This window comes from Spirillospora sp. CA-142024, assembly GCF_050942325.1.
Taxonomy (GTDB): Bacteria; Actinomycetota; Actinomycetes; order Streptosporangiales; family Streptosporangiaceae; genus Spirillospora.
Genome location: NZ_CP192077.1, coordinates 551,474 through 1,001,652, shown reverse-complemented (window position 1 = coordinate 1,001,652; position 450,179 = coordinate 551,474). Strand labels below are relative to the sequence as shown.

Sequence of the window (450,179 nt, the reverse complement as noted above, 5' to 3'; positions counted from 1 at the left end):
GTATCGGCCCTGTCCGCGTCCACGCCCTGAGCGGCGTTCGGCTGATCCATGACTCTCCTCGATTCTTGGAGTTAAACTCTAGTGTTCGACTCTAGAGATATACTCGCAACCATGGACACCGTCAAGCGGCCGGACAAACGCGCCGAGCGCTCCCGCCGCACCCGCGAGAAGGTCATCCAGGCGGCGCGAGAGCTGTTCGTGGCGCAGGGCTATGGGGCGACGAGCCTGCAGGAGGTCGCCGACCGGGCGGGCGTGGCCGTTCAGACGGTCTATTTCGTCTTCGGCAACAAGCGCACGCTGTTCAAGGACGTCGTGGACACGTCCATCGCCGGCGATGTCGAGCCGGTGGCCACCATGGACCGTGAATGGTTCCGCGCCGCGTGCGCCGCGCCCACCGCGGCCGGCCACCTGCGCGCGCACGTGCGCGGCACCGGTGAGATCCTCGGCCGGGTCGCCCCGATCATGCCGCTGATCGCGGCCGCCGCGGCCACCGATCCGCAGATCGCCGCGCAATGGCCCGACGACGCCGATCCGCGCTTCACCGTGCAGCACGCCGCGGCCCGAGCCCTGGTCGACAAGCCCGGCGCCCGCCCCGGCGTCTCCGTCGCCATGGCCGCCGACCTGCTGTTCGGCCTGCTCAGCCCCCAGCTGTATCTGCTCTTCGTCCAAGACCGCGGCTGGTCACCGGACAGGTGGGAAGAATGGGCCTACGCCACTCTGACCACCCAACTCTGCACCGACGACCCTGCGGCGGGCTAGCTGCGGAGAAGCGTGGCCAGGGTGATCCTGCTCCAGGATCCCGTGATTCCTCGTCCGGCTCTACCGCCGCCAAGTCACCTGGCGCAGTGCCCCACATGCCGGACTGAGCCCCACCCGCTCGGCCCGGGTACCGGGCGCTGCATGACCCGGACGCTGATCGGCGCGTGCACGGCAGAACAACCTCGCCCGACCAGTCCACCTGCGCCAACGCCTGTCTTGGAACTGACCGGAGATCCATCCATGCCAGAGGATGCGGCGCAGGACGGCCCCTGGGATCGGCAGGCCCTCCCTTGCAGCCGGGATCACGTTCGGGAGAAGAGGCCCCTCACCGATCCATCGACACTTCACCGTCGCTGAATCTCATCAACACCGCCGCCCACGCGAACCCGCAACCGTCGCTCAAACCGACGCACAAACGTTGCTGCCTCCCACGGCCGCAACCACTCGTCGTCCGCTCAGGCCGCGATCGCGTGCGTCGGAAAGTTGGTTTGGGCGAGTCGTTGCCGGAGGTAAGTGAGAGTGAGGTCGATGCCCTCGACTTCACCCAGCCATACCTCGGCGCGTACGCGGCAGGCCAGCAGGTCTTCCTTGATTTCGTCCCAAACACTTACGGCGGCCGGTGAGGGAACGGGCGTGCCGTCAGCGGGGGTCGGTCACCGGGCGCGGACCTGTCCGGCGGTGGTCGTGAGATCCTGTCGGCGATGAGAGCCAGCTCGTCGAGTACCGCGTCGACCCGGTCGAGCGGGATGCCCGGCGGCCAGGCCCTGATCCACTCCCAGCACAGGATGGCGGTCCCGGAGATCCGCCACCCCCGGTCGGTGCCCTGGAGCAGAATCGGGGCCAGTCCGCTCACCGCCCCGAACCCCCACGCGGGATCGTCGGTGTGGGACTTCTGGCTGTACGACTACGCGCCGCTGGTCCTGGAGACCGAGGCCCGCCGTTACCCGCCCATGGCCGACATCACCGGCCTCCTCGACAGCACGACCGTGTCACACCGGTGCTGATTCCCGCCGACTGCACCGACGGGTTCAACGAGGCCTACTACGCCCGGCCGGAGATGCTCCTCGACCCCGGCGCCCGCATGGCCTGTTCGGCCTGGAGCTTCGACCCGGCCGAGACCGCCACCGCCTGCGCCGAACGGCTCGCCCGCGACCTGGCCGACGGCACCTGGGACGCCCGCCACGGGCCCTCCGCACGCGGCCGTCCTACCAGGGATCACTCGTCCTCATCCGCGCGACCCCGAGCCGCCCCTGACGACTCCCGCCACCCCGGGGGGTCCAGCGCGGCGCGAAACCTGAAGGCACGCCGGGGAACACGGTCACCAAGCCGAAACCGCTGATGATCCGCGGCCCGCAAACGCACCGACAGGCAGCACATGCGAGGGAAATCTTCCTTTCGATCTCGCATTTGCCCACTTACTGGTCGTCTTAGTGTTGCTTCTGCATGATGGGATGTATGACGAGCGATGCCGTGGCGGGGCCGGCGCGGGGGTCGATGAGCGAGGAGCAGATCGGCCGCTGGCGCGAAGTCATGGACGGGGTGGCCGGGATGTTGCCGGACGGCGCCGTGTGCGTGGTGGTCGATGGCGGTCGGTATGCGGGCGTGTTCGCCGAGCGGCTGGCCGACCGGCTGCGTGCTGACGGGCGCGGCTGCGCGTGGCCCCACACCGGCGGCGGCGCGGTGAGCGAACGGATCCCAGAGACAGTCATGCTCGCCGCCGGGAACGAGTGGCGTGCCCGTCCGCCGGCGGGTGGCTGGGACGTTGTCATCTGGCTGCGCACCCACCGTGGCGGCGGTGACGAGGAGAACAACGCCGACATCGTGATCGACCTATATGACCCTTCGTGGCCGGTGATCCGCCATGCCGCACTGCACCTGGCCGGGCGCGGGAACTGGTTCATCGCCGAGAGCCGGGCGTTCTTCGGACCCCGCGCGGCGACCTGGGACGCCAAGTTCGGCGATGACATGCCCGCCTACGCCGCCGCGGTCGAGGAGGCCGCCATCCCGGCCGTCGCGAACGTCGTGGACGTGGGCTGCGGCACCGGACGCGCGCTGCCCGCCCTGCGCGAGGCGGCCGGTCCCGCGGGGAGGGTGGTCGGCGTGGACATCACCCCGCAGATGCTGGACGTCGCCCGTAGCACCGGCCGTGCCCACGATGCCGTCCTGGTGCTGGCCGACGCCCGCAGGCTGCCCTTCTCAGACGCTCGATTCGACGCGGTCTTCGCGGCCGGACTGGTGCCGCACATGCCGGACCCCGCGGCCGGGCTGGCGGAACTGGCCCGCATCACCCGCCCCGGCGGCAGGCTGATCGTCTTCCATCCATCCGGACGGGCCGCACTGGCCGCGCGGCACGGCCGAACCCTGCAGCCGGACGAACCCCTGGCGCGCGGACCTCTCGGGCGGCTGACGGCCGCCGCAGGGTGGCGCCTTGACTCTTACGACGACCCGCCCCACCGGTTCCTCGCCCTGGCCACCCGGTGCTAGGCCGTCCCTCGACCACTTGCGGTGGAGTCCCACGCCGACCGGGTGTCGGCCGATCTGAGTCGTCTCCGTGGTACCAGGGGCTGGGGATGCGATGGGCGAGGTATGGCGGACCTGGCCCAGGGCACATCCAGCGGAGTCGCTCTTGTCCGGTGACCGGGGAGCAGGGGGTGTCTGATGCGGTTGAGCGCACGAAACCAGATCCAGGCCAGGATCACCAAGATCACCGTCGGTGAGGCCACCGCGAACGTCGAACTCGATGCCGGTGGAACGCGGTTGGTCGCCTCGATCACCGTGGAGGCCGTGCGTGACCTCGGGCTGGCCGAGGGCAGCGAGGTCACCGCGGTGATCAAGGCCTCCGATGTGATCGTGGCCGTCGACGGCACGTGAAGACCGCCGGCCGACCGTGCCGACCGGCGGCGCAAGCCACGCAGGGTGGGATCAGGGGGCTTCGAAGTCGGCTGCGGACAGGACTTGGTTGCCCTGCGGTGACAGCACGAGCTGGACGAACTCCTTGGCCAGGGCGGGCTGGGCCTTGTTCAGGGTGGCGATGGGGTAGTCGTTGATGGCTTTGGCGGACTCGGGGAAGTCGATGCCGTGGACCTTGGTGCCGGCGGCCTTGACGTCGGTGCGGTAGACCAGCGCGGCGTCGGCCTCGCCGAGGGTGACCTTGTTGAGGGCGCCCTTGACGTCCTGCTCCAGGGACACGGGCTTGACGGTCACGCCAGCGGCGGCGGACGGAGCCCCCGCCAGGGAAGTCAACGCCGTGCTGAACCCGCGCGGGAACTACAGCGGCCAGCAGTGGCGCTACAACCCCGGCATCGGCCAGATCACCAAACTCACCAGCGGCCTGTGCCCGGACACGGCCGGGGCTCCCGCCAACTACGTCGCCCTGATGGCCAACCCCTGCGGGAACTACACGGGCCAGGGCTGGCGCCGGTAAACGGGGGGACTCCACGTTGATCTGTGTCAGCGGGCCCGGCGGCCTGCGCATGCGCTGCGTGGCCGGAGGTGAGGTGCCGGCATTCTGCGCGGGGCCGCTGCGGCCCAGCGCCTCCACATCACCTCGGCGTCGGTGTGCCGGCGCCCTGGTCTGCCTGGTCGGCGTCGCGGTCATCATGTATGCGCCGCGCGCACCTGACCGCGCGGCACTCGAGCGTCGGGGTCCAAGGTGCGTCAGGGCTTGATGGCCGTGCCTTGGGCCGAGAGCAGGCGCCACCCGCCGGAAGCGTCGGCGGCGAAGACGTGGGTGTAGCGGCTGCCCGCGCTGAACGTCGTCCCATCCGGGTTCTGGAAGGTCATGCTCGTTCGGCCGACGACCACACCGACGTCACCGACCCGGCGGACGATGGCCTCCTGCGGAAAGGAGTCGATCGCGGGGAAGCGCAGGGCGCCGCGGATGATCAGGGCGAGCAGGGCGGCCTTGTCGGCGACCGCGCCGTCCTCGACGCCCACCAGGACGAAGTCCTCGGCAAGCAACTCCTCCAGCCGGGTGGTGTCGGCGTCCATCAGGGCTTGGAAGAAGGACTGGTCGTGTTGCAGCAAGGTGTCTTGGTTCATAGGCGGCACAGCGTAAGGGGTAACGCCGACGTCAAGGTCAAGCCCGGCAAAGGTGGCCAGGTCGGCCAGCGACACTTCGCTGGCGGCGTAGCGGCGGCGGATGGATGAACGCGGAAAATGAACCACTCGACCGGCGTCGTGGAAAGCGCCTCCAGATCGGATCCCCCGGGCGGGACCGGCTCGATGGCACTCCCCCACCGAGACCGGCCCACGACCCGAATCTGACCGCGTCCGGAGCTCGGCCAAAGCCTCCTCGGCTGCCATGCGCGTGGTGAAGCCGTCACGGTGGATCCGCGGCGACAGCCATCAGCGCCGGTTGGGCGCTTCTGCGTCACGCCCTCATCAAGACGGCCTTGCCAGGGAGCCATCAAGATGGTTCTCCTCCTTTAGAGGCCATAACCACCCTGGTTTGGTGGGCTCTCCTTCGAAAGATCGTCGAACCGTTTCTCTCTCAACACCCGCGCCGTCAAACGGGGGCAACATCATGGTGTCCGTGCTGCGGGGGAAACTCACCCTGACCAGCGCGCACCCCCAACTGGCGGGGTCTCAGGTGACGTCGCGTCGTGCGGACGTTGAGATGGCGACCACGGTGAATGCCGCCGTGTAGGCGCAGAGGATCAAGGCTGCTTCCCATTGCGGTAGGTCAGGTGCGGTGGGCAGGCCGCCGAGCGCCTGGCCGCTGGTGAACGGCAACCACTGGTCGAGGTCACCGATCAGCTGGCCGATGATCCCTTCGACAAGCGCTATCCAGGCCAGGGACGCGGCGAGCGCCGCGGACAGGTTGCGCAGCAGGGCACCGACGGCCACGCCGATGGCGGCGAAGGCGGCGTTCCAGGCGATGCCGCCGGCCAGGGTGCGCCACAGGCCGTCGTCCGACAGGTCCAGAGAGCCGCCGTCGACTGGGAACGCCAGGGCGATGGCGGCGACCGCCGTGACCGCCAGGAACACGCCGAAGACCGTGCCGATGGCCAGGCAGACGATCAGTTTCGCGGTGATGACCCGGCCGCGGCGCGGTGTGGCCAGGTAGGTGTCGGTGATGGTCTTGTGCCGGTACTCGCCGGCGATGGCGATGATGCCGAAGACCAGCGCGAGGACGGACATCAGGCCGACGTGCGAGGCCGCCTCCGTCACCGCCTCGGGCTTGGTCAGGTCGCGGTCGCCGGCGACGACCCCGGCGACGCCCATGACGGTCAGCAGCGGTCCGGAGGCGAGGAGCAGCCAGGGGCCGCGGATGGTGCGGAGCTTGCGCAGTTCGTTGCTGATCAGGGTTGGCATTCCGGTTCTCCTCAGTGGGCGTCCGCGGAGGCCGAGGCCTCGGTGGCGGTGAGGCGCAGGAAGGCCGTCTCCAGGTCGTCCAGTTCCGCCAGCGGGCCGGTGTGGCACAGCCGTCCCTCGTGGACGATGACCACGTGGTCGACGGTCTGGGCGACCTCGCTCAGCACGTGGCTGGAGATCAGAACGGTGCGGCCGTCGGCGGTCAGATCCCGCAGCAGTGTGCGCAGCCACACCGTTCCGGCGGGGTCCAGGCCGTTCGCCGGTTCGTCCAGCAGCAAGACCCGTGGATCGCCCAGCAGCGCGGCGGCCAGCCCGAGCCGCTGGCGCATGCCCAGCGAATAACCGCCCGCCCGCCGTCCCGCGGCCTCGGTGAGCCCGACCTGGTCGAGGACCTGGTCCACGCGCGTTTCCGGGACGCCGGTCACCTGGGCGAGGATGCGCAGGTGGTCTCGACCGCGACGGCCGGGATGAGCGGCGGTCGCCTCCAGCATCGCGCCGACGACGCGACGCGGGTGCGGCAGCGTCTCATAGCGCCGTCCGCCGATCAGTGCCGTGCCGGCGGTGGGACGGATGAGCCCGAGCACCATTCGCAGGGTGGTGGTCTTGCCGGCGCCGTTGGGTCCGAGGAATCCGGTGATCTGGCCGGGCGGCACCTCGAAGGTCATGTCCTGTACCGCCGTTGTCGGGCCGAACCGTTTGGTCAGACCCCTGACCGATATCTCCGTCATGGTGATCGCGTCCTTCGCGTCGGGTGAGTGCACGGCCGACTATCGCCCGGGGACCGCGTCTCGGTCGTCCGCCTCTCACCCGGTTTGTGTGGTCCACCTGGCGCAGTACGGGAGAGGCGGCGTACCGCATCCGGCGTACCGTGGCGAGGTGACGCCGACCGCATCACCGGTGCCTACCGTTGTGGGCATGAGCGCTTCCAACTGGACACAGCGCGCGCTACGACGCCATCCGCACATCTGCGACGCCGCCGTCGTGGCGGTCCTGTACGCGGTCATGCTGCTGACCACCGCGCAGGACCGGCGCAGCATCGGGGCCTGCCTGGCGGCGGGGGTGGCATGTGTCGCGCTCATGTGGCGGCGCCGCAGCCCGTTTCCGGTGCTCGCCGTCACCACTGCGGCGGTCGCCTTCTACGTGGCGTTGACCAGGGGACACGGGCTCGCGCTGGCCGCACCCATGATCGCGCTCTACAACGCCGCCGACACCGCGGGCACCACCGGCCGGCGCAGGGCCCTGACATTCGGCTGGCTGGCGGTGCTGGGGCTGGCCTTCACCCACGCGGGACTGCGGCCCAGCCTGTGGGCGGACGGCTGGCAGAACGTGGCCGTGATCGCGCTGGGCGGCCTGGCACTGGCGGCCGGCGACGCCGCCCGTAGCCGCCGCGACTACATCGCCGAGATCGAGGAACGCGCCCGGCACGCCGAACGCGACCGCGACCGGGAGGCCGCCCGCCGGGTGACCGAGGAACGGCTGCGGATCGCCCGCGACCTGCACGACGTCGTGGGCCACCACCTCGCCCTGATCAACCTGCAGGCGGGTGTCGCCGCTCACGTCCTCGACAAGCGACCGGACCAGACGCGCCAGTCGCTGGCCTACATCCGCCAGGCAAGCCGGACCGGACTAGACGAACTGCGCGACACCATCGGGCTGCTACGCGAACCGGGCGACCCGGCCGCCCCCACCGAGCCGACCGTCGGGCTCGCCGGATTCGACGAACTGGTCGATTCCTTCGCCCGCGCGGGTCTGCGGATCGAGCGCGGCATCGAGGGCACGGCCCGCCCCCTGCCGGCCGCCACCGACCTCACCGCCTACCGCGTGCTCCAGGAATCGCTCACCAACATCCGCAAGCACGCCCACGGAGCCGCGGCACACGTCCAACTCAGCTACTCACCCTCAGGACTACGCATCAGAGTTGAGGACGATGGCAACGGCCGCGTCGTGCTGGAGACCATCCCGGGCCGAGGGCACGGCATCGCCGGGATGCATGAACGGGTCACGGCCATCGGCGGCCATCTGCACACCGGTCCCCGCCCGGAAGGCGGCTTCAGCGTCGACGCCCTGCTGCCGCTGTCCCAGGGCGGACGGCCGTGAGCATCCGGGTACTGCTCGCCGACGACCAGGCGCTGATGCGCGTCGGGTTCCGCGTGCTCATCGACTCCGCTCCCGACCTGGAGGTGGCGGGCGAGGCACGCACCGGCCGCGAGGCCGTGGAGATGGCTCGGCAGACTCGCGCCGACGTCGTCCTCATGGACATCCGCATGCCCGACACCGACGGCCTGACCGCCACCCAGATGATCACCGAGGACGATGACCTGGCGGGCGTGCGGGTCCTGATCCTCACCACCTTCGAGATCGACGAGTACGTGTACCGGGCCCTGCGCGCCGGAGCCAGCGGCTTCCTCGGCAAGGGCGCCGAACCCGCCGAACTGATCGAGGCAATCCGCGTGGTCAGCCGGGGCGACGCGCTGCTGTCCCCCACCGCCACCAAGAGCCTGATCGCCCGCTTCCTGGCCCGGCCCGACGACGGCCCCCCGCCCGCTCCCCCGGCTCTCGACATGCTGACCAACCGGGAGCGGGAAGTCCTCAGCCTGGTCGCGGTCGGCATGTCCAACGACGACATCGCCGACCACCTCGTCGTCAGCCCCGCCACGATCAAAACCCACGTCAACCGCGCCATGGTCAAACTCGGCGCCCGCGACCGCGCGCAACTGGTCGTCATCGCCTACCAGACCGGCCTGGTCCGCCCTCCCGCCACCGGCTCCCACTCCGTGTAGACCGAACGCGGGAGGCCCAGCCTGCCGTCCGCTCAGAGTGCGACGAGGGTGAGGCCACGTTGCCTGAGGGCGGGAATCACGGTGCGCAATGCCTCGACGGTCTGGGAGCGATCACCGCTACCGTCTTGGCACAGCAGGATGTCGCCCGCCTTGGCCTTTCAAGGCTGGGCTGATGTGCGGGACACCCGGTGCCATGCACGCGTCGGCGCGTGCATCTGTGGAGCAGGCCCACGCAGCATGCTTTGTGACGGTGGGATCGACGGGCGGCCGTCTGCGTGGGCACGAGGGCGTGGACCGCGATGCAGAGCGCGTTCCGTTGTTCAGGCGGTGCTACTCGCCGATCTTCTTTGAGTACAGCGTGATGGTGGTGCCGGGCTTGACGCGGGTGCCGGCCGATGGGGCCTGACGGACGACGACCCAGTTCCGGTCCCACAGCAGCATCCGCCCCTGACCGGTCGCGTCCTTCTCCGCGAGCATGAACAGGCCATGTGCCTGCAGCTCGTCCTGGGCCTTCTGGTGATTGTGGCCGACGACGTCCGGGACACGGATCAGTGTCGGCTTGGCGGCTCTCGTCTTCGTCGGCGGGGCCGCGGCCTTCGGCGTCATCGTCACGGCCTTGCTTGGAGTGGGCGTGACGATGACGGTCTTTGCCGGCGCCGCAGTGGTGTCGGCGGGCTCGCAGGCGGCGAGCGTTCGCCGTCATTGAGATCTGAGTCCCAGCGGCCCTGCTAGCGGCTCGCGGGCTCGTGAGCGGCGTCCTGGCGTATGGCGGCGCTCGGACTGCCGGGCCGGGCGCGGCGGCCGCCGGTCCGCCGCGCTTGAAACGTAGAGAAAAGTCTCATCCGGGATGCTCGTTGACGCGCATCGGTGCCGCTGACCTGGGTGTTCGCGAACGCGCTCGTCCGCCTGGTGTGGGTGTGGTTCTAGGAACGAGTCGCGGCCCCATCTACCAGTGAGCTGCGGCCCCACTGCCTGAACGATCGATACCGTTCCAGCGAGTTTTGGCCCCACCTGAGGGTTGCGGTGGGAAGCTGAGCGCGCTCCGAGTGAAGGAGCGTCGATGGCTCGGATGACCAAGGTGGAGTTGTTCGCCGCGATCCGGCGGGACGCGCGGCTCGAAGGCTTGGGCGTGCGCGCCTTGGCACGTAAGTACGGGGTGCATCGGCGGATGGTGCGTGAGGCGCTGACCTCGGCCTGGCCCCAGGCGCGCAAGCGGATGCCGCCGCGGCGGTCCCGGCTCGATCCGTTCAAACCGGCGGTCGATCAGATGCTGCGGGCGGACCTGGACGCGCCGCGCAAGCAGCGCCACACGGTCAGAAGAATCGTCGACCGGCTGGTCGCCGAGCACGAGATGGAAGGCATCTCCTACTCCACCGTCTGCAACTACGTCGCGGCCCGCCGCCCAGGAATCCGCCAGGAGGCCGGACGCGGGCCGGCGGAAGTGCCGATCTCCCAGACGCACCGGCCGGGCGCCGAGGCCGAGGTGGACTTCGGTGATGTGTACGTGGAGCTGGCCGGGAAGGTGACCAAGTGCCACCTGTTTGTGTTCCGGATGTCGTACTCGGGCAAGGCCGTGCACCGCATCTTCCGCTCCTGCGGACAGGAGGCGTTCCTGGAAGGACACGAGCACGCTCTGAGCGTGCTGGGCGGAGTGCCGACCGGCAAGGTGCGTTACGACAACCTCAGCTCGGCGGTCGCCCAGGTGCTGGGGTTCACCCGGGCCCGGGTGGAGACCGAGCGGTGGACGGCGTTCCGTTCGCACTATGGCCTGGAAGCCTTCTACTGCCGGCCGGGGTTGGCCGGCGCCCATGAGAAGGGCGGGGTCGAGGGCGAGGTGGGCCGGTTCCGCCGCAATCACCTGGTCCCGGTCCCGAAAGTGTCGACGCTGGCCGAACTCAACACGCTGATCGATCAGTGGGACGCCGCTGATGACCAGCGGCGGATCGGGTCCCGGACGCACACCATCGCCGAGTACTTCGCGACCGAGCAGCCGCTGCTGGCGCCGCTGCCGGACGAGGCCTTCCAGACCGGGCGGGAGTTCCGGCCGCGGGTCGATCGCCGCGCGCAGATCTGCGTGCGCACCAACCGTTACTCGGTGCCGGTGCACCTGGTCGGCCGCCGGGTTCGGGTGCTGCTGCATTCGGATGAGCTGCTGGTCTTCGACGGCGCCACCCTGGTGGCCCGGCATGAACGGCTGATCGCCAAGAACGGCTGCCGGCTGGAGTTGGACCACTATCTGGAGGTCCTGCTACGCAAACCGGGGGCGTTGCCCGGAGCGACCGCGCTGGAGCAGGCGCAGGCGGCCGGGAAGTTCACCCCGGTCCATGACGCCTGGTGGGCCGCGGTCCGCAAGGCCCACGGCACTGACGCCGGCGCCCGCGCGCTGATCGAGGTGCTGATGATGCACCGCAGCATGGCCCACGAACACGTGGTGGCCGGGATCGCCGCGGCACTGCGCGTCGGGGCGCGGACCGCCGACGTCGTCGCGGTCGAGGCCCGCAAAGCCGCCCAGGCCGACCAGGCCGACACCCGTGCTGAGACCTCACCCGATCCGCGCACCGGCCCAGCATCGGCTGGCGCCTCCGGCGGGCGACCGGTCGGACGGCCTACCCAGATCCCTGAAGAGATCATCTCGCTCACCCAGCACCGGCTGGCCAGGCTGCCGGTCGACACCCGGCCGCCGCCCTGGGTGGCCGTCTATGACCAGCTGCTGCGCCACCGTCCCGCATCCCAGGGAGATGCCTCATGACCACCCACCAGCAGCTGACCCACCAGCGCGGACTGACCGAACCAGCCGCCGAGGCCGCCATCGACCAGGCCCGCCGGATGCTGCGGCTGCCGACCGTCCGCAACCAGTTCCTCGCCACCGCCGACGCCGCCGAACGCGAACAGCTCACCTACCGCGGGTTCCTGGCCGAGCTGCTGATGGCCGAGTGCGAGGACCGGCAACGCCGCCGCTCCGAACGCCGGATCAAGGCCGCCGGGTTCCCCCGCCAAAAGGCGCTGCGCGACTTCGACTTCGAGGCCAACCCCAACGTCCCGCCCGCCGTCGTCAACGCCCTGGCCACCTGCGAATGGGTGCGCAGGGGTGAGCCACTCTGCCTGATCGGCGACTCGGGGACCGGCAAGTCCCACCTGCTGATCTCGCTGGGCACCGAGGCAGCGATGGCCGGCTTCCGGGTCAAATACGTGCTGGCCGCCCGGCTGGTCAACGAGCTGGTCGAGGCCGCCGACGAACTCGTCCTCAACAAGACCATCGCCCGCTACGGCCGCGTCGACCTGCTCTGCATCGACGAGCTGGGCTATCTCGAACTCGACAAACGCGGCGCCGACCTGCTCTTCCAGGTGCTGACCGATCGGGAGGAGACCTCCAGCGTCGCCATCGCCTCCAACGAGTCGTTCGGCGGCTGGACCAGGACGTTCACCGACCCGCGCCTTTGCGCCGCCATCGTCGACCGGCTCACCTTCAACGCCACCATCATCGAGACCGGCACCCAGTCCTACCGGCTCAGCCGCACCCAGGCCCAACAGGCCGCAGCCACATCCTGACGACCAGAGCCTGCCTCTTCCTCCCCAGCCGCCGCCGCGCCGTCCCTGGCTGGAGTGGTCAATCTGAAGTGCCCGCAGACGAAGCCAAGCCGAGGGCGAACGAGATTGACCGGGCCGGCCATGAGGAGGATGGGAACGGCCAGTAGCGATTCGTCTTTGCGCGCTCGGGTCCTGGCCGCGAGCGGTGTTCTGTCGGTGAGTTCGGTTCGGCGCGAGCCGAACTCCACCGGCGGCGGGCTGGGGACCTTGTCCCGGTTGCTGTTGCGGGGCAGGGCGTGGTCTATACGGTCATCTTCGGTGCCTTCGCATCAGCAGGGCGCAACGCAAACCATGACGAGAAGGATCAGCCATGACGACCATGGAGCTCAGCGAGTTCGACATCGTTGTCCGTCCGGGACACACCGCGACCTACGAGGCCGTCACCGGTCGCGTCGCCGTCCTGAAGGGCGGCCAGGTCACCATCGGCCAGGTTCTCGACTCGGGCTCTGTCGCCGTGTTCAGCGGCGGCCGGGCGATCATCGACGAGGTCCGCAACCGGACTCACGTCGGCGTCCGCGGCGGCCAGGCCACCATCGGCAAGCTCTCCGAGCAGAGCCAGGCCGAGGTCGACGACGACGGCCGACTCACCATCGGCGAGGTCCGCGACTGCAGCGACGTCTATGTCGACAGCGGCCAGGCCACCATCGACCAGGCCGGCAGCCGCAGTTACGTCGCCATCTTCAGCGGCGGCCGGGCCACCATCGGCAAGGCCTCCGACCAGAGCGGCGTCCTCGCCAGTGGCGGCCAGGCCACCATCGGCGAGGTCTGCGGCGACATCACCGATCCCTCCGAGCGCTGGGGGGCACGGGTCCGCGTCGACAACAGCGGCCGGGCCACCATCGGCAAGATGTCCAAGCGGTCCCAGATCACCGTCGACAACACCCTGGCCGCCGTCGAAGGCAACGCCCGGGCCAGCATCGACGAGATCTGCGACGACGTCTGCGTCGATCTCATGGGCGGGGGTCAGGCCACCATCGGCACGGCCTCCGGCGACAGCAGCGTCTACGTCGGCGTGCTGGGCCAGATCTCCATCGCCGAGGTCTGCGGCAACAGCAACGTCAAGATCCACGACGAGGGCGAGGCCACCATCGGCAAGGCCTCCGACCCAAGCCGGATCGACCACGGAGGCCAAGTCATCTTCGGCAAGGCCTCCCGATAAGACCACAGCACCGCTCCCGGATCCCCCCGGGCGGCGGCCCAACACCGGCCCACCAACCGGCACCGAGCGCCACCACGGCGATCGCCCCACCCAGAGGGCCCGGCACCCGCCGGGCCCTCACCTCTTCTCGCCCTGGCACCTGAACGAGCCGAGCACCCATCCCCAGACGGGAACAAGAGGTTCTCATTTGAATACCAGGACTCCTTTCGTTTCGCCTGGTCGCGGCTCCGACGTCGCCGGCTGCCAGTGGATTTCTTATCCGATGAACAGGTGGCGAGGGACGGACCGTTCGGGGCGGAGCCGTCGCTGGGTGGCTCTGACAGCACCCACCAGTGACAATATTGTTGATCGTGCACGCCAGGCATTTGGACCTGTGTGTGCAGGCTCGAATCCGACGGTTGGACGCGGACTATGTGCCGACCAGAATGCGGTGCGGCGCGCCGAGCGTTGAATGGACGGGCCATGTGTCTTCAGGGCGTGTCGCCCTCGGACACGTGATCATGCATAACTCTGAAGATCTATGCATGACGAATGGGCGGCCCGGCTAATGCTTCGGCCGTGATGGTCGTAGGTCAGTTCGAGGCCGAGCCGTCGGCACAGCGCGGCCTGCTCAACTTCACCACGAGGGATTCTCTCCGCGCCGGTGTCGACAACGACGGTTCGCTGGCCGTTGTTCCAGGCACCCTGCATCCGCCGACCGCACAACCCGCACCACAGAAGGCCGCGCAGCAGGTAGCTCCGCCGGATGCAGGTACCTGCGGGCGCGGGTGTGCTGGGCCCGTTCGAAGTCCGCGACGCGGACGATGGCGGGGTGGGCGATCTGGCGAGAGGATTGGCCGCCCCATTAAATTACACTCGCAATACCATACGATGAGGAAGTCGGTGGAGGGCAAGCGGCCCTTCCGGCGGCGGAGGAGCGCACGATGCGGTACGGGAAAGAGCACAAGCAGGAGACGCGGCAGCGGATCATCGAAACGGCGGGCCGCCGGCTCAAGCGCGACGGCATCGACGGCTCTGGGGTCGCCACGCTCATGAAGGACGCGGGGCTGACCAACGGCGCCTTCTACGCCCACTTCACATCCAAGGACGACCTTGTCGCCACCGCAGTCGCCGACCAATTGCACGCGCTGAACGAGAACATCGTCGCGCAGGCGGAGCCCGGCCTGGCCGGACTCGAACAGATCGTGCGCTATTACCTGTCAGCCCAGCACCGCGACAATCCCGGCGACGGCTGCCCCAATGCCGCCCTGCTGGATGAGATCGGGCGCTGCGCGGACGCAACCAGGCAGGCGTACACCGACGGCGTGCTGGTCCTCATCGACGGCATCGCCACCCGCATGACACCCGACGATCCGCCCTCGGCCCGCGTGAAGGCGCTCAGCCTCCTCGGCATGCTGGCCGGGACGCTACAGCTCTCCCGCGCCCTGACCGACCGGCAACTCTCCGACGGCCTCCTCGAGCAGGGCATCCACAACGCCCTCGCCCTGCTCGGCGCCGAGCAGCACATCTGAGGCACCGCATCACCAGACGGTGACCCGCGCCGGGAAACCACTCCACTCCCACGAGCTCTCCCCCTGTCCTGCCCACCGACTGCCTGGGGCTGCGGCGCGAAGGGGCCATCGCGCCGATGTCAGCGCCGGGTGTCTCGCTGTCGGGCGGTCATCCCATGCGACCGGCCCGATGGGGCACGGTTGATCAGAGGAGGCGGCTCCCGATCTCCTCGCTGCACTTGGGCGCGGAGTTTGTGAGCGCGGAGTTTGACGGTGCGCCGGCCATGGGGTGTGCCGCTCACGGGTGGCGGCTGCCCTGCAGCGCACCCCCCGACGTCCAATCCCTCTGTAGATGCGGTCGGCCCTGGCGCTGAGCCGCCCCTTTCGTTGCCCGCTTGGGCGCTTGGCGGTACCGCACCCCACGCTTCCGCGATTGCCGGAGCGGACGCCTTGCCAGTCGCCAGTTCTCACTGTATGGTCTTACGAACGTAAGATAAACGATCGTAATTCAATGAAGTGAGGAGTCCACGATGACGACAACCCGGCCGGTGGCACTCGTGACGGGTGCGTCATCGGGTATCGGCAAGGCAACTGCAATCGCCCTGGTCGCAGCAGATTTCGTGGTGATCGGAACCGGCCGAAGCACCTCGGAGCTCACCCCGCCCGCCGGCGTGACGTTCCTCGACCTCGACGTGGCCGGTGACGAATCCGCCGACGCCGCGGTCCGGCAGGTGATCGAACGGTTCGGGCGAATCGACGTCCTGGTCAACAACGCGGGTATCGGATCGGCGGGTGCCGTCGAGGAGAACTCCATCGCCCAGGCCCGGAGCGTCTTCAACATCAACGTCTTCGGCGTCATGCGCATGACCAAGGCCGTCCTGCCGCACATGCGAGCTCAGGGGGGCGGGCGCGTCATCAACATCTCCTCCGTCCTCGGGATCGTCCCCCAGCCCTACATGGCCCTGTATGCAGCGGCGAAGCACGCGATCGAGGGCTACTCCGAGTCGGTGGACCACGAGGTTCGCGAGCACGGCGTCCGGGTGCTCCTCGTCCAGCCCGCGTACACCAAGACCAGCTTCGACGCCAATGCCGCGCAGCCCGACACCCCACTGCCGGTGTACGCGCAGCGACGGCGCGTCTTCGACGAGGTGATCGCAGCGGCGATGAAGGACGGCGACGACCCCGCCGTCGTCGCCAAGGTCATCGTCACCGCGGCCACCGCCCCGAAGCCGAAGCTGCGCTACACCGCCGGCCCGCTGGCCAGACGCATGAGCACGCTGCGCCGCCTCGCCCCCACCGGAACGTTCGACAAGGGGATCCGCAAATTCAACCGGATGCCCGTCTGACACCTCGATCTCAAGAGCGCCGAGGAGTGAAGCGTGTTACGAGCACGTCCGACGTCGGCAAGGCACAGCCGAGGACCCTCCTCCGACCTCGCCGGCAGACCGGTCGGCGGCGACGCCACCCGCCTGGTCTTCCTGACCGGCGACCGGAGCTGATGCGCCTCTCTGCGTCCGGGCAACGCACGGTGCTGGTCACCGGGCAGGTGGGCGAGGCGATCATCGGCAACACCCGCGGCAACGACGGCACCGTCTACTACAGCCTATGGTCCCCGCCGACGCGTCCAGGACCGGCGAGTGGAAGCTGCCCCCCCCGATTCGATCATCCGACCCTTCGTCATCGAACAGGAGCCTTCCATGGACCTCTCCACCAGCACCGTCCTTGTCACCGGCGCCAACCGGGGCTTCGGCCGAGCGCTCGCCTCCGAAGTGCTCGGCCGCGGCGCCACCGTCTACGCCGGAGCCCGCAACCCCGACCGGGTCGACCTGCCGGGCGTCAAACCGATCGCGCTCGACATCACCGACCCCGCCTCCGTCGCCGCAGCCGCCCAGGCCACCGGCGACGTGACCGTCCTGATCAACAACGCCGGCTCACCTCCCGGCGCCGACCTGCTCACCGGCGACCTGGACGACATCCGCCTGGAGATGGAGACCCACTACCTCGGCACCCTGTCAGTGATCCGGAGCTTCGCACCTCAGATCGCAGCCAACGGAGGCGGCGCGATCCTCAACGTCCTATCCGGCCTGTCCTGGGTCAGCTTCCCCGAGGCCGGTGCCTACTGCGCCGCCAAGTCCGCGGAGTGGTCGCTCACCAACGCCCTGCGCCTGCAGCTAGCCGACCAGGGCATCCGAGTGACCGGACTACACGTCGGCTACATGGACACCGACATGATCCGGACTGTCGACGCGGCCAAGTCCGACCCCGCCGACATCGCCCGGATCGCCGTCGACGGCATCACCGCCGGCGCCTACGAAATCCTCGCCGACAACGCCTCCCGCCAGGCGCAGGCTGCGCTGGCCGGAGGCGTTTCCGTGCTCTACCCGCAGCTTCCCTGAGGGCGGCCGGCCGGAATCCGGTCCAGGCCCGCGGATGCCGGTGTTCGACACCCTCCTGCGGGGAAGCCATGAGCGGAGCGGGCTGACATGCCCCGGATCGGCCGCCCTCGCGGTGAGACGGACCTTCCTCTCACCCCCAAGGGCTCAGCCCGGCCCGGAGGGAACGTCCATAAAGCTGGAAGGCCGTACATGACTGTGAACTCTCCTTCGAGCAGTGCGCCTGCCGCGGCGGCGGGCACCTTCCGGATCGGAGGTGACCTGGAGGTCAACCGGATCGGTTACGGCGCGATGCAGCTCGTCGGTCCGGGAAGGTGGGGGCCGCCGCGGGACGAGGCCGAGGCTGTACGGGTGCTGCGGCGCGCAGTCGAGCTGGGCGTCACACTGATCGACACCGCCGACGCGTACGGTCCTTTCGTCGCCGATCAGCTCATCGCAAAGGCCCTGCACCCGTACCGGGACGAACTGGTGATCGCGACCAAGGGTGGCTTCGTACGCCCGGGTCCCGGCATCTGGCGCGCGTCGACCCCCAGGTACCTCTGGAGGAGTCGCTGGGCGAACTGAAACTGCTCCAGGACGAAGGAAAGATCCGCCACATCGGCCTGTCCGAGCCCCCTGGAGGCGGCCGCCGAGGAGCACAACGCCAGCCCAGCCCAGCTCGCCCTGGCCTGGCTGCTGCGCAGCGCACCGAACATGCTGCCCATCCCCGGTACCTCACAGGCCGCCCACCTGGAGGAGAACGTCGCCGCGGCGTCGATCAGCCTCGGTGACAGCGCGTACGCGGCACTGTCCGAGGCAGTCTCCTGCCCCTCTTGGCCTTGCCTCCTCATGGTAGATGCGTGAACACCGGCCGGACGCTCGTGGACGCCGTCGGCTACCTCCGTACGGGGCCGCGGGAAGGGTCAGCCGGAAGCTCCGGAGGCGCGCCCGTTGTGGTCGGCCCGGGACCGGGCGGCCGCGCAGGTCCGCGCAGGTCCACGTCGTGCTGCCGGTGTACCGCGGGCGGAACCTCACGTGCCGGACTGAGCGGTCGCTGCCAGAGCGGTCCGTGTCGCGGTGAGGATCTCCTCTGACAGGGGGGAGTCCTTGGTGGCGCGGGCCAGCAGGAGTGCGCCGAGCATCGTGCACAGCCGGATGATGCCGTCCTGGTCCTCGGTGGCGAGCCAGTCGGCGAAGTGCCCGACGCCCTCGGTGTAGACCTGGCGGGCCTCCTGGCTGCCGGGTTCGCGTGCCATGTCGCCGGCAAGTGCGGCGAGGGGGCAGCCGTCGGCGGGGGCGTCGCGATGCTCGACCGACAGGTAGGCGTCGATGAACGCCTGCTGGGCGGCGTCGCGTCGCCCGCTGAACTGTTCGAGCGCGGTGGCGTAGCGCTGGGTGAACTCGGCGAAGGCGTGGGCGGTGGCTTCGTCGATGAGCGCCTCTTTGGAGGCGAACTGCTTGTAGAAGCCGCCGTGGGTCAGGCCGGCCGCCTTCATCAGGTCGGCGACGCTGACATGGGTCCCCAGCGCGCGGAACAACCGGGAGGCGGTCTCCACGACCCGCTCGCGGTTCTCCCGTGCCTGCGCCTGCGAAACGCGGCCCATCGGTCACCCCCTCCCTTGGATGTCGGTTGACTTCTATCCTACTCTCTGCTTTAGATTAGGAACATAATCTAAACAAGGGGCTCGGCCGTATGAGCCCCACGACCCGGGGAGCAGGCATGGAACTGAAGGACGCGGTCGCCGTGGTCACCGGCGCCAACCGAGGGCTGGGGCGCCATCTGGCCGCCCAGCTCGTCGAGCGCGGAGCGAAGGTGTACGCGGCGGCGCGCCGCCCGGAGAGCGTGGACGTGGCCGGCGTCATCCCGGTGCGCCTGGATGTGACCGACGCGGAGTCGATCCGGGCCGCGGCCGCCATCGCCTCGGACGCGACGCTGCTGGTGAACAACGCCGGGATCTCCACCGGCACCCCACTGATCGTCAGCGACCTGGCGGCGGTGCGGCTGGAGATGGAGACCAACTTCTTCGGCCCGCTCGCTGTGACGCGGGCCTTCGCCCCGATCATCGAGGGCAATGGCGGCGGCGCGGTGTTCAACGTCCTGTCTGTGCTGGCGTGGTGGCATCCTGCCGGTGTCGGGGCCTACGCGGCGGCCAAGGCCGCGGCCTGGGCGCAGACCAACGCGGTCCGCGAGGAACTGGCGCCCCGCGGTATCGCCGTCTCGGCGCTCCACGTCGGGCTCATGGACACCGACATGGCCGCCGGCATTCCCGCCGAGAAGGCCGACCCCGCCGACGTCGCCGCCCAGGTCCTGCACGGCATCGCCAGCGGCCTGCCCGAGATCCTCGCCGACGACACCACCCGCAACGTCAAGCAGAGCCTTGCGACCACGCCGACCCCGGCCTGAAGCGACCATCAACGAGAAGAGGACACGACGATGAGGGCCTTCATGGTCGAACGCTACGGAGACCAGGCCGGTGTGCAGGCCGGTGATGCGCCGGACCCGCAGGTCGGCGCGGACGACGTCCTGATCCGGATCCACGCGGCGAGCGTCAACCCGCTCGACGTCAAGATCCGGGACGGGGAGTTCAAGGCGATCCTGCCGTACCGCGTCCCGTTCATCCTTGGCAACGACCTGGCTGGGGTGGTGGTCGACGTGGGTGCGGCCGTCAGCCGGTTCGTGGTGGGCGAGGAGGTCTACGCGCGGCCCGGCAAGGACCGCATCGGCACGTTCGCCGAACTCATCGCCGTGCACCAGGACGACGTGGCGCTCAAACCGGCCGCACTGACCATGCAGGAGGCCGCCTCCCTTCCCCTGGTCGCCCTGACCGCCTGGCAGGCGCTGGTCGAGCGGGCGCACATCCGATCGGGCCAGAAGGTCCTCATTCACGCCGGCTCGGGGGGCGTGGGCTCCATCGCCATCCAGCTGGCCAAGCATCTGGGCGCGACCGTGGCCACGACCACGAGCACCGGCAACATCGACTTGGTGAAGAAGCTGGGCGCGGACGTCGTCGTCGACTACCGCAAGCAGGCATTCGAGACCGTCCTGCGCGACTACGACATGGTCCTGGACCCCCTCGGCGGCCAGAACCTCACCAGATCCCTACGGGTTCTCAAACCCGGCGGGAAGATCATCAGTATCGCGGGACCGCCCGACGCCGCCTTCGCCAGGGAACTCGGGGCCGATCCGATGATCCGGCTGGTGATGACCGCGCTGAGCTTCCGGACCCGCCGCCGCGCCCGCCGCCACCGCGTCACGTACTCGTTCCTGTTCATGAAGGCCAGCGGCGACCAACTCCGCGAACTCACCCGGCTTATCGACGCCGGCGAGATCAGGCCCGTCGTCGACCGCGTCCTCCCATTCGAGCAAACCCGAGAGGCACTGGCCTACGTCGAGGCAGGACACGCCAAGGCCGGCAAGGTCGTAGTCACGATGAAGTGAACGGCCACCACCTCCTGCAGGACTGCCGCCCGGCCATGGCCGCCACACCGCCGGCTCGAACCGATGCCAGCCGACGGTCCCGCGGCCGGGGGGGACCGTGCTCGACCGGACGTTGACCTCCCGCAGGCATCCGGCCGGATATGGACCGTACGGCCACCGGCTCTTTCCCGCTCCGCCGCCAGTTCCCGCTCATAGGCGGTCTGCCATGCGGTGACACGTTCTGTAGTCCACACCAGTGCTTTGGGGCGCTTGCCTGCTCAGCCGTACCGCGCCGGCCAGGCGGATGATGGCGGTGCGGTCGGGGAAGATGCCGACTACGTCGGTCCTTCTCCTGACCTCCTTGTTCAGTCGCTCCTGGACGCGCGAGCCCAGGTTGCGGTGGTAGTGGGTTCGGCATCGCTGCCACGACGCGCCGGGCAGCGTGGCGGCGATCGCGTCGCGCAGCCCGGCGTGGCGGTCGGAGGTGACCATCTTCACCCCGGACAGGCCGTGGGCGACCAGGCCGCGCAGGAACGCCAGCCACCCGGCGCCGTCCTCAGACGACACGACGTCGACACCGAGGATCTCGCGGTGCCCGTCGGCGACCATCTCGTCCAGCTCACGAGCCATGAGACTGACCTGCGACTTGGACAGCCAGGTGACGCCCAGTTGCTGCTCGGCGAGCTTCTCCACCCGCCGCGTCGACACGCCCAGCAGGTAGGACGTGGCGACCACGCCGGCCAGGGCCCTCTCGGCCCGCCGGCGCCGCTCCAGCAGCCACTCGGGGTAGTACGACCCCGACCGCAGCTTCGGCACCGCCAGCTCGATCGTCCCCGCACGGGTGTCCCACTCGCGCTGCCGGTACCCGTTGCGGGAGTTGACCCGGGCGTCGGACACCTCGCCGTACCCGGCGCCGCACAGGGTCTCGACTTCGGCGTCCATCATCCGCTGCGCCATCTCGCGGATCATCGTTCGCAGCAGGTCCGGCGACGCCTCCGCCAGGGTCCGGTCGAAGTCCTCGCCGACAACCGGCACAATTGCCGGGTGCGCAGCACGGTGTGGCCGGAGCGGGACGACAGGCGAACGCCCTCGGCGGTCGAGGAACAGGGCGCGGCCGGTGTCGGCTCCCTTCCAGCCGGCCCGTTCATCGAGCCATTCCTCTAGGACGGCGCGCAGTCTCGGGCTGCACGCTGACCAGCGCACCATGCGGTCAGCCTGGCCCTTGCAGACGCGTCCCGGCACGGCCAGGCACACCACCCGCGACAGGTGGTCACTCGCGTCGGACCGACGTGATGCCGAACGCTCTATGTTGAGTGGTGAGGGCCCTGCGGGCAGTCGGAGCCGAGGAGATGAGGCCCATGAGTGGGACTGTGGCCGAGGTCTGGGTCGAGGCCGGCGGGGGCCGTGACATGGTCCGCGCTGATGCGATCGTGATGCTGAGGCTGGATGAGACCGGACGGTTGACCGCACAGCTTCGCGACGACGCCAAGGTCAGTGTGACCCTCCTGAGAGGCTCGTCCGGCGCCCACCCGCCCGATGACTTCCATCGTCAGCTGATCCGCGCGGTCGCAGAGCTCGCCGACTCCAGCGGCGCGCAACTCGTCCGCGCACGGCACGAGGGGGGTGCCTGGCGCTGGATCAGTGAATCTCTCTAGAGGCACGCTGCGATGTTGCTACCGCGCGCAAGGTGGGAGATGTGGAACTGCGCCGGCTCCGCTACCTGGTCGATCCTGCGGCGTGCAGCAGACGACTCCGATCATGTGCGCGCTGTGGTCGCCTGAGCCCGGGGCGTGTCCGAACGGCTCGGTTGGCTCGTCGCTGCGGACCAGGCGACCGGCCGGCCACCAGAACCCCGATTGGGCCGCCCGCACTCGGTGATCGGTCGGGGATCGGTTCAGCGCGTATCGGGTCCCGCGCGGCCGCGCGGGGTAGGCGCGGCCATTGGGATCATGCGGCGATTTCAGCATGGACGTCCGCGGTCGGGTGGACGATGAGGGCGCGGTCCAGCCCGGTGACGCTGAGCAGCGCGGCAACCTGCGTGCATGGGGCGGCGACTCGGAGGATGATGCCGAGTCCGGCGGCGCGGCGTTGGATACCGATCAGCACGGCCAGCCCCGCCGCGTCGGCGGACGCCACCTCCCTCAGGTCGAAGATCAGCAAACGGCCGCTGTGCCGCAACACGGCGATCAGGTGCTCGCGCAGCGCCGGAGCGGCGGCGCCGTCCAAAATGCCCGTCAACGCGACGATGGTGTGGCCGGGACGCCGGTGAGCGGGCATTCTCACTTCGTCTGGAACTCGGACGAGTTCTGCGGCGGTGGACGCGGCGGCGGTGGACACGGTCACGGTGATCTCCGATCACAGGTAGGCGGAAGCGCTGTACCCGGACGGTCAGATGATGGGCCGACCGGCTGGTCGGCCGGGCTCGACGTCTCGCGAGGGCTCACCGTCCCGGTCTCCACGGGGACCGGGACGGTGAAGAGGCCGAGGCGCCGGCCGTCGGCGTGGATCGCCGTGAGCAGCCCGGATGGAAGGGAGTCGAACCAGCTCAGCCGCACCACCCGGGTGCCGGGCGGGGACGCGGGGCGCAGCAGCAGCCGCGGAGTGGAGGGTGATGGCAGGCTGATCGTCGTGCCTTGTTCGCCGGTGTTCCGCATGGCCGGCGCCTTCCTTGGAGTTTTGATCTGTGCGGCGAGTGCGTTTTCCTCGGGGATTCGCCGGATACTCTGATCCTACCCAAACAATTTTAAATATGAAAGAAAAGCGGGAAATATTTGCCAGGCGAGGCGCCGCGACGTCAGGCATATCGGCGCCGGAGCGTGAAGGAACCGTTCCGTCTCCGGCCGAGTTCCACCGAGCCGGGTGGCGTGCGGTTCAGCGGGCTGCCGGATGTTCGCACAGTCGTCCGCCTTCGGACTCCCAGGCGCTTTGGGCTGCCGATTCGGTCCAGGCCGGGTCGTGCGGGTCTGCAGGTACGGCTAGGCCGGCCAGCAGGTCGGGGGCGGACAGATGGTTGGCGGGGTGGGCCGCCAGTTCCAGGGCCGCCCGGGCCGCCGCGCGGCCGGTGGGGGCCGGGACGGTGAGCAGGTCGATGCGCCGGCCGTCGGCGTATATCGCGGTGAGCAGCCCGGCGGCGGGGTTGTGGAACCAGCTGAGCCGAACCTCCCTTGTGTCGTTCGGGCCCTCGACGCGGAGCCGGCGGGGGTGGGTGTCCCAGTCGGCCGCCCGCAGCATGATGTGGGCGATGGGCCGGTGCCCGTCTGGCGGGCCGTGGGCCTGCAAGGCCAGAACGAGCCCGGGCAGTTCGGCGACCGGATCGGCCGAACGGGGCCACCAGCCGCCGTCCAGCGGCGTGCGGCCCGGGCCGTCCGAATCTGGGCCGGTGCGGTCGGCAGGCGCGGACGGCCGCAGGGCCAGCCGGGGAGCCGCATACGGCGAGAGGCTCATGGTCGTTCTTCGTTCAGTGGCGATTAGCATGAATCTGTGCCCCTTTCCCCGTGAGCCGCGGATAGCGGCCCCTGGGTGGGTTTTAATGGACGGACAGACCCGATAGGTCAGTGAAATCCCCACAGATCCAGAGCGAGACGGCCCAGGCGGATCTCCCACCAGAAGGTGGGTGTCATTGTTTGCCGGATATCTTTGTCTTACCCTCGAACATCCGATATTACCGATATCTGAAGTAAACTTTGATTGCCTCCCCTGTACCTTTACTTCACTTCGGCCGGGGCCAGGCACCCACATTCCGCGTCCGGTGAGGGGGCGAGGTCTCCACGGCGCGCCGGCTGGTCAGCCGGGGGTGCGGAGGGCGAGAAGCGCCACGTCGTCCTCGCCGCCGGGCTCCACGCGCTCCAGGAGCTTGTCGCACAGGTCGGGCAGGGGGAGCTGGGCCAGGTGGGAGCCGTGGCGGCGCAGGCTGGTGAGACGGTCGGCGAGGTCGGTGCCACGGGTTTCGACGAGGCCGTCGGTGTAGAGCACGAGGGTGGACAGCGGCGGGAGGAGGCGGGTGCCGTCGGGGCGTGTCCCGGTGAGATCGGGCTCGCCGAGGAGCGGTCCGTGCTCGTCGAGGAAATGCGTGCCGCCGTCGCCGGTGATCAACAGGGGCGGGGGATGACCGGCGTTGCACCAGCGCAGGTGCCATGGCCCGGCCGGGCTTCCTTCGACGCGGCCGAACACGGCGGTGGCGAGTTCGGCGTCGCTGACGGCGGCCATGACGCGGTCGAGGCGTGCCAGCACGCCGCTTGGCGGTCCGGCCATGTCCCAGGCCAGGGCTCTCAGCATGTTGCGGACCTCGGCCATGCGGGCCGCCGCGTGCAGGTCGTGGCCCACGATGTCCCCGATGACCAGCCCCGTGGCGCCATCGGGCAACGCGAAGGCGTCGTACCAGTCGCCGCCGACCCAGCTGGCCTGGGTCGCGGGGACGTACCTGGCCTCCAGTCGCAGAGCACCGGGCTGCGGCAGAGGCGTGAGCAGGTTGCGTTGCATCGCCTCGGCCGTGTTGCGCTGCTCGGCGTAGAGGCGGGCGTTGGCCAGGACCAGGCCGGTGCGGCGCGCGACGTCCTCGACGACGAGCTTGTCGTCCGGCCCGTAGCCGTGTCCCGGACGGGAGTAGCCCAGCGTGAGCGCGCCGTAGGTCTCACCACGGGCGGCCAGCGGGGCGATGATCGCGCTCTGGGCGTCCATGACCTGGAACAACTCGTACTGGGCCGCCCCCAGCGGTTCGTCGGAGCGCACGTCGGCGCCGCCGCTGACGACGACCGTGGCACTGCCGCGGAGTACTCGGGCCAGCGGTCCGCGCGGTGTTCGCGGGACAGGCGGAAGCGGGCCCTCCAGCCCGGCGATGTCGGCGGCGGACATTTCACGGTGCGTCGCGGTGACCCGCTCGACGCGGCCGTCGGGGATCAGCAGGTCGACCTCGGCCCAGTCCCCGAGCGCGGGCACCACGAGCCGGACCAGCCGCCGCAGCAGGTCCTTTTCGTTCAACGTGGACGACAGCACCGTGGTGATCTCGGCCACCAGCGCCAGCCGGGAGTTGGCCCGCTGCACCTGGGCCAGCCGGTCGCGCCGCTCGCGCTCGACCGCGACCTGGTCGGCGGCGGCCTGGAAGACGACGACCAGCCCGGCCACCGCCCCCGTCGCGGATCCGGTCCCGGCCTGGTCGCCGGTGTAGATGGGCGCGGCCGACCAGGAGCACATCACCAGCCGCCCGTCGCGATGGGCGAATCTCTCGCCGTCCCCGTGGGCGGAGACTCCGGTGCGGAGCGCACGCAGGAGGCGGCAGTCCCGCTCCGGTGGGACATGCCCGGCGGCGTCCCGGCGCAGAAGCAGGTGCATCCGCTTTCCCAGCACCTCGTCGCGGGTGTAGCCGAGAAGCCGCTGCGCCCCGGGGTTCCACGCGGTGATCAGGCCGGACTCGTCCGTGGCGAGAACTCCGGAGTTCATCGCCTCCACCAAACGACCATGAGTGGCGCCCGGCCGATCGTCGACGTCCCCAGTCATGCTCATCCCCCTGGATCGGGCACCAGGCCCCGGATCACCGGTCGGCCGGGACCGAGTCCGGCCGCCACCAAGTGAAGGAGTGGATGTACCGGATGCCATTGCGGCTGCCGCGCCGTCCGTAGGTGAGGGCGACCACGCCGGAGCCGCCCATGTCCTCGCGCCCCTGGTGCCCGCGCTCGGCCGGGCCAGAGGACAGACTGTGGATCTCACTCAGCAGGAGGCGGGCGGACGCTCGGAGCTCCAGCCGCAGATCGATCGGACCGCGCGCACGGGTGGCGGTACGGGTGAGGAATTCGTGGACGAGTGCCGTCAGATGGTCGGTGAGATCACCGGCGGCCGGCCCCAGTCCCCACCGTCGCAAGGCGTCGTGGACCTTCCGGCGGGCCTGGCCGGTCGCGGCGCGCCCGCCCGGCAACTGCCATCGGGCGGTCCGCAGCACCGATCCCGCGTCGTTTTCGGCGTTGTGGTGTGTGGGCGCGGTCACTGGGCTCTCCGATCAAGAAGTGGCATGGCCTGGCACAGGCCACACGGCCGACCTCACGAGACCAGGTACGGTTTGCCGGTTTGTTCGCCATATGCCCGATTGCTCAATCGGGCATGCGGTGAGCAGGGCTTCGACGCGACTCACCTCCGGTCACCGGCGAGATCGTCGGCCTCGCGGGGGCTCAACCGCGGCGGGTGGAGATGTCGCAGGAGGCCAGGATCTCCTGCGGCATCGCGGCACCGGTCTCGACCGCGGACCTGGCCAGAGCGGCCTCCGCCGAAGGCGGCGTCGCTCCCGGTGGGATGACGAGCAGCAGGATCGGGGTCGCGCGGCCACTGGTGACCGCGACCATGTGTTCGCGGTGGGCCAGCCAGCCCACTCTGACCTCGCGTTCCCGGACGGTGATGCGGAGCGGGATGGCGTCCCAGTCGTCGAAGTCGATGTTCACGCGGGTGACCGTGTCTCCCGGCTCGGTCAGGGCGGTCACCAGTTCGGTGAGTTCGGCGGTGGTGTTCCGGGATCGGGGCCACCAGCCGCCGTCCATGACTCCGCGTCCTGCGCGGCCGGGGGCCAGCCGCAGGCGTGGCGCCGGCGGCATCGCGCTCTCGGCCGACGAGGGTGTGGCGGGCGCCAGGTCGAGCTGCGTGGTTTCGCGGGCCATGGAAGGGCCCCATTCTCGGTCAGAACGAGACCGGTTCGTATCCCGCCGGGGACGGCGCCGGCATGGCGGCCCGCGCACGAAATGCCCTCGACACCACGAGTGTACGTCACGGAATGTGCACATCCGGGTTCGCAGGCTTGCCGGTGACCGGCAAAACCCACCGGCGCCGCGACGGCTTGTGGATGGCACCGCGATGGCACGCCAAGGGCGTAAACTCACGGCGACGAGGGATTTCTCGATGCGGACGGCCAAGCCCGCGTCCCCTGGTTTCTCGAATCGCAGGCCTTTTCGGGCCAGACAGGTCCGGCGCTATGACGCCGCAATACCATCCCGTCCAGACGGTCGGCCGCCTTGCCGGGGCCGTCGGCCTGACCCTTGAACGGCTCGCCGACCACATCGTCAGCGGCGGACTCGGCGTCTCCTCCGCCCCTTCCTTGCGGGAGCACCCGCATGTCGCGCTGCAGGCCGTCGGCCGGGCGGCTGAGGAGAGCGGGATGACGACATGACAGGCGACGATCTGCCGGCGACCGTCTGGGGGCCACCGAACATGTCCCGAGGTGCGGCCGACGGACGGCGGCTGGCCGCGTCGTTCGGCCTGATGGCGGCAGTTCTGGACGGGGTCGCCCTGCCCAGGCTCCTGACGCTCGTGGCCGAGCGGGCCCGAGCCATGGCGGGCGTTCCGCTGGCGTTCATCGCCCTGCCCGCCGAAGAAGCCCACACCTTGCGGATCGATGTCGCCGTCGGTACCGGCAGCGACCGGATACGCGGGCTGACGGTGCGGCGCGGGCGGTCGATGCTCGGCCGGGCGTTCAGTTCCCGCCGGGCCCTGTCCGCGCGGATCGCCGCCGACCAGACGCTCAGCGGCCTGCCGGCCGGCCCGATCCTGATCCTGCCGCTGGACACCGGGGAGGCCGCGCGCGGTGTGCTCGCCGTCCTCGGACGGCCGGGCGCGGAGGCGTTCAGTTCGTCCACCGCCCGCCAGCTGCTGCTGTTCGCCGACACCTCCGCCCGCCTGGTCCAGCTCGCCGAGGACCGTCGTGCGACCGCCCCTCCGGACCCCGCGGCCGCACAGATCCTCGCACTGCCCCCGCCGCGGCCTACGCGAATGTGACATGCACGAGCGGGGATTCACCGGGTGCAAACCCGCCCAGGTCGTTCCGGAAGCACTCAGCTATTTCTCGGCGCGGGTTTCAAAGTTTGAAGAGCTGCACGTACGGGGCGAGAACCCTTACCTTCCCCGTCCCGAAATCGACCAGGACGGCAGTTCCAGGCTCGATCGCCACCACCCGTCCAAGCCCGTGCTTGTCGTGGGTGACCTGGTCGTGGAGCGCGAACTCCTGGAGGGGTGGAGCAGCAGACGGAGGCGGGAAAGGGCTGGTGGGCAGATGCCGCCGCCTGGCAGGTCCGGTGGATTTCATTACCGCAGTATGCGCCGAACCGGCCGTTGCAGAAAGCCTCACCGGCACCCGATACCAAAAATCACAGCTGCGCCGACCGGCCACCGCCCGAATCCGGTTCCGTGTGATATTCTTCAAAGAGTTGCGGTTCCCATAGACATGTGCGTGCGCCTGGTGGATCTGACCTCAGGCGCATTTTTGTTGTTCTGGATCTTCCGGATGGGCCATCGCGGCATCCCCGGGCGCACAGGGTGTGCGGCCGGGACCGATCCAGAAGGAGACGATCATGGCCACCGGCACCGTCAAGTGGTTCAACGCGGAAAAGGGCTTCGGCTTCATCGAGCAGGACGGCGGCGGCGCCGACGTCTTCGCCCACTACTCCAACATCGCGGCCCAGGGCTTCCGTGAGCTCCAGGAGGGCCAGAAGGTGTCGTTCGACATCACCCAGGGCCAGAAGGGCCCGCAGGCGGAGAACATCGTCCCCGCCTGACCGTTGCGTGACGCGGCGGGCGCCCCCGAGGCCGCCCGCCGCGTGTGCTGCCCGAGCCTCCACCGCTCCGTGCCCGCAGACCCCACGACCACCGATTCGTTTCCTACACGACCGGACCCGCCGGTCGTCACCGGTTCGTTCTTGAGAATCCTCCACGCCCCCGGTCAGCGACCCGGCGCGGCGGAGCACTTCCTCGACACGCGCCGTTTCGAGGAAGGCTTCACCATGCCCCGCGATCCCCACCAGACCGGCCGAAGGCGTCCCTCCAAGCCCCGTCCCGGGTCCGACCATCGTCGTCCCGCACAAGGCCGCCGACCCGCCGCGGAGTTCGCGCGGCCGGAGACGTCCGCCCCACCGCTTCCCGCCATCGACTCGTTCTCCGACCTGCGAATGCCGGCACCGCTGCTGACGGCACTGACCCGCCGCGGTATGACGACCCCGTTCCCCATCCAGGCCGCGGCCCTGCCGAACGCCCTCGCCGGACGTGACGTCCTCGGCCGCGGCCGCACCGGCTCGGGCAAGACCCTCGCCTTCGGCCTGGCACTGCTCGCACGCACGGCCGGCCGGCGCGCCGAGCCCCGCCGGCCCCTCGGCCTTGTCCTGGTCCCCACCCGGGAACTCGCCCAGCAGGTCACCGACGCGCTCGCACCGTACGCCGAGGCGGTCGGCCTCCGGCTGACCACCGTCGTCGGCGGCCTGCCGATCGCCCGCCAGGCGAACGCCCTCAAACGCGGCACGGACGTCCTGATCGCCACCCCCGGACGCCTCACCGACCTGATCGAACGCGACGAATGCCGGCTCACCGACGTGGGCGTCACGGTGCTGGACGAGGCCGACCAGATGACCGACATGGGATTCCTCCCCCAGGTCACCCGGCTCCTGGAACAGACCCCGCGCGACGGGCAGCGGATGCTGTTCTCCGCCACGCTCGACCGCAACATCGACCAGCTCGTCCGACGATTCCTCAACGCCCCCGTCACACATTCGGTCGACCCGCCGGCCGGATCGGTCACCGCCATGGAACACCATCTGCTGCACGTCACCGACACCGACAAGCACGAGACGACCGTGCACATCGCAGGCCGCGAAAGCCGCGTGATCATGTTCGTCGGAAAGAAGCACGCCGCGGACCGCCTCGTCCGCAAGTTGACCGCCCGCGGCATCCGCGCCGCCGCGCTGCACGGCGGCAAGACCCAGTCGCAACGCAACCGCGCACTGGACGGCTTCCACGGCAAAGACGTCACGGTGCTCGTCGCCACCAACATCGCCGCCCGCGGCATACACATCGACGACCTCGACCTCGTCGTCAACGTCGACCCGCCCGCCGACCACAAGGACTACCTCCACCGCGGCGGCCGCACCGCCCGCGCCGGACGTACGGGAACCGTCGTCACCCTCGTCCTCCCCGACCAACGCCGCGAGATGGACGACCTCATGGCCAAGGCCGGCATCACCCCAGGCACCACCCGTGTCCGCCCCGGCGACCCCGCCCTGGCCCGGATCACCGGCGCCCGCCCACCGGCCCACGCCGCCCTCCCGAACACCGCCCAGCCCCGCCGACGGCGACCCGCCACGCCCGGCTCTCAGCGCGGGCAGGCCCACGCCACCACCCCCGAACGCAGACCACGACGCCGGACGTCCCCCCTCAACACATGACCCAGGCCTAAATGCAGCTGAATCGTCGGCAAATTGCCGAAGCAGAACTTCCACCCGCACTACATCGACGCCGGCATCCGCTTCCGGGCCCTGCTCCGAAGGGCCCGCCTCCACCACTCGGTCCGGCGATGACCTCAACCAGACAGAACTGCGGGTCTATGACGCACTGGCCAGCGCACGTACCGTGGCGGATCTCCAGGGTCAACTGAGCTGACCTCTCCCAACATCCGCAAGGCTCTCCGCGAGCTACGCCACCGAGGACTCGCCGAACGACTACCTGCCGCCGGCCGGCCAGCGGACTAGCCACCCGCACCACCGGCCGTGATCAAGTAGGGATCGCCGATCGAGCACCAACGGGGCCATGTGCCGTCGGGGCGTGTCGCCACCGACACGAACCCCCAAGGCTGTCATCCGCGGTCGGTGCCCGCGGTGCGCTTCCCCTCGTAGCGTGGAGACCTGAACCAGAGAGATGGTTGGGTCGTGGGAGACAAGAAACGCCGGTTCGATCCGGAGTTCCGGGCGGGTGCCGTGCGGATCGTCAAGGAGACCGGGAAGCCTGTGGCGCAGGTCGCGCGGGATCTGGGGATCAGCCCGTACACGCTGCACAACTGGGTGAAGAACGACCGCCAGCAGGACCAGGCAGCTGGTGACCGGCTGGGCGAGTCCGAACGCGAGGAGCTGGCCCGGTTGCGGGCCGAGCGCGCGCAGTGGGAGAAGGACCGCGCCGAGCTTGAGATGGAGCGTGACCTGCTCAAGCGATCGGTGGTCCTGTGGGTGAAGGACTCGATGAACCGGTGATCGTGGCGGAGTTCATCGCGTCCTGCAGGACCACGTTCGGTATCCCGCATGCGATCACCTGCCGGGCCCTGGAGGTCTCGCAGTCCTGGTTCTACAAGTGGATCAACCGCAAGCCCACCGCACGCGAGCAGCGGCGCGCCCGGCTGGACGAGGGGATCAAACGGCTGTTCACCGCCTCGGGCGGCACCTACGGATCACCGCGGATCACCGATGGGCTGCGGGAGGCGGGCTGGAAGGTGTCGGTCAACACCGTCGCGGCGCGGATGGCTGAGCTGGGCCTGGCCGGGCGTGCGCCCAAGAAGAGACGGTCGCTGACCCGTCCGGGACGGCGGCCGGCCGCGCCTGATCTGGTGCGCCGGAAGTTCACCGCGGTGGCGCCGGACGTGCTGTGGTGCGGGGACGTCACCCAGATCGACACCGACCAGGGGCCGCTCTACCTGGCGACGGTGGAGGACCTGTTCTCCCGCCGGATGCTGGGACATGCGATGTCGGCCCATCATGACGCGGCGCTGGTGGTGGCCTCGTTGCAGATGGCGGCCGCCGCGCGCGGCGGGAACGTGGACGGGGTCATCTTTCACACCGATCGCGGGTCGGAGTACAACGCCGCCCGCACGGCGGCGGCCTGCCGGGCGCTGGGGGTGGTGCAGTCGATGGGACGGGTCGGGTGCGCCCTGGACAACGCCGCTGCCGAGGCGTTCAACTCCACGCTCAAGGTCGAGTTCGTCCACCGGCACCGCCTGGCCACCCGGGCCGAGGCACGCATCAAGGTCGCGACCTGGATCGCCGACTTCTACAACACCAGCAGGAGACACAGCGCCAACGACGGGCTCGCCCCGATCACCTACGAACAGCAGATGGCAGAACAGCGGAAGGCCTCAATGGCCCAGCTCAGGGCCGAAGTGGCATAACACCGTCTTCACGCTTTCAGGGGATTGACAGCGGATGTTTGCTCGCTGTCTGCTCGGCGGTTCCGAAACGGACTGGCACGGAGCGGGATGTGGCGGCACGGCGATGGCCCTGGATGCGGACAGAGTGGTACAGGCTGATTCTGAGAGCACTGCTCTGATACGAGAGACTCTGGACTTTTAATCCGTAGGTTGTGGGTTCGAGTCCCACGCGACCCACCACCCCTGACCAGGGCAAACGAAGAAAATGACCGGTTTGCCTGGCGCCGGTTCTGTCCCGGTTCGTTCCCATGTTTGCTCGATGTTTGCTCGCGGGCACGGATTGGGCCTGGCCACCCTCGTTTTCTCGCGATGGCGCCCGGCACACGCCCGCCATCGCGTAGGGGGTGACACCTCTTGTTCGAAGATCACCCCGCTTAGAGGTAGCGCTGGTCACACGTCGCACCGGTCTTGTTGCCGGGCCGAATCCTCTCCACGGCGATCCCCACCGCCCGACCGCCTCCGCGGCCCGCAGGACAGCAGCGCATGGGCATACGACATGAGGACCTGGGAGCCCCAACGGAAGACGTGCCGGCAATCCCACCGCGTCGGGGATTCCCGCCACTGGTGTAGTCCCTATCTGGCCATCGCTCTATCCGGCGGAGGATGCCGTGCCAGGATGTGACGCCGACGCGATACGGCCCGAGAGAGAACTGCTGATGAGCGGCTGGATGTGAGGGGATCGCCGCAATGCGAATCGTCACGATGGCTGTTGCGCTCAACACTGTCCTGTCCCTCACGGCATGCGGTGGCAGTGACGTCGACGAGGCGTTACGGCACGCACGCAAGGCATGTGAGTTCAAGCCCCGCCTCTACCAGGACCCGGCCACAGAGAACTCGCGTCCGGTCAATGTGGATAGGAACTTGCGCGGATACCAGCAGGCGGCGTCCTTGGCCGCCCAGGCGGCGCGCCTGGATCCGCGCTGGGATGAGCTCAACAGGGCATACTCCACGTTGGTGGACGCCTGGAGTTGGGCCAAGAGCCTTTCGGCTACTACAACGGGGTTCGCGGGGGTCGATCCGGAGCTGGCCAAGTCCTACTTGGAGCGCAGCACCCAGGCGGAAGCGACCATCCGAGCGGAGTGCCTCAAGGCTGAGGTGTGAAGGGTCGCCTGCCGCCTTCGCGGGGCGATCAGCTGCACAGAGGACGTCGGCGTCGTAGACATCGCCCAGCCCTCCGCGGCGTCCGGTGCGGCGCTAAACGACGGGCGCGATGCGGGCCGCGCGGAGAAGGCCCTTGTCAATCGAACATCCAGCTCTCGGGATCGCCGGGCTCGGCGCGGCGCTCCAGCTCCTGCTCGATCGCCAGAAGAAGCGCGTCATCGACGGCCGTGCGAGTGTGACGGCGTCATGCAGGCGCACCGGTTCGACGGTGCTCAGTTCCCGTGGGGGCAGTGGATCCATCGGTCGTCCGACCGTGCGCGTGCCGAAAATATCATCCACGCTTGCGTTGGCACCGTGACCTTGTCCGGCGCCGGCATGCTGGTCCGATCCAGGCCGAAACGGCCGGGCCGGCCGCCGACCGTCCGTTCCATCCGCAAGCTGGTGCTGCGCCTGGTCCACGAAAACCCAAGCGGGGGGTACAGGCGGGTGCACGGCGAACTGCTAGTCCTCGGGTGAAGGTCGACGCCTCCACAGTGTGGGAGATCCTCAAGGAGGCCGGGATCGACCCGGCACCCGAACGCGCATCCGGCACATGGGCATCGTTCTTGCGGTCCCAAGCCGACGCCCTGGTGGCTTGCGACTTCCTGGAGACCGTCACCCTGACTGGGGCGCGCCTGTACGTGCTGGCCGTGATCGAGCACCGCACCCGCCAGATCCGCGTCCTGGGCGCGACCGCCCATCCAACGGCCGCGTGGGTGACGCAGGCCGCAAGGAACCTGGTCATGGATCTGGAGGATGCCGGGTGCCGGGCGCGGTGGTTGATCCGGGACCGCGACGGCAGGTTCCCTGAACTGTTCGACGCGGTCCTAGCCGACGCGGGCATCAAGATCGTGCTCACCGGGGTGCGAATGCCACGGATGCCAAGCGTCCCCGACCGCGCAGACCCTCATCCCCAAGCGGCCGGACCATATCGGCCGTACTTTCCCTCAGCCTCGGCATGATGCCGAACCATCGGCATCGGCCCGAGAAACGCCCGGAGCCCGGGCGGCCACCGGCAAGCGGCGCTCCCTGGCGGCGCATCCACCGATGCATGAACAGACAGGAGCGCACTGCGCCGCGCCGTCCTCACCTACAAGCACAACCGCCGCAGCACCCACGTCGTGGACCAGCCTGGGTCCGCACCGAGTGCAGCCGACGCTTCCCTCGCGACGCCACCCGCCGCGCCGCGTGCATCGCCGCCGTGCGCAACTACCTCAGTCGATAACCGGCACGTGTCGCGTGACCGTTGCGGTGACGACCGTCTATATCGGCACCGATGCCGTCCGCGAGTATCGCCGAGGGTCCGATACAAGATTGCGCCGACCTCTTATGCCGAGGTCGAGATGCCGCGCAGCACCGTTCGACCGCGGTGTAACAGCAGCGAGGCAATCGCCGCGGCAGCGTTGCGATCTCGGGAAAGTAGTGATTCGTCGCGTGGTCGGGAACTCGGGAAGGACGAAGCGTCTGCGCAGCCGTCTTGCCGGGCAGATCCAAGCTGCTGTGGGGCCCCGATCGGTGGACCGGACCCTCACCCATACCTACTCGCGTTCTTCGGCGGACGAAGAGCCCCGGTCATTGCGCGCCGTCTTCGTGCCGTTCCAAGCGTTGTACAGGCCTCCCAGCGCGACGACCACAATGGCCAGCGCTTCGGGCTCCACGCCAACAGCCACCAGGATGATCCCCGTGGCCAGAACGGCGATGAAGGCCACCAGATCCATCAGGCGCCTGCCGGTGTTCATGATTCCTCCTGACATGGTCGGGTCATGCCGGGGAGTTTGAACATCTCGCCTTTTGTCCTCACCAACTGGTTTCATAGCTGCTGGACAGCCAGGTGACGTGCACGAACAATCGCGGTTGTCCATGGACAACCGCGAGGAGAGCATGAACGACGAGTCGCTGGAGCAGCAGGCACGGAAGCGCCGGGGAAGGAGGTACAGCGAAATCCGTGCCTCGACCGAGGAGTACGCCCGGCTCGTCGGCTTCCTACGTCGACAGTTGAACCGTGCAGGCCTGCGGCAAACCGACCTCGCCAAGGCGATCGGTGTGAGCGAGTCGGCGATCAGCGAGCGCCTGCAGGGGACGAAGCTGACGCTTGACTTCGTCGAGGCGGTCGTTGAAGCCTGTGCATCCACTCCGCACCTGGCACTGCGCCGCGACAAGGATCTCGCCGAAGCGCGGCGGCTGTGGGCTCTAACGCAGAGAACCCAGACGCCTGTGCTGAGGCTGGCAGATCAGCCGGCTCCCATCCGGAAGGTAGCCGTCGAGGCTCAGCGAAGAACCCTTGAGGCCCAAGACAAGATCATCGACTTGCAAGACGAGCTGATCCGGAAGCAAGAACAACTGTCTCTCACTGAGCGCGCGCGACGACGATCCGAGCAAGCGCTCTTCGCTGCGACCGCTCTGGCCGGGCTGCTGTCAGCTTGGGTGATCGTGCTAGCGGACGAGGTCGAACAGCTCACCCGCGAGCGAGACGAGTCGATGCAGGTTCAGCCGCCGGATCTGAGCAGACTCGCCGCACTCGACCCCGAACTCGCAATGAAGACCATGCAGGAGCAGCGCACATCGACGGAACTGCGGAAGGTAGAGCAGGAACGAGAAATCGCGCAGGCAGTCCTAATACTCCAGCCGCACTTGGAGATCTCGGTCTGATCGAGGGCGGGACGTAAGGCGGCCACCGCTGTGATCGTGTGGGTGTGTTGGAACCAGACGATCGGCGGTGGCCGTGCCGCCCACTGTAGAAGATGTTGACCCGGCAGGGTGGGCTGATGGGTTCGATGAGCTGTTCGGGCAGGTGGTAGCTCCCTTCTTCGGGCGCAGAGAGCCTCGGCTGCGGGCACGGTCGTACTCGCTGGGCCTGCTGAGCGGGCTGGAGCGAAAGAACGGCTGGTCACTGGCGGAGTTCGCCGGGGACACGCGGCCGGACGGGATGCAGCGGCTGCTCAACCATGCCAAGTGGGACGCCGATCAGGTGCGGGACGCGCTGCGGGCGCAGGTGGCCGAGCGGATCGGTGACACCGGCGGGGTGCTGGTGGTCGATGACACCGGGTTTGAGAAGAAGGGCCGCCGCTCGGCGGGGGTGCAGCGCCAGTACACCGGCACCGCAGGAAAGATCACCAACTGCCAGATCGGGGTGTTCTGCTCCTACGTCAACCCCGATAAGCAGCGGGTCCTCATCGACCGGGAGCTGTATCTGCCCGAGTCCTGGTTCGCCGAACCGGGTCGGCTCGCCGACGCGGGCGTCCCCGAGCGTGCGCTGTTCGCGACCAAGCCGGAGCTGGCCTGGCGGATGATCGAACGCGCCTGCGACGACCCGCTGCTGGTGTTCGGGTGGGTGACCGGAGACGAGGCCTTCGGCGACAACACGGCGCTGCGTCACCGCTGCGCCGGCCGCGGCGTGAACTACGTGTTCGCGGTCTCCTGCGACCACCCGCTCGTGCTCGGCGGCGTCCGCACCAGGACCGATGCCGCATTCGCCGCCGTTCCGCAGACGGCGTGGCAGCGGCGTTCATGCGGGGACGGGGCCAAGGGCCGCCGCTGGTACGACTGGGCGTGGATCCACCTGGCCGAACACCAGTGGGTGCTGGCCCGCCGGTCGATCAGCGACCCTACCGACCTGGCCTTCTACCGGTGCGCGGCGAACCGGCCGGTCGGCCTGCCCGAGCTGGTGCGGGTGGCCGGCTCCCGCTGGAGCGTCGAGGAATGCTTCCAGGCCACCAAGAATGAAGTCGGCCTCGATCACTACCAGGTCCGCAAGCACATCGCCTGGTACCGGCACGTCACCTTGGCCATGGTCGCCCACGCTCACCTGGCCTTCCTGGCTGCCGCCCCGCCTCCAGGCCCCGATAACGACACCGGCGGCGGCGAGGCCGACGACCTCGCCACACAGGGGGCCTAACCAGCAGGGACGATCACGCCTCGACAGCGCGGACCGGGACGAACCCGGCGATCTGGTCCCGCTCACCGTCAACGAGATCCGCCGCCTGCACGCCCATTTCCATCAGCCCCGACACCCGCCAGGGCACCGAATCCACTGGTCACGCTGGCGACGCCGCCACCAAGCCCGCGCCCGCCGCTGCCACTACCAACGACAACGACGCCTCATCGATCACTAAATGCGGCTGGAGTACTAACCGAGTCAATCAGTCGGGGACGGAGCCTTCACCGGGACATCATGCGGCTGCACCAAGCCATCGAGAGCGCCGCTGAAGCACCGGGCCCGGCCAAGCTGGCCACCGCACTCGACAACGTCGCCGTCCCCTCCACCCTCGGAGCGGACATAGAAGAGGCACTGGCCCGCGCCGAGGGCATCGGTGAGCTGATCTCGGAACAGCTACGCGTCGCACTAATCGATCTCGGCGAGGCTCCAGAATTGCGAATAGCGCATTCTCCCGCATCAGAAAATACTTTTGTCGGCCAGCACACTTGGGGCGACACCTGGTGGTGGGACGTAGTCGTAGACGTTCCCGGCGAAACTTTTGCTTGGGCCGAGCGAGCGGCCACCGAGTTGCTTCGGTCCCGCAACGCTGCTGATCCATTCATCACAGAGGTTGCTGCGACTCATCCGGTGCGCGAAATTCTCCTCCTCGCCGACACACTCGTCCGGTACCGCTGGCTCGAAGGAGCCGCCCGCATTCATGTCGCCCTCGCAATGACCCTCCAGGTAGAGACCCTCGCAGACCTTATACCGGCGCTCCTGAAGGGGCCTAAGTTCACGCGGCGTCCTGAGATCGGCAACCGGCTCCTACATTTGAGCCTGGTTGCGCCGGCTCGGAGGCGGGGCGGCGGTGGATGGGACACCGCGGCCGACGCGGCCGGGCGACTGCTCATCGACCCGGAGACCGACCTGCTCGGCCCCGCAGCAAAATTCCAGCTCGCAGCACCAACCGAATATCCGAGCGGTACAGGATCTGCAGGTTCGCAACGCAGATCGTCGTCGGCAACCGGGACGGTCAACCCTCGGTCTGGTGCTCGTAGACGATGGCAGCGAAGATCTCTCGCACGTGCCTCCACGTTGGTGAATTGGCCCGTCAGTTATCTGTTCATGGTGTCGTCGATGACCTTCACCAGAATCTCTCGATCGTCCCCGCTGAGCCAGCGCACGGTCTGAGCGAGTCGCTCGCGTCGGCCTTCATCCCCGGCGTTCGCTGCGGCCTTTTCGAGTTTGGCGATTATTTGCTCCGCCAGGGCGTCCGTTCCTGTCTCAGCTGCTTGTTGATCGTCTTCAGTGGGCGCGACCCGGTGCGGCCAGCGCTCGTGCCAGGCCCCGTATGCGGCCCCCGGGAAGACGTGCGGCAGTCCCACGCCCTGCAACTGGCCCAGTCGATCACCTGAGCTCGCCGCGCCGAACTGCAGACTCGTGGCGTACCTGGTGCGGCTCAGTTCCGCCGGTCCGGCGACGAGGCAGGTGTAGCGATTGCCTGGCAACTCCTCCTCCGGAATAGCCGCGCTCACAGCGAGGCTGTTCGATACCGTTACCCAAGTTCCGAGCGCGGCGACCTGCCGCTCGGCGCCCTGCTGCTCCCAGCGGTACGGGAGGATCGGCTTGGAGAAGCTCGGGACGAGTAAATGTGAGACGCCGCACGATTGCAGCTCGCGTTCCCACTCTGTTGAGCGGCTGAGATCCTCGGTGATCAGCACGGCCAGTCGGCCGAGCGAGGAGTCCAGCACGCTAATTCTCGACCCGGGGGCGGAGTACTCCTCGGCGGCTTTATCGGGCGGGGCTCCCGGCAGCCGCCACAACTGCATCTGCGCGGCATCCAGGGGGAATCCCGACAACTTGTCCTGGACGAGCAGTTCCTGGCCCGTCCAGCGGTCGATCAGGACGGCGCGGTTGGGCGGCGGATCTGACGGTCCCAGCGGTCCGCTGCCGACCAGCAGGAACCGCAGTGGGTGACGCTCGCGGTCGGAGCCTGCGGTATCGAATGCGACTTCCTTCCAATGCTCGAGCAGTGCGTCTGACAGCGATGACTGCGGCATCACGGCCAGTTGCGCACCGGACTCGTCCAGCCGCCGGATGATCACCTTGATCCGGCTGCGGATGCCAGCCGAGTTCATCGGGCGCATGCCGTAGACGGTGATCCCGTCGCGCTCGGCGAAGTCGATTTCGAGGTCGTCGTAGGTCTCCAGCACCGGCGCGCAGCCGACGGCGATCGGCTCGTCCCGGTTGAAGTGCGGATCATGCACGGCCGAAAGAATGGTGTGATCGATCCGTTCCCACTCGGCTTGCGGAATGCGGTGAACGCCGAAAAATTCCGCTTTGGAGCGACGGCCGTGCGGCCGTCCGGGAAAAGCGCAGCGGGGCAGCAGCGCGCCCGGCGTGGCGGGCCCGGTGAGTGTGCCGTCGGTCAGGTAGTTGACTAGGGGCTTCGCCAGGGCGCGGCTGTTGAAATAGGTGGAGTATGGGCTGGCATGGGCGAGCGCGTCGTCCAGGCCGAGCAGGATCGTGAAACGGCCGAGGTCACCGCGCTCGGTCAAGAATGCGTCAGTGACGTCCGGGTCTAGTACGCCCGATTCGAGAACAGTCTCCGCGATCTCATTCGCTTTTCGCCGAACCTCCTGATCGTCGTACCAGCTAGTTGCCGTCCAATCCCTGAAGATCGCATCCGGCAGGGAATCGTAGAGCATCGCGAATAGATCGGCAGGATCGGCGGGATAAGACTCCGGAGAGGTCGAGGTCGGGTCGTCGAGACCAACCGCAACCGGTGTCTGTTCTCCGACGGTGTCAGCACTTTTGTCACCGACCAGTGGCAGCAGGCTCGCTTGCCTTCTGGGCGAGAGAATCGTTTCCACTGAGCCATGCACTCGCCCGATCAGGCTGTCGTACCTGGAGATCGCCCAGTGCACCGGAACGGCCTCTTCCTGCGTCCTGAAGAGCGGAAGTAGGTCGCATAGTGTCAGATCATCTGGGAGATGCCGGGTTCCATCGATGTAAAAGCTCGTCAGCAGTCCTGGGCGAATTCCAGATTGGCACCGCCAGAGCTCGTCGAGCGCCTGGTCCCAGGCGACCATGGGCGGTCTCTCGGTGCCTTGCGCCGAGTATCGGCCTCGCTGCAACGAGGCCGCCAGCCACGGCAGCCCGGTCGCTAGCACCGGTAGCCCTAGTGCGATGACCTGCCTCAAAGACCGAAAGTAGGTGTCAGGGTCCGGGGCCGAACCGGCGAGGTTCAGGCGGAGCTTCAGCAGGGCGGCGTCAGGCGACTCCGGTTGCGCACGAGCGAGCTCCCGCACCCAGTCGGCCGCGCCCTTCTCCCGGCGATGTCTTACGAGAAAGTAGCCAACGGCGGTATCAACGAGCGGCATGTCGGACGCGCCGGGCCACGAATACCGATTCATATGGTCGTCCGCGATCGTTGCGGCACCCGCCACATTGCCATGGTGCATGTACGCCAGGAGTGTGCGGGCCGTTCCGGGAACGAGACGAACCACCCACTCTGGTCTATCCGTTCCCGTGTTCACCATGGCGATCTCGGCCTCGTTGCCCGGTGGCAGACGGGTGAGAGTGGCGACTTCGCTGTCCGGGGCTCTCATCTCCAGCCAGCGTGGAAGTTTCTCCGGGGTCTGGTTCGCGACTTCCCTCGAGATGCCGTCGAGGATGGGAGCCAGATGTACGTTCCGAGTCACCCAGCCCTGTTCCGGTGCGGGGCACCATTCGCGAACGCGCGGGCGCACCTCCGCCCGACGGCCTCCCCTGGGAGCCGGGCGGTCCGAACGAGGCGGGGCCATGCTGACGACAACGGGATCACCGTGGCCCGTCGTGTCCGTGGAGAAATGCTGTTGCAGCACATCGCCGGACGGTGTCCGTCCGGTCGCCACGAGATTCTTACCTATGGGCAGCTCGACTTCCGTCGTCTCGTGGGCTCGCAGGAGGATCCGTCCTGCGACGCTGAGGGCGTCGTCGATCACCTCCACCGCTGCACAGACCGTACCCGGGGGCGCATCCTCCCCGGTGTAGCGGAAACCCACTGTGGTGGTGCTCATCAGGGCCTGGCCTTCACATACAGACAGGTGTCTTGCACGGGCGTGTCGACGAGGATTTGGTCGCCGATGTCCCGCCAGGGCGCTCCGTTGAACGTGGCACGTACTTCATAGTGACCGACTTCGGCGTGGCCAGTCCAGGGGGTGGGTCGATGGTCCCAATGAATCATGAGCTGACGGTCCGTCGTTCGGAAGACCTCGAGGTTCGCCGAACCGATGGCGTGCCCCGGATCGAACCGGAGCCGCAGCGGTACCCGCGGCGGCCCGGAGAGTTCGCGAAGGACGTCGGCGCCCGAGGACTCACCCTCGTGATGGGATCGCTGCGGTGCATCGGGATAATGGAAACTCAGCACTCGGGCAACATCGCCGAGGGCGTCGGTGGTCACGTGCCAGGGGCCGTTCAGGGTGCCTTTGCACCGCGCTCCCAACCCGCCGAGCGTGTCCAATACGGCCTCGCTGAAGGGAGTGGGAGCGTCCGGCGGGGAGAACGCCTCATAGCCGTGGGCGGTCGCATAGACGGTCACGGCCGAGGTGCGTTCATACACCTTCCCGATCGGAGCTATGAGCGCTCGCCCGTACAACCGCGTCGGCTCCAGGACCTCTTCGGGGATCTCTCGGCAGGTGTCGAGGAAGAAGACCTGGGTGCGAGCGCGGCACCCGGCCATGCCCTCCCAGGTGGCGCCGTAGTCGACGGCATGGTCGAAAGGCCGGTTCTTGCTCGCGTGGAAGTCTTCGAGTAGCAAGAATTGCTGGCTCGGGTCGCGAGCCAGGCCGTGACCGCAGAAGTAGAACAGGGCGACGCTGTCCTCGTCCTGGTTGCAGCGTTCGAGCCAGCGATCGAAGGCCACGATGACATTGTCATAAGTCGCCGCCGCCGGGACGGTCCCTTCGATGGGAGCGGTGGATCGTCCCGGATAGGGCGAGATCAGCACTTCCATGCTGGCCAGCGGCGCGGCGGTGTCGGAACGCTGGTGTTCCAGCAACCAGCGGGCGACCTTGTGAGCAGTGACAGGAGCGCAACTCAGCGGCTCCACTCGCTGAGCGAGCGGCGTGACACCCTGTCCACCACAGTGTGGATACGCCCCCACCCCGATGACGAGGGCGTGGGTGCGGCGCCCGGGTAGAGCACGCTCGAAGATGGTCCGTACTGCTGCTTTCATGACGGAGGCACGAATCTTTCGCTCAGGCGGCGACTTAGGCGCACATGGAAGTTGGGTTGCCGTAGATAAGCCGTGTGGGCCCATGCGCTCCCCGTGGCATAGGCATAGTCGACGACCCCGTCGAAGATCGGCGCGGCGTAGAAGGCCAGTGGATCCGTGCGGTCAACGACGTTCAGCCAATGGTCCACGTTGGACAATGCAGGGGCCCGCTCCAAGTCGCCTGGGATGTCGGGTTTGCTCGAGGCCAGCAATTTCATCTCCTCGAACAGCCCCACCTGCGACCCCACGGTGACGAGCACGTCGATGTGCACGTTGGGCTGGAAGGTCGACAGCAGGTCGTGGGTGATGACTCCGCCCAGGCTGTGCGCGACAACGATCAGGGGAAGGTCGTCTCCTCGCTCTGTGGAGGCAAGTTCCAAGGACTTTCCCACGCGCTGGAGGATAGGGCCGGGTGCCCGTGGCGTGCCTCGGGCAGCAAGGTAGGCGGTGAGGTCGCCGAACACTGCGGAGACCTGGTGTCCGAAAATCCGTCGTGCACCACGAACGCCGGCGCCCGTCGTCACTCCGGTGGCGGTCCTGCGCAGGCGCCGTGCCCCCCGGCTCAACAAGGACCATGCGGCCGAACCTGGTCCCAATGATTCCTGCTCCCGGACACCGGTCCCCGGAGATCCGCTCTGCTGTTCAGCGGCCTGCAATTGCCGGCCGAGCAGCACAAGAAATTCCTCGTCATCGCGCGCCTCCGCCAGCCACGAGAAGATCCGGATGCCCCCGTCCTCGACGCCGGCGGCGGATGTCCACTGGTGGCAGTAGAACGCCAGCCGGCTGCCCAGGGCGGCCAGTTCCACGGCCTGATCCTCAGGAAGGCCGTCGTCCGTGATGACGGTGAACAGCAGATCGATGGCATCGGCAAGGGACGTGCGAGCGAGATGCACGAGAATGCGATCGGGGGCGAGATCGGTGGCCCCGCCCGCCTCCGCTGCAGCCATGGCCGCAGCCGTCGTCAGGGCGACAGGGTCGTCCTTCCGAGCACCGAGGGACTCCACTGCGCCGCGAGGCATGCTGGCGCCGTTCCAGGCGAGTATGCCGCCCAGGTCCCCCCAGTGAGGCGCGTAAACCTTGTGTTCGCCGCGGCAGCCCGTCACCGACGGCAATAAATGGCGCCGAAACAACTCTTCCCGATACTTGGACACCGCGAGATTCGCCGATCCGCGACGGTTGCCGACTCCGTGTACATAGACCAGTGGCACCGCGGCTCCTTCCAGTCCGGGCCTTCGGGAAGTGGGAGCCTTCGATCAGGAAGTACCAGCAGCATAATGCTGCCACGACCGAGACGTTCAAGAAAGGCGTCCTCAAGAATCGAACCTGCTTGCGATTCCTCAGCAGCAGACTGTGTTGCGATCATTCACTGTCATGCTGTACCCGTGCCGAGAAAGGTGCGAGCTGGCGGTAAACGAGTAGCGCCCGTGCCGGTCATGCGTGTCGGCGAGGCCCTGGCGCACTGATTGACAGGTGCGGATCACGCCACAACCGGCCAAAACCGGCCACGAGGCAGCTACAAAGCGGACAGACACTTCCTCGCCGAGGATTCCGTCCCAGCGGGGTCAGGGCACAGTTCCAGTAGCGCACTCGAACACCCCGGGTTCCCGGGCACCTCAACGTGTTAACGCTGCAATGCCAACACCTCGGGGTCATCCTCGGCCAAAACCTGGGCCCAGGGAGTCGGACCCGGGCCAGGTCACCAAGCGCGGCCGCCTGCCACAGCGTCGCGGTAGCGCCGCGTTCGACCAGGCGGCGGGCGGATGCCAGTTCCGGAACGCCACTGCATCGGCCAGCGGTGTCCCGCCCGCGATCAATCGGCCTACCCTTGCTGCTGTGGGCGGTGCGCTGCAACCAGATGTGTATGTCGACGCCCAGAACCCGCTGCGCCATGAAGCGCAGTGGATGCCGGGCGGCCAAGGTCACCCGGGCATGGTCAGCGAGTTTGATCGCAATCTGCACGGCGGAATTCCCCGCACCGACGACCACCACCCGCCTCCCTGCGAACGTCCTGGGCGCCGGTAGTCCGATGAATGCAGAACCGTGCTGGCGAACTCCCGCAGGCCAGCAGATCCGGGCGGTGGGGGCGGCCGAACCCGCCTGTCGCGGCGACCATCACTGGAGCGGTGAAGACCTCACCGTCGGCCGTGACCACCTCGAACCGGCGCTGACCGCCGTCGGTGAGGTTCATGACCTTCTCAACACGGTGACCAGGGCGGATGTCTGCGTCCAAGTGGCAGCGTTGGTGGGCGAGGTTGGCCGCGACCTCACCGAGTGAGATAGCTGTCCGGATCGCAGCGAAAGCTGAGCTCCCTGCCCACGCGGGTGAACACTCCATGAACCCCGCACCAGCCGGCCCACCCACGAGCCGACTGGAACTTCTGGTACATCACGCGTGATCCAGCGCGATCCTCGGCTGGGCAGTCGGCGCTGCCGGGCGAGCCTGATTGTTGCGCCGCTGTCACTCTTGGTAACAAGAAGGGATGGCGAACGATCTTCCATCGGCACCGCAGGCGCGTATCCCATCTGAGCCCTACGAGCCGTGGCGGGTCCGTCCTCGGCACCGCCACCGGCGCAGCAATCGTCGGTGGGTGTTCCCGGTGCTTACCGGCGCGGCGGCCATCCTGGGGACCGCCGTCGTCCTTCAGTTCGGAGGCTGGATCAGCACTTCGGCGCCATCAGGTCCTACCAGGGTGGTCAGTGTGGGGACGAACCAGCCCTACCGGCCGGATCCGTCGCCCCCTGCTGCCCGGCGCCCCCGACCCGGGCGACCTGCCGATCATGGACCCTCCAAGGCGCATCCTCAGCGTGATCGCGGTCAGGATGCCGGAGACAAGGACCGCCCGGATGTGGCCAGGCCCGCACCCGGCAAGCGCCAGATGCGAGCCCCGCGCCCACACCGGATGAGCCCGAAAGAGCGTGGCGGACCGCACCCCACCCGCGCGCAGCCGCGGAAACCGCGGCAGGTGCCGGGCTGGGTTCGCGCTGAATGCGGTCGCCGGTTCCCGCGCGATTCCCTTCGCCGGTCGGCATGCATCGCCGCATTGCGCGGATACTTCGGTCGGTGACCGGCCTGCGGCCGGGACCGCGCGGCCGTCAGGACGCCTCGACGGCGGTGTCGGATCCCGGAGGCTCGGCGCCGCGGTCGCCGGGTTGCCCGGTGTCGCCGCCGAGGTCGTGTGCACCGTGGGCCGTGGCGCTCCCTGGCAGTGGGGTAAGGGTTGCGTCGGGCTGCCGCGTTGGGTGTTTGTTGGCCTTGAGGACGAGGGCGGCGGCGTCTTCGGCGGACTGGCGCGACAGCTGCGGTAGGACGCTGGTGTAGATGTCGGAGGCGATGGCGATCGATGACAGCCGCAACGTCTCCTGGACGACCTTCATGTCGTATCCGGCGGCCAGGAGGAAGGTGGCGGCACCGTGCCGCAGGTCGTGCAGCCGGATCGGTGGCAGCCCGGCCTCCATGGACAACTGCTCGAACTGCTCGGTGACGTCGTTGGGGTCCACTGGTCGGCCGGTGGGTGTGGTGAAGACGAATCCGGTTTCGTTCCAGAGGTCACCGGCGGCGAGGCGTTCGGCGTTCTGCCGGGCCTTATGGGCGCGCAACTCCTTGATGGTGGTGGAGTCCAGGCTGATGGTGGCCTCTCCTGCCTCGGATTTGGGTTTGCCCTCGAAGGTGTCGACGCCGATCTGGGTGATCTGCCAGCGGATCGCCGCCGTCCCATTGGCCAGGTCGACGTCGGTCCAGCGCAGGCCGCAGGATTCACCGCGCCGCAGCCCACGGAAAGCGATCAGGTGGTACTGCGCGTAGAGGCGATGGCGTCGGGCCCGGTTCAGGAACTTGTTGGTCAGGGCCGGGGTCCACACCATCACCCGAGATGGGCGTGGGGCGCCTATGTAGGCGTCCAGCCGGTTGATGTTCCCCCCGATCCGCTTGTGCGGTTCGAGCTTGGCCTGCCGCCTGCGGCGGGCGTTCATCGTCTGGATGTGGGCGGCGAAGTCACGTTCCCATTGGGTGATGCGTTCGTCGGTCCACACCAGCGCCTTGGGCGCTTTCCCGGACGGTAGCTCGACCAGCGAGGCGACGTTGATCTCGATGAGGCGTTGCTTGATCGCCTTGTTCAGCGCGGACCGCAGGGTGGCGCGGATGCGTTGTTTGGTGGCCGGGCCGACCACCCGGCGGCCTTTGACCTTGGCGCGCAGTCTGATGTCGCCGGACTCGCGGGCGGCGGTGATGAGGTCGTTGAGTTCGTCGATGGCGTCGAAGACCCGGTCGACGTCGGTGACGCGGAGGCGTTCCAGCAGGATGTGACCCAGCTGCGGTTTGAAGTAGAGGTTGATGTGGTCGGCGTAGGAGCGGCGGGTGCCTTCGCGGAGGCTTTTGCGTCCGTTCAGCCACTCCTCCAGGTACTCGCCTACGGTGATGGAGCGCGACAGGTCGTGGCCGGTGCGGACTTTGCGGCGTACGTCCTCGGGGTTCGGCAGCGTCTTGGTCGCTCGGACGGTGGACACGATCAGATCGGCGATCTGCACCCGGGCGGTCTCGTCAGCGCCGATGGCCAGGAGTTCCTTGGCGGTGCCCATCTCCTCTCCGGCGGCGTCCTGGTTGACGAACCCGCTCCGGCGCAGCGGGCTGCGCCGGGTGCCCGCCGCGGTGGGCGGCAGTTCGAGCTGGTAGCTCCAACTGCCGTGGGTGCTGCTCCACCGGCCGTTGCCGCGCCACAGTTTCGGGCACTTCCTGCCCAGCAGCCGACCCTCCTGGTCGCGGCATCCGCACACCTTGAACGTGCTTCCCTGTGCAGCCATTCAGTCCTCTTCGGGGTCTTGTGGAGGCTGCCGGTTCACCCACGCGTGGTCGTCCTGTTCGGGAGCGGTGGGGCTGAGGCCGATGGCGGCCAGCAGGTCGGCGGTGGACACCCGGTAGTTGTGGCCGACCCGCAGCACCTTGCAGGGAAACTGCCCGGTGCGGGCGAGCTGGTAGGCCTTGGTGCGTCCAACACCGAACGCGCGTCCTGCTGTGACCAGGTCGATGGTGACCGGCAGCGAACGGATCTCCGCCGGAGTCAGCCCGGGCTTCACCGCCAGCCCCCGGCAACGCGCGTGGCCGGGTGGCGGCCGTCGAGCTGCCACAAGGTCGCGTCGTCGCAGGTTCGGGGATCACGGGCGTCCTCCAGCGGATCGGAACCGCTCCGGCCAGCGGGCGTCCACACGCCGCCTCGTGGGCGGGCGGGTGCGTTCGGGCCGGAGCGCCCGTATCGACGCTCGCCTGGCCGCCGATGGTCAAGGCTCCCCCGCGCCGCATTAGACCGTTGAGCGAGGGTGACCGGCGGGGCGATGTACTGCGGGCGTCCCGCCGGGTTGGTCAGGTGCCAGGCGTCGCCGCACCCGTAGGCGCGCAGCCGGACGCCAGGGGCGGCGATGCGGGCAGCGTGGCGGGCGGTGCGGCGGGTGGCGTAGCGGGCGCGGCCGCAGCGGCCGCACAGGCCCAACTGGAGGATGGCCAGCATGTCCAGGACCCGATCACCTGTCGGTCGGTTGCGGTGTAGGTGCTGGTTCATCGGCCCTCCTCCGGCAGGTCGGTGGCGCGTTGGAAGATCAGGAGGTCTTCGTGGGCGGTGGCGCAGGCGGGGATGCCTCGGTCGCGGGCACGGCGGGTTTCGAGCATCTGGAAGAAGGAGGCCCGATTGGCCAGGCCGCCGTTGCGAAGCCCGGCGAGCAGAGCGGCGTGCCGGCCTGTGAGGGCTAGGCCGTGCTGGTGGGCGGTGTCGACGACCTGGCCGGGCAGGTCGATGAGCTCTCCGTGGACACGGATCGGACGGATGGTCACGACGATGACACCGCCCGGACGCAGCAAGGCGGCGCTGCCTGCCAGGATCTGCCCGAACCCGGTCAGGAGGCCGGTCAGGGGCTGGTGGGCGAGGTTGCCGCGGTCGGTGGAGTAGCGGTGATGGCGTTTGGCGATCTTTCTGCCGCCGTTGTCGCGACTGGAGCGAATGTGCCCGTGGGTGCGGGACCCGTAGGGCGGTGAGGTGAGCACGAGGGCTGCTCGGCCGCGCAGGGCACGGTAGATGGTGGCGATGTTGTGGGCGTCGCCACACGCCACTTGCGGCCGACCGACCGCTCCCTGGGAGTGGGCGTACCGCAGGTTGCCCAGCGTGAGGTGGACGAAGTCAGGCTCGTACTCCATCCCGGCAGCGTTACGACCGCGGTGGATGGCCTCGACCAGGGTGGTGCCGATTCCGCACATCGGGTCGACGACCAGGTCACCGGGGCGGGTGAAGGCCTCGATGACGGTGGCGGCTATGGCGGGCAGCATCTTGCCGGGGTGGCGCATCGACTCGGGCGTGTAGCGGCCGTGGCGCTGCAGCCGGGACGGGCGCTGACCAGTCGCCAGCACCGACGGCAGCGCCAGGGTGTGGGAGAGGTCTTCGCGGCTCATCGGGCCCTCCCGGAGCCGTTGGGACCAGGCGAACTCGCGGGTTCTTGGGGTTTGCTGAACAGGGACACCGTGGCGTGGACGCCGACCGTGGGCGGAAGGGCGCTGGAGCGGGTGTCGCGGAGTTGCGCGAGGTCGGTGGGGCCGGCCTGCACGACCAGTGCGTCGCCCTCGATCGGGACGCGCAGCGCGATGACGTGCTGGGCGTAACGGAATCCCAGGCTCTGGGCGTGGCGGATGATGCGCGGTGCCGGGTCGATGAGGCGTCCGGCCTGGTGGCGGGCCGTCGTGATCATCGCCAGGACACCACCGGGAGCCAGCACTCGCCATGCCGATGCCATGAACAGCCCGAGTTGCTCGTTGGAGAGCATCCACAGGTCGGCCCGGCACGCCGGGCAGCCCGTTCCTGAAACTCGCCTCGGATTATGGCCGCCGGTCTCGTACGGCGGAGGGGCACCAATGACCAGGGAGACGTGGCCGAGGTGATCGGCCAAGCCCTTGGCCATCTGATCGGGCCGGACAGGGCGCATCTGCACCCGCGTCAGTTGCCGCTGGTCGAGGGTGGCGCGGAGCCGGTTGCCGATGTGCTGGGCGAGCGGGAAGTGCGGGACCAGCGCGATGGCACGGCGGTCGAGTTCGGCGGCCGCGATCAGGGTGGCTTCGCTGGTGGTGAAGCCTTCGGCGACCAGTGCACCTTCGCTGGTGCAGGTGCTGATCAGGTGCTGAGCCAGTTCGCGCCCGATGGTCTGGCGGTGCTGGAGGCAGATTGCGGTAGCGGACTTCTCTCGGTTCGAGCAGGCGTTCGACCGGGGCGGCAGTTCCTCGCTGCGAGGCTCCGAGCACAGCCAGACGGTCAGCGGGACCATACGCCGCTCGCCAGGAGGCCGGTTGTTGCTGGTGGGCGGGTGGTTCGGGTCGGACGGTGTGTGGTTCATGTGCTGGGTGACCCGAGACGGCCACCCGATCCCCGTGCACCGATAAAGCACCGCCGAGGGGCTCGGTTTTCATGATCGGCCGGGTCATGATCCGGCCAAGAACGGCAGACCGGATCATGACCCGGCACTCATATCCATGCCGACGCCGAGGAAGCCGGAAACACCTGCCAGCTCGGGGCTCGCTGAGGCTCTCAGGTGGGCGAATCGTCCCTCTGAGCGGCCCAAGTCTTGATCAAGGATGTCGGCTGACTGTGAATTCAGGCCTGTTCGGCGGTGCTTCATGGGTGCCAGTCGAGATCACCGGTGAACGGTGCGGCCCTCGGGCGGACGGCCAGAAACCCGGTCCCCGCCGCAAACATCCCGTCTCACGTGTCTCGTCAAGGAGGACACCCGCAGCCCGAGGCCGCGCCCTTCCCCGCTGATCGCCCCGGCTGGCAGCCGATTCCGTCAACCGACGTGCGCTTCCCCTCGTAGCGTGGAGACCTGAACCAGAGAGATGGTTGGGTCGTGGGAGACAAGAAACGCCGGTTCGATCCGGAGTTCCGGGCGGGTGCCGTGCGGATCGTCAAGGAGACCGGGAAGCCTGTGGCGCAGGTCGCGCGGGATCTGGGGATCAGCCCGTACACGCTGCACAACTGGGTGAAGAACGACCGCCAGCAGGACCAGGCAGCTGGTGACCGGCTGGGCGAGTCCGAACGCGAGGAGCTGGCCCGGTTGCGGGCCGAGCGCGCGCAGTGGGAGAAGGACCGCGCCGAGCTTGAGATGGAGCGTGACCTGCTCAAGCGATCGGTGGTCCTGTGGGTGAAGGACTCGATGAACCGGTGATCGTGGCGGAGTTCATCGCGTCCTGCAGGACCACGTTCGGTATCCCGCATGCGATCACCTGCCGGGCCCTGGAGGTCTCGCAGTCCTGGTTCTACAAGTGGATCAACCGCAAGCCCACCGCACGCGAGCAGCGGCGCGCCCGGCTGGACGAGGGGATCAAACGGCTGTTCACCGCCTCGGGCGGCACCTACGGATCACCGCGGATCACCGATGGGCTGCGGGAGGCGGGCTGGAAGGTGTCGGTCAACACCGTCGCGGCGCGGATGGCTGAGCTGGGCCTGGCCGGGCGTGCGCCCAAGAAGAGACGGTCGCTGACCCGTCCGGGACGGCGGCCGGCCGCGCCTGATCTGGTGCGCCGGAAGTTCACCGCGGTGGCGCCGGACGTGCTGTGGTGCGGGGACGTCACCCAGATCGACACCGACCAGGGGCCGCTCTACCTGGCGACGGTGGAGGACCTGTTCTCCCGCCGGATGCTGGGACATGCGATGTCGGCCCATCATGACGCGGCGCTGGTGGTGGCCTCGTTGCAGATGGCGGCCGCCGCGCGCGGCGGGAACGTGGACGGGGTCATCTTTCACACCGATCGCGGGTCGGAGTACAACGCCGCCCGCACGGCGGCGGCCTGCCGGGCGCTGGGGGTGGTGCAGTCGATGGGACGGGTCGGGTGCGCCCTGGACAACGCCGCTGCCGAGGCGTTCAACTCCACGCTCAAGGTCGAGTTCGTCCACCGGCACCGCCTGGCCACCCGGGCCGAGGCACGCATCAAGGTCGCGACCTGGATCGCCGACTTCTACAACACCAGCAGGAGACACAGCGCCAACGACGGGCTCGCCCCGATCACCTACGAACAGCAGATGGCAGAACAGCGGAAGGCCTCAATGGCCCAGCTCAGGGCCGAAGTGGCATAACACCGTCTTCACGCTTTCAGGGGATTGACACCGGGGCATGCGGGCGCTGATGGTGCTGGTCTACCTGTGAAAAGGGGAGACGTTCACCGAGCCCGGCGCAAGGCTCGGGGTGTCCCACCTCTACCGCATGGCGGTACATCAACGAGCCCTTGATGCTGCTGGCCGCCCGCTCACCCAAGCTCGTCCAGGCATTACGCAACGCCGCCGTCGCCGTTCCTGATGGGCCACAGTCCTCAGGCGGGGCGCAGCATGAAGGCTAGACGGTGACGCAGGGGGCGGGTTGGCCGCGATGGTTCGTCTACGACACGGTCACACGCCGTTGGCGCGGGCTACGCCCGTCTCATAGGCGAACACCACGGCCTGCACTCGATCTCGCAGCTCGAGTTTGACCAGGATGCGGGTCAGATGGGTCTTCACGGTCGCCTCCGCCAAGTGCAGGGAGGCGGCGATCTCTGTGTTGGACCGCCCCCGGGCGATCTCGGTGAGGACCTCTCGCTCGCGGATCGTCAGGCGCTCAAGGCGCGGGTCGGCCTTTTCCGTGCCGGGCAGCTGGTGGGCGAAGGTGTCCAGCAGCCTGCGGGTGATGCGGGGTGCCACCACCGCGTCGCCTGCCGCGACGCAGCGGATCGCGGCCAGCAGTTCCTCCGGCAGCGCGTTTTTCAGCAGGAAGCCCGACGCGCCTGCTTTGAGGCCGGCGAAGGCGTACTCGTCCAGGTCGAAGGTGGTCAGGATCAGCACCCGAGTCTTCGGGCAGTCCGCGACGATGGACGCAGTCGCCTCGATGCCGTCCATGCCCGGCATCCGCACGTCCATCAGGACCACGTCCGGCTGCAGCTCACGGGCCAGCCGGAGCGCCGTGGCGCCGTCGCCCGCCTCGCCGGCCACCGCCATGTCGGCCTGCGCGTCAAGGACGATGGTGAACGCCATCCGCAGGAGCGGCTCGTCATCCACCAGCAGCACACGGATCGTCTGGCTCGTCGTCACGCCCGTGCCTCCGCCAGGTCTAGGCGTGCCACCACACGCCAGCCGCCTTGGGCACTCACCGGACCGACCTCCAGTTCACCGCCGTACGCCGCCGCGCGTTCCCGCATGCCGTGGATGCCGTGTCCCGGCGCGGCGGCCGCCGGTTTAGGCGTGTACGGTCCGTTGTCGGTGATCGTCAGATCTATCGCATCGGACGAGCATCGCAGCCGGACCTGCGCCGAAGTGCCGGGCGGGGTGTGTTTGAGGGTGTTGGTGAGTGCTTCCTGGACGAGCCGGTAAACGGTGAGCTGGGCAGCGGCGGGCGGCGTCGCCACATCGCCCGTCATCTCCAGCCGGACCGGGAGGCCGGCCGCGCGCACATGCTCGGCCAGGGTGTCGAGCTGGGCGAGGCCCGGCATGGGGTGCCGCAGTGCGTCCGGCTCGTCGTCGCGGAGCAGGCCGAGGAAGCGGCGCATGTCGGTGAGGGCCTGACGCCCGCTGCCGGATATCTGGTGCATCGCAGCAGCGGCCTTGCCGGGGTCATGGTGCTGGGCGATGACGGCGGCGTCGGCCAGGGCGACCATGACGGAGAGGTTGTGGGTAACGATGTCGTGCATCTCGCGGGCGATCCTGGACCGTTCGCCAGCAGCCGCGAGCCGGGCCTGCTGGTCGCGCTCGTGCTCGAGGCGTATCGCTCGGTCCTCCAGGGAGGACAGGTAGGCGCGCCGGGTACGGATGTTGACGCCCGCGACGGCGGCGGCCAGTGCCATCGCGCTGAGCGAGACGAAAAAGTGCAGGAGCTTGTGCTGTGGCGCCCATCGCAGGGTGCCGAGCAGTATCCCCGACTCCAGCACAGCACCGGCCAGCAGGGTCTGCTGCCGGGGCCGCTGGGCGGCGACCGTGTAGAGGGCGATCAGCAACGCGACGTCTGCGACGATCGGGCGGACTCCCACGACCCACTGCGCGAACGCGGCGGCCGCGATCACACCGAACACCGTCAGCGGCGCCCGCCGGCGCCACACCAGGGGAATCACCAGGGTGAGCTTGAGCGGGAGCAGCACGGGATCCGAGGTGATCTGGTGCGGCAGCGCATCCGCGCCGGGCACCAGCAACAGGGCCGCGAGCGCCCCGTCTACCAGGAAGGGGTGCCGGGCTGCGGCCGTCCGCAGCCCCTGCCACCCGCGCCACCCCCGCGGAGGCATCACGCGTCCCGACGTTTGAGCACCAGTGCCGCCCCCACCAGCGCCAGGATCGCATACAGGCAGAAGACGGCGAATCCGGTCCACGGCGCCAGGGTATGCGCCTCCCGGTGCTGCTCCAGCAGCGCCATGGCCGCGTTGCTCGGCAGGTACTGGTTGATGTGATTGGCCAGGGACGCCGGCAGTAGGTCCGCCATCGCCGGCATCACCAGCAGCAGCCCGAAGACGGCCGCGATGCCGCCCGCCGTGCTCCGCACGAGCATGCCCAGGCCCACGCTCAGCAGCCCTGTCACCGTCAGGTTCAGGCCGACGCCGAGGACGATCCGCAGCACGCCCGGCTCGCCCAGCGTCGTACCGTGGTCGCCCAGCACCGCCTGCCCGGCCAGGAACGCCACCAGCGCGGCGGCCGTCATCAGCACCCATGTCACCGCGGCGAATACCGCGGCCTTGGCCCCCAGCACCGGCAGCCGCTTCGGCACCGCCGACAGCGTCGCCCGGATCGTCCCCGTTGAATACTCGCTGCTGGTCACCAGCACGCCCAGGACCCCGATGACGAACACCGCCAGGTAGTAGCCTCCGACGCTGAGCTGGGTCGGGTTGAGGCTCGCCCGATCGGCCGCCGACATGTTCGACCACCGGTTCGCCGTCACCCCTGTCAGGATCAGTCCCAAGCCGATGACCGAGGCGACGGCGGCGAGCAACGTCAAGCCGATCGAGCGCAGGGTCCGCAACTTGATCCACTCGCAGCGGACGACCCGGGCCAGCGTGACCTGTCCATGGCCGGCGACGCCGACCGTGCCGATCGTGTTCATGCCGCACTCCCCGCGGCCGCCTGCGGTGCCCCGTACTCCACCGCGTTCTTGGTCAGCTCCATGAACGCCTCCTCCAGCGACGTCTGCACCGGGGTCAGTTCGGCGAGCGCGATCGCGTGGTCGGCGGCGATCCGGCCGATCCGCTCGCTCGGCAGTCCCGTGACCTCCAGGGCCCCGCGCTCCTCCGACACCACCGAGACGCCAGGCCCGGCCAGCAGCGTGCGCAGGTGCGCGGCGTCCGCCCCGGCCCACGGCCGGACGACCACGGTGCCCGCGCCGGCCTGCCGGGTGAACTCCCCCACCGTCGTGTCCGCGATCAGCCGCCCCCGGCCGATCACGACCAGGTGCTCGGCCGTCATCGCCATTTCGGTCATCAGGTGCGAGGAGACCAGCACCGTACGGCCCTCGGCGGCAAGCGACCTCAGCAGCTTTCGCATCCAGCGGATGCCCTCGGGATCCAGGCCGTTGACCGGCTCGTCCAGGATCAGCGTCCCCGGATCACCCAACAGCGCGCCCGCGACGCCCAGCCGCTGCCCCATACCGAGTGAGAACGCGCCCGCTCGTTTACGTGCCACCGAACCCAGCCCGACGATGTCGATCACCTCCTCGACCCGGCGGCGCGGTATCCCCGTGGTGGCGGCCAGCGCGAGCAGATGGTGGAAGGCGGTGCGCCCTGGGTGGATCGCCCGGGCCTCCAGCATCGCGCCCACCTCGCGCAGAGGGGCCGGGTGATCGGCATAGCGCTTGCCGTTGACGCTCACCGAGCCCGATGTCGGCGCGTCAAGGCCCAGGATCAGGCGCATCGTGGTGGACTTTCCGGCCCCATTCGGGCCCAGAAATCCGGTCACGGCGCCGGGGCGGACGGTGAAAGTGAGATCTTGGACAGCGATCTTCTCGCCATATCGTTTGGTCAGGGCGTGTGCTTTGATCATGAGGTTTCCCGGAATGCTGGCTCGGTCCTGCTGGCTGCCCTCACGCTACGGAGCATGCACGCGCGGAACGACAGACGACGGTCCGAATCTGGCGCCGCCGATGCTACGACCGGGAGTTGACTCCCCTACGACCCGGGATGTACTCGATGCCCGTCCCCGGAGGGCTCAGGGCCGTCCTTTCGCCGCGTCGTACATCTCCCGCGACTTTTGCACCTGATGCATCCGGTCGTGGCTCCACAGCGCCAGCATGCGGATCTGCTCAGCGGCCTCGTGCCCCAGTTCCGTCAGGGAATAGTCGACGTGAGGCGGGACCACCGGCTTGGCGTCGCGGTGGACGAAGCCGTCTCGCTCCAGGGTCTGCAGGGTCCGGGCGAGCATTTTTTCGCTGATCTGGCCAATGGAGCGGATGGACCGGCGCAGCTCGCCGAATCGGTGGGGTCGCTCCAAGAGCCGGATCAGGATGAGGACGGCCCAGCGGCTGGTGACGTGCTCCATGACCAGGCGGGACGGGCACATGCCGCCGGTGTCGACATTCTCGTCGGCTGCCGTGCCGGCCCCTGCGGTACTAACGGCCATGTCAGTACCTTACTTCAATGTCCGTACTCACACAGAGTGACGAAAGCTTTTAGGGTCGGTGTCAAAACCACTCAAAGGAGTTGCCTGACCATGAGCTTCGTCGTTACCGGCGCCACCGGCCAACTCGGCGGTTTCGTCATCGAGGGTCTGCTGGGCAAGGCGCCGGCCGACCAGATCACCGCAGTCGTGCGCGACAAGGACAAGGCCGCCGACCTCGCCACCCGCGGCGTCAAGATCGCGATCGCCGACTACAACCTCCCCGAGACGTTCGATGGCCTCTTCTCCGCCGGCGACAGGGTGCTGCTCATCTCCAGCAGCGAGATAGGGCAGGACCGCGTCGCACAGCACAAGGTCGTCATCGATGCCGCAAAGGCCGCCGGGGTCGCGCTCCTGGCCTACACCAGCGCCACCGGCACCCTGAAGGCGCACCTCGCCGAGGCTCACCGCGGCACCGAGAAGGTGCTCCTGGAGTCCGGCGTGCCCTACGTTCTGCTGCGCAACAACTGGTACAGCGATCTGATCGCCGATCAGCTCCCTCAGGTCCTCGAGCACGGTGCCATCGTCCAAGCCGCCGGCGAGGGCCGCATCGCCTCCGCCACCCGCGCGGACTACGCGGCCGGAGCCGTCGCCGTGCTGACCGGCGAGGGTCACCAGAACAAGACGTATGAGCTGGGCGGCGACGCCGCGTGGAGCCACGCCGAGTACGCCGCGGAGGTGAGCGGGCAGACCGGCAAGGAGATCACCTACACTCCGGTCTCCCCGGAGGCGTACATCGACATCCTGGTCAGCGCGGGGGTGCCGAAGATGTACGCCGACATCATGGCGGACGCGGACGCGTGCATCGCAAAGGGTGAGCTGGCCGGTACCAGCGGCGACCTGTCCCGCCTGATCGGCCGCCCGACCACGCCGATCACCGACACCATTGCGACGGCGCTGCGGCGGTAAGACGGCTACCAGGCGCGAGTCTGCCGGAAGACAGTCCCGTTACCCTCGGTTGGGCCGTCCCGTATTGATGAGAAGCCAGGTGCCGCCGAAGGCTGCTTTCAGCCGCAGGCGAGGCTCCTCTAGGGATGGCGGTCAGACGCAACGTACGGCAAGGCCGGCGTCGGTGAGCTTCTTCAGGTCCTGCTCGTCGACTCCGTCGTCGGTGATGAGTAGATCGACGTCGGACAGGTCCGCGTACTTCAGGGTGCTGATGTGACCGATCTTGCTGTGGTCGGTGAGCAGGATCCGGCGGCGCGCGGCGCCGTACATCAAGCGCTTCACCGTCGCCTCCGACTCATCGGGGGTGGTGAGGCCGCGCTCCAGCGATAGGCCGTTGGTCCCGAGGAACGCGACGTCGACGCGGAGTTCGCTGAGGGCACGCACAGCCCAGTTGTCCACTTCCGCGAGCGTACGGCTGCGCACCCGCCCGCCCAAGGTGTGCACGGTGAGCCGCGGGCGGGCCACGAGGGTCACCGCGATCGGCAACTGGTTGGTGAACACGGTCAGGTCGCGATCGGTCGGGAAGAGCTCGGCCAGGCCGGCCGTCGTCGACCCGGCGTCGATGAAGACCGATCCTTCCCTGGGCAGTTCGTCGATCGCGGCGCGGGCGATTCGGCGCTTCTCGTCCATGAATTCGGTTCGGGCGCTGACCGCGGGCTCGAAGGACAGCTCGTCCACGGCGATGGCGCCCCCGTGGACCCGCCGCAGCAGTCCGAGGCGCTCGAGTTCGATGAGGTCCTTGCGGATGGCCTCCCGGGAGACCTTGAGTTCCTGGGCGGCCTCCGCGGCTTCGACGCGGCCGGTGGTGCGCACCGTCTGCAGCAGGGCTTGCTGGCGCTGGGAGGCGTAGAGCGCCCGTTCGGGACGGCCTCGCGACGACGTCCTGTCCTCCGCCGTGGTCATCTGCGCTCCGTCCCGTTCACGCCTCGTCTCCGAGGCCAGCCATCGCAAGCCCTACCTCGCCGGACATCCGGCGGGCGCCGTGTCCTGAGGGTACGGGATCACCTCGTTCCCGGCTTTCCGCCCCCGACCTGCACAGATGATCAAACCTCGACTCTTGACTCTCCATCAAAACGCAACTATAACCAACGATCAGCAAGCTACATCCCTTTGATCTCCAAGACATCGTGAGGGCAGATGATCGTTACCGTCACGCCGAACCCGAGCCTCGACCGGACGTACCGCGTCGACGGGTTCCGCCTGGGTGCCCTGCACCGCGCGGACCATGTCACCGTCGAGGCCAGCGGCAAGGGCGTCAACGTTTCGCGAGTGCTCGCAGTCCGAGGCGTTCCGACGATGGCGGTCCTCCCCCTTGGAGGAAGCGAGGGAGGCCATCTGGCGGGGCTCCTCGCCGAAGCCGGGCTGCCCCATGAGGGGGTCGGCGTTGCGGCGGCGGCGCGGGTGAACGTCACCGTGATCGAGCCGGGCGGCCGCACCACCAAGGTCAACGCCCCCGGTGAAGCATTGACCGCGGCAGAGCAGGAGGCCCTGGTCCGGCGCACCAGGGAGGCCGCCCTCACCGAGGCCGCCTCGTGGGTGGCGTGCTGCGGTTCACTGCCTCCCGGAACAGACCCGGAGCTGACCGTCCGGCTCATCCAGGCGGCCCACTCGGCCGGAGCGCGGGCCGCCGTCGACACCTCGGGCGCCGCGTTGCCCGCGGCGCTGTCGGCGGGCGCGGATCTGATCAAGCCGAACCGGGAGGAGCTCGCCGAGCTCACCGGCAGGGAGTTGCGGACCGTGGAGGCCGTCGTGGCCGCCGCACGCGAGGTGGCGGCCGGTGGTACTGCCGTGCTGGCGTCGATCGGCGTCGACGGCGCGGTCCTGGTCGATGGGCGGGTCTGCCTGTGGGCGAAGGCCCCGTCGATCGAACCCGTCAACACAACCGGCGCGGGAGACACCCTGCTCGCCGGTTACCTGGCCGCCGCGTCGGCCGAGTCGGGCTCTATGAGACCGGAAAGCCGGCTCGCCGAGGCGGTGGCGCTGGGAACCAGCGCATGCCTGGCGCCTGGCACCGCGGAACTGCCCGGGACGCTCCTTCGACCGGAGCACGTCGTCGTGCGCCGGTTGGACGGGGCCGGGCGGGCGGCAGGGGACTCGGGGGTTCCGATCAACCACGCGGCCGCCGAGAGGGCGGCCGGTGAACCTAGGAGGTCATCGTGAGGTCACAAGGTCGCCTTTGGCGGCGCAGCGCGCTCGTCGCGGGTGCGGTCGCCGTGGCGCTGACCGCGAGCGCGTGCGCCGGGGCCGGCGGTGGTGCGGGCTCCTCCGGCGGGAAATCCATCAACGTGCTGATGGTGGGCAATCCGCAGATGGAGGACATCCAGAAGCTGACGGCCGACAACTTCACCAAGCAGACCGGTATCAAGGTCAACTACACGATCCTTCCGGAGAACGAACTCCGCGACAAGGTGACCCAGGACGTGGCCACCGGCGCGGGCCGCTACGACGTGGTCACCGTCGGCGCCTACGAGGTGCCCATCTGGGCCAAGAACGGCTGGCTGCACGAGACCTCCTCCTACGCCGCCAAGGACACCGCCTTCGACCAGGCCGATCTGCTGAAGCCGATGGTCCAGTCGCTGACGGGCGCCGACGGCAAGCAGTACGCGGTCCCGTTCTACGGCGAGTCGTCGTTCCTGATGTATCGCAAGGACCTGTTCGCCAAGGCCGGCCTGACCATGCCGGAGCACCCCACGTGGCAGCAGGTCGCTGGCTACGCCGCCAAGCTGGACGACAAGTCCAAGGGCACCTCCGGGATCTGCCTGCGCGGGCTGCCCGGGTGGGGTGAGGTGTTCGCCCCGCTGACGACGGTCGTCAACACCTTCGGCGGCACCTGGTTCACCAAGGACTGGAAGGCGCAGGTCAACTCGCCGCAGTTCACCAAGGCGGTCGACTTCTACGTCAACCTGATCAAGTCCCACGGCGAGCCCGGGGCGGCGCAGTCCGGGTTCACCGAGTGCCTGAACTCCTTCGGCCAGGGCAAGTCGGCCATGTGGTACGACGCGACCTCCGCGGCGGCGTCGGTGGAGGATCCCAAGACCAGCAAGGTCGCCGGCAAGGTCGGCTACGTCTACGCCCCGGTCGACCAGACCAAGTACTCGGGCTGGCTGTGGACGTGGGCGTGGGCGATGCCCAAGACCACCAAGAAGGCCGACAACGCCTGGAAGTTCATCAGCTGGGCCTCCAGTAAGGACTACGAGAAGCTGGTGGGCTCCAAGCTCGGCTGGTCGCGGGTGCCCGACGGCAAGCGCACCTCCACCTACCAGATCCCCGAGTACCAGCAGGCCGCCAAGGCCTTCTACCAGGTCACGCTCGGTTCCATCGAACACGCCGACCCGGCGAACCCCGGGGTCCAGCCGCGCCCGACGGTCGGCGTCCAGTTCGTCGGCATCCCAGAGTTCGCCGACCTCGGGACGAAGGTGTCGCAGTCGGTGTCCGCGGCGATCGCCGGGAAGACCTCGGTGCAGCAGGCGCTGAACGATGGTCAGAAGCTCGCTGATCAGGTCGCCGGCAAGTACCGCTAGGAGCCGCCCGGAGTTTTGAACTCCGCCCGGGTGCCGGGACGCACCCCACGTGCGCCCCGGCACCCGGATCGACGGGAGACACACCGTATGACCCTCACAACACCATCACCCGTGAAGCGCGGAAGCGCTCATGCCCGGAGCGACGCGCCCACGCGGAACGAGCGGTGGTCGCGCCGGTTCCCGCTGCTGCCGGCGCTGCTGTTCACCGTCGTGGTGACCCAGCTGCCGTTCGTCGTGACGCTGGTGATCTCGACCTACAGCTGGAACATCCTGCACCCGGGCGACCGGCACTTCACCGGCCTGCACAACTACGCCACCGTGTTCACCGACGAGCGGCTGCGCGCCGCCGTGGTCAACACGGTCGTCCTCACCGCGAGCGTCGTCATCGTGTCGCTGCTGCTGGGCATGGGGCTGGCGCTCCTGCTGGACCGCAAGTTCCCCGGCCGCGGGGTCGTGCGGACGCTGCTGATCGCACCGTTCCTGGTGATGCCGATGGCGTCGGCGCTGCTATGGAAGCACGTGATCTACAACCCGACGTACGGCCTGCTCAACGGGAGCATCGACGCCGTCCAGAAGCTGTTCGGCGACGACACCCCCTCTCGGATCGACTGGGTCACCGACTATCCGATGACCTCGGTGGCGGCGTCGCTGATCTGGCAGTGGACGCCGTTCATGATGCTGATCATCCTTGCCGGGCTGCAGAGCCAGCCAGGCGACGTGATCGAGGCGGCGCGGGTCGACGGCGCCAGCACAACGCAGATCTTCCGCCTCATCACGCTCCCCCACCTGCGCCGCTACATCGAGCTGGGCGTACTACTGGGCTCGATCTATCTCGTGCAGACCTTCGACGCGGTGTTCACCATCACCCAAGGCGGCCCTGGGACGGCCACCACCAACCTGCCCTACGAGATCTACCTGACCATGTTCCGCAAGTACGAGTACGGCGAGGCCGCAGCCGCCGGAGTGGTCGTCGTGGTCGGCACGATCATCGTCGCCACGTTCGCGCTCCGCGCCGTCTCGTCCCTGTTCCGGGAGGAGGCGCGATGAGAATCAGGAAACGTCACGGCGCCGGGTGGACGCTGCTGGCGTGGGCGGCGGCGGTGTTCTTCTTCTTCCCCGTGCTCTGGATGGCGCTCACATCCCTGCGCACCGAGTCTGACGCCGCCACCAACCCACCAACGCTGCTGGCCGCGCCGACCCTCGACCAGTACCGCCTCGTGCTCGACCGGGACATCACCCCGTTCCTGATCAACTCCGCCACGGCGAGCATCCTGTCCACGGCGGCGGCGATCGCGCTGGCACTGCCGGCCGCATACGCGCTGGCGATCCGGCCGGTGCCCAAGTGGCGGGACGTGCTGTTCTTCTTCCTGTCGACCAAGATGCTGCCGGCGATCGCCGGGCTGCTGCCGGTCTACCTCGTCGTCAAGCACCTGGGCATGCTCGACAACGTGTTCACGCTCGTCATCCTGTACACCGCGATGAACCTGCCCCTCGCGGTGTGGATGCTGCGTTCCTTCCTGCAGGAGGTGCCGAAGGAGATCCTTGAGGCAGCGCAGGTGGACGGGGCCCGGCTGCCGACCGTGCTGACCCGGGTGATCGGCCCGGTGATCATGCCGGGCATCGCCGCCACCTCGCTCATCTGCTTCATCTTCGCCTGGAACGAGTTCCTGTTCGCCGTCAACCTGACCGCCACCCGCTCCGCGACCGCGCCGGTGTTCCTGGTCGGCTTCGTGACCAGCGAAGGCTTGTTCCTGGCCCGGCTGTGCGCGGCGGCGACCCTGGTGTCGCTTCCCGTGCTGATCGCGGGCTGGATGGCGCAGGACAAACTCGTCCGCGGCCTGACCCTTGGAGCCATTAAATGAAGGCCGCCGTGATCGTCGAACCGGGCGTCGTCTCCATCGAATCCGTCCCCGATCCGGCGCCGGGTCCTCGGGAGGTGGTCGTCCGGGTGGCCGGCTGCGGGATCTGCGGCACCGACCTGCACATTCTCGAGGGCCGGTTCGCGCCGCGGCTTCCGGTCGTGCCCGGTCACGAGTTCGCCGGCGAGGTCGTCGAGGTCGGCCGCGACGTCACCGAGGTGGCCGTCGGTGACCATGTCGCGGTGGACCCCTCGCTGCACTGCGGCGAATGCCACTACTGCCGCAGGGGACGCGGCAACCTGTGCGAACGCTGGAACGCGATCGGCGTCTCCATCGCGGGCGGGGCGGCGGAGTACGCGGTGGCACCGGCGAAGAACTGCTTCCGGCTCCCCGCGGGCCTCGCCCCCGCGGACGCCGCGCTCATCGAACCGCTGTCGTGCGCCGTCCGCGGATTCGACGTGCTCCCCCGCGACCTGGGCGACCACTACCTCATCTACGGCGCGGGGACGATGGGCCTGATGATGCTGGAGTTGGCCAAGCGCGCCGGAGCTGCCACGGTCAGCATGGTCGACCTCAACCCCGACCGGCTCGCCACAGCCGTCCGGCTGGGCTGCGACCAGGCCGTTAGGTCGGCGGAGGAACTCGACCGGCCCCGCGGCTGGGAGACCGTCATCGACTGCACCGGGGCGGTCGCGGCCATCCACGACGGGCTCGGCAGGGTGGCCCGCGGCGGCACGTTCCTACAGTTCGGCGTGGCAGACGAGCAGGCCACCGCGACGATCGAGCCCTTCCGCATCTACAACCGGGAGATCACCATCACCGGTTCCATGGCCGTGCTGCACAGCTTCGAGCGGGCCGGCGAACTGTTCTGCGGCGGCCTCCTCCCACCCGAAATCATGATCAGCCACCGTCATCCGCTCGATGCCTACGAGAACGCGATCACCCAGTTCAAGAACGGCGTCGGACGCAAGATCCAGATCCAGCCCAACGGAGGGCAAGCACAGTGACATCCGTTCTCGTCATCGGAGATCGCTTCATCCCGGCCTCCTCCTACGCCGACGCGCTCGCCGAGCGGCTCGGCGACATTCCCGGTGTCGAGGTGCGCACCGTCGTCTGGCGGGCGGACAAGGCCGAGCAGCATCGACTCCAGCAGGTCATGGAGGTCCAGGGCGCGGGCGCCGTGCCGCCGCCTCCCGAAGTGCTGGCCGCCGTCAGCGACGCCGAAATCGTCTGCCTGCACTTCGCCCCCATCGGGCGGGCGCTGCTGGAGGCGGCCCCGGCACTGCGCCTGGTCGCCGTCGCCCGCGCGGGACTGGAGAACGTCGACGTGCCGGCCGCCACCGACAGGGGCGTGGCGGTCGTGCCCGTCCAGGGCCGTAACGCCGGCGCAGTGGCGGAACTGGCGATCGGATTCATGCTCGCCGAGGCACGCAATATCGCCCGCGCCGACGCCAGCGTGAAATCTGGCGGGTGGCGCAAGGACTTCCCCGGCGCCCGGATCGAGATCGCCGGGCGCACCATCGGGATGGTCGGGTTCGGTCATGTCGGGCGCACCCTCGTCCGCCGACTGAGCGGCTTCGAATGCCACCCTGTCGTGTTCGACCCATACGCATCCGACGAAGACCTCTCCGAACACGGGGCACGGCGCGCCGACACCCTCGACGAGGTGTTCGCCGAAGGCGACTTCGTCGTGGTCCAAGCCCGGCACACCCCAGAGACCGACCGCTTCATCACCGCCAAGCACTTCGCGCTGATGAAGCCGTCCGCCTACTTCATCAACGTCGCGCGCAGCCGCCTTGTGGACAACGACGCCCTGTACGCCGCGCTGTCGGCCGGCCGGATCGCCGGCGCCGGCCTCGACGTCTTCGATGAGGAGCCGCTCACCGCTGACAGCCCCTGGCGAAATTTGGACAATGTCACCATCACCACCCACTTCGGTGGCGACACCGAGGACACCAACACCACATCGGCCAAGCTCGTCGCCGACGCCGTCACCGAGTTCCTCCGCACCGGCAAAGCGCCTGGCGGGGTGAATGCCGCGGAACTGGGCCTGACATGAACGAGCGTGCACTTGCCGACACTGGACCGGTCCTGCTCGGAATCGACGCCGGGCAGACCGTGACCAAGGCGGTCCTCTTCGATCCCGACGGGCATGCGCTCGCCGCGTCCTGCGTCCCGACCCGGGTCGACCTTCCCAAGCCGCGCTGGCAGGAGCGCGACATGGAGTCGCTGTGGCGCGAATGCGCCCAGGCCATCCGTTCCTGCCTCGTCCAGGGCGGGGTAGATCCGGCGCAGGTCGCCGCGGTGGGCGTCTGCGGCCACAACGACGGCGCCTACCTCGTCGACGAGCGACTGCGGCCGGTACGCCCGGCGATCCTGGCCACCGACTCGCGAGCGCACCGGTACGCCGACGCGGCCCGCAAGCCCGACCTGGCCGGGCAGGCCCTCGCGATCACCGGTCAGGTTCCGTTCGCGGCCTCTCCGGCCGCGCTGCTCGCATGGCTGCGCGACCACGAACCCGACGCCCTCGCCCACACGCGGTGGATCCTGTTCTGCAAGGACTGGCTGCGGTTGCGGCTGACCGGCGACCTCATGACCGATCCCAGCGAGGCGAGCGCGTCGTTCACCGACGTCCACACCCAGGACTGGAGCCATCAGGCCCTCAAGCTATACGGCCTTGAGGAACTGGCCGAACGGCTCCCGCCGATCCTGGGCAGCGCCGCGAGCACCGGCGTGGTGTCGGACGCGGCCGCCGAAGCCACCGGGCTCCTACCCGGAACCCCGGTCGTCACCGGCGCACACGACGTGGACGCGGCCGCCATCGGTGTGGGGGCCGCCGCACCCGGCTCGCTCAGCCTGGTGCTCGGCACCTTCAGCATCAACCAGGTCGTCGCGGACGAGCCGCGCATCGATTCCCGCTGGCAGGCCAGGTCGTTCGTCAGGCCGCAGCAATGGCTGCACATGTCGACCTCGCCGTCAGGCGCGACGAACCTGGACTGGGCGGTGCGCCAGTTCGGCCCCTGGCACCCCGACGGCTCCCCCGACTTCGCCGCCGCCCTCAAGGGCGCCGGCACCGCCCTCGCACGCCGGAACCCCGCCGACGCACCGATATATCTGCCGTTCCTCTACGGTTCCCCGCACGCGGACACGCTCGACGCGGCGCTGGTCGGCCTACGAGGATGGCACGACAGGGACGACGTGATGAGAGCCGTCATCCAGGGCGTGGCGTTCAACCACAGGTTCCACGTCGATGCGCTCCGGGAGCGCTTCGACATCCTGCGGCCCGCACGGCTGTGCGGCGGCGGCGCTCGCAGCGAGGTCTGGAGCCAGCTTCTGGCCGACACTCTGGGGCTTGCAGTGGAGGTCACCGACACCGAAGAGGCGGGAGCCCGGGGCGCCGCCATGCTGGCAGGGGTCGGCTGCGGACTGTACGCCGACATTTCGGAGGCGATCGAACGCACCGTACGGGTCGTACGTCGTCACGAGGCCGACGCCGCGGCCACCACTGCCCTCGACACCGCCTACGAGCGGTATCGCGCCGTCGTCCAGTCGCTGCTCACGATCCCAACACCCAAAGCCACGTCCCAGGAGGGCTTCAATGCCGCTGACCAACACCGGTGACATCGTCGCCCCAGCTTCCACGCACGGTAACGGCGTCGGCGCGTTCAACGTCATCCAGATCGAGCACGCAGAAGCGTTCGTCACCGGGGCCGAACAGGCGGCCATGCCGGTGATTTTGCAGATCAGCGAGAACACCGCCGCCTACCACGGCGCCATCCAGCCCATCCTGGCGGCGTGCCTGGCCATCGCAGGTACCGCCGCGGTGCCCGTGGCGGTCCACCTCGACCACGCCACCCAGCCCGACCTGGTGGTAGAAGCAGTTGAGCACGGTGTGGGCTCGGTGATGTACGACGCGTCCGTCCTGCCGTACGAGGAGAACGTCGCCGCCACCGCCAAGATCGCCTCCTACTGCCATGAACACGGCGTCTGGGTCGAGGCCGAACTCGGCGAGGTCGGAGGCAAGGACGGCGTCCATGCCCCCGGGGCACGCACTGATCCGGCGGAGGCACGCCGGTTCGTGGCCGCGACCGGAGTCGACGCCCTTGCCGTCGCCGTTGGAACATCACACGCCATGGTGACTCGCGACGCCGTCCTCGACTTCGAACTCATCGGCCGGCTCCACAGGGAAGTGCCGGTCCCGCTGGTGCTGCACGGGTCGAGCGGAGTCTCCGACGGCGACTTGGCCCGCGCCGTGAACGCCGGAATGACCAAGATCAATATTGCAACCCGGCTCAACGACGTCTTCACCAAGACCGCCCGCGCCCGCCTGACCGAGTTTCCGAGCACCGCGGACACGCGCAAATACCTCGGCCCAGCCCGCGAGGCCGTCTCCGCAGAGGTCGCTCACCTGCTCACCGTCCTTGGGAGCGCCGGCTGACAGCAACGATGTGCAAGAGCGCCCCATCGGGCGCGAACCGGTGGTTCGCGCCCGAACTCATGTAGTCCCTGGACCAGGGGAGGTCGGTTTCATGACGGCGAAGGGGGCGCCGGTCGGGTCGGTCATCATCGAGTACCTGCCGACCTGGATGTCTTCGGCTGGGAAGCGGACGCGCGCGCCCAGTTCGGCTGCCTCGGCAGTGGTCGCGTCGCAGTCTTCCGCCCAGAAATAAGGGATCCAGCGTGCCGGATGGTCCGCCGCCCACCGTCCGCCCATGCCCACCATCCCGCCGACCGGCCGGTCGCCGACCCTGAAAACGGTGTAGGGGTGGCCTTGGTACTCATGGTCCTCGGTGCGCCAGGCGAACACCTTGCCGTAAAAGCGTCTGGCCTGCTGGACGTCGTGGCATGCCAGTTCCACCCAGCACATCGCGGACGGCTCGTTCATGACGATGGGCCCTAGGACCTCCGAGCGCAGCCCGACTCCAAACTCGGCGCCCTGGGCGTCCATGCACATCGCCATCGCGCTGCCCCCGGTGTAGTGGGTCGGCGGGATGAGTTCCTGTCCGCCTCCGGCTTTGACGATCTCGACCGTGACCTGCAAGTCCTCCACGAAGAAAAAACAGGTCCAGGACGCGGGCTGTGTGCTGTCCGTAAGCGTCCGCAGCCCGATGACCGACGGCCCCTGAAGGTCACCGAGTGTGAAGACGTCGTAGTCGCCGTAGGAGGGGTGGGTGAGGGTGTAGACGTTCCAGCCGAACAGCTCACGGTAGAAGTTTCTGGCCGTGTCCGGTTGGGGGGTGGCCAGTTCGACCCATGCCGGCCATCCGACGTCGGGCTCGGAGGTGTCGTCCGCCATCACCGACGCCGTCCGATCCTCACGACTCGCATGCACACCACGCTATGGACGGACACGTAATTGCAGCGGACGTATCGGTGACAGATTCTCCCAAAAGCGCACGTCTCGGGCGGCCATAGGCCTCGGTCGCGGGTTCCACCAGCGCTCCTTCCGGCCCGCGTCCCTGCGCTGCGTTCAACACTGGTCAGCCGGATCGTTGCCCGCGTCGACGGCCCCCGAACCAACTTGATCACTTCAGCCTTGTAGTAGTCGCCTCTGGCGATGACTTCATGTTTAGAGTGATCCGGACACCATCATCACTACAAGCTTGTAGTAAGGTGGGGGCCATGGAGGACCGGACGAGGCGCTGGCCAGGCATCAACGAGCAGCAACGCCAACGAACTGTGCACGCCTCGCATTGAGGAGCGCTTCGCCGCTGCAACCCCGCTCAGCGGCGAGTGAACACCCACGTCACCCTCGCCCGGAATCGCCTGAGGACGCCGGTCACGGTCCCCCAGGCGCTGTTCCTGCACCCGAACTGGCTTCCCTACGCACGCCAGGAGTAGACGCATGCCCACCATCGCCATCGTCGGAGCCGGCCCGGGAATGGGCCTCTCGATCGCCAAGGCCTTCGGCGGCCACGGTTTCGAGGTCGCCCTGATCGCCCGCAGCAAGGACAAGCTCGACACCCTCGTGGCCCGGCTGGCCGAGTCCGGCATCACCGCCGAGGGCTTCCCTGCCGACGTCTCCGACCGCACCGAGCTGACCGCGGCGCTGTCCCAGGCCGCCGAGCGGTTCGGCGCGATCGACGTCCTGGAGTACTCCCCGCACAGCGGCCTGACCATGGTCGACCCGCCCGACGTGACCGTGGACAACCTCCAGCCCGCGATCGAGCAGCTTCTCTATGGCGCGGTCGCCGCCACCCAGGCGGTGCTGCCCGGCATGCTGGCGGCCGGCTCCGGGACATTGCTGTACACGACGGGTGGCGGCGCCATCAACCCCTATCCGATGCTCGCCACCCTGAACACGGCACAGGCCGCCCTGCGCAACTGGGTCATCAACCTCCACAACACGCTCGCCGAGCAGGGCGTTCACGCGGCGACAGTGGCCATCAACCTCCTCCCCAGCGCCACCGCCCCCGAAGGCGTCCCGCACGCGGACCCCGACGACATCGCCCAGCTCTACTGGGATCTCCACACCCGCCGCGACCGCCCCGAACAGCTCGTCTCCGCCTGACCACCTTCCAAAGGATCACGACCGTGAGCGCACGCATCACCACACCGTTCACCGCCGATTCCACCGCCGCCGAGGTCATGACCGGCATCGACCTGACCGGCCGCCGGGCCATCGTCACCGGCGGCGCGTCCGGCATCGGTGTCGAGACCGCCCGTGCGCTGGCCGGGGCGGGGGCCGAGGTGACACTGGCGGTCCGCAACCCCCTGGCGGCCCACGGCACGGTGCGGGACATCATCGCCGGCACCGGCAACAAGCAGGTCCTCACCGCACCGCTCGACCTGGCCGACCAGACGTCGGTCGCGGCGTTCGTCGCCGGCTGGCAAGGCCCCCTGCACATCCTGGTCGGCAACGCGGGGATCATGGGCCCGCCGCTGACCCGCACCCCGCAGGGCTGGGAACTGCACTTCGCGACCAATCACCTGGGCCACTTCGCGCTGGCCACCGGCCTTTACTCCGCGCTCACCACCGCCGGCGACGCGCGAATCGTCTCGGTCAGTTCCTCGCAACATCGGCTCTCACCCGTCGTCTTCGACGACATCCACTACGAGAAGCGCCCATACGAACCCAACGCCGCATACGGACAGTCGAAAACGGCCAACGCCTTGTTCGCCGTCGAGGCCGCCAAGCGGTGGACCGGCGTCAGCGTCAACGCCGTCATGCCCGGCGTGGTCCGCACCAACCTGATGCGCCATGTCGACCCCGAACTACTGGCGCGGTTCGAGGCGAGCGGGGCGCCGGCACTGCCCTGGAAGACAGTGGAACAAGGAGCGGCGACCTCCGTCCTCGTCGCCGCCTCCCCTCTCCTCACGGGAGTCAGCGGCCGCTACTTCGAGGACTGCAACGAGGCCCTGCCGCTCCACCCCGACAACCCACATGGGGGTGTCGCCGCCCACGCCTTGGACCCCGAGGCCGCCGCCCAGCTGTGGGAGTACTCCATCAAGGCTCTGACCAGGCAATAGCCGGACGCCGTCGGCACGCACCTCCTAGTCGGCACACACCCCGCTGCGGGATGGGGGGAAGCATCTGCCTACCCCTGCGACCCGGAGGTGGCCGAACTGCAGCGCAAGCTCGTCCGCGACCTGGCCGATGAGTGTGCCGGCCTCAGCCTCGCGCTGGTCATCGAACCCATCTGGTACCCGCTTCCAGGCGAAGACCCCGATACCGACCAGTGGCGCGCCCAGCGCGTCGAAGGCATCCTCGCCTCGGCGCGCGAGGCGAACGCACTCGGCGTGGACATGCTCAAGGTGGAGTTCCCCGGATACGTCGACACCCCGGAAGGACGCCAGGCGGCGGCCGCCGCCTGCGCCCGGCTGGACGCCTCGGTCGACGTGCCGTGGGTGATCCTTTCGGCCGGAGTGGGCTACGACGACTTCCGCGCCCAGGTCGAGATCGCCTGCCGCGCCGGCGCCTCCGGCCACCTCACGGGCCGCTCGATCTGGCGCGACGCCGTCTCCACGCACGACCCCGTGGAACGGGAGAAGGCGATCGAGCAGGCACGTGGGCGGCTTGACGAACTCAACACCGTCACCCGGGCCCACGGCCGCCCCTACACCCCGGCGCGGCCGATCGACGAGGTCCTGGCCGACCTGCCGCCCGAGTGGTACCGCACCTGGCACGCCTGACGTCCCCCCGGCGGCCGGTGCGGACAGGGGCACCGGCCGCCGCGGCAGGTCGGCACCGCACCCCGCGCAGGAGAAAGCATGCAACCCGTCCCGCTCTCGCCCAACATGCCGCGCTCGTTCCACCGCGGGACCGGGCGTATCGGCCGCTTCCGCGCCACGGCGGCTCCCGCCGATCCGTACTTCCCCGAGGACTGGGTCGGGTCGGTCACCGCACGCCACGCCGCCGCACCGGCCGGTTTGCCGACGCTTCCCGACGGCCGGCTGCTGTCCACGGCCATCGCCGACGCCCCGGAGCGCTGGCTCGGCCCAGAGCATGTCGCGCGGCATGGCCCGGACCCCGCGATCCTCGTCAAGCTGCTGGACGCCGGCGAGCGCCTGCCGCTCCACGTTCGTCCCGACCGGCGGTTCGCGGCGGCGCATCTGGCCTCGCCGTACGGCAAGACCGGGGCATGGGTGATCGTCGATGCCGCTCCGGGGGCCGTCGTTCACCTGGGGTTCTGCAGGGACGTCGGTGCGGCGGAACTGCGCCACTGGGTGAGCGGGCAGCGCGTCCCCGACATGCTGGCCGCCACCAACCAGGTGCCGGTGCACCCGGGCGACGCGATCGTCTGCCCCGCGGGCCTGCCCCACGCCATCGGCGAAGGCATCCTGCTCGTCGAGGTACAGGAGCCGACCGACTTCTCCGTCCTGCTCGAATGGGAGGGTTACGAGATCGACGCCGCGTCCGGCCACCTCGGGCTCGGCTACGACAAGGTTCTGCAATGCGTCGACCGCGCCTCCTGGGGCTCGGGCCGGATCGATGGCCTGCGCGCCGCACGCCGCGCGGGCCACCGGATCCGCCCCGGAGTCGACCGGCTCTTCCCCGAGTCCGCCGACCCCTTCTTCGCCGCCGAACGCATCCGGCCCGACCCGATCGGAGTCCTCGACCCGGCGTTCTCGATCCTCGTGGTCACATCAGGGACCGGAGTCCTCGACGCTGAGCACGGCGATCGATTCGAGCTTCACGCCGGCCTGACGCTCCTCGTTCCGCACGCGGCAGGCCATTGCATGCTCAACGGCGACCTGGAAGCAATCCGGTGCCGCCCCCAACACGACATCAGTCGGCGGTCAGAGGCATGACCTTGCGGTAGACCGTGACCGCGATCAACGCGACGAGTACATGCATGACGAGAAGGGCCGCGACACCGACCGGACCGCCATTGCCGAACAGGAAGAAATCCGGGACGAAAGACACCACGACCACGGTCGGAACGAGCCGGCGGAGCAGGGCCTGCGAGTCTTTCGACACCCTGCGGACCACAGCCCAGCCGACGGCGCCGGCCACGATGCCCACCGCGGTCAGGAAGATGTACGAGCCCGGATTCAACGGTCCGAAGTCGTCGGGTTTGTCAGCGAGGGCGCGGGCGAGAAGAGCCACGACGGCATTGACCGCGCTGGCGGTGACGATCGCGGCGAGCACGCCCGCCGGGATGATCAAGGGGCTTCGCCGGGCAAGGACGGGACCCGATGGAGTGGGCATCTGAACTCCTAAGTACCTGTTAGGACTTGGACGTCGGGCCCGCCACGCCGCCGGACGTGCGTGGACCCGGCCGGGTCAGGAGGTGAACGAGTAGGGGCCGAGCCGGCCCCAGACGATCACGGCCGCCAAGACCAGCAGGACCGCGTTGACCGCGATCGACGACGCCTCCCCGCGGCGGGCGTGCGTGATCCCGCCGCCGATCATCATCAGCACCAGGCCCAGTGCGGCCAGCGGTACCAGCACCTCCGCGATGCCGAACAGCGCCGGGAGGATCAGTCCGATCGCGGCCAGGACCTCCAGCGCGCCGATGGCCTTGACCATGCCGGCACTGAAATCCTCGGTCCACTCCAGACCGGACTCCGCCAGCTTCTCCTTCGGCCGGCCCAGCTTCATGCCGCCCGCGAGGAGGAAACCTGCGGCGAGCACGCTCGCGACGACCCACAGCACGACGTTCATCGCCTGTCCACGCTCCCTTGATAGCTTCACGATTGAAGCGAACATAGCACCTGGTCATTTTAAGCTTCAAGTGACGCGACTTCACGCGTGAAGCTGGAGAGTGGACCGCACATGACTTCACCGTTGAAGCTAAGGTGAGGGCATGGAAGATCCGCAGGACCGCCGGGAACCTCGCTGGCTCGACGTGGACGAGCAGCAGAACTGGTATGCCTTCGCCTACGTGCTCACCCAGTTGCCCGCCGCCCTGGAGACCCAGATGCAGCGGGACGCGGACATCAGCCACTTCGACTACCTCGTGCTGTCCTCACTGTCGATGGCGCCGGAGGGAACCTTGCGGATGAGCGAGGTGGCCCAGTACACCGGCAGCACGCTCTCCCGGCTGTCCAACGTCGTCGGCAGGCTGGAGAAGCGACGATGGGTGAGCCGCCGCCCGGATCCGTCCGACGGGCGCTACACCCTCGCCGTCCTCACCGACAGCGGCCGGGACAAGGTGACGGCCGCCGCGCCCGGCCATGTCGAAGAGGTCCGCCGCCTGTTCTTCGACCCGCTCACCAAGGCGCAGCAGCGCCAGATCGCCGCCGCCGCCCAACGCATCCTGCGGGCCATGGACGCCCCCTGCCCCACCGACTGGCCCGCCGAGGCCGCCCTTCCTCGCGACGAGTGATCACAGCGACGCCATCCGGTCGCCGCGGTTCTCCGGCAGCAGGCGCCAGGTGTGCAGCGCCATGAGGTAGTCCAAGGCGTGTGCGGGGTCGTGCAGGTCCGGCCCCAGCAGGTCACGCAGCCGGCGGATGCGGTTCCGGACGGTCTGCGGGTGAGTGCGCACTCGGGCGGCCGTGCTGCTGCCGTTGAACCCGCATTCGAAACAGGCCGGCAGGGTCTCGGCCATGCGGTGCCGTTGCGCAGGGCGGACGGCGGCAGTTCCAGGCCACGGCGGGCCAGCCGAAGCGACAGGACGGCGCGGGTGACCTCGACGGTGGACCCTTCGACGGACGGGTGGTCACCGAGCATCGCCTCCAGCACCGCCCGCCGACTCGGCCCGGCGCGGTGGTCGGCACCCGGTTGACGGTGGCCAGGAACGTCAGCGTGTGCGGGTGCCCGTCCAGCACCGTGACCAGCGGTGTGGCGCGATCGGCCGGGAAGACCTGGTCGAGGATCCACGACTCGGCGGCTTCATGGCCCTGCCGGGCCCGCACGGCCCGGTAGAGCAGGTCGGGGCTGGTCACGCAGATCACGTCCGCGGCGATGCCCTCTCCCTCCAGCCGTTCGGCGGCGGCGAGGGCCTCGGGGACGACGGCGCCCATGGCCGCGATGCCGACCGCCGGCGCCTCGGTGCGGCGGAGCGGGTAGGCCCCGGACACGACCTGCCGGCGGCGCCGCTCCCGGGCCGCGGGATCCGCGGGCACCGCGGCCAGCGACTGGTCGACCGGGCGGGTGGACAGCCGCAGATAGGCCGAGCACCCGTCGGGCTTGCCCAGCCGGGCCAGGCCGGCCAGCAGCGTCCACTCGGTGTCGACGACGAACGCGGGCTCGTAACTGACGCAGCCGGGTTGCTCCAGGCCGATGGACGGCGTCTTGATCGACTGGTGCGCTCCGCCCTCGGGCGCCAGCGAGACCCCGGACGGGGTGCCGATCAGGATCGACTGCCCGCCCGCGTAGATACCGTACGACCAGGGCTCGAGGGCGCGCTCGACGAACGGGTCGTAGAGCACCCCGATCGGCAGCAGCAGCCGGCCCCACCGGCTCCAGGTCATCGGGACTCTCGACGCCGACGGACAAACGCAGGACGTCGGGATCGTCCACCGAGTCCACCAGGCTGACGACGTCCCCCAGGCTGGTGGCCCTGACGAACTGGGTGAACGCGTCGTAGACGAGGGCCTGCGCTCCGGCCTGCGCAGCGCGAAGGAGAGCATCCCGCCGAAGCGGCGCCCGCCCGTCAGCCGGCATGCGAGTTCATGCGCCGGTGCGCCCGGCAGCCCCGGATAGTTGACCCTGCTCGTCGCTTCGTGGGCGTCGGCGAGTTCGGCGAGCCGCAGCGCCGTGGCGCCGGCCCGGTCGACCCGCAACTCCAGCGTGCTCATCCCCTCGATGACGGCGGCGGCGTTGTGCGGGGTGATGATCGTCCCAAGCCGGCGGCGCAGCACCGCCACCGCGTCCATGACGGGCCCGCTCCCGGCCAGCGCCCCGGCCAGCACCCTGCCAGATACTTCGTCGCGCTGTGGATCACCAGGTCGGCGCCGAACTCCAGCGGACGGAACAGCACGGGAGTGGCGAAGGTGTTGTCCACCACCGCCAGCGCGGAGTGATCGTGCGCGATCGCGAAACGCTGCGGCCGATGCGCGGGCACCTGCAGCGGTTCGAGGACCGGGTCCGCGCCAAGGACTGGCCGGCGGCTCACGAAGAGCACCTGCAGTTCCACCTGTCGATCATCAAGGCGCTGCGGCTGCCCGCACTGGAACTGCCGATCGAACCACTCCAGGAGCTGATCATCGTCAGCTCCATCCCCCCGGAACCGGAGAGCGGGGAGCAGTGGGGCATCGGGTCGCACGACCCGATCGTCGAGGCGCTGGAGTCCGGTGACCCCGAGGCCGCACGGGTCGCGGTACGCGACCACTTCCGGTACGCGGAGTCACCGCCCTACCGCGACTACGGCCAGACCTTGTTCCGTGATGCCAGGTCCGCGCTCGGCGACCACCTCGACGCCGGACCCGCCCTCCCGATCTGATGCCCAGGCCGGCGCTTCTCGGTCAGGATGGGCACCCGTCGAGCACGCGTGATGGGTCTGCGATTAGGCACCGACGAGAGTGCGGGAGGCGTCCATCAGGCGCTGTGTGGTCGCGTCGCCGAGAATGATCGGTGTCCGCCGCTCGAAGTCCCCGGGCTTTCCCCAGTAGGTCGGCGCGTTCCAGTCGTCTCGCAGGCAAGCTTCGACGACGTTGTGGGCGGCCTTCTCCGCGGAGTCGAAGAAGAGTGGTCCCGCGACCTTGGCACCCACCCGCATGTACCAGGGCGCGATGCGCAGGATGTCGGTCTTCACGGCACCCGCGTTCACCACTCCCGCCCGCAGGCCGGGTTCGGTTCGCCCGAGGTGGGCGGCGTAGTGATGATTGGCCAACTGGATCGGCTTGCGGTCCTTCCGCAGGCCGAATGGCGCAAAATCCGGGAACCTGTCGAAGTCGGAAGCATCGGTCGGCGGAACAGCCGCGGTCATCATCACCACGCACGGCCGTTCGCTTTCCCGCAGTGCGGGCAGCAGGAGCTGGGTCAGGTGGTAGCGGCTGAGGTAGTTGACGGCGAAGAAGGGGTGGAGCCCGTCCGCCGTGCGCATCTCCTTTGCGGTGAACACGCCGGTGGAGTGCAGCACGGCGTCGAGACGGTCGTAGTCCGCGAGGAGGCGGTCGGCAGCGTCGCGAACGCCGTCGTGTATGGCCAGGTCGACGGCAAGGAAGGACGCTCGGCCAGCGGCATCGCCGAACGAGGCGAGCGCTGCGTCACCCTTTCGCTGATCGCGGCCAAGCAGGACGACCTGATGCCCCTGTGCAAGGAATGCGCGAGCGGCCTGCAAGCCGATCCCGCTGTTGCCGCCGCTGATGAGAATGGTCTTCATGGTGCTCCGGAAGGTGTGGCATGGGGCAACCTGGCCGGGACGCCTGGGCATGTGATGCGCGCAGTGGCCCTGCCGCGGCCGCTGCAGGTGAGGGTGGGGCGAAGCGCAGCAGCCGTTCCGGCGAGTCCAGACGGCGCTGCATCAGTCCAACACCTCCACACTAACTTCAAGCATGAAGCAAGACAAGCGAGGGTCGCGGTAGGGTTGGTCGTCCACAGATCCTCTGCGTCCGAGCCGGCGTCCGGCCGCCAGTACACCGGTTGCGAGGCGTCAATCGGCGCCTGACCGGCCGGTCACCTCCACGCTCTCAGACGCTCTCCAGCGGAACAGGTCAAACCTGACCTGCCGGATTGACGCTGTGCGACATAGAAGTCATTGTGGGTGGCATGGGGGGGTGCCGATTTTACGGCCACCATCAACCCTCTGGGCATCGTGACGGCGTGGAGCGAGGGGGCTCGGCGGCTGACGGGCTATGCGGCCGAGGAGGTCGTGGGGCGGAATGCGGGCGAGTTGCTCGCCGAGGACCCAACGGCACGGCGGGTGGCCGCCGCGCTGTCCGGGGCGGTGGTGCTGCGGCACAGGGACGGGCATAGCGTCGAGTTGGCCCTGCAGGTGGTGCCCCTGGTGGACGGGGACGGCGGGGCGCAGGGGTTCGCGGTCACCGGCACGGCGCCCGGGGAGGCGGAGCCGACGGTGACCGATCGGCTGTTTCAGCAGGCGTCCATTGCGCTGGCCGCTTTCGACACCGACCAGCGCATTCTGCGCCTCAACGAGGTGGCCTGCGAGTCGGCGGGGACTCCTGAAGAGGCGCTGGTGGGGCGGTCTGTGACCGCTAGCCTGTTGGTGGGCCCGGACACTCCCGAGTTCCTGTCAAATCTGCGCCGGGTGGTCATGAGTGGGACCCCCGTGCACTACGAAAGTTACGGCCGCGCAAAGGGCGAGTCCCGGGACCATGCGTGGAGCACTGAGCTGTGGCCGCTTCGGGATGCCTCCAGGGAGGTGATCGGGGTCGGCTTGGCGGCGCTCGACAGCAGCGAGCAGCACTGGGCCCGGCAACGGCTTGCCCTGCTGAACGAGGCCGCCTCCTCCATCGGCACCGCCCTGGACGTGGCGCGGACCGCCGGCGAGCTGGTGGGGCTGGTCGTGCCGCGGTTCGCCGACTTTGCCAGCGTGGACCTGCTCGGCTGGGTACTGAGGGCGGAGGCGCCGGAAAGGGCGGCTGATCGCACTGACGTTATGCTGCGCCGGGTTGCGCACCTGTCGGGCAGTGCGGGGACGCCGGAAGCCGCCGTCGAGATGGGCGAGTTGGATACCTACCCGCCGTTCTCGCCGCCCGCGCGGGCTTTGGTGGAGGGGCGCCCAGTGCTCAGCGGGGTGGGGGATCCCGGCTTCGACCGGTGGATGGCCGAGCATCAGGCGCGGGGGTCCAAGCTGCGTGAATACCGTGATCGGGGGGCCGTCCACTCGCTGCTGGCGGTGCCGCTGCGGGCGCGGGGCACCACGCTGGGCGTGGCGGTGTTCATCCGCGCGATCACCCCCGACCGCTATGCCGACGACGATATGGCGCTGGCGGAGGAACTGGCCAGCCGGGCTGCAGTGTGCGTGGACAATGCCCGCCGTTACACCAGCGAACGGGCGACCGCGCTGACCCTTCAGCACAGCCTGCTGCCCCAGCTTCTTCCCGGCCAGGCCGCCCTCAAGGTGGCGCACCGCTACCTGTCAGCCAGTTCCCGTGCCGGGGTCGGCGGCGACTGGTTCGACGTGATCCCGCTGTCGGGCTGCCGGGTCGCCCTGGTCGTCGGCGACGTGGTCGGGCACGGCGTCCATTCCTCGGCCGCCATGGGCCGCCTGCGCACCGCCGTGCGGACCCTTGCCGACGTCGACCTGCCCCCGGACGAGTTGCTGACCCATGTCGATGACCTGGTGATCCACCTGGCCAGCGACGACAGGGCCGGCCAGGACATCGCCGAACTTTGCGCGACCTGCCTGTACGCCGTCTACGACCCCGTCTCCGGGCAGCTCACCGTGGCCGCCGCCGGGCATCCCCCGCCGGTCGTTCTGCTGCCCGATGGCACCACGCACCCGGTGGAAGTTTCCGCCGGTCCGCCGCTCGGCATCGGCGGCCTGCCCTTCGAGACCACCGAACTCCAACTGCCCGAGGGCTCGCTGATCGCCCTCTACACCGACGGCCTGATCGAGGACCGCGGCCGGGACGTGGACGAGGGCATCGCCGGGCTGTGCCACGCGCTGGACGCCCCCGCCGATTCGCTGGACACTGTGTGCGACACGGTCTTAAAGTCCCTGCTGCCGGAACAACCCGGCGACGACGTCGCCCTGCTACTAGCCCGCACCCGCACCCTGGGCTCCGACCAGGTAGCCGCCTGGGATGTGCCGCCGGATCCCAGCCAAGTGGCCACCGCCCGGCAGAACGCCACCGAACAGTTGGCCGAGTGGGGCCTGGACGAGGTCGCGTTCATCACCGAACTGGTGGTCAGCGAACTGGTCACCAACGCGATCCGGTATGGCGATCCGCCCATGCAACTGCGGCTGATTCGCGACCGCGCGCTGATCTGTGAAGTGTCCGACGCCAACTCCACCTCACCCCACATGCGCCGAGCCCATGTCTACGATGAAGGCGGCCGAGGCCTGCTACTGGTCGCCCAACTCACTCAACGCTGGGGCAGCCGGCAGACCACCACTGGAAAGACGATCTGGGCCGAACAACCACTACCAACAGGATGAACACGGCGAACATGGCATGGCAAACGGACCGCAGCTTCCCGCTCGGGCCGATGCCCCCATGACGCTGCTATGTCGCGTCAACCGGTTCAGACCCGGTTTCGGGAGTGCCCGCCCGTGACTGTGACCGCCTGGTGGACGTCCAGATGGCGCGCGTCAGCGTCGGTTATTTCCCGCACCACCGTGCCCAGCGGGCGCCCCGCCGCTCCCCGTACTTCTGGCAAGGCGGCTTCGGCGCGTGCCGCCCGCCCCCGCGAGGTCTCCAACTCGGCTTCCAGCTGAGCCCGAGAGGGCCGGCTGTGCCCGCTGACGCGCACGTCCCTCCCGCGTGCCTGCACCCACAACTGCGGGCTACCGACGAAACCCCTTCGACCTGCGGGATTCCATCAGTCCCCTACTCTGGATTCCACGCTAATCAAGATCATCTTCCATGGTGCCCCCAGCCACGCCGGACCTGGCCGGCCCGCTATCGGGGCCCCGGCTCACTCACCGATCAGCAGGACTGAGGGCCGCCTTCCCACGGTTTCTCCCGGTCTCCGACAACCCCGAGAGGTGATCCGATGCCCGGCGGCGAGGGGCATCAGAGGTCGCCGGAGAACGGCGTCCAGGAGGGGCGGAGCCGGTCGGCGGTGGAGCGCAGGATCGCTATCACGCGCCGGGTCGCCGTCTCGAAGGCCGCGGGAAAGCCCCCGGACGCCGTCCCGGTCGGCGCGAGCGAGTTCGCGAGGTCGTCCAGCTCCCGGACGATCTCCCGCCGCCGATGTGCCTCGTCCGGGGTGAGGCCGGTACGGGCACGCACGCGCTCCTCAAGGTCGGTGACCGCGCTCTCGTTCGCGGTCCAGTGCCGGTGGACCCGGGCGTAGACGTCCGGATCCGGTGCCTGGACCGATCGCAGGAGCCGCTCGGCCACCTCGGCGCGCTCACCGGCGGATATGCCGGCCAGCTTGCGGTCGAGCACGCGTGCGAACCGTTCGATCTGCTCGGCCCGGTCCGGAAGCACGACGGGCACCGCCTCGGGACGCGCGCGCTCAACGCTGAGACCGGGTGGCAGGACCGGCTCGGAAGACAGGTGTTCCTCACCTCCGGCCAGCTCCGCGCGTTGGAGCACACCGCGCCGCGCCGCCCGCAGACCCGCCTCATACCCGAGGCGCCTGTCACCGTCCCCCATCAGGGGCAGCTGATCGATCCTGTCCGCCACCTCCTGAAGGACCCCGCGCAGCGAGAGCCGCTCGGAGGGACGCGCCGGCTGTTCATCGGGCTCGGGGACGGTCTCCAGCCACGACCGCAGTCGTGCGGCCGCATCGGCGGCGTCGGCGCGGCCCGCGAAGGCGGCATCGACCTCCCGCCATTCCGGCACCGCCTTCAGGAGCGCCTCGGCCAGGTCGCGGCAGAACTGCCGCCTGCCCGCCGGGAGGCGGTCGCTGAAGACGTCCGGGTAGCGATGCACCACGGCGGACTCCACCGCGGACCGGAGCGCCGCGGCACGGTCCGCGTGAGCCGCCCCCGTAGGCTCGGGTTCCTGCGGGACCGGACGAGCCGGTTCGGCATCGGGGGCCAGACTCGTCGCGGACGGGGGAGCAGTGAGAATCCGGTCGACCAGCCCGCTCGCGAGCGCCTGCTGCGCGGTGAACCAGCGCCCCTGGCCGGCGTCGGCGAGAACCTGGTCGAACGGCAGGCCGGTGTCCTCCGCGATCAACCGCATGATCGGCCCCACGATGTCGCCGCCGGCCGCGGCCGGAGCAACGCCGGTGGGCGCTGTCAGCAGGATCCGGGCATCCGGCAGGGCATAGCGCTTTCCCGGCGTTCCGGCCGAAAGGATCATCTGCGCGATACCGGCGGCCATGCCCCACGCCACAGTGGCGACGTCCACCTCGACGAACTTGATCATGTCGTAGATCGCCAGCCCCGCGGACAGCAGGCCGCCCGGCGAGTCGAGATAGACGAAGACGTCCGCGGGATCGTCCGCGGCCAGCCGGAGGAGGCCCGCGCAGACCCGGTCGGCCACGGCGTCGTCGAGATCACCCTTGACCACGAGCACACGGGCCTCGAAAAGCTTCGCGTGGAGGTCCTCGCCCGAAGCGCCGCTCATGGCACCCTCCCGATTCCCGCGACACCTGGGTCACTGCCCCGACCGACCCTAACGATCAGCCATCCTCCGCACCCGGCGGATGTAACCGATGGACAGAGCCGGAACCACACGGTGCCGGTGGTGGCGATGCGGGGAGCGGTGGTGGGGCGAATAGAGGTGGAAAAAATGCGAGCAGGGTTCTGATGACTTCTCAGGGATCGGGCGCACGGCGGCGGTTCTCATTGTCGCTTCGCCTCTGAGGCATCCGCTGGAGTTACTCAAAGGCGTGTGACGGCGGCGGGGAACTCTTGCGAGGTCGAGGCAGCGGGCGGAGCCGACCTCGGCAATCGTGCAACTGCTCGACCAAGCGGGGAGAAGCTGGCCAAGCAGGAGAAGCAGGCGTGGACAAGCTGGAAGGAGGTGCTCGCCATCACCGCTGCCTGACCAGAGGGGCGAAACCGGTCTCGTAGAGCAGCTTCCGCCATCCCGCCAGGTCACCGCTGTATCGGATGGGCTGCCAGGATGGGGCGGGCGTGGGGAAGAGGGTGTCCTGGAGGGCTGCGGCGGGACTGGCGATGAAGGCCGGGCTGCCGTCCTCCCAGACCATGATCGTGACCCACGTTATGGCCAGGTCACCCTTGTTGTCTGGCTGGTAGACCGATCCTGATCCCCACCGGATTCCTCGACCGAACAACAGCCGCTTCGGGAACCAACGCTCGCCGGAGCAGTGACACACGCGCAAGCTGGTGCCGAGGGTGCAATCGGCCATGTTCGAAGGGGAAGCGGGCATGTCAGAGTCGTACGCCTGCCGGAACTGGACCAGAGGCTGCTCGATCGCTTTGTCGAAGGTCACCACTGGTATGGGGAATCTGGGGAACTCATGCAGGTGGTGGTCGACGAACACGAATGACGGAGCAAAGTGTGCCGCGCGTCGCTGCTGGTCGTTGAGCTCGTCGGCGGCGACGGCCAACTCACGACACACCGTGTCCAGGACCTCCCGTGTCCATGCCCGTGCTTCTTCCGGCGACAGGTTCCTCCGCGACATCTGCGTCATCTTCCTTCGGTTCGCGACCATCGTCCACCGTGCGCCGGTCCGCGGCCGTGCTGCACTGCGTCCTACAGTGGCCCCCGCACACGCCCGCTGCGCCGCCTGCTCGGGTCAGGCCCCGCTGGCGGCGGCGAGAAGCGCACCGGCTCGGGCGTCAAGGTCGGTGGCCTGACGCACTCCGCGGTCGCGGAAGACTGCCGGCTCCTGGCGCATCTCGGTCACCGCCTTGCGGGTACGAGCCGAGCGCACACCGGCCATGAGGTCCAAAGAGCGCCGCCACGCATCGCACGCTGCCTCGATGTGCCCCTGCTTCAGGTGCATTTGAGCTTCCCCCCGTAGCACGGACAGCTTGATATTGCCCCGGTTTCACGGACTTGCGGGTGAGGAGATCGGGCTCGACGGGTGGGTGGTTTCGAACTGTATCGGGCTCTGTAGTTCAGGGCGGAGTGGCGTCGGTGGCGGTTGTAGAACCCTTCGATGTACTCGAAGATCGCGTTGGCGAGTTCGACGCGGGTTCTCCAGCGTTGCCGGTCGAGTAGCTCGGTCTGCATGCGTGCCCAGAAGGACTCGGCCACGGCGTTGTCATACGGGTCGCCGACGGTTCCCAAGGAGGGCAGCAGCCCTGCCCGCCGGGCGCGTTCGGTGAAGGTCCATGAGGTGAAATTGGGTGCCGTGATCTGCGTGGATGATCCCATCAGGGATCTGTCCGGCGGCGCCGCGGGAATCGATCGCCATGCCCAGCGCCGAGGTGGCCAGATCGGCCCGTTGCCGCGAATCGATGGCCCAGCCGACCACCCTTCGGGAGAAGGCGTCCAGGACCACGCAGCAGTAGAGCTTGCCCTCCCGGGTGGGATGCTCGGTGATGTCGGTAACCCAGCTGGTTCGGCCGGTCACGGTGGAAGTTACGTTTCACCAGGTCGGTGACCGTCGCCGATGCGGGGACCTGCTTCGCCCGAGGACGCAGGGGCAGCCCGGTCAGGCCGGCTCGCTGCATCAGCACCGCCACCGTCTTGCGTGAGACGACCACGCCCTGGCCCTGGACGAGCTCGGCGCACTCGAGGCGATCCATAGGTCTGTCGTGATGCCTGATGGATGGCGGTGATCTGATCGGTCAGCCACGCCTGGCGGATCACACGCGCCGAGGGCGGGCGGGTACGGGCGTCGTAGAAGCCCGACCGGGACACTCCGAGCGCCAGACAGGCCTGCTTGACCGGGACGCCCTCAACGGCCAGCTCGGCCACCAGGGCGTAGCGGGCTTTTGGGGGCACCACCTGCTCGACCGCAGCAGCGGCCTTCCGCAGAATCTTGACCTCGTTCTCCAGCTCGGCGATCCGTGCACGGGCCTGGGCCAAGACAACGGACTCGGCCTCTGCGGGACTGGGCGACTTCAGGCCACGGTCGATCAGGTCCCGCCGTTTCCAGCGGTGCAGGCACGACTCCGCGATGCCCAGCGACGCGGCCACGTCCCGCACCGATCGTCCCGACTCCAACAGATCCAGGGCACGCCGACGAAACTCCGGCGGATAAGGCTTGGGCACCAGAACGATCTCCCTCACAAGATCGCCGAACCCTACCTCTCTCAACATCCATGCCCGCCAAACGGGGGCAACATCATTCTTCGGCGGCGTATGCCTGATCCAGGCCAAAAGATGGTCCGGTCTGGTCGGTCTAGAAGCCGTGCACGCACTCACCGGTGTCATGGCAGACCACAACGCGACCACCGGCGTCCTGGTGACGACATCATGGTTCGGCCGCGCCAGCGAACAGTTCGCACAGCGCAACCGCATCACCCTCATCAACGGCGCCGAACTCAAGCACCTGCTCAAGAAGCACCTGGGTGCTGATGTCATTCCGGGCGTCACCCCGCCCCGCCGGGTCCGCGCCTCCAACAACACTCAGACCGGCCGTCCCGGCCCCTGAACATGTGCGGACCATCCTCAGGTCACGGCCCGGACGCGGCCGGCGTGGAAGTCCCGTTCATGGTCGCGCAGTCGACACCAGGCGGGTGAGGAGGGGACGTCGAGCCGGATCTTCTCGATCACACGAGCCAAGCCTCCCCGCGTCGCGGCCCCCGGAAGCGGCCCCCGGAAGCGGCCCCGCATCGCGGGCCTCGGCGGCGATGCGCCGACGACCGGTCCTCAGGTCATGAGAACGGCCGGGTTCACGGCCTGGACGCGGCCGATGTGGAAGACCCTCTCGTCGTCACGCAGCCGGCACCAGGCGGTGAGGAAGGGGGCGTCGAGCCGGATCTTCTCGATCACACGGGTGGTGGGATTGCCCTCGGCGTTGACGTAATCGATGCCGATGGCAGTGCCCGTCCGCACTGCGTGGACCAGCATGCGCCGTTCGGAAACCGACAGGTGCGGAGCAAGGTCCGCCATGCCGGCCCCGACGCCGTCGGTTTCGGCGGGCAGGTCCGGTGACGTTCCGTGCAGCCGGTCGGCCAGGTCGATCGGCGTGCGCGGCCCAGAAGCCTCGTGCTTCCCGGCCGGACGCCTCCCGCGGCGTGAGGGGCGTGCCGGTCGGTGTGAGGGGCGTGCCGGTGCGCGTTCGATCAAGGGTGCGCCAGTGTCGCCCGCGCCGACCGGTACGTAACCGGCCGCCCGGAGAGCCATGAGGGTCTGGTCCACCGGCTCGGCGCTGGCGAGCACCGTGGGCGCCAGTTCCCGGAGCTTCAGCCGGCGCAGCCCTCGATGGGCCAGGATCTCGGCGAGCAGCGCGGGACGGGAGCAGCAGATCGCGCAGGCGAGCGCGGTGACGGTGACCTCGCCGTGCCTGCGGGCGACATCGTCGATCAGGTACGCCAGCGGCTGCGGCAGATCGGTGCCCGCCGCCGCCTCCAGGTCGGAGCGGATCCCTTCGGCGGAGCGGCCCGCGTCCAGGGCGCGCCGCACGCTGGCCAGGCCGAACCTCCAGACCGAGGCGGTGCCCCGGGACTCGCGGTCGGCGACCAGATCCAGGAGCCCGGCCAGCCACGGCGCGGGCGGCCCGGGGACCACGGCCGTGAGGTCGCCTTGCAGGAGTACCCGTCCGCACGCCGCTTCCAGCGCGTCCACGGCGGCCTTGTCCAGCGTTGTCTGAGCCTCGGCGCCCGCCAGTACGCGTCCGGTCGCAGTGAGCGCGCCATGGGCGAGCACACCGAGCAGTTCCGCCTCCTGCCAGACGGCCGCGATGTAAGGCGGTGCCAGCTCGGCGTCCTCGAACAGGAGCGGGGACCGCCATGTCACCGCCGCGACCAGTTGCTCGGGTCCGGTCGCGCCGCGTCCTCCGGGCAGGCCCGCGAGGCTTCCGAGCACCGCGGCGCGCAACCGGGGCGCCGCCGGATCGTACGCCCGAGTGTCCAGCGAAGCGCCACGACCCTCATCCGGGTCGTGCAGCAATGGGAGGCGCGGCATGTGCGCCCAGGTACGCACCATGGACGCCAAGCGCTCGGCCGGCAGCGGATCACCGCCTTCGGCCGTCGGAACGAGCGCGCCGTCGCGCCAGTCCAGCAGCGCCTCGGCCGCGGCCAGCTCCAGCCAGAGCCGGACGGCGTCCTCGGAACCTCCTGTCCGCTTGGCCGTCCGCCGCAGCTCCCGGACGCCGAGGCCACCGGACTTCAAGCGGGTCGGCGGCTCCGAGGCGCAGGACCGCAGAACCGCTTCCATCTGCTCCACGGCGCGGGCCGACGCCGCGGCGAACTCCGCCGTCACCGTAGCCTCCGGCGCCGCGGCCGTGCCGACGGACGGCGCGGCCGGTGTGAAAGGCACCTGATAGGACGGGCCGCGCAGCGCCAGCGCCACCTCCGCGGGCATGAGCGGCTCCAGCCAGTCGGGCTGGACGAGCAGTCCCCGCGCCAGCGCCCAGGCATACGGGCCTTTCTGGCCGAACAGGTAAATGCCCTGGTAGTCGTCCACGCGGCCGGCGCGCGCAGCCTGCTCGATCAGGCGCCGCTCCTGTTGCGGCGCGGCGGCCACGACCCGCCGCACCCGTTCCGCGTCACCCAGGCCCGCGAGAGCCGCCTCCAGCAGCTCGGCCTTGCGCTTGCCCGGTGGCTCGACTCCCAGGCCGCGGACGATCCGACGGAGATCCTCGGCTCTCAGGTGCGGCAGCAGAACGGCGGCCGAGGGCCCCAGACCGAGCGGTCCGTCCCCGATCGGCCATTCCCTCAACGGCTCCGCGAGATGCAGCAGACCATCCGCCGGCCATACGAGGCCGCGCCGGACGAGTGCGTCCAGCACCCTCGCGAAGTCGTCCGGCGCGGCGCCCAGCAACGCCTCGGCGTCCGACCTCGCCGCAGTGCCGCCGAGGGCCGCGAGCGCCTCCGCGAACTGCACCAACGGCAGATCGCAGGCGGCGAACGCCGCCATGACCCCGCGCGGGCCGGACAGCCGTTCCGCGAGCTCACCCAACGTCGACGGCTCCGGATCGGCCGTCGCCTCCGGCCGCTCGGTCAGCAGGCCGGCCAACTCTTCCCGGCTCAACCCCGCCAGCCACGTGCCGAACGAACCCGTCACACCTTGTTCTTTCTGCGCCACCCGCCCACGATGCCACCGCGCGCAGCCGTCGGCGAACCGAACAACAGGTCCACACGAAGCCGACCGGCAATCGTGTGCTGAGAGAGCAGGGCGTATGTGCGCATCATGATGCGCAGTTGCTCACTGCACTGTTCTTGGCTGAGACTTACGCCATGATCGTCGCCCCGAACGACGCAGCCGCCCTACGCGCCCAAGAGGTCCTGACCGAGCTCTTCGGCCCCCTTTCGGTGAGAGTCCGCGGACGCGAGCGCCCGACCGTCTACCTCCACCTCCTTTCCTCGCTCATTGTGTTGCGGCATCGGGACCGCCCGGCGTGGTCCCGGCTGCGCGATGATGTGCGCCGCGCCCTCGACGAACAATGGGCCCCGCAGAAGTTGCTGCGGACGATCGGCCACCGGGTCGCGCGCGCGCTGGAATCGGCAGGCCTGCCACCGGGTCCGGCGGTCCGGTTGGACGACCTCGACGCCGAGGCCGTCGACGACGTGGCGCACATCGTGCGGCTGTGCGAGGAACTCGGGGTGGACGCCTTCCATCAGCTGCTCGATCGCTTCCAATCCTGGGGCAAGCCGGCCGACGAGGCGTTCTTCGCCCCGCGCTCGGTCGTGGAGACTATGGTCGATCTGCTGCTCAAGGATGGCGATGCCACTGGGCGTTTCCATGACCCTTTCCTGGGCGGTGGGGAGTTCCTGGCAGGCGCGGTGGAAGTCTCCCCAAGCTTGCGGTTGTCGGGAACCAGCCCTTCGCGGGACCTGCTGGAGATCGCGGGGATGAGACTCCACGCGCTGGGCGTCCCGCAGGTGGACCTGAGTGTGGCTCCTCAGCCTCATCAGAGCGCCTCGCACACGTCGCAGGCCGACTTCGTCCTGTCCAACCCGCCGTTCAACAGCCGGCGGCACGGCCGCCACGAGGAGCCGGACAAGGACTGGGCCTATGGGCCTCCGCCAACGCACAACGACAACTACGCCTGGCTCCAGCACATCCTCGTGACACTCGCGCCGGGCGGCCGAGCCGGGGTGCTGATGCCCAATCGGGCGGCGGTGTCCACCGATGCCCGGGAACTGCACATCCGGAGGAAGATGATCGAGGACGGCGCGGTGGAGTGCGTCATCGCCCTGCCCCGTCAACTCTTCGCCGGAACCGCCGCTCCGGCGATGATCTGGTGCCTCAGGAGTCCCACGGGCCGGGGGGCGGCACCCACCGGGCGCATCCTGCTGATCGACGCCCGCCGGTTCGGTACCAAGGACGGCAAGCAACGCGTCCTCTCCCGGGACGAGATCAATGCCCTGGTCGAGTGCGTGCACCGGTGGCGTTCCGGGGACGGGAGTTTCCCCGACGCGATGGACGGTCGCGGCGTGGCCGCCGCCGTCTCGATCGCGGAGATCGCGGAGCACGGCTATTCACTCGCCCCTTCGGACCACGTCCCCGAGACGCCGCCCTCACCCGGCCGTGAGACCTGGATGGAGGTTCCGCGACCGGCGGCCGCACTGGAGTTCCTGGCGGAACAGGCCCGGGCAGCCGATGAGCGGGTCGCCGACATCAGCGTCGCGCACCGGACGCTGGACAAGCGCGACCGCGTCAGCGACCGGCGGGACGTGCGATTGGCAGATCTCTGCCGCATCCAGGCAGGTCCGTCCCACAGCCTCGTCAAAAAGGCCGAACGCGCGGTCAACGGTGTCCCTCTGGTGATGCCCGCACATCTGCAAGACCACCGCATATCGGCCGAAGATGCCGTCCTGCTCTCTGCCAGAAGCGCGCGCACATTGCAGAAGTACCAGATCCGGCAGGGTGACATTCTCATCGTTCGCACCGGCTCGGTCGGTCCCACAGCGCTTGTCACTGCGGCAGAGGAAGGTTGGCTGCCATCGACCAACCTGATGCGCGTGCGCCCTGACGACGGCGTGGACCCCGGCTACCTGCTGGCGCTTCTCTCATCCCCCACGGTCCAGAAGTGGATCGAGGCGCGCAGCGGGGCGGCCAGCGCCATCCCGTCCATCAGCGCCGCGAATCTCGGGATGCTGCCGGTGAAGCTGCCGCCACCCGATGAGCAGCGCCGCATCGGCCTAGCGGTCGACGCCCTCGACACGCAGATCACCGCTCACCACGCCTTGGCCAGGGCCGCCGAGACCGCACGGGCCGCTCTGGCCGACGGCCTCGTCATCGGCCTACTGGCGACCGTCCACCCCTTGAAGGGAGAATCATGACCGCGCCTCGGTCACAGGCATCACGTACCGTCCGTATCCTGCTCGCGACGATCGCCGTTCTTCTCGGTGTCATCGCCGCGCTTGTCGGCGGCATCCTGCAGCGCCTCGACGGCAACTCCCTTCCGCAGTCGTTCCAGTATGGATGCGGAGCGTTCGGAGCCACTGTGCTGCTCTTCTTCGCGCTGTTCTACTTCCTCAACGGCAACGGCAACGGCAACGGCAACGGGCCGGGCGACGGCGAGAGCTGAGTCACGGCTGCACGCGGATGCTGCTCGTCGCCTCCCGGCACTGGGCGGACCCCTACCCCGCTTCTGGATCCGGCGTGGAGTTGGAGAAGATGATCCTTGTACTTCGTTATCACGGCTAACGAACACCTCGTCACCTGCAAGCACCGTCCCAGCGGCGGCGCGAAGCTGCACATGGCGAAAAATTCCTCCGCCGGTCGGGCAAGGTCGCCGCAAGGAAGCCACAAGATTGCCAACGGCCATGTCGGCTCGTTGTCGGCTCGGCGGTTCCGAAAGGAATCGGCACGCGACGGCATCGGGCGGCATGAAAATGGGGCTCGATGCGGACAGGTCAGCATCGAATGGCACGGAGAATACCGCGCTGATACGGCAGTTTCGGACTTTTAATCCGTAGGTTGTGGGTTCGAGTCCCACGCGACCCACCACCCTTGACCAGGGCAAACGCGAGAATGCCCTGGTTTGCCTGCCGCCGGATTCGCCTCGTTGCGTCCCTCCGTCTGCTCGATGTTCGCTCGCAGGCACGGATCGGGCCTGGTCACCCCTCATTCAGGCCGATGTCAGGTCACCGGCTCGCCGAACCCGACCCTGACCGGCCCGAGGCCCAGACCGCACTGGTCGTCCACCGCCGCGCCGGCAATGCCCCTCTCACCGAAGCCGACCGCACGGCCCTCGCCGGTGACCAGCGTGCGGCCACCGCGATACCGGCGCCACGGCCCTCCGGCACGGTGCTGTTCTCCTGGCTGATCCCACTGCCGTCCGCGGGCATGGCGGTGATGACCGCACGCGAAGCATTCTTCGCATCTTTGAAACGCGAGATCCTGCCCGACGGTGGCCGGCCCACCATCGCCCAGGCCCGGCTGGCGGTGTTCGGCTGGCTGGCCTTCTACAACACCCACCGCCGCCATTCGGCTCTGGGCTATCTCAGCCCGACCGAGTAGAGAAGCGATCAACTACGCTGACCGCCGCCGCATAGCAACCGGTGTCCACGCGCAGGGTGGAAGGCCCTCCCGGATCTCCACCACCTCCGGGGCCACAGGCAGGCGGAGGCCCATGCATCTCGTAGGCGATATCACCTCCGCCGAGAACGCCTCCCGCATCCGCACTGGCGCCGCACCCTGAGAAACGGCTGCGGACCGCCTGGCCGGTCCCGGTCGATGCGGCCAGGACCGGCGGAGGCGGCGTCAGGATGCCGCGATCCCCTCCATTCCGATGCCGTTGGCGAATCGCGGCAGGCCAGTCACAGTGGTGACCAGCCTCAGGGATCCGTCGTCATTCACGGCGTAGCCCTGCACGTTGCCTGCGGTCGCGTTCTGTACGTAGAGGAAGCGACCACTCGCGGTCATGTCGATCGTTCCGCCGCCAGGGATGGCCGCGGCCCTCCCGTTGAGCAGGACGAGCCTTCCGTGCTCGACGCGGTAGGAGCTGACCGTGGAGCTGCCGGTGTTGGAGACGTAGTAGAAGTTCCCCACGCGCTGGATCCAGCACGAGGCCTGCTGCCCGTTCGGCACGGGTGCGCCGATCTGGCGGAGCGAGCCGCGCCGCTCCAGTCGATGGCGGGTCAGGGTGTTGGTGGTGACCCCGACGAGGAGCAGCGTGCGCCGTGTGTCGAAGGTGAACGCAAACGGCCCGTTGGAGTCCCTTGTGCTGACCGGTCTTTTCGCCAGTCGGCCGCCGTGGCCGACCCGGAAGGCCAGTACGGTGTTGTTGGTCTTGGTGGTGACCAGCACGAACCGGCCGAGCGGGTCGACTCCCACCTGGGCCGGGGACAGCACGAAGCTCGGCCGGGCGGGATTGCCGAGGTGCAGCGAGCGGTTGGCCCCTGCGATCCGGTGCAGCCGGTCGTGTTTGAGGCGGAACCCCTGTACGGCACCGTCGCCGCCGGCGTTGAGCACGTAGACCAGGCCGTGGTGCACCGCGACGCTGACCGGCAGCAGACCGCCCGACCGGGTCACCTGGAGCCGCCTGAGTTTGGTGCCGTGGACGCGGAACAGGGTGATGGTGTTGCTGCCGGCGTTCACGGCGAACAGCAGCCTGCCGTCATGGACGAGTGAGCCTTGGGACGCCAGCGCATCGGTCGGTGCACCGGCAACGGCACCGCCGTTCCCACCGGTTTTGAACTCCCCGGCCGCACTCAGCCTTCCGTTGCCGGCCCGCTTGAACACCCGGATCGTGTTGCCGCCGGCGGACCTGGGCTTGTTCGTCTGGACGAAGACCGCGTGCGTGCGGCCGGTGTCTCGGTGATGGCTTTTCCCGTCTGCGGTGGCCCGTCCAGCGCCGGCCAGCATCGTGGCGGCAGCCAGGACTAGTGCAATTATCCCTTTTCGTCGCATAACACTCCTTTGCTCCGCGAAATCTGGTGCGATCGAGATCGCGGTACCGCAGCAGCCTTGACCTAAACATCCCTCCGTCCGGCCAATGGAGACTCGACGGCCGAAATGTCATGGTACGAGTTAAAATGCAAATACATGAACCTTCAATGACCAAGGCCGCCGCCACCGCCGAGCGAGGGCACGGTTTCCGGACGGAATCACCAGCCCGCCAGAGACCTTTAAAATCTCAGCAACGGATCGGTATCGCCCACAGTTAACAGGTGGCGCGGCGGTTCCGGATGACACCGTCGTCGGCGAACGCCTGGCACAGGTCCTGGGTGCGAGGCGGCGGGAACGCGCTGGCGTCCAAAGGGCCCGGGCGGATCGCGGTGCCTGCTGACCGAAGCTGAACTGGAGGCGCTGCGAGCGGCGCCTGATGCGGGGCCGGCGGCGCATGGCTGGGGTGGCCCGGATCGCGATGGTGATCGGGGCGATGTTCGGCCCCGGCTGGTCGCCGCGGGTCCCGATCCAGTCCCAGATAGGCACGATGGGGGGCCGATTGCCCAACCTTCCCGTCTTGGGCTCGAGCCTGCACAAGAAGGACTGATAATGCAGGAGTGTTCGCACTCTGCAGGTCTTCAGTCCCCTCGAATTTCGATAACGTTCGGCCCGCGCACGTATGCCGAGTGCACGGGCTGGAACGCGATTGCGGTGGGGATGATCGGGTGGCTGATTCTCCAGTGTAACGCTGCAAACATCGCCGATCGGGTTGGGTGCCATATACAATTAGTTACGGACTCGGAAACAGAATTACCCCATAAGCTCATCCGACACCAGTTCCGTTTCGTCGCTGTTGACCCAAGCCTCGCGGCCACAAACAATCCTCAGATCGTTGGCTCGAAGGAAGAGCGCGAAGTCGGCCCACCCACCGCCCACACGACCCCACACTGCGCCCGGCGCCGGTCCACGCCGCGGTGAGGCCGGCTGGACGCGGGTAGTACCAGGCAGCGGTCCTGGTCGGCTTGACCCGTGACGGGGTAAGGAGATCGATGATGGACGCAGCGATCCGGCTGGTGCTCTTCGACGTCAACGAGACCCTGAGCGACATGTCGCCGCTCCGGGCGCGATTTGAGGACGTCCGCGCGCCGGGTGAGCTGGCCGCGACCTGGTTCGCCGGAGTCCTGCGCGACGGGTTCGCGCTCACCGCCGCCGGCGCCTACGCCGACTTCCGCGACGTGGCCGACGCCGGGCTGCGCGGTCTGCTGACCGGTCTGCCGGGCTGGGACGGGGATGCCGGCGGCGCCGCCGCGCACATCCTGGACGGCTTCGCCGACCTCGGCGTGCACCCCGACGTGCCCGACGGCGTCCGTGAGCTGCACGCGGCGGGACTTCGGCTGGCCACCCTGACCAACGGCTCCACCGCCACCACCGAACGACTGCTGTCCCGGGCCGGCTTGTCCGAGTACTTCACGGCACTGCTGGACGTCAGCGCTCCCCGGGCGTGGAAGCCCGCCCCGGCGGCTTACCGGTACGCCATCGGCACCCTGGACACCGATCCGGCTGAATCATTGCTGGTGGCCGTCCACCCCTGGGACATCGACGGTGCCCGCCGCGCCGGTCTTCAGGCCGCCTGGCTGCGGCGCGGCGCGACCGTCTACCCCGGCGTACTGACCGCCCCGACCCGGTCGGCGGCGGACCTGCGCGAACTGGCGCGCGAGCTCGTCGCGGCGGCCCGCTGAGGCCTGGTGCCGCCCGCGCCGATCAGCGAGTGCGGGAGCGTTCGGCATGGTCGATCGGGAACGGGATGACGCGGCCGATCTGGCCATCGCGGTGCAGTAGCCAGTTTGAGGTCGCGGTGACCTCGCAGTGGCGCAGCCGCGCCATGCCGCAGCGAGCATCGATGACGCGATGAACATACCGAAGGCCGGCCTGGTGGGCCCGTAGATCAGCAGCACACCGGCGACGAGGTTGAGAGCGTGACCGGCGGGTCCGGTGGCGTCCAGCCGGGTCCGCGACAGCCGGGCCCAGGCGGACTGGATGTGGTGGTTCAGTGGGGTTGCCGGGTCAGGAAGGCGGTGATGGTGGCGGCGATGTCGGGGTAGTCGTCGCCGAGCCAGATCATGTGGCTGGGGGCGGTGCTGGTGATCAGGCGGGCGTTGGGGATGGCGTTGGACAGGGACTGGGCGTGGGCGTAGGAGACCGAGCCGTCGTCGCGGGCGGCGATGACGAGGGTGGGCTGGCGCAGCCGGGCGGCTTGGGCGGTCAGCGCGTCGAGATGGTGCGGGGCGGTCATGGTGCGGACGTCGTTGGCGAATCCGGCGCCTGCGCGCATCTGGCCGAACAACTCCAGCAGCATGGCGCGCTGGGCGGTGGTGAGGGCGGACAGCAGTTCGGTGACCGAGCGGCGGGTGAGGTCGGGTAGCAGCAGCCGCAGGCCCAGGCCGGGGGCGCGGCGCATCAAGGTGTGGAGCAGCGCCCAGGTGACCGGTTCGACACGGGGACGGAACACGATGCCCGCGCCCACGCGCGTGCGGCGGTCGGGCCACGGCAGCAGCCCGACCGCGCTCTGCAGGATGAGGCGTTCGACCAGGTCGGGGTGGCGGGCCGCCAGCGTCAGCGCGGTGGGACCGCCGGCCGACTGGCCCACCACGGCGGTCAGGGATGTGATGCCGAGCCTGCCGCACAGGTCGCGGAGGGCGTCGGCGAACCGGTCGGGTGCGGCGCCGGTGGCCAGCGGAGTACGGCCGTAGCCCGGGCGGGAGACGGCCAGCACGGTGCAGCCGGCATCGGCGAACACCTCCTCGCCCAGGGGCAGTGCGGCGCGCATGTGCCCGCCGTGCAGCATCAGCGCGACGCGGGGTCCGCGTTCCTCCAGCCGGTACTCCACCGGCCCGGCTGGAAGATCGATCAGCGTCGTCGCCCGCTCCATGGTGCCCCTCCGGCTGTGCGGTCAGGTGCTGGGGCCATGATTCACGGCCGGGCAGGGCCGCACCAGGGACGCGAGCCGCTCTGCGGCGGTCCCGGCGGCATCCGGGAGCCTTCAGGTGCCGCGTCCGGTGCGGGGGCTCGTGCGATCAGTCCGACGGTGGACAGCATCTTGATCGCGCCGGACACGGCGCCGGAACTGATGCCCAGGCGTTCGGCGAGTTCGGGTGCGGTGATGCCGTCTTGGTCGGCGAACATGAACGCCGCCAGGACTCGCGCGATCGCCTTCTGCAGTCCTGCGCTTGCCGAAAACTACGTCTGGGTTCGGTGATCGGTGAAGGCAACGGCGCCAGCGGGCGTGCGGCGGGTCTGCACCCACCGCTCCATCTCCGCGGTCATCCTCGGCATCCGCACCCCGATCAGCACCGCTTGGATTCCGGCATCGGCCAGAGCGGCGTCGAACAAGTCGCGGAACTTGCCGTCGCGGTCGCGGATCAGGAACCGTTGCCCGGCAGCCGGCGTCCTCCAGGTCCTTGACCAGGTTCCGGGCCGCCTGGCCACCCGCGCTGCGGTCGGGTGAGCGGTGGCGCCCAGAACCCGAATGCGGCGGGTGTGGTGCAGCACTCCGGTGATGTCGGCGATCTCCTTTTGCGCGTCGACGATCTCGGCGCGCAGCCTCTTGGGCGACAGCGCGCCGAACGGCAGCGGATGGGTGCGGCTGTGGTTGCTCACCTGGTGACCGGCGTCAGCGACCCGGCGGGCCAGCCCGGGGTACTCGCGCGCCATCTCCGAGATCATAAAGAACGACGCCTTGACCTGCTGCTCGGCCAGCAGATCAAGGATCCGCGGGGTCCACTGCGGGTCCGGGCCGTCGTCGATGGTGAGCGCGAGCGCGGCAGGAGCCGGAGCGGGGACGATCTCCGGTAGGTGTCGCAGCGGGTGCACGGTCGCGGTCAACTTCTCGGCCGTCCACGACGCGGGCCGCACCACGGGGACCGGCTTTGGCGTCGGGGGCGAGCTGGGCTGCTTCACTACCGACAGCGGGGGCGTCGCCGGCCGCCGGGGCTGGGCGGCGGCGGCAGGTGAACGGGCCACATCGTCCGCGCCGAGCGCGACCAGCCCGACCACGCCCATGAGCCGCAGTGCCTTACGGCGGGTCGGCCCGCTCATCTTCACTTCCGCCACGGGGGTCACGTTAACGATCTTTCAGGTGATGTACGGCCTTTATGGAGATCACTTTCAGGCTGCCGCCGAACACACGTGTGCGAGACGAATGAACCCAACTCCTGTCGGCCATCACCTGCTCCGGAGCAGCGGCCGCCGACGACATCACGTTCGCCCGATGCGCCAACCGCGGCGGCGGTGAAACACCGGGTTTGGGCCGTGTGCAGATGTGGGCAGGACGACGGCGCACGGCCGGCTCCAGGCCGAGCCGTGCGCCGTCGATCGGATACGGCTCAGCCCGCGGCGCCCTGTCGGACTCGTTGCGCGGCGGTGACCAGGTTGCGCAGTGCCGCCTCGGTTTCGGGGTAGGCGCGGGTCTTCAGCCCGCAATCGGGATTGACCCAGAGCTTGGCGGGCTCGATGGCCTGCAGCGCGCGGCGCAGGTTGTCCTCGATCTCCTCGGCCGTGGGGACGCGGGGAGAGTGGATGTCGTAGACACCGGGGCCGATGCCGTTCTGGTATCCGGCGGCTCGCAGGTCGCTGACCAGTTCCGTGTGCGAGCGGGCTGTCTCGACGCTGGTGACGTCGGCGTCCAGTGCCCCGATCGCGTCGATGATCTCACCGAATTCGGAGTAGCACATGTGGGTGTGGATCTGCGTGGAGTCGGCCACTCCGGAGGTGACCAGGCGGAAGGCTGCGACGGCCCATTCCAGGTAGGCGGCGTGGTCGGCGGCGCGAAGGGGGAGCAGTTCGCGCAGAGCGGGCTCGTCGACCTGGATGATGCGGATGCCGGCCGATTCCAGGTCGCCGATCTCGTCGCGCAAGGCGAGGGCGACCTGGCGGGCAGTTTCGGCCAGGGGCTGGTCGTCGCGGACGAACGACCAGGCCAGCATGGTGACCGGGCCGGTGAGCATGCCCTTGACCGGCCTGCTCGTCAGCCCTTGGGCGTAGGTGGTCCATTCGACGGTCATCGGGCGGGGACGGGCGACGTCGCTGTGCAGGATCGGCGGCCGGACGTACCAGGACCCGTAGGACTGCACCCATCCGTGCTCGGTCGCGGCGTAACCGTCCAGTTGCTCGGCGAAGTACTGGACCATGTCGTTGCGCTCGGGTTCGCCGTGCACGAGCACGTCGAGCCCGAGTTCCTCCTGCAGCGCAATGACCCGGCGATCTCCTCCTGCATCGCCCGGGTGTAGGCGTCCTGGGAGATGCGCCCAGCCCGGTGGTCAGCGCGGGCCTTGCGCACCTGCCGGGTCTGGGGGGAAGGAGCCGATGGTGGTGGCCAGGTCGGGCAGTTTCAGTGCGGCGCGCTGCGCGGCGAACCGAGCCGCGCGGTCCCCGCGGGAGGAGTCGCCGAGGGTGTCCAGGAGAGCACGGACATCGTGGTCGATCCCGGCGGCCGGCACCGGGACCTGCGCGGCAGGGGCGGGCGCGTCCTCGCGCAGCGCCCGGCCGAGCGCGACGACCTCGCCGACCTTCTGCCGGGTGAAGGCCAGCCGCTCCCGCACCGCCGGTTCGAGCGCGGTCTCGGCGTCCAGGTCGATCGGGACGTGCAGCAGCGAGCAGGAGGTGCTCACGACGACCTGGTCTGCCAGGCCGAGCAGAGTCGCGCAGGTGGCCATGGCCTGCTTCTGGTCGGAGCGCCAGACGTTGCGTCCGTCGACCACGCCCGCCACGACGGTCTTGCGCAGCAGCCCGCCGACGGAGGCGAGCACGTCCAGGTTGCCGTGACCGGCGACCAGGTCCAGACCGACCGCCTCGACGCGGGACGAGGCAAGGGCGCGCAGCGCATCTGCGCCGATCGCGCCGAAGTAGGTCGCCACCAGCAGACGCGGCCTGCTGGACAGCTCACCAAACCGCGTGTACGCGCGGGCCAGTGCAGCGACCTCCTCCTCCGAACCGCGCCGGGTGGACTTCGGCGACGACGACGCGAACCGGACGATCGCGCGGTTACTGGTCGTGGAACTGGACGATGTCCAGGTGCTTCCCCACCGCAGGCAAAGTCCCTGGCGATGACCCCGCCGTCGCTCGCCCCGCGGGTTCGTCGTGATCATCGACGGCATCACCATGCAGTACCTGGCCGACCGCGGACACCGTCGCGCCCATCGCGAGGCCTTTGCACAGCTCATCGACGGGCTGCTGACCAGCGCGGGCGCCTGAACGCCATCGCCACATCCGCCGGCCGGCGTTCACATGGCGTGGCGGATGTGGCGACGTCGTCGTGAGCGGGCGAGTCCGTTCGCTCAGTGGTTACAGGACGGCGGCGAGCAGGCTTACGGCGGACTCCTGGCGGGCGATGTCGGCCTGGTCGAACGGGCCCGTCCAGCGCAGGCCGTACTGGTCGGCGTTGTTCCGGTCGTAGGTGAAGGCGGAGCGGGCCTGGGTCGTCAGGTAGTTCCGGTACGGGTGGCCGGGGAGCGCGCGGTCGAGTTCGGCGAGGTTCCGCGCGAAGATGCCCTTGAACGCCGCCTGGTCGGAGTTGCACGTGGCGGCGGCCTCGCAGGGTTCGGTGAGGATTCCGCGCGGTGACAGGCCCGGGTCGGTGGTCACGGCGTCGGCGATCCGCCGGGCGGTGGCGAGCAGGGACGGGTCGCCGGTGGCGCGGTGCAGCTCCGTCAGGCCGCCCAGGATCACGCCCTGGTTGTACGTCCAGGTGGTGCCGCCGTTGTTGCCGCAGCTTCCGCTCTGCGTCGCCAGGCCGTCGTTGACAAGGTGGGATCCGTTGATCATCCCGCTGCGGGCGAACCAGCGCCAGGCATGGCGCGCGTGGGCGAGGTACTCGGTGTCGCCCGGGATCCGGTTGTGCAGGGAGGCGGCCAGTTTGAGGTAGAGCTCGTTGCTGATGGCGTTCTTGTAGGTCTTCCCGGGCAGGTCCCACCAGATGCCGCCGCCGCAGGTGTCGTCCCAGTACTGGCGCATGTACGCCTCGTCGGTCTCGGCGATCTTCAGGTACCTGTTGTCGCGGGTGAGGTCGTACATGCGGACCATCGCCAGCGCCCACCAGCCGGTGTCGTCGGTGGAGTCCGCGCGGAACTCGCCGCCGCCCTGCGGCCACCAGGGCAGCGGCTTGCGCTGGAGCTCGATGGTGTTCTTCACCTGGGGCAGGTAGCGGGTCGAGCGGGTCCGCGCCATGTAGTCGAGGAGTGCCTGGAGCGCGTTGCCCGACTGCCACCAGGGGCTCTCGGGCTGCCAGCGTCCGCTCGCCTGGTCGTAGAACCCCATCATCGCGTCGACGGCCGATCTGGCACGGGCCCGCGCGGTCCTGTCCTCGCCCGCGTCCGCGCTTGCGGCGGACGTGCCCACGGCGAGCGCCAGCACGGCGCCAGTCACGAGGGAGACCAGACCCTTTCCCGTACGTCGCTTCAGTCCGGTCATCGCGCACCCTCCATGACAACGAGGCGTCCCAGCCCATGGCCTCCGCCCGGGCGGGTAGTGCGCTGAATTGTGTCCCGGGCGGGACGAGACGCGCAAGGGTCGGCAGGATCGTTCACATGTGTGAGTGCTCTTGCTTGAAATTGACGGAGGCGTCGGTTGGTTCGCCGCGACGGCGGGCAGGTGGGGAGCGCACGTCGGCTCGTGCGCCCACGAGAGCCGACGCGCAGGAGCGTGATGGAGAATGTCTGGTGGTGATCGGTCTTGCGCGAGTACGGTCGACGCATGCTCCGGGACCGACGCCATGAGCTGATCCTCCGCATCCTGCGCTCCGAAGGGCCGGTGACGGTGGAGACGCTGGCCGAGCGCTTGGCGGCGAGCCTCGCCACCATACGCCGCGATCTGCAAAAGCTCGACGAGGAGGGCCTGCTCAAACGGGTGCACGGTGGTGCGATGCCGGTCGAGGGCCATGACGACCCCTTCACGGACGTCGCCGAGGTCCGGCCCGCCGAGAAGGACGCCGTCGCGCTGCGCTGCGCCGAGCTGATCCAGGACGGCGAGACCGTGCTGCTCGACATCGGCACGACCGCGCACATGGTGGCGCGGCACCTACGGGGCCGGGCGCTGACGGTCGTCACCAGCAGCCTCCCGGTGGTCGAGACGCTGGCCGACGACCAGCACGTCCAACTCGTCGTTCTCGGCGGCATGCTGCGCCGTGACTACCGGTCGCTGGTCGGCTACCTGACGGAGGACAACCTGCGGCAGATCCACGCGGACCGGCTTGTCCTCGGCACCAGCGGGATACGGCCGACCGGAACCGTCATGGACACGACGGTGGTCGAGGTGCCGGTCAAACGAGCCATGATCGCGGCCAGCGGGCAGGTGGTCCTCGTCGCCGACGCCGGCAAGTTCCCGGGCACCGGTATGGCGAAGGTCTGCGATGCCACCGACCTGGACGTGGTCATCACGAACGCTCCGGTCGATCCGGACACGGGGGCAGCCCTCGCGGATGCCGGAGTGCAGGTGCTGGAGGTGTGAGGTGCTCGGCGTCCGCTGAACCGCTGCGGCTGTTCAGACGTCGCTTTCTGGGAGTGCGCTTGCCGAAGACTCCATCCATGCTGGTCAGGCAGGGTTGCCGGCGCCGGGTGCACCGGTGATCACGCTTGGGGCCCGCCTGGGGCCGACCTGAGGCCACAAACAGCAGGCTCCGGACACGCCTCGCCAGCTCCCACGGGCATCATCATCCGACCGACAGCCGGGCAACAGCGATCCGGCGTCCGGCCCCTCCTCGGCACCGGACACGGTCTGATTGTTCAGTTAGCCCTTCCGCGGTAGACGACACAGGACGCGGAGCGGACGCTCTCAATCACGCAGCCAGCGCCGCGGTGGACCGGCCACCAGCACGCGCGGTGGCAGATCGCCCTCTGGGGCTCGATGGTCGTCGCCGTCGTCGGGTGCCGGGCACCCGCCACCCGGCACGCAGTACGTGCGTGGCAGTCTTTTCAGCGGCGATGTGCGCGAGCTTGGGGAGGACGCTGGTGTAGGTGTCGGCGGTCAGCACGACGCTGGAATGCCCGAGCATCTCCTGCGCCACCTTCAACTCCACCCCGGCCGCCAGCGCCAGCGTGGCCGCGCCGTGCCGCAGGTCGTGCAGCCGGACCGGCGGTAGCCGGTACTCCGCCAGCAGGCCCTGGAACACGTGCGTAAGCCGCCCCGGACTTACCGGATCGCCGTTGAGGTTGGTGAACACATACCCGCCGTCGCGGTATCGGTCACCGTAGGCGGCGGCCTCCGCCTCCCGCCGGACGCGGTGGGCTCGCAGCGCGGCGATCGTGGTGCGATCCAACGCGATCACGCGGGCGCTGTGCGCGGTCTTGGGCGGGCAGGGCTCCAGCCGTCCATTCCGCCGCTGCAGTTGCTGAGAGATGGTCGCGGTGCCGTGTTCCAGGTCCACGTCCACCCAGCGCAGCCCGGGCGCCTCGCCACGGCGCAGCTCCCGCGGCGCGATCAGGTGGTAGGCGGCGTAGAGGCGGTGGCCGCGGATGGCATGCAGGAATGCGGCGGTCTGCTCGGCAGTCCACACCGCCACCGCCGGATGCTCCCCGGTCCGTCCCCAATGCTCGACCCGGGCGGCGGTCCACACCGCTGCTCGCGGCCGCCGCGCCGGGGGCATTGCCAGCAGCGCCGGGTTCTCGGCGATGAGCCCGTCCCGGAGCGCGGTGTTCAAAGCGCTGCGCAGTGTCGAGCCTTGAGATCCTGCACGGAACCCAGTGCGGCTCAGATGCGGCGGGTGTGGTGCTCGATGACCGCGAGCACGTACATGCGGGCGCCGGTGAGGGCCACGGTCTCCAGGAAGTCACACGCCAGCAGCGCCTCTGCCTGGGAACGCAGGAAGTCGGCCCAGGTGGTGGAGGCACGCTGGGGTGCCGGATCGATGCCGGCGTCGTTGAGGATCTCCCAGACCGTGGAAGGCGCCACCTTGACGCCGACCCGAGTGAAGGCGGGGGCGCCCGGCCTCTTCCCACTGCTTGAGCCATTCGCGCAGGATGGTCGGAGACGGTTGGCCAGAGGCGCCGGCGAGGACCCGTAGCCGGCGGAAAGGCCGGCAAGACCATGCGGGGCGTTGTCATCGAAGCAGAGTCGGTGGTCCTGTGCGGCCCCGGTGGCCGCGGCTGCGACCCGGGGAACAGGACGGTCTCGTACGCGGTGAACGCGGCCTCAGTGCCGGGCCGCGCGACGAGTATTGAAGCGGCACGGCCGGGAACGTCCGACCTCAACGCTATGGTGCGTCTTCATGAACACAGTCCACAGCAGCCTGGATGAGAAGATCCGGGCGTGAGCCGCTACCGGGGGCCCGCCACCCTGATCAGCAGCGGCGGATCCGAGGTCGAGGTCTACGTCGATCTGCGCGCGAAGCAGCGGGAGTGGTCCGGGACCGTGACCATCACCGACTTCGATGCCGACGACCCGCACGACCGGACGCTGAGACTTCCCGACGGCCGCGAGGCACAGGTCACGCTCGGCGGTTCCGAAGCCTGGTCTGACGTCATCACGCTGCTCGGAAGTGGTCCGCCGCCCTTCGCCTGAGCAGACCGTCCAACCGGCGAACTCAACGGCACGCCTGGGCGTACTCGGCCCACAGGGCAGCCTCGGCGAGGCGGAACTTTCGTTGCGGGCCGCCTGGTGCGGGGATGTCAGCCGCCCAGTTTCATGACCAGCGAGCGCAGGTGAGGTGTGGCGGCGTTCTCCTGGCCGCGCTTCACCCAGGCCGCGATGTGTTCGCTGACCAGCTCGGCGAAGCTCGCGCGCTCGTCGTTGCTGAGCTCGACCGTGGTCGTGGTGTCGGTCCGGCAGTCGTAGGCCCTGAAGAGGATGTCCCCGACCGCCTGTTCTGCCGCAGGAGGCTTGCGGTTGCGCTGAGCATGCCAAGCGGCACTGTTGTTGACGACGCCCCACCCGTGCAGGGCCTCGTGGTTGGTGAGTTCGAGCCTCATGGGGCCGGTACCTCTCGCTGCCAGGTGTCACCACACCTTATGCAGGCACCCTACGCAGCTTCGGCCACACCGACCGGCCGGATTGCACGCCCACCACCGGCCGAGCACGGTGACCGATCCAGGCTCTGCAGGACCGGACGGGAAGGCTCACTGACGTGATCGGCGCTTCGCATCGAGACCCGCCTTCCCCCAGCCAACGCCCGACGGTCCGCCGCAGCGGCGGCCGTGTACGCCACCGCAGCCGCCGCGCTCACCACGTCCATCACCGCCGCCCTCGCCAGCGCCGCCCCCAACGACACCGCTTCACACCACGGTCTCCGCACCGCGGCCGTGAGGCCTGTGAAGGCCTCCGCCACGGCCTGTTCGGCAAGCGCGGCGTCGAAGAGGAACACGCCCCTGCCCGCCTTTCTTCGCCGACCTTTTGACTCGTGCCACCGGCTTACCCCCGAGAGGGGACGTCTTGCCGAACGTGAACGGCTCGAACCACCCCGGCGCCATGACGGCACCGCTGCACCTTAAGACCGGACTGAGCCTCGGTGTCCTGGTTCGCACGGCCAAGGAGAACGAGCGGCGGCAGCCGATCCACCCGCTGCACCTTCAGCGGATCGACCCTGGCGTGGCGGGGCGTAGGAGCAGTGACCGGGCTGGACCGGGAAGTCCCAGTACAGGTGGCTGTAGTCCAGACGGGAGGCCTGCCGCGGCGGCTGCGCGCAGAATGCGGTGGAGCATGATGCCTCGCTCCTCAGTTCGTTCATCCATGAGAGTGCGGCGATCACGGGCGCAGGACCGTCTTTCCGGTGGTCGCGCGTGAATGCAGGGCGGTGTGGGCGGCTGGGGCGTCGGCCAGGGCGAACCGCTGGCCGATCACCGGGATGAGGCGTTCGTCGTAGAGCGCTTCCAGGGCGGCGCGTTCCAGCGGCGGGTGCCGCCCGGACGCTGCAGGATGCGTGCGCCGACGGCGCGGGTGTAGTCGATGGCGTGGTCGGCGCCGATCCGGCGGACGAGCGTCACCTTTCCGGGACCGCCCGCGACACCGACGACCGTTGCGCCGGCCGCACGGCACGCCTGCACCAGCAGAGTCCCGATCCCACCGGCGGCCGCGGTGACCACGACGACGTCGCCGGCGGCCGGCGCCGCGAGTTCGAGGATCGCCATGGCCGTCCGGCCGGTGCCGACCATCGCCACGGCGGAGTCGGCCTCGACACCGTCCGGCAGGATGTGGACGGCCGCGGTAGACGCCAGAGCCAGTTCGGCGTACCCGCCGCCCGCCAGACCGAGGTCGGCCACAACGCGTCGACCGAGAAGGCCGGTCTCGGCGTCCGCGCCGACCTCGTCGATCGTTCCGGCGACCTCCCGGCCCGGTGTCATGGGCAGGCGGGGCGCGACCCGCGGCCCGCCCGCCCCCTGGCGGATGATCGTGTCCAGCAGGTGGACACCCGCCGACTCGACCCGGATCCGCACCTGGTCAGTGGTCGGATGGGGGTCGGGCACCTCCTCCAGCCGGAGTTCCTCGGGGCCACCGAACGCATGCTGTCGGATCGCGCGCATCACGCTCGGCCCTCCTCGGCGGAGAGCAGGCCGTGCTCCTCCAGCCAGGCGACCAGCGAAACGGCGATGGCCTCGGGCTGGTCCTCGGGCGTGTGGTGGCCGGCCTTCCCGTGCGTCTGGATCTCCAGCGCGGACATGTGCGCGGCGCACCAGTCGATGATCTGCGTACTCATCATCGTGCTCTCGCCGGGTTCGAAGGCGAGCAGAAGCTTGGGCACGTCCGCGCTGTCGGTCAGCCATCGGTCATAGGCGTCGATCCTGGCGACGACGTCGGCCGGCTCGCCGTCCAGCGGCATCGACCGCGGCCACTGCAGCAACGGAACCCTGCTGCGCCGGGTGGGATAGGGCCGGCCGTAGACCGCGAGGTCCTCCTCGCTCAGCCCGGGGACGGTGCGCGGCAGAGCCTGCTCGATGAAGGCGTTGTCCTCCAGCACCATCGCCTCGCCGACCCCGGGCGTCCGCATCGATTCGAACAGCGGGCGGGCGCCGGCGGGGAACTCTGTCCAGGACATCGGTTTCACGATCGTCTCGGTGAAGGCGATGCCGCGCACCCGTCCGGGGTGGCGGGCAGCCCAGTCGAAGGCGAGCGCGCCGCCCCAGTCATGGCCGACCAGCACGACCCTGTCCAGTTCGAGAGCATCGAACCAGGCGTCGAGGTACCGCGCGTGGTCGTCGAAGCTGTAGGCGATGTCGGGCTTACCGGACTCGCCCATGCCGATCAGGTCTGGCGCCAGGCACCGGCCGGACGCACCAACCGCGGGCAGGATGTGCCGCCACAAATACGACGACGTTGGGTTGCCGTGCAGGAAGATCGTCGGGGTCGGCCCCGCCCCGAGCTCCCGGTAGAAGATCGTCGAGTCCAGGACATGTGCGGTGGGCATGGCAGGCTCCCCGAGGAAATGACATACTAGACAGGTACCTGACAAACTTAGAAAGTAGACAGGAGCCTGTCAATATGAAGGGAGACCTCTCTTCGAGGCGATCGCGGCTGTCGCTGCTCCTGCGCCTGCTCCACCGCGAGTACACCGTCGGCATCGAGGCGGCCCTTGCCGAGGCGGGCTTCGGCGACATCCGGTCCGGGGACGCGAAGGTGTTCCCGTTCGTCCCGCCGGAGGGAGTCACAGTCCGCGACCTGGCGGTGCGCGCCGGAGTCCGCAAACAGACCATGGCGCAGTCGGTCGACCAGCTCGAACGGGCCGGCTACCTGGGACGCCGCCCCAACCCCCGCGATGGCCGGTCCCGGCTGATCGTGCTCACCGAGCGGGGAAGAGCGGTCCAGCCGGTGGCGGCCGGCGCGGGAGACCGGATCGAGCAACGGTGGACCGAACTGACCAGTCCCGAGGACTTCGAGGCTCTCCATGCCCTGCTGCACCGCCTGCTGCACCGCATCGGCGAAGCGGACCCCGACGCCGCCGATCGCCTGACCTCGATCGACGAGAGCCGACTCGACTGACAGCGAGATGGCTGCGAGCCGCCGCGAGCGCAAAGGCGTTGTGGCGGGCTGTCCTTCCTGTAGGTCATCGGCTGGATACGGCCGGTACCGTCGGGTGGCGACCAGCCGGACCAGACGGAGCTTGCCCTCCTTGGCCGCCATCGCGGGCGCGGCCCGGAGCCGACAGGCCCGATCAGCCGATCGGTGGTGCGAGGTATTCCAGCGCATAACCGTCGCCGGACGGGGTTACGCGGGCGATGCCAGGTGAGTCGAGGTGGGCGCCGGCTACAAAGTGGTGTGGTCGGGTCAGTTGTTCGAGGAGGGCTGCTCGCGCGGCGCGGGCCTGGGACTGCTGTTCGAAGGTGATCGGGGCGAGCCCGCCGCCGGCGCTGTGCCTGCGTTGAGTGGTGTAGAAGTCGGCGATCCAGGTCGCAATCTTGATGCGCGCTTCGGCGCGGGAGGCCAGCGCCTTGTTCCTGCCGAGAACCACATCCGTGCAGGTCAAGCAGCCTTGTCGCGCCCATGCTCGTCACCTGCCATGGCCCTCACTCGACTGCACGACGGCAGCTCCGGTTGGCGGGCCCTCAGAGCCACGCACCACCCGGCAGCCGCCAACCACACCGCTGTATCCGGCATGATGCCGGCATGTCCGATCGTGACGCCCGCGAGCGCAGTCACCTCCTGCGGCTTTTGAGCGACCTCGAACCGTGGGACGGGCTGGAGGAGCGGCATCGTCAGCGGACAATCGAGTGGATCACTAGCGGGGCTCCGTTGTATCGGACGCGCAAACCTGACGTGCCGCCCATCCACCTGGTGAGCTACGCCATCCTGATCAGACACGGGCGCATTCTGATGGTCGATCACCGGCTCGCTGGGCTGCGCCTTCCGCCGGGCGGACATGTCGAGCCCGGGGAAGAGCCCTGGTGCACCGTCCGACGCGAAAGTCGTGAGGAACTCGGCGTGGAGGTCATGGCACCGGACTCAGCGTCCGCCGAGCGCCCCTTCTTCGCGACCTGGGCGCAGACCCGCGGAGCGGGTCAGCACACAGACGTCTCCTTCTGGTACCTCACGCGCTCCTTGGACGACGTCACCTCATTCGATCGCCGCGAGTTCGCAGGCATCGGTTGGATGAGTCCCTCGGAGATCCTCGCCGCTCCGATCGCCACTCTGGACCCCAACATGCACCGCTTCACGCACAAACTTCGGACCGTCCTCTGACCCCACGACGGTCGCACTGACTTGGTCTCCCTTTCGATCCGTAACTGCCGCTTGTGCCCGCAAGCGAAAACGGACTCAAGCTGTTCGCGCAGCGCGCACCTGCTGGCATCTGATCCATTCGCGGACGCCAGGACGCTTGCTCGTCGGCCTGCGCGGGCCGGAGACGAAGGCGACCACCGCACCGGTCCCGCCGGACGCCGAGTTCCTCGGTATCCGGTTCGCACTCGGCACGGTCCTTCGGCCGCATTCTGCAGCCTCGATCATCGACAGGTACGCGTCGTTCCCAGTGACGGACTCGGGCAGGATCGCCATCGGCGGCGAGGACTGGGAGGCGCCGACGTACGAGACCGTCGAGCACTTCGTCCGGCGACCGCAGGACGCGGGTCTGCTGGTGCGGTCACGCCTCGGGACGAGGAGCACAGCGCCGAGCATCCCGAGGCCGGCCCGACCGAGCGGGCCCTTCAGCGCCGCTACCGCGCGATCACCGGACTATCGCGAACCGCCGTGACGCAGATCGACAGCGCGAACGCCGGGCCACGATGCTGCGCGACGGCCACGACCGGCACACGGTCATCGAGACTCTCGGGTACTTCGACCAGGCCCGCCTGGCACATGCGCTACGCCGCTACGTCGGGCGCACCGCGCGCGAGCTGCAGGCGGGCGGCCATGCGGCGATGTCGTTCCTGTACAAGACCCGCTCTCGGCCCGGCAGCCGGCGTCCGCCTGTCGGCCGGCCCTGGCCGGCCGACAGCGATCCGAATTCCGGAGGAGAACCGTGCTGCTCAGCGTCAACACTTCGTCGGGCTCGACGGCGTCATGCAAGGACCCGGAGCCGCTGACGAGGACCGCTCCGACGGCTTCGACCGCGGCGGGTGGCTCGTCCCGCACGCCTCGGCGCACACCACCGAGGTCGTCGAGAGCTGGTTCCGCGAGGCCGACGCGTTCCTGTTCGGCCGCACGAGCTTCGGCCTGCTCGGCGGGTACTGGCCGAAGGTCACCGAACCCGACGACCTGATCGCTGCCAAGCTCAACACGCTGCCGAAGTATGTCGTCAGCTCGACGCTGACCGACGAGAGCCGACTGGAGCCCGACGATGGTCCTACGCGGCGACCTGGTCGACGAGATCCGCCGCCTCAAGGAGCTTCTCGGCAAGGAGCTCCAGTTCCCCGTCGTCGTCGGGACCGGGAAGCGCCTGTTCCCGGACGGATCGACGCCCGCGACGTTCGCAACCGTCGAGGAGCGCTCGCGCGTCCTGCCTGGCGGCGTCGTCTCGCTGACCCTCAATCCCGCGAACCTCGGCGCGATCTCCGCAGGCGCGTACATCGTGGACGAGGGGCGCTCGGCGACGGTCCTCGCCTGACGCCAGTGCCCGACCGTCTTCGAGCGCATCGCCGAGGACGGCGCGCGCTGACCCGCGCGCCGTCCCGCAGCGTCAGGCTCCTGCGGTCCGCTTGGGCAGCCTCCAGCCGGGGCGGGGGAAGTGGCATGTGTAGCCGTTCGGGTACTTCTGCAGGTAGTCCTGGTGCTCGGGCTCGGCTTCCCAGAAGTCGCCGGCGGCGGTCACCTCGGTAACGACCTTGCCCGGCCACAGGCCGGAGGCGTCGACGTCGGCGATAGTGTCCTCGGCGACCTTCCGCTGCTCGTCCGAGGTGTAGAAGATCGCGGAGCGGTAGCTGGTGCCGATGTCGTTGCCCTGCCGGTTCACGGTCGTGGGATCGTGGATCTGGAAGAAGAATTCCAGCAGCGCCCGGAAGTCGGTCTGGTCGGGGGTGTAGACGACCTCGATGGTCTCGGCGTGGGACCCGTGGTTGCGGTAGGTGGCGTTGGGCACATCGCCGCCGCTGTAGCCGACCCGCGTGGAGACCACTCCGGGCTGCCGCCGGAACAGCTCTTCCATACCCCAGAAACAGCCGCCCGCGAGCAACGCCCTCTCGGTTGCCATGTTCTTCGTCCCCCTCATCTCCTTCGTCGATGATGACAGCGGACGTCGCATCAGCGTTATTCCATGGGGCCGCCGACGGCCCCGCGGCGGCGTACAGGGCGCCGAGGACGTGGGCGCGGGCTGCGGTCAGGTGGTGGACCGAGCCGGATAACCTCGTGCGAAAATCACTGCGGGCGGTGCCTCCCGCCGGCGGCCGCGTTCCCGGCACCGGTCAGGAGGTGCGTCGCCGAGGAAAGGGGAGGAGCGGTATGCCGAAGGCCAGCGCGCCCTCGGCCGGACAACTGCTTCAGTTCGTCCGCGAAGGGCAGGCGCGGACGCGTCGCGATCTCATGGAGCTGACCGGACTGGCCAGGTCGACGGTCGCGCAGCGGGTGGACCAGCTGGTTCGCCACGGATACCTGCGCGAGGAGGGCGTCGACATCTCCACCGGCGGCCGCCGCCCGAGCGTACTGAAGATCGACGAAGGTTCCGCCGTGGTCCTCGCCGCCGATCTGGGAGCCACGCACGCCCGGGTGGCCGTGGTGAACCTGGTCGGCCGCACGCTCGCCGAGACGACCGGCCAGACGGTGATCACCGAGGGGCCGGAGAAGGTCCTGGGGTGGGTGACGACCCAGTTCCATGTGCTGCTGGAGGAGTGCGGCAGGTCGCTCGCCGAGGTCTGCGGCGTGGGGATCGGACTTCCGCTCCCCGTGGACGTGCGCACCGGGCGCAGCATCCAGACTCCGCTCGCCCCCGGGTGGGATGAGTACGACATCCCCGCCGACCTCGCGGGGCACTTCCCCGGGCCGATCCTGCTCGACAACGACGCCAATGTGATGGCCCTCGGCGAGTACACCGCCGCCGGGCCGGACTCTCCACCGTTGCTGCTGGTCAAGGTGGGTACCGGCATCGGAGCCGGGATCGTGGAGGGCGGCCGGGTGCTGCGCGGCGTCGGCGGCGCGGCCGGCGAGATCGGCCACGTGCGGCTGCGCGGCTACGACGATGTGCTCTGCGCCTGCGGGTCCCACGGCTGCCTGGCCGCAGTGGCCGGCGGCGCCGCGCTGGCGCGCCGGCTGTCCGCGCTCGAACCCTCGGTACACGACGTGTCCGATGTCGTGCGGCTCGCCATGGCCGGGCATCCCGACGCGGTGCGTCTCACCCGCGAGGCGGGCCGCGCTCTCGGAGAGGTCCTCGCCATGGTCGTGAGCGTGGTCAACCCGGGGGTCCTGATCATCTCCGGTGCACTGGCCAGGACCGGCGAGCACCTGGTCGGCGAGGTCCGGGAGGTCGCCTTTCAGGGCGTCCAATACCGTTCGACCCGCGGGCTTCGGATCGGCGAGGGCCGGCTGGGGCCGCGCGCCGGCGTTGTCGGCGCGGCTTCCATGGTGGTGGACCGGGTGTTCTCCACCGACGTCGTCGACGCGCGCATCGCGGCTGCCGAGCCGCTGCCCGGCACCGACTGACCGTCGTCGACCCGCCGCCCGAACCGGTCGCGGGCGGGACCGATCAGACGTCGCCCGCGTGCCGGGGGCCGGTGAACAATGCCGGATCGCCGGTGTTCATCCGAACCGCGTGGTCCGGTGGCTCAGCCAGGTCGGGGTCTGTCCGGATGGACGATCCGTCAGTGGAGACGAGCCGTAACCTTACCGCCGCGGCGATGAAACGTTACCTATGTGTTATGTCGACCTACTTGCCGCGCGCGACCTGCCCAGATCACCATCTTTCCGAAACTATGTCTATGTACGTGGACGAAGTTGTCGCTTGATGGACGAAGTTCGGCGGCGGTGTTCCCGTACGAGGCCGGCGGTTCACGCTCGATCGTCGGTAGAGAGGAGAACGGGCCGATGGTCATTCCCGAGGAGCGTACGTACACGATCTCCCGCCGATCCCTGCTGCGCGCGGGCCTCACCGCCGGCGTCGCGGCGCCCCTCCTGTCGGCCTGCGGCTTCGGCACCAGCGGGGGCGGCGACGGCAAACTCGTCTTCCTCTCCACGCAGTTCAAGCCCGTGGAGGAGGGCGAGCGTTTCCGCAAGATCCTCGGCGGGGCCAACGGCGGCGCCCAGTACGTGGCGGCCGACCCCGGGCAGTTCGCCGCGCGGCTGAACGCCGAGCTCCGGGCCAAGAAGCCTACGGTCAACCTGATCGGCGGCCTGTACGGCGAGCTCGCGCAGTTCGCCCCCGACAGGCTCGAGGACCTGTCCGACGTGGCAGCCGCCCTCCCTTCTGCCGGATTCTCCGAGGACGCCCTCGACCTGGCCAAGTTCGGGACCGGCAAGACGTACGTCATCCCGTGGATGCAGGCGACGTACGTCATCGCGGTCAACAAGAAGGCACTGGAGCACCTGCCCTCGGGCGCGGACGTCAACAAGCTCACCTACGACCAATTCCTCGCCTGGGCGAAAGCGGCGAAGGCCAAGGCGAAGAAGCCGGTCTTCGGCATCCCGGCGGGGCCCAACTCGCTGCTGCACCGGTGGTTCCAGGGATATCTGTACCCCTCGTTCACCGGCGGCCAGGTGACGACGTTCCGCAGCGACGCCGCGGTTCAGATGTGGGAGTACATGCGGGAGCTGTGGTCGTACATGGTGCCGGCGAGCACGAACTTCGAGTTCATGCAGGAGCCCCTTGCCTCCGGAGAGGTCCAGGTCGCCTGGGACCATGTCGCCCGCCTCGTGGACGCGCCGAAGAACGCTCCGAACGACTTCGTCATGGTCCCCGCACCGGCCGGGCCGAAGGGACGCGGCTACATGGCGGTGCTCGCCGCGTTCGCGATCCCGAAGGGCGCCAAGCGCCAGGACGAGGCCAAGAAGCTCATCCAGGCCATGGCCAAGCCGGACATCCAGGTCGACGTGCTCCGACAGAATGCGTTCTTTCCGACGGTCAAGGCCGACATTCCGTCCGACCTACCGGCCGGCATCCGCTTGGAGGCCAAGGCGGTCACCGCCCAGCAAGACGCCCCCGACGCGCTCCTCGCGCTGTCGCCGGTCGGCTTGGGTGCCAAGGAGGCGGAGGTGAGCGCGTTGTACAAGAACCTCTTCAAGAGCATCGTCCTGGACCGCAAGGACATCCGGAAAACGCTCGACGGTCAGGCCAAGCAGTTCCAGCAGATCCTGGACGACGCCAAGGCGACGTGCTGGCGACCGGACCCGGTGAGCGTCGACGCCCCCTGCAAGGTGGGCTGATGGCGGCGGCGAAGAAGCCCTCGCGGGGGATTCGACCTCCGACCCCCTACCTGCTGCTCATCCCCTCCACGATTTTCATCCTGGCCCTGTTCGCCTGGCCCGCGGTCCGCGGGATGCTGACCTCGGTCGAGAACCCCGGCGGCGGGTTCGGCTGGGAGAACGTGCGGCGGATGGCCGCCGACCCGTCGTTCTGGCCGGCCGTCCGCAACACGCTCCTGCTCATCGTCATCGTGATCCCGCTGCAGTTCGCGCTGGCGATCACGATGGCGCTGCTGCTCCGGGCCCGGCCCAGGCTGTCCGGCTTCTACTTCTACGCATGGGCGGTGCCGTTGGCGGTCTCCGACCTCGCCGCCGGGCTGGTGTGGCTGTCGATCTTCGCGGACCAGGGGTACCTGAACTCCCTGCTGCACGACCTCGGCATCAGCGACTCCGGGTACGAGTGGCTCTCCTACCAGCACCCGGCGACGATGCTGATGGCCGTCGTCATCGCCGAGCTGTGGCGGGCCACCTCGCTCGTGTTCATCATCCTCGTCGGCGGCCTCAGCGTGATCCCGAAGGAGTACGACGAGGCGGCCCAGGTCTTCGGCGCGACCCTGTGGCAGCGGCTGCGGCACGTGACGCTGCCGCTGCTGAGGCCGAGCATCCAGGTCGCGCTGATCCTCCGGACGATCCTGGCCTTCCAGGCGTTCGCCGTCGCGCAGGCCCTGACCGGCCGGAACTTCCCGCTGCTCATCGGCGAGACGTACCAGTGGTACTCGGTCCGGCAGAACCCCCAGGTCGCGTCCGCGGTCGCCATGGTGATCCTCGCCGTGTCGATGTTCACCGCGGCGGTCTACCTGCGGGCGTTGCGCCGTCCCGGCGTCACGGGGGAGGCGCGATGACCGCGCGTCTGAAGGGGAGTCCGAAGACGAGGGAGACCGCGCCCGATGCCGACCGGGCGCCGCTGGCCCGGCTGCGGCGCCGGCGGATCCTGCTGCAGCTCGCCTGCCTGGCCATCACCGGCTTCATGGCGCTGCCGATGTACCTCATCACGCTGGCCGCGTTCTCCTCGCGCGACGCACTCGAGAGGTTCCCCAAGAACTTCCTGCCGACCGACGTCTCCACCGAGACGCTGCACTCCTTCCTCGGCGCGACCGGCGTCGTGCCCAGCTTCCTGAACAGCGTCGTGGTCGGCCTGCTCACCCTGGTGCTGTCGCTCGCCATCGGAACCCCGGCCGGGTACGCCATCGCCCGGCACGTCTTCCGAGGCCGGGACGCCTACCAGTTGTTCCTGCTGTTCACGCGGGCGCTGCCCATCGTCGTGCTGTCGGTGCCGCTGACAGAGATGTTCATCACCGCGGGCATGTCGGACACGATCGCCGCGGTCGCCCTGCTGCACACGGCCTTCGCCGTGCCGACGACCGTGCTGATCACCGCGAGCATCTTCACGGCAGTCCCGCGCGACGTCGAGGAGGCCGCGCTCGTCTTCGGATGCACGCCGTTCATGGCGTTCCGGCGGGTGGTCGCGCCGCTGGCGCTGCCGGGCATCGCCGCCTCCTCGGTCTTCACCTTCATCCTGTCCTGGAACGAGGTGCTGGGGGCGGCCGTGCTCACGCTGACCAACCGTACGCTGCCCGCCCAAGTGCTCGCCTCCCTCCAGGACAGCCCGCTCGCCTACCGCTTCGTCGGCGGCTTCGCGCTCGTCCTGCCGGCCCTCGTATTCGTCTTCCTCATGCGCCGCTATCTGGTGAACATGTGGGGAACAACCCTCCGATAGGAACGCGCAGAAAATGGCTGAGGTTGAGATCTCACACCTTTTCAAGACCTATTCCGGCACCACGGCGCCGGCCACGCGGGACATCACACTCACGGTGGCCGACGGGGAGTTCCTCGTCCTGCTCGGGCCGTCCGGCTGCGGAAAGACCACGTTGCTGCGGATGATCGCTGGGCTGGAGTTGCCCGACTCCGGCACAGTTCGCATCGGCGGGGCGGACGTCACCTATCGGCCGCCGAGGGAACGCAATCTGTCCATGGTCTTTCAGAGCTACGCGGTGTTTCCGCACAAGAAGGTCGTCGACAACATCGGCTTCGGCCTGGCAATGCGAAAGACCGACAAGGCCGTCATCCGGGAGAAGGTGGAATGGGCGGCCGGACTGCTGCGGCTGGAGGACTATCTGGACCGCTACCCGGCGCAGTTGTCCGGCGGCCAGCGGCAGCGCGTCGCGGTCGCCCGGGCCATCGTGATGGAGCCGGACGTGCTGCTCATGGACGAGCCGCTGTCCAACCTCGACGCCCTCCTGCGTCTGGAGTTCCGCGCCGAACTCAAGAAGTTGCTCACCGAGCTGGGCACCACCTGCGTCTACGTCACCCACGACCAGGTCGAGGCGCTGTCCCTGGGCGAACGGGTGGCCGTGATGAAGGACGGGGAGATCGTGCAGTCCGGGCCGCCGCTCGACGTGTACGACTCGCCCGCCTCGGTTTTCGTCGGCGGCTTCATCGGCAGCCCGCCGATGAACTTCCTCGACGGAACCCTCCGACGGACCGGCGACCGGGCGTACGTGGAGGTCGGCGCGCAGCGGATGACCGCGCCCGCGGCCTGGTCCCGGCTGCCCGAGGGGCCGGTGCGGGTCGGCATCCGGGCGGAGACGATCACGGCGCACCGGGCCGAGCACGACGGCGGGCTGCGCGCGGTCGCCGAGGTGGCCGAGCCGCTCGGCAGCACGACGCTGGTCACCGCCCTGATCGGGGACCAGCGGCTCAAGGTCCAGGTACCGCCGGAGTTCCCGGTGGACCCAGGAGACGAGCTGTGGCTCAAGCCGCGCCCGGAGCGGACACGGTGCTACGACCCGGAGTCCGGCCGAGTGATGACTGATGCATGACGTGGGATCCGGCGATCGGGGAATGGAAGTGAACGGCAGCGAAGAGCGGCGGGTCGTCGACCGGCTGAGCCGGGCGGGGGTGGCCGCGCGGGCGGCGTACGTGCTGCGGAGCAACGACCGCGGCGCGCTGACGGTGGCGGCACCGCGGCTGTACCCGCACATGTGGAGTTGGGACGCGGCGTTCGTCGCGATCGGTCTGGCGCGACTGTCGGTCGGCCGCGCGCTCACCGAACTGGAGACGCTCTTCGCCGCGCAGTGGCGTACCGGCATGGTGCCGCACATCGTCTTCTCCGCCGGCGCTCCCCTGTACGAGCCCGGGCCGGAGCGGTGGGCAACCCAGGACACCTCCCCGGACGCGCCCGACGGCACGGCGACAAGCGGGCTGATCCAGCCTCCCGTGCACGCGCTCGCCGTGCGGCGGATCCTGGACGCCGCACGGACCGCCGATGCAGCCGAGCGGCACGACGCCGTCGAGCGGATCCGCGCGCTGTGGCCATCGCTGCTCGCCTGGCACCGGTACCTGGCCGAGCATCGGGACCCGGAGGGCCGGGGGCTGCTCACCATCTACCACGGCTGGGAGAGCGGCATGGACAACTCCCCCCGCTGGGACGCGCCGTACGCCGCGGTCGTCCCCGACCCGGCGTTCCACCCGTTCCACCGTTCCGACCTCGACGCGCTCGGCGCGCCGGCGCAGCGCCCGACCGAAGCTGAGTACGCCAAGTACCAGTGGCTGATCGAGGAGCTGCGGCGGGCCGACTACGACGACGCGAAGGCGCGCAGGTCGCTCAGCTTCCGGGTCGCGGACGCGTTCGCCAGCGCCATTTTCGCCGCCGCCAACGAGGAACTCGCCGCCGTTGGCGATGACCTCGGGCTCAGGGGCGGCGACGAGCTGCTCCGGTACGCCGAGCGGTTCCGCGCCGGCGTGCTCGGCACGACCGACGACCGCGGCTTCGCCGCCGACGTGGATCTGCGCACGGGAGTCATCATCCGGACGCAGACGATCGCGGGGTTCGCGCCGCTACTGTGCGGCGGGCTCGACGCCCGCCGCCGCAGCAGCCTGGTGGACCTGCTCGCATCCCCGGCCTGGTCCGGGCATCCGGAGTTCGCCTACGCGTTGCCTCCCAGCACGAGTCCGGAGTCCCCCGACTTCGACGCCGCCCGGTACTGGCGGGGGCCACAGTGGCCGCCGATGAACCTGCTGCTCGCCTGGGGCCTGGAGCGTTCGGGCGAGGGCGCCGCCGCCGAGCGGCTGCGCGAAACCGCCCTCGACCAGCTCACCGACGGCGTGTTCGCGGAGTACTACCAGCCGTTCACCGCCGAGCCGCTCGGCGGCCGTCCCCAGTCGTGGACCGCCGCAGTCGCGATCGACCTCGCGCTCCGCCGGCCTATGGGCATTGATCAAGGACATTGTTGACGTGTCTGGTGTGCGAATTCGTCAGACCTGACCTACTCGGGCACTTCTGACGCGATCCGGCGTCCGATCACTTCCTCGGCATCGGACGCGGTCGGATGTTCAGTTAATACCGCTGCGCGTACCAGGTCGGTTGCTCGCCGAACATGCCCTTGAAGTCGCGGATGAAGTGGCCCTGGTCGGCGTAGCCGAGGTCTGCCGCCAGCGCGGCCCAGTCGATCGTCCCGCCGGCGGCCATGCGTGCGGTCACCTCGTGCAGGCGGTAGCGGCGGATCACCCGCTTGGGCACGATGCCGACGTACTCCGCGAACAGCCGTTGCAGCCCCCGCACGCTCAGCCCCAGCTCGCCGGCGAGGCGCTCGACCCTGGTCACGGACTTGTCCTTGGCGATCAGCTCGACCGCGGCCACCGCCTGGCGCACCCTGGGGTCGTCGTCCGGCAGGTGTTTCAGCAGGAACGCGTCCACGGTCGACACGTCGAGCGTCGTGGGCAGGTCCGGGCCGAACACCTCGGTCGCCGGGACGACGCGGTCGGTGATCGTCGAGACGGAGGCACCGAGGAACGGGCGGAAGCAGCCCGGCCGGAACGCGACGCCGAAGACATGATCGCGGCCCTCGAGGACCTTGATCTGGTAGCCGCTGCACACGCCGTTGACGTCCGCGCGGCCGCCGCCGAACGACAGGTGCACGTTCGGGCACGGCACGATCTTCTGCCGGTAGGGCTCGGCGTAGTCCCAGCGAGCCTCCCAGTACCGCTCCACCCATGGCGCGAGCGCCGGCGACGGGCTGTGGAACGTGTGGCGCTGATACCTGGTCCACACACGACGTGCGGGCACTGGTCAACCACCTCCTGTTCTGGGGCCCGTCGCTCGCCGGCGGCGGCCGCAAGGAGTCCGTTCCGCAGCCGCCGGGCACCGAGTCCGAGGTGGACCTGGCGGTCGGCGACTGGCGCGGCCGCCTGCTCGCCCTGCTGGACGACATCACGTCGTCGTGGGCGCCGCCGAGCGCCTGGGAGGGCGAGACGAGCATGGGCACACCGCAGACGCTGCCCGCGCCCGTTTTGGGCGACATGATCGTCGGCGAGCTGGCCATGCACGGCTGGGACCTGGCGGTCGCGACCGGGCAGCGGCTGGAACTGCCCGCCGACCTGCTGACGCATCTGCACGACACGGTGTTCGCCAGCGTGGAGCAGGGGCGGGAGATGGGCATGTACGGACCGGAGGTCGCGGTGCCGGCCGACGCACCCACCTTGGACCGCATCCTCGGCCTGACCGGCCGTGATCCCGCCTGGGCGTAGTCACCGACCGATGATGTCGGCCACATCTGGCGCGAGCTGTTAGCACGGCGCCTCGGCCGCGGGACGGGCGCTGCTGAAAATCCGCGAGTACACATAGCGATTGATGGCCAGCGCAGCACTGCCCCCGGACGACCTGCCGCAGATGCAGCCGGTCGGCCTGGACGACCTGCCCGAGCGGCACCGGGAAGCGCTGCTGTGGCGCCACGCGCTGACCTTGGACTACTGAGCACGCGCCTGGGACCTGGTCACCGCCTTGATCGACGCGCTCGGCCCTGACTACGACGCCTGCTTCCACAACCTCGGCGACCGCATCGACCATGACCATTTCTCCGGACTGACGCGTGGTCTGCTTTGCAGCCATTGCAGCAGCAGATCACGCCCCACGTCTCACCTGCACGGACGTAGTTCTCGGCAGGCACAACCGTGTGGGTCAACTGCTTCTTCGTCCGCGACCTGCGCGCCCCGTTCGGCAACGTCGGCGGCTCCGGCGGCGGACGTGAAGGCGGCATGTACAGCCGCGAGTTCTTCACCGAACCCAAGGCCGTGGTCACGCCCCAAGTCCGGGACGGCTACCTGGCCGACGTGCCGAACGCCGAGCGGGAGGGACGCCTCGGGAATTTAGAACGCGTTCTTGTCAATGGCGGCGGTGTCGAGCAAGCTACGTCGCATGGATCTGAATGCCCTGGAAGAGATCCGTCAGGTGAAGTACCGCTACTTGCGCTGCCTGGACCTGAAGGACTGGGACGGGTTCGCCGGCACCCTCACCGAGGACGCCCTGGGCGCCTACGGAACCCGCGCGGTCGGCGAGCCGCTGCGCCTGGAAGGCCGCGATGCCATCGTCGACTACATGCGCGGCAATCTCGGTCCCGAGATCACCACGGTGCACTTCGCGGGCCAACCCGAGATCCGGGTCGACGGCGACAGGGCCGAGGGCACCTGGTGCCTGGAGGACACCGTCATCGCCAAGGCGTTCCGGGTGCTGATCCGCGGATCCGCCTTCTACGAGGAGACGTATCGGCGCTGCGCGGACGGCGGGTGGCGCATCAGTGGCATCGGCTATGAACGGACCTACGAATACTCGATATCGCTCGATGATGTGCCCAGCTTCAGGCTGCTGGCAGACCGCTGGGCGCCCTCACCCCCGCAGCCGGGAACCTGACCTGTATCAAGAGTCAGGCTCGATGCGTGCCGTCGCCCGTCGCCAGCGCGCCGTGGACGAGGTAGTGGCCGTCTGTAGGAGCCGTACGCGGCCTCGGGCGCTGCGCTTGCTGAGAATGCAGGGCGCCTTGACCCACGCGGCCTACATCGCGAGCAGCGGTGTGGCGGTGCGCGCGGCCGGGGGCACCACGTGAGTCAGGCCTTGGCGCGCTGCTGCTTGAGGCGGAGTTCCTCCTTGCGGACATCGGCTTGGACGGCTTGCTCGCGTTCCAGCCAGTCGGGCCTTTCCGCCTTCAGGTTCTCGATCTCGGCCGTGGTGAGGGGGCCCGTGATGCCGGCGCGGGCCAGACCTGAGACGGAGACGCGGAGCTTGGCGGCGACGACTTGGCGGGGGTGGGGGCCCTCACGGCGCAGGTCCGCCAGCCATGAGGGCGGGTCGGCTTGGAGCGCGTTCAATTCGTCCCGGGAGACAGGACCTTCCTGGAACTCGGCGGGTGCTGCCGACAGCAGGATCCCCAGCTTCTTGGCCGCGGTCGCGGACTTCATGGTCTGCGGGGTCTTCGCTTTGGACGTGCCCATGACCTCAAGGGTAGCCAGCGGGAGGGAACGGCCTGGACGTGACTAGGGTGGCGAAGTGACCGATGGTGAGTTCCGGCTGGCCTACGTGCCGGGGGTGACGCCCGGGAAGTGGGCCGAGGTGTGGGCCGAGCGGGTCCGGGAGGTGCCGCTTCGCCTGCTGCAGGTGCCGGCGACCGAGGTCGTCCCCCTGCTGCGGAACGGTGGCGTGGACGCGGCGTTCGTACGCCTGCCCGTCGACCGCGAGGCCCTCCATGTGATCCCGCTGTACCTGGAGACGACCGTGGTCGTGGTCCCAAAGGATCACGCGGTGGCCGCAGTGGAGGAGGTGGAGCTCGCCGATCTCGCCGACGAGGACGTGTTCGAGCCACTCGACGAGGTCTTGACCTGGGACGACCGCCCCGGGCAGCCTGCCTTCACCCGTCCTGAGAGCACCGCCGGCGCGATCGAGTTGGTGGCGTCGGGAGCCGGCGTCCTGCTGCTCCCGCAGTCTTTGGCCCGCCTCCACCACCGCAAAGACCTCACCTACCGAACCGTGACCGACGCTCCTCAGTCCCAGATCGGCCTGGCCTGGCTCGAGGCCGTGACGACCGACCTCATGGAGGAACTGATCGGCATCGTCCGCGGACGCACCCCCAATAGCTCCCGTGGCCGCAATCCCCGGCAACAGCCCACCCGTAAGAAGCCACCGCAACAGCGCTCCGCCTCCAAGCACCGCCGCCAGAAGCGCCGCCGGAGGTGACGAGAGCCGTGCTCACCGACAACACCCCGCCATACCCCAACATGATGATGGCCCTCCGCCAGTTGACGCTGCGGCAAGGGACGGTGCCATCGGCCTGAACGCCGTGAACGGCGGGTGCGGTGACCGCGTCCAAGCGTTATGGGCGAGAGAAGGCCTTACGATGACGCGGTCGTAGAGCCCGACAGGTCACTTGCTCGGCTGGGGAACCTTGCAGCTGGCGGTGGGGTTGAGACCGATGTAGTTGAGCGGACCGGAGACCAAGGTGATTCCGATCGTGGCGATTCCAGCGCAGCTGCCGTCAAATCGGGTGTAGTAGTGGCGCTGTCCCCCAGCGAGCGCTCCTATGATCAGCCAGGCGACGAGCATCCACCGTCCGGACCTCATCGCTACCTCCGGTGACCGCTTCGCCGACCCTGGGGTACGACAGTAACGACAAGATCGTCCATAGTTAAGCAAGTCGGGCCGGGTGTGTCATGTCGCCAACGTCTCGCGCGACCGCCGACGGGCTCGGAACCCGCGCGCCCGGCTACCCGGTTCTACCTGCACGACGGCACCGCCGACGAGATCAACTCCTACGACCTCGGCGAACCGTTGCGCCCAGGCCGGTGCTCCCGCAGCAACGTCCTCCAGCGCCCAGCCCATTCCGCTGGCCAACCACGCCGCCAGAGCGGTCATCGGCGCCATCCCGGCGATGAACCGGCTCGCCGCACGCCAATCCCCCAGGGCGACTACCGCTGCCCCCTCCTTCCACACCGACCGGCCTCTGGCGGCACGCCGAGCACCGCTGACCAGCCGAACACCGGTCAGCGGCGCTCACGGGCCCGGCCGATGCCCGCGCCGCCCACAGGACATCCACCATCGACGGTGAAGGCTCCGCTTGCGGAGGACTGCATCCACGAGGCGGCCACAAGATCGTCAACGATCCATGTCGGCTCGTTGTCGGCTCGGCGGTTCCGAAACGGATCGGCTTTTAATCCGTAGTTTGTGGGTTCGAGTCCCACGCGCCCCACCACCCCTAACCAGGGCAAACACGAGGATGTCCCGGTTTGCATGCCGGGCCCGCGTGAGATGGGCCAGGAGAGGGCGAATGATCTCGCCCTCGGGGTGCGGCGTCGTACGCTGCGCGCGTGACCCAACACGTATGGGCGGTGTCATCTGGAACGAGCCTGTTGCCGGTCAACGCCTTCCTGGCTGTGGCGATGGCGGTGCTTTTGGCGGCCGCGGTGGCCGTCTGCCACTTCGGCCGGCTCGGACACACCCGGGCGGTCCTGCGGGCCGGGCTCCGCGCCGCCGTGCAGTTGGCCGTCGTCTCCCTGATCATCGGCGTCGTCGTCACCTCCGTGCCGCTGGTGGCCGTGTTCGTCGTTGTGATGTATGCAGTCGCGGTGCGCACGAGTGGCCGTCGCCTCACCGAAGGCCGTTCCTGGTGGTGGACGGCCGCGCCCATCGCTGCCGGTGTCGCCCCTGTGCTGACCATGCTGCTGGTCACGGGACTGCTGCCGCCCAAGGGCGTCAGCGTGATCCCTGTCGCCGGCATCCTGATCGGGGGCGCGCTCACCGCCACCTATCTCTCTGGCCGCCGCGCCTTGGACGAGTTGGCCCAGCGGCACGGCGAAGTCGAGGCCGCCTTGTCCCTCGGCATGCTCGACCGCGACGCGCGCCTGCTCATCGCCCGTGACAAGGCCGCCACCGCCCTCGTCCCCGCCATCGACCAGACCCGCACCGTCGGCCTGGTCACGCTGCCGGGAGCGTTCGTCGGCATGATGCTCGGCGGTGCCTCCCCGTTCGCCGCCGGGGCGGTGCAGTTGTTCGTCCTGATCGCTCTGCTGGCCATCGAGGCGGTCGCCACGCTCCTCACCCTCGAACTGGTCGCTCGCGGCGCCATTACCGACCAAGAACCCGCTGCTTCCCGCACAATCCGGCTACGTGCGATGACCGCTCGCAGGAGCCGCGCGCCATGAGGCTTCCCGGCGACGACGTGCCGCTCCCGCAGCCCGCTGCCGCGATGGCCACCACGGCAGCGGCCGCCAGCATGCTCCTCACTCGCATCGCTTGCTCCTCACCTCAGCGCCGATCCTGCTGTGACCAGGAGGGGGCTATCCGTGGACGGCGACGAGTACGTTCTTTTCGTCGCCTCCCTTGACGGTGATCTCCTTCACCGTTCCCAGGCCCTTGACGTAGTACTTGGCGTCGATGACGCCGGGCTCGAGTGGCGTCCACTCGTTGGTCTCCAGGGCGTGGTCGAAGGACTTGTAGGGGACCTGGACCTTCGCATCGACGCCGATGACCTTGTAGTGGTCTTCTGCCTGGCCCTTGAAGTACTCCTGGCTGCCGCCGTCGCCGTTCTTCGGGTGTGCGGTCATGAAGATGCCGGGCTTGGCTCCGGATCGTCCGGCGTGCCAGGTGCCGTCGGTGGAGAGCATGTTGCCGTGCTGATCGAGTTCGGCGGTGTCCTCGCCGAAGTACCACACGTTTCCCTGCGAGTCCTGGGTGTAGTAGTCGCGCGTGGTCTCCACGAGGGCGCCGTGTGAAAAGAGCCGGTCCAGCACCACCCGGCACGGCGCACCGTCGATCTTCTGGGTCTCATCGGAGACGGTGAGGTACTCCTTGGTCTTCTCCCCGTCCTTGACTCCCTTGTACACCAGCGTCCGGCCGGGCGGCAGCGGGAACCACGGGTTGTTCACCTTGGCGCTGAAGTGTCGGGAGGGCACGTTGCTCGCGGCGGCCCTACGTTGGGCGCTGCCGGTGGGGTGGTCGGCGTCTCCGGACCCCCCGGAGGTGCACGCGGCCGCGGTGAAGGCGACGCCGATGAGCGCGAGCGCGGACTTCCTCATCGTTGGCATGCCACGTTCCTTCCGCTCCGGCCGGCCAACGGCCGGCTACTGCCCTCATGGTGCGGCCCGGCAGCTGAGAGGAGGCTTAACCACCCGCCTGGGTAACGACAGGCCGTCTCAGCCTGCGCTCATCTTCGGGTCGTTAGCCTGGCGTTACCGGTGAGGGGGCGCAATGCGGGTTCTCGTGGTCGAGGATGAGAGGCGGATGGCCGATCTCCTGCGCCGGTGTCTGGAGGAGCACGGGTTCGCCGTCGACGTGGCGGTCACCGGGGAGGACGGCGCCTGGTACGCGCAGGAGATCGACTACGACGTGATCGTTCTCGACGTGATGCTGCCGGGCATCGACGGGTTCGAGGTGCTGCGCGGAATCCGTGCCGCGGGCAGGTACGCCCCCGTGCTGCTGCTCACCGCGCGGGACGCGGTCGAGGACCGGGTGCGCGGCCTGGACACCGGCGCGGACGACTACCTGACCAAACCGTTCGCGCTGGCCGAGCTGCTGTCCAGGCTGCGCGCCCTGATGCGGCGAGGGTCGCGGGAACGACCGGCCCTGCTGTCCGTCGGTGATCTGACGCTCGATCCCGCCACCCGTTCGGTCGCCCGCGGGCAGACGCCCATCTCCTTGACCGCGAAGGAGTTCGCCCTGCTGGAGTACCTGATGCGGCACCCGGGGGAGGTGCTGTCGAAGACGCAACTGGTCGAGCACGTGTGGGACTTCACCTTCGAGTCGTCGTTCAATGTCGTCGAGGTGTACGTGGGGTACCTGCGCCAGAAGATCGACCGCCCCTTCGGCCGCCGGTCGCTGGAGACCCGGCGCGGGGCGGGCTACCGGCTGCGAGACGACCGTGCGGATTAGGCGGCGGCTCGCCCCGAGATTGCGCAGGCTGCCGGTGCGGTTGCGGCTGACCCTCGCCTTCTCGCTCGGGATGGCCGCCGTGCTCGCCGCGCTCGGCGCCTTCCTGTACACGCGGCTGGCCACGGATCTGCTGAAAGCGACCGATCTCGACCTGCGCGCGCGGGCCGGTGTGACCGTCACATCGCTGAACATGCGAGAGCACGCGCCCCTCGACGCGGGCCAACGGTTGATCGATCCGGACGAGTCGTTCGGACAGATCCTCACCCCCTCCGGCGCCGTCGTCGAGACCACGCCCGCCGTCTCCGGAGCGCCGATGCTGCCACCGCGCTCCGTCCGCTCGGTGGACGGCCCCACCTTCTCCACCCGCCGGGTGCGGGGCGTCGACGACCCCGCACGACTGCTCGCCGTCCCCGTGCAACTGCCCGGCCCGCACCACGACCGAGCGGTCCTCGTCGTCGGCGCACCGCTCGGCGACCGCCACGAGGCGCTCACCACCCTGACGCTCCTCCTGCTCACCGCCGGTCCGGTCGCCCTCGTCGTCACCTCGTGCGCCGGCTGGCTCCTGGCCGGGGCGGCGCTGCGGCCGGTCGAGCGGCTCCGCCGGGAGGCGGCCGCGATCACCGTGTCCGAGCCGGGCCGGCGGTTGACCGTGCCGGAGACCGGCGACGAGCTGACCCGGCTGGCCACCACCCTGAACGCGATGCTGGCCCGGCTGCAGGAGGCCCTGGACCGCGAGCACCGCTTCGTCGACGCGGCGAGCCACGAGCTGCGCACACCACTGGCGCTGCTGAAGGCGGAACTGGAGCTCGCGGGCTCCCGTCCGCGCGACCGGGATGAACTGGCGGCCGCGATCCAGGCGGCGGCCGCGGAGACCGACCGGCTCGTCGGTCTGGCCGAGGACATGCTGGTTCTGGCCCGCACACGACAGGGACGGCTGCCTCTGCGCCGCTCCCCCGTCTCACCGCGCCGGCTGCTGGAGGAGGCGGCCGAGGCGTTTCGGGTCCGGGCCGAGGGCGCCGGCACCGTCATCGAGGTGACGGCCGAGGAGACGGAGGTCCAGGCCGACCCGGTGCGGCTGCGTCAGGTCTTGCACAACCTGCTCGACAACGCGCTGCGGCACAGCGGCCCGGCGGGACCGGGCCGAATCACGCTGGCGGCGGCCAGAGCCGACGAGGGCCTGCGGGTGACCGTTCGGGACCACGGCCAAGGCTTCCCAGAGGCACAGCTCGCACAGCCACCGGAGCCGGGCCGCGTCGGCACCGGCCTGGGCCTGTCCATCGTCCGCACGATCATCGAGGGGCACGGCGGCACGCTGCGGCTGGAAAACGCCTCCACCGGAGGGGCGAGCGTCACCCTGACGATGCCGTGACCACGCCGCCCGCGCACGGGCGCGGGGCGGCGGATCACCATGTCAGTCGTCGAGCTGATCGCTGACGATCTCCCCCGTCTGTGCGTCGATCTGCACCTCGTGAACGTGCTTGCCGTCGTCGGGCTTGACCTCCCAGCGCAGGCCGTGGCCCTCGTCCTGCAGATGCACATCCACCACTCGACCGGAGTGCGCTTTCTGCGCGGTGCTGACCGCGTCGTCGCGGCTCACCTTGGCCTGACCGACATGCGCGGCCGTGAAGGCCGCCTCCTGCTTCCGCTCCTTGAGCGGGTCCGCCTGACCGGACCCCACAGCGAACGCGACACCGCCTCCGGCCGCCATCAGCGATACCACCGTGACGGCCGCGATAACCACATTCTTCACCGGACGTCTCCTTCCCTTTCCTCGGACGTGCCCTGTGACACAAGGCCAGCATCCGCGAGAGCGACTGAGAGGGCGCTGAGCGCGCCCCGGCCGGTATTTCCCCAGTCGCCTGCGCAGGTCGCCGACCGGTATCGACATCAAGCAGCGACCGATCGTCGGGGTCACGGCCCTGGCGATCGTGCTGTTCGCCCTGCCGCTGGCCGTCGCCGTCCAGCGGCTCTACCGGGACGAGACGGTCACCGGGCTCGAACGGGACGCCACGCGGACCGCCGCCGTGGTCCCCGACGATCTGGCTCAGCGCCCCCGGAACGGCAAGCGCCAGATGCGAGCCCCGCGCCCACACCGAAAGACCGAAGAGCGAGGCGGGCCGCGCCCCACCCGCGCGCAGCCTCGAAAACCGCGGCAGGTGCCGGGCTGGGTTCTCGCCGAATGCCGTCGCCGGTTTCCGCGCGAGTTCACTCGCCAGTCCGCACGCATCGCCGCCCTGCGCGGATACTTCGGCCGGTGACCGGCCCGCGGCCGGGGCCGGGCAGCCGTCAGGACGCCTCGACGGCGCTGTCGGATCCCGAAGGCTCGGCCCGCGGTCGTCGGGTTGCCTGGTGTCGCCGCCGAGGTCGTGTGCACCGTTGCCCTTGGCATTCCCTGGCAGTCGGGTGAGGATTGCGTCGAGCCGCCGCGTCCGGTGTTTTGTCAGCCTTGAGGACGAGGGCGGCGTCTTCGGCGGCCTGGCGCGACAGCTGCGGTAGCACGCCGGCATAGAGGTCGGATCCGGCGGCCAGGAGGAAGGTGGCGGCACCGTGCCGCAGGTCGTGCAGGCGAATCGGCGGCAGCCCGGCCTCTATGGACAACTGCTCGAACTGCTCGGTGACATCGTTGGGGTCCACTGGCCGGCCGGTGGGGCGGTGAAGACCGTGGCCCACTCTGCCCATCCGCTCCAGACACGGCCCGTCGGGACTCGTGTGATGATCCGGTGGGCGTTCGGTTATCGCAAGGGCTGAGTCTGTCAGACACGAGTGTTTATCTGTCATCCTTTTGGTGTGGTCGAGATGATCGGGCGGTATCGCGTTGTCCGCAAGCTGGGCCGCGGCGGGATGGGGACGGTGTGGCTCGCCGAAGACGGCGACGGACGGCGCGTCGCGTTGAAGGTCATCAACGCCGAACTGGCGCGCGAGCCCGAGTTCCGGGAGCGGTTCCGGCAGGAGGTGGAGGCGGCGCGGCGGGTGCGGCGGTTCTGCACGGCGCCGGTCCTGGACGCCGGTCTTGACCAGGACCCGCTGTGGGTGGCCACCGACTTCATCGACGGCCCGACCGTGCAGGAGGCGGTGTCGGCCCACGGTCCGCTGCCCGGAGCCGATCTCGACGCGCTCGCGGTCGGTATCGCGACGGCTCTGACTGCCATCCACCAGGCCAGGTTGATCCATAGGGACCTCAAACCCTCCAACGTGCTGCTGTCACCGGTCGGCCCACGGGTCATCGATTTCGGTATCGCCCGCGCTCTGGACGCCACCGGGCAGTTGACGCGTTCAGGGACGGTGATCGGCACTCCCGGCTACATCGCGCCCGAGCTGTTGGCCGGTGGCCGGCCGCTCCCGGCCGCCGACGTGTTCTGCTGGGGCGCTGTCGTCGCCTACGCGGGCACGGGCCGTCCTGCCTTCGCCGGGGCAGGCGGCGCCGAGATCAATGACCGGGTCCAGCGCGCCGAGCCTGATTTGGACGGCCTTGAGGCGCACCTTCGCCAACTCGTCGCCCGTGCCCTGGCCAAGGATCCCGCCGCCCGCCCGACCGTTCCCCAGCTGGTCTCCGAGTTGACCGGCTCGCCGTCCGCTCCACTCCAGGACGGGCACTTTCGCACCCGTCGGCTGACAACGCGGTTCGACTCTCACGTTGCCCGGCGACTCGTCCCGCTTGCGGGTTTGGGCGCGGTTGTCCTCGTCGCGGCCGGCGCTGTCGCGCTTGCCTTGGCGGCATCCAACGGACATGCCGGAGCGGGAGGCAGGGGTCCGGCCACGACGGCGACCTCGCCCGCCACCAGCGCCACACCCTCAGAATCAGCCACGAGCCCTCAGCCGGCCACCTCACCTGCACCCAACCCTCAACCCAGCACGCAATCGCCCCCTCTGGACCGGGGCCCGATCACCAACACCGCCAGCGGCCTGTGTATCGACACCGACGGCCCGCAGGGCCCGGGTGTCCACGTGCAAGTCCGTGACTGCGGGAACTACAGCGGCCAGCGCTGGAGCTACGACCAGGGCACCTATCAGCTCGTCAACCCGCCTAGCGGCCTGTGCCTGGACACGGACGGAGCCCCCGCCAAAGGAGTCAACGCCGTGCTGAACCCGTGCGGGAACTACAGCGGCCAGCAGTGGCGCTACGACCCCAGCACCGGCCAGATCACCAACCTCACCAGCGGCCTGTGCCTGGACACGGACGGGCCTCCCGCCAACTACGTCGCCCTGGTGGCCAACCCCTGCGGCAACTACACCGGCCAGGGCTGGCGCCGGTAGAGGGGGCGCTCCACGTTAAGTGCGGCCCCGGCGACGGCAGGTAGTGCGGCGGTGAAGAGAGGCCAGAACGCCCAGGACCTGATCGCGCGGCACCGAGTCTCATGCGAACACGAATACGCCTCTTACATCTGCGGCGAGTACAGCGCGATGCTCCGCGAGTGCCGCCGGTGCGGCGGGCCGTTCAGGAGTTCGGCGTCCAACCGTGGACGCCGAAAGGCTCCCCGCGGCCGATCGCCGCGAGGGCTTGCGCGCAGTGGGGGATCAGGTCGGCCGGTGGTGCGGTCGGGTCGATCCACAGCGCCTCCGAAGCCTTGTCGGGCTCGGCCGCGTGTGGTTCGCCCGTCCAGTGGTGGAAGGCGAACCAGTAGTCGCTGACCGCGTGGCAGGGGCCGGGCTCGATCCGTCCGGCGGGCGGGCAGAGCCAGCCGTCGCGGTAGCCGGTGTTGTGGCGCCGCAGCACCAGCACCTTGCCGTCGTCGCGTTGTAGTAGAAGGTGTGGTGCTATGAAGGATCCGTACCAGCCGTTGGTGTCGGTGTGTGCGGCGGCGGTGTCACGGGCGGAGACGATGCCGAGCCGTCGGGCCAGGTGCCGGTTGGCGTGGTCGGGGCCCCCGGCCAGGTCGAGCATGGGGACGGCGGCGGTCAGGATCACGTCGGCCAATTCGTCCAGCACGTCCGTCGTGGTCTTGTGGATGCCCTTGCGGGGATTACCGCCGCGGCGCCGGACCCGTGTTTCTCGAACATTTGGTCGAACCGCGTCCATGGCCGACCGCCTGGCTACGCGACGCCGCCATCCAGGGGGTAATGAGCGACCCCGCAACTTGATCGACAGTGCCTACGAGCGCACGATCTGGCTGCAAACCCTCCGGGGAGATGCACCGACCGCACATGCCAGGTGGACCTACTACGAGTCCCACAGGCTCGTCGCCGAAAGATCGGGCGCGTGCGCGGGTCGGGGTAGCGGCAGCGGGAGTCGCGAAGGCCTTGGGCACACCGGCAGTTGCTGACCGCCGCGCTGGCCAGCCCGCAAGCGCCGACCACCCTCGATCCGCGGGCCGCTCTAACTCGCGGGTCACCCGCGCCCACGCACGCATGAGGCCGTTCAGTGGGACGGCTTCAAAACAACAAGCTCAAGGACGGCCGGGGCCGCCGGGCGGTCCACTGGACCGACCCGGCGACCGCAGCCGCGAAGGTGACGGTGGCCCGGGGGCCGCCGGTCAGTACTGCGGGAGGTAGCTCGTGAGGACCAGGAGCGCCCACCCGAGCCCGCATAGGAGGGCGCCCAACCAGAGCAGGAGCCAGGCGTGGCCCCAGCGGTCGAGCAGCTTCTCGGCCTTCTCCTGATCCGCGGAGACGTTCCACCACCGCTCACGCAGGCGGTCGATCATCTTCTCCCAGTGGAGCATGGACATGATGCACGCGACCGTCCACCCCGGGGGAATCAGGAGCGACTGCCAGAGGGCGTTGTCGGGGGAGGCCGCCGTCAGGAGCAGCATCCCCAGCGCAAGCATGAGCATGATCTGGGCGGAGAACGCGCGAACCGTCCGCACATGCTTCGTTCTGGTCCGTCTCTTGCGCCGGATTTCAGGTGTCATGATCGACTCCGTTTCTCGGTTGGCTGCGTCCGGCCGATGACCGGCCGGACTTTCTTGCGCTAACGACCGTCCAGGGCGCTGGGACTGTCACCGGAAACATCACGTGGCACGGAGTCAAAGCACACGTGAACTGATTACCTCGACCTTCTCAAGCTTCTGGCGGCGAAGGGAGGGTGCCGCGAACCGGGCGGATCGACGGGATCCCGCGCGGGGACGGCCGTCAATGAAGGCGGACGGGATCGTCCGGTTGAGCGCCCTGGCCCGGCCACCGCGGCTGCCCCGAACTGCCGGCCGGGCGCCTGGTTCACAGTCCGTGCGGGAGACCACCCAGGTCCGCCATCAGGTCCATCTGGTGGTCGAATCAGTCCCGCCGGGACCGGCAACGCCGGCCATCTCCGCTACGACCACGTCCTGCACCAGAGGTGGCCCATCGCGACCGGCGTGATCGAAGGCGCCTAGCGTTACTTGATCGCCACTGGCCTACCACCTGCGCCGCCAACACGAACGCACTCACGGCCTGACCGACGGACTCACCCTGAACGACGCCGCACCCGGCGGGCTTGCAGCATCGGTTTCACGGCGGGCCATTCGGTGGCGACCACTGCGAACATGGCCGAGTCGCGGACCTTGCCTTCCTCGCCGCGGGCCCACGATATCGACCAAGCGCGCAGCACGCCCTCAAAGGGGATACCGAACTGCTCCAGAGCGCGGCGGCAGCGGTGGTTGCGGGCGTCGGTCTTCAGATCGACACGGGCGACGCCGAGCGTGTCGAACGCATACGACAGCAGCAGCAGTTTCGCCTCGGTGTTGATCCCGGTGCCCTGCGCCGAGGCGGCCAGCCAGGTGAAGCCGATCTCGATCGCCCGCAGGGCAGGCCGGTCCGGCCACGTGCGTGGATCCCACAGGCCGGTGCATCCCACCGCCTTACCGTCGGTGAGGCGGACCTGCGCGAACGGGGTCAGCCCGTCGCGTGCGAGTTGGGTCGCCACGTAGTCCGGTATCTCGTCAGCACGAGGAACCAGCGTGAAATCGTAGGAGGATCGATCTTCCTCGGCCGCCATCGCGAGATCCGACGCGTGTCGCATTGCCAGCGGCTCCAGCCGCACCAAATCACCGGCAAGGACAGGGACATCAAGCCGCACGCTCATCAGCTCTCTCTCATCGTTCCTGGCATTGGCACCTTTCCCGCGGTTCCCCGCCGGGGAGGTTGCCGGACCGTCACAGGGCCAGGTCCCTCAGATCCTCTGGATGAATCACCGAGCAAAGATCATGCCCCCGCAGGCCGACGTCGTCAATCCATGGCCGTCGGGCGTAACCGCCGGGCGGTGCGATCGGCTCTGCCGCGGTTGGGGCCGGACGAGCGGCCCCGGACTGACCGGCGCGGTCGGCAGGGCATTTCGATGCGGCAGCGCTGCGCTGCGGTGGCCGGCCTATTGGTCTGAGATGCGCAGTCGCTCGCGGGCCATCCGCTCGACCAGGATGGGGACGAAATCGCGGATGGGCTTGCCGTCAAAGCGGTGGTGGACGTCGTTCACTGTCTGTGTGACCTGGTCGTGGGTGTAGGCGTCGGCGAACGACTCTTGGAGGCGGTTGGTCACCTTTTGCAACGCCTGCTGTTCACGTTTCGCCGAGTTCTCTTGGGGGTGTTGTGCCGGTGGATGCTCTGCGGTCACCGCTGTGTCCCCTTGCTGACGAAAGTCGTTCTTGCGTCGACTCCTAGCGTGCGACGGTTTCGGCGTGGGGGCAAGGAGCGATCCTCCGGTGAGGGACGCCCGGAGCGGGGGTGTTGGCCGTGATCGCCACGCTGACCAGGGAGATCAGGAGGGTGACGTCACTCTGGCTGTCCAGTCGGACCCCAACCCAGTCCCTGCCCGGCTCTACCGTCACGCCGCTGTTGTCGGTGAGTGCGCTGCCCATGCGCCGTACCACGGGCCAGGTGAGGTAGACCTCGGCTGCGTCCGGGGTGTGCAGGTGCACGATCTGACGGGTCTGGAACGCCAGGCCCCTGCCGGTGCCGTCGCCGGCCCGGCACACCGTGAGCGCAGGCCAGGCACGCAACTGTTGGAGCGCGAGGTCAGCGAACCCTTGCCGTGGGTGGATAGCGCTCATAGCACCCATGCTGGAACGGCCGCCGATCGTGCCGATACCCCGGAGACCTAAATCGTTATTAACCTCACCATTCATTGGAGGCCCACAGTCCACTTGCATGTCGCGGCACTACGCCGGTTCGCCGATGGGAGCGGGCCGGGTCAGCGGGAGGGCCGCCACGACGTCGGCGAGGCGGCAGGAGTCGCGTCCGCATCAGGTGAGCGCCGAGGTCGATCTACGCCAAGGTCATCGCTGGACAAGACCACCTGTGGGAGGGACGCGTAGACGACGCCCATGGCGGCTACGAGTGGTCGTCGGTGAGTCGCACAGCGTGCTGAAGCGCCCCGGGCTACCAGCGCCCCTAACAAAACCAGGGCGCTCACTCGAGTGATAGTGATCTTTTGTGGAACCTTCCGTTACCGCGCCCATACGGGTTCTTGAACAACTCGGTTCGGGGGTGGACCCCGGTGGTCGGAGCGAGCACGGCGTGGACGGTTCCTGGCGAACGACGTCCGGCCAGGTCACAACCGGACGTGACCAATCGAGAGAACTGGAGTCGACCATGAAACCGATCACGCGGTCACCGCTCTTCAGGACCGTGAGGGCGTGCCTCGCCCAGGTCGTGTACGTGCTCGCACTGGCGGCGCTGCTGCTCTGGGATGTGCAGTCCTGGCAGTACGACAGCCGCCAGGAAACCGGCGTGCACGGACTCGTGTGGGTGTTCACGTGCGTCATGAACCTGATCCACTGGAGTCACAGGTCGGACAGCCTCGCCCACCTGTGGGACGAGCGCGCCAAGAACCGGCGCGACATCAGGGACAAGGTCAGCGGGGGCATCTCCATCGTCACGTTCATTTCGTTGATGATCTTTGCTCTCCTGCTCGTCCTGATCCTCGCCATCCTCGTGCAACACCCGGCGGCCTGACGCCGCCTGGTCCCGACACTGCGGCCGTGGCCGCCGGGTTCGGTCCGCAGCGACCACACCCGGCGGCCGCGGCCGTCCCTGATAGGGACGGAAGCCCACACCTGCGCCCGCCATGATGGGGTTGCTTGTCGAGATGGTGGCTGGTCAGTGGTCGTAAGCCTGGTCCCAGATCACTCGGAGTCGTCCGCGGCGGGCGTGCGGCCCCGCCGCGCGATTTCGGTGCCGATCCCGACTGCCGCGGCCACCGGCCACGAGATCGCCCCGAACGCGGCCGCGGCCCCGAGTCCCCCGTAGAACACCAGCCGTTCGCGTGACGGCAGGTGCGAGGCTGTCGCACGGCTCGCCCGCGCCGCACGGCCAGTGCCCGGCACGTGAACCTTGTAGACCTTGACATGAGGCGTCACGACCGGAACGGGGAGGCTGACGCCCGCCCCCGCCGTTGTGGGGCCTTCCTGACTCTCGTCGCGTTCCCTGGCCGCGCCCTTACGGGCGGGCTTCTTCTGCGTAGTGGCCACATCCGCCACCCCCGATTCCTCTTCCAGCACCGACCGGTTCAGCCGGTAGAGCACCCCCTGGCCATCTCTGCCCAGCCATGGCGATTCCAGTCCGCGGCCCCGCTCGTCAGAGCCAGTCGCGATGTTTGAACGCCGTGTAGAGGACGCCGCAGACGATGCCCATGAGGACCAGCGCGAACGGGTAGCCGAACAGCCAGTGCAGTTCGGGCATGTGGCGGAAGTTCATCCCGTAGATGGTGCCGATCAAGGTCGGCGCGAACAGGATGGCCGCCCACGCGGAGATCCGTTTGACCTCCTCGTTCTGTGCGTAACTGGCCTCGGTCAGGTGCTTGATCTCCTCGTTCTGCGCCTGGCCGACGAGGGTGGCGTTGACCGTGAGGATGTCTTGAAGGTTCTGCCGGAAGCCGTCCACCCGTTCCACCACGGTGGTGGCATGGTCGTCGACGTCACGCAGGTAGCGGCGCAACTCCTCGTCGATGCCGTACTTGTCGGAACCGGCCGACAGCGCCGCCAGGATCGGAATCAGCGGCCGGGTGGCACGCTGGAACTCGATGACCTCGCGGGAGAGTTCGTAGATCCGCCGTGACACCGCCGGATCGCCTCGGAACACCTCGGTCTCGATCTCGTCGATGTCGTTCTGCAGCCCGGCGATGACGGGCGCGTAACCGTCCACCACGGCGTCCAGGATCGCGTACAGCACGGCCTCGGGACCCCGAGCCAGCAGCTCGGGCTCCTCCTCCAGCCGCCTGCGCACCACGGCCAGGTCGGGCGACTCACTGTGCCGCACGGTCAGCACGAAGTTCCTGCCGAGGAAGACGTGGACCTCGCCGAAGTCGACCTCCTCGGTCTCGTCCAGGTAGCGGGCCGCGCGCAGCACCACGAACAGCGTGTCGCCGTAACGTTCAAGCTTGGGCCGCTGGTGCGCCACGATCGCGTCCTCGATCGCCAGCTCGTGCAGCCCGAACTGCTCCGCCAGCGACCACAGCTGGGCCTCCGACGGGCGGTAGAGCCCGATCCAGGCCATGGCGTCGTCGCCCATGACCTCCAGTTCGCGGTAGGTGTCGCCGAGGCCGGCCGGGGACCGGCGGCGGACGCCTTTCAGGTAGATCCCGCTGTCCACCAAGCCGTCTGTGTCGGCCCCGGGCGCTTTTCCCGCATGGGGTTGCATCGCGTGTTCCGGGGCGCACTCCTGTTCGCGTCCTGGTTCTCTGGTCCGGACGGACCGTCGCCTGAGCGGGCGCACACGCCGGTTAGGCACTGGGCCTCCATTCGGCGGCGGGCTCCGCCACGGGGTGCCCGGCGGCTGGGTTCAGGTTCTCACGGTTCCACCTCAGGGGCGGGCGTGGCGGGCTGAGTCGGACGCCTGCGCGGCGTGGCCGGCTGCTCCGGCTGATGAGATCTCGCTCAGACCAGCGCGGGTGTTGCGTTGCCGTCCGGGTTGCGGCGCTGGCGTGCCGTCTGCACGAGTTGAACGAGCAGGCGCGCGAGGAGGGCTTCAAGGGCCGCAGCGAGCGCCTTGGTGAGGATACTGGCGAGGATTCCGGACATCGGGAGTCTCCGATAGGAAGGCGGAAGATACCGTTTTGTCCGTTATGCCAGTTCATGGCTTCCCCTCAGGAACATGGACTTGGCGGTGAGGTGAACATTTGCTCATTACCGGTTCACGTCCCTTGCGGTCTGGTGCCGGTGGTAGGCGACGGGTGAGCAGGATCGCCAGCAGCACGTACGCGCCCGCCGTCCCGAGGCCGATGGCCCAGCCGTGGGGAAGCAGAGGACGGGAAGCCGAAGAAGTGGCCTGGGCCCGGCGTCTGCACGACCGCGGCCGTGGTGGCTGCCCATACGCCGATGTCGCGGGTGAGTGCGGTGCCGAGCGAACGCTCGGGACGGACCGCCACCGCGATCGCCGCGAGCATGTCGGTGAGCAGGTTGTCCAGCAGCAGTTGGCGGACGCCCAGCGGGCTGGTGCCGCTGATCAGGCCGGTGCCCACGGTGAAGCCGATCTCGCCCAGGTCGCCGCCGAGCAGGATGGCCAGGGGCGTCGCGGGTCGAGCACCACATCGCCCGGCAGTCGGCGATCGCGTCGGTGATGGTCTCGATCCGGTCGTCGGTGACCACCACGTCTGCGGTGCCCCGCGCCGCCGGAGTGGCGCGCCGCCCCAGCGCGATGCCCAGATCGGCCAGCCGGATCGCCGGGGCGTGGTTGGCCCCGCCACGACGACATGGCCGGTGGTGCGCAGCGCCTGGACCATGCGGGCCTTCTGCGCGGGGCTCACGCGGGCGAACACCGCCACGCCCTCCAGGCCGGCGGCCGGTTGCCGGTCGTCCAGGGCATCCGCCTCTGTCAACGGGTCCTGCAGGGCACCGGCGAACGGCGCGGCACCGGCGCGCCCCAGCCCGCGCACCCGGATGTGACTGTGACCAGGACAGGTCCGGTTCACACGACGCGGCCCGAGCAATTCGGCCACGGCGCGCACGCCGCCCGGGGAAGCCGCATCGCCGATCCCGGCAGGCTCGTCACCCGTTCCGGCGAGCACGCTGCAGCGCCGAGCAGCCATCGCACCGTCATGTGTGCTCTGGTCGGCATCGCCTGCGCCGGCGCGGGCTTGGTGGCCCCGCCGGAACGCTCATCGAGCCGACCGGCCGCCACTGACGACGACTACTTGTCGCCTCGGATTTCACTATGGGTCGCGGGCTGCGGCCTCGCCTATCGACTCGTGGTTGTTGTCCTGATATTCACCTCTGAATTTACGGGCGTTAATCACTTCTTCTGTCTTGCTTCATTTTGATCGTAGACACGCCGCAAATGTGTTTGGGGGACGGTGATTTGAGGCTTGCCGCGCTCCGAGGGACCCGGACGGTATCGATTGCGGGACCAGGATCTCGCAATTCTACGAACCAGAGAAGGGAGAGTCCCCATGACTGGGAACTCGACAGACCAGGGCCACCCGGAGTGGCCCCGGTTCGACAAGCGTGGGCCCGAGCCCACCGATGTGAGGGAGCTGATCGAGCAAGCGATCGGCGAACTCGACCCGCCGGTGCGACTCAGGGCCACTGCCATCAACTACGCCGGCAAGGTGGCGAAGGCGTTGCTGGCGAACGCGTACCAGCACACGACCGGGTCGTTGCGCCGGGACACCGTCCGACTCGTGGTCCAGGTCGACCTCATCGGCGGAGAGCGGGCTCTGCGTGTAGTGGTCCACGACCCCGGAGAGGTCCTGGACCTTGACTGGTCAAAGGGTGGCAGCGGGTTCTGGACCGTCAGGCAGTTCGCCTCCCTCTGCGGCGTTGAGAGGGACGGCGAGGCAGGGAAAGTGGTTTGGACCGCCATCCTCCTCGACCGGGTGCCTGGCCTCGTCCGCGATCCGCACGCGCCGCCCCAGTAGCCTGGGGTGGTAACCACCAGCAGACGATGCCTGGACCGGCGCCTGCGCTGAGCCGCGCCGGTGCCGTTCAGTCCAGTAGCTGAGTTTCTGACCGGCAAAGTGAACCGGCCTCCATTCATTGAGTGGAGGCCGGTTTCTTCTGCGCTGTTGGACGCGGACTATGTGCCAACCAGAATGCGGTGCGGCACGCCGAGCGTTGAATGGGCGGGGCCATGTGCTGTCAGGGCGTCCGGCGAAGGGTGCGGTTTCCTCCGGCGCCGTCGCGGTCAGGCGGCCACTCCTCGGATGATCGGCAGGAAGTTGCCGATCAGTGGATTGTCGGCCCGCCGATTCCACACCGCCCCGATCTGCCAGGCCGCTGCTGGGTGGTCCACGGGTGTGAGCGTGACCTGAGCGGGTGCGATGGATCCCGCGCCGGCCGGCACGAAGGCGGTCCCCACGCCCGCCGCCACCAAGGCGAGCACGGTCTGCAGGTCATGCGCCTCCTGCACCACCTCGACGTCCACGCCGAGGGCGGTGCGCAATTCCTCGATCTGTGCGGCGAGCCCTGGTCCTCTCGCCTGCGCCAACGCCACGCACGGCCGTCCTGCCGCCCATCGCGCCACATGATCCGCGTCCTCCGGCGGCGCATCCCCGGCCGTGGCGATCGCGAGGCGGTCGGCGTGCAGGAGCAGCCGTTCCCAGTCCTCACCGACCGGCATCCGGACGAATCCGACGTCCAGTTCCCCGGTTGCCAGCCTCTCCAACTGGACCTGTGACGACATGTCGTCCAGGACGATGTCGGCGTCGGGGAACCGCTGCCGGAACGCCGCCACCGCCCGCGGCGCGACCTCGATGCTCGACAGGCCGAAACCCACCGACAGCCGGCCGATCTCCCCGCGCGCCATCCGGTTCATCCGCACGGCCAGCGCGTCGGCGCGCCGGACCAGATCCCGCGCCTCGGGAAGCAGGATCCTGCCCAGGTCGGTGAGCGTTGCGCCGTGCCGGCCGCGGTGGAACAACCGCCCGCCGGCCTGCGCTTCCAACGCCTGGATCTGCTTGGTCAGAGCCGGCTGCGTGATGGCCGATGCCGGCGCCGCCCGGCTGAAGGCGCGATGTTCAACGACGGCCAGGAAGGTGCGGAGCAGCCGAACATCCATTCCGTCAGGTTATGACATCCCGCCAAAGATTCATTGGACGAATTGGTTTCCGGAGGATTCAGTAGCGGGCGACGGGATGAGGAGGAACCATGCGTTGTGCGACCGTCCAGTTCGAGCACCGGCCCGATGACAAGGCCTACAACCTGGCCAGAGTCGAACACTTCGCCAGGCGGGCGTCCGCGGCGAAGGCCCAGGTCGTGGTCTTTCCCGAGATGTGCGTGCTGGGCTACTGGCACCTGCGCCGTCATCCGGCCGAACGCCTACGGGAACTCGCCGAGCCGGTGACCGGCCCCTCTGTGGCACGCGTGCGCGGGCTGGCGGCCGAACTCGGCATGGCCGTGGGCGTGGGCTTCCTGGAGATCGATGATCACGGCGGCCTGTTCAACTCCTACGCCATGTGCCTGCCCGACGGGCGCGTCCACGTGCACCGCAAGCTGCACGCCTTCGAGCACGAGGCCATCTCCAGCGGAGACCGCTACACCGTTTTCGACACACCATGGGGTGTGCGCATGGGGGTTCTCATCTGCTGGGACAACAACCTGGTCGAGAACGTCCGGGCGACCGCACTGCTGGGCGCGACGGTCCTGGTCGCGCCGCATCAGACGGGTGGCACCAACTCCCGAAGCCCACACGGCATGCGCCCGATCCCCGTAGGGCCATGGCGCGACCGGCACCACGACCGCAAGTCGATCGAGGCGGAACTGCGCGGACCGAACGGGCGGGAATGGCTCATGCGCTGGCTGCCTTCCCGCGCCCACGACAACGGCCTCTTCGTACTCTTCAGCAACGGTGTGGGCGAGGACGACGACGAGATACGGACGGGCAACGCGATGATCCTCGATCCGTACGGCAGAACCCTCGCAGAGACCTGGGCCGCCGAGGACGCCATGGTGATCGCCGATCTCGACCTCGACCTGCTCCCCATGTCGACCGGCCGTCGCTGGATCCAGGGGCGGCGGCCCGAACTCTATGGCGTCCTCACCCGCCGCTTCGGCGACGAACGCGACGCTCGCAACGCCCGATTCTCAACCGACCCCGTGCCGATCCATCGGCCGACATGACCCCGCAATTCTGCACGGACGGTATCGGACGATCGTCACACAGAGCCGCACGGAGTCACATCGGGTCCTGCGGCCCTTCCTCGATCAGGTCATCGAGGGGGTTGTGAAGCGCGGTGAACGGAACGGCCGCCGCCAAGATCAGCGCCACCACCGCCACCAGCGCCGTCAGGTATGACCAATCGAGCTTGGATCGCATGTGCACAGGCCCTTCCCGGCTTCTTCTTCGGAGCGGATGGGCCGCCCCCGGCACTGTCTGCTACGCACGGGCGCCATCCCGGGTTGCCATCCTCCGGCGCATTTCGGCCGCGAGGTCCCACCGGCTCATTGCCGGAAGATCGAGCGCGGCCGCGAGTCGGGGTAGCGGCAGCGGCGACGGGAAGTAGCGAGGCCCTGAGAGGCAGGTGTGATCGCGTCCGTGGTTCGAGCGGGACCGCTCACCCGGCGCCGTCCACGGGGGGCTGCAAGCACTCCCGCAAGATCACTCTGGCGGTCACGGAATCGCGGAGATACAACGCACGGACGGCGTCCGCGAAGGCCTCGCCGTCTTTGTCACGGACTGCCGCATGGATCTGATCGGCTAGGGCGATCACATACGGCAGGCGCTGCTCGGGGGAACCGGTCACGGGGTTCCATTCTCCAACGCTCCAGGCAAAGCGCCGCCATGCCCGAGCCGAGAACAGACGGAAGATCAGACCCTTCACCGCGTGGCCATCAGATCGACACCCCGCCCGCGGCATCACCCCGACATACGCAGGCGACACCCCCTAAAGGACGTCGCCCCCCGGCATGTCGGTCCCCGTGCCCAAAGGGCTGGAAAGTGGTGCCCCCCGCGTGGCGGAAAGGCGGTCAGGCTCCTGGTCGTCGAGGTGGACAGGAACCAGCTGGCGTCCGCCGGCTGACTGGTGACGGTGCCAGAAGCAGGTGCCGCGCGCCGCGCCCGACTGATCCCGCCGGTCGCCGAGCGGGCCGAGAAGACGGCCCGCCCGCCGCCGATGCCGCGGTCATCGAGGCATGCGAGGCCCTGTAGGTACTGGCGCGCTGTCGGGTTCGGGCGACGGTCTTAGACGTGGCGATCACGGACCGTCACGCAAGCAAGACCAGTGCACAAACGAAAGGGAAGAACGATGCTCGACATTTCGGGCGCGGGCGACGGTGTGTTCGCCCTCAACCACGGCCTTCTCGACCCCGAGGAGGCCCGCGATGTGATCGAGGGACTCGTCGCGGCAGCCAGGCAGTGGCAGCCGCCGGAGCTCGACGGCAGCCCTACGGACGAGCAGTTCGTAGAGCTGTTCGGTGACTTCATGAGCCCTGCGATGGTGAAGGCCCTCTGGGACTTCCGCAAGTACGTGCACCGTCACCCCGAGGTGGCGGAAAACGAGCGCAACACCACCCGGCTGGTGTTCGCGGTTCTGCGTGCCGTCGGACTCAAGCCGAGGTACGTCCTCGGCGACGAAAGGATCGGTGTGATCTGCGACATCGATCCCGAGCAGAGCCCGAAGTACCACGGGGAGCAACTCGCGGACTCCGGGAAGCGGCTCGTGCTGCGCACCGAGCTCGACGCCCTGCCGTACCAGGACGAAACGACGACGGACTACCGTTCCGTCCTGGAGGAAGCGGTCCATGCGTGTGGGCACGACGTGCACCTCACGATCATGCTGGCCGGAACCCTGTTTCTGAACCTGCTGAACATGGCCGGAATCCTTCGCAGGAGGGTCCGGTTCCTCGGTCAGCATGGGGAAGAAACCGCCGTCGGCGCAGAGCTCGCGATCCTGGCCGGCGCGATCGACCTGGTGAGCCATGTCGTCGCCTTGCACTGCGAGTCGGAGAGGACGGCGGGCCAGATCGGTCTACTGGCCGGGGAGATCACTTCGAGCTGCGACTTCATCGACCTGGAGGTCAGCGGTCCCGGTGGGCACACCGGCCACCCGGATCTGACCGTCAACACGGTGAAGGTCGCAGACGAGGCTGCGCTCAAGCTGGCTGAAGCGGCGTTCCAGCTCGTCGAGGGCCGCTACGAACCGCTCGTCTTTGGGACCGCGCACGGCGGAACGACACGCAACGCGATCCCCAAGCTGGTGGTGAAGACCGGGACTCTTCGTCTCCGTACGGAACAGGAGTGGCTCCAGGCGTCGGCTGTGCTGGAGCAGGTGCGGCAGCAGTTGGCGGACAAGTACCCGCAGGCCACGGTGGTACTTACCATCAAGCCTGTCGTGTCGCCCACGGTGAATCACGAATCCACCGTCCGGCTGGTCAAGAAGTTCGCTGCTGTGGCGGGGTTCGAGACCGGTGACGCCGAGCAGTCCGGCGGGGGCGAGGACCTCTGCCACTACCTGCGCGAGGTCCCGGGAGCTCTGATCCGGCTCGGGGTGCTCCCGCCAGACATGGCGGAGTGGCCCCCCTTGCACGACAGCAAGTTCGACGTCATCAAGACGGTCTTCGAAGAGATCGTCCCCAAGGGCGCCGGACTGGTATCGGCCGTAGCGGTACTCGGCTGACCGCAACCACACGACGAACGGGCGATCGCCGGCTCAGACGATCGCCCCCAACCAGGGGCCCGGCTGACGCCGGGCCCTCCACCCTTGGTAGCCGGCGCCCCACTGGTCATCCCGCTGGGTCGTACGCGACCCCGCGCGACTCCGCTCGGACAGGCGGTCAGTGCCAGGCGCCGGAACGCCCGCCCGGCTCGAACGGCGCGTCCAGATCGGGCCTGCCTGCAGCAAAGGCCCGGTCTCACCTGGGCCTTTGTCAGGTCCGTGTTGGTACCGTGAAGTCGTGGAATTTGGCACATATGACCTAATTCCGGCAGAACCGCCCGGGGTGTGATGCCATGCCTCGTCGCCGCACCGCGTCCTCCAGTGGCACCGGAGAGCTGCTGCAGACGCTGGAGGACCTCACCAACCGGATACTGGAGGGGATCAAGCTCCAACAGGCCCGTGTCGAGCTCGCCGCCGCGTTGCAGCGCCAGGTCCTCTCCGCCGAACTGCCGGCTCTGGCCGGCCTGCAGGTGGCGGGACGGTACGCGCCAGCGCGGGCGGGGCTGGACATCGGGGGCGACTGGTACGACGGCTTCCTCATGCCGGACGGCTCCGTAGGGTTCGTGATCGGAGACGTCCAGGGGCACGACGTCGAGGCCGCGGCCCTCATGGGGCAGGTGCGCACCTGTCTGCGCGCCATCGCGATCGCCACCACGGACCCGGCGGAGGTGCTCCAGCGCACCAACGACCTGCTCGTCGCCATGGACTCCGAGCTGTTCGTGACCTGCTCGTTCCTGCGCTTCGACCCGGTCACGAACGAGCTCGCCGACGCCCGCGCCGGGCACATACCCGCAGTCTGGGCGACGGGCGACGGCTGCTGCGACATCATCCTGAACGACGGCGGTCTGCCGCTGGGCATCTACGCCGGCGAGAGCTACCCGTCGACCCGCCGAGTGCTGACCGACGTAGGGGCCTTCGTGCTGCTCACCGACGGTGTGGTGGAAGGCCCCGGCTACCCCATCGAGGAAGGGCTCGCGCAGGTGGCGAACCTGGTCATCGACGCCTGCCGGACCGACCCGAACGAGCTGGCCGCACGGGTGATCAAGGTGGCGGACCTCACCGGCCACAGCGACGACGCCGCGGTTCTCGTCATCCGTTACGGAGGGCTCCAGCAGCAGTGGCAGGGCGAAGGGTGAGCGGCGGTGGGCCGCGCGGATGAGCGACTTCGGCCGTACGCCGCCGACGGCCTGCGGCTGGCTGCCGTCATGGTCGCCTATTACGTCGCCGCCAAGGTCGGACTGCAGCAGCAACTGGTACGAGGGCAGGTCACGCCGTTCTGGCCGCCGACCGGAATCGCTCTCGTCGCCCTGATGTTCTGGGGCCCGCGCATGTGGCCGGGCATCGCTCTCGGAGCATTCCTGGTGAACGTGTCGCTCGGGCCGGGGATCGTCCCCGTGCTCGCCATCACGGCCGGCAACACGCTCGCTCCCGTCTGCGCCTACCTCCTCCTGCGGCGAGCGGGGTTCCGCCCCGCTCTCGACCGGCTGCAGGACGCCCTGGCGCTGGTCTTCCTCGGCGCGCTGGGCGGCATGCTGATCAGCGCGACGGTCGGCACCGGCGTCCTGCTGGCCTCCGGCGCGGTGTCGGCCCATGAGTTCTGGCCCACCTGGTCGGTGTGGTGGACGGGCGACGCGATGGGGATCTTGATCATCGCGCCGTTCCTGCTGGCCGCGCGCACCGCCCGATGGCCACGCGGCGTTCCCGTCCTGCGCTGGGCCGAGGCGGTGGCCCTGCTGGGCGGCACGGCGGCGGTCACCGCGGTGGCCACCAACGCCTCGTTCAACCTTCTCTTCCTCGTCGTCCCGTTCCTGATCTGGGCGGCGTTCCGCTTCCAGCTGATCGGCGCCGCGCCCTGCGCGCTGATCGCCTCCGTGATCGCCATCTACGCGGGGGCCGTCGAGTCGGGCCCGTTCTCGGGTCAGGATCTGCTCGCCATGATGATCATCCTGCAGGCCTTCAACGGCACGGTGGCCCTGACGGCCCTGCTGCTCTCGGCGGCCGTCACCGAACGGAACCACACCCTCAAGGAGATCGAGAAGGTCTGCGACCACCTGAGGGAGGCGCTGACCCGGCTCGCGCTGGAAGAGAAGTTCGACGGGGCGCCCGGCGCGTGGCCGCCCTATCCGAAGGGACACGATCACCGAAGGCAGCACCGCCCTTGAGGAGGTCACGCGACGTCCGGCCGTGACCTGTCGGCGGCGGATCTTCCGGCGTCGGCTCGCCGGTTCCTGGCCGAGCGGAGATCCTGGAACGGCCTCGCCCGGCTGCGGCACCGGGCGGCAGGCGCATGGACGGGGGTGGCCGTCCGCCGGGGCCGGCGCCGTCGGTCGTGGCCGGCGCATGGCAAGGAGGCGGTCCGGGCCGTTGCAGCCGGGTTCAGGTGAGTGGCTGGTTGAGTCGGTGTTGGAGGAGGGTTTGCTGAGCGGGGTTGTGGGTCTGGGCCAGGGCGCGCTGGTCGGCGGTGCGGGCGGCGTCGGGGTCGCCGAGGGCGCGCAGGAGTTCGGCACGGGTTGCGTGGTAGAGGGGGTAGCGCTCCAGGGTGCGCCGGTCGGCCGCAGACAGGGCGTCGAGGGTGGCCAGTGCGCTTGCCGGGCCGCCGCGGGGTGGCGGGGCATGGTGGAGGGCGATGGCGCGGTGCAGGCGGTGGATCGGGGACGGGGCCAGTGCGAAGAGGATGTCGTAGAGCACCAGGATCTGGGGCCAGTCGGTGTCGTCCCAGGTGGGAGCCTCGGCGTGGCAGGCGATGATGGCGGCCTGCAGCTGGTGGGGACCGGGGCGCTTGGCGGTGGCGGCGCGCTCCAGGAGAGCGATGGCCTCGCGGATGGCGGTGTGGTCCCAGCGGGTGCGGTCCTGGTCGCGTAGCGGGATCAGGTCGCCGGCGGGGGTGAAGCGGGCGGCGGCGCGGGCCTGGTGCAGGCGGATGAGGGCGAGCAGGCCGAGGACCTCGGGCTGCTTGGGCATGAGCCAGGCGAGCTGGGCGGCGAGCCATTCGGCGTCGTCCGCCAGGTGCGCGGCCTGGGGGCGGTCGCCGGAGCTGGTCAGGTAGCCCTCGTTGAACAGCAGGTACACCACGGTCAGCACCTGGTCGAGCCGGTCGGGCAGTTCGGCGTCGCTGGGGATGCGGTATGGGATGCCAGCTGCGGCGATCTTGCGTTTGGCGCGGGTGATGCGCTGGGCGACCGCGGATTCCGCGACCACGAACGCGACGGCGATCTGGGCGGTGGTCAGCCCGCACACGGTCCGCAGGGTCAGCGCGATCTGCGCCTCCCGCGGCAGGGCGGGATGGCAGCAGGTGAAGATCAGCTTCAGCCGGTCGTCGGGGTCGGGCTGCGGCGGCCAGCGGAGCCGGGCGAGCTTGTCGCGGTGGGCGGCCTGGCGGCGCAGCACGTCGATTCCGCGCCGCCGCGCGACCGTCAGCAGCCATGCGTCCGGGTGGTCGGGGACGCCCTCGGCGGGCCAGCGGCGCAGCGCGCTCTCCACCGCGTCGGCGACGACGTCCTCGGCGGCGGCGAAGTCGCCCAAGACCCGCACCAGGCAGGCGGTGAGCCGGCCCGCGTGCTCGCGCACCACGCGGGCCAGTTCGCCGTGCACGTCATCGCGCGCGGCGCCGTCCGGGTCGCCGGGCGCCGGGCCGTGCGGATCGGGATGGTGGTCGGGCACGGCCGTCAGTCGATGGGGCGGATCTCGACGACGGGGCAGGCCGGCCAGTCGCGGGCGATGGCCAGGGCCTGGTCCAGGTCCTCGACGTCGATCTCGGCGTAGCCGGAGACGACCTCCTTGCCCTCCACGAACGGCCCGTCGGTGACGATCGGCCCACCGCCTTCGAGCCGCACCGTGGTCGCAGTTTCGGCGGGTTGCAGGTGGGCGTGGTGGGTGATGTGGGCGCCGTGATCGGCGAACCACTGCCCGACCCGCTCGAACGCCGCCTGCCGCTCGCTCTCGCTCATCGCCTCCAGGTCACGCGCGAACTGCTCGGTCTCGACGAACATCAGCACATACTTCACGGTCTTGGTCCTTCCCGGTCGTCGCTGATCCTTGCCCCCGTTGGCCGTCCAGCGGCTGTTGGCCGGCTACTGGTCGGCGGACAGGGGGCAGTACAGGTCGACGCCGTTGCCGTCGGGGTCGGTGACGGTGGCGTACCGCATCCCCCAGAACGCGTCCCAGGGCTCCTGGGTCCCGTGGTGACCGGCGCCGGTCAGCTCGGCGTACTTGGCGTCGACGCCGGCGGGAGTGGGGAACTGGAAGGCCAGGAAGGTGCGGGGGTCACCCTCGGGACGCGTCCAGCCGGCGGTCTGGGCCGAGCCGCGGAACTTCTCGGTGTCCAGCATGACGTGCAGCCCGTTCGGCAGGTCGCAGCCCGCGTGGTCGGGGTAGGCGGGGTCGACGGTGAAGTCCAGGCCGAGGTGGCGGTAGAAGGCGATCGCCGCGTCGATGTCGGACACGATGATGTCGATCGTGTTCAGCGTCGGGGTCATCTCCGGCTCCCTTGCGTAGGCGGTTCTCCTCGCGGCCTGGCCCGGACCCGGATGGGCGGGCACCCGGGCCGTACCGCTTGTCACCACCAAGACGAACGGCGACGCCGCCGATCCGACACTTCTCGGAAGAAATGCTGGAGATTCTTCAGGCGAGTCGACCAACCGCAGCCGCGAGGCGGCCGCGTTCGCGGCCAGCGGGAAGGCGCTGGCCAGCGCAAGGTCGCCGACAACAGCAGGCCGCTGTCCTCCGGCGCGCCAGGCCTACCTCGGCCCCGACGACGGGTCCGAGATCACCCGCGAGCAGCCGCACACCCGCGCCGAAGCCGGAGACATGCTGGTCCTGGACGTGCGGCCGGCGGAGGAGTACTGGGCCGGTCACATCCCCGGCGCCCGTCACCGAACTCGCCGACCGCATCGACGAACTGCCCGACGACCTGGTGGTGTACTGCCGCGGCGAATACTGCGTCCCCGCCTACGACGCCGTTCGCCTGCTCACCGATCGCGGCCACCGCGCGATCCGCCTGCACGACGGCATGCTGGAATGGCGCCTGGCCGACCTACCCGTCCACGCCAGCCGTATGACCGCCGACGCATCCGCGCCCGTGCCGCCCGACCCGCACCAGATCATGGCCGCGCCGTCCGAACCGCGGTCGCAAATCCGCGCCGCAGCGAGTGCCCCTGACCAACACGGCGGCACGATCCGGTAGAGGCGTGCGGGCCGATCGTCCAAAATCGTGTGCATGCGAAGGTCGGATCGGATCGCATGGTGGACGTTCGGCATCGGCATCGTCGTGATCTTTGGTGGCGTCGGGGTGTTCGGCATGCTGGCCGATCCGCCTCCGCCGGAGCCGCCCACCCCGGACTCCGTGGACAAGTTCTGCCCGCCTGAGCCGGTCGGTAAGGCACGGGGCGACACGTATTTCAAGGAGATCGCCGAACCTTACCGGGGGAAGGGCCCCCACGCGGTGAGGCTGCTGTTCGTGGACACCAACACCGGCGAAGACACCGGCGAGCTCCCCGCCCGCTGGGCGGCGAGCGATGAGGCGGGCGACGCCGACGGGAAGCGCAGGGCCCAGCTCGTCGCCTGCGGTTACCAGAACACGGCCGGGACGCGGGAGACCCGGGTCTGCGAATACGTTCCCGAATCCATCGCGAGGTTGGACTGGCAACTCTCGGGGCGCACACGGCACAAGGACACGACCAAGATCTCGCTCCTGAAGGCCTCCTACGTCTTCGAGCTCTACGAGGCGAAGACCGCCAAGCCGCTGGGCCGCTTCACGGTGCCCGGCGACGAGGCGTGCCCAGGGCGCGCAAAACTCGACGACCGGACCTTCATCGGGCAGGCGCCGGACGCGGCCAAGCTGCGCAAGGCTCTGCGCCCTTACGCGGAGCGCACGGTCAGCTGAGGGGCGGGCAGGTACAGGGTGCCGGTCTCGCCATCGCTGACGTCGCGCCCGATCCAGCCGCCGACCGGGTGCCCGTGGCGGACCGGCCCGCGGTCAGGTCCCTTCCCCAAGACCGCGACTCCGGTCCCCCCGCTCCCGCGCCGCTCCAACCGCCCGCCGACCCTTACCAGCCCACGCCCTACGCCTCCCCGTCGCAGGCGACGAGGACTTCGTGTTCTACAACCAGCCCACCGCGGCGAACGGAGCCGCCCGCCTGCTCGGAAACACACCGCCGGCCCACAGCCCATTGAACGAGCCGCGCTGCACCTGGCTGCCCTGCCACTCCACGTCCACTGCGTGGCATTCCGTGCTTTCCTCAGCATGAGCGCCGGGTGAATCTCGAACTCGTCGAGATCTTGGACGGCTCGGGCTCTTGAGCGACGGGACGATCTCGTGCGCGATATCGCCGGCACATGCAATGGCGTCCTCAGGTTCTGCCTTTGTTCTTGGTGTGAAGGAACGTCGATTGTCGGTGATCCGTCGGTGGGTGCCGTCCGGCGACCACGGGCCTCCGTGCGCGGTAACCTTGATCGGCATCGCAGTCGGTTCGAGCGCGTGATCCGCCGACGGTGCGACCCCGTGGCCGGCTCCTGCCCGGGGTCTCTCCGCATCCGGGCCGGATACGGAACTCGCGATCACGCTGTGACCAAGGTCATGGTCCGAGGAGGACGGGTCTTACTGGTCCCTGAGTATGTGCAGGTCACACATGGGTGAATGATTTTCACATTCACTACGGTAAGCATTATGTTCCTTGCGCTTGGTGATCGACCGACTGACCATGACGTATGCCCCAGAACCGGATGATTCGGAAGGTGGTCTGTGGCCTGCCGTTTCAGCTGAGACGAACATCAGCGTGCTCTTGACCGCCGGAACCTGGCAGCTTCCCCCTTGCCCCTGGCAGGCCGACCCGTGAGAGCGGACACCATGACGAATGATCTACTGCCGACGAATGAACTGCTGTCCCTGTCGACGGACGAGTTTCTCGCCGGCATTGACGCGGTCGCATCCAAGTTCGATTCTGCAACCTTTCCGCAGCAGATCCTTCCCCCCGACAGCTGGGCGCTCCTGGTAAGAGCCGGAGTCCGGCTTCCGACTTTGCCCAAGGAGTACGGAGGCCGCGACAGCAACGTTGAAATGTGCCGGATCGTCGAGATCGCATCTGAGTGGAACCTTGCGCTCGGCGTATACGTGATAGTCAACACGGCGTTGGCGCTTCTACCTGTAGTGAAGTGGGCCGGAGAAGAGGTCAAACAGGAGATGCTGCCGCAGTTCGCCGGCGGCGATCCGCTGATGGCCGGGCTCGCCGCCACCGAACCCGGCGCCGGCTCGGCCCTGTCCTCCATGGCGACCACATTCGAGGAGGTCGACGGAGGCTACCGAATCCGTGGTCGCAAGCACTGGCAGGCTCTCAGCTCCACCGCACACTGGTGGCTGGTTCTGGCGAGGAACGTACACCGTCGCGAGTACGGCTACTTCGTCGTCAAGCGGAGCGAGGGATTCCGCACCGTCGAGCTGTACGAGGCACTCGGTCTGAAGCTGCTCGACTACGGAGTCAACGACATCGATGTGACCGTCCCCCGGCACCGGCGGATCGACGCCGAGGAAACGGGCCTGGACTCGGTGGACATGTTCCTGGCGTCGCGGGCGCTGCTGGCGGCGGCGGGAGCCGGATTCCTACGCCGCATCAGCCGGGAGGCGCACGCGTACGCGGAGGGCCGCCAGATCGGGCGCAAGCCGCAATCCAAGATCGGGTTCGTCAGGTACAGGCTCGCGGCCATCGACACCTCCGCCACCATCTGCGAGGCGCTCAGCCACTATCTGCAGACCAGGCTGGACGTCACGGGCGACATGACTCCCGCGTTTCCGGCCGTACAGGCCCTCAAAACCGTCGCCACCGATCGGATGATCAGCGCGGCGCAGCATTACCAGCAGCTGACCGGCGCTGAAGGCTACCGCTGTGGATCGCCGACCAACATCGCCGGTCAGGCTTTCCTGGACACGCGGGTCTTCAGCATTTTCGACGGCAACAACGACATGCTCAACCAGCAGCTCACCGCATACTGCCTGACCCGGCGGTCCGGCCGGTCCCTCAGCGGATTCCTGGCCGACTGGCCGCTCACGGCGCCCGCCGTCGCGACGCTCCAGACCGACCTGAGCTTCCTCGATCAGCGACTGAGCCAGGCACATCAGGTCTTGGCCGGCCGCGTCATCGGCTACCTGTTCGCGATCACCCAGGTCCTCGCGTGGGCCGCCGAGACCGATGCCGATCCGGGAAGGGCCCGGCCCGCCATCGAGTTCCTCAGAAACGACATCGTCGGTGTCGCCTCGGAATTCCGCCTGCTGGCCACCGGAATACTCGACACCTACGGCGCGGCGCGGCAGGCCGCCAATGGGTCTGGCGACCCATCCCCTTCGCCTTTCCGACATGACCAGGACGGGGGGCGAAGCGCCGAGGCGCCGTCGGCGACCGGCTGATGTGCAGCGCGGCTAGCCCGGCAAGCCCTCGCGGCGGTGTATCCGGTCGACCAGGTCGGCCGCCCTCCGCTTCATGAGCTCCAGTCCGGGCTTACCCCACGGGCGCGGTTCGCTGTCCACGACGCAGACCGTGCCGAGAACCGTGCCCGTGCGGTCCGTCAACGGAGCTCCGGCGTAGCTCCGGACCATGAGCTTGTCGACGATCGGATTGCCGGCGAAACGCGGATAGGCGAGGACGTCGTCGAGAATCAGCGCCTTGCGCCGGACGACGACATGCGGGCAGTAGCCGGCGTTCAGGGGGATTCTCGCCCCGAGAATACCCCCCACTATTTCGGCGGCAGCAGGCGGCGTGTAAACACCCGCCACGAACTGATCGTCGCCGACGAGGTTCACGAATGCCACCGGCGTGCTGGGAAGCCCGATGAGCTTCTGTGCGTCCAGCGCGACCTGATGGGCGAACTCATCGAATTCGCTCTCCCGTGCCTGCCCCAGGCCTAGCTGTCGCAGTCGCGTCGCGCGCTGGGATGCTTCGTGGTCGGGCGGCAGCAAGGGACGGGGCTGGAGTTCGTATGCCTGGTCATTGGGCGGATACGTCACGGGGACCTCCATATACGGCCGAGTGTGAAGGCGGGCATGAGGATGTGCTGCAGTTCTGTCAGACGGAGGCGGAAGGGGCGGCTGTGAGAAGATGCTGGATCAGGGCCCGCAGCGCCGAAATGGCGGAGGAGTGGTCCCGTGCGTCGCACTGCACGATCGGCACGCGCGGGCTGAGTTTGAGGGCGGCCCGCACCTCCTCGGACCCGTAACGGAACGCGTTGTCGAACTCGTTGACCGCGACGAGGAACCGGGTTCCCCGGTTCTCGAAGAAGTCGACGGCCTCGAAGCAGTCCTCAAGGCGGCGGGTGTCGGCGAGCACCACGGCGCCGAGCGCCCCGGCGCACAGTTCGTCCCACAGGAACCAGAACCGCCGCTGCCCCGGCGTCCCGAACAGGTAGAGGACGAGGTCGTGCTGGTCGATCGTGATCCTGCCGAAGTCCAGCGCCACGGTGGTGGTGGTTTTGCGCTCCACCGCATCCAGGTCGTCGACGCCGACGCTGGCCGAGGTGATGAGTTCCTCGGTGCTGAGCGGCTCGATCTCGCTCACCGCACCGACGAACGTCGTCTTCCCCACGCCGAAACCGCCCGCTATGAGGATCTTGACCTGGGTGGGGAGCACCTCAGACTCGTTGTAGGCCATCGAGCAGCTTCTCCAAAAGGGCTCGGTCGGTGGGATCGGCCGCTGTTCGCGGCGCGTGTGCGGTCATCGCGCTGCTGTCCACCAGGTCGGAGATGAGGACCTTGGTGACCACCACGGGAAGCCGCAGATGCGCCGCGACCTCCGCGACCGAGGTCGGCGTGCGGCACAGATCAAGCGCCCTCGCATGTTCCAGATCCATGGCCGGGGGACGCGGGCCGACCGCCACCACCAAGGACAGCAGGTCCAGGTCGACGGTCGGATGGGTACGGCCGGCGGTCACCGTGTACGGGCGCACCAGCAGCCCGGCGTCGTCGTCGAGCCAGAGCTCATCTTCGGATGTCAAAACACTCGGTTTCGCTCGCTCGGCGCGGCCGCCGACCGTGCCGCGGTGTCCAGGAAGGGCCGGACGGCCTTGATCAGCCGGGCCATCTCGAAACCGACCACGGCAGGGTCGGCCTCCGCCCGCGCCAGCACCGCCAGCACGGAATTGAATCCTGCCCAGGAGATGTACAGCTGGCTGGACCTGAGTTCCGCAACGACCTGCCGCACCTCATTGCTCTCGTCGAACTTCGTTCCGGCACTACGCGCGATGGAGAAAAGCCCCGACGCGAGCGCGGCGAGCTGTTCCGCACTGGCGCGGTCCAAGCCGTCGGCGGCTTTCATCATGCCGTCGGACGACAGCAGCACGCTGCCGCGAATGACCGGAACCTCCTCGCCCAGCCCCCGCAACAGCCAAGCAAGATCTTGAGCCTGGTTCGGGGAGACACCACTCAAAGGACTCTCCTTGTCATTTGAAATTTTCGTCAGTTCACACTGTCGGGATCATCAGTGGAGCCGTCGTTCTCCTGGGCGCTGCGCATTCCCTTCTGGAATGCGGCCATGAACCCGGGATTGTATTTGACTTCCTGATCGTCCTGCTGGGGCGCGGGCGCACTGCCCAGTTCGGGCGCCAGGCTTGCCTGGGCCTGGCGTTGCGGCAATGGCGGCCGCTCACCGGCGCCGCCCGGAAAGCCCGGCCCGGTTCCGTGGTCCGGAGCGGCCGCCGGCGGGCCCGACGGAGGCGGAGGCGGGGGCGGCGGCGCGGGCAGCGGCTGGGAACTCTCGACCGCAGAGGGCGGCTGGGCGGACACGCGGGCGCCGAGGACATCACGGTCGTCCAGCGGCAGACTCGGCCGGGCCGGTGCCGGGACGCTCACGGCCGGTGGTGCCGCGGGGGCGTCCACCGGTTCCGCCCGGAGCCGCGCCTCGGCCTCCTCGGCCTCCTGGGCCTCTTGGCCGTCCAGTTCCCCCGGTACGACGACGATGGCCTGCGTGCCGCCGTAGACATTGCTCTGGAGCTGAACACGGACCTTGTGACGGCGCGCGAGCGCGGAGACCACGAGGAGCCCGATGCGCCCGTCCTTCAGCAGTTCCTCGGTGTCGGCCCGCTCGTTGTCGGCGAGCAGCTCGTTCAGCCGCCGCTGGCTTTCCCGCGGGATTCCGAGGCCGCGGTCTTCGACCTCGATGGCCATGCCCGCGGTGACCCTCTCGAAGCGAATGAACACCTGCGTTTGCGGCGGGGAGAACTTGGTGGCGTTCTCGATGAGCTCGGCCAGCAGATGGACGATGTCCGCGACCGCGCCCCCGCGCAGGCTCCCGTCGACCGGCGGCACCACCTTGACCCGGTCGTAATGCTCCACCTCGGCGATGGCCGAGCGCAGTACCTCGTACACCGTCACCGGCTTGGTCCAGCCGCGGCGCGACGCAGCGCCGCCGATCACGGCCAGGCTCTCGGCCTGGCGTCGCATGCGGGTGCTGAGGTGGTCGACCCTGAACAGCCCTTTGAGCAGATCCGGATCCTCCACCTGGTTCTCCAGCTCGTCCAGGCCCTGGATGGCCCGATGGGACAGTGACTGCATCCGCCGGGCCAGGTTGACGAAAACGGCGACCCGCTGGCTGCCGCCACCAGCGGCTTCGCGGCCGGCCGCGCCGATCACGGCGTTCCAGGCCGTGCCCTGCGCCTTCCGCACTTCGTGCTCAAGTTGCAAGTAGGGGTCGGCGGTGTCGGGGGCCGGGAAGTCCTCGCTGCTCGGGGTGGCCGTCTTACCGGCGCTGAGCCCCTCTACCAGCCGCTGCAGCTCCCGCCGGCCGTGGTCGATCCGGAATCCGAGTTCGCCGAGCCGCCGGTGCATGTTCTGCTGATCGTGGACGGCCGACTCGGTACGCTGCCGATGCACCCGGCGGGTCGCCGCCTCCGCCGCCATGAAAGCGGCTCCGAGGGTGATCACGGCCCCCACGGCCGCCAGGGTCAGCACCACCCGCGTCCCCTGAGTCCCGGTGGCGCCATCGTAGAGGACCGCCGCAGCGGCGAACCCGAGAACTATCGCAATGGCCGCAGGGAGCACGGAAATGGACAGGTGAAGAGCGCGTATATTGCTCTGCCGATGTGTACCACGGGTCACTGACCTGCTGGTTCGCCGAACGTCCTGGTGCTCGGCGCCGGCAGCGGATTTGAAGGTCATTGAGAATCGGCGTCCTCAGTGCGTCGACGGCAGATCACGATAGTGAGCAAAATTCGTACTTCCGTGTGAGGGCACAGCCCGTATCTAGGCTGTCACAACACCTCAATACGGAGGCACGGATCGCCGAGATTGCGGGGACCTTGGCATGCCATTGAGGTGTCTGGCCCAAGATGTCCACTTTTTCCCGAAATCTACCTACTTGGAAGGTCGCCATGCTTCACCAGCGGAGATGGCGCACTTTCACGGAGTGGACGTCCGAAAAGCCCAAAACGGCAGTGGCCAACCTCACGCTTTCACCGGGTGGTCCGGCCCATCTTGACCTGCAAGCTATCGGGCGTACCCGCGTCTGAGCGTGGAGGACGGCGGTCTCGGGGTGGTCTGGCACGCCGGGCAGTGGGAGGTCCTGCCGCTCGTCGACACGGGCCAGGCGCGTCACAATCGCCGTGTCTGAGGGTTCACCTCTGTGAACCCTGGCGATGGGATGGTGTGACCTATTGGACGAGAACGAGTGGCTGGCCGCGCGCTTCGAGCAGCACCGACCCCGGCTGCGGGCGGTGGCCTATCGAATGCTCGGCTCGCCGGCCGACGCGGACGACGCCGTTCAGGATGCCTGGCTGCGGCTGAGCCGGTCCGACGCGGAGCAGATCGACAACCTCGGCGGATGGTTGACCACCGTCGTCGCCCGGGAGTGCCTGCACATGTTGCGCTCCCGCCGACGCCGCCGGGAGGATCCCTTCGCCGCGCACCTGCCCAGCCTGGTCGTCATCCCGGACGGGGACCTCGACCCCGAGCAGGAGGCGTTGCTGGCCGACTCGGTGAGCCTGGCCCTGCTCGTCGTGCTCGACCAGCTCACTCCGGCTGAGCGGCTGGCGTTCGTGCTGCACGACATGTTCGAGCTGCCCTTCGAGGAGATCGCCGTCATCGCGGGCCGCACCCCGGTCGCCGCACGGCAACTCGCCAGTCGTGCACGGCGCCGGGTGCACGGCGCCGCGATCCCATCACCCGATCCGGATCTGGCGCGCCAGCGGCGGGTCGTCCGTGCCTTCTACGCAGCTGCGTGGACCGGCGACTTCGACGCCCTCGTCCAGGTCCTTGACCCCGACGTCGTTCTGCGCACCGACTTCGGCACCACCCGGCCGCCCACCGTCGTGCGCGGTGCGCCGGCCGTGGCCAAGCAGGCCCGCGCCCCACGCGGTGGCGAACTGCGCCCCGTCCTGGTCAACGGCGCGATCGGAACGTTGATCACCCGCGACGGGCGGCCGTTCTCTGTCATGGCGTTCACCGTCGCGGGCGACAAGATCGTCAGGATCGACGTCGTCCGCGACCCCGACCGCGTCCACCGCATCAGGCCAGGGATTCGAGATACTTCTGGGTTTCCGGCTTCTTGAAGTACTGTGCCCAGCCCGCCGGCTGCGCGTTGAACTCGGGTTCGCGAGCGGTGTGGTCGGCGCCATGCTCGACCAGCATGCGCGCGATCGACAGCTCGCCCGCTGCCGCCGCATAGTGCAAGGCGGTGACACCGGCGGCGGTGACACCGTTGACGCCGAAGCCAAGATCGATCAGCAGCCGGACAGCTGACCAGTTGCGCGCCTCGGCCATCCGCGTGACCAAGTCCGCGTGCCGATCGCGCAGCCCGGGATCGGCGGCCAGCATCGACCGCATCGTCGCTTCGTCGGCAGCCTCAACGGCTTCAACGAACTGCATTGCGTCCTCCTCGCGTGGTTGCACTCGTACCTATGAGCCCAGACGAGGAGCCGACGTGACAGGGGTGTAGCTCGGGAGGGGTCCCCAGGGTTCCGAGGCGGTCATCTCACTGAGCCCTCGATTCACCGGTTAACGGCCCGGAGTGTGCGGCCGGTGGCACGAGCGGATCGTGGCCCTCTCAGGGCTAGCCTTGGCCCGGCCTCCCCCGCGCTCGCCCCGCGCCACAGACTGAGGCGTATGACCTTCACCGCCAACGAGATCGACTATCTGAACGGCCAGTTGCTCGGGCGGCTGGCCACGGTCGGCCCCGACGGACGGCCGCATATCGTGCCGGTCGGAGTGTTCTGTGACCGGGAGACCGGGACCATCGTGATCGGGGGCCACGCGGGCACCGGCATGGCCGCCAGCAAGAAGTTCCGCGACGCCCGGCGCCATCCCGATATCGCGTTCGCCGTGGACGATCTGGCGTCCGTCGACCCCTGGCGCCCGCGCGGCATCGAGATCCGGGGACGCGCGGAGACGCACACCACCGGCGGCGAAGAGATCGGCGAGCGCATCGGCGCGAACATGCCGTTCGACTCGGCCTATATCCGCATCCACCCGCGCCGGATCCTGACGCGGGGGATCGACACCGACTCCTTCGACCTGTCCGCCAGGGACGTGAAGTGATGCGCTACTGGCTGCTCGGCCCGACCGGGTTGCGCGTCTCGGAACTGTTCCTGGGCGCGATGACCTTCACCGGCCCGGATGAGGCCCGCAAGATGATCGACCTGTACGCCGACGCCGGCGGCAACGTCATCGACACCGCCTCCGCCTACGGCGACAGCGAGAAAATCCTCGGTGACCTGCTGCGACACCGCCGCGACCGCTTCGTGCTGAGCACCAAGTACACGCTGTCCCGGGACCCCACCGACCCCAACGCGGGCGGAAGCCACCGCAAGAACCTCGCCCTCTCCCTGGAAGCGAGCCTGCGGCGGCTGCGCACCGACTACATCGATCTGTTCTGGGTGCACACCTGGGACCAGCACACGCCGATCGAGGAGACCATGCGGGCGTTGGACGACGCCGTCCGCGACGGGAAGGTCCTCCACGTGGGCGCGTCCAACCTGCCCGCCTGGCTCGTCTCGAGGGCGAACACTCTGGCCGAGTGGCGCGAATGGACGTCGTTCGCCGCCGTGCAGGTGCGCTACAGCCTGCTCAAACGTGACATCGAGCGCGAACTGCTCCCCATGGCCGAGGCCTACGGGATGAGCGTGGCCGCCTACGGGGCACTGGCCGGTGGGGTGCTGTCGGGCAAATTCTCCGGGAGCGGCCAAGCCCCGACCGGCGGCACCAGGGTCGCCCCCGAGTCCCTCACTCCGCACGACCACCAGGCCGCACGCGCCGTACGGGAGGTCGCCCAGGAACTGGGGGCGACCCCATCCCAGGTAGCGATCGCCTGGACCCGAACCCGTTCCCAAGCGGTGCACCCGATCATCGGCGCGCGCACCGTCGAGCAACTCCAGGACAATCTGGGCGCCCTGGACGTCGCCCTCCCGGCGGACGCCGTACAACGCCTGGATTCGGCCGTGGAGTTCGACATCGGCTACCCGACCGACACCAACACCGGCCCCCGCCCGTGGCTGTTCGGGGACTACGAATCCCGTTTGAAGGGCGCGATACGTCCTGCCGGGCGGCTCCTCACGAGGTAGCCCGGGCGAGGCGCCCGTTCGCCAAACTACATGCCCGGCTATAAGATTCCCGGCTATGGAAACTGTCGATGTCTTCGGCATCTGCGGGAGCGTGCGGGCCGGGTCCTTCAACCGGGCGTTGCTGCTGGCCGCACAAGAACTGGCCGATGCCCCGCTCCAGGTGGTGGCCTGGGACGGCAATGCCGAGGTTCCCCGCGTCAACGCGACCATGGGGCGTCCGTTCCCGCCGGTCGTCGCGACCTTGCGAGACCGGGTCGCGGCGGCTGATGTGCTGCTGCTGGTGACGCCGGAACTGAACCGCGGCATTCCCGGCAACATGAAGGACGTCGTCGACTGGCTGGGGATTCTCGCACCGCCTCGCCCGCTGGCCGGCAAGCCCGTCGTGCTGATGAGCGCCTCACCGAACCGGTTCGGCGGCGCGTTCGCCCAACTGCAGCTCGCCGACCTACTCCGGCGGTCCGGCGCCGAGATCCTTTCTGACCTCGACGTCGCGATCGGCCACGCCCACCGTCACCTCGACGACCACGGTGTCCTGGTGGGCGAGGACCCGCGACGCGAAATCACCGAACTGTGGCAGCGCGTTCTCACCCGAGTTCAAACCGATCGGCAGGTGGTCCCGGCATGATCACCGGGCGTCAGATCGCCGCGGACAACGGACCGGTCAGTTACGCGCTCGCCCACGCCACCCGGGCGCACCGTGCGGTGCTGCAACGCCGGATGGCACAACTCGGCCTGCATCTGGGCCAGGAACTCCTCATTGTCGACATCCACCACAACCCCGACACGACCCAAGCGGAACTCGTCCAACGGATCGGACTCGAACAACCCACGATCGCCAAGGCACTCACCAGGATGGAACGGACCGGGTTCATCCAACGCACCACCGACCCCGGCGATCGACGCGTGACACGCCTGCGGCTGACCGAACGCGGCGAGGCCGTCGTGGACGCCGTGACGGCCGCATGGGCGGAAACAGAAGCCCAGGCCACCGCCGGGCTCACCGACACCGAGGCCCAGCAGTTCGTCCGCCTGCTGACCGCAGTCCGCGACAACCTCGAATAGCCCGCACATTCGCGGGTGACGGTTCGGACGCCCCGGGCGCTGGAGTGGTAGACGGCCACGGGCACCCCCACCTGCCGGCCTCGTCGGCGGGGTGCCCGACCGGACTGCGGGCACCCCGTGGCGCGAGCCCCGCCCCCCAGCCCCCGATGGGGCGGGGCTCCTCCCAACCTGATCAAGACCTGGCGTCGGTGTGACATCCCCGCAGGATGGGGCGCAAAGCACCACGTCGGCCGTTTGCCGGCCGGCGGGTGACGGGGATTGGGGTTATGGGCAGGCATGGGCGCGCGGCCGAGGCTTCGGTGGTGCTGGCCGGGCGGTACCGGCTGATCGAGCCGGTCGGCCGGGGTGGAATGGCCGAGGTGTGGGCCGCCGAGGACGCGGCGCTGGGGCGCATGGTGGCGGTCAAGCTGCTGGACCCCGCACCCGCCCCCGACCAGCCCGCGAGCACGACCCGCGCGGACGTGATGGGCACGGTGAGCGAACGGGTATGGCGGGAGGCCCGCGGCGCCGCGCGACTGGTACACCCCAACGTGGTGCGAATCTACGACGTGGCCATCGACGGAGACCGGATGTTCCTGGTGATGGAACTCGTCACCGGCCCGAACCTGGCGGAGATCCTGCACAGGCAAGGTCCACGGCCACCCGCACAGGTGGCGGCGCTTGGGGCGCAGACGGCCCGCGCGCTGGCCGCCGCGCACGACGCCGACCTGGTGCACGGCGACGTCAAACCCGGCAACCTGCTGCTGGCCGACGACGGCACCCTCAAGCTCACCGACTTCGGCATCGCCAGCCCCATGGACGTGCCCACCCCCACACAGGCCACCGGGCAGACGGCGGGCCTGATCATCGGAACCGCGGGCTATCTGGCTCCCGAACTGGCCCACAGGCTCCCGCCCAGCCCGGCCGGCGACCTGTACGCGCTGGGCTGCATGCTGTACGAACTGTGCACCGGGCAGCCGCCCTTCACCGCCGACACCCAGGTGGACGTGCTCCAACGGCACATGCACGACGCTCCCGTCCCGCCGGCCCGGCTGTGCCCTGACGTGCCCGTGGAACTGGGGCAGGCGATCCTGCGGCTCCTGACCAAGGACCCCGCACTGCGTCCCGCCGACGCCACCCGCGTCGCCGAGGCCCTTGAACTCATCAGCCGCATCAGTCGCGACAACGCCGCGGTGGACGAACCGACCACCGCCGCACAGGTCCTGCCGCCCCTGGCCCCCACGGGCCGCCACGTCCGCACCGCCGGGCAGCCGTCCCCGTCCCCGGCCCGGCCGCCCTCACCGGTGTCGTGGTCGGCGCATCACCCGCTGCTGACCGCCGCCCTGGGCGCGTTGATCGTCGCCGTGATCGCCCTGGCCATCATCGCCATCACCCGATCCGCCGACCGGCGGACCGCCCCGCCACCCCCGGCCGGTGTCCTGGGCGGGGGCCGCGCGGCGGGCCTCGAACTCTTCGAGGGCCTTCTTGCGTGCCTTGGCCGGGAGCCGGTCGATGTAGAGGCGACCGTCGAGGTGGTCGGTCTCGTGCTGGAGGCAGCGGGCGAGCAGGCCGGTGCCCTCGACGGTGATCGGGTCGCCGGACAGGTCGAAGCCGTCGCAGACGGCGGTGTCGGGGCGCGGCAGGGACACATGCGGGCCGGGCACCGACAGGCAGCCCTCCTCGCTGTCGTCGAGGGTTCTGCCCGGTCCGGCGGGTGTCTGGACGGTGGGGTTGACCACCAGGCCCTTACGTCTCTCGCCGTCCTGGTCGGGGCAGTCGTAGACGAACACCCGGAGATCGACGCCGATCTGGTTGGCGGCCAGCCCGACGCCGCGGGCCGCGTACATGCTGGCGAACATGTCCTCGACAAGGCGAGCGAGCTCGTCGTCGAAGCGTTCGACCGGCCGGCAGGGGCGGTGCAGCACAGGAGTGCCCACGAGCGTGATGGGGCGAGCCGTGCCTGTCATGCGTGAGCCTTTCTGGCTGGTTGGAACGGGTCGAGCGCAGCTTGGCGAAGCGGAGCCGAGGGGCCGGTCGCCAGGGTAGGCCAGCGGGCGGGGGCGGTGCGCGCATCCGGCTGAGGGCCCAGGAGCAGCGCCGCGCGTGGTCCGGGCGGGAAGAGTTCAGGGGCGACATGGCTGCATTCTTGATGCAGTTGCAATATATTTGCAATAGTGGTGATCATGACGTACTCACTGCCGGACCTTCCTTACGACTACGCCGCCCTGGAACCCGCCATCACCGGCGAGATCCTGGAGCTTCACCACGCCAAGCACCACGCCGCCTACGTCAAGGGCGCCAACGACACGCTGGAGAAGCTGGACGAGGCTCGCGACAAGGACCAGCTCGGCGGGCTGGTCGGCCTGGAGAAGACGCTGGCGTTCAACCTGTCCGGGCACGTCCTGCACACGATCTTCTGGGACAACCTGTCCCCCGACGGCGGTGACCGCCCCGACGGCGAGCTCGGCTCGGCCATCGACGAGCACTTCGGCTCGTTCGAGGCGTTCAAGAAGCAGCTCACCTCCGCGACCGCGACCGTCCAGGGCTCCGGCTGGGGCGTGCTCGGCTGGGAGCCGCTCGGGCGGCGGCTGATCGTCCAGCAGGTCTACGACCACCACGGCAACGTGGGCATGGGCTCCACGCCGCTGCTGGTTTTCGACGCGTGGGAGCACGCCTACTACCTGCAGTACCGCAACGTGCGGCCCGACTACGTCCAGAAGCTGTGGGACCTGGTGAACTGGAACGACGTCGCCGCTCGCCTCACCGCCGCCAAGAACGCCTGACACCGGTTCAGGCCCCGCGGACCGCGGCGCCCACCGGACCCCGGATCATGCTCAGAACACGTTCCCCGGGTCCGGCGGGCGCCGCTTCGCATTCTCCACCCGCCGCCCGCGGGCGTTAGGCCGTCCCCCGCTGTCGTCTGCGGTGAAAAGCTCGATCCGTTCTGATCGGCTTCACCGCGATGCGGGCACGACGCCGGCGTCTGCACCGTGCACCATTCCGCCTGGACCGAGTCCACCCCTGGTGGGAGACCTGCTTACCGACCAGCCTCATTGGCCGTTCGTCCTACGACGAGGCCAAGCAGCGTCAGCTGTGCTGGCTGCGAGGTACACGGGGCGCCTTGTGCTGGTTGCCGGTCAGGCGCCGATTCCCTCGAGCAGTGACTGAACGATGAGGTCGGCGCCCTGGGCGGGGGTCAGCTCCGGCATCTCGTGGGCGGCGAGGTTGGTCAGGTGTATGAGCTGGGACCGGGCCCAGCGGTGGGGCAGGTCGGACCTGATCACGCCTTCGTGTGCGGCCCGGTCCATGAAGGCGTCGAGGCATCCGATCAGCTCGTGCAGGCGGAGGGCCGACTCTTCGTCATCTTGCAGCCGGCTCAGGTCGATGGGCCAGCGTCGGCTGACGTCGATGATGCCCTCGGCGTAGCGGTGCAGCGCGATGGGCACCGGCGCCTCGTTCAACCGCGCTTGGTCGACGACCTCCTGGCAGGCGTCGAGCTTGGCCCGGTGGATGGCGGCCACCAGCGTCTCGCGGTCGACGAACCGGCGGTAGACGGTGCGCCGATCAACGCCCGCCTGCGCGGCGATCGTCGCGATGCTCGTGGCCGGGTCCTGGTGTAGCAGGCGCGCGCCGGTCTGGAGGACCGCGTCGAGATTGCGTACAGCGTCGGCTCTCATGGCGACCACGATCCTACCCACCGGGCTGACGGCTCACCGGCCAATCACCTCACTGCAGTGGAACTTGTATTAGTAAATGCTACAGTGATGTGACACAACTGATGAGGAGGTCATGGCGTGGCTTTCGGTATCGCGATCGAGAAGGTGAAGGAGATGCTCGACTCTCCGGTGTTCGCCACCGTGGCGACGATCCGTCCGGACGGCTGTCCGCAGCAGTCGGTCGTCTGGATCGGGCGCGACGGCGACGAGCCGCTCTTCGTGACGGCCGCCGACAACGTCAAGGGCCGGCACCTTCGGCGGGACCCGAGGGTGAGCGTGCTCCTGAATCCCCCTGGGACGCCGTACACCTACGCGGCGATCCGCGGCACCGCGACGCTTGAGCGCGGCACGGGGCGCGAGTTGATCGACGCGCTGTCGGTCAAATACACCGGCCTGCCCTTCGCCGAGCACAACCCCCGGGCCGCGGCCCGCGCCACCGACCTGATCACCGTCCGCGTCACCCCTGAGGAGATCCTCGGAAGGACGTTCTAGTGAAAACCTTCGTCATCACAGGCGGCACGGACGGCATCGGCCGCGCGGTGGGGCTCGCCTGCCTGGAGAGCGGCCACAACGTCGCGATCATCGGGCGCAATGCCGAAAGGGGAGCCGACTTCCTCGATGCGGCCGGGCGGCTCGGCGCCGCGGAGCGGGCCCGCTTCATCCGCGCCGACCTGAGCCTGATGGACGAGACCCGCCAGGCCGTCCAAGAACTCAGAGCGCACTTCACGAAGGTGGACGCCCTGATCTTGTGCGCCCGGCACTTTCGCACCACCCGCCTTGTCACGGCCGAGGGGTTCGAGAACACCTTCGCGCATTTCTACCTGAGCCGGTTCGTCATGAGCTACGAGATGACCGACCTGCTCGACGCCGCCGACGAGCCGGTCATCCTCAACGTCGCGGGTCCGGGGCCGAACCCCGAAGAGATCCGCTGGGACGACCTCGGCCGCGAGCGGGACTACGACGGCGAAGGTGCGCTCATGCAGGGCGGTCTGCTGAACGACCTGCTCGGCACCGGATACGCCCGGATCCGGCCCTCACGCAAGGTCCGGTACGTGCTGTACAACCCGGGCAGCACCGCGACGGCACTCTCCGGCGAGTACGCCCCGCACGTCGCGGCCCAGATCGAGGCAATGCGCAGGACCGCACAACCGGTCGAGAAGGCCATCGTGCCGATCCTCGACCTGCTGAACCATCCACCCGCCGAGCCGCTTACCGCTTCAATCATGGGCCGCCCGATCCCCATGGACGGCCCGGGATTCGATCCCAAGGCCGCCCAGCGGCTCTATGACCGGACCCGGGAGCTCATCGCCTGAAACGGGCCGCTGCACTTCGATACGGGAACCAGCAAGGTGCGGCTCGGAGCCGGCCGCGGGGGCGAGAAGGGAGTTTTGGGCATCCTCGACGCGCAGCGGCTCTGCGTTATGGGCGGCCTCCTCAACGCCAGGCCGCAGGTCGTGTAGCCGGATCGGCGGCAATCCCTGCTCGCGCCAGGTTTATGGATGAGATCTCATGGTGACGTCCAGCAGACGGGTTGCCGCGTCGGCGAGAGGAATCGCTTCCTGTTCGATCCGGCGGAACGGGGTGGGGCCTGCGGTTGCGATGGTGTCGTACGCGGTCGCCTCGGCTTCAGTGAGGTGCGGCAGGATCGCCGGGGACGGGTTGACGGGGCGACCGGCCTTGTCATGGTTCACCCCGTGCTGGGCGTAGCGGTGCAGGTCGGTGGCGTCCATCAGGATCGAGGGGATCGGTTTCGGTGGCGCGCCGTCCGATGCGGGCCCGGCGAGCGCGGCGCGGAACCGGTCGAGGATCGCGTATCCGTCCGCGTCGATGTCTCCCCAGTAGACGACGTGGTCCGCGGCGCGGATCCAGGGCACGTTCGCGAGCAGGGCCGCTGCCGCCTTGCCGCCGCCCTCGACCACGATCGTGTCCCGCACCGGTGGGAACCAGAGCCGGGAGTCGCGGTTCTCGACGACGAGGACGATCCGCGGCCGGTAGGCGGTGTCGTGCGTGTCGCCGGTGGTCCAGGCGTCGTGCCTGCGGCGGCCCGACGCGGCGTGGTCGGGGTCGACGTAGGTCAGGTGCAGCACGGTCGGACGGGACCGGACCTCATCCCGGACGTCGCGTCCGGCGACGTCGCGCAGCAACGCACCATGGGTGTCGAGCCACTTGGTGTGCATGCCGGGGACCGGGAGTTGACGTGCGCTCCATGCGCCCGCGTCCGGGTGCCGGCGCAGCCAGGTCACCGCGCTGAGCAGCACCTCGGCGTCGTCGGCTCCGAGCTGGTAGGCGGCCCGGACGGTGGCCGGGGTGAGGACCGCGCCGGCGGACCGCAGCGACGACGCGAGCGCACGGGCGCGGGCGACGTCCACGGTCGGCGGTTCGGTTCCGGAGACGAGGGCGACGGCGGCGTCCAGACCCGCGACGAGCGTGGTGGGGAAGTCGTCCGTCACGCCTTGGACGGACACCGGCTTGCGGACGATCAGCACGCCCGCGGAGTGCCGGTCGGCGAACTCACGCCAGCACATGTGCCACTCGTGCCAGGCGGGGTATCCGATCCGCGCCACCACGCTGCCGGTCGACACGCCTGGGCGGAGCGGGACGGAGAATGTGACCGGGTCTCCCACGCCGAGGTCGGCGCACACGGCTGCCGCCCACTTCCGGTGGACCTTGCGGCGAAGCGACTCGACCGCGTCGGCCGGGGTGATCAGTCGGGGGGTCATTCGTCGGGAACCGCCACGATGGGTTTCGCCCACGACCGCCCCTCGGTGTTCTTGAGGATCACGTATTCGGCGTCCACGTGGGGTTCGATCGCGCTGTGCTTGTCGTTGGGGGCGCTGATGACGAGCTGGAAGCCCAGCCCGCGCCATGCGCCGATGGCTCGGCCGGTGAAGTGCGCGTCCGCCTTGATCAGCGCCTCGTCGAGGAAGACGGGGGCGTAGCGCGGCCGTTCGGCGCCCGCGTCGCCCAGCTGGTAGCGCAGCGCGGCGCCGACGATGAACGCGACCAGTTCCTGGGACTCGCCGCCGGACTTCTCCCCGATGTGGTCGTAGACCGCGACGTGCTCGCCGGCGAGGTCGCATTTCTCCGCGCTGATCCGGACGTGGTTGCGCACGTCGACCAGGTCGGCGTAATCAGGCGCGGTGCGGCGGATGCGGTCGATCACCTTGGCCATGCGGTGGTAGGCGCGCTCCCGGTCGGCGTCCGTGGCCGACTTGTCGATGACGGCGCGCACGTCGCGCAACTCCTTGCGGAACCGGGCGCGCACCGCGGAGTGGCTTTCCTGCGGATCGATGCGCAGCCGGTGGCCGTCGTCGGCGAACGGCAGTCCGGCGAGGATGCGGTTGACCGGGTCGATCCGGTCGCGGATCTCCCGGACGGCGGCGGCGAGCTCGCTGTCCAGGCTGGTCAGGTCGTTGCCGGAGAGTTTGAGCAGGCTGTCGCGCCACTCGGTCTCCAGCTCGTGCAGACCGCTGGTCTCCAGGTCGGTGAGCAGGCGGTCGAAGTCGCGGTAGGAGGCGTCGGGGTCGGTGCCGAGGTTCGGGTTCGGCCAGCGCTCGACGAATGTCGAGAACGTCTCGTGCAGCGCCGTGCGTGACCGGCTGATCGATTCCTCCGCCGACTTTCGATCGTCGTGCATCCGTTCGACACCGCGCCGGTGCGCGGCGTCGAACTCCGCCAGCGCCGTCGCCGGGTCGGCGCCGTCCGGAGCGTCGTCGAACAGCCCCGCGAGGTACTCCCGGTGTTCCCGGCTCACCTCGGTGCCGGTCGCCGCGGCGGTGTCGAGCGCCCGCTGGGCGCCGTCCACCTCGTCGACGATCGATTCCCATGCCCTGCCGAGCCGCTCGACCTCCTGCTTCTGCCCACCGATGCGCTCGGTCAGCCCGGTGACCCGCTCTTTGAGCTCCTCCGCCTCCCGCTGCAGCCGGTCGATCTCGGGGTTGCCCGCGCGGACCTCGGCGATGACCCGCTCCCAGCGGTCCCGTTCGGCGACGACCGACTCGACGTCCACCTGGTCCCAGGACAGTTCGGTCACCGTCTTGTAGGCGGTGCGTCTCTCCTCGAACGAGTTGAGGTCCTGCTCCGCCTTCGCCGCCCGTGCGACGGCGTCGTCATGGCGTTCCCGGGCGTGGTCGATCCGGGTGTCGAGGTCGGCGAGCAGCCTGGTGTTGGTGAATCCCAGCAGGTTCGCCCGGCCGTGACCGCCGTGCGCGCCCCGGCCGCGCTGCGACGTCTGGCCGGTGATGGTGAGCGCCTTGGGGTACTGCACGAGCAGTTTGGGCGTCTCGACGCAGACGAAGTCGAACCTGCGGGCGAGTTCGCTCTTGAGCCAGGCGGTGAACGGCGACGGCCGGTAGTCGAGCCGGCCGGGAAGCGTCTTGCCGTCCAGCCCGACCTCGTCGCGCATGCCGGTGCGGACGCCTTCGAACTGGATGCGCCGGGCGACGGGCACCATGTTGATCGCCTCCTGAAACGCGTTCAGGCGGCCGATGTCGATCAGCATCCGGGTGGCGAACCCGCCGAGCGCCAGGTTGAACGCCTCCCGCCACGGTTCGAACTCCGTGCGCACCTCGATCAGCTCACCGACGAACGGCAGGTCGTCCGGGGTGAGGCCGGCGGCGTCGGCCAGGAGGTCGCGGGCGGCGTGCAGGTCGGTGGGGATGTTGCCGCGGCGGGCCTTGACCGCACTGTGCTCGGCGCGCAACCCGGCCAGGTCGCGTTCGGCGGCCTTGCGCTCCGCGATCGCATCGGCGAATTCGTTCTGGGCGATCCTCCTGGCGTCGGAGTCGGCCAGCGCCCGGTGCGCCGTGTCGACCAACGCGGCGAAGTCCTGACCGGTCGACACGGTGGCGCCGACGGTGCCCAGGACGTCGTCCAAACGCTTCCGTGCGCGTTCGACGTCGGCCAGCCGCAGTTCCACGCCACGGATCTCCCGTTGCGCGGTGTCCAGCCGGTCGCCGCCTGAGGCGCGCAAGGTGTCGAGCACCGCGTCCCGCTGCGACTCCGCCGCCTTGATCAGCGCGGCCGTCTCCTGCGCCTCCTCCTCGGCCCGGCGGCGCCGTCCGGTCAGGTCCCGCTCGGCCTCGCGCAACAGGTCGAGCCGGCGTTCGTGCCGCCACAACGTCGCGGGCGACCCCGGGTCGGTGAACGATCCGACATCGTCGATCACCTGCAACCGTGTCACCGCGCCGTCGATGGCCTCCCGATGATCGCGGATCGGGGTCAGCGCCCGCACCTGCCGGCGGGCATTGATCATCCGGTCCCGGGTGCCGGACAGCTCGTCGAACTGCTGCACCACCTCGTCCGCCGTGGCCAGGGTGGCCGGCTCCTCCAGGACCATCGTCTTGTACAGCGCGTCGACGGTGGTGATCTGCTGACCGGCCTGGATCCGGCCGAGCAGCCCGACCGCCTTGTGCCCGTCCCCGGCGGCCCCGATGCCCAGCGCGGTGTGCAGCCGGGCGGTGAAGTCCCGGTCGGTGTCGAAGCAGGTCAGGCCCGTCGCGGTGACCGCGGCGCGGGCGAACCTGCTGCCCGCGGGGCCGTCCAGCTCGCGCAGGTCGTAGCCGTCGTCCCGGGTGGCGCGGACCACGACGACGTCGTCGAGGCTGCGCGCGGACGACGGCACGTACCAGGCCCGGAGCGCGGTGAACACCGCACCGCTCCGGTCGGCCCAGTTCATCGCGATCGCCGACCAGGTGTCGCGGCCGTCCCCGCGCAGCACCCGCAGCCTCGTCTCACCGTCCGCCCGTGACTCGTCGAGTTTCCCGCGCGCGTAGGAGAGGATGTTGCGCTGGTCCTTGCCGCGCGGCCGGCCGACCACCCCGCCGTTGGACGCCCCGTTGAAAGGCGTGGTGTGCGGCATCAGCAACGCGATGTAGGAGTCCATCAGCGTCGACTTGCCCGACCCGGAACCGCCGCTGAACAGGGTCGCGCCGGGAGCGAACCGGACGCGGTGATACCCGTCGTAGCCGCCCCAGTTGACCAGCTGCAGGTCCCGCGCCACCCACTGCTGCCCGCGCGATGCCGCCGGGATCAGCCCGAACAGCGTGTCGATCATGCTCATGAAGCGACCCCGTTCTGCTCCCGCAGCCAACCGTTGAGCTCGGTGAGCTTCTCGGTGCTCAGCACGACCTCGACCAGCGGCGTGATCCGGTACCGGCCCGCGGACTCCTCCGCGAGCAGGCCCTCGGTGACCAGCCGCTGCACCGCGTTGCGGATCTCGCGCTGGCCGCGGGCGAGGTTGTGATCGTCCGGATCGAAATAGGTCAGCACGGTCTGTTCGAGCTCTTCGATGTCGACCCGCGCGGACGTCTCGCCGGTGCCGCGTTCCCGCTGGAAGACGGTCCGCAGGTGGACCAGTACCAGGGTCTCGGCCCGGTTGTAGGGGTCGTCCCTCAACAGGATCGGGACGTCCGACTCCGCCGAGCGCACCTGCTGCTTGTAGGCGATGCCCCGGTCGTGATCGACCACGAGCCGGACGAACAGGTCGTGCAGCCGCGACTCGATGATCTGCTGGTTCTCCAGCAGCGTGCGCCACTGGGCCGGGCTCTTGTCCGCCAGCAGGAATCTGCGTTGCAGCAGCCGCACCAGCACCCGCCGCACGTCCACGTCCAGCGTGCCGGTGTCACCGGCGAACAGTTCGGCCGGGTCGTCCTCCATCGCCACCGGCTCGATGAACCCGGCCGCCGCGCCGCTCGGCAGGTCGTCCGCGGCGTCGTCCGGTTCACTCATCGTCGTTTCCCGGCCTCTCGTCTGCGGTGCGGGTCGTCGCCGGGTTCGCCGCCAGCACGCCGCCGAACGCGAGCCGCCGCCGGGTCTGGTCCGGCCGGACCGCGTCGACCACCGCGACCTCGGCCGTGTCGGTCATTCCGAAGTCGTGCGCGATTTCCAGCAGACCGAGCAGATCCACAGGCCGCCGTATCCGCTCGGCCGCCGCGCGGAACGCGGCCGCGACGTCAGCACTGTCCGCGTCGCCGGCGAACGCCGCCAGATGCGCGCGCAGTTCGGCGTACTGCGGGCCACCCCATGCCCGGGTGTCCGCGGCCGGCATGTCCTCCGCCTCGTCCCATTCCCGCAGCGGCGTGGGCGGCTGCGGCGGCCGCAGGTCGCTCATGGTCTGACGGAGTTGCCCGACGTCGGCCACCGGCAGGCGGCGGAGCGGGGCGACGACCGTGCCGCGGCGCGAGCCGGGCACCCAGGTGTGGAATCCGGCCATCACGTCCCGCAGCAGCTCGTCCACCTGGCGGTCGCGCATCGGGTCGTGGTTGCGCACCTGGGTGGTGATGACGTGCGACGCCTGCCGCTGCGCGGCCAGCACCTCCTTGACGCCCTGCTCGATCCGGCGTGCGATCTCGGCGAGTTCCCGCCGCTGCGGTTCCGGCATCAGGTCGGTGAACCCGTGCCGCAGCACGGTGCGCAGCAGGTTCCACAGGTCGTCGATCTGTGCCGGGTCGCCGATCAGGCGCAGCGCCCCGGCGAACGCGCGGCCCTCCGGCGTGGCGTCCATGATCTGCCGGCCGCGCTCCAGGTACTCGCGCAGCACCTCCCCGGTCGGCCGCACATCCTGCCGCAGGTCGGCGACGACGTCACGCTGCATGGCCTTGATCGACTCGGCGACGCGGGCGAAGTCGGCGGGCAGCTCCCGTGCCAGATGCAGCACGTTCTCGGCCGCCTCCAGCAGCTGGTCGTCGTCGGCGGTTTCGACGACGCCGCCCCGTTCGAGCCGGTCGAGTTCTCGCCGGCGCTGATCGATCTCCGTCTGGAGGCGCGCCATCCGGGCCATCACGTCCGGGTCCGCGTCCTGCGCGAGCCGCTCGACCGCCTCCAGCAGCGTCCGGACCCGGGACTCCGACACCCTGGTCCGCGCCCCGCCGACCCGTCCGGCCACTTCGAGCGCGCCGACGCCATGTGCGGACAGCCGGTACACCTCGACGTCGTCGGAGACCTGCCGCACCAGCCAGCCCGCATGCACCCACTGCCTGCACAGGTCACGGGCGTTCCCCGCGGGCAAGGGCTGGTCGCCCTCGTCGCCGTAGCCCGCCGCCCGCAACTGGTCGAGGGCGTCGGCGATCTCCGCATGGGCATCCGCCACCGCCACCGTCGACCGCTCCGGCGTGAACATCATCGCCAGCACCGTCACCACGAACGGCGCGTAGGTCCGGTGGAGCAGATCGAGCATCGGGTTCTGGAACGCCCGAAGCGCACCCTGATATGCGCCCTCCACACCTCGTGTTCCCATCGCCGACCAGAGTACGACCTTGGTCTGACGGACGACGACCGAGTTCCGGTCCCACAGCGGCATCTTCAGCGCCGCGGCAACGGCGGCCGCGGTGGTGGCGGTGCGGTGGGCCTGGGGCTCAGGGGCGGGAGACCGGGTGTTCGGGCGCGGGGCGGGCGGGTGATGGGGAGAGGTACAGGCGAGGACCGTCGCCCACCACGGTGACGGCCTGCCATGGCCCGGGAAGGGCGGGGCGGCGGGCGGTGACCAGGGCGACGCGCAGTCCCCGGGTCCGCAGCCTCTCGACGTTGGCGGCGGTGATCGCGGCGGACATGTCGCGCGCACCGAAGCCGTCGCGCATGTCCGGGGCATGGCACCGGCGCAGGAAGGCGATCTGCGGCGCGAACCCGCCGAGCACGGCACAGTCGCCGCCCACGCCGCGGGCGGCCAGGGCGTCGGCGGCCTCTACGGGCCAGGAGAGGGCCGCCTTGGCCCGGTCCGAAGCACGGTCGGCCTCAGCCAACTGCAACCCGGTGTGGACGAGAGCCGTCGCGAGAACGGCGGCGGCAAGGATCTGGCCCGCACGCCGCCTTCGCGCGGCGCGCAGGATCGCGGTGAGGCCCGCGCCGGCCGGCAGGGACAGCAGGGCGAACACGGGAAGCAGGTATCGCGGAACGGCGAGGTCCGACAACACCACATACGCACCCCCGAAGACGGCGGCGGTCGCGGTGCAGACCAGCAGGGCACGGCGGGTCTCGCCCCTGGCCGCCCACAGTCCCGCCCCGACCAGCGCGAGGCCCCCGGCGCACCACACCGCCGTGGCGAATCCCACCGGGCCGCAGTCCACCGTCGTGGGCGGGCACGACTCCCGGCCGCTCAACGTCGCCAGATAGCGCGGCAGGACGAAATGCAGCCCGCTCGCGCCGTTGACCGACTGCATCGCCCGCAGGCGCGTGATCGGATCATCGAACCGGACGAACGACTCGACCAGCCACACGCCCCACCCGGCGGCGAGCCCGCCCGCGATCCCCGCGGCCGACCACCGCCACCCCGGCACCACGATCGCCGCCACGAACAGGGGCAGCGCGAGCCACAGGGCGTCCGTCGGCCGCAGCAACCCGACCCCGGTGATGATCAGCAGTAGCGGGATCCACGCGCGGCGCCCGCCCGCGACCAGGACGCCCGCGGCGCCGACGGCCCCCAGCGCGACCGGCATGTTCGGCAGCACGGTGGCGCCGAACCGCAGGGACACCCACGGCACCGCGAACAGGGCCGCCGCGGCCGGCGCGGCCGCACGGTCGAGCACTTTCGACCATGGCCAGAAGGCGAGCAGGAGCAGGGCGGCCGAGAGCACGGCGAAATAGACGCGGATGAGCGTCACATCCGAGGTCCAGGACGTGACCGGCGCGGCCAGCAGACCCTCGCCCAACGACCGATGCACCGCGAACGGGATCCGCGGCGTGCCGCCCGAGAACTGGCTCGCGTACACCGCTTCGTCCAGATCCAGCGGAACCCGCAGGCCGCCCGTCGCCGCCTGCAGTACCGCATACCCCAGCGCAACGCAGCCGAGCGCCACCCTGGCCGACATACATCCCCCGGTCGCCATCAGCGTTTCCCCAGGCCAGGCTAGATCATCCGCCCTTCCGGCCGACCGTGACGGGCCGGTCGGCCCGCGATTGAACGGTGAGCGCACCGCCGCACCGATTCGCCCAGCGCTCGACGACCGCAGGAAACGAGCAGTGCCGCCTGGTGCGGTACATCAGCTTCTGCGGGGTGCTCGACCACGAACCGAAAGTCCCCAGCCCGACGCCCGCCTTCTTGGCGATCACGCTCAGCGGGGCATCTGTAGCGACATGGGCAGGGCCTCAGGACGGCGACCGGCAGCCCAGATCAGGGGGCGATCGGTTCGGGTTGCCGACTTTCGTCGACCGGTTCTGCGGGGCCTTCGACGGACAGATGCGGCAGGCGCCTGCCGAGCCAGGCGGGAAGCCACCAGTTGGCGTTTCCGAACAGGTGCATCACGGCCGGCACCAGGACCGTCCGCAGAATGAACGCGTCGATCGCCACGGCGGCGGCCAGGCCGATGCCGAACTCGGCGATGACCCGCTGGCCCCCGAACGCGAAGGCGACGAACACCGCGATCATGATCGTGGCCGCGGCGGTGATGACGCGTCCGGTCTCCGCCTGGCCGACCGCGATGGCCCGCCGGTTGTCGCGGGTGTGGACCCATTCCTCGTGCATGCGGCTGACGAGGAAGACCTGGTAGTCCATCGACAGGCCGAACAGGATCGACAGCATGATGACCGGCAGGAACGCCTCGACAGGTCCGGCCGCGCCCAGCCCGAGCGGATCCGAGCCCCAGCCGTACTGGAAGAACGCGACGAGCACGCCGAACGAGGCGGCGGTGGCGAGCACGTTCATGACGGCGGCGGTGAGCGGCACGAGCAGGCTGCGGAACGCGACGAGCAGCAGCAGGCAGCCGAGCGCGATGATCACCGTGAGGAACAGCGGGAGCTTGCCCGTCAGCACCTCGGCGAAGTCGTCGAAGATCGCTGTCTGGCCGCCCACGTAGACCTTGAGGGTGCTGCCCCGCTCGGCCGGCGGGATCACGTCGTCCCGCAGATGGCTGATCAGGTCCGCGGTCTCCTTGGACTGCGGTGAGGTCTTCGGGACCACCTGGACGATGCCGACCTTGGCGCCGGGCTCGGCCGGCAGCGCGACGACCGCGGCGACGCCCTCGGTGCGGGAGACCCGCGACGCCAGGTTCTGCAGGGCCTGCTGGTCGGACGCGGCGGGCGTCTCCGCGACGAGCTGGAGCGGCCCGTTGAACCCGGGGCCGAAGCCCTCGGCCAGCATGTCGTAGGCCTTGCGGGTGGTCGTCGAGGCGGGGTCGTTGCCGGCGTCGGAGGAGCCCAGGCGCAGCGAGAGCACGGGCAGGGAGAGCACGGCGATGAGAACCAGGGAGAGCGCAGAGAGGATCACCGGGCGCCGGTCGACGGTCCCCGCCCAGCGGACCCAGAAACCCGGCCGGTCCCCGCCGCCCATGGTCTGCGCACGGCGCTCGCGGCGGCTCAGCGCCCGCATCCCGATGAAGCCGAGCAGCGCGGGCAGCAGCGTGACCGCGGCCAGGACGGTGAAGACGACGGTGGTCGCCGAGGCCACCGCCATGCCGTTGAGGAAGCTCATGCCGAGCACGAACAGGCCGAGCAGGGCGATGACGACGGTGCCGCCCGCGAACAGCACCGCGCGGCCGGAGGTGTCGACCGCCTTGACGACCGATGACTCCACGTCCATGCCGGATTTCAGGTTCGAGCGGTGCCGGGTGACGATGAACAGCGCGTAGTCGATACCGACGCCGAGGCCGATCAGCGCGCCGAGGATCGGGCCGACCTCGCCGATGCTCATGACATGGGTCAGCAGCGTGACGGTCAGCAGGCCACCGCCGACCCCGGCGACCGCGGTGCCGATCGGCAGCAGCATCGCGAACAGCGAGCCGAACGCGATGAACAGCACGATCGCGGCGGCGACGATGCCGACGAGCTCGCTGCTGCTCGTCCCGGGCTGCTGCACCTGCTGGATCGGATCGCCGCCGAGCTCGACCTCGAGGCCGTCACCGCGGGCCGCCTCGGCGGTGTCGACGAACTTCTGGAGGTCGGCCTTCTCCAGCTCGTTGGCCGGCTTGGTGAAGTCCACCGAGGCGTACGCGGTGTGCTTGTCCGCGCTGATCTGCCGTGCGCCCTGCGCACTGTACGGGCTGGTGATCGCACCGACGCCCGGCATCGTGGCGAGCCGGTCGAGGGTCGCGGTCATCTTGTTCTTGACGGAGGGGTCCCGGACGTCGCCGCTCGACTCCCACACCACGCTCGCGTTCGCGCCAGACTGGGCGGGCATCGTCGCCTTCAGCAGGTCGAGCGCCTTGGTCGACTCGGTGCCGGGGAGGGAGAAGCTGTTGCTGGTCTTGGAGCCGACGGCGGTCGAGGCGATGCCCAGACCGGCGAGCGCGGCCACCCAGAGCAGCACGACGAGGAGCCGGTGGCCGTAGCACCAGCGGGCAAGGGCGGACAAGGGGAACTCCTCACGGGCGAAGCCGACATGATGCGTTCCAGCCTTGTGCGCTCCGACCGCCGGATTGTCCGCCTGGCGGACGGTTTCGGGTGTACCGCGATCGCAGTACCGCCCTACACCGGAGGTGGTGAACCGGGCCGGACGAGGCCCGTCTCGTAAGCGAGCATGACGAGCTGGGCCCGGTCGTGCGCGTCGAGCTTGGCCTGCGTCCGGTTCACATGGGTCTTGGCGGTGTACGGGCTGATCCCCAGCCGCTCGGCGATCTGGTCGTTGCCGAGCCCGGCCGCCACCAGGATGAGGATCTCCCGTTCCCGCTCGGTGAGCGCCGCCACCCGCTCGGCGGCGGCACCCGCGTCCTGCGCGGGCCCGCGCAGGAACCGGGCGATCAGTGCGCGCGTCGCGCCGGGGGACAGCAGCGCGTCGCCCCGGGAGACAAGGCGGATCGCCTGCTGCAGCTCCATCGGCTCGACGCCCTTGCCGAGGAACCCGCTGGCCCCGCCGCGCAGCGCGGCGAACACGTACTCGTCGATCTCGAACGTGGTCAGCACCAGGACCCGGACGTCCGGCAGCGCGGAGGTGATCTGCCGGGTGGCGGTGAGGCCGTCCAAGCCGGGCATCCGGATGTCCATCAGCACGACGTCGGCCCGGGGGGCGAGCCGGACCGCCTCCCGTCCGTCGGACGCCTCGCCCACCACCTCCATGTCGGGCGCGGCGTTCACCAGAACCTTGAAACCGGCCCTGACCAGCGCCTGGTCGTCGGCGAGCAGTACCTTGATCGTCACGTCCCCGTCCCCTCGTGCGGCAGGAGGACGCGGACCTCGAACCGGCCATCGGCCAGCCGCGCCGCGAAGGTCCCGCCGAGAGCGTGCGCGCGTTCCCGCATGCCGAGCAGCCCGTGGCCGCCCTCCCCGAGTTCCAACGGATCGAGACCCCTGGAGGATCCAGGGCCCGCTGCGGGATCGGCCGGGTTGCGGACGTGGATCCGCAGCGCGGACGGCAGGTACTGGAGTTCCAAGTCGGCGTACGGGCGGGACGCGTGCCTGCTCGCGTTCGTCAGGGCCTCCTGGACGACCCGGTACGCCGTGAGCCCCACCGCCGCGGGCAGATCGACGGGCGTCCCGGCGACCTTCTGGTCGACGATCAGGCCGGCGGCGACGAAGCCCGCGATCAGGTCGGGCAGCCCGTCCAGCCCCGGGGACGGCTCGACGGCCGCCTCGTCCGGGTCGTCCGGCCGGCGGAGCAGCCCGATCGCGGTGCGGACCTCCTCCAGTGACGACCGGGCGGCCCGCCGGATGTGCGCGAGCGACTCCTTGGCCTGGTCGGGTTCCGTCTCCATCACGTGGGTCGCCACCCCGGCCTGCACGTTGATGATGGCGATGTGGTGGGCCAGGACGTCGTGCAACTCCCGGGCGATCCGCAGCCGCTCGTCGATGACCCGGCGGCGCGCCTCCTCCTCCCGCGTCCGCTCGGCACGCCGAGCCCGCTCCTCGACCGCGGCGACGTAGGCGCGCCGGTTGCCGACCGCGATCCCCACCGCCACGGCCAGCGCACTCTGCGCGATCATCGCGATGATCTCCGGGCCCAGCCACCCGCGGTTGCCGAACACCACGCTCATCCCGGTCAGGAGGGCCGCCACGGCGGCGGCTTCCAGCACCGCCTCGCGCCGCGGTCGCCGCAGCGCGCACGTGTACATCGCGATCATCGTGGCAAGCATCAGCGGACTCTTGTGCCCACCGGACACGACATAGGCGGCCATCCCGGAGGCGGTCACGGCGAGCACCGCCACCGGCCAGCGCCGCCGGAAGGCCAGCGAGGCGCAGATCACGGCCCCGACGATCGCGCCCCGGACGGTCAGCGGCTGGGTGTCGCCGTTCTCGTCGAGCACCGGCACGAGCAGCGAGATCCCGTACACCACGGCGGCCAGCAGCGCGTCCATGACCGACGGACGCAAGCGCCCGAATGATGATGGAGTCAACGCTCACCTCCAAGTGCACCACGAGTGAAACACATGATCCCGCCATCGCCCCGATCGCACCCAAGCCCCCTGGAGCCGGAGGCGCTGGTCGGTCTCCTTCCGTCCATGCACTGCATCACACTGCGCCCGGAGGGCATCTAAAGAACATCTGTGTCTGCTAGAAAGTCTGCGACACCTCCGAGCCCAACGACGGGTGAAAGATGGAACCGCTGCGCCCTGGCGATCCTCTGCGGATCGGCCCCTACCGACTGGAAGCCCGGCTAGGTGCGGGCGGCATGGGTCAGGTGTTCCTGGGGATCTCCCCCGGCGCCCGCCGCGTCGCGGTCAAGGTCATTCACGCCGAGCACGCCGAGGACGATCGGTTCCGGCGGCGGTTCGCGCGCGAGGTCGAGGCCGCGCGCCGGGTCGGCGGGTTCCACACCGCGCAGGTCGTGGACGCCGACCCCCAGGCCGTATCGCCCTGGTTGGTCACGGCGTACATCGCCGGGCCGTCCCTCCAGGAGGCGGTCGCCGAGCGCGGGGCGCTCGATCCCGACGCGGTCCGGTCGCTCGCCGCGGGGCTGGCCGAGGGCCTGGCCGCGATCCACGCGTGCGGGCTGGTCCACCGCGACCTCAAGCCCGGCAACGTCATCATGGCGGCGGACGGGCCCCGGATCATCGACTTCGGTGTCGCCCGTGCGACCGACGCGACCGTGTTGACCTCCCACAATGTGGTCGTCGGCACCTACGCCTACATGTCGCCGGAACAAGTGCTGGGCGAGGTGTCCGCGCCGCCCGGCGACGTGTTCTCGCTCGGCTGCGTGCTCGCCTACGCCGCGACCGGCTCCGGCCCCTTCGACGCCCCCACCATCCCGGCGATCGTGCACCGCGTTCTGCACGAAGAGCCGGACCTGTCCGGGCTGCCCGGCGACCTGCGCAACCTCATCGCCGCGTGCCTCGCCAAGGACTACACGAAGCGCCCCACCGTGGACACGCTCACGACCGCGCCGCAGAGCATCGCCGCCCCGGCTCCGGGACCGCCGCGCATGCTCCCGCCGGAAGACGCCGTCGACACACACGCCAACGCGACGCTCGTCGCGACCCGGCGGCAGGACGGCCCGGCCGTCGCGCCGGCCGGCCAGGCCCCCGTCGGCCGCCGGGCGCTGCTCATCGGAGCGGCCGTCGCAGCCGTGGGCGTTCCGGCCGCGTTCCTCCTGACCCGAGGGGACGGCGAACAGAAGGCCGCCGCGCCGCCCGCGGCGCCACCTCGCCCGAACGGCCTGGCCTCCCCGAGCGGTTCACTCACCGCCGAAGGCGTCAAGAACCTCAGCGAGATCGCCATCACCGGCGACGGCCGGACCCTCGCCGCCGGCGGCCTGGACGCCACGATCACGCTGTGGGACCTCTCCACCGGGCGCGTCCTGCGCACGATCGGCAAGGCGGGCTGGGTGAGCGCGCTGGCGTTCAGCCCGGACGGCAGGTCCCTGGCCAGTTCCGCCAGCAGCGCCGGTGTACTGCTCATCTGGGACGCCGCCACGGGCCGGATCAAGGTGAACGTGCGGACCGGCCAGTTCGGGGCGAACTCGGTGGCCTACAGCCCGGACGGCCGCATGATCGCGGGCGCCAACCCCGACGCCCGGCTGTTCGACGCCGCCGACGGCCGCACCCTGGCGACGTTCGACCTCGGCCACAGCGGAGTCAACGCGGTCGCCTACAGCCCGGACGGCAAGATCGTCGCGGTCGGGGTGGACGGCTACTACAAGAAGTCTCCCGGGAACACCGTCCAGCTTCTCGACGGCCGGACGCTGCGCAAGCTCGGCCAGCTCGTCGGCCACACCGAGAGCGTGACCGGCGTGGCGTTCAGCCCGGACGGCAAGCGGGTGGCCAGTAGCGGCGCGGACCAGACCGTCAGGATCTGGGACGTCGCCACCCGCCGCACCGTGCGTGTCATCAGGGCCGGCGAGGCGACGGTGAAGGACGCGAAGTTCTCCCCGGACGGCTCGACCGTTCTCGGTGCCTGCTCCGACCGGACCGTACGGATATGGAACGCCGCCACCGGCGCGCTCACCGCGACGCTCGTCGGCCATTCCCAGGCCGTCGAGAGGATCGTCCTCACACCGGACGGCCGGACCGTGGCAGGCGTGGGCGGCAGCAAGCCCGACGGCACCGTGACGCTCTGGAAGGTCTGACCAGTGGATCCGCTGCGCAATGACGACCCCCGGCAGGTCGGCCCTTACCGGCTGGAGGGCCGGTTGGGCGCGGGGGGAATGGGCGAGGTGTTCCTCGGGGTCTCGCCGGGCGGACGCAAGGTCGCGGTGAAGGTCGTCCGCGCCCAGTACGCCGCCGACCCGGAGTTCCGCCGGCGGTTCGCCCGCGAGATCGAGGCAGCCCGCAAGGTCGGCGGGTTCCACACCGCGCAGGTCGTCGACGCCGACCCCGACGCCGAGTCGCCCTGGATGGTGACCGCGTTCGTCCCCGGCCCCTCCTTGCGGCAGGTCGTGCTGCGCCAGGGGCCGCTCGCGCCGGGCGCGGTACGCGAACTGGGCGCGGGACTGGCCGAAGGACTGGCCGCGATCCACGCGTGCGGGCTGGTCCACCGCGACCTCAAGCCCGGCAACGTCATCATGGCCCCGGACGGGCCCCGGGTCATCGACTTCGGCATCGCCCGCGCGGCGGACGCGACCGCGCTGACCTCGGCCGGGGCGGTCGTCGGCACGTTCTCGTTCATGTCCCCGGAGCAGGTCCGGGCCGACGTCACCGGCCCGGCGAGCGACGTGTTCTCGCTCGGCTGCGTGCTCGCCTACGCCGCGCTCGGACGCGGCCCGTTCGACGCGACGACCATCCCGGCGATCGTCCGCAAGATCGTTGGTGCGCCGCCCGACCTGGCCGGCCTCACCGCCGATCTCCACCTGCGCGACCTGATCGTCCGCTGCCTGGAGAAGGACGCCGCGCGACGGCCGACCGTCCAGGACGTCCTGGCCGGCCTCGCCGATCCGCCGCGCCGGTTCGGCCGCCGGGCCGTCCTGCTGGGCGGCGCGGCCGTCGCGGCGACCGCCGCCGTCACCGTCCCGTCGGTCCTGCTGTGGCCCTCGGACGCGCCCGCCGCCAAGCGGAACGCCCCGAAGACCCCGATCGGCGTGCCCACCGCCGTCAGCCTGCCGAGTTCGGAGGTCGCGGTGTCGGACCTGGCGTTCTCCCCCGACGGCAGGACCCTGTGGGGCGCGGGATTCGCGTCGATCCTGCGCTGGGACCTGGCCACCGCGCAGGTCACCTCGCACGAGATCGAGGACGGCAAGACCTATCGGCGGCCCATGGTCTTCAGCCCGGACGGCAGGACCCTCGCCACCGGCGCCGAGGACGGGGCCGTCCACCTCCGGGACGTGGCGTCCGGGCGAGTCCGCAAGTCCTTCACCAAGGCGCGCGGCGTCCAGGCGCTCAGGTTCGGTCCCGACGGCCGGTCACTCGCCATCAGCAGCGGAAGCGGATCGCCGTACGTACAGATCTGGGACGCCGTCACCGACAGGTCCGTCTCGATGAACATCGACTACACCGCCAACGCGCTTGCGTTCTCGCCGGACGGAAGGACGCTCGCCGGCGCCCGGTACCTGTCAGGGCGCTACACCCTCTGGGACGTCTCGGACGGCAAGGGGGTCGAGGTCTCGTCCGACGGCAGCGAGATCCCCTGCCTCGCCTTCAGCCCGGATGGGAAGACCGCCGCGGTCTCCAACGGCAGCTACTGGGGGATCGAGCTCCGGAGCGCGACCGACGGCCGGCTCCGCGCCACCCTCAAAGGCCTCCAGGGCGAGGTCCGGGCCCTGGCGTTCAGCCCGGACGGCGACACCCTGGTCAGCGCCGACGAGAAGAACATCCGGCTCTGGCACGTCCCGACACGGCGCAACACCGCGACGCTTCCCGGTGACTCCGACCAGGACCAGACCGTGACGTTCGCCCCCAACGGGCAGAGCTTCGCCACCACGAGCGGAGCCGGAACGACCCGGTTCTGGACCTTCCGCTAGCCCACCGGCCGGCTCATCCCCGGAACGCCGGGTCAGGCCACGGAAGGGCCGGTTTCTGGGAGGCCTTGGCCTGTTGCGTAGGGATGTTCTTTGAGGGGTGGTCATGGAGCCGCCGCGGTCGGGCGATCCGCGCCACGAGGTGGACCATGTTTCGCCGGCATCGGTGCGCCTGAGGGAAGGGCGGGCGTGCTCGACCTCGCCCTTCCCTCTCTAGCGTGGACGTCCTACATCTTTTGCAGGAGCGCCCGCATCTTGGCGATTTCGGCGGACTGCGAGGAGACGATGCCGTCGGCCATGGCCTTGGCCGCGGGGAACTGACCGGAGGCCTGTTCGGTCTTGGCCATCGTCACGGCGCCCTGGTGATGCTTGATCATCATCTCCAGGAAGGACTTGTCGAACGCCTGGCCCTTGGCGGACTCCAGCTCCTTCATGTCCTTCTCGCTCATCATGCCGTCCATGCCGCCATGTTCCATGCCCCCATGGTTCATAGAGCCCATCCCCGGCGAGGGTACAGACGCGCCCCAGGAGGTCAGCCAGCCCGTCAGCTGCTGGATCTCGGGGTCCTGGGCCTTCTTGATGTCGGAGGCGAGGCGCTTCACCTCGGCCGAGGAGGCACGGGTGGCGGCGAGGCCGGCCATCTCGATCGCCTGGCGGTGATGCGGGATCATCATCTGGGCGAACATGACGTCCTGGTCGTTGTGCGCTTGCGCGGCCGAGGACGGCGACGCACTGGCCGACATGGAGTGACCGGACATCGAGCCGGAGTCGTTGTCGTCACCGCACGCGGCCAGAGAGATCGCGAGCGCGGGAACGATGGCGAGCGTGAATACACGCTTCATGGTTGGTCGGAGCCTTTCGTGGTGAGGGTGTGTTCAGGGCCGTTGGCGCATACGGAATGCGCCGAGGGCCGGTCACAGCCTCAGCACGCTCAGCCGGTGGAGGGACGGTCTCGGCGGCGGCCGCCCGACGAGCAGAATCCGTGTTCTGGTCAGGATCCGCACGACCACCGCGATCGGCTTCCGCCCGTACAGGGCGACGGCCGTCATGACGAGCAGCAGCATCGTCAAGATCGCCAGGCAGATCCCACCACCCGGGTGATCATTGTGGTGGTGGCCGGGCTGGTCGTCGCCCGCCGCCCGGTGGTTCGCCGCCGCCATCGGTGCCGGGTCATGGTGGCCGGCGCTCATGGACGTCAGCGGGACACCGGTCATCTCCGTCGGGCTCGGCGACGCCTGGAAGCCGTGCATCGCGAGCACGCAGAAGAGCAGAAGCAGACCCCACGACAGCTTCGAGGATCTTCTACGCGGCCACCGCTCCGGCACCTGCTTCAGCCCTCCCACCTGCTCGGTCGTTGCGGTCAGGCGACTCTGACCCCGCCGGCGAAGGGGCGTCCGCCAATCGGGGCGATCTTGACGACGTCGCCGGTCTGCGGCGCGTGGACCATCTTTCCATTGCCGATGTACATGCCCATGTGGTGCAGGTCGCTGTAGAAGAACACCAGGTCACCGGGCTTGAGCTGGCTCATGCTCACGTGGGTTCCGGCGTTGTACTGGCTGCCGGTGTAGTGGCCGAGGCTGATGCCGACCTGGGCGTAGGCGTAGAGGGTCAGTCCGGAGCAGTCGAAGCCCTTGATGTTGGCGCCCTGCGCGGTGCCATAGGACGGGCCCGACGCGTTGCCGCCGCCCCAGGAGTAAGGGACGCCGAGCTGGCTCAGGGCCGCCCGGACCGCGCCCATGGCCTTGGCCGAGGCGCCCCCGGCATCCACACTGGGAACCGGTCCGCCGTTGACGCGACCGGTAGGGCCGGCCCCCAGCTTGGCTTCGACCTTCTTCAGCTTGGCCTGGAGTTCGCGCCGCTTCTTCTTCGCCTCGTCGGTGATCTGACGGACCTGGTTCGCGCGCGCTTCGGCCGACTTGCGGGCGCGTTCGGCGGACTGCATCGTCTGCAGCAGCTGGGCCACGCGGCCGCCGTCCTGGCGGGCGAAGTAGTTCAGGGTGGCCGATCGGTCCAGGATCGCCTGCGGGTCATCGGCGGACGCGAACGCGGCCGCCGGGTCGGACGGGCCGTTCTTGTAGCTGTCCGCCGCGACCTTGACCATGCGGGCGCGGGCCTCTTCCAGCAACTTCTTCTGGCGGGCGGCACTGCCCTGGGCGACCTTGGCCGCGCGCTGCGCCTGCCGCAGCCGCTCCCGCAGCCCGTTGTACTGCTCGCTGAGCTTCTCCGCCTCGTCGGCGAGCTTCTTCTGCTGGGCGGTCAGCTCCTTGCGTGTGGGCTTGGGCTCCGCCCAGGCCGGCGCAGGGGCCAGAAGCCCTGCGGAGAGGGCCAGCGATGCCGTCAACGCCGTGCCCGTGATGATCCGGCGGCGGGCCGACGTTCGGAATACGGCAGCTCGTCGCTGCATGAAGTGTCCTCTCCTGTGGCGCCTACCGGGTGAGCTGTCGGGTTCGGGCCGGAGTCGCCCTACCGTCCGCAGAGGGACGGATTCACCCCGGTGAAGATCGGGTCCCCGGTTCCTGGGTGGGGGTGTCCGCAGGATTCGGCGTGACCATCGCTGTCCCCGGCGGGGACGCCGCGCGATGTCTCCTACGGAGCGTAGGAGATCGTGCCCTCATTCGCCACCCAAGTGGACGATTCAGCTCATTCGCCCCGGTGGCCTCAGCAGCTCACCGCCAGCCTCACGAGTGCGAGGGAGGCCACCACGAGGGGCGCCGCGACCGCGGTCGTCACGAACACGGAGGTGGCCAGCCGGAGGATCTGATGCGGCTTCGCCGGGCCGGCCGACTCCAGCCGCCGCACACGTTCCACCAGGGCCCCGGCGCCCGATCCGCCCGTCGCCCCCAAAGCCCCGGCCACGCCGGGCGCTGCGGCGAGGCGGCAGAGGGCGTCCACCAATGCCCGCCTCCCGCAGGTCCGCGCCGCGGCGTCGTCGGCGGCCATCTCCAGCAGCAGCGGAAGCCTCGCCTTGGCCCGCCGGACGGTCGGCAGCCACGGCAGCAGGGCATGCGCCAGATCGAGCATCAGCAGCAGCGCGTGGTGCCGCTGGCGCAGATGGGCCCGCTCATGCGCCAGAACCGCCCCGAACTCGGCCTGGCTGAGCGCGTCCTTGGCCCCGCTGCTGACGACGATCGCGCGCCGGCGCGCGGGCAGCGAGTAGGCCACCGGAACGGGGTGATCGAGGACCAGCACATCGGCGTGCCGCCCGTCCTGCCGGGCGACCAGGCGCAGCATCTCCCTGTGCCGCCGCCGATGCCGGACGGCCCGGACGAGCCGGGGCAGGCCGCGGGCCAGCCGGGAGCCGCAGGCCGTCAGCAGCACCAGGCTCGCGGCGGCCGCCAAGATGATCGCCAGATCCCCATGGTGGGGCACGCAGTCACGCAACCGCTCAAGAAACCCGTGGCCGGGCCCCGGCGGAGAGAGCAGCGCGACCATGACCATCCCGGTGCCGGCGATGAGGGTGCCGGCGAGGGCGGCCACCCAGCAGGCGATGGCGATCCCGGGGGCGGCGGCGGAACGCTGCGCCCGGTCCAGGACGGGCCCGGCCAGGCACCCCAGCAACACCGCCGAGGCGATCAGCCCGGCCACCAGGAAGATCACGTCTCGCCCTCGCCGGACGCCCGCCGGCGCAGGGCGTCCAGCAGATGGCGGGCGTCCTCGGCGGGAACGCTTTCGGCGAACCTGGCAAGGATGGCGCCGTGGTCGGACGTCTCGGTCAGCGCGTCCAGCATCAACTCGACCGCGTACTCCTCGCGGGCACGGGTGGGGCTGTAGCGGAAAGCGATCCCGTCCTGAGTGCGCTGCAGCAGACCCTTCTGCGCCAGACGTTCGGCCACGGTCTGCACGGTGTTGTAGGCCAGCGTCTTGTCGGCATTCTCGTTCAGCTTCGACAGAAGCTCGCGAATCCGAAGCGGGCCAGGCGCCGCCCACAGCACGTCCATGATGGAACGCTCAAGCGATCCGCCCAATCCGGCCACACGCCACCTCCGTCCTTGCCCACATTGTGCCGGAGAGCCGGCACACCACGGGAACAGGGCGACCTCAGTGGTGGTACTGGTGAACCACGGCGTGCCCCCTGCCCTGGCCGATCATCCAGCGATTGACCGGCGTGGTGACCACGAAGGCGACGGCAAAGGCGACCGCGAGCGCTCCCCAGAACAGCGGATCCCCCAGACCGGCCTCCATCGCGCCCGGGATCACCATCATGCTCGCATTGTCCAAGACCTCCATGACCGCGATCGACACGGTGTCCGCCGCCAGCGCCACACCGAAGGCCGCCCGCAGCGACAACCCCGCCTTCAGGACGCCGCGCATGGTCAACGCGTACCCGAACACGAACGCCAGGATCACCGCCGCGACGATCGTCGCCATGTTCGACCACCCCAGCGCCGTCCCGATCACCATGCCGAGCACCTCGCCTATGGCGCACCCGGTCAGGCAGTGCAGCGTCGCCTGCGCCGCCATCGCCCAGGACACCGGCCCGGCATGCCCGTGCGCGCCATGCCCGCCCTCATGGTGTTCATGTTCGCCGTGCCCGACGGCGGTGTGCTGATCGGATCCATGGCCGTCATGTGGGGTCATTCGATGCCTCCGCGACTCTCAACGATCAGGGCATGTGCTCCTACAAATTGTAGGAGGTCGCCGCCAGGGCCACGCCACCACCAGGCGCAGGGGAGGAGTCATCTCCGCACCCTCCGCACCGCCCGCCGCCGGCACCGTCGCCGTCGAGTTGACCGGCGCGCCTCAGGGGGCCGCGACCTGCGGCCCCCCGGACCTCGCGAGCGGAGAAGCGCCACGGATGGAGCGACCGCGTGATCGCCGAGGTCGTCGGCTCGGCACCGGAAGGTGCCCGTGCGGCTAGCCGGTCTGGATCGACGAGGCTCCCGACTCGGAGAGCCCGGCCTGTGCCGGGTGCCCGGCGTGGCGGCCGTGCCGGCGCAGGGATCCGGAGAGCGGCGACAGCCGGTAGGTGAGCAGGTAGACCACGGCGGCTGCGGCACCGCCGATGTAGTAGGACACGTCGCCGAGGCCCGGGTGGGCGTGGGCGATCGGGCCGGTCCAGGCGTTGGACGTCCAGAACGGCAGGGACGCCGCGCAGGTCGAGGAAGACGACGGTCACCCAGGGCGCGATGAGGTAGCCGGACGCGACGAGGAAGTCGTGGAACTTGGCGTAGATGTCGCCGCCCAGCCACAGCGAGAGCACCATCGTCAGGACGGTGGCGATGACCGCGGCGGTCCTGCGCGAGACCGGGGCTCGCAGCGTGAGCAGTGAGATCGCGCCCCCGTACAGGTTGAGTCCGTTCACCGGGAACGTCGAGACGACGATGGTGAGCATCGCCAGCGGGGCGAAGTCGCCGGTCAGGTGCTTGACCGATTCGATGACGCCGGCCTGGCCGGCGGCACTGGCGACCAGCGCCCCGACGGCGCCGAGCCAGAAGATCGCGCAGAAGTTGCCCGCCGCGGTGTTGAGCCGGACCCGCCGTCCGGACGTGCTCGCGGGCAGGTAGCGGGAGTAGTCGGAGGCGAAGGGCGCCCAGGCCAGCAGGAAGGAGAAGAAGTATCCGGCGGAGGTGATCCAGCCGCCGGTCGTGCCGACGAAGAACGGCGCGTGCGGGTCGGAGTGCGTGGTCCAGTGCGCCTTGGTCAGCGCCACCACCGTGATCGACAGGAACAGCACGCCCAGCAGGACGCTGCCGATCCGGTTCACGAAGTGGATCATGTTGTACCCGAACACGACGAGCAGGCCCTGGAGCACCGAGATGGCGACGATCCCGGCCGAGGAGGGGACCCCGAGCAGCTCGTCGAGGGCCTGCGCGCCGATGATCGTGTTGACCACGGCCCAGCCGACGGCGGCGAAGACGTTGACGATCGCCACGGGCGGATAGTTGCCGTAGTAGCCGAGCGGTCCCCTGGCCTGCACCTGCTGCGGCAGGCCGAGCCGTGTGCCCATGGCGGCGAGCACGCCCATGAGCAGGGCGCCCGCCGCGGTGCCGGCGGCGATGGCCAGCAGCGCCTGGGGCAGCGAGAGGCCGAAGTAGATCGGCCAGAACCCGAGCAGGAGCAGCGGCAGGGTCAGGTTCCCCCCGAACCACGTGAAGAACTTTGACATCCTCCTCCCCGTGCACGAGAAGGATTCCAACAGCGACCGTTACCCCGTGAGGGGGAGGTCACGTTGAGGTTCACGGTTCACCGGCTCGCCCGTCGGCGGGCCTCCCCGTGCAGCGACCGCATGCCCTGCGGCCGTATCGCGGATGTTGCGGGCCGCGTTCACGTCGGCGTTGACCCGACACTTGCAGACGACGCAGGAGAAGACCGCTTGGCTCTTGCGGCTCTCCCCGGCGGGGAGGATGCCCCGGTTCAGCCCCGCCTTGGCACCCACATTGCGGCCCGGCGCCCCGACCGTGCCCCGCGCCGACCGGGTCATGCCCCTGATGTTGAGGTCCTCCACCCCAATCACATCAAACCGGCAAGCCAGGCCGGTGGAGGTCTTCTCGATCCAGTCCTTGCGCCGGTCGGTCCCACGGGCTTTCAGCCGGGCGATCGCGGCCTTGACCCAGGCCCGCCGTCTGGAACCTGGCTTTGCGCGGGCGAGTCTGCGCAGCAGCCGCTCCAGCCGGGCCCGCTCACCCTCCCGCAACCCAGGCGCATGGAGCAAATCACCGGTCGACAACGCGGCGCTGACGGCCGCGCCACGGTCCACCCCTACCACCCCACACGTGCCTGGCGCGGGAATCGGGGCGGGGATGATGGCGAAGGCCACATGCCAGCGGCCCGCCCGGTCCCGGGTGACCCGGAAGGATTTGACGGTGTCGCGGACGGGCCGGGACCAGCGGAACCGCACCCAGCCCACCTTGGGCACCTTCACCTGCCCCACCCGTCGTGACACTCGCCGCACATCGCCGGGCTTGACCGCCACGACCCGGAACCCCTCCTGCCGGCCAGCCTTGCGCCACGTCGGGCGGCGGTGGGTACCGGCGAAGAAATGGCCCATGGCGTGGGCGAAGTCCTTGAGCGCCTGCTGCTGCACCGTCACCGACCCAGCCCGCAACCAGGCGAACTCCGCCCGCGCCTGCGTCAACTGACGGCACTGTTCGGCGAAACCCGGCGCCGAACCGCGGCCCGGCCGCCAACAGGCGTGCTGTTCGACCGCTAGGTTCCACACGAACCGGGCGTGCCCGCAATGCTCCAACAGCGCCCGCTCCTGGGCGGGCGTCGGCTGCATACGGTAGCGAGACATGAGCGGTAAGCTACCGGCTCCCACCGACAAAACCCGGAGAGGACCGAGTTCCCGGCCCCCGGTGTCAGGTGGAGCCATCCGCTGTCCCCGTCCACCCCGGACTTCACCCGGGACGGCGTGATCACGAAGATGGCGGTCACCCCGTCGCCGCTGCAGTCGCCGCTGCCGCTCTGGCGGGTGATCGACTCGCCGCGCTCGATCCGCTGGGCGGCCGAGCGCGGCGTCCAGGGCATGTTCTGGCTTCCGCCGGTCTCGGCGCTCAAGGAGCGCTTCGAGCTGTACCGCGATGTCGCGAGCGAGTCGTCCGGTCGCGAGTACGCGCTCGGAGAGGGCATCGGGCTGGTCCGCGACGTGTACGTCGCCGACACGATGGAGCAGGCCCGGCGGGAGTTCGAGGAGGCGGTGATGACCTCCTACCGCTGGTGTACATGGGGTCGGACTTCCACGACGGCGCACACCTCAAGCCGATCCCGCGTCCAGCCCCTGAAACGAGAACCCCCGGTCGGACAGCGGAACGCTGCCCGACCGGGAGCCCATTACTGCTCAGGTTCCGCACACGGAGCGAAACCTTTGTTGCGCGCGGCCGCCTAGATGGCGACGCGCTCCTGCATCAGTGCCACTGCCTCTTCCGCCGTGTCGACGAGGGGCAGCAGGAGGAGGTCGTCCTCCGAGATCTTGCCGGTGGCCAGCACTACGTTGCGGAGCCAGTCGAGCAGGCCCTGCCAGTACCAGCGGCCGACCAGCACGATCGGCTTCCCCTCGATCTTCGCCGTCTGGAGGAGGGTCAGCACCTCGAAGAGCTCGTCCAAGGTGCCTCCCCCGCCCGGGAGGGCCACGACCCCGCACGAGTACTTCACGAACATCACCTTGCGGGTGAAGAAGTACCTGCACGCGACCTTGATGTCGAGGTACTCGTTGAACCCCTGCTCGCGCGGGAGCTCGATTCCCACTCCGATGGAGGGGCCACGTTCGGACGTGGCCCCCTCGTTGACGCCCTGCATGCCGCCGGGCCCGCCGCCTGTCATGACGCCGAACCCGGCCTTGGCGGCCTCGGCGCCGGTGTTGAAGGCGAGGTCGTACTCCGGCGTGCCGTGCTCGGTGCGCGCGCTGGCGTACACGACGAGCGTCGGCGGGATGTCGGTGAGCGTCGCGAAACCTTCCGCGAACTCCTTCGCGACCCGCAGGATCCATTCCACGTCCCGCTGCGACAGCCGACCGAAGAGCTCCTCCAGGACCCGCAGGGTCCCTTCCGAGTCCCGCCGGGGCAGCTGACCGCCGGACTCCTCCCCCGCTTTGCGGGAGGGGGTAATTGCTTCTGTCATCGCTGAACCTCAACTTGCTCGCTTACGACACCCGAGGCATCGCAAGGGCACCCGGCCATCGGGTGCCACTCGTGATCGTCCGCTGACGGCGGCCACCCGCCACCGCCCGTTGCCGAGGAGTTCACGGCGGTCCGTAAGCGATCATGCGCGATCCGCAATCCACCCCTGGCGGATGATCACCAGCCCCGCATTGTCTTCACTGCGGCACCGTGCCGCGAGAAATCCGACAAACCACAACAAAAAGGAGTGATTGCAGTGGTGGCCACTGCATCGAACAGTCCTGACAAGAAATGCGACGGTCATTCCGTCGCCGTGATCGTCGTAGATCGGCACGAGCGTGTGCTGATCGGCGACATCCCAGATGGAGCAGGCGCATCCAGCGTGGCCGGGCACGTCTTCGACGTCCATCCGGACCACGACACGGCGGCCTGCGAGAAAGTCCACGAAGAAGTGGGCGCCAGCATCAAGGCGCTGCGACGCGTGTTCGCAGAGCCGGTGCCGCGTCTCAACCCCTGCAAGCGCGGGAACGGCCCGGACGGAGTCGGCCACTACTGGCAGCTCTACGTGGCAGAGGTCGAAGGGCACCTGACCATCGACCCGGGGTCCTTCCTCAATGTGCGATGGGTCTCCAGGGACGAGCTGCAAGCCCTGGCCCAGCGCACCCTGGGCTACGTCCAGGGCAAGGTCACCGCCGAGGAATGGGCCGAGGAGCCCGGCCTCACGGTGTCCTGGGTCCAGTGGTTCGTCTCGGCGGGGTTCATCGAAGTGTCAGTGCGAGCACGGGCGGTCCCGGCTGACCGTGCTCGGCAACCGATCCTTCTCGCGCTGCGTGAAGGCTCGGTCCCCTTCCTCGCACAGCCGTGCGAACCACTCGCCCGGATCGAATCGCAGGGACCGCACGGACGCGACGGGCGCGTCCAGCTCCAGGTAGGAGAGCTCGTCGCCGTGCAGCCAGCTCCACCGCCCGACGAGGCCGGGGACGGTGACGGTCGCGACCAGTTCGGCCCGCTCCCAGCGCCAGAACTGGATCTTGCCGCTGACGTCAGAGAGCAGCAGCATCGGGCCCGCGAAGCCGACCACGTTCAGCGCCTGGCTCGGGATGGACGGCAGGGCGCGGGATTCGTCCACGTCCCACACCTCCACCTCGCCGCGCGCCCGGGACACCCCGGCCAGCCGGGTGCCGCCGGGGTTCAGCGCGATCGCCTGCCAGCCGCCCGCCTTCACTTCGCCCTTGAGGTGCACGATCCGGCTCCGCTTGCCGACGTCCCAGACGTCCACGCCGGCCTCCGTGTCGGCGACGATCTGACCCGGGTGGCCCGGCCGGGCGTGAATGCCCACCTGGTCGTTCGACCCTTCGTCCAGCGGAAGCGGGCCCGCCACCGGCCGGCCGGTGTCCAGGTTCCACCGGGTGAGCACGCCGTCCTGCAGGAACGCCGCCTCGTCATCGGAGAGCGCGACGACCTCCGGGCGGCTGGTCGCGGGGGCGTCGCGTACCCGGATCTCTCGCTCCACGCTCAGATCCGGAACCCGGTAGATTCGCAGTTCGCCCCCGGCACCGCTGAGCGCGCGATCGCCGCTCGGGGTGAACACCAGGTTCGGTTCATGGTGCTTTCCGGGCACCTCGGCCAGCCGCCGCCCGGTGTCGGCGTCGGTGAGGACCAGATCGTCGTTCTCCCGTGCGCTCAGCCATCGGCGATGCTCGGGGTCGAACGCGGGAGCGGTGACGAACGGGGACCTCTTCCCCTCATCGGGTGGGTCCGGTTTCGCGGCCCGCACCTGCGCGAACGTGTCGCCGTTGTGCACCGCCATGGTCATGCCGCCGCCTGCGTCCAGCATCCCGACCGCTCCTGCGGTCTCCGCCTCGAAGGGCAGCGGGGCACGGATCGTGTAGCGCCTGCCGGTCGGCCAATGCAGGAAGGTGTACATGCCCACACCGGAAGTGCCGCAGGAGCCCACGACGCAAAGGAACTGGCCTGTGGCGTCCGGCACGAACGGAGTCCCGCCGTTGCACGGCGGCGGGGCCGGGGACGGCGTGCGGTCGGCGCCCGTTCGCGCGTCGCGGATGCGCAGGCCGGCGGGCTCGCAGACGGCCACGTCCGAGCCGGCGCCAAGGGGGATCGACCCCTTCGGGAAGTCACGCAGTTTCTCGCCGGTGCGCCTGTCGCGCACCACGACCTCACTGGCCCCGAGGGCGCCCGTCTGGGTCGCCACCGCGTCTCCGCCTCGGAGCGGGACGGCGTCGTTGAGCGACGCCTTCGAGCCGATCGCGGTCGGCAACGGCCGGCGCTTCCGGACGTCCCACACCTCGACCCGCTTCAGGTCGATGTTCTCGGCGAGGAACCGGCCGTCCGCGTCGAACCGCAGAGTGGCCGGCGGGCTGCCGGACCCCTTCTGGCGCAACGGGAACGGGCCGGCGCGGTCGGCGATCGTCCACAGCAGCACCGCGCCGTCGAAGGTACTGATCGCGAGCGACGAGCCGTCCGGGCTCACCGCGAACGAGGCCGCCTCCTCCGTCGTCGGGACCCACCGCCGTGACCGCTCCGGCGGACCGTCCCACACCACGACCCGATGCTGCCCCTCGCCGACCAGCGCCGCTCTGACGCGGCCGTCCGTGCTGGCCTGGGACCGGCTGAGCGGGCCGCCCTCCTCTGGACCGTGGATCCGCTCGGCGAAGCGCCACTTGAGGTACTGGTCCAGCAGCGCCTCGTACGCACCTGAGTTGCCCGGTTTCTCGCGCCATGCCGCCAGAGCGAACTGCAGCGCCGTCGACGGGTGGTCCTCCGCCGCCCTCTTCGCCTCCTGGGCGAGCAGCGTGGCGTTGGCGTCGCGGAGCTGGTCGCCGAGTTCGTCGCTGCGCTGCACCACCACGGCCGACAGCACGCTCGTGGCCAGCGCCAGCGCGGCGACCAACGCGGTCACCGCGCGCCAGCGCCGGACGCCCCGAAGCCGGTGCCTGCGGCTGGCGACGACGTACTCCCGCTCGGCGGCGGTCAGATCATCGGGGCCGGCGGCCAGCCACAGCTCCGCGGTCGCCAGCGGAGCACCGCGCAGCAGACCACCGGAGTCCCTGTCGGACACCTGCCATTGGCCGAGTGTGACCCGAAGCTGCTCCTGCCATGTGCGGAACTCCTGCGCGGCCACCAGCCAGTCGTGCAACCGCCGCCATGCGTGGACGAGCGCCTCGTGGGCGAGCGCGACGACCTCGGGCTGGCCGACGTCCTGGCGGATCACGACCAGGCGGCTGTATCCCAGCTCCGCGGCCGTTTCGCGGAGCTCCGGCGGGAGCCGGTCCAGGAGGGCCGGGGCGAACCGGAACGAGCCGTCCTCGCCGGGCCGGGCGAGCTGCACCAGCAGCCGCTCGGCAAACGGCCGCCGCGCTTCAGGCAACCGCTCGGTGTAGAACTCCTCGGCGTACGCGGCCAGAGCGCCGCCGACGCCGCCCATCTCGTCGTACGCCTCGTGGGTGAGCAGCCCGCCGCGCCGGGACTCCCACAGCCGGGTCAGCGCGAACTCCACCAGCGGCAGCTGGCCGGGCGCGCCCTCCGCGTCCCCCACGATCCGCTCGACCAGCCCGGGCTCGAACTCCACGTGCCCCGTCGCGGCGAGGGGTTCGGCGATCGCGGCGCGCAGCTCCGCCGGGCCCATGGCGCGCACGTACACCGTGGACTCCTCCAGGACCGCGGCCAGCTCGGCGGTGAGCACCTCGTCGACGCCTGCCGAGCGCATGGTGAACACCGCGCGCAGCGCCGGGGGCCGGCCGGGCCGGCGGGGGGCCGCGTGCACCAGCTCGGCCACGAGGTCGAACAGCTCCCGGGCCGCGGCCGGATCCGTCCCCGCGAGCTCCTCGAACTGGTCGACGCAGAGCACCAGCTCGCCGACCTCCTCGGCGATCGGGTCGGCGAGCAGCGCCAGGTCGCCGTCCCGGTCGTCGAGCCGGTCGTGCAGGCCCGGTCCGAGCACCGTGCGCAGCGCGTTCATCAGCAGCGCGTTCGGTGAGACCCCGGCGATCGGGCGGAACACCGCCAGCGCCGCCTCCTCCCGCCGCAGCACCGGCCACAGCCCCGCACGCACCAGCGACGACTTCCCGCTCCCCGACGCGCCGGCGACCACGACGACCGGCCGGTGCGCGACCAGGCGGGTCAGCCGGGCGATCTCCCGGTCGCGGCCGTGGAAGACCTCGGCGTCCTCCTCGCGGAACGGCTGCAGCCCGCGGTACGGGCACTGCGCCAGATCGTCCTCGGGCCGCTCCGGTGCGGGGCGCGGCTCCTGCAGACCGGGGACCAGCTCGTCGAGCTCGTCGAGCAGGCGGGCGATGTCGCGGTCGTCGTTCCGGTGGTGCAGACGCAGGTACTGGCATCGGGCCAGGCGGGCGATGCTCAGCGGCAGGTCGGACTCGTCCAGCCGCGGTACCCGGTCGAGGAGCACCGGGATGACCCGCAGCCCGTGCTTCAGCGCCGCGATGATCTCCCGGTTCACCCAGTCGTCCGGGTCGTCGATGCGCGGCCGCCCGGCCCGGTCGGTGATCGCCGGCCAGCGCGTGCCGATCACGGCGAGCAGGACGTCGCACTCGCGCAGCCGGGCCTCGATCCGCTCGGCGAAGTCCTCGCCGAGGCGGATCGACTTGCTGGCCAGGAAGACGTTGTGCGCGCCGAACCGGGTGGCGAGCTCCCGTGCGATCAGCGTCGCGGCCCAGTCCCCGTCGCCGGTGCGGTAGTTGACGAACACCCCGCCCAAGTCATCCCTTTCGCCGTGGTCACCGAACGGGCACGTGCAACGCCGCGGCCAGCCGCGGCTGGAGCTCCCGCACCGGCGCGTGGTCGCGCCATCTGGTCAGCGTCCGCGAGAGCCGCCTCAGGTCGACCCGGATGGTGGCCGAGTCCACCAGCTCGATGTCGTCCAGCACCAGGCCGGCCAGGTGGCAGGCGTGATCGAGCTCGCCGGCCGCGGCGTGCGCGAGCGCCCGCCGCGCCCCGAACCGGGCCCTGGCCCGCTCGGCGCCGGCCGGCATGCGGGGCACCTGGTCGTCCAGGATCTGCGCGGCCATGGCCGGACGGCCCAGGTCGTACAGGCACCAGCCGGTGACGACCGGACCCATGTCGGCCACGCTGGCCGGGCCGAGGGCGAGGCCGCCGTCCTGCCCGGTCGACTGTGCCCGGTCCAGCAGCGCGGCCGCCCGGTCCAGTGCCCGGTGGCACCGCCGGTCGTCGCCGGCAAGCGCGTGTCCCTGCGCCTCGCGCAGCGCCGCCAGGCCGCGCACCCGGGGCGACACCCTGGTGTCGGCCTGCGCCAGGCCCGCCAGCTCGACGGTCTGCGCGGCGTCCTCCCGCAGCATGGCGACCAGCGCCGTGCGCACCAGGCCATGCGCGGCGAACTCGTGGTCGCCCGCGGCTTCCGCCATGCTCACCGCGGTGCGCGTCCACCAGGTGGCCGCCTGGTCGTGTCCGGCTTCCTGCGCCATCCACCCGGTGAACTCGGCATAGCGTGCGGCGAGCAGGAGCAGCCGGTTCCGCGCCGGGGTCCGGGCGGCGGCGGCCAGTTCCCGCAGGGTGTGGGTCTGCGCGATCAGGCTGGGCAGTACCGCGGCGGGGCTCATCGTCCGGCCGAGCCGGCGATGCAGCTCGAACATGGCGGCGAACGCGTCGTAGGTGGGTTCCTGCCGCATGGCGGCCGACCCGCCGGACGGGTTCACCTCCAGCGTGAGCAGCGCGGCGGCCCCGGTGGGCAGCGCAGCCCTGCGGCTCATCGGCGCGAACCAGCCGGGACCCCGCGGTGCCAGGCTCATCACCCAGGCCTCGTCCTCGGCCATCTGGTCGCCGGACGGCGTGGCGCCGGACGTCGCATTCCCTGGAGACGCGGGTCCGGCCAGCTCACTGAGACGTCCGCCGGTGCCGAGTGCCGCGTCACAGCGCCGGGCCAGGTCCACGCCGGGCGGCTTCCGCCCGGTCTCGATCTTGCTCAGGTAGCCCTTGCTGTAGTGAACGATCCGGGCCAGCCCGCCGAGCGAGAGGCCGGCGGCCAGCCGGGCCCGCCGCAACTCCGCGCCGAACAGTCTCGGTTGGTCGCCCATACCCTGCTCACCTCAGGTGTTGCCCGTTGCCTCTTCGCCGGGTCTACGGTCAACCCCTCCCGTCGCGCCCCGAGCGCCGTGCATCCTCGGCTCAGACCCGAACATGTGGATATTACATATGGACGAAGCGATGCAGTAAACGGTTTGTAACGATCTCCGGGGATCTGACTCTCCGAAGCCGACCGGTTGACGTGATCAGTGAAAAACGCTTTCGGGGGCGATGTGGAAACTCGTAACGGGGAATCGGGCGCCGCGTTCAGCGCCGTGCTACCGCTCGGGGACGGTCCGTCGCCGGACCATGCCAGGACGCCGGAGGAATTCATGGTCCGGCTCCGCCAGCTCAGGGAATGGACCGGCCTCAGCTATCGCGAACTGGAGACGCGCAGCAGGAACATGGGGGCCTTCGTGCCGCGCAGCACGCTCGCCTCGGCGCTCCGGCGGAACGCACTCCCGCGCCAGGAGTTCGTGGTCACCGTGGTGCGGGCCTGCGGCCTCGACCCGGTTCCCTGGGCGCGGGCCCGCAGGCGGCTCGCCGTCCGTCTCGCGACGTCCGGGCATCCGGCGGAACCGGCTCCCGCGCAGACCGGCCCGGCGCCGCATCAGCTTCCGCCGTCCCCGGCCGTTCTGGTGGGGCGCGACGAGGAACTGGGGCGGCTCGTCCGGATGCTCACCACGACGCCCGTCACGGTGGTCAGCGGGCAGCCGGGGGTCGGCAAGTCCGCGGCGGCCCTACGCGCCGCCCACCGGATCGCCCATCTGTTCCCGGACGGGCAGCTCTACGTCAACCTGCGGAAAGAGACCCCGGGCGCCGAGCCGCCGGGCCCGGCGGAGATCGCGGCCCTGCTGCTGCGGAGCCTCGGGACCGAAGGCTCGCAGGTGCCCGCGGACGCCGGGGAGGCGGCCGGACGGCTGCGCACGGTGCTGTCCGGCCGCCGCGTGCTGATCCTGCTGGACGACGTCGCCTCTGCCGCACAGGTCCGGCCGCTGGTGCCGTGCGGCGGGCAGAGCACGGCGATCCTGACGTCCAGGACACCGCTGACCTCGCTGGACTGTGCCGGACACGTGCGGCTCCGTCCGCTCTCGCGCGATGCGGCGATGGAGGCGCTGGAGCGGTTCCTCGGCGCGGAGCGCGTCCAAGCTGAGCCGGAGGCGGTGCGGACGCTGGCGGACCTGTGCGATCACCTTCCGCTGGGACTGCGGATCGCGGCGGCGCGGCTGGCCGCCCGCCCCGAATGGCCGGTGCGCATCCTGGCCGAGCGGCTGGCCGACGAACGGCGCCGGCTCGACGAGTTCCGGGTGGACGACGTGGATGTGCGGGCAAGCCTGGCCCTCAGCTTCGAGGATCTGGCCGGGAGCGCCGACGAGCAGAACCGGCTCGCGGTGTGCGTGCTCGGCGTCGTCGCGGCGCTGCCCGCGGGGCAGGTGCGGCTGGGTGAGGCCGCGGCGCTGCTCGACATGCCCCAGGACACCGCGGAGCGAGCGCTCGAACGCCTGGTGGACGCCAATCTGGTGGAGAGCGGCACACCGGGAAGCTACCGCGTACCCGACCTGGTGCGGCTCTTCGCACTGGAACGCCGAAACGAATTGAGCCGGTGCTGCGACACCGCGTGAACGCAGTCAGGAACGGCGGAGAGAAGCGAACTCGCAAGGATCCTGGACAAGCGTGCGCAACTGATCCGCGACCGCTCCCCCGAACAGGGGACGGATGTCGGCATCAAGGTCGGCGACGGCGTTTCGCCACATCAGGGCACGGCTGACCAAAGCCGGAACGGCCGCCGGCCGCACGGCCTCGTCACCGGATGTCTCCGGCCTGTCGTGCCGGGCGGGTGGCGCGCTGGGGGGTCCAGGGCAGTGGCAGATCGTCGCCGTCCTGGCGGGGCACCACATGCAGGTGAAGGTGGAACACCGTCTGGGTCGCGGCGGCGCCCCTGCTGGTGATGACGTTCGCGGCGGGCAGGCGTCCCGCCAGCTGCGCGGCCGCCGCCATGGCCTGTGCGGACACCGCCGGGTCGGTGCCGACATCGGTGACGTGGACGCGGGGGACGACCAGCACGTGCCCGGGAGTGACCGGATGGCGGGGCAGGATGGCGATCGCCTCCGGCCACCGGCCGACGACCGAGGCGGGGGCACGGCCCGCGATGATCTCGCAGAACACGCAGTCCCTCGCCTCGTGCGGGCCCGGCGTGCCGGCCGTGTCGCGGATGATGTCCATGCGGGGTGCCTCCTGCCGTCGCCAGGACCTGGACGAAAGCCTCCAGGCGGTACTGGCTACCTACCCCCCGTACGCCCGCCCGGAAAGCGCGAGGCCCCTGGTGGCCGAGGCGGGCGCCCGCCTCGGCCACCAGGGGCCTTCTGCGATCACGTCGTCGGGCTGATGGATTCAGCCCGGTGATCTGGAGTCTTCACCATGACCCCGTTCGGGGCCGGTCCGTCGGCCGGCCCCGGACGTGGCAGGATCAGCCGCCCGCCGTCCAGCGGTAGGCGCCGTTCCGGTAGCCGCGGACGTTGGCGTACGGGTAGTAGTTCTTGCCGTTCCCCGTGTAGTAGAACTTGACCTGGGCGTAGGACGTCGCGTAGGCCCAGTCACTGCGGTGGGTCAACGACTTGTGGACCCAGTACCTCGGCACGAACCTGTACTTGTTGTAGGTGTAGTACTTGAAGGTCGCCTTGGCGTAGGTGACGCGGCTGCCGTTGTAGCACCAGTAGAGCTTGTTGCCCACGTAGCCGACCCAGTTGCCGTTGGAGAACTTGTAGCCCTGGTACCGCGTGTAGGAGCGGCAGTAAGTCGCCGCAGCGATGGCCTGCTGGTCCTTGGCCGTCACGCCGCCCGACTTCTTGGCCTCGGCGACGAGGTCCTTCTTGGAAATGAGCCCCTGGGAGACGGCGGACGCCTCCTTGAAGGGGGCGGCCGGCTTGGCCTGCGCCTGCGCGGCCGGGCCGGCGGCGAACAGGCCGGCGGCCAGGGCTCCGGTGAGGACGGTCACAGATGCGACACGCCGCATGTGTTCCTCCATGCTTGGAATGGGGGGGAGCGCGCGGGCACCGGAAGGCTGCCGGTGCCGCTTGCGCCTTTTCTCGCTCAGTGTGATGCCTGTGACCCTCAGTTGGTTCCGGGTACAGCGATGTTTTTTTGTGTTCTCTGTAACAGGAGTTCTGATCAGACGCACAATGGGCGATTTTTTGTGACACTTTGCGCTGCGAGTCCTATTTGTCCGAATCTAGAGTCGACGCTGGTCAGGAGCACGCGGAGGAAGGATTCGCAGGATCGCGTTCAGGGCGGCTTCGACGGCGTGGTCCGGCGGGGTCGCGTAGCCGACGACCAGACCGTCCTCGGGCGGGAACGGCGCGTCGGGGTGGCGGAACGACGACAGGCCGTCCAGGGCGATGCCGGCACGGGTGGCGGTATCGACGGTGGCCGCCTCGGTGCCGGCGGGAAGGCGCAGGACCGCGTGCAGCCCGGCCGCGATACCCGTCACATGGACGTGCGGCGCGTGTTCGGCCAAGGCGGTGACGAACCGGTCGCGCCGGGCGCGGTACCGCTGCCGCATGCGGCGGACGTGCCGGTCGTAGGAGCCGGAGGCGAGGAAGTCGGCCAGGGTCAGCTGGTCCAGCACTCCCGCCCAGGCCTCGCGCTCGCCCTTGGCGGCCAGCACGTCGTCCACAAGGTGGTCGGGCAGGACCATCCAGCCGAGCCGGACGGCCGGGGAAAGGCTCTTGCTGACGGAGCCGATGTAGATCACCCGGTCGGGGTCCAGGCCCTGCAACGCGCCTATCGGCCGGCGGTCGTAGCGGAACTCGCCGTCGTAGTCGTCTTCGAGGACGAACCCATCTGATGACCGCGCCCAGTCGACGGCGGCCGCCCGGCGGCGCGCGTGCAGGGGGCCTCCCGTCGGGAACTGGTGCGCGGGTGTCAGGAGCACCGCGCGTTCCCGGCCGGTCAGTTCGTCGACGCGGGCGCCGTCGCCATCAACCGTGAGCGGCCGGGTGCGGACGCCGGCCTGCGACAGCAGCCCCCGGTGGAACGCCAGGCCGTATCCCTCCACGGCGAGCGGACCGCGCAGCACCCGGCCGCCGAACAGCAGCCGCAGGGCATGCGCGAATCCGGAGCAGACCACGATGCGCCCCGGGGCGGTCCGGACGCCGCGGGTGCGGGCCAGGTACTCGGCGAGCGCGTGGCGCAGTTCGGGTCTGCCGCGCGGATCCCCCGGGCCGAACGCCTCGTTCGGCGCGGTGGTGACCGCCCGGCGCGCCGACGCCAGCCAGGCGGCGCGCGGGAAGGACGACGCGTCCGGCTGCCCCTGCCGGAGGTTGTGCACCAGCCGGCCTGCTTTGACGGGGGTGTGCCCTCCCACAGAAGACCGAGGCGGACCCGGCCGCGGGGAGCGGCGCGGCAGGGAGGGCTCCACGCGGTCCGCCACCCGGGTCCCCGAGCCCTGGAGTGCGGTCAGCCAGCCCTCGGCGACGAGTTCGGCGTAGGCGTCGGCGACGGTGTTGCGGGCCAGGCCGAGGTCGGCCGCCAGCGACCGGTAGGGCGGCAACCTGCTGCCCGGGGCCAGCCGCCCGGACCGGACGGCCTCGCGCAGCGCCCGGGTCAGGGCGGCGCGGCGTCCGCCCTTGCCGGTCAGCTCCAGGTGCAGGTCAGCGCCGATCCGCTCTGCCAGATTGACCCAGCTTTCCGCCATGGAATTGCACCCTACCGGGGGTCTTTTCTCCTCCTAGCTTCGTGTGCAGGGCCCGCGCTGTGCGCCGCCTGACTCGACTCGGAAAAGAAGGATCATCATGAACGCTCTGCGATCCGCCGTCCGCGGCAACGTCCTGCTGCCCGGAGAGCCCGGCTTCGAGCCGTCCCGCCGTCCCTGGAACCTCGCCGTCGACCAGCCGGTGGCGGCGGTCGTCGAGGCCGCCGACGCCGATGACGTCGCCGCCCTCGTCCGGTATGCCCGCTTCACCGGACTGGGCGTCGCCACCCAGCCCAACGGGCACGGCGCCACCGGGCGCACCGACGGCACCATCCTGCTGCGAACCCGGCGGCTGGACGAGGTGCGGATCGACCCCGCGGCCCGCCGTGCCCGCGTCGGTGCGGGAGTACCGTCCGGACGCCTCCAGGCCGCCGCCGCACCGCACGGCCTGACCGGGCTGCCCGGCAGCTCCCCCATCGTCAGCGTCACCGGCGTCGCCCTCGGCGGGGGGCTGAGCTGGTTCGGGAGAACCCACGGCTGGGTCGCCGACAGCGTCACCGCCATGGACATCGTGGACCCCGATGGACGGCGGCGGCGCATCACCGCCTGTACCGACCCCGACCTGTTCTGGGCCCTGCGCGGCGGAGGCGGCGACTTCGCGATCGTGACGTCGCTCGAACTCGCCCTGCACCCGGCACCCCACCTGTACGGCGGCCGGATGCTGTGGCCCGCCGAGCACGTCGCCCGCGTCATGGACGCCTACCGCCAGATCACCGCGGAGGCCCCTGACGAGCTCACCGTCTGGCTGGACCTGCTCCATTTCCCCGGCTCCGACCCGATGGTCGCCGTGGACGCCACCTACCTCGGCGACGAACACCGCGCACGCGACCTGCTCGGCCCCCTCGACCGTCTTCCCCTTCCGCTGTCCGACAGCAGGCGGACCATGACGGTCGCCGAGCTCGGCACCATCACCGCCGAGCCCACCGACCCCGGTGCCGGTTCCTCACGCGCCGAACTGCTGACCGGCCTGGACGACGCCACGGCCAAGTCGTTGCTGACCGCCCCGATCGCGCCCTTGCTGAGCGTGCAGATCCGGCACCTGGGCGGGGCGTTCACCCGGCCGTCCGACTCCCCGCACGGTCCGCTGACCGAGCCCTATGCGCTCTACATGTTCGGCATCCCGTCCGACCCGGCCGCGGCCGAGGCGGTCGACGCCAGGCAACGCGCCCTCAGCGGTTCCGTCGCGGTGAGCGGCCGCAAGCCCTTCACCTTCCTCAACCCCGCCGAAACCGTGGCGGACGCCTTCGCCCCCGCCACGGTGAACCGCTTGCGGCGCATCAAGGACCACCACGACCCGCACAACGTCTTCCGCAGCAACTTCCCCGTCCACGCCTGAACTTCGCTCAGCAGACGGGTTCGAGAGCCATGTCGGCCGTTTCCGAAGGGGCGCCGGACGCGGCGTGCTCTTCGGCGTGCTTCGCCCGCTTCGGCAGCAGGAGGGCGGTCGCGACCATCACGAGGGCCAGCGCGGCGCTGATGACGAAGGCCAGCCGCATGCCGTCGAGCTGGGCGACCGTCCGGCTGACTCCGTCGGCGATCCGGCTTTCGGCCCGGCCCGCCATCACGGTCACCACCAGCGCCGTGCCGAAGGCCGCGGCGACCTGCTGGAGGGTGCCCAGCATCGAGCTGCCATGCGAGTACAGCCGGGACGGCAGGGCGCCGAGACCGTGGGTGAACACCGGGGTGAACGTCGCGGCCAGCGAGACCATGAGCAGCGCGTGCAGGCCGAGCACCTGCCAGTACGGCATCGTCGTCGAGACCTGGGTGAAGCCGGCCAGGGCGAGCACGATGCCGATCGACCCGGGGATGATCAGTGCCCGGGCGCCGAGGCGGTCGAAGAGCCGTCCGACGATCGGGCCGAGCAGCCCCATCGCCAGCCCGCCGGGCATCACGAGCAGGCCGGTCTGCAGCGGGCTGAGGCCCCGCAGGCTCTGCAGGTAGATCGGCAGCAGGATCATCGAGCCCATCATCGCCATGAACCCGAGCGACATCAGCAGCAGGGACAGGGCGTAGGCGGGGTGCCGCAGGACGCGCAGGTCCAGGAGCGGAACGTCGCGGCGCTGCAGCCGGAGCTGGCGGACCGCGAACACCGCGATCATGGCGAGCCCGGTCAGGACGATCGCCGCGGGCACCGCCGTCCCGCCCCCGCCGAACCGGCTCAGCCCGTAGACCAGGGAGCCGAAGCCGGCGGTCGCGGCGCCGACGCTGAACCAGTCGATGGAGCCGGGCCGCGGCTCCCCCACGTTCTCCAGCCGGGCCAGGCCCCGCCAGGTGATCAGGGCCGCGACCGGCAGCACGGCCGCGAACAGGAACCGCCATGAGCCGAGTTGCAGGATCAGCCCCGAGACGGCCGGGCCCATCGCGGGCGCGACCGAGATCGCCATGGTCACGTTGCCCATCACCCGGCCCCGGTCGTGCTCGGGCACGACGGTCATCAGGGTCGTCATCAGCAGCGGCATCATGACGGCCGTCCCGGACGCCTGGACGATCCGGGCGACCAGCAGGACCTCGAACACCGGCGCGACCGTGGCCAGCGCGGTCCCGGCGAGGAAGACGCCCATCGCGGTGGCGTAGGCGCGGCGGGTGCTGACCCGCTGGAGGAACCAGCCGGTCACCGGGATCACCGCGGCCATGGTCAGCATGAACGCCGTGGAGAGCCACTGCGCCGCCTGCTCGGTGACGTTCATGTCCGTCATCAGCCGCGGGATCGCGTTGATCATGATCGTCTCGTTGAGGATGACCACGAACGTCGCGAGCACCAGCAGCCGGATCACCGCGGGCGTCCGGCCGGCCTTGGGGGCTCGTCCGGTCGGCGCGTTCTCAAGGTCGGGGGGCGGGAGTTCGCGGCTCGGCGTCCGGTCTGCGGGCTCATGTGTGGTCGTCATGCCGGATTAGACCGGCTTCGCCGCCGGAACTCATCGCTCTCGCCCGGCGCCTTGCCGCGAACCGCACGGCGGCGCGTCCCACCAGCCCGAGGACGAACATGACCGTTCCCGCCGCAACGGACTGCCAGGGGAGGGTGACGACCAGGACCAGGCAGCCGGTCACTCCGAGCACGTTGAGCCATCGCGGCCATCGGCGTTGGCCGGACGGCTGGGTGAACGCGGCGGCGTTGGCGATCGCGTAGTAGATCAGCACTCCGAAGGACGAGAAGCCGATGACGCCGCGCAGATCGACCGTGGCCACGAGGGTGCCGACGACGACGGCGAGGGCGATCTCGGCATGGTGCGGCACCCGGTGCCGAGGGTGGACGGCCGCCAGCCAGGAGGGCAGATCGTGATGACGGGCCATGGCCAGGCCGGTGCGGCCGATGCCTGCGATGAGCGCGAGGAGCGCGCCGAGCGCGGCCAGGGCGGCGCCCACCCGCACCACCGGGGACAGAACGCCCGCGCCGGCGTCCTGCACCGCGGTGGTCAGCGGCGCGGAGGCGGCGGCGAGCCGGTCCGGCCCGGCGGCCAGCAGCGCCGCCACCCCCACCACCACGTAGACGCCCACGGCGAGCAGCAGCGCCATGGGAATGGCGCGGGGAATGGTGCGATCCGGTTCGCGGACCTCCTCGCCCATGGTGGCGATGCGGGCGTACCCGGCGAACGCGAAGAACAGCAGCCCGGCGGCCTGCAGGATGCCGTAGGCACCTCCCGTGCCGAGGCCGGACCAGCCGCCGAGGTTCGCCGTGCCGGCGTCGCCTCCCAAGGCGATTCCGGCGACCAGTACGGACAGGGCGGTCAGGCTGGTGGCGACCAGGACGCGGGTCAGCAGGACGGTCCGGGTCACACCCCGGTAGTTGAGCGCGGTCAGGGCCAGCACGCCCGCGACCGCCACGGCGCGCTGCGCCCACCACGGCCCGGGGACGGCGTAGGTGGCGAAGGTGAGCGCCATCGCCGCGCAGGAGGCGGTCTTGCCGGCCACGAACCCCCACCCGGCCAGGAAGCCCCACCAGTGCCCGAGCCGCTCGCGGCCGTAGACATAGGTACCGCCCGAGGTCGGATACACCGCCGCCAGCTGCGCCGACGCGGTGGCGTTGCAGTAGGCGACCAGCGCCGCGAGGGCGAGCCCGATCAGCAGCCCGGTCCCGGCCGCTCGGGCGGCGGGGCCGAACACGGCGAACACGCCGGCCCCGATCATCGACCCCAGCCCGATGACCACCGCGTCACCGGTGCCCAGCCGGCGCGCCAGGCGGCCCGCTCCCGGTACGGACACCACCGCTCCAATTCCATCAAGCCGTTTTGATGTATCGTGGGCGGTATGGCACCGCCGGGTCAAGCCCCGCCGTTCGTCCGCCTGGGCGCCCACCCGCTGCGCTGGCGGCTGCTGACCGAGCTGGCCGCCGGCGATCACCGCGTGCGCGAGCTCACGGCCCTGGTCGGCGAGCCGCAGAACCTGGTCTCCTACCATCTGCGGGTCCTGCGCCAGGGCGGGCTGGTCACCGTGCGGCGAAGCAGCTTCGACGCCCGCGACAGCTACTACCACCTGGACCTGGACCGCTGCGCGCAGGCGCTGACCGCCGCCGGCGCGGCCCTGCACCCTGCCCTGCACCCGGGCCCGCCGCCACCGCCGGCCCCGCCCGCCGGACGACCGGATCGGCTCCGCGTCCTGTTCACCTGCACCGGGAACAGTGCCCGCTCACCGATCGCCGAAGCCCTGCTGACTCGGCGCGGCGCCGGCCACGTCGAGGCGACCAGCGCCGGAAGCCACCCCAAACCAGACATCCACCCCCATGCCGTTCGGGTGCTGCGCGAGCGCTACGGCGTCGACATCGCCGATCGGCACCCGCGGCACCTGGACACCATGACCGGCCGCCGCTTCGACTACGTGATCAGCCTGTGCGACAAGGTCCGTGAGGTCTGCCCGGAGTTCCCCGGCCGCCCCCGGCTGGTCCACTGGAGCATCGCCGACCCGTCCGCCCCCGGAGACGCCGGCGACGACGGCTACGCGGTCTTCTGCCGCACCGCCGCCGAAATCGACACCCGCGTCCGCCATCTGCTCGCCGCTCTCGTTCACCCACAGGAGGTGCGACCATGACCGCAACCGACGAACTCGCCAGCGTCCGGTACCTCGTCGACGACGTCCAGGCAGCAGTCGACTTCTATACGGGCCATCTCGGCTTCACCGTGCGCAGCAATGTCGCGCCCGCCTTCGCGGACGTGGTCCGCGGGCCGCTGCGGCTGCTGCTGTCCGGGCCGGCGAGTTCCGGCGCCCGCGCGACCCCGGCCGACTCCGCGTCCGCGGGCCGCAACCGTATCCACATCATCGTCGGGGACCTCGATGACGAGATCGGCCGGCTGAGCGCGGCCGGGCTGTCCTTCCGCGGTGATCCGGTCAGCGGTCCCGGCGGGCGGCAGATCCTGCTCAGCGACCCCGCGGGCAACCTCATCGAACTGTTCCAGCCCGCCCGGCCGACGGAATGATCAACAAACCGGGGGTGACCGTCCGACGCCGCTGTTAGCGTCTCCCGGGTGAAGATCGCCGCCATTGAAGAGACGCTGCGGGAGGACCCCGGCGACCTCGCGTCGTGGCTCGCCTACGGCGACCGGCTCCTGGAGCAGGGCGACGCCCGGGGGACACTGATCCGTCTCGAACAGCGGCGCGCCCGCCTCCGCCCCGCCGACCGTGCGGCCGTGGAGAGCGATATCGCCGCGCTGGTCGCCGAACACCGGCAGGGGTGGGACGCGGCGCTGCCGCCGGGTGCGACCGTCCTCGAACGCAGGTACGGGTTCGCCACGAAGGTGGCCGTCGAATGGTCCGACGCCGCGCCCGTGCAGATCGAGCAGGCTCTGCGGGGGCCCTTCGTGACCGGACTGCGGATCACGCCGCCGCCGAGCGAAGGTGACGACGACTACCGGTACTGGGAGGACGACCTCGACGACGACGGCGAGCCGAACCCGGCCGGCTCCGTCGACACGGGCGGGCTCGCGACGCTCGACCTCGGCCGGCTCACCGAACTCGACCTGTCGTACCTGCGCATCGGCGCGCTCGGCGCCAAGACCCTCGCCGTCTCGGCGTACCTGCGCGCCGAGGCCGGCGACGTCGAGACCGCCGGGTCCCGCCTCGAATCGCTCGATCTGCGGTACTCCCGCGTCGGCAACACCGGCCTGGCGGCCCTCGCGGCGTCCCCGGTCTTCGCAGGCGTGCGCCGCCTGCACCTGCAGCGAAACGTGATCACCGAGAAGGGGATGCCCTCGCTGCACCGGTTCGAGAACCTGACCGAGCTCGACCTGCGCTACAACGAGATCGGCACGGACGGGGCGCGGGCACTGCTCGCGGCGCCGTTCGCCGGCGCGCTCAAGCGGCTGTACCTGTACCGCGAGGACGTCGGCGGCGACGGCGCGGCGCTGCTCGCCAAGGCCCCCCAGCTCCCGCCCGCACTGCGCAGCTATTGGAGAAGCGCATGAGCATCGAACTCCGCGACCGGTTCTTCGCCCTGTCGACCGGCCACGCCCCCGACGAGGAGGTCGCCCGGTACCGCGCGCAGGTCGACGCGACCGACCCCGAACCCGCGGGGACGGTCGACGGGCTCGCGGTCTCCTGGCATCCGACGGCGCGGTTCAAGCAGGTGCGTTTCGTCGACGCGGAACGCATCGAGGGCGAGGCGCGGGACCTGTTCGCCCGGCCCGTCGAGACCATGCCGGACCTCGCCGCCGTCTTCGCCGATCCGCGCGAACTGTCGTTCCGGACGTTCGAGAACATCCTCCCGCTCGACCGGCTCTTCTCCGACGTCCCGCTGGACCTCGAACTGACCGGATGCGAGGAGTTCACGAAGGGCGCGTACACGCTTTCGCTGGGGCTTCCGGCCCCCGCGCGGTCCCGCCTTGAGGATCTGGACTCGCTGAACCTCTACGTCCCGCCGCTCAACGCCTCGTCGCGCGGCGGCGAACGCTTCATCTTCCATTCGGGCCTGCTCGCGGAGGCGCTGTCCGCGGCGGTGCGCAAGGCGATGCCGGAAGCGCTGCTCGACGGCTTCTCCCACGTGAACCCCGTCTTCCGCTGCAACCGTTTCGAGCCCGGCGACGCCAATTTCCATCCGCACCTCGACACGCCCTACTACGACGCCGCGCGGAACCACGTCTCCCGCTACACCGTCCTGCTCTACCTCACCGGCGGCGAGGGCGAGCCCGCGCTCGACCTCGTGGACGGCGGCGCGCTCACCGCGATCGAGCCCTTCACCTGCGTGGTCTTCGACCAGCGGTACGAGCACGAGGGCGCGCCCTACCGCGACGGCCGCAAGGTGTTCCTGCGCACCGAGCTGATCTTCACCGACGCCGGGCTCGGGCACGATCCGGAGATCGGCGCGCTGTTCGGCAAGGCCTGCTACTGGACGGGCGAGAGCGTCTTCGCCCCCGAACTCGCCCGGCACGCCGACGCCTACTACAACCGGGTCGCCGCCGCGCACTGGAACGGCCTGGCCCCGGCGTCCGGCAGCGAGCCGTTCGTCCACAAGCGGTTCCGCGGTGTGCGCTACGTCGCGAACGGCTACGACTTCTGGTTCGCCGAAGACGGCGGGCTCTCGCCGGCCGAATGCGCCGCGATCACGCTCCTGGACTACTTCAACTGCAAGGTCGGCGACGCCGCGTTCCGGTCCCTCTGCGATTCGGAGGTGATCGAGGCCGAGGGCACGGACTGGATCCCGGCGTTCCTCAAGGGCAAGAGCGGCGAGTCGCCGGTCGTGCCGTTCGACAAGTCCATGCTGTTCCCGGAGCCGGAGCAGCCCAACACCGACGAACTGCCCGACTGCGCTTGCGGGATCTGCAGCGGCGACGTCCTCGGGCCTCACTTCGACACGACGCGCAACGGCGACGTCATCAAGCAGTACACCCAGGCTCAGGACGCCGCGAAGGCGGACATCATGCCCGCACCGATCCTGATGCTCGGCGAGGACGTGCTTCTCGACCCGGACATGTTCGTCGTCGAGGGCAACCGCATCCACGTTCTCGGCAAGGAATCGCCGGCCCCGGTGAACTTCGCCGCCTGCCAGGGCGGGCCGCCCTTCCCCTCGGCCAAGACCTTCATCGCCACCGCGGCCACCGTCGACGCGGCGCACTTCCTCGTCCCGCCGATCCTGTTCGCCGAGTCCGACGGCTGCCGGCACCTGAAGTTCGACTTCTTCCGCAACTCCTGGACGGTGGACCACGAACAGTCCACCGTGTCCGTCCCGATGATCCGCAAGTTCGACATCGAGGAGGACCTCGACGAGGACTGGGAGGACGACCCCTGCGGTTGCTACTGCGATTGCGACTGCGACTGCGAGGAGGACGACTGCGTCTGCGGCACCGAGTGCGATTGCGACTGCGATTGCGCCGATGAAGAGGACGAGGAGGACGAGCGCGAAGAGAAGGTCGCCGGCTCCTAGGGACGTACGGACAGTTCGGCCATCCGGGCCAGCGCGGCCACCCAGAAGCGCTGCCGCTCGGGGGTCTGCCCGACGACGTACGTGGCCCGCAGCTTCGGCGGCAGGTACGGCAGCAGCCGGGCCACGACGTCGAGATGCCGTTCGAGCTGGGACACCTCGGCGTTGGAGAACACCTGGTGGACCAGGTCCGTGTCGTCGGTGCCCTCGGCGGACGTCTCGGCCGCGGCCGCCAGCCGGGCCTCCCAGCTCGCGCGGTTCCTGGCGATCTCGACCAGGCCGATGTTCTTCCGGCCGGCCAGCCGCGCCTCCAGCGCGGACAGCGGCACCGGAGCGTACTCGCCGTCACCGAGGTAGATCAGGCCCGGCTCCAGCGGCATGTCCGCCTCGTGCAGCTTGATCAGCCGCTCCAGGGTGCGCTTGGTGACCCAGTCGCGGCCCTCGTCGTCGATGTCGTTCTTCCACCACTCCAGGACCGTCTCGGCCGTCTCCCCGTAGGTCGAGATCAGCCACTCGTTGGCCGGGATGTCGTCCGGGCGCACCTCGTAGCTGATCGTGAAGCGGCTGGCCTGCGCCACGTTGTTGGCGGCGACGAGCAGCTTGCGGCCCAGGTGGTAGGGCGGGTTCTGCAGCGCCACCTGGGCGCGGAGGTTCGGGATCCGGCGCCCGGCGAGCGTCCACTCCTGGGTGACCTCCATCAGCTTGGCGAAGGTCGCCTTGTCCTTCGGCCGGTTGTACTCGTCCCAGACCAGCACCTTGGGCTCCGGGTCGAGCAGCGACCGGGCGAGCATGGCGCTCAGCGACCCGTCCGGGGCGGGCACCGGCACGCACAGGTCCTCGACGTTGGTCACCGGCAGCGAGAAGTAGACCGGGTCGCGTCCGGTCTCCTCCCGGGCGATCTGCTTGGTGATCTCCGTCTTGCCGCATCCCGGCGGCCCCTGGAGCAGCACGGCCCAGCGGTGGGTCATCGCGGCCCGCAGGATGCGGCGGACCGGATCGGTGACGGTGGCCGGGTTGCTCGCCCCGACCGCCGCGGCGATGGCGTCCAGCACGTCCGCCGTCCGGTCCCGGCCCGGCTCGCCGTCCTTGCCCTCCTCGGTCAGCGAGAGCCGGGCGCCGTTCAGCAGCGGCAGCCCCCAGGCGAGCGGGAACCCGGCGCGGGCGCAGTCGAGCACGTGCTGCAGGGTGCGCGGGGACAGCAGGTAGCGCAGCCGCGGGCTCAGCGAGGCCCACTCCCGGAACACCTCGCGCAGATCCCGGTCGGGGAACCGCGCGGCGAGCGCCTGCCGCCACGCGGTGTCGTTCGGGCCCAGGCGGATGGTGACCATCCGGTCCAGGATCGCCAGGTCGGAGCGGCGGACGCTGGTCTCGGCCAGCGACTCGTTGTCGGTGAGGAACACCCCGACGCAGCCCAGCTCCCGCAGGTCGTACTCGCCCAGCGTCCAGTTGCAGGCGATCTGCATCAGCTGCGACTGCACGGTGCTGCCCGCCTGCAGCGAGTCGTCGATGAGCAGGACGAACGGTTTGCCCGGGACGAGCTGCCGCATGACGAGCTGGCGCAGCACCAGCTCACCGCTGTGGTCGTCGCGCACCGGGGCGTTGACGAGCAGGTCGTCGGGGGTGAGGTTGGCCGCGGGGATGACGACCAGGGTGGTGCCCGGGAACCGCTTCGGCACGTACGACACGAACGTGGACGTCTTGCCGATCCCGTGCTCGCCGAAGATCTGCCCGGTCTGGCCGGTGGCGACCATCGCGTCGATGAACTTCTCCAGCTTGGCGGTGGGGCCGTCGTCCTGCGGGTCCGGGTAGGTCGCGGTCGGCCGCCAGCGCCGGCCCGCGATCCGCTCCGTCTCGGACGGCTCCGTAACGGTCACTGCTGCTGTCTCCTCGATCATCGTCCGGACGTGACGCGGTGGCAGGCCATCGGGGGATCGTGCCGGTCCGGCCAGTCGTCGCCGCCGTCGGTGATGAGCCAGATCCACCGTTCGGGGTCGGCGGGGGTGACGTGCGGCGCGTACCCGTCGGTCACCATGATGATCGCATCGGGCTCCACCGCCAACGGCTTTCCCTGCACTTCGGCCCGGCCCTCGGCATAGTCGACGACGTTCTGGAAGTCGGTCCCTCCCCCGCCCACGACCCGCTCCCCGGGCACGAACGGCGTCACGACCCCGTCGAAGCTCAGCCAGTGGCTCTCCACCCCGTCGGTCTGCCCGACCAGGGTGGTGAGCCATTCGACCACGGAGTCCGGCATCGACCCGGACGTGTCGAACGCGATGAGCACCACCTTCGTCCGCTCCGGCCCGCGCCGGGTCAGCATCGGGTCGTGGCCGAGCGCCAGCAGGATCGCTCCGTGCTTCTTCGGGTAGATCAGCCGGTCGCTCTCGCTCAGCTTCGAGGCGAGCACGTCGACCAGCCACCGCTGCCACCAGTCGACGCGGCGGGTCTTCGGGGTGGTGCCGCGCAGCTTCTCCAGGCCGAGTGTGCCCCAGAGCCGGGTCAGCCTCTCGCCGCCGTCGGCCGTCCGGTCGGCGAGGTCGAGCAGCTCGGCGCGCGCCGCCGGGTCGCCCCGGAGCGCCGCCTGCATCACCTGACGCAGCACCTCGTCGCCCAGCCGCTCCACGGTCTCGGGGTCGAGCGGCACGCCCGGCCGGGCATCGGCGGCGTCGTCACCGTCCAGGTGGATGCAGAACCTCGGCGTGGGCTCGTTGAACGCCTTCATCCGCCGCAACTCGCCGTACACGGTCAGGTCGGTGTAGATGAACTCGTCGTACGGCAGCGGGGACAGCCCTTGTCCCTGCAGATCTTCCCGGTACTGCTCGTAGACCGTCGTGGGGTCGATGCCGACCGGCTCCCGGGCGCCCTTGCCGCCGTCCGACGGGACGGTGGGCAGGCCGGACCACCGCAGCCGCTGCAGGGCCACGTGGTTGATGGCCACCTCGGCGGCGAGCGTGAACGCCGGGTCGCTGCGCAGGTCCTCGTCCACGTGCAGGTGCCGGTGCATCAGGTGACGGGCCTCGTGGAACAGGACGAACTTCACCCCGTCGAAGTCCAGCTCCATGAAGAAGCAGGGGTTGTAGAGCAGCGCGCGGGCGCCGTCGCCGAAGGCGACCACCGCGGCGGTCGGGATCGCGGTGGTCGGGATGTGGTGGTGGCACTTGGCGTACAGCCAGGACGCCACCGTGCTCTGCCCGACCCCGAAGTCCAGCAGTGCCGACTCCTTGCGCCGCCGGGCCTGCTCGACCACCTCCGGGTCGGCGGGCTCGTCGGCGAGAAGCCGGCGCAGGTCCGGCAGCCGCGGTCGCCCCGAAGACACCCGAACCCCCCGCTTCCCGTCTCATCGCGGCAAAACCCCTTACCGCTCAAGGCACGATAGCGAGCCGGGGCTTACAGTGGTCGCGTGTCGTCGGGGAACAGCGTCGTGGCTCGCAACATGCGGCTGCTGAGAGAGCAGCGGGGGATGTCCCTGACCGAGCTCGCGCGGCAGGCGGGGCTGGCGAAGCAGACGCTGTCCACGATCGAGCAGGGATCGGGGAACCCGACCGTGGACACCCTGTTCGCGGTCGCGGAGGCGCTGGGCGTGCCGGTGACGCGGCTGGTCGCCGAGCACGAGCAGGTGATGGTCGTGCAGCGCGGCGACGAGGTGGTGTGGCGGGACCACGGCGGCTTCCGGTCCCGGTCCCTCGACCACGTCTACGGCTCCGGAGTGATCGAGAACTATCTGCTGCGCATCGGGCCGGGGCCCGCGCCCGAGCCGTCGCAGCCGCATCCGGTCGGCACGCTGGAGCATCTGTACGTGATCAGCGGGCGGGTGCGGGCCGGGCCGGTCGGCTCCGCCGCGGAGCTGGCGGCGGGCGACTTCGTGCGTTATCCGGCGGACCGGCCGCACGTCTACGAGTCGCTGGACGGTGAGAGCCTGGTCCACGTGGTGGTGAGCGTGCCGCGGGTGCAGCCGGGCACCGGGGCGATGGGGGTCGCCAGGACTCACGGAAACGATCTGCGCTGACGGCGGGGCAGGGCGCTGGGCCGGGCCCTGCCCCGGCTTCGTCAGCTTGAGAACTCGTTGTCGCGGGTCTCGGGAAGAGCCAGCACGCACACGAGGCTGACCAGGCACAGCGTGCCCGCATAGGCGCTGAGCACGAACGGCGACGCCCAGTGCGAGGTCAGCCAGGTGGCGACGACCGGGGCGAAGCCGCCGCCGAGGGTGTTGGCGACGATGAAGGTGGCCGAGGCGCCGGTGTAGCGGAGCCGGGCGGGGAACAGCTCCGGCAGGAACGCGGCGATCGGGGCGAAGCTCAGCGTGAACAGGACGAGCCCCACGGCGAACGCGCCGGTGATCAGGAGGCCGTTCCCGGTCCGCAGCGAGCCGAACATGGGCACTGACCACAGGACGCAGCCGGCGAGGCCGGCCAGCATCACCGGCCGCCGGCCCACCCGGTCGGCCAGCCGGGCGGCCGGGACCGGTGGCGAGGGCGCCGCAGGCGGCGGCCGCGCTGGCGGCGGCCAGCACCGTGTTCTGCGAGATGTCAAGCGCGGCGGGACCGTACTGGAGGCTGTAGACGATCGTCAGGTAGTAGACGGCCGATCCGCCGATCGCCGTGCCGATGCCCAGCAGCAGCCGTCCGGGGTGCTCCTTGACCAGGGTGCCGAGAGGAAAGCGGGAGCCGGTGCGGCGCGGCGTGGTGCTGAAGACAGGCGACTCGGTCACCTGCATGCGCACCCAGATGCCGATGAGGATGAGGACGGCACTGAGCAGGAAGGGGATCCGCCAGGCTCCGGCGGCGAAGCCGTCCCGTCCGGCGATGGCGAGCGTGGGCAGGATGACGACGCTGGACAGCAGGAAGCCGAGCGGCGGACCGGCCTGCGGTATGGACGCGTACAGCGCCCGGCGGCCGGGCGGCGCGTGCTCGGCGGCCAGCAGCACCGCGCCGCCCCATTCGCCGCCCATGCTGACGCCCTGCAGCAGGCGGAGCGCGACCAGGAGGACGGGCGCCGCCAGCCCGGCGGACGCGTAGGTGGGCAGCAGGCCGACGCCGACCGTCGCCGCCCCCATCAGCAGCAGCGACACCACGAGGGCCTGCTTGCGGCCCAGCCGGTCCCCGATGGTGCCGAACAGCACCACCCCGACCGGCCTCGCCATGAAGGCGCCGGCGAAGGTGAGGAACGCGGCCAGCGTCTGCGCCGCCGGGGTACCGGACGGGAAGAAGGCCGGCCCGAGGACGAGGGCGGCGGCCGTGCCGTAGACCGCGAAGTCGTAGTACTCGATGGTGGTGCCGATGAGGCTGGCGGCGGCGACGCGCGACACCTTGCGCTGGGCGCCGGCTGGGCCCGCGTGCGCGGCGGACGGGACAGCGGTTTCGGACACGGAGGGCCTCCTCGACGGGGCTGGATCTTCGTGACCCAGGCCACATGGGGTCGGTTCCACGAGGATGGAAACCCCTCCGATCAGGGCACGTGCCCGTGCCGCTCCGTGGCACACAGAAGGCCGTCCATTGAAATGGACACGCGTCTAACTTGACAGTCGGACCGCGCGTCCTCGATTCTGTGTCCATTAAACGCGTCATGCGTCAGTTTTAAGTGACACTTCGGAGCACGCCATGAGCACTCCCAAGCGCGATGACCGCGCCGCCGTCGACAAGGCCGTCAGCCTGCTCCTGTCGTTCGGCGACCAGGCCGGCGCCGGGATCGGCGTGAGCGAGCTGGCCCGGCGCGCGCGGATGAGCAAGTCCACCGCGTTCCGGCTGCTGGGCGTCCTGGAGCGCAACGGCGTCGTCGAGAAGGTCGGTCCGAAGTACCGGCTGGGAGAGCGGCTGCACGAGCTGGGCAGCCGCGTGTACGTCCCCGACCACGCGCGGATCCGGGACGCGCTCATCCCGTTCCTCACGGACCTGTACGAGCTGACCCACGAGACCGTCCACCTCGCGGCCCTCCACGGCACTGACGTGGTCTACCTGGCGAAACTGCACGGGCACCGGCCCGCACGCTCGCCCTCGCGTATCGGCGGGCGGGTACCCGCCTACTGCACGGCCGTGGGCAAGGTCCTGCTCGCCTACGACCACGAGGCGCTGGAGCAGGTGCTGCGGGCCGACCTGCGGCCGCTCACGACGAACACCGTCACCGATCCCGAGCGGCTCGTCCGCGAGATCGCCGGCATCCGCCGCGAGGGCGTGGCGTTCGACCACGAGGAGTCGACGCCCGGTCTCAGCTGCGTCGCCGTCCCCGTCCTCGGCCCCGGCGGCCGGGCGGTGGCGGCCATGTCCGTGGCGGCGCTCACCGGCCGCCTCGACATCCGCGCCCAGGCACCGGCCCTGCGCCGGATGAGCGCGGCGGCGGCCGGGCACCTGATGCGGGCCAGGCGGGCAGCGTGAGGCGTGGGGATCTCTGGGACCTGAACAGGCGCCCCAAAACAGAGTCTGGTCCCGTGGCTTCAACCACGGGACCAGTCAGTGCTGGGGACTGGCATGGCATGCCGGTCCCCCGGTTGCACACCTCGCAGCCGCCGAGCGGCCCCGAGGGCGAGCTAGTCGTCACGCTTACGGCGGACGACGACGCGGAGGGCGACGACGCCGACGAGGAAGCCGACGCAGCCACCGCCGAAAAGGCCGCCGAAGAAGCCGCCGACAATGCCGCCGAAGATGCCCCAGACGCCGTCCATGGCACCCGTGAGCACGCCGCCGAGGACGACGGCGACGGCACCGCCGAGGACGACCGCGACGGTGATGGCGATGTCGTTGGCGAGGCCGCTGATGAGGTCGCCGAACTTCCCGTTGGCGGTGATACCACCGCTGGCGCCGCCGAGGAGGGCGCCGACGACGCCGGCGGCGACGCCGGCGGAACCGCCGCCGAGGGCACCACCGAGGACGCCGCAGAGGACAACGCCGACGGCACAGCCGAGAATGGTGAATAAACGCCACATGGGGATCGATCTCCTTTGCGTTGCGTAGGCGCCCGTGGCGATAAACGGGCGTCAGAGTGACCGTCCTGCGGCCGACCCGCCGCACAACCACCCGGCCATCGACATCTTGGACGTCCGGGGACGCGCCGTGCCGCCGCACCGCCGCCTGTGCGCGCCTTCGCCTGAATCTCCGCTACGTGCCCGGCACGTGGCGGAGGTCCAGATCGGCCGGAGATGGCTCGGACACCAGCAGGCTGAGAGCCGTCTCGCCCAGGTCGACGTCCACGACGTAGCGGAAGCCGGCGGATTCGGCGGCGGCGACCCGGTCCACGTCGCCCTCAGGGGCGGCGAACACGACACGACGGCAGGCCGGGTCCGCCTTCCTGACGGCGTCGGCCAGCGCCCGCAGCAGAGCGGAGAGCGCGTCGCCCGCCACGGCGTCCGGCACGCGCACCTCCAGATCGCGGGCGCCCACGGGGTAGGCGTCCCGGAGCCGCCCGGCGGCGCATCGCTCCACCTGGACGGCGGTCTCGACGCCGTCGCCGTGCACCCGCATCCGTCCGGCGACGCGCGTCCAGTCCTCGACGGCGACCCGCAGGCCCGGCACCGCGGTCATGTCAGCCCGCCCCGTCCACGAGCCGGCGGATGACGGCCTTGTCCAGCTTGCCGGACGCGTTCCGGGGCACGCTTTCGACGATCTTCAGCCTGCGGGGCAGCTTGTACCTGGCCAGCCGCTCGGCGGCGTGGTCGCGGACATCGTCGAGCGTGACCGGCGTGTCCCCGGCCAGCGACACCACGGCGACCACGGTCTCGCCCCACTCCTCGTCGGCCGTCCCGACCACGGCGACGTCGGCGAGCTCCCGCATGGAGGCCAGCGCGCGCTCGACCTCGGCCGGGTAGACGTTCTCCCCGCCGCTGATGATCATGTCCTTGAGCCGGTCGACGATGTAGAGGTGACCGTCGTCGTCCAAGCGTCCGATGTCGCCGGAGTGGAACCAGCCGGCGTCGTCGAAAGCGGCCGCGGTCGCCTCGGGGTCCTCCCAGTAGCCCGGCGTGACGTTCGGCCCGCGGACGACGATCTCCCCGGAGACGCCCGGCGGCACGGGCCTGCCGGTCTCCGGGTCGATGACGCGCACCTGCGTGTGCGGCATCGGGATGCCGGCCGAGCCGAGCTTGTCCAGGGTGCGCTCGGCCGGCAGGTGGGTCGCGAACGGCGCGGTCTCGGTGAGCCCCCATGCCTGCTGGAGGAGGATGCCGTGCGCGGCGTACCGCTCGATGAGGGACGGCGGCACGGGCGCGCCGGCGACCACGACCGAGCGCAGGTCGCCGAGGTCGGCGTCGAAGACCCCGGGCACCCGCCCCAGGGCGGCCAGCATGGCGGGGACCGCGAACAGGGAGTTCACCCGGAAGCTCACCAGGTCGTCCAGGAACGCCTTCGGTTCGAAGGAGCGCCGCACGACCACGGTGCCGCCGCGGACGAGCGTGCGCAGCACGAAGCTGTTCAGCGCCCCGATGTGGAAGAGCGGGGCCGCCGCGAGCGTCACGTCCCCCCGCCGGGTGTCGATCACCGTGTCCACGTTGACGGAGTTCCACCAGGTGTTGCCGTAGGTCAGGATGACGCCCTTGGGCAGGCCGGTGGTTCCCGAGGTGAACATCAGGATCGCCGGGTCGTCGAACCCCTTGGCCACCACCGGCGAGACCGGCGTGGCCGCGGCGATCGGGCCGGACCACGGCTCCCAGCCGCCGGTGGCGGGGACCTGCGGGTCGTCGTCCACGAGGAGGAACCGCCTGAGCCCGGTACGGTCGCGCACCTTCTCGACCGCGGCGCGATGCCCCTCCTCGCAGACGATCGTGGCGGCGCCGCTCCGGTCGAGCACGCGCTCCAGTTCGGGACCGGCGAGGCGGAAGTTGACCGGGACGAAGATGGCCCCGATCCGGAATGAGGCCAGCATCGTGACCAGGAACGACGCGCTGTTCAGGCCCAGATGGGCGACGCGGTCCCCAGCTGCGACGCCGCCCGTGGACAGAACGCCCGCCAGCCGCGCCGCCTTCTCGTCCAGCTCGGCGTACGTCAGGTCTCCGCCCTCGTACCGGACGGCCGTGACCTCACCGTGGTGGCGGGCGTTGCGCGCGACCGCGGACGCGGGGTTGATGTCGACGTTGAGCCCGGAGTTGGCGGGGTGGGGGTGCGGCACGGTCGGCTCCTCAGAGGTGGTCGCCGCCGGCGGGGCGCGCGAAGCCGCGTACGCCGATGCCGCCGTCGACGGAGATGGCTTGTCCGGTGATGGGGCCGCTCTGGTCGCGGGCGGCGAGCAGCACGTACGGGCCGGTGAAGTCGTGCGGGTCGGTGCTGGAGTCGTGCAGCGGGATCGGCGGGGGCGCGGCGTCGTCTCGCCTCTTGCCGAAGGACGCCTCGATCGAGCGGTCCTGGAGGGCGAGCGACTCCGGCCCTCGCAGGTCGGTCCGCATGCCGCCGCAGGCGACGCCGTTCACCCGCACCTTGGGCGCGAGCTCGTAGGCGAGTTCGCGCATCAGCCCGAGGCAGGCGTGCTTGCTGGCGGTGTAGAGGGGGCCGCCGCCGTTGACGTAGAAGGACGAGTTGGACAGCGTCATGACGATGCTGCCGCGCGTCTTCACCAGCTCCCTCCACGCCGCCTCGGCGGACAGCAGATAGCCCTTGACGTTGATGGAGAACAGCTCGTCGAAGGCGGCGTCGATCTCGCCGGCGGTGAGCCGGGTGAGCTGCCGCTGGTAGTCCCAGATTCCGGCGTTGGCGACGAGGGTGTCGAGCCTGCCGAAGCGCTCGACCGTCTCGGACACGGCGGCGTGCAGCCCCGCCGGATCACGGACGTCCGCGACGGCCATGTGCGCCCTGGACGGGTCCGGCAGGGACCGGACGACGTCCCGGAGCTGCTCCTCGTCGCGGCCGAGGACGGTCACCGCGGCGCCCTCAGCCACGAACCGTTCCGCGACGGCGCGGCCGATGCCCGAACCGCCGCCGGTGATCAACGCGACGTCGCCGTCGAGCCAGCCGCTCATGACCGTCCCGCCAGGAAGCCGGTGACGAGTTCCTCGAACTCGCGCGCCTGCTCCAGCTGCACCCAGTGGCCGCACCGTCCGAACACGTGCAGCCGCACGTCGCGGATCTGCTTGAGCATGAGCTGGGCGCCGTCGAGAGTGATCGTGCGGTCGTCGCGTCCCCACAGCAGCAGCGTCGGCGCCTTGATCTTGTGCAGGTCGCGCCACAGCGGGTCCATGCCGCCGCGTTCGGCGAAGGCGGCGTTGTAGTGGTGGTAGAACTCGATGTGGCTCTCGTCGAGGGACGCCTCGTAGCGCGCCCGGACGACGTCCGCGCCGAACCGCGCGTGGTCGAACACCATGGTGCGGATGAAGGCGGCCATCTTCTTCTCGCTCGGCCCGTCGCCGTTGAAGTAGCGGAACATCGCCTTCTGCCCCTCGGTGGGGGTGGGCCCGGTCGGCAGCCAGCCGCCGCCGGGCGCCATCAGCACCAGCCGGTCGACGCGCTCGGGACGCCGCTGTGCCATCGCGATCGCGGCGGCGCCGCCCAGGCTGTTCCCCAGCAGGTGGAAGGAGCCGGCGCCGAGCGCGTCCAGCGCCTGGAAGAGGGCGTCCACCGTGATCTCGGTGATGGACCTCTCCTCGAGGTCGGCCGCGGTGGGGCGGTAGCTGCCGCCGAAGCCCGGCTGGTCGGGCAGCAGGACGCGGAAGCGCCGGGCCAGCGCCGGAAGGTTCTGCCGGTAGTTGGAGACGCCGGACGCCCCCGGGCCGCCTCCGTGCAGCATCACCAGCACCGGCCCCTCGCCCGCCTCGGCGACGGCGATCTCGCCGAGCGAGGTGGGCACCTGGTGCTGCTTGAGGTCGAGGTCGGGCACAGGATTTCCCCTCAGAAGAAGGTCGAGATGTTCTTCGCCAGCAGGATGTTCTGGTCGAGCAGGATCGCCCGCCGGGCGACCAGGAAGCCGTCGCCGGCGCGGCGCAGCACGTCCTCGCGGCTGCCGGCGAACACGTTCTCCTCGCGCTCCAGCCGGTTCCGGTAGACGAGGAAGGCCGACCGCACGAGCAGGTCGTCATCGGTGAAACCGGGGTCACCGGCCGGATCCACGTGCCGGACCCGCACGTTCGTGATCAGGTGCCGGGTGCGGGACGGCGGGTCCTCGGCCCACGCCATGCCGGAGTCGAACCGGCGGACGCGCCAGGCGAGGCTCTCCTTGGTCTCGTCGTAGTAGGCGGCCTCGCCGCGCGCCGCCACGGACAGCGCCTGCTGCCGCCGGAGCCTGTTGGTGCGCGTCGGCATCCAGTAGTCCAGGTCGTCGGCGAGCAGGTCGAGCCAGTCGGCGTAGCGCCCGGCGTCGAGGAGGTCGGCCTCCGCGTAGTAGAACTGCTCGACCTCGAAATGGGTGTCGCGGTCGGCGCGCGTGCCCGCGCGCGACCGGCTCTGCTCGGTGGCGGTGCTCACGGGTGTCATTCGATCCCTTCTCCGACGCGGGGCGGTACGGGTCGTGCCGCGCAGCGGCACGTCACCCGCGCAGCAGGTGGCGCAGGTTCACGGAAGGGTCGGACAGCCGCGCCGGATCGACCCGGACGCGCCGGTCGATCATCCTGCGGCCGGCCCGGACGGCGGCCGGGTCGTCCACCGCCGCGGCGGCCACGACCATGCCGGCGCGCAGTCCGAACACCGAGAAGCCGGGGTCGTCGTAGGAGCCGCGGACGATGATCCGTTCGGCCCGGTCCATGTGACCGGCGACCTCGACGTGGCTCCCGTGCCGGTCCGTCCAGAACCAGGGGGCGATCGGCTCCGGCGCGGGCAGGCCGAGGAGGGTCGCCGCCGCCCGCGCGCCGTCGTGCTGGGCGGCCTCCCAGTGCCCCGCGCCGGCGGAGTCCCCCACCGCCAGCACTGCCGGGTTCGAGGTCACCTGGCGGGGGTCCACGACGATCCCGCGTTCGACGGCGAGGCCGGCCGCCGTTGCCAGCCCGGTCTGGGGCACCATCCCGACGCCGAGGACCACGGCGTCGAATACCCGCGCTCCGGATCCACCGGTGAAGTGCGCCTCGACGCCGTCGGCCGCCGGGACGAACGACTCCACTCCGGCTCGCAGGGTCACGATGCCCTTGACGGTGTGCCGTTCGTGCAGCCAGGCGGCCAGTTCGGCACCGACGGCGGACACCAGTGGCGTCGCCGGGTCGGCCAGGACGACCTCGCAGCCGAGGCCCGCCGCGGTCGAGGCGACCTCGGCGCCGATCAGCCCGGCGCCGACGATGAGGACGCGCGCTCCCGGCGGCAGCGACGCGCGGAGCCGGTCGGCGTCCTCGACCGTGCGCAGCACGTGCACCCGGTCGTCGTCGCCTCCGGGAACGGGCGGCCGTGCCGCACCACCGCCGGTCGCCAGCACCACCCGGTCGGCGGGCAGCACCGATCCGTCTTCGAGTTCCACGCCGCCGTCCCCCGGGCGCAACGCGGCGACCCGGGTCAGGTTGACCAGCCGCACGTCCCGCTCGTCGAACCACCGCGGGGACTGGAGGGCGAGCTGTTCCAGGTCCCTGGTCCCGGCGAGGTACTCCTTCGACAGCGGCGGACGATCGTAAGGGAACTCCCCCACGTCGACCAGCGTGAGGTCGCCGCCGAAGCCGCCCACCCTGAGCGCCGCCACCGTGCTGACGCCGGCGACACCGCCGCCGACGATCACCACCCTCATGGCGCTTCGCCCGGGAAGAGGTACACCTCGCCGTCGCGGACCTCCACCCGGTGCGGGCAAGTGCTCTTCGTCGCGGGCAGGCCCTGCACCTCGCCGTTCTTCAGGCAGAACCGGCTGGCGTGGAGCGGGCATTCGACGAATCCGTCCTCGACCCACCCGTCCGCCAGCGAGGCGTCCTCGTGGGTGCATGTGTCGTCGAGCGCCCACACGCTGCCGTCGGTGTCGCGCAGCAACGCGATGCCGTCGCCCGTGCCGGTGAGTTCCTTGCCGACGGCGATGCCCTCGCCCTCGGGGATGTCGTCCAGCGCGGCGACACGGATGCCCTTGCTCATCAGTCCTCCTCGTGCCAGGCGGGCGTGTTCATCAGCTCACGCCAGCGCGCGTAGAAGCCCCGCCCTGCGGCATCGCTGTAGAGCTCGCTGGTCGTGCCCGGGTGCCGGCCGTCCTCCCGCTCGGAGCCGAGGCCCATCTGGTAGTTGAGCGGGACGCCGTTGCTGATGAAGCCGTGCGAGACGGCCTGCACTTCGCTCCAGTTCTCGCCGTCGTCCTGCTCGAAGATCCCGCTGGGACCGAACGTGCGCAGGTTGTAGCGGCGCTGCGCCTCGCGGACCTCGTCCGGCATGGACGCGTCGACGATCGTCCAGGCCCACACCTCCATCCGGTCGGGTCCCTTGGGGTGCCAGACGCGTATGGACCCGTTGACCGGCAGGTAGGAGAAGTTGGGGAAGACGGTGGCGTGCCCGTTCGTCAGCGGCCCCTCCACGCGGGCCTCGCCCAGCCGTTCGCGCAGGGCCTCGTAGTCCGTCCACTCGTGGACGGTCCGGGCATCGAACCGGTTCTTGGGGTGGACGGGGAATCCCGCGCCGTGCCCCTTGGGGTCGGTGTACTGCCGTCCCGCGCGATGGACGATCTCGTCCTTGGGCATCGTGCCGGTGGGCGACAGGACCATGAGCGCGGACGCGTGGCTCATGTTGACGTGGTACCAGTCCGTCGCGAACTGCTCGGCGGCCAGCTTCCAGTTGCCTTCGAGCACCCACTTGTGGACGCCGCCCACGACGACCGTGCCGTGCTCGTCGTGGTCGAGCATCGCGTCCATGTACCAGGCCATGTCGCCGAGCGACTCGCGCAACGGCACCGGCTCGGGGTTCCACGTACCGAAGATCAGGCCGCGGTACTCCTCGACGTGGGGCACCTCGACGAGGCCCCACTCCCCCGTGTCGAACGACTCGGGATAGCCCGCCCGGTTGGGCACGCTCACCAGCCGGCCCTCCAGGTCGTAGGACCAGCCGTGGTAGGTGCACGTGAAGTTGCGCGTCGCGCCCTCGTCGGCGCGGCACACCCGGGCGCCGCGATGCCGGCAGGAGTTCAGGAAGGCGCGGACCCGCTGGTTCCGGTCCATGGTGACGATGACCGGGTCCTCGCCCATGGCGGTGGTGAAGAAGTCGCCCGGCCTGCGGAACTGGCCGGTGTGAGCGAGGAACAGCCAGCTCGGCGCGAAGACCCGGCGCAGCTCCTGCTCGTAGAGCCGCCGGTCGGTGAAGATCGCGCGGTCCAGCAGCCCGCCCTCGGCGTCCACCAGCCCGGAGACGTCGATGTCGCGCGCCATCCCGGCCGGGCGCCGCAGCGCCCCGCGCGGCGTCCCGGTGGCCGCGTGCCGGGGTCGAGTCGTCGAGGTCATGCGCCGAGGCAACCGCACCGGCCCGGCCGCGTTCCAACCCTCGTGCCGCAGGACGGCACACGTGCTGGGGCGGAGCGGCGGCCGTCGGCCAGCGTGGGGGCATGCTTGCAGCCACCGCCGTCTCCCAGAGCGCCGCCGACCCGCTCGCCGGGCTCGTCCTGGACGACGTGCCCGAGCCCGGGTTCCGGCCCGGCTGGTCGGTCGTCCGGGTCGTCGCCTCCTCGCTCAACATGCACGACCTGTGGACGCTGCGCGGCGTCGGACATCCCCCCGACCGGCTGCCGATCATCCTCGGCTGCGACGCCGCGGGCTACGACGAGAACGGCGACGCGGTGATCGTCCACCCCGTCATCGCCGACCCGGACGCGGGCCGCGGCGACGAGACCCTGGACCCGGACCGGGCCCTGCTGTCCGAACGCCACGACGGCGCGTTCGCGGAGTACCTGGCCGTGCCGACCCGCAACCTCGTCCGCAAGCCCGGCTGGCTGTCCTTCGACGAGGCCGCCTGCCTGCCGGTCGCCTGGACGACCGCCTACCGGATGCTGTTCACCCAGGCGAAGATCACCGCAGGCGACCGGGTGCTGGTGCAGGGGGTGGGCGGCGGCGTCGCGTCCGCCGCGATCAGGCTGGCCGTCGCCGCCGGTGCCGTCGTCTACGCCACCAGCCGCAGCGAGGACAAGCGCCTCCAGGCAGTCGAGTGGGGGGCCCGCGCCGCGGTGCCGAGCGGGGAGCGGCTGCCCGAGCGCGTCGACGTCGTCATCGAGACGGTCGGCGAGGCGACCTGGTCGCACTCGCTGAAGTCGCTGCGTCCCGGCGGCACCGTGGTGGTCGCGGGCGCGACGAGCGGCACGAACCCGCCCGCCGACCTCGGCCGCGTCTTCTACCTCCAGCAGCGCATCCTCGGCTCGACCGGCTGCACGCGCGGCGAGCTCGTCGCGCTGCTCCGGCTCATGGAGGCCACCGGCGTCCGCCCGCCGATCGACCGCACGCTGCCGCTGGACGAGATCCACAAGGGCTTCCAGCTCATGATCGACGGGGAGCTGACCGGCAAGCTCGTCGTCCACCCGCCCGCCCCCGGACAGTGAGGAGCGCCCCATGACCGCGGCCGCCGTCGGCCTCTCCCATTCGCCGCTCATCGGCAGGAACGATCCACCGCCCGACGTCCGCGCGGCGGTCGACGCCGCCGTCGGCGAGGCGCGCGACTTCGTCCGCGCCTTCGATCCCGAGCTGGTGGTGCTGTACGCCCCGGATCACTACAACGGCTTCTTCTACAAGGAGATGCCGCCGTTCTGCCTGGCCACGGAGGCCACCGCCGTCGGCGACTTCGGCTCGGCCGCCGGGCCGCTGCCGGTGGACACCGAGGCGGCCCGCGCGCTGGCACGCGGGGTCCTGGACCGCGGCGTCGACCTCACCGTCTCGGCGCGGATGACCGTCGACCACGGGTTCGCGCAGCCGCTCGAAGTGCTGTTCGGCGGGATCGACCGCGTCCCCGTCGTGCCGGTGTTCGTGAACGGGGTCGCCACTCCGCTCGGTCCGGTCGGCCGCGTCCGGGCGCTCGGCACAGCGGTCGGCGAGGCCGCCGCCGCACTGGGCCGGCGGGTGCTGTTCGCCGGGTCGGGCGGGCTCTCGCACGACCCGCCCGTCCCCGTCCTGGACGGTGCGCCGCCCCGGGTCGCGGACGCGCTCATCGAAGGCCGCCCGCCCACTCCCGAGCAGCGGGCCAGGGGCGAGCAGCGGGTACTCCAGGCCGGCCGGGACTACGCGGCGGGCTCCGGCGCGATGATCCCGATCAACCCGGCCTGGGACAGGCTCGTCCTGGACACGCTGGAGAGCGGCCGGCTCGCGGACGTGGACGGCTGGAGCGTGGAATGGATGGGCGCCGAGGGCGGCGGCTCGGCCCACGAGGTGCGCACCTGGATCGCCGCGTTCGCCTCGCTCGCCGCGACGGGCGAGTACCGGATGACCTCCCGCTTCTACCGGGCGATACCCGAATGGATCGCCGGCTTCGCGGTGGCCGCCGCCGAGCCGGTGTGAGACGCCCGACCCGCCGCCGCCGGGGCGGGCGGCGGCGGGTCAGGGCCATCAGTTGTCCGCGGAGATCCGCAGGTTCGGGGGGACGATCTCCTCGTAGGCGGGCAGGCGTTTGACGAGCCCCGTGGTGCGGTGGAACTCGATGGCCGAGTCGTAGGACGCGCGGGTGAAGCCGATCTGCGCCGGGATCTCCCGCTGGACGATCGGGGGCAGGTCCGTGAGCGCCTTCGGGTCGGTGCCCTTCAGGTAGGCGGCCAGCAGGCCCGGGATCTCGTCCGGGTGCTCGTGGATGTCGCGCTGGGCCCGGGCCAGGGCCCGCTGGAACGCCGCGATCTCCTTCTGCTTCTTGTCCATGAGGCTCTTGGTGGTGAAGACGACGCCGTGCGCGGTCTTCTCGAAGCCCGGGATGTCGCCCCGGGACGGGGAGATGTAGAGGGACCCGGCCCCGGCGGCCTTGGCCTGCTGAGCGAGCGGCTGGAAGAACGACAGCGCGTCCACCCGGCCCGTCTTCAGCGCGCCGATGGCCGAGGTCGCCTGCGCGCCGAGATTGACGAGTTCGGCGTCGCGGTCGGAGCGCATCCCGACCCGCTGGAACAGGTAGGTGACGAGCGCCTCGGTGCCGCTGCCGGGGCCGGTGATGCCGATCTTCTTGCCGCGCAGCGCGCGGATCCGGTCGTCGAGCGAGGCGGACGCGGGCGCGCCCCGGAAGTCCCCGCCGACGATGATGTCGACGTAGTACCGGTCGACGAGGTCGCCGACGAGGCGCGTCCCGTCGTCGATGCGGGCGAGGTTGAGGGCGTCGGTCAGCACGCCGGCTCCGACGTCGATGCCGCCCGACTTCAGCGCGGCGGCGACCTTCGCGCCGGTGCCGAGCCGGGGACGCTCGCCGAGCTTCACGCCCTCCTGCTCGAAGTAGTGCTTCCGCTCGGCGACGAACAGCGGGAGGAACGCGATCGAGTTGCTGATCTGGCCGACGTTGAGCACGCCGGGCGGGGTGGTGGAGGTGCGCTCGGCGCACCCCGCCACCGCCAGGACGAGGACGAGCAGCGCCGCCACGAGGCGTCTCATCGGCGGGCCTCCAACGGCTTCCAGCGGCTCAGCCTGCGGTCCAGGAGGCCGACGAGGAGGTTCAGCACGGCGGCGATCACGCTCAGCACGACGAGCGTGGCGAACACCCCGGCCGTGTCGAACTGCGCGGCCGCGTCGTTGATGAGGTAGCCGAGGCCGCGGTTGGACGCGACCAGCTCACCGATCACGGCGCCGATCAGCGCGTACGGGATCGCGACCTTCATCCCGGTGAGGACCCCGGTCATCGAGGCGGGCAGGACCACCTTGAGCGTGACGTGCCACCGGCCGCCGCCCATCAGCCGGACGGCGTCGACCAGCCCGCGGTCCACCTCCCGGACGCCGGCGACGGTGTTGAGGAACACGAGGAAGAAGACGGTGGCGGCGGCGAGCAGCACCTTCATGTGCATGCCGATGCCGAACCAGACGATGAACAGCGGGGCGAGCGCCACCTTCGGGATCGCGTAGAGCGCCATGATGAACGGGTCGAGGACGCGGTAGAGCACCGTCGCCGACGCGAGCAGGAACCCGGCGAGCACGCCCGCCGCCGCGCCCAGCCCGAACCCGTAGACGATCTCCTGAATGGTCACCCAGGTGTTGGACCAGAGGACGCCGTCCTGCTGCCACTCGACGAGGCGGTTCCAGATCTCGGACGGGCGGCTGGTGAAGATGACGTCGAACCACCGGTCGGCCGCCCACTGCCAGACGAGCAGCGACGCCGCCACGAGGACGACCCGCGCGGCCCACACGCCCACCGAGCCGCCGTGCCTCCCCCAGAAGCCGCGTTCGATCGGGACGGTCTGCGGCGCGCCGTCGTCCTCGACCTTCGAGGCGGGCCGGGTCTCCGCGGTCATCGGGCTCCCTCCCTCAGGGCGTCCGTCAGCTTCCGGTGCAGGGCGACGAACCGGGTGTCGACCCGCATCTCGTCGGGGTCGCGGGGGCGGGGCAGATCGATGTCCTCGTCCAGTACGACGCGGCCGAGGCGGCCGAGCACGACCACCCGGTCACCGAGCAGCAGCGCCTCCTCGATGTCGTGCGTCACGAACACCACGGTCTGGCCGCTGCCCTGCCACAGCCTCAGCAGTTCCTTCTGCAGGTCGGAGCGGAGCTGGGCGTCGAGGGCGCCGAACGGCTCGTCCATCAGCAGGGTCTCGGGGTCGCCGGCCAGCATCCGGGCGAGGCCGACCCGCCGGCGCATGCCGCCGGACAGCTCCCGCGGGTAGTGCCGCTCGAACCCGCGCAGACCGACCCGCTCGATCAGCTCCGCGGCCCGTTCACGGCGCTCGCGGCCGGGCACCTTCCGCAGCTCCATCGGCATCTCGATGTTGCGCCGGACGTCCCGCCACGGCATCAGCGTGTCGGACTGGGTCAGGTAGCCGACCTCGACGCGCGGCCTGGAGACCGGCTGCTCGCGGTAGAACACCTCGCCGGACGTGGGCGGGACGAGCCCGGCAAGGAGGTTGAGCATCGTGGACTTGCCGCAGCCGCTGCGGCCGAGCACGCTGACGAAGCCGCCCTCGGCGACGTCCAGGTCGAAGTCGCGCAGGGCCACGATGCCCTTGTCGTCCTTGACGAACTGCTTGGTCAGGTTTCTGATCTTCAGGACCTGGGTCATGAGCCGGCCTCCCCGGCGCGGTCGGCGCCGGCGAGCCGGCGGCTGTTGCGGACGGCCATGGTGCGCACGTCCTCCTCGGTGAAGCCCGCGGCGAGGAGCCGGTCGGCCATGAGCGCCAAGCCGTCCTCCACTGGAGGGTTGAACGGCTGGCCGAGGTCGCTGGACAGGACGGAGTGCTCGGGCCCGACCGCCCGGATGTTCTCCACCCAGACGTCCCAGGAGACCTTGCCGGTGTACGGGGTGGTGAAGCAGCGCTCCATCAGGGCGCCCTTCGCCGCGAGCTCCCGCTGCCGCTCGACGCCCACCCGCTGGGAGGTGAACTCGGGGTGGGTGACGACGATGCGGCGCACTCCCTCGGCAACGGCCGCGTCCACGACGGTGCCGATCTCCCCGGTGCTGAGATGCCCGGTGGCCAGCGTCATGTCGTGCTTGGCGATCACCTGGAGGACCTGCCGGGTGGCCTCGTTGACCTTCCCGTCGGCGCCGAGGACGTCCACCGGGTCGGCGGCCATGCCGTCCGCCCGCAGTTCCTCCTGCAATCGCGCCCACATCGGAGGGCGTGCCCCCTCAGGATCGTGCGCCGTGCACTCGCGCTGGTTGGCGCTGTCCACGGTCGGCAGCCACACGAACTGTGCTCCGGCGCGTCCGGCGAGCTCGACCGCGATGGGATTCATGCCGCCGACCGAGCCGTTCAGGGTGATGGCTCCGACCGCGCCGAACCCGGGAACGGCGGCCCGCACCACGGCGGCCCGCTCCGCCGTGGGGAAGTAGTGCGACTTCAGCACGAATCCGCCGAGCCCCACCTCCGCGAACCTCGGCGCGAGGGCGAGGTCGTCGATGCGGCGCCGCATCACGTCCGGGGCCACGTGGATGTGCACGTCGTACGCACCCCGCACAAGCTCACGCGCCCGATCGGACGGCTTCGGGTGTTCGGTCATCCCAGCCCCTTGTGTCGCCACTACTGATGCCGAGATTGTTAACAATTTCGGCAACAACGTCAATGGTTGCCGGGGACCACCGCGAGCCACGCCTCGTCGTGCCGTCCCGAGAACCGCTCCTCCGCATGGCGCAGCAGGGCACCGCCGACACCGCGCCCGCGGGCCGACCGCGCGACGGCCAGCTGGACGACCTCGCCCTCGTCGTCGCCGAGGATGATCAGGCCGAGCAGCTCACCGTCCTCGCTCGCCACAATGGTCGAGCCCGCGTACTTCTCCGCGTGCGCGGCGAAGTGCTCGGGCCCGCGGGCGTCCATCAGCGCGTCGGGCACGTGCCCGGCATGCCCGTCGAGCCAGGCCGCCCGCCAGAGCTCGGCCAGTCGCGGCGCCTCGTCCGGCCGTGCAGGTCGAAGGATCACGGTCCCCACCTCCATGTCAGCTCGTTGATGCCAGGCACACGGTAAGCGGATGGGTCGGTCAAGGGGAGGGCAAGAGGTCGTGTTCGGGCGGCTCGCTGGACCGGTGGGCAGGGACGGCTGGCCGTAGGGTCCCTGCGAATCGGGCTATCGGGGGAGGCCGGTATGTGGGGGCGTGGGAAGGTGTCGGCGGCCGTCGCCGGAGTGGCGGTGGTGGCGTGCGGTTCCGCGGCGTGGCCGGCCCGGGCGGACGGCGGGTGGGTCCTCGTCGCGCACGAGGGGTTCGACCGCCCGCTGCGGGTCGACGGGAGGCCGTGGCGGCTGGACCCGCAGGGGAAACGCAGCCCGTGGCACGTCGACGCGTTCGACGATGACGGGGAGGCCTGGAAGAAGATCAGCGGGCCGTTGTTCGGACGGGAGCTGGACACGCTGAACGTGTTCCGCAAGCGCGTCGCGTTCGGGCGCAAGGGGTGGCTGACCGCCGAGGTCGCCGCCGTGGACAAGGACAAGGACGGGCGCCCCGACTCGCGGCCGGGGGTCTCGAACGCGTCGCTGCCGGGCGGGCAGAAGGTCGCGCGGATCTCCGAGCCGAGCTGGGACGCCGGGGTGCTGATCCGGCCCACGCGCCCGCTGCCGCCGCACTACCGGGTGGAGATGACGCTGCGCGGCATCGACTTCGGCGGCAAGCGGCACGGCACGTTCGACTACAACGGCAGGCACAACGGGTACACGAAGGAACCCTGCAAGACCCGGTATCCGTGGACGTTCCAGGGCGCGCTGCCCGGAAAGACGCGCTGCCAGTATCCCGATGTGACCAGGGAGAACGGGTTCTATTACCTGACGATCCTCGACTACGCGACGCCCGCACCGCACGGCAACCCGGGCATTCACTACCGCCGCAAGGTCATCATGGACGGCTACTACAGCGACGACGACCGCTGGAAGAACGCCGCGACCTGCAACCCCAAGACCCGGAAGCTGTACCGGACGTTCGACGGCACGTTCAACGGAATCAACGCGCTGTTCCCGCGCGGCGACATGTTCCGCGAAACCGCCAACAACAACATCAGCAACGAGTACTACGCCAAGACCGTCTGCGGAAACGCGTCAATGGACAGGCGGTACGGACCGGGCGGCCGTTTCGAAGGTCATCTGACCAGCGCCGAACTGCGGCCGGAACTGCTGCCGAAGGCCGCCTACCGGTTCGCCATCGAACGGGACCGCACCGGGTACACGCTCGAAATGAGCGGGCCGTTCCTCCACATCGGGCAGGCCACGCTGCGCGTCCATCACGACTTCGTGGAGAACGGCCGTCCGATCTGGCACTACAACCAGACCCCGGGCGAGTACGACGGCCGGTTCGACCGCAGGCTCGTCCACAAGGGCCCGGCCGGGACGTACACGACCGAGCACAGCTGGCCCAAGGGATCGGCCTACCCCGATTCCTTCATCATCGGCGACCCGCACCTGAACTACTACGAGGGGGAGGCGTACGTCGACGACATCCGCCTGTACGTCCCGAAGACCGAGAGGTGACCCGCCGCCCGTCAGCAGCGTCCGACCCAGGAGCACTCGAGCTGCGGGCCGCTCCGCGACGTGAGCATGCTCCGGGCCGGGGCGGGTTCTCCGCCGGCCAGCCGGATCGCGATCTTGTCCTCGATGTCCTTGGGCGCCCCGCCCTGGTAGCCGTTGAGGACGACCGAGAAGAGCAGCCGGCGCCCGGACTCGTCGCTGACGAATCCGGAGAGCGCGGTGGCGCCGCCCAGCGTGCCGGTCTTCGCGTGCACGTTGCCCGCGGCCGGGGTGCCCCGCATCCGCGACGTCAGCGTGCCGCCGGTCATGCGGTCGGGGTCACCGGCGATCGGCAGGGCGCCGTACCAGGTGGAGAACCAGCGCGCGCCCTGCGCCCGCCTGATCATGGTGCTGACGTCCTGCGCGGTCGTGCGGTTGCCGCGCGACAGCCCCGAGCCGTCGACCATGTCCAGCCGTCCGGCCGGGACGCCCTGGGTGCGGGCGTACCGCTCGATCAGCGGCAGCCCCGCCGTCCAGCTGCCCTTGCCCGCCTTCTTCCGCCCGATCGCCTTGACCAGGGTCTCGGCGATCATGTTGTTGCTGAGCTTGAGGAAGGGGACCACCAGCTGCGACAGCGGCATCGAGGAACGGTAGGCGACGGCCCGGACGCCCTTGGGCGTCCTGCCTCGCTCGGTCGTGCCCCTGACCTGGACGCCGTGCGCCCGCAGCGCGTTCCGGAACACGTCCGCCGCGTACATCGTGGGGTTCTCGACCGTGCGCAGGGTGGTGTAGGCGGCCCCGCCCGCCGGGTAGGAGCCGCTCACCACGATCGTGTTCGTGCCCTTCGCCCGGTTGACCGACAGCGTGGACGCCGAGCCGGGCTTCCCGGTGACCGCCTTGTTGTCGATCTTGACGACATGGGTGGCGGGGGCGACCCCGACCTTCACGGGTTCGCCCTCGGCGCCCGGCGCGACCTTCACGTTGACGGACCCGGCGTCGAAGTCGTCGTTCGGTGCGACGGTCAGCGCGGAGGTCTGCCCGGCGTAGTAGTACTGCAGGTCGGTCGGGTCCCATGAGGCGGGCGTGCGGACGGCGTCGAACCAGGTGTCGTCCGCGACCAGGTCGCCCTCGACGCGCCGGACGCCCCGCGCCGCGACCTGGGCGGCAAGCCGGTCGTAGTCGGCGGCCCGCGTCGTCGGGTCCCCGGTGCCCTTCAGGTACAGGTCGCCCTTGACCGACGACCCGGACACCGGCCCGGCGTACACCCCGGTGCGGAACCGGTACCCGGTGCCGAGCAGCGACAGCGCCGCGCCGGAGGTGTAGATCTTGAGGTTCGAGGCGGGCAGCACGGGCGCGGTGGCGCCCCGCGAGTAGCGGACGGCGCCCGTCTTCGCGTCCCGCACGACGACGCCGACGGTGGCGCCCTTGAGGCGGGCGTCGGCGAGGATGGCGTCGAGATCGGTCTTCAGTTCGCCTGGTGCGGCGGCCCGGGCCTGCGGATGCATGGCGGGAGCGGCGAGCAGCGAAACTCCTGCGACCAGGACGGACGTGATTCGCACCAGTGATCCACGCATGGGGTGTGATCGTAGGGCAATTGGCGGGGCCAATGCGCCGAAACGACACGGACCGTGTTCACCACATCGCGTCGAGCAGTTCCGTGACCGCGTCGACGTCCGGCGGGCGCGGGTTGGGGTACGGCGCCGCCACCACCCGCTCGGCGACCTCGCGCAGCCGGTCCCGGGGCACTTGAAGGGCGGAGAGGCGCGTGGGCCCCTTGTGGCGGCGGGCCAGTCCGGCGACGGCCGCCACCGGATCCGGCCCCGCCGCCCGGTTCAGCCGCGCGGACGCCTCCGGCGCCCACGGCAGGTTGAACGCCATCACGTGCGCCAGCAGCATCGTGTGCAGTTCGGCGTGCGGAAGGTCGAACGCGCCGCCGAGGACGTGCGCGAGCTGGTGGTGCAGGCCCATCCGGGTCTGCGCCAGGCAGACCCCGGCCAGCCACGCCGCCGACTGAAGGCGTCCGCGCCCCGGGAGCCCCGACGGGTCGTCCAGCACCTCGGGCAGCGCATCCAGGATGCCGGCGACGGCCTCGGTGGCCAGTGCGTCCGTGACCAGAGTGGCGTCCGGCGCCCACAGGGCCTCGACGGCATGCGCGAGCGCGTTCATGGCGCTCGTCAGGGTCAGGCCGGAGGGCATGCTCAGGGTGAGGACAGGGTCGTAGACGATCATTCCGGGAGCGAGGGCGGGGTCGCGGCGTGTGGTCTTCACACCGTCCTCCGTCTCCCCGAGGACGGGCGTCATCTCCGAGCCCGCGTAGGTGGTCGGCACGGCGACCTGCGGCATCCCCGTCCGGGCCGACACCGCCTTGGCCAGGCCGATCGCGGATCCGCCGCCGATCGCGACCACGCAGTCCGCCGACGCGTCCTCGGCCACCGCCATGGCCCGCGCGGTCACGGCGACCGGCGTGTGCGGCGCCGGACGGTCGAAGCGCGCCGCGAGCCGCGAACCCAGCGCGTCCGCGATCCGGCCGGCGGCCGTACCGGCGGACGGGGTCGCGACCAGCAGCACCCGCCGCTCGCCGAGCCGTGCGATCTCGTCCGCGACGAGGTCACATGCCCCCGGCCCGATCAGCACGCGCGCCGCGAGCGTCTCGTGGACGGTGACCCGGGCATCGGCCCCTCGCTCCATGTGGCTCACCCCTGCCCCACCTCCGGATCGACTTTCTCATGCGAGCAGGCCGGGGGACGATGAGCAGCGGATCATCCCGGGCCAGCGCTTCGGTGGTGGCGCGGGCCAGCCGCGGGTCGTGTGCGTGTCGCGTTCGACGGTCGTCAGGAACGCCTCGTAGCCGTCCTGCCCGTCGAGCCAGTCCGTCGCGTCGGGGCCTTGCACGGCGGCGGCGGTCGCGTAGACGTCCGCCCACATGAGCCTGGGTCCCGTGACGGTGACAGCGCGCACCGCCTCGGCGGGGCGGCCGGTGTGCGGATCGATGATGTGGGCGCCGCGATGGGCGGTGCCCGAGGTCGCCACCGCGCCGCTGCGCAGGCGCACGACCTGGGTCACGCGACCCGGGTCTTCCGGGTCCTCGATGCCGACCCGCCAGGGCGCCTGACCGGCGGGAGCGTGCACCACGACGTCGCCCCCGGCGTTGACGCACCACCCGGCTCCGTCCAGGCCGGCGAGATGCCGGGCCGCGCGCTCCACCGCCCATCCCTTGACCAGCCCGGACGGGTCGTATCTGGGGCCGCCGCCGCGCGGGTCGGGCAGATCGCGCGGATCGAACCGGCCGTTGGTGCGGGCCCGGGCGAGGTCGCACAGCGCCATCACCTCGGCCAGCGCCGGGTCGGCCTCCCCGAGCGCGAGGTCTCCGCGCTCCCAGCGCGACAGGTCGCTGTCGTCCCGGTAGGGACTGAGCACCGCGTCGGCATGGCACAGGTCGGCGAAGACGGCGGCGACGCGCTCCTCGACGTCCTCGCCCACCGGATCGGCGCCGCGCACGTGCACGCTGATCGGCATCCCCATGATCTGCTCCACCCACGCCCTGCGCGGAATCCCGGCATTCATGGCTGTGCTCCCTGTGGGGGGGCGACCCCCCACACCCCCCGGTTCGCTCCGCTCATGACAGGTGGGCCGCGTCGATGGCGGACTGCAGCGACTCCACGTATCCGTCGCTGGTCACGGTGGCGCCGGAGACGGTGTCGATCTTGGCGCTCTGCGCGGCCAGCACCTCCTGCTTCAGGGCGGGCAGCGCGAACGCGTTGATCTCCTCGTCCCGGTGGTTGCCGTTCGGGTAGACCGGCACCGCGATATCCGTGATCTTCCCGTCGGACACGGTGATGGTGACCTGGATCGGCCCCCACTGCGTCTGCGCGACCGACCCCGTGTACGTCTTGTTCCCACTGCTCGCCGACCCGGACGACTGCGTGGCGCTCGGGCTCGGGGTCGTACTGGTCTGGGGTGTCACGGTGGTGTCGCCGGCGGTGGTGGTCGCGGTCGCGCCGCCGATGGTGCTCGTCCGGTAGCTGAACAGCAGCACGACCGCCGCGACCGTGGACATCAGCCAGCAGGTGATCCGTCTCATCGTCATCGTCCTTCGTGTTACCAGGCGAACTGTTCGGTGTGCAGGTGGCCGGCGCGGACGCCGGCGGCCCGGGCGGCGGTGCGCACCGTGTCCGTCCATGCGTCCGGGCCGCAGACGTAGACATGGGAGCCGGCGACGGCCGGCGCGGCCCGGCGCAGGGCCTCGACGTCGCCGAGCCCCGCGAGGGGCTGCGGCAGCCACGACGAGCGGTCGGCGCGCGGGCCGAGCGCGTACACGATCCGCACTCCCCTCTCCGCCGCCAGCCGGTCCAGCTCCTCGCGGAACGCGACCTCCTCATCGCTGCGGGCCCGGTAGACGAGCGTGGCGTCGCCCGGCCGGTAAGGCAGGTCCCAGAGGAGCGCCAGCAGGGGTGTGATGCCGATGCCGCAGGCCAGCATCACGACGGGCCCGCCCGTGTAGGTCTCGCCGGTGAGCTTCCCGTACGGTCCCTCGATGAGCGCCCTCGTCCCCGGCTTGAGGGAAGCGACGCGGGCGCTGCCGTCGCCGAGGTCCTTCACGGTGATGCGGACGAGATCACCGCGCGGGGTGCCGGACAGGGAGTAGGGGTGCGCGCGGGACCAGCCGGGACCGTCCATGAAGCGCCACTGGAAGAACTGCCCGGCCCGCACCGGCAGCCTGTCCAGCCGGCGGCCGCGCAGATAGACCGAGGTGAGGCCGGGCCCCTCCGGGACGACGTGGCTGACGGTCAGCCGGTGCCGCCGGCTCCGCCACACGGGCACCCCGATCCGGAAGATCAGGACGGCGCCCGCCGCCACCGCGTACAGCGTCCACCAGTACGCCCTGGCCCAGGGAGAACCGGCGAAGTCAGTGCCGGTCCAGAGCTGGTGCGGCAGCGCGAGCCCGATGCCCAGGTAGGCGTACAGGTGCAGCAGGTGCCACGACTCGTACCGCAGCCGCCGCCGCGCCGCCCGCAGCGAGGTGACGACGACCATGACCAGCGAACCCGTGCCGGCGACGGCCAGCAGCATCCCCGGATAGGACACGACCATGTCCCACGTCTCCGCGAACACGTTGGCATGGACGGACCCGGCATAGCCGATGACGATGAGCACGATGTGCACCAGCATCAGGTGGAAGGAGGCGAAACCCGTCCAGCGGTGCCATCGGGCCAGCCGGTCTTGTCCGAAAGCCCGCTCCACCAGCGGCACGCGCGCCATCAGCAAGGCCTGCGACAGCATCAGGTCCGACGCCCAGAGACCGGCCAGGCGCCCCAGGGCCGACACGGCGCCCGGGCCGCCGGCCAGCGTCTGCTGGACGCCCTGGCCGTGCACCCAGAGCGCGGTGACGATCAGCAGGCCGAGCCCGGCGCCCACGCCCGCCGCGTCCGCCCACCAGCGGGGCGTCGGACGTGGCGTGGCGGCGGGACGAGGTGTGCGGGCCGTCTGGGGCCGGGGGGATGCTGCGGTGGTCATGCCCACACCATCGGCGGGGCCTATGAAGGATCCTGTCGGCTTTCCTTAACGTTCGATGAGAACACCGCCACCGTGTCGGCGCTGGTCAAACCCCTTTCGTCGGCATTGGACCACCGATCCGGACGGGAAGCGCGCGGGGGCCGCGGACCTGACCGGCGGCCCAGGTCACGGCCGACGGGTCGTCCAGGGTGAAGGACGGGATGCGTTCGAGCCACACTTCGAGCGCGACCCGGAGCTCCATCCGCGCCAGGTGCGAGCCGACGCAGCGGTGGATGCCGAGGCCGAACGCGGCATGCCGGTTGACCTCCCGGTCGATGACGACCTCGTCCGCCCGGTCGAACTGCTCCGGGTCGCGGTTGGCCGCGGGGAACGACAGCAGGATCCAGTCCTCGGCCTTCATGTCGACGCCGCCGAGGCGCGTGTCCTCCCGCACCAGGCGCGCCATCGTGACCGGCGCGTAGACGCGGAGGAACTCCTCCATCGCGGTCGGCAGCAGCGACGGTTCGGCGACGAGGCGCTCCCGGTCGGCCGGGGTCTTCGCCAGGTGCCACAGCGACGCGCCGATCGCGCTCCACGTCGTGTCGATCCCGGCGATCAGCAGGAGCGCCATCGTCCCCGAGACGTGGGAGGGGTCGAGCTTGCGCCCGTACAGCTCCGCGTCGATCAGGTAGGTGGTGAGGTCGTCGCGCGGGTCGTCGACGTGGTCGCGGATCTGGTCGAGGAGGTAGTCGAAGAGCTTGTCCATCCGCGCGATGCGCTCGTCCGGCGGCAGGTTGACGCCTTCGAGGGTGTTCTCGACGAACTCGCGGAACCGCGGGCCGTCCTCGGGCGGGAAGCCGAGCAGGTCGGCGATGACCCGTATCGGGATGTGCTGCGCGTACTCGTGCGCCGCGTCCACCACGTCCCGGCCCTCGAAGGAGTCGATGAGCGTGTGGCAGTAGGCCCTGGTCGCCGGCTCCAGCCGCCGCACGGCCGACTTCGTGAACGCGGGCAGCAGCAGCTTGCGCGCGTCGTGGTGGAACGGCGGGTCGGACGAGATCGGCGGTGTGACGCCCATCGGCTCCACCTCGCGCGGCGGCCGGAAGTTGCTCATGACGACCGAACGGGACGTGAAGCGCTCGGTGTCGTAGGCGATAGCCGCGACGTCCTCGTACCGCGTCGGCAGCCAGCCGCCGCCGAACCGCTCGGTCCGCGCGACCGGGCAGCGCCGCCGCAGGTCGTCCTGGATCGGATACGGGTCGGCGGCCCATTCCGGTTCCAGATGGGAGAAGTCGGTCGCCCAGTCGGCCACCGGGCCGGTGATCACCTCGTTGCGGGTGCCGAGCGGACGGTTCTCCCGCGCTTCCTCGTAGCCCTTGTCGAACCGGTCGTCGACGGTCATCACGCCTCCTTGAGGACGTCGATCGCCCGTTCCGGGCAGTTGGCCACCGCGAGGCGGGCGTCGTGTTCCGCCCCCTCGGCCGCGACGCCGTCGCCGAGGACCGTCCCGTAGCCCTCGTCGTCCTCACCGAACAGGGCCGGAGCCAGGTCGTAGCACCGGCCATGCCCCTGGCACCGCTCCGGGTCGATCCGCACCTTCACTGCGTTCCCTCCGTCTTCTGCGGGGCGGGCGGCACGAGCGCGGCCACGATCCGGGTGATCAGCGCGGACCACTCCTCGTCGCCGACCGCGTGCATGTCCGGCGGGACGAGCGCGCTGCCCATCCCCAGCAGGAGGCAGAGATGGGCGAGCGCGTCCGGGGACAGCGCCGGGTCCACCTCGTCGCCCGCCTGGGCGACGCGCATCAGGTCGGCGAGCCAGCCGCCGCGTTCGGCCACGTAGTCGCGCATGGGCCGGGCGACGTCCTCGTCCCGGCGCGCCGCGACCAGCGCCTCCACGACGAGGTGGCCGCGCGGTTCCCGCCGCCGTGGCAGTCCTCGTCCGATGGCGAGGAGCAGGTCGATGACCGGACCGTCCGGATCGGAGGCGAACTGGTCGGCGAGCAGCCGTTTGCCGTGCACGCGCAAAGCGGCGACCAGCAGCTCCGCCTTCGAGCCGAAGTGCGCGTACAGCGCGCCGTTGCTGACGCCCGCGGCCCGCGCGATGTCGGCGACCCGCGTCCCGTCGTACCCGCGCTGGGCGAAGACGTCGGACGCCGCGCTCAGCAGCCTTTCCCGTGTCTCCGCCCGGGTGACGCCCGCGATGCGTCCCATAGCCGAATTAAAAGACTGTTCATTTGATAGGTCAAGGCGTCCGGGGCGGCGCCGGACGCCCCGGGGAACGCCGCGACCCTCACCGGACGGAGGCGGGGGCGGAGTACGACTCCGCGCGGTCCCCTCTGCCGACGGTGAAGAAGCCGATGAACGCGGCGACGGCGGCGACGACCTCCCCGGCGAGGCTGATCGTCTTGTCGCTGTACCACGACGGGTCGTACATCCGCGGGATCGGGCCGAGCTGCCCGAAATCGACGAAGTAGTACAGCAGCACGGCGCCGGCCGCGCTCGCGGCGACGATGAACGCGATCGCGTACGTCCACTTGCGGGCCCAGAACAGCACGAGGAGGCCCGCGACGGCCGCCGCGACGGCCTGGCCGCGGAACAGATCGTCCCCGGGGATGACGTCGCTCGGAGTATGGGGCCCTGGAGCCATACCGGGTGCGAACCGCCAGTGCACGACGGCGTCGGCCGCGAGCCCCGCGGCGACGAGTAGTCGAAGAAGTATGCCCATACCCATTGCACGGTGATACCCGCTCCACGGATCAAACCGCCGGAACATTTCGGCAAGGCCGGTAACGGCCGCGGCAAAACGCCCGCCGATCAGCCGGCGCGGCCGGCCCTGACCCGGCGATGGCTCCAGTACAGAAGCGCGAACAGGATGAATCCCGAGAGGATGAGGCCGGACCCGGTGCTCCATCCGCCGAGCGGCAGTTCCGGCACGAGCCCCCAGGCGACGCCCGCGCCGATCAGGGCCAGCCCGGTCAGGATCGCGCCCGTGAGGCGCCACCACGAGGTCACGCTCTCCTCCGCCGCCCGGATCGCCCGCTCCCGCACGGGCTCGACGTAGCGGTTCACGGCCGGGAACTCCCGGGAGAGGATGAGCAGCCCCGCCAGCACGAGCAGCAACCCCGGCCCCGGCAGGACGAGCAGGGCGCCACCGGCCAACAGCACCGCGCCCCCCGCGATGACCACCGCGACGCGTCTGGCCGAGCTTCCGTACCCCATGCCTGTCCCCCCGTCAGTTCCCGTCTCTGTCTCCCTACCCGAGGATCGGGCCGGCGTCCGTCCGTGACGGCGGGACCGCGACCTGTGACTTTGGGGGTTCTGGAGTGATTGGTCCGATATGCTCCACGAGCCCCCCTCTGGATCAGGGTTCTCTCCATGACACAGACATCTGAGGCGTCGGTCGTCCCCGAGTTACCGGTGGAACCATCCGCCGGACGTCCGCCGGAAACGCGGCCGGCGCAGGGCGGCGCGGCACCCCGGGGCCGCGACCCGCACCTGGACAACGCCAAGTTCCTGGCGATCCTCCTCGTCGCCGGCGGGCACGGCCTGTCGGGCCTGCGGGACGTCCCGCTGGCCGCGGCGCTCTGGAACTTCGTCTACCTGTTCCACATGCCGCTGTTCGTCATGATCAGCGGTTACCTCTCCAAGCGGTTCACGCTGACCGACGACAAGGTCTCCCGGCTGGTCGGCTCGACGCTCGCGCCGTACCTGATCTTCCAGTGCGCCTACAGCCTGTTCGCCTGGGGGGTCGACGGCCGCAGGTTCCAGTTCGACGTCCTGGACCCCTACTACCTGACCTGGTTCCTGCTGGCGCTGTTCGTGTGGCGGCTGCTCACCTCGGTGTGGCGGAAGCTCAGGTATCCACTGGCCACGGCCGTGCTCGTCTGCCTGCTCGGCTACATGAGCGACATCGGCAGCACGCTCGACCTGTACCGGATCCTGGGGCTGGTGCCGTTCTACGTCCTCGGGCTCACGCTCTCGCCGGAAGTGCTGCAGATCGTCCGGCGGCCGGCCGCGCGGATCGCGGGCGCCGTGCTCCTGGCCGCCGCGTTCGGTGCCGCGTTCGTCACCCACGACCATATGAACGCGCGCTGGCTGAACTGGGACACCTCCAACGCCGGTCTCGGCGTGGACGAGCTGACCGGAACGATGATGCGGCTGGTGCTGCTGATCACCGCGACGGTGCTCCTCATCGCATTCCTCGCCGTTGTCCCGTCCCGGCACACCTGGTACAGCGACCTCGGCGCCGCGACCCTTTACGGTTATCTGCTGCACGGGTTCCTGACCCGGCTCTTCACGTTCGAGGGCTGGCAAAAGCTCGGCTGGTTCGACACGATTCCGGGCGTCCTGTCGGTGGTGCTCGCGTGCTTCGTCATCGTCACACTCCTGAGCACCGCACCCGTACGACGCGTGACCCGCTGGGCGGTCGAACCCAATCTGAGGCCGTTGTTCGGCCGGTGACAGATCGCGCCATTGACTGCGCCCTGTCACACCGAGGTTACGGGAATCTGAAAGATCACTGAATTCGCCACAAATTCCCACAGACCGGGTACAGTTAGGCCGCAGTTTCTCCCCCGTGTGGATCGTCTAGCCCTGCGATTGCCGCGCTGCCCGCGCCCCCTTCGAGATCCCACGGGTCACTGCAACACGTTCGGTTTCGGCAGCCCTTCCGGCTGCCAAGAAGTCAAAGGACGGTCGCATTGGTCATGGCCTCGCAGGGCGAACACCGCGTCGTCGCCGTCATCCTGGCGGGTGGCAGCGGGCAACGGATGGGACTCAGCACACCCAAACAGCTTCTGAAGATCGCAGGAAAGACGATCCTCGAGCACACACTGAGCGTGTTCGAGGAGGCACCCGACGTCGACGAGATACTCGTTCTGATGAACCCCGGTTTTCTCCAGGACGCCGCGGAGTGCGTGAAAAAGGCCGGTTGCACGAAAGTCAAGGCAGTGCTTCCCGGCGGGACGTCCAGGAACGCGACGACGCAGCTCGCGCTCGACGCGCTCGCCGACCATCCGGCCGAGACGACCAGCGTGCTGTTCCACGACGCGGTCCGCCCCCTGCTGTCGCAGCGCATCATCCGCGACTGCGTGACCGCGCTGCACGAGCACCGGGCCGTGGACGTCGCCATCCCGTCCGCCGACACGATCATCAAGGTCGACGAGGACGTGATCGTCGACGTCCCGCGCCGGGCGAACCTGCGCCGCGGGCAGACCCCGCAGGGGTTCCGCCTCGCCACCATCCGCGCCGCCTACGAGAAGGCGTGGCAGGACGAGAACTTCGAGGCGACCGACGACTGCTCGGTGGTGCTCCGCTACCTGCCCGGCACCCCGATCTACGTCGTCCCGGGCGACGAGCACAACATGAAGGTCACCGAGCCGGTGGACATGTTCGTCGCGGACAAGCTGTTCCAGCTCGCCTCGTCGGACGCCCCCGACCTGTCCGAGGACGAGTACGCCGAGGCGCTCGGCGGCAGGACCATGGTCGTGTTCGGCGCCAGCCAGGGCATCGGCGCCGCCGTCGCCGAACTCGCCCAGCGGTTCGGCGCCCGCGTCTTCGGCTACAGCCGCGGCGCCACCCGCACCCACGCCGAGCGGCCCGACGACGTCGCCGCCGCGCTGGCCCAGGCCTACTCGGCGACCGGACGCGTCGACTTCGTCGTCAACACGGCGGGCGTGCTGCGCATCGGCCGGCTCGACTCGATCGACCCGGAGGCGATCGAGGAGGCGCTGCGGGTCAACTACCTCGCGCCGATCCACATCGCCCGCGCCGCGTTCCCGTACCTCGCCAAGACCGGCGGCCAGCTGCTGCTCTACACGTCCAGCTCCTACACGCGCGGACGCGCGGAGTACAGCCTGTACTCGTCGGCGAAGGCGGCCGCGGTCAACCTCACGCAGGCCCTCGCGGACGAGTGGTCGGCCGACGGGGTGCGGATCAACTGCATCAACCCGGAGCGGACGAGCACCCCGATGCGGACCGCTGCGTTCGGGCAGGAACCCCCGCACACCCTGCTCAGCGCCGACCAGGTCGGCCGGACGTCCCTGAACGTCCTGCTGTCCGACCTCACCGGACAGGTCATCGACGTGCGCCGCGAGGACCCGCTCAGCGGCGCCCGTCCCAGCTGACTTCCCCTCCCCCTGCACGCGCCCGCCCGGCCCGGCGGGCGCAGGTCACCCCTCTTTTCCCACCCTTCGCCGCCCCCAGGGGCCGCGCTGATCAGACGGAGGTGTGCCGTGCGGCGTCTCATCCCTCGGTACTCGACTCTCATCCAGTATTCATCGGTGTTACTGCTGCCCGCCGCGCTCGGGCTGCTGCTCGTGGCGGCCCTGGCCGGGGCGCCCGCCTGGTTCCTCTCCGCCGCCGCCCTCTGCTACGCGGCCGAGCCCGCGGTCGAGCGGCTGCTGCCGGACGCGGCGAGGCCGCTGCGCTGGGGCCAGATGGGCGTGGGCGCCCGCGTGCTCGTCCGGCAGGCCGCCCTCGTGCTGCTGCTCGCCCAGTCCGGGGACGTCGGCGACCCGGCGATCGTGCTTGCCGCCCTCGGTTTCCTCCTCGTCGACTGGCTGCGCACCGTGGCACTCGCCGGCGCGGTCGCCGTCCGCCGCGTCAACCGGCTGCCGTTCGTCACCCGCAACCTCGGGCCGGGCGAGCCCGCCCTCCCGGCCGACCCCCCGGCCTGGCAGGCCCGGCTGGCCGGCCTGCTCGAATCCCGCGCCGACCTCCTCCCCCTGCTCTTCGGATCCGTCGGCCTGCTCGTCGACTTCCCGCCGCTGCTGGCCGCCGGCCTCGCCGCCACCGCCGCCGCCGCGCTGGTCGTCCACGCCGGGCAGATGCCACGGCTGCGCCGGATGCGCGCCCTGCTCAACGCCGACCGTGTGGAGCACGACGTGCAGCGCCGCGTGAACCGCTGCCGGCCCGAGGTCGTCCTGTACTTCAACGGTCCCCCCGCGACCGTGTACCAGGCCAACATGTGGCTGGACGCGCTGGAGCGGCTGGACCGCAAGGCGATGGTCCTCCTTCGCACGCCGGAGGTCGTGGGCGCCCTCGCCCCCACGACGCTGCCGGTCCTGTGCATCACCCGGGCCGAGGACATGATGAACTTCGATCTCGGCACGGTGAAGGTCGCGCTCTACCCCGGGAACACCGGCAAGAACCTGCACCTCCTCCGCGAGGAGCACATCAAGCACGTGTTCGTCGGGCACGGCGACAGCGACAAGGGGCCGAGCTCCAACCCGGTCAGCAAGGTGTTCGACGAGGTCTGGGTCGCCGGTCCGGCCGGCCGCGACCGCTACCACAACTCCGACGCCGGGGTGCGCGACGAGGCCATCGTCGAGGTGGGCCGCCCGCAGCTCGGGGAGATCACCACCGAGCCGTCCGGCGGGCCGGTGCCGACCGTCCTGTACGCGCCCACCTGGGAGGGCTGGGACAACGAGCACGGCTACAGCTCGCTGCTCGGCATGGGCGAGAGGATCGTCCGCACCCTGCTGGAGCAGGGCCCGCGGCTCCGCGTGATCTACCGGCCGCACCCCTACACCGGGCGGCGGCTGCCGAAGGCGGCCGCCGTGCACGAGCGGCTGGTGCGGATGATCGAGCAGGCGGACCGGAACGGCGCGGGCGGCCACCAGGTGGTGACCGGCGCGGACGCCTCCCTCTACGAGTGCTTCAACCGGTCGGACATGCTGGTCACCGACATCTCCAGCGTGATCTCCGACTACATTCCAAGCCTGAAGCCGTATGTCGTAACGAACCCGGAGGGGATGGACGAGTCGGTCTTCCGCGCCGAGTTCCCGTCCGCGTCCGCGGCCTACCTGCTGGGCCCGGACTGTGCCGAACTGGGCGACATCCTCGCGGTCGCCGCGACACCCGGCCAGGACCCGCTGGCCGGGGAGCGGCGCACGCTCCGGGACTACCTGCTCGGCCCCGAGCACCCGGACGCGATGACACGGTTCGCCGCCGCCGTCGACGCACTCGCCCGGTCCGGCCCCCGCTCGACCATGTACGGCCCGGCCGGGCCACACGTCACAACGGCGCCGGAGCCCGCATAGAGTGGCCCCCACACTCGCAGCCCGACGGGTAGAGGGGCCATGAGGCGACCCCTGGTCAGCGTGATCGTCCCGGTGTTCGACTGCCGGGACACGGTGGGCGGCGCGCTGGAGTCGGTCTTCGCCCAGACCCTGCCCGCCGCGCAGGTCGAGGTCATCGCGGTGGACGACGGCTCGTCCGACGGCAGCGCCGAGCTGTTGGACGAGCTGTCCCGCGCGGAGGACCGGTTGACGGTCGTCCACCAGCCGAACTCGGGAGGGCCCGGCGCGCCCCGCAACCGCGGCCTGGAACAGGCGTCCGGGAAGTACGTGTTCTTCCTGGACGCCGACGACCGGCTGGGCCCGGAGGCGCTGGAGCGGATGACGTCGATGGCCGAACGCAACGGCACCGACATCGTCCTCGGCCGGCAGGTCGGGACGGGCGGCCGCAAGGTGCCGCAGGTCTTCGACCGGACCATCGAGCGCACCCATGTGCTCGACCCGGACTGCGACCTGTTCCCCCGGATGTCGATGGCGGCGCTCCAGCTGTTCCGCCGGTCGCTGATCGACCGTGCCGGGCTGCGCTTCACCGAGGGCATGCTCTCCCACGAGGACCAGTTGTTCACCGCCGGCGCGTACCTCAACGCCGGCGGTGTGTCCGTCCTCGCCGACCACGACTGCTACTACTGGGCCGCCCGGGACGACGGGACCAGCAGCACGCAGGTCGGCGGCGCACCGACCGCCGACGTGCACGCGATCACCGGCCGGGCGATGGCCCTGGTCGCCGAGCACAGCGAGCCGGGAGCGCTGCGGGAGCGGCTGCACCACCGCTACCTGCAACTGGAGGTGTTCGGGCGGCTCGAACGCCTGTACCTCGACTCCGCCGACGACGAACGCAAGATCGCTCTGGACGGGTGCCGCGAACTGCTGACCGCCTGGCTCACCCCGGGACTTCTGGCCCGCTACACCCCGCTCCGCCGGGTGCTCGCCCACTGCCTTCTGCACGACCTCGACGAGGAGCTGGAGGAGGTCCTGCGGTTCCATCGGAGCGGCGAACGTGCACGCGTCCTGCTGGAGGCCGGGCGGGCGTTCGCGCGTTACCCCTTCTTCCGGGACGCGGCCCGGAAGATCCCCGACACCTGCTACGAGACGTCACCGAAGCTGCGGTCCGCCCTGGACGGAGTCGCCTGGGAAGGCGCCGGCCTGACGGTCAGCGGAACCGTGCTGGTTCGTGACGTGGACGAGGGTTCGCCGGTCGTCCATCTCGTCGTGGAGAACGACGGCACCCGCCACCGGATCCGGTGCGCGACCGCGCCCGGCGGCATGACCGGGGAGGGACGGGCCACCGCGTTCACCGCGACGTTCCACCCGGCGCCCGGCTCCTGGCCGGACGGCCGCTGGACGATGAGCATGGAAGCGGTCATCGAGGGCCACGTCCTCACCGTCGCGCTCGTCAAACCGCGTGGAATGGCGGTGCCGCGCGCCGGGCTCGTCCAGGCCGAGGGGCGCTGGCGTCTCGTACGGCCGCTGCCCGGCCCGGGACGGGGCACCCTCGCGCTGGAGGTCGGCGGTGGCCTAGACCCGGCCGACCTGGGGAACGTCGAGGTGGGCCGGGGGCCGGGGCGCCGGCTGCGGCTGCTGTGCGAACCGCCGCCGCTGCTCGAGCCGGGTCCGCCGCCGCGCATGAGCGTGCTGCTCCAGCGCGCCGACGGCGCCGTGCTCCGCGCGCCGCTGGTGACCGGTGCGAGCGGCCCCGCCCGCGCCGACCTCTCGCTCACCGGCGCCCGGCCCGGACGCTGGCGGGCGTCGTTCGAGATCGACGGCGTGGACGGGCCCGCCCGGGTCCGCGTGCGGGAGGGCGGGGGCCTGCTCGGGCCGATGACCGCGTCGCTGCTTCCGCCGCGGCGCATGCATGTCCGGTTGGACCGGAATCCGCTGACCGTGCATGTCACGGTGCCGCTGGCGGCACGGGCGCGGCGGCTGAGGCAGAGGCTCAGGCCCGGGGCATCATCGGGCGAGGATCAGAACTCCGAGGAAGGCAGCACATGAGTCACCGGATCACGCCGAGCGCCCAGGTCGACCCGAGTGTGGAGCTCGGCGACGGCACGACGGTGTGGGACCTCGCCCAGATCCGCGAGGACGCCAGGCTGGGGGCGGGCTGCATCGTGGGACGCGGCGCGTACGTCGGCGCGGGCGTGCGGATCGGCGACAACGTCAAGCTGCAGAACCACGCGCTCGTCTACGAGCCCGCCGTGCTGGAGGACGGCGTGTTCGTCGGCCCGGCCGTCGTCCTCACCAACGACCGGGAGCCGCGCTCGGTGGACCCGGACGGGAAGCTGAAGCGCGGCGCCGACTGGGAGGCCGTCGGCGTGCACGTCGCCGAGGGCGCGTCGCTGGGCGCCCGGAGCGTGTGCGTCGCGCCGGTCCGGGTCGGACGCTGGGCGATGGTCGCCGCGGGCGCGGTCGTGACCCGCGACGTCCCCGACTTCGCGCTGGTCGCGGGCGTCCCCGCCCGCCGGATCGGCTGGGTCGGCCGGGCGGGGGCGCGCCTGACGCAGCGTCCGGACGGGACGTGGGAGTGCCCGCGGACCGGCGCCCGCTACGTGGAGGCGGCCGCCGGCGACGGCTCCGGAACGACGGTCCTGGCCGAGCAGGGCTGAGCGGGTCAGGGCTTGGCGTCGAGGCTCCTGACCTGCCGCGTCGTCACGACGAGGTCCGGATGCAGGCGGGCGAGCCGGCGGCCGAGCGGCACCGACGTCCGGTCCATCACGATGACGCGGACGAGCCGGCCCGTGTCGATGTCGCGCAGGACGCGCCGCCGCGCGATGCGGGCCAGCAGGTGCGGCCGTACATGCCGGTAGAACGGTACGAAGAGCCGGCGGTGGACGGCGCGGGAGGCGCGGGTCCGCACGCGCTCCAGCAGGGCGCCGGGACGGCCGAGCCGCGCCACCGGCCGGACGACGAGGCGCGGCACCCTGATCACGAGCGTGTGCTCCAGCCAGGGCAGGGGATGCCTGGCCTCCGCCCGGTCGAGCCGGTGCAGGCGCACCCGCTCGTCCAGCTTCTGCCAGCCACCCGGTTCGGCGGTCACCAGGTCGACCTCTGCCCCTTCCTCCGCGACGAAGTGGCCGGCCAGCCCGATGATGCGCCTGTACTGGCGTTTGACGGGCACGGCCGGATCGGGGTCCATGGTCAGCCTGGGATCCATGGCGAGGACCATCACCCGCGGGGCTCGCGTACCGTTCACGTCACCGTCTCCCACCCTGGTCACCCGGCCACGGCGCGCCTGCGGGCGGCCAGCTCGGTCAGCCGCTTCACGAGCGGCTCCAGCGTCCTGTTCCGCTCGAAGCGGTCCGCGTAGTCGCGGGCCTCGGCGACCTGCCGCTCGTCGAGGCCGGCGGCGGCCTTCGCCGCCGCGACCATCGAGGCGGCGATGTCCGCGGGGTCGAGCCCGCCGGGGTTGAACCAGAGCGGGTAGCCCCGCAGCAGTTCCTCGGCCGCCGACCCGGGCGTGTGGACGGACACGATGGGCCGTCCCGCCGCCATGTACTCGAAGATCTTCCCGGAGGTGACGTAGCGTCCGCCGCCGTTGAGGAACACGAGGACGTCGGACTCCTGGTAGACGTCGGCGAGCTCCGTCTTGGACACCGGCCCCCGGTCGTGCACTCCGGGAGCGAAGGTCTGCCCGTCGCCGTCGCCGTCCGGCGCTGGCGCCCGCTCACCGGCCGCGGCGGCGAAACGCTTGCGGAGCTTGTTGTCCGAGCCCTTGAAGAACCCGAAATACCCGTAGAAGTTCAGGGTCGCGTCCGCCATGTCGGAATGCTCCCGCGCCCGGGCGAACCCTTCGAGCAGCTCCTCGATGGGCTGCTTGTCGGTGACCGTGCCGACGAACGAGAACCGGGGCGCGGGCTCCTCCGCCTCCGCCCGGGCGGAGGGCGGCGGCTCGGCGCGCTGCGGGAGCGTGTCGGCGTCCCAGCCGTTCAGGACGGTCAACATGCGGTCGGCCACGCGGGGGTAGCGATCGGCGTGCCAGGAGCGCTGAGCATCGTTGACGTACAGCGAGTTCGCCGCGGACCCTAGCACCCGGCGCTCCCAGCGCCAGGCGGGATGCCCGTCCTCGAACATCGGCTCCTCACTGAACTGGTCGAGGGTCCAGGAGTCCCGGTAGTCGATGATGTAGGGGGTGCGAGTCAGCTTGTGGAACAGCCAGGCCGCGGCGAACGAGGCGTACGGGTTCCCCGTCGCGAGGACCACGTCGAACCTGCGCCGCGCGTGCATCCGCAGCGCCCGCCGGACGCTGTCGCGCGCCCAGGAGGCGTAGTGCTCCGGGAAGACGTGCTTATGCCCCCACGTGTAGAGCGACTGGGCCAGCTGCGGGAACGCCCCCCGGAACCTGCTGTACTCGCGCAGGTTCGTCTGCCAGACGAAGCGGTTCAGGTCCGGTCGCACCAGCGTGATCCGCGGGTCGACGGTCTCCATCAGCTTGTCGTCGACCGACCCGATGGTGTCGTACAGGAACGGCAGCGGCGCCGCGAAGACCGTGACGTCCCACCCCAGCTCGATCAGCCGGTTGGCGGTCGCCCGCGGGCGGTACACCCCGCTGGCGCGCGAGGGCGGGAAGTAGAAGGCGAGATACAGCAGACGCGGGCGGCGTTCGGTCATGGAATCATCCTCTGGCGTGATCTGCCGGGGGCCTTTCATGAGCAATGGAGTACGAGAGCTTCGCTCCCGCGTCCGTAATCACATCCGCGAGTTCCGCCACGGTCACCAGCGACTGCGGGTCGCCGACGACGACGAGGTCGACGGACCGGCCGCGCAGCAGCTCGCGCTCGATCATCCGCCGGCGCACCGCGGCGGGGTCCCGCCGGTAGAAGCGTGCCAGCCGGCGGTCGGCGGGACGGGCGACCCGGCGCCGGTACGCGGAGTCGATCCGGTTTCCCAGGCCGCGGAGCGGCCCGGGAAGGCACACGCGCAGCAGCAGCCGCGGGATCCGGAACAACGCGATCCGCACGGCGGCGGGACGGTAGCGGCGTTCCAGCGCGGGCAGCTCGACGGCGTCGACACCGTCCGGGAGCGGGTCCTTCGCCCATGACGACGTCTTGCGGACCAGCACGGCGGCGGTGCCGCCGTCCGCGACGACCTGCGCGGACTCCCTGACGACCGCGGGCCGGCGAGAGGCGCCGAGGGCCACGAACAGCACGTTCACGCTTCTCCTCCCCCGTCGGCGGCCGCATCGTGCGTGCCGGCTTCCGGGAACCAGTGCCGGTGGTGCGCCTCGGCCACCGTGCGGTACCCGAAGCGCTGGTCCAGGATCTCGCGGGCCTTCGCCAGGTCGAGGCCGTCCGGGAACCGGTCGCACAGCCGGCGGTAGCCCTCGACGATCGACTCCGAGTTCTCCTCGACGTCGATCATCTCCCCGGCCGCGGTCTCGATGCCGGCCAGGGTGCGCTCGGGGCCGCCGCAGCGGGTGACGAGCACCGGCAGTCCGGCCGCCACCGCCTCGATGATCGACACTCCGAAGGTCTCCCACCGGGCGGGGTGCACGAGCACGTCGTGCTCCCGCATGAGCCGCGTGGCCTCGTCCGGGGCGACCGCGCCGAGGAACGACACCGCATGGTCGACCCCGAGTTCTGCGGCACGCTCCGCGAGCCGCGCCGCGAGGACGCCCGGCCCGGCCATGGTCAGCGTCAGCTCCGGGTCCTCGGCGTGGCACTCGGCGAACGCCTCCAGCAGCCAGTCGACGCCCTTGCGCTCGACCAGGGTGCCGACGTACAGCCAGCGGCGCAGCTCGGTCACGGGGCTCGGCCGGGGCCGCCCGAAGGAGATCGGGTTGGAGATCATCTCGATCTTGTGCGCGAGCGACGGGAAGGCCGCGGCGAGCTTGTCCCGCAGCACGTCCGTCACCACGAAGAAGCCGGTGCAGCGGTCCAGGACCCGCTCGTACATGTCCCGTGAGTCCGGCTGGTCGAGCACCTGGTCGAGGAAGGACGCGTGCTCGGTGACGAACACCCGCGCGTCCGGGCGGGCGTTCTCCAGCGCCGTCCAGCCGCCGCGCAGCCCCACGTGCGCGTGGACGACGGGAGCCGGGATCGGCTCGCCGCCCAGCGCCTCGCGCAGCCACAGCGCGTGCTGCTCGGCGAGTTCCGCGAAGGTGTAGTCCGGCACCGTCGGCACCGGTACGCGCACCAGCCGGGCGCCCGCCACCGCCGGCGCGGGGTGCAGCGCGACCGGCAGGAGCCGCCGGTGCGCCTCGCGCGCGGCCTCGACCTCCGCGAGCGGCTGCCGCATCAGCCACGCCTCGGTGTGGTAGACGGTCACTTCGCCGAGGCCCTGCGCCGTCGCCTCGACCATCGCCTGGACGAAGGCGCCCGCCCACTCCTGCTTCGGGTTGGGATACCAGGGCGTGACGACCGCCACGTCCCTGCCTGCCAGGTCCGTCGCCATCGTCAGTCCTGTGCGCCGATGAGGTGGTCGCCGGACGCCGCCGGGGCCGCCTTCGCGGCGGAGGGCAGCAGGCCGGCGTAGACGCCGTCCAGGACTTCGGCCGCCGCCTCCCACGTCCACTCGCGGAGCAGGTCGGGCCGGTCGTCGTACACGGCACGGTACCGCTTCGGGTCGCTGAGCACCGCCTCGACCGCACGCACGTAGTCGTCGAGGTCCTCGGCGCGGAAGACCTCGCCCTGCCCGGTGGACTTCACCATGTCGCCCATCGCCTGCACGTCGCTGACGATGATCGGCAGCCGCGCGTGCGAGTACTCGAAGAACTTCGTGATCAGCGCGATCTCGTGGTTCGGCCAGTGGTGGATCGGGATGACGCCGATGTCGGCAGCGGCCAGGAACGGCACGACCTGGTCGAACGGCACGTACGGCAGCGTGTGGACCCGGTCGGCGACGTCGAGTTCCGCGGCGCGGGCGAGCAGGCCCCGGACGTACTCGGACCGCGCGGACGAGACGATCAGCGCCACGTGCAGCCGGGGCATCCGCGGGAGCGCCTCGATCATGATGTCCAGGCCGCGCTGCACGGAGGCGCTGCCGCTGTAGACGGCGATCGGGGTGTCCGGGCCGAGGCCGCACAGCTCCCGCATGTCCGGAACGGGGTCGGTGCTGGTCGGCTCCCCGCCGGTGATCGGGGCGTTGAGCACGACGGTCGGCTTGTGCCGCAGGCCGTGACGCTCGACCAGCCGGTCGCCGAGGGCCGCCGAGACCGTCACCACCGCGTCGGCGTCGCCGGAGTACTCCAGTTCGTGCGCGCACATGGCGGGAAGCCAGCGCGGCCCGGCCCCCCAGGGCCGGATGCCCGGCAGGAACTCGTGCGCGTCCCATACGAGCTTCACCTGCCGGCCCTTGGCGCGGGCCCGCCGCACCGCGCGCGCCCCGACTCCGAGCATCCGGAAGTCGTTGGCGTGGATGATGTCGGGTTCGAGCTTGTCGATGACCTTCCCGTACGCGCTGTCCCAGTCCCACAGGTTGCGGTCGAGGACGCGCCAGGCCCGGTCGCCGAGGAGCGTCTGCCAGAACTTGATCGCGGACCGCTCCAGCGGTGAGCGCGGGTTGTTGCGGGCCTTGGCGAGCGAGTCGGTCTGGCGCACCCGCAGCGCGACCCACCGCGACTGGAACTTCGCCGTCACCCGCCGGGCCAGCAGCCGGCCCTTGCGCGCGGGGCCGCGTGAGCCGGGCGCGAGGCGGGCGGCGGCGAGGTCGGCCCGCCGGGACTGGACGAGCCGGCGCCGGTAGTTCGCCACGTTCGGGTGCCCGTACGCGAGCGGGCGGCGGAGCGTCGCGCGCAGGACGCCGTGCTGGTTCCGCAGGAGCGTGTGCTGCAGCGGCAGCAGGCGCACGCGGGCGCCGCCGAGCGTCCAGGAGCGGCGCTTCTTGGCCGAGGTGCAGCCCAGCAGATGCACCTCCCAGCCGGCCCCGGCGGCCGACGTCGCGGCCTTCTGCACCCGCGAGTCGCGCACGACGTCGTTGTCGACGAGCATGACGACGCGGCCGCGCGACGCGCCGGAGACCGTCTCGTCTTCGTTCTGCATTCGAATACTCCAGTGTGGTCGGCCGGGACCGCCGGCGTCCGGTGGTGGAATGCGCGGATCCCCGGATTGAGGGTCGCTCAGCGGGATGTCGTGCGGTCGGCCCCCTCGCCGGGTCCGCCGATGACGATGTGTTCCACGCCGGGCCAGCGCGCGGGGTCGGTGACGCGGCGTCCGTCCACGAGGGCCTTGACGCCCGGCAGGTCGTCCGCGCCCAGCTCGCGGTAGGCGGCGTGGTCGGACTGCACGATCGCGGCGGTCACCGCCTCGCCCCTGTGCGGGGGAAGGCCCAGGGCCTCCAGCTCGTCGGACGTGTACAGCGGGTCGGACACGTACGGGACGGCCCCGCGCGCCCTCAGCGCCTCGACCGTGGGGAAGACGCCGGAGAACGCCGTCTCCTTGACGCCGCCCCGGTAGGCCGCGCCCAGCACCAGCACCTCGGCGCCGGTGAGGTCGCCGTAGGCGGCGGCGAGGAGACCGACGGCGTAGCCGGGCATGCCCACGTTGGCCTCGCGGGCGGCCCGGACGACCGTCGCGGCCGGGTCGTTCCACAGGTACATCCGCGGGTAGACGGGGATGCAGTGGCCGCCGACGGCGATGCCCGGCCGGTGGATGTGGCTGTACGGCTGGCTGTTGCAGGCCTCGATGACCTTGGTGACGTCCACCCCGACCGTGTCGGCGTAGCGGGCGAACTGGTTGGCGAGGCCGATGTTGACGTCGCGGTAGGTGGTCTCGGCGAGCTTGGCGAGTTCGGACGCCTCCGCCGATCCGAGGTCCCAGACGCCGTTGGGGCGCTCCAGGTCCGGACGGTCGTCGAAGTCGAGCACCTGCTCGTAGAACTCGACGCCGTGCCGGGCGGACGCCTCGTCGATGCCGCCGACGAGCTTCGGGTAGCGGCGCAGGTCGGCGAACACCCGTCCGGTCAGCACGCGCTCCGGGCTGAACACCAGGTGGAAGCCGGTGCCGGCGGTCAGGCCCGAGCCCTCCTGCAGCATCGGCGCCCAGCGGCCCCGGGTGGTGCCGACCGGCAGCGTCGTCTCGTAGCTGACGAGCGTCCCCGGACGCAGGCCCTCGGCGATCGACCGGGTCGCCGCGTCCATCCAGCCGAAGTCGGGCGTCCCCGCCTCGTCCACGAACAGCGGCACGACCACGACGACCGCCTCCGACTCGGCGACGGCCGCCGCCGTGCCGGTCGTCGCCGTCAGCAGCCCGGCCCGGACCGCCTCGCCGAGGTGGGCGTCGAGCTCCGCCTCGCCGGGGAACGGCTCGCGGCCGGCGTTCACGTCGGCGACGACCCGTTCGCTCACGTCGGCGCCGATCACCCGGTGGCCCTTGCGGGCGAACTGCACCGCCAGCGGGAGACCGATCTTGCCGAGCGCGACCACGCAGATCCGCATGTGCTACCTACCTCCAGAGGACGTCGCGCGCCGGACCCGCTGGGCGACGGCGCGGGCCGGACGGACCGGACGCGTCTCGATGACCGTGCCGTGCCGGTCGTCGCCGGTCACCGACAGCCGGTGGGGCCTGGCCCGCTGCCAGACCAGGTCGTCGCTCGGCCCGGGCAGGTCCGCCGGGACGGCGACGTCGTGCGTCTCTCCGGACGCGGTGAAGATCAGCCGGAGGTCGTGCCGCGTCCGGCCGGCGCCGGCGAGCAGCGCGACGGGGATCTTCGCGGTCACGTGCATACCGTTCTCGCCCGCTTCGCGGGTGACGCCGGCCTCGTCGAGGTGCACGCGTTCCTTGCCGCCGCGCGGAGCGAGCGCGAGCCGGACCGCGTCCCGGTCCTCCGTACCGAGGCCGGTGAACGGGGTCCGCACGGTGATCTCGACGGTGTCGCGGTCGCGCCGGGCGCCGACCGTCCGCACCTCCTGCGACAGCCGCCGGCGCATCCCCTTGGTGATCTCGAACAGGTCGTCCGGCAGGCCGAGATCCCGGTCCTCGAAGCCCTGGTAGGCCAGGTAGGTGCGGCCGTTCTTCACCGCGATCAGGTAGGGGCGTTCCTCCACCGCCGCCCGGATGGCCTCGCACAGCGGCTCCACCTGGCCGAGCTGGGCCAGCCGCAGCCGTACCCGGCGGATGATCGGCAGCGTGTAGAGGACGTCGTCGGTCACGTAGTGCTCGACGAGCCTCCCGACGCGGGCGCAGACGTCGTCCTGCGCGTCGCGGTCGAGTTCGAGGAACCCCTCCCGCGTCGGCATGGTCAGCTCCCAGCGGGTGTGCCGCTTCAGGATCGCGTCCCGGTGCGGCCCCGGTTCGAGGAGGCCGGTGACGACCGCGAAGAGGCTCTCCGCGCATTCGAGCCGGGTGTAGACGTCCACGGCGCCCTGCGTGATGTTGCCGCCGTCCTCGCGCAGCACCGCGTAGTAGCAGGTGTAGTCGGCCAGGACCGAGATCCTTTCGGCGCGGACGCACGCCTCGAGGGTGAACGGCTGGTCGCTGCCGATCCGCATGTGCTCGGGAAAGCGCAGCTTGTGCCGCTCCACCAGGTCGCGGCGGAACAGCTTGCAGTTCGACAGCACCCAAGGGAGAACCGAGTCGTACAGGTCGATCTCGGCACGGTTCTCGGCGAAGATCTCGGGACGGCGCACCGCGCGGCCGTTGACGCCCTCCATCTTGCCGACGAGGACGTCGGAGCCCCACTCGTCGGCCGCCGCCACCATCCGTTCCAGCGCCTCGGGCCCGAGGTAGTCGTCGGCGCCGACGAAGTAGACGTAGCGTCCCTTCGCCACGTCCAGGGCCCGGTTGCTGGGGACGGCCGGGCCGCCCGAGTTCGGCTGCCGCAGCACCGTGAGGACGTCCGGGTACTCCTCGGCGAACCGGTCCAGTTCGGCCCCGCTGCCGTCGGTGGAGCCGTCGTCCACCGCGACGACCTCCATGCGGTCCCGGCCGATGCTCTGCTCGACCAGCGACTTCAGGCAGGCGGTGAGGTACGGCATCGTATTGTAGACCGCGACGACCACGCTCACGTCGGGCGTGGCGGCTTCAGACACTGGCCACCTCCTGCAGCGAGACCGTCGTGCCGAGCTTGGCCGACCGGAGTAAGGCGGCGGAGACCCTGACCGTCCGCAGCCCCTGGCGCAGCGTCACGATGTCGCCGTCGCCGCCCGCGCGGAATGCGTCTCGGAACTTCTCGTGCTCCACGAGCAGCGGCTCGCGCTTCGGTATCGCGTACCGGATCATGTCTCCCTCGGAGACGCCGCGGAACGCCCGCAGAGCCTCCCACTCGGTGCTCGTCTCGCCGTTGGCGTAGAACGTCAGGTCCGCGGTGAGCGTGTCGGCGACGAAGCATCCGCGGTCGCCCGTGACGACCGTGGCGCGCTCCTTGAGCGGGCTCAGCCAGTTCACCAGGTGGCTGACCATGGAGCCGTCGCTGAGCCGCCCGACGGCCGCCACCATGTCCTCGTGCGGCCGGCCGCTGCGCGCCATCGTGTGCGCGGAGATCGAAACGTAGGTCTGGCCGGTCACCCAGCCGGTCAGGTCGATGTCGTGGGTGGCGAGATCCTTGACCACCCCGACGTCGGCGATCCGGTGCGGGAACGGGCCCTGGCGGCGCGTGACGACCTGGAACACCTCGCCCAGCTCGCCCGCCTCCAGCCTGACCCGCATGCTCTGCAGCGCCGGGTTGTAGCGCTCGATGTGCCCGACTCCGGCGAGCAGACCGCGCGACTCGAACGCCGCGACCAGACGCTCGGCGGCCTCCACCGAATCGGCGAGCGGTTTCTCGATCAGCGCGCCGACCCCGGCCTCGGCGAGGGATAGGGCGACCTCCTCGTGCAGCGCCGTCGGGCAGGCGACCACCGCGTAGTCGATGCCGAGCGCCAGCAGGTCCGGGAGCGTCTCCAGCAGCGGAACCCCGTACGGGGCGGCGTCCGGGCGTCCCGCCGGGTCGACGACGCCGACGAAGTCCACGCCGTCGAGCCCGCTCAGGACGCGCGCGTGGTTGCGTCCCATCGCGCCGAGCCCGACCAGGCCCGCGCGCAGCGGCGCGCTCACGACGCGGCCCCGTTCACGCCGTCGGCGACACGCGCCAGCTCGTCCTCGGTGAGGGTGGGGTGCACCGGCAGCGACAGCACTTCGGCGGCGGCCCGCTCGGTCTCAGGCAGGTCCCAGCGTGGATCCGGCCGCCCGTCCTTCAGGTAGGGCATCAACCGGTGGACCGGCGTCGGGTAGTAGACGGCGTTGCCGATCTGCCGCTCGTCCAGGTACCGCTGGACGGCCGCGCGCTCCTCGACCCGGACGGTGTACTGGTGGTAGACGTGCCGCGCGCCGGGCGCCGCCGGCGGCGTCACCGCGGCGGTGATCTTCGCGTCCAGGAACTCCGCGTTCGCCCGGCGCCGCTCGGTCCAGCCGCCGAGGCGCTTGAGCTGCTCGCGTCCGATGGCGGCGGCGACGTCGGTGAGCCGCATGTTCGCACCGACGATCTCGTTGGCGTACCGCTGCTCCATGCCCTGGTTGCGCAGCAGCCGCAGGGTCCGGGCGGTCTCCGCGTCGGCGGTGGTGATCATGCCGCCTTCGAGGGCGTGCATGTTCTTGGTCGGATAGAAGCTGAAGCATCCCAGCGTGCCCATGGCGCCCGCCGGGGTTCCGCCTAAGGCGGCGCCGTGCGCCTGGCAGGCGTCCTCCACGACGGCGAGGCCGTGCTCGTCCGCGAGCGGCCGGATCCGGTCCATCGCCGCCGGGTGCCCGTACAGGTGCACCGGCATGACCGCCGCGGTCCGCGGCCCGATCGCCGCCGCGACGGCGTCCGGATCGACGCAGAACGACTCCGGCTCGATGTCGGCGAACACGGGCTCGGCGCCCACGAGCCGGACCGCGTTGGCGCTCGCGGCGAACGTGAACGACGGGACGACCACCTCGTCCCCCGGGCCGATCCCGAGCGCCAGCAGGCCGAGATGCAGGGCGGACGTTCCCGAATTGACGGCGACGCAGTGCCGTCCCCCCACGATCTCGGAGAACTCCTCCTCGAACGCCGCGACCTCCGGCCCCTGCACGACCCGCCCGCTGCGCAGCACCCGCACCGCGGCCTCGATCTCGGCTTCACCGATCACGGGACTGGCCGCAGGCACCGGCCTTTCCGATTTAACGGGCATGCACAAGCTCCCCTCAAAGCATGACGATATGAACGTGCGGCTTCCTTGCGGGGAAAGCGGAGCGCGACCAAATGCATACAATTAGCGAAAGCCTCGCCTAACGGACAAATACTAGCCAAGTCGGACGGCAGGCAAGGCCATTCGTTGATCTGTCCCCCGCCCACTTCCGGGCGTCTACCCTGTTTAATGGCGCGCATGCTCGACGATGATGTGCGGACCTGCCTGCGCGTTCTCGCGGAACTGGCGGAGGCGCCGGACGGCGATCCCGACCTGGAACGCGTGCGCACCGCCGTCGGCACATTCGTCAAACGCACCCGTGAACGGGAGCGGGCGGCGGCCAGAAAGCGGCGCGCCGCGGCCGACGCCGAGGTGCTGGCCGGAACGGCCACGGGCGCCGCCGACCGGGTGGAGGGCGCCCCGGTGGAGCCGCCCCGGGAAATCGTCCGGTCGTCCGTTCACGGAGCGCGGACACCGCTCGGCGGGCTCGTCAGCTGCTACGTGTGCAAGGCGCATTTCCGGGAGGCCGACGCCTTCTACCACCGGCTGTGCCCGCCGTGCGCCGAGGAGCACCACCGGCGCCGCGCGGCGCGTGCCGACCTCGCCGGGCGGCGTGCGATCGTCACGGGCGGCCGGGTGAAGGCCGGTTTCGAGCTGGTGCTGAAACTGCTGCGCGACGGGGCGTCGGTCACCGCGCTCACCAGGTTCCCGGCCGACGCCCGCCGCCGCTTCTCCGCGGTGCCCGACCGCGAGACCTGGCAGGACCGGCTCACCATCACCGGGATGGATCTGCGCGACGTCCCGGGCCTCGTCCGCTGGTGCGACGCGCTGGCCGCCGAGGGGCGGCCGCTCGACATCCTGGTCAACCTGGCCGCGCAGACGCTCCGGCATCCACCGGAGTCGTACGCCGAACTGCTGGCGGGCGAGGGCACCGCCGCCCTGCCCGCACCGGCGGCGCTTGAGGTGACCACGGCTCATTCCGGCGCGGTGGACGTGGCGGGACTGCTCCCCGACCCGTCCCCCGGCAACTCCTGGACGCGGCTGGTGCACGAGGTCGATCCGGTCGAACTGCTGGAGGTGCAGCTCATCAACGTGACGGCGCCGTTCGTCCTGCTGGGCCGGCTGCGTCCGCTGCTGGAACTGTCTCCGCATCCCCGCCGGTACGTGGTGAACGTGTCGGCCGTCGAGGGGCAGTTCGCCTCCGCCTACAAGGGCGCCGAGCATCCCCACACCAACATGGCGAAGGCGTCACTGAACATGCTGACGCGAACGACGGCGTCCGAGCTGGCGGAGCACGGAATCCACGTGACCAGCGTCGACCCCGGATGGTTCACCGACCAGCAGCCCGCGCCGGACCGGGCGCGCCGCGCCGCCGCCGGGTTCCGTCCCCCGCTGGACGTCGTGGACGCCGCCGCCCGCGTCTACGACCCGATCGTGCGCGGCGAACGGGACGGCGACCCGCCGCACGGCTGCCTGCTGAAGGACTACCGGGTCGTCAGCTGGTGACCGCGCCCGCGGTTTCGATCAGCTGCGGCAGCGGCCCGGCGAACCCGTCCTCCAGCAGTTTCAGCGCCACCTTCCAGGCTTCGGGACGTCCGCCGAGATGCCGGTCGACGTGCTCGGCCAGGCGGCGCAGGACGCGCGGGTCGGGGAAGGCCCCGGGCTCCGGGGCGAGGAGCCGGTCCACCTCGGCGACGGTGAGCATCACGTCGGCCGTGACGCTCCCCTCGCGCAGCACGCGCGCCGCGTGGGTGCCGTAGATCGTCTCGGGGTCCCAGTGCCGCAGCGTGCCCGGCTCCCGCAGGCGCCTGGTGCGGCCGTGGCCGGTCTCCTCCACGAACACCGGGGCCAGCGGGACGTCCCCGTCCCGCCCGAGCAGCGCCCGGACGCGCGCGGTGCCGCGCAGGCCCGGCAGCCACAGCGACTCCGCCAGGTCCGCGAGCGCCTCCTCGGGGACGGTGCCGACGACGAACTCCGCGGTGAGCGTGCCGGCGACCAGCCCGTTCCCGGCGACCTTGAGCAGCACGTCCGCGCCGGGCCGCGCCCCCTGACCGCACAGGCCGGCGAGCAACTCCGGGGCGGGGTCGCTGATGAACGCGGCGACGTCGGGATGGTCGGCGACCACCGAGCGCGACAGATCGAGCGGGACGCCGGTGCGTTTGGCGATGAACCGGGCGGCCCTGCGGGGGACGGGTCCCTCCTCGGCGCGCCGGCGCGGCTCGTCCGCCAGGACGGCGTCCCAGCCGACGCGCGGGACGCCTGGGTGGCGGCGATGCACGACCGTGCGCACAGGCGGCCGGCCTCGCCAGGGCTCGCATCCCGCGACGTCGGCGATCTCCGCGATCGTCCGCAGGAACTCGGCCTTGCGCACCCGCTCGGAGAGATCGCGCAGCCGCCACTCCCCCTGCGCGGTCTCCAGCGCCGCCTGCGCGTAAGCGAGGACGCTCGGCAGCGATCCGTCCGGCCCCCACCGGTACGCGGGGAGCCGCCCCTGGTCGACGAGTTGCCTGATCTCGTGCTTGCGATGCGCGTCGAGCAGCGTCCGGCAGGCCTGGAGAGCGCCGTGCGGGTCGGCGCCCGCCCCGACGAACCGCAGCGCCGTCCCGGCCACGTCGGGATCGGCCGCGAACAGCAGCGCGTGGTCGACGGGCCCCGGCGTCCCCTCCGGCGACAGCAGCGCCCGCCGCGTCTCGGCGGGCAGCGGGCGCGGCGTGACGCCGTCCCGCCGCGAGGTCTGGTGGGCGAGCTGGCGGCGCAGGTTCCGCGGGAGCGGGGCGAGCGCGCTCTCCGCGGCCAGCAGGGTCGCGTTGACCTCCGGATCGTCCAGATCGAGGAGGCGCCCCAGCAGGGACGGCGGATCGTCGGAGAGCAGCGCGTGCTGGACGAGCAGATCAAGATCACCGGCCCTCCCGCGCCGCAGCAGCGCCTCCAGGACGACCCGGTTCGGCGTTCCGTAACTGCTCACGGCGCGCCGGACGCGGTCATCGGGCAACTGCCCGGCCAGAACGTCCATCTCGCCGGGCGTCGCGAACCGGAGGAGTCCGGCCGTGCAACGTGCGATGTCCTGCGCGCGAGTCGTCTTCCAGCCGAAGCGTTGGGGGGCCATGGGCCGCCACCGTAGCGGCCGCACCCGATCGCTCGCCATCGGCCGGCTCAGCACGAGGGGCCGCCCGGTCGAAGCCTTTTCATACGGTGCCGTATAGTCGCATTCATACGGCAGCGTATAAGCGGCCGCCGGCCCGTCCACCGAACGAGGGGGAACGATGAAGCTCCCGGACACCTCCCACACGTCCCGTCCGTGGCGGATTCACGAGATCGCGCATGACTTCCGGCTGGAGGACGTGTGGGCGCTCCCCACGCCGGGCGGCCCGGACGACCTCCCGAAGCTGGTGGAGCAGATGGCCTCCGGCGGCGGCGACCTCCCCGGCGTCGCGGGCGTGCTGTTCGGCATCCGCTGGAAGCTCGGGAAGCTGCTCGGCTGGGACCGGAAGGGCGCCGGCCTCGGCGCGCGGGTGCCGACGCTGCGCGACCGGCTGCCGGACGACCTGCGCGACCGTCCGTACGGACCGGACTTCCGCTCGCTGCCCTTCCGGCCGCTGTACATGACCGGTGACGAGTGGGCGGCCGAGCTGGCCAACCGGACGGTGCACGGCGTGATGCACATCGGCTGGGTCCCGGACGGCTCCGGCGGGTATCGCGGCCAGATGGCCGTTCTGGTGAAGCCGAACGGCCTGTTCGGCAAGCTCTACATGGCCGCGATCCTGCCCTTCCGGTACGTGATCGTGTATCCGGCGCTGATGCGGCTGATCGGACGCGGGTGGCGGACGCGGCAGCCGTCCACGGGCTGACCGGCCGGGGGCATGGAGGCGGCCCCGTCCCGGGGGCGTGAGGAGGACGGGGCCGCAGGGGCCGCGCGGGACCGGGCGACGGTCGCCCGCGCGGCAGATCTTCAGTGCTTCGCCGCCACCTCCGCGCCCGCCCCGGTGAGGGAGCGGACCTCGATCTCGGCGTACTTCTCGGCGTTGTGCTCCTTGCTGAGCATCGTGCCGAGCCAGCCGCACAGGAAGCCGAACGGGATGGAGATGATCCCGGGGTTGTCCAGCGGGAACCAGCTGAAGTCGGCGTCGGTGAACAGCGCCTTGTCCGAGCCCGACACGACCGGCGAGAAGGCGACCAGGACGATCGCCGAGCCGAGACCGCCGTAGATGGCGGCGACGGCGCCGGTGGTGTTGAACCGCTTCCAGAACAGGCTGTAGAGGATCGCGGGCAGGTTCCCGGACGCGGCGACCGCGAACGCCAGCGCGACGAGGAACGCCACGTTGAGGCGCTGCGCGTAGATGCCCAGGACGATCGCGACGGCGCCGATCACGAAGGCCGAGATGCGGGCGACGCGGACCTCGTCCCGCTCGCTGGCCTTGCCCCTGCGGACCACGTGCGCGTACAGGTCGTGGGAGACCGACGAGGACGAGGCGAGGGTGAGGCCGGCCACGACCGCGAGGATCGTCGCGAACGCGACCGCCGCGATGACCGCCAGCAGGATCGTCCCGCCCGTGTCCCCGAAGACGATCTCACCGATGCGCTGGGCGAGCTGCGGCGCGGCGGTGTTGCCGGCCGGGTTGGCCTTGGCGATCTCCTTGGATCCGACGAGCGCGGCGGCGCCGAACCCGAGGACGAGGGTGAGCAGGTAGAACGCGCCGATGATGCCGATCCCCCACAGCACCGACTTGCGGGCGTCGCGGGCGGTCGGGACGGTGTAGAAGCGGATCAGGATGTGCGGCAGCCCGGCGGTGCCGAGGACGAGCGCGAGCCCGAGGCTGATCAGGTCCAGCTTGCCGGTCAGCCCGTCCTCCGCGGTGGCGTAGCGCAGCCCCGGCTCCAGGAACGCGCCGCCCTTGCCGCTCTGGTCGGCGGCGTCGTTCAGCAGGCTGGACAGGTTGAAGCCGGAGTGGCCGAGCACCAGCAGCGTGATGAGGGTGGCGCCGGTCATCAGCAGGACGGCCTTGACGATCTGCACCCAGGTGGTGCCCTTCATCCCGCCGAACACCACGTAGACGATCATCAGCACGCCGACCAGCGCGATCGTCGCGCCCTTGGCGAAGTCGCTGGTGAAGCCGAACAGCAGCGAGACCAGGGCGCCGGCGCCGACCATCTGCGCCAGCAGGTAGAAGATCGACACCACGATGGTGGAGACCCCGGCCGCGGTGCGGACGGGGCGGGGGCTCATCCGGAACGCCAGCACGTCCGCCATCGTGAACCGGCCCGAGTTCCGCAGCAGCTCGGCGACCAGCAGCAGCGCCACGAGCCAGGCGACGAGGAACCCGATCGAGTACAGGAAGCCGTCGTATCCGTACAGCGCGATCAGCCCGGCGATGCCGAGGAAGGAGGCTGCGGACATGTAGTCGCCGCCGATGGCGAGCCCGTTCTGCGCGCCGGTGAACGACCGTCCGCCGGCGTAGAAGTCGGTGGCGCTCTTGGTGTTCCGGCTCGCCCACACGGTGATCGCCAGGGTGGCGGCCACGAAGACGAGGAACAGGATGATCGACAGGGTCTCGTTGCTCATCGGGCGTCCTTCGCGACATCGACGCCGGGGGTGCCCCCGGCGCGCTCGGCCTCGATGCCGGCGCGCAGCCTGTCCGCCATCGGGTCCAGCCGGCGTTCGGCGTGCCGCGCGTACCAGTACGCGATGGCGAAGGTCGACACGAACTGCAGCAGCCCGAACACGAGCGCGACGTTGATCGACCCGAACAGCTCCTTGCCCATGAAGTCGCGGGCCCAGCCCGAAAGGACGACATAGAGCAGGTACCAGCCGAGGAACGCCGCGGTCATGGGGAATACGAATCGGCGGAATCTGCGCCGGAGTTCCTGGAACTCCGTGGTGCCCTGGAACCGTTCATAGACGGTGCCGGTGGCGCTCTTATCGACGGACACGACGGCCCTCCTGTTTTGTGACGCCGGTCACGCGCCACGGTAAAGAGCCTGATCGGGGCGGGCGAGAGGGCGCCGCCGGGCGTGCGGCCAGCCGCCGTCCACCATCGCCGACGGGTTGAACCCGTCGGTGAGCGGTCGGTCTGGCGCGATGAACGGTCACACCCTCCGGGGGCTCCATGTGCCCCGGTCGACCGCCAGCGACTCGGGGGTGTGCAGGCGCACCATCATGCGCGCGACGCCGGGCGGCACCCGGCCCGGCGTGCACAGCGACACGACGATCATGACGGCGAACGCGATCGGGACCGTCCAGGCGGCGGGCTGGGCGAGCAGCGCGCCGAGGAGCCCCGGCGGCGGCCCGGCCGCGATCGTCACGACCACCGCGGTGCCCGCGAGCGCGCCGCCGATGGCGAGCCCGGCGAGCGCGCCCGGCACGGTGAGCCGCCGCCACCAGACGCCGAGCACCAGCAGCGGGCAGAACGTGGACGCGGCGACGGCGAAGGCCAGCCCGACCACGTCCGCGACAGCGAGGGACCGGGCCGCGATCGCCAGGCACAGCGGGACGACGAGGGCGAGCAGCGTCCCGACGCGGAACGAGCGCACGCCGCCGCGCAGGATGTCCTGCGCCAGCACACCCGCCACCGACACGGTGATGCCGGACGACGTGGACAGGAACGCCGCGACCGCCCCGCCCGTCACCAGCGCCCCGAGCAGGTCGCCGCCGGCACCGCCGATGAGACGTCCGGGCAGGGTGAGGACGACGGCGTCAGCCCGCCCCGTCATGAGCAGCTCGGGTGTGTAGAGACGCCCGAGTACCCCGTACAGCGCGGGCAGCACGTAGAACGCGCCGAGCAGCGACAGCACCATCACCGTCGTGCGGCGCGCGGCCCTGCCGTCCGGGTTGGTGTAGAAGCGGACGAGGACGTGCGGGAGCCCCATCGTCCCGAGGAACGTGGCGAGGATCAGCGAGTACGTGGCGTAGAGGGAGTGGTCGCGTCCGTGGAGTGGCAGCACCCATTCCCGGTCCGTGCTGACCGGCCGCCCGCGCACGTGGGGGACGTCCGCGCCGGCCGGGAACGTCACGGACGTGTTCTGGTCGAGGCGGTGCAGCCCCGGCTGGAGGGTGACGGCGCCACCGTGGTGGGTGCGGCCGTCGACCCGCCCGTCGACGCTCACCTGGACGGGCGTGGTGACGTTCACCGTGACGGCCATGCCGATCGCGACGGTCGTCCGGTCGCCGAACCGGGGCGGGGCGTCCGACGACAGGCCGGGCGATCCGTCGAACCGCCACGCCATCAGCAGGAACACCAGGGGGACGGCCAGCGCGGTCAGCTTCATCCAGTACTGGAACGCCTGGACCATGGTGACGCTGCGCATGCCGCCCACCAGGACGTTGCCCGCGACGACGACGGCGATCAGCACGCCGCCCGTCCACACCGGCGCACCCGTGACGGTCCGCAGCACGAGCCCGGCGCTCTGGAACTGCGGCAGCAGGTACAGCCAGCTGATCAGCACGACGAGGACGCTCGCGACGCGGCGAACCGCCATCGACTCCAGCCGCGCCTCGGCGAAGTCCGGCAGCGTGTAGGCCCCGGAACGGCGCAGCGGCGCCGACACCAGGACGAGCAGGACGAGATAGCCGCCGGTCCAGCCGACGGGCAGCCACAGCATGTCGGCCCCGTACGCCAGGATCAGCCCGGCGATGCCGAGGAACGACGCCGCCGACAGGTACTCGCCGCCGATCGCCGACGCGTTGCGCAGGGGCGAGACCGTCCGGGACGCGACGTAGAAGTCGGACGTCGTCCGGGAGATCCGCACCCCGAGCACGCCGATGAGAACGGTCGCGACGACGACGAGCAGGACGCCCGCCAGCCCGTACGCGGCGCTCACGCCCGTTCCCCGGCCTTGTCGGCACGCCCGGAGTCGGCACGCCCGGAGTCGGCACGGTCCACCAGGTCGGCGAAGTCATCCTCGTTGCGCTCGGCCTGCCGGACGTACCACCAGCCGCACGCGACGAACCACGGGTAGATCAGCCCGCCGAGCACCACCCACGGCAGCGGCAGCCCCAGCAGCTCCCGCTCCCGCACCTCGGGGAACACGGCGAACAGCAGCGGCAGGCCGAGCACGACGACGGCGAGCACCAGGCACAGCCGGGCCGCGAGCCGCAGCTGGGTGCGCACCAGCGACCGCATGTACGCCTCGCCGAGCCCGGTCTGCTCGTCGATCTCCCGCGTCACGGGGTAGCGGGGCCGCCGGACGGTCCGGGTCCGCGGCCCGGTCACCAGCGTCCGGCCGGGGGCCGGCTTCTCCGAGGCCGGCTTCCCGGAGGCACGGCCGTGCGGCCGTTCGTCCCCGCTCAGGGGGATCGCCTCGCCCGGCGCACGAGCAGGTCGCGCAGCTCGCGCACGTGCCGGCGGGCGACCGGCAGCTCGGTGCCGCCGACGACGATCGTGCAGCGTCCCGAGTCCAGCCGCAGCTCCTTGATCGCCGACAGCGCGACGAGGTGGCTGCGGTGCACCCGGACGAACCCGGCGCCGCTCCACCGCTCGCCGAGCGCGGCGAGCGGGATGCGCACCAGATGGCTGCCGCCGGACGTGTGCAGCCGCGCGTAGTCGCCCTGCGCCTCCACGAACAGCACCTCGGCCGGGTTGACGAACCGGGTGACGCCGCCCAGTTCGACGGGCATCGGCTCCGGCTCGGACGGCGCCGGGACCTCGGCGGCGCCGGTGTCCCAGCCCGCCTCCTCGGCGGCCTCCGTCACCCGCCGGATCGCCACGGCGAGTCGCTCCGGCCGCACCGGTTTGAGGATGTAGTCGGCCGCCTTGATCTCGAACGCGTCGACCGCGTGGTTCTCGTAGGCGGTGACGTAGACGATCTGCGGCGCGCGGGCGAACTGGTGGAGGACGCGGCCGAGGACGGTGCCGTCCAGGCCGGGCATCCGGATGTCGAGGAAGACGGCGGCGATGGGGCGCCCGTCCGCGAGCGCCCGGTCGAGCTTGCGGAGCGCGGAGGCGCCGTCGCGGGCGGTGTGGATCTCGCCGATCCGGGGGTCGGCGCGCAGCAGGTGGACGAGGTCGTCCAGCGCGGGCGCCTCGTCATCCACCGCCAGGACACGCAGGCCCACCACATCGTCCTTCCCGTGCCGTTCGCCACATTCCAGTCGGCGGACGGGCGGGGCGTCAAGAGGCCGTGACCCCGGGCCGGTACTTCGGGACGCGCACGGTCACCTTCGTCCCGGCGCCGGGACCGGTCTCGACGGCCAGCCCGTACTCGTCGCCGTAGACCTGGCGGAGCCGGTCGTCGACGTTGGCGAGCCCGATCCCGGGCGCCTCCGTGTCGCCCGGCATGCGCCGCTCCCCGGCGAGCAGGCGCCGGACGTCCTCGGGGTCCATGCCGATCCCGTCGTCCTCGACGCTGATCACGCAGTCGGACCCGGCGTCCTCCGCCACGATCGTGATGAGGCCGGGCTCGGACCGGTCCTGCAGCCCGTGCCGGACGGCGTTCTCCACGAGCGGCTGGAGGCACAGGAACGGGACGGCGACCGGCAGCACCTCGGGCGCGATCCGCAACGTCACCCGCAGTTCCTCACCGAACCGCGCCCGCTGCAGGAGCAGATACCGGTCGATCGACCGCAGTTCCTCCGCCAGCGTCGTGAAGTCGCCGTGCCGCCGGAACGAATAGCGGGTGAAACCGGCGAATTCCAGCAGCAGTTCCCGTGCCCGCTCAGGATCGGACCGGACGAACGACGCGATCGTGGTCAGCGAGTTGTAGATGAAGTGCGGCGAGATCTGCGCGCGCAGCGCCCGCATCTCCGCCTCCATGAGCAGCGTCCGCGAATGGTCGAGTTCGGCCAGCTCCAGCTGGGCGTCCACCCACTGCGCGACCTCCTCCGCCGCGCGGATCAGCCCGGCCGGCACCTCCTCGCCGTACGCGGCGAGCGTCCCGACCACCCGGTCGTCGGTGGCGAGCGGGACCACGACGACCCGCCGGATGAGGCAGTCGAGCCGGTCGCAGCCAACGTCGTGCACCTGTGTGCGCCCGTTCCCCAGGGTGGCCTCGGCGTGCCCGAGGACCTCCGAGGAGTGGTGGTCGTGCTCCCCGTCCCACGCCAGCAGCCGCTCGCCGTCCGTGATCGCGACCGCCGCGCAGCCGAGCAGCACCAGCAGATGCCGGGCCGCCTTCTGCGCGCCCTGCTCGGTCAGCCCGGCCCGGAACGCCGGTGCCGCCCGCGACGCGGTGTGCAGCGTCTCGAACGTCGCCCGCCGCGCGGGCCCGCCGAGGTCGCCGCCCCGCCCCTGCCGCCGCCACCACAGCAGCGCCGGAACCCACGTCACCACCAGCGTCGCGGCGACGGCAACGACCACGTCCATCCGGCAAAGCTACGCCGCCCGAACGCGCGCAGGGGAGCCCTCCGGGCCTCGAAACGGTATTGAAGCCAAGTCCGGAAAGGAGATTTCGGTAGTCGCTTTCGCCTTCTGGTCCGCCGCTGGAGGGGCACGTCAATCGCTCTTCGGGGGGATCTTCCGCAGCGGATGTCGAGTCCACTGGTGGATCACTCGGACAAGTGGTGCAAACGAGAATCAGGGGACCAATCCGCGCCTTGCGCGGGAAAGCATCGATCCCCCCGAAGGGAACCGCATGCGCCTCAGACACAGGATTCTCGCGGCCGGCATGGCCGGTGTGGCGCTCGTGCCCGCCGCGGCCGTCACCGCCCTCGCCGCCCCGGGCGCCCCCGGCGTCCGGGGCGGCGACACGACGAGCCCGGTCGAGAAGAAGCGCGTCGATCGTGTGCCCACCCCGAAACTCGGCTGGTACAAGTGCTACGGCGACGCCGAATGCACGACCGTCCGGCTGCCCTTGGACTACGACGATCCGAAGGGCGCGACCACCGAGATCGCCATTCTGAGGAGGAAGGCGCAGAACCCCAAGAAGCGGATCGGCAGCCTGTTCGTCAACCCGGGCGGGCCCGGCGGCCAGGGCACCGCCATCGCGTACCAGGCGCCCGCCTTTCTCAGCGCGGACGTCCTCGACCGCTTCGACATCGTCGGCTTCGACCCGCGCGGCATCGGGTTCAGCTCCAACGTCGCCTGCTTCAAGTCCACCAGGGACCAGACGCTCGCGCTGACGGGGATGGACGTGGCGTTCCCGGTCGGCGCGAAGCAGGAGGCGGCCTACATCAAGTCGGCGAAGGCTCTCGGCAAGGGCTGCTCGACGACCGGGAAGAAAATGGCGGGCTCGATGTCCACCGCCGAGGCGGCGCGCGACATGGACGTCCTGCGCCGCGCGGTCGGCGACAAGAAGCTGTCCTACCTGGGCTTCAGTTACGGCACCGCGCTCGGCCAGTACTACGCGAACATGTTCCCCGACCGGCTGCGCGCCGTGGCCGTGGACGGCGTCATCAACCCCGTCTCCTGGGTCGGCACCCGCAAGACGTCGGGCCAGATCCTGGACGACCGGCTGCGGTCCGCCGACGGCGCCTACAAGGCGCTGAGGGAGATCCTCGTCCGCTGCGGCAAGGCGGGCAAGGCGAAGTGCGATTTCGCCGCCTTCGGAGACCCCGTCAAGAACTTCGACGTCCTCGCCAAGCGGCTGAAGGCGAAGCCCGCCGACATCGAGGGCGCGAAGGTCACCTACGCCGACCTCGTCGGCGGCACGCTCGGCGAGCTGTACGACCCGAGCGGCTACGCATACATCGACGAAATGGTCACCGACCTGTGGAAGGCGACCTCGCCCGCCTCGACGGCGGCGCAGGCGGCCGCTGCGCGCAAGGCCCTCGCCGGCCGCATCGCCGAGCGCCGGGCCGCGGTCGAGCGGCAGAAGGAGTCCGCGGAGAAGGTCTCGGCCAAGGACTTCCCCTACGACAACGGCTTCGACGCTTTCAGCGGTGTCACGTGCACCGACGGCCTGCACCCGAAGAAGGCGGGGAAGTGGCCCACGCTGACGGCGGCGTCCGACAAGCGGGCGCCCTACTTCGGGCGCGCGTGGGGCTGGGGCACCGTCCAGTGCGCCGGTGACGCCTGGAAGGTCCGCGACGAGGACGCCTACACCGGTCCCTTCAACCGGCGGACGAACGCTCCCGTCCTGTTCGTCGGGGACTACTACGACCCCGCCACGAACTACAACGACGCGGTCTCGTCCAGCAAGCTGCTGCCCAACAGCCGGCTGCTGTCCAGCAACAGCTGGGGGCACACCGCCTACGGGACCTCGGCGTGCGTGACGAAGGCGGTCGACGCCTACCTCGTCCGCGCGGCGCTGCCGCCCGCGGGCAAGGTGTGCGTCGGCGACGTCCAGCCGTTCGCGGACAACCCCGAGCAGGCGCCCGCCACCAGAGGACCGGCGGACGCGAGCGCGATGGCGACCCAGGTGAAGGCCGCCGGGCAGGGCACGAAGCTGCCGCCGGTGGCGACGCGGGTGCCGTCGTCCATCCTGCTCGGGACGCGGTGAACTGAGCGGCGGTAACGCCAAGAGATGACGCCCGGCCAGGGTTCGCTCTGGCCGGGCGTCCTCTTGAATCAGTCGAGGTGGAGGCCGGTGGCCAGGTCGTCGTAGTGGAGGTCGGCGTCGCCGAAGGACAGGGACGCGGTCATCGCGTGTTCGGAGAACAGGTGCAGGTCGTGTTCCTGGGTGAAGCCGATCGCGCCGTGTACTTGGTGGCCCAGCGAGCACACCCGTTCGTACGCGTCGCTCACCCATGCCTTGGCCATCGCGACCTCGGGCGCCGCGTCACGGTTCGCCGACAGCAGCCAGATGGCCTCGTAGGCGATGAACCGGGAGCCCAGCACGTCGATCGCCATGTTCGCGCAGTGGTGCTGGACGGCCTGGAACGACCCGATGGCGCGGCCGAACTGCTCGCGTTCCGTCGCGTACTGGACCGTCATGTCCAGCACGTGCTGGGCTGCGCCGACCATCTCCGCACAGGTCGCGGCGGCCCCGAACAAAGAGATCGCTTCGGCGGCGTCGGGGCCGAGGGCGTCCTCGGCCCGGACGCCGTCCAGTTCGACGTGGCATGGACGGTCGGCGCCGATCGTCCCGAGGGGTTTGAGGGTCACGTCCGCGGCGTCCACCCAGAAGGCGTGCGGCTCGTCTTCGAGCCGCGCCACCACCAGGAGGTGCTCGGCGGAGGCGGCGAACGGGACGAACGTGGCGGTGCCTTCCAGGACGAAGCCGCCGTCGGAGCGGGACGCCACCGGCCCCTCGCCGGGGTGGTCCCAAGGAAGCGGCGCCGCGGTCACGATCTCGCCGTTCGAGATGGCGCCCAGCCAGCGTTCCTTCTGGCCGGACGTCCCGAACCGCGCGATCGGCATCCCGCAGCAGGCCACCGTCATCAGCAGCGGGCTCGGGACCTGTGCGTACCCCAGCTGCTCGAACAGCAGGCAGACGTCGAGGAAGTCGCCGCCCACGCCGCCGTGCTCCTCGGGGAAGGCCAGGCCCGTCCAGCCGAGCTCGACCATCTCCTTCCAGAGTGCGGCCGAATACCCGGCGGGGACGCCGTCCAGCGCACGCGTCCCCGCCGTCGCGGCGCGGGACTCCAGCAGCTCGCGGGCCGTGGAGGCGATGAGCTCCTGGTCCTCGGTCAGGCTCAGGTCCATGGCGGCGGCACCTTGTCCGAGCGCACCCACACGCCCGGCCGCTCCTCCCAGAAGAGCTGGACGAGGACGCCGCCGGTGTGCTTCGGGTGGATGAACGTGTGCTTCCAGGCGGCGCCGTCGGTCGTGCCCTCCTCGTCGTCGAAGGTCGGCGTGCCGTGGTGCTCGCAGGCGGCCATCGCCTTGTCCCAGTCGTCCACCTCGAACGTGACGTGGTGGGCGCCGGGGCCTCCCTTGTCGAGGAACCGCTCGATGAACGAGTCCTCGCCGCGCGGCATGATGACTTCCCAGCAGATGGCCGAGCCGGGGATGTTCAGCACGAGGTCGGCCATGTCGGGATGCTCGTCGTCCGGGGTCCGCCAGACCTGCACGAATCCGGCGAGCCCGTGGTACCAGCGGGCGAGTTCGTCGCGGTCGTGGAACGCCTGGCAGATGTGGTCGAGCGCCACGATGCCGAGGGACGGCCCGTCCGTGGAACCCGTCCCGGCGACCGAGGCGGACGAATCGCCGCACATGTCCAGACTGCCCGGCCCGCGGAGCCGCCACAGCACACCCGGGCCGTGCTCGGGCGGGCTCAGCGACGCCTCCAGCCAGCGTCCGCGCGCCCCGTCCGTCGGCTTGATGCCGCGCACCTCCAGCTCGGCGCGGACGGCCTCCAGGTCGGGCACTTCGGCTCCGACGTGATGCAGTCCGGGGCGTCCGGCGTGCTCGTCCAGCCAGGTCTGGAGCGATGAGCCGTCACCGGAGGGCGAGACGACCTCCCACGCCTGGCCCCGGCTGCCCGGGATCTCCAGCCGGGCCCCGCGCACGCCCTCGCCCGGGTCGTCCCAGCTCCGGACGCGCCGGAACCCGAACAGCCCCTCCAGCAGCGCGACCTGCGCGTCGAGGTCGGGGGTCACCTGCGCCACATGATCGACACGGTAGATCTGCACGGTTCCTCCTAGCTCGGGTGGGGCTCGATCCAGTCGTAGCCGTAGGTGACGAGCTCCTTGACGAGCCGCAGGTTGTAGCGGTTCATCGCCGCGATCCGCTCGGCCAGCTCGCCGATCCGCTTGTCGAACTCGTCCGCCGGGTACACGTCGTTGACCAGGCCCAGTCGCAGCGCGCGGTCGGCGTCGATCCGGGCGCCGGTGAAGAGCAGCTCCTTGGCGCGGGCCTTGCCGATGCGTTCGGGCAGCCGCTTCACGCCGCCCCAGCCGGGCGCCGACCCGCCGAACTCGGGCTGGTCGGGATCGCCGTCCTCGGTCATCTTCGGCCGGTAGGGCGGCCGCGCGGACAGCGTGATCTCGACGAGCCCCATCTTCGCGTTGTCGGACGCGATGATGAAGTCCGCCGCGAGCGCCAGCTCCAGGCCGCCGCCGACCGCGTACCCGTGCACGGCCGCGATCACCGGGACCGACAGCCGCTCCATCATCGCGAACGTCTTCTCACCGAGCCGGCCCTGCTCGATCCGCTCGCGCGGTGTCAGCTTCTCCGACCAGGACAGGTCCATCCCGGCGCAGAACGCGCGCTCGCCGGCGCCGCGCAGCACGACCACGCAGACGTCCTCGTCGTCGTCCACGCGGGTGAAGATGTCGCGCAGCTCCGTCATCGTCGTGGGCGTCAGCGCGTTGAGCTTGTCCGGCCGGTTGAGCGTCAGCCAGGCGACCCGCTCCTCGATCTGCAGGTCGACGGTCTCGTAGGCGTTCTCGTCGGGCATGTGCGCGTGCTCCTCCGGTGGTGATCAGCTGCGGGGCAGGTTCAGGCCCCGGGTGGCGATGACGTTGCGCTGGATCTCGGTGGTCCCGCCGAGGAAGGTGGACGCCACCGAATCCCGCCGCATGTGCGTGAACACGGCGTCGAGCGGCGCGCCCTCGCGGTCCCAGAGCGCGGCGGACCGCCCGAACGCGCGGGCGCCCGTGCGGGCGAGCCGCTGGTGCAGCTCGGCGCCGAACAGCTGGTTGATGGACGCCTCGAAGTCGGGCTCGTCCCCCGCCGCCTGCCGCGACACGGTGTAGCGGGCGAGGTTGTAGAGCACGCGGATCTCGGTCTGCCGGCGGGCGATCTCCTGCTTCAGCGCGGGACTCGTGCGCTTGGACCGGGCGCCCTCAGGCGCCCTCAGGTAGGTGACCAGTTCGGCGAGCGCCTGCTCGTACTTGATGGTGGCGCCGATCCCGGCGCGCTCGAAGCCGAGCGCGGACATCGCCACGTACCAGCCCCGGTTCTCCTCGCCGACCCGGTTCGCCACCGGTACCCGGACGCCCTCGAAGAAGATCTCGCAGAACGGCGCGGCGCCGCGGATGTCGGCGATGGGGCGGATCGTCACCCCGGGCGCGTCCGCCTCGATGAGCAGGAACGTGATGCCGCGATGGGGCTTCTCGGCGTCCGGGTCGGTGCGGACCAGGACGAACAGCCAGTCGGCGTACTGCCCGAGGGACGTCCACACCTTCTGGCCGTCCACGACGTAGACGTCCCCGTCGCGGACGGCGCGGGTGCGCAGCGAGGCCAGATCGGAGCCCGAGCCCGGTTCGGAGAAGCCCTGCGCCCACGTCGCCCGCCCCGTCGCGATCGGCGGCAGATGTGCGGCCTTCTGCTCCTCGGTGCCGTGCACCAGCAGCGTCGGGCCGAGGAGGAACGCGCCGATGCCGTTCACCGTCGGCACCCGCGCCCGCATCATCTCCTCGTGCAGGATGAACTCCTCCAGCGCCGGCAACCCGGCGCCGCCGTACTCGACCGGCCAGTGCGGGGTGATCCAGCCGCGCTCGGCCAGCGCCGCCGCCCACGCCCGCGCGCCCTCGCGGCGTCCGGGATCGTCCGCGACCCGGTCGACCGGCCAGTTGTAGCCCGCGACGTCCTCCGGTTCGAGGCTCTGCTCCTCGTCCGCCGCCGGACGGTAGGACGCGGGGAACCGCTCCCTGACGAAGGCGCGGACCTCCTCGCGGAACGCGGCCTGCTCCGGCGTGTCGTCCCAGTTCACCGGCCGCCCGCCTCCCGGTCCCAGGTCTCCGGCGTGACCCCGGCCTCGCCCTGCGCGCGCAGCTTGTACTTGGCGACCTTGTCGGTCGGGGTGCGCGGCAGCGCCTCCACGAACTCGACGTAGCGCGGCACCATCGAGCGCGGCAGCCGCTCCTCGCAGTAGGCCACCAGCTCGTCAGGGTCGAGCCCGGTGTCGGGTTGCACGACGATCGAGACCTTGATGTCCTCGTCCTCCAGTTCCGAGGGCACGCCGATCGCGGCGCACTCCAGCACCGCCGGATGCTGATTGATCTCCGTCTCCAGGTCGAAGGCGGAGATGTTCTCCCCGCGCCGGCGGATGGCGTCCTTCATCCGGTCGAGGAAGAAGAAGTACCCGTCGTCATCGCGCCATACCCGGTCTCCGGTGTGGAACCACATGTTCCGGAAGCAGTGCGTCGTGGCCTCCCAGTTGCCGTAGTAGCCGGTCGTCAGGACGAACGGCTGCTTCGGCCGCAGCACCAGCTCGCCGGGCTCCCCCGGCGGGAGTTCCCGGTCGTACTCGTCCACGACCGCCACCTGGAACCGCTCCTCGTGGGCCTGCCCGCAGGACCCGACCCGCCACTCCCCGTACGGGCTGCCCGTCGCGATGCCCGCCTCCGTGCTGGTGTAGGTCTCCACGGAACGGACGCCGAAACGCTCCCGCAGCGGCTCGTCCAGGTTCGACTTGCCCATGTAGAACGTCTCCAGCCGGTGGTCGCGGTCCCGGGACGTCGGCGGGCGGTTCAGCAGGATCGGGATCATCGAGAACACGCTCATGCACACCTGCGCGTCGAAGCGGCGCACGTCGTCCCAGAACCGCGACGCGCTGAACCGTTCCACGATCGCGATCGAGCCGCCGCCGAGCAGGGCGGACAGCATTCCGTCCCAGAGCGCGGCGGCGTGGAACAGCGGCAGCGGGCAGTAGACCGTCTTGCCCCAGCGGTCCAGGAAGTCGAGCGAGTCGTAGGCGCAGGTCAGGGCCAGCGCGTGCGGGACCATCGCGCCCTTGGACGGGCCGGTGGTGCCGGACGTGTACATGATCGCCTGCATGTCGCCGAACCCGACCTTCACGTCGACCCGGCCGTCGCCGTCCGCCGGCAGGCTGCGCAGCTCCCGCGCCGGCTTGCCCAGCCGGTCGAGCAGCACCCCGGACGCGGCGGCGTCCCGGACGATCACCCCGCCCAGCTTCGGCAGCCGGTCGGCGATCTCGGGGATCCGCTCGGCGTACGGCCCGTCGATGATCAGCCGGCCGGAGTCGGAGCTGTCCAGGACGTGCCGCAGCAGCTCGCCGCGGTACGCGATGTTGATCGGCACGGCGACCGCGCCCAGCCGCGCCAGCGCGAAGATGACGTGCACGATGTCGGGGCAGTTGGGCAGCATCACGCCCACGTGGTCGCCGCGCCCGATGCCGGCGCCCGACAACGCGCGGGCCAGCCGGTCGGCGGCGGCGTCCACCTCGCCGTAGGTGATCTCTCCGTCGCGGAACTTGAGGAACGTCTGCCTTCGGTGAACCTGCGCCTGTGACCGGAGGACGTCCCCGAGGACGAAGCTCTCCAGCGTCTCCTTGCGCATCCGGACCTCCGCTTTTCGCTTGCGTGGCGTGGGTCGTCGGTCGGCTGGGCGGGTGGCTGGGCGATTGGACGGCGGGTGGGCGGCGGGGCGGAATCGGCCAGGAGCGATCCGCAACCGGACATTGCCTTAAATAGAGGAACACGAAACGCTATTCACGGCAACACTGGCTAAAAGGGAACAGATCTGTTGAAGGGGGTATCCCCTGAGGCACGCGGCAACTAATGTGACGAACGCCACACCAAACCCGGGAGCCTGTTTCGGACACCCGCAGCTGGGAATCAGGGACCGGCGAGACAGCGGAACGCCCGGCCGGGCACGAGCCTGACCGGGCGTTCCGAGACCTTCGGATCAGTGGACGACGCCGGCGATCCAGCGGTGGTAGTACCCGACGCTGGTGTAGATGTCGGGCGTCTCACCGCAGACGTCACCGACACCGCGGGAGTCGACCCCGGTGATGACCCAGCGGCCCTTGACCTTCGTCAGCAGCGGCGACCCGGAGTCGCCGTTGCAGGGCCCGCGGACGCCCTCGGGGTTGTCGGTGCAGATGTCGTTGTCGCGGTAGCCCCAGGAGTCGTCGCCGTTGGCGTCGACCCGGCACTTCTCCGTCGTCGGCGCGATCACCTTGGTGTCGAGCTGCTGCAGCTGGACGGGCAGCTGGCTCGGGTCGTTGTCGCTGGTGGACGTGTAGCCCCAGCCGATCTGCCGGACCGGCGTCCCCGGCGCGGGGATGGTCGTGGCCTGCCGGACGGGCGTCTGCGGAACCGCGGTGTCGAGGTGCAGGAGCGCGATGTCCTTACCCTCGGAGCGGTCGTCCAGGTACTGGTAGCCGGGGTGGACGACGATCTCCTTGAGCTTGGCGACGCTGCCGCCCTGCGTCCGGTCGTTGGAGCCCACCCGGACGTGGAACAGCGCCGGGTCCATGACCGTGTACGGGGCACCGCCGGTGCCCGCCTGGGTCACGCAGTGGGCGGCGGTGACCACCCACTCCGCGTCGATCAGCCCGCCGCCGCAGCGGTGCGAGTCGGGGTTCCCGTTCCGCTCGTACTGCAGGGAGGCCATGAACGGGTAGGCCTGGTCGGCCGGCGTGCCACCGATGATCTTCGGGGTGGGCGGCGGATCGTCCGCCCGCGCCGCCGTCCCGAGGCCGGTGAGGGCCCCCGTGGCCAGCGCCGCGGCCGCCGCGGTGCCGGCGAGCCTCCGCCACGTGCCGTTCGTCTTCCTGTCGTGCGTCCGCAAGGACAGCTCCGATCGGTCGAGTTGATCTTGACCTGACGGACGCTACCGCCCCGGACCGCCACATTTCCGGCACTCCACCCGACAAGATCAAAACGCCCAGGTCGGGGCGGCCGCACAAGGACTGCCAACGATCCCCCCTGAGGATCGGAAGATCTCGCCAGCACCGATCACGCGCGGCGCCTCTATCGTTCTGCCGTCCCCCCGCGGAAGGAACGAGTGCGTCATGGAGAATCCGATGGCCCCGGAGCCCCGCTGGTGTTCCTGCCGCGTCCCCGAGGTCGGCCGCAGGCAGGTCCTCGGCGGCCTCACCGCCGCGGGCGCCCTGGCCCTCGCCGGCTGGCCCGGCTCCGCGTCGGCGGCGACGCACGGCCGCTCGGTGACGATCACCGTGATGGGCACGTCCGACATCCACAGCCACGCGGTGAACTGGGACTACTACAAGGACGCCGAGTACGGCGACAGCGCCGGCAATGTGGTCGGCCTGGCGCGCGTGTCGAGCTTGGTGAACCAGATCCGCGCCGACCGCGGACGCGACCACACCCTGCTCTTCGACGCCGGCGACACCATCCAGGGCACCCCGCTCGGGTTCTACTACGCCTCCGTGGAGCCGATCACCGAGACCGGCGATGTCCACCCGATGGCGCGGCAGATGAACGCCATCGGCTACGACGCCGTGGCCCTCGGCAACCACGAGTTCAACTACGGCATCCCGTTCCTGGACAAGTGGATCGGCCAGATGAACGCCCCGGTGCTCGCCGCGAACGCCGTCCACGCGGGCACGCGGCGCCCCGCCTACCGGCCCTACATGATCAAGACGATGCGCGTCCGGGGCGGCCCGCCGATCCGGGTCGGACTGCTCGGCCTCACCAATCCCGGCATCGCGATCTGGGACAAGGCCAACGTCTCCGGCAAGCTCGACTTCCTGGACCTGGTGGAGACGGCCAGGCGCTGGGTGCCGGTGATCCGCGCGAAGGGCGCGGACGTCGTGATCGTCAGCGCGCACTCAGGGGACAGCGGCACCTCGTCCTACGGCGACTCCCTCCCGGTCGAGAACGCCGCCGCCCTGGTCGCCGAGCAGGTCCCGGGGATCGACGCCATCCTGTTCGGGCACGCGCACCTGGAGATCCCCGAGCGGTTCGTCACCAACAAGGTCACCGGCCGGACGGTCGTGATGAGCGAGCCGAAGTGCTGGGGCCAGCGGCTGTCGGTATTCGACCTCACCCTCACCCACGAGCGCGGCGACTGGAAGGTCACCGGCAAGTCCGCGACGACCGTGAACAGCAACACCGTTCAGGAGGACCCGGAACTCGTCACGCTGGTCAAGAAGCAGCACGACGCGGTCGTCACCTACGTCAACAAGGAGGTCGCCACCTCCACCGAGGAGATGTCCGCGGCGGAGTCCTGCTGGAAGGACACCGCGATCCTCGACTACATCCACCTGGTGCAGACCGAGAAGGTCAAGGCCGCCGTCGCCGGCACCGAGCACGCCTCCCTCCCGGTCGTCTCGATCGCCGCCCCCTTCAGCCGCGCGGCGACGTTCCCCGCCGGCAAGGTCACGATCAAGGACATCGCCGGGCTGTACATCTACGACAACACGCTCCTGGCGAGCATCCTGACGGGCTCGCAGATCAAGGCGTATCTGGAGTACTCGGCCCAGTACTTCAAGCAGGTCACGGCGAACGCGCCGGTCGACCCGGCCTCGTGGACGAACGCGAACAACCGTCCCGACTACAACTACGACCAGTTCTCGGGTGTCACCTACGACGTCGACATCGCGAAGCCCGAGGGTTCCCGCATCGCGAACCTGGCCTACGACGGCACACCGGTCGCGGACGACCAGCAGTTCGTGGTGGCGGTGAACAACTACCGCCAGTCGGGCGGCGGCGGCTTCCCGCACATCGCCACGGCCCCGGTCGTCTACAACGCCCAGGTGGCGATCCGCGAGGCGATCGTCGCGTACGCGTCCGAAGCGGGCACCATCGACCCGGCGACCTTCCATGTGGACAACTGGAAACTCGTCCGCGACAGCACCCCTGTCTTCTGACCGGGAAACGACTGGCGGCCGCCGCACGGCAGCGGCGATCGTGTGATTCATGATCTCTGACGCCCAGGTGGCCGCCTTCGTCGAGGACGGCTTCGTCCACATCGAGGCCGCCTTCCCCGGCGCGCTCGCCGAGGAGTGCCGTGCCATCATCTGGCAGGACCTCGACGCCGACCCCGACGACCCGTCCACCTGGCCGCGTCCGGTGGCGGCACGCCCCGACTACTCCCAGCCGCCGTTCAGAGCCGCCGCCAACACCCCGCGCCTGCACGCCGCCTTCGATGCCCTCGCGGGACGGGGCCGCTGGACGCCGCGCACCAGCCTGGGCGGCTTCGTCCAAGGACCGCGCGCTCCTGATGTTCTTCCTTCTCTCGGACGTGACGGAGAACGACGCCCCCACCCGCCTCCGCACCGGCTCCCACCGGGATGTGGCACGCGTCCTGGAACCCGAGGGCGAGCACGGCCTGGACGCCCGCGATCTGGCCCAACGCGCGGACGCCGCCAGCACGCACCGGCCCACGGTCTTCGCCACCGGAAAGGCGGGCGACGTGTACCTGTGCCACCCCTTCCTGGTCCACGCGGGGCAGCCCCACTCCGGCAAGATCCCGCGCTTCCTGGCCCAGCCCAAGTTGAGCCCGTCCACCCCGATCCGCCTCGACCGCGGGAAGGACGCCTCCCCCGTCGAAACCGCGATCACCCGAGCACTCGGAGCGCCACCGCGATGACCGAGCCGCAGTCCGACGACGAACTCATGCACGCCGCTGCCACCGGCACACTCGTCGACCTCCGCACCGGCGATCCGCAGCGCGACGACCCCGCCCGCGGGGCGGCCTGGGGGCCCGAGCGGGTCGTCCGGGCGGAGGTCCTGGCCGATCTCCTCACCGGCCGCCGCGTCCCTGACGGCGGGCTGCGGGCCGTGAAGCTCCGCGGTGCCCGCATCACCGGCGCCCTCGACCTGGAGGCGGCCGAACTGGCCGGCCCCTTCCTGCTCGGCGACTGTCACTTCGAGCAGCCGGTCGTCCTGCGCGGGTGCAGCGCCTCCTCGATCGGCCTGCCCGGCTGCCATGTACCCGGCCTGTCGGCGGCCCGGTCGCACACCACCGGTGATCTCGACCTCGACGGCCTCACCACCGACGGACCCGTCACTCTCGAAGGCGCCCGCATCGGCGGGCGGCTCTCCCTGGTCGGCGCGCGGCTGTCGAATCCGGGCGGGCGTGCGCTGACCGCCGACGGCCTCACCGTCGAGCAGAACATGACGTGCCGGGACGGCTTCACGGCCGAGGGCGAGATCCGCCTGCCCGGCGCGCGCCTGGCGCGGCTGTCGTTCGCCGGCGCGCGGCTGTCCAACCCGCGCGGGTACGCGCTCACCGCCGACGGCCTCACCGTCGAGCACGACCTGGACTGCCGGGAGGGGTTCACCGCGCACGGCGGGATCCACCTGCGCGGCGCCACGATCGGCGGCACCCTGGATCTGACGCGGGCCCGCCTCGGCGCGCCCGGTGGGGACGCGCTCGCCGCCGCCAGGCTCACGGTCGGGCACGACGTGTTCTGCCAGGACCTCGCGGTCGACGGCGAGGTGCGGCTCCCCGGTGCTCGCATCGGTGGCCGGCTCGATCTGAGCCGCGTGCACCTGACCAGTCCCGGAGGCACCGCGCTGACCGCCGACCGGCTCACCGCCGAAGACGGCGTGCTGGGCGAGGAACTCACCGCCGAAGGGCAGGTGCGCCTCACCGGGTCCCGCATCGGCGCGGACCTCGTCCTGGCCGGCGCCCGGCTGACGAACCCCGGCGGGCGGGCGCTGGACGCCGGCGGTGTCGCCGTGGACGGGGACGTCCACGCCGGCGACGGGTTCACGGCCGACGGTGAGGTCCGGCTGACCGGTGCCCGCGTCGGCGGTGTGCTCTCCTTCGAGGGCGCCGCGCTGCTCAACCCGGGCAGGTGCGCCCTTTACGCCTTCCGGCTGTCGGCCGGCGGCGGCCTGCACTGCAGAGCGGGATTCAAAGCAGAGGGAGAACTACTGCTGGCGGGCGCCCGGATCGGCGGTCACCTCGACCTGTCCGACGCCACGTTCACCGAACCCGCGCGGCATTCCCTCGATCTGGAGGGGGCCGACGCCGTCGCCCTGATCCTGCGGCCCCGCCAGCCGCCCGAGGGCGGCGTGGACCTCACCAACGCGCACGCCGGGATCTTCGACGACGACCCGGCGAACTGGCCCGCCTCGATCCGCCTGCGCGGGTTCACCTACGACGCCCTCGGCCTGCGCGGCGACGAGACCGGCGTCAGGATGCGGCTCCGGTGGCTGGCGCGCGACCCCGGCGGGTACACGCCTCAGCTCTACGACCAGCTCGCCGCCGCCTACCAGGGGGCCGGAGACGAGCAGGCGGCGCGCACCGTAGCGGTCGCCAAGCAGTGGCGGCGCCGCGCGGCGCTCAACCCGGCGGGCCGGTTGACGAACTGGCTCCTGTACCTGACGGTCGGCTACGGGTATCGCACCTGGCTGGCCGCCGTCTGGCTGGCCGTCCTCCTCGTGCTCGGTACAGGGATCTTCAGCGGCGCGCACCCGCACGACCTGACCCGTGCCGACGCGAACGCCCCCGGCTTCAGCGCGGTCGGTTACACCCTCGACGTGCTGTTGCCGATCGTCGACCTCGGGCAGCAGAAGGCGTGGCGGGCCCACGGCGCCGCCATGTACTGGTCCTGGGCGTTCATCGCGGCCGGATGGGTGCTCACCACCGCCGTCGTCGCGGGGGTGACCGGCGTCCTCAAGCGCACATGACCGAAGACTGCCGCGCCTAGGACGAGAAGGTGCGGCGGTAGGTGGTCGGGGGGACGCCCACCGTGCGGGTGAAGTGGTGGCGGAGGTTGGCCGGGCTGCCCAGGCCGGTGCGTTCGGCGATCTGGTCGACCGGGAGGGACGTGGTCTCCAGGAGTTCGCGGGCGTAGTCGATGCGGATGCCGCGCAGCCAGGCCATGGGGGTCGTGCCGGTGGCCGCGTGGAAGCGGCGGATCAGGGTGCGGGTGGTGACGTTGGCGCGGCGCGCCAGGGCGGCGACGGTCAGCGGCTCGTGCAGGCGCCGGCGGGCCCAGTCGAGGACGGGGCCGAGTTCGTCCGCGTCCTGGACGGCCGCCGCGTCGATGTACTGGGCCTGGCCTCCGGGGCGGTGGGCCGGCATGACCAGGCGCTTGGCGAGGGCGCTGGCGACGGCGGCGCCGTGGTCGTTGCGGACGACGTGCAGGCACAGGTCGAGTCCGGCGGCGGTGCCCGCGCTGGTCAGGACGTCGCCGTCGTCGATGTAGAGGACGGACGCGTCCACCAGCACCTCCGGGTACCGGGCCGCGAGCTGGGCGGCGTGCATCCAGTGGGTGGTCGCAGGGCGTCCGTCCAGGATGCCCGCGGCCGCCAGGACGAACGCACCGGTGCAGAGGGAGACGACGCGGGCGCCGTTGTCGTACGCGGCGCGGACGGCTTCGACCAGGTCGGGCGGCTGGTCGTCGATGACGCTGGAGCAGGCCGGGACAACGACCGTGTCGGCCTCCGCGAGGGCGTCGAGGCCGTGCCGGTCCTGTGGCGCGAACCCGGCGGCGGTGCGGGTTCCCGGGGAGGCGCAGAGGCGGAAGTCGTACCAGGAGTCGGCGAGCCCCGGGCGCTCGTACCCGAAGACCTCGCAGGGGATCGCCAGCTCGAAGATCGGCACTCCCTCGGCCACGGCGACGGCGAGCGTGTGCATGTCACTAATTTAGCGATGATGGTCAATCCTGCCACTTGGGGCGAGATCGGGCGTGCGCGAGGGTCGGGGCATGGACGACTTCCCCCTTGGACGAGCCTCCTTCGACCCGCCCGGGCACGCGGCCGAACAGGTGTGGCGGCACGTCATCGACCTGCTCGACGACGAGCGCGAACGGATCGCCGGACGTGCCGTGAGCGCGCCCGTGGACGTGCGCGCACTGAGGGCCGCGATCGGCGCGTACGACTTCGACCGTCCGGCCGCGCCCGCGGATGTGATCGATGACGTGGCGGAACTGCTGCGGGCGACCACCGTCCACACGACGCATCCGCGGTATTTCGGGCTCTTCAATCCCACACCGACGCTGATGGGGGTGGTCGGCGAAACGCTGGCCGCGGCCTTCAACCCGCAGCTGGCCGCCTGGTCGCACGCTCCGGCGGCCGCGGAGATGGAGGCCCACCTGCTGCGTTTCCTGGGCGGACGGCTCGGCTACCCGCCCGGGACCGCCACCGGGTCGTTCACCAGCGGCGGCGCGGAGGCGAACCTGACGGCGGTTCTGCTGGCGCTCACCAAGACCTGGCCCGAGTACGGCCGGCGGGGGCTGCGGGCGCTGCCGGGACGCCCGGTCATTTACGCGTCGGCGGAGAGCCATCTTGCCTGGCTGAAGATCGCGCACGCGACGGGCATCGGGCGGGACGCCGTCCGGCTCGTCCCGGCGGGCCGCGACCTGCGGATCGACACCGGGCGGCTGATCGAGCAGGTGGCGGCCGACCGCGCGGACGGCGACCTTCCGTTCCTGGTCGTCGGGACGGCCGGGACCACGGCCGCCGGTGTGATCGACCCGCTGCACGAGCTGGCCGACCTGTGCCGCGAATCCGGCCTCCGCCTGCACGTGGACGCCGCCTACGGGGGTGCGGCGGCGCTGTCCGACCGGCTCCGGCCGGCCCTGGACGGCATCGGACGCGCCGACTCGATCACCGTCGACGCGCACAAGTGGCTGAGCGTTCCCATGGGCGCGGGGGCGCTGCTCACCACCGACGCCGAGGGGCTGGCGGAGACGTTCCGGGTCACCACGTCCTACATGCCGGCCGACGTCCCCGACACCGTCGACCCGTACACGTCCGGCCAGCAGTGGTCGCGCCGGTTCATGGGCTTGAAGCTGTTCCTCAGCCTCGCCGTCGCCGGCCGCGAGGGCTATGCCGAGCAACTCGAACACGACGCCGGCCTGGCCGGCGTCCTCCGCGAGCGGCTGGCCGAGACCGGCTGGGACATCGTCAACGACACCCCGCTCCCCGTCGTCTGCTTCGCCGATCCCGGGGCCGGGACGTGGGAGCACCACGACGCGCTCGCCCGGAAGGTCGTCGGCGGCGGGCGCGCGTGGATCAGCCCCGTCCGGCTGGACGGGCGCGCCGCCCTCCGCGCCTGCGTGATCAGTCACCGCACGACGCTCCAGGACGTCGAGGAGCTCGTCCGGGCCGCGAACGATGCGCGCAAATGAGTCAGGGAACGCGGGCGACGGCGCAGTTCATCGAGACGTCCTCGACCGGCGGACGCTCCTCCGGCGGCACTTCCGGACGCCACTCGACGACCGAGGTCATGCCGGGCGGAAGCACCTCCAGGCCGTCGAAGAAGCGCGCGAACTCCTCCCGGGTGCGGAGCCGGAACGGCACGCCGCTGCGCTTGTTCGCCTCCACGCTCTCCGCGTACTGCTCGGGCGTGAGGTAGTCGCCGGTCGCGTGGGTCATGACGAGGTGGCTGCCGGAGGGCAGCGCCGACAGGAGCCGGGAGACGATGCCGTACGGGTCGTCGTCATCGCCGATGAAGTGCATCGTCGCGACCAGCATCAGCGCCACGGGACGCGTGAGGTCGAGCGTGCGCGCCAGGTCCGGGTGCGCGAGGATCTTGTCCGGGTCGCGCAGGTCGGCCTCGATATAGGCGGTCCTGCCCTCGGGTTCGCTCGTCAGCAGGGCCCGGGCGTGCACGAGGACCACCGGATCGTTGTCGACATAGACGATGCGGGACGCGGGGTCGACCGCCTGCGCCACCTCGTGCACGTTGCCGGCCGACGGGAGCCCGGTGCCGATGTCGAGGAACTGGCGGATCCCGACCTCGCCCGCCAGATGGCTCACCGCGCGCTTGAGGAACGCGCGGTTCTCCCGCGCGGCCAGGTAGACGGTGGGGAAGGCGGACGCGACCACCTCCGCCGACGCCCGGTCCACCGCGAAATTGTCCTTGCCGCCGAGCCAGTAGTTGTACCGGCGGGACGGATGCGCCTTCGTCGGGTCGATCCCCGGAGGAACGGACTCGTCCACGGCGCCCTCGTTTCGTCGCCCGCCGCGCCCCCGCGGCGGAGAGAAGATCACAATGCCCTGTTGTGCAGCGCCGACATCGGCGTCGCATCCCAAGAGTGCCCCAGAACGGCGTCCTTTGTGGAATGGTTGCGAATGTGGATCTCTTCTACAGTCCGTTCGACTTCGCGATTCAGGACGACCCTTACCCGGTGTATTCGGAACTGCGCGAGAAGTCACCGGTTCACCGGAACGAAAATGACGACTTCTGGGCGTTGTCGCGGCATGCCGACGTCCTCGCGGCACTGAAGGATTCGGACCGGTTCTCCAGCCGGAACGGCCTGCGGATCGAGCCCGCGTTCTGGGGCCCGGACGCGGAGAAGTTCTTCTCTTTCGTCGCGATGGACCCGCCGAAGCACACCCGGATGCGCGGCCTGGTGGCGCGGGCGTTCACGCGGAAGCGCGTCCAGGCGCTGGAGCCGCGGCTCCGCGAGATCGCGCGCGACTGCCTGCGGCCACATCTGGACGGCGGCTCGTTCGACCTGATGACCGACTTCGCGGCCCGCTTCCCCACCGACGTGGTCTCCGAGCTGGTCGGCGTCCCCGAGTCCGACCGCGACATGGTCCGCGACCTCGGCATGGCGATCATGTACCGGGACGAGGCGGGCGGCGACCTGCCCCCGGAGGCGCTGCAGGCGATCGGCGCGCTCGTCGGCTACTACACCGAGCTCACGATCGAGCGGTCCAGGGAGCGCCGGGACGACCTGCTGTCCGGCCTGCTGGACGCCGCCGAGGGCGCGGACCGGCTCACCCCGGAGGAGATCGTCGGCGTGCTGATCCTGCTCGTCGGCGCCGGCATCGAGACCACGATGCTGACGCTCGGCAACGCCTGGCACGCCGCCTGGCGGCACCCGGACCAGCGGGCGAAGGCGTTCGGCGGACGCGTCGAGGACTGGATCGAGGAGACCCTCCGCTGGGACCCGCCGACCCAGGCGCTCGCCCGCACCGCCACCGAGGACGTCGAGCTGCACGGCGTGACGATCCCGGCGGACGCGCGGATCCTGCTGCTCGTCGGCGCCGCCAACCACGACCCGGACGTGTTCCCGGCCCCGGAGCGCTTCGATCTCGACCGCGACACGGGTTCGTCCCTCGCGTTCGGCAACGGCCGCCACCACTGCCTGGGCGCGAACCTCGGCCGCATGGAGGCCCGGATCGCGCTAGGCGAGATCGCGAACATCGTCGCCGACTACGAGATCGACATCGAGAACGCCAAGCGCGTCCGCTCCTCGAACGACCGCGGCTTCGCGTCCCTCCCCACCCGCATCACCGCCCGCCGCTGACCCTCCACCACGGGCGGACACCGTCAGGGACGATGTTGGACGATCTCGTCCAGCCGGCTGATCAGCGCCGCCAGTAGCACCATCAGCTGGTCGGCCGGCGCCCCGGGTCCACCCACCAGCGTCCCGTTTGCGGAGGGGGGCGGCGACCAGACCCACCCGCGGTCGTGGGTCTCCTTCACCCGCACGGGCACGCAGGTGAAGGCGGACGGCTCGATCACCCCGACGCTGTAGGCGACGACCTCCTCGTAGAGGTGGTGCGACACGATGAGCGCGAAGTCCCCTGACATCTCCGCGAGCCGGTACTTCAGCGGCGCGGCGCCCAGAAGCCGGAAGAGATGGTTGAGTGCCACCCCGGTCGCGCCGTGCTCGTCAAGATGCAGGTAGCCGGCGTGCACGGCCACCCTGAGCTGGATCTGCGCCTCGCGGTTGGCCAGCTTGTTGTGCCGCCGGACGCCCGCCAGCAGCTGCACCACGAGCGGCTCGAGCAGGATGTCGATGCCGGCTTCGGCTCCCGCGATGACGAACAGCCCGTCCCCGCGGTCCTCCCAGTGGCAGGCGTCCCAGCTCACCCCGGCCGCCCGGCACGCCTCCCGCACGATCCGGTGGACGGACGACCGCAGATGTCGCTGGACATCGGGGTCCCGCCGCGCACCGAAGGACGCGATGTCGACGGCGAACATGCCCCGATGCAAGGTGCGTAAAGGCCCGCCGCGCTGGGGCCCGGGCGGCGCCCCCGCGTCCGGGAAAGACGAGATGTCCGGTGTAGGCATCTGAGCCACCTGCCTGGCGGCGGGACGGTGAGCTCCGCCCCGGTGGATGTGGGAAGGGCTACCCGACAATGGAGATCTGCCCGTTGGCCATGGACCGCTCGGGTACATCGCCGATGTCATAGGACGGCCTGTTCCGATCCGCCGCATAGGTGGTCACCGTCAGGCGAATCGGCATGGACGCGCCGGCGAAGGCGACGCGGAACACCACGACCACGGGGATCCCCGGGCCGATCTTGAAGAATTCCCTCTCCTCGGGCGTCGGCATCCGGGCGACGATCTCGTCCCGGTACCCGGTCTGCTCGTAGCCCAGTTCGGCGAGCACCCGGATCGTCCCCCGGGAGATCCCCTGCCTGCTCTCCAGTTCGCTGCCGCGCGCAAGATCCATCGAGTAGTACGACCGCTGCAAGGAGTACGGCGTGTCGTCGATGAACCGCCGTGACGCCCGCATGACGACCTGGGTGTCCTCGTTGATGTCCAGCAGCCCGGCGACCTCGCGGTCGGGGTACTCGATGTGCATTTCGAATCTCCGGATGCCCGGCTTGCGCCCGGCCGCGCGCACACCGGAACTGTAGGAGTCCAGAGGCGAGTCCGTCCCGTGCCCGCCCTCCTCCCGGGAAAGGATCACGAAGAACGGGATCGGTCCCTTCGGAACGAACATTCCGCGGCCCGGCTGGATCTGGATCAGCCCCTCGTGCACCAGATTCGTCACGGCGATCCTGATCGTATTTCTGGACACGCCGAAATGCCGTTCCAATTCGGGCTCCGTCGGCAGCCGCTCGCCCGCGGGAAGCTCTCCCGACCTGATCTTCGCGCGGAGCTCGTCGGCGATCTCCTTGTGCAGCGCATTGGCCATCGGAAATCCTTCCAGGCGGCTATCAAGAGTGTCGCCGGAAAATGTCGGCTACGACCCTCCCGCATGAGACATAGGTACCTCACCCACCGGTCGACCGATCCCTGCCACGGTCAGGAAAGTGATCAGGGGGACCACCATGACCGGTGTGACACGTGAGGCCTCACCCACGGGCGAGAGATCAGGACAGAGAGCTACACAAGGTGACAAAGTACACAAAAATCTGAACACAGAAGCATCGACCGTCTGACACCGACCGCGGGGAAATGCAAGGGTCGGGACATGATGCCCCCTCCCCGAACCTTACCGGCCTGCGATCGGGCAAGACGTCGGCACCGTTTTCTCCAAACGGCGCCAATGTCCGCTGGCCGGCCGCTCCCCGGGTATGGACTGTCGAGCGCCCGGCGCGTGGGCTCCGAGGGGGGACGATGACCTTTGCCAATCAGGCGGACATCCAACATGAAACGATCGATGAGATCGGCGACGCGGATTTAAGCGTGCAGGGCCGGAAACTCGCCCTGTTCACGTCCGCCCCGCTGGACGAGCCTCATCGGCGGCTGGTCGAGGCGGTCGTCGTCGTCCATGGGGCGCTCCGGAACGCCGGCGACTACTTTCGGTCGATCGAGAAGGCGCGGCACCGGCTGGTGATCGCGCCGCAGTTCCTTACCGAGGACGATGTGCGCGAGGACGACGAGCGCGCCGGGTATCTGTACTGGGGCACCGAGGACTGGAAGGGAGGCGCCGGAGAGGTCAGTTCGTTCACCGTCATGGACATGCTTCTGAGGAAGCTGAACGACTTCCCCGGACTCCGGCGGGTGACCATCGTCGGCAACTCGGCGGGCGGCCAGTTCGTCAACCGTTACGCGGCCGTGGGCCGCGGCCCCGACGACCTCACGGTGCCCGTCCGGTTCATCGTCGCCAACCCGTCGACGTACCTGTACTTCGACAAGTGGCGCCCCAAGGGCGATTCCTTCGTCGTGAACGAGAGCTTCGAAGTAGACCAATGGCGATACGGCTTCGGAGACGGCGTCCCGGACTACGTCGACGTCCGGCAGTCCGCTGCCGACCACTTCGACCGCTACATCGAGCGGGACGTGATCTACCTCCTCGGTGAAGAGGACGCGGACCCCGGGGCGGCCCTCCTGGAGGTCCATCCGGCCGCCGAGGCCCAGGGGCGGACGCGGCGGGAACGCGGCGAGTTCTACCATCGCTACCTGCGCCACAAGGCACGTCGCGACGTGCACAAACTGGTTTACGTCCCTGGTGTGGGACATGACGCGGCGGCGATGTTCGGCTCACCGCAAGGCCGGGAGCACCTGTTCCTTCCACGCCACCGGTCACGCCTCTGGCTCAGGGGCGGGGCCGTCAGACGATGGGGCGGTTCTTCCTGATACGGCGGCGGACGTCGTAGAGGTAGAGGTTGAAGGGGAACTCGCGGGCCGGGCGCGGAAGGGCGCGGTTGGCCAGCGCCAGGACGCGGGTGAAACGGTCGAAGCGGGCCTGGTCGCGCGGCGTCCAGGGGTAGCCGAGCTCCTCGCGGAACGGCCGTGGCAGGAAGCCGAGGGTCAGGAACCGGTGCGACCGGCCGAACGTCCAGCGGAGCGGTGCCGGGAAGAGCCGCAGTTCGGTGAGGTCGCGCAGGTAGGTGCGGGTGACGTCGTCCATCTCGATCTTCGCTAGGCCGGCCTGCCAGTAGTCCTCGAAGGCCTCGCGGTCGGCCGGCCACATGTCCTCGGTGACCTGGAGGGTCGTGCCGAAGCGGGCGCCGTGCCGGTACATCTCGGCGGCCTGCGCTTCGGACGGCTCCCCGTAGAGCACGGTGTAGATCATCTCGATGCCCTGGTAGAGGCAGGCGGCGACCCAGAGCTGGAGGTCGCGGTCGAAGGCGTTGTACGGGACGGGTTCCTTCGCGCGGACGTGCCGGTGGGCGCGGTTCACCTCGTCGCGCATCGCGAGCCGCTCGGACTCGCTGCCCAGCATGGAGACGGCGATGTAGCTGAGGGTCGTGCGGGTCCGCTTGATCGGGTGCTTGTCGACCCTGCCGCTGTCGACCGTGCTCTCGGCGACACCGTGCCCGATCGGGAGCCGGGAGAGCTGCATGATGACGTTCGACGCGGCGGCGGCGAGCGCGAGGCCGCTGATCGAGTCGAGGACGACCTTCGGGGGCGCCTCCTCCGCGGTCGCGGTCATACCGGCCTCACCTTCCGAGACGAAGAAGCGAATCTCGTCTCAGCGTGCCAGTGTAAGTGAATGCTTGCAAGGGTGCCCGGGGTAGGCACCCTCACACGCCGGCATCAGGCATAGGGATCGGACCGCTCCTTGACGCGGCCGGCGAACTCCTTCAGCGCGTCCAGGGCCCGAAGGTAGGGCATCGGGCCGTAGGAGACGCGGGCGACGCCCATCTCCGCCAGCTCCGCGAGCGAGGTGCCCGGGAAGTTGTTCGCGTTGATCGGCCCCGGAAGGCCCTTGACCAGGGACGGGACGGCGTCCGGCGGCGCGGTGATCGGATACACGCAGTCGGCGCCGGCCTCGAAGTACAGCCGGCCGCGGGCGATCGCGTCCTCCACCGGGTCCGGCGTCTTGGCGATGAACGTGTCCACCCGGGCGTTGATCACCAGGGCGTCGCCCGCGGCGTCCCGGACGGCGGCGAGGAACTCGGCCTGGGTCTCGGGCCGGGCGAGCTCGCCGGCGTAGGTGTCCTCCAGGTTGCAGCCGGCCGCGCCGATGGCGAGCAGCCGCTCGACCAGCTCGGCGGGCTGCAGCCCGTACCCGGCCTCGGCGTCCACGGTGACGGGGACGGTCGCGCCGCGGACGACCCGCTCGGCCGCGGCGAACATCTCCCCGGCGGGCGCCCCCTCGTGGTCGGGGTAGCCGAGCATGGCGGACACGGCGGCGCTCGCGGTGGCGAGCGCGGGGAACCCCGCCTCCTCCACGATCTTCGCGCTGGCCACGTCCCAGACGTTCGGCAGCAGCAGCGGGTCACCGGGACGGTGCAGGTCACGCAGGCGTTGCGCGTTCTCGCTCATGATCGATCTCCTTCGCGTCGTCATTCAGACCACTCGGACCACCGGAAGGTGACACCGCCGCCCACGCGAGTGCTACCCGCCGCGGGCATGGGTTAGCGTCAAGTTGATCATCCACCCGCGATGAGGGAGTAGATCGCATGCTGCCGTGGTCCACCGAGCTCGCCGGACGTCTCGAAGAGCAAATCGTGAGCAGCGAACTGCTGCGCGGCAACCCGCTGAAGGACCCGCACGAGCGGCCGGTGCTGGTGTACCTCCCGCCCGGCTACGACGACGAGCCGGACCGCCGCTACCCCAGCGTGTACGTGATCACCGGGTTCACCGGGCACGTCGGGATCTGGCGGAACCGGATGCCCTACCGGCAGCCGTTCCCCGAGACGGCCGACGCGGTGTTCGCGAACGGCGAGGCCCCGCCCGCGATCGTGGTGTTCGTGGACGCGTGGACGGCGCACGGCGGCAGCCAGTTCGTCGACTCGCCCGGCACGGGCCGCTACCACTCCTACATCTGCGACGAGATCGTCCCGTGGGTCGACGCCCGGTACCGGACGCTCGACGCGCCCGAGCACCGCGCGATCAGCGGCAAGTCCAGCGGCGGCTACGGCGCCATGATCACGCCGATGCTGCGCCCCGACCTGTTCGGCGCGCTCGCGACGCACGCCGGGGACGCCCTGTTCGAGTACTGCTACCTGACCGAGTTCCCGAAGTGCGTCCGGCACCTGCGCAAGTACGACGGGGACATCGGGCGCTGGTGGAACGACTTCACCTCGCGCACGTCGTTCACCAAGCCGGAGGACATGGACCTGCTCAACATCCTCGGGATGGCGCTCTGCTACTCCGCGCGCGAGGACGGCACGCCGGAGCTGCCGTTCGACCCGGTCACCGGCGTCCTCCGGCAGGACGTCTGGGAGCGCTGGCTCGCCTGGGACCCGGTCCGGATGGTGCCGGAGCACGCCGCGGCGATGCGGTCGCAGCGGGCGATCTGGATCGACGGCGGGACGCACGACGAGTGGTACCTCGACATCGGCGCGCAGGCGTTCCAGCAGGCGCTCCTCGACGCCGGGGTCGACGCGGACGCGATCCGCTTCGAGCTGTTCGAGGCCGGCCACGGCGGCATCGACTACCGCTATCCGCTCGCGCTCGCCTGGCTCTGCCGCAAGATCGCCCCCTGAGACCGGAGCCCGGACGCACGCCGGGCGGCGATGGTTCCCGACCGGACGGGCCGGGCCGGCGTGACCGGCCCGGCCCGTCCGCGCTGGCCGGCACGTCTTTCCAGTGGTTCCATTAACAGCGCGACAGAACTTGAAAATCCAGTACCAAATGGATTTATTGACACCTTTCTCAATTCAGAGTGCACTTCGGGTCAGCTCATCCGGATGAGTCCCCCATCCCAACCCCCGCCGGGCGGGCGGCGGCCGCGGAGTGCTCCCACAAGGACCTCCACGCGCCACTCCCCTCCCCCGCCCGGCACGTGGAAGGAGCACCCCCGTGAGACACCAGACCGCGATCGGGGCGGCGGCGCTGTCCGCCGGCCTCGCCGTGGCGATGTCGTCCCCCGCCACTGCCGCGTCACCCCGCACCGCCCCCGCGAAGCCGGACCCGCGCACCGTCGCCGCAGCCTCGGCCGACAGCATGGTCTCCGCCGCACCCGCGGCGTTGAAGATGTCCCCCAAGGACCGGATCGTCCGGCGCGGGGTCACGTCCGGCCTGCGCGGCCTCCAGTACGTCGCCTACGAGCGCACGTACGACGGCCTGCCCGTCTACGGCGGCGACTTCGTCGTCACCACCGACGCGAACGGCGGAGTGCTGGGCACGTCCGTCAACCAGACCAAGAAGCTCGACGTGTCGACCACGGCGACGATCAGCGCCGCGAAGGCCGCGAAGACCTCGCGCGCCCGCGTGTCGAAGATCGACGGCGCGACCGCTCCCCGGTTGACGGTGCTGGCCGAGGGGTCGGGACGCCTCGTCTACGAGACCGTCGTCAGCGGCACCCGCAAGAACGCCCCGACGAAGCTGCACGTGCTCGTCGACGCCAAGTCGGGCAAGGTCGTGACGACCTGGGACGAGGTCCGGGACGCGGCCGACGACCGGAGCTACTACCACGGGACGGTCGACCTCAGCACCGCCGCGACGTCCATGAGCGACCCGAGCCGCTCCGGCATCCGCTGCGGCGGCCAGAACGGCTCGACCTACACCGGCAGCGACAGCGCGTGGGGCAACGCCGGCGGCACCAACCTGGAGACCGCCTGCGTCGACGCGCTCTACGCGGTCCAGAAGGAATGGGACATGCTGCGCGCCTGGCTGGGTCGCAACGGCATCAACGGCAGTGGCGGCGGCTTCCCCCTCCGCGTCGGGCTGAACCAGGCGAACGCGTACTGGAACGGCAGCTACACCAACTTCGGCCGCAACCAGGCAGGCACCAGGCAGGCCACGTCGGTGGACGTCGTCGGCCACGAGAACGGGCACGCGATCTTCAGCACCACGCCCGGCGGTGCCAGTGGCGGCAGCGGCAACGAGAAGGGCGGCATGAACGAGTCGGCCGGCGACATCTTCGGCGCGCTGACCGAGCACTACATGAACGAGCCCGCGAACCTCGACCCGCCGGACTACCTGGTGGGCGAGGAGGTCGACCTGGTCGGGTCGGGGCCGATCCGCAACATGTACAACCCGTCCGCGCTCGGCGACCCGAACTGCTACTCGTCCTCGATCCCGAGCACCGAGGTGCACGCGGCGGCCGGCCCGCAGAACCACTGGTTCTACCTGCTGGCCGAGGGGTCGAACCCGGGCGGCGGCAAGCCGAGCAGCCCGACGTGCAACGGCTCGACCGTCACCGGCATCGGCGTCCAGAAGGCCGGGCAGATCTTCATGGGCGGGCTGAGCCGCAAGGTCACGAACTGGAGCCACGCCCGCGCCCGCATCGAGACGGTCAACGCGGCGCGGCAGCTGTTCCCCGGCTCCGCCACCGAGTGCAACGCGGTGAAGGCGGCCTGGAGCGCCATCAGCGTCCCCGCGCAGAGCGGTGAGGCGTCCTGCACGTGAGGTCCTGACCGCCCCCCGCCCGCGGCCCGCGATGGGGCCCGCTCCCCCGTCGCGGGCCGCACCTTCCCTCTCTGGAGACCCGCATGAGATCGCGCACGACGGCGGCCTTGGGTGCGGCGGCCCTGGTGGTGTCCGCACTCCTTCCCACGGGCGGCGCGTCCGCCGCCCCGGCCACCCTGGCCGCGCCCGACATCTCGCTCACGAACGTCAAGGCGCACCTGTCGCAGCTGCAGAGCATCGCGAGCGGCAACGGCGGCAACCGCGCCCACGGCCGTCCCGGCTTCCGCGCCTCGATCGACTACGTGAAGGGCAGGCTGGACGCCGCCGGCTACCAGACCAGCGTCCAGTCGTTCACCTACAACGGCGCCACCGGCTACAACCTCATCGCCGACTGGCCGGGCGGCGACACCGGCAACGTCCTGATGACCGGCGCGCACCTCGACAGCGTCAGGGCCGGGCCCGGCATCAACGACAACGGCTCCGGCTCGGCCGCCAACCTGGAGGTCGCGCTCACCGTCGCCCGGCAGAACTACCGGCCCCAACGGCACCTGCGGTTCGGCTGGTGGGGTGCCGAGGAACTCGGCCTCGTCGGATCGACCAACTACGTCAACAGCCTCTCGTCCACCGACCGATCGAAGATCAAGAGCTATCTGAACTTCGACATGGTCGGCTCCCCGAACCCCGGCTACTTCGCCTACGACGGCGACGGCTCCAGCGGGAGCGGCGGCCCGGCCGGGTCCGCCGAGATCGAGCAGGTGCTCCGCACCTACTTCCAGACGATCAACGTCCCGGTACAGGACACGGCGTTCGACGGACGCTCCGACTACGGCCCCTTCATCCGGCGCGGCATCGCCGCCGGCGGGCTGTTCACCGGCGCCGAGGGACGCAAGACCACCCAGCAGGCGCAGCTGTGGGGCGGCCAGGCCGGCGTCGCGTTCGACCGCTGCTACCACTCGTCCTGCGACACGACGTCCAACATCAACGACACCGCGCTGGACCGCAACGCCGACGCCATCGCGCACGCCGTCTGGACGCTCGGCGGCAACGCCGGCGCACAGGAGCCGTAGCCGCAGCTCAGCGGCGGTTTTCAGGGTTTTCCACGACCCCGTTCACACAATTGAAAATCCAGTGGCGGATGGATTCGTTGACACCCCGCCGCCCGCCGCGATGCACTCGTGGGCAGCCCTCCACCCCCACCCCCAGGGCTGACCACCGGCGGCGCACGGGACGAATCTCGGCCCGGACCGTGCACCGCCCGCGGGCCCCCCGCCCCCCGCCCGCCCCCCGGCACCTTCCTCTCCGTCGGTGCCGGGGGGCGAAACTCCGCGCGACCTCGGGGGGTTGTCGGAGGGCGGGGTCACAATGGGGGTATGTGCCGCAGTATCAAGACGCTTCGCGCGCCGTACGCAGACGACGTGACCGACGATGACGTGCGGGCCGCCGCGCTTCAGTACGTCCGGAAGATCTCCGGGTTCCGGGCGCCCGCGTCGCACAACGCGGAGGCGTTCGAGCGGGCGGTCGAGGAGATCGCCCGGAGCACGGCCGCCCTCCTCGGATCCCTGGAGGTACGAGGAGGGCGGGCGCGCTAGGCCGGCGTTCTACTCGGCGGCCACGAGCTCGGCGATCTGGACGGTGTTGAGTGCGGCGCCCTTGCGGAGGTTGTCGCCGGAGCAGAAGAGGGCGAGGCCGTTCTCGACGGTCTCGTCGCGGCGGATGCGGCCCACGTAGGTGGGGTCCTGGCCGGCGGCCTGGAGCGGGGTCGGGACGTCCGACAGGACGACGCCGGGCGCGCCGGAGAGGAGCTCGCTGGCCCGCTCGGGGCTGACGGGACGCTCGAACCGGGCGTTGACCTGCAGCGAGTGACCGGTGAAGACCGGGACGCGCACGCAGGTGCCGGACACCTTCAGGTCCGGGATCTCCAGGATCTTGCGGCTCTCGTTGCGGAGCTTCTGCTCCTCGTCGGTCTCGGCGAGGCCGTCGTCGACGATCGAGCCGGCCATCGGCAGCACGTTGAACGCGATCGGCCGCACGTAGACGGACGGCTCGGGGAACTCGACGGCCGTGCCGGAGTGGGTCAGCCTGTCGGCGCTCTGGACGGTCTTGGCCGCCTGGTCGTGCAGTTCGGCGACGCCGGCGAGCCCGCTGCCGGACACGGCCTGGTAGGTGGAGACGACGAGGGCGGTCAGCCCGGCCTCGGTGTGCAGAGGGCGCAGCACCGGCATGGCGGCCATCGTGGTGCAGTTCGGGTTCGCGATGATGCCCTTGGGACGGTTCACCGCGGCGTGCGGGTTGACCTCGGCGACGACCAGCGGGACGTCCGGGTCCATCCGCCAGCCCGAGGAGTTGTCGATCACGACCGCGCCGGCGGCGGCGACCTTCGGGGCCAGCGCCTTGGACGTGGTCTTGCCCGCGGAGAACAGCACGATGTCGAGACCGGAGTAGTCGGCGGCCTCCGCGTCCTCGACGGTGATCTCGGTGCCGTTCCACGGGAGCCTGCGCCCCGCCGAACGTGCCGAGGCGAACAGCCGAAGCTCGTCGACCGGGAATCCGCGTTCGGCCAGGATTTCGAGCATCTTGGCCCCGACCTGTCCGGTGGCCCCGACGATGCCGACTCTCATGCCGCTCCCTCTGGTAGATCGCTGGACCGGGCGAGTCTGCCCAGGTCCGGTGCAGGACGTCCAATCAATAACCCTACGTGGAGGGTTCAAGCGCTCCTTAACCGAACGCCGCCACCTTCATCGGGGGACCACCCTGAGCGGCCAGGGGTGCACTCAGGGGCGAATCAGGGCGAATCCGGATGTCAGAGTTCCCCGCCGCTGGGCATCATCGAGACATGGACATGGAGAAGAGCACCAGCAAGAAGCTACGCCGCACGCACGAGGGCCGGATGATCGCCGGCGTCTGCTCGGGCACCGGGCAGTACCTCGGCATCGACGCCAACCTCGTCAGGCTCGGCCTCGCCGTGTTCACCGTCTTCGGCGGCGCCGGCGTCGCGCTCTACGCGATCGCCTGGCTGCTGATCCCCGAGGAGGGCGCGCCGAAGTCGGTCGCCGAGGACCTGTTCAAGAAGGCGAGCGACTCCCCGGGCGTCCAGGACGCGGTCAAGAAGACGAAGGACGCGGTCAACAAGAATCGCACCCACGCCTAGGACGCCGAGCGCCCGATGCCGGACAGCTCGTCGCCGCCCGTGGAGGACGGGGTGACGACGACGGGTTCGACGCGCTCGCGCGACCCGGCGATGACGCCGCCGCGGACCTGGTTCCAGCACAGCGTCAGCATCGCGGCGGCCGACAGCCCGAGGACCCCGGCGAGCGCCACCACCGTCTCCGGCCCGAGGACCTGGGCCGCGGCGCCGCCGACGAGAATGCCCGCGCCCTGTCCGGCGAGGATGCCGGACTGGGCGAGCCCGAACGCCTGCCCCCGCCCGGACGGTGGCACGGCGGCCACGAACGCGGTGTTGGCCGCCAGCTGGTAGGCGCCGCCGACGCCCGACAGCGCCCACAGCCCGACGACCCACCACAGCGGCGGGTGCGCGCCCGCGGCGACCAGCGGCAGGCACGCGAGCATCGACATCCACCCCATGGCGTGCAGCCGGTTCGCCGGGCGGACGAACCGGCTGAACAGCAGCGCCCCGACCACCATCCCCGCCGGCATCGCCGCCAGCAGCAGCCCGGCCGTCACCGCGCCGCCGCCGAACGTCGCCGCGTACGGGACGGCCAGGCCCTCGGGGATCACGTAGAAGGCGCACAGCCACGCGAACAGCACCAGCGACCGCAGCACCGGATCGCCGAACACCAGCCGGGCGCCGTCCCGCGTCCCGCGCCACAGCCCGAGCGACTCGCGTTCCCTCAGTCTCGGCGCGGGCCGCCGTTTCAGCCCGCCGATGAGGATGACGGCGGAGGCGCCGAACGTCAGCGCGTCCAGGGCGAGCGCCTCGTACGTCCCGACGACGGCGACGGCCGCGCCGCCCGCGAGGAACCCCAGCACCTGCGTGATCTGATGGGTGACGTTCGCGATCGCCGAGCCCGCCACGTAGCGGTCGCCCTCCAGGACGTCCGGCATCACGGCCGCGCGGGCGGCGGAGAACGGCGTCCCGAACAGGACGGTCAGGAACACCAGGATCGACAGCACCCCGACGGGCATCGGCACAACCGCCATCAGCGCCACCAGACCCGCCCGCAGGACGTCGCAGACGACCATGACCGTCCGGCGGGGGAACAGGTCGGCGAGCCCGGACAGCACCGGCCCGCCCACGATCGGCGGGATGTAGGTCAGGGCGTACACCAGCGCGGTCAGCAGCGTGGACCTGGTGTGGTCGTAAACCAGGACGGCCAGGGCGACCTGCGCCAGCTGGTCCCCGATGAACGACAGCGCCTGGGCCAGCCAGATGGCACGGAACTCTCCGACCGCGAACACCTCGCGGTAGGTCGCCTGTTCCTCCGGCGGACGACGATGCCGGCCGGTCTGCCTTCCCGCCACGCACGCTCCAGTTCAGCCAACCCGATGCCGGGCGCCCTCCCCTATTAACTCACGCTGCGTGGCAGTCGCGTGACCTACAGTGCGCATTTCCCGGATCAATATCCGAGCTCGTGCAGCCGTTCGTCGTCGATCCCGAAGTGGTGGGCGATCTCGTGCACGACCGTTATCCGGACTTCTTCCACCACGTCATCCGCGGTGTCGCATATCCGGAGAATCTCATTGCGGTAGATCGAAATGTGATCGGGCAGGACGGCCCCGTACCAGTCGCCGCGCTCGGTGAGGGGTACGCCTTGGTACAGGCCGAGAAGCCCGCGCTCGGGCGCGTCGTCCTCGACGAGGATGACTACATTGCGCATGTGGGCGGTCAGCTCGGCCGGGATGCTGTCGAGGGCCTCGCCCACGAGATCCTCGAACGCCTCTCGCGACAACTCGATCACACTGGTCATTCTGCTCGACAGAAGGGGAACACGTGCCCAAGGTCCGTGCCGCGTCGACCCATGCCCTCGCGATGCTCACGGCTCTGCGCACCCGCGCCCGCGACGCCGCCCGAGCCACCCGCATCGCCCCCGCGGCCCGCCGCGTCCGCGCCCTCGGCGCTCCCGTCGCCCGCGGCGCCAAGCCCGTCCTCACCAGCCGCTGGACGCGATTCGCCCTCGTCATCGCCATCGGCCTCGCCGGCGGCTACATCGGCCTCCTCCTCGGCGGACGCTACGTCACCCCGGTGGGGCCCACCGACGTCCAGCTCACGCTGCACCCGTCCCTGCACGGCGGCACGACGCTGAAGCTGCCGCCCCTCGGGTCCCTCCGGCTCGACACCCACGGCGGCCCCGTCTCGCTGGAGGCCCGCCTCACCGACCTGCGCCCCGAACAGGCCAAGACGCTGATCGAGGACGACGCCGAGCTCGATCGGCTCACCGACCAGATCGCCGGCCAGATCCGGCACGGCATCGTGGAGCTCCTGATGCGCGCCGCGCTGGCCGCGCTGGCCACCGGCTTCGTCGCGTCCCTGCTGCTCTTCCGGTCCTGGCGGCGCGCACTGCTCAGCCTGACGTCCACCGCCGTCGGCCTCGTCACCGTCACCCTCCTCACCTGGGCGACGTTCAACCCGCAGTCCATCGCCGAACCCCGCTACACCGGCCTGCTCGCCAACGCCCCCCAGGTCGTCGGCGACGCCCGCAGCATCGTCGAACGCTTCACCGCCTACCGCGCCCAGCTCGCCCGCCTCGTCGGGAACATCTCCGAGCTGTACGCCACCACCTCGACGCTCCCCACCTACGAGCCGGACCCGTCCACCATCCGCGTGCTGCACGTCTCCGACATCCACCTCAACCCCGCCGCCTGGAGCGTCATCAAGTCCGTCAGCACCCAGTTCAAGGTCAACCTGGTCATCGACAGCGGCGACCTCATGGACCACGGCAGCAAGCCCGAGGACAAGTTCGCGAACTCGATCGCGGGCCTGAAGATCCCCTACGTCTACGTCCGCGGCAACCACGACTCCAAGGAGACCCAGAAGGCCGTCGCCGGGGAGAAGAACGCCGTCGTCCTCGACGGCCAGACCCGCGAGGTCGGCGGCCTGCGCATCTACGGCCTCGGCGACCCGCGCTTCACCCCCGACAAGAGCACCCGCGACGACTTCGTCGGCGCCGACCAGCTCCGCGCCGAAGGAGTCCGCCACGCCGAGGAGCTCCGCAACTCCGGAAACCCGCCCGACATGGTCGTCACCCACGACCCCAGCGAGGGCGAGGCGTTCTCCGGCGTCACCCCCCTGGTCCTGGCCGGCCACACCCACGCCCGCTCGACGAAGCTCCTGCCCACCGGCAGCCGCCTCTTCGTCCAGGGCTCCACCGGCGGCGCCGGCCTGCGCGGACTCGAACACGAGGAGCCCACCCCCATCGAGCTGTCCGTCCTCTACTTCAGCCGCGCCACCCACCGCCTCCAGGGCTGGGACGACCTGCGCCTCGGCGGCCTCGGCCTCACCTCCGCCCAGATCGAACGGCACCTCGAACCCGCCCCGGACCGCGCCGTCAAGCCGCAGCCGCCGGCCTCGTCCCCGCCCGCGTCCCCGACCTCGCCGTTCCCGTCGGAGTTCCCCTCCGACTGGCCGTCCCGCACCCCGTCCCCCACCCCGTCCGCCACCCGCACCCCGTCCCCCACCACCGAACCGCGGTAACCGTTTGCGCCCCGCCCCGCTGCGTCCTCTACACTTGACCGGGTCGAGTGGCGGTCATCAACCCCGCCACCCCGGGCCCCCTTCGTCTAGCGGCCTAGGACGCCGCCCTTTCAAGGCGGTAGCGCCGGTTCGAATCCGGTAGGGGGTACGCAAAGCATGCGCGCAGAAGCGACGCCCGCGCCACGGCCGGCCAACTGACGATCACCCGCACGTTCGGTGTTGGCGAGGCACGGCGGCGGCGCTAGCGATTAGTCACCCCCAACCGCACCGGGTGGCGACGGTCCTGACCTGTAGGCGCGGCACTGTTAGTGGCCAGTTGCGTTCCCACTGACGGCCAGCTCGTTAGCGGGGAGCTATCTGGCCGTGGATGGTCACGTCTAGCGTTCGGGTGTGGTCTGGGTGACGCGCCAGAGGCGGCGCGGTAGGTCTCCTTCGGCGAATGGGTGGACCCCCCTTAGGATCCAGCCGTCGGCGAGGTCGTCGACCAACGTGCGGGAGAAGAAGTGCACGGCGAACCCACCGTGTTCGTAGATGTCGTCGCCGTGGGTGATGCCTCGGCCGTAGTGGGCGTCACCGGTGTGCCGGACGGTGTAGACGAAGATTCCGCCGGGGCGCAGGATGCGCCGTACCTCGTGGACGAGTGAGTGGATCTGCTGGGTGGACAGGGCCATGCACAGCAGCATGTGCGCATAGACGGCGTCGAAACTGCCTGCGGTGAAGGGCAAGGGGTGGCGCGCATCGTGCTCCACTGTCGTGACCTTGTCGGCCACTCCTTGTCGGACCGCCTCGGCGGCGAGTTGGGCCAGGCTGACGGGGCTGAAGTCGCTGGCGTGGACATCGAAATCCGACCGGGCGAAGAACAATGCGTCCCGGCCGTGGCCAGCCCCCAGTTCGAGCACGGACCTGACCCCGTGCTCGGCGAACTTCGCCGCCGCATCGACAGCGGCCACAGACGGCTGGCCGCCATACAAACCGGGATGCGTGGCGTAGGTCGCCTCCCAGTGTCGCCGCTGCGCCTCACCCAGGCCCGCGTCGTCGCCCGCGTTCACCGACTCCACCAGCCTCCTCGTCGATCACCCAGCGTTACCATATATGTCGTACGTGGGGAATCGAGGGCGAGCTGTGGCCGCTGTCACGGCACGTGGTGTACAGGCCCGACGTCATCGCGGATACGTGCAGCCAGGCACAGGCGGGCGCTACGAAGCAGCTGTTGATCTACCTTGCTGACATGACGGCGGCAAGGCGACGGGGAGCGGCTGACGTCGCCGCGCGGCTGGACGGGGATGTGGGTCGCGGTGCTACAGCACTGCGTGGCTTCGGCGTTCGAGGAGGATGACGTCGCGCCAGTGGCCGTGGAGTCGGCCGAGGCGTTGACGGGTGCCGACGGTGCGGAATCCGGCTTTGGCGTGCAGGCGCAGGCTGGGGGCGTTCTCGGGGAAGACGCCGGTCTGGATGGTCCAGATGTCGTCTGCTTCGGTAGCGGCGATGAACGTGGTCAGCAGAGCGGTACCGATGCCTTGGCCACGGGCGTGAGGGCTGATGTAGATGCTGTGTTCCACGACGCCGGCGTAGCAGCATCGGTCGGATACGGGGCTGGCGGCGATCCACCCGAGCACGTTGTTGGCCGGATCCGCAGTTGGGTCGGTGGCGACGTACCGGTATCGGTCGAGTTTGGCAGCGTCGAACTCGGGCCAAGCGGGCGCGATGGTCTCGAAGCTTGCATGCCCGGTGTCGAGGCCGTGCTGGTAGATCGTCAGCACTTGGTCGGCGTCTCTCGGGTTCATAGCTCGAATGCTGATGCCGGGGCCGTGGTACGGGTGGTGTGGCATGGCGCTCTTCCGTGCAGCTAGCTGGCCGGTTTGGACGCCTGGACGATGGCTGCCCGGAGCCCGTCGCCCGCGTGAGCGGTCGGGGTGATGGCGATGGCCGTGAACCCGGCGGCAAGAAGATGGCGGCGGTACGCCTTGGCGGTCAGCGCGGTAACGGCGCAGCCGACGCGTTCTTCAGCGGCGGCAAGGTCGTCGGTTTGGAGGGCAAGGACGGCGATGATGTCGCTGACGCCGAACCGTCCGCCAGGACGCAAGACGCGGAAGGCCTCGGCCAGTACGCGGGGCTTGTCGGCGGCGAGGTTGATGACGCAGTTGGAGATGACAACGTCCACGCTGGCATCGGGAAGCGGGACGTTCTCGATGTGGCCGTGCAGGAAGCGGGCATTTTCGGCTCCAGCCTCGGCCGCGTTGGTGCGGGCGAGGGTGAGCATGTCGTCGCTGGCGTCCAAGCCGTAGGCGATCCCGCTCGAGCCAACGCGACGAGCGGACAGCAGTACGTCCAGCCCGCCGCCCGAGCCCAAGTCCAACACGGTCTCACCGGGAAGCAGTTCGGCGACGGTGAGGGAATTGCCGCAACCGATGCTTGCCCGCAGTGCGGCCTCTGGAAGCTGATTGTCGGCGGGGTAGGCGGCGGCTCCAAAGCAAGAGTTGCCGCACCCGTCGCCGTCCTGCGGGGTGCCGCCAGCAAGGGCGAGGCGCGCGAGACCGGAGTACCGCGCCACGATGGCCTCGCTGGTGGCCTGACTGCTGGCGTCGTGAGTGGGCATCAGTCGCCTCCCTCAGGCGAACAGGTCGGTGCCGCCGGGGCAGGGCGTCCCATGATGACGTCGGCGGCAGTTGGGAAGCACTGCACGCAGGTCTGGTTGATCCGGTAGTAGCGGGCGGTGCCGTGCCGGTCGGCCAGCACGAACCGTGCTTCCGACAGCACCTTCAGGTGTGCCGAGACGGTCGACTGCCCGACGTGAACGGCGTCGACTATCTCTCCCACGCTCGTCGGACGTCCCTGGCGGGCCAACAGCGACACGATCTGGATTCGGGTCGGGTCGGCCAGCGTCTTGAACCAGGAGGCGTACTCGACGGCCGTTGGCCGGTCAAGCGGTTCTTTTTCCACATCCATCGTTAATCGACGATAGACGATTAATTCGGAGGAGGGAAGGGCGCGAGGCGGCGGCTCCCGGCAGGTGCGGACCTTGAGGCCCAGCCATCACGGGGCGCGCGCAGGTCACGCGTCACTCTCATCCTTTTCGGGAGGTGGGCAGCATGTCCGCAGGTAGTTCTGAAGCTCGCTGAGGGATCGTTCCACCGAGGGGGTGTCCACGCGGTAGCGCACTTGCTTGCCGTCCTTGCGAGAGGCGAGTAGACCGCCGCGGCGCAGCAGTGCGAGTTGCTGCGAAGCGTTGGACTGGCCGACGCCCAGGCGCTCGGCGACGGCACCGACTGTCAACTCGACACCGCCGGCAAAGAGTTCGAGCATCTGCTGCCGCTGCTCGCTGGCCAAGCCCTTGAGGAACTCGCGCAGCTTCTCACTCAGCGGCTCCACGGCCGTCCCGCAGGGACCCCCGGACTCTTGCGACATGCCGCATGTGGCCTGGTCAGGCACTGCTTCCTCCTTCACCTTCCACAACATATTAACATTTCATGAAATGATGTTATGTTGAGCCTCATGCCTCAGCGTTTCGATGCCATCATCATCGGGGGCGGGCAGGCTGGTCTCGCAACCGCCCACGTCGCCCTCACCCTCGGCCTTAGGCCCGTGCTACTGGAAGCCTCGCCCTCGACGGCCGGATCGTGGCCGCACTACTACGAGAGCCTCACCCTGTTCTCCCCGGCACGACGCAGCGCCCTACCTGGCGCCACCTTCCCCGGTGATCCGGACGGCTATCCCGCCCGTGACGAGCAAGGACGGCGGTACGAAGTCGTAGCCGAAAGCGGAGAGAGCGTTGCCGCGCCGATCGTTGTCTCTGCGACGGGTGCGTTCAGTCGTCCACATCGTCCGGAGCTGCCGGGTCTGAGTGACTTCACCGGCATGGTGCTGCATTCATCCCAGTACAAGCGGCCTGAGGAGTTCGCCGGGCAGCGGGTCATCATCGTGGGCGGAGGCAACTCGGCCGTCCAGATCGCAGTAGAGCTTGCTGAGCATGCCCGCGTGACTCTGGCCACCCGGAACCCACTGCGGTTCATGCCGCAGCGGGTGCTCGGCATTGACATGCACATCTGGCTGCAGCGCACAGGCCTGGACGCCGCTGGCTGGGCGCGTCCACTGCTCACTGGCGGCAAGGGCACGCCGGTGTTCGACACCGGCTCCTACCGAGCTCAGATCGCCACCGGCAACCCCGACCGCCGCCCCATGTTCACCAGCCTGGACGGCGGTCACGTCGTCTGGCAGGACGGAACCCGGGAGCGCGCCGACGTGCTGCTGGCCACCGGCTTCCGGCCGGACTCAGGTCACCTGGAAGAACTGGCCGCCCTTGACCGGGACGGGCAGCCCCTCCACCGTGGTGGCCTCTCCTCGACTCATCCAGGGTTCGGATACGTGGGACTGGAGTGGCAACGGTCGTTCGCGTCGGCCACCCTGCGTGGTGTGGGCACCGATGCTCGCTATGTCCTGACGCACCTACTCAAACAGACTCGGACAGGTACTTAGCGGGCTAGCCATGACGTAATGGGATGCGGCGAACGCTCACACCGGGCTAGGAGCGGGTAGGGCGAACAGGCCCGACAGCCGGGTCAAGCGCTCCTGAACCGCTCGGTAGTACACCCACGTCCCGCGGCGTTCGCCGTCGATCAGCCCGGCCTGGCGAAGCACCTTCAGGTGATGGGAGATGGTCGGCGCGGTCAACTCGAACGCGCCGGTCAGGTCGCATACACACGCCTCACCCCTCTCGGCCGAGGCGATCATGTTCAGCAATCGCAACCGGACCGGGTCCGACAGCGCCTTGAACACCCCAGCCAACTCGGCCGCCTCGTCTTCACCCAGGGTGGGGCCGCTCAGTGGCGCGCAGCACTCCGGCGCACCGACGTCTTCCAACTCCAGCAACTTAGACATGCCTCTAATTTGACATCTATCTATGCAAGACGCAAACTAGCCCCTGATTAGAAGAGCATCTAAACAGGGAGTGGAGATGAAGACCCTGATCACCCGACTCACCGCCCGCCACGCGGCACGCACGGGTGGGCACATCACCTTCCGCGACGGACGCAGCGAGGTCTGCACGAGAGCCTGCCGCTCGGCAGCTCATCGCGACCGTGTGTCCGCCGCCGCCCATCGAGCCCGCCTCTGAGCCAGCGGCCGCAGCCCCAACCACACGTTCCACACCCAACGCAGCGAGGAGACATCATGAGCGATAACGATCGGCCCCAGGAGCCCACCACGCGGGCGGTCGAGGCCAGCTGCTGCGGAGTAAGTAGCTGCTGCACCGGCACCGAGCAGTCCTTGGACCCAGCGGTCACCGAGATCGAGGCCAAGACCAACGCCGGATGCGGATGCGTCAACGACACTGAGGACGAGCCCCATCTGCCGGTCGTGGTCATCGGCGCCGGACCGGTCGGGCTGGCCGCCGCCGCACACCTGGCCGAACGCGGCCTGGACTTCGTCGTCCTGGAGGCGGGCGAGGCCGTCGGCGCGGCGATCTCCGAATGGGGACACGTCCGGTTGTTCTCGCCTTGGCGATACGACACCGACGCCGCCGCCCGCCGCCTGCTGGAACCCACCGGCTGGACCTTGCCCGCCCCCGACGCCCTGCCCACCGGCGCCGAACTGGTCCGCGGCTACCTCACCCCACTGGCCGAGGTGCCCGAGCTGGCCGACCGGATCCGCACCGGCACCCGTGTGGTCGCCGTGGCCCGGCACACTGTGGACGTCACCCGCACCGTCGGCCGGGACGAGCACCCTCTGCTGGTCCGCACCGTCGGACCGGACGGAGCCGTCATCGACCTGAAAGCCCGTGCCGTGATCGACGCCTCCGGCACCTGGGGACACAGCAACCCCCTCGGCCACTCCGGCCTGCCCGCACCCGGCGAGGACCAGGCCGCCCCCTACCTGGCCGGTCCGCTGCCGGACGTGCTCGGCCGTGACCGCCATCGCTTCGCCGGCCGCCACACCCTGGTCGTCGGCATGGGCCACTCGGCCGCCAACACCCTGCTCGCCCTCGCCGAACTCGCCAAGAGCGAGCCCGGCACCCGCATCACATGGGCCGTCCGCGGCTCCTCGGTGGCCCGACTGTACGGCGGTGGCGACGCCGACGGCCTTCCCGCACGCGGCGCACTCGGCGCGCGCCTCAGGGCCGCCGTCCAGGGCGGGGAGATCCAGCTGGTGCGCAACTTCAGCATCGCCGGCTTCGAAGTCCCCGACGGCGGCCCAGCCGCCGGGCCCGTCAAGATCACCGGTCGAATTCCGCAGGGCACTCATATCGTGTCTCCGCACAACGTGGTCGCAGCCACCGGCTTCCGCCCCGACCTCGACATGCTCCGCGAAGTCCGCGTCGAGCTCGACCTCGCCACCGAGGCGCCGGTGCGGCTCGCCCCGATGATCGACCCCAACTTCCACTCCTGCGGCACCGTCCCACCGCACGGCGAACGCGACCTGGCCCACCCCGAAACCGGCTTCTACCTGGTCGGGATGAAGAGCTACGGCCGCGCCCCCACCTTCCTTATGGCCACTGGCTACGAGCAGGTCCGCTCTGTGGTCGCCGCACTGGCGGGAGACCGCGCCGCCGCCGACGCCGTCGAACTCGACCTGCCCGCCACCGGCGTCTGCTCCACCAACCTCGTCACCGAAGACCAACTACCTGGTGCCAAGAACGCCTCCGCCAACGCCACCGAGCCCGCCGAACCCGCGGTCACGGTCTCATCGAATGAAACCGAAGGCGGCTCTTGCTGCGGCGGGTCGGCACCCCAGCCGGTCACCATCGGCGTCGGCGCCCCCGCCGGGCTCGGTTTTGCGACCGGACACGATCACGGCTACTCCGGCGACGCCGGACGAGGTGACGTCTGATCCCATGAGGCACGAACCGTCAACGTCGGTGTCGGCGACGAACAACCTCGCCGTCGACACCGGCGTAGCCAACGGCGCCGCCTCTCGGCTGCCCTTGGTCGCCCTGTGCGTCACCGAAATCACCAGCTGGGGCATCCTGTACTACGCCTTCCCGGTCCTGGCCCCCACGATCAACCGCAATACCGGGTGGTCCACTGGCAGCATCACTGCGGCCTTCTCCATTGCACTGATCTTGGCCGCCGTCGGCGGCATCCCCGTCGGCCGCGCCCTGGACCGGCACGGACCCCGGGGCTTGATGACCGGCGGCTCGGTCGTTGCCGTACTCGCCGTCGTTGGACTCGCAACTGCGCCGAACCTGGCCTGGTTCGTCGCCGCATGGGCATTGGCCGGGATCGCGATGACCGCTGTGCTCTATCAACCCGCCTTCGCCGCCCTCACCCGCTACTACGCCCCCAGACACCTCCCGGCGCTTACCACCCTGACCCTGGTCGCCGGATTGGCCAGTACCGTCTTCGCGCCGCTCACCAACGCTCTGGTGTCCCACATGTCGTGGCGGGCCGTCTACTTCGTGCTCGCCGGTCTACTCGCCGCGGTCACGATCCCGTTGCACTACTACGCGCTACGGCAGCCCTGGCCGCCACCGATCGAACGCGACAGGCCCAGCGAATCCGAAGGCCCCACCCGTGAGCGAACGGCCCATACCCGTGTCGCCGAGGTGGTCTGCAGCCTGCCATTCCTGCTGCTGACCACCGCACTCGCTCTTTCGGCGTTCTCGATGTACGCAGTACTGACCAACCTCATTCCGCTGCTCACCGCGCGCGGGGCCTCCAGCACCATCGCCACCTGGGCCCTCGGCCTCGGCGGTCTCGGACAAGTCGCCGGACGTCTTTGCTACGGCAGCCTCGCTCGCCGCTCCAGCGTCCGCACCCGCACGGTCTGCATCCTCGCCGGCTCCGCCGTCACCACCACCGCGCTGGCGGCCCTGCCCGGACCGATCGCGCTGCTCATCGTCATCGCCGTCCTGGCCGGAACCATGCGCGGTATCGCCACTCTGCTCCAAGCCACCGCAATCTCCGACCGCTGGGGCACCGCCGCCTACGGCTCCCTCTCCGGCATCCTCGCCGCCCCCGCCACCATCGCAGGTGCCGTCGCCCCTGTCGCAGGCGCAACCATCGCCACCGCCCTCGGCGGCTACCCGACCCTGTTCGCAGCCCTGGCCGCCACCGCAGGCCTCGCCGCGCTGCTAGCCGCTGGCAGCGTCCCCCGATGATCGGCATCCTGGCGCCCACGCTCCGGACGATCAGGACGACATGCTGGATTTTCTGTGCTCGGGCGGGGACGCGGCCGGCAGCTGATCACTTCTGCGTGATCGTCCTGCCCGGATAGAAGATCAGGACCAAGGCACCCCCGATGGCTGCTCCTCCCAGTTGGGCGATGACGAAGCCGGGAACGGAGGCCGGGGCGATCCCAGCGAAAGTGTCGCTGAACGCGCGGCCGACCGTGACCGCCGGGTTGGCGAAGGACGTGGAGGAAGTGAACCAGTAGGCGGCACCGATGTAAGCGCCCACCGCCGGGGCCGCCAGCGCGGCCCGTTCCGTCCGGACGAGCGAAAAGATAAGCACGACCAGGCCGAGCGTGGCGACGACCTCGCCCAGCCACAGGTGTGCTTGCGCGCGGTCATGGTGGGACGCGGTGACCGCGGGCAGGTCGAACATCAGGTTGGCCAGCACGGCCCCGCCAACCGCACCGATGACCTGCGCCGGGAGGTAAACGGCCGCATCACGGTAAGGCCGCCCCTGCAGCACGCAGTCGGCCAGCGTGACCACCGGATTGAAGTGTGCCCCGGACACCGGCCCGAAGATCAGAATGAGGGCAGCCAGGCCGAACACGGTGGCCGTTGAGTTCTCCAGCAACTGCAATCCGACGTCGTGAGGAGAGATCCGGGCCGCCATGATCCCCGAGCCCACGACCACGGTCACCAGCAGCGCAGTGCCGAGCAATTCGGCCACGGCCCGGCGCGCAAGCGCCGGTTGCCGCGGTTCGACCGCGACCTCTTGGCCCGACACAACTGTCTGATCAGCTGCGGCGGTCACGGACAGGGCCTTTTCTGGATATCGGAGCGGGCAGCGGCACGTGCCAGCTTGTTGAGCTGGGCGGCCACTCCTTCGATCACCTCAGGCCGTAGCCGGTAGTAGACGTAACGCCCGGACGGTTCGGTCTCCACCAGCTTGGCGCGGCGCAGCGCACGCAGATGGTTGGAGACGTTGGTCTGCTGGGCGCCGGTCTCCTCGACGATGTGGCACACGCACAACGACTCGCGGGCCAGCAGCGTGATGATCTGGGCGCGCAACGGGTCGGCCAGAAGCTTGAGGGTCTCAAGATCCAACGCATCAGTTTCGACTGATGTCAGCATGGGCTGTTACGTTAGCAGTGCCCGCTCCGCCAGGCCACCTGGGCAGCGGCACTTCATCGTCACGCCGCCCGCCCACGTCCCGAGAGGAATCGCTGGTGTCAGACAAGCCCAGTGTCCTGTTCGTCTGCGTCCACAATGCGGGCCGGTCCCAGATGGCCGCCGCCTTCCTCACCTATCTGGCGGACGGCAAGATCGAGGTCCGCTCCGCGGGCTCGGCGCCCGCCGACGCGGTCAACCCGGCCGTCGTCCAGGCGATGGCGGAGGTCGGCATCGACATCGCCGACGAAATCCCCAAGGTGCTGACCGTCGAGGCGGTCCAGTCCTCGGACGTGTGCATCACCATGGGCTGCGGGGACGTCTGCCCTGTCTTTCCCGGCAAGCGCTACCTCGACTGGACCCTCGACGACCCTGCCGGCCAGGGCGTGGAGGCCGTCCGCCCGATCCGCGACGAGATCCGCACTCGGGTCGAGGCCCTCGCCAAGGAACTCCTCGGCGACTAGGTCAGCAGCAGGGCCGCGAGAGCAGTGACAACCGCCGAACCGATGCCACCCTTGACTTCTCTGGTTCTCTCAACAATTATTGAGTCAATCATGGTTGAGGGAATCGAACTCAAGGAACGGGCTGCGATCCACGCGGCGCTCGCCGAGCCCGCCCGACTCGCCGTCATCGATGCCCTGGTGCTGGGAGACGCCTCGCCAGGCGAGCTCGCGGACAAGCTTGGCCTGCCATCGAATCTCCTGGCGCACCACCTGAAGGTGCTGGCGGGCGCGGGCCTGGTACAGCGCGGCCGTTCCGAGGCCGACCGGCGGCGCACCTACGTGCGGTTGGTGCCCTCTGCGCTGGCCGGTCTCAATCCGGCGGTGGCGGTGCTGACCAGAGCCGCGACCCGGGTGGTGTTCGTGTGCACCCATAACTCCGCTCGATCCCAGCTCGCGGCCGCCCTGTGGAACCAGAATGTTCGCCACCCTGAGGTCCCGGCCGCGTCGGCCGGGACCTCGCCCAGCCCGCGGGTACATCCTCGCGCCCTCGGCCTCGCTCACCGCCACGACCTGCAACTGGACCCCGACCGCACCGCCCACGTCCGCGACGTGCTCCGTCCCGGCGACCTCGTCGTAGCGGTCTGCGACAACGCCTACGAAGACCTGCTCCAAGCCGCTGGACTGCACTGGTCGGTGCCTGACCCGGTCCGCGTCGGCACCGATGCGGCGTTCGAGACCGCCTTCACCGACATCGCCGCGCGCGTCGAGCGTCTTGCCCCTGCCATAACACCAACCGCGGCCCCCACCCAGGAAGCCGACGCTGCAACAGTCGAGGAGCCGTCGTGACCGACACTCATCGCCACCCCGACCTGGGCATCGACCAGCAGCACGCCCTACTGACGGCCACCCGCAACCTCGCCGAGGAGTTCACAGGCACCTTCAGTAGAGAGACCATCGAGAGATTCCTGCACTCCAGCTACGACCAGTTCGCCGACCGCGCCACCATCTCCCGCTTCCTACCGCTGCTGGCCGAACGGTTCGCCCGCCAACGCCTGCACGCCCTGGCCCGCATCGAAGGCAAGGACACCGCCACCGTTCCGATCGTCCTGTTCCTGTGCGTGCACAACGCCGGGCGCTCCCAGATGGCCCTCGGCTTCTTCCAGCATCTGGCTGGGACAGCGGCCATCGGCTGGTCCGGCGGATCCGAACCCGGCATCGAGGTCAACCCGGCCGCCATCGCCGCCATGCGTGAACGCGGCATCGACATCTCCCGCGAGTTCCCCAAGCCCTGGAGCGACGAGATCACCCGCGCCGCCGACGTCATCATCACCATGGGCTGTGGCGACGCCTGCCCCATCTTCCCCAGCAAACGCTACGAGGACTGGACCGTCGAGGACCCCGAAGGACTCGACCTACAGGCGATCCGCCCCATCCGCGACGAGATCGAACGCCGCGTCCGCACCCTGCTCACCGAACTGGAAATCCAGATCACTTACTGACCTGACCACCCGAATCCCCCGGCGACACCGCCACGCCCACCGGAAACTCCCCTGAGCGCCCGGTTCAGCCTGCAACGACCTACCCGCCTCGGCGAACGAAGCTGCCACGGACCGCGGTCACCGGTGCTTGGCGGTGAAGGTCAGGTGGGTGACGCCGCTTGGTGTGGAGACCGCCTCGATGTCGTAGGCCTCCTCCAGCGACTCCAGACCGTCCCAGAGCCGGACACCGCGGCCGAGCAGGATCGGGACCTGGACCACGTGCATGTGATCGACCAGGCCTTCGGTGAGGAAGTCGCGTACCACCGAGGGGCCGCCGCCTAGGCGCACGTCTTGGCCGTCGGCCGCTTCGCGGGCCGCGTTGAGCGCCTCGGCGGGTGAGGCGTCCAGGAAGTGGAACGTGGTGCCGCCCTCCATCTCGATCGATGGCCGCGGCCGGTGGGTGAGCACGAAGACCGGAGTGTGGAACGGCGGGTTGGGGCCCCATGCGCCCTTGTAGCCGGGGTCGTCCTGCCAGCCGGGCGGGCCGAACTTGCCGGCGCCCATGATCTCGGCGCCGATGCCGTGACCGTGCATCGCCGCGAAGGCGTGGTCGGCGCCGGCACTGCCGCCCTGGGCGCCGCCCATCTCGTACCAGAACCGGGTGGCGAACATCCACTCGTGCAGGCGTTCGCCGGCGTGACCGAACGGGGCGTCCGGGGCCTGACCGGCGCCGGTCGCAAAGCCGTCCAGCGAGATCGAGAAGTTGTGAACGCGAACGTCGGACATCGGAGTGCTCCTTCCATCCATCGGCACATCGTCCGGTGCCGTCACAAGAAGGTCGGAGCCGACCCGGCCGTCTCGACATCACGACGTTGGCGGGTGGCCAGAGACTTCTATTCTAGTACTAGAATAAAAATGTGGCTGCCGACCTGACGCCCGCTGAGCTGACTCTGCTCGGCCTGCTCGTAGAGAAGCCGAGACACGGGTACGAACTGGACGAGATCATCAGCGCCCGCGGCATGCGCGAGTGGACCGAGATCGGCTTCAGCTCGATCTACTACCTGCTGGCCCGGCTCCGCGACCGCGGCCTGATCACCGAGGTCGGCACGCCGCCGGCGCGGGGAAAGACCCGCCGGGTGTACGGCCCGACGGCCGAGGGACGCCGGGCGTGCGCACGGTCGGCCGAGGACGCGGTGGCCGAACTCCGGCCGGTGTTCCCGCCCGTCCTGATCGGCCTGGCCAACCAGCCGGTCATTCCGCCCGAGCGCCTGCGGGCCGCGCTCGACCGGCGGGCCGCGGCCCTGACGGAGAGGATCGCCGCCATCGGCGCGGCCCGCGACGCCCAACCTGACGTGCCCGGTTTCGTCCGCGCCATCTTCGACTACACGCTGGGCCAGCTGGCCGCAGAACAGCATTGGCTGGACGACTACCGGGCGGAACTCGCCGAACTCGGCGACCAACCTCCCACCAGGAAGGCGGACGGCCATGACCCGCTATGACGTCAAACGAGAACGCAAGCAGTGCTACGCGCCAAGGAACACCGACTGGGCGCTGGTCGACGTGCCCGCGCAGCAGTTCATCGCCATCGACGGTCACGGTGACCCCAACACCAGCGCCGACTACGCGCGCGCCGTCGAGGCGCTCTACACCGTCGCCTACACGATCAAGTTCACCAGCAAGAACGCCCTCGGCCGGGACTTCGTCGTCGCGCCGCTCGAAGGACTGTGGTGGTCAGACGACCCAGAGGTGTTCATCACCCGCGACAAGGACGCCTGGCACTGGCGCATGCTCATCAGCCAACCCGACTGGATCACCGAAGACCTCATCGACGAGGCCGAACAGGCCGCGCTCGCGAAGAAAGGCCTCCCCGCGATCGCCGAGATCCGCCGCGAGACGCTGCACGAGGGCACCAGCGCCCAGCTCCTGCACGTCGGTCCCTACGACGACGAAGGACCCGTGCTCGCCAAGCTCCATCACGAGTACCTCGCCGCCAACAACCTGCGCATGACCGGGCACCACCACGAGATCTACCTCGGCGACCACCGTCGAACCGAGCCCGCCAAACTCAAGACCATCCTCCGGCAACCGGTTCAGACGGCGAACTGACACAGCGAGGACCGGGCTCGGGTGACCCCGTCTTTGGCGATCAAGCCCTCCGGCGCATGGAGTCACCGCTCCGCGTGAAGGCCAGCCGGTGCAGGCTGCGCCAGTCCAGCATCGGCTTCGCGCGGAGCGCGCGGCGACGGTGGCGCGGCACCCGCACGCGCAGGGCGGCCGCTTGAATTCTGCAGGTCACCGGGGTGGGCAGGGTGAGCGTCTCACCGTCGACACCGACCGGGATCTCGGAGGCGTCGGCATCGACGGTGACCTCGTCCGTGGTCAGCGCCGTGAGGCCGGGGCCGCGCCGCCCGCGGAGCAGGCCGGCGGCCTGGGCCGCGCTGTCGACGCTGACCGCCAGGACGCCGAGGACGCCGGATTCCAGTCGCTCCCGGCGGCCGAGACCGGCGGGGTCGCCGCCCTGATAGGGGTTGTTGCTCACGAGGACGGCCTGCGGGCCGTCGATGACGACGTTCGCGGCGTGGACCGTCAGCCGGGGGCCGCGCTCCCGGGTGAGCAGGTCCGGAAGCAGTTGGAGGGTGGTGCGCACCTTGTCGTCGCGATAGCCGGGGCTTTGCACGACGGCCGCGTACGCGCCGAAGGAGGCGTTGTTGACGAAGACGCGGTCGCCGATGCGACCGAGGTCGATCCGCAGTTCCACGCCGTCGGTGAGGGCGCCCAGACAGGCCGTCGGGTCGGCACGGTCCAGGCCGAGGTCCAGGGCGAAGTGGTTGCGGGTCCCAGCCGCGATGACCATGAACGGCACGCCGTGCCGCGCCGCCACGTCGGCGACGAGCGCCTGGGTCCCGTCACCGCCCGCCACACCGAGCAGATCGGCGCCGTCGGCCACGGCCCGGCGTGCCAGCTCGGCGACGTCCCGGTGATGGTCCGGGTCGAGCACCACGACGCGGGCACCCAGCTCGCGAGCCTTGTCGGCGAGCCGGAACCGCTCCACCTTCCCCCCGCCCGAGCGCGGATTCATGATCAGGAAGGGTTGTGCGGGGGGCGGAGCCGGGTACGGCGCCGGGGCGGCGCCCTGGCCGCCCGTTCTCAGCGCGGCCCGTCCGGCCCCCACCGCCAACGCCCACAGACCAGCGGACAGAAGGACGACCCACAGTAGGCCCAGCGCTATGTAGTACAGCGTGACTGCCAGCGGCATGGCCACGGCCAATGCGCCAGCAAGCACCCGGACCAGAGCCCGCCGCGTAAGCACCCACCAGAGCGCGCCCGCTGTGACGACCAGCCCAGCCAGTCCGACGCCCAGCAGCACAAGGCTTCTGAACCCGGCGACCAGCAGCAGGGTCAGTACCGCCACGCCCCCGGACGCAAGGGAGAGGCGCGCCATCCGACGCCGGGCGGCAAGGCCACGCCATCCGGCCGTACCGTTCAAACCGCGCACAAGTGCATCCTCAATGTGACAACAGGGTCTTCAGAGCGACGACGGCCAATCCAAGGACCAGATTGACCAGGCCCGACACGACGACCGTTCTTGCCGGCGCACCCACCTGGAGCGAGGCCGCGATGCCCCAGCCGACCTGACCGGCCAGCGCCACCAGGAGCGCCAGCCAGGCGGTCGTGGCGTCGGCCAGCCCCAGGAGCCAGCCCGCGCAGGCCACCGCGGCCGGAGGGAAGGCGGCCTGGACCAGCGGCCACTCTGCTGCGCCGACAGACCTGATCTCCGTCCACTCCCACGCCGCGCCCCGCGCGCGATCCCCTGTCAACCGGGCGAAGACGTGCGCGAGCCAGAAGACCAGTCCCGTGGCGAGCAGGAGGGCCACCAGGGACGGGGCCGGGATCGGATGGTCGCCCGAACCGGTCCCGGCGATCACCGAGGCGGCCAGCAGCGATCCGTACACCGCGTCCGAGTAGTCGGCACGCGCGGGGGCGCCGGCACGGTCCCGGAGCGGCCTCATCCCCAGGTGTCGGCGGCGGCCTGCCTTGAATACCTCGCCAGAGCCCAGATCACCGCGATGTCCAGAGCGATCATCACTATGGACCACACCGGGTAGTACGGAAGGAACATGAAGTTCGCGACGGCGCTCAGCAACGCCAGGGCGATGCCGATGACGCGCGCCCAGGTCCGTCCGCCGAACACGGCGATTCCGGCCGCGATCACGATGATCCCGAGCACCAGGTGGATCCAGCCCCATGCCGACACGTCCCACTTGAAGACGTAGTCGCCGCGGATCGCGTACAGATCGTCATCGGCGATCGCGGCGATTCCCGCGATCGCCCCGAACAGCCCGACCATGATCATCATGCAGCCTGCGAAGACGGCGAAGCCGACGGCCCAGCCGCTCACCGGCGCACGGTCGGCGTCGACCTGAGGATGCACACTTCGGGTCATGTCGGCCCCCCTTGAACGAGTCGAATCCACCCCTAGCGTCCGCCGGAACGGCCGTGCCCAGATCACCCCTGGCGGATGAGTTCGCGGAGCCGCGCGGCCCCGCGAGGCGATTTCGCCGCGCCGCTGTCGGCCGCGACTCACCCGCCAGGGATGATGCGGGCTCGTGCGCCGACGCGGTCCACTTAGCCCGCATCCGGCTCCATCGAGGACATGTGGCGGAGCCGGGCGAGCAGGGGGATCTCATGACCTCAGCGCCATCATCGGCAGCGTCGGCGAGCCCGCGGGCGTCCGGCGGGTTCACCAAGCGGCTGGCGGCCGGCGCCTGGGGTGCCGGCGCGGCCGCCGGGATCCTCTCGGCACTCCTGGGCCTCGCCATCGTGACGTGGCCGGACGCGACCATCCGTGTCGTGGCCTTCCTCTTCGGTCTCAAGCTGGTGATCCTCGGCGTGTACCGGATCGTGCAGGCCATCGCGGCGGACGAGGCGGGCGGGGGCGCCCGCGTCCTGTTCACGCTGCTGGGCGTGCTGTCGCTGGCCATCGGCGTGCTCGTCATGCGCGACCCGCTCCAGACCGTCCAGATCCTGGCCCTCCTCTTCGGCCTGTTCTGGTTGATCAGCGGCACGGTCGGACTCGTCGCCACGCTGGCGGAGCCGTCCCTGCCGGGACGCGGCGGGGCGGCGTTCCTTGCGGGCCTGTGCATCCTCGCGGGGCTCCTACTGCTGCTGTGGCCGGGGATCACCCTGACCGCACTGACATGGCTCGTCGGCCTGTGGCTCATCACCTGGGGGCTGGTGACCGCGGCCCTCTCCCTCTGGATCCGGCACGCCGGCAAGCGAACGGCGAACGCGAACCGATGACCGATCCCGCGACCGGCTCCTGCCGGCAGCACCTGGGAACCTGACGTGTCGACCCCGGGAGGCTCGTGATGGGCGGCGTCGGGCACGCGGCCGATGAGGGAGCACCCGGCGGGGCCGCGCACGGCGACGGGCCGGGTGGTGGCGGGGAGGAGGTGCGGCGCCTGCGCGCCGAGGTGGCCGAACTGCGGGCGCAGCTGGCGGAGCGGCCGCCTGTCCGGCTCGTCCGCGCACACCCGAACTGGCCGCGGGTTCGCAGGGCGCTCGCGGCGCTGCTGGTGGCGCTGGCCGGGTTCGGCCTGGTGGCCTCGGTCGTCGGCGTCTGGGGGGCGCGGACGATGGTGAACACCGACCGGTGGGTCGCCACTGTCGCGCCGCTGCCCGGGCATCCCGAGGTCAACACCGCCCTGGCGACCTACATCACGGACCAGGTGTTCACGAACACCGATGTGCAGGGACGGATCACCGACGCGCTGCCGCCCAAGGCCGCATTCCTGGCAGGCCCCCTCTCCAACACCGTCCACGACTACCTGCGCGGGCGGGTGCAGGAGTTCATGAGCACCGAGCAGTTCCAGGATCTGTGGGAGCAGGCGAACCGGTCGGCGCACGCCCGGATCATCGCGATCATCAAGGGCGAGAGTCAGACGGTCAGCGCCCAGGACGGCGTCGTGACGCTCAACATGCTGCCGATCATCAACAACGTGCTCGTCACCGTCTCGCGCGAGCTGCCGACGCTTTTCGGCAAGCAGCTCGCCCTGCCCACCGTCACGTCGGGCCAGATCCCGCCCGACCTGCAGGCCAAGGTCCAGCAGGCGCTCGGGGTGACGCTGCCCGCAGACTTCGGCCACATCACCATCTACCACCACGGCGATCTCACCGGCTTCCAGGACATGGTCCTGGCCTTCAAGAAGGGTCTCGCCCTGCTCGTGGGCGGCACGCTGCTGTGCCTCGTGCTGGCGTTGGTCGTCTCGCCCGGACGGCGACGCACGGTGCTGCAGTTCGGCGTGGCCACCGCGGTGAGCGTCGTGGTGCTGTCGGCGGCGATGCGGGCGGTCCAGGGCCGAATCCTGGAGCACCTGCCCGAGGGCGTCTACAAGCAGGCCGCCTCGGTGGCGGTGCATGAGATCTTCTCGTCCCTGCGCACGCGCGGCGACTGGCTGCTGTGGTCGGGCGTCGCCGTCGCCGTCCTGGCCTACCTGGTGGGACCCGGCCGGCTGCCGAGGGCGCTGCGCCGCCACACCGCGTCGGGCGCCCGCACGCTCGCCTCGGCCGCCCGTACCACCGCCACCGGTGAGCGGCCCCGTCAGCAGGCCGCGAGACACCTGGACACACTGCGCATCGCGGGCGTCGCGGTGGCAGCGCTGGTAGCGCTGCTGTTCGCGTCCTGGACGGCCTTTCTGGTGATCCTGCTCGTCCTGTCGGCCTACGAGCTGGGCGTGACACTGTTCGCCCGCCTCGCCGGAACCGGGTGATCGCGGGCGGCGTCGTATGGATACGCGAGAGGGGACCACGGTGACCAGTTATCTGCAGACACTCCCACTACACACGATCACCGAGGTCTACGGCGAGGCGGGACTCCGCGACCGGTTCTCCCGCGAGATCCTGCGCTTCCGGGAACCGGACTGGCGGCGGCTGAGCACCGCCCTGGCACTGGCGAGCGACCTCCACCGCCAGGACCAGCGCGTCCGCGAGCCGGTGGTGAACCATCTGCTCCGCGTGACGCTCCGCGTGATGTGCCACTACGAGGTGGACGACGTGGACCTGCTCGTCGCCGCGCTGCTGCACGACTCGGTGGAAGACCACCCCGCGGAGCTGGCCGGCGACGGGCACGAGAACTCCACCGAGGGCGCGCTGGACACGCTGGCCACCGAGTTCGGCCCGCGCGTCGCCGACCTCGTCCGCGCCGTGACCAACCCCGTCTACGACCGCAGCCGCGACGTCCACGCCCAGTACCGCGCGCACGTCACCGAGAGCCTGGACCGGCACCCCGAGGCGCGGATCATCAAGGTCTCGGACTTCACCGACAACGGCGTCGGCCTGATCCACACCACCGGCCCCAAGCTGCGCAAGCTCGCCCGGAAGTACCGGCCGCTCGTCCCGGAGCTCAAGGAACTGATCACCCGTCCGGACACCCCGCTGAAGGACCGGATCAAGCGCCACATCACCGGCCAGCTCGACCGCGCCGACGAACGCTTCGCGGTCATCCTCCAGGGGCACGCCATGGCAAGCCAGGCGACCTGATCCCAGGCCACCTCAGCGTGGGGCGTACGGCTTGGGCAGGCGCATGCCGCGGTCGGCCATGATCTGGCGGACGCGGTTCGGGTAGTCGGTGATGACGCCGTCGACACCCATGTCGATGAGCGCCTCGATGGTGGCCGGGTCGTCGCAGGTCCACGGGACGACCTTCAGGCCCCGGGCGTGCGCCGCGGAGATCATCGACCTGGAGACGTAGAAGCGGAAACCCGGGTCGCCGATCTTGCCGTTCTGCGGGAACCCGTACACGGGTGACAGCGCTCTCACACCGGCGATGGTGGCCGCGGCCCTGACGAAGTCGCCGTCGTAGTCGTCGGCGTCGATCCCGCCGAGCCACGGGGACGCGCCGGGACGGCCCACCTGCAGGAAGTCGTAGTTCGTCAGCGCCACCAGCGGGTAGGAGGGCGCGAGCCGGTGCATCTCCTTCAGCGCGCCCCAGTCGAAGGACTGGATGGTGACCTGGTCCTCGATGCCCGAGGCGTGGATCTCCTCGTAGACCCGGCGGACGAACAGCTCCCGCGGCGCCGTCTGCTCGGGGGCTCCGGCCTCGACCTTGGTCTCGATGTTCAGCGTGACCTGCTTGGCGTGGTAGCTCTTGACCAGGTCGAGGACGTCCTTGAGCTCCACCATCCGGAAGCCCTTGATCTGTTCCTGCTCCGGGAAGCCCGGAAGGCGCTGGTACCCGCAGTCCATGGTCTTGATCTGGGCCAGGGTCAGGTCCTTGATGTACTTGCCGACATACGGGTACATCGGGTCCCCGGGCGTCACAGGCGCGGTGTCACGGCATTTCTGGGCGCTGACCTGCCGGTCGTGGTTGACGACGACCTTCCGGTCCTTCGTCACATGGGTGTCGAGTTCGAGCGTGGTGACGCCCAAGCGCATCGCCTTTCCGAACCCCTCCAGCGACTCCTCGGTCGTCATACCGATGCCGCCACGGTGCGCCTGCAGATCGAAATGAGTCTTCTGCGGCGGAACACCGCCCGGCGATGCCTGCGCGGCCGTGGGCCAGGCGATCACGGAGCCAAGGGCCAGGCCTGTCAGAACATGTCGCAGCGACATAGGAACCTCGATATCGGAGATCGTGTTGCCCCGAGAAGCTAGGACCGAGGTCCGGCCCGGATCACGAACCGAATATGAGGGAGCGGTGAAGATTCGCGGAACACGGCGGCTGGGGGCCGGGCAGGCCGAATCGTCACGATCCATTTCCTGCCGCCCTCCTCACGCACCGTGCCCGACCCGCGGTCGGACCTGGCGTGGGCCTGACCAGGTGCGGCGTTGAACAAGTGATGGCGCGTCTGGTGGACGCGCCATCGGGTGGGGGCTCTCCGGCCGTGAACCGGCCGGTGAGGATCTTGAGAGACGATCGGGCGGCGGTCGAGCCGCCCGATCGCCGGTGCGCTACGAGCCGTAGGACGCGCCGGTTCTCAAGGCCGAACGCCGCGGAGAGCCGCGCGAGTTCTCCCCCGGCGAGCGTGGTGTCGACCCCGAGTCGGCGGGCCGCGGATGGCCTACTTCGCGGGCCTCGATGCCTCGATCCGAGCTTTCTGCGCCGGCCGACCTGGCTTGACACCGCCATCGCGGACGTTATCCGCGTCCAGGGGCTGGCACGTCCCGTCCGTCTCCCCTACGACGTCGTCGGATACCAGGAACAGCTGGTCGCGGCGCTGGACGGACGGCTGCGGCCGGCCGACGACGCGCGCGTCGGCGAGTACGCCTGGAGTGGCATAAGCCCGTAAGTACATTGACCTCTATCAGACCGCTCACCGCCGCGGCAGCGGTGACGTCACGGGCCGATAGGCATTCCCGAGGAGCCAACGAATGCACTCTGCGCTGCATGACGGGACTCATCCCGACGTCCTGCGGGAGCGGTTGAGCCACGTCTACTGGATCGGCGGAGGCAGCGGATCCGGGAAGTCCACCATCGCCCGGCGACTCGCCGACAGGCACGGGATGCGGCTGTACGACACCGACGCGGTCATGCCCGACCACGCCCGCCGAATGCCGCCGGAGCAGGCTCCCTACCTCGGCAGGTTCGCCGCCATGGACATGGACGAACGATGGGTGAGCCGAAGCCCGCACGAGATGCTCGACACCTTCCACTGGTTCCACGGCGAGGGCTTCGACCTGATCGTCGAAGACCTTCTCGCTCTCCCGGCCGACCGGCCGGTGGTCGCCGAAGGATTCCGGCTGCTGCCCGATCTCGTCCGGCCCCTGCTCGCCGAGGTGGGCCACGCCGTGTGGCTGCTGCCGACACCCGGTTTCCGCCAGGAAGTCTTCGACGGCCGTGGCGGCCCCGCATGGGGCTTCATCGCCAAGACCGGCGACCCGCAGCACGCCCTGCGGAACCTGCTGCAGCGCGACGCGCTGTTCACCGACCGGCTCACCGACCAGACCCGAGACCTGGGCCTCCACACGGTCGGCGTGGACTCCACGCTCGCCGAGGAAGACCTCGCGCGGCAGGTCTCCGCGGTGTTCGGCCTTGAAGGCTAGGTGGCGGCGGGGCGGCCGACGCCGACGTTCCGATCACTGCACAACCGCAACTTCCGGTTGTTCACCGCCGGGTCACTCGTGTCCAATACCGGTTCCTGGATGCAGCGGGTCGCTCAGGACTGGCTGATGCTGGAATTGAGTCACAACGACGGCACGGCGCTCGGCATCACCGTCGGCCTGCAGTTCCTGCCGATGCTGCTGTTCGGGCTGTGGGGCGGCGTGGTCGCCGACCGCTACTCCAAGCGCCGCGTATTGGTGATCACGCAGGCGTCGATGGGCCTGCTCGCGCTCGCGCTCGGGGTGCTGGCCATCACGGGCAGCGCACAATTGTGGCAGGTGTACGCACTGGCGTTCGGATTGGGCATCGCGACGGTGGTGGACAACCCGGCCCGGCAGGCCTTCGTCGTGGAAATGGTCGGCAAGACCGATCTGCCCAATGCGATCGCGCTGGGCGGCGCCTGCTTCAACATCGGCCGGGTGCTCGGCCCGGCGGCGGCGGGACTGCTGATCGCGGCGATCGGCACCGGCCCGGTCTTCCTGGTCAACGCGGCGTCGTTCGTCGCGGTGCTGGCCTCCCTGGCGTTCCTGCGGGCCGACGAGCTGCACACCGCCGAGCCGGTGGCCCGCGCCAAGGGTCAGCTGCGGGAGGGCCTGAGATACGTGCGGGCCCGCCGCGACCTGGTCATGGTGCTGCTGCTGGTGGGGTTCGTGGCGACGTTCGGGATGAACTTCGCGGTCACCACCCCGCTGATCGCCAAGGAGGTCTTCCACACCGGGGCGTCCTCGTTCGGGCTCGCCTCCACGATGCTGGCCCTCGGCGCCCTGGTAGGCGCACTGGTGGCGGCCCGCCGGGTACGCCCGACCCGCAGGCTTCTGATCGGTTCGGCGGTGCTGTTCGGGACGCTGGAGGTGGCGGTCTCGCTGATGCCGTGGTACTGGCTGTTCCTGTTACTGCTGGTGCCCACCGGCACCGCGGTGCTGACGTTCACGACGTCCGCCAACGCCACCATGCAACTCGGCGTCACCGCGGCCATGCGCGGCCGGGTGATGGCGCTCTACATGCTGGTCTTCCTGGGCACCAACCCGCTCGGCGGACCGCTGATCGGCAAGCTGGCCGAACTGGTGGGGCCGCGCTTCACGATGACGCTGGGCGGCGCAATGTCCGCCCTCACCCCGCTGCTGGTGGCGGCCGTGATGCTCCCCCGCAAGACTCTCACCGATGCCGCGGCGGACCTGACCCGACGGAGCAGGATTCAACGGTAGTTGGGGCGGGACGGGTGGACACGTCCGAGGGGTCCCGCAGCCATGCCGCGGATGAGCGTCTGAGTGACCTGCGTGACGAACCGGCGTCCCGCCTCGGTCACGCCGTGACCGCAGGCCGGGCCGCGCATGGCGCAGACCCAGCCCAAGGTGCCGGTCGCGAACACGCCGGCCCCTCGGTCGGTGGTGTAGTACGAAGCGTGCGCGACGGCCGGGCGGTTCCTGCAGGTGACCCGTGAACTGGCGACGATCTCCAGCGTGGACGGGGTGGGGCCGTCGCGATTGAGCGCGTCGGCCTCGGGGCCGACGACGCCGGGGAACCGTGTTCCGGCGCGCACCCCGGTGCCCTTGAAGAGCCAGAAGCCGGGGCGCTGGACGGTGAAGGCGCCCTCGACCGAAAGGCACGTGTACTGGATGCCGATGAGGTCGCTCTCCGGCCGCGGCTTCGGCGGCAGCCGCCAGTCCTGAGTCGACTCGGCCGGGTCGGTACGCGAGACGGGGTCGGCGTCGGCGTCCTTGTAACAGACCACCAATCGGTCGGCCCCCAGCGGAGTGGGGCCGAACCGGATGTGCCGGTTGACCGCGTTGGCGCCGAGAAAGGCGATGTTGACGCCGTGGTCACGGGCCTCGGTGGCGTGCTGCCTCATAGCGGACGACCAGTACTCGTCATGGCCGAGGGTCAACAGGCCACGCGCGCCCTTGAGCAGGCCGGGATCGGCGTGCAGGTCGTTGTCGGTCGCATACGCCAGCGGCACGCCGAGCCTCTCGGCGAGTGCTATCGCCGGCTGCTCGTAGACCAGCAACTTGCCTGCACCGTAACCGTCGTAGGGCCGGTCGAAGCTGACCGCGGTGGCCCGGTCGTCCGGCCCTCCTGACGGCCCCTTGTACAGGTCGTAACCGCCCCAGAGGTTGTAGGCCTGCCAGGTGGTGGTCGCGTTCAGCACGACGACGCGCCCCGCCGCGCTGGGCGAACGGACGGTCACCGGCACGTACCGCCGCGCGCCCGAGGCGGCGGTAAGCATGATCAGATAGCTGCCGTCGGGCCACCCCGAGGTGGTAACGGTCAGCGACGGCCGCCACGGAGCCGACACCGTCCGGGTCGTCTTGTCGACGTGGGCGGCCGCCTGCCGGACGCCGGGGTTGAACCCGGACCGCCATACCCGGCGCGCCTGTGCGCCGCCATACCAGCCCATCCTGAACGCCTGGGCGGTGAACCCGGCGGTCGTGGTGGAGACGAACAACCGGAAACGCTCGCCCGGCAGCACACTGACGTGGTCGGCGTAGCCCTCGATCTCGTGCTCGGATCCCATGTCCTGGCGGCGGATCCGCCAGTCCGCGTCACCGCGTTTCCCGTTCTCGGCGGGCGAGGCCGCCTCCGTCCCCGCCTCCTTTGCCGCCTCCTTCCGGCCGGAATCACGGTGGTGCGTCCCGGAGGAGCAGGCGCCGACCAGGGTGAGCATCAAGACCAGCACCGGCAGGACGCGCCCCCCAAGCATTCGCCGCGCCGTTCCGGGAGGCTCCGCCGTGTCCGCGGACGCCATGGCGCGACCGCCGGAATCGGTCCCGCCGCACGCATCGTTCTCCACGATGACTCCCGGTGATCGGCTACCTCCGCTGTAGTCCCCGTTCCATCCGGGCAAGAACCGAAAATACTGATCAACGCAATTGAAAGAGCAGGTCACGGCCCGAATCCGCATCCGTGACGCAGATTTCAGCCCGATGCGGCGACGGTGTCGAAGAGCAGTTCTTTGAAACCGGCTTCGTCCACGCGGCGGACCAGGGTGAGGTTCGGAGGCGGAGCGGTCACCCGGCGGTCGATGACCATCTGCCCGCGGGTCAGGCCGTCCGTGGCGATGTCGACATAAGCCTGTTCCCGCTCGATGACCAGTCCGGGCATGAGGGCGACGGCCATGGCCACCGGGTCGGGCAGGTCGTAGCCGGCCAGGCCGGTGACGTCGCGGGCCCAGTCGGCCACGGTGCGGTTGATGCGATGGGCGAAGGTGGCCATGGGGGTGCCGATCTGCTTCAGGCGCCGCTGATCGGCCGGGGTCATCACCGCGTCCCGGCGGGAGACGTCCCAGCCGATCCACGTCACCTTGTCAGGGGTGGCGGCCTGGGTGACGACGCGGGCGGCCTCGGGATCGGCCCAGACGTTGAACTCGGCGGTGGGTGAGACGTTGCCCGCCAGATCGGCGGCGCCCGCCATGCAGTAGACGTGCCTGAACCGCGACAGCAGCAGCGGGTCGCGCAGCAGAGCGGCGGCGATGTTGGTCAGCGGCGCGAGCGTGACCAGCGTGAGTTCTCCCGGGTGCCTGCGCGGCAGGGACAGCAGGACCTCGACCGCATGCACTTCCTGAGGCGTGGCAAGGGGGTCGGGCAGGCCGATGTCGCCCATGCCGTCCTGGCCGTGGACGTGTTGGGCGCTGGACAGGGCACGCGTCATGGGGCGTTGGCAGCCGACGTACACCGGGATGTCTGAGCGACCCGCGGTCTGCAACGAGATCAGGGCGTTGCGGGTTCCGGTCTCCACCGGCACGTTGCCCGCCACCGTGGTCACCGCGCGGATGTCCCCCATGCCACTGGCGGCGGCCAGCAACAGGGCGACCGCATCATCGGAGCCGGTATCGGTGTCAATGACCAAAGGCAGGGCGGGCATGCTCATGCGGGCCGCTCCGCCGCGGCTCGCACGCCGTGGAGGATCCGCAAGGCCCGTTCGAGGCCGACGGCCGAACCGCCGTTGGGGCCCGGGTCGGCGTAGACGGCTCCCACGAGGCCGCCCTCGATCACACCGCCCGGTTCCGCCTCGTACCGCCGGGTGCCGTCGTCCGAGACGACGGCGGCGCCCGCGACGGCCGCCAAGACGACCCTCATGAACGTGATGACCACGACCGAGCCCCTCCGATCTCTTGTGACCAACGGCACGACAAGGCCCCCACTTCGCCCGCTGTACGGTGACGCCAAGGACGGTAAGTCAAACGTATGATGTCCGTCAATACAGGCGATTTAGGCCGTGAGAGTTATACGTTCGATGAGACCGGAAAGGAGCCGTGGCCGGTGGAGGTACTGCCCCGGGTGCAGCCCAAGGCAGAGCTGCATCTACATCTGGACTGCTGCGTCAGCTACGCCTGTGTCGCCGCACTGCGACCAGGGACGACCCTGACCGAGTACCTGCGCGACTACGTCGCTCCCGCAAAATGCGCGAGCCTGGTCGACTTCCTCACCAGGCCCTCCAGGATCGTCCAGCTCATGCAGACGCCGCGGGCCCTGCGCCTGGTCACCGATGACCTGTTCACGCAGTTGGTCGCGGACAATGTGGCCTACGCCGAGATCCGGTTCGCGCCGCTGCTGCACACGGCGGGTGGGATGCGACCCGAACACGTCGTCGAGGTAGTCGAGTCCGCAGTCGCCGAAGCAGTCGCCGCGACGGGAGTGCAGGCGAGCGTCATCCTGTGCACGCTGCGGCACTTCGACGCCGACGCGAGCATGGCGACGGCCCGCCTGGCCGCCGCGCGGCTGGAGGACGGCCTGGTCACCGGGTTCGACCTTGCGGGCGACGAGGCGGGATTCGGGCTCGACCCGCACATCGCGGCAGTCCGCCACGCACGCGAGCACGGGGTGCGGATCACGGCGCACGCCGGCGAGGCACGCGGCGCGGACGGCGTCGACGACGTCCTGGATCACCTGCGTCCCGAGCGGATCGGGCACGGGGTGCGCTGCATCGAGGACGAGCGCACCCTCGAACGCTTCATCGCCGGGGGCGTCCATCTGGAGGTATGCCCCACGTCCAATGTCCAGACGATGGGGGATCTGATGCCGTCCTACGCCGATCACCCGGTCGACCGGCTCAGACGGGCCGGGGTCGCACTGTCCATCAGCACCGACGCGCGCACCGTCGCCAACGTGACCCTGGACCAGGAGTACGAACGCCTGCGGCACGTCTTCGGCTGGACGTCCGCCGACCTGGCCCGCAGCAACATGGCCGCCGTCGAAGCGTCCTTCGCCGCGCCCGCGGTCCGGCGCGAGCTGATGCGGACGTTCGCGGCCGCCCACCCCGGCCCGGGTTCCGGCTAGGATCGCCGCGCCATGACCGACAGCACGACCGGCCGATCCCCGCGTTCACCCGAAGGCGCGGGCGCCGCGCACCGCCGTCCGACCGGCCATGACGTCGCCGAACTGGCCGGTGTGTCGCAGTCGACGGTGTCCCTGGTGTTCTCGGGCAAGACGGCCGGGCGAGTCTCGGCCGAGGTGGAAGAACGCGTGCGGCACGCCGCCACGCGACTCGGCTACCGGCCGCACGCCTCCGCCAGCACCCTGCGGGCCGGACGCGCCCGTACGGTCGGCCTCCTGGTGCCGGACGTCACCAACCCCTTCATCGGCCACGTGCTGCGCGGCGCACAGCGGGCCGGGCGCGCGGACGGAGTCACCGTCGCGCTCATCGAGCCCGGCCCCGAGAGGACCTGGCAGCTCACCGCGATGGAGGCCCTCAACGCCGCGGCCATCGACGGGATGATGCTGTTCGGCATCGAGCCGCCGGCCTCCACCGCGCCCGGACCGACCGTCCTCATCGAGGCGGTCGCCGACGGGTTCACCAGCGCTCTCCTCGACGTCCGGCAGGGCACCGCGGCGGCGGTCGGGCACCTGCTCGAACTCGGCCACCGCCGGATCGCGCACCTCGGAACCGATCTGCCGCCCACGACCTTCAAGGCCCGGGCGTCGCGATGGCGCCGCGAGCTCGACCGGGCGGGCGTCGGCGCCGCCGAGAGCCCGGAGGTGCTGGCGGGTTTCAGCCTGCAGGCCGCGCGCGGCGCCGCCCACCAGATCCTGTCCATGACGCCGCGGCCGACCGCCCTGTTCTGCGACGACGACCTGCTCGCCGCCGGTGCGCTGATGGCGGCCCATGACCTGCGCATCGCGGTCCCCGGTGATCTGTCGATCATGGGCTTCGCGGGCACCCTGCTCTCCGAGGCCGCGACGCCTCAGCTCTCCACCGTCGTGGCACCTGCCGAGGAACTGGGTGCCGTCGCCCTCCAGACACTCCTCCAGGCGCTCGACGGCCAGGCCGCAACGCCTCGTCCCCTACCCATGACCTTGGTGCCGCGCGCGTCCACCGCACCACCGCACCGACCATCCGATCAGTGAGCGTGATGGAGCGGGGAAAGGGCGGTTCCCCGCCGCCGGGCCGAGGGGGACCTACCTGAGGTTCGAGTTCTGCGCGACACGCGCCGGGTCGCCGGTGACCTGCCGGGTCGCGTACTGCGGAACCGGAGCACCGTCGTCACCCGTGTCGCGGACCAGCCCGTACCGGACCCATCCGATGCGCGCGGGGTCGGCGGGGCGGGGAGTGGTGATGTCCGTGGTCACCTCGTCCCAGGTGACGGGCGTGGCGGTGATGTTGTAGTCGGCGCCTTGCTCGTGGTTGGTCAGAGTGACCTCGCCGTCGAGGTAGAAGAACTCGTTCTGCCACATCTGCTGAGCGTCTTTCGGGAGCACGACGTAGCCCTTGCCGGGCTCGCCCATCCACGTGTAGGCGGAACTCTGGCCGGGCTTCGCGTCGTCCATACGCCGCAGGCCGCCGGAAGCGACGTGGAAGAGCCTGCCCTTGAGGCCCGTCCAGGTGGGCATGACCATGCTGCCGGGCCGGTTGAACCACGCGATCTCGTACCTCACCCGGACGTAGCCGCGGCCCTTGAGGGTCACGTTGTCGTCGCGGTGCATCATCACGTACTTACCGCCGATGTAGCCCTTCACGGGATTCTGGTACTTCCCGGCGACCGCGGTGATCTCACCTGCCGGTCGCCTTGGCAGAGAGGCGGGACGCCGCGTCCTCGGCGGCGCCGCGTCGGCCTCGTCGACGTTGACGCCGTACACAGGGGCCGCCTTACGGGCCGCTCGGGCGGAGTGCGATGGAGTCGGCGTGGCGGACGACCTGGCCGCCCGGGTACGGCCGCTCGTGGGCGGAACGGGGCTGTGGCGCGGCCGGTGCGTGGCGTCGGCCACGGACCTGTCGTGCATCCGGGGCGAGTCATGCCGGCCCCACCAGCCCGCCCGGGGCCCCGACGCGTACGCCGCCGTGCCTGCGACGGCGGTGATGGTCACCACCCCGGCGGCCACCGCCGCCGACCTGCGGGTTCGCCTAGGATTCCTTGTCGATCGACGCATCTGGCGTCTCCTTCCCGATGCCGGTCCTCGTCCTGTCGCCGGGCCGCCCCCAGGACCGGCCCAGGGGTGGAGACGCGCCACGTCCAAGCCGATAACAGAAATCCGTTATTCGCCTTGTCCTCACTCGTCTCCTCAGCAGCAGGGTTCGTGAGCCGAGGCGGAAGGAGAGGGATGCGCTCGACGGAGCTGCCGGATGCCGTCACCATGGCGGCGGCCAGGGCGGGCGACCAGCGCGCGCTGGACGCGCTGGTCGAGGGTTGGCTGCCGCTGGTGTACAACATCGTCGGCCGGGCCCTGGACGGCCACGCGGATGTCGACGACGTCGTCCAGGAGACCATGCTGCGGGTCGTCCGCGGCCTGCCGGATCTGCAGGATCCGGACCGGTTCCGTTCCTGGCTGGTGGCGATCGCGATGAGTCAGGTCCGCGACCGTTGGCGCGCCCGGCGGAAGCGGCCCGCCGCGGAGCTGCCCGAGGAGGCCGCCGACCCCGGCGCCGATTTCGTGGACCTGTCCGTTCTCCGGCTGGGCCTGACCGGTCAGCGGCGCGAGGTCGCGGAGGCGACCCGCTGGCTGGAGCCGGACGAACGGCAGCTTCTGTCGCTGTGGTGGCTGGAGGCCGCCGGGGAGCTCACCAGGGACGAGCTCGCGGCGGCATGCGAGATCACACCGCGGCACGCCGCCGTCCGGGTGCAGCGGATGAAGGCCCGGCTGGACGCCGCCCGCGCCGTCGTCCGGGCACTGCGGACGACGCCGAGCTGCCTGGACCTGCAGGCGGCGGCATCGGAGTGGAACGGCAAGCCCTCCGCCCTGTGGCGCAAGCGGCTGGCCCGGCACACCCGCGAGTGTCCCGAGTGCGCCCGGCACTGGGCCGACCTGCTGCCCGCGGAGGGGCTGCTGGCCGGGCTGGCGCTGACACCGCTGCCCGTCGGCCTCACGGCGGGCGCACTCCTCGGCGGCGGGGGCGGAGGTGCCATCGGCGGCGCGCACGCCGCAGGAGTGGCGGAACGGCTGGTGCATGCGGTGCAGGCGCTGTGGGCGAAGCCGGTTGCGGTGGCGACCGCGGGGGCCGTCACCGTGGCCGGTGGTGCGGCGGTCGTCTACGGCACCATTCCTCGTGACGTCGACCGCGGCGACGCGGCCGCGCCGCGCACGAGTGCGTCGGTCACGGCGCGGGCCGTCCCCCCTTCACCCGCTCCGTCACGGCCCAAGGCGCGCCCCGAAAAGCGGTCGGCGTACGGGGAGACCGTCGACGGAGCCGAGGCCACGCCACCACCGAACCGCCGGCCCCGTGCCCTGCCCAGACGCCCGACCGGCCGGGCCCTTACCATCACCGGCCGCTACAACTCCCTGACTCCGGGGCGGGCGTATGGGATGGTGCACCGCGGCGAGCAGCTGACCGTCGCAGGGAAGGGGTACTTCCAGGTCCGCTGGCAGGTGGCCTTCGCGCAGCGGGCGGGGCACATGCAGATGCCCACCTGGACGGGCCTCAAAGGCAGGCTCTTCCACGTGGCCTCCGGTGGCGGCCACCGGATGGACGACGCCAAGCCCGGCCAGAGCTCCGCCCACACCTGGATGGGCCAGCCGGACGCGGGATACGCCGTGCTCCCCGGCGGCGCCCAGCAGATGTGGCAGAACGAGTTCTACTACGTGGACGGCAGCGTGACGCTGCACCAGAACGAAAAGGGAGCCGACTACAACATCTACCTCATGCCCGTGACCTGGACGGAGATCGCCGACGACGTCAACGAGCCGCCGTCCGCCCCCGGTCATCCCGTGCGCTACGGGTTGGTGCGGGACACCGGCGGAGACGACGGCCCAGTCCCGCAGTACCTCACACGCGCGGCGCCGGAGGATCCGATGACGGTCCGCCAGCGCACGAAGATCGGCCCGTTGTGACCGGGACGTGAACGGCGGGGAGGATGGCCTCCCCGCCGCCAGATCAGCCAGAGCCGGCCTTCTTCCGGCTCTGGATCTTCGCCGCCCCGTACGAGCCGACGAGGATCGAGACGATCGCCACCAGTCCCAACGGACCGGGGGCCACTTGTTCCACGGCCATCCCGAGGGATGTTCCGAGGAGGGTTCGCAGCGGTAGGAGCATTGCGGTCGTCGACGCCCGAAGCTCATGCTCGTAGGCCTTCACGAGCACCACGCCGCCGAGCAGCGCGCCGAGTACTCCGTTGGCCACGCATGCCAGGAGGTATGGCCAGTCGCTAATGGTCACGCCTCCCCAACTGCCTTCCATGGCCCACACGCCCACTGCCAGAATGGCGACACCGGGAATACCGGCAAGGGTATTGGCTTTCCCTTTGATGCCGTTGTCCACCACCTCAAGCCGCCACTGCAAGAAGGCGTATGTGCCCGCAGTGGAGAGCAGGAGACCCACACCCAGGATCCATCCGGGAATCCGATGATCCAGGACATGGATTTGCGGGATCGCCTTGGTGAAGACCCCACCGCCCTTACCCTCGGCCGTGTCGGTCGCCAGGGCCCAGATCCCCAGCCCTGCCAGCACCGGCCACAGGACGGTCGAGTATTTCTTGCTCCTGACGTCCTCGACGACAACGCCGCCGATCATGAACGCCGCGGTGCACAGGAACGACAGCGGCTCCACAACCGCTAGCCGCACCCACCTCAGGACGGTCTGGAAGCACATGTTGTTCACTCCCAGAGCGACGCCCATGAGGAGGGCCTGCTTCCAGACGAACCAGCGGCTCCGCAACTCCGGCTTGTACACGTACCAGAAGACCGGCGTTCCGGAGAGGATGATGACAAAAGCCGTCGTCACCGGTCCAATGTTCTTTGTTACGCCCGTGACCGCCAACATGTAGCCGTTGACAACGCCCACCGAATTGGCGAACACGACCATACCGATTACTACCCTGTTCGCGACGCGAGGATCATTTAACTGCAATTCCCAACGCGCACGAAGCGCTGCGAGTAAATTACGCAGACGCCCCTTTTTCGTATTCACGAGACCCCCAGTTTGTTGGGGCGCGCAAAGGGGTCACGAGAACATCGGTTCCGGCCCCTTAATTGCGCCCGCTTTCGCGGAGCAACTGAAGAGCCGGAACGCTTTCAGTTGTCACTTACCTCACCACCTTATCAGAATGGAGGCGAATTATATAGACGCCATATATTCACTCCGATGCATTCGAAGTTCCCGGGAACCCATCGCCCGGCGGACATGCCGGCCCGTCCCCTCGGTGGTGGGTACGGGCAGCCCCTGCGCGGGGGGGGGGGGGCGCCGTCCGCCTGATGCCGATGCGATGGCCCGCACACCTGGCACGTGACCGACGTCACGGACCTGGCCATCGCCGTACAGGCAGTCTCACCGTCGCCCACCAGGGCGAATGGGGACGGGATCGGTTCACTGAGTGTCACGGTCTGGCGACTCTGGTCATCTTGCTGTAAAACAGACGACGATGTTCTTTTGACCCTGTGGCCGGACGACCGGATCCCGCTCACTCTCGCCCAGGGCAGCTGTGCCAAGGGCATCTCCCCGTTCACGTGAGTCGACCTGGAAGGCATCGGCGGATGACACCTCCATCGGACGAGAAGGACGCGACGACCGGCGGGACCTCCCGCCGCAGGTTCCTCAAGATCGGCGCCGGTGTCGCCGTGGGGGCCGGAGTCGTCGGGGCGGGCTGGGCCGGGCTCAGCCAGAACGCGCAGAAGAAGGCCGCGGTGATGACCGCCGGCGGGCCGGGCGACCCGTCCAGCCCGACGCTCGCGACCAAGGTGAAGAACCTCAGCGGCCCCGCCGAGACCGGCCCGTTCGCCTCGCCGTGGACCGACCTCGGCATCCCCGTGCGGTGCCCGGACGGCACCATGCTGTTCGTCTGCGGCGACACCTTCAACGGCGACCATGTGCCGAACCCGGGTGAGCCCGCCGACGACTGGCGCGCCCCGGTCGGCCTGCGTTCCAGCAACGGTGACGTGAACAACCTGCACATCGACGGGAGCGTCGGCGGCGGCCACGCCAGAGCCCTCGTCGACGAGCCGCACAACCCGGTCGGCGACAAGGCGACGACGGCGATCCCGTCCGACGCGTTCGTCGTCGACGGCGTGATGTACATGCACCTCATGCGCGGCGTCATCTACGACACCCACCACACCGACTTCTGGCGCTCCACCGACAACGGCGAGACGTGGGAGTACCTGTGCCAGTGGCCGGGTGACCTGCACGGCGGCCAGTTCCAGCAGAAGACCTACGCCGTGGCCGACGACGGGTACTGCTACGTCCTTTCCACGGTCTTCAACCGTGAGGTCGACTCGGGGATGCTGCTGCACCGGGTGCGCAAGGACAGCCTCGGGAACCCCGACGCCTACGAGCCGTGGGGTTTCGTCGACGGTGACTGGCGCTGGGGCGCTCCGGCGCCGACGACCGTCTTCGGCGTTCGCAAATGGGGCGAGATCTGCTTCCGCGCCATGGACGGCAAGTACGTTCTCACGTGGCTGAACATGAACCCGCTGTCGATCCGCTCGATGGTCTTCCCGCTCCCGACCGCGGATCTGACGAAGACGCTGGAGCAGACGATGATCGTGCCGTCCGACCCCGCGCACGAGGCGGCCAACCTCGTCGCCAGCCCGTACGGCGGGTTCGTCGTCCCCGGCTCGACGTTCGGCAACTTCCACATCATCGTCAGCCAGTGGTACAACTCGACGAACTACCGGATCATGCAGTACAAGGTCAACATGCTGTCCTGAGTCAGGGCATCGCGCCGGGCGCCGTCCCCGGACGGCGCCCGGTCCCTTGCGCGGGCGACCTGCCGGCAGCGTTCACAGTCCGCCGGAAGGACAGATGATGCCGCACGCCCGGACCCGCGCCCAGGACGGCACGCTGCTCGCCTACCAGCATGAAGGAGGTGGACGGCCGCTGGTGCTGCTGGCCGGCCAGGCCAACGACCACCACTGGTGGGACGGCGTGCGCGAGGACTTCCACACCACGCACGGCACCATCACCGTCGACTATCGCGGCACCGGTGACAGCGACCGGCCCGACGGCCCCTACTCCACTCAGGTCTTCGCCGAGGACGTGATCGCCGTCCTGGACGACCTGGGAATCGAGCGCGCCGACGTGTACGGCACGTCCATGGGCGGCCGCGTGGCCCAGTGGATCGCCGTCCGCCACCCCGGACGGGTCGGCCGTCTGGTCCTCGGCTGCACCTCACCCGGCGGCCCGCACGCGGTCGAGCGCGACGCCACCGTCCGCCGCGCCCTCGCCCAAGCCGATCCCGCCGCGGCACGCGAGGCCCTGCTCGACCTCATGTTCACCCCGTCCTGGCTGGCCGGCCATCCGGGCCCGTACACGACGCTGGCTGATCCCGGCATGCCCCCGCACGCGCGGCGCGGACACCTGGTGGCCAGCAACGACCACGACGCCTGGGACGCACTCCCCCAGATCACCGCCCCCACCCTGATCCTGCACGGCGATCAGGACCGGCTCACACCGCCCGACAACGTCACGCTGCTCGCCGCCCGCATCCCCGACACCCGGACGCACCTCTTCCCAGGCGCCCGGCATGCCTACTTCCAGGAATGCCGTCCACAGGCCAGCACCATCGTCACCGAATTCCTCGCCGGACCTCAGTGATCGCACCCGCCGCCGACGAGCGAAGGGGCGCCGTCACGAGCTTTCAGGTGGTGTGTGGTCAGGGAGCCACACGCGCATGGGGGCGGGGCCTCTGTTCCCGCGGAGGTAGTACGGGATGAGGGTGAGGGGTACCGGGGCGTCCTCCGGCGACGTGGTGTCCGGACCGTAAGGCCACTGGCGGAGGTCCGGGCAGGTGACGTGCGCGTTCGCCGTCAAGGTGACCGCGACGCCCACGACCGGGCTTCCCTGCTCGGCCGGCGGCTTCGAAGTGTCGACCCCCAATGAATTCAGCGGGACGTCCTCGTCAACGGTCTCGGCGCAGTAGACGAGCGGGCCTCGTTCCACGGCGACACTGCCGCGGAGCGCGTCGATGCGGGAATCGGGCCGGGTCCAGCGGGCTCGCATCGGGAGTTCGAGGCGGATCTCGTCCCCCGGCCGCCAGGAGCGCTCGACCGTCATGACGCCTGAGCGCACGGTGTCGTGCGTCCCGTCGTACGAGACACGGGCGGTCTCGGCCCACTGCGGTATGCGGACACCGATCCGCCAAGGCCCGCCGGGTGCTTCCTCTACGCGCACGGTCACCGATCCCGACCAGGGATAGTCCGTCTCGACACGGAGACCGATCCGCCTGCCGCCGGAGAGGGCTGTCCGGACGGTGCAGGCGGTCAGCTGGTGCAGCTGCACGCCGTGGTCGTCGGCGGTGGCGACGTAGGCGGCGAGGCTGGCCAGCGTCCGCGCGAGGTTGTTCGGACAGCAGGACACCGAGAACCACGGGGCTCTCAGGCTCGTGTCGGGCCGCGGACTCGGGATATCGGAAGAGGGCGGCGTTCCCGGGACGCGCTGCTGCAAGGGGTTGGCATAGAAGAAGGCATGTCCGTCAAGAGAAGGACAGCCGGCCACCACGTTGTAGAGGGTCCGCTCGGCGAGGTCTGCGTAACGGGGTTCACCCGTCGCCAGGAGGAGCCGCCAGGCGAGCATGACGGACGCGATGCTTGCGCAGGTCTCGGCATAGGCGCGGTCTGGGGGGAGTTCGAAGTCGTCGCCGAACGCCTCACCGGTGTGGCGCGAGCCCATTCCGCCGGTCAGGTGGGTGCGCGTGGCCACCGTGTGCTCCCACTGTCCGATCACCGCTTGCAACAGCTCGTCGTCGCCGGTTTCGACGGCTACGTCGACCGCCCCGCAGGCCAGGTACAGCGCCCGTACGGCATGGCCGCGGAACGTCCGGGCGCGGCGGACGGGGACGTCGTCCTGGAAGTACGTCCGCCCCAGCTCGATGTCGGCGAGCGCGGGGGCGCCGCGGCGCTCGACGAAGAGCCGTGCCTGCTCCAGGTAGCGGTCGTCGCCGGTGGCCCGGAACAGTTCGACCAGGGCCATCTCGACCTCCGGGTGCCCGCACACACCGGCACGGTCGAACTGCCGGCAGACGTGATCGGCCGCCAGGCGGCCCACCCGCGTCAGGTCGTCCTCCCCGTGCGTGCGCAGCCGCGCCACGGCGGCCTGGATCAGGTGGCCGTAGCAGTAGAGCTCGTGCCCCTCTTCGAGGTCGCTGTAGCGGGAGTGGCCGAACTTCGTGTTGAGGTAGCCGTCGGGCTGCTGGGCCGCAGAGATGAGACGGGTCAGCTCGCCGAGCTGCGGAGGAGCCTGGCCCGTGCGTCCGGCCTCCCAGGACATCGCCTCCGCCAGCTTGTAGACCTCGGAGTCGGAGAACTCGCGGCCCCGGCGCTCGCCCGGCGCTCCGTGCCCGGCCGTGAGCTCGAAGTTGCGGATCCAGCCCGAGCGGGTCATCCACGCGTGGCAGTGGCCGATGATGACGGACGCGTTCAGTTCCTGCCGATCACCCCAGAATCCCGGAGCGATGTGGACCTCGTCGATTCCGAGCGGGCGCAGCACGCCCCGGGCCGGCTGTACCGGGACTTCAGCCACGCAGCGCTCCCGACATGAATCCGCGGACGTAGTGCCGCTGGAGGATGAGGAAAAGGACCAGGCAGGGCAGTGCCATCACCATCACGCCCGCTTCCAGCGCCCCGTAGTCGATGGCGCCGAACGTGCGCTGCCGCATGCTGACGGTGGCGACCGGCAGGGTGAACTTCGACGCGTCGTTGATCAGGATCAGCGGCGCGAAGAAGTCGTTCCACGAGGCCAGGAAGGCGAACAGGCCCACCGTGATCAGTCCTGGGCGGACCGCGTGCAGCAGCACCCGCAGCAGGGCCGTGAAGGTCGTGCAGCCGTCCACGAGCGCAGCCTCCTCCAGTTCCCGCGGGACGGCCTCGAAGGAGTTGCGCATCATGAACACCGCGAACGGCAGCTGGAACATGATGAGCACGAGGCTGAGCCCGACCAGGGTGTCCTGCAGGCCCAGGTGACCGAGAAGCACGTAGAGCGGTATGAGGATCGTCGCGTACGGCACCATCAAGATCGCCAGCGTGGCCAGGAACAGCAGGTCCTTGCCGGGGAACGAGAACCGCGCGAACGCGTAGCCGCCGAGTGCCGACACCGCCAGCGTCCCCGTCACGGTCATGGCGGAGACGGCCAGGCTGTTGCCGAGGTAGGTGGGCAGGCCCTCGCCGTAGCCGGCCATCCGGGTGTAGTTGCCGAATCCGAAGCCCTCGGACTGGCCGCTGCCCGACTGGCCGCGGAACGAGGAGAAGGCGCTCCACCCCAGCGGGAACAGGAACAGCACCGCCAGGGACGCACCGGTGAGATGGAAGCCCAGGCCGCCGCCCCTCATGTGGTCCCTCCTCCCGTCCAGCGGCGCAGGACGCGCAGTTGCAGCAGGTTCAACACGACGAGCACCCCGAGGACGACCACCGACAACGCCGCGGCGGAGCCGAGGTCGAAGCGGAAGAACGCCTCCCGGTAGATCACCATGACCATCGACAGCGTGCTGTTGTCCGGTCCGCCCTGGGTGAAGATGAAGAACTGGTCGAACGCCAGCAGCGAGCCCGTCACCGTGAGGACGAGCATCAGCGCGATCGCAGGGCGCAGCAGCGGCAGCGTGATGTGGAGGAAGACCCGCCGGCGTGAGGCGCCGTCCACCCGCGCCGCCTCGTACACCTCCACCGGGATGGACTGCAGGCCGGTTAGCAGGATCAGCATGTTGAACCCGGCGAACCGCCACAGGACCAGCGTGATGGTGGAGAACAGCGCCATGCCGGGTGTGCCGATCCACGCGACCGGCTCGTCCACGATGCCGAGGCCGCGCAGCATCGGATCGAGCGGCCCGATCGAGTTGCTGAAGAACCCGTAGAACAGCAGCGACGCGGAAGCGAAGCCGAGGGCGCACGGAAGGAAGAACGCGGTCCGGTAGAAGCCGGTGCCGGGCCTTCGTTCCTGGACGAGCAGGGCGAGCCCCAGTGCCGCCCCGCTGAGCAGGACCGTGATGATGAGCGTGTACTTGAGGGTGAACCAGACGGAATCGCGGAACAGGTCGTTGTCGCCCACCCGCGTGTAGTCGGCGGGGAAGTTCATCGTGGGGTTCCCCAGCAACGGCCAGCGGTTCAGCGACATCCAGAACACCATGACCAGGGGGACCAGGAACAAGACGACGACGATGACGGCGGTCGGCGACGCGTAGGCCAGGCCCACGAGTGCGCGCGACCGCCACCACGGCCGGCGCGGTGCCCGGACGGGGGCCGGGCGGGCGGTGTCGTCCGCCGCGGAAGGTGCCGGTGTCACCGTGTTCATGACTGCTTGAGCGCACCGGTGAGCTTCTGCGCACCGGTGCGGAGCGCGCCGCCCACGTCGTTGCCGAACACCGCGGAGCGCGCGACCTGGAGCCAGGGTCCGTTCGGGTCGTTGTAGGTGGGGCCGAAGTTCAGGGAGAACGGTGTCTTCCCCTTGGCGACCAGCCCGTTGATGAGGACGATGCGGGGGTCGGCCGAGGAGTACTTGTTGCTCGCCAGGTCCGTGCGGGCGACCACGTCCTTGTTCTTGGCGACGACCTCCACCTGAGCCTGGTCGGAGACCGTCCAGGAGATGAAGTCCCAGGCCGCGTCGGCGTGCTTGCTGGTCGCCGAGATGCCGACCGAATCGCCGCCGACGAATGTGGACTCGCCGCCGTCCGGTCCGGGGATGGGGGCGACGCCCACCTTCACCTTGTCGTTGTCCGGCATCAGCCCCAGGGTCGTGGACGGCATCGGCAGCAGGCCGGTCTTGCCCTTGGGGAAGACACCGGTCCAGGTGGCCCCTGTTTCGGGCTTGGCGGCGGGGTCGACGACGCCGTTCCTCCACAGGTCGTTGTAGATCTGGAAGACCTGCTGGGCCTGCGGGCCGTCGATGGTGGAGCGCGTGCCCTGCGCGTCCATCACGTCGCCTCCGGCGGCCCAGATGGACGGCCAGTAAGTGAAGACGTAGCAGCCGCCGCAACTGCCGCCGAAGAACGTCCCGTAGGTGTCACCGCCGACCTTCTTGCGGATGGTGGTCGCGTCCCGCGCGAACTCCTTGAGGGTCTTGGGCGGCTTGTCGGGGTCGAGGCCGGCCTTCTTGTAGAGGACCTTGTTGTAGAAGAGCACCGACAGGTCGAGGGTATGCGGCAGCGTGTACTTGCGGCCCTCGTAGGTGCCGAGCCGCATGTGGGACGGTGCCAGCGCGGCGGCGGTCGGCAGCTTGGCGATCCGGTCGGAGATGTCGAGGAAGAGCCCCTGCGAGGCGTACTTCGGCACGAAGACGACGTCGGAGGCGAAGACGTCCGGCAGCTTTCGCGCGCCGGCGGCCGCGGCGATGCGCGGCTGGTAGTTGTCCACAGGGATGACGGTCAGCTTCACCTTGTTCCGGTGGGACGCGTTGTAGGCGTCCACCAGCCGCCGGGACTGCGCCTCCGTGGGCGAACGCGTCCACATGGTGATGGTGACGCCCTCGTCGGAGGAGCCCGAGTCGTCCCCCCCGCACGCGCTCAGCGCGGTGCCCGCCAGTAACAGCGCCGCCACTGCCGCGGACGCTCGCAACGCGATCATGGCTGTTCCCTCCGGCCGCTCCAGGTTCGTGAGAGCGCTCCCATGCCGGAAGGCCACGGCGTTCCGGGACCTGCCATGGTTCGCTCACTCCTCAGTTCGCGAGCTTTACCGAAAGAACCTAAAAGGTTTTCGGTAGCTTTTGTTAAGCTATAAGCCTGTCTCAGACGTCTGTCAACCTTCGACCGCAAAGGTTTTCCGCACCTGTGGAACACAAGCGCGCTCCCACGATCAACGACGTCGCCGCGAAGGCGGGCGTCTCGGCCGCCACCGTGTCCAAGGCGCTGAACGGCCGCGACCAGGTGCGCGCCGAGACGCGCGCGCGGGTGCTCCGGGTCGCCGAGGAGCTCGGCTTCCGGCCCAACGCGCTCGCCCGCGGCCTGCTGACCGGCCGGACCCGGACGGTCGGCCTGCTGACCGGCGGCGTCGACCGGTTCAGCCTGCCGGTGCTGCTCGGCGCCGAGGACGCCTTCGGAGCCGGGGAGATGTCGGTGCTGCTCTGCGACGGCCGGGGCGACGCCATCCGCGAGCAGCACTACATCCGGATGCTGCTGGCCCGCCGCGTGGACGGCCTGATCGTCGTGGGGACGAGCACCGACCCCCGCCCGTCGATCACCGGCGGCCTGCCCGTCCCCGTCGTGTACGCCTACGCGCCCTCCGACGACCCGGCGGACGTGTCGTTCGTCCCCGACGACCCGGGCGGGGCGGCGCTCGCCGTCCGCCACCTGATCACCCGCGGCCGGCGGCGCATCGCCCACGTCACCGGGCCGATGGACTACCTGGCCGCCCGCGACCGCGCGGCGGGCATGCGCGCCGTGCTGGAGGAGGCGGGGCTTCCGCTCGCCGGCGGCGAGGTGCTGCACGGCGCCTGGTCGCAGCGCTGGGGCCGCAGGGCCGCCGAGCTGCTGCTCGCGGCCGACCCGAAGGTGGACGCGGTGTTCTGCGGCAGCGACCAGATCGCCTACGGCTTCGTCGAGACCGCCCACGAGATGGGCCGCGACGTCCCCGGCGACATCGCCGTCGTCGGCTACGACAACTGGGACGTGTTCGCCACCGAGGCCCGGCCGCCGCTGACCACCGTCGACATGAACCTCGACCGGCTCGGCCGCGCCGCCGCGCAGCACCTGTTCGCGGCCATCGACGGCGACACCGGCGCCGGGATACACCGCATGCCGTGCCGCCTGGTCGTCCGCGACTCCTGATACCCGCACGAGGCGCGCCGGTCCCTTGACCATGACGGTCAAGGTGAGATTTTTTCAGAAACGCGTGCCGTGCCGCGCTCGCCCGTGTTTGGGTACTCAGCGTGAGCTCGACACCGTTGCATCTGGCCGATCGCTACCGTCTGTACGAGCAGATCGGAACCGGCCGCTTCGCGACGGTCTGGCTCGCGTGGGACGAGCTGCTCGGCCGGCTGGTCGCGGTCAAGGTGGTCAAGGCGTCCAAGGCCGCGGTCCCGGTGTTCCGCACCCGGTTCGTGGAGCAGGTGCGACAGGCGGCCCGGCTGTCGCATCCGGTGATTGTCACGATCCACGACTTCGGCGAAAGCGGCGTGGCCGACGGGGTGCCGCTGCCGTTCGTCGTCATGGAACTGCTGAGCGGCGAGACGCTCGCCGCCCGGCTCGGCCGCAACCCGCTGCCCCGGCGCGAGGCGCTCCGCCTCTGCGAGCAGGTGGCCTCCGCGCTCGCCCACGCCCACGCGGCGGGGACCGCGCACTACGACCTCAGGCCCGGCAACGTCTTCCTCACCGACGACGGCCCGAAGGTGCTCGACTTCGGCACCGGCAAGCTGCTCGGCGGGCTCGTCGCCGACGCCGCCGCCGAGGACGTCCGCGCGCTCGGCCTGCTGCTGTCGGCCGCCGTGACCGGCCGGCCGGACTCCGAGGCCGAACTGCCGTCCGAGGTGCCGCACGAGGTGGCCGCCGTCCATGTGCGGTGCCTGCTGCCCGACCCCGCGTCCCGCCCGTCGGCCGCCGAGGTGGCCGCGGTGCTCGCCGGGTCGGCCGAGCCGCGCCGCCCCGCCGTGCCGGGCGGCGCCGGGATCCTGGCCGAGCGGGCGCGGCGGGCGGTCCACCGGCGGGCGCGGCGGGCGCACCGGGCGGTACGGCGGGCCCGCGTCCGGCGGCGCGCGGCCGTCCTGCTGAGCGCCGTCGCGGTCGCGGCGATCGTCATCCTGGTCTTCCGGGGCGGTTCGTCCGACCGCGGCATGGCGCCGCCGACGATGGAGGCCAAGGTGCCGACGGACGTGTCCCGCACGACGACGGAGTCCGCCGCCCCGTCCCCCACCGGAAGCGCACCGGAGTCAACGCCGGCGTCCGCCTCGACCGCCTCCGGTCCCACCCCGATGGACACCCCGAAGCCCACCCGTAAGGCCGAGCCCACCCCACCTCGGCCCACCTCTGCCGCGGACCCGGACGAGGTGCTGGCACGCGCCGGGCGCTCCGTGGACGACGGGGTCGCGGCGGGCGAGATCCGCTCCGACGTGGGCCTGGACCTCAACAACGTCCTCGGCAACCTCCGCCGCGACCTTCAGCAGAACCCCTCGGTCGACCTGCACGCCCGGGTCGCCGAGATCCACAACAAGATCGACACCCGGCTGGGCGAGCAGGCCCTCACCGCTTCCCGCGCCGCGCGCCTCCACGCGATCCTCAACGAGATCCGTTGAGCCGAGGGGCCGTCGAATCCGCCGGCTACCGCGGCGTGAGGGACATGTGGATGTCGTCTGCGGCCCACAGGACGAAGCGTTCGATGGGCGTGACCGTCTGCCCGGGCGCCAGGTCCAGGCGGAACCGCTTGAGCAGTGCGGCCAGCACCAGCTCGGCCTCGACCATCGCGAGGGCGGCGCCCTCGCAGCTGCGCGGGCCGATCCCGAACGGGATGTAGGCCAGCCGGGGCCGGTTCGCCGACGCCTCGGGCGTGAACCGCTCGGGGTCGAACGCCTCCGGGTCCGGCCAGTACTCGGGGTTCATGTGGACGGCCCAGAACGGGTAGAAGATCGTCGTGCCGGCGGGGACGGTGTGGTCGCCGAGCTCAAGGTCCTCGGTGGCCTCCCGCGCGCCGTACGGCCCGGGCGGGTACAGCCGCATGGCCTCCTTGAGCGCCATGTCCAGATAGGTCAGCCGCTTGAGGTCGCCATATTCGGGGACGGCGCGGTCGCCCAGCACTTCGTCCAGTTCCTTGGCGACGCGGTCGGCCACGTCCGGGTTCTTGGACAGCAGGTAGAGCGTCCAGGAGATGGCGACGCCGGTGGTGTGGTGGGCGGCCAGCATGGTCATCAGGACCGTGTCGCGGATCCGCGCCGGGGACTCGCCCGCCGCGGCCAGGGCTGCGATCAGGTCGCTGCGGTCGGCCTGCTCGGCGTCGCCGCGTTCGCGGTGCGCGACGAGCACCCGGTCGACCGTCGCGCGGAGGTAGGCCAGCGCCTCGTCGGCCCTCTCCTTCCCAGGGCCCGCCTGCGTCATGAACTCGGTGAGGACGGTCTCGAACGCGGACACGACCCGCCCGGCCGAACCCGCGGACTCCAGGCCGCTCCCGAGCGCGTACTGGCAGATCATGCGCAGCGACAGCTCGCTCAGGTCCTGCTGCAGGGCGATCGGGCCGTCCTGGCTCGCCCAGCGGTCGGCGAGTTCGGTCGTCAGCGCGGTGAACTGCGCGAAGTGCGCCTCGTGTGAGGGCCGCCCGGCCAGCACCGACAGCATCACCCGGCGCCACGGGCCGTGCTCGCCCGCCGGGATGGTCTGCAGGTTGCCCGCCTCCTGCAGCGGGGCGAGGAACTCGAAGAGCTTCTCCGGCCGCTTGTCGATCTTCGCGGTGGCCTCCAGCAGCACCGGGTCGGCGACCGATACCGCCGTGCCCGCGCCGGGCAGCGGGAAACGCACCACCGGCCCGTATTCGGCGTGCAGTTTCAGCTGGTAATTCTGCAGTCCGCCGGCCGCGGCGATCGCCTCGGCACCGTCGCCCAGCGCGGGCGGTCCGGGGATCTGCGATGGGGTGCTGCCGTCGCTGGGCATCTGCGCTCTCCCGGCATGAGGATCTTCGATTGGGTTGTCCCCGAGTTGATCACAATGCTTACATGTTCGTGAATACTTCGCGATATACGCCGCTCGCGAATTGCCGACATCACCGACATTGCCGACACCGTCGGCAGGGAGCAGACACTGGACGCCGTCGATCCGCATACGCCGAACGTCCCGCGGATGTACGACTACCTGCTCGGCGGCAAGGACAACTACGCCGCCGACCGGGAGGCCGCGGACGAGGTCATCCGGCACGCCCCGGACACGCCCTTCCTCGCGCGCGAGAACCGCGCCTTCCTGCGGCGCGCGGTGCGGTTCCTCGCCGAGTCCGGGATCCGGCAGTTCATCGACATCGGATCGGGCCTGCCCACCCAGGGCAACGTGCACGAGATCGCCCACCAGGTCGCCCCCGAGTCCCACGTCGTCTACGTCGACCGGGAGCCGGTCGTGCTGGCGCACGGGCGGGCGCTGCTGGCCGGCACGCCCGAGGTGACCGTCATCCAGGGCGACGCCCGCCGTCCCGGCGACATCCTGGACGACGCCGAACTGAACCGGCTCATCGACTTCGACCGGCCCGTCGCCGTCCTGATGCTGGCGGTCCTGCACTTCATCGGCGACGGCGACGACCCGCCCGGCATCGTCGCGCGGTTCCGCGACGCGATGGCGCCCGGCAGCCACCTGGTGGTGTCGCATGTGACCGGCGACTTCGACGCCGACAGCCGCGTCCAGAACGCGGGCGCGGTGTACGAGAAGGCCACCTACCAGATCACGCTGCGCAGCCGCGCGGACGTCACGCGGCTGTTCGACGGCTTCGAGTTCCTGGAGCCCGGCCTGACCACCCTGTCGATGTGGCGCCCCGACCCGGGCACGACCATCCCGCCCCGGGCCGACCAGCAGTGGTGCTATGCGGCCGTGGGCCGCAAGGGGACGGCTCAGGGGGCCGGGGAGTAGCTCTGCAGGTCGCCTTCGCGGGCCTGGATCGGGGCGTTGAGGGAGCCGGTGCCCGATCGCTTGAAGCGGAGGGTGACCGCGACGAAGTCGCCGGAGTTCAGCGGCTGCTTGAGGCCGCGCAGGACGATCTTGGCCGCGGGGCCGATCCGGACGTTCTGCCCGGCGGGCAGGGACACCGGCCCGCCGATGATCTTGACGGAGGCGGCCTGCGGGGACGAGACCGCCGTCAGCGCGTCGGTGCCGGCGTTGGGATCGGGGGCATCGGACGGGCCCAGGGTCTCGACCTCGCCGGGCGAGTTGACCAGGGTCATGTAGACGGGAGCCGACCCGCCCTTTTGGATCGTCGCACCTCCCTCGCCGCCGAGGACGAAGAGGTCGCGGATGGAGATCTGCCCGATCTGCCCGGCAATGCCCGAAGCAGGGGACACATCGGTCTCGGTGGGGTCGTCGCTGCATCCCAGCAGCAGCGTGCCCGCCAGCAGCGCCGACGCGATCGGGGCTCCCACGGCACGGACGGTGTGCGCGAAGTTCATCGTCTCCCCGATCTGACGCCATCTCGACCAGGCGAAAGATCCCTCGGGGCGGTGCTGATCAAACTCATGGGCGCGTAAAAGGCAGGCGAACGTCCGGTTCCGGGCCCGCCGGGTCACCGGGTGACGCGGATTTTGGATTGGCCGTGCGGAAGCTCTTCCCAGTCGTCCATGAAGCGGGCGGAGAAGCCGTGGCGTTCGGCGAGGGCCGTCAGGGTTTCGGTGCGGTAATAGAAGTCCTCGCGCAGGACGTGGTGCTCGGTTCCCTCGGTGCGGTCGAAGGTGAAATCGAAGAAGCCGCCGGGGGCGAGGACGCGGCCCACATGGGCGAGACATTCATCGATGACCTCGATGGGCGAATGGCTGAACACGCTGTGCGCGTGGACGACCGTGAAGTGGCGGGACGGGAGGAACCGCAGCTTCAGATCACCGACCAGGGCCAGGTGCGGAAGCTTCTCGCGCAGGTCGTGGCGGACGAGGGTGTGCTGCGCGGCGAGCAGGATGTCCGGCGAGATGTCGATGCCGTAGTAGTTGCCGGCGTCGAGGTAGTCGATGAAGCGCCAGCCGGCGCGCAGGTTGCCGCAGCCGATCTCCAGGATCCGGTCGTCCGGCTTGAGCCCGTGTCCGACCAGGTAGTCGAACTGCATCTGGCCGAGGGCGAGCCAGCGTTCGTGGGTGCGGCTGCCGACGGCGGCCTCCGGGTTCCGCGCCGTGTCGGACTTCATGACGGCCCGGTAGTAGGCGACATGGCTCCTGCTGGAAACGCGGAATTTCAGATCGCGGGCGACGCGCGACAGATATGACCCGATCTTGTCCGGGTTCTGGGCCGCGTATCGGAGTTTGTAGGTCAGGCTCGCGCGATTCCTGCGGACGGATGGCGGCGGTTTCGTCATCGGGCTCGTCCCCCATGAGCACTACGGTGAATGCAGGATGCCCTACCCCGCCGCCGCGCCCGGTAAGCCGGACGGCGGCGAACGGCCGCCGTCCGGACCGTGCCGGCGCATTCACGGATGGACGGGCGGGAGGCCGAAGTACTCGAACAGTCCCTCGTCGAGGAAGGTCGACATGTGCGTGATGCCCGCACGGGTGAGGGTCAGCACCAGAATGGAATGTGCGTGCAGGGCGCCGTCCTCGCGGCGCTGGTAAACGGCGAAGGCGGGCTGGCCGTTGGCCCGGGTGGGCACCAGCCGGTTGCGGCCGCAGCCCTCGGACAACCGCGCGGCGAGCAGCCTGCCGATGGCCTCCCGTCCGACGAACCACTGGGGAACGGGCGGCATCTCCAGGGCCGCCTGCTCGGTGAGCAGCCGGGTGATCGCGAGGATGTCGGCGGCCTCGAACGCCCTGGCGAACCGGTCGAGGATCTCCCGCTGCTCCGGCTCGTCCGGCTCGGTGATCTCGTCGCTGGCGGGGACGAGCCGTTCCAGCCGTGAACGGGCGCGCAGCAGCGTGCTGTTCACCCCCGCCTTCGTCATCCCGAGCAGTTCGGCGACCTCGGCCGCCTGCCAGGCCAGCACGTCCCGCAGGATCACCACGGCCCGCTGCCTGCCCGGCAGGTACTGCAACGCGGCGATCAGCGCCAGCCGCAGCCCGGCCCGCGACGCCACGATCGCGGCCGGATCCTCCGGCACGCCACCGGCCGGCCGCTCGGAGAACGGCTCCAGCCAGGTCACCTCAGGAGCCCGCACGGTCTGGGCCGGGTCGTCGGACGGCGAGGCCAGCCCAGAGGGCAGCACCCGACGGCTGCTGTGCTCCAAGGCGTTCAGGCACGCGTTCGTCGCTATCCGGTACAGCCACGTCCGCATCGAAGCCCGGCCGTCGAAGCCCGCGTACGAGCGCCATGCGCGCAGGTAGACCTCCTGCACCAGGTCCTCTGCGTCGTGGACGGAACCGAGCATGCGGTAGCAGTAGGCCAGCAGTTCCCGCCGGAACGGATCGGTCAGCCGCGCGAATTCATCGGCCACGGAATTTCTCTCATCGGTCTTCATAAGGCGCACCTCCCCATGTACTGACCGGACGCGGCGGCCGAAGTCGTCGGCCTGCGTCCGCTGAATCCCGCCGACCCGGCCGGTTTGTACGGGGTGACGGACATTCACCCGAGAACCGCTGAGGGGCGCACATGACACAGAGGGGAAGCGGCTGGCTGCTCGGCCTGACCGCGACGGCATCACTGATGGTGGCGCTGGACGCGACGGCGGTGGCGACCGCGCTGACGAAGATCCGGCTGGACCTGGCCGCCACCATGGAACAACTCGAATGGACGGTGAACGCCTACAGCCTGAGTTTCGCCGTGCTGCTGATGACCGGGGCCGCGCTCGGCGACCGGTTCGGGCGCAGGCGGATGTTCGTGGCCGGGCTGGGCCTGTTCACGGCGGCATCGGCGGCGTGCGCGGCGGCGCCCGGCATCGGCTGGCTGATCGCCGCCCGCGCCGTCCAGGGGTGCGGGGCCGCGATCGTGATGCCGCTCGCGATGGCGCTGCTGAGCAACGGGTTCCCGCCCGAGCGGCGCGGCCGGGCGCTGGGCATCTTCACCGGGCTCACCGGGCTCGCGGTGGTGGCCGGGCCGGTGGTCGGCGGGATCGTCACCGAGGGCCTGGCCTGGCAGTGGATCTTCTGGCTCAACGTGCCGATCGGCCTGGTCAGCATCCCGCTGGTGCTGCGGCGCGTCCCGGAGAGCCGCGGCGGCGGTGCCTCCTTCGACCTCGGCGGCGTCCTGCTGGTGACCGGCGGTGCCCTGGGCCTCGTCTGGGGCCTGATCCGCGCCGACGGTTCCGGCTGGGGCGCGTTCGAGGTGGACGGCGCGCTGGCGGCCGGGGCGGTGCTGCTGGCCGGGTTCGTAGCCTGGGAACTCCGCGTCCCGCAGCCGATGGTGCCGATGCGGCTGCTGCGCTCGCGCGGGTTCTCCGCCGGCAACGCCTCCGGTCTCTTCATGTACGCGGCGCTGTACGGCTCGCTGTTCTTCGTGACCCAGTTCTTCCAGACGGGCCTCGGGGACGGCCCGATGGCGACCGGCCTCAAGCTGATCCCGTGGACGGCGACGGTGACCGTGATCGCACCGGTCACGGGGGTCCTGGTGAACCGGATCGGGGCCCGGGCCTTCACGGTCGCCGGGCTGGCGTTGCAGGGAGTCGGGATGGGGTGGATCGCGCTCATCGCGGATCCGTCGACGAGCTATCCGCAGCTGATCGCGCCCATGATCATCGCTGGTGCCGGGGTCAGCATGGCGATGCCCGCCGCGCAGACCGCGGTCATCAACGCCGTCGCGGCACCGGAGATCGGCAAGGCGTCCGGCGTCTTCAACACCCTGCGGCAGCTCGCCGCGGTGGTCGGCGTTGCCGTCGCCGCCGCGGTGTTCACCGCCAAGGGCGGCTATGGCACCGCGCAGACGTTCTCCGACGGCTTCGTGCCCGCCATCGCGGTCAGCGCCGCCCTGTCCCTGGCCGGCGCGCTCGCCGGCCTGTTCATTCCCGGCCCGGACCGGGCGGCCCGGATCTCTCCGGTTCCGGCTGTCTCCCGTCCCGCGCCCGAACCGACCCGCTGAACTGGAGTGTGTGATGAGTGACCTCGCAAGCGCCGCCGCCCAACTGCGGTCGATGCACAAGCCGGGCGATCCGCTCGTGCTCGTGAACGCCTGGGACGTCGCGAGCGCCGAGCGCGCCGTGGCGGCCGGAGGGCGGGCCGTGGGCACGTCCAGCGTGGCGATCGCCGCCTCGCTCGGGCTGCCGGACGATCCGTCCGCTCCCGTCGGGCCCCTGTTCGAGGCGGTCGGACGGATCGCCGAGGCCGTGGAGGTGCCTGTGACCGCCGACCTGCTCGACGGATACGGGCTCGATCCGGCCGAGCTCGTCGACCGTCTCCTCGCCGCCGGGGCCGTGGGCTGCAACATCGAGGACTCCGACCACGCCCGGCCCGGGAGCCTTCTCGATCCGGGCGGGGTGGCCGAGCGGCTCGCGGCGATCCGATCCGCCGCGGCCGGGGCCGGGGTGGACATCGTGATCAACGCCCGTATCGACGCGTACGTACACGACGGCCCGGGCGCGACGCCGGATGTCATCGCTCGTGGTCGGCGATATCTCGATGCCGGCGCCGACTGCGTCTACCCGCTGCGATTGACGGACCCCGCGGTCGTGCGGGACGTCGTCGAGGGGTTGGACGCGCCCGTCAACGCCAACTTCGGCGGGAGCGTCGCGGACTTGGCCGCAGCCGGGGCCGGGCGCGTCTCCATCGGGCCAAGGGGGTTCTTTTCGGCTCTCGCGGCGTTCGAGGGCTTGGCCGCCGAGTTGTTGGTAGATCAGCGAAGGCCGGCTGTGTAGTCGGCGAAGCGTTCGTCAATCTGGTCAGGGGTTAGGCCGAAGTCTTCGAGTGAATACCTGTGGGCCGGTTTCGCCGCCCCGGTGGAGCTTTCGTTGTGCAGTTCCGTCATGGCGGTTCGGGCCTCGTCGGTGAACGGCAGGCCGAAATGCGTGTAGACGCCTTCGACGGTGCCGATGGGGTCGCGGACGAAGTCGTCGTAGTGGACGTCCGCGAACTGCTCGGGGTTGTGGCGTGCGCGTTCGGCGCGGAATCGGTCGAGGCCGCGGCTCCAGAGGCCGAGCTGGTCGCGGCCGAGCGTGGCGCCGGTGAACACGTCCGACCATCCGGCGGTGGCGTGGGCGGCGAGGCTGCACATGGACGCCATCGCGGTGCGCGGCGTGCGGTGCGTCTGGACGATCAGCGCGTCGGGGTAGACGTCGAGGAGCGCGTCCAGGGCGAAAAGGTGGCTGGGGTTCTTGAGTACCCAGCGGCGTCCTGCATCGTTCAGGCCGATGAGTTGGAGGTTACGGCGGTGCCTGCGGTAGGCGTCCGTCCAGTTCTGCTCGGCCAGCCAGCACGAGTAGGTCGGCAGGTGGGCCAGGCTTTCGAAGGAGATGGAGAGCATGCTCTGGCGTAGGAGCTGCCAGCATTCTTCGACGGAGTCCGCTGAGATGTAGTGGACGCCCATGAATTCGGGGTTCTCGATGTGGTGCCGGCGATATCCGGCGTCGATCGCCTGGAAGACCGGGTTGTTCGACCACGTTTCGCGGGGTGGGCGGGGCTGCGGCACCTCGGTTAGCCAGAGGTCGAGGCCTTGATGGGCGGGGTCGGCGGTGAGCAGCCGGTGCAGGGCGGTGGTCCCGGTGCGGGGCAGGCCGGTGACAAAGATGGGCCGCTCGATGGGGACGCCGGCGTGCTCGGGATGGCGTCGCCAGGCGGCTTCGGAGAATTGGCGGGCAGCCAGAGCGCCGCGCAGCATCGCGCGCTGGGCTTTGTTGCCGAGGGGTGTGAGTCCGGCGTCCTTGGCGAGCGACTCAAGGAGGACCTTCAAACCGTCCATGTACTCGTCGCCGCCGAAGTCGTCCATGCCGGTGACTTTTCTGGCGGAGGCGTGGAGGTCGTCGACGGTCCCCACGCTGTCGCGGCCATCGGTCATCGGTACGCCCTTCCTAGTGGTGCCACTCGCCGGAATTGACGTCCAGGCATTGCCCGGTGACGGCGCGGGCCAGCGGCGACAGCATGAACACGACGGCGTCGGCGACCTCGTCGGGCTCGGGCAGTTTCCGAAGGTCGGTGGTGGCGGCGTTCTCGTCGTAGACCTGCTGCGGCGGGACGCCGCGCTCCTCCGCCAGGTGGTTGAAGTACCACTTGAGATTGGGGGCCCAGATGTATCCGGGCGCGATCGTGTTGACGCGGATTCCGCGTGGGCCGAGCTCGGTGGAGAGGTTCTGCGCCATGGCGAGCAGGGCGGCCTTGGCCATCTTGTAGGCGCCGAACGTCCGCCGGGAATGGCGCAGCACCGCCGAGTTGACCATCACGACGGAGCCGCGGTGCTCTTCGAGCGCGGGGACGAACAACCTGGTCAGATGCAGCGCGGCCAGAACGTTGGTTTCGAACCCGGCGCGGACCGCATCGATGTCGACCGTGGTGAGGTCGGTGAGCGGTGGGGTTGCGAAGGCGTTGTTGATGAGGCCGTCCACCCGTCCGAACGCCCCTTGGGCCGTTTCGGCGAGTCGTTCGCAGGCCGCCGCGTCACGGATGTCGGTCGGGACGGTGACGGCCCGCCGACCGATTTCCTCGACTTCCTTGGCGACCTCGACAAGGCGCTTTTCCTTGCGCGCGGCGAGGACGACGTCGGCACCGGCCTTGGCGCATTGGAGAGCAAGGCCGCGCCCCAGCCCGGGGCCGACCCCGGAGATGACGATGACCTTGTCTTGGAGGATCTCGGCGCCCATCAGCCGAGCATCCTCTTCGCGACGGCGGTCTGGCGGGCGGCTATCTTCTCCGCCCACTCGTCCCTGGTGACGCGCTGTTTCTCGTGGAACGGCAGGATGCGCGGCAGTTCGTCGAACGGCACCACCTCGGCGCTCGGGCCGTCCTCGGGCTTGAGGTCGCGGGTGACGCGCTGCCAGCGGAACTGCAGGTAGCCGCGGCGGTGACCGGTCCGTTCGATCCAGTTGGCGAGGCCGGGATCGCGCTCACTGACGATGTAGCGGATCAGGCCATCCTCGTCCACGCGGGCCTGGTCGCTGGTGAGGCTTGTCTGGTGGTTGATGTAGTCGAGCGAGATGTACCACATGCTGCCAAGCTGAAAGCCCTGGTAGGGGGCCACGTCGCGGTCGGCGGCCGGGGCGGTGATGACCATGACCTCGTCGTCGTCCAGGTCGTAGTGGCCAACGGACGAGAACTGCGTGGCGAGGCCGCCCGGCGTCAGTCGCGGCTCGGTCAATGTGTTGACCGGCAACTGCAGGTAATGCCATTCGGGGAAGGCCAGGAAGGTGCGGATCCTGGACACGAGCATCTTGCCCGCGATCTCGTACCTTCGCGCCATCCGGTCGGATGGCACGGCCAGAGGGGACGTTCCAAGCGTGTCGGCTCGGTGAATGCGGATCTCCCCCGGCCGCTCGTTCTCCCAGTCGCTGAACACCTCCCGGACGATCAGCATCGCCGACCCCGGAGAGAGCGCGACGTAACCAGGCCCGGCGTCCTTCTTGGGCGGGCCGAAGCGCAGCCGGAACGTCCCGTCGGCGCCGATGTCCAGCTCACGGTCGTCGAAGGCGGTGAGGCTGTCGGGCGACTGGGTGGGCGAGTAGTCGCCGTTCATGACCTGAAAGCTGAGGTCCGCCGTCGTCCCGCGACGACCGGTAACGACGTATTCGGCGTCGTCCCTTATGTAGGCGTGGAAGTAGAGCGTGTCGGGATTGTCGAGCCCGAGCTTGGTGTAGGGGCCGGTGGACGAGGCGAAGAACGGATAGTCCTGCTGGTAGGCGGCGACCATGTGAAGGGAGGCTTTGATGCTCCCGGCGAGATAGTCGAGGCCCTCGGCCAGGTCCTGGTCGGTCTTGACGTGGGGCGCGGTGCGGATGATGCGCTCGGCTTCCACGACCGCGTCGGCGAACGAGCGCGTGGCGGCGTCGAAGGTCTTGAGTTCGGCTGAGTCGGTGGCCACCGGGCTCTCCTGAGATTCGCGGGCGCGAAGCCGTGCTCGGGCGGAATGGACGCTAGAACTCGTTCTAAGCAGAGGTCAACGGCCGGGTCCCGCTCAATGGGAGGTGGTGAACTTCAGGCTCGGCGTGTCGTCCAGCGCCACCATGTACTCGTACGTCCGGCGGTGCCCGGTCTTCTCGACGAGCCAGGTTCCATCGCCACCACGCCGGTAGGTGTCGTAGTAGTAGGCGGCGCCACGGATGAGCAGGTTGTCCCCGGGAAGGATGATCGTGTCGTCGAGGGACCAGATGCCGGTCGCGCGGTCGCCGTCCACGTCGATCTCCGGGCAGCCGGCGGTGTGCGTGGAGATCTTGTCGGGCCCGAGGTTGCCGCGCATGTAGTCGATGATCGCGTCCCGCCCCTCCAGCCGGAGCGTCTTGCCGAGGACGGGGGTGTCGTACTCGGCGACGGCGTTCTCGGTGAACACCTCGGCGAACTCGTCCCACAGCTTGAGGTCGACGCAGCGCAGGTAGCGGTACTTCAGCCGCCGGATCTCTTCCAGAGCAACCAAATCCATGCGACACAGCCTGCTCGCTGCACCGCCGGAAGACAAGAACAGGTTCTACCCCCGGACGAGGCGCTTGCCCGGGCCGAACCGCTCGATGGCACCGTCCAACTCAGGGGACGGGCCGGCCAACTCGATGACGTACCGCTTACCCCGTAGTCTCGGCGAAGGGGCCTGAGCATTGACGACCATGGCGTCCAGCGGAGTCGCCGGCCCGGAATCCTTGACCGCATTCGTCGGAAAGAGCTCCACGAACGGCGCCGCAGCCTCCCCAACGGGCACCGACGTGACGTCCCCCTCTCCCACCACATGGATCGCGGAGATCTGGGGCCACGCCAGCCCATCCCGAATGCGTCCACCGAAGACGGGCCAGACTCCGTCCTTGTCGATGGCGAGGTACGGACGCAGGATCCGCTGACGGACCGATGCCCAGACGGCATAGCCGAGGATCAGCATCCAGGGAATCCAGACGCCCAGCGCTTTGACCTTCTCACCAGTCGAAACCGGCCCCTTGTCACCCGCATCGTTGACCAGCCCCGGCACGGCAGTGCCGAAGAGCACGTACAGCGGCGGATAGACGGTCAGAGCAACGACGAAGAACACGACCACCACGACGAGCGGCCCCGCGAGGACCCATTGCGTCCGGCCCATCTGCCTCCACGCCCGACGGCTCACCGCACGCCGACGTTCCCGGGACAGGTGCTTGATCTCGACCAAGACGGCCTCAGCGTCGGGTTTGCGCACCCTCGTCCGCCGATCATCAGACATCCACCGAACGATAAGGCGCCCCAGCGAGCCACGCCACGCGGGACCTCAACCGAAAGAGTTCAGACGGGCGGCCACGTTCCTCGCCAGCGCGTCGAGCATGACAACGGCACGCGGGGGTTTCCGGTGAAGGGCCGCTCGGTGAGCGCGCCCACGAGGAACCATGAGGTCACGTCGCTCATGCCGTGGCCTTGCGGGTGACGACCACGACGTAACGGCATTCTTCGGTGGTGTCGTTGACGAACTCGCGGGCCTGTGGTTCTCCGAGCTCGAGCGTGTCCCCACCGGAGAGACGATGGGCGGTCGCCCCCTCGACCAGGGTCAGCTCGCCCTCCAGGACCCAGATGAGCTCGGCGATGAACGCGAAGCTCCCCGCCGGCATCGGCACCCGGGCACCCGCGGGCAGCACGATCTCGGTGACGTCGACGGGAAAGCCCGGCGTCGATATCTGGCGCCGGATGTAGCCGGTGTCGGGATCTGTCCAGTGGGGGGTGTCGGCGCCGCGCCGCACCTGGTCGGTGGTGGCCCCGTCCGCCGGCGACAGCAGCGCGGTCATGCTCAGCTCCAGCGCGGCGGAGAGCTTGCCGAGAACCACGGCGGTCGGGTTGCTCTCACCGCGCTCGATCTTGCTGATCATCGCCCGGGACACACCGGAGGCGTCGGCGAGCCGGGCCAGTGACCAGCCGCGCCGGGCGCGCTCCGCCTTGACCCGCTGTCCGAGAGCGTTCCGGCCCTCCATCAAAGTGGACATGGATTCACCTCAGGAGCTGCGTCGCCGTCGAGGCGCAACTCCATGAAGACGCTATTGGGATCCCGGACGTAGCCGGCGAACGGCTCGCGGAAGGTGAACCCGTGCCGCGCGTAGAGCCGCCGGGCCGGGGCGAAGAAGTCCTGGCTTCCGGTCTCCAGCAGCACCCGCCGGTGACCGCGCTCTGCGGCGACCCGCAGCAGGTGCCGGAGCATGACGGTGCCGACGCCCTCCCCCCGCGCGGCCCGCGCCGTCCGCATGGACTTCAACTCGACGTCGCCGCCACCGAGGTCCTTGAGCGCACCGCAGCCGCGCAGCTCCGGCCCCTCCCAGGCCGACCAGAACTCGACGGCCGGGTCGCGCAGCTCCCGCAGATCCAGCGCATGGACCGACTCCGGCGGCGAGGTCGCGTACATGTCGGCCAGATGCTCCTCCAGCAGCCGATGGACCTCCGACCGGGTCAGCCCATCGACCTCGAAGCGCAACACCATCCGGACTCCTGTCTCACTTGCTCCGAAAAATACGGTGCGGTCAACGATCGCCGATTTCTATGATAGTGGATATGCGTCCACTATATGACCCGATCGTGGTCGGGCCTGGTCGGGCCGGGGACGCCGAGAGCATCCGGGGTGTCCCCAACGACGCGATCGAGCACACAACTGCGATATGGACCACGGTGAAGCAGGCACCCGAGGAGGCGGCCGCGTGGTGGGCCGAACTCCTCGGACGGCCGGCGGCGTTCGCGGTCGACGCCGCGGGCGAGGTTCTCGGGTATGCGTCGTGGGCCCAGTGGCATCCGAAAGAGGGCTACCGGTTCACGGTGGAGCACTCGGTGAACGTCGTCCCGGGGCATCAGGGCGAAGGCATCGGCGGCCGGGCTCGACCTGACGATCATGCGGCTTGGGCTCACTCCATGACGACGGCCCTCGTCACCGGGGCCGTCGCGGGCCTCGGAATCGCCATGCAGGTCGGAGCCGTCGCCGTCTATCTGCTTCTTCTGAGTTCGACGGCTCCCATGCGCGTGGGCGCCGCCGCGGCCCTCGGGGTCGTGACCGTGGACGGCCTCTACAGCGCTCTCGCGATCGCGGCGGGGAGCGCGGCGAGCCGGGTGATCGAGCCGATCGCCGGCCCCCTCCGCTGGACGGCCGCCGCCGTGCTGCTGTGGATCGCCGTGCGAATCGTGACCGGCGCCGTGCACGGCGTCCGCCGTCTGGCAGATGGCATTGGTACTCACCGGGTCGGCGCTGGGCCGCCTGCTCACCGGCTACCGGGGACGGTTTGCGACCGCCGTGGTCGCCGGGGCGCTCATCGCGACACTGGCCGTGCGGACGTCCGTCCGATGAAGGCTCACCGTGGCGTGGTCCGTCAAGCCCGCGTGCGCGACGCTGCGGACCAGCGCGACCTGGAGCGAAGCCCTCACCGGGCTCATGGGCCCTGATCGTCGCAGGCGCGATCCAGTGCGGTGGCCACGCGGTCCAGCGTGGCGATCGGCGGGGTGAAGGGCAGGCGCAGGTAGTGGGCGTGGGTCGCGTCGGCCGCGAATGAGGGGCCCGGGGAGAGTTCAAGCCCGTGCGCGCGGGCGCGCGTCGCGACGGTATCGGCTCGCATGGTGGTCAAGCGCAACCAGAGCGCGAGCCCTCCGGGAGGAACCGTGAACTCCCAGCGGTCGTCTCCGGCCAGCAGCCCGCTCAGGTGGTCGCGCTGCCGTTGCAGGACGACCCGTCGGTGACGCAGCACCGGTTCCAGGTCGCGAAGGAGTTCGGCGGCGACCAGTTGTTGCGTCGGCGCCGCGGACAGCGGTTCGCACAGTGGATGGCGGGCCAGTTCGCCGATCAGCGCGGCCGTTCCGCGGATCCAGCCGACGCGAAGGCCGCCCCAGATCGTCTTGGCCGCCGACCCGATGAGGATGGAGCCGGGTATCCGCCTGAGCGGTGCGGGTGTCTCGCGCAGGTCGAGATCGCGCATGGTCTCGTCGGCCACCACCGTCACCCGATACCGTTCGGCCAGCCGGGCCACGGTCTTGCGGACGGCGCCGGGCATGAGCGCGCCGGTCGGGTTCTGGAAGTCGGGGACCAGGTAGGCCAGACCGCCTGCGGCGGCCCGGAACGCGTCGTGGAGCTGGTCCAGGTCCCAGCCGTCCGGGGCAACGACCCGGCAGCCGACCAGGCGGGTACCGGTCGTCCGGAAGGCGGCCAGGGGGTCGGAATAGGTGGGGATCTCCACCGCCACGACGCGGGGACGCAGGTGCGCCGACAGCAGCGCGAGGGCGGAACGCGTCCCGGAGGTGATCAGAATCTGCTCGGGCCGCGTGGCGAGCCCCTCCGCCGTGTGGCGGTCGGCGATCAGTGATCGCAGCTCTGCCAGCCCAGGGCCGGTCTCTCCGCTTTCGGCCAGCACCGGGCCGGAACGTTCGGACGCTCGGAGGAGGGCCCGTTGGTACGCCGTGTGGGGTGCGGCCGGAACCGCCCTTCGAAGATCGATGACCCCGTCCTCGCCAACGGCCGAGGACGGTGCGATGCGCGTCGCCGCCTCCGGCGGAAGTCGCAGGGTGCTCGCGCTGCCGTGCCGGGTTTCGACCCATCCCTCGTCCCGGAGGATGCCGAGCGCCGCGATCACGGTGCCCCGGCTGACGCCGAGCGCGGCGGCGGCACGGCGTTCGGCGGGAAGCTGCGAACCGACCCGCAACCGGCCGTCCAAGGCCGCGTCGCCGACCGCGTCCGCCAGCGCGCGCGCCAGAGCGACACGTGGTCTTCGCCATTCGCCCAGTGCCGTGGCCAGCTGGTCGTCCGTGATGTGCACTGGTCCAGTTTGCCGATATTGGACCAGAGTTTCACGCCCTGCTGTGGATACCGTTCCCCTGAAGCCACCGGAATCGGAGCCCTCCCATGCACCCACGCCTCGCCACCGATCTCGCGGAACTGCCGGATCTGCTGGAGGCGACCCGCCTGCGCGCGGCCGCGATGGTCGGTCGCCTGCATGAGCAGCCGGTCGTCCCGGCATTGCGCCTGCCCGCCCTTGAACCACTCCCGGAGGAGGGGGCCGGACTGACGGCGACACTTGACGAGTTCACCCGGAACTGGGCTCCGCTGCTGTCCGCCAGCGCGGGACCTCGCTATCTGGGCTTCGTCACAGGTGGCGTAACCCCGGCCGCACTGGCAGGCGACTGGCTCACCGCGGCGGCCGACCAGAACCCCACGTCGGCGCTCGACGGCGCGGCACCGGAACTCGAACGCCGGACGGTCGGCTGGCTGCGCGAGCTGTTCGGTCTCGGCGACGCGTATCAAGGGGCGTTCGTAAGCGGCGCGACCATGTCCAACACGGTGGGTTTGGCCATCGCCCGCGAGTGGCTCGGCGAGCGCAAAGGCGTCTCCGTGTCACAGGACGGCACGGCGGCGTTGGGACGGGTCAGCGTTCTGTCCGGCAGTCCGCATTCGAGTATCGCCAAGGGCTTGTCCATGCTCGGGCTCGGCCGCACCTCCTTGGTTCACGTGCCCGTCCTCCAAGGCCGAGAGGCAGTGGACCCGGCGGCACTGGAGGAGGCGCTGACGCGGGTCGATGGCCCGTGCGTGGTGGTCGCCAACGCCGGCACGGTCAACACCGTCGACTTCGACGACCTCCGCGCCATCGCCGCACTGCGGGAACGCCACGACTTCTGGCTCCACGTGGACGCCGCCTTCGGCGGCTTCGCGGCCCTGTCGCCGGACCACGCGGACCTGGTCGCCGGCCTCGACGCCGCCGACTCCGTCTGCATCGACCTGCACAAATGGCTGAACGTCCCCTACGACAGCGCCGTGCAGTTCACCCGCCACCCGGACCTCCAGGTAAAAGTGTTCCAGAACGCCGCCGCCTACCTCGGCCCGCTCGGCGAAACCCCCGACCATGTCCACCTGGCTCCGGAGAACTCCCGGCGCCTGCGCGCGCTCGCCGCCTGGTTCACACTTCGCGCTTATGGGAGGGACGGGCACCGCGAGATCGTCCAGCGGAACACCGCCTGTGCACACGCGCTCGGCGAGGCGATCGAGACGATTCCCGCGCTGCGCCTGCTGGCACCGGTCCGCCTGAACGTCGTCTGCTTCACGCTGGCCGAGGACCCCACCGCCGAGCGACTGGCCGACCTCGCCGACGAACTGAAGGACGAAGCGTTCCTCACCCCCACCACGTACGCCGGGGCACCCGCACTCCGCGCCGCCTTCAGCAACTGGCGCACCACCCAGGCTGACGTCCACCGACTCACCGAGGCCCTGAAAGCCAGGCTCAGCCACCCGACCCACGCGGCATAGGAGCCGCACCGTGCGCTGCGCCTGTCCTATCCTTGCTCGGCCCGAGCAAGCGCCGCGAGGAACCATTCCAGCTCCTGTCGGCGAAAATCAGGTGGCCCCCAGCCGTTGATGATCGACAGCAGCGATTCGTACCGCTCACGGCGCGGATCGTTGGCGGCGGCCAGGTGGGCGGCGAGGCTCTCGCGCAGGCCGGCATCGTCGTGCCGTCCCTGGAGATCGGCATAGGCACCGGCGATCTTCTCGACGGCTTGCGCCGCCTCCAGCGAGTCGAGAGCGACACCTGTGGCCATCAGCGGTGCCACGGTCTCCGCCACTCGAGCGACGATGTGCTTGCGCGGCGGAGCCGGAGCGTCCTGGACGGCGTAGTCGGTGAACAGACCGCGCATCAGCGAGCGGAATCCGGGGTCCTGGGTGAGTTCGGCCAGCTCCACCCAGGCTTCCACCTGCTCGGTCGTGGGGTCGTCCGGAAGTTCAGGTGCCAGCGACCGACGCAGGACGAGCGAGAGCGGGGCGTCGTCAGGATCACCGAAGGTGCTGTGCAGGAACTCGGCGACGAGCCTGTCTCGTTCAGCCGCCGACATGAGTGCGAGTCGATGCATGAGATCCATTTCCTCGAGTGTGGAGCCGCGCCGGGCCGCCGCCGACAGCACCGCGTACCGCAGCCGTAGCACCCGCATCTGCACCGCGACCGCTTCTGCATGAGCGGCGGCGACCTGGCCGGCCGGTATCCGCCGGTCGAGAATCTTGTGGATGGACGCAAGGTCGATCCCCAGGTCGCGCAGCGTCCGCACCAGGCCGAGCCGCTCCACGGCATCGGCCCCATACCGCCGATGGCCCGCGGCCGTTCTCCGACCTCCGGCACAAGCCCGCGTTCGGAGTAGAACCGCACGGCCTTGACCGTGACCCCGCTGATCCGCGCCAGCTCCCCGATCGAGTAGCCCCCGCGCCCGTTCATGTCCAAACCCTGACACCTCCCCTTGGGGGAGATTCAACCCCTCGACGTCGCTTCCGAGAGGAAGCCTCAGTCACCCGAGGGAAGACGCGCCGCAACCGCCTTCGCCAGACCTTCCACCTGCGCCCGCTCACTATCCCCCGGCTGGTCATGCATGCGCGCCGAGACGTCCAGGACCGCGTTGGAGACCCTGAACTTGACGTGGACGTCGAAGACCTCGATGCGGGCAAAGGCGATGACGTACGTCGCCGTGTCGGTGATCCCGTACCCCTTCTCGCCGATGTCCACGGACGTCATCCCGGAGCCCCTGCGCACCCGATTGTCATGCCAGACCCTCAACGACTCCGCGGCATTCTCCGGGCCGCTTGCATCCGAGGTCGCATGCGTGGTTTCGACGAAGACCCGCACAGTCCGGAACGGCCGGTCCACCCCTGCCGGGACGCTGCTCCACTTGCACTCAGACCGTGTAGGACCGCCGCCGAACCCGAACAACGTCCGAGGCCGGGAGTCAACGGCCTCACTCGCACCGTTCGAAACCAAGGGCGCAAGAGCCGTCGCATCCGGCATGAGCGCACAGGCGTCAAGGTCGTCGAACCGTCCGTCCGAGTTGAAGAACCCGAGCCGCCAGGCGGCCGCCACCCCGCACCCACCCACGACGGCGACGAAGGCAGACGTGATCGCAACCCCAAGCCGCCACCGCGACCGTCCAGACTGAACCACATCCACCACGCACACAGCGTGACACACCCACACTGGAGAAGGTCGCAGCCGCGCTGCCCCTGGCGCTCTCGGCCGGCGACGCGACGCCCCACCACCACGCCCGCAACACATGCGGAGGGCACCAACCGCCCGGTTGCCCGTGCGCCCGGCTCGTCCAGCAGCAGCCGGCCGCAGCTCAGCGCACAAGCGCGTCCACTCGGTGAAGCGCCGGTGCGCAGGGGACCGCGACCTCGCACCACCACATGCGAGGGTGTGGCTCGTTCCGAGGAGCAGCAAGCCGAGGTCTGCATTGCTGGCTGATTGCTCGACGCCGGGTGCGTTAACGTGCGTGTTCAATTCGTTCCAAGATCAGGAGAGTTCATGGCGTACCCGTTCGATCCGGAGCAGCCGCTGCCCGACCCGCTGACCCCGGATGCGGCGACCCTCGTCCGCGACGAGCGCCGGGAACTGCTGCCGACCTGGGTCGAAGCGAGTCGTGAACTGGTCGTCCACCTGGGCGGACTGTCCCGTTGGGATCCGCCCGAGGTCCTCCTGGAACACCCGAGCCACGGCCTCATGCACATGAGCACCATCTGCGCGTCCGGGGACCTGACCCCATTCGAGATGATCGGCTACAAGCCCTTCGACCTGCTTCTGACCGCGTACTGCGCCGAGTACATGTTCAGCGACGTCGGCGGCAGGTGGGTGCTCGACGAGGACCCGGAATCGCCCACCTTCGCCCGGTTTCTCATGGGTGAGTACGACGCGGACCATCCGTACGCGACGGTGGACGTCTACGCCGCCGTGACCACGTTCCTGCACGAGCCCGAGGGGCGCGACCTGGAAAAGCTCCTGGAGTCACTGCAGGAGGCGATGGGCGCCCCGGTGGGGGTCCACGACACCTCTTTCCCCTGACGAGCACCAGGTTCTTGCCCCCGGCGCGTCCAGGCAGGGCGTCGGGATATCGATCGGGGGTTCCGCCAAGGCGCATGTCCGCGCAGGTCAGGGTCTCCCGAGTCGCCGAGGGTTGGACGTGTCGCGAAAAACCGCGAACGACACCGTGGGCTGATCAGCAACCCGCACCGTCTCGACGGCGTGCAAGTCCTCGGTGTCGACGAGCACGCGTGGCGACACTCCCGTCGCGGGACAAGTACGTCACGGTGATCATCGACCTGACACCGGTGCCTGACGGCACTGGCCCGGCGCTGCAACTGGACATGGTCGACGGCCGCTCCAAAGCAGTGTTCAAGGCCTGGCTTGCGCCCAAAGCAGCGCCTTCCGCGACGGGATCGAGGGCGTGGCGATGGACGGGTTCACCGGCTACAAGACCGCCGCCGTTGCGACCGTCCCCGACGCGATCGCGGCCATGGATCCCCTCCACGTCGTTGCGCTGGCCGCCGACGCCCACCGGCAACGAAGTTCTCCGAAAGAAATCCGGGAGGCGTGTCGGATCGGGGCGGTGGTGTTCGTAGAACGGGTGAGGCCGCGACAAGGCGCGGCGCGACCGACTTCCCGCAAGGAGACACCATGACTGCCACGTACACCTTCGACATCTTCTCCACGCTCGACGGCTTCGCCAACCACGACGGCGACTGGGGCGGCTACTGGGGCAAGCAGGGCCCCGAATTCCTCACGCATCGCGCCGCTGCCTACCGCGACCCGCTGCGCATGGTGCTCGGGGCCAAGACCTACTCGTCGAACGCGCCGTTCCTTAACGCAGGCTTTGACCGCAGCCTGCTCGACGGGTGGATCACGCGCATGTTCGACTCTCCGGTCACAGTGCTCTCCAGTCGGCTGACCGAGCCGCTCGACTGGCCGGACACGACTATTGAGTCCGGCGATCCTGTCGAGGTGGTCACGCGGCTCAAGGCCGAATCCGACGTGCCGCTGCGTTCCCACGGCAGCCTGACGCTCAACCGGGCACTGCTGAACGCCGGCCTGATCGACACCATCGAGGTGACGGTCTTCCCGGTGATCTCCGGGACGACCGGCGTGGACCGGATCTTCGACGGTGCGGACGACTTCGACCTGGAGTTGCTGGAAGCCCAGACCTTCGACGGCCACACGCAGGTGCTGACCTATCGGCCGACCCGACACGGCTCATCGGCAATGGGGCGGCGTTGAGCCATGCCGAGATCGTCGTCCCGCTGCGTGCGTGATGTGCGGCGCCGTCCTGGGCGCATCTGGATGAGGGTCGGGCGCGGGTGCCGGTCACGGGGCCGGACCGCGCAGGAGGACGGCCGGTGCGGTCGGTTCATAATTCGGTACATCGTGTACCGTTATGGGCATGGCGACAGAGACGCAAGCCTGGCCGGATGGCCTTGCGGTGGCGCAGGTACGGGTCGCGCGGCCCACCGACAAGCTGGACGAGGTGGTCACCTTCTACAGGGATCACCTGGGCCTGCTTGAGCTCTACCGGTTCAACGGCCACGCCGGTTATGACGGTGTGATGCTCGGCCTCCCGGGCACCGACTACCACCTGGAGTTCACGTCCCACGCAGACGGCAGTCCGTGCCCGGCGCCCACCGATGACAATCTGCTCGTGCTGTACTTCGCGGGCGAGGCGCGGATGTACGACGTGGTCGAACGGCTCGCGGCGGCCGGGCACGAACCGGTGCCGGCGGAGAACCCCTATTGGACCGAGAACGGCGCCCTGACCTTCGCAGACCCGGACGGCTGGCGCGTCGTCCTGGTGCCCAAGCCCGTCTTCTGATGGCTGGACGCGCACGCGACCCGCGCATCGACAGCGCCGTGCTGGCCGCCACCGTCGAGCTACTCGGCGAGGTCGGCTACCCCGCGCTGTCGATGGGCACCGTCGCCCAGCGCGCCGGAGTGCATCGCCCAGCCGTCTACCGCCGCTGGCCTTCCAAACGCCACCTCGTGGTCGACGCGGTCGCCGACGGCCTCGGCCTGCGCCCCACCCCCGACACCGGCGACCTGCGCGCCGACCTCATCACCGGCATCACCACAGTGGTCGACTCTCTGGCCGGCACACCCCTCGGCCGCGTGCTGCCCGCTCTCGTCGCGGACCTTCACACCGACCCCGAACTGTCCGAACGCTTCCTGGACCGGGTGTTCCACCCCCGCCGCGCCACCACCGCCGCCACGCTCCGCTCGGCCGCCGAACGCGGCGAGATCCGCGCCGACTTCGACCTGGACTTCGTCCTGGACGCCCTGGCGGCCCCGCTCTACTACCGCATTCTGTTCGGCCACCTACCCCTGACCCGCTCCGTGGCAGAACAATCCGTGGACACCGTCCTCGCCAGCCTCCGCCTCGGGAGGACCGCACCCGAACAGGACGGCGCCCAGACCTCCAACCCTGAGTAGCGCTGGTTCAGGGAGTTCACACAGGTCCAGCTATTCAGTCGCCTCGGCGGTGCGGTGGTCACCGACGAGTCGTCCAGCACCCGCAATAGCTGCCGGGCTGTCGCGATCAGCAGCGGCGGGACCTTTTCACGGCTTGCACCATTTCCTTGATGCCGGGGATGCCGGGGGTTGGGTGTATCGCGGGCGTATCGAAAATCGCATACGCCGCCGCAACAGTCTCCGGTTTTCGATGGAGACACCGACCACAGCGGTCCGTGCCGAGGGCCCGGCGCCCTGGCCTCGGAGTCCATGGCGGTGTCGGCATCACCCCATTCTGGCCGCAGACCCGGGTCACTGCCGGGTCACAGCTGTCGGCACCGTGCTGTGACCGTCCGCTGGCTAGAAAGTCGCGGGGGAAGGTGATCACGAAAAGGGAGAAGGAAAAGGCCATGGCCAGTGCGAGTGACAGGGAGTGGGACCGGCGTTCGATGCTGCGGGGCGGCGCCGTGGTGGCCGGTGCCGCCGCGGCCGCGCCGCTGCTGGGCGGGGCGGCCTCGGCACGAACCGGCAGAGGTGCACGACTCGGCCCGATCCCGCCGGACACCCGTCCCGGCGGCGCCTACGACCGGTACATCGCGAAGCTGGCCGCCGAGGACAAGTTCTCCGGAGTGGTGCTGCTGTCGCACCGGGGCCGGACGGTGCTGTCGCGCAGCCACGGCATGGCCGACAAGGAGAAGGGGATCCGTAACCACGAAGGTGTCGCGTTCAACCAGTACGGCGGGCCGTTCATCAGCCTGTCCATCGTGCAGCTGGCGCAGCTGGGCAAGGTGAAGCTGTGGGATACGGTCGGCACCTACCTGACCGGTTTCGCCAAGGAGATCGCTGAGCAGGTGCGCGTCCACCACCTGCTTATGGGCACCTCAGGGTTGTCCTTTCCGGAGCGCGACTACCAACGCATCTTCCACAGCAAGGAAGAGCAGCTCGAGTACGACCAGCAGTACACCCGGCAGGCGAAGCTGGACGCAGCCCCCGGTGCGGGTTCGAAGAAACCCGGCTGGGGTTCGGAAGTCGTCGTGCAGATCGTCGAGGCGGTGTCCGGCATGACGTTCTGGGACTACGTGCACAAGCACATCTTCGAGCGCTGCGGCATGACCGGCTCGGGGTACTACACCAGGCCGCAGTGGCTGGCCGACGAGCACATCGCGCACTCGTACATGAAACAGGCCGACGGCAGCTGGGTGGACGCCGTCCGCAACCTGGACAAGGACAGCCCGAGCCCGGGCATGGCGGGCCAGAACAATGCCCGCAACTTCGTCCCGGACGGCGGGTTCGTCACCGCACCGGACATGGTCCGGTTCGCGGAAGCGTTGTACGACGGCACCGTGCTCGACCCGCCCTGGGCCGACGTGTACACCTCGGTCAAGGCCCCCAATTTCCGAGGCTCCCCAGGGTTCGCCACCTACGGGCCGACAGCCCACATCGTCGAAGGCCAATGGGAGCTCGGGCGCGGCGGCCCCCACCCCGGCAGTTTCACCTACTACAGCATCTACCCGGACACCGGGTGGGTCGGCGTCGTCGTCAGCAATTACGACGACATTCCGCTGCAGGAGATCACCGGACAGCAGACGCAGGCCATCACCGGGGCTTCACCCGGCGACGGCGACGGTGGCGGCTGACGCGCAACCAAGGGCGGAGCCAACCCGAAGAAAGGGCCCAGACCGGGAAATCCGCCGGCTCGGGCCGGGTGGATTCCGCGGCGGGCAACCAGATCCTCCGGGGCAGCGTCGAATGGCGCCGACTCCAGGGCGCGGGCCAGGTCCTTGACCGTATGAGCGGTGGGGCCTCGTCCCGCGGGGAGTTCTGGAGCGTAGAGCCGGCCAGGGTCTGTCGGTGGCTTTGGCGGACGGTTGTGCGACCGTGGCGGCACTCTTGGACCGTCAGGTCAATGGGAGGGCGACCGCTGGCGCCATGTCGTCCTTCCGCTTGTCGTGGAGCGTGGTTCTGTGGTCGACAGCGCGGTTGAGGACGTCCCGGCTGAGGAGAGTGAGGGTGTGGACGGGGAGGCTTCCTGGTTGGGGCGCGGGGTTGCGTTGTTCACGCCCGTGTTCGCTGTTGCGGCCGGGTGGTTGGCCGGGATCGTGGCGCAGCTTGTACCGGGGGCTCACCTCGATGAGACCCAGGTGACCGCGTTCATGGTGGCCGCCACTACCGCAACGCTTGGGTCCGGGTGGAAGTGGCTCCAGGGGTGGCAGCAGCATGAGCAGCTCGTCGCAGAAGGGAAGTCCTCGCCGGTTAAGAGCAGTCGGCAGCGGCGCAGGCGCAAGGCGAACTGAGTCGGGTGGAGCGGACTCACGACGTCCAGGGCGACGGCCTGAGAGGTAGAGGTAAGCCCACCGGAATGCGGGGTTCACGCCCACGGACAGCCCTGGGGCCGGCCCGGCAGAGTTTCACGTAGATGCCAGCCCCCCAGAAAGGGTGTCTCGTGGACACAGTTCTTGCTCGTCGCTTCACCGGGTGGTCGTGCCTTGCCGCCGCTGCCGCCTTCATCGTCGAGGTTCCGCTGTACTTCGTTTACTCGGGGCCGCCGCCGGACGCCAATGTTCTCGGCCGGCTGTTGATCGGGATACTGGCCCTTGGGTTCCTGCTCGTCTTCGTGACGACGTTCCGGGAGTTCATCAAGAGCGTCGACTCACGGCACGAGTGGGTCGGCAATCTGGCGTTCGCAACCGGGCTCAGCTACGTCGTGGTCACCCTGGTTTCCAGTGGGCTGGAAGCCGGGGCGGTCATCGAGGCCGACCATCCGATCGACCCCACCATCGCCGTCAGCGGCACCTACATCCTCTACGGCTCGATCGGACGCATGCTGCTGGGTTTCTTCCTGGTCGCCCTGGGATACGCCGTCACCAAGACGAACGTCCTCCCGCGATGGACCGGCACCTCGGCCTACGTGCTCGCGGCGGTCAACTTCGCCTTCATTCCATCGCTCTTCTTCGGCAATGAGCCCTCGTTCTTCTACGCCGCCAACGGCTGGGGCACGACCGCGTCGATGGGGGCCATCCTCAGCTACTGGCTCCTCATGATGGGCATCGTCACGCTGAGGAGCACGCGCGGTCGCACCCATCACCTTTCGGAGGGTGCGCACGGCATGCAGGGCTGAACCTCCGTCGCGAAGGCCGGTGGCCGTCGTGGGCTCACGCCCCCGGCGGCCATCCATGATTTCAAGAACGAGTGGCGGCCCGCCTACGCGTGAGTTGCGGCCCCCAAGCACTCACGCCACTGCAGGCCAGCATGCCGCACCGCATGAACGTGCGCCACACGATAAAGCGGTCGGAGCTCCAGAACGAACAACCACCCGACCTCTTCCCCCTTATCACAACGGAATTCATAACCGAGCGCGGTCACAGCTGACGGGCTACTACATCCGCTCCGGGGCACAGATCGATTCCAAGTCCGCCGGCGACAGCACCATCGCCTCGACCTCGACGCGTCCCTCGATATCGGCCTTGAGAAGCCGGTGGAACCCATCCAGCACTACGAGACGGCCGTTGTGCTCGACCAGGTGGATCGGGTGCCCCAGATCGCTGGCCACCACAAGCACCTCCGGCATCATCGCCAGCAACTCATCCCGGCTCACCCTCGGTGCGGCACGATCCGACCCCACGACACCTCCCATTCACACCAAGCACGCCAGACCCGATCACTAGTGTCCCGGAAGTCGGCACCGGACCCAGAACTCACCCAAAGATGGGCTGATTCTGGCCCCAGGAATCACTATCAGCTGTTCGGGCCAAAACGCGGCACCCTGGCTACCACCGCATGTTCATCGGCGGTTCCCTCACGCTGATTGCCCTCTGATGCTGGTGGTGCAGCCGGTGCGGTGGGCCGCGTCGGCCGGAGGTCTCGCTTGACGGACGTATCAGCTAACCGCTAACTATTAGCTAGCCGTTAGGGGTGATGCATGCAGGACGCGGTGCTGGCGATGCTCGCGAAGGAACCGTCGCACGGGTACCGCCTGCGCGAGCGGCTGCGGCGGGCGCTCGGTCCCCTCGGGGAGTCGATGAACGCCGGTCAGGTCTACGTGACCCTGGCCCGGCTGGAGAAGGCGGGACTGGTCGTCTGCGAACGCGCGGAAGGGCTGCCGGACCGGCCGGACCGCAAGGTGTACGCGCTGACGCCGGCCGGGCAGAAGCGGGTGGCGGCCTGGCTGGCCGAGGTGAGCTGGCCGAAACCGAATCTGGCGGAGTTCCACCTCAAACTCGCCGCGGCGGCCGCGGGCCGGCTCGCCGATCCGGTGGAGCTGGTGGACGCGCAGCGCCGCGAGCTGCTGCGGCGGTTGGGGGAGGCGCAGCGCGCGATGCTGGCCGAGCCGGACGGCTCGACCGCCGGCCTGTTGCTGGAAGGGGTCGCGTTGCGGCTGCAGGCCGACCTGCGCTGGTTGCAAGCCTGCGAGCGGGTCTGGTCGAGGCTCGAGAACGAATCCGAGGGTGCATGAACGAGGGCGACGACGTGCTGCAGGTCCGCAGCCTGTCCAAGCAACATGGCCAGGGGCAGGGCCTGGTCCGGGCGGTCGATGAAGTCGACCTGGACGTACCGGCGGCGCAGATGCTGTCGGTGACGGGGCCCAGCGGCTGCGGGAAGTCCACCCTGCTGCACATGCTGGGCGGGCTGGAGCGCCCCACCGGCGGGGAGGTGTGGCTGGCCGGCCGGCGGATCGACACCCTGAGCGAGCGGGCGTTGGCCCGGCTGCGGCGCCGGTCGGTGGGGTTCGTCTTCCAGGCCTTCCATTTGGTGGAGGAGTTGTCGGCGGCGGAGAACGTGGAGCTGCCCGCGCTGCTGGCCGGGCGCTCGCCGCGCGCGGCCAGGCGCCGCGCGGCCCTTCTGCTGGAGCGGGTCGGGCTCGCCGACCGCGCCCGGCATCTGCCCTGGGAGCTGTCAGGGGGCCAGCGGCAGCGGGTGGCCATCGCCCGCGCCCTGGCCAACGAGCCGCTGATCTTGTTGGCCGACGAGCCGACCGGGAACCTGGACACCGCGGCGACGCTCGATGTGCTGAGGCTCTTCGAGGACCTGCGTGCCGCGGGGCAGACCCTCGTGATCGTCACGCATGACGAGCGGGTCGCGGCCACCGCGGACCGGGTGGTCTCGATGCGCGACGGGACGTTCGTCGACGACGCCCGGCTGGCAGGCACGGGGCCGGCAGGCGCCGGACGGCTCGACGGACTGATCGGGCTGGAGGGCTGAACGCCGTGGGCCGCATCCTGCTGGTGTTCCGCCTCGTTGCCGCCGACGTGCGCCGGCATCCCGCCCAGGCCGCGATGCTGATCGCCTCGATCACCGCCGCCACCGCCACTTTGGCCCTGGGCATGTCATTGAACGGGGCGACCGGCACGCTCTACCAGCAGACCCGCGCGGCCACGGCCGGACCGGACGTGGTGGCGCTCACCCCTGACAGCGGCCGGACCGCGACTTCGGCGATGGCGGCCTTGGAGCGTGCTCCCGGGGTCGCCGGCCACAGCGGGCCGCACCGCCAGTACTACACGACGCTGACGGCGCACGGCCTCACGTCCCGCGCGGTGGCGCAAGGCGCCGACGCGAAGCCGGGGCCGATCGATCGCCCGCTGGTCACCTCGGGCACTTGGGTACGTCCCGGCGGGGTGGTGCTCGAACGCGGCTTCGCCTCCGCCCTGGGGGTTCGGGTCGGTGACCGCGTCACCCTCGCGGGCCACTCGCGTCCCGTCGTCGGGATCGCCGTGACCGCGGCGCACACCGTCTACCCGTGGGCGGCGATGAACGGCCCGGGCGGCGGCCCGGACGACGCCACCGGTCTGGTCTGGGTGAGCAAGACCGACACCCGGGCGCTGGTGGCCGCCGACGTTCCGGTGACCTCGCTCCTCTACCTGAAGTTGCGGGACCCCGCCGCCGCTCAGGAGTTCGTGGTCTCTCGCCGTCCCTACAGCGACCAGTACCCGACGAACTTCTTCACCTGGCAGTTCATGGCCGCGCAGGACAAGGTCATACTCAGGCAGAGCCAGCCGGTCCTGGTCATCGGCAGCTGGCTGCTCGGCTTCCTGTCCATCGGCGGTGTGGCCACGCTGGCCGCGGGACGTGCCGCCAAGCAGACCCGCCGTGTCGGGCTGCTCAAGGCCGTCGGTGCCGCCCCAGGCCTCATCGCCGCCGTCCTGTTCGCCGAATACCTGATCCTGGCGTTGCTCGCCGACGCGCTGGGCCTGACGATCGCACGGCTTACCGAGCCCTTGGTCGTCAATCCCACCGCGAGCCTCCTCACCAGTGCCACCGGCCCGAGCGGCGACACCGTCTTCCTCACGATCGTCGTCGCCCTGGCCGTAGCGGTCCTGACCACCCTCGGACCGACCGTGCGGGCCCTGCGTACCGAGACCGTCGCCGCGCTGGCCGACACCGCCCGCCTCCCAAGGCGCCGGGCCCGGCTGAACAGGGTGTCGGCGTTGCTGCCGACCCCGCTGCTGCTCGGGCTGCGCCTGATCGCCCGCCGCCCCGGGCGCGCGGTCCTGCACGCGTGCAGCATCGCGGTCTCGATGATCGGCGCCACGGCCCTGCTGACGTTCTACGCCCAGCCCGTTCACAACTACGGCCTGGGCTCTTCGGACCTGGGCAATGTGCAGATCGAGCTAGGACGCCACGTACTGCTGGCCGTCACTTTCGCGCTGGCCGCGCTCGCCTCGGTGAACATCATCACGATCACCTGGACCACCGCGCTGGAAACCCGCCCGACCATGGCCATCGCGCGCACCCTCGGCGCCACCCCCGGGCAGATAACGGCCGGACTGTCCGCCGCGCAGCTTCTGCCCACCGTGCCCGGCGCCGTCATCGGCGTCCCCGTGGGGATCGTCCTGTCCGGAGATGCGATCATGCCGCCCGCCTGGTGGCTGTTCACCGCGGTGCTCGTGTCGCTGCTGGTGACGGCGGCGCTCACAGCCCTGCCCGCGCGTATCGCGGCCCGCCGTTCCGTGGCGCGCACCCTCAGCGCTACTGTTTGAACGTGTTCAAACAACGTGCGTTCGGGTTCTGGTCCGGCTACACACTCGGAATGTTCCGGTGGTTGCCCCGCTCAGCCGCCGCGGCGGCCGGTGAGCATGTCCACCACGTGCACGATTACCTCAGGACCTATCGGCGGCGGTTCACGATCCTCGACGACCGCCTCGAACTGTGGTTTCTGGGCGCCGCGACGGCGGACCTCGTCCCTCTGCTGTTCGGCGAGCGGTTCGCCGCGGTCTGGTACCGCGGTGTCCTCGTCGATCCCGGCTCGGTCAGGATGCGCGGGTCACTGCGGTCCCATCTGGCGGCGCGCCCTTCACGGCCCGTCACAGCGGTGACCGCGACCCATGCGCACGAGGAGCACACGGGGAACCTGCGCTGGGCGGCGGACCACTGTCAAGCCTCCCTCCATCTCCCCGGCTCGGTCGCCGGACAACTCCGCGCGCCGACCCGGCTTCCGATCATTCGCGCCTTCGCCTTCGGGACCCCTGCGCCTGTCACCGGTACCGTCCACGACGGCAGTGAAGCCATCGACTTTCCCGGTGGCCGGTTGGAGGTCATCCCTGCGCCCGGGCACAGTAGCGACCACGTCGTCCTCTACGACCGCCAGGAGCGGATCCTGTTGGTCGGCGACACCTTTATCGACACCTACTTCTCGGCCTCCAACGCGGAGACCGACGGGACGGCCTGGCTGGCCACCCTGGAGCAACTGCTGACCCTGGACTTCGATCTCATGGTCGAGGGACACGGGCGGGTCCACACGCTCCGGCGCGACGTACCGGACATCCCTGGCGTCGTCGTGCGTGAGGACCCGCGTCACATCTTGGAGAACAAGCTCCGCTTCCTGCGAGGACTGGCCGAACGGGCCCAGGACGCCCGCGACCGAGGTCTCTCCTTCAACCGCGCCGTCGCCGAGGCTTTCCCCTGGGAGCAACGTCCCAGCTGGGAACGCCTCATCCCTGACGAACTGGCCCGCCTGACCTCATTTGGGGAATTCTCCCGCCACCGCCTGGTCCGCTCCCTCCTCGCCCCCAGCCGGCGCTAACACGCCGGATGCGGGGTTCCTTAGGGTGGCGGCGAGGGGATTGCGGAGGAGGTGAGCCGGGGTGTTGACGCCTGAAGAGGTCCGGGGGCTCTCGAAGGACGAGCGGGCCACGTTGCTGCGAGCGTTGATCGCGGCCGGGGATGCGGATCCTCTTGAGGAGCCTCAATATCGGCGGCGGCGCTGGCTCGCGCTGGCATTGCTGGTGGGCTGCTGTGCCTGGCTCGTGCCCTGGACGGTCGTGCTGGCGTTCACACTGCCGCAGCATTTCACGGCGGGGCAGTGGGCCGTCGCCTGGATCGGGTTCGATGTCGCGTTGACGCTGGCGATCGGCGCCACCGCGTTCGCCGTTTGGAAGCGGCTGCAGATCGCCATTTTCGGGCAGGTCGTCAGTGGGACGTTGCTCGTGTGCGACGCCTGGTTCGACGTTTGGCTCTCGTGGGGGTCGGGCGAGTTCGTTCTGAGCGTCCTCACGGCGCTGCTCGGTGAGTTGCCGTTGGCCGTTCTGCTGTTCCTCGGTGCCCGGAAGCTCGTGCTGCTGACCATCCACGCCCTCTGGGTGCGGGAAGGGCGGATCGGACCCGAGCCGCGGCTTTGGGAAGTGCGGCTCGTCGCCATCGGCGCCCCGGAGAAGCGTCGATAGGTTCATCTGCCGGCATTGCGTGGCTGTCGTGCGTTCATCTGACGGACGGTTTCCACCGCTAGCCATGAGGTTGTGCGTGCCATTTTCGTTCTCTTAGTTTTGGCTCTTGGTCTTGTCGCGTGTGCGACCGCAAGGGCCTCGGTCAACGGCAAAGACGTCATCGTCGTCGGCGTGAAGGCCGACCAACCAGGGCTCGGGTTCAGGAAGGACGGAATCCTCCGGGGATTCGAGGTCGATGTCGGGACGTACATCGCCCGGCATCTCGGGGCCTCCCGGGTCACCTTCCAGGAGGTGAGGTCGGACAACCGGGAGCAGAAGCTCAACGATCACGTCGTGGACCTCGTCCTGGCGTCGTACTCCATCACGCCGGATCGGGCCAGGCTCGTGAGCTTCGGCGGGCCCTACTACGTCGCCCACCAGGACGTCATGGTGCGGCGTGGCCAGACGCGGATCAAGGGCGTGCGCGACCTGGCGGGACGGAAGATGTGCGAGGCCAGCGGATCGGTGTCGACCGAACGCGTGGTGACCGGGTTGAGCATTCCGGCGCAGCTCGTCCCGGGGGCGTCCTACAGCGACTGCGTCGCGAAACTGCGTCGCGGGACGGTCGATGCCGTTTCCACCGGGGATCTGGTCCTGGCCGGGTTCGCGGCGCCGGATCTGCGGATCCTGAACGCGCCTTTCACGGACGAGCAGTACGGGGTGGGGATGCGAAAGGGCGACATCGAGGGATGCGAGCGGGTGAACCGCGCCATCACGACGATGTACCAGGACGGGACGGCCGGCCGGCTGCTGCGGAAATGGTTCGGGCACAGCGGGATCCAACTGGTCGAATCCGTTCCGCAGTTCGAAGGCTGCACAGAGTGACGACCCCTTCCGGGTCGGGCACCTCCCTTCCGGGTCGGGCATCCGGTCTACTCATTCAGGGGAGTCGAAAGATTGAGTATTGCGTGACCTGCTGGGCCGGTTCACTCTGAAGGCGCTCGTTCACCGGTGATCTTTCGGCCCCGATCGGAGCCTCCCTCCGACCGAAAGGTTCAGCATGCGGTCACGACGTTTCCGCACGATCGCCGCGTCCCTCGGTATCGCCACGCTCGCGACGACCGGAGCCCTCGTCACCGGCTCCGCGGCCCAGGCGGCCACCGCCGCCTGCTACGACAACGAGAAGACCTTCTCCCTGCCGGGCAAGCCCGACGTCTGGGTCGGGATCGAACTGTGCATCCACCACACCAGCGCCGACCGGCGCGTCGCCCACGCCGACGTCTCGTGGGACGGGTCGTTCCTCGGCGGTAAGCGGTTCGACGGGTTCGAGGTCCTGATCCGCATCGAGCGGAACGACACCGTCTACGACTACGAATGGTGCGACTTCACGGACACGATCAACAGCGAGCCGAGCAGCAGCCACTGGTACTGCTCGGTCGCCTACACCTCGACCGCCGACGGCGGCTGGAGCGCGGACGGCGCGGTCATCTACAACATCAACAACGACGGGGACGGTGACAAGGTCTGGGACCTGCACGGCACGCCGCTGGTCACCTGACCTCTCCCGCGGGGGCGGGCGCGCTCCGCCCGCCCCTGCAACCGGCATGACCCGTAATGTCGGTGCCCCTGGCTATGGTCGAACCGTGGCTGAGGACAGGGTTGCTTGGGACGAACTCCTGGCGGCGGGCTTCCTGCATGCCCTTCGGGAGGCCCACCGTGAGGCGACGCTCGCCGTGTTCGGCGGATTGAGCCGCGCGGCCGGGTTCACGGAGCGGTCATACGGGGTCAGTGCGTTCGACGTGCTGGCCACGCAGATCGACCGGGTCTTCGAGGCCGAGCCCCAGGTCGTCCGGGACGATCTGAACGGGTCGCCCGGCTGGCGGTACGGCCGCTACCGCATCCTGCTGAAGCGGCACGAGTTCGGGAACGTCTGGGGAATCCGGTGGGACAGGGACAGCCCCACCAAGCAGGCCGTGGCGCAGCAGAGCTACATCGACGACCCCCAACTCAGCCTCCCGCTGGGCATCGAGGGGCACGACACGCCCGGGGCCGTGACCCTCGTCCTCGCGCACAGCGCCACCGAGGCACCGCTGGAAATGGAGCTCTTCCTGGGCCGGGCCAGGTGGAACGCGGACGGCGGGACGGCCTGGCACTGGGTCAAAGCCGTGGACGACACCATCGGCCCCGATCCACGTCGTAAGCTCGTCGAGCGGACGATGCCGCTCTGGGAGGACGAGCAGGAAGACGTCCCCATGCGGCTCCGCGAGGAGAGGAAGACGGCCTAGCGACAAGGGTGGGGCAGGGTGCTGTTCGACTGCGAGCGGCTGACGCTTGCCCGGCGGCTCAGAGGATTGCGCAAGAACCAGCTCGCGCAGGCCGTGGGGACGACGCCGAAGGCGATCGGGCAGTACGAGGCGGGCGTTCAGAAGCCCGAAGAGCTCACCATCAGGCGCCTCGCCGTCGCGCTGGGCGTGCCCGTCGAGTTCTTCCGGACCGCACGCACTCCTGTCTCCATGGACGGAGCCCACTTCCGCTCATTGCGGTCCACCAGCCAGATCGAACGCGACCAGGCCCTCGCCTATGGGCGCATCGCCACCGATGTCGTCGCCGTCCTGGAGAATCTCGTCGACTTCCCCGAGGTGGATCTGCCCGAATACCCCGTCTCGCCGGACGAGATCGCCGGCAGCGGTCCCGTCGAGGCGGCCCGGCTCACCCGTAAGGCACTGCTCGACGAACCCGGGCCCGTCCCCCATGTCGTCCGGCTGCTCGAAACGCACGGAGTGCTCGTCCTGGTGCTGCCCCAGGCGGCCGAGCGGGTCGACGCGTTCAGCGTGGGCGTTCACCCGCGGCCGATGGTCTTCTTCAACCCGGCGAAGGGCGACTACTGGCGCAACCGGTTCGACGGCGCGCACGAACTGGGGCACCTGGTGATGCACGCCGACGCCGAGCCCGGAGAGAAGATCGTCGAAGATCAGGCGCACCGCTTCGCGGCGGAATTCCTCATGCCCGCGGACGATATCGCCGGCGAACTGCCGGCCACCGCCGATTGGGAGCGGCTGACCGCGCTAAAGGAGAGATGGCGCGTCAGTATGTCGGCGCTGCTCTACCGGGCCCGGACGCTCGGCATTATGAAAGAGACCGCATACCGGAACGCCATGAGCACCATGAGTTCCCGCGGCTGGCGGCGGCAGGAGCCGGGGCCGGCGAAGCCGCTGGAACAGCCGACCATGCTGACCCGCGCCATCGAGATCGTCGCCCAGGCCGGAACCGGCCGCGACCAGGTGGCCGAGCGGGCCGGGGTGCCGAGATCCGACCTCGACCTTCTGGTTCCGCGGCGATGAGGCCCACCCGCGAGGTCCCCTTGCGGCCCCGCCGGACGGAGCGATCCTGCCGAGGCATTTAACACGAAGATGTGATTTGCACAACGCGGCAGACCAGTTAGATATATCTGTCCGGAGGTTTCCTGCGCAACCGCCATTGCCTGTGAGACGCTCCGATGGTTGCCGGGACGAACGTACGGGACGCTGGAGATCTTGTGCTTGACAATCGGCAGACGGGTCCGACCGCGTTGCGCATGCAGATCGGGGCGCGGTTACGGCGCATGCGGGAGGAGAGGGGCTTAAGCAGGGCGCAGGCGGGTGAGATCATCCGCGGTTCGGCGTCCAAGATGAGCAGGCTGGAACTCGGGCGGCACGGCTTCAAGGCGCGGGACGTCCTCGAACTCCTCACCCTCTACGGCGTGGACGACGAGGACGAGCGCAAGAGCTTTCTCGACCTCGTCCAGGAAGCGAAGAAGCCCGGCTGGTGGCAGAGCTACGGCGACGTCATACCCGGCTGGTTCGAGCAGTACCTCGGGCTCGAACAGTCGGCGACGACGATCCGCAACTACGAGGTGCAGTACGTCCCCGGCCTGCTGCAGACGCGTGACTACGCGCGGGCCGTCATCGGGCTCGAACACCATGACGCCGCGTATGACGGGCTCGAACGGCGCCTCACGGTGCGGATGAAACGGCAGGAGATCCTCCACCGCGGGAGCGGCGCCGCGACGCTGTGGGCGGTGATCGACGAGGCGGCGCTGCGGCGGCCGATCGGCGGGCCGGAGACGATGCGGGGCCAGATCGAGCACCTGATCGCCGTGTCTGAGGGCATGCGCAATGTGAATCTGCAACTCCTGCCGTTCTCCGCGGGCGGCCATCTGGCGCTGGGCGGCCCGATCACGATCGTGCGGTTCGCCGAACACGATCTGGAAGACGTGATCTACCTGGAGCAGCTGACCGGCGCCCGCTACCCGGAGGGCCAGGAGGCCGTCCGCTACCAGAAGATCATGGACCTGCTGGCGATCCGCGCGGCCCGTCCCGCCCGGACCACCGCGTTCCTCAAGGACCTGCTCGCGGAGTTCTGAACCCCCCGCCGGCACGAACGGGCCCCGGCGACCGGTCCCCCGTCAGGACGAACGAGTCCCCCGCAAGCGGGAAGAAGACCGGACCCCGCGCTCCATAGCGTCGCCCGCGACGGAAAAGCGAGCTGCGGGCGGTGGCGGAGTGGGTACTACGGCGACGGTCGTCGCGTTCATCACGGGCACGGCGATCAACACGTGGGTCATGGCGTACGGGGCGAGAAGACTCCTCAACGTCCGGTTCTCCCTGGTCAGGACGGCGACGGCGGGTGCGGCCGGGCAGGCGGTCGCGAGCCCGATCATCAGCGCACTGATCGGTGACATGGGGGTGCGCCGGGAACTGACGCCCTTGCCCTGGTTCATCTGCCTCGGCTTCGCCTGCGCGCTCCTGGTCTCGATGACCGTCCTGGTGCTGTGGGAGGCGTTCGTCCCGACCGGTACCGTCCCGTCGCCGCTGTACTGGTTCGGCGGCGTCCGGTCGCGGATCGCGCGCACCCGCCGCTACTGGCGGATCACGTTCGTCTTCCTCCGCCACGGGCTCGGCCCCTACCTGCGCGGACGCGCCCGCCCGAGCACCCACACGGCCCGTTCGTTCACGCACGCCCTCGAACAGGGCGGCGTCGTGTTCGTCAAGCTCGGCCAGGTCCTGTCGACCCGGCGGGACGTCCTGCCCGCCGAGTTCGTCCAGGAGCTGGGACGGCTCCAGGACCGCGCCACACCCGTCCCCTGGCCGGAGATCGAGCGCGTCATCAAGGAGGAGCTGGGCGACCCGCTGGACGTCTTCGCCACGTTCGACCGGACTCCGCTCGCCGCCGCGTCCATCGCACAGGTGCACAGGGCCACGCTCCCGTCCGGCGAGGACGTCGTGGTCAAGATCCAGCGACCGGGCATCCGCGCGGTCGTGGAACGCGACCTGGACATCGTCGGCCGCCTCGCCCGGACGCTCCACGACCGAGCAGGATGGGCCAAGGCGTTCGGTGTCGTCGAGCTCGCGGACGGGTTCGCGACCGCGCTGCGCGAGGAACTCGACTTCCGCGTGGAGGCAAGGAACATGGCGTCGGTGGCGGCGACCGGCCGCAGCACGGACGTCGTCATCCCCCATCCGTATGACGACCTGTGCACGAACCGCGTCCTCGTCATGCAACGCCTGGACGGCGTCCCGCTCGGCAAGGCCGGCCCACGCATCGACGCACAGGGCATGGACCGGACGAAGCTCGCCCACACCCTCCTCGACACGGTGCTGCGCCAGATCGTCCTGGACGGGGTCTTCCACGCCGATCCGCACCCCGGCAACATCCTGCTGCTGGACGACGGACGTCTCGGCCTGATCGACTTCGGGTCCGTCGGACGGCTCGACACCGAACTCCGCGGCTGCCTCCAGCGCATGCTCCACGCCATGAACCGGGGCGACGCCGTCGCGGTGACGGACGCGTTCCTGGAGGTCGTGGCCCGCCCGGACGAGCTGGACGAGCAGGCCCTCGCCCGCGCGCTCGGCGCCTTCATGGCCCGCCATCTCGGCCCCGGCACCACCCCGGACATGGCCATGTTCACCGACCTGTTCCGGCTCGTCGCGCGGTTCGACCTCGCCGTCCCGGCGGAGATCGCGGCCGTGTTCCGGGCGCTCGCGACGCTGGAGGGCGGGCTGACGGAGCTGGCACCCGGCTTCGGCATCGTCACCGAGGCGCAGGCGTTCGGAGAGTGCTACCTGCGGGAACGGCTCCAGCCCGGCTCGCTCCAGCAGGCCGCGAACGACGAGCTGCTCAGCCTGCTGCCACTGCTGCGCCGCCTCCCCCGCCGGCTGGACCGCATCACCGCCGCCGCGGAGGCCGGCCGCCTGACCATGAACATCCGGCTCTTCGCGGACGAGGGCGACCGGCGCACGGTCACGGGTCTCCTCCAGCAGGTGCTGCTCACCATCCTCGCCTCCACGGCCGGGGTGATGGCGGTGATGCTGCTCGGCCTGAAGGGCGGCCCGGCCATGACGGCGGACGTGACCCTCTACGAGTTCTTCGGCTACTGCGGCCTGGTGATCTGCTCAGTTCTCTCCCTCCGCGTACTAGCACCGATCTTCCGCCGCTGAACGGGCCGATCTACTGCGGCGCTTGATCGAACACATGTTTGACCGGCCCGGTACAGTGAGGGCATGTTCCAAGGGTCGCTGCTGGATCGCACGGACGAGAGCGGTCCGCGGCCGCTGAGTTCGGCGCGGCGCACGCGGCTGGAACGCGGCGCCTGGGTCGACGTCCTGCCCGGCTGGATTCCCGCGGCCGACGCGCTGTTCGAGCGGCTCCTCACGTCCGTCCCCTGGCGTGCCGAACGCCGCCGCATGTACGAACGGGTCGTGGACGTCCCTCGCCTGCTGGCGTTCTACGACGAGGACGCGGAGCTGCCCGACCCCGTCCTGGACGAGGCGAAGGCGCTGCTCGACGAGCACTACGCGTCCGAGCTCGGGGAACCGTTCCGCACCGCCGGCCTCTGCCTCTACCGGGACGGCCGCGACAGCGTGGCGTGGCACGGCGACACCATCGGACGCGGCGCCACGCACGACACGATGGTGGCCATCCTCTCGGTCGGCACGCCTCGAAGCCTTCTGCTCCGCCCCCGCGGCGGCGGAGCGACGGTCCGGCACGAGCTGGGCCACGGCGACCTCATCGTGATGGGCGGGAGCTGCCAGCGGACGTGGGAGCACGCGATCCCGAAGAGCAGCCGTGTCAAAGGCCCACGGATCAGCATCCAGTTCAGGCCGCGAGGGGTCCGCTGAAAAAGCGCGAACCCCCCAACTCGTGGCACCATTAACGGTGATTCATGAGGAGGCCCGTTGCATCGTCTGGTCGTGTCACTGACCTCCCCCGGGGCGTATCGGACGGTACTGGAAGCGCTCAACGCGCCGCTGCCGCCTTATGCACCGCCCGGGCGGCACATCCTGATCGAGCCGGGCTCGTACCCGAACACGGGGTTCAAGAGTTCGGGCGACTTCGTCATGACCGCCGTGGGCGGGCCGGGTTCGGTCACCCTGGACGGCCGGACCGTCGCCACGATCGAGGTCACCGGTCAGGTGACGCTGCAGGGGCTCGTCGTCCGGAACTGGAGTGACGACGGCCTCGCTCTGGAGGTCGCGGAAGGCACCGTCCTGGCGGAGCAGTGCGAGTTCACGACCAAGAACTCCGTCGCCGTGCGGGCGGCGCAGGGCGCCCGGCTGGCGATCCGGGACTGCCAGATCCAGGACGGCGCGATCGTGTACAGCGCCGCGGCCGGGGTCATGGAGGGCACCTCGGTCACCGGGACGAGCGGCAACGCGGTGGCGATCCGCAGCGGCAGTTCGGTGACCATCCGGTCGTGCAAGGTCAGGGACTCGGGCGGGCACGGCATCTGGGTGACCGAGGGATCCAAGCCGCTGATCGAGCAGTGCACCATCAGCGATCCGGCCAGCGCCGGGATCAAGGTCGACGACCGCGCGGACGCGGCGATCCGCAATTGCGAGGTCCACAGCTCGGGCCAGACGTCCCTGGTCGTGGCGGACAAGGGCATCATGCTCGCGGAGGACTGCCGGATCGTGCGCCCCAAGGTCGACGGGGTGTGGGTCACGAGCAGCGGCTCGCTGACCGCCCGGCGGGTCAAGATGGAGTCGGCGCAGCGGACCGGCGTGGTCGTGGACAACAAGGGTGTCGCGCTCCTTGAGGACTGCGAGGTCGTCGGCGCTGCCAGCAACGGTTTCTCCCTCACCGAGCGGGCGAACGTCACGGTCGTCCGGGGACGGGTCGCCGACGCGGGGCAGGTCGGTGTCGGGCTGGGCAGCGGCGCCCGCGTCCTGCTGGAAGGGGTGACGGTCAGCGGCAGCAAGCTCGCCGGCGTGAGCGTGGAACCGGAGGCCGAGCTCACCGTCCGCCGCTGCACGGTGGTGGACAACCACGGCCGGGGCGTCCTCACCTGCCTCGGGTCGAGCGTGGAGATCGACGACCTGACGAGTGTCCGCAACGGGCAGCCGGACCTGTTCGACTACGAATGGTCAGGCACGACCACTCAGTCCGCGAAGCCGGCGCCCGCCGAGCCCAAGAGCGAGACGCCGTCCGAGGCTCCGGCGAGTCAGGCACCGCCCCAGCCCGAGGGCCAGACGCCCAGCGTGGAAACGCCGAGCGGTGCGTCGGCGGATGTGCTGCTGGCCGAGTTGGAGGCGATGGTCGGCCTTGCCGGGGTCAAACGCGAGATCCGCAAGCTGACCAATCTGCAGAAGGTGGCTGAGCGGCGGCGGCTGGCCGGGCTGCCGCCCGGGCCCTCCATTGGTCGGCACATGGTGTTCGCCGGCCCGCCCGGGACCGGCAAGACCACCGTGGCGCGGCTGTACGGCGGGATCCTGGCGGCGTTGGGCGTGGTCGAGCAGGGTCAGGTCGTGGAGGTCAGTCGCGCCGATCTGGTGTCGGAGAACATCGGCGGGACCGCGCTGCGCACCACCGAGGCGTTCGACCGCGCCCGCGGCGGGGTGTTGTTCATCGATGAGGCCTACACCCTGTCCCGCAAGGCGACCGGCACCGATTTCGGGCAGGAGGCCATCGACACCCTGGTCAAACTGATGGAGGACCACCGCGACGAAGTCGTGGTCATCGCGGCCGGATACTCCGCCGAAATGCGCGAGTTCCTGTCCGCCAACCCCGGCCTGACCTCCCGGATCTCCCGCACGGTGGAGTTTGAGAACTACACCCCCGCCGAACTGGTCCAGATCGTCCAAGCCCAGGCCGACACCGACGGCTACCAGCTGGCCGACGACGCCCGCCAGGCGATCCTGGCGCACTTCACGGCAATGAAGCGGGACGCCTCGTTCGGCAACGGGCGAGCCGCACGGCAGGTGTTCGAGGCCGCGATCGAACGCCAAGCCCAGCGGCTGGGCGAGATGGAGGAACTGCCCTCGGCGCAACAGCTGTCGGAGCTGGTGGCCGAGGACCTGGACCTCGACACCGGTGGTCTGGCGGCCCGGTTCGGGGAGGCCCGCGACGCCGGGCAGGTCGACACCGTGATGGCCCGCCTGGCCGCGATGACCGGACTGGAGGAGGTCAAAAACGACATCCGTGACCTGCTGAACCTGATCGCCTCGGCGCGGCGGCGCCGCGCGGCCGGGCTGGAGGCCGAACCCTTCACCGGGCACCTGATCTTCGCCGGCCCGCCCGGCACCGGCAAGACCACCGTCGCCCGGCTCTACGGCGAACTGCTCACCGCGCTGGGCGTGCTGGCCCAGGGGCAGGTCGTCGAGGCGGCACGGGTCGATCTGGTCGGGCAGTACATCGGGCACACCGCGCAAAAGACCGCGGATGTGTTCGAGCGGGCCCGCGGCGGGGTGCTGTTCATCGACGAGGCCTACACCCTGTCCCGCCAGGCCGCAACGGGCAACGACTTCGGGCAGGAGGCCATCGACACCCTGGTCAAGCTGATGGAGGACCACCGCGACGAGATCATCGTCATCGCGGCCGGATACACCGCGGAGATGGAGGGGTTCCTGGCCACCAACCCCGGCCTTGCCTCCCGGTTCGCCCGCACCCTGAACTTCCAGCCCTACCCGGTTGAGGGCCTGGTCTCGATCTTCCTGGGCAAGGCCAAAGCCGCCGACTACCGCGTCCCCGAACCCACCCAACAGGCCCTGGCCACCTATCTGGAGGCCAACCGCGACGAGTTCCGGGTCGGCAACGGACGCGAAGTCGACAAACTCTTCCGCGCCGCCGTCACCGCCCACGCACGCCGCACCGAACAACTCGCCAGCACCGGCACCGAACTCACCACCGAACAACTCGCCACACTCACGCCCGAAGACATCACACCGCGTCGGACAGGGCCTGAAGATCGGCCTTTCGGCTTCGGCGTGGCCTGACCGGCTCCGATGTGAAGTACGCCCGACCGGGGTTTTCTCCGCGGCGGCCTTCCGCTCTCCTGACCAGAGGAAACTTTAATGATCTTGGTTGCGGGTTCCACAGGGAACATCGGCTCCGAACTGGTGTCCATCCTCGCCGCGTCCGGCGAACCGGTGCGGGCGCTGGTGCGCAAGCCACCGCCTTCGGAGGCGGCCGGCGTCGAGTACGTCACGGGCGATCTGGACGACCCCGCATCGCTGGCGCCCGCGCTGGACGGAACGAACGGCGTCTTCCTGCTTCCCGGTTACCGCGATATGCCGGGTGTTCTGGCCGAGGCCCGCCGCGCCGGAGTCGAGCGGATCGTCCAGCTTTCGGGAGGTTCGGCGGGCAGTGGTGACATGACCAACGCGGTCAGCCGCTACATGATCGTCACCGAGCGGGCCGTGCACGAGTCCGGCCTGCCCTGGACGATCCTGCGCCCGACGGCGTTCATGTCCAACGCGCTTCGCTGGCTTCCGCAGCTCCAGGCCGGCGACACGCTGCGGCTGCCGTTCGCGAACGTCCGCACGGCCGCCGTCGACCCGCACGACATCGCCGCCGTCGCGGCGAAGGCCCTGCTGGAGGACGGTCACGCAGGCCAGATCTACTACCCGACCGGCCCCGAAGCGACCCGGCCGGCCGACCAGGTGTCAGTCCTGGCCGACGTCCTCGGCCGTGACCTGCGCTTCGAGGCGCAGCCGGACGACGAGGCTCACGCCGAGATGAGCAAGCAGATGCCGGTCGAGTACGTCGACGCGTTCTTCGACTTCTACGTGGGCGGCTCGCTCGACGAGTCGGTCGTCCGCTCCACCGTCCAGGACGTCACCGGGAGGCCGCCCCGGACCTTCCGGCAGTGGGCCGAGGCCCACGCCGACGCCTTCGCGTGACCCCGCTCGCGGAGATCGAGGCGGCGACCCGGAGCCTGCTCGCCACCGCCGCGCGGCTCGACGACGCCGACGCCCGCGCGCCGTCGCTGCTGCCCGGCTGGACGCGCGGCCACGTCCTCACCCACGTCGCCCGCAACGCCGACGGCGGCACCCGCCTGCTGACATGGGCCCGCACGAGTCTCCTGTGGGGGGACGACCCCCCACACCCCCCGGGAGGGCCTGCCGGTCCGGCTCCCAACGCTCCGCTGGAGCTCCGCTCCGGGAACCGGACCGGCATCGAATCCTACGAGTACCGGAGCCTTGAGGCCCGCGCCGCCGAGATCGAGGACGGTGCGGGCCGTCCGGCCGGCGCCCTCGTGGCGGACGTCCGGGACAGCGCCGCCAGGTTCACCGACGCCTACGCGCTCATGCCGGACGAGGCTTGGGAGCGGACCGTCCAGTGGACGACGGGCGCCCGCCACCCGGCCGCCCGCGCCGCCGACGCCCGCCTCACCGAGGTGCTCGTCCATCACGTCGACCTGGACGCCGGTTTCACACCCCGCGACTGGCCCGCCGCCTTCACCACCCGGATGCTGGCGAGCGTCACGGCGTCCTACGCCCGCCGCGACGACGCCCCGGACCTCCGGCTGCGCGCCACCGACACCGGCGAAGAGCACGGGCACGGCGACCTTCTGGTCACAGGCCCTGCCACGTCCCTCCTCGCCTGGCTGATGGGACGCTCCCCCGGCACCGGCCTGACGGGCGCCGACGGCGTCGAGCTCCCCTTCCTCTACTGAGCCGGGCAGGTCTTGCCGCGCGGCGGGAGCTTCAGGGAGATCAGGTAGGCGTCGATCGTGTCCTGCATGCAGGGGCCCCGGCCGTAGCTGCCGTGGCCCGCGCCCTCATAGGTGAGGAGGCGTCCGGTCCGCCCGAGCTGGCGGGTGACGTTCTGCGCCCAGGCGTAGGGCGTGGCGGGGTCGTGGACGGCGTTCGACAGCAGGATCGGCGCGCTGCCGCGGACGTCCAGGCGGTGCTGCGGGTTGCGGACGGGCTGCGGCCAGCCGAGGCACGCGGAGATCGCCACGACGGGACGCGCGAACGTCATGTCAGGGGCGACCTTCTCCGTCCGCCGCATGAGCTGCGCGTACTCCCGGTAGTCGCGGACGGGGAGGCTCCAGTCGGAGCAGAACTGGGCGGTGAACGTGTCGTTGACGGTCTCTGCAGAGGCCGGTGCCGCCGACGGCCGCGGTGACGTTTCGAGGGGGCCGGACGCGTTCAGGGCGGCCAGGTTCTTGGCCAGGCCCGCCCAGTCGGGACCGTAGAAGCCCTTGTAGGTCATCAGCACCAGGTTGAACTCCGGCAGCGCTGTGCCCGGCTCGGACGGGTCGGGCAGTTCACCACGGGCGGCGCGGGCCCGCAGGTCGCGCCAGATGGCGCGGACGTCCTTGCCGTGCAGGGCGCAGTCCGATGTCCGTCCGCACCAGGCGACGAACTGGTCGAACGAGTCCTGGGCGGCCGCGAGTTCGGACGTCAGGAACCGCCGGGCGTCGGGGACGCTGTGGTCGTCGACGCTCTCCAGGACCATCGCACGGACCCTCTTCGGATAAGTCTCGGCGTACATCTCGCCCAGGAGCGTGCCGTACGAGCTGCCGTGGAAGGTCAGTTTCTGCTCACCGAGGGCCGCCCGGATCGCGTCCACGTCCCGGACGGTGCTGAGCGTGTCCGCGTGGTCGTAGAGCGGCCCGGTGCGTTCGCGGCAGTCGGCCCGCAGCCGCGCGTTGTGAACGAGGGTCGCCTGGAACTGCTCCGCACTCTTGATCATCGGGGACGGGCCGGCCTTCACGAGGTCGGCCGAGCAGGTCACCGGGTGGCTTGCGCCGATCCCGCGCGGATCGAAGCTGACGATGTCGAAGCGCTCGCGGAGCCGGTCGCTGAAGCGGTCGATGCCGCCCTCCAGCTTGATGACGCGCTGGACGCCGGAGTCGCCGGGGCCGCCCGGCCCGAACACGAGCGTGCCGACGCGGGCACCCGGGTCCAGGGCCTTGCGACGGGCGATGGCCAGGCCGAACGTGGGGCCGTCCGGCCGGGCCCAGTCGATCGGCAGCCGCAGGGTCGCGCATTCGGCCTTGCCGTCGTCACCGCAGGCGTGCCAGTCGATCGTGGACGCCACGGGGGACGCGGCGGCGAGGCTCGGCCGTACCGGGACGGCGGCGCCGGCCAGCGCCACCACCCCGGCCGCGGCCGCGCCCAGAAGGGCGAGCCTGTGTTCGCGCAGCATGAAGGTCCTTCCGGTGAAGGGACGTCAGATGGGGCCCGCATCGCGGGGGAGGCGGGAGCGGCCGGTCCCCGGACGTGGCCGGGGACCGCTGACGATCAAGCTAGGGGCGGTTCCTTCACCGGAACAGGGTGATCAGGGGTGGTTCAGGGTGGACTCAGGGTTCACTCAGGGATACGCCGGAATCCGCCCGCTCGGAGCGTCCTGTCAAGAGTCGCCAGTCAACACTTCACAGCGCTGTGGTATCCGACAATTCTCTGAAAGAGGCGGGGAAATGAGTCTGGTGACTCAACGGCGGTCCGGGGCGCCGTTGTGGATGGCGTTCAGGAGGGCCTTCCACTGAGCGGGCCCGAGAGCGAGAACGCCGGCGGAGCGATTGCGCGAGTCACGGACCAGCACCGACGAGCCCTGGGACGCCACTTCGACGCAGTCGTCCTGGTCCTTGCTCGCACTGCTCTTCCGCCAGTTCAGCACAGCCTCCGTGTCGGACAGGTACACCATCCAGCAACCCTCCATCCAATGCCGACGGGTGCCGTCATGCCCCGCCGATCGGGCGAGGGCACCCACCGGGCCAACACCAAGTAGGGCACAACAAACCACGACCTTGTGGATAATTTCCCGATCCAGAGTGTAAACGGTTCTAGTTATCCCGCCTACAAGGGAACACAAGATCACGCAGAGTGTTATGACGGCCACTCGCCTTGGGGATGCTGGATGCCGCTGTCACCTCCGGAAGAGTTGCGGTAGGGAAGTCAGTCAGGCCATGAGGTCCTCGGCGGTCTGCCGCATCAGCGCGACCGACTCCTCGGCCGACAGCGCCTGTTCCAGCAGCAGCTCGAAGCTGTCCCGGTACTCGGGGATCCGGGTGTCGTCCCCGGTGATCATGAGGCTGGCGCCGGGCCGGCCCTCCAGGTAGAGGATGTCGTCCAGGTCGCCTTCGAACTCCAGGAGACTGAACGGGCCGTCGAGCCCGAGATGCGCCCCCGACCGGAACGGGATGACCCGTACGGTCAGCAGATCGTTGCTCTCGGCCGAGTCGGCGATGTGGTTGAGCTGGGCGGGCATGATCGCCGGATCGATCTTGATGCCGACATGGCGGCGGATCACCGCCTCGTCGATGATGTAGTGCTGGCGCGGCGGGTTCTCCCGCTTCCCGAGCTCCTGCTGCCGCTGGATGCGGAGCTTCACGGCGAGCACACGTCCCGTCGGCGACGACTGGCCGGTCGAGAGCACCTCCGCGTACTCGGGCGTCTGGATCAGCCCCGGGATGACCGTCCCGTGGAACTGCCGGATGTAGGCCGCACCCGCCGAATAGCCAACGTAGTTAAGGAAGCCGGCGTCGAGCTCACCCCGGTACGCGTTCCACCACGCGGGCTCACGGGCGCCTCGGGCCAGCGCCTGCAACCGCTCCTGGCGCCCTTCGGACGTCACGCCGTAAACCCGGAGAAGTGCCTGCAAGTCGGTCCGGGTGATGGCGTTCTTGCCGCCCTCGACCCGGATGAGCTTCGACGGGGACCACTCCAGCTCCCGCGCCACCTGCTCCTGCGTCAGGTTCTTCTCTTTGCGCAGGCGGACGAGTTCGGTGCGCAGCAGCGCACTCTGGACTATCGGCCCCTGGTCACTGGTCATCGTGCTCGCTCACTGTAAGTAGTCGCTGCCACCCACCTGGATGCTACATGGCATATCGAGACCTCGCATCACACTCGACGTCATAGCGCCACCTGCTTGGTCAAGGACCCCCACACCCGGAGGACAAAACCTCGCCATACAACCTAAATCTTGCGGTCGTAGCTACCAGACTGCTGCATACCTTGAGTCCATGTACTAATGTGCTAGGTAGCAGAATAGTAGAAGACTAGTTGCAACCGGGCAAGGTGCGAGCGTATCGTCAGGACCTACGCTGACACACAGTGAAGGGCTCGGACGGGACGGCACGGCGTTCCGGTGAGCGGTCCGCCGGCGGACACGGGGCCACGAGCACCGCGGGCGGACGGAGAACGAACCTGGCATGCGCCGGACGGGAGGCCACTAGAGGACACGAGACTTCGGCAATGCCAGACAAGAGAACAGAGTCGCCCGCCGCTTCCCGCCGATCACCGGTATGGCAGCCAAGACGATCGAAGGAGAGCGGAGAGCGACTCCCAGGGCCGCACGACGACATTCCGGCCGGTCTGCGCCGACACTCCTGCGAAAACGCAGAAAGATCGGGCTGACCTGCCAAAACGTTTCTGCGGACTCACCCAGTCTAACCGCGATCACGCGGTGCGGGCTATAGGTGATGTGACTTCGGCCACGCCGCCGGGCGCCGGGCGCCCCCGTCGGCCGAGCGGAATCCGGAGTCGCGATTCGAGGCATGGGGTCCCCTGACATGTCAATACAGCAGATCACTTCCCCTACCGTCGCCGTCCACCCCGCGAATCCCACGGGCGCGCACCTTCCCGGAACACCGAGCTCAGGGCGGGTGGTCCGATGAACGAACACGCCCGCCACCACGACCCGGACCAGATCGTCCCCGCCGGGATCGTGTCGCCGCCGCGGACCCTGCGGCCGGCCGTGTCCGACCGGCGGGCCGGGTTCTGGGAGCAGCTCACCACCATCGAACGGGCCGCGTTCCTCGCGTCCGCGCGCGAGGTCGTCTACCCGGTCGGCACGGTCCTGTGGGCCGAGGGCCAGGCGGCCGACACCACCATCGTGATCAAGTCGGGCTCGGTGCGGATCTCCGTGGAACGCGGCGGACGCGAGCGGTTCGTCGCGTTCCGGGGCCCGGGCGACATCATCGGTGAGCGTGCCGCGCTGCTGCTGCGCCGCCGCTCGGCCACCGTCGTCGCGATGGGCACCCTGCACGCGCTGCTCCTGACCACGCAGGAGTTCGTCACCTACCTGAGCGACCACCCGCGCGTCGTCGCCGTCCTGGAGCGCGAGGTCTACGAGCGGATGACGGAGCAGCAGAACTCCGCGCAGCCTCCGGAGCAGATCCAGTACGCCGCCGGCGCGACGCACCCGTACGGCCCCGCCGCGCAGTACGGGCCGCCGCAGCAGTACGCGACGGCCTACGTGGAGGTCCTTCCGCACTACCACTACGCGATGGCCGGCCCGTTCACGGTCACCGGCTCGTACGCGATGCCCGATCCGCGCGCCGGAGGCGCGGCGTACGCCATGGAACCGGCCGGCGCGTCCGCCGCCCCCTCGCCCACCGTGCCGGCCCGCACCAGGCCGAGCCATGCCGCGGCTCCGGGACGCTCGCTGGAGGGAGTCGTGGTGCCCTCCTGCGAGCAGCCGACCCAGCCCATGAACCTCGCGTCCCGCGAGGACCGGTCATGGGCGGGCCAGAACTGCACCATCGTGTACACCGACGTCGCCGGGTTCAGCTCGCCCGAACGCAACGACGTGGACCGCATCGACGTGCGCCATGCCATGTACCGCGCCCTCCGAGAGGCGTTCGAGGACGCGACCGTCCCCTGGAGCGCCTGCCACGTCGAAGACCGCGGCGACGGCGCGCTCATCGTCGTCCCGGCCGAGGTGCCCACGGGCGCCGTGATCGACCCGATGCTGGAGTCGCTCGGTACGCGGCTGGGACGGCACAACCGCGGGTCGAGCGGGGCCGTCCGCGTCCAGCTCAGGGTCGCGGTGAACGTCGGCCCGGTGATGCCCGACCCGCCCGGCGTGTCCGGTTCGTCGATCATCACGACGGCCCGGCTCCTCGACGCGCCCCCGCTGAAGGCCAGGCTCGCCGCGACCGGCGCCGACCTCGGCGTCATCGCGTCCCGGTTCGTCTACGACTCGGTGATCGTCCCCGGCCCCTTCCATGTGAGCGCCGCCGCGTACGAGCGGATCAGCTGCCGGGTGAAGGAATCGGACGTCGAAGGCTGGATCCGCCTGCACGGCCTGCCCGCCCTGCCGGCGATCTGACCGGCGGCCCGGCCCGTCCCCCGCACGGGCCGCCCTCAGCCCACTACCCCGCGTGCCTTACCGCCGCGGGGTTTCTCGCGTCGGGCACCCGGTGCACCCCCTCCTCGGACGCCTCGGGTCAGGTGGCCTGGGGGCCGTTGTGGTTTCGCGGCATCCGCAGGACGAAGCGGGCACCGCGGGCGCTGTCCTCGATGGTGAGGGTTCCGCCGTGCAGCCGGGCGATCTCCCGGGCGATGGGCAGGCCGAGGCCGGTGCCCGCGGGGTCGCGGAGCTTGCTGTCCTCCAGCCGGGCGAAACGCTGGAAGACGAGGTCGCGGGCGTTCTCGGCCACGCCCTCGCCGTCGTCGAGGACCTCCAGCACCGCGACCCCGTCCTCCCGGGCGACGGTGATGTCGACCCGCGACTCGGCGTGCCGCTCCGCGTTGTCCAGCAGGTTCGTCAGCAGCCGGACGAGCCGGAGCCGGTCGCCGAGCACCGTCACCCCGTCCTGGAGGTGCGGGACGATCCGCTTCGTCCGGTCGGACCGCGCCACCTCGATCGTGACCAGGGCGCCGAGATCGATCATCTCGATGTCCTGCCAGGCGGCCGCGTCCAGGCGGGCCAGCTGCAGGAGGTCGGTCACGATCGCCTGCAGCCGTTCGAGGCTCTGCAGGACGGTCCGCGCGGTCTGCGGCCAGTCGACCTCGTCCGGATACAGCAGCGCCTCCTCGATCTGGGCGCGCGCGGCGGCGATCGGGCTGCGCAGGTCGTGGGACGCGTCGGAGGTGAAGCTGCGCTGCCGTTCGAGGGCGCCGTCGAGGCGGTCGAGCGTCGCGTTCGCGGCCTCCGCCAGCCGCCTGATCTCGTCCCGGTTCTCCGGCACCGTCACGCGGCGGCCCGACTGGTGGGCGGTGATCTCCGCCAGCTCGGCCCGGATCGCGTCCACCGGGGCGAGGGTCTGGTCCACCGTGCCCCAGGCGCGCAGGCACACCAGCAGCACCACCAGCAGGGACAGGCTCGTCAGGAAGAGCAGCAGGCTGGAGCTGACATACCAGGGCGTGGTGGGGATGACCGCGTACACGACCCAGTCGCCCGCGGGCTGGTAGACGCGGAAGGCGATCACCCACCGGCAGCCCTTGAGCCCGCGCGGCGGGCAGAGCACCTTCGTCCGGTAGACGTCGGACTTCCGCGGGAGGAAACGGGCGACCGGCGGGCCTTCCAGCATGTCGCGCGTGCCGGCGACGACCTTGCGCCTGTCGTCGAGGAGCTGGAGGGCGACGTCCTCCGGCGCGCTGAGCTCGCCCCGCACCGGCCCCAGCCTGACCTCGTAGGTGATCTTCAGCGCCGAGGACTCGGCCTGGTTCCGCTTGTACTCGGTCGCGCTGCCGCGCAGCCCGACGATGATCAGGGCGGTGAGGATGGCGCAGATCAGGGCGGCGACCGTTCCGGCAATCACGGTCATCCGCACCCGTATGGACCATGTGCGCCGTCCGTTCACCCGACCTCCCGCAGGTGAGGTAATCACCGCCCAGGCCGGAATCAGTCCTCCGAACAGTGGTGACGCACCCAAGAGAGGCCAAAGAAATGGTTGCCGGGTCCGGCGGTCCGGCAGAAGCCCGGGCGCTGGACGGGCACGTGACTAGCATGTCCGGTTATGGAGCTCCGCCAGCTTGAGTACTTCGTGGCCGTCACCGAAGAGGCGAGCTTCACCAAGGCGGCCGCCCGGCTGCACGTCGCGCAGCCCGGCGTGAGCGCCCAGATCCGGCAGCTGGAACGGGAGCTCGGGCAGCCGCTGCTCGACCGGTCCGGGCGGACGGTCCGGCTGACCGAGGTCGGCGCCGCCGTCCTGCCCTACGCGCGCGCCGCGCTCGCCGCGGTCGAAGGCGCGCGGCTGTCGGTGGACGAGCTGACCGGCCTGCTCCGCGGACACGCCACGATCGGCACCATCGACTGGATCCGCTCTCTCGACCTTCCCGGCATGCTGGCCGGTTTCCACCGCGACCATCCGAACGTGGAGATCACGGTCATCCAGGAGGACACCGCCACGCTGACGGACGGGCTCCGCACCGGACGGATCGACCTCGCGTTCCTCAGCCTCGGCGCCGAACCGCCCGAGGGCATCGCGACCCGGGTCGTCATCGAGCAGGACCTCTTCGCCGCCGTGGCCCACGGGCACCCGCTGGCGCGGCGGTCCACGATCCCGTTGCGGGCGCTCGCCGACGAGGACCTGATCTGCCTGCCCAAGGGGACCGGGCTGCGGGCCGTCCTGGACGGAGCCTTCGCGGACGCCGGCCTCCACCCGCGCATCGCGTTCGAGGCCGGCGAACCGCCCGTGGTGGCGCAGATCGCCGCGCACGGCCTCGGCGTCGCGGTGCTGCCCGAGTCCGCCGCCCGCGGCCTGCCGGACGACCTGCACGCCATGCCGATCGTCCGGCCGAGGCTGAGCGGGCGCATCGCGCTCGCCTGGCGCGCCGAGGGCCCGCGCAGCCCGGCGGCACGGGCCCTGATCGCCCGTGCCCGCCGGCGTCTGTCCCCCTGACCGGGCCTTTCCCGGTCAGGCGGCTCGTTCGTCCGAGTCGTCGAGGACGTTGTGGAGGACGTCCGGTTTGTTGGTGATGATCCCGTCCACGTCGAGGTCGACGGCCTTCTCCATGTCCTCGGGGTCGTTGACCGTCCAGGTGAGCAGGTCCATCCCGGCGTCGTGCACGTCGTCGACGTAGGACTCGGTCAGATCACGGAACGTGGGGTTGATCTGGTCGGCGTAGGTCGCGAGTTTCGGCAGGTCGGCCGCCTTCGGGGTGCCGAGCAGGCCGGTCGGCACGCGGGGCAGGACGGCGTGGAAGCGGCGCACCGACCCCCAGTCGAACGACTGGACGACGAGGCGCCGCTCGCGCGGGTCGTACCGCAGCCAGGACGGCGAGCGCCGCAGCGCCGCGGCGATGCGCCTCTCGATCCCGGGGTAGAGCGCGGGGTTCTTGATCTCCAGCAGCAGCCCGAGGCCCTTCCCGCGCATCGCGGTCAGCACCCGGTCCAGCGTCGGGACGCGCTCGCCCTCGTACTTCGCCGCGAACCACGACCCCGCGTCCAGCCGCTCGATCTCGGCGAGGGTGAAGTCGGCGACCTTCCAGGGCTTGCGGTCCGGGTAGAGCTTCTCGACGTTCGTCGTCCGGCTCAGCGTGGCGTCGTGCATGATCACGAGCCGGTGGTCCCTGGTCTCCTGGACGTCCAGCTCGAACACGTCCGCGTGCCTGGCCTTGGCGAGCCTGAACGCGGCGATGGTGTTCTCCGGCGCGTACGCGGAGGCGCCGCGGTGCGCGACGTTCAGGACGTCCTCGTCCTGGACGGCGGTCGTGCGCGGGAGCGGCTCGGGGGCGACGGGCAGCAGGGACAGGATCGGGCGGGGGGCGGCGTCGGCGGCCGTCGACGAGACGGTGATCGTCACCGTGGTCAGGACGGCGGTGAGGGCGAGACGATTCCGTCGGTGCATCAGTCACCTCTCGGGAGCCGGGGCTGTCCGCCCCAACCCTCGGATCGTCCGGTGACACCGAAGTTACGGGCCGATAGCAGACCGTGTACAGTCGGCGACGATACGCATCCGGTCGGCTGCGGAACGAGTCAGACACGGCGGTTTCGCCGAACGGCTACCCGACGTCGTCCGGCTTGTCAGGATTCGCGGCACGTGTGCTCTTGGCCGCCCTGGAGAGGATCAACGCGCCGAGCAGCAGCCTCCGGCTGCGGCGCAGCGGCCGCGGCAACCGGCTGATGGACGAACCGGGCTCCGGCCTGGGTGCGGGCACCTCAGGACGGCGGGGCGTGCCCAGCCGGGTCGGGCGGCTCCGCCCGCGCAGGGTCACCGACCGGCCGACGTCCCACTCGCCGGACTCGGCGAGGTGCGCCAGGTCGAGGACGGCCGCGGAGGCGAGGACCCGTCCGTCCGACTCCTTGGCGAGGTCGCTGAGGCGGGCCGCCTCGTTCACCGGGTCGCCGATCACCGTGTACTCGAACCGCTCCTCGGCGCCGATGTAACCGGCGACGACCGGGCCCGCGGACACGCCGATCCCCGCGTCCAGCATCGGCACCTCGGCGCGCAGCCGCACCGCCAGCTCGCGGGCCGCGCCCAGCGCGCCGCCGGCCGAGTCCTCCAGTTGCGTCGGCGCCCCGAAGATCGCGAGCGCCGCGTCCCCCTCGAACTTGTTGATCCAGCCGCCGTGCGCCGCCACGACGCTCACCACGACGCCGAAGAACCGGTTGAGGAGGCCGACGACCTCGTCCGGGCTGCGCGTGTCGGCCAGCTTCGTGGAACCCGTCAGGTCGACGAAGAGCACCGCCACCTCGCGCGTCTCGCCGCCGAGCGTGATGGCGCCGCGCTCCAGCGCCAGGTCGGCGACCTCCTCGCCGACATGCCGTCCGAACAGGTCGCGCAGCCGCTCGTTCTCGCGGAGCCCCGCGACCATGTGGTTGAAGCCGGCCTGCAGCTGCCCGACCTCGCTCGCGTCGTACACCTCGACCTCGGCGCGGAGATCACCCCGCTCGACCTGCGCCATTCCCGTGCGGACCGACTTGATCGGGTCGGCGATCGCCCGCGTCGCCATGTAGAGGACATAGACCCCGGCGATCAGCGCGGCGCCGCCGACGCCGAGGATGGTGATCGCCAGCTGGGTGACGTTGATGTCGGGCGCGGCCAGCGCGGCGATCGCCACGCAGATCAGCCCGAACACCGGGATCGCCGTCCCGAGCGCCCACGCGAGCATCAGCCGCGTCGTCACCCCGGGCAGCCGATGCTTTTTCGGACGTTCCGCCCCCAGCACCAGCCCCGCCGCCGGCCGCAGCAGCCGCTCCGACAGCAGATAGACGATCGTGCAGGTCGTGGCCGCGCCGAGCAGGCACGTCAGGCCCGTCTTCACGGCGAGCCGCCCGGTGAACAGGACGAGGTCGAGCACCGCCCAGCCGAGCGCGCCGACCGTCCACAGCGCGCCGATGAGCAGCGTCAGCCGGAGCGGCCCGAGCAGCACGGCCCGCCGCTGCCGCCGGTCGGGGTCTCCCCCGTCCCGGACGAACGTGACGACCGGCCGCCACAGCCAGAGCCCGCAGAGCAGCGCCGCCGGCGCCGCGACCACGGGATACCCGAAGAACGCCACCGCGTTCACCAGGTGCACGTAGTCGCGGTCGTCCAGCGGCGGATCGGGGACGACGAACGTCGCGAACAGCAGCACGACCAGCGAGCCGACCGCGTTCGCGACGCTCACGACGACCAGCAGGACCCACCGCACTCGGATCTCGAGCATGCTGGTCACGCGCGCCTCCGGAGGGATGGAACCGCCATGAGGGATCATCCCACGGCAGGCGCCGCCGCGCTCAGGCGCTGGTGCTCTCCTCGGCCACGGCGACCCGCACCCGCTCGCCCTGCGAGGCGCGCCGGACGAACGGCCAGCCGATCAGGATGAGCACCACCCAGATCGCCATCACGTACAGCGCGATCCGCGTGTCGGCCTCCCAGGCGATCGTCACGGTGACGAACGCGAAGAACGCCAGCACCGCCCAGTTCGTGTACGGCGCCCACGGCATCCGGTAGGGCGACTTCGGCAGTTCCCCGGCACTCGACCGCCGCCGGTAGATCATGTGCGCGACGAGGATGACCGTCCACACCAGCAGGGCGCCGCCGGTCGACACGGACGTGATGTACTCGAACGCCTTCTCCGGCACCACGGCGTTGACGATCACGCCGATCCCCATGACCAGCGCGGAGATGACCACCGTCAGCATGGGGACCCCGCGCCCGTTCAGCCGTCCGAGCGCCTTCGGGCCGTCCCCGTTGACGCCGGCCGTCCGCAGCATCCGGGACGTCGAGTAGAGCCCGCCCGCGTTGCAGGACGACAGCGCCGCGGTCAGCACCACGAAGTTGACGATGTCCCCGCCGCCCGGAATGCCGATCTTGTCGAACGCCAGCACGAACGGGCTCGCCCCGCCCTTGAACGCCGTCCACGGCACCACGGCCAGGATGACCAGCAGCGACCCCAGGTAGAACAGCGCGAACCGCAGCGGCAGCGCGTTGATCGCCCGCGGGATGTTCTTCTCCGGGTCCTTCGCCTCGCTCGCCGTCACACCCACCAGCTCGACGCCGAGGTAGGCGAACATCACCATCTGCAGCGTCATGATCGTGGCGCCGTACCCCTCGGGGAAGACACCGCCGTGATCCCACAGGTTCCCGACCCGCGCCGTCTCCCCCGCGTCACTGAACCCGAAGATCAGCACACCGAGCCCGACCAGGATCATCATCACGATCGCCGCGACCTTGATCATCGCGAACCAGAACTCCAGCTCGCCGAACAGCTTGACCGAGATCAGGTTCACCACGAACAGGACCACCAGGGCGACCAGCGCCGTCTGCCACTGCTCGACCTCGGGCCGCCACTTCTGGATGTACTTGCCGGCCGCGGTCAGCTCCGCCATGCCGGTCGTCACCCAGATGATCCAGTACGTCCAGGTCGTGGCGTAACCCCAGAACGGCCCCAGGAACTCCCGGGCGTACCCGGCGAACCCGCCCTCCGCCCTGCGATACGTGAGCAGCTCACCGAGCGCCCGCATGACGAAGAACAGCGCCAGCCCCGCCACGGCGTACGTCAGGATCAGGCTCGGCCCTGCCTTGGCGATGTTCTCACCGGCACCGAGGAACAACCCGGTCCCGATCGTCCCGCCGATGGCCAGCATCTGGATCTGGCGGGTGCCAAGCCCGCGCTGGTAGTCCTCCGCGCTCTGGTCTGGGAGCTTTGCGACCACGCGGCCTCCCTCACATCTAATGCCGCCCCTCGCGGGCGGGCGTCACCCTCCGATCACGCACAGTCGCGCAACCCGGACAGACTAGGAGCCCCGACCACGAACGCGAAACACACCCGCCCATCCGGTATCGGCCCGGTATCTCTCCGTCACGATCTTGCCCCCGCCCCGCCCCCGGTAATCGAGTTGGCGACCTCCTCGGCCATCGCGTATGCTCTCGGACGTCGCCAAGCGCCGGACACCCGGCCGCGACACCCCTCCCGAGCCGATAGGCTCGGAGCAGCAAGGTCCTGTGGAGCAGTTAGGAGTGCTCGCCACCCTGTCAAGGTGGAGGCCGCGGGTTCAAATCCCGTCAGGACCGCCAGACGCGCCGACGCGCGTCCTGGGCAGGTAGCTCAGTCGGTACGAGCGTCCGCCTGAAAAGCGGAAGGTCGGCGGTTCGACCCCGCCCCTGCCCACTCTCTTGACCAGCCATAACGCCCCGGAGCCAACAGGCCCGGGGCTTCGTTTTTGACAGCAACGAGCGATGCCCCACGGCGGACGGTCGAGGATCACCGCACATAGATCGCCCCCGGCCAGGGCCACCAACGGATTCGGGGCTGGACAGACTCGGTTTCGAGACTTACCGTCGATGGTATATATCATCAATCGTATGTTCGAGATCGAGATGGAGCCTGAGGTCGTCACGTGACTGGACACGCTGACGTTCGCCCAGTACCAGCGCGTCATGCGCAACGTGGACGACTACCTGGTCGACCGAGGTGACATGCTCGATGGAGACCACACCAAGGCACTACGCGACGGAGTCCGCGAACTGCGCTTCCACTTGGAGGACACGGCCTGGCGAATCACGTACTGGCTACCGACCGGGCCTGGCCGCTTGATCGTGTTACTGACGGTGTTCCAGAAGGTTCGCAACGACGCGCAACCACGGGACGTGGAGCGAGCAGTGAACGCACGACGGGTCTGCGAGACGTCCCACACAGGACCAGCAGACCATGTCTACGAGAGGAGCGAGTGATGGCCGGGCACACCCGTTGGAAGCTTGACCGTGAGCGGCGGCTGCGCGAGGGAGCACCCAGCCACCCCGAGTACGACCTTGCCGGCCTTGACCTCCGGCTCGGCGACATGATCCGCGAGCGCCGCAGGGAACTGGGGCTCACCCAGACAGAGGTGGCTGAGCTCGCAGGCATCACACAGCCCGCGCTGTCGCGCATTGAGGGCGGTGGAGGTGTGCCAACCCTGGCGATGCTGGACCGGATCGCCAAGGCCATGCACACCACGTTCACCATCACCGTTGGCGAGCACGCAGCAGCGTGACCCAACCACTCTCAGGACGCTCCGAGTCGGCCCGGTGTCGCAGAGCCAAGCCAGCTGACAGCAACGGTGACAGCAACAACGGCAATCGACCCCTACCGTCGGCACACCTCGCCCACCGTCCAACCTCGGTCGATGCTCGCGCGGCAGGGGTATTGTTATAGCTGAAAAGCGGAAGGTCGGCGGTTCGACCCCGCCCCTGCCCACTCTCTTGACCAGCCATAACGCCCCGGAGCCAATAGGCCCGGGGCGTTTTTGCGACAGCGCTGACGACAGCGACCAGGAGAGGTGAACGGGGATGAACGAGACCGGGGTTCCTCCTGACGATGTCCTCGCGGTGCTCTTGAAGATCAAACGATACGTCGACGAAACCGTAGAGGCGCTCCAGCAGCACACCGGTTCAACCCGCGCCGCTGGTCCGCTGAAGGCAGGTCACAATGCCGGTGAACGCTGACAAAGGAACCCCCGGCACGGTGTGCCGGGGGTTCGGGTTGGAAGGGTCGGCCTAGAGCGTGGTTACGCTGGGCCGCCCCCTGAGATCAGCAGGTCAGAGCCTGATCTTGCTGGCTCTTTCGTCAGTTGTCGTTCGAGGGCTTGCTGAGGTCGTCCACGGAGAGGAGGCCCTCCGCGAACGCCGCGGTGATGGGCTCGCTCGCGGTCACGATGATCAGCCCGCACACCATGTTCCGCAGCTCCGGCAGCATCTGCCCGGCCAGCTCCTGGACCAGCTTCGCGGCCTCCCGATTGCGGGGGGCCAGTTCGGCCAGGGCCAGGAGGATCTCCAGCTTCTCCGCGGCAGCCTTGCGGGACATGCCGGACGAGTTCTGAGCACCCATGGGGTTCTCCTTTGAGGAACACGACACCCGAGCCTGCCTCGGGGTCACCCGGGACCGTCCGGCAACAACGGCAGCGTGCAACGTTCATCGTTCCTGGCGCTTCGGGACGAACGGCGCCAGCTGTCCGATCTTGCTCGTCGACCGTGCCCAGCGGCGAAAGGCCGGGCAGTACGAGCGATGCCGGCGGCGGCTGAAAGCCCAAGGCCAGCACCAGCGAGGGTGACGACAACGCTGACGACAACAGCCCCACCCGCAGGGCACCAGCACCAGCCGTACGGCACCGTCCACCTCGGCGGCTTCCGCGTGATCACGGCCGTTGCTACTTCTGAAAAGCGGAAGGTCGGCGGTTCGACCCCACCCCTGCCCACCTCTTCGACCAGGACAAACGCCCCAGAGCCATACGGCCCGGGGCGTTGTTCTTGACGGCAACGTAGCCTCTGCGACAGCGGGCGCTCAACACGCGTCAGCGCAACACCGGTGAGCCGTTACCCGAAGCTGCGACCTCTCGCGCCACCGAGAAGCATGATCACAACCGAGGCACCCCTGCAACGTCGACTTCAGAACATGATCTGAGTATGATGGTGGCATGAGCACCACCGCGGACGCAGTGACCTTCTCCGACTTGTCGCGTAACCCCAAGTCCGTAGCAGAGCGCGCAGCGCGCCTCGGCCGGCTGCGCGTCACCCACCGCGATGCTCCCGACTTCTACCTCACGGCCGCTGACCGGGAAGAGCAGCGCGACGAGAGTCTGGCGACCGCGTCACGGATCTTTCTGGCGCTCATGAAGCATGATCCGAGCGCTCGGGCATTGCTCCTTGCCATGCCCGACGTGTTCCCCTGGATCCGCCACCTGAGCACTGAAGAGGTCCGCGCCTTCACCGTGGAGCTGGTCGACGCCCTGTCCGACGCCGCCGAACTCGATCTCGACACGAATGCTCAAGAGGTCATCACCGGCTGGCGCGCCACCGCACGTATCAAGGCAGATCGCACACAGCACGAGGAAGCCCTTCGGCCGACCTCTGGCGACTTCGGTCCAGTCGAGGTAGCGCCTTGAGCCCCAAGCGAGGCGACAGGGTCACCGTCCCACCGCCCGACGACGAATGGGATGTCAGGTTCGGCACCAGCGAGGCGGTACGAGGCTGGGAAGAGCCATGCCGTCTCGCTCTGTCGAACGCCCGCCGATGCCTGGAGACCCTACGCGCTGAGCCGCGTTCCCGCGCCAACCACGAGCGCCAGCACCGACTCCGCGGAGATCTCGCAACGCACCGGCACAACGGCCGGGCCCTCGAACAATGGGAGTACGAGGTCACAAGCGGCGGACGCGTCCGCTGCGTGATCAACGATGACGACCGCACAGTCTGGATCGTTTACGCATCCCCCCGCCACCCCAAGGACACCGACCGCTGACGGCAACGACGGCCACCAGAAGGCACCACGGGCGCACGTCAGGCACCGTCCGACCTCGGTAGACACCACCGCCGCAGGGCAGTTGCTACTTCCGAAAAGCGGAAGGTCGGCGGTTCGACCCCGCCCCTGCCCACCTCTACACCCTTGACCGGCAGAAACACGGTCAGGGGTGCTCTCATTTCCGGCCTGAACAGGCCTCAGGCGGATGTACACCGCTCGAACACCTTCCGCCTATCGCCTACCGAAGGCCCCGCTGTTACTCGGCGACCGAACTCGACGATCACCACGCTCACACCAGCAACTGGCAACGACGCGATAAGACCGCTCAGCGGCTACTTGTTTCATTGCCTCAGGACCGGTGCCCGGCCAGGCTCGGTCCAGGCGCCCGGGCCGTCGCTCTCTCATCGGCTGCCCACGCTGGTCGTGTGGCTCTCTTTTGGCCTGCGCGGTCCGGGCGTCGCCCCAGGGCGGGGAGAGGCTCAAGAGGGGTTTGCTCGGCTCGAAGTAGCGGTGCCCTCCCGGCTCGACAACCAGGTGATGGATCGAGCATCGGAGGATCGGTATGGACCGAGTGGTCCTTGGCATGGACCCGCACAAACGCTCCGCGACGATCGAGGTGATGGCCGACGACGAGACCATCCTGGGCGGCGGACGCTACGGCACCGACCGCGACGGCTACGCCGCGATGCTGGGCTATGCCCGGCAGTGGCCGAACCGGGTGTGGGCCGTCGAAGGCTGCAACGGGATCGGCCGGCACATCGCCAACCGGCTGCTGGCCGATGGTGAACAGGTCGTCGATGTCCCGCCGAAGCTGTCGGCACGGGCGAGGGTGTTCGCCACCGGGCAAGGCCGCAAGACCGATGCCACCGATGCGCACTCGGTCGCCCTGGTCGGCACCCGGATGGCGGGTCTTCGACCGGTGGTCAATGACGAGCAGCTCGCGCTGCTGCGGATTCTGGTGGACCGTCGCCGGTCCCTCGGCGAGGATCACACCCGGATGGTCGCCCAGTTGCATCAGCTGCTGCTGGAGCTGGTTCCCGGCGGGGCGAAGAAGAGCCTGTCGGCTGCCCAAGCCAAGGCCCTGCTCGCCAAAGTCCGACCTCGCGACGCCGCTGGCAAGGCACGACGCCGTGTCGCCGCGGAACTGATCAGCGACCTGGAACGCATCTACCGGCGTTCCAAGGACGCCGACAAGGAGCTCAAGGAGCTGGTCGCCGCCACCGGCACCACCCTGATGGACCTGCACGGCATCGGCCCCTCGGGTGCCGCGCGCCTGCTGGTGGAGGTCGGCGACATCACCCGGTTCCCCAGCCGGGCGCATTTTGCCTCCTGGAACGGCACGGCCCCCATCGACGCGTCCTCCGGTGACCAGGTCCGGCATCGGCTGTCGCGGGCAGGGAACCGGCAGATCAACCGGGTGCTGCACATCATGGCCACCGTCCAGCTCCGCAACCCCACCCAGGGCCGCACCTACTTCGACCGGAAGACAGCCTCGGGCAAGACCTCGATGGAAGCGATGCGGTCCCTCAAACGCCGCCTGTCCGACATCGTCTACCGGCGCATGCTCGACGACGCCCTCAGAGATTCGACAACGGGCCCGGGAGGGCATCGGGGAGCGACTACTGACTCCAGCGCGGCCGACTCACATCCCCATACCGGCACTTCGGACAAGCCACTTCCCGGACCCGCCATCACCCAGCCTACGACCGTCCTCGGTACGGCTTCTTGACACAGAGGGGAGCCAGAAGAGTGCGTTCTTTGTTGTCGGCGACCAGCGCGAGCGGCAGGTCCAGGCACGCGCTCAGCCCGGCGCCCGTCCACACGTCGCCGTCGCGGATGAAGACCGGGTCGGCATCACCACGGTGTCGGGTCCTCGGCGGCGAGCTGGTCGGCGGTGGACCAGTGCGTCGTAGCCGGCCCCCGAGCGGCCGGTTCGTGGCAGAGTGGCGGGATGCCTGGCGCGCGGTACGGGATGGATGCGCCCTACGGGTTCGGCTTCGTGGGCCTGGTCGTGCTGGGGTTCTGGGTGACCGGGCTGGTGATGGCGGTCACCGCCGATCTGGCCGCCGCGCTGCCCGCGCTGGTCTCCGGCACCCTGCTGGCGGGATGCCTGGCCCTGAGCCTGCACGCCACGCTGCGCGGCAAGTTCCTGGTCTGGCGGGACGTGCTGGACGAGCTGGACCTGCGTGGCGACGAACGGCTGCTCGACCTCGGCTGCGGACGCGGCGCCGTCCTGTTGGCCGCCGCCCGGCACCTCCCGCAGGGCCGGGCGGTCGGCGTGGACCTGTGGCGCGGACGGGACCAGTCCGGCAACACCCCGGCGGCGACCCTGCGCAACGCCCGCGCCGAAGGCGTCGCCGACCGCGTCCACGTGCAAGGGGGTGACCTGCGCAGACTCCCGTACGCGGAGGCAAGCTTCGACCTGGTCGTGTCCAGCCTGACGGTGCACACCATCTTCGGCGCGGACGCCCGCGCCCAAGCGATCGCCGAGGCGTACCGGGTGCTGCGGCCGGGCGGCCGCCTGCTGATCGCCGACCTGGCGCGGACCCCCCGCGAGTACGCCGCGGTGCTGGCCCGGCTGAACGCCCAGGACATCCGAGTGCGCGGCCTGGGCTGGCGCGCGTGGTGGGGCAGTCCGTGGGTCCCGACCCGCCTGCTCACCGCCCGCAAACCAGCCACCCGCTGAACACGCCTGCCGGCACGATCCGGGCCCCACGGTCACCTGGATGCAGACGGGAGGCAGTGGGATGGTTCGCTCGGAATCGCATGTCTTGGGACGGACGAACCGCAGCGCTCCCGGGCCGGTCCCGGCCGAGCCGACCGGCCGGAACGTGAAGCATGGTCTTGTCTTGATCACTGATCCTTTTTCGGTGTGATGGGGACTCTCGGAGTTGAAGGACGTGGATGGCCTTGGCGATCCGTCCGGCCCGGAATGGGCAGGAGCGCAAGTTTCGCCATGTCTTGAGCTGGGCGTTCGCCCGTTCGCCCGGCCCTCGCAGTTGGGCATGGGCCCGGTTGGCGTCCTTCTGCGTCTCGGGCTTGTCGGGTCCCTTGTAGGGCGTCAGGACGTGCTCACCGGCTCCCTGATACGCCTTGTCGGCCAGGACCAGGATGCCGGTGGCGGCCAGCGCGCGGATGATGCCCCAGATCTGGGCGGCCTTCAGATCGTGCACCGACCCGCGCAACTGCCCCGACACCCACAGCGGCCGTCCGGCCGGGCAGCGATGACCTGCAGGTTCATCCCGTGGCGGTGGTGCTTCCCCGAGTACAAGGGCCGGTCGGCAACGATCCGGTCGATCGCCACCGGCGTCCCGTCCAGGACCAGGTAGGACAGCCGGTCACGGCGTGCCTTGCGTAGGGCGGCATCGAGTTTGGGAGCGCGCTGGGCCGGCAGGTCGACCGACTCGGTGATGTACCGCCAGGCGGTGCTGGTCGAGACGCCGAATCCGGCGGCCGGTTCGGTGAAGGTCTCGCCTTTGCGCAGGTAGACCAGCACCATCAAGGCTTGGGTGGACGGTGGCAGGGCTCGGCCTTTGCTGCCGATCACGGTGCGGTGCCGGCGGATGACGCCGGTGGTGCAGGTCAGGGTCTGACGCGACAACGGCAGCCGTCGAGGCGGTAGGCGCGGCGCCGGGACGTAGCGGGCCGGGCCCGATCGTTCTTTTGGCGGGCGGGGCAGTGCCATTTCCGAGATGCCGCGTGATCGCCCGGTGCGCCGGAGAAATACGTTCGCCTTTCCGGGACAGCCTGAGGCAGCATGGGAAAGGCAGCGGAGCGGGAGGGCGGTTGGCTGTGCTGGGAGTACGAGGTGGCTCCAGGGACGGCCGGTCGCCCCGGCAGCGAGCGGTTCTGCTCGCCCTGCGCTATTACGGCGATGTGCTGCGCCGTCAGTGGCGGATCTCGCTGCCGGCGATGACATTCCCGGCGCTCGGGAACACCTGCCTGTTCTACCTGACACCGCTGGTGGTGGCTGCTCTGGTGGGGCACCTGGCCGACGGCGGGGAAAGCGACGTCGTCGCGCTCCTGCCCTACGTCCTTGCCTTCGCAGGTCTGATGCTGGCGGGAGAGGTGCTGTGGCGAGGGGGTCTCCACTTCCTCAACCGGACGGACGGCCGAGGCATAGAGCAGCTCGGAATCGTCGGCATGGATGAGCTGCTCGCCAAAGACACCGCCTTTTTCCACGAGAACTTCGCCGGTTCACTGACCAAACGGATACTGAGTTTCTCCGGCGGGTTCGAAAACTTCGCCGATACTCTCACTTTCTCGATCATGGCGAACGTGATCCCGCTGTCCTTCGCCTCGGTGATCCTGTGGCGATATCACCCGCTCCTGGTCGTCGTTCTCGTCGGACTGATCGTCGTCACCGGATTCGTCGTCAGCCCGTTCATCCGCCGCCGGCAGATGCTGGTGGACGAGCGCGAGGCCGCCAAGGTGCGGGTGTCCGGCCACGTCGCCGACGTGCTGACCAACATGGAGACGGTCCGTGCGTTCGCCGCCGAGGAGCGGGAGGCCACCGAGTTCCGTGGCCGGATCGCCGAGCAGTACCGCCTGTCGCTGCGCTCTTGGGATTACGGCAACCTGCGGGTGGACACGATCGTCGCCCCGATGTCGATCCTGACCAGCGCGCTGGGTCTGCTGGCCGCGGTGGCACTCCGCGGCGGCCTCGGGGTGGAGGCCATCGTGGTGACGTTCTCCTACTACACCAACGCGACCCGGATCATGTTCGAGTTCAACCAGGTCTACCGGCGGGTGGAGAGCACGCTCACCGAGGCCGCGCAGTTCACCGAGTTGCTCCTGACCCCGCCGACCGTCGTCGACCCGCCCGACCCGCAGCCGTTGCGTCCGGTGGACGCGGCGGTCCGCTTCGAACGGGTGCTGTTCGCGCACGGTGACGGCCCGCCCCTGTTCGACGGACTCGACCTGGAGATTCCCAGCGGCGCCAAGATCGGCCTGGTGGGCCGGTCCGGTGGCGGCAAGACGACCCTCACCCGGCTGCTGCTGCGTCTCATGGACGTCGACGGCGGCCGGATCCTCGTGGGCGGCCAGGACATCGCGCGGCTACGCCAGAGCGACCTGCGCAACCTGATCGCGTACGTCCCGCAGGAACCCGCGATGTTCCATCGGTCGGTGCACGACAACATCGCCTTCGCCCGGCCGGGTGCCACCGAGACCGAGATCCTCCAAGCCGCGCGGGCGGCACACGTCACCGAGTTCATCGAGAGCCTTCCGAACGGGTTCGACACGCTGGTCGGCGAGCGGGGCGTCAAGCTCTCCGGCGGTCAGCGGCAGCGCGTCGCGCTCGCCCGCGCCATCCTCCGGGACGCCCCGATCCTGCTGTTGGACGAGGCCACCAGCGCTCTGGACTCCGAGAGCGAACTTCTCGTCCAGGAGGCCCTGTGGCACCTGATGCGCGACCGCACCGCACTGGTCGTCGCGCACCGCCTGAGCACGGTCGTCCGCATGGACCGCCTGGTGGTGCTCGACCACGGAAGCGTCCTCGAAGAGGGCTCCCACGGAGAACTCCTCCAGGCCAAGGGGGCTTATGCCCGCCTCTGGCACCACCAGTCGGGCGGCTTCCTCACCGACGAGACCGCTCCGGACGCCCCGGCCGCCGCCCAGCATGACCGGAGATCACAGTCGGCGATCGGCTGACGCGCCGCGCGCCGTAACCGGCCGTCGACCGCACGCGGCGACCGTCACTATGGCCGTGGGCACCGGTCGGGGAGAGCGACTCTTCCCGGGGTGTGCTCGAACGTGTTCATCACGAGCCACTCGTCCAGTTCAGGGTCGTAAAGGTTCTGGACGCCGAATTGGAGGACCTGCCAGAAGGTCGCGGGGTTCCGTTGATCGACGTAGATGTCGCCGAGTGCGAGCGGGAACCGGAGGAATTTCCCCGGAGGCAGCTGCGGAACGACGACACCGACCCTCCAGTGATTCACCTGGCGTTGCGGATTCCGCTGCAGTACCTCCGGCCCGACGAACCGCGCCGTCCTGAGCTTCTGGTTCAGAGTGTCCAGGTTGAACCCCGGGATGCGCGAGCATTCGTGATCGTTGAGGCCGGGCCATTTATAGGTCAGCGTGTAGAGCGAGTTCCGGTAGATGAGGTTCGTGAACCAGATCGGGTAGCTCGGGCCTCCCGCGACCATCTGGCTGTCACCGTTTCTGCCCGCCCAGGTGAACGGCACCGTGATGCCCAGATCCCGGACGATCCATTTGCCCCTGCCATGAAAATTTCGTGGGAGCCTGGGCGGTGGTGGCGTGGGATTACCGGTCTGTTTCGCGGCGGTGGTGCCATCAGACCGCGTCGGCCCGGTCCGCTCTGCGGCGACCGCCGGGGACAGTGCCGATGTGGCGATTAATCCGGTGAGTGCGGCCGACGTGGCCACCCGACGTGTGCGTGTCCAACTCATGGCTCTCCCCGGCTGCCGCGTCGCGCGCCGCCCCGGCGCAGCATCCGAACGCAGCGATGCTTCTGCACCGTCCCCGGCATCAAAGAGAGAAAAAACCACAGGCAGGTCACGGTCTGACCTTGTCCCGGTGAGGACGGAATGCCGGCGCCGTGTCGAGGAGGACTACCCGAGCACCAGGTTGCGGTCGGGAACGCCCAGCCCCTCATGAGCCAGCCACATGCGCAGTGCCAGCAGATACAGGCCGAAGACGAGCACCGGGGACAGGAGCGCGCACAGTCGCGATCGGGTGCCGGCCCAGCACAGGCCCGCGAATGCCAGGATCGCCAACGCAGAAAAAGTCAGCCCGAGGACTTCGAGTACTCGGCCTGGTCGATGCAGACAGTGGAATGTGCCCGCGCCCCCTGATCCGCCGCAGACCGTCCCCGCCTTCTCGTTGAGAAGGGTGTAAGGCGTGAACATGTAGGTCAGAACATTGAACACGCCGCCAACGAAACATGCGACAACGTTCAGCACCAGGCCAGAAATCTGATAACCGTCCAGGCCCCGCCTGTCACCGCCTCCAATAAGGAGATCGATCACCGCCACACCGGCCATCATCCCTACCACGGCCAGAACGGCCAGCGTTCCAAGCGCCCAGCCCACGCTTGACACAAGGAACGAGGACCCGTTCTCTGCCACCACCCAGGTCATTACGGTCAGTACGAAGAGGAACGGAACCGCCAGACAACCGATGCCAGCAGTCACATTTAGCGATTGTCTGATTGCGTTGTCCGCTCTCTCCATATGGAGAACCGTACCGTCGCATTGCTATCGCAACCAGCCTGTTCCGCCGATCCCGCCCCCACCAGCCCGTCCGGCCCGTTACGCGGAACTCGGTTAGCGCCGGTCAACGCAACTGGCCGGGAGGCCCGGTACCTGGCTGGGCCGCGGCACTACGATCTCGGTGGTCTCTTGTCTCCGGCGAAAAGGGCCGCCAATGGTCACGAACTCCGAACTCGTCCGGGTCTTCGGTACGGACGGCGTCATCACGCTCGACCGCGATCAGCTTGAGGAGCGCGGCTTCCGGCCGGAGGACGTTGAGCTGCTGTCCGAGGTCGGCATGCCGGTCACCGCCGGCATTCTCTTCACGATGCACGTGAACGGTCCCTTCGATGCCCTGCAGGTCTTCGAGGCCGAGACGCCGGAGCGAGCCGCGCGTTTCATGGTCCTCGGCAAGGGCCGTACCGACGACCGGATCCGCTACACCGTGGAACTGGAGAGCAGCAATGTCTTCCTGCTCGCGCTGGAGGACGGCGTGCCCACCCCCGAGCCCGAGACCATCAACACCTCGCTTGGGGCGTTCGTCGAGTTCCTGTACCGAAACGAGCTGTGCGCGCAGGAGATGGGCGGGGCGCCTCTCGAAAAGACGCGCCCGTACATCGAAAGGCTCATCGCCGACCTGAGGACACATGACGAGCGCGCCCTCGCGCCGGACACGTTCTGGGGCGGGCTGATGGACGCCTACCTGAACGGGGGCGTCCCCCGACAGCGTGAGGGCAGCCGAGAGGCGATCGCCGCCGCGCTCCAGGCGCACCTTCCCGATGACAAGCCGCTGCGCTGGGCGACCAACATCCCGTTGGGCGAGGGCGTCCAAGAGCTGAGCGCGCACCGCGCGGACGGCTACTGGCTGCTCGTCACGTGGGGTTTCAGCGACCTGGACGGGCTACTGGACGTCGAACCCGAACCGGGTGCGAGCGGTCTCGGCTTCGAGCTGACGATGCGCGTCCCGCGCGACGAAGACGACGAACTGCCTCCCGGCTGGGCGCTGGCGACGCTGCAGAACCTCGGCGAGTACGTGTTCGGCGAGGGGTACCCGTTCGCCGATGGGCACCGCATGGGTGTCGCCGGACCGCTCGGCCCGGAGACCAGCAGGCTCAACGCGCTGGTCTTCGTCACCGACCCGCACTTGGGCGTGATCAATGCCCCGGACGGGGAGGTCGAGTTCATCACCGCCGTGGGCGTCACCCGAGAGGAACTCGCCGAAGCGAAGGCCACCGGCAACGACGCGCTGCTCGCCCGCCTCACCGGATCGGACCGCGTCCCGGTCACCGACGTCACCCGGTGATCTTCAACTTTCCGGCGAGCGACGCGTGATCAGCGGCGGTAGTGCTCGGCGACGGCGGTGAAGGCGGCCTTGGGTTCCCACGTCATGTCGGGGTAGGTGTCGCCGCGCCGGTCCTGGAGGACCTTGACGATGCCGGGGCTGGCGAGGTCGAGGTCGTCGCGGGGATCACCGTCGGGGCGGTGCGGGAAGCCGTCGAGTGCGAAGAGGAACACGAAGGTGGCGTCCACGCCTTCGGTGTCGAAGATCTCCAGCACCTCGGTCAGATAGGTGGCCTGGCCGGGCTCGTCGCGAACGTACTCGCCGTTCAGCCGGATCGGCTCGCCGGTGTCCTCGTCGTACTCGACGATCTCCATCCCGCGAGCGCCCCTGTCACCCGCGCCGCGGTAGGTGGACGCGCCGAAGCCGGTGATCGCGACCGGTTTGCCCGCCGCGACGAGCCTGCGCACGCCGTCCTGGAACTGGTCGGCGACCTCGGCGGACCGGATGAGCTCGAACGACGTGATGTCGAAGCGCGTCCAGTCGACCCGCTCGAACGGTATGGCGCAGTAAGTGACCTTGCCTCGGAAACGTTCCCGGACCATGCCGACCGCCTCGCCGAGGAAGTCGTTGAGATGGGTGCCGACCTCGGTGAACCGTTCAGCGCTGTCGGGTCGGCCCAGCAGCAGCCCGAGCCGCTCATCGGTGCTGTCACCGGGCAGGAATCCCTTGTTCATCAGCGTCGGTTCGACGCCGGTGACGAACACGACCTCGGCCCCCGCCTCCCTGAGCCGCTCCGCCCGTTCGGCGCAGTCGGCGAACAGCGACATGATCTCGCCGGCCGTGAGCTCCAGCGGGTACGGCGAGAACCAGACCTCCAGCCCGAGCTCGGCGGCGTGCGTCGCCGCCAGCTCCAGCCGGTCCGGATCACCGCCGGTGACCTGAACGGCGTTGCAGTGCAGGTCATCGCGGATGATGGCCAGCTCACGCCTGACCACCGCCGGATCGAAGCGCTCTCTGGAGATCTTGCCGTTCCGGACGAAGCCGGTGTCGTACGTCATGCCCTTGGCTCGCACGATTCGGGGTTGCGCGAGCAGAAGAAGCAGGCCACCCGGGAGGCGTTGCGCGCGGCGGCGCTCCGGCTGGCGCTGGAGCGCGGGCCGGAGCATGTGCGCGTCGATGACATCGCTGAGGCCGCCGGGGTCTCACCACGGACCTACAACGACTACTACTCCAGCCGCGAACAGGCGATCGTCGCCGCCGTCACCGCCGAACGGGAGGCGCGGGTCGCGGCGGCGGTGGCCGCCCGGCCCGCCGATGTCCGCCTCGCCGACGCCGTCATCGGGGCGATCGTGGACCAGTACACCGATCCCGGCGAACACGGCCGTGACGAGCTGCTGTTGATCACCAGCCGCCCCATGCTGCGCGAAGCGTTCGTGAACACCGCGACGACGATCGAAGACCCTCTCGCCGACGCGATCGCTCGCCGCCTCGACGACGAGAACACCGCCCGTGTCCTCGCGGCGAGCGTCGCCGCCGCCGTCCGCGTCGCGCTCCAGCGCTGGATACAACCGCTTCCCGCGTCCTCTACGACCGGTGGGCTCGTCACACTGTCCGGCTCGCCGCCAGACCTGATTCGCGCCGCGCTCGCGCCGCTCGCTCCCGCATTGGACGCGGCGGAAACGAACAGCCCGGCACGCTCACCGCGTCGGCGGTGAGAGCGGGGCCAGTGCGGTGGGTCGCACCGCGCCGGCGGCGGACGAGCCGAGGAGTAGTTCGGCCAGGTCATGAGGCTGTGCGTGTTCACCGGTCGGAGCCGCCGCCGCGATCCGGTCGAGCCGGAAGCCCCGGCCGGCCAGGCGCGTGCGGCACCAGGCGATGAGGTACCAGCGGCCGTTGGCGGTGAGCAGTCCGGCCGGTTCCACGACGCGGTCGCTTTCGTGTCCTGCCGCGTCGGTATAGGACAGCCGCAGCACCAGGTCGTCGGCAAGGGCCTGCTCCACCGCGGCGCGGACCGCGGAGTCGCAGCGCGCGGGCAGGGTGACGATCCGTGCGGCGAGGTCCCGGGCCGCCGCCGAGGCCGGGCCCGCCATCGAGGCCGCGATCTTCTGAGCCGCCGTGCGGGCCGCGCCGGCATAGGGGGTGGAGGCGTCGGCCGCGGCGAGCACGGCGGTGAGTGCCGAGGCTTCACCGGCCGTGAGGTGGATCGGAGGCAGGGTCATCTGCGGGTCGATCGACCAGCCGCCGCCTCGCCCGGTCGTGGAGCGCACCGGGACACCGGCCTGCATCAGTGTCTGCAGGTCGCGCTGCACCGTGCGTGCGCTGACCTCGAACCGCGCCGCGAGCGCCGCGACCGTCAGCGGCCGCGGCGCCGCCGCGCGCAGTTCCTCCACCAGCGCGTACAGCCGGGCAGTTCGGTTCATTCCGCCGACGCTACTGTCCTGCGGAGGCCAGGAAGTCCCGCTGGCGCCGCTGTTCCCGCTCGGTGATGGTCAGCGAGAAAAGGGTGAAGCCGTGCATCGCGCCCGCCACGACGCCGAGTTGCACAGGCGCGCCCGCGGCCTGCCACCGTGCGGCGAGGAACAGTGAGTCGTCCAGCAGGGGGTCCTCGGTGCCGACGACGATCCGGGCGGGCGGCAGCTCGGCCAGGTCGGCGAACAGGGGCGAAACCTCCGGGTCACGGCGCTGCTCGTCCCCCATCCCTGGCGTGAACATGTCATAGCTGCCCCGAAGCGAGTCAGTGTTGCTCAGCAGCCGTCGGGGGCCGAACGTCCGCTGGCTTGGTGTCATCGAAAGGTCGTAGGGACCGAAGAGCAGGTGGGCCGCCCGGAACGCGCCGGTGATGCCGTGCCGGTCGCGAAGGCGCAGCAGCGTCACGACGCTGAGGTGGGCACCGGCCGACTCACCGCCGATCAGCAGCCGTTCGGTACCGAACTCGGCCGGGGCGTGTTTCACCAGCCATCGAGCGGCCGCTTCGCAGTCGTCGGGCCCGGCGGGGAACGGGTGTTCCGGCGCGAGGCGGTAGTCCACGCTCGCCACGGCCAGCCGTGTCCGCTCGGCGAGCCGCCAGAGCCGCTCGTCCTGCCCGTCCGCGGAACCGAACGCCCAGCCGCCTCCGTGGATGTGCAGGTACACGCCGTCGACATGGTCCGGAATGAAGACCCGTACCTTCACCCCGCCCTCGACGATGCGGTCCTGGCCCTGCGGCAGCCGTACCGGTGGCGTGTCGCCGCCGAGCCGGTTGCGCCGCAGCGGCGCCAGCGCGGCCGCGCTCGGCACCTTCCCGCGAGCCGGCCGGCTCGCGGCGGCGGCCTCGAACTGTTCGTTGAACGCCAAGGTCTCGGGAAGGCAGTCCTCATCTGTGAGCGTCATGTCGTCGACGGTCGCAGCTGCCCGCGACAGCGTCCTGTCACCCTTCTTTTGTGAACCGCATCACGTCCCAGCAGCGATGCCGAACACGCATGGAGCCGGATCCGCGCCGTCCTTGAAGACGACCGGTACGGCGACAGGGGCCGCCCCTGTTGAGGACGGCCCCTGTCCGGGTGCTGTGAGGGTCAGAGCGCGACGGGTTCGGCGACGGTGCGCTCTTCCGGGGCGGACTTGTCGGTGGGGCCGCCGCGGAGCGGGGTCTCGCGGATGAACCAGGCGGCGACGATGGCCAGCAGGGTGAACGCGGACGCCCAGAGGAAGACGTTGTGGACACCGGAGGTGACCGCGTGCTCAACGGCGTCGCGCACGTCGGCCGGCATCCGCCTGAGCAGCGCCGGGGTGAGCTGGCCGCCGCTGCCGGAGATCGACTCGCCGGCGCGCTCGCCCAGCCGGTCGGTCAGCGCGCCGGTCAGGTGGCTGCTGTAGATCGCGCCGAGGATCGACACGCCGAGCGAGCCGCCGATCGTACGGAACAGCGTGGCCGCGCCGCTGGCCGCGCCCATGTCCTTCATCTCCACGCTGTTCTGCGCGATGAGCATCGTGTTCTGCATCAGGAACCCCATGCCGGCGCCGAGCACGACCATGAACAGGCCGGTGGTGAGCTGGGTGGAGTCCACGGTGAGCTGGGCCAGCAGCAGCATGCCGGCGGTCATGAACAGCCCGCCCACGATGGGGTAGACGCGGTAGCGCCCGGTACGGGTCACCAGTTGCCCGACGCCCATGGCGGTGACGAGCATGCCCATCATCAGCGGCAGCAGGAGCAGGCCGCTGTTGGTGGCCGAGGCGCCCTGCACCAACTGCTGGAACTGCGGCAGGAAGGTCACCGCACCGAACATCGCGAAACCGACCAGGAAGCCCAGCACCGAGGCCAGCGTGAAGTTGCGGCTGCGGAACAGGCTCATCGGCAGGATCGGGGACTCGGTACGGAGCTCCCACAGCACGAACAGGGTCAGCGCGACGACGGCGCCGACGCCCAGGCCGATGATCGTGACGGAGGACCAGTCGTACTCCGTGCCGCCCCAGCTGGTCATCAGCGACAGGGAGACGATGCCGGCCGTCAGCAGGATCGCGCCGATGTAGTCGATGCGGGTGTTGCCGCGCGGCCGCTTGGGCAGATGCATGGTCAGCGCGGTGACCACCAGGGCGAGGGCGCCGAGGGGCAGGTTGATGTAGAAGGCCCACCGCCAGCTGAGGTGGTCGGTGACAAGGCCGCCCAGCAGCGGGCCTCCGATGAATGCCAGCGGCATGATCGCGGCCATCAGCCCCTGGTAGCGGCCGCGCTCGCGGGGCGGCACCAGGTCGCCGATGATGGCCATCGCGCCGACCATCAGACCGCCGGCGCCCAGTCCCTGGACACCCCGGAAGGCGATCAGCTGCATCATGCTGTGCGCCATGCCGGCCAGTGCCGACCCGGTCAGGAACAGCACGATGGCGGCCATGAACATGCCCTTGCGGCCGTAGATGTCGCCGAGCTTGCCCCAGATCGGCGTCGCCGCGGCGGTGGCCAGCGTGTAGGCGGTGACCACCCAGGACAGGTGCGCCAGCCCGCCCAGCTCGCCGACGATCGTGGGCATCGCGGTGCCCACCACCATGTTGTCCAGCATGGCGAGCAGCATCCCGATCATCAGCCCGCTCATGACGATGTAGATCTGGCGCTTGCTCTGGGGAGGCGCCGCCGTTCCGCTGTCCGTGGGTGTCGTACTCATCTCGATCCTCGCTCCGTCCGCACTTACCTGCCGCCCGGCTAGTTTGCTTACTTGTCGTACGGTAAGCTACGAACTAGCCGGGCGTCAAGTAAGTTTGGGAGGACGCAATGACCCGCCGACGAAGCGACACCCGCGAGCAGATCCGCAGAGTCGCCCTGGAGCTGTTCGCCGAGCAGGGCTACGAGAAGACCTCGCTCCGCGAGATCGCCGAACGCCTGGAAGTGACCAAGGCGGCGCTGTACTACCACTTCAAGACCAAAGAGGACATCGTCGCGAGCCTCTTCGAGGACTTCCACGCCGAGGCCGAGGAACTGCTGGAGTGGTCGCGCGGGCAGGAGCCCACCCCGGCGTCACGCCGGGAGTTCGTGCGCCGCTATGCCGAGATCATCCAGGGTCCCGGCAGGGAGATGCTCCGGTTCATGCAGCAGAACGAACCGGCCGTACGGGACCTGAAGGGCGGCGCCGACCTGCGCGCGCGCATGCAGTCGTTCGCCGAGTTCCTGGTCGACAAGGATTCGAGCCTGCCCGACCAGATCCGGGCCCGCATGTCCATCTTCAGCCTGCACCTGGCCCACTTCGCCATGCGCGACACGGCCGTCGACGAGGACGAAGTGCAAGCCGCCGCCCTGCAGGTCGCGCTCGACCTCATCCCGGAAGACTAGGCATTCGCTCGAACCGGCCCCGCCCGGTCACCGGCCGTGCACGGCACTCGGACGGACCCAGCGGTGGTAGTCGTCCAGGTTGACGTTGCTGCCGCAAATGATGGTGACCAGGTTGCGACCGGCGAAGCGGTCGGGGTCCTCCAGGACGGCGGCGACGCCGAGGGCTGCTGAGGGTTCGACGACCAGGCCCGCATGCTCCAGAAGCATCCGCATGCCCGTGACGATGGAGGCCTCCTGGACCAGGACGGCGTCATCGGCCACCTTCAGCAGGTCGTCCAGGACGGCGGGGATGGGGTACCGGCCGGCGACGCCGTCGGCGATGGTGTCGGCGGAGTCGGTGGTGACGACCTGGCGCCGGCGCCATGAGCGGGTCATCGCAGGCGCGCCCTGGGGCTGCACGCAGATCACCTCTACTCCGGGCGCCAGGGCCTTCAAGGCGTAGCCCACACCGGTGGCCATCGCGCCGCCTCCCAGCGCGATCAGGACGGCGTCGAAGGAGGACGCCCGTTGCGCCAGTTCGAGGCCGATGGTCGCCGCGCCCTCGCAGGTCTCGATGTCCAGGCTGTCCTCGACCAGCCGGATGCCGCGCCGCTGGGCGATGTCGACGGCCCGCTGCCGTGCCATCTCGAAGTCGCCGTCGACCACCTCCAGCGCCACCCCCAGGGCGCGGATCCGGTCGAGCTTGGCGGCGGGCGCCCGGCGCGATGCCACGACCGTCACATCCAGGCCGCGGCGGCGGCCCGACCACCCCAGCGCCCAGCCGAGATTGCCGGCGCTGGCGCATACCGCCGCCGTCCGGCCCTGGTCGCTCAGCCCGCTCGCGACCAGCTCGGTACCCCGCGCCTTGAAGCTGCGGACCGGGTTCGCCGTCTCCAGCTTGATGCTCACCGCGCAGCCGAGCGCGCGTCCCAAGGCCTCGCACCGGAACAGCGGAGTGTCCAGGAACATCGGGTCGATCACGCGGCGAGCCGCGCGAATCCGGTCAAGATCAAGGCGCGTCTCGGGCACGACGTGACAACGTACCCCACGGACGGCGAGCGGCGGACACCCCACCGACCCGAATGGTCCGTTTGACTTCAAGTGAACTTTAAGCCGCAAGATCTCGGACATGAACGAGAACCGGACGACAGGCCGTTCCAGCGCCGACACCGACGCGCTCATCGCCCTGCTCGACATCGCGGACGACATGCCCGGGGCGAGCGAACTGCGCGCGCATTCCTACGAGTTGCTCAGAATCGCGCCGGATGCGGCGGTCGCCGACGTCGGATGCGGGTCCGGCCGCGCGGCCGCGGAGATGGCCGAGCGGGGCGCGCGGGCGGTCGGCATCGACCCCGACGAGCGGATGATCGGCGTGGCCGCCCAGCGCTGGCCCGTCGCGGACTTCCGCGTGGCGAGCGCCTACGACCTGCCCTTCGCTGACGGCGCGCTGCACGGCTACCGGGCCGAGAAGGTGTACCACGTCCTGGACGACCCCGCCCGCGCGGCCGGCGAGGCGCGGCGCGTGCTCGCCCCCGGTGGGCGCATCGTGCTGATCGGGCAGGACTGGGACACCTTCGTCATCGACTCCGACGACGCCGCGCTCACCCGCACCATCGTGCGCGCTCGCGCCGACCTGGTCCCCACTCCCCGCGTCGTCCGCCGCAGCCGCAACCTCCTCCTCGACGCGGGCTTCACCGACATCACCGTCGAGGTCCACACGAGGGTCTTCACCGACGCGACGATGGTGCCCGTTCTGGCCAACCTCTCCCAGAAGGCGCACTCGGCGGGGGCGATCAGCGAGGCGCAGGCCGAAGGGTGGATCGCCGAGCAGCGTGAACGGGGACGGCGCGGGCGGCTGTTCCTCGCCCTCCCACTGTTCGTGACTGCGGCCACCCGCCGGTGACCCCACCGGCGGCTCCGCCGACGACGAAGCGGCCTCGCCAGAGGCCGCTTCGACTTGTGGGGCCGACCGGCCGGGTGTGTTCATCGGCCGGTCGGTTGCTCAATCATCGGGGAAGTGCTTCCGATACGCTTCCCGGGCCTTCCGCGTCTTGGGAGTGGGCTTGCCGTCCGGGTCGCTCAATGTTTCCCAGATCGGTCGTCCGGCTGCTTCCTTGTTCTTGAACCGGGCCAGTTGCTCGGCACCTTCCCTGACGTCAGGATCCGAGGTCATGGCGGCCAAGACAATGTAGTTCTCAGCCTGATTCCTCATGGAGGCCAGCCGCTCCTTCTGAGCCGCCAGTTCTCTCTGTCTTCTTTTTCTGCGTGAAGCCATGATGGCTCCCCCTCGCGATGTTGATTGGAGTGGACGAGAACGGCTCTGCCGTCCTGTCGGTTACCGTCGCGCGAGGGGAGAGGTTGTCAAAGGGGCTTGGCCCTTACCGGTCAGCCGCGTTGTGGGGTGACGAGGCCGGATTCGTAGGCGAACACCACGAGCTGGGCGCGGTCCCTGGCGTGCAGCTTGGTCATCGCCCTGCTGACGTGCGTCTTCGCGGTGGTCGGGCTGATCACCATGTGGGCGGCGATCTCGTCGTTGGACAGGCCGCGGGCCACCAGCGCGGTGACCTCGCGCTCGCGGTTGGTCAGCACGCCGAGCCCCTCGGGCACGGGCTCGGGGCGGCGGGCGACGTACTCGCTGATCAGGCGGCGGGTGATCGCGGGAGACAGCAGCGCGTCGCCGCGGGCCGCGACCCGGACGCCCTGCAGCAGGTCGGCGGGCTCGGTGTCCTTGACCATGAAGCCGCAGGCGCCGGCGCGGAGCGCGTTGAAGACGTACTCGTCGAGGCCGTAGTTCGTGAGGATCACGACGTGGACGCCGCGCAGCCGCTCGTCGGCGGCGATCAGCCGGGTCGCCTCGATGCCGTCCATGACGGGCATCTGGATGTCGATGAGGGCGACGTCGGGCCGGTGCTCGCGGACGAGCGCGACGCCCTGCTCGCCGTTCGCGGCCTCCGCCACCACCTCGATGTCGTCCTCGATCTCCAGCAGGGCCCGGAAGCCGCCGCGGATGAGTGCCTGGTCGTCCACGAGCAGGACACGGATCACGATGGTTCTCCAAGGGGAAGCTCTGCGCGGACGGTGAAACCGCCCTCGGGGCGGGGCTCGGCGCGCAGCCGGCCGCCGAGCGCCGCGACGCGCTCGCGCATGCCGAGCAGGCCGGTGCCGGGCACGGGCGGCGCGTCCGGGTCGGCCTTGCCGTCGTCGTCGACCTGCACGACCAGCTCCTCGTCCGCATAGGCGATGCACACCGTCGCGGCGGCCCCGCCGGCGTGCCTGGAGACGTTGGTGAGCGCTTCCTGGACGATCCGGTACGCGGCCCGGTCGACGTCGGCCGGCAGCTCGCGGCGCGTGCCGGAGATCGTCACCGTGGCCGGCAGCCCGGTCGAGCGGGCCCGCTCCACCAGGTCGTCGAGCCGGTCGAGGCCGCTGGCCTGGGCCTCGCCGTCGGAGCCGTCGGACCCGCCCGTGTCGCGCAGCACTTCCAGGGTGGCGCGCAGCTCGCGTATCGCGTCGCCGCTGGCCTCCTGGATGGCCAGCAGCGCGGGGGGCACGTCCTCGCCGCGCTTGCGTGCCACATGGACGGCCACCCCGGCCTGGACCTTGATGATCGAGATGCTGTGCGTGAGGGAGTCGTGCAGTTCCCTGGCGATGCGCAGCCGCTCCTCACCCGCGCGGCGCAGGGCCGCCTCCTCGCGGGTGCGCTCGGCCTCGGCGGCCCGCTGCTCGACCTCCTCCAGGTACGCCTGCCGGTGCCGGGTCACCGTCGCGACCACGCCGGCCGCCACGAACCAGCCGACCAGCAGCCCGGTGTCCTGGATGGCCTGAAAGGTCCCATCGTCGCCGGGCAGGTTCACCGCCAGGACGCCGCTCAGGAAGACCACGACGGCCAGCGCCGCGGCCAGCCGATGGCCGACCCTGACCGCGGCGAACACCGCCACCATCACGGGGTAGGCGGCCACCGGGCCCGGCTGGACGTGCGCGGCGACCGCGAGCATGCAGGCCGTGCTGACGAGCAGCGGCACCAGGGGCGCGCGCCGCCAGGCGACGAGCGCGAGCGACCCGGCGAGGACGGCCACGAGGTCCAGCGCGCCCGCGCTGGGCGTGGTGAACACGATCACCGACACCAGGACGGCCATCACGCCGGCGAGCAGGCCGTCCTGAGCGAGCGGTCGCCACCGGTCCAAAGAGCTCATTTGTGCAGATTAGAGCCTGCCCGGCCGCCCGGTCCTCCGCCGCATGTCGCAATAAATCACTACTCCCAGCGGAGTACTCGGGCCGATCGTACTTCCCCGGTGCCGGACGAATGAGTCTCCCGGTGCACGACGACCGCCGACCTGCCCGAATATCACCATGTCCGGCATGCACACGATCAGAGAGTCGACAGAAAGACGATCGCCCATCGAATCAGGCGCCAAGCCGGGGATCACCCTCGCCGCGGTGGCGGTCGTGCAGTTCATGGTGTCGCTGGACCTGTCGGTGGTGAACGTCGGGCTCCCGCAGATCGGCGCCGGGCTCGGCTTCAGCTCGGTGGGCCTGACCTGGGTGATCCACGCCTACGCCCTCACCTTCGGCGGGCTGCTCCTGCTGGGCGGCAAGGCCGCCGACCGGTACGGCCGCAAGCGGGTCCTGCTGCTCGGGCTCGGCCTGTTCGGCCTCGCCTCGCTCCTCGGCGGCCTCGCCCAGGAGCCCGCCCATCTCGTCGCGGCCCGGGCCGCGCAGGGCGTCGGGGCCGCCGCACTGGCCCCGGCCGCGCTCGCGCTGCTGACCGCGGCCTTCCCGTCCGGCAAGGCCCGCATCCGGGCCTTCGGCGTGTGGAGCGCGACGAACGCCGCCGGAGGCGCCCTCGGTGTCCTGATCGGCGGTCTGCTCACCGAGTACGCCGGCTGGCGCTGGGTGATGTTCGTCAACGTCCCGATGGCCGCCGGCGCGCTGGCCCTGGCCTGGCGAGGCGTCGCCGCGGGCCCGCCTCCGGCTCGCGGCGGCCGCCCGGACGTGCTCGGCGCCGTCCTGGCCACGGCGGGCATGACCCTGCTGGTGTTCGGCATCGTCCGCATCGACCAGGACTCGTGGACGTCCCCGGTGACCCTGCTGGCCGCCGCGGTGCTGCTGGCGGCGTTCGTCCGCGTCGAGCGGACCACCACCCGCGAACCGCTGATCCGGCTGGGCCTGTTCGCCAACCGCTCGGTCGCCGGCGCGAACGGCTTCAACCTCCTGACGGGTGCGGCCATGGCCTCGTCCTTCTACTTCATGTCCCTCTACCTCCAGCACGTCCTCGGGATCGGGCCGGCGCGGGCCGGGCTGATGTTCATGCCGTTCGCGTTCGCGGTGATCGTCGGCTCCGTGCTCGCCGTCAAGCTCGGCTACCGCCTCGCTCCGCGGACGCTCCTGGTCGGCGGCGGGCTGGTCACCGCCGCCGGGTTCACCTGGTTCGGCCTGATCAGTGCCCACGGCGCCTTCGCCACCGATGTCCTCGGCCCCTCGGTAGTCGCCGGGACCGGCTTCGGGCTCTGCCTTGGACCGCTCGTCTCCATCGCCACCGCCGGCGTCGCGGACCACGAGACCGGCACCGCCTCCGGCCTGCTCAACAGCTCGCGCCAGATCGGCGCCTCACTCGGGCTCGCCGTCCTCGGCACCCTCGCGTCCAACCGCACCGGGCAGACCGTCACACCCCAGACCCTCAACAACGGTTACGCGCTCGGCCTGTCCCTCGGCGCCGCGCTCCTGCTCGCCGCCGCGCTCCTCGCCCTCACCGTCCTGCGCGGAGCCGGCTCGCCATCACGAGCCGACCAGGTAGATGACCGCGATCTGCTCGCCGTCCGGGATTGACCGGCGATCCCACTTCCGCATCAGCCGAAGAAAAGGTCACTCCAGGAAGGGTGCCTCGGCATGACCGTTACCCCGATCGATCTCTTCGCGTCCTTCATCCGCCTTCACCAGGGCGGTCAGGTGCACGCCGAGCCGCAAGCGTCCGACGGTGAGCGGGACGGCTGGCAGCTGATGGCCTTCCACGCGAAGACCGCCGCCGACGTCCACGCCGACCACTGGGAGGTCCACCCCGAGGCCGAGGAGATCGTGTCCTGCCTCATCGGGAAGATACGCCTCTACCTTCGCCCGGAGCGACCGGGGCAGGACGAGGAAGAGATCAGGCTGCCGGCCGGAACCGCGGCCATCGTCCCGCGCGGGCGATGGCACCGCATCGAGCTGGACGTCCCCAGCAACATCATGGCCGTCACCCTCCCCCGCGGCAGCCGGCGGGAGAAGCGATGACCGCCACCGGCCTGGCCGAGGCGAGGGAGACGGCCGCCCCGCCACCGGACGCCGAATCCGCGGCGGGACCGAGCCTGGCGGGGCTGCTGCGCCCGCACGGACGTAGTTTCGCCGCCGTCGTGATCCTGCAGGTGGTCGGCGCTGTCGCGGGTCTGGCGCCGCTGCTGGCGGTCGTCGAACTGGGTCGCGCCCTGCTGTCGCCGGGCCCGGTCGACCACGGGCATGTGTGGACCGTCGTGATCGCGGGTGCGGCCGGCCTGTTCGTCCGGCTGCTGTTCACGGCCGCGTCGTCCGGGATCGGGCATCTTCTCGACGGCCGCGTGCAGCTGTCGTTCCGGCGGCAACTGGCCGCGCGGCTCGGGCACGTGCCGATCGGCTGGTTCTCCCGCCGCCGGACGGGCGAGCTGGCGAAGGTCGTGGGAGAGGACGTGAGCGCGGTGCACCCGTTCATCGCCCACAGCCCCGGCGAGCTCGTCTCCGCGTTCGTGGTGCCGCTTGCGTCGCTGATCTATCTGTTCACCGTCGACTGGCGGCTCACACTGATCACGCTGATACCGGTGGCGCTGGCGGTGGCGCTGGTCCCGCTGATGATGACGCCGGCCCGGCTGCGCGAGCAGACGGACTTCGACGCGGCCATGGGACGGATCGCGAACTCGGTCGTCGAGTTCGTCCAGGGGATCTCCGTGGTCAAGACGTTCGGCGGATCCGAGCGCGCCCACCACGAGTTCCGCGAGGCCACGGACGACTTCACCCGCGTCTTCTACCGGATGGTGCGCGGGCTGTCCGCGATCGCCGCGGGGATGCAGGTGGCGCTGTCGCCGCCGTTCGTCCTGCTGGCCGTGCTGGTCGGCGGAACGGTCCTCATCACGAACGGTTCCATGGCCGCGGCGGATCTGCTGCCCTTCCTCCTGCTGGGGCTGGGACTGACCGCTCCGGTGGCGGCCCTCGGCCACGGCTTCGACGACATGCAGGCGGCGCGGCGCGCGGTCGGCCGGATCCGGGACGTCCTCGCGGTGCGGTCGCTGCCGGAGCCCGCGCGCCCGGTCGCACCGCGGGGGCACCGGGTGGAACTGCGTGACGTCCGATTCGGATACGAAGCCGATCAGGAGGTTCTGCGCGGGATCGACCTGGTGCTCGAACCGGGGACGGTCACCGCGATCGTCGGGCCGTCGGGAAGCGGGAAGTCGACGCTGGTCCAGCTGCTGCCGCGGTTCTTCGACCCGACCCACGGTTCGATCCTCCTGGGCGGGGTCGATCTGCGCGAGCTCGGCAGCCGGGAGCTCTACCGGACGGTCTCCTTCGTATTCCAGGACGTTCGCCTGCTGCGCGCGTCCGTCGCGGACAACATCGCACTGGCGGTACCGCATGCAGACCGCGACGACATCGTCCGCGCCGCCCAGCTGGCGAATGTTCACGATCGCATCCTCGAACTGCCGCGCGGATACGACACGGTGATCGGTGACGACGCCGGGCTGTCGGGCGGCGAGGCACAGCGGATCTCGATCGCCCGCGCGCTGCTCGCCGACACGCCCGTTCTGGTGTTCGACGAGGCGACCGCCTTCGCCGACCCGCAGACCGAGCAGGCGGTGCGCCGGGCCCTCGCCACGCTGGAAGGCGATCGGAGCGTCCTGGTCATCGCCCATCGCCTGGAGACGGTCGCCGGCGCCGACACCGTCGTGATGCTGGAGAACGGATCGATCGTCGAGCGCGGCAAGCCCGCAGATCTGCTGGCCCAGGACGGAAAGTTCGCCGCGTTCTGGCGGTCCCACCCGTCCGTGGTCGCCGACGCGCTCCCAACCCGCGGCGTACCGCAAGGAGACGAGCCCCGATGATTCGAATGCTGCTGCGCGTGCTGGGTCACGAGTACGCCCGGCCCGTCCGTCGCACCGTGGCCCTGATGACCATCACCGCGACGGCCGAAGGTTTGTCGTACGCACTGCTGGTTCCGGTGCTGCGGGCGCTGTTCGGGAGCACACCCGCGGACGCCCGGCCATGGCTGATCGCGTTCGGGGCCGCGGTCGCGGTCTACGCGGCGCTGCGCTACCGCAGCGATCTGTCCGGATTCCGCGTCGGGACCACGCTGCTGCACGGCATGTACCACCGGCTCGGCGAGCATCTGGCCCGGCTGCCCATCGGCTGGTACGCCGCGAGCCGCGTCGGGGAGGTGTCGGTCATGGCCAGCCGCGGCGTCCTGCAAGCGATGAGCGTGATCGCGCACCTGCTGGCACCGTTCATCACCGCCTGCGTGACCCCGCTGACGATCGTCGGCGTGATGCTCGTCTTCGACTGGCGCATGGGGCTCGCCGCGCTGGCTGCCGTTCCGGTCGTGGCGGCTATCCAGATCTGGGCGGGACGCTCGATGGACGCGGGCGACGCGGAGCGCCACGAGCGCGACCGCGAGGCCACCGGACGAGTCATCGAATACCTCCAGGCCCAGCCGGTGCTGCGCGCCGGCGGCCGGACCATCGAGCGCTTCCAGACGCTCGACGAGTCGCTGCGCGGACTGGAGCGCACGTCCCGCCGTACCGTGCTGTCGGCGCTGCCCGCCAGACTGGGCCTCACGCTCACGGTGCAGGCGATGTTCACCGTGCTCTTGGTCCTGGGCGCCCACCTCGCGCTCGGCGGGAGCATCGGCGCCGCGGAGGTGCTGACGATCCTGGTTCTGGCGGCCCGCTGCGCGGATCCGCTGCTGTCGCTGTCGGACATCGGTGGCCAGGTCCGCGGCGCACGTTCCCAGCTGGCCAGGCTCGACGCGGTGTTGCGGACCGAGCCGCTCCCGGAACCCCGCGAGCCGATCCGGCCGGAACACCATGGACTGGAGTTCTCGTCCGTCACCTTCCGGTACGGCGACCGCACGGTGATCGACGACCTTTCGTTGTCCGTGCCGGAGGGGCAGCGGCTCGCCATCGCCGGGCCCTCGGGCGCCGGCAAGAGCACCCTGCTGCAGCTGCTCGCACGGTTCCACGACGTGAACGCGGGTGCGGTGCGCATTGGAGGCGTGGACGTACGGGGCATCGACACCGAAGTGCTGATGGCGCAGATCGCCATCGTCTTCCAGGACGTCTACCTCTTCAACGACACGATCGAGGAGAACGTGCGACTCGGCCGTCCCGACGCCGGCAAGGCCGAGGTGCGGGCGGCGGCGACGGCGGCACGGCTGGACGAGGTGATCGAGCGGCTGCCCGCGGGATGGGCGACCAACGTCGGCGAGGGCGGCGCCCTGTTGTCGGGCGGTGAGCGCCAGCGCGTCTCGATCGCGCGTGCGCTGCTGAAGAACGCGCCCATCGTGCTGCTGGACGAGGTTACCTCCGCGCTGGACCCGGTGAACGAGGCGGCCGTCCATGACGGCATCGAACGCCTGATGGCGGGACGGACGGTCGTGATGGTCGCGCACCGGCTGCGGACCATCCAGCGCGCCGACCGCATCGCCTTCCTGGACGGCGGCCGGATCGTGGAGGAAGGCGGCCATGACGAACTGCTCCGCCGCAACGGCCGCTACGCGGACTACTGGAACATCTCCCTGACGGGCGCCGCGCTGCGTGCTCCCGGGGCCGACATCCTGCGTGACATTTGAGAAGTACTCTTGGCCGGTGTTCTCGCCTCAAGGTCCGTCTCTGCGTGAACTGGCGATCCAGGCGCTGTCCTCGGTCGAGCGCGGCTACGATCTGCTCGCTCCGAAGTTCGACCACACGCCCTTCCGCACCTCCGATGCGATTCTCGACGCGACCGCTGACGCGCTGCGTCCGCTCGGGCCGTTCGGCCGGGGGCTGGACGTGTGCTGCGGCACCGGCGCGGGCGTGCGGACCCTGGAACCCCTGTGCCAGGAAGGGGTCACGGGCGTCGACTTCAGCGCCGGCATGCTCGCGCAGGCGCGCACGGCACACCCGGACGCCGAGTGGGTGGAGGCCGATGCCCGGGCGCTGCCCTTCGCCGAGGACTTCGACCTCGCGGTCACCTTCGGAGCGCTCGGACACCTGCTGCCCGCCGAACGGCCCGCGGTCTTCGCCGGGGTGCACCGCGCGCTGCGCCCCGGCGGGCTCTTCGCCTTCCCGATCGGCGCACCGCCGCCCCTCACATCGGCCTGGTACTGGGCGCTGCTCGGATTCGACACGGCCATGCGGGTCCGGAACGCCGTGTGGCGTCCCCCGTTCGTCATGTACTACCGCACCTGTCAGTTGCACGCGCTCCGCGACGACCTGGCTGGAGCCGGTTTCACCGTGACGACGGTTCCCTTGACGGCCCTGGGCCGACGGGAGGACGGCAGCCCACGCGGCGGGCTCCTCCTCGCGCGCAAAGGCGGGACCACGGCGGACGCGTCCGCCAGGCAGTAGCGGTCAGGCGGCTGCGCGTTCGTCGGCGGCCCGGCGGCGGAGGTTCGGACGCTGGAGGGCCGGGGGCAGGTAGGCGGACTGGTCGGGCATGCCGACATCGGTGCCGGGCGGCACGATCTCGTCGATCCGGTCGAGGATCTCGTCGGTGAGCCTGACGTCGACGCCGGCCAGCAGGTCGTCGAGCTGCTCCATCGTGCGCGGCCCGATGATCGCGCTGGTCACGCCGGGATGGGCGATCGCGAACGCCATCGCGAGGTGCGTCATCGGCAGGCCCGCCTCTTCGGCGAGCGGAACGATCCGCTCGACGGCATCGAGCCGCTGCTCATCGCCGAAGCTCGTGAAGATCGCGGCGCGGCGGAGGTCCGTCTCCCTGCCCTTGCGGAGGCGCCCGGTGAGCATCCCTTTCGCGAGCGGGCTCCATACCAGCGTGCCCATCCCATAGCGTTCGGTGACGGGGAGCACCTCGGTCTCGATGCCGCGGTTGAGTATCGAGTAGGTCGGCTGCTCACTGCGGAACCGTTCCAGGCCGCGCCGCTCGGCCACCCACTGGGCTTCGACGATGTCGGAGGCGGGCATCGCGGACGACCCGACCGCGCGGACCTTGCCGCTGTGGATCAGGTCCGAGAGCGCGGACAGCGTCTCCTCGATGTCGGTGTCGGGGTCCGGACGATGGATCTGGTAGAGGTCGATGTGGTCGGTCTGCAGGCGGCGCAGCGAGTCCTCCACCGCGGTCATGATCCAGCGCCTGGAGTTGCCCCGCTGGTTGGGGTCATCGCCCATGGGGAGATGCAGCTTGGTCGCGAGGACGATGTCGTCGCGGCGCCCCTTGAGCGCCTTTCCCACGATCTCTTCCGACTCGCCCCGGGAGTACGCGTCGGCGGTGTCGACGAAGTTGATCCCCGCGTCCAGCGCTCTGTGGATGATGCGGATCGAGTCGTCGTGGTCGGTGTTGCCGATGGCCGCTCCGAACATCATGGCGCCGAGCGCGTAGGGACTGACCTTGATGCCGGTCCGGCCGAGGGTGCGGTACCGCATGTGGTTCTCCCGAGGTCGTGGTCGAGGTGTGCCGAGCGCGTCCGGTGCCGTACCCTGAACCGAACCGGAAAGCCCTTCCAGAACTATACGGAAAGCCGTTCCGGATAAGCAAGCGAAGGAGTGCCGTGACGGAGAACTTGGCGCCGGCCGGGGCCGGCTCGACCGGGCCCGCGGGGCCGGGCGCACCCGAACGCGCCCCGCGCCGGCTGCGCGCGGACGCCCAGCGCAACATCGACTCCTTGCTCGAAGCGGCGAAGACCGTCTTCGGCACGTCCGGCGTGGACGCCCCCGCGAAGGAGATCGCCGATCTGGCCGGGGTCGGGGTCGGAACGCTGTACCGGCATTTCCCGCGGCGATCGGACCTGGTCAAGGCCGTGTTCCAGCGCGAGGTGGACGCCTGCGCCGACGCGGCCCCGGTGCTGACCGCCGCGCACGAGCCGGGGGCGGCGCTCGCGAAGTGGCTCCATCGGTACACCGAGTTCCTCGCGACCAAACGCGGGCTCGCCACCGCCCTTCACTCCGGCGACCCGGCGTTCGACTCGCTGCCCGGCTACTTCATGCAGCGATTCGAACCCGCCCTCGGGTCCCTGCTCGAAGCCGCGACGGCGAACGGCGAGATCCGCGGCGACATCGGCGCCGAGGATCTCCTCTACGCCGTCGCCAACCTGTGCATGCCCGTGGCGCAGGAGGGAGTCGCGTACAGCCAGCGCATGGTCGCCCTCCTCGTCGACGGACTCCGCTACGGCGCCGGCACGGCGACCTGATGTCCGGATCGGTGGTCCGGCAGGTCGCGGTGGTGGCGTAGGGGGCCGATCAGCAGGATCGGGCCGGTCAGGGCCAGGGCGCTCGTGATGATCCACATTGCCGGGCGGACGCCCAGCGCGTCGCCGAGCGTCCCGCCGAGCAGTGCGCCGAGCGGGATGGTCCCGTAGCCGACCAGCTGCATGCTCACCGTGACCCGGCCGAGCAGGGCGGGCGGGCTGTAGGTCTGCCGGAAGCTTCCCTTGAGGACGTTGCCCACCGCGGCCCCGGCGGCGACCGCGAACCCGCCGGCGACCGTCAGCGCCAGCCCCGCCCCCGGCGTGGTGAGCGGGATCAGCAACCCGAAGGGGGCCGCGCCGATCTCGGCGGCGAGCAGGCTGCGGGACGAACCGAAGCGGCGGGCCCAGAAGGTGGCCGAGGCGGCGCCGAGCACGCCGCCCAGGCTCGCCGCGGCCGCGAGGGCGCCGACCATGCCCGGGCTCACGCCGACCTCGCGGATCAGGAAGACGACCAGGATCGACTGGTAGCCGATCAGCCCGATGTTGCTCGCCGCCGAGAACAGGGCCAGCACCCGCAGATAGGGGTCGCGGCCGACGAATCGGAGGCCCTCGCCGATCTCCCGGAGCAGCGTGCCGTTCCGGCGGGCGTCACCGTCGCGGGGTTCGCGGGCCCGGATTCCGAGCAGGCAGAGCGCTGAGACGAGGAAGCTCGCCGCGTCGAGGAGCAGCGCGTTCACCGCACCGGCGAACTGAACGACCAGGCCGGCCGCGCCCGGACCGCCGACCTGCGCCGCGGCCTCGGTCGACTGGAGCTTCGCGTTGCCATCGGCCACCTCCTCGCGGTCCAGCAGGGACGGCAGGTAGGCCTGGTACGCCGTCTGGAAGAAGACGCTCGCGGTGCCCGCGCCCAGCGCGACGCCCAGCAGATGGACGATGGTCAGCCGGTCCAGCCAGGCGGCGACCGGCACGCTGAGGAAGAGCAGCAGGGCGGCCAGGTCGCCGGCGAGCATCACCGGCCTGCGCGGCAGGCGGTCCACCCAGGCGCCGGCGGGCAGGCCGATGAGCAGCCAGGGCAGCCAGGCCGCCGCGGACAGCAGCGCCACCTGGAAGGTGCTCGCGTCGAGCGTGGCGACCGCGACCAGCGGCAGGGCCACGCTGGTCACGCTGCTGCCGAGCTTGCTGGTGGCCTGGCCGATCCAGAGCAGCCGGAAGTCCCGGTGCCGGAGCAGACCGCCGGGCCGGCGCGAGGCGCGCGGCGGCGAGAGTGCGGTCACGGCCGCGCCGGCACGCCATGGGTGAACAGGAAGACGGGTTCGCGGGCCTGCCCGTCGTCGGGGACGTCCCGCCGCTCCCACCGGTCGAGCAGCGCGAGGATCTCCCGCTCCAGCTCGTTGAGCTCGGCCGGGGTCAGGTGCAGCCATTTGTCGACGGAGAAGGCCGCTCCGTTCCACTCCGGGCGCCCCTCCCTGGCGGCGTACCAGGCGCGGACCAGGCCGACCTGGCGGTCCAGGTTGAGCGAGGCGGCCGCCTCGGCCACCACCCGCCGGGCCGGGTCGTCGTCGAAGTCGCCGGTCACCCAGCGGTACCCGGGCGCGACCGGCCGCCACCAGCGCTCGCGGCGGTCCTTGGCGAGTTCCGGGGCCTCCACGATCAGGCCCGCCGCGCCGAGCGCCCTCAGGTGATGGCTGATATTGGCCACCGCCTGCCCGGTCCGGTCGGCGAGGACGCTCGCGGTGGCCGGGCCGTACACGTTGAGGGCGTCCAGAAGACGCCGGCGGAGCGGGTGCGACATCGCGGCCAGCACCCGGGAGTCGGTCACCTTGGGCAGGTCAGCGTCCGTCATGAGGCCATGGTGATACCTGCAACAGTCATTGCGCAACAGTTATTGTGCAACTTCCCTCCGGCAGACCATGCGGCCGAAGCACGGGTTCCGCCTTGGTGATCAGCAGGGGTGTCGCTGGCGGACGTGATGTCAGACTGAAGTGGCGAGAGTTGGGGGCCTGTCATGGGTGTTCGGGTCGGCGGGATCGAGCTTTATGCGGGGCCCACGGTTCTGGGTGGGCCCGATGATCTGGACGAGGTGATCCGGGGCTTCGTCGCGGGGGCACGGCACACGCTCCGGGTCGCGGTGCAGGAACTGGACTCCCGTCCGATCGCCCAGGCGGTCCTGGCGGCCCGCGCGGCCGGGGTGCGGGTGCAGATCATCCTGGAGGGCGACTACCTGCGGGAGGACCGGCCCGCGGCGGATCCGTGGACGGCGGCCGGGGCCAACGAGGAGAACCGGCTCATCTACGCCGCGCTGCTGCGCGCCGGTGTTGATCTCATCACGGACCTGAACCCGGCGATCTTCCATCAGAAGTTCATCGTCCGGGACGCCGGGGAGTCGACGGCCGCGGTGCTGACCGGATCGGCGAACTTCACGCTGACCGATACCGGGATCAATCCGGCGAGCGGTGCGGCTGGTAAGACGGGCGACAACCTCAACCATGTGCTGATCCTGCGAGGGCAGCGCGCCGCCGCCCTCTATCTGGAGGAGTTCCTCCGGATGCGTTCCGGGACGTTCGGGGCCATGCACGAGCGCGTCGAGCCGCGCCCCGCGGAGTTCCGGCTGGGGCAGGTCCGGGTCAAGCCGCTGTTCGCGCCCCGGCACGGGCCGGAGATGGAGATCATGAAGCAGATGCTCAAGGCCGCGGCGACAGTGGACTTCGCGATGTTCACCTTCGCCCGGTCGTCGGGCATCGACGACACCATGATCCGGCTCGCGCCGTCGCTGCGGCGCGTCCGCGGCGTGCTGGACCACGGGCAGGGCGCGCAGGCGTGGTCGGCCACCGAGCCGCTGAAGGCGGCCGGAGTGGAGCTGTTCGCGAACAAGCCGGGCACCGGCGTCCGGAAGGTGCACCACAAGCTGATGGTCATCGACGAGCGGCTGGTGATCGCCGGCAGCTTCAACTACACGGCGCCCGCCACGACGCTGAACGACGAGAACATCATCGTGCTGGGCGATCTGGAGGAGAAGCGCGAGGACGCCGAAGCCGCCCAGCGGACGATCGCCTCCTTCGCGCTTGAGGAGATCGTCCGCACCATCACCGAACTCAGCCGACCCGTCTAGGACCGGCGACGGCCGTGGGCGACGTCTGGTCCGCCGGGGACGCGTACGAGGGCTACATCGGCCGGTGGAGCCGGCCTGTGGCGGAGGCGTTCTTGCGGTGGCTGGACGTGACGGCAGGTCGGCGTTGGCTGGACGTGGGCTGCGGAACCGGCGCTCTGACGGAGACCGTGCTGACCGCGGCGGATCCCGAGCGGGTGGTCGGCGTTGATCCTTCCGAGGGGTTCCTGGCCCATGCCCGGGAACGGATCGGCGGCGACGCGCGAGCGACCTTCCAGGTCGGCGACGCCCGGTCGTTGCCGGTGCCCGATCAGGGCTTCGACGCCGTGGTCAGCGGGCTGGCGCTCAACTTCGTGCCCGGACCGCGGCCCGCCGTGGCCGAATTCGTGCGCGTGACCGCCCCGGGTGGCGTCGTCGCCGCTTACGTCTGGGACTACGCCGAGGGCATGGCCATACTGCGGTGCTTCTGGGACGCGGCCACCGCGTTGGATCAGGCCGCAGCCGAACTGGACGAGGCCCGCCGCTTCACCGACTGCCGCCCGGAGCCGCTCGCCCGCCTCTGGACGGACGCAGGGCTGGGAGACGTCGCCGTCCAGGCGATCGAGGTTCCGACGGTGTTCTCCGGCTTCGACGATTATTGGCGGCCGTTCCTCGGCGGTCAGGGCCCGGCACCGGGATACGTCATGTCGCTGGACGAGGAACACCGCCGCGCGCTGCGCGAACTGCTCCGCGCCCGGTTGCCGCTCAGGCCGGACGGTTCGATCCCGCTCACCGCCAAAGCCTGGGCGGTGCGCGGACGGTCGGAGGCGCAGTAGTTCGTTCACGCGGCCGCCCGGCCGGCTCGCCGATCATGACCGACTGTGGCCTGGGGCCGGGCGTCCGGAGCGCGGAGACGGCGGCTAGGTTCGGACGGGTGCTGGTCGGGACGCGGGTCACGGTTCGGCCGGTGGCGGCCGAGGACGGGGCGGCGTTCGTCGTGCTGGCCAGGCAGAGCCTGCGGCTGCACCGGCATCTGATCTACGCGCCCACCACCGCGACCGAGTTCGGCCGGTATCTGGCGCGGTTCGACGGGGTCGCCGCGGTGGGGTTCGTCGTGCGGCTGAACGGTTCCGGCGAGTTGGCCGGGCTGGTGAACATCAACGACATCACGTGGACGCCCGAGCGGAGGGGTTTCCTCGGATTCGGCGGGTTCGCGGCGACCTCGGGTCACGGTTACGTCGGCGAGGCGGTCCGGCTGGTGGTGCGGTACGCGTTCGAGGACCTGGGCCTGGACCGGCTGGAGGCCGACGTCCAGCCCGTGAACGCGGCATCCAGAAAGGTCGTCGAACGGGCCGGATTCCGTCTGCTGGCGTCGCCGCCGAAGGCCATCCGCATCGACGGAGAGTGGCGGGACCACGAGCGGTGGGTGCTGACGGCCGAGGACGCCCGTGCCGCCGAGCGTCCGCAACCCGAGACGACTCCCGATCGATGACGGAGGAGGCGGCGGGCAGGCCATGCCGGACGGACGGGTGCCCGAGCCCGGCGGGTGGAACCGCATCTCACTCCAGGTCGACGACATCGACGCCGAGGTCGGCCGGCTGGACAAGGCCGGCGTCCCGTTCCGGAGCACGATCGTGACCGGAGTGGGCGGCAGGCAGGTCCTGCTGGACGACCTGTCCGGGAACCCGGTCGAGCTGTTCCAGTACACCTGACCTGGGACGTTCACCGATCGGGCACGGCACATACACGGTCGGTGCGCGGGCACTAGTGGTTGGTGACATCGGCGCGGCCCGGGCGGCCGTGGGGGCGGGTGGGCACGGCACTTGTCGACCGGCTCGGCGGGAGGCGCCGGGCCCGCGTCGTGGTGCTGCTGGCCTGCGCGCTCGCGCTCAACGCGGCCGACACCGGGGTGATCGGGGCGATCGTCCACGAGCTGCGCCATTCACTGCACATCACCAACACGCAGGTCGGGATCTTGACGGCGGTGCCGGCGGCGGTCGGCGCGGTGGCGACCGTGCCGGTGGGGCAGCTGACCGACCGGGTGCCGAGGGTGCCGCTGCTGGCGGGCAGCGTGGTGCTGTGGAGCCTCGCGATGGTCGTCGGAGGGCTGGCCCAGTCGTACGAGTGGCTGCTGGCGTCCAGGGTGGCGCTCGGCGCGGTCACGGCGACGGCCGGGCCGACGGTCGCGTCGCTGATCGGCGACTACGTCCCGCCCGAGGAACGGGCCGGGACCTACGGCCGGATCCTGGCCGGCGAGCTCATCGGGGTGGGGTTCGGGCTGCTCGCGGGCGGGAACATCGCGGCCTTCGTCAGCTGGCGGGTCGCGTTCTGGTTCGTCGCCCTGCTGGGGCTCGGGCTTGCGGTGCTGCTGTGGCGGATGCTGCCGGAGCCGGAGCGGGGCGCGCAGGGGCCCGGCACCGGCCGGGGCGGGCGGGAACTCGCGCAGTCGCAGGTGGACAGGGCCGGCGTGACGGCGGATCCGCGGAACGTCCTCGGCATGGATCCCGAGCGGATGACGCTGCTCCAGGCGGCCCGGCACGTGCTCGGGATCCGGACGAACGTGATCATCATCGTGGCGTCCGCGATCGGCTACTTCTTCTTCGCCGGGCTGCGCACGTTCGCGATCGTCTTCGTGCAGGAGCGGTACACGATCGGCCGGGGCGAGCTGTCGGCGTTCCTGCCGGTCATCGGGCTGGCCGCGCTCGTGGGAGTGCTCTTCGGCGGGCGGCTGGCCGACCGGCTGGTCCGCGCCGGGGCGATCACCGCGCGGGTCACCGTGCCGGGGGTGGCGTTCGCCGTGTCGGCGCTGCTGTTCCTGCCCGGTCTCCTCACCGGCGAGGCCCTGATAGCGCTGCCGCTGTTCACGCTCGCCGCGGCCGCGCTCGCCGCCGCGAACCCGCCGCTGGACGCGGTCCGGCTGGACGTCGTCCACTTCCGGCTGTGGGGCCGCGCGGAGTCGATCCGGACGATCGTCCGGATGGCCGGGGAGGCGGCGGCGCCCGTGCTCTTCGGATGGCTGTCGGGCCTGCTGGACTCCGGCCGGGGATCGGCGACCGGCCTCGACCGGGTGTTCCTGCTGGCCTTGCTGCCGCTGGCGCTCAATGGCCTGCTGCTGCTCAGGGGGCGGCGCACCTACCCGCAGGACGTGGCGTCCGCCCTGGAGTCCGAACGCCGCTACGCCGACGGCCCCGCCTGAGCGTCACTCAGCGTCCGACGGCGGTTCGTTCAGGATGCGGTAGCGGTCCAGGAGGCGTTCGAGCTCGCGGCGGTCGCGCTTGGTGGGGCGGCCCGCCCCGCGCTCGCGGCGGCCGACCGGGATGAGCGCCTCGCGCGGCGGCGGGGGCGGGCTCTTGTCGATCAGGCACTTCTGGGCGTCGGGCGCGCCGACCCGCTTACGGATGATCTTCTGCACGACGACGATCCGCTCCCGCCCGTCGTGCCGGAGCCGGATCTCGTCGCCGGGCTTCACCGCGGTGGACGGCTTGGCGCGCTCGTCGTTCACGCGGACATGGCCCGCCCGGCACGCGGTCGTCGCCATCGAACGGGTCTTCAGCAGCCGCACGGACCAGATCCAGAGATCGACCCGCACGGACCCCTCGTCGCCCATACGTCCATGATGTCACTTCGGCGCGGGTGCCCGGTTGGCGCTGATCCACGCGTCCGCGCGTTCCCACTGCCCGTAGAGCCAGCGGACGCGGGCGTCCCGGTCGCCGGGGACGTCCGCGGCGGCGATGCGCCACCAGCGGGCGCGGACGACGCCGGTCAGCGGGACGCGCCGCCAGATGTCGCCCGGCGTGGCCATGTGGTCGAGCCCGCAGTGCGCGACGAACACCACGTCGGCGGACGGGGCCGAGTCGAGCGCGGCCAGCACGCCGCCGGGACGCGGCGGCATCAGGTTGCGCATCGCGGCGGCGCGGACCGCCTCGTGCCGCCGCCGCAGCCGGGTCAGCCGGCGGATCGCGCGGCGGCGCCGCTCCGGCGAGAAGTTGCCGCCCTCGGGAAAGATCAGCAGGGCGTCGCGGGGGCCGAGGTCGCGGGCGAGCCGGCCGATGTTCCCGGTCGCGCCGCCGCCGGGCGTGACGAACACGTTCGGCATGCGGTTCGCGGCGATGTCGACGCACGGGTCGAGCTGGAGCTGCGCCTTCATGACCACCCGGGGCCGGCGCCCGTAGTCGGTCAGCAGGTGGTGGACGAGCAGGAGCGCGTCGCCGGGCCCCGCGTGCCGGCTGAGGATGATCAGCGGACGGCCGGGGCCGGACCCGTCCCCGCTGCCGTCGATCTCCACGCGCAGGCCCAGCCGTCGCTGCGCCGTCGCGTAGAGGGCGGCGACATAGCGGCGGATGACGTCGTAGTGCTGCTCGTCGTGGGTGCGGCCACGGAGCCACAGCCATCCGCATTCAAGGACGGCGGCCGATTCGCGCGTCCCCCACACCAGCGTGAACCAGAGCAGCCGCAGGGCCCGCTTCCGCTCGCGTCCGGCCAGCGACGTCACCACGTAGGCGACCGGGAACAGCACGACGACCAGCAGGGTCAGCAGGAACAGCAGCGGTGTGAACACCAGGCGGCGGACGAAACGGGGCGGAACCATCTCACGCTCGCTCCTTCAGGTACGTCAACGATGCCTGATAGGCGCGCTCGATGTGAGCCTGGATTCCGGAGACGTTCCGGTAGCGCATCTGGGCGAGGTCGACGCCGGCCTTCTGCGGCTTGCCGCCCGCGGGCAGAACGTGCACGGTCAGGCCGTCCGCGAGGGTGGACATCTCCTCGAAGAACCGGTGCCGGCGCGCGATCTCGAACGCGACCAGGCCGACCTCCCACGGCCGGCGCGGCGGTGCCAGGTCGCGTTCGATCCGCCCCACGTGCAGGACGTAGATGGTGGTGGCGCCCAGCATGACGGCCCGGCCGACCGGGATGCTGTGGACGAGCCCGCCGTCGAAGTAGTGCCGGTCCCCCACCCGGACGGGCGGCAGCAGCCCCGGCGCGGCCGACGACGCGAGCACCGCCGGGATGACCGGACCCGCCGTGAACCAGTGCGCCATCGCCGTCTCGATTCCGGCGGCGACGCACTGGAACGGGACCTCGAGGTCTTCGAACTCCGAGACGGGGAGGAGTTCGTCCAGCATCCGGCGCAGCGGCTCGTTCGAGTGCAGGTGCGTGCCGGAACGGGCGAGGGTCAGCAGCCGCGCCCAGAGGCGGGAGCCGAACACGTCGCGGACGGAGTCGTCCGACCACAGGCTGGTGAGCCGCTCGACCGCGGTGGCCGGTTCCGCCGCGACGAACACGCCGTTCAGCGCCCCGATGGACGTCCCCACGACGAGGTCGGGCCGGACGCCGGTCTCCTCAAGCGCCCGCAGCATGCCGACCTCGTGCGCGCCGAGCACCCCGCCGCCCCCGAGCACGAACGCCACCCGCGGCTCCCGTCCCACCCGGGCCTCCCTTCCACGTGCCAGGGGCAACCTCACCCGTGGGAACCGGGATAAACAGGACCGACCGCCCAGGGTGGTGGACGGCCGGTCCTTCGTGCGGCGATGCCGGTCGGTGTCAGGGTCAGGGTCAGCGGCTGCGCATCTTCAGGCCGTGGCCGTAGGGGAACAGGGGGTTGTAGTTCCGGTCGCCGACGTTGATCGGCTCCTGGTTCTCACTGCGCGGCCATGTCACCGACAGCTTCCCGGTGAACGGGCGCTTGCCGAACAGGACGTCCGCGACGCCCGCGCCCTCGCTGCCGGGCAGCCAGGACATGACGAACGCGTCCATCTTGGACAGCTGGTCGGTGACGATCTGCGGGCGTCCCGCGACGTCCAGGACGACGCAGGTCTTGATCGCACCGCAGACCTTGTCGATGTTCGCCTTGTCGGCGTCGGACAGGTTCAGCGTGTGGCCGTTGCCGACGTCGCCGACGCCCTCGGCGTACGGCTTCTCGCCGACCACCACGATGCCGACGTCGCTGCCGGACGTCGGCGCCGACGCGTCCGCACTGTAGGTGACGTTGGACGAGTTCTGCTTGATGCCGTCCAGGATGGTCGTGCCGGGGATGATGTCGCCGGACGACCCCTGCCACGTGACGGTCCAGCCGCCGGCCTGGTTGCCGATGTCGTCGGCGTTGGCCCCGGCCACGTAGATCCGCCCGTTCTTCTTCAGCGGCAGCGCGTTCCGGGAGTTCTTCAGCAGGACCTGCGACTTGGCGACGGCCTCGCGGGCGACCGCCCGGTGCTCCGGCGACCCGATCGTCTTGGCGTTGCTCCGGTCGGTGTAGGGGTGCTCGAACAGCCCGAGCTCGAACTTCGCCTTCAGGATGCGGCTGACGGCGTCGTCGATCCGCGACATCTTCACGCGTCCCGCCTGCACCTCCGCGAGCAGGGTCTGCTCGAACTGCGGGGCGCTGTAGGGCTCCATGAACATGTCCATGCCGGCGTTGACGGACGTCCGGACCTGCGTGGCGTAGTCGCCCGGGATCTGGTGGATGGCCTCCCAGTCGCTGATCAGGAAGCCGTCGAACCCGATCTTCTGCTTGAGGACGTCGGTGAGCAGCTCCTTGCTCGCGCTCATCTTGACCGGGTTGCCGGCGCCGTCCTCCTTCCAGTCCACGCTGGAGAACGACGGCATGATGCTGCCGACGCCGTACTTCTTCACGGCGACGACGTACGGCGCCAGGTCGACCTTGGCGAAGTGCTTGCGGTCGGTGAGGGTGACACCCTGGTCGATCGTGTACGTCCCGCTGGTGGACGAGCCGAACACGGTGTCGCCGTCACCGGCGTAGTGCTTGGCCGTCGCGAGGACGTGCTTGTTCGTCGCCAGGTCGCTCTTCTTGCTGCCCTGGAAGCCCTCCAGACCGGTCTCCATCTTGATGACGAGCCCCGGGTCCTCGCCGAAGCTCTCGTAGGCCCGTCCCCAACGCAGGTCACGGGTGACGCAGACGCAGGGCGCGAACACCCACTGGGGTCCGGTCGCCTTCGTCTCCATCGCCGTGATCTGCTCCTCCTTGCGGACGAGGCCGGGATCGCGGGTCGCGCCCATCGCGATGTTGTGCGGGAAGACGGTGGCGCCGACGAGGTTGTTGTGCCCGTGCACGGAGTCGATCCCGTACAGCAGCGGGATCTTCAGCCGGGTCGCGAGCGCCTTCGACTGGTAGGCGTCGACCATGTCGGCCCAGCCCGCGGGGGTGTTGTCGGCGGGCACCGAGCCGCCGCCGGAGAGCACCGATCCGAGGGCCAGTGTCGTGATCTGGTCGCGGTCACCGTCGATGGCGCCGCGCTCGGCCTGCGTCATCTGGCCGATCTTCTCTTGCAGGGTCATCCGGCCGAGCAGGTCGCTCACCCGCTGCGCGACGGGCAGCCGCGGGTTCAGGTAGGCGGCCTGCCGGGGGGCGGCGGCCAGCGCGGGTTGCGCCGCGATCGCCGATGGGAGGGCGGCGATGGTCGCGACCGCGACCAGTGATCGCCCGATCCGGGAAGCGATGACACGTCTGTGGGGGTATGGCAAGTCGTCCCTCCTGGGTCGCTCCGAGGACGCCGCGCGGCCCGGCGGACCGCGCGCACGACCGGACGCCGGGGTCATGGCTCGCCCGGACGGCCATGACCCCGACGCCGGCGACGTCGTCACCCAGGAACCTCCCCCGCCCGCCCTCCATCTGTCAACAAACCTGCCTATTGGAGACCGGCCGCTGACGGAATCTGTGAAAGAGGGGTTGACGGCCACGCGTCGAATCGGAACAAAGCCGGTCGGACCGCCCGTCCGGCTTCGGCCGTACGCCGGCCACCCGCACACCCGGCATGACCGTCTGCACGGCCGTTCGGCCCCACTGGCCACACCCGGTCACCGGCGTCCCCGCGGCCGACGCCGCCGCGGAGACACCGGGACGGGCGCCCGGCCGGCCGGCGGGTGAGCAATAACGGCCGGCCGGGCGCGCCGCCATCCGGGGTGGTACGGGATCGGGGCTAGGTGGACGGACGGTCCCGGTCGGTCCGGCGCTCGGCACGGGCGGCGTCCTCGCGGGTGACCTCGATGCGCTCCTTGCGGAGTTCGCCGCGGACCGTCTGCTCGTCCTGGACCTGCTCGGTGCGGAGCCGGACGCGCTCGACCGGGACGGTCTCCTTGGCGATGACCGGGCGCTCCTCGTAGAGGATGATCTCCTGGTCCTCCTCGGAAATGGTGATCTTCGGGTCCGGCCGGCCGCCGGTGATCGGCTCACGGTCGACCTTGAGTTCCTCGTGCGAGACCGGGATCGTCCGCTCCACCATCTCGGTCTCGACCCACTTGTGCACCCGGACGCGGCCGGCCTCGTGCCGCTCGGTGTCGATGCGCATCTGCTCCTCGGACCGGGTGATCTCGGTCATCGGAGCCTCCGCGCCCTCGCGCGCCGACTGCGGCGGCATCGTCCGGCCGGTCGCCTGGCCGGAGGTCCCCGCCCGGCCACCGCTCGTCCGGCCGCCGCCCGCCTCGCCGGCCCTCGCCTGGCCGCCGCCCGCCTTGCCGGTCGCCGCCTGGTCACCGGGCGTCCCGCGCTTGTCCCGCTCGGGGTGGACGGCCATGCCCGCGGGGCCCGCCATGCCGGGGGCCCCGGCGGCGCCAGGCGTCCCCGCCGCGCCCGGTGCCCCGGCGGAACCGGCCGTGCCGGCCGTGTCGGCGGTGCCGGCCGTGCCGGCCTTGTCTGTCATGTCCTCGGCGCCCGCGGTGCGGCGGTCATCGGCCGTGTCGGAGGGGTCCGCTTCATCGCCCGTGCGGCGGCCGCCCGGGGGACGAACGCCGTAGTGCCGGTACAGGTCCACGATCTGCGCGTGCGAGAGGTGTTCGTCGGCGTCGACGTTCGGAGCGCCCTTGATGGTCTCCTTGTCGTACGGGACCTGGAGGGCGTCCTGGGCCTTCCTCGCACCGGACAGGGGGACGAAGCTCTCCCGCATCCCGAACCATCCGGTGTGCACGGTCACCCACTCCGGGGCGCCGGAGTCGTCGTTGAGGTAGACCTGCTTGATCGTGCCGACCTTCGCGCCATTGGTGTCGGTCACGCTCATGCCCATGAGCTCCCGCACCTGTGTCTGCGTCTGCACGTGACACCTCCGCTTCCGTGAACGCTCCCGGACGGCAGGGGGCGGGGGGATGGCGATACCCGCCACTCGGTAGCGGTGTTCTGTTGATCCCGAGTTGCCGGATTACCTTCTGCTTTTCCGTGCCGGGGCGCACTAAACGCGTTTGCACGATTATGGCGAACGATTTACCGAATACTTACAGCGGTCGCGCGAGGGATGCCGCGTCACTTATCCGACAAATGCGGCCAGACTTCTCATTCAAGAATGGCGCCGTGCGCAAAATGGTGATCATTTTAGTTTGCGGCGGTTTCGTTTCTCCGGGTCCGCGCAAAGACTGCGAAAGGACGTTCCCCACACATCGGAGAACCGAAATGCGCGACTTCTCACCGGCGGCCCGGCGGGCGGGGGCCGTGTCCGCCGTGGTGACCGCCGCCCTCGCCTGCACGGCGTTCGCGGGGTCCGCCGCCCCGTCCCCGCGTCCGCCGACCTGGTGCAAGCCCGGCGGGACGCTCGCCGCCCGCACGATGCCGCAGAAGGTCAGGATCGCCGACTGCGACCTGCGCGGCCGGACGGTGCGCGGCACGAACGGGCTCGCCGCGACCGTCCCGTCCGACGGCACCTCGCTCGTGGCGCACGCGCTGCGCACCGACGGGGCGGCCGAACTGCGCATCCAGGTGAACTCCCGGGCAGGCGAGATCACCATCGGCACGGTCGGCTCGCGGGTGCCGCAGGGCCGGCCGCGCGCGTTCCGGGCGCCGCAGAACGCGTGCCAGGACGGCGCGCACAGCCCCGAGCCCAGCAGATGGCCGAGGGGCACCGCCGTCCAGTGGCACTACTACGCGGGGACGGCCGGACTGCCGAGAGATCCCATCAGCAAGGGCATCGCCAACATGGTCGGCGGCAACACCGACTGCACGGGCGGGGGCCGGTTCACGCCGCTGCCGGCCGTGAGCGAGAACTACGCCGGGGCGAGCAACCAGGCCCCGGACCTGACGACCGCGGCGGCCTGCGGGACCCGGGACCGGGTCAACACGTTCGGCTGGCTCTCCATGCCGGCCGCCGACGCCCCGGTCCTCGCGGCGACCTGCACGTGGTTCAACGGCCCGACGACGGTCGAGGCGGACGTGGCACTGCAGACGCAGGGGAAGCGGTGGTGGACGGGCGGTGCGTGCCCGGCGGGAACCTACTCCGCGGAGGCCGTCGCGACGCACGAGTCGGGCCACGTCCTCGGCCTCGCCCATGTCGAGGGGAGCGAGCACGCGAACCTCACGATGGCGCCGTCCCTCAGGTCATGCGACGACGGGCCCGCGACGCTCGGGAAGGGCGACCACGACGGGCTGATCGCCCTCTACGGCGGACGCTGAGCGGCGGCGAGCCGCGCGCGCCGTCAGCGCCCCGCGCGAGGATCAGCGTTTCGTGAGGAGCTTGCCGACGACGACGAGGCGGCGCCGGTCCGAGCCCTTCGGCGTGCAGGTGATGAGCGTGACGTACGCGCCGTCGGGCGCGCTGGCCCGCTTGAACGGCACCGGTTCCAGCACGTGCCGGTCACTGGGCCTGATGACGCGCTTGGTCCGTACCGTGTACGGGTAGGTCCTGCGTCCGACGCGCAGGGTGATCCGGTCGCCGCGCCGCATCCGGTCGAGTCTGTTGAACGGGTGCAGCCAGGTCGTCCGGTGGGCGAGCAGCACCGTGTTGCCCTCCCGTCCCGGGAACGCCGTCCCCGGGTAGTGGCCGACGCCGCGCCGCAGGACCTCCTGCCCGACGCCCTGCCTGACCACCATCTTCAGGCCCATCCGCTTGATCCGGATGTGCGCGATCACCGAGCCCTTCGCCGGCCGCGCCGCGGCCTTGACGGCCGCCGGCGCGGCCCGCGCCTGCGGGACGGCGAGGACGGGTACGGCGCAGAAGGCGGGCACGGCGCAGAAGACGGCCATGGCCGCCGCGCGGCGTAACCTCCGGTGGAGCATGGTTCCCCCTTCGTCGATGTGGGGTCTGCCGGCATGGGGAAGGGGCGGCACGTCTGCCGCCCCCTCTCCGCTGTTCATCGGCCGCGGATCGTCATCCAGGCCGACTCATGCTCAGGTCAGGGCCGGCCCGCCGAGCGTGACGGGCATGTCCTCGCCCAGCGGCGCCTGCGGGCCGACCTGCCCCGGCTTGACGTCCACCCCGGGCACCTTGACGGCGCGCCTGAGCTTGTTCACGAACCCCTTCAGCACGGGCAGGGTGTTCGCGGCGCGCTGGTCGACGGCCGGGGTCGCGATGCGTGAGCCGTCCGCCCGCATCGTCGAGGGCAGGTTGTTGTGCTTGACGGCCGGACGGTGCTTGGACGGCTTGTACGGCTTGTACGGCTTGTGCTTCGGCGGGGTCGGCCACTTGTGGGGCTTCTTGTGCCCGTGCCCGTGTCCGTGTCCGTCCCCGCCCCCGACGGACGCGCCGCCCTTGCACTGCGCCTGCGCGAGTCCGAACGCCGCGGCGGAGTTGCCGCACACGTTGATCGGAATCCTGATCGGGACGAACGCCTGGTTGCCGTTCAGGATCCCGAAGTTGCCGGTGCTCGTGGCCTTCACGTCGTCGTCGCCGGTCCGCTTGACGGACGCGCCGCCCTTGCACCGCGCCTGCGCGGCGCCGATGAACGCGACGGCGTTGCCGCACACGTCGATCGGGACGCTGATCGGCATGTAGAGCTGGTTGCCGTTCAGCAGGCCGAAGTTGCCGGCGGTCTGCATGTCCACCTTGTGGCCGCGGTCCCAGCCGTCGTCGTCCCAGCCACCGCCGCCGCCGCCGAAGCCGCTGCCGCCGAAGCCGCTGCCGAAGCCGTCGGCCATCCGGTAGCCGGACTCGGTGGCGCGGCGCTCGCGCGACCGGTGGTTCGAGACGCTTGCGCCGCCCTTGCACTGGGCCCTGCTGAGCCCGGCGATCGCGATGGCGTTGCCGCAGACGTCGATCGGGATGCTGATCGGCGCGTACACCTGGTTGCCGTTCAGCGCCCCGAAGTTGCCGGCCGACTGCAGGTGGACCTTGCCGTCGTGGCCGCCGCCCCCGTACATGGTTTCGGCGTTGGCCGCGACTCCGGAGCCGAAGGCGGCTCCGACGGCGAGGGCGCCCGCGGCCACCAGGGCGGCGCGGGAGGTGTTCCTTGCCCGAATACGCATGATCTCTTGCTCCTGTCCGTTGCTTCGATTGGTGAATCGTGGTGATCGCCGCGCGGCACCGTCATGGGTGCGCGCAGCCCGGCAGCGGCCGGACTCGGCCGTTGCCGATCGAGGAAGGTCCAATGAGCGGGGCGGGCGGCGTGCGTCAGGCACGCGGCCGCCGGGAACCGGCCGTCTGCGGCCGGAGGGATGCCCCTAGTCGGGGACGACGGAGGGGCCGCCGGGCGCGGCCACGTCGGTCAGCGCCGTGCGGTGGAACGTCCCACGGTGCACGGCGGGCGGAGCCGCCGGGTACCGGCGGTTCAGCAGGTCGGCGAGCGGGGCGAACGGGTGCCCGCCCGCGGAGCCGCCGCCGCGCGGGCCGTCCTGGCCGGTCGGCAGCACGGGACCGGGCGCCGGGACGCGGTGGTCGCCGTGGCAGCCCGGGCAGGGGCCGGAGTGCCGGTCCGCCGGGTCCCCCGCGGTCATCGCGGGGGCGGCGGCGGTTGCGTGCCGGGTGTGAACGGCGGCGGACACCGTCTCCTGCCGCACCTGGGCGCGGTCGTCCTGCGCCGCCGGCCGCACGCCGGCGTTCGGCGGCAGGCCGTCGTGCAGGGCGGGATGCGAGCCCGTCACCCGGTGGACGAGGCCGCCGAGGTCGGGGCCGGCGGGACGGACGTCCGGTACCCGCACCTGCGGGACACCGGCGGCGTCGGCCACCTCCCGCACGTGCCTGACGGCCCGGTCCTTGTCGTCGAACACGTCCTGCTGCCGGGACCGGAGGTACCGCATCGGCTGGTGGCCGATCTCCCGCACGTCCCCGAAGAGGACGTCCGCCGGGTCGCCGGCGCGCCAGTCGCGGCCTATCGAGAAGTGCCCGAGCGTGGACGATCCGGTGAAGCCCTGGTCGGCCAGGCCGGCCGCGGGCTCCGGCGGCCGCTCCGCCGCGAAGGCGGAGCCGGCCAGCGCCGAGAGCGCGATCCAGCCGGCGAAAAGGAATCCCGCGATGGCGACGAGACGCACGAGAACCGGGACGAGGGCATGCCGCCGACCCCGCGGGCGAATCGCCCCGCGCTGGATCGGTTCGGACTCCACTGCCGGTTCTCCTTGTCGACGTAGCCGCGTTCAGGTGCGGTTTCTGATTCCGGTCGGCATGAACGTAGCACCAAGGCCTACCCGATCAAGGAGCCATTCATTTCTCTTCCGGCGTGTCCCCGGATCATTTACCTGCACGTGAATTCCGCTTTTACCGCAGCCGGTTTTCCGGTGTCCGGGCATCCGTTTTGCCGGGCTTCGACCTTTGGCCGGTTCTGTTGGTTTTCTCCACCCCTCGGGCGGCCCCGCTTCATCGGCGGTTCATCCGGAGGCCGGGAGAAGCATGGCGGACGGTATCGAGTGCGCTACATTCGGTGAACGAGCGGCCGCGAAGGCCGCCCGAGCGAGGAGCTTCCGATGCCCGATCCCTCGTCCACGATGGTGCGCCTGCTCCCCGCGCGCCGTCACCACCCCCGCCGCGAGACCCGCCGCTTCGTCACCCGCGCCGAACTCGACCTGATCGCGCTTGCCAGCGTTTCCGCCGGTCAGGACGCGCGCTCCAAGTGGAAATGGTCCTCCGCATGGACGCTGTACTCGCGCTGGGAATGGGCCATGGCCACTGCCAGGGCCGAGCGCGCACGCCGCAGGGCACGTCCGCCCTGGGGGTAGGCCGGGCCCCGCGCGGCAGGAACGGGCCAGCCGGCGGGCCCCTGGTGGAGCTCCGCCGGCTGGAGGAGAATTCTTCGCCTAAGCGCCTTTCGCCCGCGCCGGGGGAAAAGACCTCACCGCTGGGTGGCGTCCGGCTTCAGGACGCTCGCGGGCCGTCCCGCCGGCACCCGCACCGGCGGCGTCCGCCGGACGATGTGGTGCGCGATCCGCCGCGCCGCGAAGTCGGCGCCGTGCACGAACCGCATGACGGGCCCGAACGTTGAGGCGGCGGCGAGGCCCGCGAAGTAGAGCCCGGGCACCGACGCCTCGAAGTCCCTGCTGAGCACCGGCGCGCCGAGCCGGGTCGCGATGCGGCCGCGCAGCTCGGGTGCGAGCAGGCCGAGCCGCTCGATGTTTACGACGTACCCGGTGGCGGCGATGACGTGCTCGGCCTCCGTGACGAGCCGCCGCCCGGTGCGGTCGGTGGTGGTGACGGCGATGCCGTCGCCCTGCTCGACGGCCTTCGCCAGGAGCCGGCCCGTCGAGACGCGGATCCGGTCGTCCAGCCGGTCGCGCAGCCACCACGCGCCCGCCGGCGGGAGCGTCTCGCGGACGATCCGCTGCCGTGTCCGCTCAGGCAGGTACCGCACGAGACCGGGCCGCTCGGCCCACAGCCACGTCCGGTAGCCGGTGCCGAGCCCGGACCGGGGCCCGGCCAGCACCGCGGTGCGCACCGGCCGGTGCTCGGCGGGCACGGTGTTCCAGTCGAGCACGCGCCTGCGGGCGAGGAGGTGCGGGCGCGCACCCGCGTCGGCCAGCAGCACCGCCGTCTCCAGCGCGGACTGCCCCGCGCCGACGACCGTGACCTCCTTCCCCGAGAACAGGCCGAGGTCGCTGTGCGCGCTGCTGTGCGAGACGAGCCAGGACGGCAGGCCCGCCAGCTCGTCCGGGACGTGCGCGAACGGCCCGACGCCAACCGCGACGACGACGGCGCGCGTCGTGATCGTCTCGCCGGTGGACAGCGTGACGCGGTATCCGTCCCGTCCGCCCCGCTCGACGGTGACGACCTGCGCGTCCTCGGTGCCGCCGACCGCCTCGGCGGCGAACCACCGGCCGTACTCGACGAAGGTGTCCAGGGGGATCGGCCGCCCGAGCCGGAAGTCCGGATGGCGGTCGGTGAACCGCATGCCCTTCTGCGGCGCCCCCAGGTTCGACGCGAACGGCTCGGACTTCAGGTACATGCCCTCCGGCATGTTCGCGTCCCAGAACTTCATCGGCTCACCGATGACCCGGACCGCGAGCCCGAGGTTCCGCAGATGGGCGGCCGTCGACAGGCCGTAGGGCCCGGCACCGGCGATGACGACGTCGCTGGACGGGTCGCTCATGTTCCATTCCCCCGTGTGTTGTGGTGTTACCTGGTGCGGAGCCGCCCGATCGCGTGGAGCGCGCTCTGCCGCCCCATCGCGAGGAAGGGCGGCAGATCGTCCCCGGCGAACCAGGCGAACTCGTCCGCCGCCCGCAACGGGCGGAGGGTCTCCCGCAGCGGGCGGAGACCGGCGCGCGGCGCACGCCGGGCCGATCCCCGGAGGTAGTGGTTCTCCACCAGCAGGGTGCGCCCGGTCGCCGGAAGCGTGTCCGGGACGGGGCGGCCCGACTGGTCGAGGTGCAGCACGCGCGCGAGGTCGAGGCCGTCCCGGTCGGTGAACAGCCGGAACTGCGCGCCGATCCGGGGGTTGAAGTCCAGCAGGTGGTGGACGCCTCCGTCCGCGTCGAGCCGGAAGTCGAGGTCGACTAGGCCGCGGCAGCCGAACAGCCGGACGATCCGGATCGCGAGGCGTTCCAGCTCGGGATCCGAGACCCACTCCCCCTCGACCGTGTGCCCGGCCTGCGGCGGATGCGCGAGGTGCTTGCGGCCGACCGCGCCGAACAGGCAGTCGAGGTTCGCGTCGAAGTAGCCCTGGAAGAACCAGTCGCCGCCGGCCGGCGGGATGCGCCGCTGCAGGATCAGCGGCCCGGGGTCGCCGTCCGGGGACCGGTCGCGGGTGGCGGCGAACAGCCGGTGCAGCGCGCCGAGGGTGCGGACGACCGTGGTGCTGCGCATCCCCGGTCCGAGCCGCCACGGCCGCGCCCACTTGGCGATCAGTGGCAGCCCGAGCGCGGTCGCCGCCTCGTCCACGTCGGCGGCCGACGTCGGCGTCCGGCTCGGCGGGCACCGGACATCGTGGCGCTCGCAGGTCTGCAGCAGCAGCGCCTTGTCGGCGACGCTCCGCGGGACGCCGGGATCCTGGCGGGGGAAGACGAAGTGGGGCGCGAGACCGTCCGCGTGCTCGGCGACGAAGATCGCTCCGGCGTCGTCCATCGGGACGAGCAGCGCCGGGCGGCCGATCCGCTCGCCGACCGCGCGCAGGTGGCTCAGCAGCTCGGCGGGACGTTCGGCGGGCGGAGCCCAGGGGTGCCCGCGGTACAGGTAGCGGGAGCGGGACGAGGGGTTGCCGCGCCCCTCCAGGATGGCGTGCACGGGAACCCCGGCGCGGCCGAGGCTGCGGATCACCGCGAGCGTCCCGTGGTGGAAGACGTTGCGGTCGGTGCGCAGCAGCAGGGCGGGAAGGCCGGGGTCGAGCCGCGTCCTCGGCTGGGCCCGTGAGTCGAAGAACATTCGTTCAGGCCCATTCCCTCATATTACGGCGCACGACATCCCTTCCCCACGGTAAATTTTGCCATCGTCCACTCGTCCGGCTTTTTCGGGGTGGACCTCCAAGGGCATACGATACGCATGCGAGCTGCCGATATCCATCCAGCAGATCGACATTTTGGACGCCGCTGGAAAAGGCCACTCCCCTTCTGTCCGCTCCCTGCCGTTCTGGCCGCGTGCGTCTTCCTGCTCGTGCTGTCGGCATCGGCTCTCGTCACCTGGCCACAGCAGCCCCGGGCAATACAGAAATCATCGAAATATGTGCCATTGGGGGCTTTTCTGGGATCCGGCGCGGAGGGGGTGGCCCGGGTGCGCCAGTTCGAGCGCTGGCTCGGCTCGACGGTGACGGTCGGGCGCACCTACCTGCCCGGCGACGACTGGCGGGACGTCGAGGGGCCGCCGGAGATCCTCGTCCCGTGGGCGCGCTGGAAGACCGCCGACCCGCGCCGGATGCTGGTGCTCAACGTCCCGATGATGACGCCGAACGAAGCGTGGCTCCCAATGCCGGTGCTGGCCTCCCTGCTGCGCGGCGGCGCGCGGGGCACGTTCGACGGCCACTACCGGGTGCTCGCCAGGCGGCTCGTCTCCATCGGCGCGCGCGACACGGTCATCGTCCTCGGCTGGGAGATGAACGGCGAGGCGTACGCCGGCCGGTGCGCCCCGGATCCCTACGCATGGAAGGCGTACTGGCGGCGAATCGTGACCGCCATGCGCGCGGTTCCGGGCGCTCGCTTCCGGTTCGATTTCGCGCCGACGCGAGGCCTGGACGCGATTCCGTGGACGGACTGCTATCCCGGTGACGACGTTGTCGACATCATCGGATCCGACAGCTACGACCAGCCGACGGGAAAGTCTTTCCAAGAATTCGTGGACGAGCCCTACGGGCTGCGGGCGCAAGCCGATTTCGCCGCCGCGCACGGCAAGCGCATCTCGTTCCCGGAGTGGGGACTTTTTCGAAATTCGGACAACTCAGAATATGTCCGAGGAATGCATGACTGGATCGCGTCGCATGACGTCGTCTACCAGTCGATCACGGACTACTGCCCGCACGGGGTCTGGTCGTGCGGCGGCAACCCGCGCGCCTCCGCCGCCTACCGCGAACTGTTCGGCGGCGTGACGGCCCCGCCGCCGTCGGGCAACGGTCCGTTCACCCCGGCGCCGGCCGCCTCCGCGACTCCCGCACCGGCGCCGCCCGCGCCGTCCAAGGCACCCGAGCCGTCCAAGGCACCCGCGCCGTCCACCGCGTCCACATCGTCCAAGAAGCCGGCGCCGTCCAAGAAGCCCGCGCCGTCCAGGACACCGCCCGCCAGGCCGGTACGGCCGTCGTGGACCGGCCCGCCCGCCACCGCCCGCGCGTCGACCAGGGCCTCCACGGGGACCTCGCCTCGCCCGGCCACGCCGCGGGTGACGGCCGCGAGCAGCGCCACCGTCCCGGCGACGTCGTAGGCGGCGGACGCCAGGGCGGCCGCCCGCCCCTCCCGCTCGGCGATCCCGGGGAACAGCAGCCGCCCGGCCATCTGCTCGGCGAGCGCGCCGGGATCGTCCGCGGGCACGAGGGCGCCGAGCCCCGGGCGGACGATCTCGGTGATGCCCGGGATGTCCGTCCCGACGAGGGGCCGTCCCATGGCGAGCGCCTCCAGCGCCGTCAGCGGCAATCCTTCCCACCGGGACGGAAGCACGACGAGGTTGGACGCCGACAGCCAGTCCCGCGGGTCCTGCACGGCGGGGACGAACCGCACCCCGGCCACGCGTTCGCGGCGCAGCATGTCCAGGTAGTCGCCGTCCCCGACGATGGCGAGCAGCGCCGACGGGCAGCGCGCGGTGACCCCCGGCCACGCCGCGACCAGGACGTCCTGCCCCTTCTGCCTGGTCAGGCGGCCGATACAGACGGCGATGGGGACGGCCGAGGGCAGCCCGAGCCGGGTGCGGGCGGCCAGCCGGGCGTCGCCGTCGGCCGGTGTGAACCGGCGCCGGTCCACACCGTTGCGGACGAGCCGGTACGGCCCGCGCACGCCCGCGCGCATGCCCTCGCGCAGCTCGCCGACGCCGACGCAGACGAGGGCGTCGCTCCACCGCGCGGCGATGCGCTCCCACCGGCGGCTGAGCCCGTCCTGCCTCCCGGTGGCGGCGAGCCAGGACCAGCCGTGCGGCTGGAAGATGGTGGGCGTGCCGAGCGGGCGGCGCAGCAGCCGTCCGGCGAGGCCCGCCTTCGCGGAGTGCAGGTGGACGACGTCCGGCGCGAACCCCTTCACCAGGCGGCGGAGGCTGAGCGCCTCCAGCACGGTGCGGGGGCCGGGAGCGCGCCCGGCGGCCCAGTTGAGCCAGGGCACGCCCGCCGCCATGCACCGCTCGGGCAGGTCGCCGCCCGCCGGGCAGGCCACCGCCACCTCCCAGCCGCGCCGGCGCTGGTCGCCCGCGGCCTGCCCGACGTAGACGGCGACCCCACCCGCGTTCGGCTGGCTGACGTGCAGGATCCGCAGCGGGGTGTCGCCGCCCGGGTCAGTCATGGCCCCCGGAACTGCCGTGATCCGCGTTCCGCCGGTGCTTCCGGTCCGCCAGGGCCGCGCGGGTGCGGGCGAGGCCGGCGAACGCGGCGGCCGGAGCGGTCCGCCCGAGGATGATCCGCTCGTTCCGGACCGGCGTCGGCCGCCACTTCAGCTTGTACGGCTCGTCGCCGCGCAGCAGGCTGACGCCCTGCCGGTGCCGGTCCCGGGCGATGGCGAGGTCCTGGCGCAGCATCATCAGCGAGACGTCCACGCAGGACCGCAGGTCGGGGATCGCCCCGTACAGGTAGGCGCCGACGTACCGGTGGCCTATGAGGACGAGGTCGCTGGCGACGAGCCGGCCGTCCCACCGGTACTGCAGGACGGCGGCGCGCCCGTCGCGGACCATCCCGGCCGCGGCCTCGGCGAGGTGGCGGCGGAACCGCTCGGTGGTGTGCTCGGGGTTGATGGGGCGGCCCCGCCACTGCCGGGCGTGCAGCTCCAGCAGCGCACAGACGGCGTCCGGTGCCCGGTCGGCCGGCACGCTCTCGACCGCGATGCCGCGCACGTCGATCTTGCGGAGCTTGGCGCGCATCTTGCCGGCCGTGCGGCGCGGCAGCCGCCCGAGGACCTCTTCGATCCCGCCCGCGGGCAGTTCGAGGCAGACCGACGACGGCGTCCGCCAGGACCGGCGCGGCCACTGCTCGGCGACCAGGTGGGCCGCCGAGCCGGGCCGCACTTCGGGAAGGTCGAGCGCGCACCATCCGCGCTCGTCCAGCAGGGCCCGGGCGAGGTGCCGGACCGCGCCGTCCGCGTGGACGGGGTCGAGGAGGAAGTCGGTGAAGTCGCTCTGGTCCGCGGCGAGCGGGACGAGCACCCGGAACCCGCGCCGGACGCCCGCCATCAGCGGCGCCGCCGCGACGAGCCGGCCGCGGCACCGGACGGTGGCGAGCCGCAGCCGCCCGGCCGTCCCGTACCAGCCCCACCACGCCTTGAGCCACTCGTAGGTCTGGAACGGCGTCGCGGCCGGGCTGCGGTCGTAGAGGTCGCGCAGGTCGTCGGCCAGTGCGACGAGCGACTGCTCGTCCCGGTGCACCTCGGCCGACCATTCGGCGGCGGGGGCGGCGAGCCGTGCGGGCGCGGTCGCGGTCATGAGCGGACCCCCATCCGTTCGGCGGCGGCCCGCCCGGGCACGGCGGCGCGGCGCGGCGTCTCCGGCCGGCCGCCCCGTCCGCGCCGGCCGCTCAGGACGGCGGTGCTGAGCCCGGCGAGCAGGATCCCGGACGCGGTCCCGACGGCGACGCCCAGCGGCAGGTTCGGCGACGAGGGCGCGGACGGCGGCGCGGCGAGGGTCATCGGCGCGACGCGGACGCCGGTGTCCTTGCGGTGGGCCGTCCCGTACCGGACGAGCGCGTCGGCGGCGGCGTTGGCGAACGCGGCGGCGTCGCGGCGCGTCCGGGCGCTGCCGGCGAGCCGGATCAGCGGGGTGTCCGGCGAGGTGGACGCCTGGATGTGCTCCCGGGTGGCGCCGGCCGCGCCGCGCGGCAGCGGGATCGTGGAATAGGCGAGGGTCTCGGGAAGCGGCGCGAGCCGCCCGTACGCCTGCGCGAAGCTGACCGCCGCCGGGCCGGTGTCGCCGCCGTTCCCGCCCTCCACGACGAGGACGAACGCCGTCGCGGTGTAGGTGGTCGGGGCGAGCAGGGCGTATCCGAGCCCGCCGAGGAGACCGGCGAGCACGAACGCGATGGACAGGCCGCAGCGGCGCAGCAGCGCGGCGAGCGGCCCGCAAAGGCTCCGGGCGGTCCTGATGAGCAGGCCGCCCCTCCTCAGGGCCGGTCTCCCCGGCCTCCTCCTGGCGTCACGGTGCGGCATCACGAAGCCCTTTCTCGTGTCGGAACCGCCCCGCGGACGGACGGCTCGGGGCGGTAGAGCCGGGCGAGCTCGGCGGCCTGCTCGGCGATGGCGTAGCGGGCGACGACTGGTGGGACCCGCGTCCGGTCCCGGGGGACGCGCAGGACGCGGGCGAGCTCGGCGCTCCAGATGCCGGCGTCGGTGGGGAGCCGGCGGGCTTGCGGGGCCGCGCCGGACGGGAGGTCGTCGAGGGCCGGGCAGGTCGTGTAGCGGACGGGGAGCCCGGCGGCCAGCGCCTCCAGCACGCCGAGACCGAAGGTCTCCTGGACGGACGGCGCCGCGAGCACGTCCATCGCGGCGAGGGCGCCCGCGACGTCCGAGGTGCCGCCGGTGAAGATCACCGAGGCGCGGCGCTCGTGCGCGAGCCGTTCCAGCGCACCGCGCGACGGCCCCGCGCCGACCAGCAGCAGCCGGACGCCGTCCAGCCGCGCGACCGCCTCGATCAGCAGGTCGAACCGCTTGGTCGGGACGAGCCGCCCGACGGCGCCGACGACGGGCTCGGCCGGGCCGATCCCGAGGCGGCGGCGCGTCGCGGCGCGCCGGGCGGCGTCGAACGCGAACGCGGCGGCGTCGATGCCGTTCGGGATGACGACGATCCGGCCGGGGGTGACGCCCCAGCCGCGCAGCCGCGCGGCCACCGTCGGCGAC

At 70.2% G+C, this 450,179-nt stretch carries 436 protein-coding genes, 3 tRNA genes, 11 pseudogenes and 2 riboswitches (2 of these 452 running past the window's edge); of the genes and pseudogenes, 206 read left to right on the top strand and 244 right to left on the bottom strand.

The genetic code is table 11. The features are described from left to right. On the bottom strand, positions 1-50 hold the beginning of the coding sequence (locus ACQPZP_RS05085; protein ID WP_433476464.1) for a class I SAM-dependent methyltransferase. 604 nt of this gene lie to the left of the window's left edge; the window shows 50 of its 654 coding nt (coding positions 1-50); its start codon is at positions 48-50; its stop codon lies off the left edge, out of view. A gap of 61 nt (positions 51-111) precedes the next feature. Between ACQPZP_RS05085 and ACQPZP_RS05080 the strand changes: the two genes are divergently transcribed. From ACQPZP_RS05080 to ACQPZP_RS05065, 4 genes are all read left to right on the top strand, one after another. Then, a complete protein-coding gene (locus tag ACQPZP_RS05080; RefSeq protein WP_433476463.1) occupies positions 112-759 on the top strand; it encodes a TetR/AcrR family transcriptional regulator in 648 nt (215 codons plus the stop codon). Positions 760-1,460: 701 nt separating this feature from the next. Then, entirely contained in the window at positions 1,461-1,763 is a 303-nt protein-coding gene (locus ACQPZP_RS05075; protein ID WP_433476462.1) for a hypothetical protein, read from the top strand. A gap of 451 nt (positions 1,764-2,214) precedes the next feature. Continuing rightward, entirely contained in the window at positions 2,215-3,243 is a 1,029-nt protein-coding gene (locus ACQPZP_RS05070; RefSeq protein WP_433476461.1) for a class I SAM-dependent methyltransferase, read from the top strand. A gap of 180 nt (positions 3,244-3,423) precedes the next feature. Then, entirely contained in the window at positions 3,424-3,630 is a 207-nt protein-coding gene (locus tag ACQPZP_RS05065) for a TOBE domain-containing protein (protein WP_433476460.1), read from the top strand. A 51-nt stretch (positions 3,631-3,681) separates the two neighbouring features. On the opposite strand, the gene ACQPZP_RS05060 is transcribed toward ACQPZP_RS05065, so the two are convergent. Next, complete coding sequence (locus ACQPZP_RS05060; protein WP_433476459.1) at positions 3,682-3,948, bottom strand: extracellular solute-binding protein; 267 nt, start codon at positions 3,946-3,948, stop codon at positions 3,682-3,684. Positions 3,949-3,952: 4 nt separating this feature from the next. Between ACQPZP_RS05060 and ACQPZP_RS05055 the strand changes: the two genes are divergently transcribed. Next, the gene (locus ACQPZP_RS05055; protein WP_433476458.1) at positions 3,953-4,183 is read left to right on the top strand and encodes a hypothetical protein; all 231 of its coding nucleotides are present in this window, start codon (positions 3,953-3,955) and stop codon (positions 4,181-4,183) included. 233 nt (positions 4,184-4,416) lie between these two features. Here the strand turns inward: ACQPZP_RS05055 and ACQPZP_RS05050 are convergent, their stop codons facing one another. The 3 genes from ACQPZP_RS05050 to ACQPZP_RS05040 all read right to left on the bottom strand — a co-directional run bounded on the left by ACQPZP_RS05050 (position 4,417) and on the right by ACQPZP_RS05040 (position 6,740). Beyond that, the gene (locus tag ACQPZP_RS05050) at positions 4,417-4,800 is read right to left on the bottom strand and encodes a YybH family protein (protein ID WP_433476457.1); all 384 of its coding nucleotides are present in this window, start codon (positions 4,798-4,800) and stop codon (positions 4,417-4,419) included. A 546-nt stretch (positions 4,801-5,346) separates the two neighbouring features. Then, on the bottom strand, positions 5,347-6,075 hold the full coding sequence (locus tag ACQPZP_RS05045; protein WP_433476456.1) for an ABC transporter permease: 729 nt from the start codon (positions 6,073-6,075) through the stop codon (positions 5,347-5,349). An 11-nt stretch (positions 6,076-6,086) separates the two neighbouring features. Beyond that, positions 6,087-6,740 carry an ABC transporter ATP-binding protein gene (locus ACQPZP_RS05040; RefSeq protein ID WP_433476455.1) on the bottom strand — a complete coding sequence of 218 codons (654 nt, stop codon included), beginning with the start codon at positions 6,738-6,740 and terminating at the stop codon, positions 6,087-6,089. A gap of 250 nt (positions 6,741-6,990) precedes the next feature. On the opposite strand from ACQPZP_RS05040, the gene ACQPZP_RS05035 reads away from it, so the two are divergent. Then, positions 6,991-8,172: a sensor histidine kinase gene (locus ACQPZP_RS05035; RefSeq protein WP_433476454.1), complete on the top strand. Its 1,182-nt coding sequence runs from the start codon at positions 6,991-6,993 to the stop codon at positions 8,170-8,172. Then, complete coding sequence (locus ACQPZP_RS05030) at positions 8,169-8,855, top strand: response regulator transcription factor (protein WP_433476453.1); 687 nt, start codon at positions 8,169-8,171, stop codon at positions 8,853-8,855. Before ACQPZP_RS05035 ends, ACQPZP_RS05030 begins: the two co-directional genes overlap by 4 nt. A 330-nt stretch (positions 8,856-9,185) precedes the next feature. Here the strand turns inward: ACQPZP_RS05030 and ACQPZP_RS05025 are convergent, their stop codons facing one another. After that, complete coding sequence (locus ACQPZP_RS05025) at positions 9,186-9,461, bottom strand: PASTA domain-containing protein (protein WP_433476452.1); 276 nt, start codon at positions 9,459-9,461, stop codon at positions 9,186-9,188. A gap of 463 nt (positions 9,462-9,924) precedes the next feature. Between ACQPZP_RS05025 and istA the strand changes: the two genes are divergently transcribed. The 3 genes from istA to ACQPZP_RS05010 all read left to right on the top strand — a co-directional run bounded on the left by istA (position 9,925) and on the right by ACQPZP_RS05010 (position 13,602). Continuing rightward, positions 9,925-11,604, top strand: coding sequence for an IS21 family transposase (gene istA / locus ACQPZP_RS05020; protein WP_433479555.1), 1,680 nt, complete (start codon positions 9,925-9,927; stop codon positions 11,602-11,604). Then, entirely contained in the window at positions 11,601-12,404 is an 804-nt protein-coding gene (gene istB / locus ACQPZP_RS05015) for an IS21-like element helper ATPase IstB (protein ID WP_433476451.1), read from the top strand. Before istA ends, istB begins: the two co-directional genes overlap by 4 nt. Positions 12,405-12,753: 349 nt before the next feature. Further along, complete coding sequence (locus ACQPZP_RS05010; protein ID WP_433476450.1) at positions 12,754-13,602, top strand: hypothetical protein; 849 nt, start codon at positions 12,754-12,756, stop codon at positions 13,600-13,602. Positions 13,603-14,100: 498 nt separating this feature from the next. Here ACQPZP_RS05010 and ACQPZP_RS05005 read toward each other — a convergent pair whose 3' ends face one another. After that, the gene (locus ACQPZP_RS05005) at positions 14,101-14,331 is read right to left on the bottom strand and encodes a hypothetical protein (protein ID WP_433479554.1); all 231 of its coding nucleotides are present in this window, start codon (positions 14,329-14,331) and stop codon (positions 14,101-14,103) included. Positions 14,332-14,525: 194 nt separating this feature from the next. Here ACQPZP_RS05005 and ACQPZP_RS05000 point away from each other — a divergent pair, with 194 nt between their 5' ends. The 4 genes and pseudogenes from ACQPZP_RS05000 (at position 14,526) to ACQPZP_RS04985 (ending at position 18,328) form a co-directional block, all read left to right on the top strand. Beyond that, entirely contained in the window at positions 14,526-15,113 is a 588-nt protein-coding gene (locus tag ACQPZP_RS05000) for a TetR/AcrR family transcriptional regulator (protein ID WP_433476449.1), read from the top strand. A gap of 509 nt (positions 15,114-15,622) precedes the next feature. Continuing rightward, entirely contained in the window at positions 15,623-16,438 is an 816-nt protein-coding gene (locus ACQPZP_RS04995) for an oxidoreductase (protein WP_433476448.1), read from the top strand. Between the two features lie 351 nt (positions 16,439-16,789). Then, the gene (locus ACQPZP_RS04990; RefSeq protein ID WP_433476447.1) at positions 16,790-17,488 is read left to right on the top strand and encodes an SDR family oxidoreductase; all 699 of its coding nucleotides are present in this window, start codon (positions 16,790-16,792) and stop codon (positions 17,486-17,488) included. A 189-nt stretch (positions 17,489-17,677) separates the two neighbouring features. Beyond that, positions 17,678-18,328 (top strand): annotated as a pseudogene (locus tag ACQPZP_RS04985) (aldo/keto reductase). Between the two features lie 167 nt (positions 18,329-18,495). Here the strand turns inward: ACQPZP_RS04985 and ACQPZP_RS04980 are convergent. Further along, positions 18,496-19,068: a TetR/AcrR family transcriptional regulator gene (locus ACQPZP_RS04980; RefSeq protein ID WP_433476446.1), complete on the bottom strand. Its 573-nt coding sequence runs from the start codon at positions 19,066-19,068 to the stop codon at positions 18,496-18,498. A 116-nt stretch (positions 19,069-19,184) separates the two neighbouring features. Here ACQPZP_RS04980 and ACQPZP_RS04975 point away from each other — a divergent pair, with 116 nt between their 5' ends. Together ACQPZP_RS04975 and ACQPZP_RS04970 are read left to right on the top strand one after the other, a co-directional pair. Then, positions 19,185-19,868 carry an SDR family oxidoreductase gene (locus ACQPZP_RS04975; RefSeq protein WP_433476445.1) on the top strand — a complete coding sequence of 228 codons (684 nt, stop codon included), beginning with the start codon at positions 19,185-19,187 and terminating at the stop codon, positions 19,866-19,868. A gap of 30 nt (positions 19,869-19,898) precedes the next feature. Continuing rightward, entirely contained in the window at positions 19,899-20,903 is a 1,005-nt protein-coding gene (locus ACQPZP_RS04970; protein ID WP_433476444.1) for an NADP-dependent oxidoreductase, read from the top strand. 189 nt (positions 20,904-21,092) lie between these two features. Here ACQPZP_RS04970 and ACQPZP_RS04965 read toward each other — a convergent pair whose 3' ends face one another. Then, on the bottom strand, positions 21,093-21,920 hold the full coding sequence (locus tag ACQPZP_RS04965; protein ID WP_433479553.1) for a transposase: 828 nt from the start codon (positions 21,918-21,920) through the stop codon (positions 21,093-21,095). Between the two features lie 332 nt (positions 21,921-22,252). On the opposite strand from ACQPZP_RS04965, the gene ACQPZP_RS04960 reads away from it, so the two are divergent. After that, complete coding sequence (locus ACQPZP_RS04960) at positions 22,253-22,537, top strand: hypothetical protein (protein ID WP_433476443.1); 285 nt, start codon at positions 22,253-22,255, stop codon at positions 22,535-22,537. Positions 22,538-22,829: 292 nt separating this feature from the next. On the opposite strand, the gene ACQPZP_RS04955 is transcribed toward ACQPZP_RS04960, so the two are convergent. From ACQPZP_RS04955 to ACQPZP_RS04930, 6 genes are all read right to left on the bottom strand, one after another. Then, the gene (locus ACQPZP_RS04955) at positions 22,830-23,225 is read right to left on the bottom strand and encodes an STAS domain-containing protein (RefSeq protein ID WP_433476442.1); all 396 of its coding nucleotides are present in this window, start codon (positions 23,223-23,225) and stop codon (positions 22,830-22,832) included. Beyond that, complete coding sequence (locus ACQPZP_RS04950) at positions 23,222-23,536, bottom strand: hypothetical protein (RefSeq protein ID WP_433476441.1); 315 nt, start codon at positions 23,534-23,536, stop codon at positions 23,222-23,224. The genes ACQPZP_RS04955 and ACQPZP_RS04950 overlap by 4 nt, the downstream gene beginning before the upstream one ends. Positions 23,537-23,753: 217 nt before the next feature. After that, the gene (locus tag ACQPZP_RS04945; RefSeq protein ID WP_433476440.1) at positions 23,754-24,326 is read right to left on the bottom strand and encodes a DUF5994 family protein; all 573 of its coding nucleotides are present in this window, start codon (positions 24,324-24,326) and stop codon (positions 23,754-23,756) included. Positions 24,327-24,665: 339 nt separating this feature from the next. After that, the gene (locus ACQPZP_RS04940; RefSeq protein ID WP_433476439.1) at positions 24,666-26,375 is read right to left on the bottom strand and encodes a SpoIIE family protein phosphatase; all 1,710 of its coding nucleotides are present in this window, start codon (positions 26,373-26,375) and stop codon (positions 24,666-24,668) included. A gap of 34 nt (positions 26,376-26,409) precedes the next feature. After that, the gene (locus ACQPZP_RS04935; protein WP_433476438.1) at positions 26,410-26,859 is read right to left on the bottom strand and encodes a hypothetical protein; all 450 of its coding nucleotides are present in this window, start codon (positions 26,857-26,859) and stop codon (positions 26,410-26,412) included. 181 nt (positions 26,860-27,040) lie between these two features. Continuing rightward, on the bottom strand, positions 27,041-27,520 hold the full coding sequence (locus ACQPZP_RS04930; protein ID WP_433476437.1) for a DUF5994 family protein: 480 nt from the start codon (positions 27,518-27,520) through the stop codon (positions 27,041-27,043). Positions 27,521-27,831: 311 nt separating this feature from the next. Between ACQPZP_RS04930 and ACQPZP_RS04925 the strand changes: the two genes are divergently transcribed. Together ACQPZP_RS04925 and ACQPZP_RS04920 are read left to right on the top strand one after the other, a co-directional pair. Further along, positions 27,832-28,026: a hypothetical protein gene (locus ACQPZP_RS04925; RefSeq protein ID WP_433476436.1), complete on the top strand. Its 195-nt coding sequence runs from the start codon at positions 27,832-27,834 to the stop codon at positions 28,024-28,026. Continuing rightward, positions 28,023-28,631 (top strand): GAF domain-containing protein, encoded by a 609-nt coding sequence (locus tag ACQPZP_RS04920; RefSeq protein WP_433476435.1) that lies wholly within the window; start codon positions 28,023-28,025, stop codon positions 28,629-28,631. The genes ACQPZP_RS04925 and ACQPZP_RS04920 overlap by 4 nt, the downstream gene beginning before the upstream one ends. Before the next feature lie 79 nt (positions 28,632-28,710). Here the strand turns inward: ACQPZP_RS04920 and ACQPZP_RS04915 are convergent, their stop codons facing one another. Next, a complete protein-coding gene (locus ACQPZP_RS04915; RefSeq protein ID WP_433476434.1) occupies positions 28,711-28,938 on the bottom strand; it encodes a hypothetical protein in 228 nt (75 codons plus the stop codon). 265 nt (positions 28,939-29,203) lie between these two features. Between ACQPZP_RS04915 and ACQPZP_RS04910 the strand changes: the two genes are divergently transcribed. The 6 genes from ACQPZP_RS04910 (at position 29,204) to ACQPZP_RS04885 (ending at position 34,910) form a co-directional block, all read left to right on the top strand. Then, positions 29,204-29,407, top strand: a complete 204-nt coding sequence (locus tag ACQPZP_RS04910) for a cold-shock protein (protein ID WP_030475722.1) — start codon at positions 29,204-29,206, stop codon at positions 29,405-29,407. 225 nt (positions 29,408-29,632) lie between these two features. Continuing rightward, entirely contained in the window at positions 29,633-31,063 is a 1,431-nt protein-coding gene (locus ACQPZP_RS04905) for a DEAD/DEAH box helicase (protein WP_433479552.1), read from the top strand. Positions 31,064-31,543: 480 nt separating this feature from the next. Continuing rightward, positions 31,544-31,861: a transposase gene (locus ACQPZP_RS04900; RefSeq protein ID WP_433476418.1), complete on the top strand. Its 318-nt coding sequence runs from the start codon at positions 31,544-31,546 to the stop codon at positions 31,859-31,861. Beyond that, positions 31,858-32,769: an IS3 family transposase gene (locus tag ACQPZP_RS04895; RefSeq protein WP_433476417.1), complete on the top strand. Its 912-nt coding sequence runs from the start codon at positions 31,858-31,860 to the stop codon at positions 32,767-32,769. The genes ACQPZP_RS04900 and ACQPZP_RS04895 overlap by 4 nt, the downstream gene beginning before the upstream one ends. A 726-nt stretch (positions 32,770-33,495) precedes the next feature. After that, positions 33,496-33,909: a hypothetical protein gene (locus ACQPZP_RS04890; RefSeq protein ID WP_433476433.1), complete on the top strand. Its 414-nt coding sequence runs from the start codon at positions 33,496-33,498 to the stop codon at positions 33,907-33,909. 512 nt (positions 33,910-34,421) lie between these two features. Next, a complete protein-coding gene (locus ACQPZP_RS04885; RefSeq protein WP_433476432.1) occupies positions 34,422-34,910 on the top strand; it encodes a hypothetical protein in 489 nt (162 codons plus the stop codon). A 576-nt stretch (positions 34,911-35,486) separates the two neighbouring features. Here ACQPZP_RS04885 and ACQPZP_RS04880 read toward each other — a convergent pair. Then, complete coding sequence (locus ACQPZP_RS04880) at positions 35,487-35,687, bottom strand: hypothetical protein (RefSeq protein ID WP_433476431.1); 201 nt, start codon at positions 35,685-35,687, stop codon at positions 35,487-35,489. Positions 35,688-35,808: 121 nt separating this feature from the next. Here ACQPZP_RS04880 and ACQPZP_RS04875 point away from each other — a divergent pair, with 121 nt between their 5' ends. Next, positions 35,809-36,597 (top strand): helix-turn-helix domain-containing protein, encoded by a 789-nt coding sequence (locus ACQPZP_RS04875; RefSeq protein WP_433476430.1) that lies wholly within the window; start codon positions 35,809-35,811, stop codon positions 36,595-36,597. 130 nt (positions 36,598-36,727) lie between these two features. Continuing rightward, positions 36,728-37,843 (top strand): IS701 family transposase, encoded by a 1,116-nt coding sequence (locus tag ACQPZP_RS04870; protein ID WP_433479551.1) that lies wholly within the window; start codon positions 36,728-36,730, stop codon positions 37,841-37,843. Between the two features lie 13 nt (positions 37,844-37,856). Here ACQPZP_RS04870 and ACQPZP_RS04865 read toward each other — a convergent pair whose 3' ends face one another. After that, entirely contained in the window at positions 37,857-37,979 is a 123-nt protein-coding gene (locus ACQPZP_RS04865; protein WP_433473080.1) for a hypothetical protein, read from the bottom strand. Between the two features lie 140 nt (positions 37,980-38,119). Between ACQPZP_RS04865 and ACQPZP_RS04860 the strand changes: the two genes are divergently transcribed. After that, positions 38,120-39,055: a hypothetical protein gene (locus ACQPZP_RS04860; protein ID WP_433476429.1), complete on the top strand. Its 936-nt coding sequence runs from the start codon at positions 38,120-38,122 to the stop codon at positions 39,053-39,055. On the opposite strand, the gene ACQPZP_RS04855 is transcribed toward ACQPZP_RS04860, so the two are convergent. From ACQPZP_RS04855 to ACQPZP_RS04845, 3 genes are read right to left on the bottom strand one after another with little or no spacing between them, the layout of a single operon-like run. Then, complete coding sequence (locus tag ACQPZP_RS04855) at positions 38,980-41,925, bottom strand: hypothetical protein (RefSeq protein WP_433476428.1); 2,946 nt, start codon at positions 41,923-41,925, stop codon at positions 38,980-38,982. The genes ACQPZP_RS04860 and ACQPZP_RS04855 overlap by 76 nt on opposite strands. Further along, positions 41,925-43,082: a caspase family protein gene (locus tag ACQPZP_RS04850; RefSeq protein WP_433476427.1), complete on the bottom strand. Its 1,158-nt coding sequence runs from the start codon at positions 43,080-43,082 to the stop codon at positions 41,925-41,927. Before ACQPZP_RS04850 ends, ACQPZP_RS04855 begins: the two co-directional genes overlap by 1 nt. After that, the gene (locus ACQPZP_RS04845; RefSeq protein ID WP_433476426.1) at positions 43,079-44,329 is read right to left on the bottom strand and encodes a hypothetical protein; all 1,251 of its coding nucleotides are present in this window, start codon (positions 44,327-44,329) and stop codon (positions 43,079-43,081) included. Before ACQPZP_RS04845 ends, ACQPZP_RS04850 begins: the two co-directional genes overlap by 4 nt. A gap of 625 nt (positions 44,330-44,954) precedes the next feature. Here ACQPZP_RS04845 and ACQPZP_RS04840 point away from each other — a divergent pair. Both ACQPZP_RS04840 and ACQPZP_RS04835 read left to right on the top strand, forming a co-directional pair. Continuing rightward, positions 44,955-45,143, top strand: a complete 189-nt coding sequence (locus tag ACQPZP_RS04840; RefSeq protein WP_433476425.1) for a hypothetical protein — start codon at positions 44,955-44,957, stop codon at positions 45,141-45,143. Positions 45,144-45,198: 55 nt separating this feature from the next. Then, the gene (locus ACQPZP_RS04835) at positions 45,199-45,396 is read left to right on the top strand and encodes a hypothetical protein (RefSeq protein ID WP_433476424.1); all 198 of its coding nucleotides are present in this window, start codon (positions 45,199-45,201) and stop codon (positions 45,394-45,396) included. Positions 45,397-46,214: 818 nt separating this feature from the next. On the opposite strand, the gene ACQPZP_RS04830 is transcribed toward ACQPZP_RS04835, so the two are convergent. From ACQPZP_RS04830 to ACQPZP_RS04810, 5 genes are read right to left on the bottom strand one after another with little or no spacing between them, the layout of a single operon-like run. Continuing rightward, complete coding sequence (locus tag ACQPZP_RS04830) at positions 46,215-47,918, bottom strand: tyrosine-type recombinase/integrase (RefSeq protein ID WP_433476423.1); 1,704 nt, start codon at positions 47,916-47,918, stop codon at positions 46,215-46,217. Beyond that, positions 47,919-48,191 (bottom strand): DNA-binding protein, encoded by a 273-nt coding sequence (locus ACQPZP_RS04825; RefSeq protein ID WP_433476422.1) that lies wholly within the window; start codon positions 48,189-48,191, stop codon positions 47,919-47,921. It lies immediately after the preceding gene. Further along, positions 48,188-48,670, bottom strand: coding sequence for a hypothetical protein (locus ACQPZP_RS04820; protein ID WP_433476421.1), 483 nt, complete (start codon positions 48,668-48,670; stop codon positions 48,188-48,190). Before ACQPZP_RS04820 ends, ACQPZP_RS04825 begins: the two co-directional genes overlap by 4 nt. Beyond that, positions 48,667-49,551, bottom strand: coding sequence for a TRM11 family SAM-dependent methyltransferase (locus ACQPZP_RS04815; RefSeq protein ID WP_433476420.1), 885 nt, complete (start codon positions 49,549-49,551; stop codon positions 48,667-48,669). The genes ACQPZP_RS04820 and ACQPZP_RS04815 overlap by 4 nt, the downstream gene beginning before the upstream one ends. Next, positions 49,548-50,483 (bottom strand): hypothetical protein, encoded by a 936-nt coding sequence (locus ACQPZP_RS04810; RefSeq protein WP_433476419.1) that lies wholly within the window; start codon positions 50,481-50,483, stop codon positions 49,548-49,550. The genes ACQPZP_RS04815 and ACQPZP_RS04810 overlap by 4 nt, the downstream gene beginning before the upstream one ends. Before the next feature lie 507 nt (positions 50,484-50,990). On the opposite strand from ACQPZP_RS04810, the gene ACQPZP_RS04805 reads away from it, so the two are divergent. From ACQPZP_RS04805 to ACQPZP_RS04795, 3 genes and pseudogenes are all read left to right on the top strand, one after another. After that, on the top strand, positions 50,991-51,308 hold the full coding sequence (locus ACQPZP_RS04805; RefSeq protein ID WP_433476418.1) for a transposase: 318 nt from the start codon (positions 50,991-50,993) through the stop codon (positions 51,306-51,308). Continuing rightward, positions 51,305-52,216 carry an IS3 family transposase gene (locus tag ACQPZP_RS04800; protein ID WP_433476417.1) on the top strand — a complete coding sequence of 304 codons (912 nt, stop codon included), beginning with the start codon at positions 51,305-51,307 and terminating at the stop codon, positions 52,214-52,216. Before ACQPZP_RS04805 ends, ACQPZP_RS04800 begins: the two co-directional genes overlap by 4 nt. 34 nt (positions 52,217-52,250) lie before the next feature. Next, positions 52,251-52,419, top strand: a pseudogene (locus ACQPZP_RS04795) (helix-turn-helix domain-containing protein); the annotation flags it as partial. A gap of 106 nt (positions 52,420-52,525) precedes the next feature. Here the strand turns inward: ACQPZP_RS04795 and ACQPZP_RS04790 are convergent. The 5 genes from ACQPZP_RS04790 to ACQPZP_RS04770 all read right to left on the bottom strand — a co-directional run bounded on the left by ACQPZP_RS04790 (position 52,526) and on the right by ACQPZP_RS04770 (position 56,698). After that, positions 52,526-53,200: a response regulator gene (locus ACQPZP_RS04790; RefSeq protein WP_433476416.1), complete on the bottom strand. Its 675-nt coding sequence runs from the start codon at positions 53,198-53,200 to the stop codon at positions 52,526-52,528. Beyond that, positions 53,197-54,381: a sensor histidine kinase gene (locus ACQPZP_RS04785; protein ID WP_433476415.1), complete on the bottom strand. Its 1,185-nt coding sequence runs from the start codon at positions 54,379-54,381 to the stop codon at positions 53,197-53,199. The genes ACQPZP_RS04790 and ACQPZP_RS04785 overlap by 4 nt, the downstream gene beginning before the upstream one ends. Further along, the gene (locus ACQPZP_RS04780) at positions 54,381-55,190 is read right to left on the bottom strand and encodes an ABC transporter permease (RefSeq protein ID WP_433476414.1); all 810 of its coding nucleotides are present in this window, start codon (positions 55,188-55,190) and stop codon (positions 54,381-54,383) included. The genes ACQPZP_RS04785 and ACQPZP_RS04780 overlap by 1 nt, the downstream gene beginning before the upstream one ends. After that, positions 55,187-56,122 carry an ATP-binding cassette domain-containing protein gene (locus ACQPZP_RS04775; RefSeq protein ID WP_433476413.1) on the bottom strand — a complete coding sequence of 312 codons (936 nt, stop codon included), beginning with the start codon at positions 56,120-56,122 and terminating at the stop codon, positions 55,187-55,189. Before ACQPZP_RS04775 ends, ACQPZP_RS04780 begins: the two co-directional genes overlap by 4 nt. 165 nt (positions 56,123-56,287) lie before the next feature. Further along, positions 56,288-56,698: a winged helix-turn-helix transcriptional regulator gene (locus ACQPZP_RS04770; protein ID WP_433476412.1), complete on the bottom strand. Its 411-nt coding sequence runs from the start codon at positions 56,696-56,698 to the stop codon at positions 56,288-56,290. A 90-nt stretch (positions 56,699-56,788) separates the two neighbouring features. On the opposite strand from ACQPZP_RS04770, the gene ACQPZP_RS04765 reads away from it, so the two are divergent. Further along, entirely contained in the window at positions 56,789-57,643 is an 855-nt protein-coding gene (locus ACQPZP_RS04765; protein WP_433476411.1) for an SDR family oxidoreductase, read from the top strand. A 132-nt stretch (positions 57,644-57,775) separates the two neighbouring features. Here ACQPZP_RS04765 and ACQPZP_RS04760 read toward each other — a convergent pair whose 3' ends face one another. Beyond that, complete coding sequence (locus ACQPZP_RS04760) at positions 57,776-58,585, bottom strand: DeoR/GlpR family DNA-binding transcription regulator (protein WP_433476410.1); 810 nt, start codon at positions 58,583-58,585, stop codon at positions 57,776-57,778. A 234-nt stretch (positions 58,586-58,819) separates the two neighbouring features. On the opposite strand from ACQPZP_RS04760, the gene ACQPZP_RS04755 reads away from it, so the two are divergent. The 8 genes from ACQPZP_RS04755 (at position 58,820) to ACQPZP_RS04720 (ending at position 67,500) form a co-directional block, all read left to right on the top strand. Further along, on the top strand, positions 58,820-59,842 hold the full coding sequence (locus ACQPZP_RS04755; RefSeq protein WP_433476409.1) for a 1-phosphofructokinase family hexose kinase: 1,023 nt from the start codon (positions 58,820-58,822) through the stop codon (positions 59,840-59,842). Then, a complete protein-coding gene (locus tag ACQPZP_RS04750) occupies positions 59,839-61,203 on the top strand; it encodes an ABC transporter substrate-binding protein (RefSeq protein ID WP_433476408.1) in 1,365 nt (454 codons plus the stop codon). The genes ACQPZP_RS04755 and ACQPZP_RS04750 overlap by 4 nt, the downstream gene beginning before the upstream one ends. An 87-nt stretch (positions 61,204-61,290) precedes the next feature. Next, positions 61,291-62,250 (top strand): carbohydrate ABC transporter permease, encoded by a 960-nt coding sequence (locus ACQPZP_RS04745; protein WP_433476407.1) that lies wholly within the window; start codon positions 61,291-61,293, stop codon positions 62,248-62,250. Next, positions 62,247-63,065, top strand: coding sequence for a carbohydrate ABC transporter permease (locus ACQPZP_RS04740; RefSeq protein WP_433476406.1), 819 nt, complete (start codon positions 62,247-62,249; stop codon positions 63,063-63,065). The genes ACQPZP_RS04745 and ACQPZP_RS04740 overlap by 4 nt, the downstream gene beginning before the upstream one ends. Next, positions 63,062-64,069 (top strand): zinc-dependent alcohol dehydrogenase family protein, encoded by a 1,008-nt coding sequence (locus tag ACQPZP_RS04735; protein ID WP_433476405.1) that lies wholly within the window; start codon positions 63,062-63,064, stop codon positions 64,067-64,069. The genes ACQPZP_RS04740 and ACQPZP_RS04735 overlap by 4 nt, the downstream gene beginning before the upstream one ends. Further along, positions 64,066-65,121 carry a 2-hydroxyacid dehydrogenase gene (locus ACQPZP_RS04730; protein ID WP_433476404.1) on the top strand — a complete coding sequence of 352 codons (1,056 nt, stop codon included), beginning with the start codon at positions 64,066-64,068 and terminating at the stop codon, positions 65,119-65,121. Before ACQPZP_RS04735 ends, ACQPZP_RS04730 begins: the two co-directional genes overlap by 4 nt. Next, positions 65,118-66,683, top strand: a complete 1,566-nt coding sequence (locus ACQPZP_RS04725) for an FGGY-family carbohydrate kinase (protein ID WP_433476403.1) — start codon at positions 65,118-65,120, stop codon at positions 66,681-66,683. The genes ACQPZP_RS04730 and ACQPZP_RS04725 overlap by 4 nt, the downstream gene beginning before the upstream one ends. Then, positions 66,661-67,500 carry a class II fructose-bisphosphate aldolase gene (locus ACQPZP_RS04720; protein WP_433476402.1) on the top strand — a complete coding sequence of 280 codons (840 nt, stop codon included), beginning with the start codon at positions 66,661-66,663 and terminating at the stop codon, positions 67,498-67,500. The genes ACQPZP_RS04725 and ACQPZP_RS04720 overlap by 23 nt, the downstream gene beginning before the upstream one ends. A 57-nt stretch (positions 67,501-67,557) precedes the next feature. On the opposite strand, the gene ACQPZP_RS04715 is transcribed toward ACQPZP_RS04720, so the two are convergent. Beyond that, complete coding sequence (locus ACQPZP_RS04715; protein WP_433476401.1) at positions 67,558-68,358, bottom strand: VOC family protein; 801 nt, start codon at positions 68,356-68,358, stop codon at positions 67,558-67,560. Positions 68,359-68,907: 549 nt separating this feature from the next. Here ACQPZP_RS04715 and ACQPZP_RS04710 point away from each other — a divergent pair. The 4 genes from ACQPZP_RS04710 to ACQPZP_RS04695 all read left to right on the top strand — a co-directional run bounded on the left by ACQPZP_RS04710 (position 68,908) and on the right by ACQPZP_RS04695 (position 72,314). Further along, the gene (locus tag ACQPZP_RS04710; protein ID WP_433476400.1) at positions 68,908-69,573 is read left to right on the top strand and encodes an SDR family NAD(P)-dependent oxidoreductase; all 666 of its coding nucleotides are present in this window, start codon (positions 68,908-68,910) and stop codon (positions 69,571-69,573) included. A gap of 23 nt (positions 69,574-69,596) precedes the next feature. Further along, positions 69,597-70,532: an SDR family NAD(P)-dependent oxidoreductase gene (locus ACQPZP_RS04705; RefSeq protein ID WP_433476399.1), complete on the top strand. Its 936-nt coding sequence runs from the start codon at positions 69,597-69,599 to the stop codon at positions 70,530-70,532. A gap of 87 nt (positions 70,533-70,619) precedes the next feature. Next, on the top strand, positions 70,620-71,195 hold the full coding sequence (locus ACQPZP_RS04700; RefSeq protein WP_433476398.1) for a hypothetical protein: 576 nt from the start codon (positions 70,620-70,622) through the stop codon (positions 71,193-71,195). Between the two features lie 78 nt (positions 71,196-71,273). Further along, positions 71,274-72,314 (top strand): class I mannose-6-phosphate isomerase, encoded by a 1,041-nt coding sequence (locus tag ACQPZP_RS04695; RefSeq protein ID WP_433476397.1) that lies wholly within the window; start codon positions 71,274-71,276, stop codon positions 72,312-72,314. On the opposite strand, the gene ACQPZP_RS04690 is transcribed toward ACQPZP_RS04695, so the two are convergent. Both ACQPZP_RS04690 and ACQPZP_RS04685 read right to left on the bottom strand, forming a co-directional pair. Next, positions 72,292-72,654 carry a DUF6069 family protein gene (locus tag ACQPZP_RS04690; RefSeq protein ID WP_433476396.1) on the bottom strand — a complete coding sequence of 121 codons (363 nt, stop codon included), beginning with the start codon at positions 72,652-72,654 and terminating at the stop codon, positions 72,292-72,294. The two genes, ACQPZP_RS04695 and ACQPZP_RS04690, sit on opposite strands and share 23 nt — an antisense overlap. A gap of 135 nt (positions 72,655-72,789) precedes the next feature. Then, positions 72,790-73,170, bottom strand: coding sequence for a DoxX family protein (locus ACQPZP_RS04685; RefSeq protein ID WP_433476395.1), 381 nt, complete (start codon positions 73,168-73,170; stop codon positions 72,790-72,792). Positions 73,171-73,312: 142 nt separating this feature from the next. Here ACQPZP_RS04685 and ACQPZP_RS04680 point away from each other — a divergent pair, with 142 nt between their 5' ends. Continuing rightward, positions 73,313-73,834 (top strand): MarR family winged helix-turn-helix transcriptional regulator, encoded by a 522-nt coding sequence (locus ACQPZP_RS04680; protein ID WP_433476394.1) that lies wholly within the window; start codon positions 73,313-73,315, stop codon positions 73,832-73,834. Here the strand turns inward: ACQPZP_RS04680 and ACQPZP_RS04675 are convergent, their stop codons facing one another. The 3 genes and pseudogenes from ACQPZP_RS04675 to ACQPZP_RS04665 all read right to left on the bottom strand — a co-directional run. After that, a complete protein-coding gene (locus tag ACQPZP_RS04675) occupies positions 73,835-73,996 on the bottom strand; it encodes a helix-turn-helix domain-containing protein (RefSeq protein WP_433476393.1) in 162 nt (53 codons plus the stop codon). Continuing rightward, positions 73,947-74,924: a transketolase-like TK C-terminal-containing protein gene (locus ACQPZP_RS04670; protein WP_433479550.1), complete on the bottom strand. Its 978-nt coding sequence runs from the start codon at positions 74,922-74,924 to the stop codon at positions 73,947-73,949. Before ACQPZP_RS04670 ends, ACQPZP_RS04675 begins: the two co-directional genes overlap by 50 nt. A 189-nt stretch (positions 74,925-75,113) precedes the next feature. Further along, positions 75,114-75,433, bottom strand: a pseudogene (locus tag ACQPZP_RS04665) (PLP-dependent transferase); the annotation flags it as partial. 45 nt (positions 75,434-75,478) lie between these two features. Between ACQPZP_RS04665 and ACQPZP_RS04660 the strand changes: the two are divergent. Further along, positions 75,479-75,895, top strand: coding sequence for an FCD domain-containing protein (locus tag ACQPZP_RS04660; protein ID WP_433476392.1), 417 nt, complete (start codon positions 75,479-75,481; stop codon positions 75,893-75,895). A gap of 63 nt (positions 75,896-75,958) precedes the next feature. Here the strand turns inward: ACQPZP_RS04660 and ACQPZP_RS04655 are convergent, their stop codons facing one another. Then, positions 75,959-76,777, bottom strand: a complete 819-nt coding sequence (locus tag ACQPZP_RS04655) for an SDR family NAD(P)-dependent oxidoreductase (RefSeq protein WP_433476391.1) — start codon at positions 76,775-76,777, stop codon at positions 75,959-75,961. Positions 76,778-77,158: 381 nt separating this feature from the next. Here ACQPZP_RS04655 and ACQPZP_RS04650 point away from each other — a divergent pair, with 381 nt between their 5' ends. Next, positions 77,159-79,519, top strand: a complete 2,361-nt coding sequence (locus ACQPZP_RS04650) for a SpoIIE family protein phosphatase (protein ID WP_433476390.1) — start codon at positions 77,159-77,161, stop codon at positions 79,517-79,519. A 577-nt stretch (positions 79,520-80,096) separates the two neighbouring features. On the opposite strand, the gene ACQPZP_RS04645 is transcribed toward ACQPZP_RS04650, so the two are convergent. From ACQPZP_RS04645 to ACQPZP_RS04620, 6 genes and pseudogenes are all read right to left on the bottom strand, one after another. After that, a complete protein-coding gene (locus tag ACQPZP_RS04645; RefSeq protein ID WP_433476389.1) occupies positions 80,097-81,605 on the bottom strand; it encodes a ClpP family protease in 1,509 nt (502 codons plus the stop codon). A gap of 409 nt (positions 81,606-82,014) precedes the next feature. Continuing rightward, positions 82,015-82,638: a hypothetical protein gene (locus ACQPZP_RS04640; RefSeq protein ID WP_433476388.1), complete on the bottom strand. Its 624-nt coding sequence runs from the start codon at positions 82,636-82,638 to the stop codon at positions 82,015-82,017. Between the two features lie 105 nt (positions 82,639-82,743). Beyond that, positions 82,744-82,953 (bottom strand): hypothetical protein, encoded by a 210-nt coding sequence (locus ACQPZP_RS04635; RefSeq protein ID WP_433476387.1) that lies wholly within the window; start codon positions 82,951-82,953, stop codon positions 82,744-82,746. After that, the gene (locus tag ACQPZP_RS04630; protein WP_433476386.1) at positions 82,944-83,327 is read right to left on the bottom strand and encodes an integrase core domain-containing protein; all 384 of its coding nucleotides are present in this window, start codon (positions 83,325-83,327) and stop codon (positions 82,944-82,946) included. The genes ACQPZP_RS04635 and ACQPZP_RS04630 overlap by 10 nt, the downstream gene beginning before the upstream one ends. Further along, positions 83,215-83,518 (bottom strand): annotated as a pseudogene (locus ACQPZP_RS04625) (DDE-type integrase/transposase/recombinase); the annotation flags it as partial. The gene ACQPZP_RS04630 and the pseudogene ACQPZP_RS04625, both read right to left, overlap by 113 nt. Before the next feature lie 16 nt (positions 83,519-83,534). Then, complete coding sequence (locus ACQPZP_RS04620) at positions 83,535-84,170, bottom strand: transposase (RefSeq protein ID WP_433476385.1); 636 nt, start codon at positions 84,168-84,170, stop codon at positions 83,535-83,537. Here ACQPZP_RS04620 and ACQPZP_RS04615 point away from each other — a divergent pair. Beyond that, positions 84,163-84,552, top strand: a complete 390-nt coding sequence (locus ACQPZP_RS04615) for a restriction endonuclease (RefSeq protein WP_433476384.1) — start codon at positions 84,163-84,165, stop codon at positions 84,550-84,552. The genes ACQPZP_RS04620 and ACQPZP_RS04615 overlap by 8 nt on opposite strands. A 218-nt stretch (positions 84,553-84,770) precedes the next feature. On the opposite strand, the gene ACQPZP_RS04610 is transcribed toward ACQPZP_RS04615, so the two are convergent. After that, positions 84,771-87,149, bottom strand: coding sequence for a helicase-associated domain-containing protein (locus ACQPZP_RS04610; RefSeq protein WP_433476383.1), 2,379 nt, complete (start codon positions 87,147-87,149; stop codon positions 84,771-84,773). Positions 87,150-87,265: 116 nt separating this feature from the next. Between ACQPZP_RS04610 and ACQPZP_RS04605 the strand changes: the two genes are divergently transcribed. The 3 genes from ACQPZP_RS04605 (at position 87,266) to ACQPZP_RS04595 (ending at position 90,533) form a co-directional block, all read left to right on the top strand. Beyond that, entirely contained in the window at positions 87,266-89,350 is a 2,085-nt protein-coding gene (locus tag ACQPZP_RS04605) for an N-6 DNA methylase (protein WP_433476382.1), read from the top strand. Continuing rightward, positions 89,347-89,598, top strand: a complete 252-nt coding sequence (locus tag ACQPZP_RS04600) for a hypothetical protein (protein ID WP_433476381.1) — start codon at positions 89,347-89,349, stop codon at positions 89,596-89,598. The genes ACQPZP_RS04605 and ACQPZP_RS04600 overlap by 4 nt, the downstream gene beginning before the upstream one ends. 551 nt (positions 89,599-90,149) lie before the next feature. Next, positions 90,150-90,533, top strand: coding sequence for an integrase core domain-containing protein (locus ACQPZP_RS04595; RefSeq protein WP_433476380.1), 384 nt, complete (start codon positions 90,150-90,152; stop codon positions 90,531-90,533). 243 nt (positions 90,534-90,776) lie between these two features. Here ACQPZP_RS04595 and ACQPZP_RS04590 read toward each other — a convergent pair whose 3' ends face one another. After that, a complete protein-coding gene (locus tag ACQPZP_RS04590; protein WP_433476379.1) occupies positions 90,777-91,925 on the bottom strand; it encodes a lactonase family protein in 1,149 nt (382 codons plus the stop codon). Positions 91,926-92,953: 1,028 nt separating this feature from the next. Between ACQPZP_RS04590 and ACQPZP_RS04585 the strand changes: the two genes are divergently transcribed. Next, a complete protein-coding gene (locus ACQPZP_RS04585) occupies positions 92,954-93,643 on the top strand; it encodes a haloacid dehalogenase type II (protein ID WP_433476378.1) in 690 nt (229 codons plus the stop codon). A 308-nt stretch (positions 93,644-93,951) separates the two neighbouring features. On the opposite strand, the gene ACQPZP_RS04580 is transcribed toward ACQPZP_RS04585, so the two are convergent. The 5 genes and pseudogenes from ACQPZP_RS04580 to ACQPZP_RS04560 form a co-directional block, all read right to left on the bottom strand. Then, the gene (locus tag ACQPZP_RS04580) at positions 93,952-94,833 is read right to left on the bottom strand and encodes an alpha/beta fold hydrolase (protein ID WP_433476377.1); all 882 of its coding nucleotides are present in this window, start codon (positions 94,831-94,833) and stop codon (positions 93,952-93,954) included. A gap of 41 nt (positions 94,834-94,874) precedes the next feature. Next, complete coding sequence (locus tag ACQPZP_RS04575) at positions 94,875-95,099, bottom strand: MarR family transcriptional regulator (protein ID WP_433479549.1); 225 nt, start codon at positions 95,097-95,099, stop codon at positions 94,875-94,877. A 42-nt stretch (positions 95,100-95,141) separates the two neighbouring features. Then, positions 95,142-96,014, bottom strand: coding sequence for a polysaccharide deacetylase family protein (locus ACQPZP_RS04570; protein ID WP_433476376.1), 873 nt, complete (start codon positions 96,012-96,014; stop codon positions 95,142-95,144). A 272-nt stretch (positions 96,015-96,286) separates the two neighbouring features. Next, positions 96,287-97,879, bottom strand: a pseudogene (gene metE, locus ACQPZP_RS04565) (5-methyltetrahydropteroyltriglutamate--homocysteine S-methyltransferase); the annotation flags it as partial. 364 nt (positions 97,880-98,243) lie between these two features. Continuing rightward, positions 98,244-99,368: a glycoside hydrolase family 76 protein gene (locus ACQPZP_RS04560; protein ID WP_433476375.1), complete on the bottom strand. Its 1,125-nt coding sequence runs from the start codon at positions 99,366-99,368 to the stop codon at positions 98,244-98,246. A 282-nt stretch (positions 99,369-99,650) separates the two neighbouring features. On the opposite strand from ACQPZP_RS04560, the gene ACQPZP_RS04555 reads away from it, so the two are divergent. Continuing rightward, a complete protein-coding gene (locus ACQPZP_RS04555; protein WP_433476374.1) occupies positions 99,651-100,403 on the top strand; it encodes a DeoR/GlpR family DNA-binding transcription regulator in 753 nt (250 codons plus the stop codon). Between the two features lie 328 nt (positions 100,404-100,731). Here the strand turns inward: ACQPZP_RS04555 and ACQPZP_RS04550 are convergent, their stop codons facing one another. Together ACQPZP_RS04550 and ACQPZP_RS04545 are read right to left on the bottom strand one after the other, a co-directional pair. Next, positions 100,732-101,592 carry a site-specific integrase gene (locus ACQPZP_RS04550; RefSeq protein ID WP_433476373.1) on the bottom strand — a complete coding sequence of 287 codons (861 nt, stop codon included), beginning with the start codon at positions 101,590-101,592 and terminating at the stop codon, positions 100,732-100,734. Positions 101,593-101,642: 50 nt separating this feature from the next. After that, positions 101,643-101,843: a hypothetical protein gene (locus ACQPZP_RS04545; RefSeq protein WP_433476372.1), complete on the bottom strand. Its 201-nt coding sequence runs from the start codon at positions 101,841-101,843 to the stop codon at positions 101,643-101,645. Between the two features lie 357 nt (positions 101,844-102,200). Here ACQPZP_RS04545 and ACQPZP_RS04540 point away from each other — a divergent pair, with 357 nt between their 5' ends. Then, entirely contained in the window at positions 102,201-102,452 is a 252-nt protein-coding gene (locus tag ACQPZP_RS04540; RefSeq protein WP_433476371.1) for a DUF4873 domain-containing protein, read from the top strand. 107 nt (positions 102,453-102,559) lie between these two features. Here ACQPZP_RS04540 and ACQPZP_RS04535 read toward each other — a convergent pair whose 3' ends face one another. The 4 genes from ACQPZP_RS04535 to ACQPZP_RS04520 all read right to left on the bottom strand — a co-directional run bounded on the left by ACQPZP_RS04535 (position 102,560) and on the right by ACQPZP_RS04520 (position 105,288). After that, the gene (locus ACQPZP_RS04535) at positions 102,560-102,859 is read right to left on the bottom strand and encodes a hypothetical protein (protein WP_433476370.1); all 300 of its coding nucleotides are present in this window, start codon (positions 102,857-102,859) and stop codon (positions 102,560-102,562) included. Between the two features lie 772 nt (positions 102,860-103,631). Then, positions 103,632-103,727: a hypothetical protein gene (locus ACQPZP_RS04530; protein WP_433476369.1), complete on the bottom strand. Its 96-nt coding sequence runs from the start codon at positions 103,725-103,727 to the stop codon at positions 103,632-103,634. Further along, on the bottom strand, positions 103,724-104,407 hold the full coding sequence (locus ACQPZP_RS04525; protein WP_433476368.1) for an alcohol dehydrogenase catalytic domain-containing protein: 684 nt from the start codon (positions 104,405-104,407) through the stop codon (positions 103,724-103,726). The genes ACQPZP_RS04530 and ACQPZP_RS04525 overlap by 4 nt, the downstream gene beginning before the upstream one ends. Continuing rightward, positions 104,407-105,288: a haloalkane dehalogenase gene (locus ACQPZP_RS04520; RefSeq protein WP_433476367.1), complete on the bottom strand. Its 882-nt coding sequence runs from the start codon at positions 105,286-105,288 to the stop codon at positions 104,407-104,409. Before ACQPZP_RS04520 ends, ACQPZP_RS04525 begins: the two co-directional genes overlap by 1 nt. Positions 105,289-105,362: 74 nt before the next feature. Here ACQPZP_RS04520 and ACQPZP_RS04515 point away from each other — a divergent pair, with 74 nt between their 5' ends. Then, positions 105,363-105,860, top strand: coding sequence for a MarR family winged helix-turn-helix transcriptional regulator (locus tag ACQPZP_RS04515; RefSeq protein ID WP_433476366.1), 498 nt, complete (start codon positions 105,363-105,365; stop codon positions 105,858-105,860). A 172-nt stretch (positions 105,861-106,032) separates the two neighbouring features. Here the strand turns inward: ACQPZP_RS04515 and ACQPZP_RS04510 are convergent, their stop codons facing one another. After that, positions 106,033-106,344 (bottom strand): hypothetical protein, encoded by a 312-nt coding sequence (locus tag ACQPZP_RS04510; protein ID WP_433476365.1) that lies wholly within the window; start codon positions 106,342-106,344, stop codon positions 106,033-106,035. Between the two features lie 140 nt (positions 106,345-106,484). On the opposite strand from ACQPZP_RS04510, the gene ACQPZP_RS04505 reads away from it, so the two are divergent. From ACQPZP_RS04505 to ACQPZP_RS04495, 3 genes are all read left to right on the top strand, one after another. Beyond that, positions 106,485-107,057 (top strand): NUDIX domain-containing protein, encoded by a 573-nt coding sequence (locus ACQPZP_RS04505; protein WP_433476364.1) that lies wholly within the window; start codon positions 106,485-106,487, stop codon positions 107,055-107,057. Positions 107,058-107,193: 136 nt separating this feature from the next. Beyond that, complete coding sequence (locus ACQPZP_RS04500) at positions 107,194-107,565, top strand: hypothetical protein (RefSeq protein ID WP_433476363.1); 372 nt, start codon at positions 107,194-107,196, stop codon at positions 107,563-107,565. 585 nt (positions 107,566-108,150) lie between these two features. Then, positions 108,151-108,417: a hypothetical protein gene (locus ACQPZP_RS04495; RefSeq protein WP_433476362.1), complete on the top strand. Its 267-nt coding sequence runs from the start codon at positions 108,151-108,153 to the stop codon at positions 108,415-108,417. A 72-nt stretch (positions 108,418-108,489) separates the two neighbouring features. Here the strand turns inward: ACQPZP_RS04495 and msrA are convergent, their stop codons facing one another. Beyond that, entirely contained in the window at positions 108,490-108,999 is a 510-nt protein-coding gene (gene msrA / locus ACQPZP_RS04490; protein ID WP_433476361.1) for a peptide-methionine (S)-S-oxide reductase MsrA, read from the bottom strand. 248 nt (positions 109,000-109,247) lie between these two features. Between msrA and ACQPZP_RS04485 the strand changes: the two genes are divergently transcribed. From ACQPZP_RS04485 to ggh, 6 genes are all read left to right on the top strand, one after another. Then, complete coding sequence (locus ACQPZP_RS04485) at positions 109,248-110,441, top strand: ROK family transcriptional regulator (protein WP_433476360.1); 1,194 nt, start codon at positions 109,248-109,250, stop codon at positions 110,439-110,441. 381 nt (positions 110,442-110,822) lie between these two features. Next, positions 110,823-112,157 (top strand): ABC transporter substrate-binding protein, encoded by a 1,335-nt coding sequence (locus ACQPZP_RS04480; RefSeq protein WP_433476359.1) that lies wholly within the window; start codon positions 110,823-110,825, stop codon positions 112,155-112,157. Beyond that, on the top strand, positions 112,157-113,038 hold the full coding sequence (locus tag ACQPZP_RS04475; RefSeq protein ID WP_433476358.1) for a carbohydrate ABC transporter permease: 882 nt from the start codon (positions 112,157-112,159) through the stop codon (positions 113,036-113,038). Before ACQPZP_RS04480 ends, ACQPZP_RS04475 begins: the two co-directional genes overlap by 1 nt. After that, positions 113,035-113,913, top strand: coding sequence for a carbohydrate ABC transporter permease (locus tag ACQPZP_RS04470; RefSeq protein WP_433476357.1), 879 nt, complete (start codon positions 113,035-113,037; stop codon positions 113,911-113,913). The genes ACQPZP_RS04475 and ACQPZP_RS04470 overlap by 4 nt, the downstream gene beginning before the upstream one ends. 13 nt (positions 113,914-113,926) lie before the next feature. Beyond that, complete coding sequence (locus ACQPZP_RS04465; RefSeq protein WP_433476356.1) at positions 113,927-115,015, top strand: ABC transporter ATP-binding protein; 1,089 nt, start codon at positions 113,927-113,929, stop codon at positions 115,013-115,015. Positions 115,016-115,043: 28 nt separating this feature from the next. After that, positions 115,044-116,429, top strand: coding sequence for a glucosylglycerate hydrolase (ggh, locus tag ACQPZP_RS04460; RefSeq protein ID WP_433476355.1), 1,386 nt, complete (start codon positions 115,044-115,046; stop codon positions 116,427-116,429). A 103-nt stretch (positions 116,430-116,532) separates the two neighbouring features. Here the strand turns inward: ggh and ACQPZP_RS04455 are convergent, their stop codons facing one another. Continuing rightward, a complete protein-coding gene (locus ACQPZP_RS04455; protein WP_433476354.1) occupies positions 116,533-117,261 on the bottom strand; it encodes an AraC family transcriptional regulator in 729 nt (242 codons plus the stop codon). Here ACQPZP_RS04455 and ACQPZP_RS04450 point away from each other — a divergent pair. From ACQPZP_RS04450 to ACQPZP_RS04440, 3 genes are all read left to right on the top strand, one after another. After that, complete coding sequence (locus ACQPZP_RS04450) at positions 117,252-117,722, top strand: TIGR03086 family metal-binding protein (protein WP_433476353.1); 471 nt, start codon at positions 117,252-117,254, stop codon at positions 117,720-117,722. The two genes, ACQPZP_RS04455 and ACQPZP_RS04450, sit on opposite strands and share 10 nt — an antisense overlap. A 103-nt stretch (positions 117,723-117,825) precedes the next feature. Then, positions 117,826-117,948, top strand: coding sequence for a hypothetical protein (locus ACQPZP_RS04445; RefSeq protein WP_433476352.1), 123 nt, complete (start codon positions 117,826-117,828; stop codon positions 117,946-117,948). A gap of 441 nt (positions 117,949-118,389) precedes the next feature. After that, positions 118,390-118,881 carry a nuclear transport factor 2 family protein gene (locus ACQPZP_RS04440; protein ID WP_433476351.1) on the top strand — a complete coding sequence of 164 codons (492 nt, stop codon included), beginning with the start codon at positions 118,390-118,392 and terminating at the stop codon, positions 118,879-118,881. Positions 118,882-119,075: 194 nt separating this feature from the next. Here the strand turns inward: ACQPZP_RS04440 and ACQPZP_RS04435 are convergent, their stop codons facing one another. Further along, positions 119,076-119,459, bottom strand: a complete 384-nt coding sequence (locus ACQPZP_RS04435; RefSeq protein WP_433476350.1) for a DUF5997 family protein — start codon at positions 119,457-119,459, stop codon at positions 119,076-119,078. A gap of 55 nt (positions 119,460-119,514) precedes the next feature. Here ACQPZP_RS04435 and ACQPZP_RS04430 point away from each other — a divergent pair, with 55 nt between their 5' ends. Together ACQPZP_RS04430 and ACQPZP_RS04425 are read left to right on the top strand one after the other, a co-directional pair. Next, on the top strand, positions 119,515-120,198 hold the full coding sequence (locus tag ACQPZP_RS04430; RefSeq protein WP_433476349.1) for a LysR family transcriptional regulator substrate-binding protein: 684 nt from the start codon (positions 119,515-119,517) through the stop codon (positions 120,196-120,198). Between the two features lie 1,169 nt (positions 120,199-121,367). After that, a complete protein-coding gene (locus tag ACQPZP_RS04425) occupies positions 121,368-122,159 on the top strand; it encodes an ABC transporter permease (protein ID WP_433476348.1) in 792 nt (263 codons plus the stop codon). Positions 122,160-122,294: 135 nt separating this feature from the next. On the opposite strand, the gene ACQPZP_RS04420 is transcribed toward ACQPZP_RS04425, so the two are convergent. Next, the gene (locus ACQPZP_RS04420; protein ID WP_433476347.1) at positions 122,295-123,041 is read right to left on the bottom strand and encodes a hypothetical protein; all 747 of its coding nucleotides are present in this window, start codon (positions 123,039-123,041) and stop codon (positions 122,295-122,297) included. 163 nt (positions 123,042-123,204) lie between these two features. On the opposite strand from ACQPZP_RS04420, the gene ACQPZP_RS04415 reads away from it, so the two are divergent. Both ACQPZP_RS04415 and ACQPZP_RS04410 read left to right on the top strand, forming a co-directional pair. After that, entirely contained in the window at positions 123,205-123,885 is a 681-nt protein-coding gene (locus ACQPZP_RS04415; protein ID WP_433476346.1) for a response regulator transcription factor, read from the top strand. Next, positions 123,875-125,254 (top strand): HAMP domain-containing sensor histidine kinase, encoded by a 1,380-nt coding sequence (locus ACQPZP_RS04410; protein WP_433476345.1) that lies wholly within the window; start codon positions 123,875-123,877, stop codon positions 125,252-125,254. The genes ACQPZP_RS04415 and ACQPZP_RS04410 overlap by 11 nt, the downstream gene beginning before the upstream one ends. A gap of 42 nt (positions 125,255-125,296) precedes the next feature. Here ACQPZP_RS04410 and ACQPZP_RS04405 read toward each other — a convergent pair whose 3' ends face one another. Further along, the gene (locus ACQPZP_RS04405) at positions 125,297-125,635 is read right to left on the bottom strand and encodes a PepSY domain-containing protein (RefSeq protein ID WP_433476344.1); all 339 of its coding nucleotides are present in this window, start codon (positions 125,633-125,635) and stop codon (positions 125,297-125,299) included. Between the two features lie 178 nt (positions 125,636-125,813). Between ACQPZP_RS04405 and ACQPZP_RS04400 the strand changes: the two genes are divergently transcribed. The 3 genes from ACQPZP_RS04400 (at position 125,814) to ACQPZP_RS04390 (ending at position 128,139) form a co-directional block, all read left to right on the top strand. Continuing rightward, positions 125,814-126,143: a hypothetical protein gene (locus tag ACQPZP_RS04400; RefSeq protein ID WP_433476343.1), complete on the top strand. Its 330-nt coding sequence runs from the start codon at positions 125,814-125,816 to the stop codon at positions 126,141-126,143. A 289-nt stretch (positions 126,144-126,432) separates the two neighbouring features. After that, positions 126,433-126,633 (top strand): hypothetical protein, encoded by a 201-nt coding sequence (locus ACQPZP_RS04395; protein ID WP_433476342.1) that lies wholly within the window; start codon positions 126,433-126,435, stop codon positions 126,631-126,633. 48 nt (positions 126,634-126,681) lie between these two features. Then, positions 126,682-128,139: a protein kinase domain-containing protein gene (locus ACQPZP_RS04390; RefSeq protein ID WP_433479548.1), complete on the top strand. Its 1,458-nt coding sequence runs from the start codon at positions 126,682-126,684 to the stop codon at positions 128,137-128,139. Positions 128,140-128,320: 181 nt separating this feature from the next. Here ACQPZP_RS04390 and ACQPZP_RS04385 read toward each other — a convergent pair whose 3' ends face one another. The 5 genes from ACQPZP_RS04385 to ACQPZP_RS04365 form a co-directional block, all read right to left on the bottom strand. Continuing rightward, on the bottom strand, positions 128,321-128,812 hold the full coding sequence (locus tag ACQPZP_RS04385) for a hypothetical protein (RefSeq protein WP_433476341.1): 492 nt from the start codon (positions 128,810-128,812) through the stop codon (positions 128,321-128,323). A gap of 544 nt (positions 128,813-129,356) precedes the next feature. Beyond that, positions 129,357-129,734: a hypothetical protein gene (locus ACQPZP_RS04380; RefSeq protein ID WP_433476340.1), complete on the bottom strand. Its 378-nt coding sequence runs from the start codon at positions 129,732-129,734 to the stop codon at positions 129,357-129,359. A 530-nt stretch (positions 129,735-130,264) separates the two neighbouring features. Beyond that, the gene (locus ACQPZP_RS04375; protein WP_433476339.1) at positions 130,265-130,882 is read right to left on the bottom strand and encodes a GNAT family N-acetyltransferase; all 618 of its coding nucleotides are present in this window, start codon (positions 130,880-130,882) and stop codon (positions 130,265-130,267) included. Between the two features lie 7 nt (positions 130,883-130,889). Further along, a riboswitch (SAM riboswitch) is annotated at positions 130,890-130,989 on the bottom strand. 175 nt (positions 130,990-131,164) lie between these two features. Beyond that, the gene (locus ACQPZP_RS04370) at positions 131,165-131,407 is read right to left on the bottom strand and encodes a three-helix bundle dimerization domain-containing protein (protein WP_433476338.1); all 243 of its coding nucleotides are present in this window, start codon (positions 131,405-131,407) and stop codon (positions 131,165-131,167) included. A gap of 43 nt (positions 131,408-131,450) precedes the next feature. Continuing rightward, positions 131,451-131,843, bottom strand: coding sequence for a luciferase family protein (locus ACQPZP_RS04365; RefSeq protein ID WP_433476337.1), 393 nt, complete (start codon positions 131,841-131,843; stop codon positions 131,451-131,453). 541 nt (positions 131,844-132,384) lie between these two features. On the opposite strand from ACQPZP_RS04365, the gene ACQPZP_RS04360 reads away from it, so the two are divergent. Continuing rightward, positions 132,385-132,747 carry a hypothetical protein gene (locus ACQPZP_RS04360; RefSeq protein WP_433476336.1) on the top strand — a complete coding sequence of 121 codons (363 nt, stop codon included), beginning with the start codon at positions 132,385-132,387 and terminating at the stop codon, positions 132,745-132,747. A gap of 170 nt (positions 132,748-132,917) precedes the next feature. Here the strand turns inward: ACQPZP_RS04360 and ACQPZP_RS04355 are convergent, their stop codons facing one another. From ACQPZP_RS04355 to ACQPZP_RS04340, 4 genes are all read right to left on the bottom strand, one after another. After that, the gene (locus tag ACQPZP_RS04355) at positions 132,918-133,316 is read right to left on the bottom strand and encodes a hypothetical protein (RefSeq protein ID WP_433476335.1); all 399 of its coding nucleotides are present in this window, start codon (positions 133,314-133,316) and stop codon (positions 132,918-132,920) included. A gap of 52 nt (positions 133,317-133,368) precedes the next feature. Then, positions 133,369-134,382 carry a magnesium and cobalt transport protein CorA gene (locus tag ACQPZP_RS04350; protein ID WP_433476334.1) on the bottom strand — a complete coding sequence of 338 codons (1,014 nt, stop codon included), beginning with the start codon at positions 134,380-134,382 and terminating at the stop codon, positions 133,369-133,371. Positions 134,383-134,666: 284 nt separating this feature from the next. After that, positions 134,667-134,810 carry a hypothetical protein gene (locus ACQPZP_RS04345; RefSeq protein ID WP_433476333.1) on the bottom strand — a complete coding sequence of 48 codons (144 nt, stop codon included), beginning with the start codon at positions 134,808-134,810 and terminating at the stop codon, positions 134,667-134,669. Positions 134,811-134,923: 113 nt separating this feature from the next. Beyond that, positions 134,924-135,817, bottom strand: a complete 894-nt coding sequence (locus tag ACQPZP_RS04340) for a hypothetical protein (protein ID WP_433476332.1) — start codon at positions 135,815-135,817, stop codon at positions 134,924-134,926. A gap of 360 nt (positions 135,818-136,177) precedes the next feature. On the opposite strand from ACQPZP_RS04340, the gene ACQPZP_RS04335 reads away from it, so the two are divergent. Beyond that, positions 136,178-136,645, top strand: coding sequence for a hypothetical protein (locus ACQPZP_RS04335; protein WP_433476331.1), 468 nt, complete (start codon positions 136,178-136,180; stop codon positions 136,643-136,645). A 266-nt stretch (positions 136,646-136,911) separates the two neighbouring features. Here ACQPZP_RS04335 and ACQPZP_RS04330 read toward each other — a convergent pair whose 3' ends face one another. Next, positions 136,912-137,784 (bottom strand): LysR family transcriptional regulator, encoded by an 873-nt coding sequence (locus ACQPZP_RS04330; RefSeq protein ID WP_433476330.1) that lies wholly within the window; start codon positions 137,782-137,784, stop codon positions 136,912-136,914. An 89-nt stretch (positions 137,785-137,873) separates the two neighbouring features. Between ACQPZP_RS04330 and ACQPZP_RS04325 the strand changes: the two genes are divergently transcribed. Next, positions 137,874-138,845 (top strand): nitrilase family protein, encoded by a 972-nt coding sequence (locus ACQPZP_RS04325; protein ID WP_433476329.1) that lies wholly within the window; start codon positions 137,874-137,876, stop codon positions 138,843-138,845. 55 nt (positions 138,846-138,900) lie between these two features. Here ACQPZP_RS04325 and ACQPZP_RS04320 read toward each other — a convergent pair whose 3' ends face one another. After that, entirely contained in the window at positions 138,901-139,041 is a 141-nt protein-coding gene (locus tag ACQPZP_RS04320) for a hypothetical protein (protein WP_433476328.1), read from the bottom strand. A 928-nt stretch (positions 139,042-139,969) separates the two neighbouring features. Between ACQPZP_RS04320 and ACQPZP_RS04315 the strand changes: the two genes are divergently transcribed. The 3 genes from ACQPZP_RS04315 to ACQPZP_RS04305 all read left to right on the top strand — a co-directional run bounded on the left by ACQPZP_RS04315 (position 139,970) and on the right by ACQPZP_RS04305 (position 143,541). Further along, positions 139,970-141,340: an amidohydrolase gene (locus ACQPZP_RS04315; protein WP_433476327.1), complete on the top strand. Its 1,371-nt coding sequence runs from the start codon at positions 139,970-139,972 to the stop codon at positions 141,338-141,340. Positions 141,341-141,672: 332 nt separating this feature from the next. Then, positions 141,673-142,515: a PP2C family protein-serine/threonine phosphatase gene (locus ACQPZP_RS04310; protein ID WP_433476326.1), complete on the top strand. Its 843-nt coding sequence runs from the start codon at positions 141,673-141,675 to the stop codon at positions 142,513-142,515. A gap of 6 nt (positions 142,516-142,521) precedes the next feature. Beyond that, positions 142,522-143,541, top strand: coding sequence for an MASE1 domain-containing protein (locus ACQPZP_RS04305; RefSeq protein WP_433476325.1), 1,020 nt, complete (start codon positions 142,522-142,524; stop codon positions 143,539-143,541). 214 nt (positions 143,542-143,755) lie between these two features. Here the strand turns inward: ACQPZP_RS04305 and ACQPZP_RS04300 are convergent, their stop codons facing one another. The 3 genes from ACQPZP_RS04300 to ACQPZP_RS04290 form a co-directional block, all read right to left on the bottom strand. Beyond that, positions 143,756-145,039 carry an RNA polymerase sigma factor gene (locus ACQPZP_RS04300; RefSeq protein ID WP_433476324.1) on the bottom strand — a complete coding sequence of 428 codons (1,284 nt, stop codon included), beginning with the start codon at positions 145,037-145,039 and terminating at the stop codon, positions 143,756-143,758. A 5-nt stretch (positions 145,040-145,044) separates the two neighbouring features. Then, entirely contained in the window at positions 145,045-145,383 is a 339-nt protein-coding gene (locus tag ACQPZP_RS04295) for a YciI family protein (RefSeq protein ID WP_433476323.1), read from the bottom strand. Positions 145,384-145,449: 66 nt separating this feature from the next. Further along, positions 145,450-145,854 carry a VOC family protein gene (locus tag ACQPZP_RS04290; protein ID WP_433466394.1) on the bottom strand — a complete coding sequence of 135 codons (405 nt, stop codon included), beginning with the start codon at positions 145,852-145,854 and terminating at the stop codon, positions 145,450-145,452. A 437-nt stretch (positions 145,855-146,291) separates the two neighbouring features. On the opposite strand from ACQPZP_RS04290, the gene ACQPZP_RS04285 reads away from it, so the two are divergent. The 3 genes from ACQPZP_RS04285 to ACQPZP_RS04275 all read left to right on the top strand — a co-directional run bounded on the left by ACQPZP_RS04285 (position 146,292) and on the right by ACQPZP_RS04275 (position 149,774). Continuing rightward, entirely contained in the window at positions 146,292-146,561 is a 270-nt protein-coding gene (locus ACQPZP_RS04285; RefSeq protein WP_433479784.1) for a hypothetical protein, read from the top strand. Positions 146,562-146,594: 33 nt separating this feature from the next. Then, positions 146,595-147,260, top strand: a complete 666-nt coding sequence (locus ACQPZP_RS04280) for a hypothetical protein (RefSeq protein ID WP_433476322.1) — start codon at positions 146,595-146,597, stop codon at positions 147,258-147,260. A gap of 963 nt (positions 147,261-148,223) precedes the next feature. Beyond that, positions 148,224-149,774 carry an acyl-CoA dehydrogenase family protein gene (locus ACQPZP_RS04275; RefSeq protein ID WP_433476321.1) on the top strand — a complete coding sequence of 517 codons (1,551 nt, stop codon included), beginning with the start codon at positions 148,224-148,226 and terminating at the stop codon, positions 149,772-149,774. A gap of 12 nt (positions 149,775-149,786) precedes the next feature. Here ACQPZP_RS04275 and ACQPZP_RS04270 read toward each other — a convergent pair whose 3' ends face one another. The 5 genes from ACQPZP_RS04270 to ACQPZP_RS04250 are packed head-to-tail and all read right to left on the bottom strand — an operon-like array spanning position 149,787 to position 153,512. Beyond that, entirely contained in the window at positions 149,787-150,371 is a 585-nt protein-coding gene (locus ACQPZP_RS04270; protein ID WP_433476320.1) for a GAF domain-containing protein, read from the bottom strand. Between the two features lie 58 nt (positions 150,372-150,429). Beyond that, on the bottom strand, positions 150,430-151,011 hold the full coding sequence (locus ACQPZP_RS04265) for a GTP-binding protein (RefSeq protein ID WP_433476319.1): 582 nt from the start codon (positions 151,009-151,011) through the stop codon (positions 150,430-150,432). Next, a complete protein-coding gene (locus ACQPZP_RS04260) occupies positions 150,992-151,354 on the bottom strand; it encodes a DUF742 domain-containing protein (RefSeq protein WP_433476318.1) in 363 nt (120 codons plus the stop codon). Before ACQPZP_RS04260 ends, ACQPZP_RS04265 begins: the two co-directional genes overlap by 20 nt. After that, complete coding sequence (locus tag ACQPZP_RS04255) at positions 151,351-151,785, bottom strand: roadblock/LC7 domain-containing protein (protein ID WP_433476317.1); 435 nt, start codon at positions 151,783-151,785, stop codon at positions 151,351-151,353. The genes ACQPZP_RS04260 and ACQPZP_RS04255 overlap by 4 nt, the downstream gene beginning before the upstream one ends. Positions 151,786-151,814: 29 nt before the next feature. Then, a complete protein-coding gene (locus tag ACQPZP_RS04250) occupies positions 151,815-153,512 on the bottom strand; it encodes a sensor histidine kinase (protein ID WP_433476316.1) in 1,698 nt (565 codons plus the stop codon). A 494-nt stretch (positions 153,513-154,006) separates the two neighbouring features. Between ACQPZP_RS04250 and ACQPZP_RS04245 the strand changes: the two genes are divergently transcribed. Beyond that, on the top strand, positions 154,007-154,900 hold the full coding sequence (locus ACQPZP_RS04245) for a sigma-70 family RNA polymerase sigma factor (RefSeq protein WP_433476315.1): 894 nt from the start codon (positions 154,007-154,009) through the stop codon (positions 154,898-154,900). On the opposite strand, the gene ACQPZP_RS04240 is transcribed toward ACQPZP_RS04245, so the two are convergent. Beyond that, positions 154,857-155,216, bottom strand: coding sequence for an ankyrin repeat domain-containing protein (locus ACQPZP_RS04240; protein WP_433476314.1), 360 nt, complete (start codon positions 155,214-155,216; stop codon positions 154,857-154,859). The two genes, ACQPZP_RS04245 and ACQPZP_RS04240, sit on opposite strands and share 44 nt — an antisense overlap. 237 nt (positions 155,217-155,453) lie before the next feature. Between ACQPZP_RS04240 and ACQPZP_RS04235 the strand changes: the two genes are divergently transcribed. From ACQPZP_RS04235 to ACQPZP_RS04215, 5 genes and pseudogenes are all read left to right on the top strand, one after another. Next, complete coding sequence (locus ACQPZP_RS04235; protein ID WP_433476313.1) at positions 155,454-155,885, top strand: PPOX class F420-dependent oxidoreductase; 432 nt, start codon at positions 155,454-155,456, stop codon at positions 155,883-155,885. Further along, the gene (locus ACQPZP_RS04230) at positions 155,885-156,907 is read left to right on the top strand and encodes an aldo/keto reductase (protein WP_433479547.1); all 1,023 of its coding nucleotides are present in this window, start codon (positions 155,885-155,887) and stop codon (positions 156,905-156,907) included. Before ACQPZP_RS04235 ends, ACQPZP_RS04230 begins: the two co-directional genes overlap by 1 nt. Before the next feature lie 55 nt (positions 156,908-156,962). Beyond that, entirely contained in the window at positions 156,963-157,532 is a 570-nt protein-coding gene (locus ACQPZP_RS04225) for an NAD(P)H-dependent oxidoreductase (RefSeq protein WP_433476312.1), read from the top strand. Then, positions 157,529-157,969 carry a MarR family winged helix-turn-helix transcriptional regulator gene (locus ACQPZP_RS04220; protein WP_433476311.1) on the top strand — a complete coding sequence of 147 codons (441 nt, stop codon included), beginning with the start codon at positions 157,529-157,531 and terminating at the stop codon, positions 157,967-157,969. The genes ACQPZP_RS04225 and ACQPZP_RS04220 overlap by 4 nt, the downstream gene beginning before the upstream one ends. Positions 157,970-158,175: 206 nt before the next feature. Beyond that, positions 158,176-159,066, top strand: a pseudogene (locus ACQPZP_RS04215) (serine/threonine-protein kinase); the annotation flags it as partial. 180 nt (positions 159,067-159,246) lie between these two features. On the opposite strand, the gene def reads toward ACQPZP_RS04215, so the two are convergent. Next, entirely contained in the window at positions 159,247-159,915 is a 669-nt protein-coding gene (gene def, locus ACQPZP_RS04210; protein ID WP_433479546.1) for a peptide deformylase, read from the bottom strand. Between the two features lie 210 nt (positions 159,916-160,125). Between def and ACQPZP_RS04205 the strand changes: the two genes are divergently transcribed. Further along, positions 160,126-160,731, top strand: coding sequence for a superoxide dismutase (locus ACQPZP_RS04205; RefSeq protein ID WP_433479545.1), 606 nt, complete (start codon positions 160,126-160,128; stop codon positions 160,729-160,731). A gap of 354 nt (positions 160,732-161,085) precedes the next feature. Here the strand turns inward: ACQPZP_RS04205 and ACQPZP_RS04200 are convergent, their stop codons facing one another. Next, positions 161,086-161,625 carry a TetR/AcrR family transcriptional regulator gene (locus ACQPZP_RS04200; RefSeq protein WP_433476310.1) on the bottom strand — a complete coding sequence of 180 codons (540 nt, stop codon included), beginning with the start codon at positions 161,623-161,625 and terminating at the stop codon, positions 161,086-161,088. Positions 161,626-161,742: 117 nt separating this feature from the next. Here ACQPZP_RS04200 and ACQPZP_RS04195 point away from each other — a divergent pair, with 117 nt between their 5' ends. Together ACQPZP_RS04195 and ACQPZP_RS04190 are read left to right on the top strand one after the other, a co-directional pair. Next, positions 161,743-162,156 (top strand): PPOX class F420-dependent oxidoreductase, encoded by a 414-nt coding sequence (locus tag ACQPZP_RS04195; RefSeq protein WP_433476309.1) that lies wholly within the window; start codon positions 161,743-161,745, stop codon positions 162,154-162,156. After that, positions 162,156-162,977: an SDR family NAD(P)-dependent oxidoreductase gene (locus ACQPZP_RS04190; protein WP_433476308.1), complete on the top strand. Its 822-nt coding sequence runs from the start codon at positions 162,156-162,158 to the stop codon at positions 162,975-162,977. Before ACQPZP_RS04195 ends, ACQPZP_RS04190 begins: the two co-directional genes overlap by 1 nt. Before the next feature lie 180 nt (positions 162,978-163,157). On the opposite strand, the gene ACQPZP_RS04185 is transcribed toward ACQPZP_RS04190, so the two are convergent. The 8 genes from ACQPZP_RS04185 to ACQPZP_RS04150 all read right to left on the bottom strand — a co-directional run bounded on the left by ACQPZP_RS04185 (position 163,158) and on the right by ACQPZP_RS04150 (position 175,895). Next, a complete protein-coding gene (locus tag ACQPZP_RS04185) occupies positions 163,158-164,384 on the bottom strand; it encodes a Wadjet anti-phage system protein JetD domain-containing protein (protein WP_433476307.1) in 1,227 nt (408 codons plus the stop codon). Then, entirely contained in the window at positions 164,381-167,725 is a 3,345-nt protein-coding gene (locus tag ACQPZP_RS04180) for an ATP-binding protein (RefSeq protein ID WP_433476306.1), read from the bottom strand. The genes ACQPZP_RS04185 and ACQPZP_RS04180 overlap by 4 nt, the downstream gene beginning before the upstream one ends. Continuing rightward, positions 167,722-168,393, bottom strand: coding sequence for a DUF4194 domain-containing protein (locus ACQPZP_RS04175; RefSeq protein WP_433476305.1), 672 nt, complete (start codon positions 168,391-168,393; stop codon positions 167,722-167,724). Before ACQPZP_RS04175 ends, ACQPZP_RS04180 begins: the two co-directional genes overlap by 4 nt. Then, positions 168,386-169,900 (bottom strand): DUF3375 domain-containing protein, encoded by a 1,515-nt coding sequence (locus ACQPZP_RS04170; RefSeq protein WP_433476304.1) that lies wholly within the window; start codon positions 169,898-169,900, stop codon positions 168,386-168,388. Before ACQPZP_RS04170 ends, ACQPZP_RS04175 begins: the two co-directional genes overlap by 8 nt. A gap of 118 nt (positions 169,901-170,018) precedes the next feature. Then, positions 170,019-171,467 carry a hypothetical protein gene (locus ACQPZP_RS04165; RefSeq protein WP_433476303.1) on the bottom strand — a complete coding sequence of 483 codons (1,449 nt, stop codon included), beginning with the start codon at positions 171,465-171,467 and terminating at the stop codon, positions 170,019-170,021. 302 nt (positions 171,468-171,769) lie between these two features. Continuing rightward, the gene (locus ACQPZP_RS04160; protein ID WP_433476302.1) at positions 171,770-173,944 is read right to left on the bottom strand and encodes an MMPL family transporter; all 2,175 of its coding nucleotides are present in this window, start codon (positions 173,942-173,944) and stop codon (positions 171,770-171,772) included. 113 nt (positions 173,945-174,057) lie between these two features. Then, positions 174,058-174,726, bottom strand: a complete 669-nt coding sequence (locus ACQPZP_RS04155) for a response regulator transcription factor (RefSeq protein WP_433476301.1) — start codon at positions 174,724-174,726, stop codon at positions 174,058-174,060. Further along, positions 174,723-175,895, bottom strand: coding sequence for a sensor histidine kinase (locus ACQPZP_RS04150; RefSeq protein ID WP_433476300.1), 1,173 nt, complete (start codon positions 175,893-175,895; stop codon positions 174,723-174,725). Before ACQPZP_RS04150 ends, ACQPZP_RS04155 begins: the two co-directional genes overlap by 4 nt. A 224-nt stretch (positions 175,896-176,119) precedes the next feature. Between ACQPZP_RS04150 and ACQPZP_RS04145 the strand changes: the two genes are divergently transcribed. Beyond that, positions 176,120-178,087 carry a protein kinase domain-containing protein gene (locus ACQPZP_RS04145; RefSeq protein ID WP_433476299.1) on the top strand — a complete coding sequence of 656 codons (1,968 nt, stop codon included), beginning with the start codon at positions 176,120-176,122 and terminating at the stop codon, positions 178,085-178,087. A gap of 3 nt (positions 178,088-178,090) precedes the next feature. Beyond that, positions 178,091-179,914 carry a WD40 repeat domain-containing serine/threonine protein kinase gene (locus ACQPZP_RS04140; RefSeq protein WP_433476298.1) on the top strand — a complete coding sequence of 608 codons (1,824 nt, stop codon included), beginning with the start codon at positions 178,091-178,093 and terminating at the stop codon, positions 179,912-179,914. Between the two features lie 224 nt (positions 179,915-180,138). On the opposite strand, the gene ACQPZP_RS04135 is transcribed toward ACQPZP_RS04140, so the two are convergent. From ACQPZP_RS04135 to ACQPZP_RS04100, 8 genes are all read right to left on the bottom strand, one after another. Continuing rightward, the gene (locus ACQPZP_RS04135; protein WP_433476297.1) at positions 180,139-180,753 is read right to left on the bottom strand and encodes a DUF305 domain-containing protein; all 615 of its coding nucleotides are present in this window, start codon (positions 180,751-180,753) and stop codon (positions 180,139-180,141) included. A 72-nt stretch (positions 180,754-180,825) separates the two neighbouring features. Beyond that, entirely contained in the window at positions 180,826-181,254 is a 429-nt protein-coding gene (locus ACQPZP_RS04130; RefSeq protein ID WP_433476296.1) for a DUF6153 family protein, read from the bottom strand. Between the two features lie 17 nt (positions 181,255-181,271). After that, on the bottom strand, positions 181,272-182,315 hold the full coding sequence (locus tag ACQPZP_RS04125; protein ID WP_433476295.1) for an NlpC/P60 family protein: 1,044 nt from the start codon (positions 182,313-182,315) through the stop codon (positions 181,272-181,274). 3 nt (positions 182,316-182,318) lie between these two features. Further along, positions 182,319-182,466, bottom strand: a riboswitch (cyclic di-AMP (ydaO/yuaA leader). A 103-nt stretch (positions 182,467-182,569) separates the two neighbouring features. Next, positions 182,570-183,508 (bottom strand): M56 family metallopeptidase, encoded by a 939-nt coding sequence (locus ACQPZP_RS04120; protein WP_433476294.1) that lies wholly within the window; start codon positions 183,506-183,508, stop codon positions 182,570-182,572. Then, positions 183,505-183,885, bottom strand: a complete 381-nt coding sequence (locus ACQPZP_RS04115; RefSeq protein WP_433476293.1) for a BlaI/MecI/CopY family transcriptional regulator — start codon at positions 183,883-183,885, stop codon at positions 183,505-183,507. Before ACQPZP_RS04115 ends, ACQPZP_RS04120 begins: the two co-directional genes overlap by 4 nt. Positions 183,886-183,949: 64 nt before the next feature. Continuing rightward, the gene (locus tag ACQPZP_RS04110; protein ID WP_433476292.1) at positions 183,950-184,489 is read right to left on the bottom strand and encodes a DUF4396 domain-containing protein; all 540 of its coding nucleotides are present in this window, start codon (positions 184,487-184,489) and stop codon (positions 183,950-183,952) included. A gap of 40 nt (positions 184,490-184,529) precedes the next feature. Continuing rightward, positions 184,530-186,017 carry a purine-cytosine permease family protein gene (locus tag ACQPZP_RS04105; RefSeq protein WP_433476291.1) on the bottom strand — a complete coding sequence of 496 codons (1,488 nt, stop codon included), beginning with the start codon at positions 186,015-186,017 and terminating at the stop codon, positions 184,530-184,532. Positions 186,018-186,056: 39 nt separating this feature from the next. After that, the gene (locus tag ACQPZP_RS04100; protein WP_433476290.1) at positions 186,057-187,145 is read right to left on the bottom strand and encodes an RNA-guided endonuclease InsQ/TnpB family protein; all 1,089 of its coding nucleotides are present in this window, start codon (positions 187,143-187,145) and stop codon (positions 186,057-186,059) included. Positions 187,146-187,262: 117 nt separating this feature from the next. Here ACQPZP_RS04100 and ACQPZP_RS04095 point away from each other — a divergent pair, with 117 nt between their 5' ends. Continuing rightward, positions 187,263-187,736, top strand: a complete 474-nt coding sequence (locus ACQPZP_RS04095; RefSeq protein WP_433476289.1) for an LLM class flavin-dependent oxidoreductase — start codon at positions 187,263-187,265, stop codon at positions 187,734-187,736. Here the strand turns inward: ACQPZP_RS04095 and ACQPZP_RS04090 are convergent. From ACQPZP_RS04090 to ACQPZP_RS04075, 4 genes are all read right to left on the bottom strand, one after another. After that, positions 187,733-188,467, bottom strand: a complete 735-nt coding sequence (locus tag ACQPZP_RS04090) for a TIGR00730 family Rossman fold protein (RefSeq protein ID WP_433476288.1) — start codon at positions 188,465-188,467, stop codon at positions 187,733-187,735. The genes ACQPZP_RS04095 and ACQPZP_RS04090 overlap by 4 nt on opposite strands. A gap of 141 nt (positions 188,468-188,608) precedes the next feature. After that, entirely contained in the window at positions 188,609-189,016 is a 408-nt protein-coding gene (locus tag ACQPZP_RS04085) for a hypothetical protein (RefSeq protein WP_433476287.1), read from the bottom strand. A 219-nt stretch (positions 189,017-189,235) separates the two neighbouring features. Then, entirely contained in the window at positions 189,236-193,192 is a 3,957-nt protein-coding gene (locus ACQPZP_RS04080; protein ID WP_433479544.1) for a TIR domain-containing protein, read from the bottom strand. A 28-nt stretch (positions 193,193-193,220) separates the two neighbouring features. Beyond that, the gene (locus ACQPZP_RS04075) at positions 193,221-194,534 is read right to left on the bottom strand and encodes a helix-turn-helix domain-containing protein (RefSeq protein ID WP_433476286.1); all 1,314 of its coding nucleotides are present in this window, start codon (positions 194,532-194,534) and stop codon (positions 193,221-193,223) included. A gap of 321 nt (positions 194,535-194,855) precedes the next feature. On the opposite strand from ACQPZP_RS04075, the gene ACQPZP_RS04070 reads away from it, so the two are divergent. Further along, positions 194,856-196,145, top strand: a complete 1,290-nt coding sequence (locus ACQPZP_RS04070) for an NB-ARC domain-containing protein (protein ID WP_433476285.1) — start codon at positions 194,856-194,858, stop codon at positions 196,143-196,145. A gap of 181 nt (positions 196,146-196,326) precedes the next feature. On the opposite strand, the gene ACQPZP_RS04065 is transcribed toward ACQPZP_RS04070, so the two are convergent. From ACQPZP_RS04065 to ACQPZP_RS04055, 3 genes are all read right to left on the bottom strand, one after another. Then, on the bottom strand, positions 196,327-196,746 hold the full coding sequence (locus ACQPZP_RS04065) for an HIT family protein (RefSeq protein ID WP_433476284.1): 420 nt from the start codon (positions 196,744-196,746) through the stop codon (positions 196,327-196,329). Between the two features lie 244 nt (positions 196,747-196,990). Further along, the gene (locus tag ACQPZP_RS04060) at positions 196,991-197,536 is read right to left on the bottom strand and encodes a hypothetical protein (RefSeq protein WP_433476283.1); all 546 of its coding nucleotides are present in this window, start codon (positions 197,534-197,536) and stop codon (positions 196,991-196,993) included. Positions 197,537-197,752: 216 nt separating this feature from the next. Then, positions 197,753-199,216: a PLP-dependent aminotransferase family protein gene (locus ACQPZP_RS04055; RefSeq protein WP_433476282.1), complete on the bottom strand. Its 1,464-nt coding sequence runs from the start codon at positions 199,214-199,216 to the stop codon at positions 197,753-197,755. Between the two features lie 97 nt (positions 199,217-199,313). Here ACQPZP_RS04055 and ACQPZP_RS04050 point away from each other — a divergent pair, with 97 nt between their 5' ends. Next, positions 199,314-200,609, top strand: coding sequence for an FAD-binding oxidoreductase (locus tag ACQPZP_RS04050; protein WP_433476281.1), 1,296 nt, complete (start codon positions 199,314-199,316; stop codon positions 200,607-200,609). A gap of 7 nt (positions 200,610-200,616) precedes the next feature. On the opposite strand, the gene ACQPZP_RS04045 is transcribed toward ACQPZP_RS04050, so the two are convergent. Both ACQPZP_RS04045 and ACQPZP_RS04040 read right to left on the bottom strand, forming a co-directional pair. Then, positions 200,617-202,158 carry an MDR family MFS transporter gene (locus tag ACQPZP_RS04045; RefSeq protein WP_433476280.1) on the bottom strand — a complete coding sequence of 514 codons (1,542 nt, stop codon included), beginning with the start codon at positions 202,156-202,158 and terminating at the stop codon, positions 200,617-200,619. Beyond that, positions 202,142-203,473, bottom strand: coding sequence for an APC family permease (locus ACQPZP_RS04040; RefSeq protein WP_433476279.1), 1,332 nt, complete (start codon positions 203,471-203,473; stop codon positions 202,142-202,144). Before ACQPZP_RS04040 ends, ACQPZP_RS04045 begins: the two co-directional genes overlap by 17 nt. A gap of 45 nt (positions 203,474-203,518) precedes the next feature. Between ACQPZP_RS04040 and ACQPZP_RS04035 the strand changes: the two genes are divergently transcribed. The 4 genes from ACQPZP_RS04035 to ACQPZP_RS04020 are packed head-to-tail and all read left to right on the top strand — an operon-like array spanning position 203,519 to position 207,620. Next, complete coding sequence (locus tag ACQPZP_RS04035; RefSeq protein ID WP_433476278.1) at positions 203,519-204,295, top strand: helix-turn-helix domain-containing protein; 777 nt, start codon at positions 203,519-203,521, stop codon at positions 204,293-204,295. Further along, on the top strand, positions 204,292-204,681 hold the full coding sequence (locus tag ACQPZP_RS04030) for a VOC family protein (RefSeq protein ID WP_433476277.1): 390 nt from the start codon (positions 204,292-204,294) through the stop codon (positions 204,679-204,681). The genes ACQPZP_RS04035 and ACQPZP_RS04030 overlap by 4 nt, the downstream gene beginning before the upstream one ends. A 48-nt stretch (positions 204,682-204,729) precedes the next feature. After that, complete coding sequence (locus tag ACQPZP_RS04025; RefSeq protein WP_433476276.1) at positions 204,730-205,665, top strand: hypothetical protein; 936 nt, start codon at positions 204,730-204,732, stop codon at positions 205,663-205,665. Next, positions 205,662-207,620, top strand: a complete 1,959-nt coding sequence (locus tag ACQPZP_RS04020; RefSeq protein WP_433476275.1) for a hypothetical protein — start codon at positions 205,662-205,664, stop codon at positions 207,618-207,620. The genes ACQPZP_RS04025 and ACQPZP_RS04020 overlap by 4 nt, the downstream gene beginning before the upstream one ends. Here ACQPZP_RS04020 and ACQPZP_RS04015 read toward each other — a convergent pair. Both ACQPZP_RS04015 and ACQPZP_RS04010 read right to left on the bottom strand, forming a co-directional pair. Then, positions 207,617-209,491: an AAA family ATPase gene (locus tag ACQPZP_RS04015; protein WP_433476274.1), complete on the bottom strand. Its 1,875-nt coding sequence runs from the start codon at positions 209,489-209,491 to the stop codon at positions 207,617-207,619. The genes ACQPZP_RS04020 and ACQPZP_RS04015 overlap by 4 nt on opposite strands. A gap of 17 nt (positions 209,492-209,508) precedes the next feature. Next, complete coding sequence (locus ACQPZP_RS04010) at positions 209,509-210,930, bottom strand: DUF2201 family putative metallopeptidase (RefSeq protein ID WP_433476273.1); 1,422 nt, start codon at positions 210,928-210,930, stop codon at positions 209,509-209,511. Positions 210,931-211,014: 84 nt separating this feature from the next. Here ACQPZP_RS04010 and ACQPZP_RS04005 point away from each other — a divergent pair, with 84 nt between their 5' ends. Beyond that, entirely contained in the window at positions 211,015-211,620 is a 606-nt protein-coding gene (locus ACQPZP_RS04005) for a helix-turn-helix domain-containing protein (RefSeq protein WP_433476272.1), read from the top strand. Between the two features lie 41 nt (positions 211,621-211,661). On the opposite strand, the gene ACQPZP_RS04000 is transcribed toward ACQPZP_RS04005, so the two are convergent. Beyond that, entirely contained in the window at positions 211,662-212,144 is a 483-nt protein-coding gene (locus ACQPZP_RS04000) for an MFS transporter (RefSeq protein ID WP_433476271.1), read from the bottom strand. Then, positions 212,134-212,919 (bottom strand): annotated as a pseudogene (locus ACQPZP_RS03995) (MFS transporter); the annotation flags it as partial. The gene ACQPZP_RS04000 and the pseudogene ACQPZP_RS03995, both read right to left, overlap by 11 nt. 292 nt (positions 212,920-213,211) lie before the next feature. Between ACQPZP_RS03995 and ACQPZP_RS03990 the strand changes: the two are divergent. Next, positions 213,212-213,982 carry an IclR family transcriptional regulator gene (locus tag ACQPZP_RS03990; protein ID WP_433476270.1) on the top strand — a complete coding sequence of 257 codons (771 nt, stop codon included), beginning with the start codon at positions 213,212-213,214 and terminating at the stop codon, positions 213,980-213,982. A gap of 152 nt (positions 213,983-214,134) precedes the next feature. Here ACQPZP_RS03990 and ACQPZP_RS03985 read toward each other — a convergent pair whose 3' ends face one another. The 9 genes from ACQPZP_RS03985 to ACQPZP_RS03945 all read right to left on the bottom strand — a co-directional run bounded on the left by ACQPZP_RS03985 (position 214,135) and on the right by ACQPZP_RS03945 (position 221,901). Then, the gene (locus tag ACQPZP_RS03985) at positions 214,135-214,530 is read right to left on the bottom strand and encodes a hypothetical protein (protein ID WP_433476269.1); all 396 of its coding nucleotides are present in this window, start codon (positions 214,528-214,530) and stop codon (positions 214,135-214,137) included. Positions 214,531-214,702: 172 nt separating this feature from the next. Then, positions 214,703-215,125 (bottom strand): hypothetical protein, encoded by a 423-nt coding sequence (locus ACQPZP_RS03980; protein WP_433476268.1) that lies wholly within the window; start codon positions 215,123-215,125, stop codon positions 214,703-214,705. Between the two features lies 1 nt (position 215,126). Next, positions 215,127-216,704: an acyl-CoA synthetase gene (locus tag ACQPZP_RS03975; protein ID WP_433476267.1), complete on the bottom strand. Its 1,578-nt coding sequence runs from the start codon at positions 216,702-216,704 to the stop codon at positions 215,127-215,129. Between the two features lie 10 nt (positions 216,705-216,714). Next, entirely contained in the window at positions 216,715-217,548 is an 834-nt protein-coding gene (hcaB, locus tag ACQPZP_RS03970) for a 3-(cis-5,6-dihydroxycyclohexa-1,3-dien-1-yl)propanoate dehydrogenase (RefSeq protein ID WP_433476266.1), read from the bottom strand. Next, positions 217,545-218,402 carry an alpha/beta fold hydrolase gene (locus ACQPZP_RS03965; protein WP_433476265.1) on the bottom strand — a complete coding sequence of 286 codons (858 nt, stop codon included), beginning with the start codon at positions 218,400-218,402 and terminating at the stop codon, positions 217,545-217,547. Before ACQPZP_RS03965 ends, hcaB begins: the two co-directional genes overlap by 4 nt. An 11-nt stretch (positions 218,403-218,413) precedes the next feature. Next, positions 218,414-218,986 (bottom strand): 3-phenylpropionate/cinnamic acid dioxygenase subunit beta, encoded by a 573-nt coding sequence (locus ACQPZP_RS03960; RefSeq protein ID WP_433476264.1) that lies wholly within the window; start codon positions 218,984-218,986, stop codon positions 218,414-218,416. Positions 218,987-219,047: 61 nt separating this feature from the next. Then, complete coding sequence (locus tag ACQPZP_RS03955) at positions 219,048-220,223, bottom strand: NAD(P)/FAD-dependent oxidoreductase (RefSeq protein WP_433476263.1); 1,176 nt, start codon at positions 220,221-220,223, stop codon at positions 219,048-219,050. Continuing rightward, a complete protein-coding gene (locus ACQPZP_RS03950; protein ID WP_433476262.1) occupies positions 220,220-220,555 on the bottom strand; it encodes a non-heme iron oxygenase ferredoxin subunit in 336 nt (111 codons plus the stop codon). Before ACQPZP_RS03950 ends, ACQPZP_RS03955 begins: the two co-directional genes overlap by 4 nt. Beyond that, the gene (locus tag ACQPZP_RS03945) at positions 220,555-221,901 is read right to left on the bottom strand and encodes an SRPBCC family protein (RefSeq protein WP_433476261.1); all 1,347 of its coding nucleotides are present in this window, start codon (positions 221,899-221,901) and stop codon (positions 220,555-220,557) included. The genes ACQPZP_RS03950 and ACQPZP_RS03945 overlap by 1 nt, the downstream gene beginning before the upstream one ends. A gap of 101 nt (positions 221,902-222,002) precedes the next feature. Between ACQPZP_RS03945 and ACQPZP_RS03940 the strand changes: the two genes are divergently transcribed. Together ACQPZP_RS03940 and ACQPZP_RS03935 are read left to right on the top strand one after the other, a co-directional pair. After that, the gene (locus ACQPZP_RS03940; protein WP_433476260.1) at positions 222,003-222,986 is read left to right on the top strand and encodes a zinc-binding dehydrogenase; all 984 of its coding nucleotides are present in this window, start codon (positions 222,003-222,005) and stop codon (positions 222,984-222,986) included. Positions 222,987-222,996: 10 nt separating this feature from the next. Continuing rightward, positions 222,997-223,935, top strand: coding sequence for a 3-carboxyethylcatechol 2,3-dioxygenase (locus ACQPZP_RS03935; protein WP_433476259.1), 939 nt, complete (start codon positions 222,997-222,999; stop codon positions 223,933-223,935). Positions 223,936-223,983: 48 nt separating this feature from the next. Here the strand turns inward: ACQPZP_RS03935 and ACQPZP_RS03930 are convergent, their stop codons facing one another. The 5 genes from ACQPZP_RS03930 to ACQPZP_RS03910 are packed head-to-tail and all read right to left on the bottom strand — an operon-like array spanning position 223,984 to position 227,966. After that, positions 223,984-225,000, bottom strand: coding sequence for an ABC transporter substrate-binding protein (locus tag ACQPZP_RS03930; protein ID WP_433476258.1), 1,017 nt, complete (start codon positions 224,998-225,000; stop codon positions 223,984-223,986). Next, positions 224,997-225,851, bottom strand: coding sequence for an ABC transporter permease (locus ACQPZP_RS03925; RefSeq protein ID WP_433476257.1), 855 nt, complete (start codon positions 225,849-225,851; stop codon positions 224,997-224,999). The genes ACQPZP_RS03930 and ACQPZP_RS03925 overlap by 4 nt, the downstream gene beginning before the upstream one ends. Beyond that, the gene (locus ACQPZP_RS03920) at positions 225,848-226,612 is read right to left on the bottom strand and encodes an ABC transporter ATP-binding protein (protein ID WP_433476256.1); all 765 of its coding nucleotides are present in this window, start codon (positions 226,610-226,612) and stop codon (positions 225,848-225,850) included. Before ACQPZP_RS03920 ends, ACQPZP_RS03925 begins: the two co-directional genes overlap by 4 nt. Further along, entirely contained in the window at positions 226,609-227,550 is a 942-nt protein-coding gene (locus ACQPZP_RS03915) for a DUF6282 family protein (RefSeq protein ID WP_433476255.1), read from the bottom strand. Before ACQPZP_RS03915 ends, ACQPZP_RS03920 begins: the two co-directional genes overlap by 4 nt. Before the next feature lie 59 nt (positions 227,551-227,609). Then, positions 227,610-227,966, bottom strand: a complete 357-nt coding sequence (locus ACQPZP_RS03910; protein WP_433476254.1) for a GNAT family N-acetyltransferase — start codon at positions 227,964-227,966, stop codon at positions 227,610-227,612. Positions 227,967-228,128: 162 nt separating this feature from the next. Here ACQPZP_RS03910 and ACQPZP_RS03905 point away from each other — a divergent pair, with 162 nt between their 5' ends. Next, a complete protein-coding gene (locus ACQPZP_RS03905) occupies positions 228,129-229,499 on the top strand; it encodes a hypothetical protein (RefSeq protein ID WP_433476253.1) in 1,371 nt (456 codons plus the stop codon). An 11-nt stretch (positions 229,500-229,510) separates the two neighbouring features. Here ACQPZP_RS03905 and dacB read toward each other — a convergent pair whose 3' ends face one another. The 10 genes from dacB to ACQPZP_RS03855 form a co-directional block, all read right to left on the bottom strand. After that, positions 229,511-231,034, bottom strand: coding sequence for a D-alanyl-D-alanine carboxypeptidase/D-alanyl-D-alanine endopeptidase (gene dacB / locus ACQPZP_RS03900; protein ID WP_433476252.1), 1,524 nt, complete (start codon positions 231,032-231,034; stop codon positions 229,511-229,513). A gap of 73 nt (positions 231,035-231,107) precedes the next feature. Then, positions 231,108-232,163 carry a maleylacetate reductase gene (locus ACQPZP_RS03895; RefSeq protein WP_433476251.1) on the bottom strand — a complete coding sequence of 352 codons (1,056 nt, stop codon included), beginning with the start codon at positions 232,161-232,163 and terminating at the stop codon, positions 231,108-231,110. Between the two features lie 36 nt (positions 232,164-232,199). After that, positions 232,200-233,039, bottom strand: a complete 840-nt coding sequence (locus tag ACQPZP_RS03890; RefSeq protein ID WP_433476250.1) for an FAD:protein FMN transferase — start codon at positions 233,037-233,039, stop codon at positions 232,200-232,202. A 52-nt stretch (positions 233,040-233,091) separates the two neighbouring features. Beyond that, a complete protein-coding gene (locus ACQPZP_RS03885) occupies positions 233,092-233,556 on the bottom strand; it encodes an FMN-binding protein (RefSeq protein WP_433476249.1) in 465 nt (154 codons plus the stop codon). A 17-nt stretch (positions 233,557-233,573) separates the two neighbouring features. Beyond that, positions 233,574-234,989, bottom strand: a complete 1,416-nt coding sequence (locus ACQPZP_RS03880) for a ferredoxin reductase family protein (protein ID WP_433476248.1) — start codon at positions 234,987-234,989, stop codon at positions 233,574-233,576. An 85-nt stretch (positions 234,990-235,074) separates the two neighbouring features. Beyond that, positions 235,075-236,370: a cytochrome P450 gene (locus ACQPZP_RS03875; RefSeq protein WP_433476247.1), complete on the bottom strand. Its 1,296-nt coding sequence runs from the start codon at positions 236,368-236,370 to the stop codon at positions 235,075-235,077. Next, positions 236,370-236,570 carry a ferredoxin gene (locus ACQPZP_RS03870; protein WP_433476246.1) on the bottom strand — a complete coding sequence of 67 codons (201 nt, stop codon included), beginning with the start codon at positions 236,568-236,570 and terminating at the stop codon, positions 236,370-236,372. The genes ACQPZP_RS03875 and ACQPZP_RS03870 overlap by 1 nt, the downstream gene beginning before the upstream one ends. Continuing rightward, positions 236,567-237,181: a TetR/AcrR family transcriptional regulator gene (locus tag ACQPZP_RS03865; protein ID WP_433476245.1), complete on the bottom strand. Its 615-nt coding sequence runs from the start codon at positions 237,179-237,181 to the stop codon at positions 236,567-236,569. Before ACQPZP_RS03865 ends, ACQPZP_RS03870 begins: the two co-directional genes overlap by 4 nt. Positions 237,182-237,260: 79 nt before the next feature. Continuing rightward, complete coding sequence (locus ACQPZP_RS03860; protein WP_433466313.1) at positions 237,261-237,695, bottom strand: hypothetical protein; 435 nt, start codon at positions 237,693-237,695, stop codon at positions 237,261-237,263. 89 nt (positions 237,696-237,784) lie between these two features. Then, positions 237,785-238,189, bottom strand: a complete 405-nt coding sequence (locus tag ACQPZP_RS03855; protein WP_433476244.1) for a PGPGW domain-containing protein — start codon at positions 238,187-238,189, stop codon at positions 237,785-237,787. 156 nt (positions 238,190-238,345) lie between these two features. Here ACQPZP_RS03855 and ACQPZP_RS03850 point away from each other — a divergent pair, with 156 nt between their 5' ends. The 5 genes from ACQPZP_RS03850 (at position 238,346) to ACQPZP_RS03830 (ending at position 245,648) form a co-directional block, all read left to right on the top strand. Further along, on the top strand, positions 238,346-239,431 hold the full coding sequence (locus ACQPZP_RS03850) for an acyltransferase family protein (RefSeq protein WP_433476243.1): 1,086 nt from the start codon (positions 238,346-238,348) through the stop codon (positions 239,429-239,431). A 245-nt stretch (positions 239,432-239,676) separates the two neighbouring features. Next, on the top strand, positions 239,677-241,095 hold the full coding sequence (locus ACQPZP_RS03845; protein ID WP_433476242.1) for an SDR family NAD(P)-dependent oxidoreductase: 1,419 nt from the start codon (positions 239,677-239,679) through the stop codon (positions 241,093-241,095). 156 nt (positions 241,096-241,251) lie between these two features. Continuing rightward, a complete protein-coding gene (locus ACQPZP_RS03840) occupies positions 241,252-243,012 on the top strand; it encodes a CDP-glycerol glycerophosphotransferase family protein (RefSeq protein WP_433476241.1) in 1,761 nt (586 codons plus the stop codon). Between the two features lie 39 nt (positions 243,013-243,051). Continuing rightward, a complete protein-coding gene (locus tag ACQPZP_RS03835; RefSeq protein WP_433476240.1) occupies positions 243,052-245,037 on the top strand; it encodes a glycosyltransferase family 2 protein in 1,986 nt (661 codons plus the stop codon). Beyond that, entirely contained in the window at positions 245,034-245,648 is a 615-nt protein-coding gene (locus ACQPZP_RS03830) for a DapH/DapD/GlmU-related protein (RefSeq protein WP_433476239.1), read from the top strand. Before ACQPZP_RS03835 ends, ACQPZP_RS03830 begins: the two co-directional genes overlap by 4 nt. A gap of 5 nt (positions 245,649-245,653) precedes the next feature. Here the strand turns inward: ACQPZP_RS03830 and ACQPZP_RS03825 are convergent, their stop codons facing one another. The 9 genes from ACQPZP_RS03825 to ACQPZP_RS03785 form a co-directional block, all read right to left on the bottom strand. Next, positions 245,654-246,235: a hypothetical protein gene (locus tag ACQPZP_RS03825; RefSeq protein WP_433476238.1), complete on the bottom strand. Its 582-nt coding sequence runs from the start codon at positions 246,233-246,235 to the stop codon at positions 245,654-245,656. A gap of 20 nt (positions 246,236-246,255) precedes the next feature. Next, positions 246,256-247,650, bottom strand: coding sequence for a glycosyltransferase (locus tag ACQPZP_RS03820; protein ID WP_433476237.1), 1,395 nt, complete (start codon positions 247,648-247,650; stop codon positions 246,256-246,258). Between the two features lie 4 nt (positions 247,651-247,654). Next, a complete protein-coding gene (locus ACQPZP_RS03815) occupies positions 247,655-248,194 on the bottom strand; it encodes a hypothetical protein (protein ID WP_433476236.1) in 540 nt (179 codons plus the stop codon). Further along, complete coding sequence (locus tag ACQPZP_RS03810) at positions 248,191-249,432, bottom strand: glycosyltransferase family 4 protein (RefSeq protein WP_433476235.1); 1,242 nt, start codon at positions 249,430-249,432, stop codon at positions 248,191-248,193. Before ACQPZP_RS03810 ends, ACQPZP_RS03815 begins: the two co-directional genes overlap by 4 nt. A gap of 2 nt (positions 249,433-249,434) precedes the next feature. Next, a complete protein-coding gene (locus ACQPZP_RS03805) occupies positions 249,435-251,018 on the bottom strand; it encodes a glycosyltransferase family 4 protein (protein ID WP_433476234.1) in 1,584 nt (527 codons plus the stop codon). Positions 251,019-251,095: 77 nt separating this feature from the next. Further along, positions 251,096-252,412 (bottom strand): nucleotide sugar dehydrogenase, encoded by a 1,317-nt coding sequence (locus tag ACQPZP_RS03800; protein ID WP_433476233.1) that lies wholly within the window; start codon positions 252,410-252,412, stop codon positions 251,096-251,098. Positions 252,413-252,415: 3 nt separating this feature from the next. Further along, positions 252,416-254,005 (bottom strand): glycosyltransferase family 2 protein, encoded by a 1,590-nt coding sequence (locus ACQPZP_RS03795; protein ID WP_433476232.1) that lies wholly within the window; start codon positions 254,003-254,005, stop codon positions 252,416-252,418. Then, complete coding sequence (locus ACQPZP_RS03790; protein ID WP_433476231.1) at positions 253,998-255,008, bottom strand: Gfo/Idh/MocA family protein; 1,011 nt, start codon at positions 255,006-255,008, stop codon at positions 253,998-254,000. The genes ACQPZP_RS03795 and ACQPZP_RS03790 overlap by 8 nt, the downstream gene beginning before the upstream one ends. After that, complete coding sequence (locus tag ACQPZP_RS03785) at positions 255,005-256,063, bottom strand: DegT/DnrJ/EryC1/StrS family aminotransferase (protein ID WP_433476230.1); 1,059 nt, start codon at positions 256,061-256,063, stop codon at positions 255,005-255,007. Before ACQPZP_RS03785 ends, ACQPZP_RS03790 begins: the two co-directional genes overlap by 4 nt. Positions 256,064-256,300: 237 nt before the next feature. Here ACQPZP_RS03785 and ACQPZP_RS03780 point away from each other — a divergent pair, with 237 nt between their 5' ends. Further along, positions 256,301-257,608, top strand: coding sequence for an SDR family NAD(P)-dependent oxidoreductase (locus tag ACQPZP_RS03780; RefSeq protein ID WP_433476229.1), 1,308 nt, complete (start codon positions 256,301-256,303; stop codon positions 257,606-257,608). Here the strand turns inward: ACQPZP_RS03780 and ACQPZP_RS03775 are convergent. Beyond that, positions 257,598-259,208, bottom strand: a complete 1,611-nt coding sequence (locus ACQPZP_RS03775; protein ID WP_433476228.1) for a hypothetical protein — start codon at positions 259,206-259,208, stop codon at positions 257,598-257,600. The genes ACQPZP_RS03780 and ACQPZP_RS03775 overlap by 11 nt on opposite strands. A 157-nt stretch (positions 259,209-259,365) precedes the next feature. Between ACQPZP_RS03775 and ACQPZP_RS03770 the strand changes: the two genes are divergently transcribed. Further along, on the top strand, positions 259,366-259,950 hold the full coding sequence (locus ACQPZP_RS03770) for a DUF2867 domain-containing protein (protein ID WP_433476227.1): 585 nt from the start codon (positions 259,366-259,368) through the stop codon (positions 259,948-259,950). Between the two features lie 101 nt (positions 259,951-260,051). Here ACQPZP_RS03770 and ACQPZP_RS03765 read toward each other — a convergent pair whose 3' ends face one another. From ACQPZP_RS03765 to ACQPZP_RS03740, 6 genes are all read right to left on the bottom strand, one after another. Beyond that, a complete protein-coding gene (locus ACQPZP_RS03765) occupies positions 260,052-261,662 on the bottom strand; it encodes a solute symporter family protein (RefSeq protein ID WP_433476226.1) in 1,611 nt (536 codons plus the stop codon). Further along, positions 261,659-262,030, bottom strand: a complete 372-nt coding sequence (locus tag ACQPZP_RS03760) for a DUF485 domain-containing protein (RefSeq protein WP_433476225.1) — start codon at positions 262,028-262,030, stop codon at positions 261,659-261,661. Before ACQPZP_RS03760 ends, ACQPZP_RS03765 begins: the two co-directional genes overlap by 4 nt. A gap of 156 nt (positions 262,031-262,186) precedes the next feature. Continuing rightward, positions 262,187-263,917 (bottom strand): cation acetate symporter, encoded by a 1,731-nt coding sequence (locus ACQPZP_RS03755; protein ID WP_433476224.1) that lies wholly within the window; start codon positions 263,915-263,917, stop codon positions 262,187-262,189. Next, entirely contained in the window at positions 263,914-264,309 is a 396-nt protein-coding gene (locus tag ACQPZP_RS03750) for a hypothetical protein (protein ID WP_433466291.1), read from the bottom strand. The genes ACQPZP_RS03755 and ACQPZP_RS03750 overlap by 4 nt, the downstream gene beginning before the upstream one ends. A gap of 74 nt (positions 264,310-264,383) precedes the next feature. Then, entirely contained in the window at positions 264,384-265,154 is a 771-nt protein-coding gene (locus ACQPZP_RS03745; protein WP_433476223.1) for a LytR/AlgR family response regulator transcription factor, read from the bottom strand. 52 nt (positions 265,155-265,206) lie between these two features. After that, complete coding sequence (locus ACQPZP_RS03740; protein ID WP_433476222.1) at positions 265,207-266,397, bottom strand: sensor histidine kinase; 1,191 nt, start codon at positions 266,395-266,397, stop codon at positions 265,207-265,209. A gap of 268 nt (positions 266,398-266,665) precedes the next feature. Here ACQPZP_RS03740 and ACQPZP_RS03735 point away from each other — a divergent pair, with 268 nt between their 5' ends. Further along, positions 266,666-268,471: an alpha/beta hydrolase gene (locus ACQPZP_RS03735; protein ID WP_433476221.1), complete on the top strand. Its 1,806-nt coding sequence runs from the start codon at positions 266,666-266,668 to the stop codon at positions 268,469-268,471. A 68-nt stretch (positions 268,472-268,539) separates the two neighbouring features. Here ACQPZP_RS03735 and ACQPZP_RS03730 read toward each other — a convergent pair whose 3' ends face one another. From ACQPZP_RS03730 to ACQPZP_RS03705, 6 genes are all read right to left on the bottom strand, one after another. Further along, positions 268,540-269,616, bottom strand: a complete 1,077-nt coding sequence (locus ACQPZP_RS03730; protein ID WP_433476220.1) for an acyl-CoA dehydrogenase family protein — start codon at positions 269,614-269,616, stop codon at positions 268,540-268,542. Beyond that, positions 269,607-270,545: a VOC family protein gene (locus ACQPZP_RS03725; protein ID WP_433476219.1), complete on the bottom strand. Its 939-nt coding sequence runs from the start codon at positions 270,543-270,545 to the stop codon at positions 269,607-269,609. The genes ACQPZP_RS03730 and ACQPZP_RS03725 overlap by 10 nt, the downstream gene beginning before the upstream one ends. An 8-nt stretch (positions 270,546-270,553) precedes the next feature. Next, positions 270,554-271,312: an enoyl-CoA hydratase/isomerase family protein gene (locus tag ACQPZP_RS03720; RefSeq protein WP_433476218.1), complete on the bottom strand. Its 759-nt coding sequence runs from the start codon at positions 271,310-271,312 to the stop codon at positions 270,554-270,556. 24 nt (positions 271,313-271,336) lie between these two features. Continuing rightward, the gene (locus tag ACQPZP_RS03715; protein WP_433476217.1) at positions 271,337-272,569 is read right to left on the bottom strand and encodes an acyl-CoA dehydrogenase family protein; all 1,233 of its coding nucleotides are present in this window, start codon (positions 272,567-272,569) and stop codon (positions 271,337-271,339) included. Beyond that, positions 272,566-274,158, bottom strand: a complete 1,593-nt coding sequence (locus ACQPZP_RS03710) for an AMP-binding protein (protein ID WP_433476216.1) — start codon at positions 274,156-274,158, stop codon at positions 272,566-272,568. The genes ACQPZP_RS03715 and ACQPZP_RS03710 overlap by 4 nt, the downstream gene beginning before the upstream one ends. Positions 274,159-274,506: 348 nt before the next feature. After that, positions 274,507-275,394 carry a S1 family peptidase gene (locus tag ACQPZP_RS03705; protein WP_433476215.1) on the bottom strand — a complete coding sequence of 296 codons (888 nt, stop codon included), beginning with the start codon at positions 275,392-275,394 and terminating at the stop codon, positions 274,507-274,509. 223 nt (positions 275,395-275,617) lie between these two features. Here ACQPZP_RS03705 and ACQPZP_RS03700 point away from each other — a divergent pair, with 223 nt between their 5' ends. From ACQPZP_RS03700 to ACQPZP_RS03690, 3 genes are all read left to right on the top strand, one after another. Next, positions 275,618-277,438, top strand: a complete 1,821-nt coding sequence (locus ACQPZP_RS03700) for a bifunctional metallophosphatase/5'-nucleotidase (RefSeq protein WP_433476214.1) — start codon at positions 275,618-275,620, stop codon at positions 277,436-277,438. 278 nt (positions 277,439-277,716) lie between these two features. Continuing rightward, complete coding sequence (locus ACQPZP_RS03695; protein WP_433476213.1) at positions 277,717-278,160, top strand: phytanoyl-CoA dioxygenase family protein; 444 nt, start codon at positions 277,717-277,719, stop codon at positions 278,158-278,160. Then, positions 278,157-280,211, top strand: a complete 2,055-nt coding sequence (locus ACQPZP_RS03690; RefSeq protein WP_433476212.1) for a hypothetical protein — start codon at positions 278,157-278,159, stop codon at positions 280,209-280,211. Before ACQPZP_RS03695 ends, ACQPZP_RS03690 begins: the two co-directional genes overlap by 4 nt. A 16-nt stretch (positions 280,212-280,227) precedes the next feature. On the opposite strand, the gene ACQPZP_RS03685 is transcribed toward ACQPZP_RS03690, so the two are convergent. Continuing rightward, positions 280,228-281,163, bottom strand: coding sequence for a GlxA family transcriptional regulator (locus tag ACQPZP_RS03685; RefSeq protein ID WP_433476211.1), 936 nt, complete (start codon positions 281,161-281,163; stop codon positions 280,228-280,230). A gap of 70 nt (positions 281,164-281,233) precedes the next feature. On the opposite strand from ACQPZP_RS03685, the gene ACQPZP_RS03680 reads away from it, so the two are divergent. After that, positions 281,234-282,658 carry a pyridoxal phosphate-dependent decarboxylase family protein gene (locus ACQPZP_RS03680; protein ID WP_433476210.1) on the top strand — a complete coding sequence of 475 codons (1,425 nt, stop codon included), beginning with the start codon at positions 281,234-281,236 and terminating at the stop codon, positions 282,656-282,658. 1 nt (position 282,659) lies between these two features. On the opposite strand, the gene ACQPZP_RS03675 is transcribed toward ACQPZP_RS03680, so the two are convergent. Continuing rightward, entirely contained in the window at positions 282,660-283,472 is an 813-nt protein-coding gene (locus ACQPZP_RS03675; protein ID WP_433476209.1) for an SAM-dependent methyltransferase, read from the bottom strand. Between the two features lie 134 nt (positions 283,473-283,606). Here ACQPZP_RS03675 and ACQPZP_RS03670 point away from each other — a divergent pair, with 134 nt between their 5' ends. Further along, positions 283,607-284,788: a cytochrome P450 gene (locus tag ACQPZP_RS03670; RefSeq protein WP_433476208.1), complete on the top strand. Its 1,182-nt coding sequence runs from the start codon at positions 283,607-283,609 to the stop codon at positions 284,786-284,788. Between the two features lie 23 nt (positions 284,789-284,811). Here ACQPZP_RS03670 and ACQPZP_RS03665 read toward each other — a convergent pair whose 3' ends face one another. Both ACQPZP_RS03665 and ACQPZP_RS03660 read right to left on the bottom strand, forming a co-directional pair. Beyond that, positions 284,812-285,468 (bottom strand): hypothetical protein, encoded by a 657-nt coding sequence (locus ACQPZP_RS03665; RefSeq protein WP_433476207.1) that lies wholly within the window; start codon positions 285,466-285,468, stop codon positions 284,812-284,814. A gap of 148 nt (positions 285,469-285,616) precedes the next feature. Beyond that, positions 285,617-286,411 (bottom strand): GntR family transcriptional regulator, encoded by a 795-nt coding sequence (locus ACQPZP_RS03660; RefSeq protein WP_433476206.1) that lies wholly within the window; start codon positions 286,409-286,411, stop codon positions 285,617-285,619. A gap of 425 nt (positions 286,412-286,836) precedes the next feature. On the opposite strand from ACQPZP_RS03660, the gene ACQPZP_RS03655 reads away from it, so the two are divergent. Further along, entirely contained in the window at positions 286,837-287,799 is a 963-nt protein-coding gene (locus ACQPZP_RS03655) for a hypothetical protein (protein WP_433476205.1), read from the top strand. Here ACQPZP_RS03655 and ACQPZP_RS03650 read toward each other — a convergent pair. After that, complete coding sequence (locus ACQPZP_RS03650) at positions 287,774-288,598, bottom strand: oxygenase MpaB family protein (RefSeq protein WP_433476204.1); 825 nt, start codon at positions 288,596-288,598, stop codon at positions 287,774-287,776. The two genes, ACQPZP_RS03655 and ACQPZP_RS03650, sit on opposite strands and share 26 nt — an antisense overlap. A gap of 104 nt (positions 288,599-288,702) precedes the next feature. Beyond that, entirely contained in the window at positions 288,703-289,434 is a 732-nt protein-coding gene (locus ACQPZP_RS03645; protein ID WP_433476203.1) for an isocitrate lyase/PEP mutase family protein, read from the bottom strand. A 137-nt stretch (positions 289,435-289,571) separates the two neighbouring features. On the opposite strand from ACQPZP_RS03645, the gene ACQPZP_RS03640 reads away from it, so the two are divergent. From ACQPZP_RS03640 to ACQPZP_RS03625, 4 genes are all read left to right on the top strand, one after another. Next, complete coding sequence (locus ACQPZP_RS03640) at positions 289,572-290,600, top strand: alpha/beta hydrolase-fold protein (RefSeq protein WP_433476202.1); 1,029 nt, start codon at positions 289,572-289,574, stop codon at positions 290,598-290,600. Between the two features lie 316 nt (positions 290,601-290,916). Continuing rightward, on the top strand, positions 290,917-292,467 hold the full coding sequence (locus tag ACQPZP_RS03635) for a M4 family metallopeptidase (RefSeq protein WP_433476201.1): 1,551 nt from the start codon (positions 290,917-290,919) through the stop codon (positions 292,465-292,467). An 83-nt stretch (positions 292,468-292,550) separates the two neighbouring features. Next, a complete protein-coding gene (locus ACQPZP_RS03630) occupies positions 292,551-293,534 on the top strand; it encodes a M28 family metallopeptidase (protein WP_433476200.1) in 984 nt (327 codons plus the stop codon). Positions 293,535-293,837: 303 nt separating this feature from the next. Then, positions 293,838-294,056: a DUF2277 domain-containing protein gene (locus tag ACQPZP_RS03625; RefSeq protein WP_433476199.1), complete on the top strand. Its 219-nt coding sequence runs from the start codon at positions 293,838-293,840 to the stop codon at positions 294,054-294,056. A gap of 9 nt (positions 294,057-294,065) precedes the next feature. On the opposite strand, the gene ACQPZP_RS03620 is transcribed toward ACQPZP_RS03625, so the two are convergent. Continuing rightward, positions 294,066-295,085: an aspartate-semialdehyde dehydrogenase gene (locus ACQPZP_RS03620; RefSeq protein ID WP_433476198.1), complete on the bottom strand. Its 1,020-nt coding sequence runs from the start codon at positions 295,083-295,085 to the stop codon at positions 294,066-294,068. A 215-nt stretch (positions 295,086-295,300) separates the two neighbouring features. Between ACQPZP_RS03620 and ACQPZP_RS03615 the strand changes: the two genes are divergently transcribed. Next, positions 295,301-295,615 (top strand): PspC domain-containing protein, encoded by a 315-nt coding sequence (locus ACQPZP_RS03615; RefSeq protein WP_433476197.1) that lies wholly within the window; start codon positions 295,301-295,303, stop codon positions 295,613-295,615. Here the strand turns inward: ACQPZP_RS03615 and ACQPZP_RS03610 are convergent. Continuing rightward, positions 295,612-296,946, bottom strand: coding sequence for an MFS transporter (locus tag ACQPZP_RS03610; RefSeq protein ID WP_433476196.1), 1,335 nt, complete (start codon positions 296,944-296,946; stop codon positions 295,612-295,614). The genes ACQPZP_RS03615 and ACQPZP_RS03610 overlap by 4 nt on opposite strands. Before the next feature lie 95 nt (positions 296,947-297,041). Beyond that, on the bottom strand, positions 297,042-297,392 hold the full coding sequence (locus ACQPZP_RS03605) for a metallopeptidase family protein (RefSeq protein ID WP_433466265.1): 351 nt from the start codon (positions 297,390-297,392) through the stop codon (positions 297,042-297,044). A 23-nt stretch (positions 297,393-297,415) separates the two neighbouring features. On the opposite strand from ACQPZP_RS03605, the gene ACQPZP_RS03600 reads away from it, so the two are divergent. Both ACQPZP_RS03600 and ACQPZP_RS03595 read left to right on the top strand, forming a co-directional pair. Beyond that, positions 297,416-299,116 (top strand): metallophosphoesterase family protein, encoded by a 1,701-nt coding sequence (locus ACQPZP_RS03600; RefSeq protein WP_433476195.1) that lies wholly within the window; start codon positions 297,416-297,418, stop codon positions 299,114-299,116. Positions 299,117-299,191: 75 nt separating this feature from the next. Then, positions 299,192-299,264: transfer RNA gene (locus ACQPZP_RS03595), tRNA-Glu, on the top strand. Positions 299,265-299,493: 229 nt separating this feature from the next. Here ACQPZP_RS03595 and ACQPZP_RS03590 read toward each other — a convergent pair. The 5 genes from ACQPZP_RS03590 to ACQPZP_RS03570 form a co-directional block, all read right to left on the bottom strand. Further along, positions 299,494-300,174 (bottom strand): class I SAM-dependent methyltransferase, encoded by a 681-nt coding sequence (locus ACQPZP_RS03590; RefSeq protein WP_433476194.1) that lies wholly within the window; start codon positions 300,172-300,174, stop codon positions 299,494-299,496. A gap of 240 nt (positions 300,175-300,414) precedes the next feature. Beyond that, on the bottom strand, positions 300,415-300,900 hold the full coding sequence (locus ACQPZP_RS03585; protein ID WP_433476193.1) for an N-acetyltransferase family protein: 486 nt from the start codon (positions 300,898-300,900) through the stop codon (positions 300,415-300,417). Positions 300,901-300,962: 62 nt separating this feature from the next. Continuing rightward, on the bottom strand, positions 300,963-301,712 hold the full coding sequence (locus tag ACQPZP_RS03580; RefSeq protein ID WP_433476192.1) for a methyltransferase domain-containing protein: 750 nt from the start codon (positions 301,710-301,712) through the stop codon (positions 300,963-300,965). Beyond that, positions 301,712-302,062 (bottom strand): ArsR/SmtB family transcription factor, encoded by a 351-nt coding sequence (locus ACQPZP_RS03575; protein WP_433476191.1) that lies wholly within the window; start codon positions 302,060-302,062, stop codon positions 301,712-301,714. The genes ACQPZP_RS03580 and ACQPZP_RS03575 overlap by 1 nt, the downstream gene beginning before the upstream one ends. Before the next feature lie 105 nt (positions 302,063-302,167). Next, on the bottom strand, positions 302,168-302,560 hold the full coding sequence (locus tag ACQPZP_RS03570) for an ArsR/SmtB family transcription factor (protein ID WP_433476190.1): 393 nt from the start codon (positions 302,558-302,560) through the stop codon (positions 302,168-302,170). A 48-nt stretch (positions 302,561-302,608) separates the two neighbouring features. On the opposite strand from ACQPZP_RS03570, the gene ACQPZP_RS03565 reads away from it, so the two are divergent. After that, complete coding sequence (locus ACQPZP_RS03565; RefSeq protein WP_433476189.1) at positions 302,609-303,589, top strand: flavin-containing monooxygenase; 981 nt, start codon at positions 302,609-302,611, stop codon at positions 303,587-303,589. A gap of 36 nt (positions 303,590-303,625) precedes the next feature. Here the strand turns inward: ACQPZP_RS03565 and ACQPZP_RS03560 are convergent, their stop codons facing one another. Next, the gene (locus ACQPZP_RS03560; protein ID WP_433476188.1) at positions 303,626-303,991 is read right to left on the bottom strand and encodes an ArsR/SmtB family transcription factor; all 366 of its coding nucleotides are present in this window, start codon (positions 303,989-303,991) and stop codon (positions 303,626-303,628) included. Positions 303,992-304,282: 291 nt separating this feature from the next. Between ACQPZP_RS03560 and ACQPZP_RS03555 the strand changes: the two genes are divergently transcribed. Then, entirely contained in the window at positions 304,283-305,938 is a 1,656-nt protein-coding gene (locus ACQPZP_RS03555; protein ID WP_433476187.1) for an FAD-dependent oxidoreductase, read from the top strand. 4 nt (positions 305,939-305,942) lie between these two features. Further along, positions 305,943-307,208, top strand: a complete 1,266-nt coding sequence (locus ACQPZP_RS03550; protein ID WP_433476186.1) for an MFS transporter — start codon at positions 305,943-305,945, stop codon at positions 307,206-307,208. Positions 307,209-307,293: 85 nt separating this feature from the next. Here the strand turns inward: ACQPZP_RS03550 and ACQPZP_RS03545 are convergent, their stop codons facing one another. After that, positions 307,294-308,031 carry an aquaporin gene (locus ACQPZP_RS03545; protein WP_433476185.1) on the bottom strand — a complete coding sequence of 246 codons (738 nt, stop codon included), beginning with the start codon at positions 308,029-308,031 and terminating at the stop codon, positions 307,294-307,296. After that, positions 308,028-308,324 (bottom strand): ArsR/SmtB family transcription factor, encoded by a 297-nt coding sequence (locus ACQPZP_RS03540; protein ID WP_433476184.1) that lies wholly within the window; start codon positions 308,322-308,324, stop codon positions 308,028-308,030. Before ACQPZP_RS03540 ends, ACQPZP_RS03545 begins: the two co-directional genes overlap by 4 nt. A 122-nt stretch (positions 308,325-308,446) precedes the next feature. Here ACQPZP_RS03540 and ACQPZP_RS03535 point away from each other — a divergent pair, with 122 nt between their 5' ends. The 3 genes from ACQPZP_RS03535 (at position 308,447) to ACQPZP_RS03525 (ending at position 310,329) form a co-directional block, all read left to right on the top strand. After that, positions 308,447-308,851, top strand: coding sequence for an arsenate reductase ArsC (locus ACQPZP_RS03535; RefSeq protein WP_433476183.1), 405 nt, complete (start codon positions 308,447-308,449; stop codon positions 308,849-308,851). Positions 308,852-308,941: 90 nt separating this feature from the next. Continuing rightward, positions 308,942-309,676, top strand: coding sequence for a helix-turn-helix domain-containing protein (locus ACQPZP_RS03530; RefSeq protein WP_433476182.1), 735 nt, complete (start codon positions 308,942-308,944; stop codon positions 309,674-309,676). Next, positions 309,673-310,329, top strand: a complete 657-nt coding sequence (locus tag ACQPZP_RS03525; RefSeq protein WP_433476181.1) for an arsenate reductase ArsC — start codon at positions 309,673-309,675, stop codon at positions 310,327-310,329. The genes ACQPZP_RS03530 and ACQPZP_RS03525 overlap by 4 nt, the downstream gene beginning before the upstream one ends. 117 nt (positions 310,330-310,446) lie before the next feature. Here the strand turns inward: ACQPZP_RS03525 and ACQPZP_RS03520 are convergent, their stop codons facing one another. Beyond that, complete coding sequence (locus ACQPZP_RS03520) at positions 310,447-311,094, bottom strand: dihydrofolate reductase family protein (RefSeq protein WP_433476180.1); 648 nt, start codon at positions 311,092-311,094, stop codon at positions 310,447-310,449. A 131-nt stretch (positions 311,095-311,225) separates the two neighbouring features. Here ACQPZP_RS03520 and ACQPZP_RS03515 point away from each other — a divergent pair, with 131 nt between their 5' ends. Continuing rightward, the gene (locus ACQPZP_RS03515; RefSeq protein ID WP_433476179.1) at positions 311,226-311,807 is read left to right on the top strand and encodes a PadR family transcriptional regulator; all 582 of its coding nucleotides are present in this window, start codon (positions 311,226-311,228) and stop codon (positions 311,805-311,807) included. Further along, complete coding sequence (locus ACQPZP_RS03510) at positions 311,794-312,414, top strand: GyrI-like domain-containing protein (RefSeq protein ID WP_433476178.1); 621 nt, start codon at positions 311,794-311,796, stop codon at positions 312,412-312,414. The genes ACQPZP_RS03515 and ACQPZP_RS03510 overlap by 14 nt, the downstream gene beginning before the upstream one ends. 40 nt (positions 312,415-312,454) lie before the next feature. On the opposite strand, the gene ACQPZP_RS03505 is transcribed toward ACQPZP_RS03510, so the two are convergent. The 3 genes from ACQPZP_RS03505 to ACQPZP_RS03495 all read right to left on the bottom strand — a co-directional run bounded on the left by ACQPZP_RS03505 (position 312,455) and on the right by ACQPZP_RS03495 (position 314,752). Next, the gene (locus ACQPZP_RS03505) at positions 312,455-313,720 is read right to left on the bottom strand and encodes a diacylglycerol/lipid kinase family protein (protein ID WP_433476177.1); all 1,266 of its coding nucleotides are present in this window, start codon (positions 313,718-313,720) and stop codon (positions 312,455-312,457) included. A gap of 94 nt (positions 313,721-313,814) precedes the next feature. Then, positions 313,815-314,318, bottom strand: coding sequence for a hypothetical protein (locus tag ACQPZP_RS03500; RefSeq protein WP_433476176.1), 504 nt, complete (start codon positions 314,316-314,318; stop codon positions 313,815-313,817). After that, positions 314,315-314,752 carry a DUF7144 family membrane protein gene (locus ACQPZP_RS03495; protein WP_433476175.1) on the bottom strand — a complete coding sequence of 146 codons (438 nt, stop codon included), beginning with the start codon at positions 314,750-314,752 and terminating at the stop codon, positions 314,315-314,317. Before ACQPZP_RS03495 ends, ACQPZP_RS03500 begins: the two co-directional genes overlap by 4 nt. Before the next feature lie 242 nt (positions 314,753-314,994). Between ACQPZP_RS03495 and ACQPZP_RS03490 the strand changes: the two genes are divergently transcribed. The 3 genes from ACQPZP_RS03490 to ACQPZP_RS03480 all read left to right on the top strand — a co-directional run bounded on the left by ACQPZP_RS03490 (position 314,995) and on the right by ACQPZP_RS03480 (position 317,847). Next, a complete protein-coding gene (locus ACQPZP_RS03490; RefSeq protein WP_433476174.1) occupies positions 314,995-315,609 on the top strand; it encodes an HdeD family acid-resistance protein in 615 nt (204 codons plus the stop codon). A gap of 68 nt (positions 315,610-315,677) precedes the next feature. Then, positions 315,678-317,078 (top strand): hypothetical protein, encoded by a 1,401-nt coding sequence (locus ACQPZP_RS03485; RefSeq protein ID WP_433476173.1) that lies wholly within the window; start codon positions 315,678-315,680, stop codon positions 317,076-317,078. 40 nt (positions 317,079-317,118) lie between these two features. Next, entirely contained in the window at positions 317,119-317,847 is a 729-nt protein-coding gene (locus ACQPZP_RS03480; RefSeq protein ID WP_433476172.1) for an HD domain-containing protein, read from the top strand. Positions 317,848-317,859: 12 nt separating this feature from the next. On the opposite strand, the gene ACQPZP_RS03475 is transcribed toward ACQPZP_RS03480, so the two are convergent. Next, positions 317,860-318,876: a glycerophosphodiester phosphodiesterase family protein gene (locus ACQPZP_RS03475; protein WP_433476171.1), complete on the bottom strand. Its 1,017-nt coding sequence runs from the start codon at positions 318,874-318,876 to the stop codon at positions 317,860-317,862. 801 nt (positions 318,877-319,677) lie between these two features. Here ACQPZP_RS03475 and ACQPZP_RS03470 point away from each other — a divergent pair. Together ACQPZP_RS03470 and ACQPZP_RS03465 are read left to right on the top strand one after the other, a co-directional pair. Continuing rightward, on the top strand, positions 319,678-320,349 hold the full coding sequence (locus ACQPZP_RS03470; RefSeq protein ID WP_433476170.1) for a shikimate kinase: 672 nt from the start codon (positions 319,678-319,680) through the stop codon (positions 320,347-320,349). Further along, positions 320,350-321,612 (top strand): MFS transporter, encoded by a 1,263-nt coding sequence (locus tag ACQPZP_RS03465; RefSeq protein WP_433476169.1) that lies wholly within the window; start codon positions 320,350-320,352, stop codon positions 321,610-321,612. It abuts the gene before it with no gap. Here the strand turns inward: ACQPZP_RS03465 and ACQPZP_RS03460 are convergent. The 3 genes from ACQPZP_RS03460 to ACQPZP_RS03450 form a co-directional block, all read right to left on the bottom strand. Beyond that, the gene (locus ACQPZP_RS03460) at positions 321,603-323,195 is read right to left on the bottom strand and encodes a N,N-dimethylformamidase beta subunit family domain-containing protein (protein WP_433476168.1); all 1,593 of its coding nucleotides are present in this window, start codon (positions 323,193-323,195) and stop codon (positions 321,603-321,605) included. The two genes, ACQPZP_RS03465 and ACQPZP_RS03460, sit on opposite strands and share 10 nt — an antisense overlap. Before the next feature lie 125 nt (positions 323,196-323,320). Next, positions 323,321-324,271 (bottom strand): nucleoside hydrolase, encoded by a 951-nt coding sequence (locus ACQPZP_RS03455; protein ID WP_433476167.1) that lies wholly within the window; start codon positions 324,269-324,271, stop codon positions 323,321-323,323. Then, entirely contained in the window at positions 324,268-324,480 is a 213-nt protein-coding gene (locus ACQPZP_RS03450) for a hypothetical protein (protein WP_433476166.1), read from the bottom strand. The genes ACQPZP_RS03455 and ACQPZP_RS03450 overlap by 4 nt, the downstream gene beginning before the upstream one ends. A 183-nt stretch (positions 324,481-324,663) precedes the next feature. Between ACQPZP_RS03450 and add the strand changes: the two genes are divergently transcribed. After that, the gene (gene add, locus ACQPZP_RS03445; protein ID WP_433476165.1) at positions 324,664-325,680 is read left to right on the top strand and encodes an adenosine deaminase; all 1,017 of its coding nucleotides are present in this window, start codon (positions 324,664-324,666) and stop codon (positions 325,678-325,680) included. Positions 325,681-325,692: 12 nt separating this feature from the next. Further along, a complete protein-coding gene (locus ACQPZP_RS03440) occupies positions 325,693-326,748 on the top strand; it encodes a LacI family DNA-binding transcriptional regulator (RefSeq protein WP_433476164.1) in 1,056 nt (351 codons plus the stop codon). Positions 326,749-326,799: 51 nt separating this feature from the next. On the opposite strand, the gene ACQPZP_RS03435 is transcribed toward ACQPZP_RS03440, so the two are convergent. Next, positions 326,800-327,477, bottom strand: a complete 678-nt coding sequence (locus ACQPZP_RS03435) for a hypothetical protein (protein ID WP_433476163.1) — start codon at positions 327,475-327,477, stop codon at positions 326,800-326,802. A 462-nt stretch (positions 327,478-327,939) separates the two neighbouring features. Here ACQPZP_RS03435 and ACQPZP_RS03430 point away from each other — a divergent pair, with 462 nt between their 5' ends. Further along, entirely contained in the window at positions 327,940-329,664 is a 1,725-nt protein-coding gene (locus ACQPZP_RS03430) for an RNA polymerase sigma factor (RefSeq protein ID WP_433476162.1), read from the top strand. Between the two features lie 43 nt (positions 329,665-329,707). Here ACQPZP_RS03430 and ACQPZP_RS03425 read toward each other — a convergent pair whose 3' ends face one another. After that, complete coding sequence (locus ACQPZP_RS03425; RefSeq protein ID WP_433476161.1) at positions 329,708-330,634, bottom strand: hypothetical protein; 927 nt, start codon at positions 330,632-330,634, stop codon at positions 329,708-329,710. 668 nt (positions 330,635-331,302) lie between these two features. On the opposite strand from ACQPZP_RS03425, the gene ACQPZP_RS03420 reads away from it, so the two are divergent. Further along, positions 331,303-332,475 (top strand): DUF4185 domain-containing protein, encoded by a 1,173-nt coding sequence (locus ACQPZP_RS03420; protein WP_433476160.1) that lies wholly within the window; start codon positions 331,303-331,305, stop codon positions 332,473-332,475. A gap of 94 nt (positions 332,476-332,569) precedes the next feature. Further along, positions 332,570-333,361 (top strand): alpha/beta fold hydrolase, encoded by a 792-nt coding sequence (locus ACQPZP_RS03415; RefSeq protein ID WP_433476159.1) that lies wholly within the window; start codon positions 332,570-332,572, stop codon positions 333,359-333,361. 33 nt (positions 333,362-333,394) lie between these two features. Here the strand turns inward: ACQPZP_RS03415 and ACQPZP_RS03410 are convergent, their stop codons facing one another. The 4 genes from ACQPZP_RS03410 to ACQPZP_RS03395 are packed head-to-tail and all read right to left on the bottom strand — an operon-like array spanning position 333,395 to position 338,313. Further along, on the bottom strand, positions 333,395-335,284 hold the full coding sequence (locus ACQPZP_RS03410) for a glycoside hydrolase family 127 protein (RefSeq protein ID WP_433476158.1): 1,890 nt from the start codon (positions 335,282-335,284) through the stop codon (positions 333,395-333,397). Then, positions 335,277-336,089 carry a carbohydrate ABC transporter permease gene (locus ACQPZP_RS03405; RefSeq protein ID WP_433476157.1) on the bottom strand — a complete coding sequence of 271 codons (813 nt, stop codon included), beginning with the start codon at positions 336,087-336,089 and terminating at the stop codon, positions 335,277-335,279. The genes ACQPZP_RS03410 and ACQPZP_RS03405 overlap by 8 nt, the downstream gene beginning before the upstream one ends. Beyond that, positions 336,086-337,045 carry a carbohydrate ABC transporter permease gene (locus ACQPZP_RS03400; protein WP_433476156.1) on the bottom strand — a complete coding sequence of 320 codons (960 nt, stop codon included), beginning with the start codon at positions 337,043-337,045 and terminating at the stop codon, positions 336,086-336,088. Before ACQPZP_RS03400 ends, ACQPZP_RS03405 begins: the two co-directional genes overlap by 4 nt. Beyond that, positions 337,042-338,313: an ABC transporter substrate-binding protein gene (locus ACQPZP_RS03395; protein WP_433476155.1), complete on the bottom strand. Its 1,272-nt coding sequence runs from the start codon at positions 338,311-338,313 to the stop codon at positions 337,042-337,044. Before ACQPZP_RS03395 ends, ACQPZP_RS03400 begins: the two co-directional genes overlap by 4 nt. Before the next feature lie 203 nt (positions 338,314-338,516). On the opposite strand from ACQPZP_RS03395, the gene ACQPZP_RS03390 reads away from it, so the two are divergent. Together ACQPZP_RS03390 and ACQPZP_RS03385 are read left to right on the top strand one after the other, a co-directional pair. After that, positions 338,517-339,512 carry a LacI family DNA-binding transcriptional regulator gene (locus ACQPZP_RS03390; protein ID WP_433476154.1) on the top strand — a complete coding sequence of 332 codons (996 nt, stop codon included), beginning with the start codon at positions 338,517-338,519 and terminating at the stop codon, positions 339,510-339,512. Positions 339,513-339,613: 101 nt separating this feature from the next. Beyond that, entirely contained in the window at positions 339,614-340,972 is a 1,359-nt protein-coding gene (locus ACQPZP_RS03385) for a protein kinase domain-containing protein (RefSeq protein ID WP_433476153.1), read from the top strand. 25 nt (positions 340,973-340,997) lie between these two features. On the opposite strand, the gene ACQPZP_RS03380 is transcribed toward ACQPZP_RS03385, so the two are convergent. After that, positions 340,998-342,317 carry a cytochrome P450 gene (locus ACQPZP_RS03380; protein ID WP_433476152.1) on the bottom strand — a complete coding sequence of 440 codons (1,320 nt, stop codon included), beginning with the start codon at positions 342,315-342,317 and terminating at the stop codon, positions 340,998-341,000. Between the two features lie 72 nt (positions 342,318-342,389). Between ACQPZP_RS03380 and ACQPZP_RS03375 the strand changes: the two genes are divergently transcribed. Then, the gene (locus ACQPZP_RS03375; protein ID WP_433479543.1) at positions 342,390-343,274 is read left to right on the top strand and encodes an SAM-dependent methyltransferase; all 885 of its coding nucleotides are present in this window, start codon (positions 342,390-342,392) and stop codon (positions 343,272-343,274) included. Here ACQPZP_RS03375 and ACQPZP_RS03370 read toward each other — a convergent pair. The 3 genes from ACQPZP_RS03370 to ACQPZP_RS03360 form a co-directional block, all read right to left on the bottom strand. After that, on the bottom strand, positions 343,256-343,807 hold the full coding sequence (locus ACQPZP_RS03370) for a hypothetical protein (protein ID WP_433476151.1): 552 nt from the start codon (positions 343,805-343,807) through the stop codon (positions 343,256-343,258). The genes ACQPZP_RS03375 and ACQPZP_RS03370 overlap by 19 nt on opposite strands. A 113-nt stretch (positions 343,808-343,920) precedes the next feature. Beyond that, on the bottom strand, positions 343,921-344,697 hold the full coding sequence (locus ACQPZP_RS03365) for a class I SAM-dependent methyltransferase (protein WP_433476150.1): 777 nt from the start codon (positions 344,695-344,697) through the stop codon (positions 343,921-343,923). A gap of 111 nt (positions 344,698-344,808) precedes the next feature. Then, positions 344,809-345,789 carry a sigma-70 family RNA polymerase sigma factor gene (locus tag ACQPZP_RS03360; RefSeq protein ID WP_433476149.1) on the bottom strand — a complete coding sequence of 327 codons (981 nt, stop codon included), beginning with the start codon at positions 345,787-345,789 and terminating at the stop codon, positions 344,809-344,811. Between the two features lie 131 nt (positions 345,790-345,920). Here ACQPZP_RS03360 and ACQPZP_RS03355 point away from each other — a divergent pair, with 131 nt between their 5' ends. Both ACQPZP_RS03355 and ACQPZP_RS03350 read left to right on the top strand, forming a co-directional pair. Further along, positions 345,921-347,342: an MFS transporter gene (locus tag ACQPZP_RS03355; protein WP_433476148.1), complete on the top strand. Its 1,422-nt coding sequence runs from the start codon at positions 345,921-345,923 to the stop codon at positions 347,340-347,342. Between the two features lie 13 nt (positions 347,343-347,355). Further along, positions 347,356-348,114, top strand: a complete 759-nt coding sequence (locus ACQPZP_RS03350) for an isocitrate lyase/PEP mutase family protein (protein WP_433476147.1) — start codon at positions 347,356-347,358, stop codon at positions 348,112-348,114. Here the strand turns inward: ACQPZP_RS03350 and ACQPZP_RS03345 are convergent. From ACQPZP_RS03345 to ACQPZP_RS03315, 7 genes are all read right to left on the bottom strand, one after another. Further along, positions 348,093-349,250 (bottom strand): sulfotransferase family protein, encoded by a 1,158-nt coding sequence (locus ACQPZP_RS03345; protein ID WP_433476146.1) that lies wholly within the window; start codon positions 349,248-349,250, stop codon positions 348,093-348,095. The two genes, ACQPZP_RS03350 and ACQPZP_RS03345, sit on opposite strands and share 22 nt — an antisense overlap. 13 nt (positions 349,251-349,263) lie before the next feature. Continuing rightward, entirely contained in the window at positions 349,264-350,049 is a 786-nt protein-coding gene (locus ACQPZP_RS03340; protein ID WP_433476145.1) for an SDR family oxidoreductase, read from the bottom strand. Beyond that, on the bottom strand, positions 350,049-351,263 hold the full coding sequence (locus ACQPZP_RS03335; RefSeq protein ID WP_433476144.1) for a hypothetical protein: 1,215 nt from the start codon (positions 351,261-351,263) through the stop codon (positions 350,049-350,051). Before ACQPZP_RS03335 ends, ACQPZP_RS03340 begins: the two co-directional genes overlap by 1 nt. 93 nt (positions 351,264-351,356) lie before the next feature. Then, complete coding sequence (locus ACQPZP_RS03330) at positions 351,357-351,818, bottom strand: nuclear transport factor 2 family protein (protein ID WP_433476143.1); 462 nt, start codon at positions 351,816-351,818, stop codon at positions 351,357-351,359. A gap of 45 nt (positions 351,819-351,863) precedes the next feature. Next, positions 351,864-352,574, bottom strand: a complete 711-nt coding sequence (locus ACQPZP_RS03325) for a hypothetical protein (protein WP_433476142.1) — start codon at positions 352,572-352,574, stop codon at positions 351,864-351,866. A gap of 175 nt (positions 352,575-352,749) precedes the next feature. Next, on the bottom strand, positions 352,750-353,322 hold the full coding sequence (locus ACQPZP_RS03320; protein WP_433476141.1) for a helix-turn-helix domain-containing protein: 573 nt from the start codon (positions 353,320-353,322) through the stop codon (positions 352,750-352,752). After that, positions 353,310-353,810, bottom strand: coding sequence for a GNAT family N-acetyltransferase (locus ACQPZP_RS03315; RefSeq protein WP_433476140.1), 501 nt, complete (start codon positions 353,808-353,810; stop codon positions 353,310-353,312). The genes ACQPZP_RS03320 and ACQPZP_RS03315 overlap by 13 nt, the downstream gene beginning before the upstream one ends. A 71-nt stretch (positions 353,811-353,881) precedes the next feature. Between ACQPZP_RS03315 and ACQPZP_RS03310 the strand changes: the two genes are divergently transcribed. Beyond that, positions 353,882-354,757: a hypothetical protein gene (locus tag ACQPZP_RS03310; protein ID WP_433476139.1), complete on the top strand. Its 876-nt coding sequence runs from the start codon at positions 353,882-353,884 to the stop codon at positions 354,755-354,757. On the opposite strand, the gene ACQPZP_RS03305 is transcribed toward ACQPZP_RS03310, so the two are convergent. Beyond that, a complete protein-coding gene (locus ACQPZP_RS03305) occupies positions 354,745-356,118 on the bottom strand; it encodes a PLP-dependent aminotransferase family protein (RefSeq protein ID WP_433476138.1) in 1,374 nt (457 codons plus the stop codon). The two genes, ACQPZP_RS03310 and ACQPZP_RS03305, sit on opposite strands and share 13 nt — an antisense overlap. Positions 356,119-356,204: 86 nt before the next feature. Between ACQPZP_RS03305 and ACQPZP_RS03300 the strand changes: the two genes are divergently transcribed. Further along, positions 356,205-357,599 carry a pyridoxal phosphate-dependent decarboxylase family protein gene (locus tag ACQPZP_RS03300; protein ID WP_433476137.1) on the top strand — a complete coding sequence of 465 codons (1,395 nt, stop codon included), beginning with the start codon at positions 356,205-356,207 and terminating at the stop codon, positions 357,597-357,599. A gap of 26 nt (positions 357,600-357,625) precedes the next feature. Here the strand turns inward: ACQPZP_RS03300 and ACQPZP_RS03295 are convergent, their stop codons facing one another. From ACQPZP_RS03295 to ACQPZP_RS03285, 3 genes and pseudogenes are all read right to left on the bottom strand, one after another. Next, positions 357,626-358,408, bottom strand: coding sequence for a MerR family transcriptional regulator (locus ACQPZP_RS03295; RefSeq protein WP_433476136.1), 783 nt, complete (start codon positions 358,406-358,408; stop codon positions 357,626-357,628). 80 nt (positions 358,409-358,488) lie between these two features. Then, positions 358,489-358,554 (bottom strand): annotated as a pseudogene (locus tag ACQPZP_RS03290) (hypothetical protein); the annotation flags it as partial. A 66-nt stretch (positions 358,555-358,620) separates the two neighbouring features. Further along, complete coding sequence (locus tag ACQPZP_RS03285; protein ID WP_433476135.1) at positions 358,621-359,280, bottom strand: hypothetical protein; 660 nt, start codon at positions 359,278-359,280, stop codon at positions 358,621-358,623. A gap of 351 nt (positions 359,281-359,631) precedes the next feature. On the opposite strand from ACQPZP_RS03285, the gene ACQPZP_RS03280 reads away from it, so the two are divergent. From ACQPZP_RS03280 to ACQPZP_RS03245, 8 genes and pseudogenes are all read left to right on the top strand, one after another. Continuing rightward, positions 359,632-360,165, top strand: coding sequence for a hypothetical protein (locus tag ACQPZP_RS03280; RefSeq protein ID WP_433476134.1), 534 nt, complete (start codon positions 359,632-359,634; stop codon positions 360,163-360,165). A gap of 135 nt (positions 360,166-360,300) precedes the next feature. Beyond that, a pseudogene (locus ACQPZP_RS03275) lies at positions 360,301-360,655 on the top strand (transposase); the annotation flags it as partial. A 122-nt stretch (positions 360,656-360,777) separates the two neighbouring features. After that, positions 360,778-361,374 carry a dihydrofolate reductase family protein gene (locus ACQPZP_RS03270; protein ID WP_433476133.1) on the top strand — a complete coding sequence of 199 codons (597 nt, stop codon included), beginning with the start codon at positions 360,778-360,780 and terminating at the stop codon, positions 361,372-361,374. A 163-nt stretch (positions 361,375-361,537) separates the two neighbouring features. After that, positions 361,538-361,963 (top strand): VOC family protein, encoded by a 426-nt coding sequence (locus tag ACQPZP_RS03265; RefSeq protein WP_433476132.1) that lies wholly within the window; start codon positions 361,538-361,540, stop codon positions 361,961-361,963. Beyond that, positions 361,963-362,577: a TetR/AcrR family transcriptional regulator gene (locus tag ACQPZP_RS03260; RefSeq protein WP_433476131.1), complete on the top strand. Its 615-nt coding sequence runs from the start codon at positions 361,963-361,965 to the stop codon at positions 362,575-362,577. The genes ACQPZP_RS03265 and ACQPZP_RS03260 overlap by 1 nt, the downstream gene beginning before the upstream one ends. A 428-nt stretch (positions 362,578-363,005) precedes the next feature. Continuing rightward, the gene (locus ACQPZP_RS03255; RefSeq protein WP_433476130.1) at positions 363,006-364,232 is read left to right on the top strand and encodes a serine hydrolase domain-containing protein; all 1,227 of its coding nucleotides are present in this window, start codon (positions 363,006-363,008) and stop codon (positions 364,230-364,232) included. A gap of 327 nt (positions 364,233-364,559) precedes the next feature. After that, complete coding sequence (locus tag ACQPZP_RS03250; protein ID WP_433476129.1) at positions 364,560-364,889, top strand: hypothetical protein; 330 nt, start codon at positions 364,560-364,562, stop codon at positions 364,887-364,889. Positions 364,890-365,011: 122 nt separating this feature from the next. After that, complete coding sequence (locus ACQPZP_RS03245; protein ID WP_433476128.1) at positions 365,012-365,713, top strand: hypothetical protein; 702 nt, start codon at positions 365,012-365,014, stop codon at positions 365,711-365,713. Between the two features lie 258 nt (positions 365,714-365,971). Here ACQPZP_RS03245 and ACQPZP_RS03240 read toward each other — a convergent pair whose 3' ends face one another. Next, on the bottom strand, positions 365,972-366,145 hold the full coding sequence (locus ACQPZP_RS03240) for a hypothetical protein (RefSeq protein ID WP_433476127.1): 174 nt from the start codon (positions 366,143-366,145) through the stop codon (positions 365,972-365,974). A 369-nt stretch (positions 366,146-366,514) separates the two neighbouring features. On the opposite strand from ACQPZP_RS03240, the gene ACQPZP_RS03235 reads away from it, so the two are divergent. From ACQPZP_RS03235 to ACQPZP_RS03165, 15 genes are all read left to right on the top strand, one after another. After that, positions 366,515-367,048: a PadR family transcriptional regulator gene (locus tag ACQPZP_RS03235; RefSeq protein WP_433476126.1), complete on the top strand. Its 534-nt coding sequence runs from the start codon at positions 366,515-366,517 to the stop codon at positions 367,046-367,048. Continuing rightward, the gene (locus tag ACQPZP_RS03230) at positions 367,045-367,794 is read left to right on the top strand and encodes an ABC transporter ATP-binding protein (protein ID WP_433476125.1); all 750 of its coding nucleotides are present in this window, start codon (positions 367,045-367,047) and stop codon (positions 367,792-367,794) included. The genes ACQPZP_RS03235 and ACQPZP_RS03230 overlap by 4 nt, the downstream gene beginning before the upstream one ends. 5 nt (positions 367,795-367,799) lie before the next feature. Continuing rightward, entirely contained in the window at positions 367,800-369,569 is a 1,770-nt protein-coding gene (locus ACQPZP_RS03225; protein WP_433476124.1) for an FtsX-like permease family protein, read from the top strand. A gap of 2 nt (positions 369,570-369,571) precedes the next feature. Continuing rightward, a complete protein-coding gene (locus ACQPZP_RS03220; protein WP_433476123.1) occupies positions 369,572-370,612 on the top strand; it encodes an MBL fold metallo-hydrolase in 1,041 nt (346 codons plus the stop codon). Between the two features lie 64 nt (positions 370,613-370,676). After that, a complete protein-coding gene (locus tag ACQPZP_RS03215) occupies positions 370,677-371,252 on the top strand; it encodes a hypothetical protein (RefSeq protein ID WP_433476122.1) in 576 nt (191 codons plus the stop codon). Between the two features lie 171 nt (positions 371,253-371,423). After that, complete coding sequence (locus ACQPZP_RS03210; protein WP_433476121.1) at positions 371,424-372,116, top strand: glutamate ABC transporter substrate-binding protein; 693 nt, start codon at positions 371,424-371,426, stop codon at positions 372,114-372,116. 175 nt (positions 372,117-372,291) lie between these two features. Beyond that, positions 372,292-372,789, top strand: coding sequence for a hypothetical protein (locus ACQPZP_RS03205; protein WP_433476120.1), 498 nt, complete (start codon positions 372,292-372,294; stop codon positions 372,787-372,789). An 85-nt stretch (positions 372,790-372,874) separates the two neighbouring features. Further along, positions 372,875-373,516: a hypothetical protein gene (locus ACQPZP_RS03200; RefSeq protein ID WP_433476119.1), complete on the top strand. Its 642-nt coding sequence runs from the start codon at positions 372,875-372,877 to the stop codon at positions 373,514-373,516. Between the two features lie 18 nt (positions 373,517-373,534). After that, positions 373,535-374,572, top strand: a complete 1,038-nt coding sequence (locus tag ACQPZP_RS03195; RefSeq protein WP_433476118.1) for a helix-turn-helix domain-containing protein — start codon at positions 373,535-373,537, stop codon at positions 374,570-374,572. Positions 374,573-374,727: 155 nt separating this feature from the next. Beyond that, positions 374,728-375,633 (top strand): helix-turn-helix domain-containing protein, encoded by a 906-nt coding sequence (locus ACQPZP_RS03190; protein ID WP_433476117.1) that lies wholly within the window; start codon positions 374,728-374,730, stop codon positions 375,631-375,633. A gap of 139 nt (positions 375,634-375,772) precedes the next feature. Continuing rightward, positions 375,773-377,707, top strand: a complete 1,935-nt coding sequence (locus tag ACQPZP_RS03185; RefSeq protein WP_433476116.1) for an ABC1 kinase family protein — start codon at positions 375,773-375,775, stop codon at positions 377,705-377,707. Between the two features lie 63 nt (positions 377,708-377,770). After that, a complete protein-coding gene (locus ACQPZP_RS03180; RefSeq protein ID WP_433476115.1) occupies positions 377,771-378,388 on the top strand; it encodes an alpha-ketoglutarate-dependent dioxygenase AlkB in 618 nt (205 codons plus the stop codon). A gap of 72 nt (positions 378,389-378,460) precedes the next feature. Next, a complete protein-coding gene (locus ACQPZP_RS03175) occupies positions 378,461-381,481 on the top strand; it encodes a right-handed parallel beta-helix repeat-containing protein (protein ID WP_433476114.1) in 3,021 nt (1,006 codons plus the stop codon). 78 nt (positions 381,482-381,559) lie between these two features. Next, complete coding sequence (locus ACQPZP_RS03170) at positions 381,560-382,387, top strand: NAD(P)H-binding protein (protein WP_433476113.1); 828 nt, start codon at positions 381,560-381,562, stop codon at positions 382,385-382,387. Then, a complete protein-coding gene (locus ACQPZP_RS03165) occupies positions 382,384-383,163 on the top strand; it encodes a maleylpyruvate isomerase family mycothiol-dependent enzyme (RefSeq protein WP_433476112.1) in 780 nt (259 codons plus the stop codon). Before ACQPZP_RS03170 ends, ACQPZP_RS03165 begins: the two co-directional genes overlap by 4 nt. Here ACQPZP_RS03165 and ACQPZP_RS03160 read toward each other — a convergent pair. From ACQPZP_RS03160 to ACQPZP_RS03150, 3 genes are all read right to left on the bottom strand, one after another. Further along, positions 383,157-384,644 carry an alpha/beta hydrolase gene (locus ACQPZP_RS03160; protein ID WP_433476111.1) on the bottom strand — a complete coding sequence of 496 codons (1,488 nt, stop codon included), beginning with the start codon at positions 384,642-384,644 and terminating at the stop codon, positions 383,157-383,159. The two genes, ACQPZP_RS03165 and ACQPZP_RS03160, sit on opposite strands and share 7 nt — an antisense overlap. A 285-nt stretch (positions 384,645-384,929) precedes the next feature. Further along, complete coding sequence (locus tag ACQPZP_RS03155; RefSeq protein ID WP_433476110.1) at positions 384,930-385,142, bottom strand: DUF397 domain-containing protein; 213 nt, start codon at positions 385,140-385,142, stop codon at positions 384,930-384,932. A gap of 255 nt (positions 385,143-385,397) precedes the next feature. Then, positions 385,398-386,270, bottom strand: coding sequence for a helix-turn-helix domain-containing protein (locus ACQPZP_RS03150; protein ID WP_433476109.1), 873 nt, complete (start codon positions 386,268-386,270; stop codon positions 385,398-385,400). A gap of 840 nt (positions 386,271-387,110) precedes the next feature. Between ACQPZP_RS03150 and ACQPZP_RS03145 the strand changes: the two genes are divergently transcribed. Beyond that, positions 387,111-388,550 carry a Crp/Fnr family transcriptional regulator gene (locus tag ACQPZP_RS03145; RefSeq protein ID WP_433476108.1) on the top strand — a complete coding sequence of 480 codons (1,440 nt, stop codon included), beginning with the start codon at positions 387,111-387,113 and terminating at the stop codon, positions 388,548-388,550. Positions 388,551-388,668: 118 nt separating this feature from the next. Here the strand turns inward: ACQPZP_RS03145 and ACQPZP_RS03140 are convergent, their stop codons facing one another. Next, on the bottom strand, positions 388,669-389,991 hold the full coding sequence (locus ACQPZP_RS03140) for a sensor histidine kinase (protein ID WP_433476107.1): 1,323 nt from the start codon (positions 389,989-389,991) through the stop codon (positions 388,669-388,671). Between the two features lie 192 nt (positions 389,992-390,183). On the opposite strand from ACQPZP_RS03140, the gene ACQPZP_RS03135 reads away from it, so the two are divergent. Then, positions 390,184-391,068, top strand: a complete 885-nt coding sequence (locus tag ACQPZP_RS03135; RefSeq protein WP_433476106.1) for a LysR family transcriptional regulator — start codon at positions 390,184-390,186, stop codon at positions 391,066-391,068. Positions 391,069-391,083: 15 nt separating this feature from the next. Here the strand turns inward: ACQPZP_RS03135 and ACQPZP_RS03130 are convergent, their stop codons facing one another. The 3 genes from ACQPZP_RS03130 to ACQPZP_RS03120 all read right to left on the bottom strand — a co-directional run bounded on the left by ACQPZP_RS03130 (position 391,084) and on the right by ACQPZP_RS03120 (position 395,306). Further along, positions 391,084-392,016 carry a glycerophosphodiester phosphodiesterase gene (locus tag ACQPZP_RS03130; protein WP_433476105.1) on the bottom strand — a complete coding sequence of 311 codons (933 nt, stop codon included), beginning with the start codon at positions 392,014-392,016 and terminating at the stop codon, positions 391,084-391,086. A gap of 154 nt (positions 392,017-392,170) precedes the next feature. After that, entirely contained in the window at positions 392,171-393,814 is a 1,644-nt protein-coding gene (locus tag ACQPZP_RS03125; protein ID WP_433479542.1) for an adenylate/guanylate cyclase domain-containing protein, read from the bottom strand. Between the two features lie 70 nt (positions 393,815-393,884). Next, entirely contained in the window at positions 393,885-395,306 is a 1,422-nt protein-coding gene (locus ACQPZP_RS03120) for an amino acid permease (protein WP_433476104.1), read from the bottom strand. A 283-nt stretch (positions 395,307-395,589) separates the two neighbouring features. Here ACQPZP_RS03120 and ACQPZP_RS03115 point away from each other — a divergent pair. The 5 genes from ACQPZP_RS03115 (at position 395,590) to ACQPZP_RS03095 (ending at position 397,074) form a co-directional block, all read left to right on the top strand. After that, positions 395,590-395,667, top strand: a tRNA-Asp gene (locus tag ACQPZP_RS03115). A 20-nt stretch (positions 395,668-395,687) separates the two neighbouring features. Further along, a tRNA-Phe gene (locus tag ACQPZP_RS03110) sits at positions 395,688-395,761 on the top strand. A 233-nt stretch (positions 395,762-395,994) separates the two neighbouring features. Next, the gene (locus ACQPZP_RS03105; protein ID WP_433479541.1) at positions 395,995-396,324 is read left to right on the top strand and encodes a type II toxin-antitoxin system RelE/ParE family toxin; all 330 of its coding nucleotides are present in this window, start codon (positions 395,995-395,997) and stop codon (positions 396,322-396,324) included. After that, positions 396,324-396,623 carry a helix-turn-helix domain-containing protein gene (locus ACQPZP_RS03100; protein WP_433476103.1) on the top strand — a complete coding sequence of 100 codons (300 nt, stop codon included), beginning with the start codon at positions 396,324-396,326 and terminating at the stop codon, positions 396,621-396,623. Before ACQPZP_RS03105 ends, ACQPZP_RS03100 begins: the two co-directional genes overlap by 1 nt. Before the next feature lie 295 nt (positions 396,624-396,918). Then, entirely contained in the window at positions 396,919-397,074 is a 156-nt protein-coding gene (locus tag ACQPZP_RS03095) for a hypothetical protein (protein WP_433476102.1), read from the top strand. Positions 397,075-397,195: 121 nt separating this feature from the next. Here the strand turns inward: ACQPZP_RS03095 and ACQPZP_RS03090 are convergent, their stop codons facing one another. Next, positions 397,196-397,456: a hypothetical protein gene (locus ACQPZP_RS03090; RefSeq protein WP_433476101.1), complete on the bottom strand. Its 261-nt coding sequence runs from the start codon at positions 397,454-397,456 to the stop codon at positions 397,196-397,198. 586 nt (positions 397,457-398,042) lie between these two features. On the opposite strand from ACQPZP_RS03090, the gene ACQPZP_RS03085 reads away from it, so the two are divergent. The 3 genes from ACQPZP_RS03085 to ACQPZP_RS03075 all read left to right on the top strand — a co-directional run bounded on the left by ACQPZP_RS03085 (position 398,043) and on the right by ACQPZP_RS03075 (position 401,549). Next, the gene (locus ACQPZP_RS03085) at positions 398,043-398,510 is read left to right on the top strand and encodes a hypothetical protein (RefSeq protein WP_433476100.1); all 468 of its coding nucleotides are present in this window, start codon (positions 398,043-398,045) and stop codon (positions 398,508-398,510) included. A 915-nt stretch (positions 398,511-399,425) separates the two neighbouring features. Continuing rightward, positions 399,426-400,592, top strand: coding sequence for an IS110 family transposase (locus ACQPZP_RS03080; RefSeq protein WP_433476099.1), 1,167 nt, complete (start codon positions 399,426-399,428; stop codon positions 400,590-400,592). A 222-nt stretch (positions 400,593-400,814) separates the two neighbouring features. Then, positions 400,815-401,549, top strand: a complete 735-nt coding sequence (locus ACQPZP_RS03075; protein WP_433476098.1) for a class I SAM-dependent methyltransferase — start codon at positions 400,815-400,817, stop codon at positions 401,547-401,549. Between the two features lie 193 nt (positions 401,550-401,742). Here the strand turns inward: ACQPZP_RS03075 and ACQPZP_RS03070 are convergent. Beyond that, positions 401,743-402,470, bottom strand: a pseudogene (locus ACQPZP_RS03070) (transposase family protein); the annotation flags it as partial. A 185-nt stretch (positions 402,471-402,655) separates the two neighbouring features. Between ACQPZP_RS03070 and ACQPZP_RS03065 the strand changes: the two are divergent. Next, a complete protein-coding gene (locus tag ACQPZP_RS03065) occupies positions 402,656-404,515 on the top strand; it encodes an ABC transporter ATP-binding protein (protein WP_433479540.1) in 1,860 nt (619 codons plus the stop codon). Between the two features lie 47 nt (positions 404,516-404,562). Here ACQPZP_RS03065 and ACQPZP_RS03060 read toward each other — a convergent pair whose 3' ends face one another. Together ACQPZP_RS03060 and ACQPZP_RS03055 are read right to left on the bottom strand one after the other, a co-directional pair. Further along, a complete protein-coding gene (locus tag ACQPZP_RS03060) occupies positions 404,563-405,273 on the bottom strand; it encodes a hypothetical protein (RefSeq protein ID WP_433476097.1) in 711 nt (236 codons plus the stop codon). A gap of 162 nt (positions 405,274-405,435) precedes the next feature. Further along, positions 405,436-406,017: a hypothetical protein gene (locus tag ACQPZP_RS03055; RefSeq protein ID WP_433476096.1), complete on the bottom strand. Its 582-nt coding sequence runs from the start codon at positions 406,015-406,017 to the stop codon at positions 405,436-405,438. Positions 406,018-406,249: 232 nt separating this feature from the next. Between ACQPZP_RS03055 and ACQPZP_RS03050 the strand changes: the two genes are divergently transcribed. After that, positions 406,250-407,377, top strand: coding sequence for a suppressor of fused domain protein (locus tag ACQPZP_RS03050; protein ID WP_433476095.1), 1,128 nt, complete (start codon positions 406,250-406,252; stop codon positions 407,375-407,377). A gap of 29 nt (positions 407,378-407,406) precedes the next feature. Here ACQPZP_RS03050 and ACQPZP_RS03045 read toward each other — a convergent pair whose 3' ends face one another. Next, entirely contained in the window at positions 407,407-408,414 is a 1,008-nt protein-coding gene (locus tag ACQPZP_RS03045; RefSeq protein WP_433476094.1) for a hypothetical protein, read from the bottom strand. 24 nt (positions 408,415-408,438) lie between these two features. On the opposite strand from ACQPZP_RS03045, the gene ACQPZP_RS03040 reads away from it, so the two are divergent. Further along, entirely contained in the window at positions 408,439-409,071 is a 633-nt protein-coding gene (locus ACQPZP_RS03040) for a TetR/AcrR family transcriptional regulator (RefSeq protein WP_433476093.1), read from the top strand. Here ACQPZP_RS03040 and ACQPZP_RS03035 read toward each other — a convergent pair. From ACQPZP_RS03035 to ACQPZP_RS03025, 3 genes are all read right to left on the bottom strand, one after another. Continuing rightward, positions 409,054-409,776: a helix-turn-helix transcriptional regulator gene (locus tag ACQPZP_RS03035; RefSeq protein WP_433476092.1), complete on the bottom strand. Its 723-nt coding sequence runs from the start codon at positions 409,774-409,776 to the stop codon at positions 409,054-409,056. The genes ACQPZP_RS03040 and ACQPZP_RS03035 overlap by 18 nt on opposite strands. Before the next feature lie 10 nt (positions 409,777-409,786). Next, positions 409,787-410,725 carry an alpha/beta hydrolase gene (locus ACQPZP_RS03030; protein ID WP_433476091.1) on the bottom strand — a complete coding sequence of 313 codons (939 nt, stop codon included), beginning with the start codon at positions 410,723-410,725 and terminating at the stop codon, positions 409,787-409,789. 182 nt (positions 410,726-410,907) lie between these two features. Beyond that, on the bottom strand, positions 410,908-412,488 hold the full coding sequence (locus ACQPZP_RS03025) for an MDR family MFS transporter (protein ID WP_433476090.1): 1,581 nt from the start codon (positions 412,486-412,488) through the stop codon (positions 410,908-410,910). A gap of 107 nt (positions 412,489-412,595) precedes the next feature. On the opposite strand from ACQPZP_RS03025, the gene ACQPZP_RS03020 reads away from it, so the two are divergent. Continuing rightward, the gene (locus ACQPZP_RS03020; protein WP_433476089.1) at positions 412,596-413,150 is read left to right on the top strand and encodes a TetR/AcrR family transcriptional regulator; all 555 of its coding nucleotides are present in this window, start codon (positions 412,596-412,598) and stop codon (positions 413,148-413,150) included. A 27-nt stretch (positions 413,151-413,177) separates the two neighbouring features. On the opposite strand, the gene ACQPZP_RS03015 is transcribed toward ACQPZP_RS03020, so the two are convergent. Beyond that, on the bottom strand, positions 413,178-414,158 hold the full coding sequence (locus ACQPZP_RS03015; RefSeq protein ID WP_433476088.1) for a threonine ammonia-lyase: 981 nt from the start codon (positions 414,156-414,158) through the stop codon (positions 413,178-413,180). Between the two features lie 100 nt (positions 414,159-414,258). On the opposite strand from ACQPZP_RS03015, the gene ACQPZP_RS03010 reads away from it, so the two are divergent. Next, a complete protein-coding gene (locus ACQPZP_RS03010) occupies positions 414,259-415,032 on the top strand; it encodes a methyltransferase domain-containing protein (RefSeq protein ID WP_433476087.1) in 774 nt (257 codons plus the stop codon). Positions 415,033-415,131: 99 nt separating this feature from the next. Here ACQPZP_RS03010 and ACQPZP_RS03005 read toward each other — a convergent pair whose 3' ends face one another. The 3 genes from ACQPZP_RS03005 to ACQPZP_RS02995 form a co-directional block, all read right to left on the bottom strand. Then, positions 415,132-415,404, bottom strand: coding sequence for a hypothetical protein (locus tag ACQPZP_RS03005; RefSeq protein ID WP_433476086.1), 273 nt, complete (start codon positions 415,402-415,404; stop codon positions 415,132-415,134). Between the two features lie 110 nt (positions 415,405-415,514). After that, positions 415,515-416,174: a response regulator gene (locus tag ACQPZP_RS03000; RefSeq protein ID WP_433476085.1), complete on the bottom strand. Its 660-nt coding sequence runs from the start codon at positions 416,172-416,174 to the stop codon at positions 415,515-415,517. After that, positions 416,171-417,322: a sensor histidine kinase gene (locus tag ACQPZP_RS02995; protein WP_433476084.1), complete on the bottom strand. Its 1,152-nt coding sequence runs from the start codon at positions 417,320-417,322 to the stop codon at positions 416,171-416,173. Before ACQPZP_RS02995 ends, ACQPZP_RS03000 begins: the two co-directional genes overlap by 4 nt. A 166-nt stretch (positions 417,323-417,488) precedes the next feature. Between ACQPZP_RS02995 and ACQPZP_RS02990 the strand changes: the two genes are divergently transcribed. From ACQPZP_RS02990 to ACQPZP_RS02970, 5 genes are read left to right on the top strand one after another with little or no spacing between them, the layout of a single operon-like run. Next, entirely contained in the window at positions 417,489-418,955 is a 1,467-nt protein-coding gene (locus ACQPZP_RS02990; RefSeq protein ID WP_433476083.1) for an MFS transporter, read from the top strand. A gap of 60 nt (positions 418,956-419,015) precedes the next feature. Further along, positions 419,016-419,396 (top strand): cupin, encoded by a 381-nt coding sequence (locus tag ACQPZP_RS02985; RefSeq protein WP_433476082.1) that lies wholly within the window; start codon positions 419,016-419,018, stop codon positions 419,394-419,396. After that, positions 419,393-421,228, top strand: a complete 1,836-nt coding sequence (locus ACQPZP_RS02980) for an ABC transporter ATP-binding protein (protein WP_433476081.1) — start codon at positions 419,393-419,395, stop codon at positions 421,226-421,228. Before ACQPZP_RS02985 ends, ACQPZP_RS02980 begins: the two co-directional genes overlap by 4 nt. After that, a complete protein-coding gene (locus ACQPZP_RS02975) occupies positions 421,225-422,970 on the top strand; it encodes an ABC transporter ATP-binding protein (protein WP_433476080.1) in 1,746 nt (581 codons plus the stop codon). The genes ACQPZP_RS02980 and ACQPZP_RS02975 overlap by 4 nt, the downstream gene beginning before the upstream one ends. A 16-nt stretch (positions 422,971-422,986) precedes the next feature. Next, a complete protein-coding gene (locus ACQPZP_RS02970) occupies positions 422,987-423,727 on the top strand; it encodes a class I SAM-dependent methyltransferase (protein ID WP_433476079.1) in 741 nt (246 codons plus the stop codon). Positions 423,728-423,730: 3 nt separating this feature from the next. On the opposite strand, the gene ACQPZP_RS02965 is transcribed toward ACQPZP_RS02970, so the two are convergent. Continuing rightward, entirely contained in the window at positions 423,731-424,762 is a 1,032-nt protein-coding gene (locus tag ACQPZP_RS02965) for an aldo/keto reductase (RefSeq protein ID WP_433476078.1), read from the bottom strand. Between the two features lie 125 nt (positions 424,763-424,887). Between ACQPZP_RS02965 and ACQPZP_RS02960 the strand changes: the two genes are divergently transcribed. Beyond that, positions 424,888-425,526, top strand: a complete 639-nt coding sequence (locus ACQPZP_RS02960; RefSeq protein ID WP_433476077.1) for a TetR/AcrR family transcriptional regulator — start codon at positions 424,888-424,890, stop codon at positions 425,524-425,526. Here ACQPZP_RS02960 and ACQPZP_RS02955 read toward each other — a convergent pair. After that, positions 425,502-426,797, bottom strand: a complete 1,296-nt coding sequence (locus ACQPZP_RS02955) for an MFS transporter (RefSeq protein WP_433476076.1) — start codon at positions 426,795-426,797, stop codon at positions 425,502-425,504. The genes ACQPZP_RS02960 and ACQPZP_RS02955 overlap by 25 nt on opposite strands. Continuing rightward, positions 426,794-427,366, bottom strand: coding sequence for an ArsR/SmtB family transcription factor (locus ACQPZP_RS02950; protein WP_433476075.1), 573 nt, complete (start codon positions 427,364-427,366; stop codon positions 426,794-426,796). Before ACQPZP_RS02950 ends, ACQPZP_RS02955 begins: the two co-directional genes overlap by 4 nt. A 162-nt stretch (positions 427,367-427,528) precedes the next feature. Here ACQPZP_RS02950 and ACQPZP_RS02945 point away from each other — a divergent pair, with 162 nt between their 5' ends. The 5 genes from ACQPZP_RS02945 to ACQPZP_RS02925 all read left to right on the top strand — a co-directional run bounded on the left by ACQPZP_RS02945 (position 427,529) and on the right by ACQPZP_RS02925 (position 431,804). After that, the gene (locus ACQPZP_RS02945; protein ID WP_433476074.1) at positions 427,529-428,632 is read left to right on the top strand and encodes a phospholipase D-like domain-containing protein; all 1,104 of its coding nucleotides are present in this window, start codon (positions 427,529-427,531) and stop codon (positions 428,630-428,632) included. A gap of 14 nt (positions 428,633-428,646) precedes the next feature. Further along, entirely contained in the window at positions 428,647-429,444 is a 798-nt protein-coding gene (locus ACQPZP_RS02940; protein WP_433476073.1) for a class I SAM-dependent methyltransferase, read from the top strand. Positions 429,445-429,542: 98 nt separating this feature from the next. Next, positions 429,543-430,100 carry a GNAT family N-acetyltransferase gene (locus tag ACQPZP_RS02935; RefSeq protein WP_433476072.1) on the top strand — a complete coding sequence of 186 codons (558 nt, stop codon included), beginning with the start codon at positions 429,543-429,545 and terminating at the stop codon, positions 430,098-430,100. A gap of 22 nt (positions 430,101-430,122) precedes the next feature. Further along, complete coding sequence (locus ACQPZP_RS02930; protein ID WP_433476071.1) at positions 430,123-430,320, top strand: VOC family protein; 198 nt, start codon at positions 430,123-430,125, stop codon at positions 430,318-430,320. A gap of 98 nt (positions 430,321-430,418) precedes the next feature. Then, on the top strand, positions 430,419-431,804 hold the full coding sequence (locus ACQPZP_RS02925) for an MFS transporter (RefSeq protein ID WP_433476070.1): 1,386 nt from the start codon (positions 430,419-430,421) through the stop codon (positions 431,802-431,804). 3 nt (positions 431,805-431,807) lie between these two features. Here ACQPZP_RS02925 and ACQPZP_RS02920 read toward each other — a convergent pair whose 3' ends face one another. The 5 genes from ACQPZP_RS02920 to ACQPZP_RS02900 form a co-directional block, all read right to left on the bottom strand. Then, positions 431,808-432,215: an RNA-binding S4 domain-containing protein gene (locus tag ACQPZP_RS02920; protein WP_433476069.1), complete on the bottom strand. Its 408-nt coding sequence runs from the start codon at positions 432,213-432,215 to the stop codon at positions 431,808-431,810. A 12-nt stretch (positions 432,216-432,227) separates the two neighbouring features. Further along, on the bottom strand, positions 432,228-433,196 hold the full coding sequence (locus ACQPZP_RS02915) for a 1-acyl-sn-glycerol-3-phosphate acyltransferase (protein WP_433476068.1): 969 nt from the start codon (positions 433,194-433,196) through the stop codon (positions 432,228-432,230). A gap of 1 nt (position 433,197) precedes the next feature. After that, the gene (locus ACQPZP_RS02910; RefSeq protein ID WP_433476067.1) at positions 433,198-434,034 is read right to left on the bottom strand and encodes a patatin-like phospholipase family protein; all 837 of its coding nucleotides are present in this window, start codon (positions 434,032-434,034) and stop codon (positions 433,198-433,200) included. Positions 434,035-434,161: 127 nt separating this feature from the next. Next, the gene (locus ACQPZP_RS02905) at positions 434,162-436,087 is read right to left on the bottom strand and encodes a glycoside hydrolase family 3 protein (protein WP_433476066.1); all 1,926 of its coding nucleotides are present in this window, start codon (positions 436,085-436,087) and stop codon (positions 434,162-434,164) included. A gap of 455 nt (positions 436,088-436,542) precedes the next feature. Beyond that, complete coding sequence (locus ACQPZP_RS02900) at positions 436,543-437,652, bottom strand: PRC and DUF2382 domain-containing protein (protein ID WP_433476065.1); 1,110 nt, start codon at positions 437,650-437,652, stop codon at positions 436,543-436,545. Positions 437,653-438,002: 350 nt separating this feature from the next. Between ACQPZP_RS02900 and ACQPZP_RS02895 the strand changes: the two genes are divergently transcribed. Further along, positions 438,003-438,995 carry a matrixin family metalloprotease gene (locus ACQPZP_RS02895; RefSeq protein ID WP_433476064.1) on the top strand — a complete coding sequence of 331 codons (993 nt, stop codon included), beginning with the start codon at positions 438,003-438,005 and terminating at the stop codon, positions 438,993-438,995. A gap of 42 nt (positions 438,996-439,037) precedes the next feature. On the opposite strand, the gene ACQPZP_RS02890 is transcribed toward ACQPZP_RS02895, so the two are convergent. The 3 genes from ACQPZP_RS02890 to ACQPZP_RS02880 all read right to left on the bottom strand — a co-directional run bounded on the left by ACQPZP_RS02890 (position 439,038) and on the right by ACQPZP_RS02880 (position 441,857). After that, positions 439,038-439,598, bottom strand: coding sequence for a class E sortase (locus ACQPZP_RS02890; protein WP_433476063.1), 561 nt, complete (start codon positions 439,596-439,598; stop codon positions 439,038-439,040). 111 nt (positions 439,599-439,709) lie between these two features. Continuing rightward, entirely contained in the window at positions 439,710-440,783 is a 1,074-nt protein-coding gene (locus ACQPZP_RS02885; protein WP_433476062.1) for a chaplin family protein, read from the bottom strand. A gap of 195 nt (positions 440,784-440,978) precedes the next feature. Next, entirely contained in the window at positions 440,979-441,857 is an 879-nt protein-coding gene (locus ACQPZP_RS02880) for a hypothetical protein (RefSeq protein WP_433476061.1), read from the bottom strand. 357 nt (positions 441,858-442,214) lie between these two features. Here ACQPZP_RS02880 and ACQPZP_RS02875 point away from each other — a divergent pair, with 357 nt between their 5' ends. Further along, positions 442,215-442,466, top strand: coding sequence for a hypothetical protein (locus ACQPZP_RS02875; RefSeq protein ID WP_433476060.1), 252 nt, complete (start codon positions 442,215-442,217; stop codon positions 442,464-442,466). A 113-nt stretch (positions 442,467-442,579) separates the two neighbouring features. Here ACQPZP_RS02875 and ACQPZP_RS02870 read toward each other — a convergent pair whose 3' ends face one another. Further along, entirely contained in the window at positions 442,580-443,830 is a 1,251-nt protein-coding gene (locus ACQPZP_RS02870) for an NAD(P)-binding domain-containing protein (protein WP_433476059.1), read from the bottom strand. 26 nt (positions 443,831-443,856) lie between these two features. Further along, complete coding sequence (locus ACQPZP_RS02865; protein WP_433476058.1) at positions 443,857-445,101, bottom strand: ATP-grasp domain-containing protein; 1,245 nt, start codon at positions 445,099-445,101, stop codon at positions 443,857-443,859. Positions 445,102-445,587: 486 nt separating this feature from the next. Between ACQPZP_RS02865 and ACQPZP_RS02860 the strand changes: the two are divergent. Continuing rightward, positions 445,588-445,986 (top strand): annotated as a pseudogene (locus ACQPZP_RS02860) (glycosyl hydrolase); the annotation flags it as partial. Between the two features lie 242 nt (positions 445,987-446,228). Here the strand turns inward: ACQPZP_RS02860 and ACQPZP_RS02855 are convergent. The 4 genes in view from ACQPZP_RS02855 to ACQPZP_RS02840 are tightly spaced (each overlapping or abutting the next) and all read right to left on the bottom strand, a layout consistent with a single transcriptional unit that may run on beyond the window. Next, positions 446,229-447,644, bottom strand: coding sequence for a glycosyltransferase (locus ACQPZP_RS02855; protein WP_433476057.1), 1,416 nt, complete (start codon positions 447,642-447,644; stop codon positions 446,229-446,231). Next, positions 447,637-448,773, bottom strand: coding sequence for a GNAT family N-acetyltransferase (locus ACQPZP_RS02850; RefSeq protein ID WP_433476056.1), 1,137 nt, complete (start codon positions 448,771-448,773; stop codon positions 447,637-447,639). Before ACQPZP_RS02850 ends, ACQPZP_RS02855 begins: the two co-directional genes overlap by 8 nt. After that, the gene (locus tag ACQPZP_RS02845) at positions 448,770-449,492 is read right to left on the bottom strand and encodes a Wzz/FepE/Etk N-terminal domain-containing protein (RefSeq protein WP_433476055.1); all 723 of its coding nucleotides are present in this window, start codon (positions 449,490-449,492) and stop codon (positions 448,770-448,772) included. The genes ACQPZP_RS02850 and ACQPZP_RS02845 overlap by 4 nt, the downstream gene beginning before the upstream one ends. After that, positions 449,492-450,179 carry the 3' portion of a glycosyltransferase gene (locus ACQPZP_RS02840; RefSeq protein WP_433476054.1) on the bottom strand. 428 nt of this gene lie beyond the right edge of the window, so 688 of the gene's 1,116 nt are visible here — the last part of the coding sequence; its start codon lies off the right edge, out of view; it ends in the stop codon at positions 449,492-449,494. Before ACQPZP_RS02840 ends, ACQPZP_RS02845 begins: the two co-directional genes overlap by 1 nt.

Coding starts and splice junctions, on each gene's coding strand:
- ACQPZP_RS05080 (WP_433476463.1), top strand. CDS start 112: ATGGACACCGTCAAGCGGCCGGACAAACGCGCCGAGCGCTCCCGCCGC.
- ACQPZP_RS05075 (WP_433476462.1), top strand. CDS start 1,461: ATGAGAGCCAGCTCGTCGAGTACCGCGTCGACCCGGTCGAGCGGGATG.
- ACQPZP_RS05070 (WP_433476461.1), top strand. CDS start 2,215: ATGACGAGCGATGCCGTGGCGGGGCCGGCGCGGGGGTCGATGAGCGAG.
- ACQPZP_RS05050 (WP_433476457.1), bottom strand. CDS start 4,800: ATGAACCAAGACACCTTGCTGCAACACGACCAGTCCTTCTTCCAAGCC.
- ACQPZP_RS05045 (WP_433476456.1), bottom strand. CDS start 6,075: ATGCCAACCCTGATCAGCAACGAACTGCGCAAGCTCCGCACCATCCGC.
- ACQPZP_RS05040 (WP_433476455.1), bottom strand. CDS start 6,740: ATGACCTTCGAGGTGCCGCCCGGCCAGATCACCGGATTCCTCGGACCC.
- ACQPZP_RS05035 (WP_433476454.1), top strand. CDS start 6,991: ATGAGCGCTTCCAACTGGACACAGCGCGCGCTACGACGCCATCCGCAC.
- ACQPZP_RS05025 (WP_433476452.1), bottom strand. CDS start 9,461: ATGACGCCGAAGGCCGCGGCCCCGCCGACGAAGACGAGAGCCGCCAAG.
- istA (WP_433479555.1), top strand. CDS start 9,925: ATGACCAAGGTGGAGTTGTTCGCCGCGATCCGGCGGGACGCGCGGCTC.
- istB (WP_433476451.1), top strand. CDS start 11,601: ATGACCACCCACCAGCAGCTGACCCACCAGCGCGGACTGACCGAACCA.
- ACQPZP_RS05010 (WP_433476450.1), top strand. CDS start 12,754: ATGACGACCATGGAGCTCAGCGAGTTCGACATCGTTGTCCGTCCGGGA.
- ACQPZP_RS05000 (WP_433476449.1), top strand. CDS start 14,526: ATGCGGTACGGGAAAGAGCACAAGCAGGAGACGCGGCAGCGGATCATC.
- ACQPZP_RS04995 (WP_433476448.1), top strand. CDS start 15,623: ATGACGACAACCCGGCCGGTGGCACTCGTGACGGGTGCGTCATCGGGT.
- ACQPZP_RS04990 (WP_433476447.1), top strand. CDS start 16,790: ATGGACCTCTCCACCAGCACCGTCCTTGTCACCGGCGCCAACCGGGGC.
- ACQPZP_RS04980 (WP_433476446.1), bottom strand. CDS start 19,068: ATGGGCCGCGTTTCGCAGGCGCAGGCACGGGAGAACCGCGAGCGGGTC.
- ACQPZP_RS04975 (WP_433476445.1), top strand. CDS start 19,185: ATGGAACTGAAGGACGCGGTCGCCGTGGTCACCGGCGCCAACCGAGGG.
- ACQPZP_RS04970 (WP_433476444.1), top strand. CDS start 19,899: ATGAGGGCCTTCATGGTCGAACGCTACGGAGACCAGGCCGGTGTGCAG.
- ACQPZP_RS04950 (WP_433476441.1), bottom strand. CDS start 23,536: ATGCGGAACACCGGCGAACAAGGCACGACGATCAGCCTGCCATCACCC.
- ACQPZP_RS04945 (WP_433476440.1), bottom strand. CDS start 24,326: ATGAGCCTCTCGCCGTATGCGGCTCCCCGGCTGGCCCTGCGGCCGTCC.
- ACQPZP_RS04940 (WP_433476439.1), bottom strand. CDS start 26,375: ATGACTGGGGACGTCGACGATCGGCCGGGCGCCACTCATGGTCGTTTG.
- ACQPZP_RS04930 (WP_433476437.1), bottom strand. CDS start 27,520: ATGGCCCGCGAAACCACGCAGCTCGACCTGGCGCCCGCCACACCCTCG.
- ACQPZP_RS04925 (WP_433476436.1), top strand. CDS start 27,832: ATGACGCCGCAATACCATCCCGTCCAGACGGTCGGCCGCCTTGCCGGG.
- ACQPZP_RS04920 (WP_433476435.1), top strand. CDS start 28,023: ATGACAGGCGACGATCTGCCGGCGACCGTCTGGGGGCCACCGAACATG.
- ACQPZP_RS04915 (WP_433476434.1), bottom strand. CDS start 28,938: ATGAAATCCACCGGACCTGCCAGGCGGCGGCATCTGCCCACCAGCCCT.
- ACQPZP_RS04910 (WP_030475722.1), top strand. CDS start 29,204: ATGGCCACCGGCACCGTCAAGTGGTTCAACGCGGAAAAGGGCTTCGGC.
- ACQPZP_RS04905 (WP_433479552.1), top strand. CDS start 29,633: ATGCCCCGCGATCCCCACCAGACCGGCCGAAGGCGTCCCTCCAAGCCC.
- ACQPZP_RS04890 (WP_433476433.1), top strand. CDS start 33,496: ATGCGAATCGTCACGATGGCTGTTGCGCTCAACACTGTCCTGTCCCTC.
- ACQPZP_RS04880 (WP_433476431.1), bottom strand. CDS start 35,687: ATGAACACCGGCAGGCGCCTGATGGATCTGGTGGCCTTCATCGCCGTT.
- ACQPZP_RS04875 (WP_433476430.1), top strand. CDS start 35,809: ATGGACAACCGCGAGGAGAGCATGAACGACGAGTCGCTGGAGCAGCAG.
- ACQPZP_RS04860 (WP_433476429.1), top strand. CDS start 38,120: ATGCGGCTGCACCAAGCCATCGAGAGCGCCGCTGAAGCACCGGGCCCG.
- ACQPZP_RS04855 (WP_433476428.1), bottom strand. CDS start 41,925: ATGAGCACCACCACAGTGGGTTTCCGCTACACCGGGGAGGATGCGCCC.
- ACQPZP_RS04850 (WP_433476427.1), bottom strand. CDS start 43,082: ATGAAAGCAGCAGTACGGACCATCTTCGAGCGTGCTCTACCCGGGCGC.
- ACQPZP_RS04830 (WP_433476423.1), bottom strand. CDS start 47,918: ATGGCTGCACAGGGAAGCACGTTCAAGGTGTGCGGATGCCGCGACCAG.
- ACQPZP_RS04820 (WP_433476421.1), bottom strand. CDS start 48,670: ATGAACCAGCACCTACACCGCAACCGACCGACAGGTGATCGGGTCCTG.
- ACQPZP_RS04815 (WP_433476420.1), bottom strand. CDS start 49,551: ATGAGCCGCGAAGACCTCTCCCACACCCTGGCGCTGCCGTCGGTGCTG.
- ACQPZP_RS04810 (WP_433476419.1), bottom strand. CDS start 50,483: ATGAACCACACACCGTCCGACCCGAACCACCCGCCCACCAGCAACAAC.
- ACQPZP_RS04785 (WP_433476415.1), bottom strand. CDS start 54,381: ATGCCTCCGCGGGGGTGGCGCGGGTGGCAGGGGCTGCGGACGGCCGCA.
- ACQPZP_RS04780 (WP_433476414.1), bottom strand. CDS start 55,190: ATGAACACGATCGGCACGGTCGGCGTCGCCGGCCATGGACAGGTCACG.
- ACQPZP_RS04775 (WP_433476413.1), bottom strand. CDS start 56,122: ATGATCAAAGCACACGCCCTGACCAAACGATATGGCGAGAAGATCGCT.
- ACQPZP_RS04770 (WP_433476412.1), bottom strand. CDS start 56,698: ATGGCCGTTAGTACCGCAGGGGCCGGCACGGCAGCCGACGAGAATGTC.
- ACQPZP_RS04765 (WP_433476411.1), top strand. CDS start 56,789: ATGAGCTTCGTCGTTACCGGCGCCACCGGCCAACTCGGCGGTTTCGTC.
- ACQPZP_RS04760 (WP_433476410.1), bottom strand. CDS start 58,585: ATGACCACGGCGGAGGACAGGACGTCGTCGCGAGGCCGTCCCGAACGG.
- ACQPZP_RS04755 (WP_433476409.1), top strand. CDS start 58,820: ATGATCGTTACCGTCACGCCGAACCCGAGCCTCGACCGGACGTACCGC.
- ACQPZP_RS04745 (WP_433476407.1), top strand. CDS start 61,291: ATGACCCTCACAACACCATCACCCGTGAAGCGCGGAAGCGCTCATGCC.
- ACQPZP_RS04740 (WP_433476406.1), top strand. CDS start 62,247: ATGAGAATCAGGAAACGTCACGGCGCCGGGTGGACGCTGCTGGCGTGG.
- ACQPZP_RS04735 (WP_433476405.1), top strand. CDS start 63,062: ATGAAGGCCGCCGTGATCGTCGAACCGGGCGTCGTCTCCATCGAATCC.
- ACQPZP_RS04725 (WP_433476403.1), top strand. CDS start 65,118: ATGAACGAGCGTGCACTTGCCGACACTGGACCGGTCCTGCTCGGAATC.
- ACQPZP_RS04720 (WP_433476402.1), top strand. CDS start 66,661: ATGCCGCTGACCAACACCGGTGACATCGTCGCCCCAGCTTCCACGCAC.
- ACQPZP_RS04715 (WP_433476401.1), bottom strand. CDS start 68,358: ATGGCGGACGACACCTCCGAGCCCGACGTCGGATGGCCGGCATGGGTC.
- ACQPZP_RS04710 (WP_433476400.1), top strand. CDS start 68,908: ATGCCCACCATCGCCATCGTCGGAGCCGGCCCGGGAATGGGCCTCTCG.
- ACQPZP_RS04695 (WP_433476397.1), top strand. CDS start 71,274: ATGCAACCCGTCCCGCTCTCGCCCAACATGCCGCGCTCGTTCCACCGC.
- ACQPZP_RS04685 (WP_433476395.1), bottom strand. CDS start 73,170: ATGAACGTCGTGCTGTGGGTCGTCGCGAGCGTGCTCGCCGCAGGTTTC.
- ACQPZP_RS04680 (WP_433476394.1), top strand. CDS start 73,313: ATGGAAGATCCGCAGGACCGCCGGGAACCTCGCTGGCTCGACGTGGAC.
- ACQPZP_RS04670 (WP_433479550.1), bottom strand. CDS start 74,924: ATGACCTGGAGCCGGTGGGGCCGGCTGCTGCTGCCGATCGGGGTGCTC.
- ACQPZP_RS04655 (WP_433476391.1), bottom strand. CDS start 76,777: ATGAAGACCATTCTCATCAGCGGCGGCAACAGCGGGATCGGCTTGCAG.
- ACQPZP_RS04645 (WP_433476389.1), bottom strand. CDS start 81,605: ATGAGCGGCGCTTCGGGCGAGGACCTCCACGCGAAGCTTTTCGAGGCC.
- ACQPZP_RS04640 (WP_433476388.1), bottom strand. CDS start 82,638: ATGACGCAGATGTCGCGGAGGAACCTGTCGCCGGAAGAAGCACGGGCA.
- ACQPZP_RS04635 (WP_433476387.1), bottom strand. CDS start 82,953: ATGCACCTGAAGCAGGGGCACATCGAGGCAGCGTGCGATGCGTGGCGG.
- ACQPZP_RS04630 (WP_433476386.1), bottom strand. CDS start 83,327: ATGGGATCATCCACGCAGATCACGGCACCCAATTTCACCTCATGGACC.
- ACQPZP_RS04600 (WP_433476381.1), top strand. CDS start 89,347: ATGACCGCGCCTCGGTCACAGGCATCACGTACCGTCCGTATCCTGCTC.
- ACQPZP_RS04595 (WP_433476380.1), top strand. CDS start 90,150: ATGTCAGGTCACCGGCTCGCCGAACCCGACCCTGACCGGCCCGAGGCC.
- ACQPZP_RS04590 (WP_433476379.1), bottom strand. CDS start 91,925: ATGCGACGAAAAGGGATAATTGCACTAGTCCTGGCTGCCGCCACGATG.
- ACQPZP_RS04585 (WP_433476378.1), top strand. CDS start 92,954: ATGATGGACGCAGCGATCCGGCTGGTGCTCTTCGACGTCAACGAGACC.
- ACQPZP_RS04580 (WP_433476377.1), bottom strand. CDS start 94,833: ATGGAGCGGGCGACGACGCTGATCGATCTTCCAGCCGGGCCGGTGGAG.
- ACQPZP_RS04560 (WP_433476375.1), bottom strand. CDS start 99,368: ATGACCGGACTGAAGCGACGTACGGGAAAGGGTCTGGTCTCCCTCGTG.
- ACQPZP_RS04555 (WP_433476374.1), top strand. CDS start 99,651: ATGCTCCGGGACCGACGCCATGAGCTGATCCTCCGCATCCTGCGCTCC.
- ACQPZP_RS04535 (WP_433476370.1), bottom strand. CDS start 102,859: ATGAGGCTCGAACTCACCAACCACGAGGCCCTGCACGGGTGGGGCGTC.
- ACQPZP_RS04525 (WP_433476368.1), bottom strand. CDS start 104,407: ATGCGCGCGATCCGACAGCATGCGTTCGGTGGCCCCGAGGAACTCCGG.
- ACQPZP_RS04520 (WP_433476367.1), bottom strand. CDS start 105,288: ATGCCCACCGCACATGTCCTGGACTCGACGATCTTCTACCGGGAGCTC.
- ACQPZP_RS04515 (WP_433476366.1), top strand. CDS start 105,363: ATGAAGGGAGACCTCTCTTCGAGGCGATCGCGGCTGTCGCTGCTCCTG.
- ACQPZP_RS04505 (WP_433476364.1), top strand. CDS start 106,485: ATGTCCGATCGTGACGCCCGCGAGCGCAGTCACCTCCTGCGGCTTTTG.
- ACQPZP_RS04495 (WP_433476362.1), top strand. CDS start 108,151: ATGGTCCTACGCGGCGACCTGGTCGACGAGATCCGCCGCCTCAAGGAG.
- msrA (WP_433476361.1), bottom strand. CDS start 108,999: ATGGCAACCGAGAGGGCGTTGCTCGCGGGCGGCTGTTTCTGGGGTATG.
- ACQPZP_RS04485 (WP_433476360.1), top strand. CDS start 109,248: ATGCCGAAGGCCAGCGCGCCCTCGGCCGGACAACTGCTTCAGTTCGTC.
- ACQPZP_RS04480 (WP_433476359.1), top strand. CDS start 110,823: ATGGTCATTCCCGAGGAGCGTACGTACACGATCTCCCGCCGATCCCTG.
- ACQPZP_RS04475 (WP_433476358.1), top strand. CDS start 112,157: ATGGCGGCGGCGAAGAAGCCCTCGCGGGGGATTCGACCTCCGACCCCC.
- ACQPZP_RS04470 (WP_433476357.1), top strand. CDS start 113,035: ATGACCGCGCGTCTGAAGGGGAGTCCGAAGACGAGGGAGACCGCGCCC.
- ACQPZP_RS04465 (WP_433476356.1), top strand. CDS start 113,927: ATGGCTGAGGTTGAGATCTCACACCTTTTCAAGACCTATTCCGGCACC.
- ACQPZP_RS04445 (WP_433476352.1), top strand. CDS start 117,826: ATGGCCAGCGCAGCACTGCCCCCGGACGACCTGCCGCAGATGCAGCCG.
- ACQPZP_RS04440 (WP_433476351.1), top strand. CDS start 118,390: ATGGATCTGAATGCCCTGGAAGAGATCCGTCAGGTGAAGTACCGCTAC.
- ACQPZP_RS04435 (WP_433476350.1), bottom strand. CDS start 119,459: ATGGGCACGTCCAAAGCGAAGACCCCGCAGACCATGAAGTCCGCGACC.
- ACQPZP_RS04420 (WP_433476347.1), bottom strand. CDS start 123,041: ATGCCAACGATGAGGAAGTCCGCGCTCGCGCTCATCGGCGTCGCCTTC.
- ACQPZP_RS04415 (WP_433476346.1), top strand. CDS start 123,205: ATGCGGGTTCTCGTGGTCGAGGATGAGAGGCGGATGGCCGATCTCCTG.
- ACQPZP_RS04390 (WP_433479548.1), top strand. CDS start 126,682: ATGATCGGGCGGTATCGCGTTGTCCGCAAGCTGGGCCGCGGCGGGATG.
- ACQPZP_RS04380 (WP_433476340.1), bottom strand. CDS start 129,734: ATGACACCTGAAATCCGGCGCAAGAGACGGACCAGAACGAAGCATGTG.
- ACQPZP_RS04375 (WP_433476339.1), bottom strand. CDS start 130,882: ATGAGCGTGCGGCTTGATGTCCCTGTCCTTGCCGGTGATTTGGTGCGG.
- ACQPZP_RS04365 (WP_433476337.1), bottom strand. CDS start 131,843: ATGAGCGCTATCCACCCACGGCAAGGGTTCGCTGACCTCGCGCTCCAA.
- ACQPZP_RS04360 (WP_433476336.1), top strand. CDS start 132,385: ATGAAACCGATCACGCGGTCACCGCTCTTCAGGACCGTGAGGGCGTGC.
- ACQPZP_RS04345 (WP_433476333.1), bottom strand. CDS start 134,810: ATGTCCGGAATCCTCGCCAGTATCCTCACCAAGGCGCTCGCTGCGGCC.
- ACQPZP_RS04340 (WP_433476332.1), bottom strand. CDS start 135,817: ATGGCTGCTCGGCGCTGCAGCGTGCTCGCCGGAACGGGTGACGAGCCT.
- ACQPZP_RS04335 (WP_433476331.1), top strand. CDS start 136,178: ATGACTGGGAACTCGACAGACCAGGGCCACCCGGAGTGGCCCCGGTTC.
- ACQPZP_RS04330 (WP_433476330.1), bottom strand. CDS start 137,784: ATGGATGTTCGGCTGCTCCGCACCTTCCTGGCCGTCGTTGAACATCGC.
- ACQPZP_RS04325 (WP_433476329.1), top strand. CDS start 137,874: ATGCGTTGTGCGACCGTCCAGTTCGAGCACCGGCCCGATGACAAGGCC.
- ACQPZP_RS04320 (WP_433476328.1), bottom strand. CDS start 139,041: ATGCGATCCAAGCTCGATTGGTCATACCTGACGGCGCTGGTGGCGGTG.
- ACQPZP_RS04315 (WP_433476327.1), top strand. CDS start 139,970: ATGCTCGACATTTCGGGCGCGGGCGACGGTGTGTTCGCCCTCAACCAC.
- ACQPZP_RS04310 (WP_433476326.1), top strand. CDS start 141,673: ATGCCTCGTCGCCGCACCGCGTCCTCCAGTGGCACCGGAGAGCTGCTG.
- ACQPZP_RS04290 (WP_433466394.1), bottom strand. CDS start 145,854: ATGACCCCGACGCTGAACACGATCGACATCATCGTGTCCGACATCGAC.
- ACQPZP_RS04280 (WP_433476322.1), top strand. CDS start 146,595: ATGCGAAGGTCGGATCGGATCGCATGGTGGACGTTCGGCATCGGCATC.
- ACQPZP_RS04275 (WP_433476321.1), top strand. CDS start 148,224: ATGACGAATGATCTACTGCCGACGAATGAACTGCTGTCCCTGTCGACG.
- ACQPZP_RS04265 (WP_433476319.1), bottom strand. CDS start 151,011: ATGGCCTACAACGAGTCTGAGGTGCTCCCCACCCAGGTCAAGATCCTC.
- ACQPZP_RS04250 (WP_433476316.1), bottom strand. CDS start 153,512: ATGACCTTCAAATCCGCTGCCGGCGCCGAGCACCAGGACGTTCGGCGA.
- ACQPZP_RS04240 (WP_433476314.1), bottom strand. CDS start 155,216: ATGCAGTTCGTTGAAGCCGTTGAGGCTGCCGACGAAGCGACGATGCGG.
- ACQPZP_RS04235 (WP_433476313.1), top strand. CDS start 155,454: ATGACCTTCACCGCCAACGAGATCGACTATCTGAACGGCCAGTTGCTC.
- ACQPZP_RS04230 (WP_433479547.1), top strand. CDS start 155,885: ATGCGCTACTGGCTGCTCGGCCCGACCGGGTTGCGCGTCTCGGAACTG.
- ACQPZP_RS04225 (WP_433476312.1), top strand. CDS start 156,963: ATGGAAACTGTCGATGTCTTCGGCATCTGCGGGAGCGTGCGGGCCGGG.
- ACQPZP_RS04220 (WP_433476311.1), top strand. CDS start 157,529: ATGATCACCGGGCGTCAGATCGCCGCGGACAACGGACCGGTCAGTTAC.
- def (WP_433479546.1), bottom strand. CDS start 159,915: ATGACAGGCACGGCTCGCCCCATCACGCTCGTGGGCACTCCTGTGCTG.
- ACQPZP_RS04200 (WP_433476310.1), bottom strand. CDS start 161,625: ATGAGAGCCGACGCTGTACGCAATCTCGACGCGGTCCTCCAGACCGGC.
- ACQPZP_RS04185 (WP_433476307.1), bottom strand. CDS start 164,384: ATGACCCCCCGACTGATCACCCCGGCCGACGCGGTCGAGTCGCTTCGC.
- ACQPZP_RS04180 (WP_433476306.1), bottom strand. CDS start 167,725: ATGAGCATGATCGACACGCTGTTCGGGCTGATCCCGGCGGCATCGCGC.
- ACQPZP_RS04175 (WP_433476305.1), bottom strand. CDS start 168,393: ATGAGTGAACCGGACGACGCCGCGGACGACCTGCCGAGCGGCGCGGCG.
- ACQPZP_RS04170 (WP_433476304.1), bottom strand. CDS start 169,900: ATGGGAACACGAGGTGTGGAGGGCGCATATCAGGGTGCGCTTCGGGCG.
- ACQPZP_RS04165 (WP_433476303.1), bottom strand. CDS start 171,467: ATGTCGGCCAGGGTGGCGCTCGGCTGCGTTGCGCTGGGGTATGCGGTA.
- ACQPZP_RS04145 (WP_433476299.1), top strand. CDS start 176,120: ATGGAACCGCTGCGCCCTGGCGATCCTCTGCGGATCGGCCCCTACCGA.
- ACQPZP_RS04135 (WP_433476297.1), bottom strand. CDS start 180,753: ATGAAGCGTGTATTCACGCTCGCCATCGTTCCCGCGCTCGCGATCTCT.
- ACQPZP_RS04125 (WP_433476295.1), bottom strand. CDS start 182,315: ATGCAGCGACGAGCTGCCGTATTCCGAACGTCGGCCCGCCGCCGGATC.
- ACQPZP_RS04110 (WP_433476292.1), bottom strand. CDS start 184,489: ATGACCCCACATGACGGCCATGGATCCGATCAGCACACCGCCGTCGGG.
- ACQPZP_RS04105 (WP_433476291.1), bottom strand. CDS start 186,017: ATGTCAAAGTTCTTCACGTGGTTCGGGGGGAACCTGACCCTGCCGCTG.
- ACQPZP_RS04100 (WP_433476290.1), bottom strand. CDS start 187,145: ATGTCTCGCTACCGTATGCAGCCGACGCCCGCCCAGGAGCGGGCGCTG.
- ACQPZP_RS04090 (WP_433476288.1), bottom strand. CDS start 188,467: ATGACAGAAGCAATTACCCCCTCCCGCAAAGCGGGGGAGGAGTCCGGC.
- ACQPZP_RS04075 (WP_433476286.1), bottom strand. CDS start 194,534: ATGGGCGACCAACCGAGACTGTTCGGCGCGGAGTTGCGGCGGGCCCGG.
- ACQPZP_RS04070 (WP_433476285.1), top strand. CDS start 194,856: ATGGTCCGGCTCCGCCAGCTCAGGGAATGGACCGGCCTCAGCTATCGC.
- ACQPZP_RS04065 (WP_433476284.1), bottom strand. CDS start 196,746: ATGGACATCATCCGCGACACGGCCGGCACGCCGGGCCCGCACGAGGCG.
- ACQPZP_RS04060 (WP_433476283.1), bottom strand. CDS start 197,536: ATGCGGCGTGTCGCATCTGTGACCGTCCTCACCGGAGCCCTGGCCGCC.
- ACQPZP_RS04055 (WP_433476282.1), bottom strand. CDS start 199,216: ATGGCGGAAAGCTGGGTCAATCTGGCAGAGCGGATCGGCGCTGACCTG.
- ACQPZP_RS04050 (WP_433476281.1), top strand. CDS start 199,314: ATGAACGCTCTGCGATCCGCCGTCCGCGGCAACGTCCTGCTGCCCGGA.
- ACQPZP_RS04045 (WP_433476280.1), bottom strand. CDS start 202,158: ATGACGACCACACATGAGCCCGCAGACCGGACGCCGAGCCGCGAACTC.
- ACQPZP_RS04035 (WP_433476278.1), top strand. CDS start 203,519: ATGGCACCGCCGGGTCAAGCCCCGCCGTTCGTCCGCCTGGGCGCCCAC.
- ACQPZP_RS04030 (WP_433476277.1), top strand. CDS start 204,292: ATGACCGCAACCGACGAACTCGCCAGCGTCCGGTACCTCGTCGACGAC.
- ACQPZP_RS04020 (WP_433476275.1), top strand. CDS start 205,662: ATGAGCATCGAACTCCGCGACCGGTTCTTCGCCCTGTCGACCGGCCAC.
- ACQPZP_RS03990 (WP_433476270.1), top strand. CDS start 213,212: ATGAGCACTCCCAAGCGCGATGACCGCGCCGCCGTCGACAAGGCCGTC.
- ACQPZP_RS03985 (WP_433476269.1), bottom strand. CDS start 214,530: ATGTGGCGTTTATTCACCATTCTCGGCTGTGCCGTCGGCGTTGTCCTC.
- ACQPZP_RS03980 (WP_433476268.1), bottom strand. CDS start 215,125: ATGACCGCGGTGCCGGGCCTGCGGGTCGCCGTCGAGGACTGGACGCGC.
- hcaB (WP_433476266.1), bottom strand. CDS start 217,548: ATGAGCGGCTGGCTCGACGGCGACGTCGCGTTGATCACCGGCGGCGGT.
- ACQPZP_RS03955 (WP_433476263.1), bottom strand. CDS start 220,223: ATGAGGGTGGTGATCGTCGGCGGCGGTGTCGCCGGCGTCAGCACGGTG.
- ACQPZP_RS03950 (WP_433476262.1), bottom strand. CDS start 220,555: ATGAGCAAGGGCATCCGTGTCGCCGCGCTGGACGACATCCCCGAGGGC.
- ACQPZP_RS03945 (WP_433476261.1), bottom strand. CDS start 221,901: ATGACCTCGACGACTCGACCCCGGCACGCGGCCACCGGGACGCCGCGC.
- ACQPZP_RS03940 (WP_433476260.1), top strand. CDS start 222,003: ATGCTTGCAGCCACCGCCGTCTCCCAGAGCGCCGCCGACCCGCTCGCC.
- ACQPZP_RS03935 (WP_433476259.1), top strand. CDS start 222,997: ATGACCGCGGCCGCCGTCGGCCTCTCCCATTCGCCGCTCATCGGCAGG.
- ACQPZP_RS03930 (WP_433476258.1), bottom strand. CDS start 225,000: ATGAGACGCCTCGTGGCGGCGCTGCTCGTCCTCGTCCTGGCGGTGGCG.
- ACQPZP_RS03925 (WP_433476257.1), bottom strand. CDS start 225,851: ATGACCGCGGAGACCCGGCCCGCCTCGAAGGTCGAGGACGACGGCGCG.
- ACQPZP_RS03920 (WP_433476256.1), bottom strand. CDS start 226,612: ATGACCCAGGTCCTGAAGATCAGAAACCTGACCAAGCAGTTCGTCAAG.
- ACQPZP_RS03915 (WP_433476255.1), bottom strand. CDS start 227,550: ATGACCGAACACCCGAAGCCGTCCGATCGGGCGCGTGAGCTTGTGCGG.
- ACQPZP_RS03905 (WP_433476253.1), top strand. CDS start 228,129: ATGTGGGGGCGTGGGAAGGTGTCGGCGGCCGTCGCCGGAGTGGCGGTG.
- ACQPZP_RS03895 (WP_433476251.1), bottom strand. CDS start 232,163: ATGGAGCGAGGGGCCGATGCCCGGGTCACCGTCCACGAGACGCTCGCG.
- ACQPZP_RS03890 (WP_433476250.1), bottom strand. CDS start 233,039: ATGAATGCCGGGATTCCGCGCAGGGCGTGGGTGGAGCAGATCATGGGG.
- ACQPZP_RS03885 (WP_433476249.1), bottom strand. CDS start 233,556: ATGAGACGGATCACCTGCTGGCTGATGTCCACGGTCGCGGCGGTCGTG.
- ACQPZP_RS03880 (WP_433476248.1), bottom strand. CDS start 234,989: ATGACCACCGCAGCATCCCCCCGGCCCCAGACGGCCCGCACACCTCGT.
- ACQPZP_RS03875 (WP_433476247.1), bottom strand. CDS start 236,370: ATGACCGTCGACGACCGGTTCGACAAGGGCTACGAGGAAGCGCGGGAG.
- ACQPZP_RS03865 (WP_433476245.1), bottom strand. CDS start 237,181: ATGGGACGCATCGCGGGCGTCACCCGGGCGGAGACACGGGAAAGGCTG.
- ACQPZP_RS03860 (WP_433466313.1), bottom strand. CDS start 237,695: ATGGGCATACTTCTTCGACTACTCGTCGCCGCGGGGCTCGCGGCCGAC.
- ACQPZP_RS03855 (WP_433476244.1), bottom strand. CDS start 238,189: ATGGGGTACGGAAGCTCGGCCAGACGCGTCGCGGTGGTCATCGCGGGG.
- ACQPZP_RS03850 (WP_433476243.1), top strand. CDS start 238,346: ATGACACAGACATCTGAGGCGTCGGTCGTCCCCGAGTTACCGGTGGAA.
- ACQPZP_RS03845 (WP_433476242.1), top strand. CDS start 239,677: ATGGCCTCGCAGGGCGAACACCGCGTCGTCGCCGTCATCCTGGCGGGT.
- ACQPZP_RS03835 (WP_433476240.1), top strand. CDS start 243,052: ATGAGGCGACCCCTGGTCAGCGTGATCGTCCCGGTGTTCGACTGCCGG.
- ACQPZP_RS03830 (WP_433476239.1), top strand. CDS start 245,034: ATGAGTCACCGGATCACGCCGAGCGCCCAGGTCGACCCGAGTGTGGAG.
- ACQPZP_RS03820 (WP_433476237.1), bottom strand. CDS start 247,650: ATGACCGAACGCCGCCCGCGTCTGCTGTATCTCGCCTTCTACTTCCCG.
- ACQPZP_RS03810 (WP_433476235.1), bottom strand. CDS start 249,432: ATGGCGACGGACCTGGCAGGCAGGGACGTGGCGGTCGTCACGCCCTGG.
- ACQPZP_RS03805 (WP_433476234.1), bottom strand. CDS start 251,018: ATGCAGAACGAAGACGAGACGGTCTCCGGCGCGTCGCGCGGCCGCGTC.
- ACQPZP_RS03800 (WP_433476233.1), bottom strand. CDS start 252,412: ATGCGGATCTGCGTGGTCGCGCTCGGCAAGATCGGTCTCCCGCTGGCG.
- ACQPZP_RS03780 (WP_433476229.1), top strand. CDS start 256,301: ATGCTCGACGATGATGTGCGGACCTGCCTGCGCGTTCTCGCGGAACTG.
- ACQPZP_RS03775 (WP_433476228.1), bottom strand. CDS start 259,208: ATGGCCCCCCAACGCTTCGGCTGGAAGACGACTCGCGCGCAGGACATC.
- ACQPZP_RS03770 (WP_433476227.1), top strand. CDS start 259,366: ATGAAGCTCCCGGACACCTCCCACACGTCCCGTCCGTGGCGGATTCAC.
- ACQPZP_RS03765 (WP_433476226.1), bottom strand. CDS start 261,662: ATGAGCAACGAGACCCTGTCGATCATCCTGTTCCTCGTCTTCGTGGCC.
- ACQPZP_RS03740 (WP_433476222.1), bottom strand. CDS start 266,397: ATGGACGTGGTCGTTGCCGTCGCCGCGACGCTGGTGGTGACGTGGGTT.
- ACQPZP_RS03735 (WP_433476221.1), top strand. CDS start 266,666: ATGCGCCTCAGACACAGGATTCTCGCGGCCGGCATGGCCGGTGTGGCG.
- ACQPZP_RS03730 (WP_433476220.1), bottom strand. CDS start 269,616: ATGGACCTGAGCCTGACCGAGGACCAGGAGCTCATCGCCTCCACGGCC.
- ACQPZP_RS03720 (WP_433476218.1), bottom strand. CDS start 271,312: ATGCCCGACGAGAACGCCTACGAGACCGTCGACCTGCAGATCGAGGAG.
- ACQPZP_RS03710 (WP_433476216.1), bottom strand. CDS start 274,158: ATGCGCAAGGAGACGCTGGAGAGCTTCGTCCTCGGGGACGTCCTCCGG.
- ACQPZP_RS03700 (WP_433476214.1), top strand. CDS start 275,618: ATGGAGAATCCGATGGCCCCGGAGCCCCGCTGGTGTTCCTGCCGCGTC.
- ACQPZP_RS03695 (WP_433476213.1), top strand. CDS start 277,717: ATGCCCTCGCGGGACGGGGCCGCTGGACGCCGCGCACCAGCCTGGGCG.
- ACQPZP_RS03690 (WP_433476212.1), top strand. CDS start 278,157: ATGACCGAGCCGCAGTCCGACGACGAACTCATGCACGCCGCTGCCACC.
- ACQPZP_RS03685 (WP_433476211.1), bottom strand. CDS start 281,163: ATGCACACGCTCGCCGTCGCCGTGGCCGAGGGAGTGCCGATCTTCGAG.
- ACQPZP_RS03680 (WP_433476210.1), top strand. CDS start 281,234: ATGGACGACTTCCCCCTTGGACGAGCCTCCTTCGACCCGCCCGGGCAC.
- ACQPZP_RS03665 (WP_433476207.1), bottom strand. CDS start 285,468: ATGTTCGCCGTCGACATCGCGTCCTTCGGTGCGCGGCGGGACCCCGAT.
- ACQPZP_RS03660 (WP_433476206.1), bottom strand. CDS start 286,411: ATGGCCAATGCGCTGCACAAGGAGATCGCCGACGAGCTCCGCGCGAAG.
- ACQPZP_RS03655 (WP_433476205.1), top strand. CDS start 286,837: ATGACCTTTGCCAATCAGGCGGACATCCAACATGAAACGATCGATGAG.
- ACQPZP_RS03650 (WP_433476204.1), bottom strand. CDS start 288,598: ATGACCGCGACCGCGGAGGAGGCGCCCCCGAAGGTCGTCCTCGACTCG.
- ACQPZP_RS03645 (WP_433476203.1), bottom strand. CDS start 289,434: ATGAGCGAGAACGCGCAACGCCTGCGTGACCTGCACCGTCCCGGTGAC.
- ACQPZP_RS03640 (WP_433476202.1), top strand. CDS start 289,572: ATGCTGCCGTGGTCCACCGAGCTCGCCGGACGTCTCGAAGAGCAAATC.
- ACQPZP_RS03630 (WP_433476200.1), top strand. CDS start 292,551: ATGAGATCGCGCACGACGGCGGCCTTGGGTGCGGCGGCCCTGGTGGTG.
- ACQPZP_RS03625 (WP_433476199.1), top strand. CDS start 293,838: ATGTGCCGCAGTATCAAGACGCTTCGCGCGCCGTACGCAGACGACGTG.
- ACQPZP_RS03620 (WP_433476198.1), bottom strand. CDS start 295,085: ATGAGAGTCGGCATCGTCGGGGCCACCGGACAGGTCGGGGCCAAGATG.
- ACQPZP_RS03615 (WP_433476197.1), top strand. CDS start 295,301: ATGGACATGGAGAAGAGCACCAGCAAGAAGCTACGCCGCACGCACGAG.
- ACQPZP_RS03605 (WP_433466265.1), bottom strand. CDS start 297,392: ATGACCAGTGTGATCGAGTTGTCGCGAGAGGCGTTCGAGGATCTCGTG.
- ACQPZP_RS03585 (WP_433476193.1), bottom strand. CDS start 300,900: ATGAACCCGAGAGACGCCGACCAAGTGCTGACGATCTACCAGCACGGC.
- ACQPZP_RS03580 (WP_433476192.1), bottom strand. CDS start 301,712: ATGCCCACTCACGACGCCAGCAGTCAGGCCACCAGCGAGGCCATCGTG.
- ACQPZP_RS03575 (WP_433476191.1), bottom strand. CDS start 302,062: ATGGATGTGGAAAAAGAACCGCTTGACCGGCCAACGGCCGTCGAGTAC.
- ACQPZP_RS03565 (WP_433476189.1), top strand. CDS start 302,609: ATGCCTCAGCGTTTCGATGCCATCATCATCGGGGGCGGGCAGGCTGGT.
- ACQPZP_RS03560 (WP_433476188.1), bottom strand. CDS start 303,991: ATGTCTAAGTTGCTGGAGTTGGAAGACGTCGGTGCGCCGGAGTGCTGC.
- ACQPZP_RS03555 (WP_433476187.1), top strand. CDS start 304,283: ATGAGCGATAACGATCGGCCCCAGGAGCCCACCACGCGGGCGGTCGAG.
- ACQPZP_RS03550 (WP_433476186.1), top strand. CDS start 305,943: ATGAGGCACGAACCGTCAACGTCGGTGTCGGCGACGAACAACCTCGCC.
- ACQPZP_RS03530 (WP_433476182.1), top strand. CDS start 308,942: ATGGTTGAGGGAATCGAACTCAAGGAACGGGCTGCGATCCACGCGGCG.
- ACQPZP_RS03520 (WP_433476180.1), bottom strand. CDS start 311,094: ATGTCCGACGTTCGCGTTCACAACTTCTCGATCTCGCTGGACGGCTTT.
- ACQPZP_RS03510 (WP_433476178.1), top strand. CDS start 311,794: ATGACCCGCTATGACGTCAAACGAGAACGCAAGCAGTGCTACGCGCCA.
- ACQPZP_RS03500 (WP_433476176.1), bottom strand. CDS start 314,318: ATGAGGCCGCTCCGGGACCGTGCCGGCGCCCCCGCGCGTGCCGACTAC.
- ACQPZP_RS03495 (WP_433476175.1), bottom strand. CDS start 314,752: ATGACCCGAAGTGTGCATCCTCAGGTCGACGCCGACCGTGCGCCGGTG.
- ACQPZP_RS03490 (WP_433476174.1), top strand. CDS start 314,995: ATGACCTCAGCGCCATCATCGGCAGCGTCGGCGAGCCCGCGGGCGTCC.
- ACQPZP_RS03485 (WP_433476173.1), top strand. CDS start 315,678: ATGGGCGGCGTCGGGCACGCGGCCGATGAGGGAGCACCCGGCGGGGCC.
- ACQPZP_RS03470 (WP_433476170.1), top strand. CDS start 319,678: ATGCACTCTGCGCTGCATGACGGGACTCATCCCGACGTCCTGCGGGAG.
- ACQPZP_RS03455 (WP_433476167.1), bottom strand. CDS start 324,271: ATGAGCATGCCCGCCCTGCCTTTGGTCATTGACACCGATACCGGCTCC.
- ACQPZP_RS03450 (WP_433476166.1), bottom strand. CDS start 324,480: ATGAGGGTCGTCTTGGCGGCCGTCGCGGGCGCCGCCGTCGTCTCGGAC.
- ACQPZP_RS03440 (WP_433476164.1), top strand. CDS start 325,693: ATGACCGACAGCACGACCGGCCGATCCCCGCGTTCACCCGAAGGCGCG.
- ACQPZP_RS03430 (WP_433476162.1), top strand. CDS start 327,940: ATGCGCTCGACGGAGCTGCCGGATGCCGTCACCATGGCGGCGGCCAGG.
- ACQPZP_RS03425 (WP_433476161.1), bottom strand. CDS start 330,634: ATGGTCGTGTTCGCCAATTCGGTGGGCGTTGTCAACGGCTACATGTTG.
- ACQPZP_RS03420 (WP_433476160.1), top strand. CDS start 331,303: ATGACACCTCCATCGGACGAGAAGGACGCGACGACCGGCGGGACCTCC.
- ACQPZP_RS03415 (WP_433476159.1), top strand. CDS start 332,570: ATGATGCCGCACGCCCGGACCCGCGCCCAGGACGGCACGCTGCTCGCC.
- ACQPZP_RS03405 (WP_433476157.1), bottom strand. CDS start 336,089: ATGAGGGGCGGCGGCCTGGGCTTCCATCTCACCGGTGCGTCCCTGGCG.
- ACQPZP_RS03400 (WP_433476156.1), bottom strand. CDS start 337,045: ATGAACACGGTGACACCGGCACCTTCCGCGGCGGACGACACCGCCCGC.
- ACQPZP_RS03395 (WP_433476155.1), bottom strand. CDS start 338,313: ATGATCGCGTTGCGAGCGTCCGCGGCAGTGGCGGCGCTGTTACTGGCG.
- ACQPZP_RS03380 (WP_433476152.1), bottom strand. CDS start 342,317: ATGCCCAGCGACGGCAGCACCCCATCGCAGATCCCCGGACCGCCCGCG.
- ACQPZP_RS03370 (WP_433476151.1), bottom strand. CDS start 343,807: ATGAACTTCGCGCACACCGTCCGTGCCGTGGGAGCCCCGATCGCGTCG.
- ACQPZP_RS03365 (WP_433476150.1), bottom strand. CDS start 344,697: ATGACGAAACCGCCGCCATCCGTCCGCAGGAATCGCGCGAGCCTGACC.
- ACQPZP_RS03360 (WP_433476149.1), bottom strand. CDS start 345,789: ATGAAGACCGATGAGAGAAATTCCGTGGCCGATGAATTCGCGCGGCTG.
- ACQPZP_RS03355 (WP_433476148.1), top strand. CDS start 345,921: ATGACACAGAGGGGAAGCGGCTGGCTGCTCGGCCTGACCGCGACGGCA.
- ACQPZP_RS03350 (WP_433476147.1), top strand. CDS start 347,356: ATGAGTGACCTCGCAAGCGCCGCCGCCCAACTGCGGTCGATGCACAAG.
- ACQPZP_RS03345 (WP_433476146.1), bottom strand. CDS start 349,250: ATGACCGATGGCCGCGACAGCGTGGGGACCGTCGACGACCTCCACGCC.
- ACQPZP_RS03340 (WP_433476145.1), bottom strand. CDS start 350,049: ATGGGCGCCGAGATCCTCCAAGACAAGGTCATCGTCATCTCCGGGGTC.
- ACQPZP_RS03330 (WP_433476143.1), bottom strand. CDS start 351,818: ATGGATTTGGTTGCTCTGGAAGAGATCCGGCGGCTGAAGTACCGCTAC.
- ACQPZP_RS03325 (WP_433476142.1), bottom strand. CDS start 352,574: ATGTCTGATGATCGGCGGACGAGGGTGCGCAAACCCGACGCTGAGGCC.
- ACQPZP_RS03320 (WP_433476141.1), bottom strand. CDS start 353,322: ATGTCCACTTTGATGGAGGGCCGGAACGCTCTCGGACAGCGGGTCAAG.
- ACQPZP_RS03315 (WP_433476140.1), bottom strand. CDS start 353,810: ATGGTGTTGCGCTTCGAGGTCGATGGGCTGACCCGGTCGGAGGTCCAT.
- ACQPZP_RS03310 (WP_433476139.1), top strand. CDS start 353,882: ATGCGTCCACTATATGACCCGATCGTGGTCGGGCCTGGTCGGGCCGGG.
- ACQPZP_RS03300 (WP_433476137.1), top strand. CDS start 356,205: ATGCACCCACGCCTCGCCACCGATCTCGCGGAACTGCCGGATCTGCTG.
- ACQPZP_RS03280 (WP_433476134.1), top strand. CDS start 359,632: ATGGCGTACCCGTTCGATCCGGAGCAGCCGCTGCCCGACCCGCTGACC.
- ACQPZP_RS03270 (WP_433476133.1), top strand. CDS start 360,778: ATGACTGCCACGTACACCTTCGACATCTTCTCCACGCTCGACGGCTTC.
- ACQPZP_RS03265 (WP_433476132.1), top strand. CDS start 361,538: ATGGCGACAGAGACGCAAGCCTGGCCGGATGGCCTTGCGGTGGCGCAG.
- ACQPZP_RS03260 (WP_433476131.1), top strand. CDS start 361,963: ATGGCTGGACGCGCACGCGACCCGCGCATCGACAGCGCCGTGCTGGCC.
- ACQPZP_RS03255 (WP_433476130.1), top strand. CDS start 363,006: ATGGCCAGTGCGAGTGACAGGGAGTGGGACCGGCGTTCGATGCTGCGG.
- ACQPZP_RS03245 (WP_433476128.1), top strand. CDS start 365,012: ATGCCAGCCCCCCAGAAAGGGTGTCTCGTGGACACAGTTCTTGCTCGT.
- ACQPZP_RS03235 (WP_433476126.1), top strand. CDS start 366,515: ATGCAGGACGCGGTGCTGGCGATGCTCGCGAAGGAACCGTCGCACGGG.
- ACQPZP_RS03230 (WP_433476125.1), top strand. CDS start 367,045: ATGAACGAGGGCGACGACGTGCTGCAGGTCCGCAGCCTGTCCAAGCAA.
- ACQPZP_RS03205 (WP_433476120.1), top strand. CDS start 372,292: ATGCGGTCACGACGTTTCCGCACGATCGCCGCGTCCCTCGGTATCGCC.
- ACQPZP_RS03190 (WP_433476117.1), top strand. CDS start 374,728: ATGGTTGCCGGGACGAACGTACGGGACGCTGGAGATCTTGTGCTTGAC.
- ACQPZP_RS03180 (WP_433476115.1), top strand. CDS start 377,771: ATGTTCCAAGGGTCGCTGCTGGATCGCACGGACGAGAGCGGTCCGCGG.
- ACQPZP_RS03170 (WP_433476113.1), top strand. CDS start 381,560: ATGATCTTGGTTGCGGGTTCCACAGGGAACATCGGCTCCGAACTGGTG.
- ACQPZP_RS03160 (WP_433476111.1), bottom strand. CDS start 384,644: ATGCTGCGCGAACACAGGCTCGCCCTTCTGGGCGCGGCCGCGGCCGGG.
- ACQPZP_RS03155 (WP_433476110.1), bottom strand. CDS start 385,142: ATGGTGTACCTGTCCGACACGGAGGCTGTGCTGAACTGGCGGAAGAGC.
- ACQPZP_RS03150 (WP_433476109.1), bottom strand. CDS start 386,270: ATGACCAGTGACCAGGGGCCGATAGTCCAGAGTGCGCTGCTGCGCACC.
- ACQPZP_RS03145 (WP_433476108.1), top strand. CDS start 387,111: ATGAACGAACACGCCCGCCACCACGACCCGGACCAGATCGTCCCCGCC.
- ACQPZP_RS03140 (WP_433476107.1), bottom strand. CDS start 389,991: ATGACCGTGATTGCCGGAACGGTCGCCGCCCTGATCTGCGCCATCCTC.
- ACQPZP_RS03135 (WP_433476106.1), top strand. CDS start 390,184: ATGGAGCTCCGCCAGCTTGAGTACTTCGTGGCCGTCACCGAAGAGGCG.
- ACQPZP_RS03130 (WP_433476105.1), bottom strand. CDS start 392,016: ATGCACCGACGGAATCGTCTCGCCCTCACCGCCGTCCTGACCACGGTG.
- ACQPZP_RS03125 (WP_433479542.1), bottom strand. CDS start 393,814: ATGCTCGAGATCCGAGTGCGGTGGGTCCTGCTGGTCGTCGTGAGCGTC.
- ACQPZP_RS03100 (WP_433476103.1), top strand. CDS start 396,324: ATGGCCGGGCACACCCGTTGGAAGCTTGACCGTGAGCGGCGGCTGCGC.
- ACQPZP_RS03095 (WP_433476102.1), top strand. CDS start 396,919: ATGAACGAGACCGGGGTTCCTCCTGACGATGTCCTCGCGGTGCTCTTG.
- ACQPZP_RS03090 (WP_433476101.1), bottom strand. CDS start 397,456: ATGGGTGCTCAGAACTCGTCCGGCATGTCCCGCAAGGCTGCCGCGGAG.
- ACQPZP_RS03085 (WP_433476100.1), top strand. CDS start 398,043: ATGAGCACCACCGCGGACGCAGTGACCTTCTCCGACTTGTCGCGTAAC.
- ACQPZP_RS03080 (WP_433476099.1), top strand. CDS start 399,426: ATGGACCGAGTGGTCCTTGGCATGGACCCGCACAAACGCTCCGCGACG.
- ACQPZP_RS03075 (WP_433476098.1), top strand. CDS start 400,815: ATGCCTGGCGCGCGGTACGGGATGGATGCGCCCTACGGGTTCGGCTTC.
- ACQPZP_RS03060 (WP_433476097.1), bottom strand. CDS start 405,273: ATGAGTTGGACACGCACACGTCGGGTGGCCACGTCGGCCGCACTCACC.
- ACQPZP_RS03050 (WP_433476095.1), top strand. CDS start 406,250: ATGGTCACGAACTCCGAACTCGTCCGGGTCTTCGGTACGGACGGCGTC.
- ACQPZP_RS03045 (WP_433476094.1), bottom strand. CDS start 408,414: ATGACGTACGACACCGGCTTCGTCCGGAACGGCAAGATCTCCAGAGAG.
- ACQPZP_RS03035 (WP_433476092.1), bottom strand. CDS start 409,776: ATGAACCGAACTGCCCGGCTGTACGCGCTGGTGGAGGAACTGCGCGCG.
- ACQPZP_RS03030 (WP_433476091.1), bottom strand. CDS start 410,725: ATGACGCTCACAGATGAGGACTGCCTTCCCGAGACCTTGGCGTTCAAC.
- ACQPZP_RS03025 (WP_433476090.1), bottom strand. CDS start 412,488: ATGAGTACGACACCCACGGACAGCGGAACGGCGGCGCCTCCCCAGAGC.
- ACQPZP_RS03020 (WP_433476089.1), top strand. CDS start 412,596: ATGACCCGCCGACGAAGCGACACCCGCGAGCAGATCCGCAGAGTCGCC.
- ACQPZP_RS03010 (WP_433476087.1), top strand. CDS start 414,259: ATGAACGAGAACCGGACGACAGGCCGTTCCAGCGCCGACACCGACGCG.
- ACQPZP_RS03005 (WP_433476086.1), bottom strand. CDS start 415,404: ATGGCTTCACGCAGAAAAAGAAGACAGAGAGAACTGGCGGCTCAGAAG.
- ACQPZP_RS02995 (WP_433476084.1), bottom strand. CDS start 417,322: ATGAGCTCTTTGGACCGGTGGCGACCGCTCGCTCAGGACGGCCTGCTC.
- ACQPZP_RS02990 (WP_433476083.1), top strand. CDS start 417,489: ATGCACACGATCAGAGAGTCGACAGAAAGACGATCGCCCATCGAATCA.
- ACQPZP_RS02985 (WP_433476082.1), top strand. CDS start 419,016: ATGACCGTTACCCCGATCGATCTCTTCGCGTCCTTCATCCGCCTTCAC.
- ACQPZP_RS02980 (WP_433476081.1), top strand. CDS start 419,393: ATGACCGCCACCGGCCTGGCCGAGGCGAGGGAGACGGCCGCCCCGCCA.
- ACQPZP_RS02975 (WP_433476080.1), top strand. CDS start 421,225: ATGATTCGAATGCTGCTGCGCGTGCTGGGTCACGAGTACGCCCGGCCC.
- ACQPZP_RS02965 (WP_433476078.1), bottom strand. CDS start 424,762: ATGCGGTACCGCACCCTCGGCCGGACCGGCATCAAGGTCAGTCCCTAC.
- ACQPZP_RS02950 (WP_433476075.1), bottom strand. CDS start 427,366: ATGACGGACGCTGACCTGCCCAAGGTGACCGACTCCCGGGTGCTGGCC.
- ACQPZP_RS02945 (WP_433476074.1), top strand. CDS start 427,529: ATGGGTGTTCGGGTCGGCGGGATCGAGCTTTATGCGGGGCCCACGGTT.
- ACQPZP_RS02930 (WP_433476071.1), top strand. CDS start 430,123: ATGCCGGACGGACGGGTGCCCGAGCCCGGCGGGTGGAACCGCATCTCA.
- ACQPZP_RS02920 (WP_433476069.1), bottom strand. CDS start 432,215: ATGGGCGACGAGGGGTCCGTGCGGGTCGATCTCTGGATCTGGTCCGTG.
- ACQPZP_RS02915 (WP_433476068.1), bottom strand. CDS start 433,196: ATGGTTCCGCCCCGTTTCGTCCGCCGCCTGGTGTTCACACCGCTGCTG.
- ACQPZP_RS02895 (WP_433476064.1), top strand. CDS start 438,003: ATGCGCGACTTCTCACCGGCGGCCCGGCGGGCGGGGGCCGTGTCCGCC.
- ACQPZP_RS02890 (WP_433476063.1), bottom strand. CDS start 439,598: ATGCTCCACCGGAGGTTACGCCGCGCGGCGGCCATGGCCGTCTTCTGC.
- ACQPZP_RS02885 (WP_433476062.1), bottom strand. CDS start 440,783: ATGCGTATTCGGGCAAGGAACACCTCCCGCGCCGCCCTGGTGGCCGCG.
- ACQPZP_RS02875 (WP_433476060.1), top strand. CDS start 442,215: ATGCCCGATCCCTCGTCCACGATGGTGCGCCTGCTCCCCGCGCGCCGT.
- ACQPZP_RS02870 (WP_433476059.1), bottom strand. CDS start 443,830: ATGAGCGACCCGTCCAGCGACGTCGTCATCGCCGGTGCCGGGCCCTAC.
- ACQPZP_RS02865 (WP_433476058.1), bottom strand. CDS start 445,101: ATGTTCTTCGACTCACGGGCCCAGCCGAGGACGCGGCTCGACCCCGGC.
- ACQPZP_RS02855 (WP_433476057.1), bottom strand. CDS start 447,644: ATGACTGACCCGGGCGGCGACACCCCGCTGCGGATCCTGCACGTCAGC.
- ACQPZP_RS02850 (WP_433476056.1), bottom strand. CDS start 448,773: ATGACCGCGACCGCGCCCGCACGGCTCGCCGCCCCCGCCGCCGAATGG.
- ACQPZP_RS02845 (WP_433476055.1), bottom strand. CDS start 449,492: ATGCCGCACCGTGACGCCAGGAGGAGGCCGGGGAGACCGGCCCTGAGG.